Annotated in this window: 456 protein-coding genes, 1 other RNA gene, 6 pseudogenes and 4 riboswitches (2 of these 467 running past the window's edge); of the genes and pseudogenes, 127 read left to right on the top strand and 336 right to left on the bottom strand. The window is 37.1% G+C overall.

What is annotated here, in order from left to right:
- From U9R83_RS08805 to U9R83_RS08760, 11 genes are all read right to left on the bottom strand, one after another.
- A protein-coding gene (locus U9R83_RS08805; protein ID WP_243549093.1) for a hypothetical protein crosses the window boundary here: on the bottom strand, window positions 1-458 show its 5' portion. 139 nt of this gene lie to the left of the window's left edge; the window shows 458 of its 597 coding nt (coding positions 1-458); its start codon is at window positions 456-458; its stop codon lies off the left edge, out of view.
- Window positions 458-868: a hypothetical protein gene (locus U9R83_RS08800; RefSeq protein WP_243549091.1), complete on the bottom strand. Its 411-nt coding sequence runs from the start codon at window positions 866-868 to the stop codon at window positions 458-460. The genes U9R83_RS08805 and U9R83_RS08800 overlap by 1 nt, the downstream gene beginning before the upstream one ends.
- 93 nt (window positions 869-961) lie before the next feature.
- Window positions 962-1,363: a DUF4304 domain-containing protein gene (locus U9R83_RS08795; protein WP_243549090.1), complete on the bottom strand. Its 402-nt coding sequence runs from the start codon at window positions 1,361-1,363 to the stop codon at window positions 962-964.
- 489 nt (window positions 1,364-1,852) lie between these two features.
- The gene (locus U9R83_RS08790; protein WP_115653592.1) at window positions 1,853-2,512 is read right to left on the bottom strand and encodes a DUF3885 domain-containing protein; all 660 of its coding nucleotides are present in this window, start codon (window positions 2,510-2,512) and stop codon (window positions 1,853-1,855) included.
- A 110-nt stretch (window positions 2,513-2,622) separates the two neighbouring features.
- Window positions 2,623-3,147, bottom strand: coding sequence for a DUF2695 domain-containing protein (locus U9R83_RS08785; protein ID WP_115653591.1), 525 nt, complete (start codon window positions 3,145-3,147; stop codon window positions 2,623-2,625).
- A gap of 176 nt (window positions 3,148-3,323) precedes the next feature.
- On the bottom strand, window positions 3,324-3,920 hold the full coding sequence (locus U9R83_RS08780) for a hypothetical protein (protein ID WP_182421086.1): 597 nt from the start codon (window positions 3,918-3,920) through the stop codon (window positions 3,324-3,326).
- A 500-nt stretch (window positions 3,921-4,420) separates the two neighbouring features.
- Window positions 4,421-5,665: an MFS transporter gene (locus U9R83_RS08775; RefSeq protein WP_182421087.1), complete on the bottom strand. Its 1,245-nt coding sequence runs from the start codon at window positions 5,663-5,665 to the stop codon at window positions 4,421-4,423.
- Window positions 5,666-5,867: 202 nt separating this feature from the next.
- A complete protein-coding gene (locus U9R83_RS08770) occupies window positions 5,868-6,551 on the bottom strand; it encodes a DUF2711 family protein (protein WP_328575197.1) in 684 nt (227 codons plus the stop codon).
- 137 nt (window positions 6,552-6,688) lie between these two features.
- Complete coding sequence (locus U9R83_RS08765) at window positions 6,689-7,252, bottom strand: class I SAM-dependent methyltransferase (protein WP_424461002.1); 564 nt, start codon at window positions 7,250-7,252, stop codon at window positions 6,689-6,691.
- A gap of 12 nt (window positions 7,253-7,264) precedes the next feature.
- Window positions 7,265-7,501 (bottom strand): methyltransferase domain-containing protein, encoded by a 237-nt coding sequence (locus U9R83_RS27675; protein ID WP_424461000.1) that lies wholly within the window; start codon window positions 7,499-7,501, stop codon window positions 7,265-7,267.
- A gap of 573 nt (window positions 7,502-8,074) precedes the next feature.
- Window positions 8,075-8,227: an aspartyl-phosphate phosphatase Spo0E family protein gene (locus U9R83_RS08760; RefSeq protein ID WP_243557037.1), complete on the bottom strand. Its 153-nt coding sequence runs from the start codon at window positions 8,225-8,227 to the stop codon at window positions 8,075-8,077.
- Between the two features lie 620 nt (window positions 8,228-8,847).
- Between U9R83_RS08760 and U9R83_RS08755 the strand changes: the two genes are divergently transcribed.
- Window positions 8,848-10,269: a hypothetical protein gene (locus U9R83_RS08755; protein WP_116741049.1), complete on the top strand. Its 1,422-nt coding sequence runs from the start codon at window positions 8,848-8,850 to the stop codon at window positions 10,267-10,269.
- A gap of 797 nt (window positions 10,270-11,066) precedes the next feature.
- On the opposite strand, the gene U9R83_RS08750 is transcribed toward U9R83_RS08755, so the two are convergent.
- The 7 genes and pseudogenes from U9R83_RS08750 to U9R83_RS08720 form a co-directional block, all read right to left on the bottom strand.
- The gene (locus tag U9R83_RS08750) at window positions 11,067-11,708 is read right to left on the bottom strand and encodes a class F sortase (protein ID WP_014460623.1); all 642 of its coding nucleotides are present in this window, start codon (window positions 11,706-11,708) and stop codon (window positions 11,067-11,069) included.
- Window positions 11,677-12,486: a DUF4397 domain-containing protein gene (locus tag U9R83_RS08745; protein ID WP_243549088.1), complete on the bottom strand. Its 810-nt coding sequence runs from the start codon at window positions 12,484-12,486 to the stop codon at window positions 11,677-11,679. The genes U9R83_RS08750 and U9R83_RS08745 overlap by 32 nt, the downstream gene beginning before the upstream one ends.
- A gap of 376 nt (window positions 12,487-12,862) precedes the next feature.
- The gene (locus U9R83_RS08740; protein WP_014460625.1) at window positions 12,863-13,249 is read right to left on the bottom strand and encodes a TetR-like C-terminal domain-containing protein; all 387 of its coding nucleotides are present in this window, start codon (window positions 13,247-13,249) and stop codon (window positions 12,863-12,865) included.
- Window positions 13,250-13,739: 490 nt separating this feature from the next.
- Window positions 13,740-14,168: pseudogene (locus U9R83_RS08735) on the bottom strand (DUF7832 domain-containing protein); the annotation flags it as partial.
- An 804-nt stretch (window positions 14,169-14,972) separates the two neighbouring features.
- Complete coding sequence (gene recA, locus U9R83_RS08730; RefSeq protein ID WP_140450634.1) at window positions 14,973-16,010, bottom strand: recombinase RecA; 1,038 nt, start codon at window positions 16,008-16,010, stop codon at window positions 14,973-14,975.
- A gap of 603 nt (window positions 16,011-16,613) precedes the next feature.
- Window positions 16,614-18,377 carry a dihydroxyacetone kinase subunit DhaK gene (gene dhaK / locus U9R83_RS08725; protein ID WP_140450633.1) on the bottom strand — a complete coding sequence of 588 codons (1,764 nt, stop codon included), beginning with the start codon at window positions 18,375-18,377 and terminating at the stop codon, window positions 16,614-16,616.
- A gap of 1 nt (window position 18,378) precedes the next feature.
- Entirely contained in the window at window positions 18,379-19,512 is a 1,134-nt protein-coding gene (locus tag U9R83_RS08720) for a glycerol dehydrogenase (RefSeq protein ID WP_014460629.1), read from the bottom strand.
- 311 nt (window positions 19,513-19,823) lie between these two features.
- On the opposite strand from U9R83_RS08720, the gene U9R83_RS08715 reads away from it, so the two are divergent.
- Entirely contained in the window at window positions 19,824-20,867 is a 1,044-nt protein-coding gene (locus U9R83_RS08715; RefSeq protein WP_209005088.1) for a PocR ligand-binding domain-containing protein, read from the top strand.
- A 139-nt stretch (window positions 20,868-21,006) separates the two neighbouring features.
- Here U9R83_RS08715 and U9R83_RS08710 read toward each other — a convergent pair.
- Window positions 21,007-21,796 (bottom strand): annotated as a pseudogene (locus U9R83_RS08710) (carbon-nitrogen family hydrolase).
- Between the two features lie 366 nt (window positions 21,797-22,162).
- On the opposite strand from U9R83_RS08710, the gene U9R83_RS08705 reads away from it, so the two are divergent.
- Window positions 22,163-23,092: a DMT family transporter gene (locus U9R83_RS08705; RefSeq protein WP_208732489.1), complete on the top strand. Its 930-nt coding sequence runs from the start codon at window positions 22,163-22,165 to the stop codon at window positions 23,090-23,092.
- Between the two features lie 50 nt (window positions 23,093-23,142).
- Window positions 23,143-23,703 carry a cysteine dioxygenase gene (locus U9R83_RS08700; protein WP_048018678.1) on the top strand — a complete coding sequence of 187 codons (561 nt, stop codon included), beginning with the start codon at window positions 23,143-23,145 and terminating at the stop codon, window positions 23,701-23,703.
- 197 nt (window positions 23,704-23,900) lie between these two features.
- Here U9R83_RS08700 and U9R83_RS08695 read toward each other — a convergent pair whose 3' ends face one another.
- Together U9R83_RS08695 and U9R83_RS08690 are read right to left on the bottom strand one after the other, a co-directional pair.
- Window positions 23,901-24,335, bottom strand: a complete 435-nt coding sequence (locus tag U9R83_RS08695) for an ArsI/CadI family heavy metal resistance metalloenzyme (protein ID WP_182421091.1) — start codon at window positions 24,333-24,335, stop codon at window positions 23,901-23,903.
- 38 nt (window positions 24,336-24,373) lie between these two features.
- Complete coding sequence (locus U9R83_RS08690; RefSeq protein ID WP_045289726.1) at window positions 24,374-24,703, bottom strand: ArsR/SmtB family transcription factor; 330 nt, start codon at window positions 24,701-24,703, stop codon at window positions 24,374-24,376.
- A gap of 404 nt (window positions 24,704-25,107) precedes the next feature.
- Between U9R83_RS08690 and U9R83_RS08685 the strand changes: the two genes are divergently transcribed.
- From U9R83_RS08685 to arsC, 3 genes are read left to right on the top strand one after another with little or no spacing between them, the layout of a single operon-like run.
- Window positions 25,108-25,455 carry an ArsR/SmtB family transcription factor gene (locus U9R83_RS08685; RefSeq protein WP_014460639.1) on the top strand — a complete coding sequence of 116 codons (348 nt, stop codon included), beginning with the start codon at window positions 25,108-25,110 and terminating at the stop codon, window positions 25,453-25,455.
- Between the two features lie 18 nt (window positions 25,456-25,473).
- The gene (locus U9R83_RS08680) at window positions 25,474-26,772 is read left to right on the top strand and encodes an arsenic transporter (protein WP_140450627.1); all 1,299 of its coding nucleotides are present in this window, start codon (window positions 25,474-25,476) and stop codon (window positions 26,770-26,772) included.
- Between the two features lie 24 nt (window positions 26,773-26,796).
- Window positions 26,797-27,219 (top strand): arsenate reductase (thioredoxin), encoded by a 423-nt coding sequence (arsC, locus tag U9R83_RS08675; protein WP_208732490.1) that lies wholly within the window; start codon window positions 26,797-26,799, stop codon window positions 27,217-27,219.
- Here the strand turns inward: arsC and U9R83_RS08670 are convergent.
- On the bottom strand, window positions 27,192-27,578 hold the full coding sequence (locus U9R83_RS08670; protein WP_014460641.1) for a DUF1565 domain-containing protein: 387 nt from the start codon (window positions 27,576-27,578) through the stop codon (window positions 27,192-27,194). The genes arsC and U9R83_RS08670 overlap by 28 nt on opposite strands.
- A gap of 175 nt (window positions 27,579-27,753) precedes the next feature.
- On the opposite strand from U9R83_RS08670, the gene speG reads away from it, so the two are divergent.
- Window positions 27,754-28,278: a spermidine N1-acetyltransferase gene (gene speG, locus U9R83_RS08665; RefSeq protein WP_014460642.1), complete on the top strand. Its 525-nt coding sequence runs from the start codon at window positions 27,754-27,756 to the stop codon at window positions 28,276-28,278.
- 272 nt (window positions 28,279-28,550) lie between these two features.
- Here the strand turns inward: speG and U9R83_RS08660 are convergent, their stop codons facing one another.
- The 5 genes from U9R83_RS08660 to U9R83_RS08640 form a co-directional block, all read right to left on the bottom strand.
- Window positions 28,551-29,024, bottom strand: coding sequence for a stress protein (locus U9R83_RS08660; RefSeq protein ID WP_243549087.1), 474 nt, complete (start codon window positions 29,022-29,024; stop codon window positions 28,551-28,553).
- Window positions 29,025-29,300: 276 nt separating this feature from the next.
- Entirely contained in the window at window positions 29,301-30,062 is a 762-nt protein-coding gene (locus U9R83_RS08655) for a class I SAM-dependent methyltransferase (protein WP_243549086.1), read from the bottom strand.
- A 224-nt stretch (window positions 30,063-30,286) separates the two neighbouring features.
- Entirely contained in the window at window positions 30,287-31,114 is an 828-nt protein-coding gene (locus U9R83_RS08650) for a mechanosensitive ion channel family protein (RefSeq protein WP_243549085.1), read from the bottom strand.
- Window positions 31,115-31,281: 167 nt separating this feature from the next.
- Window positions 31,282-32,310 (bottom strand): serine hydrolase domain-containing protein, encoded by a 1,029-nt coding sequence (locus U9R83_RS08645; RefSeq protein ID WP_243549084.1) that lies wholly within the window; start codon window positions 32,308-32,310, stop codon window positions 31,282-31,284.
- 88 nt (window positions 32,311-32,398) lie between these two features.
- A complete protein-coding gene (locus tag U9R83_RS08640) occupies window positions 32,399-32,968 on the bottom strand; it encodes a MarR family winged helix-turn-helix transcriptional regulator (RefSeq protein ID WP_140450623.1) in 570 nt (189 codons plus the stop codon).
- Window positions 32,969-33,211: 243 nt separating this feature from the next.
- On the opposite strand from U9R83_RS08640, the gene lgt reads away from it, so the two are divergent.
- The 3 genes from lgt to U9R83_RS08625 all read left to right on the top strand — a co-directional run bounded on the left by lgt (window position 33,212) and on the right by U9R83_RS08625 (window position 36,752).
- On the top strand, window positions 33,212-34,027 hold the full coding sequence (gene lgt, locus U9R83_RS08635) for a prolipoprotein diacylglyceryl transferase (protein ID WP_328575196.1): 816 nt from the start codon (window positions 33,212-33,214) through the stop codon (window positions 34,025-34,027).
- A gap of 245 nt (window positions 34,028-34,272) precedes the next feature.
- Window positions 34,273-35,319, top strand: a complete 1,047-nt coding sequence (locus tag U9R83_RS08630) for a YeiH family protein (RefSeq protein ID WP_243549080.1) — start codon at window positions 34,273-34,275, stop codon at window positions 35,317-35,319.
- A 473-nt stretch (window positions 35,320-35,792) separates the two neighbouring features.
- Window positions 35,793-36,752: an aldolase catalytic domain-containing protein gene (locus U9R83_RS08625; RefSeq protein WP_034264917.1), complete on the top strand. Its 960-nt coding sequence runs from the start codon at window positions 35,793-35,795 to the stop codon at window positions 36,750-36,752.
- Window positions 36,753-37,058: 306 nt separating this feature from the next.
- On the opposite strand, the gene U9R83_RS08620 is transcribed toward U9R83_RS08625, so the two are convergent.
- Both U9R83_RS08620 and U9R83_RS08615 read right to left on the bottom strand, forming a co-directional pair.
- Window positions 37,059-39,068, bottom strand: a complete 2,010-nt coding sequence (locus U9R83_RS08620) for a beta-galactosidase (protein ID WP_226555674.1) — start codon at window positions 39,066-39,068, stop codon at window positions 37,059-37,061.
- A 41-nt stretch (window positions 39,069-39,109) separates the two neighbouring features.
- Window positions 39,110-40,450 carry an MFS transporter gene (locus U9R83_RS08615; protein ID WP_220376204.1) on the bottom strand — a complete coding sequence of 447 codons (1,341 nt, stop codon included), beginning with the start codon at window positions 40,448-40,450 and terminating at the stop codon, window positions 39,110-39,112.
- A 391-nt stretch (window positions 40,451-40,841) separates the two neighbouring features.
- Here U9R83_RS08615 and U9R83_RS08610 point away from each other — a divergent pair, with 391 nt between their 5' ends.
- Complete coding sequence (locus U9R83_RS08610; RefSeq protein WP_115653562.1) at window positions 40,842-42,083, top strand: helix-turn-helix domain-containing protein; 1,242 nt, start codon at window positions 40,842-40,844, stop codon at window positions 42,081-42,083.
- A 68-nt stretch (window positions 42,084-42,151) separates the two neighbouring features.
- Here U9R83_RS08610 and U9R83_RS08605 read toward each other — a convergent pair whose 3' ends face one another.
- The 6 genes from U9R83_RS08605 to U9R83_RS08580 all read right to left on the bottom strand — a co-directional run bounded on the left by U9R83_RS08605 (window position 42,152) and on the right by U9R83_RS08580 (window position 46,929).
- Window positions 42,152-42,487, bottom strand: a complete 336-nt coding sequence (locus U9R83_RS08605; protein ID WP_115653561.1) for a L,D-transpeptidase — start codon at window positions 42,485-42,487, stop codon at window positions 42,152-42,154.
- A 119-nt stretch (window positions 42,488-42,606) separates the two neighbouring features.
- Window positions 42,607-43,869, bottom strand: coding sequence for a glycosyl hydrolase family 18 protein (locus U9R83_RS08600; protein WP_115653560.1), 1,263 nt, complete (start codon window positions 43,867-43,869; stop codon window positions 42,607-42,609).
- Between the two features lie 593 nt (window positions 43,870-44,462).
- On the bottom strand, window positions 44,463-44,894 hold the full coding sequence (locus U9R83_RS08595; protein WP_116740993.1) for an ATP-binding protein: 432 nt from the start codon (window positions 44,892-44,894) through the stop codon (window positions 44,463-44,465).
- A 117-nt stretch (window positions 44,895-45,011) separates the two neighbouring features.
- Window positions 45,012-45,701: a Na-translocating system protein MpsC family protein gene (locus U9R83_RS08590; protein ID WP_209368800.1), complete on the bottom strand. Its 690-nt coding sequence runs from the start codon at window positions 45,699-45,701 to the stop codon at window positions 45,012-45,014.
- A gap of 139 nt (window positions 45,702-45,840) precedes the next feature.
- Window positions 45,841-46,056 (bottom strand): hypothetical protein, encoded by a 216-nt coding sequence (locus U9R83_RS08585; protein WP_182421102.1) that lies wholly within the window; start codon window positions 46,054-46,056, stop codon window positions 45,841-45,843.
- Between the two features lie 177 nt (window positions 46,057-46,233).
- Entirely contained in the window at window positions 46,234-46,929 is a 696-nt protein-coding gene (locus U9R83_RS08580; protein WP_014460656.1) for a Na-translocating system protein MpsC family protein, read from the bottom strand.
- A 351-nt stretch (window positions 46,930-47,280) separates the two neighbouring features.
- Here U9R83_RS08580 and U9R83_RS08575 point away from each other — a divergent pair, with 351 nt between their 5' ends.
- Window positions 47,281-47,451, top strand: a complete 171-nt coding sequence (locus tag U9R83_RS08575; RefSeq protein WP_182421103.1) for a hypothetical protein — start codon at window positions 47,281-47,283, stop codon at window positions 47,449-47,451.
- A 260-nt stretch (window positions 47,452-47,711) separates the two neighbouring features.
- Here the strand turns inward: U9R83_RS08575 and U9R83_RS08570 are convergent, their stop codons facing one another.
- Window positions 47,712-48,029, bottom strand: coding sequence for a DUF3243 domain-containing protein (locus tag U9R83_RS08570; RefSeq protein WP_014460657.1), 318 nt, complete (start codon window positions 48,027-48,029; stop codon window positions 47,712-47,714).
- Window positions 48,030-48,283: 254 nt separating this feature from the next.
- On the opposite strand from U9R83_RS08570, the gene U9R83_RS08565 reads away from it, so the two are divergent.
- Window positions 48,284-48,688 (top strand): hypothetical protein, encoded by a 405-nt coding sequence (locus U9R83_RS08565; protein WP_115653556.1) that lies wholly within the window; start codon window positions 48,284-48,286, stop codon window positions 48,686-48,688.
- A 235-nt stretch (window positions 48,689-48,923) separates the two neighbouring features.
- On the opposite strand, the gene U9R83_RS08560 is transcribed toward U9R83_RS08565, so the two are convergent.
- Together U9R83_RS08560 and U9R83_RS08555 are read right to left on the bottom strand one after the other, a co-directional pair.
- Window positions 48,924-49,088, bottom strand: a complete 165-nt coding sequence (locus tag U9R83_RS08560) for a hypothetical protein (protein ID WP_243549078.1) — start codon at window positions 49,086-49,088, stop codon at window positions 48,924-48,926.
- Between the two features lie 252 nt (window positions 49,089-49,340).
- Window positions 49,341-49,715 (bottom strand): cupredoxin domain-containing protein, encoded by a 375-nt coding sequence (locus tag U9R83_RS08555; protein ID WP_042992197.1) that lies wholly within the window; start codon window positions 49,713-49,715, stop codon window positions 49,341-49,343.
- Between the two features lie 316 nt (window positions 49,716-50,031).
- Between U9R83_RS08555 and U9R83_RS08550 the strand changes: the two genes are divergently transcribed.
- Together U9R83_RS08550 and U9R83_RS08545 are read left to right on the top strand one after the other, a co-directional pair.
- A complete protein-coding gene (locus tag U9R83_RS08550) occupies window positions 50,032-51,462 on the top strand; it encodes a PQQ-dependent sugar dehydrogenase (RefSeq protein WP_243549076.1) in 1,431 nt (476 codons plus the stop codon).
- Between the two features lie 351 nt (window positions 51,463-51,813).
- Complete coding sequence (locus tag U9R83_RS08545; protein ID WP_209368794.1) at window positions 51,814-52,377, top strand: hypothetical protein; 564 nt, start codon at window positions 51,814-51,816, stop codon at window positions 52,375-52,377.
- Between the two features lie 19 nt (window positions 52,378-52,396).
- On the opposite strand, the gene U9R83_RS08540 is transcribed toward U9R83_RS08545, so the two are convergent.
- Window positions 52,397-53,992, bottom strand: a complete 1,596-nt coding sequence (locus U9R83_RS08540) for an acetolactate synthase large subunit (RefSeq protein WP_209368791.1) — start codon at window positions 53,990-53,992, stop codon at window positions 52,397-52,399.
- Window positions 53,993-54,347: 355 nt separating this feature from the next.
- Between U9R83_RS08540 and U9R83_RS08535 the strand changes: the two genes are divergently transcribed.
- From U9R83_RS08535 to U9R83_RS08525, 3 genes are all read left to right on the top strand, one after another.
- Window positions 54,348-54,992: a glycosyltransferase gene (locus tag U9R83_RS08535; protein ID WP_328575195.1), complete on the top strand. Its 645-nt coding sequence runs from the start codon at window positions 54,348-54,350 to the stop codon at window positions 54,990-54,992.
- 748 nt (window positions 54,993-55,740) lie between these two features.
- The gene (locus U9R83_RS08530; protein WP_013056409.1) at window positions 55,741-55,941 is read left to right on the top strand and encodes a cold-shock protein; all 201 of its coding nucleotides are present in this window, start codon (window positions 55,741-55,743) and stop codon (window positions 55,939-55,941) included.
- Between the two features lie 882 nt (window positions 55,942-56,823).
- The gene (locus tag U9R83_RS08525; RefSeq protein ID WP_014460666.1) at window positions 56,824-56,970 is read left to right on the top strand and encodes a BH0509 family protein; all 147 of its coding nucleotides are present in this window, start codon (window positions 56,824-56,826) and stop codon (window positions 56,968-56,970) included.
- A gap of 75 nt (window positions 56,971-57,045) precedes the next feature.
- Here U9R83_RS08525 and U9R83_RS08520 read toward each other — a convergent pair whose 3' ends face one another.
- From U9R83_RS08520 to U9R83_RS08495, 6 genes are all read right to left on the bottom strand, one after another.
- Complete coding sequence (locus tag U9R83_RS08520; RefSeq protein WP_243549074.1) at window positions 57,046-57,564, bottom strand: hypothetical protein; 519 nt, start codon at window positions 57,562-57,564, stop codon at window positions 57,046-57,048.
- Window positions 57,565-57,626: 62 nt separating this feature from the next.
- Window positions 57,627-58,259 carry a hypothetical protein gene (locus U9R83_RS08515; RefSeq protein ID WP_243549072.1) on the bottom strand — a complete coding sequence of 211 codons (633 nt, stop codon included), beginning with the start codon at window positions 58,257-58,259 and terminating at the stop codon, window positions 57,627-57,629.
- Between the two features lie 1,009 nt (window positions 58,260-59,268).
- Complete coding sequence (locus U9R83_RS08510; RefSeq protein ID WP_182421187.1) at window positions 59,269-59,562, bottom strand: hypothetical protein; 294 nt, start codon at window positions 59,560-59,562, stop codon at window positions 59,269-59,271.
- Between the two features lie 60 nt (window positions 59,563-59,622).
- The gene (locus U9R83_RS08505; RefSeq protein ID WP_243549070.1) at window positions 59,623-60,108 is read right to left on the bottom strand and encodes a hypothetical protein; all 486 of its coding nucleotides are present in this window, start codon (window positions 60,106-60,108) and stop codon (window positions 59,623-59,625) included.
- An 81-nt stretch (window positions 60,109-60,189) separates the two neighbouring features.
- Window positions 60,190-60,666 (bottom strand): hypothetical protein, encoded by a 477-nt coding sequence (locus U9R83_RS08500; RefSeq protein ID WP_014460673.1) that lies wholly within the window; start codon window positions 60,664-60,666, stop codon window positions 60,190-60,192.
- A 167-nt stretch (window positions 60,667-60,833) separates the two neighbouring features.
- Window positions 60,834-61,721 (bottom strand): LysR family transcriptional regulator, encoded by an 888-nt coding sequence (locus U9R83_RS08495; RefSeq protein WP_328575194.1) that lies wholly within the window; start codon window positions 61,719-61,721, stop codon window positions 60,834-60,836.
- Window positions 61,722-61,909: 188 nt separating this feature from the next.
- On the opposite strand from U9R83_RS08495, the gene U9R83_RS08490 reads away from it, so the two are divergent.
- Both U9R83_RS08490 and U9R83_RS08485 read left to right on the top strand, forming a co-directional pair.
- Window positions 61,910-62,248 carry a DMT family transporter gene (locus U9R83_RS08490; protein WP_014460675.1) on the top strand — a complete coding sequence of 113 codons (339 nt, stop codon included), beginning with the start codon at window positions 61,910-61,912 and terminating at the stop codon, window positions 62,246-62,248.
- Window positions 62,248-62,559 carry a DMT family transporter gene (locus tag U9R83_RS08485; RefSeq protein ID WP_140450612.1) on the top strand — a complete coding sequence of 104 codons (312 nt, stop codon included), beginning with the start codon at window positions 62,248-62,250 and terminating at the stop codon, window positions 62,557-62,559. The genes U9R83_RS08490 and U9R83_RS08485 overlap by 1 nt, the downstream gene beginning before the upstream one ends.
- 237 nt (window positions 62,560-62,796) lie before the next feature.
- Here U9R83_RS08485 and U9R83_RS08480 read toward each other — a convergent pair whose 3' ends face one another.
- Window positions 62,797-63,309 carry a DIP1984 family protein gene (locus U9R83_RS08480; RefSeq protein WP_014460677.1) on the bottom strand — a complete coding sequence of 171 codons (513 nt, stop codon included), beginning with the start codon at window positions 63,307-63,309 and terminating at the stop codon, window positions 62,797-62,799.
- Window positions 63,310-63,592: 283 nt separating this feature from the next.
- Here U9R83_RS08480 and U9R83_RS08475 point away from each other — a divergent pair, with 283 nt between their 5' ends.
- On the top strand, window positions 63,593-64,090 hold the full coding sequence (locus U9R83_RS08475) for a DinB family protein (protein ID WP_014460679.1): 498 nt from the start codon (window positions 63,593-63,595) through the stop codon (window positions 64,088-64,090).
- An 83-nt stretch (window positions 64,091-64,173) separates the two neighbouring features.
- On the opposite strand, the pseudogene U9R83_RS08470 reads toward U9R83_RS08475, so the two are convergent.
- Window positions 64,174-64,395: pseudogene (locus tag U9R83_RS08470) on the bottom strand (cysteine hydrolase); the annotation flags it as partial.
- A gap of 6 nt (window positions 64,396-64,401) precedes the next feature.
- Window positions 64,402-64,608 (bottom strand): DUF1272 domain-containing protein, encoded by a 207-nt coding sequence (locus U9R83_RS08465; protein WP_014460681.1) that lies wholly within the window; start codon window positions 64,606-64,608, stop codon window positions 64,402-64,404.
- Between the two features lie 144 nt (window positions 64,609-64,752).
- Between U9R83_RS08465 and U9R83_RS08460 the strand changes: the two genes are divergently transcribed.
- Together U9R83_RS08460 and U9R83_RS08455 are read left to right on the top strand one after the other, a co-directional pair.
- The gene (locus U9R83_RS08460) at window positions 64,753-65,175 is read left to right on the top strand and encodes an Lrp/AsnC family transcriptional regulator (protein ID WP_014460682.1); all 423 of its coding nucleotides are present in this window, start codon (window positions 64,753-64,755) and stop codon (window positions 65,173-65,175) included.
- A 19-nt stretch (window positions 65,176-65,194) separates the two neighbouring features.
- On the top strand, window positions 65,195-65,506 hold the full coding sequence (locus U9R83_RS08455) for a hypothetical protein (protein WP_014460683.1): 312 nt from the start codon (window positions 65,195-65,197) through the stop codon (window positions 65,504-65,506).
- 865 nt (window positions 65,507-66,371) lie between these two features.
- On the opposite strand, the gene U9R83_RS08450 is transcribed toward U9R83_RS08455, so the two are convergent.
- The 8 genes from U9R83_RS08450 to U9R83_RS08415 form a co-directional block, all read right to left on the bottom strand.
- Window positions 66,372-67,265 (bottom strand): ROK family protein, encoded by an 894-nt coding sequence (locus tag U9R83_RS08450; RefSeq protein ID WP_328575193.1) that lies wholly within the window; start codon window positions 67,263-67,265, stop codon window positions 66,372-66,374.
- A 112-nt stretch (window positions 67,266-67,377) separates the two neighbouring features.
- Window positions 67,378-68,706, bottom strand: a complete 1,329-nt coding sequence (locus U9R83_RS08445) for a PTS sugar transporter subunit IIC (RefSeq protein WP_014460685.1) — start codon at window positions 68,704-68,706, stop codon at window positions 67,378-67,380.
- Window positions 68,707-68,718: 12 nt separating this feature from the next.
- Window positions 68,719-70,125 carry a GH1 family beta-glucosidase gene (locus U9R83_RS08440; RefSeq protein WP_014460686.1) on the bottom strand — a complete coding sequence of 469 codons (1,407 nt, stop codon included), beginning with the start codon at window positions 70,123-70,125 and terminating at the stop codon, window positions 68,719-68,721.
- Between the two features lie 14 nt (window positions 70,126-70,139).
- The gene (locus tag U9R83_RS08435; RefSeq protein ID WP_014460687.1) at window positions 70,140-70,448 is read right to left on the bottom strand and encodes a PTS sugar transporter subunit IIB; all 309 of its coding nucleotides are present in this window, start codon (window positions 70,446-70,448) and stop codon (window positions 70,140-70,142) included.
- A gap of 1 nt (window position 70,449) precedes the next feature.
- Entirely contained in the window at window positions 70,450-70,791 is a 342-nt protein-coding gene (locus U9R83_RS08430; protein WP_014460688.1) for a PTS lactose/cellobiose transporter subunit IIA, read from the bottom strand.
- A 140-nt stretch (window positions 70,792-70,931) separates the two neighbouring features.
- Window positions 70,932-71,645 (bottom strand): GntR family transcriptional regulator, encoded by a 714-nt coding sequence (locus tag U9R83_RS08425; RefSeq protein WP_014460689.1) that lies wholly within the window; start codon window positions 71,643-71,645, stop codon window positions 70,932-70,934.
- 827 nt (window positions 71,646-72,472) lie between these two features.
- Complete coding sequence (locus tag U9R83_RS08420) at window positions 72,473-73,246, bottom strand: TerC family protein (protein WP_014460690.1); 774 nt, start codon at window positions 73,244-73,246, stop codon at window positions 72,473-72,475.
- Window positions 73,247-73,627: 381 nt separating this feature from the next.
- The gene (locus U9R83_RS08415) at window positions 73,628-74,248 is read right to left on the bottom strand and encodes a TetR/AcrR family transcriptional regulator (protein ID WP_014460691.1); all 621 of its coding nucleotides are present in this window, start codon (window positions 74,246-74,248) and stop codon (window positions 73,628-73,630) included.
- Window positions 74,249-74,383: 135 nt separating this feature from the next.
- On the opposite strand from U9R83_RS08415, the gene U9R83_RS08410 reads away from it, so the two are divergent.
- Window positions 74,384-76,606, top strand: a complete 2,223-nt coding sequence (locus U9R83_RS08410; protein WP_140450608.1) for an MMPL family transporter — start codon at window positions 74,384-74,386, stop codon at window positions 76,604-76,606.
- A gap of 106 nt (window positions 76,607-76,712) precedes the next feature.
- On the opposite strand, the gene U9R83_RS08405 is transcribed toward U9R83_RS08410, so the two are convergent.
- The 3 genes from U9R83_RS08405 to U9R83_RS08395 form a co-directional block, all read right to left on the bottom strand.
- Window positions 76,713-76,949 (bottom strand): hypothetical protein, encoded by a 237-nt coding sequence (locus U9R83_RS08405; RefSeq protein WP_014460694.1) that lies wholly within the window; start codon window positions 76,947-76,949, stop codon window positions 76,713-76,715.
- 74 nt (window positions 76,950-77,023) lie between these two features.
- Window positions 77,024-77,215 (bottom strand): hypothetical protein, encoded by a 192-nt coding sequence (locus U9R83_RS08400; RefSeq protein ID WP_014460695.1) that lies wholly within the window; start codon window positions 77,213-77,215, stop codon window positions 77,024-77,026.
- A 53-nt stretch (window positions 77,216-77,268) separates the two neighbouring features.
- Window positions 77,269-77,406, bottom strand: a complete 138-nt coding sequence (locus tag U9R83_RS08395; protein ID WP_014460696.1) for a hypothetical protein — start codon at window positions 77,404-77,406, stop codon at window positions 77,269-77,271.
- 513 nt (window positions 77,407-77,919) lie between these two features.
- Here U9R83_RS08395 and U9R83_RS08390 point away from each other — a divergent pair.
- Window positions 77,920-78,141, top strand: coding sequence for a hypothetical protein (locus tag U9R83_RS08390; RefSeq protein WP_140450607.1), 222 nt, complete (start codon window positions 77,920-77,922; stop codon window positions 78,139-78,141).
- A 91-nt stretch (window positions 78,142-78,232) separates the two neighbouring features.
- Here U9R83_RS08390 and U9R83_RS08385 read toward each other — a convergent pair whose 3' ends face one another.
- Entirely contained in the window at window positions 78,233-79,729 is a 1,497-nt protein-coding gene (locus U9R83_RS08385) for a class I adenylate-forming enzyme family protein (protein WP_140450606.1), read from the bottom strand.
- Window positions 79,730-80,171: 442 nt separating this feature from the next.
- On the opposite strand from U9R83_RS08385, the gene cax reads away from it, so the two are divergent.
- Complete coding sequence (cax, locus tag U9R83_RS08380; protein ID WP_028413861.1) at window positions 80,172-81,215, top strand: calcium/proton exchanger; 1,044 nt, start codon at window positions 80,172-80,174, stop codon at window positions 81,213-81,215.
- A 366-nt stretch (window positions 81,216-81,581) separates the two neighbouring features.
- The gene (locus U9R83_RS08375) at window positions 81,582-83,096 is read left to right on the top strand and encodes an arylsulfotransferase family protein (RefSeq protein ID WP_014460701.1); all 1,515 of its coding nucleotides are present in this window, start codon (window positions 81,582-81,584) and stop codon (window positions 83,094-83,096) included.
- 110 nt (window positions 83,097-83,206) lie between these two features.
- On the opposite strand, the gene U9R83_RS08370 is transcribed toward U9R83_RS08375, so the two are convergent.
- From U9R83_RS08370 to U9R83_RS08355, 4 genes are all read right to left on the bottom strand, one after another.
- On the bottom strand, window positions 83,207-83,605 hold the full coding sequence (locus U9R83_RS08370) for a hypothetical protein (RefSeq protein WP_140450605.1): 399 nt from the start codon (window positions 83,603-83,605) through the stop codon (window positions 83,207-83,209).
- Window positions 83,606-83,900: 295 nt separating this feature from the next.
- Complete coding sequence (locus U9R83_RS08365) at window positions 83,901-84,083, bottom strand: hypothetical protein (protein ID WP_014460704.1); 183 nt, start codon at window positions 84,081-84,083, stop codon at window positions 83,901-83,903.
- A gap of 518 nt (window positions 84,084-84,601) precedes the next feature.
- A complete protein-coding gene (locus U9R83_RS08360) occupies window positions 84,602-85,090 on the bottom strand; it encodes a DUF6518 family protein (protein ID WP_115653527.1) in 489 nt (162 codons plus the stop codon).
- Window positions 85,091-85,253: 163 nt separating this feature from the next.
- Complete coding sequence (locus tag U9R83_RS08355; RefSeq protein ID WP_049794001.1) at window positions 85,254-85,841, bottom strand: NDxxF motif lipoprotein; 588 nt, start codon at window positions 85,839-85,841, stop codon at window positions 85,254-85,256.
- A gap of 192 nt (window positions 85,842-86,033) precedes the next feature.
- On the opposite strand from U9R83_RS08355, the gene U9R83_RS08350 reads away from it, so the two are divergent.
- The 4 genes from U9R83_RS08350 to U9R83_RS08335 all read left to right on the top strand — a co-directional run bounded on the left by U9R83_RS08350 (window position 86,034) and on the right by U9R83_RS08335 (window position 91,279).
- Complete coding sequence (locus tag U9R83_RS08350) at window positions 86,034-86,927, top strand: AraC family transcriptional regulator (RefSeq protein WP_014460708.1); 894 nt, start codon at window positions 86,034-86,036, stop codon at window positions 86,925-86,927.
- Window positions 86,928-87,429: 502 nt separating this feature from the next.
- Complete coding sequence (locus U9R83_RS08345) at window positions 87,430-88,932, top strand: spore germination protein (protein WP_014460711.1); 1,503 nt, start codon at window positions 87,430-87,432, stop codon at window positions 88,930-88,932.
- Between the two features lie 30 nt (window positions 88,933-88,962).
- Window positions 88,963-90,156 (top strand): Ger(x)C family spore germination protein, encoded by a 1,194-nt coding sequence (locus U9R83_RS08340; protein ID WP_328575192.1) that lies wholly within the window; start codon window positions 88,963-88,965, stop codon window positions 90,154-90,156.
- A gap of 19 nt (window positions 90,157-90,175) precedes the next feature.
- Window positions 90,176-91,279 (top strand): GerAB/ArcD/ProY family transporter, encoded by a 1,104-nt coding sequence (locus U9R83_RS08335; RefSeq protein ID WP_028413868.1) that lies wholly within the window; start codon window positions 90,176-90,178, stop codon window positions 91,277-91,279.
- A gap of 752 nt (window positions 91,280-92,031) precedes the next feature.
- Here U9R83_RS08335 and U9R83_RS08330 read toward each other — a convergent pair.
- The 5 genes from U9R83_RS08330 to U9R83_RS08310 all read right to left on the bottom strand — a co-directional run bounded on the left by U9R83_RS08330 (window position 92,032) and on the right by U9R83_RS08310 (window position 96,097).
- Window positions 92,032-92,538 carry a GNAT family N-acetyltransferase gene (locus U9R83_RS08330; protein WP_014460715.1) on the bottom strand — a complete coding sequence of 169 codons (507 nt, stop codon included), beginning with the start codon at window positions 92,536-92,538 and terminating at the stop codon, window positions 92,032-92,034.
- Window positions 92,539-92,932: 394 nt separating this feature from the next.
- Window positions 92,933-93,391 carry a GNAT family N-acetyltransferase gene (locus U9R83_RS08325; RefSeq protein ID WP_328575191.1) on the bottom strand — a complete coding sequence of 153 codons (459 nt, stop codon included), beginning with the start codon at window positions 93,389-93,391 and terminating at the stop codon, window positions 92,933-92,935.
- Between the two features lie 22 nt (window positions 93,392-93,413).
- Window positions 93,414-94,205, bottom strand: a complete 792-nt coding sequence (locus U9R83_RS08320; RefSeq protein ID WP_243549066.1) for a phosphotransferase enzyme family protein — start codon at window positions 94,203-94,205, stop codon at window positions 93,414-93,416.
- Window positions 94,206-94,441: 236 nt separating this feature from the next.
- Complete coding sequence (locus U9R83_RS08315) at window positions 94,442-95,218, bottom strand: SDR family oxidoreductase (protein ID WP_014460718.1); 777 nt, start codon at window positions 95,216-95,218, stop codon at window positions 94,442-94,444.
- Window positions 95,219-95,356: 138 nt separating this feature from the next.
- Window positions 95,357-96,097, bottom strand: coding sequence for a class I SAM-dependent methyltransferase (locus U9R83_RS08310; RefSeq protein WP_243549064.1), 741 nt, complete (start codon window positions 96,095-96,097; stop codon window positions 95,357-95,359).
- A 279-nt stretch (window positions 96,098-96,376) separates the two neighbouring features.
- Here U9R83_RS08310 and U9R83_RS08305 point away from each other — a divergent pair, with 279 nt between their 5' ends.
- Together U9R83_RS08305 and U9R83_RS08300 are read left to right on the top strand one after the other, a co-directional pair.
- Window positions 96,377-97,216 carry an alpha/beta fold hydrolase gene (locus U9R83_RS08305; RefSeq protein ID WP_209368769.1) on the top strand — a complete coding sequence of 280 codons (840 nt, stop codon included), beginning with the start codon at window positions 96,377-96,379 and terminating at the stop codon, window positions 97,214-97,216.
- Between the two features lie 230 nt (window positions 97,217-97,446).
- Window positions 97,447-98,031 (top strand): DUF4825 domain-containing protein, encoded by a 585-nt coding sequence (locus tag U9R83_RS08300; RefSeq protein WP_014460721.1) that lies wholly within the window; start codon window positions 97,447-97,449, stop codon window positions 98,029-98,031.
- On the opposite strand, the pseudogene U9R83_RS08295 reads toward U9R83_RS08300, so the two are convergent.
- The 8 genes and pseudogenes from U9R83_RS08295 to U9R83_RS08260 form a co-directional block, all read right to left on the bottom strand.
- Window positions 98,015-98,237: pseudogene (locus tag U9R83_RS08295) on the bottom strand (hypothetical protein). The gene U9R83_RS08300 and the pseudogene U9R83_RS08295 sit on opposite strands and share 17 nt — an antisense overlap.
- 125 nt (window positions 98,238-98,362) lie before the next feature.
- The gene (locus U9R83_RS08290; RefSeq protein WP_014460723.1) at window positions 98,363-98,776 is read right to left on the bottom strand and encodes a YjdF family protein; all 414 of its coding nucleotides are present in this window, start codon (window positions 98,774-98,776) and stop codon (window positions 98,363-98,365) included.
- Window positions 98,777-99,304: 528 nt separating this feature from the next.
- Window positions 99,305-99,535, bottom strand: a complete 231-nt coding sequence (locus tag U9R83_RS08285) for a hypothetical protein (protein WP_115653510.1) — start codon at window positions 99,533-99,535, stop codon at window positions 99,305-99,307.
- 249 nt (window positions 99,536-99,784) lie between these two features.
- On the bottom strand, window positions 99,785-100,474 hold the full coding sequence (locus U9R83_RS08280) for an alpha/beta fold hydrolase (protein WP_014460725.1): 690 nt from the start codon (window positions 100,472-100,474) through the stop codon (window positions 99,785-99,787).
- 165 nt (window positions 100,475-100,639) lie between these two features.
- Window positions 100,640-101,563, bottom strand: a complete 924-nt coding sequence (locus tag U9R83_RS08275; protein ID WP_221779614.1) for a LysR family transcriptional regulator — start codon at window positions 101,561-101,563, stop codon at window positions 100,640-100,642.
- Window positions 101,564-102,309: 746 nt separating this feature from the next.
- Window positions 102,310-102,687 carry a hypothetical protein gene (locus U9R83_RS08270; RefSeq protein WP_014460728.1) on the bottom strand — a complete coding sequence of 126 codons (378 nt, stop codon included), beginning with the start codon at window positions 102,685-102,687 and terminating at the stop codon, window positions 102,310-102,312.
- A 17-nt stretch (window positions 102,688-102,704) separates the two neighbouring features.
- On the bottom strand, window positions 102,705-103,886 hold the full coding sequence (locus U9R83_RS08265; RefSeq protein ID WP_014460729.1) for an Alp7A family actin-like protein: 1,182 nt from the start codon (window positions 103,884-103,886) through the stop codon (window positions 102,705-102,707).
- Window positions 103,887-104,593: 707 nt separating this feature from the next.
- Window positions 104,594-104,899 carry a hypothetical protein gene (locus U9R83_RS08260; RefSeq protein ID WP_014460730.1) on the bottom strand — a complete coding sequence of 102 codons (306 nt, stop codon included), beginning with the start codon at window positions 104,897-104,899 and terminating at the stop codon, window positions 104,594-104,596.
- A gap of 264 nt (window positions 104,900-105,163) precedes the next feature.
- Between U9R83_RS08260 and U9R83_RS08255 the strand changes: the two genes are divergently transcribed.
- Complete coding sequence (locus tag U9R83_RS08255) at window positions 105,164-105,700, top strand: GNAT family N-acetyltransferase (RefSeq protein ID WP_014460731.1); 537 nt, start codon at window positions 105,164-105,166, stop codon at window positions 105,698-105,700.
- Window positions 105,701-105,796: 96 nt separating this feature from the next.
- On the opposite strand, the gene U9R83_RS08250 is transcribed toward U9R83_RS08255, so the two are convergent.
- Window positions 105,797-106,300 carry a DinB family protein gene (locus U9R83_RS08250; RefSeq protein WP_014460732.1) on the bottom strand — a complete coding sequence of 168 codons (504 nt, stop codon included), beginning with the start codon at window positions 106,298-106,300 and terminating at the stop codon, window positions 105,797-105,799.
- 96 nt (window positions 106,301-106,396) lie between these two features.
- Between U9R83_RS08250 and U9R83_RS08245 the strand changes: the two genes are divergently transcribed.
- Together U9R83_RS08245 and U9R83_RS08240 are read left to right on the top strand one after the other, a co-directional pair.
- Window positions 106,397-106,831 carry a hypothetical protein gene (locus U9R83_RS08245; RefSeq protein ID WP_014460733.1) on the top strand — a complete coding sequence of 145 codons (435 nt, stop codon included), beginning with the start codon at window positions 106,397-106,399 and terminating at the stop codon, window positions 106,829-106,831.
- A 260-nt stretch (window positions 106,832-107,091) separates the two neighbouring features.
- Window positions 107,092-107,706 carry a DUF998 domain-containing protein gene (locus U9R83_RS08240; protein ID WP_243549060.1) on the top strand — a complete coding sequence of 205 codons (615 nt, stop codon included), beginning with the start codon at window positions 107,092-107,094 and terminating at the stop codon, window positions 107,704-107,706.
- Window positions 107,707-107,818: 112 nt separating this feature from the next.
- Here the strand turns inward: U9R83_RS08240 and U9R83_RS08235 are convergent, their stop codons facing one another.
- Complete coding sequence (locus U9R83_RS08235) at window positions 107,819-108,418, bottom strand: YdcF family protein (protein ID WP_243549058.1); 600 nt, start codon at window positions 108,416-108,418, stop codon at window positions 107,819-107,821.
- 145 nt (window positions 108,419-108,563) lie between these two features.
- Window positions 108,564-109,475, bottom strand: a complete 912-nt coding sequence (locus tag U9R83_RS08230) for a C40 family peptidase (RefSeq protein WP_014460736.1) — start codon at window positions 109,473-109,475, stop codon at window positions 108,564-108,566.
- Between the two features lie 306 nt (window positions 109,476-109,781).
- Here U9R83_RS08230 and U9R83_RS08225 point away from each other — a divergent pair, with 306 nt between their 5' ends.
- Window positions 109,782-110,294, top strand: coding sequence for a DUF2062 domain-containing protein (locus U9R83_RS08225; protein ID WP_328575190.1), 513 nt, complete (start codon window positions 109,782-109,784; stop codon window positions 110,292-110,294).
- A gap of 405 nt (window positions 110,295-110,699) precedes the next feature.
- On the opposite strand, the gene U9R83_RS08220 is transcribed toward U9R83_RS08225, so the two are convergent.
- The gene (locus tag U9R83_RS08220) at window positions 110,700-111,083 is read right to left on the bottom strand and encodes a YkvA family protein (RefSeq protein WP_182421130.1); all 384 of its coding nucleotides are present in this window, start codon (window positions 111,081-111,083) and stop codon (window positions 110,700-110,702) included.
- Window positions 111,084-111,314: 231 nt separating this feature from the next.
- Between U9R83_RS08220 and U9R83_RS08215 the strand changes: the two genes are divergently transcribed.
- Window positions 111,315-112,205 (top strand): cation diffusion facilitator family transporter, encoded by an 891-nt coding sequence (locus tag U9R83_RS08215; protein WP_014460740.1) that lies wholly within the window; start codon window positions 111,315-111,317, stop codon window positions 112,203-112,205.
- Between the two features lie 217 nt (window positions 112,206-112,422).
- Here U9R83_RS08215 and U9R83_RS08210 read toward each other — a convergent pair whose 3' ends face one another.
- The 19 genes from U9R83_RS08210 to U9R83_RS08120 form a co-directional block, all read right to left on the bottom strand.
- A complete protein-coding gene (locus U9R83_RS08210) occupies window positions 112,423-112,860 on the bottom strand; it encodes an NUDIX hydrolase (protein ID WP_182421131.1) in 438 nt (145 codons plus the stop codon).
- A 283-nt stretch (window positions 112,861-113,143) separates the two neighbouring features.
- Entirely contained in the window at window positions 113,144-113,608 is a 465-nt protein-coding gene (gene rpiB / locus U9R83_RS08205) for a ribose 5-phosphate isomerase B (RefSeq protein ID WP_115653497.1), read from the bottom strand.
- A gap of 74 nt (window positions 113,609-113,682) precedes the next feature.
- Entirely contained in the window at window positions 113,683-113,817 is a 135-nt protein-coding gene (locus U9R83_RS08200; RefSeq protein WP_115653496.1) for a GapA-binding peptide SR1P, read from the bottom strand.
- 114 nt (window positions 113,818-113,931) lie between these two features.
- The gene (gene pfkA / locus U9R83_RS08195; RefSeq protein WP_181903701.1) at window positions 113,932-114,888 is read right to left on the bottom strand and encodes a 6-phosphofructokinase; all 957 of its coding nucleotides are present in this window, start codon (window positions 114,886-114,888) and stop codon (window positions 113,932-113,934) included.
- Between the two features lie 107 nt (window positions 114,889-114,995).
- Window positions 114,996-116,327, bottom strand: a complete 1,332-nt coding sequence (locus U9R83_RS08190) for an MFS transporter (protein ID WP_115653495.1) — start codon at window positions 116,325-116,327, stop codon at window positions 114,996-114,998.
- Between the two features lie 696 nt (window positions 116,328-117,023).
- Window positions 117,024-117,734 (bottom strand): FadR/GntR family transcriptional regulator, encoded by a 711-nt coding sequence (locus tag U9R83_RS08185; RefSeq protein ID WP_057238279.1) that lies wholly within the window; start codon window positions 117,732-117,734, stop codon window positions 117,024-117,026.
- A gap of 208 nt (window positions 117,735-117,942) precedes the next feature.
- Window positions 117,943-118,701 (bottom strand): SDR family NAD(P)-dependent oxidoreductase, encoded by a 759-nt coding sequence (locus U9R83_RS08180; protein ID WP_115653493.1) that lies wholly within the window; start codon window positions 118,699-118,701, stop codon window positions 117,943-117,945.
- A gap of 49 nt (window positions 118,702-118,750) precedes the next feature.
- Window positions 118,751-119,698 (bottom strand): transketolase family protein, encoded by a 948-nt coding sequence (locus U9R83_RS08175; protein WP_115653492.1) that lies wholly within the window; start codon window positions 119,696-119,698, stop codon window positions 118,751-118,753.
- Entirely contained in the window at window positions 119,698-120,549 is an 852-nt protein-coding gene (locus tag U9R83_RS08170; RefSeq protein ID WP_286171390.1) for a transketolase, read from the bottom strand. The genes U9R83_RS08175 and U9R83_RS08170 overlap by 1 nt, the downstream gene beginning before the upstream one ends.
- 313 nt (window positions 120,550-120,862) lie before the next feature.
- Window positions 120,863-122,209 (bottom strand): MFS transporter, encoded by a 1,347-nt coding sequence (locus U9R83_RS08165; protein WP_115653490.1) that lies wholly within the window; start codon window positions 122,207-122,209, stop codon window positions 120,863-120,865.
- 16 nt (window positions 122,210-122,225) lie between these two features.
- Entirely contained in the window at window positions 122,226-122,801 is a 576-nt protein-coding gene (locus U9R83_RS08160; RefSeq protein ID WP_226555725.1) for a TetR/AcrR family transcriptional regulator, read from the bottom strand.
- Window positions 122,802-122,902: 101 nt separating this feature from the next.
- Complete coding sequence (locus tag U9R83_RS08155; RefSeq protein ID WP_243550315.1) at window positions 122,903-125,416, bottom strand: PEP/pyruvate-binding domain-containing protein; 2,514 nt, start codon at window positions 125,414-125,416, stop codon at window positions 122,903-122,905.
- Window positions 125,417-126,066: 650 nt separating this feature from the next.
- Complete coding sequence (locus tag U9R83_RS08150; RefSeq protein WP_182421133.1) at window positions 126,067-126,738, bottom strand: HAD hydrolase-like protein; 672 nt, start codon at window positions 126,736-126,738, stop codon at window positions 126,067-126,069.
- Between the two features lie 392 nt (window positions 126,739-127,130).
- Window positions 127,131-127,346: a DUF6366 family protein gene (locus tag U9R83_RS08145; protein ID WP_243549056.1), complete on the bottom strand. Its 216-nt coding sequence runs from the start codon at window positions 127,344-127,346 to the stop codon at window positions 127,131-127,133.
- Between the two features lie 719 nt (window positions 127,347-128,065).
- Window positions 128,066-128,365: a hypothetical protein gene (locus U9R83_RS08140; protein WP_014460749.1), complete on the bottom strand. Its 300-nt coding sequence runs from the start codon at window positions 128,363-128,365 to the stop codon at window positions 128,066-128,068.
- 82 nt (window positions 128,366-128,447) lie between these two features.
- On the bottom strand, window positions 128,448-128,972 hold the full coding sequence (locus U9R83_RS08135; RefSeq protein WP_182421134.1) for a hypothetical protein: 525 nt from the start codon (window positions 128,970-128,972) through the stop codon (window positions 128,448-128,450).
- A gap of 630 nt (window positions 128,973-129,602) precedes the next feature.
- Window positions 129,603-129,797 (bottom strand): DUF6980 family protein, encoded by a 195-nt coding sequence (locus U9R83_RS08130; RefSeq protein ID WP_016763636.1) that lies wholly within the window; start codon window positions 129,795-129,797, stop codon window positions 129,603-129,605.
- A gap of 28 nt (window positions 129,798-129,825) precedes the next feature.
- Entirely contained in the window at window positions 129,826-130,185 is a 360-nt protein-coding gene (locus tag U9R83_RS08125) for a hypothetical protein (protein WP_014460753.1), read from the bottom strand.
- A gap of 45 nt (window positions 130,186-130,230) precedes the next feature.
- Window positions 130,231-130,695 (bottom strand): hypothetical protein, encoded by a 465-nt coding sequence (locus U9R83_RS08120; RefSeq protein WP_243549054.1) that lies wholly within the window; start codon window positions 130,693-130,695, stop codon window positions 130,231-130,233.
- A 236-nt stretch (window positions 130,696-130,931) separates the two neighbouring features.
- Here U9R83_RS08120 and U9R83_RS08115 point away from each other — a divergent pair, with 236 nt between their 5' ends.
- Window positions 130,932-131,126 (top strand): hypothetical protein, encoded by a 195-nt coding sequence (locus tag U9R83_RS08115; protein ID WP_013056341.1) that lies wholly within the window; start codon window positions 130,932-130,934, stop codon window positions 131,124-131,126.
- Window positions 131,127-131,247: 121 nt separating this feature from the next.
- On the opposite strand, the gene U9R83_RS08110 is transcribed toward U9R83_RS08115, so the two are convergent.
- Window positions 131,248-131,916: a type 1 glutamine amidotransferase domain-containing protein gene (locus U9R83_RS08110; protein ID WP_243549053.1), complete on the bottom strand. Its 669-nt coding sequence runs from the start codon at window positions 131,914-131,916 to the stop codon at window positions 131,248-131,250.
- A gap of 323 nt (window positions 131,917-132,239) precedes the next feature.
- On the opposite strand from U9R83_RS08110, the gene U9R83_RS08105 reads away from it, so the two are divergent.
- On the top strand, window positions 132,240-132,821 hold the full coding sequence (locus U9R83_RS08105) for a DUF2087 domain-containing protein (protein ID WP_243549052.1): 582 nt from the start codon (window positions 132,240-132,242) through the stop codon (window positions 132,819-132,821).
- A 294-nt stretch (window positions 132,822-133,115) separates the two neighbouring features.
- Here the strand turns inward: U9R83_RS08105 and U9R83_RS08100 are convergent, their stop codons facing one another.
- Both U9R83_RS08100 and U9R83_RS08095 read right to left on the bottom strand, forming a co-directional pair.
- Window positions 133,116-133,640, bottom strand: coding sequence for a GNAT family N-acetyltransferase (locus tag U9R83_RS08100; RefSeq protein ID WP_243549050.1), 525 nt, complete (start codon window positions 133,638-133,640; stop codon window positions 133,116-133,118).
- 19 nt (window positions 133,641-133,659) lie between these two features.
- A complete protein-coding gene (locus tag U9R83_RS08095; RefSeq protein ID WP_013056339.1) occupies window positions 133,660-134,112 on the bottom strand; it encodes a MarR family winged helix-turn-helix transcriptional regulator in 453 nt (150 codons plus the stop codon).
- A 102-nt stretch (window positions 134,113-134,214) separates the two neighbouring features.
- Here U9R83_RS08095 and U9R83_RS08090 point away from each other — a divergent pair, with 102 nt between their 5' ends.
- Window positions 134,215-134,871: a YczE/YyaS/YitT family protein gene (locus tag U9R83_RS08090; RefSeq protein ID WP_014460758.1), complete on the top strand. Its 657-nt coding sequence runs from the start codon at window positions 134,215-134,217 to the stop codon at window positions 134,869-134,871.
- A gap of 96 nt (window positions 134,872-134,967) precedes the next feature.
- Here U9R83_RS08090 and U9R83_RS08085 read toward each other — a convergent pair whose 3' ends face one another.
- The 3 genes and pseudogenes from U9R83_RS08085 to U9R83_RS08075 all read right to left on the bottom strand — a co-directional run bounded on the left by U9R83_RS08085 (window position 134,968) and on the right by U9R83_RS08075 (window position 136,954).
- Complete coding sequence (locus tag U9R83_RS08085; RefSeq protein WP_243549048.1) at window positions 134,968-135,732, bottom strand: class I SAM-dependent methyltransferase; 765 nt, start codon at window positions 135,730-135,732, stop codon at window positions 134,968-134,970.
- A 148-nt stretch (window positions 135,733-135,880) separates the two neighbouring features.
- Complete coding sequence (locus tag U9R83_RS08080) at window positions 135,881-136,330, bottom strand: GNAT family N-acetyltransferase (protein ID WP_328575189.1); 450 nt, start codon at window positions 136,328-136,330, stop codon at window positions 135,881-135,883.
- A 51-nt stretch (window positions 136,331-136,381) separates the two neighbouring features.
- A pseudogene (locus U9R83_RS08075) lies at window positions 136,382-136,954 on the bottom strand (GNAT family N-acetyltransferase).
- Between the two features lie 284 nt (window positions 136,955-137,238).
- On the opposite strand from U9R83_RS08075, the gene U9R83_RS08070 reads away from it, so the two are divergent.
- Window positions 137,239-137,988: a phosphorylase family protein gene (locus tag U9R83_RS08070; protein WP_209368714.1), complete on the top strand. Its 750-nt coding sequence runs from the start codon at window positions 137,239-137,241 to the stop codon at window positions 137,986-137,988.
- 240 nt (window positions 137,989-138,228) lie between these two features.
- Here U9R83_RS08070 and U9R83_RS08065 read toward each other — a convergent pair whose 3' ends face one another.
- Window positions 138,229-139,497, bottom strand: coding sequence for an MFS transporter (locus U9R83_RS08065; RefSeq protein WP_243549046.1), 1,269 nt, complete (start codon window positions 139,495-139,497; stop codon window positions 138,229-138,231).
- A 424-nt stretch (window positions 139,498-139,921) separates the two neighbouring features.
- Here U9R83_RS08065 and U9R83_RS08060 point away from each other — a divergent pair, with 424 nt between their 5' ends.
- Window positions 139,922-140,998, top strand: a complete 1,077-nt coding sequence (locus U9R83_RS08060; RefSeq protein WP_140450575.1) for a cyanophycinase — start codon at window positions 139,922-139,924, stop codon at window positions 140,996-140,998.
- Between the two features lie 70 nt (window positions 140,999-141,068).
- On the opposite strand, the gene U9R83_RS08055 is transcribed toward U9R83_RS08060, so the two are convergent.
- The 4 genes from U9R83_RS08055 to U9R83_RS08040 all read right to left on the bottom strand — a co-directional run bounded on the left by U9R83_RS08055 (window position 141,069) and on the right by U9R83_RS08040 (window position 148,629).
- A complete protein-coding gene (locus U9R83_RS08055; RefSeq protein WP_243549044.1) occupies window positions 141,069-143,114 on the bottom strand; it encodes a sigma 54-interacting transcriptional regulator in 2,046 nt (681 codons plus the stop codon).
- Between the two features lie 211 nt (window positions 143,115-143,325).
- Entirely contained in the window at window positions 143,326-145,878 is a 2,553-nt protein-coding gene (locus U9R83_RS08050) for a cyanophycinase (protein ID WP_243549043.1), read from the bottom strand.
- 93 nt (window positions 145,879-145,971) lie between these two features.
- The gene (gene iadA, locus U9R83_RS08045; protein WP_243549042.1) at window positions 145,972-147,144 is read right to left on the bottom strand and encodes a beta-aspartyl-peptidase; all 1,173 of its coding nucleotides are present in this window, start codon (window positions 147,142-147,144) and stop codon (window positions 145,972-145,974) included.
- Between the two features lie 63 nt (window positions 147,145-147,207).
- Entirely contained in the window at window positions 147,208-148,629 is a 1,422-nt protein-coding gene (locus U9R83_RS08040) for a YfcC family protein (protein WP_243549041.1), read from the bottom strand.
- Window positions 148,630-149,185: 556 nt separating this feature from the next.
- Between U9R83_RS08040 and U9R83_RS08035 the strand changes: the two genes are divergently transcribed.
- Complete coding sequence (locus U9R83_RS08035; RefSeq protein WP_014460771.1) at window positions 149,186-150,124, top strand: nucleoside hydrolase; 939 nt, start codon at window positions 149,186-149,188, stop codon at window positions 150,122-150,124.
- Window positions 150,125-150,342: 218 nt separating this feature from the next.
- On the opposite strand, the gene hutG is transcribed toward U9R83_RS08035, so the two are convergent.
- From hutG to U9R83_RS08005, 6 genes are all read right to left on the bottom strand, one after another.
- Window positions 150,343-151,326, bottom strand: coding sequence for a formimidoylglutamase (gene hutG / locus U9R83_RS08030; RefSeq protein ID WP_209368697.1), 984 nt, complete (start codon window positions 151,324-151,326; stop codon window positions 150,343-150,345).
- Window positions 151,301-152,590 (bottom strand): imidazolonepropionase, encoded by a 1,290-nt coding sequence (gene hutI / locus U9R83_RS08025; protein ID WP_209368695.1) that lies wholly within the window; start codon window positions 152,588-152,590, stop codon window positions 151,301-151,303. The genes hutG and hutI overlap by 26 nt, the downstream gene beginning before the upstream one ends.
- Before the next feature lie 15 nt (window positions 152,591-152,605).
- Window positions 152,606-154,267: a urocanate hydratase gene (hutU, locus tag U9R83_RS08020; protein WP_226555755.1), complete on the bottom strand. Its 1,662-nt coding sequence runs from the start codon at window positions 154,265-154,267 to the stop codon at window positions 152,606-152,608.
- Between the two features lie 49 nt (window positions 154,268-154,316).
- Complete coding sequence (gene hutH, locus U9R83_RS08015) at window positions 154,317-155,828, bottom strand: histidine ammonia-lyase (protein ID WP_243550313.1); 1,512 nt, start codon at window positions 155,826-155,828, stop codon at window positions 154,317-154,319.
- 359 nt (window positions 155,829-156,187) lie between these two features.
- The gene (locus U9R83_RS08010) at window positions 156,188-157,012 is read right to left on the bottom strand and encodes an aldo/keto reductase (protein ID WP_014460777.1); all 825 of its coding nucleotides are present in this window, start codon (window positions 157,010-157,012) and stop codon (window positions 156,188-156,190) included.
- A gap of 37 nt (window positions 157,013-157,049) precedes the next feature.
- Window positions 157,050-157,241, bottom strand: coding sequence for a hypothetical protein (locus U9R83_RS08005; protein WP_221780236.1), 192 nt, complete (start codon window positions 157,239-157,241; stop codon window positions 157,050-157,052).
- Between the two features lie 317 nt (window positions 157,242-157,558).
- On the opposite strand from U9R83_RS08005, the gene U9R83_RS08000 reads away from it, so the two are divergent.
- The gene (locus U9R83_RS08000) at window positions 157,559-158,032 is read left to right on the top strand and encodes a YbaK/EbsC family protein (RefSeq protein ID WP_034267780.1); all 474 of its coding nucleotides are present in this window, start codon (window positions 157,559-157,561) and stop codon (window positions 158,030-158,032) included.
- Between the two features lie 855 nt (window positions 158,033-158,887).
- Here the strand turns inward: U9R83_RS08000 and U9R83_RS07995 are convergent.
- From U9R83_RS07995 to U9R83_RS07940, 12 genes are all read right to left on the bottom strand, one after another.
- On the bottom strand, window positions 158,888-159,196 hold the full coding sequence (locus U9R83_RS07995) for a DUF5634 family protein (RefSeq protein WP_221779570.1): 309 nt from the start codon (window positions 159,194-159,196) through the stop codon (window positions 158,888-158,890).
- Window positions 159,197-159,406: 210 nt separating this feature from the next.
- The gene (gene map, locus U9R83_RS07990) at window positions 159,407-160,204 is read right to left on the bottom strand and encodes a type I methionyl aminopeptidase (protein WP_243550311.1); all 798 of its coding nucleotides are present in this window, start codon (window positions 160,202-160,204) and stop codon (window positions 159,407-159,409) included.
- A gap of 194 nt (window positions 160,205-160,398) precedes the next feature.
- On the bottom strand, window positions 160,399-163,977 hold the full coding sequence (locus tag U9R83_RS07985) for a GH32 C-terminal domain-containing protein (protein WP_279401008.1): 3,579 nt from the start codon (window positions 163,975-163,977) through the stop codon (window positions 160,399-160,401).
- Between the two features lie 86 nt (window positions 163,978-164,063).
- On the bottom strand, window positions 164,064-164,891 hold the full coding sequence (locus U9R83_RS07980; protein ID WP_013056298.1) for a mannose/fructose/sorbose PTS transporter subunit IID: 828 nt from the start codon (window positions 164,889-164,891) through the stop codon (window positions 164,064-164,066).
- A gap of 26 nt (window positions 164,892-164,917) precedes the next feature.
- A complete protein-coding gene (locus U9R83_RS07975) occupies window positions 164,918-165,724 on the bottom strand; it encodes a PTS mannose/fructose/sorbose transporter subunit IIC (protein WP_013056297.1) in 807 nt (268 codons plus the stop codon).
- 12 nt (window positions 165,725-165,736) lie between these two features.
- On the bottom strand, window positions 165,737-166,231 hold the full coding sequence (locus U9R83_RS07970; RefSeq protein ID WP_013056296.1) for a PTS system mannose/fructose/N-acetylgalactosamine-transporter subunit IIB: 495 nt from the start codon (window positions 166,229-166,231) through the stop codon (window positions 165,737-165,739).
- Window positions 166,228-166,668 carry a mannose/fructose/sorbose PTS transporter subunit IIA gene (locus U9R83_RS07965; RefSeq protein ID WP_014460796.1) on the bottom strand — a complete coding sequence of 147 codons (441 nt, stop codon included), beginning with the start codon at window positions 166,666-166,668 and terminating at the stop codon, window positions 166,228-166,230. The genes U9R83_RS07970 and U9R83_RS07965 overlap by 4 nt, the downstream gene beginning before the upstream one ends.
- Window positions 166,669-166,922: 254 nt before the next feature.
- On the bottom strand, window positions 166,923-169,709 hold the full coding sequence (locus U9R83_RS07960) for a sigma 54-interacting transcriptional regulator (protein ID WP_243549039.1): 2,787 nt from the start codon (window positions 169,707-169,709) through the stop codon (window positions 166,923-166,925).
- 356 nt (window positions 169,710-170,065) lie between these two features.
- A complete protein-coding gene (locus U9R83_RS07955; protein WP_243549038.1) occupies window positions 170,066-171,517 on the bottom strand; it encodes a glycoside hydrolase family 68 protein in 1,452 nt (483 codons plus the stop codon).
- A gap of 590 nt (window positions 171,518-172,107) precedes the next feature.
- Window positions 172,108-173,568: a protein adenylyltransferase SelO gene (locus U9R83_RS07950; RefSeq protein WP_328575188.1), complete on the bottom strand. Its 1,461-nt coding sequence runs from the start codon at window positions 173,566-173,568 to the stop codon at window positions 172,108-172,110.
- Between the two features lie 273 nt (window positions 173,569-173,841).
- Window positions 173,842-175,299: a glycoside hydrolase family 32 protein gene (locus U9R83_RS07945; protein WP_243550307.1), complete on the bottom strand. Its 1,458-nt coding sequence runs from the start codon at window positions 175,297-175,299 to the stop codon at window positions 173,842-173,844.
- Between the two features lie 21 nt (window positions 175,300-175,320).
- Complete coding sequence (locus U9R83_RS07940; protein WP_028413935.1) at window positions 175,321-176,562, bottom strand: MFS transporter; 1,242 nt, start codon at window positions 176,560-176,562, stop codon at window positions 175,321-175,323.
- Window positions 176,563-176,886: 324 nt separating this feature from the next.
- On the opposite strand from U9R83_RS07940, the gene U9R83_RS07935 reads away from it, so the two are divergent.
- Together U9R83_RS07935 and U9R83_RS07930 are read left to right on the top strand one after the other, a co-directional pair.
- Complete coding sequence (locus U9R83_RS07935; protein WP_014460803.1) at window positions 176,887-177,870, top strand: LacI family DNA-binding transcriptional regulator; 984 nt, start codon at window positions 176,887-176,889, stop codon at window positions 177,868-177,870.
- 90 nt (window positions 177,871-177,960) lie between these two features.
- Complete coding sequence (locus tag U9R83_RS07930) at window positions 177,961-178,170, top strand: alpha/beta-type small acid-soluble spore protein (protein ID WP_013058452.1); 210 nt, start codon at window positions 177,961-177,963, stop codon at window positions 178,168-178,170.
- An 89-nt stretch (window positions 178,171-178,259) separates the two neighbouring features.
- Here the strand turns inward: U9R83_RS07930 and U9R83_RS07925 are convergent, their stop codons facing one another.
- The 3 genes from U9R83_RS07925 to U9R83_RS07915 form a co-directional block, all read right to left on the bottom strand.
- A complete protein-coding gene (locus tag U9R83_RS07925; RefSeq protein WP_045291392.1) occupies window positions 178,260-178,460 on the bottom strand; it encodes a hypothetical protein in 201 nt (66 codons plus the stop codon).
- Window positions 178,461-178,622: 162 nt separating this feature from the next.
- Complete coding sequence (locus U9R83_RS07920; RefSeq protein WP_016763596.1) at window positions 178,623-178,844, bottom strand: hypothetical protein; 222 nt, start codon at window positions 178,842-178,844, stop codon at window positions 178,623-178,625.
- Window positions 178,845-179,000: 156 nt separating this feature from the next.
- Complete coding sequence (locus tag U9R83_RS07915) at window positions 179,001-180,386, bottom strand: amino acid permease (protein WP_243549034.1); 1,386 nt, start codon at window positions 180,384-180,386, stop codon at window positions 179,001-179,003.
- A gap of 466 nt (window positions 180,387-180,852) precedes the next feature.
- Here U9R83_RS07915 and U9R83_RS07910 point away from each other — a divergent pair, with 466 nt between their 5' ends.
- A complete protein-coding gene (locus tag U9R83_RS07910) occupies window positions 180,853-181,584 on the top strand; it encodes a ZIP family metal transporter (RefSeq protein WP_328575187.1) in 732 nt (243 codons plus the stop codon).
- Window positions 181,585-181,680: 96 nt separating this feature from the next.
- On the opposite strand, the gene U9R83_RS07905 is transcribed toward U9R83_RS07910, so the two are convergent.
- A complete protein-coding gene (locus U9R83_RS07905; protein ID WP_014460808.1) occupies window positions 181,681-181,905 on the bottom strand; it encodes a hypothetical protein in 225 nt (74 codons plus the stop codon).
- Window positions 181,906-182,126: 221 nt separating this feature from the next.
- On the opposite strand from U9R83_RS07905, the gene U9R83_RS07900 reads away from it, so the two are divergent.
- On the top strand, window positions 182,127-182,336 hold the full coding sequence (locus tag U9R83_RS07900; protein ID WP_014460809.1) for a KGG domain-containing protein: 210 nt from the start codon (window positions 182,127-182,129) through the stop codon (window positions 182,334-182,336).
- Between the two features lie 85 nt (window positions 182,337-182,421).
- Here the strand turns inward: U9R83_RS07900 and U9R83_RS07895 are convergent, their stop codons facing one another.
- From U9R83_RS07895 to U9R83_RS07885, 3 genes are all read right to left on the bottom strand, one after another.
- On the bottom strand, window positions 182,422-182,838 hold the full coding sequence (locus U9R83_RS07895) for a hypothetical protein (RefSeq protein WP_217028316.1): 417 nt from the start codon (window positions 182,836-182,838) through the stop codon (window positions 182,422-182,424).
- A gap of 230 nt (window positions 182,839-183,068) precedes the next feature.
- Window positions 183,069-183,215 carry a hypothetical protein gene (locus tag U9R83_RS07890; protein ID WP_014460813.1) on the bottom strand — a complete coding sequence of 49 codons (147 nt, stop codon included), beginning with the start codon at window positions 183,213-183,215 and terminating at the stop codon, window positions 183,069-183,071.
- Between the two features lie 68 nt (window positions 183,216-183,283).
- On the bottom strand, window positions 183,284-183,424 hold the full coding sequence (locus U9R83_RS07885) for a hypothetical protein (protein WP_013056280.1): 141 nt from the start codon (window positions 183,422-183,424) through the stop codon (window positions 183,284-183,286).
- A gap of 219 nt (window positions 183,425-183,643) precedes the next feature.
- Between U9R83_RS07885 and U9R83_RS07880 the strand changes: the two genes are divergently transcribed.
- Complete coding sequence (locus U9R83_RS07880) at window positions 183,644-185,317, top strand: ribonuclease J (RefSeq protein ID WP_182421144.1); 1,674 nt, start codon at window positions 183,644-183,646, stop codon at window positions 185,315-185,317.
- A gap of 227 nt (window positions 185,318-185,544) precedes the next feature.
- Window positions 185,545-185,697 carry a YpzG family protein gene (locus U9R83_RS07875; RefSeq protein WP_014460817.1) on the top strand — a complete coding sequence of 51 codons (153 nt, stop codon included), beginning with the start codon at window positions 185,545-185,547 and terminating at the stop codon, window positions 185,695-185,697.
- 43 nt (window positions 185,698-185,740) lie between these two features.
- Here the strand turns inward: U9R83_RS07875 and U9R83_RS07870 are convergent, their stop codons facing one another.
- From U9R83_RS07870 to U9R83_RS07860, 3 genes are all read right to left on the bottom strand, one after another.
- A complete protein-coding gene (locus U9R83_RS07870) occupies window positions 185,741-185,881 on the bottom strand; it encodes a hypothetical protein (RefSeq protein WP_189644984.1) in 141 nt (46 codons plus the stop codon).
- Between the two features lie 70 nt (window positions 185,882-185,951).
- Entirely contained in the window at window positions 185,952-187,295 is a 1,344-nt protein-coding gene (locus U9R83_RS07865) for an amino acid permease (RefSeq protein WP_014460818.1), read from the bottom strand.
- A gap of 127 nt (window positions 187,296-187,422) precedes the next feature.
- A complete protein-coding gene (locus U9R83_RS07860) occupies window positions 187,423-188,049 on the bottom strand; it encodes a LysE family transporter (RefSeq protein ID WP_014460819.1) in 627 nt (208 codons plus the stop codon).
- 170 nt (window positions 188,050-188,219) lie between these two features.
- Between U9R83_RS07860 and U9R83_RS07855 the strand changes: the two genes are divergently transcribed.
- Window positions 188,220-188,456, top strand: coding sequence for a hypothetical protein (locus tag U9R83_RS07855; RefSeq protein ID WP_014460820.1), 237 nt, complete (start codon window positions 188,220-188,222; stop codon window positions 188,454-188,456).
- A 143-nt stretch (window positions 188,457-188,599) separates the two neighbouring features.
- On the opposite strand, the gene U9R83_RS07850 is transcribed toward U9R83_RS07855, so the two are convergent.
- The 15 genes from U9R83_RS07850 to U9R83_RS07780 form a co-directional block, all read right to left on the bottom strand.
- The gene (locus tag U9R83_RS07850; RefSeq protein ID WP_047751318.1) at window positions 188,600-190,039 is read right to left on the bottom strand and encodes an aldehyde dehydrogenase family protein; all 1,440 of its coding nucleotides are present in this window, start codon (window positions 190,037-190,039) and stop codon (window positions 188,600-188,602) included.
- 471 nt (window positions 190,040-190,510) lie between these two features.
- Complete coding sequence (locus U9R83_RS07845) at window positions 190,511-190,801, bottom strand: putative quinol monooxygenase (protein WP_047751319.1); 291 nt, start codon at window positions 190,799-190,801, stop codon at window positions 190,511-190,513.
- Window positions 190,802-191,005: 204 nt separating this feature from the next.
- A complete protein-coding gene (locus U9R83_RS07840) occupies window positions 191,006-191,671 on the bottom strand; it encodes a type 1 glutamine amidotransferase domain-containing protein (protein ID WP_014460823.1) in 666 nt (221 codons plus the stop codon).
- A 267-nt stretch (window positions 191,672-191,938) separates the two neighbouring features.
- Window positions 191,939-193,159: an MFS transporter gene (locus U9R83_RS07835; RefSeq protein WP_014460824.1), complete on the bottom strand. Its 1,221-nt coding sequence runs from the start codon at window positions 193,157-193,159 to the stop codon at window positions 191,939-191,941.
- A 355-nt stretch (window positions 193,160-193,514) separates the two neighbouring features.
- Window positions 193,515-193,979 carry a hut operon transcriptional regulator HutP gene (hutP, locus tag U9R83_RS07830; RefSeq protein ID WP_014460825.1) on the bottom strand — a complete coding sequence of 155 codons (465 nt, stop codon included), beginning with the start codon at window positions 193,977-193,979 and terminating at the stop codon, window positions 193,515-193,517.
- 210 nt (window positions 193,980-194,189) lie between these two features.
- Window positions 194,190-195,149, bottom strand: a complete 960-nt coding sequence (locus U9R83_RS07825) for an L-threonine 3-dehydrogenase (RefSeq protein ID WP_014460826.1) — start codon at window positions 195,147-195,149, stop codon at window positions 194,190-194,192.
- Window positions 195,150-195,186: 37 nt separating this feature from the next.
- The gene (locus U9R83_RS07820) at window positions 195,187-196,377 is read right to left on the bottom strand and encodes a glycine C-acetyltransferase (RefSeq protein WP_208732549.1); all 1,191 of its coding nucleotides are present in this window, start codon (window positions 196,375-196,377) and stop codon (window positions 195,187-195,189) included.
- Between the two features lie 462 nt (window positions 196,378-196,839).
- Complete coding sequence (locus U9R83_RS07815; RefSeq protein WP_208732550.1) at window positions 196,840-198,300, bottom strand: MDR family MFS transporter; 1,461 nt, start codon at window positions 198,298-198,300, stop codon at window positions 196,840-196,842.
- Between the two features lie 301 nt (window positions 198,301-198,601).
- On the bottom strand, window positions 198,602-199,036 hold the full coding sequence (locus U9R83_RS07810) for a ferritin-like domain-containing protein (protein WP_013056263.1): 435 nt from the start codon (window positions 199,034-199,036) through the stop codon (window positions 198,602-198,604).
- 107 nt (window positions 199,037-199,143) lie between these two features.
- On the bottom strand, window positions 199,144-200,709 hold the full coding sequence (locus U9R83_RS07805) for a glycoside hydrolase family 32 protein (protein ID WP_116737150.1): 1,566 nt from the start codon (window positions 200,707-200,709) through the stop codon (window positions 199,144-199,146).
- Window positions 200,710-200,805: 96 nt separating this feature from the next.
- Entirely contained in the window at window positions 200,806-202,260 is a 1,455-nt protein-coding gene (locus U9R83_RS07800; RefSeq protein ID WP_014460830.1) for a glycoside hydrolase family 68 protein, read from the bottom strand.
- Between the two features lie 586 nt (window positions 202,261-202,846).
- Window positions 202,847-204,535 carry a gamma-glutamyltransferase gene (gene ggt, locus U9R83_RS07795; protein ID WP_243549029.1) on the bottom strand — a complete coding sequence of 563 codons (1,689 nt, stop codon included), beginning with the start codon at window positions 204,533-204,535 and terminating at the stop codon, window positions 202,847-202,849.
- Window positions 204,536-204,754: 219 nt separating this feature from the next.
- Window positions 204,755-205,471, bottom strand: coding sequence for a YjjG family noncanonical pyrimidine nucleotidase (locus tag U9R83_RS07790; protein WP_208732552.1), 717 nt, complete (start codon window positions 205,469-205,471; stop codon window positions 204,755-204,757).
- A 36-nt stretch (window positions 205,472-205,507) separates the two neighbouring features.
- Complete coding sequence (locus tag U9R83_RS07785) at window positions 205,508-206,200, bottom strand: Crp/Fnr family transcriptional regulator (RefSeq protein WP_014460834.1); 693 nt, start codon at window positions 206,198-206,200, stop codon at window positions 205,508-205,510.
- Between the two features lie 173 nt (window positions 206,201-206,373).
- Complete coding sequence (locus U9R83_RS07780; RefSeq protein WP_014460835.1) at window positions 206,374-207,747, bottom strand: amino acid permease; 1,374 nt, start codon at window positions 207,745-207,747, stop codon at window positions 206,374-206,376.
- Between the two features lie 305 nt (window positions 207,748-208,052).
- Between U9R83_RS07780 and U9R83_RS07775 the strand changes: the two genes are divergently transcribed.
- Both U9R83_RS07775 and U9R83_RS07770 read left to right on the top strand, forming a co-directional pair.
- Entirely contained in the window at window positions 208,053-208,667 is a 615-nt protein-coding gene (locus U9R83_RS07775) for a LysE family translocator (protein ID WP_014460836.1), read from the top strand.
- A gap of 186 nt (window positions 208,668-208,853) precedes the next feature.
- Window positions 208,854-209,996, top strand: a complete 1,143-nt coding sequence (locus tag U9R83_RS07770) for a SpoIIE family protein phosphatase (protein WP_115653435.1) — start codon at window positions 208,854-208,856, stop codon at window positions 209,994-209,996.
- A 28-nt stretch (window positions 209,997-210,024) separates the two neighbouring features.
- On the opposite strand, the gene U9R83_RS07765 is transcribed toward U9R83_RS07770, so the two are convergent.
- From U9R83_RS07765 to U9R83_RS07715, 11 genes are all read right to left on the bottom strand, one after another.
- A complete protein-coding gene (locus tag U9R83_RS07765) occupies window positions 210,025-210,879 on the bottom strand; it encodes a CheR family methyltransferase (RefSeq protein ID WP_115653434.1) in 855 nt (284 codons plus the stop codon).
- 18 nt (window positions 210,880-210,897) lie between these two features.
- Window positions 210,898-213,651, bottom strand: coding sequence for a CHASE3 domain-containing protein (locus U9R83_RS07760; RefSeq protein ID WP_115653433.1), 2,754 nt, complete (start codon window positions 213,649-213,651; stop codon window positions 210,898-210,900).
- A gap of 496 nt (window positions 213,652-214,147) precedes the next feature.
- Window positions 214,148-215,200: a pyruvate kinase gene (locus tag U9R83_RS07755; RefSeq protein ID WP_014460840.1), complete on the bottom strand. Its 1,053-nt coding sequence runs from the start codon at window positions 215,198-215,200 to the stop codon at window positions 214,148-214,150.
- 146 nt (window positions 215,201-215,346) lie between these two features.
- Window positions 215,347-216,228, bottom strand: coding sequence for a glycine betaine ABC transporter substrate-binding protein (locus tag U9R83_RS07750; protein WP_182421149.1), 882 nt, complete (start codon window positions 216,226-216,228; stop codon window positions 215,347-215,349).
- 21 nt (window positions 216,229-216,249) lie between these two features.
- Window positions 216,250-217,113, bottom strand: coding sequence for an ABC transporter permease (locus tag U9R83_RS07745; protein WP_115653430.1), 864 nt, complete (start codon window positions 217,111-217,113; stop codon window positions 216,250-216,252).
- A 2-nt stretch (window positions 217,114-217,115) separates the two neighbouring features.
- Complete coding sequence (locus tag U9R83_RS07740; RefSeq protein ID WP_115653429.1) at window positions 217,116-218,369, bottom strand: quaternary amine ABC transporter ATP-binding protein; 1,254 nt, start codon at window positions 218,367-218,369, stop codon at window positions 217,116-217,118.
- 81 nt (window positions 218,370-218,450) lie between these two features.
- Entirely contained in the window at window positions 218,451-219,599 is a 1,149-nt protein-coding gene (locus U9R83_RS07735) for an aromatic ring-hydroxylating oxygenase subunit alpha (protein WP_328575186.1), read from the bottom strand.
- A 66-nt stretch (window positions 219,600-219,665) separates the two neighbouring features.
- Complete coding sequence (gene solA, locus U9R83_RS07730; RefSeq protein WP_042992221.1) at window positions 219,666-220,826, bottom strand: N-methyl-L-tryptophan oxidase; 1,161 nt, start codon at window positions 220,824-220,826, stop codon at window positions 219,666-219,668.
- A 30-nt stretch (window positions 220,827-220,856) separates the two neighbouring features.
- Window positions 220,857-223,280, bottom strand: a complete 2,424-nt coding sequence (locus U9R83_RS07725) for a GcvT family protein (protein ID WP_042992560.1) — start codon at window positions 223,278-223,280, stop codon at window positions 220,857-220,859.
- A 363-nt stretch (window positions 223,281-223,643) separates the two neighbouring features.
- Window positions 223,644-224,285 (bottom strand): 3-hexulose-6-phosphate synthase, encoded by a 642-nt coding sequence (hxlA, locus tag U9R83_RS07720; protein ID WP_014460847.1) that lies wholly within the window; start codon window positions 224,283-224,285, stop codon window positions 223,644-223,646.
- Between the two features lie 203 nt (window positions 224,286-224,488).
- Entirely contained in the window at window positions 224,489-224,854 is a 366-nt protein-coding gene (locus U9R83_RS07715) for a winged helix-turn-helix transcriptional regulator (RefSeq protein ID WP_182421154.1), read from the bottom strand.
- 164 nt (window positions 224,855-225,018) lie between these two features.
- Here U9R83_RS07715 and zwf point away from each other — a divergent pair, with 164 nt between their 5' ends.
- Complete coding sequence (gene zwf, locus U9R83_RS07710; RefSeq protein WP_328575185.1) at window positions 225,019-226,533, top strand: glucose-6-phosphate dehydrogenase; 1,515 nt, start codon at window positions 225,019-225,021, stop codon at window positions 226,531-226,533.
- A 152-nt stretch (window positions 226,534-226,685) separates the two neighbouring features.
- On the opposite strand, the gene U9R83_RS07705 is transcribed toward zwf, so the two are convergent.
- The 6 genes from U9R83_RS07705 to U9R83_RS07680 form a co-directional block, all read right to left on the bottom strand.
- A complete protein-coding gene (locus U9R83_RS07705) occupies window positions 226,686-226,934 on the bottom strand; it encodes a hypothetical protein (RefSeq protein ID WP_013056242.1) in 249 nt (82 codons plus the stop codon).
- Between the two features lie 38 nt (window positions 226,935-226,972).
- On the bottom strand, window positions 226,973-227,458 hold the full coding sequence (locus U9R83_RS07700) for a PaaI family thioesterase (RefSeq protein ID WP_014460850.1): 486 nt from the start codon (window positions 227,456-227,458) through the stop codon (window positions 226,973-226,975).
- A 139-nt stretch (window positions 227,459-227,597) separates the two neighbouring features.
- On the bottom strand, window positions 227,598-228,440 hold the full coding sequence (locus U9R83_RS07695) for an aldo/keto reductase (protein ID WP_328575184.1): 843 nt from the start codon (window positions 228,438-228,440) through the stop codon (window positions 227,598-227,600).
- Between the two features lie 117 nt (window positions 228,441-228,557).
- Window positions 228,558-229,802, bottom strand: a complete 1,245-nt coding sequence (locus tag U9R83_RS07690; protein WP_328575183.1) for a Bcr/CflA family efflux MFS transporter — start codon at window positions 229,800-229,802, stop codon at window positions 228,558-228,560.
- A 213-nt stretch (window positions 229,803-230,015) separates the two neighbouring features.
- Window positions 230,016-231,203 (bottom strand): methionine gamma-lyase, encoded by a 1,188-nt coding sequence (megL, locus tag U9R83_RS07685; protein ID WP_328575182.1) that lies wholly within the window; start codon window positions 231,201-231,203, stop codon window positions 230,016-230,018.
- Window positions 231,204-231,356: 153 nt separating this feature from the next.
- Window positions 231,357-232,406, bottom strand: a complete 1,050-nt coding sequence (locus tag U9R83_RS07680) for an NAD(P)/FAD-dependent oxidoreductase (RefSeq protein ID WP_209368653.1) — start codon at window positions 232,404-232,406, stop codon at window positions 231,357-231,359.
- 189 nt (window positions 232,407-232,595) lie between these two features.
- Between U9R83_RS07680 and U9R83_RS07675 the strand changes: the two genes are divergently transcribed.
- The 4 genes from U9R83_RS07675 to U9R83_RS07660 all read left to right on the top strand — a co-directional run bounded on the left by U9R83_RS07675 (window position 232,596) and on the right by U9R83_RS07660 (window position 236,407).
- Complete coding sequence (locus U9R83_RS07675) at window positions 232,596-233,390, top strand: ABC transporter ATP-binding protein (protein ID WP_014460855.1); 795 nt, start codon at window positions 232,596-232,598, stop codon at window positions 233,388-233,390.
- Entirely contained in the window at window positions 233,391-234,311 is a 921-nt protein-coding gene (locus U9R83_RS07670) for an iron-hydroxamate ABC transporter substrate-binding protein (protein WP_208732556.1), read from the top strand.
- 81 nt (window positions 234,312-234,392) lie between these two features.
- Window positions 234,393-235,403 (top strand): FecCD family ABC transporter permease, encoded by a 1,011-nt coding sequence (locus U9R83_RS07665; RefSeq protein ID WP_047751335.1) that lies wholly within the window; start codon window positions 234,393-234,395, stop codon window positions 235,401-235,403.
- Entirely contained in the window at window positions 235,400-236,407 is a 1,008-nt protein-coding gene (locus tag U9R83_RS07660; protein ID WP_328575181.1) for a FecCD family ABC transporter permease, read from the top strand. The genes U9R83_RS07665 and U9R83_RS07660 overlap by 4 nt, the downstream gene beginning before the upstream one ends.
- 38 nt (window positions 236,408-236,445) lie before the next feature.
- Here the strand turns inward: U9R83_RS07660 and U9R83_RS07655 are convergent, their stop codons facing one another.
- Complete coding sequence (locus U9R83_RS07655; RefSeq protein ID WP_074894520.1) at window positions 236,446-236,607, bottom strand: YfhD family protein; 162 nt, start codon at window positions 236,605-236,607, stop codon at window positions 236,446-236,448.
- Between the two features lie 128 nt (window positions 236,608-236,735).
- On the opposite strand from U9R83_RS07655, the gene ytzI reads away from it, so the two are divergent.
- Window positions 236,736-236,870 (top strand): YtzI protein, encoded by a 135-nt coding sequence (ytzI, locus tag U9R83_RS07650; protein WP_014460859.1) that lies wholly within the window; start codon window positions 236,736-236,738, stop codon window positions 236,868-236,870.
- 29 nt (window positions 236,871-236,899) lie between these two features.
- Here the strand turns inward: ytzI and U9R83_RS07645 are convergent, their stop codons facing one another.
- From U9R83_RS07645 to U9R83_RS07630, 4 genes are all read right to left on the bottom strand, one after another.
- Window positions 236,900-237,097 (bottom strand): helix-turn-helix domain-containing protein, encoded by a 198-nt coding sequence (locus U9R83_RS07645; RefSeq protein WP_014460860.1) that lies wholly within the window; start codon window positions 237,095-237,097, stop codon window positions 236,900-236,902.
- Between the two features lie 45 nt (window positions 237,098-237,142).
- Window positions 237,143-237,571, bottom strand: a complete 429-nt coding sequence (locus U9R83_RS07640) for a MarR family winged helix-turn-helix transcriptional regulator (RefSeq protein WP_115653416.1) — start codon at window positions 237,569-237,571, stop codon at window positions 237,143-237,145.
- Window positions 237,572-237,633: 62 nt separating this feature from the next.
- Window positions 237,634-239,259, bottom strand: a complete 1,626-nt coding sequence (locus U9R83_RS07635) for a DHA2 family efflux MFS transporter permease subunit (protein WP_045291503.1) — start codon at window positions 239,257-239,259, stop codon at window positions 237,634-237,636.
- 33 nt (window positions 239,260-239,292) lie between these two features.
- Entirely contained in the window at window positions 239,293-239,931 is a 639-nt protein-coding gene (locus U9R83_RS07630) for an HlyD family efflux transporter periplasmic adaptor subunit (protein WP_316909823.1), read from the bottom strand.
- 279 nt (window positions 239,932-240,210) lie between these two features.
- Between U9R83_RS07630 and U9R83_RS07625 the strand changes: the two genes are divergently transcribed.
- Window positions 240,211-240,672: a MarR family winged helix-turn-helix transcriptional regulator gene (locus U9R83_RS07625; protein ID WP_014460864.1), complete on the top strand. Its 462-nt coding sequence runs from the start codon at window positions 240,211-240,213 to the stop codon at window positions 240,670-240,672.
- A gap of 49 nt (window positions 240,673-240,721) precedes the next feature.
- On the opposite strand, the gene U9R83_RS07620 is transcribed toward U9R83_RS07625, so the two are convergent.
- The 6 genes from U9R83_RS07620 to U9R83_RS07595 form a co-directional block, all read right to left on the bottom strand.
- Window positions 240,722-241,525: an endonuclease I family protein gene (locus U9R83_RS07620; RefSeq protein ID WP_014460865.1), complete on the bottom strand. Its 804-nt coding sequence runs from the start codon at window positions 241,523-241,525 to the stop codon at window positions 240,722-240,724.
- Complete coding sequence (locus tag U9R83_RS07615; RefSeq protein WP_116737185.1) at window positions 241,522-242,481, bottom strand: S8 family peptidase; 960 nt, start codon at window positions 242,479-242,481, stop codon at window positions 241,522-241,524. Before U9R83_RS07615 ends, U9R83_RS07620 begins: the two co-directional genes overlap by 4 nt.
- A gap of 199 nt (window positions 242,482-242,680) precedes the next feature.
- Window positions 242,681-243,421, bottom strand: a complete 741-nt coding sequence (locus tag U9R83_RS07610) for a DsbA family oxidoreductase (protein ID WP_116737187.1) — start codon at window positions 243,419-243,421, stop codon at window positions 242,681-242,683.
- A gap of 195 nt (window positions 243,422-243,616) precedes the next feature.
- Complete coding sequence (locus tag U9R83_RS07605) at window positions 243,617-244,597, bottom strand: DUF3231 family protein (RefSeq protein WP_115653414.1); 981 nt, start codon at window positions 244,595-244,597, stop codon at window positions 243,617-243,619.
- Window positions 244,598-244,777: 180 nt separating this feature from the next.
- Entirely contained in the window at window positions 244,778-245,698 is a 921-nt protein-coding gene (locus tag U9R83_RS07600) for an oxidoreductase (RefSeq protein WP_182421161.1), read from the bottom strand.
- Window positions 245,699-245,845: 147 nt separating this feature from the next.
- Entirely contained in the window at window positions 245,846-246,217 is a 372-nt protein-coding gene (locus U9R83_RS07595) for a thiol-disulfide oxidoreductase DCC family protein (RefSeq protein ID WP_014460871.1), read from the bottom strand.
- Window positions 246,218-246,636: 419 nt separating this feature from the next.
- Here U9R83_RS07595 and U9R83_RS07590 point away from each other — a divergent pair, with 419 nt between their 5' ends.
- Together U9R83_RS07590 and U9R83_RS07585 are read left to right on the top strand one after the other, a co-directional pair.
- Entirely contained in the window at window positions 246,637-247,860 is a 1,224-nt protein-coding gene (locus U9R83_RS07590) for an MFS transporter (protein WP_208732558.1), read from the top strand.
- A gap of 116 nt (window positions 247,861-247,976) precedes the next feature.
- Complete coding sequence (locus U9R83_RS07585; protein WP_080564772.1) at window positions 247,977-248,213, top strand: hypothetical protein; 237 nt, start codon at window positions 247,977-247,979, stop codon at window positions 248,211-248,213.
- Here U9R83_RS07585 and U9R83_RS07580 read toward each other — a convergent pair.
- The 9 genes from U9R83_RS07580 to U9R83_RS07540 all read right to left on the bottom strand — a co-directional run bounded on the left by U9R83_RS07580 (window position 248,193) and on the right by U9R83_RS07540 (window position 257,682).
- Window positions 248,193-249,407 carry a sugar efflux transporter gene (locus U9R83_RS07580; protein ID WP_226555792.1) on the bottom strand — a complete coding sequence of 405 codons (1,215 nt, stop codon included), beginning with the start codon at window positions 249,405-249,407 and terminating at the stop codon, window positions 248,193-248,195. The genes U9R83_RS07585 and U9R83_RS07580 overlap by 21 nt on opposite strands.
- 100 nt (window positions 249,408-249,507) lie before the next feature.
- Complete coding sequence (gene galU / locus U9R83_RS07575) at window positions 249,508-250,416, bottom strand: UTP--glucose-1-phosphate uridylyltransferase GalU (protein WP_208732560.1); 909 nt, start codon at window positions 250,414-250,416, stop codon at window positions 249,508-249,510.
- Between the two features lie 44 nt (window positions 250,417-250,460).
- Window positions 250,461-251,663 carry a macrolide family glycosyltransferase gene (locus U9R83_RS07570; RefSeq protein ID WP_014460875.1) on the bottom strand — a complete coding sequence of 401 codons (1,203 nt, stop codon included), beginning with the start codon at window positions 251,661-251,663 and terminating at the stop codon, window positions 250,461-250,463.
- 287 nt (window positions 251,664-251,950) lie between these two features.
- Window positions 251,951-253,456, bottom strand: coding sequence for a LysM peptidoglycan-binding domain-containing protein (locus tag U9R83_RS07565; protein WP_243557170.1), 1,506 nt, complete (start codon window positions 253,454-253,456; stop codon window positions 251,951-251,953).
- 157 nt (window positions 253,457-253,613) lie between these two features.
- A complete protein-coding gene (locus tag U9R83_RS07560) occupies window positions 253,614-253,835 on the bottom strand; it encodes a spore germination protein (RefSeq protein ID WP_014460877.1) in 222 nt (73 codons plus the stop codon).
- An 85-nt stretch (window positions 253,836-253,920) separates the two neighbouring features.
- Window positions 253,921-254,775, bottom strand: coding sequence for a DUF1206 domain-containing protein (locus tag U9R83_RS07555; protein WP_014460878.1), 855 nt, complete (start codon window positions 254,773-254,775; stop codon window positions 253,921-253,923).
- Window positions 254,776-254,810: 35 nt separating this feature from the next.
- Window positions 254,811-256,313 (bottom strand): cardiolipin synthase, encoded by a 1,503-nt coding sequence (cls, locus tag U9R83_RS07550; RefSeq protein ID WP_115653408.1) that lies wholly within the window; start codon window positions 256,311-256,313, stop codon window positions 254,811-254,813.
- A 262-nt stretch (window positions 256,314-256,575) separates the two neighbouring features.
- Window positions 256,576-257,130: a hypothetical protein gene (locus U9R83_RS07545; protein ID WP_208732561.1), complete on the bottom strand. Its 555-nt coding sequence runs from the start codon at window positions 257,128-257,130 to the stop codon at window positions 256,576-256,578.
- A 156-nt stretch (window positions 257,131-257,286) separates the two neighbouring features.
- Window positions 257,287-257,682: a ribosomal maturation YjgA family protein gene (locus U9R83_RS07540; RefSeq protein ID WP_014460881.1), complete on the bottom strand. Its 396-nt coding sequence runs from the start codon at window positions 257,680-257,682 to the stop codon at window positions 257,287-257,289.
- A gap of 222 nt (window positions 257,683-257,904) precedes the next feature.
- On the opposite strand from U9R83_RS07540, the gene U9R83_RS07535 reads away from it, so the two are divergent.
- The 3 genes from U9R83_RS07535 (at window position 257,905) to U9R83_RS07525 (ending at window position 260,807) form a co-directional block, all read left to right on the top strand.
- Window positions 257,905-258,948: a fatty acid desaturase gene (locus tag U9R83_RS07535; RefSeq protein WP_140450541.1), complete on the top strand. Its 1,044-nt coding sequence runs from the start codon at window positions 257,905-257,907 to the stop codon at window positions 258,946-258,948.
- A 117-nt stretch (window positions 258,949-259,065) separates the two neighbouring features.
- Window positions 259,066-260,208 carry a sensor histidine kinase gene (locus tag U9R83_RS07530; RefSeq protein ID WP_014460883.1) on the top strand — a complete coding sequence of 381 codons (1,143 nt, stop codon included), beginning with the start codon at window positions 259,066-259,068 and terminating at the stop codon, window positions 260,206-260,208.
- Window positions 260,205-260,807, top strand: a complete 603-nt coding sequence (locus U9R83_RS07525) for a response regulator transcription factor (protein WP_013056197.1) — start codon at window positions 260,205-260,207, stop codon at window positions 260,805-260,807. Before U9R83_RS07530 ends, U9R83_RS07525 begins: the two co-directional genes overlap by 4 nt.
- 33 nt (window positions 260,808-260,840) lie before the next feature.
- On the opposite strand, the gene U9R83_RS07520 is transcribed toward U9R83_RS07525, so the two are convergent.
- Window positions 260,841-261,365: a cupin domain-containing protein gene (locus tag U9R83_RS07520; protein ID WP_328575180.1), complete on the bottom strand. Its 525-nt coding sequence runs from the start codon at window positions 261,363-261,365 to the stop codon at window positions 260,841-260,843.
- Window positions 261,366-261,703: 338 nt separating this feature from the next.
- Entirely contained in the window at window positions 261,704-262,021 is a 318-nt protein-coding gene (locus tag U9R83_RS07515) for a hypothetical protein (protein ID WP_182421169.1), read from the bottom strand.
- 494 nt (window positions 262,022-262,515) lie between these two features.
- Here U9R83_RS07515 and U9R83_RS07510 point away from each other — a divergent pair, with 494 nt between their 5' ends.
- Both U9R83_RS07510 and U9R83_RS07505 read left to right on the top strand, forming a co-directional pair.
- The gene (locus U9R83_RS07510) at window positions 262,516-263,067 is read left to right on the top strand and encodes a TVP38/TMEM64 family protein (protein ID WP_208732562.1); all 552 of its coding nucleotides are present in this window, start codon (window positions 262,516-262,518) and stop codon (window positions 263,065-263,067) included.
- Between the two features lie 88 nt (window positions 263,068-263,155).
- A complete protein-coding gene (locus U9R83_RS07505; protein ID WP_014460887.1) occupies window positions 263,156-263,455 on the top strand; it encodes a hypothetical protein in 300 nt (99 codons plus the stop codon).
- A gap of 29 nt (window positions 263,456-263,484) precedes the next feature.
- Here the strand turns inward: U9R83_RS07505 and U9R83_RS07500 are convergent, their stop codons facing one another.
- From U9R83_RS07500 to U9R83_RS07485, 4 genes are all read right to left on the bottom strand, one after another.
- Entirely contained in the window at window positions 263,485-264,270 is a 786-nt protein-coding gene (locus tag U9R83_RS07500) for an ABC transporter ATP-binding protein (protein ID WP_028414009.1), read from the bottom strand.
- 18 nt (window positions 264,271-264,288) lie between these two features.
- Complete coding sequence (locus tag U9R83_RS07495; protein WP_014460889.1) at window positions 264,289-265,269, bottom strand: FecCD family ABC transporter permease; 981 nt, start codon at window positions 265,267-265,269, stop codon at window positions 264,289-264,291.
- Window positions 265,266-266,273 carry a FecCD family ABC transporter permease gene (locus tag U9R83_RS07490; RefSeq protein ID WP_014460890.1) on the bottom strand — a complete coding sequence of 336 codons (1,008 nt, stop codon included), beginning with the start codon at window positions 266,271-266,273 and terminating at the stop codon, window positions 265,266-265,268. The genes U9R83_RS07495 and U9R83_RS07490 overlap by 4 nt, the downstream gene beginning before the upstream one ends.
- 90 nt (window positions 266,274-266,363) lie before the next feature.
- Window positions 266,364-267,314, bottom strand: coding sequence for an ABC transporter substrate-binding protein (locus tag U9R83_RS07485; RefSeq protein ID WP_182421170.1), 951 nt, complete (start codon window positions 267,312-267,314; stop codon window positions 266,364-266,366).
- Between the two features lie 259 nt (window positions 267,315-267,573).
- Between U9R83_RS07485 and U9R83_RS07480 the strand changes: the two genes are divergently transcribed.
- Together U9R83_RS07480 and U9R83_RS07475 are read left to right on the top strand one after the other, a co-directional pair.
- Complete coding sequence (locus U9R83_RS07480) at window positions 267,574-268,443, top strand: permease (RefSeq protein WP_033578462.1); 870 nt, start codon at window positions 267,574-267,576, stop codon at window positions 268,441-268,443.
- A gap of 16 nt (window positions 268,444-268,459) precedes the next feature.
- Window positions 268,460-269,296 (top strand): TIGR03943 family putative permease subunit, encoded by an 837-nt coding sequence (locus tag U9R83_RS07475; protein ID WP_209368642.1) that lies wholly within the window; start codon window positions 268,460-268,462, stop codon window positions 269,294-269,296.
- A 38-nt stretch (window positions 269,297-269,334) separates the two neighbouring features.
- Here the strand turns inward: U9R83_RS07475 and U9R83_RS07470 are convergent, their stop codons facing one another.
- The 12 genes from U9R83_RS07470 to U9R83_RS07415 form a co-directional block, all read right to left on the bottom strand.
- Window positions 269,335-272,103: a bifunctional diguanylate cyclase/phosphodiesterase gene (locus U9R83_RS07470; RefSeq protein WP_328575179.1), complete on the bottom strand. Its 2,769-nt coding sequence runs from the start codon at window positions 272,101-272,103 to the stop codon at window positions 269,335-269,337.
- Between the two features lie 86 nt (window positions 272,104-272,189).
- On the bottom strand, window positions 272,190-272,717 hold the full coding sequence (locus U9R83_RS07465; protein ID WP_014460896.1) for a GNAT family N-acetyltransferase: 528 nt from the start codon (window positions 272,715-272,717) through the stop codon (window positions 272,190-272,192).
- A 109-nt stretch (window positions 272,718-272,826) separates the two neighbouring features.
- On the bottom strand, window positions 272,827-273,378 hold the full coding sequence (locus tag U9R83_RS07460; RefSeq protein WP_013056190.1) for a hypothetical protein: 552 nt from the start codon (window positions 273,376-273,378) through the stop codon (window positions 272,827-272,829).
- Window positions 273,379-273,719: 341 nt separating this feature from the next.
- Entirely contained in the window at window positions 273,720-274,481 is a 762-nt protein-coding gene (locus tag U9R83_RS07455) for a serine hydrolase (protein WP_226555795.1), read from the bottom strand.
- A gap of 14 nt (window positions 274,482-274,495) precedes the next feature.
- Complete coding sequence (locus U9R83_RS07450; protein WP_014460898.1) at window positions 274,496-275,503, bottom strand: ABC transporter ATP-binding protein; 1,008 nt, start codon at window positions 275,501-275,503, stop codon at window positions 274,496-274,498.
- A 12-nt stretch (window positions 275,504-275,515) separates the two neighbouring features.
- A complete protein-coding gene (locus tag U9R83_RS07445; RefSeq protein ID WP_014460899.1) occupies window positions 275,516-276,421 on the bottom strand; it encodes a C40 family peptidase in 906 nt (301 codons plus the stop codon).
- 31 nt (window positions 276,422-276,452) lie between these two features.
- Window positions 276,453-277,397: a S66 peptidase family protein gene (locus tag U9R83_RS07440; protein WP_014460900.1), complete on the bottom strand. Its 945-nt coding sequence runs from the start codon at window positions 277,395-277,397 to the stop codon at window positions 276,453-276,455.
- A gap of 88 nt (window positions 277,398-277,485) precedes the next feature.
- On the bottom strand, window positions 277,486-279,129 hold the full coding sequence (locus tag U9R83_RS07435) for a peptide ABC transporter substrate-binding protein (RefSeq protein WP_328575178.1): 1,644 nt from the start codon (window positions 279,127-279,129) through the stop codon (window positions 277,486-277,488).
- A gap of 23 nt (window positions 279,130-279,152) precedes the next feature.
- Window positions 279,153-280,151 (bottom strand): ABC transporter ATP-binding protein, encoded by a 999-nt coding sequence (locus U9R83_RS07430; protein WP_155017147.1) that lies wholly within the window; start codon window positions 280,149-280,151, stop codon window positions 279,153-279,155.
- 4 nt (window positions 280,152-280,155) lie between these two features.
- Window positions 280,156-281,112 carry an ABC transporter permease gene (locus U9R83_RS07425; RefSeq protein ID WP_181170478.1) on the bottom strand — a complete coding sequence of 319 codons (957 nt, stop codon included), beginning with the start codon at window positions 281,110-281,112 and terminating at the stop codon, window positions 280,156-280,158.
- Complete coding sequence (locus U9R83_RS07420; protein ID WP_328575177.1) at window positions 281,096-282,025, bottom strand: ABC transporter permease; 930 nt, start codon at window positions 282,023-282,025, stop codon at window positions 281,096-281,098. The genes U9R83_RS07425 and U9R83_RS07420 overlap by 17 nt, the downstream gene beginning before the upstream one ends.
- Window positions 282,026-282,039: 14 nt before the next feature.
- A complete protein-coding gene (locus tag U9R83_RS07415) occupies window positions 282,040-282,864 on the bottom strand; it encodes a M55 family metallopeptidase (RefSeq protein ID WP_209368635.1) in 825 nt (274 codons plus the stop codon).
- Between the two features lie 252 nt (window positions 282,865-283,116).
- On the opposite strand from U9R83_RS07415, the gene U9R83_RS07410 reads away from it, so the two are divergent.
- Window positions 283,117-284,412 carry a purine/pyrimidine permease gene (locus U9R83_RS07410; RefSeq protein ID WP_115653395.1) on the top strand — a complete coding sequence of 432 codons (1,296 nt, stop codon included), beginning with the start codon at window positions 283,117-283,119 and terminating at the stop codon, window positions 284,410-284,412.
- Window positions 284,413-284,443: 31 nt separating this feature from the next.
- On the opposite strand, the gene U9R83_RS07405 is transcribed toward U9R83_RS07410, so the two are convergent.
- From U9R83_RS07405 to U9R83_RS07395, 3 genes are all read right to left on the bottom strand, one after another.
- Window positions 284,444-288,649 carry a tetratricopeptide repeat protein gene (locus U9R83_RS07405; protein ID WP_226555800.1) on the bottom strand — a complete coding sequence of 1,402 codons (4,206 nt, stop codon included), beginning with the start codon at window positions 288,647-288,649 and terminating at the stop codon, window positions 284,444-284,446.
- A 167-nt stretch (window positions 288,650-288,816) separates the two neighbouring features.
- Complete coding sequence (locus U9R83_RS07400; protein ID WP_115653393.1) at window positions 288,817-290,058, bottom strand: MFS transporter; 1,242 nt, start codon at window positions 290,056-290,058, stop codon at window positions 288,817-288,819.
- A gap of 302 nt (window positions 290,059-290,360) precedes the next feature.
- A complete protein-coding gene (locus U9R83_RS07395; RefSeq protein WP_013056176.1) occupies window positions 290,361-290,648 on the bottom strand; it encodes a hypothetical protein in 288 nt (95 codons plus the stop codon).
- Window positions 290,649-290,925: 277 nt separating this feature from the next.
- Between U9R83_RS07395 and cspD the strand changes: the two genes are divergently transcribed.
- The gene (gene cspD / locus U9R83_RS07390; RefSeq protein ID WP_209368631.1) at window positions 290,926-291,129 is read left to right on the top strand and encodes a cold-shock protein CspD; all 204 of its coding nucleotides are present in this window, start codon (window positions 290,926-290,928) and stop codon (window positions 291,127-291,129) included.
- Window positions 291,130-291,188: 59 nt separating this feature from the next.
- Here the strand turns inward: cspD and U9R83_RS07385 are convergent, their stop codons facing one another.
- Genes U9R83_RS07385 through U9R83_RS07375 form a run of 3 tightly spaced genes read right to left on the bottom strand, consistent with a single transcriptional unit; the run spans window position 291,189 to window position 292,383 of the window.
- Entirely contained in the window at window positions 291,189-291,461 is a 273-nt protein-coding gene (locus U9R83_RS07385; protein ID WP_014460911.1) for a DUF2564 family protein, read from the bottom strand.
- Window positions 291,462-291,517: 56 nt separating this feature from the next.
- Complete coding sequence (locus U9R83_RS07380; RefSeq protein ID WP_013056173.1) at window positions 291,518-291,700, bottom strand: zinc-finger domain-containing protein; 183 nt, start codon at window positions 291,698-291,700, stop codon at window positions 291,518-291,520.
- A gap of 29 nt (window positions 291,701-291,729) precedes the next feature.
- Window positions 291,730-292,383 carry a ribonuclease H family protein gene (locus tag U9R83_RS07375; RefSeq protein ID WP_016763503.1) on the bottom strand — a complete coding sequence of 218 codons (654 nt, stop codon included), beginning with the start codon at window positions 292,381-292,383 and terminating at the stop codon, window positions 291,730-291,732.
- A 219-nt stretch (window positions 292,384-292,602) separates the two neighbouring features.
- On the opposite strand from U9R83_RS07375, the gene U9R83_RS07370 reads away from it, so the two are divergent.
- Window positions 292,603-293,001, top strand: coding sequence for a reverse transcriptase-like protein (locus U9R83_RS07370; protein ID WP_033578453.1), 399 nt, complete (start codon window positions 292,603-292,605; stop codon window positions 292,999-293,001).
- A 6-nt stretch (window positions 293,002-293,007) separates the two neighbouring features.
- Here the strand turns inward: U9R83_RS07370 and U9R83_RS07365 are convergent, their stop codons facing one another.
- From U9R83_RS07365 to U9R83_RS07320, 10 genes are all read right to left on the bottom strand, one after another.
- The gene (locus U9R83_RS07365; RefSeq protein WP_014460914.1) at window positions 293,008-293,283 is read right to left on the bottom strand and encodes a DUF6123 family protein; all 276 of its coding nucleotides are present in this window, start codon (window positions 293,281-293,283) and stop codon (window positions 293,008-293,010) included.
- Between the two features lie 61 nt (window positions 293,284-293,344).
- Window positions 293,345-293,806, bottom strand: coding sequence for a divergent PAP2 family protein (locus U9R83_RS07360; protein WP_013056169.1), 462 nt, complete (start codon window positions 293,804-293,806; stop codon window positions 293,345-293,347).
- A gap of 130 nt (window positions 293,807-293,936) precedes the next feature.
- Window positions 293,937-294,251 carry a hypothetical protein gene (locus U9R83_RS07355; RefSeq protein ID WP_013056168.1) on the bottom strand — a complete coding sequence of 105 codons (315 nt, stop codon included), beginning with the start codon at window positions 294,249-294,251 and terminating at the stop codon, window positions 293,937-293,939.
- A 105-nt stretch (window positions 294,252-294,356) separates the two neighbouring features.
- On the bottom strand, window positions 294,357-294,614 hold the full coding sequence (locus U9R83_RS07350) for a DUF2533 family protein (RefSeq protein WP_226555802.1): 258 nt from the start codon (window positions 294,612-294,614) through the stop codon (window positions 294,357-294,359).
- Window positions 294,611-295,384, bottom strand: coding sequence for a nucleotidyltransferase domain-containing protein (locus U9R83_RS07345; RefSeq protein ID WP_014460916.1), 774 nt, complete (start codon window positions 295,382-295,384; stop codon window positions 294,611-294,613). The genes U9R83_RS07350 and U9R83_RS07345 overlap by 4 nt, the downstream gene beginning before the upstream one ends.
- Window positions 295,385-295,389: 5 nt before the next feature.
- Window positions 295,390-299,007, bottom strand: coding sequence for a dynamin family protein (locus U9R83_RS07340; RefSeq protein ID WP_116737252.1), 3,618 nt, complete (start codon window positions 299,005-299,007; stop codon window positions 295,390-295,392).
- A gap of 384 nt (window positions 299,008-299,391) precedes the next feature.
- On the bottom strand, window positions 299,392-299,949 hold the full coding sequence (locus tag U9R83_RS07335; protein WP_226555803.1) for an isoprenylcysteine carboxyl methyltransferase family protein: 558 nt from the start codon (window positions 299,947-299,949) through the stop codon (window positions 299,392-299,394).
- Between the two features lie 5 nt (window positions 299,950-299,954).
- Complete coding sequence (locus U9R83_RS07330; protein ID WP_014460919.1) at window positions 299,955-301,040, bottom strand: type III polyketide synthase; 1,086 nt, start codon at window positions 301,038-301,040, stop codon at window positions 299,955-299,957.
- Between the two features lie 223 nt (window positions 301,041-301,263).
- Window positions 301,264-301,806, bottom strand: coding sequence for a GNAT family N-acetyltransferase (locus U9R83_RS07325; protein WP_013056162.1), 543 nt, complete (start codon window positions 301,804-301,806; stop codon window positions 301,264-301,266).
- Window positions 301,807-302,196: 390 nt separating this feature from the next.
- Entirely contained in the window at window positions 302,197-303,621 is a 1,425-nt protein-coding gene (locus tag U9R83_RS07320; RefSeq protein ID WP_140451004.1) for an NAD-dependent succinate-semialdehyde dehydrogenase, read from the bottom strand.
- 130 nt (window positions 303,622-303,751) lie between these two features.
- Here U9R83_RS07320 and U9R83_RS07315 point away from each other — a divergent pair, with 130 nt between their 5' ends.
- Window positions 303,752-304,612: a LysR family transcriptional regulator gene (locus tag U9R83_RS07315; protein WP_115653391.1), complete on the top strand. Its 861-nt coding sequence runs from the start codon at window positions 303,752-303,754 to the stop codon at window positions 304,610-304,612.
- 107 nt (window positions 304,613-304,719) lie between these two features.
- On the opposite strand, the gene U9R83_RS07310 is transcribed toward U9R83_RS07315, so the two are convergent.
- The 5 genes from U9R83_RS07310 to U9R83_RS07290 form a co-directional block, all read right to left on the bottom strand.
- Window positions 304,720-306,030 carry a nucleobase:cation symporter-2 family protein gene (locus U9R83_RS07310; RefSeq protein ID WP_013082372.1) on the bottom strand — a complete coding sequence of 437 codons (1,311 nt, stop codon included), beginning with the start codon at window positions 306,028-306,030 and terminating at the stop codon, window positions 304,720-304,722.
- Window position 306,031: 1 nt separating this feature from the next.
- Window positions 306,032-306,625: a xanthine phosphoribosyltransferase gene (locus U9R83_RS07305; RefSeq protein WP_115653390.1), complete on the bottom strand. Its 594-nt coding sequence runs from the start codon at window positions 306,623-306,625 to the stop codon at window positions 306,032-306,034.
- 103 nt (window positions 306,626-306,728) lie between these two features.
- Window positions 306,729-306,830: riboswitch (purine riboswitch) on the bottom strand.
- 97 nt (window positions 306,831-306,927) lie between these two features.
- Window positions 306,928-308,445: a carboxypeptidase M32 gene (locus U9R83_RS07300; RefSeq protein ID WP_209368627.1), complete on the bottom strand. Its 1,518-nt coding sequence runs from the start codon at window positions 308,443-308,445 to the stop codon at window positions 306,928-306,930.
- Between the two features lie 125 nt (window positions 308,446-308,570).
- Window positions 308,571-310,508, bottom strand: coding sequence for an ATP-dependent DNA helicase (locus tag U9R83_RS07295; RefSeq protein ID WP_182421177.1), 1,938 nt, complete (start codon window positions 310,506-310,508; stop codon window positions 308,571-308,573).
- Window positions 310,509-310,732: 224 nt separating this feature from the next.
- Entirely contained in the window at window positions 310,733-310,912 is a 180-nt protein-coding gene (locus tag U9R83_RS07290) for a hypothetical protein (RefSeq protein WP_013056154.1), read from the bottom strand.
- Between the two features lie 331 nt (window positions 310,913-311,243).
- On the opposite strand from U9R83_RS07290, the gene U9R83_RS07285 reads away from it, so the two are divergent.
- From U9R83_RS07285 to U9R83_RS07270, 4 genes are read left to right on the top strand one after another with little or no spacing between them, the layout of a single operon-like run.
- Entirely contained in the window at window positions 311,244-312,335 is a 1,092-nt protein-coding gene (locus tag U9R83_RS07285; protein ID WP_116737261.1) for an ABC transporter ATP-binding protein, read from the top strand.
- Between the two features lie 36 nt (window positions 312,336-312,371).
- A complete protein-coding gene (locus U9R83_RS07280; RefSeq protein ID WP_209368625.1) occupies window positions 312,372-313,619 on the top strand; it encodes an ABC transporter substrate-binding protein in 1,248 nt (415 codons plus the stop codon).
- A complete protein-coding gene (locus U9R83_RS07275; protein WP_116737263.1) occupies window positions 313,603-314,556 on the top strand; it encodes a carbohydrate ABC transporter permease in 954 nt (317 codons plus the stop codon). The genes U9R83_RS07280 and U9R83_RS07275 overlap by 17 nt, the downstream gene beginning before the upstream one ends.
- Window positions 314,557-314,570: 14 nt before the next feature.
- A complete protein-coding gene (locus U9R83_RS07270) occupies window positions 314,571-315,383 on the top strand; it encodes a carbohydrate ABC transporter permease (protein WP_013056150.1) in 813 nt (270 codons plus the stop codon).
- A 34-nt stretch (window positions 315,384-315,417) separates the two neighbouring features.
- On the opposite strand, the gene U9R83_RS07265 is transcribed toward U9R83_RS07270, so the two are convergent.
- A complete protein-coding gene (locus U9R83_RS07265; RefSeq protein WP_014460933.1) occupies window positions 315,418-315,912 on the bottom strand; it encodes a hypothetical protein in 495 nt (164 codons plus the stop codon).
- A 159-nt stretch (window positions 315,913-316,071) separates the two neighbouring features.
- Here U9R83_RS07265 and U9R83_RS07260 point away from each other — a divergent pair, with 159 nt between their 5' ends.
- Window positions 316,072-316,200, top strand: coding sequence for a hypothetical protein (locus U9R83_RS07260; RefSeq protein WP_013056148.1), 129 nt, complete (start codon window positions 316,072-316,074; stop codon window positions 316,198-316,200).
- A 41-nt stretch (window positions 316,201-316,241) separates the two neighbouring features.
- Here U9R83_RS07260 and U9R83_RS07255 read toward each other — a convergent pair whose 3' ends face one another.
- From U9R83_RS07255 to U9R83_RS07195, 13 genes are all read right to left on the bottom strand, one after another.
- Window positions 316,242-317,387, bottom strand: coding sequence for a THUMP domain-containing class I SAM-dependent RNA methyltransferase (locus U9R83_RS07255; protein WP_209368623.1), 1,146 nt, complete (start codon window positions 317,385-317,387; stop codon window positions 316,242-316,244).
- Between the two features lie 209 nt (window positions 317,388-317,596).
- Window positions 317,597-319,264, bottom strand: a complete 1,668-nt coding sequence (locus U9R83_RS07250; protein ID WP_014460935.1) for a glycoside hydrolase family 13 protein — start codon at window positions 319,262-319,264, stop codon at window positions 317,597-317,599.
- A 132-nt stretch (window positions 319,265-319,396) separates the two neighbouring features.
- The gene (locus tag U9R83_RS07245; RefSeq protein ID WP_014460936.1) at window positions 319,397-320,023 is read right to left on the bottom strand and encodes a response regulator; all 627 of its coding nucleotides are present in this window, start codon (window positions 320,021-320,023) and stop codon (window positions 319,397-319,399) included.
- Window positions 320,016-321,062, bottom strand: a complete 1,047-nt coding sequence (locus U9R83_RS07240) for a sensor histidine kinase (protein WP_328575176.1) — start codon at window positions 321,060-321,062, stop codon at window positions 320,016-320,018. The genes U9R83_RS07245 and U9R83_RS07240 overlap by 8 nt, the downstream gene beginning before the upstream one ends.
- A complete protein-coding gene (gene liaF, locus U9R83_RS07235; protein WP_042992232.1) occupies window positions 321,059-321,787 on the bottom strand; it encodes a cell wall-active antibiotics response protein LiaF in 729 nt (242 codons plus the stop codon). The genes U9R83_RS07240 and liaF overlap by 4 nt, the downstream gene beginning before the upstream one ends.
- 135 nt (window positions 321,788-321,922) lie before the next feature.
- Window positions 321,923-322,549 (bottom strand): PspA/IM30 family protein, encoded by a 627-nt coding sequence (locus tag U9R83_RS07230; protein ID WP_013056142.1) that lies wholly within the window; start codon window positions 322,547-322,549, stop codon window positions 321,923-321,925.
- Between the two features lie 36 nt (window positions 322,550-322,585).
- The gene (locus U9R83_RS07225; RefSeq protein ID WP_014460940.1) at window positions 322,586-322,930 is read right to left on the bottom strand and encodes a lmo0954 family membrane protein; all 345 of its coding nucleotides are present in this window, start codon (window positions 322,928-322,930) and stop codon (window positions 322,586-322,588) included.
- Window positions 322,931-323,178: 248 nt separating this feature from the next.
- An RNA gene (rnpB, locus tag U9R83_RS07220) (RNase P RNA component class B) lies at window positions 323,179-323,567 on the bottom strand.
- Window positions 323,568-323,630: 63 nt separating this feature from the next.
- Window positions 323,631-323,963, bottom strand: a complete 333-nt coding sequence (gene gpsB / locus U9R83_RS07215) for a cell division regulator GpsB (RefSeq protein ID WP_013056140.1) — start codon at window positions 323,961-323,963, stop codon at window positions 323,631-323,633.
- 104 nt (window positions 323,964-324,067) lie between these two features.
- Window positions 324,068-324,619 (bottom strand): DUF1273 domain-containing protein, encoded by a 552-nt coding sequence (locus U9R83_RS07210; RefSeq protein WP_014460941.1) that lies wholly within the window; start codon window positions 324,617-324,619, stop codon window positions 324,068-324,070.
- 63 nt (window positions 324,620-324,682) lie between these two features.
- Window positions 324,683-325,180: a spore coat protein gene (locus U9R83_RS07205; RefSeq protein WP_182421179.1), complete on the bottom strand. Its 498-nt coding sequence runs from the start codon at window positions 325,178-325,180 to the stop codon at window positions 324,683-324,685.
- A gap of 346 nt (window positions 325,181-325,526) precedes the next feature.
- On the bottom strand, window positions 325,527-326,777 hold the full coding sequence (locus U9R83_RS07200) for a ribonuclease H-like domain-containing protein (protein WP_182421180.1): 1,251 nt from the start codon (window positions 326,775-326,777) through the stop codon (window positions 325,527-325,529).
- A 4-nt stretch (window positions 326,778-326,781) separates the two neighbouring features.
- Window positions 326,782-329,052: a DEAD/DEAH box helicase gene (locus U9R83_RS07195; RefSeq protein ID WP_042992234.1), complete on the bottom strand. Its 2,271-nt coding sequence runs from the start codon at window positions 329,050-329,052 to the stop codon at window positions 326,782-326,784.
- A 121-nt stretch (window positions 329,053-329,173) separates the two neighbouring features.
- Between U9R83_RS07195 and U9R83_RS07190 the strand changes: the two genes are divergently transcribed.
- From U9R83_RS07190 to U9R83_RS07180, 3 genes are all read left to right on the top strand, one after another.
- Complete coding sequence (locus U9R83_RS07190) at window positions 329,174-329,425, top strand: DNA alkylation repair protein (RefSeq protein ID WP_243549008.1); 252 nt, start codon at window positions 329,174-329,176, stop codon at window positions 329,423-329,425.
- Between the two features lie 149 nt (window positions 329,426-329,574).
- Window positions 329,575-331,086, top strand: a complete 1,512-nt coding sequence (locus U9R83_RS07185) for a sensor domain-containing diguanylate cyclase (protein ID WP_209368619.1) — start codon at window positions 329,575-329,577, stop codon at window positions 331,084-331,086.
- Between the two features lie 160 nt (window positions 331,087-331,246).
- On the top strand, window positions 331,247-331,558 hold the full coding sequence (locus U9R83_RS07180; RefSeq protein WP_243549006.1) for a DUF6509 family protein: 312 nt from the start codon (window positions 331,247-331,249) through the stop codon (window positions 331,556-331,558).
- A gap of 387 nt (window positions 331,559-331,945) precedes the next feature.
- Here U9R83_RS07180 and U9R83_RS07175 read toward each other — a convergent pair whose 3' ends face one another.
- Together U9R83_RS07175 and U9R83_RS07170 are read right to left on the bottom strand one after the other, a co-directional pair.
- Window positions 331,946-332,149, bottom strand: coding sequence for a cold-shock protein (locus U9R83_RS07175; protein ID WP_013056130.1), 204 nt, complete (start codon window positions 332,147-332,149; stop codon window positions 331,946-331,948).
- Between the two features lie 284 nt (window positions 332,150-332,433).
- Window positions 332,434-332,601, bottom strand: a complete 168-nt coding sequence (locus U9R83_RS07170; protein ID WP_013056129.1) for a hypothetical protein — start codon at window positions 332,599-332,601, stop codon at window positions 332,434-332,436.
- Window positions 332,602-332,712: 111 nt separating this feature from the next.
- Here U9R83_RS07170 and U9R83_RS07165 point away from each other — a divergent pair, with 111 nt between their 5' ends.
- The 4 genes from U9R83_RS07165 (at window position 332,713) to U9R83_RS07150 (ending at window position 336,201) form a co-directional block, all read left to right on the top strand.
- Complete coding sequence (locus tag U9R83_RS07165) at window positions 332,713-333,258, top strand: YhcN/YlaJ family sporulation lipoprotein (protein ID WP_014460948.1); 546 nt, start codon at window positions 332,713-332,715, stop codon at window positions 333,256-333,258.
- Window positions 333,259-333,550: 292 nt separating this feature from the next.
- Window positions 333,551-335,029: a sodium/proline symporter PutP gene (gene putP / locus U9R83_RS07160; RefSeq protein ID WP_042992235.1), complete on the top strand. Its 1,479-nt coding sequence runs from the start codon at window positions 333,551-333,553 to the stop codon at window positions 335,027-335,029.
- A gap of 183 nt (window positions 335,030-335,212) precedes the next feature.
- A complete protein-coding gene (locus tag U9R83_RS07155) occupies window positions 335,213-335,872 on the top strand; it encodes an SIMPL domain-containing protein (RefSeq protein WP_014460950.1) in 660 nt (219 codons plus the stop codon).
- A 62-nt stretch (window positions 335,873-335,934) separates the two neighbouring features.
- Window positions 335,935-336,201 carry a hypothetical protein gene (locus tag U9R83_RS07150; RefSeq protein ID WP_116737284.1) on the top strand — a complete coding sequence of 89 codons (267 nt, stop codon included), beginning with the start codon at window positions 335,935-335,937 and terminating at the stop codon, window positions 336,199-336,201.
- A gap of 35 nt (window positions 336,202-336,236) precedes the next feature.
- Here the strand turns inward: U9R83_RS07150 and U9R83_RS07145 are convergent, their stop codons facing one another.
- From U9R83_RS07145 to U9R83_RS07125, 5 genes are all read right to left on the bottom strand, one after another.
- Window positions 336,237-337,418: a trans-sulfuration enzyme family protein gene (locus U9R83_RS07145; RefSeq protein ID WP_014460952.1), complete on the bottom strand. Its 1,182-nt coding sequence runs from the start codon at window positions 337,416-337,418 to the stop codon at window positions 336,237-336,239.
- Window positions 337,402-338,547 carry a trans-sulfuration enzyme family protein gene (locus U9R83_RS07140; RefSeq protein ID WP_014460953.1) on the bottom strand — a complete coding sequence of 382 codons (1,146 nt, stop codon included), beginning with the start codon at window positions 338,545-338,547 and terminating at the stop codon, window positions 337,402-337,404. Before U9R83_RS07140 ends, U9R83_RS07145 begins: the two co-directional genes overlap by 17 nt.
- A gap of 70 nt (window positions 338,548-338,617) precedes the next feature.
- Window positions 338,618-338,735, bottom strand: a riboswitch (SAM riboswitch).
- Window positions 338,736-338,901: 166 nt separating this feature from the next.
- Complete coding sequence (locus U9R83_RS07135; RefSeq protein ID WP_014460954.1) at window positions 338,902-339,564, bottom strand: hypothetical protein; 663 nt, start codon at window positions 339,562-339,564, stop codon at window positions 338,902-338,904.
- Window positions 339,565-339,633: 69 nt separating this feature from the next.
- Window positions 339,634-340,695, bottom strand: coding sequence for a spore coat protein (locus U9R83_RS07130; RefSeq protein WP_424461510.1), 1,062 nt, complete (start codon window positions 340,693-340,695; stop codon window positions 339,634-339,636).
- A gap of 229 nt (window positions 340,696-340,924) precedes the next feature.
- Window positions 340,925-342,013: a CotH kinase family protein gene (locus U9R83_RS07125; protein WP_209369333.1), complete on the bottom strand. Its 1,089-nt coding sequence runs from the start codon at window positions 342,011-342,013 to the stop codon at window positions 340,925-340,927.
- Between the two features lie 168 nt (window positions 342,014-342,181).
- Between U9R83_RS07125 and U9R83_RS07120 the strand changes: the two genes are divergently transcribed.
- Together U9R83_RS07120 and U9R83_RS07115 are read left to right on the top strand one after the other, a co-directional pair.
- A complete protein-coding gene (locus tag U9R83_RS07120) occupies window positions 342,182-342,544 on the top strand; it encodes a CotG/ExsB N-terminal domain-containing protein (RefSeq protein ID WP_328575175.1) in 363 nt (120 codons plus the stop codon).
- Between the two features lie 147 nt (window positions 342,545-342,691).
- Complete coding sequence (locus tag U9R83_RS07115) at window positions 342,692-342,841, top strand: hypothetical protein (RefSeq protein ID WP_014460958.1); 150 nt, start codon at window positions 342,692-342,694, stop codon at window positions 342,839-342,841.
- 28 nt (window positions 342,842-342,869) lie between these two features.
- Here U9R83_RS07115 and U9R83_RS07110 read toward each other — a convergent pair whose 3' ends face one another.
- Window positions 342,870-343,283 carry a YppG family protein gene (locus U9R83_RS07110; protein ID WP_182421850.1) on the bottom strand — a complete coding sequence of 138 codons (414 nt, stop codon included), beginning with the start codon at window positions 343,281-343,283 and terminating at the stop codon, window positions 342,870-342,872.
- A 230-nt stretch (window positions 343,284-343,513) separates the two neighbouring features.
- Between U9R83_RS07110 and U9R83_RS07105 the strand changes: the two genes are divergently transcribed.
- Both U9R83_RS07105 and U9R83_RS07100 read left to right on the top strand, forming a co-directional pair.
- Window positions 343,514-343,708, top strand: a complete 195-nt coding sequence (locus tag U9R83_RS07105; RefSeq protein WP_013056115.1) for a YppF family protein — start codon at window positions 343,514-343,516, stop codon at window positions 343,706-343,708.
- 125 nt (window positions 343,709-343,833) lie between these two features.
- Window positions 343,834-344,004 (top strand): hypothetical protein, encoded by a 171-nt coding sequence (locus U9R83_RS07100; RefSeq protein WP_013056114.1) that lies wholly within the window; start codon window positions 343,834-343,836, stop codon window positions 344,002-344,004.
- On the opposite strand, the pseudogene U9R83_RS07095 reads toward U9R83_RS07100, so the two are convergent.
- The 3 genes and pseudogenes from U9R83_RS07095 to U9R83_RS07085 form a co-directional block, all read right to left on the bottom strand.
- Window positions 343,976-344,233 (bottom strand): annotated as a pseudogene (locus U9R83_RS07095) (hypothetical protein). The gene U9R83_RS07100 and the pseudogene U9R83_RS07095 sit on opposite strands and share 29 nt — an antisense overlap.
- 167 nt (window positions 344,234-344,400) lie before the next feature.
- Window positions 344,401-344,751 (bottom strand): YppE family protein, encoded by a 351-nt coding sequence (locus U9R83_RS07090; protein ID WP_013056113.1) that lies wholly within the window; start codon window positions 344,749-344,751, stop codon window positions 344,401-344,403.
- Between the two features lie 45 nt (window positions 344,752-344,796).
- Entirely contained in the window at window positions 344,797-345,051 is a 255-nt protein-coding gene (locus U9R83_RS07085; protein WP_014460961.1) for a hypothetical protein, read from the bottom strand.
- Window positions 345,052-345,278: 227 nt separating this feature from the next.
- Between U9R83_RS07085 and U9R83_RS27670 the strand changes: the two genes are divergently transcribed.
- Window positions 345,279-345,380, top strand: a complete 102-nt coding sequence (locus U9R83_RS27670; protein ID WP_016763465.1) for a hypothetical protein — start codon at window positions 345,279-345,281, stop codon at window positions 345,378-345,380.
- Window positions 345,381-345,391: 11 nt separating this feature from the next.
- Here U9R83_RS27670 and U9R83_RS07080 read toward each other — a convergent pair whose 3' ends face one another.
- Window positions 345,392-346,387 carry a DUF2515 family protein gene (locus U9R83_RS07080; protein WP_209368603.1) on the bottom strand — a complete coding sequence of 332 codons (996 nt, stop codon included), beginning with the start codon at window positions 346,385-346,387 and terminating at the stop codon, window positions 345,392-345,394.
- Between the two features lie 73 nt (window positions 346,388-346,460).
- Between U9R83_RS07080 and recU the strand changes: the two genes are divergently transcribed.
- The gene (gene recU / locus U9R83_RS07075) at window positions 346,461-347,060 is read left to right on the top strand and encodes a Holliday junction resolvase RecU (protein WP_014460963.1); all 600 of its coding nucleotides are present in this window, start codon (window positions 346,461-346,463) and stop codon (window positions 347,058-347,060) included.
- 63 nt (window positions 347,061-347,123) lie between these two features.
- Window positions 347,124-349,946: a transglycosylase domain-containing protein gene (locus tag U9R83_RS07070; protein ID WP_140450323.1), complete on the top strand. Its 2,823-nt coding sequence runs from the start codon at window positions 347,124-347,126 to the stop codon at window positions 349,944-349,946.
- Window positions 349,947-349,981: 35 nt separating this feature from the next.
- Here U9R83_RS07070 and U9R83_RS07065 read toward each other — a convergent pair whose 3' ends face one another.
- The 19 genes from U9R83_RS07065 to U9R83_RS06975 all read right to left on the bottom strand — a co-directional run bounded on the left by U9R83_RS07065 (window position 349,982) and on the right by U9R83_RS06975 (window position 367,773).
- Window positions 349,982-350,482, bottom strand: a complete 501-nt coding sequence (locus tag U9R83_RS07065; RefSeq protein WP_014460965.1) for a YpoC family protein — start codon at window positions 350,480-350,482, stop codon at window positions 349,982-349,984.
- Window positions 350,469-351,140 carry an endonuclease III gene (nth, locus tag U9R83_RS07060; RefSeq protein ID WP_014460966.1) on the bottom strand — a complete coding sequence of 224 codons (672 nt, stop codon included), beginning with the start codon at window positions 351,138-351,140 and terminating at the stop codon, window positions 350,469-350,471. Before nth ends, U9R83_RS07065 begins: the two co-directional genes overlap by 14 nt.
- Window positions 351,141-351,280: 140 nt before the next feature.
- Window positions 351,281-351,988 carry a DnaD domain-containing protein gene (locus U9R83_RS07055; RefSeq protein WP_115653375.1) on the bottom strand — a complete coding sequence of 236 codons (708 nt, stop codon included), beginning with the start codon at window positions 351,986-351,988 and terminating at the stop codon, window positions 351,281-351,283.
- Window positions 351,989-352,323: 335 nt separating this feature from the next.
- Complete coding sequence (gene asnS, locus U9R83_RS07050) at window positions 352,324-353,616, bottom strand: asparagine--tRNA ligase (RefSeq protein ID WP_042992237.1); 1,293 nt, start codon at window positions 353,614-353,616, stop codon at window positions 352,324-352,326.
- Between the two features lie 154 nt (window positions 353,617-353,770).
- Window positions 353,771-354,955: a pyridoxal phosphate-dependent aminotransferase gene (locus U9R83_RS07045; RefSeq protein ID WP_014460969.1), complete on the bottom strand. Its 1,185-nt coding sequence runs from the start codon at window positions 354,953-354,955 to the stop codon at window positions 353,771-353,773.
- Window positions 354,956-355,088: 133 nt separating this feature from the next.
- Window positions 355,089-355,577 carry a cell wall elongation regulator TseB-like domain-containing protein gene (locus U9R83_RS07040; RefSeq protein ID WP_013056103.1) on the bottom strand — a complete coding sequence of 163 codons (489 nt, stop codon included), beginning with the start codon at window positions 355,575-355,577 and terminating at the stop codon, window positions 355,089-355,091.
- 11 nt (window positions 355,578-355,588) lie between these two features.
- On the bottom strand, window positions 355,589-355,759 hold the full coding sequence (locus U9R83_RS07035; RefSeq protein WP_013056102.1) for a YpmA family protein: 171 nt from the start codon (window positions 355,757-355,759) through the stop codon (window positions 355,589-355,591).
- 188 nt (window positions 355,760-355,947) lie between these two features.
- Window positions 355,948-356,745 carry a hydrolase gene (locus U9R83_RS07030; RefSeq protein WP_182421853.1) on the bottom strand — a complete coding sequence of 266 codons (798 nt, stop codon included), beginning with the start codon at window positions 356,743-356,745 and terminating at the stop codon, window positions 355,948-355,950.
- Between the two features lie 88 nt (window positions 356,746-356,833).
- Complete coding sequence (gene dinG / locus U9R83_RS07025; RefSeq protein ID WP_014460971.1) at window positions 356,834-359,635, bottom strand: ATP-dependent DNA helicase DinG; 2,802 nt, start codon at window positions 359,633-359,635, stop codon at window positions 356,834-356,836.
- A 202-nt stretch (window positions 359,636-359,837) separates the two neighbouring features.
- A complete protein-coding gene (gene panD / locus U9R83_RS07020) occupies window positions 359,838-360,221 on the bottom strand; it encodes an aspartate 1-decarboxylase (RefSeq protein ID WP_014460972.1) in 384 nt (127 codons plus the stop codon).
- Window positions 360,222-361,079, bottom strand: coding sequence for a pantoate--beta-alanine ligase (gene panC, locus U9R83_RS07015; RefSeq protein ID WP_014460973.1), 858 nt, complete (start codon window positions 361,077-361,079; stop codon window positions 360,222-360,224).
- Window position 361,080: 1 nt separating this feature from the next.
- Window positions 361,081-361,914: a 3-methyl-2-oxobutanoate hydroxymethyltransferase gene (gene panB, locus U9R83_RS07010; RefSeq protein WP_014460974.1), complete on the bottom strand. Its 834-nt coding sequence runs from the start codon at window positions 361,912-361,914 to the stop codon at window positions 361,081-361,083.
- Window positions 361,915-362,186: 272 nt separating this feature from the next.
- Entirely contained in the window at window positions 362,187-363,176 is a 990-nt protein-coding gene (locus U9R83_RS07005; protein WP_226701092.1) for a biotin--[acetyl-CoA-carboxylase] ligase, read from the bottom strand.
- A complete protein-coding gene (locus U9R83_RS07000; RefSeq protein WP_014460976.1) occupies window positions 363,161-364,354 on the bottom strand; it encodes a CCA tRNA nucleotidyltransferase in 1,194 nt (397 codons plus the stop codon). The genes U9R83_RS07005 and U9R83_RS07000 overlap by 16 nt, the downstream gene beginning before the upstream one ends.
- Window positions 364,355-364,369: 15 nt before the next feature.
- The gene (bshA, locus tag U9R83_RS06995) at window positions 364,370-365,497 is read right to left on the bottom strand and encodes an N-acetyl-alpha-D-glucosaminyl L-malate synthase BshA (protein WP_013056094.1); all 1,128 of its coding nucleotides are present in this window, start codon (window positions 365,495-365,497) and stop codon (window positions 364,370-364,372) included.
- The gene (bshB1, locus tag U9R83_RS06990; protein ID WP_014460977.1) at window positions 365,498-366,208 is read right to left on the bottom strand and encodes a bacillithiol biosynthesis deacetylase BshB1; all 711 of its coding nucleotides are present in this window, start codon (window positions 366,206-366,208) and stop codon (window positions 365,498-365,500) included.
- Between the two features lie 10 nt (window positions 366,209-366,218).
- Window positions 366,219-366,617, bottom strand: coding sequence for a methylglyoxal synthase (gene mgsA / locus U9R83_RS06985; protein WP_013056092.1), 399 nt, complete (start codon window positions 366,615-366,617; stop codon window positions 366,219-366,221).
- Between the two features lie 12 nt (window positions 366,618-366,629).
- On the bottom strand, window positions 366,630-367,430 hold the full coding sequence (dapB, locus tag U9R83_RS06980; RefSeq protein WP_013056091.1) for a 4-hydroxy-tetrahydrodipicolinate reductase: 801 nt from the start codon (window positions 367,428-367,430) through the stop codon (window positions 366,630-366,632).
- A gap of 13 nt (window positions 367,431-367,443) precedes the next feature.
- Window positions 367,444-367,773, bottom strand: a complete 330-nt coding sequence (locus U9R83_RS06975; protein WP_013056090.1) for a nucleotide pyrophosphohydrolase — start codon at window positions 367,771-367,773, stop codon at window positions 367,444-367,446.
- 312 nt (window positions 367,774-368,085) lie between these two features.
- Here U9R83_RS06975 and U9R83_RS06970 point away from each other — a divergent pair, with 312 nt between their 5' ends.
- Entirely contained in the window at window positions 368,086-368,952 is an 867-nt protein-coding gene (locus tag U9R83_RS06970) for a YitT family protein (protein ID WP_013082317.1), read from the top strand.
- A 30-nt stretch (window positions 368,953-368,982) separates the two neighbouring features.
- On the opposite strand, the gene U9R83_RS06965 is transcribed toward U9R83_RS06970, so the two are convergent.
- The 4 genes from U9R83_RS06965 to U9R83_RS06950 form a co-directional block, all read right to left on the bottom strand.
- A complete protein-coding gene (locus U9R83_RS06965; RefSeq protein WP_014460978.1) occupies window positions 368,983-369,660 on the bottom strand; it encodes a zinc metallopeptidase in 678 nt (225 codons plus the stop codon).
- 64 nt (window positions 369,661-369,724) lie between these two features.
- Entirely contained in the window at window positions 369,725-370,501 is a 777-nt protein-coding gene (locus U9R83_RS06960; protein ID WP_014460979.1) for a sporulation protein YpjB, read from the bottom strand.
- Window positions 370,502-370,585: 84 nt separating this feature from the next.
- The gene (locus tag U9R83_RS06955) at window positions 370,586-371,602 is read right to left on the bottom strand and encodes a CAP domain-containing protein (protein WP_243549000.1); all 1,017 of its coding nucleotides are present in this window, start codon (window positions 371,600-371,602) and stop codon (window positions 370,586-370,588) included.
- Window positions 371,603-371,792: 190 nt separating this feature from the next.
- The gene (locus U9R83_RS06950) at window positions 371,793-372,212 is read right to left on the bottom strand and encodes a CBS domain-containing protein (RefSeq protein WP_013056085.1); all 420 of its coding nucleotides are present in this window, start codon (window positions 372,210-372,212) and stop codon (window positions 371,793-371,795) included.
- Window positions 372,213-372,397: 185 nt separating this feature from the next.
- On the opposite strand from U9R83_RS06950, the gene U9R83_RS06945 reads away from it, so the two are divergent.
- Window positions 372,398-372,757, top strand: coding sequence for a YugN family protein (locus tag U9R83_RS06945; protein ID WP_013056084.1), 360 nt, complete (start codon window positions 372,398-372,400; stop codon window positions 372,755-372,757).
- Window positions 372,758-372,793: 36 nt separating this feature from the next.
- Here U9R83_RS06945 and ctaG read toward each other — a convergent pair whose 3' ends face one another.
- The 6 genes from ctaG to cyoE form a co-directional block, all read right to left on the bottom strand.
- Window positions 372,794-373,732, bottom strand: coding sequence for a cytochrome c oxidase assembly factor CtaG (ctaG, locus tag U9R83_RS06940; RefSeq protein WP_080564795.1), 939 nt, complete (start codon window positions 373,730-373,732; stop codon window positions 372,794-372,796).
- 57 nt (window positions 373,733-373,789) lie between these two features.
- Window positions 373,790-374,122, bottom strand: a complete 333-nt coding sequence (gene ctaF, locus U9R83_RS06935) for a cytochrome c oxidase subunit IVB (RefSeq protein ID WP_014460982.1) — start codon at window positions 374,120-374,122, stop codon at window positions 373,790-373,792.
- A 4-nt stretch (window positions 374,123-374,126) separates the two neighbouring features.
- Complete coding sequence (gene ctaE / locus U9R83_RS06930) at window positions 374,127-374,747, bottom strand: cytochrome c oxidase subunit III (RefSeq protein WP_013056081.1); 621 nt, start codon at window positions 374,745-374,747, stop codon at window positions 374,127-374,129.
- Window positions 374,747-376,612, bottom strand: a complete 1,866-nt coding sequence (gene ctaD / locus U9R83_RS06925) for a cytochrome c oxidase subunit I (RefSeq protein WP_013082312.1) — start codon at window positions 376,610-376,612, stop codon at window positions 374,747-374,749. The genes ctaE and ctaD overlap by 1 nt, the downstream gene beginning before the upstream one ends.
- 34 nt (window positions 376,613-376,646) lie before the next feature.
- Window positions 376,647-377,702 (bottom strand): cytochrome c oxidase subunit II, encoded by a 1,056-nt coding sequence (coxB, locus tag U9R83_RS06920; RefSeq protein WP_013056079.1) that lies wholly within the window; start codon window positions 377,700-377,702, stop codon window positions 376,647-376,649.
- Between the two features lie 137 nt (window positions 377,703-377,839).
- Window positions 377,840-378,778: a heme o synthase gene (gene cyoE, locus U9R83_RS06915; RefSeq protein ID WP_243548997.1), complete on the bottom strand. Its 939-nt coding sequence runs from the start codon at window positions 378,776-378,778 to the stop codon at window positions 377,840-377,842.
- A gap of 504 nt (window positions 378,779-379,282) precedes the next feature.
- On the opposite strand from cyoE, the gene U9R83_RS06910 reads away from it, so the two are divergent.
- The gene (locus tag U9R83_RS06910) at window positions 379,283-380,185 is read left to right on the top strand and encodes a COX15/CtaA family protein (protein WP_116073409.1); all 903 of its coding nucleotides are present in this window, start codon (window positions 379,283-379,285) and stop codon (window positions 380,183-380,185) included.
- 39 nt (window positions 380,186-380,224) lie between these two features.
- On the opposite strand, the gene pyc is transcribed toward U9R83_RS06910, so the two are convergent.
- The 3 genes from pyc to U9R83_RS06895 form a co-directional block, all read right to left on the bottom strand.
- Complete coding sequence (pyc, locus tag U9R83_RS06905) at window positions 380,225-383,674, bottom strand: pyruvate carboxylase (protein WP_014460985.1); 3,450 nt, start codon at window positions 383,672-383,674, stop codon at window positions 380,225-380,227.
- Between the two features lie 133 nt (window positions 383,675-383,807).
- Complete coding sequence (locus U9R83_RS06900) at window positions 383,808-384,998, bottom strand: FtsW/RodA/SpoVE family cell cycle protein (protein ID WP_014460986.1); 1,191 nt, start codon at window positions 384,996-384,998, stop codon at window positions 383,808-383,810.
- A gap of 143 nt (window positions 384,999-385,141) precedes the next feature.
- Window positions 385,142-385,408, bottom strand: coding sequence for a YlaN family protein (locus U9R83_RS06895; RefSeq protein WP_370506486.1), 267 nt, complete (start codon window positions 385,406-385,408; stop codon window positions 385,142-385,144).
- 281 nt (window positions 385,409-385,689) lie between these two features.
- Here U9R83_RS06895 and U9R83_RS06890 point away from each other — a divergent pair, with 281 nt between their 5' ends.
- Window positions 385,690-386,190 carry a hypothetical protein gene (locus U9R83_RS06890; protein WP_014460988.1) on the top strand — a complete coding sequence of 167 codons (501 nt, stop codon included), beginning with the start codon at window positions 385,690-385,692 and terminating at the stop codon, window positions 386,188-386,190.
- A 37-nt stretch (window positions 386,191-386,227) separates the two neighbouring features.
- Here U9R83_RS06890 and U9R83_RS06885 read toward each other — a convergent pair whose 3' ends face one another.
- The gene (locus tag U9R83_RS06885) at window positions 386,228-387,556 is read right to left on the bottom strand and encodes a PhoH family protein (RefSeq protein WP_013056072.1); all 1,329 of its coding nucleotides are present in this window, start codon (window positions 387,554-387,556) and stop codon (window positions 386,228-386,230) included.
- Window positions 387,557-387,772: 216 nt separating this feature from the next.
- Here U9R83_RS06885 and U9R83_RS06880 point away from each other — a divergent pair, with 216 nt between their 5' ends.
- A complete protein-coding gene (locus U9R83_RS06880) occupies window positions 387,773-388,372 on the top strand; it encodes a YhcN/YlaJ family sporulation lipoprotein (RefSeq protein ID WP_013056071.1) in 600 nt (199 codons plus the stop codon).
- A 26-nt stretch (window positions 388,373-388,398) separates the two neighbouring features.
- On the opposite strand, the gene U9R83_RS06875 is transcribed toward U9R83_RS06880, so the two are convergent.
- Window positions 388,399-388,854 carry a pyridoxamine 5'-phosphate oxidase family protein gene (locus U9R83_RS06875; RefSeq protein WP_042992242.1) on the bottom strand — a complete coding sequence of 152 codons (456 nt, stop codon included), beginning with the start codon at window positions 388,852-388,854 and terminating at the stop codon, window positions 388,399-388,401.
- 185 nt (window positions 388,855-389,039) lie between these two features.
- On the opposite strand from U9R83_RS06875, the gene U9R83_RS06870 reads away from it, so the two are divergent.
- Complete coding sequence (locus U9R83_RS06870) at window positions 389,040-389,240, top strand: YlaI family protein (protein WP_013056069.1); 201 nt, start codon at window positions 389,040-389,042, stop codon at window positions 389,238-389,240.
- 1 nt (window position 389,241) lies between these two features.
- Window positions 389,242-389,676 (top strand): hypothetical protein, encoded by a 435-nt coding sequence (locus tag U9R83_RS06865; protein ID WP_014460990.1) that lies wholly within the window; start codon window positions 389,242-389,244, stop codon window positions 389,674-389,676.
- Between the two features lie 26 nt (window positions 389,677-389,702).
- Here the strand turns inward: U9R83_RS06865 and U9R83_RS06860 are convergent, their stop codons facing one another.
- Both U9R83_RS06860 and typA read right to left on the bottom strand, forming a co-directional pair.
- The gene (locus U9R83_RS06860; RefSeq protein WP_013056067.1) at window positions 389,703-390,020 is read right to left on the bottom strand and encodes a YlaH-like family protein; all 318 of its coding nucleotides are present in this window, start codon (window positions 390,018-390,020) and stop codon (window positions 389,703-389,705) included.
- 160 nt (window positions 390,021-390,180) lie between these two features.
- Window positions 390,181-392,019 carry a translational GTPase TypA gene (gene typA, locus U9R83_RS06855; protein WP_013056066.1) on the bottom strand — a complete coding sequence of 613 codons (1,839 nt, stop codon included), beginning with the start codon at window positions 392,017-392,019 and terminating at the stop codon, window positions 390,181-390,183.
- Window positions 392,020-392,132: 113 nt separating this feature from the next.
- Here typA and U9R83_RS06850 point away from each other — a divergent pair, with 113 nt between their 5' ends.
- Complete coding sequence (locus U9R83_RS06850) at window positions 392,133-392,318, top strand: YlaF family protein (RefSeq protein WP_014460991.1); 186 nt, start codon at window positions 392,133-392,135, stop codon at window positions 392,316-392,318.
- A gap of 108 nt (window positions 392,319-392,426) precedes the next feature.
- On the opposite strand, the gene U9R83_RS06845 is transcribed toward U9R83_RS06850, so the two are convergent.
- Window positions 392,427-393,233, bottom strand: coding sequence for an inositol monophosphatase family protein (locus U9R83_RS06845; protein WP_014460992.1), 807 nt, complete (start codon window positions 393,231-393,233; stop codon window positions 392,427-392,429).
- 195 nt (window positions 393,234-393,428) lie between these two features.
- Window positions 393,429-393,614 (bottom strand): hypothetical protein, encoded by a 186-nt coding sequence (locus U9R83_RS06840; protein WP_013056063.1) that lies wholly within the window; start codon window positions 393,612-393,614, stop codon window positions 393,429-393,431.
- A 267-nt stretch (window positions 393,615-393,881) separates the two neighbouring features.
- Here U9R83_RS06840 and U9R83_RS06835 point away from each other — a divergent pair, with 267 nt between their 5' ends.
- Window positions 393,882-394,517, top strand: a complete 636-nt coding sequence (locus U9R83_RS06835; protein WP_014460993.1) for a YktB family protein — start codon at window positions 393,882-393,884, stop codon at window positions 394,515-394,517.
- 48 nt (window positions 394,518-394,565) lie between these two features.
- Here the strand turns inward: U9R83_RS06835 and U9R83_RS06830 are convergent, their stop codons facing one another.
- Window positions 394,566-394,835 carry a UPF0223 family protein gene (locus U9R83_RS06830; protein WP_014460994.1) on the bottom strand — a complete coding sequence of 90 codons (270 nt, stop codon included), beginning with the start codon at window positions 394,833-394,835 and terminating at the stop codon, window positions 394,566-394,568.
- Window positions 394,836-395,367: 532 nt separating this feature from the next.
- Between U9R83_RS06830 and U9R83_RS06825 the strand changes: the two genes are divergently transcribed.
- Window positions 395,368-396,843 (top strand): aminotransferase class I/II-fold pyridoxal phosphate-dependent enzyme, encoded by a 1,476-nt coding sequence (locus tag U9R83_RS06825; protein WP_028414107.1) that lies wholly within the window; start codon window positions 395,368-395,370, stop codon window positions 396,841-396,843.
- 37 nt (window positions 396,844-396,880) lie between these two features.
- Here U9R83_RS06825 and U9R83_RS06820 read toward each other — a convergent pair whose 3' ends face one another.
- Window positions 396,881-397,006, bottom strand: coding sequence for a GapA-binding peptide SR1P (locus U9R83_RS06820; protein ID WP_013056059.1), 126 nt, complete (start codon window positions 397,004-397,006; stop codon window positions 396,881-396,883).
- Window positions 397,007-397,400: 394 nt separating this feature from the next.
- Between U9R83_RS06820 and U9R83_RS06815 the strand changes: the two genes are divergently transcribed.
- On the top strand, window positions 397,401-398,921 hold the full coding sequence (locus U9R83_RS06815; protein ID WP_115653368.1) for a glycine betaine uptake BCCT transporter: 1,521 nt from the start codon (window positions 397,401-397,403) through the stop codon (window positions 398,919-398,921).
- 42 nt (window positions 398,922-398,963) lie between these two features.
- Here U9R83_RS06815 and U9R83_RS06810 read toward each other — a convergent pair whose 3' ends face one another.
- The 6 genes from U9R83_RS06810 to U9R83_RS06785 all read right to left on the bottom strand — a co-directional run bounded on the left by U9R83_RS06810 (window position 398,964) and on the right by U9R83_RS06785 (window position 405,614).
- Window positions 398,964-399,206, bottom strand: a complete 243-nt coding sequence (locus tag U9R83_RS06810; protein WP_014460997.1) for a hypothetical protein — start codon at window positions 399,204-399,206, stop codon at window positions 398,964-398,966.
- A 244-nt stretch (window positions 399,207-399,450) separates the two neighbouring features.
- Entirely contained in the window at window positions 399,451-400,863 is a 1,413-nt protein-coding gene (gene lpdA / locus U9R83_RS06805) for a dihydrolipoyl dehydrogenase (protein ID WP_013082295.1), read from the bottom strand.
- A gap of 3 nt (window positions 400,864-400,866) precedes the next feature.
- Window positions 400,867-402,168 carry a dihydrolipoamide acetyltransferase family protein gene (locus U9R83_RS06800; RefSeq protein ID WP_099330765.1) on the bottom strand — a complete coding sequence of 434 codons (1,302 nt, stop codon included), beginning with the start codon at window positions 402,166-402,168 and terminating at the stop codon, window positions 400,867-400,869.
- A gap of 102 nt (window positions 402,169-402,270) precedes the next feature.
- On the bottom strand, window positions 402,271-403,248 hold the full coding sequence (locus U9R83_RS06795) for an alpha-ketoacid dehydrogenase subunit beta (RefSeq protein ID WP_013056055.1): 978 nt from the start codon (window positions 403,246-403,248) through the stop codon (window positions 402,271-402,273).
- Between the two features lie 3 nt (window positions 403,249-403,251).
- The gene (pdhA, locus tag U9R83_RS06790) at window positions 403,252-404,367 is read right to left on the bottom strand and encodes a pyruvate dehydrogenase (acetyl-transferring) E1 component subunit alpha (protein ID WP_013056054.1); all 1,116 of its coding nucleotides are present in this window, start codon (window positions 404,365-404,367) and stop codon (window positions 403,252-403,254) included.
- 581 nt (window positions 404,368-404,948) lie between these two features.
- On the bottom strand, window positions 404,949-405,614 hold the full coding sequence (locus tag U9R83_RS06785) for a YkyA family protein (RefSeq protein WP_014460999.1): 666 nt from the start codon (window positions 405,612-405,614) through the stop codon (window positions 404,949-404,951).
- A 169-nt stretch (window positions 405,615-405,783) separates the two neighbouring features.
- Between U9R83_RS06785 and U9R83_RS06780 the strand changes: the two genes are divergently transcribed.
- A complete protein-coding gene (locus U9R83_RS06780) occupies window positions 405,784-405,894 on the top strand; it encodes a YjcZ family sporulation protein (protein ID WP_016763434.1) in 111 nt (36 codons plus the stop codon).
- A 174-nt stretch (window positions 405,895-406,068) separates the two neighbouring features.
- Window positions 406,069-406,623 carry a peptide deformylase gene (gene def, locus U9R83_RS06775; RefSeq protein WP_013056051.1) on the top strand — a complete coding sequence of 185 codons (555 nt, stop codon included), beginning with the start codon at window positions 406,069-406,071 and terminating at the stop codon, window positions 406,621-406,623.
- 29 nt (window positions 406,624-406,652) lie between these two features.
- Here def and U9R83_RS06770 read toward each other — a convergent pair whose 3' ends face one another.
- Window positions 406,653-407,435, bottom strand: a complete 783-nt coding sequence (locus U9R83_RS06770) for a Cof-type HAD-IIB family hydrolase (RefSeq protein WP_042992243.1) — start codon at window positions 407,433-407,435, stop codon at window positions 406,653-406,655.
- A gap of 549 nt (window positions 407,436-407,984) precedes the next feature.
- Here U9R83_RS06770 and U9R83_RS06765 point away from each other — a divergent pair.
- The gene (locus U9R83_RS06765; RefSeq protein WP_013082289.1) at window positions 407,985-408,194 is read left to right on the top strand and encodes a DNA-dependent RNA polymerase subunit epsilon; all 210 of its coding nucleotides are present in this window, start codon (window positions 407,985-407,987) and stop codon (window positions 408,192-408,194) included.
- 5 nt (window positions 408,195-408,199) lie between these two features.
- Window positions 408,200-409,867, top strand: a complete 1,668-nt coding sequence (rnjA, locus tag U9R83_RS06760; RefSeq protein ID WP_013056048.1) for a ribonuclease J1 — start codon at window positions 408,200-408,202, stop codon at window positions 409,865-409,867.
- A gap of 42 nt (window positions 409,868-409,909) precedes the next feature.
- On the opposite strand, the gene U9R83_RS06755 is transcribed toward rnjA, so the two are convergent.
- The 6 genes from U9R83_RS06755 to U9R83_RS06730 all read right to left on the bottom strand — a co-directional run bounded on the left by U9R83_RS06755 (window position 409,910) and on the right by U9R83_RS06730 (window position 416,849).
- Window positions 409,910-410,572, bottom strand: coding sequence for a potassium channel family protein (locus U9R83_RS06755; protein ID WP_014461001.1), 663 nt, complete (start codon window positions 410,570-410,572; stop codon window positions 409,910-409,912).
- Between the two features lie 149 nt (window positions 410,573-410,721).
- The gene (locus U9R83_RS06750) at window positions 410,722-412,527 is read right to left on the bottom strand and encodes an ABC transporter ATP-binding protein (RefSeq protein WP_226701088.1); all 1,806 of its coding nucleotides are present in this window, start codon (window positions 412,525-412,527) and stop codon (window positions 410,722-410,724) included.
- Window positions 412,528-412,542: 15 nt separating this feature from the next.
- Window positions 412,543-414,279 (bottom strand): ABC transporter ATP-binding protein, encoded by a 1,737-nt coding sequence (locus U9R83_RS06745; RefSeq protein ID WP_243548995.1) that lies wholly within the window; start codon window positions 414,277-414,279, stop codon window positions 412,543-412,545.
- 389 nt (window positions 414,280-414,668) lie between these two features.
- Window positions 414,669-415,565, bottom strand: a complete 897-nt coding sequence (gnd, locus tag U9R83_RS06740; protein WP_014461004.1) for a phosphogluconate dehydrogenase (NAD(+)-dependent, decarboxylating) — start codon at window positions 415,563-415,565, stop codon at window positions 414,669-414,671.
- A gap of 187 nt (window positions 415,566-415,752) precedes the next feature.
- Window positions 415,753-416,199 (bottom strand): TlpA family protein disulfide reductase, encoded by a 447-nt coding sequence (locus tag U9R83_RS06735; RefSeq protein WP_014461005.1) that lies wholly within the window; start codon window positions 416,197-416,199, stop codon window positions 415,753-415,755.
- Between the two features lie 101 nt (window positions 416,200-416,300).
- Window positions 416,301-416,849: a peroxiredoxin gene (locus U9R83_RS06730; RefSeq protein ID WP_014461006.1), complete on the bottom strand. Its 549-nt coding sequence runs from the start codon at window positions 416,847-416,849 to the stop codon at window positions 416,301-416,303.
- Window positions 416,850-417,205: 356 nt separating this feature from the next.
- Here U9R83_RS06730 and U9R83_RS06725 point away from each other — a divergent pair, with 356 nt between their 5' ends.
- Window positions 417,206-418,069, top strand: coding sequence for a mechanosensitive ion channel family protein (locus U9R83_RS06725; RefSeq protein ID WP_014461007.1), 864 nt, complete (start codon window positions 417,206-417,208; stop codon window positions 418,067-418,069).
- Between the two features lie 35 nt (window positions 418,070-418,104).
- On the opposite strand, the gene U9R83_RS06720 is transcribed toward U9R83_RS06725, so the two are convergent.
- The 6 genes from U9R83_RS06720 to U9R83_RS06695 form a co-directional block, all read right to left on the bottom strand.
- Window positions 418,105-418,350: a YkuS family protein gene (locus tag U9R83_RS06720; protein WP_013056040.1), complete on the bottom strand. Its 246-nt coding sequence runs from the start codon at window positions 418,348-418,350 to the stop codon at window positions 418,105-418,107.
- A gap of 56 nt (window positions 418,351-418,406) precedes the next feature.
- Window positions 418,407-419,534 (bottom strand): N-acetyldiaminopimelate deacetylase, encoded by a 1,128-nt coding sequence (locus tag U9R83_RS06715; RefSeq protein ID WP_115653365.1) that lies wholly within the window; start codon window positions 419,532-419,534, stop codon window positions 418,407-418,409.
- A 144-nt stretch (window positions 419,535-419,678) separates the two neighbouring features.
- Window positions 419,679-420,398 carry a 2,3,4,5-tetrahydropyridine-2,6-dicarboxylate N-acetyltransferase gene (gene dapD / locus U9R83_RS06710; RefSeq protein WP_013082280.1) on the bottom strand — a complete coding sequence of 240 codons (720 nt, stop codon included), beginning with the start codon at window positions 420,396-420,398 and terminating at the stop codon, window positions 419,679-419,681.
- 129 nt (window positions 420,399-420,527) lie between these two features.
- Window positions 420,528-421,406 carry a LysR family transcriptional regulator gene (locus U9R83_RS06705; RefSeq protein ID WP_013056037.1) on the bottom strand — a complete coding sequence of 293 codons (879 nt, stop codon included), beginning with the start codon at window positions 421,404-421,406 and terminating at the stop codon, window positions 420,528-420,530.
- Window positions 421,407-421,505: 99 nt separating this feature from the next.
- Window positions 421,506-421,961 (bottom strand): cyclic-di-AMP-binding protein CbpB, encoded by a 456-nt coding sequence (cbpB, locus tag U9R83_RS06700; protein ID WP_243548994.1) that lies wholly within the window; start codon window positions 421,959-421,961, stop codon window positions 421,506-421,508.
- Window positions 421,962-422,343: 382 nt separating this feature from the next.
- Window positions 422,344-422,580 (bottom strand): YkuJ family protein, encoded by a 237-nt coding sequence (locus U9R83_RS06695; protein WP_013056035.1) that lies wholly within the window; start codon window positions 422,578-422,580, stop codon window positions 422,344-422,346.
- Window positions 422,581-422,860: 280 nt separating this feature from the next.
- Between U9R83_RS06695 and U9R83_RS06690 the strand changes: the two genes are divergently transcribed.
- Window positions 422,861-423,097, top strand: coding sequence for a glutaredoxin domain-containing protein (locus U9R83_RS06690; RefSeq protein ID WP_014461011.1), 237 nt, complete (start codon window positions 422,861-422,863; stop codon window positions 423,095-423,097).
- 41 nt (window positions 423,098-423,138) lie between these two features.
- Here U9R83_RS06690 and U9R83_RS06685 read toward each other — a convergent pair whose 3' ends face one another.
- The 3 genes from U9R83_RS06685 to fadH form a co-directional block, all read right to left on the bottom strand.
- Entirely contained in the window at window positions 423,139-423,609 is a 471-nt protein-coding gene (locus U9R83_RS06685) for a DUF3993 domain-containing protein (RefSeq protein ID WP_243548993.1), read from the bottom strand.
- 156 nt (window positions 423,610-423,765) lie between these two features.
- Window positions 423,766-424,977 (bottom strand): EAL domain-containing protein, encoded by a 1,212-nt coding sequence (locus U9R83_RS06680; RefSeq protein WP_013056032.1) that lies wholly within the window; start codon window positions 424,975-424,977, stop codon window positions 423,766-423,768.
- A gap of 105 nt (window positions 424,978-425,082) precedes the next feature.
- Window positions 425,083-425,847, bottom strand: a complete 765-nt coding sequence (fadH, locus tag U9R83_RS06675; protein ID WP_243548992.1) for a 2,4-dienoyl-CoA reductase — start codon at window positions 425,845-425,847, stop codon at window positions 425,083-425,085.
- Between the two features lie 171 nt (window positions 425,848-426,018).
- Between fadH and U9R83_RS06670 the strand changes: the two genes are divergently transcribed.
- Complete coding sequence (locus U9R83_RS06670) at window positions 426,019-426,885, top strand: metallophosphoesterase (protein ID WP_013082275.1); 867 nt, start codon at window positions 426,019-426,021, stop codon at window positions 426,883-426,885.
- A 146-nt stretch (window positions 426,886-427,031) separates the two neighbouring features.
- Window positions 427,032-427,325, top strand: a complete 294-nt coding sequence (locus tag U9R83_RS06665; protein WP_013082274.1) for a hypothetical protein — start codon at window positions 427,032-427,034, stop codon at window positions 427,323-427,325.
- Between the two features lie 39 nt (window positions 427,326-427,364).
- Here the strand turns inward: U9R83_RS06665 and U9R83_RS06660 are convergent, their stop codons facing one another.
- Both U9R83_RS06660 and U9R83_RS06655 read right to left on the bottom strand, forming a co-directional pair.
- The gene (locus U9R83_RS06660; RefSeq protein WP_243548991.1) at window positions 427,365-429,488 is read right to left on the bottom strand and encodes an RNA degradosome polyphosphate kinase; all 2,124 of its coding nucleotides are present in this window, start codon (window positions 429,486-429,488) and stop codon (window positions 427,365-427,367) included.
- A 74-nt stretch (window positions 429,489-429,562) separates the two neighbouring features.
- The gene (locus tag U9R83_RS06655) at window positions 429,563-431,089 is read right to left on the bottom strand and encodes a Ppx/GppA family phosphatase (RefSeq protein WP_115653360.1); all 1,527 of its coding nucleotides are present in this window, start codon (window positions 431,087-431,089) and stop codon (window positions 429,563-429,565) included.
- 109 nt (window positions 431,090-431,198) lie between these two features.
- Between U9R83_RS06655 and U9R83_RS06650 the strand changes: the two genes are divergently transcribed.
- Together U9R83_RS06650 and U9R83_RS06645 are read left to right on the top strand one after the other, a co-directional pair.
- Window positions 431,199-431,711, top strand: coding sequence for a L,D-transpeptidase family protein (locus U9R83_RS06650; RefSeq protein WP_226555830.1), 513 nt, complete (start codon window positions 431,199-431,201; stop codon window positions 431,709-431,711).
- Between the two features lie 253 nt (window positions 431,712-431,964).
- A complete protein-coding gene (locus U9R83_RS06645) occupies window positions 431,965-432,432 on the top strand; it encodes a YkyB family protein (RefSeq protein ID WP_013056025.1) in 468 nt (155 codons plus the stop codon).
- 50 nt (window positions 432,433-432,482) lie between these two features.
- Here the strand turns inward: U9R83_RS06645 and U9R83_RS06640 are convergent, their stop codons facing one another.
- On the bottom strand, window positions 432,483-433,388 hold the full coding sequence (locus U9R83_RS06640) for a chemotaxis protein (protein WP_243548990.1): 906 nt from the start codon (window positions 433,386-433,388) through the stop codon (window positions 432,483-432,485).
- A gap of 297 nt (window positions 433,389-433,685) precedes the next feature.
- Between U9R83_RS06640 and U9R83_RS06635 the strand changes: the two genes are divergently transcribed.
- The 5 genes from U9R83_RS06635 to U9R83_RS06615 all read left to right on the top strand — a co-directional run bounded on the left by U9R83_RS06635 (window position 433,686) and on the right by U9R83_RS06615 (window position 437,042).
- Window positions 433,686-434,285, top strand: a complete 600-nt coding sequence (locus tag U9R83_RS06635) for a TetR/AcrR family transcriptional regulator (protein ID WP_014461021.1) — start codon at window positions 433,686-433,688, stop codon at window positions 434,283-434,285.
- Between the two features lie 113 nt (window positions 434,286-434,398).
- Complete coding sequence (locus U9R83_RS06630) at window positions 434,399-434,593, top strand: hypothetical protein (protein WP_013056022.1); 195 nt, start codon at window positions 434,399-434,401, stop codon at window positions 434,591-434,593.
- A gap of 203 nt (window positions 434,594-434,796) precedes the next feature.
- Window positions 434,797-435,018, top strand: coding sequence for an IDEAL domain-containing protein (locus U9R83_RS06625; RefSeq protein ID WP_014461022.1), 222 nt, complete (start codon window positions 434,797-434,799; stop codon window positions 435,016-435,018).
- A 96-nt stretch (window positions 435,019-435,114) separates the two neighbouring features.
- Window positions 435,115-436,278: an aminotransferase A gene (locus U9R83_RS06620; RefSeq protein ID WP_243548989.1), complete on the top strand. Its 1,164-nt coding sequence runs from the start codon at window positions 435,115-435,117 to the stop codon at window positions 436,276-436,278.
- 152 nt (window positions 436,279-436,430) lie between these two features.
- Window positions 436,431-437,042: a nitroreductase family protein gene (locus U9R83_RS06615; RefSeq protein ID WP_014461024.1), complete on the top strand. Its 612-nt coding sequence runs from the start codon at window positions 436,431-436,433 to the stop codon at window positions 437,040-437,042.
- Window positions 437,043-437,078: 36 nt separating this feature from the next.
- On the opposite strand, the gene U9R83_RS06610 is transcribed toward U9R83_RS06615, so the two are convergent.
- The gene (locus U9R83_RS06610; RefSeq protein WP_014461025.1) at window positions 437,079-437,864 is read right to left on the bottom strand and encodes an SDR family oxidoreductase; all 786 of its coding nucleotides are present in this window, start codon (window positions 437,862-437,864) and stop codon (window positions 437,079-437,081) included.
- A gap of 144 nt (window positions 437,865-438,008) precedes the next feature.
- Here U9R83_RS06610 and U9R83_RS06605 point away from each other — a divergent pair, with 144 nt between their 5' ends.
- A complete protein-coding gene (locus U9R83_RS06605) occupies window positions 438,009-438,704 on the top strand; it encodes a GNAT family N-acetyltransferase (RefSeq protein ID WP_140450318.1) in 696 nt (231 codons plus the stop codon).
- Between the two features lie 139 nt (window positions 438,705-438,843).
- Here U9R83_RS06605 and U9R83_RS06600 read toward each other — a convergent pair whose 3' ends face one another.
- Complete coding sequence (locus U9R83_RS06600) at window positions 438,844-439,620, bottom strand: hypothetical protein (RefSeq protein ID WP_033578396.1); 777 nt, start codon at window positions 439,618-439,620, stop codon at window positions 438,844-438,846.
- A 241-nt stretch (window positions 439,621-439,861) separates the two neighbouring features.
- Between U9R83_RS06600 and U9R83_RS06595 the strand changes: the two genes are divergently transcribed.
- From U9R83_RS06595 to U9R83_RS06585, 3 genes are all read left to right on the top strand, one after another.
- Window positions 439,862-440,737: a LysR family transcriptional regulator gene (locus U9R83_RS06595; protein ID WP_014461028.1), complete on the top strand. Its 876-nt coding sequence runs from the start codon at window positions 439,862-439,864 to the stop codon at window positions 440,735-440,737.
- Between the two features lie 498 nt (window positions 440,738-441,235).
- Window positions 441,236-441,604, top strand: coding sequence for a CidA/LrgA family holin-like protein (locus tag U9R83_RS06590; RefSeq protein ID WP_014461029.1), 369 nt, complete (start codon window positions 441,236-441,238; stop codon window positions 441,602-441,604).
- A complete protein-coding gene (locus U9R83_RS06585) occupies window positions 441,601-442,287 on the top strand; it encodes an LrgB family protein (RefSeq protein WP_013056013.1) in 687 nt (228 codons plus the stop codon). Before U9R83_RS06590 ends, U9R83_RS06585 begins: the two co-directional genes overlap by 4 nt.
- A 41-nt stretch (window positions 442,288-442,328) precedes the next feature.
- Here the strand turns inward: U9R83_RS06585 and ptsP are convergent, their stop codons facing one another.
- The 9 genes from ptsP to U9R83_RS06540 all read right to left on the bottom strand — a co-directional run bounded on the left by ptsP (window position 442,329) and on the right by U9R83_RS06540 (window position 452,923).
- On the bottom strand, window positions 442,329-444,050 hold the full coding sequence (gene ptsP / locus U9R83_RS06580) for a phosphoenolpyruvate--protein phosphotransferase (RefSeq protein ID WP_045292764.1): 1,722 nt from the start codon (window positions 444,048-444,050) through the stop codon (window positions 442,329-442,331).
- Entirely contained in the window at window positions 444,050-444,316 is a 267-nt protein-coding gene (locus U9R83_RS06575) for a phosphocarrier protein HPr (RefSeq protein WP_013056011.1), read from the bottom strand. Before U9R83_RS06575 ends, ptsP begins: the two co-directional genes overlap by 1 nt.
- An 18-nt stretch (window positions 444,317-444,334) precedes the next feature.
- The gene (ptsG, locus tag U9R83_RS06570) at window positions 444,335-446,389 is read right to left on the bottom strand and encodes a glucose-specific PTS transporter subunit IIBC (RefSeq protein ID WP_115653355.1); all 2,055 of its coding nucleotides are present in this window, start codon (window positions 446,387-446,389) and stop codon (window positions 444,335-444,337) included.
- 271 nt (window positions 446,390-446,660) lie between these two features.
- On the bottom strand, window positions 446,661-447,509 hold the full coding sequence (gene glcT, locus U9R83_RS06565) for a glucose PTS transporter transcription antiterminator GlcT (protein WP_013056009.1): 849 nt from the start codon (window positions 447,507-447,509) through the stop codon (window positions 446,661-446,663).
- Between the two features lie 131 nt (window positions 447,510-447,640).
- Window positions 447,641-448,513 carry a hypothetical protein gene (locus U9R83_RS06560; RefSeq protein ID WP_243548987.1) on the bottom strand — a complete coding sequence of 291 codons (873 nt, stop codon included), beginning with the start codon at window positions 448,511-448,513 and terminating at the stop codon, window positions 447,641-447,643.
- A gap of 407 nt (window positions 448,514-448,920) precedes the next feature.
- The gene (gene ribH / locus U9R83_RS06555) at window positions 448,921-449,391 is read right to left on the bottom strand and encodes a 6,7-dimethyl-8-ribityllumazine synthase (RefSeq protein ID WP_013056007.1); all 471 of its coding nucleotides are present in this window, start codon (window positions 449,389-449,391) and stop codon (window positions 448,921-448,923) included.
- 91 nt (window positions 449,392-449,482) lie between these two features.
- Window positions 449,483-450,676, bottom strand: coding sequence for a bifunctional 3,4-dihydroxy-2-butanone-4-phosphate synthase/GTP cyclohydrolase II (locus U9R83_RS06550; RefSeq protein WP_115655130.1), 1,194 nt, complete (start codon window positions 450,674-450,676; stop codon window positions 449,483-449,485).
- Window positions 450,677-450,692: 16 nt separating this feature from the next.
- A complete protein-coding gene (gene ribE / locus U9R83_RS06545; protein ID WP_013056005.1) occupies window positions 450,693-451,352 on the bottom strand; it encodes a riboflavin synthase in 660 nt (219 codons plus the stop codon).
- A gap of 278 nt (window positions 451,353-451,630) precedes the next feature.
- A riboswitch (FMN riboswitch) is annotated at window positions 451,631-451,781 on the bottom strand.
- 107 nt (window positions 451,782-451,888) lie between these two features.
- Window positions 451,889-452,923 (bottom strand): YkvI family membrane protein, encoded by a 1,035-nt coding sequence (locus U9R83_RS06540; protein WP_226555832.1) that lies wholly within the window; start codon window positions 452,921-452,923, stop codon window positions 451,889-451,891.
- Between the two features lie 335 nt (window positions 452,924-453,258).
- A riboswitch (SAM riboswitch) is annotated at window positions 453,259-453,365 on the top strand.
- A 107-nt stretch (window positions 453,366-453,472) separates the two neighbouring features.
- On the opposite strand from U9R83_RS06540, the gene U9R83_RS06535 reads away from it, so the two are divergent.
- The 3 genes from U9R83_RS06535 to U9R83_RS06525 all read left to right on the top strand — a co-directional run bounded on the left by U9R83_RS06535 (window position 453,473) and on the right by U9R83_RS06525 (window position 459,877).
- Window positions 453,473-455,311, top strand: coding sequence for a bifunctional homocysteine S-methyltransferase/methylenetetrahydrofolate reductase (locus tag U9R83_RS06535; RefSeq protein WP_328575174.1), 1,839 nt, complete (start codon window positions 453,473-453,475; stop codon window positions 455,309-455,311).
- The gene (gene metH, locus U9R83_RS06530; RefSeq protein ID WP_014461039.1) at window positions 455,312-458,755 is read left to right on the top strand and encodes a methionine synthase; all 3,444 of its coding nucleotides are present in this window, start codon (window positions 455,312-455,314) and stop codon (window positions 458,753-458,755) included.
- Window positions 458,756-459,079: 324 nt separating this feature from the next.
- Window positions 459,080-459,877, top strand: coding sequence for a Cof-type HAD-IIB family hydrolase (locus U9R83_RS06525; RefSeq protein WP_014461040.1), 798 nt, complete (start codon window positions 459,080-459,082; stop codon window positions 459,875-459,877).
- Window positions 459,878-459,934: 57 nt separating this feature from the next.
- Here the strand turns inward: U9R83_RS06525 and U9R83_RS06520 are convergent, their stop codons facing one another.
- From U9R83_RS06520 to U9R83_RS06505, 4 genes are all read right to left on the bottom strand, one after another.
- Window positions 459,935-460,141 (bottom strand): hypothetical protein, encoded by a 207-nt coding sequence (locus tag U9R83_RS06520; RefSeq protein ID WP_014461041.1) that lies wholly within the window; start codon window positions 460,139-460,141, stop codon window positions 459,935-459,937.
- A gap of 48 nt (window positions 460,142-460,189) precedes the next feature.
- Window positions 460,190-460,453, bottom strand: coding sequence for a hypothetical protein (locus U9R83_RS06515; protein ID WP_014461042.1), 264 nt, complete (start codon window positions 460,451-460,453; stop codon window positions 460,190-460,192).
- 204 nt (window positions 460,454-460,657) lie between these two features.
- Window positions 460,658-461,032 carry a cbb3-type cytochrome c oxidase subunit I gene (locus tag U9R83_RS06510; RefSeq protein ID WP_029325096.1) on the bottom strand — a complete coding sequence of 125 codons (375 nt, stop codon included), beginning with the start codon at window positions 461,030-461,032 and terminating at the stop codon, window positions 460,658-460,660.
- A gap of 174 nt (window positions 461,033-461,206) precedes the next feature.
- On the bottom strand, window positions 461,207-461,373 hold the final stretch of the coding sequence (locus tag U9R83_RS06505; protein ID WP_014461044.1) for an NCS2 family permease. Its footprint extends 1,132 nt past the window's final position; only the last 167 of its 1,299 coding nucleotides appear in the window; its start codon lies off the right edge, out of view; it ends in the stop codon at window positions 461,207-461,209.

The following is a 461,373-nucleotide window of genomic DNA, read 5'->3' as shown; positions in this document are numbered from 1 at the left end:
CTTAATACTTGATGAAAGCAGTTATACTTATATTCCTTAATTAGATAAGGTAATCCACTGGGTGAACGCAAATATTCATATTCTTTATAATTGTAAGGAGTGTGTTCAGGCCTCTTTATCAAGGTTTTTATGAAGTAATTCATAATTTTAGTTATTTCCCGTTCTTCAACGTATTTCACTAAACCACGTACAGCTATTAATTTCATTCCTAAATCTCGCTCTTTCTTATAGGCCTTTTGAAAAAATTCACTAAGCTGAGGGTTATAGATATCTCGTAAAACCAAGAGTAATTTATGACGTAGAGAAATGTCCTTTACGTTGAAATATAAAAGCTTCAAAGTTTCAAGATCATCGACTTCTATCAATTTTGGCTCTAAATTAAGAATTGATTCTCTAAAGTCCATATTACCTTCATAAAAAGAACCAGTTTCGTAAGCACTAGATAAAGCTTTATTCATCAATCCCACCAAACTCCAAACACTTTATGATTAGGGTACAACTCTGGCGCAATAGGGGGGTTACCAAACATATAACCTTCCTCGACCTCGTCAGGTTCTAAGGTTTTAACCCATTCCTCTATTTCTTCAAGATTAGCGCTTGATAGGATATATATTCTTTCCGAAAATGGCCAATATTCATCGTCTTCAACTTCCATAATTTCAACAAATACGTCTTGTACACTTGGCTTACTTTTAATCTCAAATAAAATAGAATAAAAAGTATCAATTCCTGTGTGATCCATAAGGTTACAACCAATAGAGCCTTCATCTTCATTACCTTCAAAAAACTCTTCTAGAGAAACTAAAGGTGCAGTTTGTGCATCAGGATAACCCTGTTCATATATCTTCTTTATCAAATTATCTTTCATACAATATCCCCGCCTTTTAAGCACTTGTAACTATGAATATCATATACAACTTAAGTTTACACAACAACTCTTATCGCTACTTAATTATGTGTGTTAAACCCACCAATTAGGAGAAGAATTCCACCATTCTTCTCCTTCTTTCAATGATTCTCTTACATTTAATGAAATCACTTCTGTGTTATCTTTATTAAATTCAAACATTTCACGTATTTCTTTTCCTAATCTTTGTCTATGGGCAGTATCAATATTATAGACCTTTACCTTGTTAGGCTGATAAAACGTTTCAGATACATCTATATGACCTTCTGGAGAACATTTAGAAACCTCTACGTAAAGAACTCCACCCCAAGCACTAAATTGAAACATTAACAAATCAACACGGTTCTCCAGCTTTCGATAAAAATGAGGAAAGGAACCTTTAAAACCAAGATCTCTCAAAGTAGGAATAACATTTTTTCTTAAAGAATTGATCATATTATCTCTTTCAACAGACACTTTAGCACTCCTTACTCTTTTCTTTGTAATAGCCCTAATACAATTTATATACTATAGCCTTCTAGTTACCATAAAACGGCTTATTAGTACGAAGAACAACCTGACAATTAAAGTATACTTTAATTGTCAGGTTGTTCTTCAGGATTTATTTTATTAATGTCATATAAAAACAAAGTGAAATATATTCCGATATAAAGAATTAATAGAATAGCAGTCCTATAACCATTAGTTATAAAATCAAAAGAGTGAATCTTTGCTATAAGAAGGTCTATCAACATAGGAATAAACATACATAACCATATAAAATTTCTTTCTTTAACAATGTTGAAGATAACAATTATTGAACCTATAATTGTGCAAACTAAATAAATCAAGTATATCCCCCTCATATTATTAAATTCAACACATTTATCCAATAGATTGTTAATTAACGTAATGTTTTATACCGGTAGTCTAAAGAGTACAATCGTTAGCTTATTGATAATGTTTTCATTTAAATAAAATGTCAATTTCTTCTCGGTCATAATTTAAAATCCAATGATTATATTCTTCATAAAGGAACTTTATAGATTCTTTATTAGAGGCTAATACATCACAACCCCGATCATCATACAAATGAAAAATGATCTTTTTAGAAAGATTAACAAAATAAATATCATAACCACTTTGTGGGTTGTTTTTGAGTATGCTAGATGGATGAGCAAAGTCTTCATGACAAATAGCTTTTAAAAGTTGTACATATTTTATTTCTGTTTTCTTACAAGAAAGGACAAATCGATGAGTGACAGATTGATCATCTGCTTCATCAAATACACTTGGTAGAAGCTGGTGACTTAATTGGTATCGCTTTTCTTTCTTTTTTATGTATTTTAAATATACGTTTAAAGGTCTTTTTTGGAGGAAGATATCTTTTTTTATAGAGTGTACATCTGTAACAAGAAGAATCTCATCTTCTTCTCCAAATACTGCTTCAAATAATCTGATTGAACGATAAAATGCTTGCTCTAAATGTTCCTTTTTATAATAAGGTATTAAAGAATTTGATATTTCAAATCGAATACTATTCTTCCAAGAATAAAATAAGGAAGGGCTCAAAATTAGTCTTTCAAAATATTTTCCTAAAAATGAATGTAGAATATCATGGTTCATATATTTTTCTCCGTGGTTTTTGATTTTATTTTAACATTTTTTAAGTGAATTCTTTTTATGTGATATAAATATCTAGTTACCATCATCACAGTTAACGGTACCACTTTAATCTAATCAATTACATTCATAAGAACTTCGCAATCACAAAAACCACCTTGATTTTGTAGAGCTTTTACTATTTTTGATCTTTTACTGTGTAAAGTGCTTATATCTAACCACTCTCTGGTATAAATAAGTGTATGATTACAAGCGTACACTTCTAATTTTTCTTCTAAGTATATTTCTAATGATCGCAACTGCTCTGGTGTCATATCTAGCTCTTGCCATTTACTTGCATACTCTTTTAATAAAGCTAATCTCTTTAATAACTTTTTATCTTTCTTATCAAGAGATACGGCGTTCTGAAGTGCCATTAAAGCTGCATTGTAATTTAATAAATATTCCTCAGCTTGAGATAACAATTGCCAAGCTAAAGGATCGTTTGAATACTGTTTAACATATTCTTTGAGTCCTTTTCTTGCTGCTAAAAGATGGGGAACTGCTTTTTTGGAAGGAGCTCTTCTTTGGTAAGATCCTTGCATTGCTAATTTTTGTCCTTTTATTAGTTCATCTTTTAATTCTAATAAACTATCCACTCAAATAGCTCCTTTTAAACAGTATTAAGAAACCAAAATTCTTTATGTGATTTTCCCAGATGCTTCAATATTCTTCAATTATTTTATGTATACTCTATACATCGCTAGTTATTATAAAACGTATTATCGGAAATAAAAGAGCGTTAAGTTTATCATAAAACTTACGCTCTTTTTACTTACAATTTATCAACTAGAGAAACTAAGTTTAGAATAGGCTGTGCCTCTTTCTCTTCTTGATATGGCTCAAAATTTATTTCACCAAGTTTTACACCTACATCATATTCACCAATTAAACTATCAAGCATGATAAACGTTGCAGCAATAAACTGATCATTTTCTTCTCTATACCCTTTAATGTAAATAACAATATCTACACAGTTCATTTGTTTATCTTCTCTATACGTAAAGAAGATATCTTCTGTATTTAAAACAATACCTTCAAAATAAATTTCTTGTTCACTATTCTGTCTTTGTCTAAACGCTACAATGTTAAATTTCTCTAGAGTGGGAGCTTCCTCTACCAGCTTTATAACAGCAGGAAACGCTGAAATCATTCCTTCTGCACTGATAATAAACTCTCTTTTCCCTTGGCTTATTTCTACACTGAATTCAAAAGTTAAATCTTTATGATACTTGGATAATTGTAAGCCCAATTTGTTAAATAAAAGATCATAGTTCTTTTCGTCTAATTGAAAATAATCTTCGCTATTTTTTTCAAACCAAGACCAGAATTCTTTTTCAGTGATTTTTTTCTTAAATAAATTCTTTAACATAAGACCTCCAGGGGTTCTATATACATTTTTAATTCAAGTATATACCAAAAGCTTCACAAGAATATATGTATATTTCTTATAAAGTTAGTTACCATCCATAATGTACTTTATAGGTAGTAAACATTAGTGATAAATAAGGATTAAAATACCTAACAAGATTAGCCCTATTGGTAAAAGAATATTGCCTATACCTAAAATTGAAGTAATGAAATCTAAAATAAAAAGAAATAGACCTCCTTTTCTTCCCATCTTCTCGCTGTTTTTCTTATCATTTGCTAAAGAAATTGAAGAGATTATGATTACACTTCCTAAAATAATTAATACTACTGAAATAAGATATATCATTTGTCTTCCTTCGTCCTGTTAAATTAATTAAAAACCTTATTAATAATAACAATTATAAAACGATTAAAGTCTTTTTCACATATAATACATACGATCTTAGTTCATATAATCAAAATTATTGAAACGAAAAACAAAGAAGGTACAACAGACTAAAATTAGTCTGCTGTACCTTCTTTTATCTTCATTGGTATTTCAGATTGAAAAAGTTCGGTTCTATTAACAAAGGCAATAAGAAATGACATAAGAAATAATATTGTCGCTAGTAAGAAGGTTATCCGTACTCCATAGTGTTCAGTTATAAATCCTAATAAAAGAGATGAAGTACCAAAGGCCGCGTAGATTAACGTTCCTCTTGCAGAGTAGACTTTTGCGAGCAATTCTTGTCTAGCGTTCTTTTGAATAATGGTTACTTCTGCCACATCACGTGCCATTTGAGGTAAACCGTATAATAAAGATATACCTAAAGCAACCCATGGAAGAGATGTCATACCAAATAAAAATGTTAATGTAGTTAAGCAGAAGGAAGACCACATAATCGTTTGACCTAGCTTTCTTTCTAGAACTGTAGAATATCGATAGACTAACAAACCACCTATAAACATTCCACCAAAGAAGGCTGCATTAATAAATCCCCACCAAACCTCTGTTTTCTGAAGAGCTTGCTCAACGTATATAAATAAAATAGCTGCAATCCAAACACCATTAGCCAGCGTTTCTATTACGTTCATCACACTGATTGTTCTTAATTGTTTAGAGTTCCAGATAACTTGCCAACCTTCTTTGATAGCTATTAGTTTAGACGTCTTCTCTCGATTTTTCCTTATCGTTTGATCAGCAATTAAAAACATCAGTATTGAAGAAATAACAAAAAGCGTAAATGTAAACCAAAGGATTGTTGATCCTCCCCATAAAACCAAAAGCAGACTACCTATTGGCCAAGCGATTAGTTGTGTTACTTGGTCAGATATTGCTAAAAAGCTATTAGCCTTTATAAGCTTTTCCTCTTTAATTAGACTAGGAATTAAAGCATTACGGGCAGGTGAAGCCCATCCATCTAGAAAAGAAATAAATGCAATAAGTAAATAAAGTAACCAAAGAAATTCGGTTTTAATATGAAGAGCTAGCAACCACAAGAACAATAGAAATATTGTTTTACCGAACTGGGAGTAGAACAATATAGATTTCAGTTTGTATTTATCAATAATAATTGGTACTACAATCCCACTGATAAGAGCTGTTATTGTAATAACAAACGGAACAAAAGACATAAAAGTTACTGATTTAGTAACCTTATAGACCATAGTTGTTAAACTAACGGTATATAAAACATCACCTAAGTTAGCTAACATTTGTCCAATCCAAAGAAAACGAAAAGACATTTCGTTATTAAATTTTGACATAGATATCCCTCACATCTTATTTATTTGTTTATGAATATATAAGAGTAAGGAATTTCTACATTGGATTGCCTCCTGTCAATATAATTAATACTCATTTTATCACAGTGCAATATATTTTTACATATTATTCAAATTTATTTGAAGGTTTATTGTGTATGCGATATACAAAGCTAGTTACCATAAAAGCATTTCTAGGCACCTACTAAAGGAACCAACTAAGAGATGTTTCTTTATCACATATTAAAGCTTCAAGATTAACGGACTTAATCGTGTTCTCAATATTTATTTCTTTGGCTAGAAGCAATGTTGTAAACGAATCATAGATGCTCATAAACGCAAAATCCATATTTTCATCTGTAATAATTAAATCATTAGGGGATAAGTTACCTATTCCTAAAGGTGACTTATCCTGGGCTTCAAATGAACCATTCATGCCATAAATAGGTTCAGAGAAATAGAGAGTATTTGAGTTCTTTGAACAAAGAACTTTTAATAAACTATCGATTATAAATAATGAAGTGCGATCAGAATCTGGATAATATAAATCAGGAGTAATTTCAAGATAGGAGTTGAATAGATTGGCCAAATCCTCCCTTTTATATTTATATCTAAGCGCACCGGTAGAAGTATGCAGTGCTAATGACAATTCCTTATAAGATTTTAAATTACTCTTGGATATTACTTCTTTCCATGATATAGGTTCGCTAAGGTTAATCATTTCCTCATCACTAGGATATATATTCTGATAAGGATTTTCTCTCTTTGATTTTTCCCAGCCATTGGGCATCTGAATAAAAGGATGAAATAGAATAGCAGCAGACTTAAAGCCATTAGGTAATTGAGGTAAAATAGGTAAATCCCAGTCTAACCGTATATAATCCAACAATATAGGAACATCTCCTTTTAATGTACTTAGTTAGGTATATTTTATATGTATAGAACATTTACTTCTAGTTACCATAATCAAAATTCTAGGAACTCTTAAAAGCCTCTGTAATCTACAAAGACCTTTTAAGAGTTTGTTTAGTTAGGTCCCCTGTTTACAGTACCTTCTATTGCTAATAAGTACATTGTTTGAGATTTTGCGCAACCTTTTATCCATTCTGAGAAATCTTTTTGAGCTTGTTCTAACTTATCCTCTGTTATTGCTCCATCCTCTATCATTTGTTTTCCTTTAATTTGAGCTACATTAGCCCAAACTGTAATATGATTATAAAAATCGTGATCATCTTGTTTCGTCTTTTCATTTTGTTGAGTTATTTTGATATCTGTAAGCCCAACTTCTTTAAATATATCTTGAAGATGATCTGCTATTGCATTGTCCATACCTGCATCAGAACGCCATTGTAAAAAAGATTTGTAGAAGGACTTCATTGTTTCAGGAATTTCTGGTTCCCAAGATATTTTTGTGTGATTATAATCAAGAACTAAAACTCGACCATTCCTTTTTGTAGACTCAATCATTTGGTATAAAGCATCTTTGGGTTTTGATAACCATTGAAGAACTCTTGCAGAAGTAACAATATTAAATTCACCATAAAAGGGGAGATTATAGATATCAGCAATTTCAAAAGATAGCCCTGGCATACCTTTGTAAGTTTAGCGTGCTTTTTCTATCAAAGTTAGATTATTATCAATACCGACTACGCGAGCATTTGGACCGACTAGCTCTGCAATTCCTGAAGTAATTGTTCCCGTACCACACCCAACATCAAGTACGTTCATTCCTGGTTTTAGTATCTCTGCCAACCTCTTGTGAGAATTCTCAAGAGTGCGATTATCTATTACTGCCGTTTTTGTAAGCTTAGCTCTTTTCATTGCTGCATCATTAATCATATAAGTCTCTACCCCTATTTTTTGGATATTTAAATTAATCTAACACCAACCTATTTAACCGTCAACTAAACTTTAACAAATATAATGAAAAGCTTTTTCGTGTATACTCTATACAAAGCTAGTTTACATAATGTCTCTTTTTTTCCGGAACACATCACAAAAAGAACCCCTTTCGGCACAAGGGGTTTAAGAAAGATTCCTATTACGAATTATGCAGCTTTTTATACATCCTTGATTTATCAACATTTGGCCTCGGGCTGAGTGACAAATAGATGCATAAAAAGCGCACCTTTTATGCATATGCTAAAAGGTATAAATAATTGATTTTACATGCAAATACGATATATTTGTAACCAGACTATTTTTACAAATTTCAACGTAACCCTATTTTGAGCTACCTCGCTTCTACTGGCGAGGTAGCTTTTTATTTTGTATATGTAGCAACACATTTAAAATAGTGTTTAATTACATAACATGGTAATCTACTTATGTTTCATACTTCGAATACGTATGGACAACCCCTTATGAAAGAGCAATCTCGCTTGCCAATGCTGAGGTTGCTTTTTTATCTTTTTAATTAATTTTTTCTAACTCATTTAACATATCATCTATAAATTGACTAATTTCTACCGTGTTATTGCTTGTGAATCCCTCTTTAAATGCCGTTTCGATTAAACATTTTTTCTCTTTTTCAATCTCAATTATTAAAGCTTCTTTTAAAATCACTTTGTAAGATTCCAATATCCCAATCACACATTTACCTTATGTTCGTTTCATTTTCTCATGTTTATAACGATAATGCATATTTAGTTGACTATTACTATCAATAGTAAGACTAACTTGCTATCTTAAATTAAGAATGGGCTTCTTAGTAACCTCAAAAAACCTTTGAGTTGCAGGGGATGTTGGTTTTCTAATTGCTGATTCTATTAATTGATATTGATCTAATTCGAGAGAAATCGCTCGTAATGACTTTAAGGATAGGTTTTTTCATCAGAACCACTTGACTTATAGGCACAAAAGTATTACCATCTTTTTAATTGCTTAGTACTAAGAAAAATATTGAAGGTTGAAATATAAATCACTAGTCGATTGGACTACCAAAGGCTCTAAAAGTTCTCTTATTTATGAACTTTTGGAGCTTTTTTAATGGTAGTAAGTAAAATTTTAATTCAAATAAGTTAATAAAAAAGGGTCTGATACAAATTTCGCATTTTTTCAAAATACGAATGAAAACATACAACCAAATTCCAATTATTAAATTTTTATAATAACTTGAATTTATTATGGCAATTCGGGAGGATTTTCATCTGGGATTGAAAAAGAGAAAGTGAGGTTTGAGTAATATGTCAAAATATCAGTTAACTCTGGCAAATCGAAGTATCGAATGGGGAACCCAGTTTGATATCAATCCTCTTGTCGGTCAATTTGCTGAAAAATCTATAAAACCGCATGAGGAAAATGGAAGTTTCGATTGGGATCTTCCAAGTGGAGTGTACCAAGCTAAAGATATTGTACGTGAATTGAACATTCTTTTGGAAGCTATAATGGTTCAACTTGGAGAAGCAGCAGATTCGAAAGCGTTGTTAGACAATATTGAGGCTAATTTAGCAATCTCCGGGAGAGAATCAGTTTTACCTCTTGGCCAGCTTTCTCTTAATGATACGTCCGGAATAGAACTTACTAAACAAGCAAAAAGTATAGGTAAAACTCTAACACGTTGGGCAAGTGAATTCAACTCACAGCAGCTAGCATTAAAAGAGTATGGTAAGGCTGTTCTTAACAGTTTGAACTTTAGAAGTCACTGTGATAATCATCCATGGACGCCTAAGGTAGCCAATTTACTTTTAGGATCAGCAGGTAGTCCAACTGTCATGCAATTGTTTAATGAATACCTGCATCAGCTAGTGCTTTTAAGGGACGCACTCATTCCGTTCGAGAATTGGAAAGAGATACCCATTAAAATCGATGAAAGAAATAGTTCCAAGGGATTAAGATTTATGGAGCAAGCACACAGTGAATTTTTATATAAATTATTTGGAAAGAGAATGTCTCATAAGGCAATAGTTAAATTCGCTCAAAGCTTATTAAGTTCTGATTTGACAACAGTAGGATATGGATTTCAGTATCATCTGGGTACCATACTTCCTGCAAGTTTGGGAGCTCTTCCAGCAACTGCGCCTAAATACCTTCTCTACTGGCACCCAGTGTGGACAGTTGTCGATGATAATTTTGATGTTTCCATTCCTATCACTTTTAACTATGAATTTCCAGACTACCTTTCTGCGCCTCGCAGCAATGCTGGTGCACGACAAATTGCCTCTGAATTAGATGTTTTAAACCAGAAGCTTGAGAACGTCTATAAAGCTCAAATTCTAACAACTGGTAATCAAAAAAGTGCTGTTCTTAAATACCATATCCAACTTGGTTCCAATGACTTTTCGGTTGATCTTGGTCAGGTATTTAGAGGCCAGCGATTTATGTATCGGCCAGCGACGAATTCTAAGTCAGTTTCAGGAGCACATTCTGAGAAACCAGCAGATTTCAAAGAGCATCACGCGTGGGATATTTTAGAAACACCAGGTTTAATAACGAACGAGTCTGGTAATCATCTTATTTCTTCAAGGGGCAATTATCTAATACTCTGGGCGTTGTTGGGCAAGCTGTATCCTGAGAATGTAATCATCCTTAATAGCCTTAGTGAAGAAGAGTTTAAGGCAGCTAATATTACAGGTAAGGGGTTTGGCGCAAAATTTTTAATTCATTAATTTTCTCCAGCTATGGAGAGTATGATTTCTTTGATTCATACCTATTCTAGATTGTGGGATTGAGCATAAACAGCTTTTTAATGTGTATTTCTTCTCAGCCTATCTTAGTGTTCAGTAAATATTGACAAGTCCATTTTCTCATTTAAAGAACAAATGATGCACCTAAGAGGACTACTTAAACAAGGATGTTACTTGCTTTACTCCATTTATTTAATATTGCATTGTCCGTAAAAGTATATCTTTTTAGAATCGCGAGAGTTGTAGAAAAAATAGTTCTTTTTCTACAAATTTTCCTAACTTGATATTACTAAATACCACTGAATTTAACGCTCATTCCGTTATCTAGATGAAATAAGAAGATACCTTTTCCTCAGAGTCCATTAGAAGAAATATTGGAGTTAGTATAGTTGAGGACTGATATTCACCTCGTTCTTAAGACTGAAATCTTTTCTTTAAGAGTGTTAAAATGCATACAGTATAAACTTTTGGTTTGCATGCATCCTAAGTAGCGTAAAAAACGTTAACTCTAGTAAGGTAGTCTTTTTTATTTAATAGAGCATATCCCAATTTTAATCCTTAATAAATAAAAGTAAAGAGTTAGCTTTCCCCTAAAATTTCACAAAGCTTGGTCATGGTAGATTCTAACACCATCTACACCTAATAATTCAGCAGCTATTTTTGCAAATCTGCGATACCGTCACAAATGTATTTTAAATGCAGAAGAAACCCGAACTCATCGATGAGTTCGGGTTTCTTCTTGGTCAGATATCAGTGCCTCAAGGTCATACTTCACAATCTTAGCTTTCTTCTTTTAAAAAACCGGTTACAACAAGACGTTCCAAATGCGTCTTCTTTTTACGGTCAAAATTACCGGTACACGTAATTAGATTCAGCTTCTTTTGTTGGCTGAATCCAAATATCGCTGGAATAGGTGCATCATCATACGGATAGGATTTTTTCTCCTGTACAATAAATGTAAGTTTGCCGCCATTTTTTCCGGCAATAATGATTTCCTCTCCGACCTTTATATTTTTTAAATCAAAAAATACTGCTGGTCCTGTCTTATTGTCAACGTGTCCAGCGATGACAGCATTTCCCTGTTCGCCTGGAAGAGCTCCATTCTTATACCATGCTGTCAGCTTGTCATCTGAGGGGAGTTCCATTGTACCTTTAGAAGTAAGGCCTACGGATTCAACATCAGCACGTATGCCTAGAGACGGGATGCTGATTCGGCTCGGTTCAATTCCTTTTGTTTCACCGTGCTTATAGGGTTTTGGCTTTACAGCTGCCGTCCCCGATGAATCCGAGACCGCAGAAACATTTTCTATCCGAGTGTCTTTCACTTTAGATGCCGAATCTTCACCAGATTGGGAACACCCTGCTAATAGCAGCAACAGGGCAGCCGTTTTAATGACTGCTTGCTTTTTTCTTAATTCCATATACTATCAGAGCACCTAATCCCAGGATTGATACTGCTGCTATTGGTAGGTAGCTGTTTGTTTGATCTTCAGATGTTCCGCCCATTCCTGTTTTTGGCATTTCAGAAGGCATCATTGCCGGATCAGCAAGAACAAGTGCTTCAAGAGCAGGTTCTCCACCTGCAAGCCCCACTGCAATTACAGTGTAAGACATATTGGCTTTTAATTCTGTATCCGAAAGGTCAAGAACAACATCTTTTGTTCCAGCACCTCTTACTTCAAGATCGTAGGATCCAGGATCTACTTCTGAATATTCCGTTACACCTTTAAATTCTGCTCCAGGAAATAGGACATCTCCTCCTTTAACTGCTACATCAACTGCAGGTGCATCAGGTGAAAAGTGTGCAACGCGCACTTTTGATTTTCCTTCTGTTACATTTAGGTCATCGTTCAGAACTTTAAGTTCAAGAGAGTCAAGTTTGTTGATGGCTGCTACCGTATAGGCCTTGCCGGCTTCAACTGTTAAATCAGACGAGATGACCGGTTTGCCGTCAGCAACTGTTCCCGCTGCAAAAATTTCAACCTTGTGCTCTCCTGCAGGAAGCATCATGTAGTCTGTGGCAGCTTTAAATTCAGCACTTTCAACAATTGTTTTACCGTCAACTACAACATCAACCGCCGGAGCATCTGGAGAAGCATGAACGATTCTGACCATTGCATCATTGCCAGCCGCAGAAACACCAGCCCCAAATGCCAATAATAAAACCATTGCCGCCATTACTGAAAAGATTTTTTTCATTTTCCCACTCCTCTTCCTTTTTTTTTGGGACGTTTGCCCTCAACTAAATATAAACAAAACTAATACAAAATGTATACAATTTAGATGCTGTGAATATGCTGAAGAAGTTTTCAGGTGTTTGAGAGAAGCGAAGATGTTTATCTTGCTAATAGGTCTTCACACATTTGAACGCTCTTGTTTAAGCTGAAAATTATAGCTTTTAGCGTTAACGCAGTAGAGATCAGCTGTAAATATGTAAAAAACCAAAAAGTTGATAATAAATAATTAACAATTTGAATCGATTTGTTGAATCATATTTCTAAACTCTTTTTTTCTCAATACGTGTAAATGAGAAGACTTACATGTATTAAGAGAACTGCTTAAGATGCTAAAAGCATTAGAGGTTTTCCCCTTTATTTCCAATATACTCAATCGAGTATATATGTGTTTTCGCTAGATCAATGACTTCGTGAATAAATTCGTCCGTGTTTTCTCTAAAGCCATTTCGAATCCAATTTTGAAGAAGACCATAAAATCCATAGGCTGTATAGCGTTTAAAGTACTCCATATTAACTGCTGTATTATTGATGGTTTCAAAAATAAACTGTTCCTTGTAGATCTTTAATATCATTTGAGGAAACTGTATATGTAACCCTGGTAAGGTGTCATCGTAGTTAATAAGTTCAAAAAAATTTCGGTTTTTATAGATGTAGAAAACGATGTTCAGATACGGTGCATTTAGCTTAAATGTAGTTACTATTTTAGTTAGACCATTTTTCTTCACTATCGATCCATTTATCCTCATTTAAATCAAAAGATTCTATATCATCATGAAAATTAAGATAAACAGGCAGATTAATGTCATTGTCACTGGCTTTATTCCAACAAGAAATAAACCAGTCTGTAATTAATTCTCTCTCAGCAGCGGATATTTCTTCTTCGTTTGCTTCGTAGAACTCCCAAAACTCATCTGAACGTTCATCAGCTAAATTATAATATTCCATCTCTTCGAGCAGCTCGTGACTTCCTGAAAAAACGGTATGATCGTTCCCTTCATAGAAAACTTCATTTGCTTCGTCATCCATAGAAAACATCCTAATTGATAAATCAAATGGCTGAATAAAGGCCTCAATTTCTAATAAGTCAATGCCTTCGTAATAATGAAACGTGTGTACTTCTTTAATACTATCGATTAGTTTATCTTCGTTTTTGTAAAGTCGTTCTTTTAATGAACTAATATAAGACTCAACTGTAAATAATTTATCGCTTTTACTATCTTGTTTTACATGCTTCCAGGCAACAAAACGGTTATCTACCTTTGCTTTAATGGTTTTATAGTTATCCCACGTATCTTCTACCTCATAAAGGGATTCTACATAAGGAAATATGTGTTCATAATCATTTAAATAGGTTCCTTTATCAAAATCAAAGTAGCTTTCTGTAAAAGCTCTTCCCTCTGCATTCAACATATCGCTTGCAAAAACGCCATCCAATTCCATGTAGACTTCAGTTCCGGTCATGTTTTTTTGTTTGAATTCTAGAATCTCCTGTTCACATGCTTTTTCAAACTCTTCACTATATAAGTTTTTTTCGATGATCCACCCAAGATACATTCCAGTATGAACGAACGCCTGCTTTTCACTCAAGTCATTTGGGAAATCCCCTTCATAATGCCATTTAGCTTTATCATAAACGGTTGTCATAGACTCTTCCTCTTTTTTCTCCGTATCTTCTATTAATAAAGTTTCTTCATGTTCACGACTACTTTTCTTGTTTAACGGGTCTTCACAACCTTGTAGTAACAAAATAATAAATACAAAAAACGGAATATACTTTAATTTATACAAAATTCCCTCCATGAATTACATCAAAAGTAAACAATATACTGCATTATATAATGTAGAGGTTAAAAAATATATATTTTACCAACTGAAAATAGGATTATAGTAGAAAATGTAGTTGAGGTAAGGATGATTATCAGTAATAATTGTATTGAAACTTAATATCTATACATTGTCCTGCTATCAATTTTTCCTAAGCTCTCTATTGAGGAGAACTGGTGTCTATCCCCTTAATTCTTACTGGTTCAATAAGGTCTTCCTGACAATTCTTCATGGGGTTAGATATATCCACCCAAGATACTTCATTGTTTGTGTCTTTTGAGCTAACCTCTAATAAATAATCTAACTATCTCAATAGTATAAAAAGTAAATTTAAAAAGCTACCTCAGCAAGCAAGGTAGCTTTTTAGTAGGATTCACAATTATCTTTTAAAGGACTGGCCTATCCATAAAAGGTATCTGATTAAGGGGTCTTTAATTCTTAATAATTGTCTAGGAAGTGGAATAATTTCCGCTTTAATATGTGTAGTAAATATAGTTATTGATAAAAGAATAAGTTCTCTCTTAGTTTCTATATTATTTTGTCATTTAGGTTATTTTTAACTTTTTATGCTTCCAATGAAATGAATAGACTTGAAGCTGCCGGGAAAGGCATTTTAAGCTTTTATTAGCTTTCGTTTTCACTATCGCTATCGTTATCAATATCATTATCGTTGGCAGTATTACCATATTTAAAATCAATAATGTTTTTTCTAATTTCTTCTCTGATTTCAGGGTTTTCTTTTAAGAAAATCTTAGCGTTTTCTCTTCCCTGTCCTAAACGTTCCCCATTATATGAAAACCAAGATCCAGACTTTTGAACAATATCTACTTCAGAACCAATATCTAAGATTTCTCCTTCTCTTGAGATACCTTCTCCATACATAATATCTACTTCAGCAATGCGGAAAGGAGGTGCCATCTTGTTTTTGACTACTTTAATTCTTGTTTTGTTACCAACTATGTCATTTCCTAGTTTAAGTTGTTCAGCGCGGCGAACTTCAAGACGAACCGAAGAATAAAATTTTAGTGCTCTTCCACCTGGCGTTGTTTCCGGATTTCCAAACATAACGCCTACCTTCTCCCTGATTTGGTTGATGAAGATAGCAATGGTTTTAGACTTATTAATTGCTCCAGATAGTTTACGAAGAGCTTGAGACATCAAACGAGCTTGTAGACCTACGTGAGAATCTCCCATTTCTCCTTCAATTTCTTTTTGCGGAACTAATGCTGCTACTGAGTCAACAACAATAATATCAACAGCGCCACTTCTAACTAATGCTTCAGCAATTTCAAGTGCCTGTTCACCAGTATCTGGTTGAGATAACAGTAACTCATCAATATCTACACCTAGTTTTCTTGCGTAAACTGGATCAAGTGCGTGTTCAGCATCAATAAAGGCAGCTCGACCTCCATTTTTTTGTACTTCTGCAATTGCATGCAAGGAAACGGTTGTTTTACCTGAGCTTTCGGGTCCGTACACTTCCATGATTCTTCCTTTGGGGTAACCATTAATTCCAAGAGCTATATCTAAAGCTAATGAGCCTGAGCTAGATGCCTCAACTTTTGCATGTGTGCCTTCTCCCATTTTAATAATTGATCCTGTACCGAATTGTTTTTCAATTTGTTTTAGAGCCATATCTAGTGCTGCTTGTTTATCATTCATAATTTAAAACCTCCGATTGTTATTACGTTTACAGTAAACGACAATGTATGTGGATAAATAATAAGAGTTGGCTCAAATTTTTTTGCTCCGTGCGAGAAAATTTTGTGTTTAACTGTCTTGGTTTATTCTGTTGTTCCTTTATTTATCTCTAAACCCTTAATATCGAACAAATGTTCTTGTTGTTTAATCATACAATAACCGCATCTAGTTGTAAAGGAGAAAGTTTTCTACAAACTAGCTAAAGAAATATCTTATATTTGTAAAAAGTAAGTTTATGCTTTTAATATTTATAGTTATTGAAACTAATTTATAAAATAACCCTTATTATAGAAACAAAAAATAATTCATTCTCTTATATACATTATTCTGGAAGACATGCGAAAAACGAGCCCTTGATTATCAAGAACTCGTTCACTTTTTGTTTTTCTTTTTTTATCCTTGAAACACTATTGGTTATTGTATATTTTTACAAAATATAACTTAAACTAGGTTATAAAAGCTTGTTATTAGTGCCCCATAAAAAATCCCGACCAAATATAGTGTAACCTTCACTCTCAAGGAGTAATTTCTTTACACTATATTTAAAGGAGATAATACCAAATTTTACTGTTTTTCTTGCATTACTTGAGCTACTTCAGTAAAAATTACGCCTAAGCCATGTGCACCTGCGTCCGGATAACCAAGACTTCTTTCTCCAACCGTACCAGCACGCCCCATACGTGCGACAATTTGTTCGGTTGATTTTGCTCCTTCAACAGCAGCTTCTGCTGCTTTGACAAGAGCATGTTTCAAGCTTTCATCTTCAGCAGCACTTGATGTTAACGTATCTGCATAAGGTACTAAAGCATCGATTAAAGTTTTATCTCCTACAACAGCTCCACGTCCAAAAGAACGTTCTCCTGTTGCTTGAATGCCTTTTACAGACGCTTGGATCATTTCAGCAAATTCTGTTAAAGTCAGTTCGGTTTTAGATTCGGTGTTCTTTCCAGCCGCACGAAATGCTGATCCCCAAATAGGCCCTGATGCTCCGCCACAATGCTCCATGATAACGATGGAACAAGCCTCTAAGAAGTTGCCAATATCATTTGATTTATTTTCTAGAATTTCGTGCCATTCAGCTTTCAACTGTTTGAACCCTTTAGCAACACTCATACCAAAGTCTCCATCACCAGCATGGGAATCTAGTTCACAGAATGGTACTTCATTTCTAATAATACATTCACTCATTTGGTCAACCATAAAAATAATATTATTCAACGTCAGTCGATTTTCCGTTACTACGGAATATTCTTTGTTGGTTTGCACCTCATAAGACACTTTCGGTGCCTCTACCGTACCAATAATTTCATCATAAGTAACAGCTGGTACTTCACCTTTGATTTTTAGCGCAGGAGTATCGCACTCTTCAGATAGAAGACTCTTTAAGTTTTCATCTAATTTCATAATCGAAATAGAAGCACCGGCCATATCGATGGCTGTCATATAGTTTCCGACAAACGTTCTTGCAATCGTTACGTTTCTACGTGACAATTCACGAATGACAGAATGGTTTAATAAATATAGTTCTTGAAGAGGCGTGCTTCCAAATCCATTAATTAGGACAGCCACTTCCCCTTTTCCATCTTCTATCCCTACTTCTTTTAATAATGAAGTTACCGTACGCTCTGCAAGTTCGTCTGCTGAAATAATTTTTTCACGACGGATACCAGGTTCTCCATGAATACCAACGCCAAACTCCATCTCATCTTCTGCAATCTCGAAAGTAGGAGTTCCTTTAGCAGGAACTGTGCAAGAAGTTAGTCCAAAGCCGATGCTTTTAACATTCGCAATAGCATTTTCTGCTGCCTCTTTCACTTTTGGTAGATCATAGCCGCGTTCTGCTGCTGCACCTGCTATTTTATGAACAAGAACAGTACCAGCTACTCCGCGTCTTCCAACTGTATATAAACTGTCCTGTACAGCAATATCATCATCTACTTTTACATAATCCACTTGAATGCCATCTTCTTCTGCAAGATAAGCAGCATTCTTGAAATTCATCATGTCACCACTGTAGTTCTTAATCACTAGTAAAGTTCCCTTATCGCTAGCTGTTTCTTTAATGGCTTGATAAATCTGTATTTGAGAAGGTGAAGCAAATACATCACCACAAACTGCTGCATCTAACATACCTTTCCCAACATATCCAGCGTGAGCAGGTTCATGTCCACTTCCGCCCCCGCTAATTATACTTACTTTACTTTTATTAATTTGGTCTTTTTTAATGACTTTATATTTTTCAATTAAATTCAGTTCAGGATGTGCTAGAACCATCCCTTTACACATCTCAAGTACAACATCTTCCGGTTTATTAATAATTTTTTTCATTTTATATCAACCTCTTCTTATAATCATTTCCAATTTGATCTGCTGCAAGAATAGCTGCAGCTACTGACTCTGGATTAACAGGGAATGGCATAGAATAGATAGATTCCTCTGGAATACAAGCTTTATTAGCTACTTCCATTAACTCTTCTTGTGTAATTTGTTCCACTCCAATATCAGCAAGACAAACTGGAAGTCCTACTGCTAAACAGAAATCTAACACTTCTTCTATTTCCTCAGTTGGCGCATTTTCCAATACCAATTGTGCTAATGTACCAAAAGCTACTTTTTCACCGTGGAAGTAGTGGTGCGCACTTTCTAAAAGAGTAAGCCCATCATGAATCGCATGTGCTCCAGCTAATCCACCACTTTCAAACCCTAATCCTGATAATAAGATATTGGCTTCAATAATGTTTTCTAAGGCTGGAGTAACAACATTATGATCGCTTGCAGCTTTTGCTTTAACCCCGTCCTCTAATAGAGTGTTGTAGCAATGTTCTGCTAAAACTAACGCTGCATTTGTACCTTTTGCTGGTGCACATAAGTCCTCACGCACTCCACAAGGTAATCCAGCATTTACATTAGAGAAAGAACGTGCTGTTGCTCTTGCTTCGAAATAAGTAGATAACGCATCCCCCATACCAGATACTAAGAATCTAGTAGGTGCATTAGCGATGACTGTTGTATCAATTAATACAACACTTGGGCTTTGCTTAAAGTATGCGTAATCATCAAAAGCACCCTCTGGTGTATAGATAACTGCGGAATGACTTGTAGGTGCATCCGTAGCAGCAATTGTTGGGACGATAATTAATCCCTCTCCCTCTGCTACACATTTTGCTGTATCAATTGCCTTACCACCACCTAGACCAATTGTACAATCACAGTTGTTTTCTTTTGCTATTTCCTGCAATCTAGAAATTTCTGGTCTTGAACATTCGCCATTGAATCCGCCTTCAAAAAATGTAATACCATATTTTTCTGCTGTTGCATCTAATTTGTCTTGTACACGTTTAATATCTTCAGGATGTGCTATTAAAAGTGCAGAGGTACCAAATGTTTTCACAAAATAACCTAAATTTAAAATTTCATCTTCACCTTGAATGTATTTTGAAGGACTAATAAATGCTTTTCTCATAAATAAAACCTCCTAATTAACTTTGTAATCCCTTACAATCGGAATTTTACTATCTTTTGTGTAAGATTACATTAGTCTTAAATGACGAGTTTTTACAACTTTTTATCGTATTTTTTTGCTCTCTTCATTTAATATGGTATTATTATGACATTATTTCAGGTAAAAATACTACTAAGTTCACGTTGAAAAGAGGTTACCTTTATCGCTGAACACTCTTTTATTTTACGAACTCAGGAATAAAATAAAGGTATTCTCAAATAGGTAATCCAAACTACCATATGGGAAGTAGAAGCAAGGGAGATAAAACATCATTGAAAACTACTTACATGAATTTAGATAAAATACTAGATTTAAAGAAATGGCGAAACCTTCAAGATTCGCTTGCGCTTGTTACAAAATTAGCGATTGTCACGGTTAACTATAAAGGAGTGCCCATTTCTCAACACAGTGGTGTACGTCCATTTTGTGAGACTATGCGTAAAAATCCTAATACGGCAAAACTTTGTGAAAAGTGCGATGCGCGGGGAGGACTAGAGGCAGTTAGAACCAATGCTCCTTATATCTATTTATGCCACTGGAATATTGTCGATATTGCCATTCCCATTATAATTGATGATAAATATGTAGGCGCCATCATGGCGGGAGAAGTGAAAATTGAGGATGGTGACAAACATCCTCCCTTGGAACAAATGCTTACTGTTCCATCGAAAGGATTTGAACAGAACTTAAATAATAATGAGGAAATACAGCGTCTATATGATTCTATTCCTACTCTATCCTATACAGAAATTAACGAAGCTGCTCAAATGTTATATAGGCTTTGTAACTACATTGTAGAGGAAGCTATGAATAAAAACTTGATTTTAGAAGTATATGAAAAGATGGCTCCAGTAAAAGAGAACCTTTCTACTGAAGATATTTCTTACGGTTATTCTCTAGATAATATTCAAAATATAAAAAAGGAATTAGCCAACACGGTTACTAATGCTTACGTAAAAACGTCTATCAACGATCACTTAGTATATAAAAACAAAGTATTACAGCCAGCCTTTGACTACATTTATAAACATAAAAGAGAAAAAATATCTCAGCAAAAGATGGCTGATTTATGTCACATTAGCACAGGTTATTTCAGCCGTGTATTTACCAAAGAAACGGGTATGAATTTTTCTGTTTTTATTTCTCTCAAAAAAATAGAGTGGTCCAAACAATTATTAGAAAAAACGGATTTGTCTATTGCACAGATTAGCGATGAATTAGGTTTTAATGACCCTGGATATTACATCAAGACATTTAAAAAATATGAAAACATAACTCCTAACGTCTATCGGAAATATTATCAAGAAAAGATGTAAAGTTTTCATTCCTGACGTAAGAAACATATAACTTTTCCATACTGATACTAGTATTCTGAAAAAGGGTGCTTTTCAGTATGGAAAAGCAATGAGACACAGTCATGTGCTGGCTTTTACGCTATAAATAATATATAAATCTCTATTCCGCATGCTTATAAACATTGGGTCTCAGGTTTTTAAATATTGGGATGTTTTTTTTGTTGTTCTGTAACTTTCTGTATATGAATTTCTGCTGTTATGGTCTCTTCTTGGTCTCCCCCCTCTTCTATAATGTTTCCATTTGGATCAATGACCATTGAATGCCCCGCGTATGTGTTGCCAACATGATCTTTATGATTCACATTCCCTACGCTGTTACATGCAATGACGTATACACCATTTTCTATAGCTCTTGCTTTCAATAGTGCTTTCCAATGGTCTATATTTTTGGTAGTCCATTGTGCAACGTAGAATACAATTTTTGCACCTTGAGACGCTGGATAGCGTGTGATTTCTGGAAAACGTAAGTCGTAACATATAATTTGACTAGCTTTGATACCGTTAATCTCAAATACTTCTGGAACTTCATCTCCACCCGTTAAATAATGATGTTCATCTAACATCGGCACGAGATGTATCTTATCTTTTTGATAGAGTAGCTCCCCTGTTTTTGATACCGTAAAGGCCGTATTATAAATGTTTTCATTCCTTTTCTTTGAGACTGAACCTGCAATGATATTCACCTAATATTTAATTGCTAAACTTTGTATAAAAGGAAAAGTGCTCTTTAAATTAATATCTGCTTTTTGTGCTACATTTTTTAAATCATAACCAGTGTTCCACATTTCAGGTATCACAACAATCTCCGTATCTATATCCAGCTTTTCTGCAAATAAGGATACAATACGGTTTTCGTTTTGCTTAACTTCGCCTTCTATAATCTCCACAATTGTGTTTTAGTCACTCTTACCTGTTCCCGTACAAAAGTTTTATGACTTACAATTAATTACATATAAGTGAAGTATACTGTGCACCTTTTAAAATTCTGAAAAGCCCCCATGAAAGTTGGCATTTTTATTTTTAATAACAGACTCTTTAGAATTTAGCCTATACATGGCTATAAACTCCCAAATTTAGTTTTCTATACATAACATCTATAGCTGTTTTAATGAAGATTAAGAGATAGTGATAACGATACAAATACTAAAGTTTCTACTATTTTTTTTAGAATGGCATGATTTTTTTCATTTTCCTTTCGAAAAGGCATATGTTAGTTAATAAAAGATACCTTTATTGTTGAAAGGAAAATTGATCCTATGATTGCGTCAAAGGTTAAATTTGCTGCCTCGTTCTATGCAATAATGTCTATTAGTTTTTGGGGAATTTCCTTTGTCTCTACCAAAGCTGTTTTAGATAAACTAGATCCATACACACTCCTTGTTCTTCGTTTTGGAATTGGGGCACTTTTTTTATTGGTATTATTAGTGCTAAAGCGCTATCCATTGAACATTCCGCTTAAGTATATTCCTCATTTGATTGTGTTAGGTATCCTTGGAGTATTTATTCATCAAGTTATTCAGGCAACAGCACTTCTCACAATAAATGCTTCGGCAGCCGGGTGGATCATTTCGTTTTCTCCTGTATTTACAGTCATTCTCTCCGTATTTTTTTTGCATGAAAAGATGACGTTATTAAAAGCATCGGGGATTATTGTAGCTATTATTGGCGTTCTGCTGGTGACCACTTCTAGCAATCAGCATTCACTTCAGCTTCCGGTTAATATCGGTTACCTGTTAATGATTTTAAGTACATTAAACTGGGCAATCTATTCTGTCCTATTAAAAAAGCTGGATATCCAACTTCCCTCTCTTGTTGTTACGTTTTATATGTGTTTAATAGGGTTTACTCTAACAACTCCTTTTCTCGTAAGAAATAAAGGATGGGAGATCATGCCTTTTTTAACGAGCGTGGAGTGGGCTCATTTACTATTTCTCGGTGTATTCGTTTCAGGTGTTGCCTATTGGTACTGGGCAAAGGCATTAGAGGTTTTAGAGGCGTCACAGGTATCTGTGTTTCTTTATTTAGAACCAGTAGCGACATTGATAACAGCTGTTTTACTGTTACGAGAAAAGATTATTCCCGTCAGCATATTAGGAGGAGTCATAATTATAGTGGGAGTGATTGTAGCCAATGGAAGACTACTAACTTTTTTAAGGTACTTGCCGTGGAGAAACAAACATTTGTAACTATATGAAAAACACAAAATTTGCTCTGCTCATAAGGAGGTAATGCGTGTATGAGCTTGATTGAACAGGTAAAGCATATTTTAGATAACTTGGACTCCCCTACCAAATTGGAACTGAGAGAGGCTCTTTTGGCTTTAGATATAAACTTTAATGATTTAAAACCACTATTGCAGTCAGCAAAAGACAAGCCATACTATAGAAAGCTTCTCTATCAAAATGACGAAGTGGAATTACTTGTTATGAATTGGTCAGCAATAGAGTGTGCTCCTCACGATCACGGTCATTCGCATGGATGGATTCAAGTAGTAAATGGTACAACTATAAATACGGTTTACGAAGTTAAAGAAAACCAAATGCCAGAAGAGCTGTTTTCTCAGCATCAGGGAAAAGGTAAGCTTTTTTTTGCTCCCAAGAAAGGTGTGCACAAGATGAAGAGTGCTGAAGGCGCGGGTCTAGTTACTCTTCATCTCTACTCTCCCCCAATCAAGGAGATGATGGTTTATGATTTCAAAACATGCGCTGCTTGCATTGTATCCGATGATTGTGGAGCGTGGTGGCCAGATCATCTTCGTCAAAAGGTAAGAGAGATTCAATTAAAGAAGAAAGAATGATATTTGTTGACCCTTGGAATATTTCTCATACAGAAACAAAATAACTGTTTAGTCGAGTTAAAGGACGTACATCACGAGATTTTCTCGCTTAGAGTTACTGTCTTAACAAGAAAACTCCGCTAAACATAATCGATTTTATGTTAAATAAAAAAGACAGAAAGAGTCTACTTCTTCCTGTCTTTTTTGTCATTTAAGCATCAGCAACATGAGTTGGTTGCAGGTGACTTTTTATTCACCTCAACGCTATCCTCAGTCTGATGAACCTCACTATCAGATTTCGTATAAAAGAATTCCCACTCGTTCCCGTCCGGATCTGTTACCCAGAATTTATCTTGTACAGCGTAGCAGCAGGTCGTATCTATTTCTTCACGAGCAAAGAACCCTTCTTTTTCTAGTCGTGATTTATGGGAATGAATCTCCTCAGGAGTTTCTACTTGGAAGCCGAAATGATTCACTTGATTACCTTTTACATCGTCACGTACGTTCAAGGTAAAATTTAATCCCGGTTCATCTAACAAGAATTTAGCATAATCTATTTTCGTTTTCACAGGTTGAATGCCAAATACCTTTTGATAAAACTTAATGGATGCCTCTAGATTCGTTACATTAATTCCTACGTGAACATATTCCATTCAAACTTCCTCCTCCGTATTATTTTGAATGTAGTAAATTAAGAGCATGAGCCGCTTTTACTTGTATCTTTTCTAAACAAGCAGCAAAGTTCTTCTGATAAGAGATGGTTCACCTCTTTATCATTTAAATCATAATAACTCCATGTCCCTTTTGTTTCTTTTGTAATGAGGTTTGCTTCTAATAAAATCTTTAAGTGGTAGGAAAGTTTAGATTGAGACATCCCAAAGAATTCAGTTAGATCACATACGCATGTCTGTCCTCGCTGACAGAGCTCATACATAATTTCTAATCTCTTTTGATCAGCAAGGGCTTTAAATTTTTGTTCGTACTGTTTAAATGGGTGCTTTCCTTCCTTGACTGTTTCCATTGTCATTCTCCTTCATCAATTTTTTTTGATTTAAAGTTCGAAGCTCTCGGCAGCTTTTTTAAAGTTACTGTATGTAGTTTCCCCTCTTAACGTAGGATCTTGATGAAAAAAACGCTGAAAGATTAGACTTTGTGCTTCCTTATAGTTCATCCCTTGAGTGTTCATAACTAAATGAAAATAGGCTCGAAAGTACGTAACTGATAGGTTTCCAGAGTTGTTGACTCTCACTGCTTTCACCCTCACTTTTATAAATCAATTTTTTCTGATGTATTCATCATATCTGGAAAATTTAGATAAATCAAGATATTAATCAATTTTTGTTGATTAATTTCAGCGTATATTTTTGTTGAATATATAATAAAATACTTATATAATTATATTTGGAAATAAGGAGGTGAATTGGATTGGATGTAAAAGTACAAATAGAAATGGAGAAAGCAGCACAGATACTGAAGCTGCTTGGCGATAAGACAAGATTATCTATGATGAAACTGCTCCAAAATAACGAGTGCTGTGTTTGTGAGCTAGTTGAAATTTATAAAGCAAGTCAACCGGCTATTAGCCAACACTTGCGTAAATTAAGAGATATCGAACTTGTAAAGGAAAGACGGCAAGGACATTGGATTTTCTATTCATTAAATAAAGAAAACGGCTATTATCAGTTTGTCCTTAATATACTTGAATCTTTACCAAGCGAAGATGGACGATTAAAAGAACTAGAAAAGCAAGGATTACGCATTAGTTGTTGCTAATAGTAGGAGGTTTGTAAAGTGGTATCAGTTATAGTAGCCTCCCTCATCTTCTTAGTGACATTGATTTTTGTCATTTGGCAGCCAAAGAACTTGTCTATTGGTTGGTCAGCGTGTGGAGGCGCAGTAATAGCTCTTTTAGCAGGTGTGGTTGATTTCCATGACGTGCTAGATGTAACTCAAATTGTATGGAACGCAACGTTAACGTTTATTGCAGTTATTATTATTTCTTTAATTTTAGATGAAATTGGATTTTTTGAGTGGGCAGCGTTACATATGGCACGAGCTGCAGGAGGTAATGGCGTTCGCATGTTTGTGTATGTATCCCTCCTAGGAGCTGTAGTAGCCGCATTATTCGCTAATGATGGGGCAGCCTTAATTCTAACACCTATCGTACTTGCTATGGTGCGAGCACTTAAATTTGAAGATAAAATGGTCTTTCCTTTTATTATCGCCAGTGGATTCATTGCGGATACAACATCATTACCTCTTGTGGTAAGTAACTTGGTCAATATTGTATCAGCGGATTTCTTTGGGATTCGCTTTTCTGAATTTGCCTCACGCATGATTGTGCCAGATTTATTTTCAATTTTGGCAAGTATTGCTGTCTTGTATTTGTATTTTCGCAAAAGCATCCCTAAGAAATACAATCTAGATGATTTACAGAAACCGGTTGAGGCCATCAAAGATGAGAAAATGTTTCGTTTATCAGGAATTGTTTTATTCATTTTAGTTCTGGGTTACTTTATTGGTGAGTTTTTCGATATTCCCGTTTCTATTATTGCAGGAATTATCGCCATTTTATTCTTAGGAATAGCAAGGAAAAGCCCAGCTGTTCACACGAAAAAAGTGTTAGCAGGAGCTCCATGGGCGATTGTTTTCTTTTCCATTGGTATGTATGTTGTTGTGTATGGATTACGCAATGTGGGGCTAACTGAAGTACTAGCAAGCCTTATTCAAACAACCGCTGATCAAGGATTATTTGCAGCAACCATTGGTATGGGATTTATTGCAGCCATTCTCTCATCGATTATGAACAACATGCCAACCGTGATGATTGATGCTTTGGCCATTGATGCAACTTCTGCAACAGGTACGATTAAAGAAGCTCTGATTTATGCAAATGTCATTGGTTCGGATCTAGGACCAAAAATTACACCTATTGGCTCTCTAGCGACGCTCTTATGGCTTCATGTTCTCTCGACAAAAGGAGTTAAGATTTCTTGGGGAACTTATTTTAAAACAGGTATTATCTTAACCATCCCAACATTGTTTATTACGCTTGTTGGTTTATATATTTGGTTATCAATTATTTCTTAACACATCATAAAGGAGATTTTACACATGTCTAAAAAAACACTTTATTTCTTATGTACAGGTAACTCTTGCCGTAGCCAAATGGCTGAAGGATGGGCAAAAAAATATCTAAATAACGATGAATGGGATGTACGCAGTGCAGGATTAGAAGCTCATGGATTAAATCCTAACGCTGTAAAAGCAATGAAAGAAGCTGGTGTTGATATTTCAAACCAAACATCTGATATTATTGATCCTGAAATTTTAAATAATGCGGATTTAGTGGTTACATTATGTGGCCATGCAGCTGATCATTGCCCCGTAACACCTCCTCATGTGAAGCGTGAACACTGGGGATTTGATGATCCTGCAAAAGCAGAAGGAACAGATGAAGAGAAATGGGCGTTTTTCCAGCGTGTACGTGATGAAATCGCTGAACGTATTCAGCGTTTTGCTGAAACAGGTAAATAATTAATCAAGAAGCAGTCTATTTGTGTAGACTGCTTTATTTTTTCTCCACTAATAAGGGGCTTTTCACTTTTATAGTTCCTGAAAATAATAGGCTCTTGTTTAGTACCTGAACGGCTAATAATTAATTGTTCATAATAGATACCACCTCTGATGTAAACCGTAGTTCCGGGTTGAGCTGCTTCACTTGCCTTTCTTAATGTTCTAAAAGGTTTGCTTTTAGTACCTAAGTTTTTGTCGTCCCCTGTAGGAGAAATGTAGATCTCATGATGTATAGGTCCTACTGAAGGCTGATTAGCTGCCTCAACCCTTTGGTTTATACAACACAGTAAAATAAGAAAAATACCAACTGCTTTTTTCATAAGATACTCCTTAAAGTTAATGAATTTCACTTACAAGATCTTTAAATTATACTATGGCTCTTTTAATAAGTATGTAAAACATCGCACTATGTCTTGTTATTTTTTTAAACTACAGCAACTTTTACATTTAAAACGGAAAGTGCTAAAGTAATGCTAGAATATGGAGGTTTGAGAAATGAATAAGGAACTTAAGTTACGTCCTTTGGAAAGAGAAGATTTAAAATTTGTCCATGAACTCAATAATGATGCAAATATTATGTCTTATTGGTTTGAAGAGCCTTATGAAGCTTTTGTAGAGCTACAGGACTTATATGATAAACATATTCACGATCAAGGTGAGCGTCGTTTCATACTAGAAAAGGACGGGGATATGCTTGGATTAGTGGAATTGGTCGAAATTGATTATATTCATCGTAGAGCAGAGTTTCAAATTATCATTGACCCTACATATCAAGGTCATGGTTACGCCATGGTTGCCACAAATCTAGCCATGAATTATGCCTTTTCGGTATTGAATATGCATAAACTTTACTTAATTGTAGACAAGGAAAACGAAAAAGCAATTCATATCTATAAGAAGGCCGGTTTTTCTATTGAAGGTGAGTTAAAAGATGAATTTTTTGTCGATGGAAGCTATCATAACGCTATAAGAATGTGTATGTTTCAAAAAGAATATTTACAAACCAAAAGTAAAAACTAAGGTTGAATTAGTATAAGCTTCCTGCTCACTAAAAGAGAAGAAAGAATGAGATCGGGCTTCTGTTAATACAAAGAGAAAAACTCCAGTTCAGACGCAACAGGAGTTTTTCTCTTTTTAAGCTGTAGATGATATACAAATTTCTATTCTGCATGCTTATAGACATCCGGTCTCAGGCTTTCAAATATTGAGAAGAGCCTTTACCATTACGGTAAAGGCTCTTCATACGATCTTCCCTGATGGGAATCTTGTATTATCTTCATCTCTATTTTTAATTAAGGTCTATGAAAATTGACTGTTTTCTCGTCATCTCCTGTGCGTTCAAACCAACCTCTGAAGGCCCAGTTATCATAACCTCCATCACCTTCATTAATAAATGTTCCTTCTTCAAATATCCAGACTCCATACGTAATACCATCATAATCTGCGGTATCAAAATACTGAACACCTTGTAATTGATCTGAATTATAACTTTGACTCAAATTCATGACCATTACATTATATTGTTGACCCGATTCAAAAAACGCTTTTTCCATTGCTCCCTTGACGAACCCACTTCGATTGTCGGCCGTTTTAGCCGCATCTGCAATCGCTTGTCCTATGGCTACGGGATCAACTGTTACGTCTCCTCCAACTTCTGCAGCTTCTGCGGAGCCTGCAGAATCTCCTAAATTCGGTAGAGCTAATGGTGTCGCTAACACAGCTAAACCTACGGCAGAAGCTACAACAGCTTGTTTCGCTTTTCTCATTTGATCTCCTCCTATTTTTAGGTGCTTCTTAGATTATTTACCCTTTTTTTCCACATTAAAACAAAAAATACTGTCATTAAGAATAGAGAGGTAGAGCGTTTCATTCTTTTGAAGCATTTGTTCAACCAAACATAGGCTTATAAGTTTCTTCCTAAAAGATATCCCATTTTTTCCATTCCTCGAGCTGAATATGGTATCTCATTTTTGAGCCATTACTCTACTGTGACGCCTAATTGGAAAAAGTTGAGGTAGCTTATTCAACAGGATAATCAACTATTATTTAATAGATTTAGTCGCAATATAACAAGGCATATATTCAGTGATTTCCCCCTTGTGGTGATGATCTTCATAAAGATCTTGTAAGGTGAATCCAGCTTTTAGTTGTCCGCCAATTTGAGTTTCTAATGAATGGCTAAACTGTACACCGCCATTTTTTATAAGTTCTTCATCATTTTCTACGGTGTTTTTAGTTCCATCATAAGGTAATTTATTAACCACTTGTAATGCATTCTCATCTTCTCCAAATAAATAAAGAGCAGGATTTGCAAAGCCAGATAGCAGAACGCCACCTTTTTTTAGAACTCTAAAACATTCTTGCCAAACGTGTTCCACATCTTGAATATAGCAGTTTGATACAGGGTTAAAAATCATATCGAACGTCTCATCTTCAAAGGGAAATGTCTTACTCATATCCCCTTTAACTATTTCAATAGAATAGCCTTCTCTAGTGGACACCATTTTTTCTAATTCTAATTGCTTATCAGAGTAGTCAAAAACCGTAACTTCCGCATGTTGGGCTGCAAAGAGTGGGCACTGCTGTCTTCCTCCGCTAGCAAGTCCCAATATTTTTGCTTTTTTAAATGGAATAAACCAGTTATGCGGAACAGGCTTACAAGGTGTTAAGTAGATATCAAACTTACCTTGAGTTGCATCTACAAAATCTTGATGATTAATAGCTAATGACCATTCTCCTCCCGCTGAAGCCCATTCATCCCACATTTTGGAGTTAATTTTTGTATAATTAGATTTTTGCGCCATAGTTAATCCCCCTTTACCTTTTTACGTTCTTTGTTTAATTTTACCATGTTACTAGAAGAATTTAGATGTACTAATTAATTTGTTCTGTTTCAGAGAATTAATCTTTACTGGAGAAGTACTTAATAGATATTTTTTAAAATAAAAAACACCCTTTTGAAAAATCACAAGGGTGTTTTTATTTTACATATAAAAGCTTGTATATAAACAAGGTACGAGTTTTATTTTTAATGGCTTGTCTCGAAGCTTTCAGCCATCATTAGGTCATTTTTGTAGGCAGCCATTGCGAGTTCATATCGCACCTTTTGGCTCGCTTCTACAAAATCAGCTTCCTTCACAAGGCCTGATAATGAATATTGGTGACCTTTAAAACCTACGTTCAGTTCAGTAATTTGATTGAATTGAAAGCCCTCTATAGGAATTCCATTCATATCTTTCAACAAATATTGACCATATTTTTCGTTACATGTTTGTGCTACCTGCTCCATTACTTTGAAGGCATCGTCCGGGTTTTGCCTGTAGTTGAGAATAAGACTTTCATTTACCCGGCGTCTTCCTCGGGTTCCATTCTGAAGTTCCGTAATGTTGCTATATGAGACGGTATAGAGGTAGCCGTCATATTGACGAATCTTTAAGTAGCGCATTGTAATTTCTTCTATTTTCCCTTGACGGTTTCCGTTAAGAATAACATAATCTCCGTGGTGGATCTGGCGTTCAAACAAGTAAGTCAGTCCCATTATATAATCACGGATGATATGCTGGAGGATTATTGCCAGGGCACTGGCCAACACTACCGAACTAGTGAGAATCTTTCCGAAGTCAAAGAAATGGCTAAGCACATAAATAAAGAAAAAAGCCAGCCCCAATACTCTTGTGACCTGATTAGAAAAGTGCATGAGCGTCTCTTCTCGTTTTTCATCTAAAAAGCTCGTTTTATCAAAGAAAAGCTTAATGAATTTGCGAATAAAATAAACGATAAGTACAATCAGCAGCCCTACCGTTAAAACCTTTACGGGAAACTGCTGGAAAAATTCAGTGAAAACCAACTTACCCACTCCTTATTTCTAACACTATACCAAAAAAATGTACGGAAAGACAAAAATCTTCTATTCCTTGCAAACCTTAATGATAATAGCACGGTTTCCTCAAAAAAAGAAGCATATTCTATGCTTCTTGAAGGTCGGTCATATTCGGCCATATTCTTTCAAATTGTCTTCCATCCTTATATATCTTTTGAATTTTGGAGGCTTTCTAATAAAGACATTCCTATATGCTCATCATTATTTCTACCTAGTCTATAATTAGCCAAAACGACGGAAGCAACTTTCTTTTCTTTATCAATCCCTAAAAATGAGCTGAAGCATCCGGTTCCACCGCCGTGCAACATCACATTATTGTTTTTCTTTAAAAGCAACCACCCAAGACCCATATCAAACTGCTTTGTTCCATTACCGTGTTTTTTATGACAAAAAGACAGATATGGTTTACCTTCGTACATATTTATCTTTGCGTATTTAAGTAGATCGTCAGCGGTTGAGGATACTGCCCCTGCAGGTGATATAAAGTTTTCTTTGTCCCACTGCCAGTTGCCGCAATCATTATTTTTGCGGTCATAACCCTGTAAATTATTATTTGAAGCGCCTAAACAAGTATCCTTTAGTCCAAGCTCATTAAGAAGAAAGTCATTCATAGTATCCCAATACCCCTTGCCCGATATCATTCCCAACACGTATCCAATAAGGGATATACCGAAATTGGAATATTTCCATGAATAATCTACTTCTTTCAATTTACTTTTTTCGATTAGCATCTTCATTTTGTTAAAATCCATATGTAACGGATTATTTTTATTCAAATCACTTCCCCCAAAAATGAAACCTAAAATTATTTTAAAATATTCCCGTTTATTTAAAGGTAAGCTTCCTGAATATCCAGAAGAGTGAGTAGCGAGGTGGAGCAATGTAGGATAATACGTGTCTTCTTTAAGTTCTCTTATGTATTTTTGTATAGAATCGTTTAGTGTCAACTTGTTTTCAGATATGTATTTTGATAGCAGCGATACAGTGAAAGTCTTGGTAATAGAACCAATTTCATAATGATATTTTTTTGATGAGTCAATTTCACCGCTCTCATTATAAATTTTTATAATAGACTGATTGTCCCTTACGTAGCCAACGGTTAATTTCAAATGTTTTTTCCCTCTACAGGTCTTATTGATTAATCGTAATGTTTCATCGCTGATTTCAAACATAATGGTTGCTCTCCCTTATCCTTCATTTTGAAAAGCATTAAAAGGATTGATCGATATGCTTTAAGTTAGATTAGCCTATCGAGTTTTTTTATATATTCTTTCTCATATTATCAATTGCTTGAACTCTTCGACTTTCAAGCTCCCTTATTACTCTCAACTGTAATTCATTGTGATCTTCATCCATTTTGATGTTGCCTTCTTCTTCAAATCCGTCATGTTCTTCCCCATCAAAGCTATAAAGTTTCTTTAAAAGCTTCCACATTATTTCCAACTCTTCGGTTGAAAATTTTTTAAAAAGGTCTTCCAAAAAGAAAATTCCTTTTTCTGAAACAACAAGCAGTGCCTCTTTTCCCTCTTTGGTGATTTTCACGTTAACTGCACGTTTATCTTTACTGCTAGGAACTACGTCAACATACCCCTTCTTTTCCATAATGGTAATTAACTGTTTGACGCTTTGTTTTGTAGTTCCTAATTTTCTAGCAATATTATTCAATGTTGTTTCATCTTCAGGTAAATGAGCAATTGCCACCATCGCCATATGCTGTCTTGATGTTAAGAGTTCAAGAGATTGATCTCCTTTCACCTGGACTTTATTTGCCAGAGAAAATAAGGTAGCGTAAGTTTGCTGCATTAAAAAAAGCTCTCTATAAATATCCATATCCACCCTCCATTTTAGACAGTATATTGTCTAAAATGATAGTATATTTTGGTAATTAAGTCAATATACTGTTTATTTTAATTTTGACTATTCTGTTACACTAAAGTAGGCAAAGAAATAGTGGCCGTTCGTAAGCAAAAGTTGTCCTTTCTTTATCTAATTAGATATACTAAAAAAGCACTCTAATTTAATACTACTCTAAAAAAATGTAAGAAAACCGATATGAAGTAAAGGAGAAAAAACATGAACCAACACACACAACCTTTAAACCCTATCGCCTTCCACCTTGGTCCACTTGAGGTCCATTGGTATGGAATTATCATAGGAATAGGAGCTTTCTTAGGCTTTTTGTTAGCCTCGAAAGAAGGAAAGAAACGAGGTATCTCTTCAGAAACCATCTCTGATTTACTTCTGCTAGCACTACCCATTGCTATCGTTACTGCTCGAATTTACTACGTACTTTTTGAATGGAGTTATTATAAAGACCGCCCAGGCGAAATTATAGCAATTTGGCATGGAGGCATAGCTATTCACGGTGGAATTATTGGATCTGTATTAACAGCTATATGGTTTTGCAGAAAAAAGAATCTTTCTTCTTGGAAAATGGCTGATGTTTTAGCTCCTAGCTTATTATTAGGCCAAGCTATTGGCCGGTGGGGAAACTTTATGAATCAAGAAGCACATGGCGGACCTGTTACACGTCATTTTTTAGAAGCTTTACATTTACCAGATTTTATTGTTAATCAAATGTATATCAATGGAACTTATTATCATCCTACATTCCTCTATGAATCACTTTGGAACATAATAGGTGTTCTTGTCCTGATTGTACTAAGAAAATCCTTGTTAAAAAGAGGAGAAGTCTTTCTTACTTACCTACTATGGTATTCAATAGGACGATTTTTTGTAGAGGGATTACGTACGGATAGCTTAATGCTAACTTCTCATATCAGAATAGCTCAGCTAGTTTCTTTCCTTTGCGTGCTAGGCAGTTTGATCCTGCTATGGTATAGACGTAAAAAAGGCTTAGCAACTAGTAAGGCTGTCTCTCTCTCATAAGCACATATATTTTTGTATGGATAATTTTTTAAAGAATTAAAGGATAAAAACGTACAAAAGGAGCAAGTTGATTTTCAGTAACTCTGAAGATCAAGTTGCTCTTTTTTTGTTTAATTTATTAATATTTTTAATCATAATCATGATTTATCTATATTTTACTAATAACAAAGTGTCTTTTATAGTTAAATCATACACTTCTTGTGTGAAGCCGCGCTTGATAAGAATTCATATTGGAGATGAAATGTATGATAAATATAAATAAAGCCCAAAAGCGGACTGTATTCTTACGAACAAATACCCGGACGTCATCTAATATTTCTTTATGGGCTGGAGGAATTGCTTTTACTTTTCTTTTTGCTTTACTTGCTTATGGCTTAGCGAAAGTCCCGGGGTTTAATCAGATCGGTCCACTAGCCTGTTCAATTATAATGGCAGTAATCTATCGTCAAATTTGGGGGTACCCCGAAAAAATAAGATCTGGAATTCAATTTTCTTCTAAAAAGCTGTTGCGTTATGCAATTATTTTATATGGCTTAAAGCTAAATATTGATGTTGTTATTCATCACGGGCTAGGATTGTTATTTCGCGATGTGGGAACGGCTATATTTGCGATTGTTTTAACAATTTTTCTAGCCAAATGGATGAAAGCAGATCGTGGTCTATCCCTTCTTTTAGGGATAGGAACAGGAATATGCGGTGCTGCAGCTATCGCAGCTGTTTCTCCCATTATAAAAGCAAAAGAAGAAGATACAGCTATCGGAGCAGGTGTTATTGCTTTAGTTGGAACTCTATTTGCGATTGGATATACCATTTTAAGACCTTATATACATTTAACGAATATCCAATATGGGATTTGGTCAGGCGTTGGTCTCCATGAAATTGCCCATGTAGCTCTAGCTGCAGCACCGGCTGGACGCGATGCCCTAGCTATTGGCCTGTTGGCTAAGTTAGGCAGAGTGCTTTTACTTGTGCCATTAAGCTTTATCTTAATGTATTGGATGAAGCGAACAGGAAAAATTGAAGCTGGTACGAAGATTGAATTCCCTTGGTTTTTAATAGGGTTTATAACTATGAGTGTCTTTGGGAGTTATGTCGTAGGCAAGCACCTTATCATACCCAAAACGATCATGGCTGATATTTCAACTCTAACCACGTTTCTTTTAACAATGGCTATGGTTGGCTTAGGGTTAAATGTAAGTATGAAGGCTCTTCGAACAAAAGCATTAAAGCCGTTGATTGCGATGTTTATTACCTCTATACTCTTATCATTTCTTACGTTTTTGACGATGTAAAGACAAGTAAATTAAGATGATTAAGTAACAACTAATACTTCCTATACAACTGTTAATGTGAAAAACATTTCTTATTTTTTATGTTTTAAATCTCTTCTCAAATTTATGGATCAATTATAGAGCAATCTAAACCTATAACCTAGATACTAATGGCAGTTCCCTCCTTAATAAGCAGTTTCACTTAAAAAACAATCTTTATTGCAGTAAGTAGTGATGTAAGATGCGCTGTGTTTGTATATACTAGGGGTTGTACTGCTGAACTTGATGTTGTTTTAAGAGCATCAAGCGGATGAAAAGCCAAAGCATCTCCTACCCATGGAATACAGTAAAGCAGAGACACATTTAGAAAATACATTGACGCCTCTGAATCAGTCATGGTATAAACACAATAGGAGAGTTTAGTGCTTAAAAGCATAAAAGCGATAAAGGTTAGAATAATACATAAATAGACGACATAGGAGGAAATAAATACCATGGAACATAATAGCAAAATTATAGACTGTACCATTCGTGACGGAGGTTTAATTAATAATTGGGATTTTAGCGTTGAATTTGTGCAAGACTTATATAACGGCCTAAGCGCAGCCGGCGTTGAATATATGGAGATTGGTTATAAAAATTCACCTAAGCTTCTTCAAGCAACTGAGCCCAATCCATGGAGATTTCTTGACGATAACTTTCTCAAAGAAATTATCCCTGAGAAAAAGTTCACGAAGCTATCTGCTTTAGTAGATATCGGGCGTGTAGATCCAAATGACATCCTGCCCCGTGAGCAAAGTATGTTAGATATGATTCGAGTGGCATGCTATATTCGCGAAGTAGATAAAGGCTTAGAGCTTATAAAAATGTTTCACGATTTGGGCTATGAGACTTCACTTAACATTATGGCACTATCTAGCGTACCGGAAAATCAGCTTATTGAAGCATTTGAAATGGTAAAGAAAAGCCCTGTAGATGTTGTATATATCGTTGACTCCTTTGGAAGCCTAGACCCTGCGGATATTGAGCATCAAGTGAAAAAGTTTCAAGCCATGATTCCTAGCAAACAGCTTGGGATCCATACGCATAACAACATGCAGCTAGCTTTTGCTAATACATTAACTGCGATGCGTAATGGAGTTACATTCCTTGATTCATCTGTTTATGGTATGGGCCGTGCAGCTGGTAACTGTAACACAGAGCTGCTTGTTAGCTACATACCAAAACCAAGCTATGAGATGAAGCCGATTCTTGGCGTAATTGAAAAGCATATGCTTGAAATGCGTCAAAAGTGGGAATGGGGCTATATCATTCCTTACATGATTTCTGGTGTACTGAATGAACATCCACGTGTTGCTATGGCTTACCGTGATAGCGAGGATCGTGACAAATTCGTAGATTTTTATGACAAAGTAACGTCTCCAGAAGTTACTACGTCTCCAGCATCAAAATAAGTTAAAATGCTAAAAGTACCTCTGTTAACCGGGGTACTTTTTTATGTGCTAAAAGCCTAGGATTGTATACATAAATAAGGAACTTAAATTACCATAAGCGATCACTCTATATTATTTGAATTGCTTGAGTGTGAATGAATTCCAAGAGGCCATAGGAATATCTAGAGCTACTCTATAACACGAAATAAGAAAAGAACAAACCTCCTGGCTTAAAGGGGATGCTCTTTTCTTATTTTGTTTATTCTTCATTTCAGATAAATAATTCAACTACTCATTTGCCTTTTAAAAAACTATTTATTCTCCTCTTTATTTACCTTCCTCAATGATGATAACATCCCAAGGTTTTACTTTTATGATCTGATTAATCCCTATTTCTTCTTCTGTAAATAGCTCTATTCCAGTATGATGCGGATATTTGAAGGACGTAGGAGAATCAGAATAATTCAAGTAGTAATGAATTGTCTTTCCACTTTGATTCACGCCTGATTTAATAATTAACGGGAATTGCAGCTCTTGATTTACTCCCCATATTCCAGCTTCTCTTATGCTGTGTTCCATTATCTTCTTCATAATGACGGGGCTCGGTATACAACCAATGTAGATAGCAATGCCTTTTCCGTACTGATTTTGAGTAACTGCTGCATATTCACCCCAATGAGGATGGTCATAATAAGCTAGCACTTCTGCTGTTGAAGGAGTAATAAGTTCCATCCATGTTTCGATATAATTATTATCCTCCCCCACTGAAAAAGGGTCATCTTTTAATGAAACATTTTTTGGCTCAACAAACATATTATAGGTAATACCGCAGGCCTCACTGATAATACCTGGCTGACGTGTAGTTCTCACTTTGACATTTTCATCCGTAAATCCGCTTTTAAAGGAATAAACAATATGCCCACCATTTTCCACAAATTTATTTAACCTCTTCAATAGATTGTCAGAAGCGGTATATAATACCGGTACAATTAACAATTTATATCCTTCAATGTTTTCACTATCTGGATATACAAAGTCACACTCAATATTCAATTTGTAAAGTTCATCATACATTATCCTCACTACATCATTGTAGTTCTTGGAAGAGGAAGAATTAAATTTAAACCATTCAATTGCTGTTAATGATTCATTACTAATAAGAATGGCAACTTTATTCTTTTTTTTCAGATTGACTAAATGAGAAGAAAGCCTTTCAAGCTCTTTACCTACTCTTTTCGCTTCATTATATACAGGATTTGGTTCAAAGTCATGACTCAACAATCCCTTCCAATAAGTCTCAAAAGAATTATGGATGGAATGCCAATGCCAGTATGAAACCATATTAGCCCCAGAAGAAAGATGACTGAATGCCTGTAACCTCAATTGACCAGGATAGGGAGTCCAGTTTGTAAAAGCTTGAGCCTCTGTTTCAAGTACTAAATAGTTGTTCCCTTTGGTTGAGCGAGCAACATCACCCCCAAAAGATATTTCAATTCCTGTTAAATCGTCTTGCGATGGATGATAGATATCTACTCCAGTAACATCGAAAGACTTAGATGCTTCGAAATGATCTACCCTTGGTTGTATGCCGTAAGAATACCCTCTCCATTCAAAATCAAAGTTCTGTGTAACAAACTGATTAGGTTGTTTATACTCATTAACAATGGAAACTTGCCAATTTAAGAAATCGGTTACAAGTTTCCGTTGAAATTTGGCAAATTCCGAGCCTAAGCTTCCATTTATTGTTCCAACCACTGAAGGGAAATCTTCCCAACTGTTAATTCGATTACTCCAATAATCAAGGCCAAATTTTTCATTTATATTTTCTAATGATTGAAATTTTTCTCTCATGTATTTTACAAATAATAACTGGACATTAGGGCCTGCGGTATCATAGTGTTTTGTTTCGTTATCTGTTTGATAACCGATGACAGCAGGATGGTCTTTGACTCGTCCAATTAATTTTCGAATAATTCTTTCAGCATAAAATAAATATGTTGGATTTGTGATATCCATAATTTGACGAGCTCCATATCGACCTGGCCCTTCTGCGGTAACCGCCAATACATCCGGATGTTCCTTAGCCATCCACGTCGGAACTGCATAGGTAGGCGTGCCTACAATAACTTTGATTCCAGCTTGATGCATGGCATCTAGTACACGATCAACAGATGTAAAATCGAACACCCCGTTTTGTGGTTCATGGGTACTCCAAGTCGATTCAGCTATTCGTACTACATTAATTCCAGCATCTTTCATCATTTGTATATCTTTTTCTAATCTTTCATAAGGCATATATTCGTCATAATATGCGACCCCATATAAAATCTCTTCCATAATAAATTCATTCTCCTTTTCTCGTTAAAGTAAGTCGTAATTTATCTTTCTTTATATTGCTTGTTAGATAAGTCTGAAACAATTTGAGGATAAATTTTATCGAGATTAAATCGCCACAGAATAAATAGATTTATTATCATAACTAGCGCTGGAACAGCGATAAAAAGTAATACAATCATGCTCAGAACCGAGGAAACCTGAGTAGAAGTACCGCTTATAAATCCTGATGCACCTAACAGCCAGCCAACTATAGCTGAACCTAGTCCCATACCAAGTGTTTGTCCAACTGTTCCTGCGCTAAATAAAATACCCTCCATTCGAATACGGCTAGTCCACTCTCCGTAATCAATGGTATCAGCTAAGAAAGCAAACATTGTTGCTCCAAGCGGTGCCCCACCAATACCCTTTAAAACAGACGCAAATATAATTAATGGTAGATTCGTAGTATCAAATAATGGCAGTAAGATACCTATTAATGTAATAGCTCCACCTACAATAGCGGTATTTCTCTTTCCAATTCGCTTAATAACTGGCGATAGTACTAACAACACAGCAAAAACAGGTAAACTTTGAGCTAAACTAATCCAACTGATTGTCGTTTTATCATGAAGTATGTATTCTGCATAATAGACAGTGATAGTTGAACTTGCAGTAAGATAGACAAAATAAAATAGCAAATAAAAGAAAATCATTAGCCAATATTTGTTTTCAAAAATAGTTTTCAATACTTTTTTAAATTTAATTTTTTCTTTAGGTATATACACTGGTTCAACTCTTTCTTTTGTACCTAAACTGGTTACAATTAAGCATAGTGCTGTAAAAAAGCCGTAAATTCCAAACGTGATAATCCATGCTTGTTGGTTATCACCAAAAAATGCAACAAGAGGTAATGTAATAACCCCAACTAGCATCGAGCCAATAGTTGACAAGAAGTTTCTAAAGATACTCAATACGCTCCGTTCGTAAGAATCTCTAGAAATTAAAGAAACTAGAGATCCATAGGGAATATTACTTGCTTCAAAAATAATATTCACTAAAACGTACGTTACAACAACATAGATGACCTTTCCGTTATATCCAATGTCCGGTACAGTTGACATTAGAAATCCTGAAAGCCCAAATGGAATTGCAGTCCAAAACACCCAGGGCCTTGATTTGCCCATTCTCGTTTGGGTTTTATCTACAAATGTTCCAACAATTAAACCTACAACCGTATCTAATATTCTAACCCCAAACATAATGGTACCTGTTAGTGCTGCAGAGATACCAACTGTATCTGTATAAAAATATGTTAAAAAAGTAACCATCAGAGCGTACATTAAGTTTGTACCAAAATCGCCTAATCCAAAACTAAATCTTTCTGAAAAGCTTATCTTTTCCAAGTCTATATTTATAGATTCCTCTTTCTTTATTTTGGTTACTTGCATAATTATCTTCCCCCGTTCTTTAATCAGCACATTCCACTAGTACCAATTCAATATGATTATTTTTTAATAAGATATAAATAGCTGAGCTGTATTGAATAGGCTTTCATTTAACCCTCCAATTGTTCGCATCTTTAAAAATTATAGCTCGCCCTGATTAGCCACTAGACCTTAAGGTGTACATATAGTGAACCTCCTCTCCATTAATAAAAAGCGCTTACATTCACTGGTGAATTATAAAAGATTATATATAGATTTCTAATAACTTCATGGTAAAATTTCTATAAAAATAGTAATTTAGCATCTTTTTGGGTTAGATTAAAAAGAAGGGTAACGGAGGTAACATGGAATGGATCTTAAATTGAAGTGGGAACATATTGAGTTTAGTTGTAAGCTTATCAATGAAGTAGCGAATATCCCTATTTATGTTATGAGCAAAGATAGGAAACTAGTGATAGAATTTGTATCTAATAAATTCTATAACCCTTTGTATTCTTCAAAAGAGGACTTTTTAAATTCTATAATTGAATTTAATCAGACAGAATTACTTCCTAAAATACAAAGGACAGATTGGCTAGAGAACTGTGTTGTTATTCCTATAGTAGAGAATTATGAACGTTATGGAACAGTCATTTTAGGACCTACCATATTTCCCCAACCTACAAAATCTTCCTTGAAGGAATTAATTGATTTTAATGGGATTAAGAAATCACCAAAAGCTATGGAGGATTATTTACAATCATTGAAAGTAGTAAGCAGTTGGAAGCTCATTCATGCAAGTATGTTGCTATTTTACAATATTTACAACAAAAGGCTAGATTTTAAAGAAATTATCAAAGAAAATTATCTTACAGAAGAGACTAAGATTCTTCAAGATGGAATATCGGACAAGAGTATTGCAGAGATACGTGAAAACGCTACTTTCCACCAAGATCCTATACATGAAAAGCAAATCTATCAATACATTGCTGATGGTAATATAGAGGAAGTATCTCTATACTGGAGAGCTTTTCATCAGAACACAGACTTTCAATTTGGAAGGTTGGCTAAAACAAGTGAGCTTAGGAATCAGAAAAACCAGAAAATTGCATCTGTTACACTAGCAACACGGGCAGCTATTAATGGTGGACTGCACTCTGAAGTTGCCTATACATTAGGAGATCTATATATTCAAGAGCTGGAATTGATTCAAAATATTAAGGACTTAGAAAATTTTATTGAACATGTCATTTATGATTTTACACAGCGAGTAGCTAAGAGTAAAAATATGAAACATTCGAAAATAGTGAGAGACTGCCAAAATTACATCTTTAAGCATATTTACGAGAATTTAACTCTTAGTAAGTTGGCACACCATGTTTTGGTGAATCCAAAATACCTTTCAAATTTATTTAAAAAAGAAGTAGGTATCCCCATTACCACTTATATTCAAAAAATAAAAATTGAGGAAGCAAAAAAGTTAATGTCTTTCTCCAACTATTCCTTACTAGAAATACATGCATTATTGAATTTTACCGATCAAAGCTACTTTACCAAAGTATTTAAAACTCACACTGGCCTCACTCCAAAACAATATAAAAACAAGAAATAGAACAGATAGTCATCTAACAAACTATCTGTTCTATGCTCAATGTAAACGGTGGGTCTCTTCTTAAAGTACTATTTATGTATATAAACCGGTGTTCCAATAGGAACCATAGAAGAAAGTTCTAGAATATCTTCATTGTCCATTCTGACACATCCATGTGACATATCTCTGCCAATAGAGGCTGGATCATTAGTCCCGTGTATTCCATATGTAGGTTTTGACAGTCCCATCCATAAGGAGCCGAATACAGCTGGAGGCGTAGTATCTTTATTAATAATTTTAAATTTTCCAGTTGGAGTTGGAGTGATCATTTTCCCTACAGCAATAGGATATGTCTTTACTAATTTAGCTCCATCATATAGTTTTAATTTATGCTGCTTTATTGAGACATCTATCCTTTTTGCCATGGCAGTACCTCCAACTTCTTATAAGTTACTATAAATAGAATTTTTTTATTGTTAACAACGTATATCGAATAACTATTAACTGAAAAATATCTAAATTGATCCATAAAAACTAGTGCTATTTATACCGTTCTAATAGTAAAAAATTTCTTTAAAAGCCAAGGTCCCGGCGTAAACCCAAGCGTTAATTGCCACGCTCCTATTGCTTGCAAGCCGAATTGACGAACTAACACCATTTTTTCACTCATGCTTCTGACATCTTCAAACCATACTTCATGCATCTGTCCTGCTTGATCTTTGTACCGAAAAAATGGAGATTTGTACTCCTTTGAATATTGAATGGGAGACTGATATCTCATCGCTGTTTTAATCGCATTTTGATTGGATATAGCGGGTGCTACCGTGCCAGGCTTGTAAGGAATTGACCAATTATATCCATACAAAGGGACTCCGATGATAAGTTTTCTTCGCGGAACACTTTTTATCGTAAATTCTACTGTTCTTTTTACTTCAGTAATAGGTGCAACAGGCCCCGGATCGCTGCCTGCATGATGCCAGTCATATGCCATAATGAACATATAGTTAACAACGGCCCCTATTCCCCCGTAATCATATCCTTTTAACCAAGGGATATCTTCGCTCGTCTTGGCTGGAACCGCTATGGTCAGCACGTACCCTGCAGGTTTTAAACGTTCACCCAGCTGACGTAAAAATCCTGTAAAAAGATCTCTATCCTCGGCCTTTACACGTTCAAAATCAATATTCACCCCGCCGTATCCTTTTCTAGATACTAAATAAAAAATATTATTAACAAGATTGTTTCTGGCCTGAGGATTATTTAAAACTTGATGGGCAAGATCAGAACTAAATCCTTCAGAAGTTAGATTAGTAATCGTAACTAACGGTGTAACTCGGTTTTTCCAAGTCGTTTCAATCGCTACTAAATCGTTTAAATCATTCATAATATCTCCATTGCTGCCAAAATGATATTCAAAGATAGAAATGGACGAGGAATAAGTCGCAAAATCAGTAATTAAATCACGATCTAATTCTGGATTTCGAACGGCATAATACTCCAGTGTACCTGCAATATAGTCTGATATATTAGGAATTTTTATTTTCATTCCCACCTGCAAATAATTATAATGGACTGAAGGATTAGCTCTTTTTAATTGTTCTAAGGATACATAAGCTTTTTTAGCAATACTCCTCATCGTATCACCAGGTTGAACTGTGTATACATAAGAAGCTATAAGTAAGGCTTGACCTGGAACAATATTTGTTTCTTCTAACCCATTCACGCTCCTAAGCTGCGCAATGGAATAATCATATCTCCTGCTTATTGAAGACAACGTATCCCCAGGTTGAACTATATGAACAAACATGTTTTCTCCTCCTATGTACTCTTTATCGAATTATGTTTTATTTCGTGACAAATTTAAAGAAGCCATTCAATAAATGTATATGAGTATTGTTTGTTTATATAACTGAGTTAAGTGAAGGGGAACCTCTTTACACACTCCCCTCCTCTATTGCTCCTCTAATACGGGTAGAAATGTTCCAGAGATTATACCAAAATCTATGTATCATAAATGTATGTTTTTGGTGTACTTGAAAAAGGCTGTTTTTTGTCAGATAGGATTATATTAAGAAATAAAAAGAGCAAGCTCTCTAGCGTGAGAGTTTGCTCCTTCCATTTAACGATTAAATGGAAGCGCTCCTAATTTTCTACACCTTTTTCTCATGTTTCTAAGCCTCTTGTGATTACTGCGGAGAAAAATTTTTGTCCTACTGCTAAGAGTTAATAGAGGAGAAGCACATACTGAAGGTATCAACTCAAGCCTGTGAAATATCTTAACCGTATCCTAGAGCAGGATCATCAGGGGATGATATTTTTAGAAGCTATCTCCTATTCAATAAAGGAGTCTTTTGTAAAGAGGAAGTCAGTTCTTTCTTAACCTTTTAACTTGTGCTCCTTTTACTTATTTCTTTTTTTCCATTTTATAACCTCGATGTTAACGCCATGGTCTTCTTGAGATGATATGGTGAATTCGTCCATTAATTTTTTTACACCTGATAAACCAACACCTAACCCTCCTGATGTTGTGTAGCCACTCTCCATCGCTTTTTGGACATTTTTAATGCCTGGTCCTTTATCTATGGCTATTATTTTGAGACCTATTTCAAGTTGATTCTCTATTATTTCCATTATAATTTTTCCCGTAGTGGCATATTTATATATATTTCTGGACAATTCTGAAATAGTCGTAATAATTCGGGCTTGATCAAGTGTGCTGAAGCCTAAGCAGTTAGAGAACATCCGCCCTTTTTGACGCGCTTCTACTATATCCACTTCAGTGTGTATCTCAACAGTTAAAGGTTCCTTTCCTTCATCCGATTGAAATAGCATAATTATCACTACTTTCTTTATTTTAATAGTAGTAAAAAAACAATAGGCCAAAAAGAAAGGTTATATGACCTTTCTTTTTGGCCTACATCTAGTTCAGTGCCTAGCTTATCAGTGCCGTTATGAAGTTGGGTTTAAAATCAGAAGAATCGTACTTTTATCTTTATGAAAGTCCCACGCGACTAGTACATCTGTTACCTTTGAATCTAAAATCACTTCTAATGATTGACTATGTTCATGAAGCAGCTTTTTTTCAAGATTTCTTTTAGCCAATGTAAGGTTTTCTTCAAACCCTAACTGCACTAATTCTTTCTCTACATTTACCATAATACCTTCCCTGATTATGAGGAGTGTTCTCTCATCTAATAAATAAGAAGAAACATCTTGAGGGAGTTTTTCTGCTTTTCGAGTCACTTCCTCGACTTCTTTATGCAGCAATTTCTGATTTTTATAGGAATGATTGATTATATTTTCTTTATCAGAATGGAGCATGATAAACATGCCAGACTGCAGCTCTAAATTCCAATCATAATAAAATTCTTCAATATCTACATGTATATTCAATTTTATATATCCTTTTATCTCTTCAATTAAAGTCTCCATTAACAAATCACGTGTTTTTTGAACATAGATAACTTGTCCCTTGTCTAACAAAGCCTTTTCTAAAGGTAATAAAAAGGCTTTAAAATAAACGGTTATAAAAGGAGGAGAAATGACGGTGAATACACCTCCAGGACCTCTTCCAAAGTTTTCACGAAGTAACCTTCCCATATAACTACTTAATTCTTTTTCCAGTTTCGTTTTATCCATAGATGGTGCACCTAGTTTCTAGTTTCATAAGGTATACTATTCGTGATGTTTTATGAAAACTCCTTCTTCATCATAAGATCATTTTCGGTAATAAGAATTCACTTTTTACAAAGTGTAAACGAGGCATACTAGTATATCTTTAATAGATTGGTTTCTGTTTACCTTTGTATTTTCTGTGTTTAAAGATTCTTCTTTTATTTGAAATTCCAATTTTACTTCCATAGATAATGGTACTTAAAAGTATTATATCCTTGCTAATTTCTTCTTTGTATAATTCATTGTCATACTTTTGGTAATCCTGCAACAATCGACGAAGCTCTTTTATAAACAATACAATCTCATGATTATCAGCCATACCGATCAAATCCTTTCTGTTAGCACATCCTATTTTCAGATGTTATTTTAGGGAATTATTCCGTTACAAAAGGACTTCCTCTTTTTAGACAACAAAAATAAGCCGAAAAAGAAAAGGTATGAGCTTTTCTTCCTCGGCTTATGTTTGGCACAATGTGTCCAACTCATTACTGCCTCATTAATTTTTGGGTTTTAGGATAAGCGTAATAATACTATTATCCTTTTCAAAATCCCAATCCACAAAAATATCAAGAATGTCTGCATTTAATATTTCATCATAGTCATCGTTTTGTCGTAAGATTCCTTTTTCCAAAGGGCGTTTAGAGATGCGTAAGGTGTCGTCAAAACCCAACGAAATTAGCTGCTTTTCAATAGCCACCAGTATTCCTTCTCTTACGATGACCAATGTACGATCACTTAATTTATATGAAGAGATTTTCTCAGGCCCTTTTTGTGCAATTTCACTCATCTTTATAATCCGATCATGAATGGCTTGTTTTCCTGGGTAAGGGTCACCCTCAGTCAAATCGGCTTTCAAATCGTCCAGACAAACTCCCACAAAAATTCCGGAGTGATGATCTAAATTCCAATCATAATATAAGTGCTGGATGTCAAGGTCAGTAATCCCTTTGATTTGCCCAGTGATTTGAGGTTCAAGAGTCTTTACTAAAAGCTCTCTTGTAGTCATAACCTGAAGTTCTTCATTCTGGTTTAACAGTACTTGTTCCATCGGCGATACAAAGCCACTGACATAAATAACAACATAAGGTTCATAAATCGTAACATGAACAGCCTCGGGGCCTTTTCCAAAGTTATCTCGTAACAATTTGCCCAAGTTATTCGCCAATTTTGTTTGCTGAGCCTTAATATCCATATTTCTTCATCCTTTATTAAGAAAGAAGCATCATATCCTCTTTCCATCATTTTATTGTACCATTACGAACGAATAATTTAAATATACAGAATAAATAAAAATAATTTGTTACTTCATGTTTAACCGAATTATAAACGTTCAAAACCTCTTCTTTCTATTGCTTGGGACGTATTTTAAGTGTCACCGAAAAATACGAATCCGTTGGATTCGTATTGCTGTTTTCATTGAACTCCCCCCACTTAGCAAGCTTGAAGTAGGGAATTCCTAAAATCTATTATTGTTGAGGAAATATAGCTTTATCTTTTAATTGATGCATCGCAGGGACATACTAAAAATAAAAAGAGGTGCAGCATGAAAGAGAAAAAAGAACCACAACTCAGAAGTGGCGAGATAGAAAATGCGGAACTAAAAGGCTGTTATGGAACGGATCCTGAAACTAGCCTTCAATCCGTTAATTTTGCTACGACAGAGAACCCATACTTAAATGAGCATTATCAGGAAGATTCTAAAGAAAATGAATAAAGAGTGAAGAAAATAACCGATCTTTGTTTCTTTTCTGTAGTTATACAATTTTATTAAGTTGTCAATAAAAGGGGTTGCAGATAACATATTTCGATTTCGGCTTATTCTTACTTCTGCAACGATATTACCTGACACATAACCATTATAAAGAGCCACTTGTTTTACGCAAGTGGCTCTTTGCTATGTTGATTATACACTTGAACCACTAACAAATAATGAAAAAAAGCAATCTATAATCGATTTAGATTATTCTTTTTAGATTATTCTTTGACTAATTTAACAAGCATATGAGCAAGATGATGTTGTTCTTCCTCGTTTCCAACTTTCCATAACTCATGTAACAAGTATTGCTCTTCATTTTGTGGCTCCTCATGGGTTGCGAGATAGTCAGCTATTTTTTTAGCTGCTAGAGCTAATTGATTATCATTTAACCCTAGTTTCTCACCTTTTGTGACTTTATCTCCTAAGTAACTTTTAAATTCGTTAAAACTAGAAAGGATGTTGTCTTTCTTCTCTTGACTCATTTCATTTAGTTTATCCTCTACTTTATTTTCAACGGTTTCAGTATTATTGTTCATTTTTCATTCTCCTTCCAATTAAGTATCAATGTTCTTATATGGTAAATCCCCCATTTACAGGTATATAAACATTTCGCAGCCTACTCATATATTAAGTAGAATAATAGTAAACCTTGAATAAAACTCGAGTATTTGTAATAAAGTTTAGTAAAAAACCTTTTTGATAACAGGATGTATTTCTTAGAATGTTAACAACCTAGGTTAGTTCCACAAAACTTAATGGGTTATTTAGATGAGGAACGGAGTGAATACGAATGAGTTTAGCTACTTATATAGGTTCGAACGTAGAATTACCTATTAATAAGGAAATAGATGATTTAGTTACTATTGGGAGTTGCTTTTCAGATGAAAGAAATCGATTAAACATAAAGAAACACCAATTTACTACCCTCTATGTTTATGAAGTTGCAAGTGACTGGGGAATTGAAATTACAGAATATATGAATAAGAGCAGGCGCAAAGAATCAAAAGAGAAACTAATTGCACTATGCAAATTGATGGACCGCTATCTTAAGTCAGGAGACTTTTTTGAATTGTATAGTTGTTGGGTAGGAGAAGAAGCTGAAGAGCAAAAGAGGAAATTAACGTTAAACATCCATTACTTTGACATTGACGATATTGACATGCCGGAAAAAACATTAGTTAGAATTGAAAAGTGAGTTCGCCCTATTATTATGGTGAAATTACCCTTATATAGTATACATAAAAACAGAAAAACTCCCTTAAGGCCTTAAGGGAGTTTTTCTGTTTAGTTAAATATTAAGGGTGTAATTGCTTGCTACTTACATATCATTTAATATTTTTGTAGATATTTATTATAACCTATCAAATGATCTCGGGAAAGCAAAAAATGAAAGCGATTACTTTGGATTTGAAATAATAAAAAAACTTTTATTATTCGTTTCCTGGCACAGCATTAGAAACCATAGAAGTGTCTCCAGTATAATACTTATGCGGATAAGGATCAGAAGGCTTAGCAGGCTTTGTTACAAACTCTTTCTCAAGATCAGCTAATTCCTCTGATACCTGTTCGAAATCATTTGATTGATTATCACTCATATAAAATTCCTCCTTTTAATTAAACAAAGCCCATTGCGCATTAAGGATACGTTTTTTAATAATGTGGATATAAATGCTGTTTTTATTCTATACTTTTCTGTGCCTTTTCTTCACTTAGTATATATTTCAAATTAATATTTATTACTTTTTTGAACTTGTGAATGATTTATTTGTACCTTTAAAATCCATTATGTTAACTAAGAAAGTATGCTATATTCACTTCAAAAAGCAGAGACCGATGGGCCCTGCTTGTTATTTGACTATCACTTTCCCTACCATTCCACTATTAAAATGGTACCTACATATCAGTTCATATGTACCGGGATTTTGTGGTTTCACGGTAATGGTTTTTTCTTTTCCAGGCTGGACTTCAGCGTCAATTCCGAGTTTTTCTACTGTGAAGGTATGCTCTTTCTGACCTTTATTTTTCAATATCAATGTTATCGTTTTTCCACTTGGGATAGTGATGGTTTCTGGATTAAAGTAATCATCGTTCAATTGAACCTCCATGGCTTTCTGTCTTACCACGTCCGATTCGGCCAAAACGCCGAGTGCCCCTGAAGTTATCACACCGATAACCATCGCAAACAAAATGACCCATCCCGTTAACCACTTTTTCATAGACATTTGCAATCACTCCTTTCCTAAGCCATATTCTTTTCCAATTTATAAAATAATATCAATATTTTTTGTGAATTAAGTATTATGTTTCCTTAGTCACAATTTCCGGAAAGTACAAATAGTTAGGAAAGTTGAGAGAATCGTGAGTGCTAAGAGAAGAAAATTGCAGACTTAATCAGGAATAAATAAGTTTTATGAAAGAAGCTTCTCGATTAGGTCTCTCAATTAAATTGCAGCACTTTATAAAATAGTATTGATACTAATAGAACAGTTTCAATCATATTCTTATAAGAGAAAACATTAAAAAGGAGTGTCAAGTTAGTTGATAAAAGCTAAGGTTAGTTTACGGCCTATTATTAGTAAGATAAATTTACCTACCGTTTTGAAAACAGCTATACTTCCCGGTGACTCACTTGAAAGCTTATTTATTGCAACCCAAGTAGGAGAGATCTTTTACATAAGAGACGGCGCTATACGGACTTTTTTAGATATTGGCTCACAAATCATAAAATTGGGTACGTCTGAACCAGGTGTTTCTCGTGGGGGATATGATGAACGAGGATTGCTGGGGCTAGCGTTTCATCCAGAATTTTATTATAACGGTCTGTTTTATCTTCATTACTCAGTAGCTGGAACACAAGGACCAGGTGCACTTTCTGAACATTTTAAGCCTAACCCATGTGATCCTAAAACTTCAAACCGAAAGTGGATAAATAGAGAAACTAAATATGATCATATTGATACAGTGGAAGAATGGATTTTCCAGGAAAATGGGCAACCTCAAAAAAGACGGACGTTACTTAACTTAAGAAGACCATTTTTTAATCATAATGGTGTCAACAGCTTAAGCTTTTCACCTGAAACTGGAAAACTTATCTTAACAATCGGAGATGGCGGATCAGGATATGACCCCTTTAATTTAAGTCAGGATGATATGGAGATTTTCGGAAAAATAATTGAAATTGATGTAAGTAAAAATACATTCATCCATAATCCACCCGCAGTCACACGTTTTAATGAACTTCCTTCACCTATTCAGGAAACCCTTACGCTCATTGCCAAAGGAGTTCGCAATATAACGGGCATTTCATTTCAAAGATTTTATAATCAGTACATCAAATATGTGGGAAATGTTGGACAGGATGTGGTAGAGTCGATTTTTTCATTCGTTCATTATAAACCAATACCTGTTCCTCAACTTATTCAGGCTTCTTTAATGAGAGCTAAACTCAGCCAAGAAGGGTTTATTAACCTTGGCTGGCGGGGATGGGAAGGAACTTTCCCTACTTCGTTTATAAGGAGGTGTTCTGAAAATCCGGCCTTGGATGAGAAAATAATTGCTTATTACGATGAAGCAGTAAAAACTTCAGCGAGACGTCTTCAGCCTTTAACTAGTTATTTTCATAAAGATCCCCGTCCCAATAAATTTGGAGGAACCTCCCTTACTGGAGTTCAGCCATATATGGGAAGTAAAATCCCTAGCTTAACAGGAAGCGTTATGTTTACCGATATTGCCCAGGTTAAAGAATCTCAATCTCCAGTTAGAGGAGTTTTAGCTTATACCAAGGCAAGTACAGATTGTAAGCTAAATGATTTTAGTGTTGTGGAAATTGATTATAATTTTGGTTCTCAATCAGCTTACTACGTTAGTTTGGGAACGAACCTGAATCAAACCAGGCTTTATTTAGGAGTTTATGGCTCTATGAAAGTGTCTGACTTTAATCAAGGTACTGTTTTTGAAATTGTTCCATGATTTACATTTATAAAATTCGACTGGACATTGATTTTCTCCCAAAAATTGTAGCTTAATTTTTTCAGCAGCTATTTTATAGGAATGAGCAAATGAACTTTCTAGAAAATAAGAAAGCCTTTAATCAATAAAGCCCATAAAAGATTCATTTTATGGGCTACAGTACATACCTTTAAAAAGATAAAGAAATTTATCTTAACGGATACGACCTATTTCTGTAAAAATAAATGCGACTTATTAGTGCTCCCTCTTAATTTCTTTATATATTACATGTAAGAGTTGATATATCGGGCAGTGGTCTAAATCGACCTTTACTCCCTTATAATGTAAAAACAGTTAACAGAGGTGAAATTCATGTACTTTTTAAAATCTCTTTCAAATGAAGTAAAATCTACGCGGCTTCTTTTTAATAGACTATCTAAAACTAAGCAGCTTGTATCGGGCGCTCTTTTCGCCAGCTTAGCAGCCCTTTTTCAATCAGCAGGAGGTTTCTTACCGGGAATAGGAGTTTTCATTAGTCCATTATCTACTGCACCCATTCTTTTTTGTTTTATACTTTCGCTCCCTCTAGGGTTTCTTACCTATATACTAACAAATCTGCTTCTTCTGATTATCCAGCCAAGTGAACTTATTATTTTTCCTTTTACAACAGGAATATTGGGAGTGGGCATAGGAACTGCTTTTTACTTTTTTAAAAAGAGATTGTACATTATTATAAGTGGGGCCACCCTATTAACTGTTGGGATTATTACTTTATTGTACGGTTTCAAATTCCCAGTACTAGGTCCTGTGATTTCCAATAATTTTTCTCTTTCTACTACTGGTTTAATTTTTGTATTTACTTTCCTTTATAGTTGGATTTGGGTTGAGCTCAGCTTAGCTTATTTAAAAAAATTAAAAACATTTATTTTCTTTTAAAATAATGGAGAAATCGCAATTAGCTTTTTAGAAGAACGTCAATTAGGACAATCTCATCTGAATTTTTTAAGGCTCTTTTCATTATATTTTCAAATTCAACTAAACTATTTGCATGTTCTCCTTTAATTCCAAAGCTGGTTGCCAGTTGAACAAAATCTGGGTTTGTAAAAGTTACTCCATAGCTCTTACCAAACTTTTTGTTCATCATTTCCTGCTCTATTTTTAATGTGGAGTCGTTTAAAACAATAATGATGAACGAAAGCCCTAAGCGCTTTGCCGTCTCTACTTCTGCAAAATTCATTAAAGCTCCTCCATCTCCAGTAATACAAATAACTGGATCATTAGGACAGGCTAGTTTAGCCCCAATTGAGCCTGGTAAAGCAATACCCATGGAAGCTAGACCATTTGATATAATGAACTTGTTAGCGTTTTTGGGTTGGTAAGTTCGAGCTATAGATACTTTATGAGCTCCCACATCTGAAATCACAATTGTTTCCTCTGAAGAGAGCTTGTCAATGCTATGCAAGATATTCTCGATTGTCAAAGGCAGTAACTTGGTATCTATCTCTTTCTTTTCAATATGATAGGATTGCTTAATTTGTTTCTGGAGATTGCCAGAGGGTATCCAGGGTTTAGAAGGTATATCCAGCTGATTGAATACTCGTAAAGTCTGCTTTATATCTCCAACCAATTCCACTTTTACAGGATAATATTCATCTATTTCTGCCGGCAAAGTATCTATGTGTAAAATTGGTGTTTTTTCCGTGTTCCATTTTTTGGGTAACTTCTCGACGAAATCAAACCCAATTACAATAAGTAGATCAGCTTCCTTTAAGCCTGCTAACACTTCATCTTTCTCATTAAATCCAAACGTAAAGAAATTTTGTGGATGATTTTTAGACAATACACCTTTAGCCATATAACTATGGGTAACCGGTGATTGAAGGCGTTCAATAAATAGTTGAAGCTCATCCACGGCTTCCTGTCTAACAACGCCGTTACCGATAATAACAAAAGGTCTCTTATACTGCTTAATAAGAGTATTGGCAGCCTGAATGGACTCCATGATAGGTATGCTTACGGGTATAGATGTAGGTGAAATAGGTTTAATGGGAACGATTTGAGTTGCTAAGTCTTCTGGCAATTCTACTACTACAGGCCCTGGCTTTTCCATTTGTGCAACTTTAAATGCTTTTCGAATAATCTCAGGAAGCGTTTGTGCATCTTTTATTTGAACACGCCACTTCGTTGCTGGTTCTACCATTTTAATAATGTCCATATATTGATGTGACTCTTTATGCTGTCTCCCCAAAGCAGCCTGTCCCGTTAATGCTACAACAGGGGAATGGTCTAGCTTTGCACTAGATATACCTGTCAATAAATTAGTAGCTCCAGGTCCTAATGTTGATAAACATACTCCTACTTTGTTTGTTAACCTTCCGTATACATCTGCCATAAAAGCGGCTCCTTGCTCATGCCGCACATTCACGAATTGAATCTGTTTAGAGTTGGATAAAGAATCAATAAAATCCAATGTCTCTTTACCAGGTATTCCGAAAATATATTGAACTCCCTCATTTTCTAAACATTGAACAAGTGTGTCCGTCACTTTCATATTGTTCGACCTCTCTTTAGATAGTATTCTGACAAGCTTATGTGAAAGAAATAGCTCATTAATTCTTATCTCGTTTTTTCTATTTTTAACTAACCGAAATCGTAAATATATGGAATGAAATCATACTCACTAACTATTGTTTATAGTGTTACCATTAGGTCCTTATGTTAAATACATTTTTTAGATAATATATAAATAACTGGATGATTCAACCTTTCATCCGTGTGAGCTGGTTGGCAGCGTGACAATAGTCTAGAAAGAATTATTATTAGAAAGTAACATTTTAAGGAATGTAAAAAATCCCATATACAAATAATAAGCCGAATACTCGTATAAATTGGAAGGAGCGGCTTTTATGAAAAGATTATTATGGATGGGAGTTATGTTGTTATTTTCGCTAAATATGCTGGTTGAACCAAGTAGTGCTCGTGCTGAAGCACAAGAACATCGTGTTAGTCAACCTCAGGTAACGTTTGAAAATGAATTCAGAAGACTTTGGATGGATCATGTATTGTGGACAAGTAATTATATTACAAGTGCAACAACAGCAGCATCTGAAGACCAAAAACAGGTGTTAGCAAGGTTATTAAAAAATCAGGAAGATATCGGGAATGCTGTGAAGCCGATATACGGGGAGAAAGCTGGGAACAAACTTACGGCTTTGCTTAAGGAACATATTGTGATTGCTGGCAAGATTGTAGATGCGGCTAAAACGGGCAAGAAAGCCTTGGTGAATCAATTAAACAAAGAATGGTATCGAAATGCTGATGATATAGCAGCGTTCCTTAGCCAGGCTAACCCTTATTTAAAAAATGAAGATTTGAAAAAATTACTGTATATGCATCTAAAATTAGTGACAAATGATTTATCTGCAAGCTTAGAAAAAGATTGGGAAGCAAGAATCGTTGCAATTGATGAAGGAGTATCACATATTATCTTAATGGCAGATACTATATCTGCGGGAGTTGTGAAGCAGTTTCCAAAGAAATTTAATAAATAATTTTAACAATATCCAGTATTATTTGAAATTTCTTCATAAAACACTGTACCTGTAAGGGCTCTTTTGCTTGATGACTCTAAGAAACCTTATGCTCACTAAACAGGTTCACCTAGATATTCTGCATAAAGCGTTATAACCAAAGGTTTATTAAATTTAAACACTGGGTATTATCAAATCAAGACGATGTGTTTAGAGTACCGCCCGTGCATAGGGTGTGTCCTTCTCTATTCTATAAAAAATGGCGCCTCCAACGGCGTCATTTTTTATTTGTAAACAAGTTTACGGATGCTAGTGCGAAGGTTGTATTTATATGAAAATGACATATAGATTCCTATCTAACAGAATCTATTTTTACACCACTATTTTTTAAAAATTTTGAGTGAACTCCCCTTTCTTTTGGACAGACCGGTCCACGTGTGCTCTCTCATCTAATTTAGTTCATATTTATGAATATATTTATGAATACAATGCCTATAACGATTGCATGGGCATTGGCTAATTTTCGACTTCTATCATTTCCATGTTTAAAAGATCACTTATAAATATTTTGAAGTTTTTGCATGAGAACCTCATTATGATGTAGATCGTCATACCCTAACCACCTTTTTAGTGAAGTGAATAATGATAAAGAAAGTTAGAAAGATCACATTAATTTAAGTTTAAGATGTCTCTATTGGGATAATATAATAAATAAGCTAGATTTAATGATAATCTGGTTTATTTTCTATATTCTAGGAGGCAACAAAAAATGGAACACGGTAAAGTGAAATGGTTTAATGCTGACAAAGGTTTTGGATTTATCGAGCGTGAAGGTGGAGAAGATGTATTTGTTCACTTCTCAGCTATTCAAGGTGAAGGCTTTAAATCCTTGGATGAAGGTCAAGAAGTGACTTTTGATATCGAACAGGGACAACGCGGACCACAAGCGACAAACGTAAATAAAGCATAAAAAAACATAAGAAAAAACAGACTCTATTTTCAGAGTCTGTTTTTTCTTAAAAAGATTTTTATATCAAAACTTATTCATCGATCATTATACTTCATGTTTTTTACATAATGACTTTTTAAAATTGTCAGTAATTCATTCGATATTCTTCTATTTACTATTTATCCATCACTGGATATTCTCTCACTCATAGCACTTATCCTTTTTTGCACCTCTGTAGATTACATTCAAAATAATAAGCGTATTAATAAATCTGCTGTTTTTGCATATATTAAATTTTCATAAAATTGATATCTTGGGCATAATACAGGATAGATACGTGGTAGAGGGGGGATTTTTTGAGACTGAAGGATGGAAACTTTTATACAGATAGTAGAACTAATAAGGTATATAGATTAAATGAAGATGACAAGGGAAGCTGGTACCTGAGTACGCGTGATGATGAAGATCATCATCAATTGTCAAAAACTTCGGGGCGTAACATGATGAAATTGTTAAAGAGTTTTTATAACAAAGTGAACGACAGTTGAAAATTAACCGCTCTGCAAAACAGCATAAAAAATATAAAGCTAGCTTAACACAGCTAGCTTTGTTTCTAATTTATAGAACTAGCTATCATGATGTTTTTTAGGGATTAAGCAACGATACTAACAAAAAATTTTTAGCCTGGCCCTTGGCAATGACCTATTATTTAATTTCGATTGAAGAATCCTTATTATTCCAATCCGACGCCATAATACCATTTCTATATTGTTTTTTGAAAAATCATCTATAATTGATATTGTTTTAATCTCATATTGAGATATATAATAAAAATAAGAAAAAAGAAAACGCTTTCTGAATTTAAATACATTGTTACTTTTCAAACTATAAGGAGGATTTAAAATGAGCCAAGTGGAAAGAAATTCTAAAGTACAGAAATTAGTTGAGTATAAAAAATTCAATGAAGAAGAAGTTTTAAAAATGACAGATCCGCAGGTTGAATATTATCACTGGCTCTATTTTGATGATTCCGCTTATGATTATATGTAACTCTAAAATAAGAAAAAGCACAAAAACGTTTGGTTTCAACGGGTTTGTGCTTTTTTCTTTTTTTTAATTATAGGATTACTCGTTTTTAATACCATTTCCTGTGACAACAAAGTGAGGGCTGGCTTCCTTTCGATTGAAAAGTCTCCAGAACTCACTATACTCATCGTCTTCTGAAGTATCCGGAAATACCTCCACTAAATAACCTTGAGATAAAAAGATCTTTAGCCCTCCTACTTCATCCGAGTCAACTCTTTCAACAATCGTGTGTTCGTTTATACCTTCTATAAAAGATTCAATTCGTTCATCGAATCGATTATTTCCTTGGACATCCCATTCAAAGTCCTCATTTTCATCCTCCAATCCTGTTCTTGGAGAATAGAAATCCCGTGAGGCTACTACAATTTTATTACCTTTGGCAATACGCCAAGAACATTGAATATGTAAAGCGTATTCAGCTACCTCTTCCGTTTTACCCCTTCTGGTTACTAAAATCTTTTCTCCAAATCCTAGCCAAAACAAATTTGAGGCTCTCCCCGCGCATCTTAAATTTAAGCCCACTAATTTGTCTAATTTTGATATAGTTGCTTTTCTCATGCTTTTCTCCTTTTATTTGCAGCTAAAGCTTTCTTTGTAAGCAACTAAACAATTAGAATGTATTAATCTATTTTGTTTATGGCATTAAGGTTATAGCGACCTATTTCTTCTTTATTTTTAATGACTACTAAAACACCTTTTAAAGCATTTTCTTTAAGCATTTTTATTTTTTCTTTATTAGGAGCCACTGGCAGCCCTCCGGACTTAGTGGTGAATCCTAATTCATAACTTACATTTATTTTCCCATTTCTATTCCTATCAAAATCCCCATATCCTGATCCTCTTCCTAATCCATCAAGACCTTTCTTGTCATCAAAAATATTAACCCCTACAGCGTCCTTAGAGGCCTTTATTAACTCTTTATCGGGTAAAATTTTAAAATCTAAATCGTCTTTATCAAAATTAATCAGGCTTTTATCACTATAATGCTTAATTCTCATATCGTAGTAAAGAGCAAGAGGCACAATTTCTTTCTCTTTTCCGTTTTTTTCTATTATTGTAGATCCTACCAAACCTTTGTCATTAACTACTTTTACTTTAACATTAGTAATTTTAAAAGGTTTTTTCTGATTATCTTGCTGATATTCTTTTGACACTTTTTTATTTTTTTCTACATCTGAGCTTCCTTGGTTTGAACAGGCTCCGCTCATTAACAACGAAACAGCCATAATAGTTACACCAATTAATTTTTTCATTATTCTATTCTCCCCTGTCTTAAACGACCCATGCCTTGTGGTTGTGGTAAATTTGTGAAGCTTAAATCCTTGTACAACGCAATTCTATCGCTTTCAATTGTTATTATGTTTTATTTATATTGGATAATTCTTTTTAGTATGTAATTGTACAGGCTTTAAATCATATAAATACTTTTAAAACAAATGAGTTAAGTTTATCAAAATAGAAATAGAGAAAAAATATGAACATGGAGATTTAGACTAACCTTCTGCTAAAGGATCCTTGTTATCAGGTATTTTCTTAGTCAGTTTATAAGAACGGAATTAGGAAACATATTGTATCAATAAGTGTTTTTAATTTATTTTGTAATTGTACCTATTATTTTTTCTTTACTAAATGTATTAAGTAATACATTTGTGCAATTAAAAACGAAAGAAATATAATGATGATGAATCCAAAGGTATTAATGGCCTCCTCTGCCGCATTATCACCAGTCATTAAAAGAGAAGCTAATACGAAATATAGTATAATCCCTATAAAAAGGTTCAAGAAGAAAATACTTATATATTTAGACAATAAAAAATCTCCTTTCTTTAAATAATTTCGTATAAAAAATTATTTCCGATAAGTTTTTTCTATTTATTTCCTATTAGTCTACCAAATACGTCTGTAAAAGTGTATGATTTTTAGAAGACAAATGTTATAAGAGGTATATAAAACATTTCTAGTTTATAAATAGATAGCTAATTAAAGTATGTTATCATGGATAAATAAGGAAGTAATGTTGAGCACTACTTTGAAGGAGATATTAATGAGACAGTTAAAAAGAAATTATTTTTGGGTTCTAACTATACTAATATTATCCAGTACAGTCTTCAATCTGATTTGGAGAGATAAAAGTTGGCCAGGGTATTACACTTTGTCCGTATTTTTAGTTTTGATTGTACTAAATATTATTTGGAATAGATATGGAAAGAATGAAAGTGCAAAAAAGTAATGCACCACACCACAGGTTTGCTGCATTACTTTTTATTTTTGCAACTTCTGGTTAAAAGTCTCAGCGACAAATTCAAATTCTACATCGTCTTTATGAATAAAAAATGTAGTACACCCGTCAATACCAATACGTTTATTAGACTGAGCACATACTACATCTACCTCAACCAGATTAAAATGAACAGCATGAGCATGTATGCGTATTAGATGGGGATATAAGCTGGTAATGGCACGCTGAAAATTTAATAAAACTTCCGTATCAGTAAGTTCAGATAAAGAATCATCGATTTCATGATTCTTTATCTTTCGTAGCCTATTATCAATCATCAACTTTCCCCTCCTACCTCTAGTTAGTTAATCCTCCGATAGTACATGTACGTCATGAAGCTATTCGTTATTATACTTGTCTAGGTCTTTCCATTTTGCAAACTTGTTTCTAAAATTCCTAGATATTTCTTCGTCCTTGCTCAAAAGTAAAATTAAAGATGAGTCCCAAAAAACTAATTCTATAATTGCTTTAGGGTGCTGAATTGTTGGTGTTTCAATCCAAAAACCCGGATTACCATCAGCATAAGGCTCTTCTTTAAGTATATCTAAATTTATAGTTTCTTTCTTATTAAAGGCAGAAAAAACTCCCCATATAAAATAGATGTCCTCTTTATTAGCAAGCTTCGTTAGATTTTCCCCTGTAATCCAATATGTATTGCCGCTCGTTCCATTGTTGTAAATTCTGTAATCAGTAAAGTAATCAAGGTACTTATCTGGAAAAGATCCATCTAAATCAGTCAACAGCCAATTGTACTTTTCATGAAGGGTATTAAAAGAACTCAGTATTTCCTTTAAGTCATAAAAGCTCTCTAAGATCGTATTCATGCATTTTCCTCCATATTTTATTTTAACATTTCCCTTAGTAATTTTTCTGTATACAACATGCAAGAATAGTTAACATAACGCTTATTCAAACTCCTCAGGACACCAAACAGCTATGTCATCACCCGGAGTTGCAACTAAAAGCCAATCACTTCCTGCAAAAGGGTCTCCTAATTGCCAGCATTCATAGTTAGGATCATGACCGTTCACAAATAATACTCTTCCCGATTCTAGAGAAATGATAAGATGAGGCGATACGGCATCCAGCTGCACGTTTACTACTTTTTGTCTCCTGATATCCCAAATATGCTTAAAACATTGCTCTTCTGTATGGAAAGGCACTTCATCTTCTGATGATGGGTATGTATCGCGGGCTTCAGGATATACAGTCCAAGTTGTTTCGATATTCAATACAAAATCACTATCATCTTTTTTATTATAGTTAGTAAAATACAATAGAGTTACAGAGCTGTTAAGCCCAAATTTCACGCCATCTATTTGACTGCTAATAAGTAAGTGCTTCAGTACTCGTTCCGCAAATTTTTTGTCCTCTATCTTCACTGCAGCTGCTCCTTTACACGTGTCTTAGATGTATACCATATAAAAAGTTAAGCAGCGTAATCCTCTTTAGATATTAAAAAGCTCACTTTTACTGCTCAAATTAACACTTGGTATATTCATCCTAAACATAGGCTAAATAAAAAAGATCTTTACGAAAAACAGTCTGATTATTTCTGATTTTTCCTTTCTCTTACTTCGCTGATTGTCTTTATAAATTCACGCTCAGTTACGCCTAGATAGGAGTCAGAACGACGAACATATACAATCCTGAGGTCTCTGTAAGGCTCAGGTATTGAAAAGAGTTGTACTACCCCTTCTCTCTCATATCTCTCCGCTAATGACCGGCCTATAAGTGTCACACCAAGGCCCGAAATCACTGCTCCCATAATCGTTTCGAGTGTAGCGAATTCCATAATTTTCGGGGATACGATCTGTTCTTCTTTTAACCATTGCTGTAGCCTTTCTCTATATTGGCAGCCTTCATTAAATAAGATGAATGGTAAGTGTAGTAACTCTCTAGCAGACTGAAGCTGTTGAGTACCTTTTTGATTTGCACTGCATACAAGTACAATTTCTTCATCAAAAGCCGGAATTTGATCAAGCATTGACACATTTACTGGTTCTGCTACAAATGCCCCGTCTAGCTGGAACTTAAGAACTTTCTCTATTAATTGTGTACTTACTCCTGATACTAGAGAAATATCCACATTTTTGTGCTTATTATGATAGGAAGAAATGATTTCAGGAAACCCTACTACCGTTTCAACTAATCCAATACATAATGATCCGACAAGGTTACGCTCATTTTGAAACGCTTTCTCTATTTCATCCATTAGCCTCATCATTTGTTCTCCATACGTTAGAAGTTTTCTACCTTCTACATTTAATGTCATTCCACGTCTGTGACGATGAAACAAGGGGTGTCCAATTTTCCGTTCAAGAGATCGAATACGTGCTGTTACATTTGGTTGGACATAACCTAGCTTATCAGCGGCAAGGCTTACACTGCCGTACTCTGCTACAGCCATAAATATGCGTATATCTTCTACTTCCATAAACATCCTCCGTTCGACTTACATTCATTCATTTAGGTATTAACAATAGTGATATCTATAATCATTTATCATTATTTTACAAGATATCAACCTCTAGATAAAATAATGACATCCGAGTGCGACTGCAACTATTTAGTAGCAATTACATAAAGTTCTTAAAATGAGGTGACTGAAAGGAGGAGATCTGATTGTTTTATTTACTATTGGTTCTTGCCATCATCTTGGAGGTAATCGCAGTATCTTTTCTTAATCTTACAAATGGATTCACAAACTTTGTTCCGACTGTTTTTGCCATACTATTTTATTGTTCTTCAATTGCTGCTTATATGCTCCTTAACGCCAAAGGTGAAGTAGGAGTAGCAAGTGCTTTGTATGCAGGAGGAGCAACCGTACTTGTTGTGGTCACAGGTATTATTTTTTTTGATGAAACTATTTCCTTATCTAAAATCTTAGGAGTTTCTCTTATTATAATTGGTGCAGTTTCTCTTAACATTAAAGGGCGCTCTAAAGAAAGAAGGACAGCGTAATGGGATACGTATTTTTAACGATTGGCTTAGTTTTAGGCATTGCAGGCCAAATGTGTGTAAAACTATCTAAAGGCTTTAGACAAACTGTTCCCACGATAGGCGCATTTCTACTCTTCATTGCTTGTATTTATTTTATTTCTCTAACGACACACTATTTTGAAATGGGAATCATCTTTGCTATATGGGCAGGGCTGACGATTGCTAGTACAACGCTGTTAGGTGTTTATATATTTAAGGAATCAAAAAACAAAAGAAAAATTATCTCGGTTACTCTTATTATTACAGGTGTTATCATACTGAAAGCTTTCTAATAGAAATAAGATAAATAAGGCCCTTACTTAACTTATAAGTAAGGGCACCATAGAAGGAGTTAAAAACAAGGAGGTATTGGTCATCGACCGTCCATTGCTATAGTTGGTTATTGGTAAGTTGTAACAGTGTAATGGGTCATTGGATTATTGGTTTTATCACTTGCCATCACAATAGTACTTTGAGTACACTAAACATTCTCCTTCTATGCCTTGAAGGGAGTCTCACCTCTTCAAGGATTAAAAATATTTATCTCCATCAAACTCTAACTCTATTTGATAGTTTTTAGCGTTAATTAAATTCGATAATCTATTTGCTTTCTTTTCAACCTCTAGACCTCTTAGACGATATTCTTCAGGATCAAATGTAGCCACTTTAATAATGGATACCCCTTCTCCATAGTAAGGATATTCTTCTTTAGATGATGAACCAAACTCTTTGTATTTTCTTGCTTTAGCACGTAATTGAGTGGCATATTCAATTGCTTCTACAATTGTTAGTTTGTGTTCATTATAAGTAATATTATTTTGGATATTGGCTTGATACATTAATTTATCAAGTAGACGCAAATCCTTTCGAATGTCCTCTAAATCCTGTTCAACATGAGATAGTGATCGAGCTTGAGGAGGAATCTTCTCCCCTTTTTCAATCTCTACAAATGCAACTCGGTCCATCTCTTCTTCTAATTCATGTATTCGTTTTGATAATACACTTTTCAATTTCACAGCCTCTGCTAGAGAAATTTTAGACATAGATCAAAGCTCCTTTATTCATAAACTTACTTTTTACTATTTTATTGTTCTAATACCTTCTTATAATAAGGAAGTATTGTGCCACTTCCGCTTTCTATATATTTTATATTAAACCATATTTCGTCATATAAAGGTGATTTACAAACAAAAAATTGTGATTGATACTATTTATTTTCGTTGCATTGTTATAGTAAATCGTTAATCACAGAAGTACATATCTTAAACTGATTTGTGTTAGACTGTTACAAGCTTAATACTTTGAAAAAGAAAGGTCTGAAAAAACATGACACAAACGAATACCGCATTTCGCGATGCACTTATCAAATCACTGCGAGGTGAAAGAGGTCATCTTCCAACAATTAATGCAATAACCGATATTAATATGGAACTTGCTTCACATAAACAAAAGGAATTACCTTACTCTATTTATCAATTAGTGAAGCATATGAGCTATTGGCAAGACTTTTTACTTGCTCTTGCTAAAGGAGAAAACCCTGAGAGACCGAAAAGTGTGAGTGAAAGCTGGCCCGAACATCCAGCTCCATCTGATGAGGAAGAATGGAAAAAGACGATCCAGCATTTTTGTGATGGAATTGACGAAGCCTGTCACTTAGCTGAGACATTAGCAATCGAAGAACCTCTGGATGCTTGGCCAAGTGAAACCCCAGGGGGATTACTGCGTAACATTGCTTCTCACAACAGCTATCATCTAGGTGAAATTGTTATAATGAGAAGGTTAAACGGAGCATGGCCACCGCCAACAGGAGGCTTTCCTGCTTAGATTGAGACATAATGCAGAAATAAAGCTCTAAAAAGCGTCCATTAAACACTTTTAGAGCTTTATTCTAGTTGTGTACTATTCCTTTATGAATAATGTGTGGGATGAAACAAGTCTTCCTCTGCATTTCTGACAATCGAAAAGTTTTCAACGTTGTAATGACCATGTAAAGTTTCCTTATAATGCTTTATGATTTGTTCAGCACTTAAACCATTACTGTCCGTTGTTGAATGTCCATCACCCACTAATGTCACATCCATTCCATTGATTGTAGCTGTTCTGACTGCACTATCTATACAGTATTGTGTCTAAATTTATGAGAAATTTAATGAGCAACTTAGCGGATTTTCTTGCCCCCTTGGTCTCTTGACTAGTTCCCCTTCACAGTTAGGACAAATATACATCGCACTTTCACTACATTTATCACAGAATGTACATTCATGAGTACAGATATAAGCGACAGAGCTATTATGGAGTTTCTTATTGCACTTTTCGCATGTATTTCTCATTTCTAAAGCCATTAAATCCCTCCTTTTGATATAATTAAATTGTATTGTATAAATTTCTATTTTCACATATCTATTTTATTGTATTATTGATTAATAGCTTTAATTTTGACGGAAAATTCATTATTTTAATTTATAATTTGAAGCGGGGTATGTTTTATGGATGAAATTGATCAAAATATATTACTACATCTACAAGAAAATGCTCGTTTGTCTTTTACACAGCTGGGAAAGCTGGTTGGTTTATCTACCCCTGCTGTTAATGAAAGAGTAAAAAAACTTGAAGAAAAAAACATAATAGATGGATATAGAGCAATAATTAACCCTGAAAATTTCAACAAACCTGTAACTGCTTTTATTTTATACAGCAATACAAAATGCAAGCAATTCGTAGAACATTGTAAAGAACACCCTGAGGTTATCGAATGTCATCGTTTGGCGGGTCAATACAACTATCTAGTAAAAGTTTTAACTAATTCCGTTCAATCTCTTGAAACATTTATTGATGAATCTATGGCTTTTGGAGAGCCATCTACATTGATTAAACTTTCCTCACCAGTTGTCTATAAAGCAATAAAATAGAAAGGGAGAAATATCCAATATGAAAAAGCGGATTTTGAGTTGGAGCATTCTTGTTGGGGTTATTATTATTGTAGCTATTGGCATACCAAGGATAACAGCCAATGAAGCAAGCCCTTTAGGTTCATCAGAAGAAAAAAAGAAAGTAGAAGAACTCGAAGAAAATTTCCGAAAGTGGTCACTTGAACCACTGGATAAGTTTATGGTGCAAAGTTACCAAGCAAAGCCGAATGGACATCAGTGGAATAGTGTGAAACAAAAATCAATTAAAAATTACCGTGTCACATATTACACGTTTTTTGGATTTCGTTACATGGAAGCAGAAGTTAGTTGAATCTAACATGGAAAGATAAGATTTGCGCAGAATATTATGCCACATGCCCGTTTTTTTCTTAATCATGATCCATTCGATGTTACATAGATATAAAAAATGAACGTACAAAAAAAGGTAATGCAACATGCACTACCTTTTTTGTATTGTAATTGTTCTCTAAAACATCTGAAATTATTTTAAAATTATCAATATTATAGATTAAAAGGATTTTATTACCTTTTATGGTGTGCTCAAACCTAAACTATTTAAGGAGTGAACGAATTGGAAGTGAATAACCAAACTCAAATGAATACAAAATCGATTCACTAGTCATATGGAATAATACGCTGTCTGTAGAATAACGAATGGTGGAGTTTTATCAATTAGAGAGGAGCATGAAATTGCAATCAACTTTTCAAATAAGATTTAAAGACATACTACTCATTATTCTAACCTTATTACTTGTCATCTCCGTATTAGTAAATTGCGCTAGTTATTTTAATAGCAAGCAAATCGAAAGCATCAGCTCACAATGTTACGATAAAGGCGGAGAAGTCATACTCGAGATACATAACCTTTTTACCAATGATTATTCTTTTATGTGTAGATAGACATTATCTACTCCACTGTTTTCTGCATGAATACTGGGGCATCTTTATTTTGCACTCTATCTAACAAACGTTTCTCAACAAGAAATAAATAAGCGCAGCTGAAGCAAGCAGCTGTGCTTATTTATTTAAACCTTTAGATGTTGATAGTGACTTATAAACCACTCAATTCTCTCCCTATACCTTATCGAGGTGAAAATCTCTTAATTATGGTCTGTACATGTCCTAACTTTTTATAATAAATTTATTATAAAAAGCTATAGCTCTAATGTTTAGTTTCAAATTAACTCCAACGTTTTTTGAGACGCAATATGATGGTAAACTGCACCAATCATACCTGATTGATTTCCAAAACTAGTAGACCTGATAACAGCAGAGAATGCTGGATCAATTTCTAAGATTCTCTGTTTTAATTCGTTTATGAATGTTTTTCTTGAAGTAATCCCTCCCCCAATATAAAAAGTAGGAGGAGCAAACACATAATATAAGTTTAAGATGTTCATTGCCAATCCACTATATAAGTCACTAACCAGAAGCGATGCCACTTCTTCCCCTTGGTCGTAAGCTTCAAAGATTTGTTCACCTGAGACATTTTGAAAAGGTATGTTCATACACGTTGCATATTTTTCACGAATGACTGCCAGCGTAGCTGTTTTGTTAAATTTATGATTTTCTGCAATATCACTCGTAACGTGTCCACTGAACATATGTCCAAACTCACCAGATCGGTTACGTCTCCCTCTATAAAGAGCGTCGTTCAAATAAATTGCGCCTCCAATTCCTGTTCCAATAGTTAGACAAAGAAAGTCAGTCTCTTCTTTTGCACTTCCTTTCCATTTTTCTGCTAGAGCTACACAATTCGCATCGTTTTCTGCACTTATTGCCAAATCAGGAAATTGTTCTTTAAAATATGCAAAGATATTGAACCCATTAAAATCTTCAATAGCACCGCCCATTTCAATAAAACCTGTATTAGGATTAATAAAACCAGGTATGCTTAGAGCTAGCCCTACTACATCAGAATCAATTCGGCTTTCAATTTGAGTAAGAATAGTCTGCCCTTTCCTATTGGCTAGAGGTATTTTTACGGATTCAACAAGATCACCGCAAAGAGAAAATTTCCCCATTTTTAAATCGGTACCACCAATATCACAAGCTAATACAAATTTCATTGTATATCCTACTTTCTTCTTCAAAATATTGACTATAACTTCATTATAAGTGCATAAATAAAGAATTACCCCCTATAAAAGTATACCGGGGGTAATTCTTTATTTAGTTGTTTCAAGCAATATTACTTTCTGATTGTTTTTTTGCTTCGAGCTCTTCATTATAAGAAATACTATCTTGCATTCTGACAAAAGGAAGATAAATCATCACTGACATCGCAATGGTTACTATTTGCAATAAAGCCCCTCTCCAGCCGCCAATCAAGAAGCCAGAAACAACCGGCGGTGTGGTCCAAGGAACCTGAAGTGCATTGAAAGGCTCTACCCATCCCCAAATGATAGAGAAGTAGACCATAAATGATGCGATTGCAGGAACAACAATAAAAGGAACAAACATTATTGGGTTAAATACAATTGGCATACCAAAAATGATTGGCTCGTTTATATTGAATAATCCAGGAGCTAAAGATAATCGACCGAGCTGCTTTAAGTGCGATGACCGTGCCACTATAAGAGCTGCAATAATAAAACCAATGGTAATACCTGATCCTCCCAGTTTCGTAAATACATCCAAGAATTGAATGGTTACAACTTTAGCATTTTCACCTACAACAAGTTCTTTACCAGAATCCAATATAGCTTGGTTTTGTAAAGCATTAGCTGTTAGGAGTGGTCCCATTACTCCCATAATAATGGCAGCACCATGAATTCCACACCACCAAAGAAGTGACATTAAGACCATGATAAGAACTGCACCAGTAAGCGTGTCCGTCAAATTTTGTACGGGTACTTGCAGCAGTTTATAAACAATTTCAGTGAATGTCTTATTTGCAAAAGCTTGGCATAATCCAAAGACAATGGCAGCTACTGTAATAATGGCAAACCCAGGAATTAGTGCAGAGAACGAGTTCGCAACGCCTGGCGGAACACCTTCTGGCATTTTAATACGAATATCACGCTTAATAAACTGCGAATACACAAAGCCAACAAATAGACCAACTACAATCGAGGCTAGTACACCCTGCCCGCCGGTCCAAACTTTGGGAATAACACCTGTGACGGTTTCTCCGCTATTTGTCAAGACAGAGGCCTGAGTGATAATAAGGAAGGCAACTACACCTAGAATACCAGCTGGCGTACCTTCAATTTTTTCGTTCCGGACGTACGAATAAGCGATTCCAAACACACCAATAAGAGCCAGAATATCAAATGTAGAACCGACAACCTGGGTAAGTGGAAGGTTCCACTGTTCTCCAAAGAATTTCACCATAGCCTCTTCCCAGCCTGGAATCGGGGCAGCGAGAATTAATAGAAAGAGAGAGCCGATAATTGTCATCGGCATTGTTAAAATAAACCCATCCTTAATTGCAAGTGTTGGTTTTGCATTTGCAAATCGAAGGAAGAACGGGGTGAACTTTTCAAATACACTTTCTAAGCGACCCATAGGGGTACCTCCTTAAAGTTCTTCTGCGCGTGTAGCGATAATATCCTTGTACCAAAAGAATGACTGCTTTCGTTTTCTTGCAAGATTATTTTTGTGATCGACATAAATGAATCCGTATTGTTTTTTATAACCATTTAACCAGCTAAGCAAATCAATGACAGACCATGCAAAGTATCCTGAGACGTTAATTCCTTCCATGACAGCTTTTTTGACAGCGCTTAAATGATTTTCAATATAGTCGATTCGAGGTTGATCATGAATCTCTTCACCAACGATAGGATCTTCATCTCCTAAACCGTTTTCCGTGATATACATTTTGATGTCCCCGTAGCGTTCTTTAAGCATACGCATCCCTTCTAGAAAAGCATCAGGAGCAATTTCCCATCCCCATTTGGTATATACTTTTTCTTCCATCATGACTGTTTTGTATACACCGTCAAATGAAGGGTTTCCAGGTTTACCTGTTGAGTTTTCACGTCCACCAGACAATACGAGGGCTGAATCGTTTTTCATTACGCGCTGTGGGCAGTAATAGTTTAATCCGATGAAATCATTCATAGGTGCCGTTCTATGAAGCAAATCCAGTTCTTCTTCTGTCATTTGCGGGAGTAGCCCTTTAGCTTCGAGCTCTTTTATTACATATTGTGGGTAAGCTCCTTTCAAAATTGGATCATAATACCAATGTGTCGAATATGCATTCGCATGTCTTTCTGCAAATTTGTTCTCTTCGTCCTCATCAATGCTAAACGCCGGGTTAAAAACATGAGTAATACCAATTTCCCCCTCATAGCTTGACTGTTTGAAAAGTTCAACCGCACGGGCATGAGCCACAAACACATTATGTGTCGCCTGAAAGTATGCTTTCGCATCCCCTTCAATTCCTGGTGGGTGAGCACCGGTTAAATAGCCTAACGAACAAAAGATAACCGTTTCGTTAAAGGTAATCCAATTCCGTACTCGATCGCCGAATGCTCTAAAACAAACATCAGCAAACGTGACAAATGCATCGGCTGTTTTAGGATTTAGCCAGCCGCCTTCTTCTTCAAGCGTTTGAGGAAGGTCCCAGTGATACAATGTGACGAACGGAACAATTCCGTGTTTTAAACATTCATCAATGACATTATTATAGAATTCCAATCCTTTTTGATTTACTTCACCTGTACCGTTGGGAAGAATACGTGTCCAGGCAATGGAAAACCGATACGATTCCAATCCCATCTCTGCCATAAGTGCGATGTCTTCTTTATATCGGTGATAATGATCAATGGCCACATCACCGTTTGTTCCTTCAAATGTTTTACCGGGAATCTTTGAGAAGACGTCCCAGTTCGAAACCCCTTTACCGTCCTTGTTCCATGCCCCTTCTACTTGATAAGAAGCTGAAGCTGCGCCGAACAAGAAATCTTTTGGCATTTTCAAATCATTCACCCCGTTTATTTATTCGCTAATTTAATCGCGTGTTCAAGTACTTTTGCACCATTCATCATGCCGTAATCCACCGTGTTAATAACATCAATAGCGACACCTTTTGGTTCACAAACAGCTTTTCCTTTGTTTAACAAATACTTCACCTGAGGACCTAATAAAGCAACATCGATATTATCAACATACTTTTCCATCTCTGACTCAGGGTAAGCTGCAATCTCAGCTTCTACACCACGCTCACCAGCAAACGCTTTCATCTTCTCCACTAACATACTTGTAGACATACCTGCTGCACAGAATAATCCAATCTTCACCATATCAATTCATCCCTTTCAATAAGTTAATTTCTTTTTGCATGGTCATCATATGATCCAATAGCTCTTTTACTAAGATCGTGTTCATCAAATGGTCTTGGGCATGAACCATCAATACACCAACCCGTGCCGATTTCCCTTGGGCCTCTAGTGTGACAAATTTTGTTTGAATAGCATGTGCTTCGTTTAAAATTGAATTCGCTTTTGCTACTTCTGCTTCTGCCTCTTCTACTTTGTTTTCTCTGAGCAGATGTAAAGCAGCGTGATAGCTCGCTTTAGCATCACCTGAAAATGCAATTAATCCAAAGATATCTTCAGAGCTAATCTCAATCGATTCTTCAACCATATATGTACACCCTTTCATAAGTACAAATCTAATTTGTTGGTACAAATTTTATAAATTTATAATAACTCACTCAGATTCATATGTAAACTATTTTTTTTATTTTCAGACAAAAAAAAAGAGCCCTGAGCTCTCTTTGCACCTTAACTACCTTTCATATTTGATACTTTTAGCAATTTTACATGTTTGAAGTGATGCACTGACTGCGAGTAATCAAAAATTGCACCGTTTATTAAATAAACAGTATTATCTACCACCAAAGCCGGATCATTCTCTTTTAATCCCAATAAATCAGCTTGCTCACACATAAGATAATCGGCACGAATAACACGATCTGCAAAACCAATTGCTAGTTGCTGGTCATTGCGTAAATATGTATAAATCGATTTTTTTACAATATTTTCATCAAGGTATTTAACAAGATTTTTGTTAAAATACGAAGTTTCAATTGAAAATGGATCACTATCAACATATCTTAGCCTTTTTACATAATAAATAGGTGTTCCAATCTTACATCCCATATTTTGGGCTAGTTCCTCATCCGCATTAATTAATTTAAAATCTAGGAGCTTGTTTTCTACAAGGCGGTCACTAAAATCATTGGTAACTCCTTGTAGCTTTTCAAGATTAACGTATCCATTGTTGTGATGATTACGAATAAATGCACCGCTGCCCTGAACTTGATATACATATCCTTTATTTACGAGAATTTCAATTGCTTTTCGTACTGTATTACGGCTCACCTGATACTTTGCTGCATATTCATCTTCAGTCAAAAGTTTATTTGTTTTTTGATAAACATGCTCAGTAATATCAGATTCAATTTGGCCAGCTACTTGCAGATATTTTGGCATCATTCTGTTTTACACCTCTCTATACAAACTAAAAAACTAGGGATTATTATAGCATAAAATACGGAAAGAAGTGCTTTTATGAATATACTTGAAAGAAAAAAACTTTATACCCTTGTTCAATATGAGGATAGCTATTACTTGTACCATTCCTGAAGTACTGGAATTGACATATTGTAAAACATCTAATTTTTTTAAAAACACTGCACTTACGAATCAAAAATGAAGTTCGACGTCTTTGTCTAATTGCTTTTTTCATACAAGCTAAAGTTAACTTTAATAAAAATTGAGACCTAAACTTATTACAAAGAGCACACAATATATATTCCTTTGAGAAATCCAGGGTGTATGTCTTTATCTCTAAACTTTTTTAATAGTTTAAAAGCGGGTAATACATTTCATAAAAAGGTATGATTTTATTAACTTTTTACGCATTACGCTCACGGCTGTTGCTTTCTCTTTCATCGGTGTTATATTCAGGGTAATTTACGCTCAAATAATTGGAGAGAAAGATGTCCAAATCGAAAGTCTTATCGGTCTCTTTATTGGTTTTTTTATTGGGATTTTCTTAATTTCCTGCTTTACTGATTATCGTAAAGAGAACAAAAATAATAAATAAAATGACCAAGTTCGTTTGCATAACCGTTTCAATTAAAAAGTGCGTTAGCCCTGCTTGGGTTAACGCACATGATCATTCGCTTGAATCAACAAAACTCACGCTTTTATAAGATCTAAACATCCTTTTAAATGCCAAAATAAGGGCTGTTCGGATAGAAAAATCAAGGTTAATTAGTAAATTCGGGGTGCATCGTACATTCACACTCAATTGCCTTTTAGACCGATGATTTTTCTGATGACTTATTGCCCGGTGCAAACCAACCTAATAGCGCGATACCAACTAATACTCCATAGAAAATCAGGGTCCAAGCGGTGCTATGAGGGAAATGAGAATCTAAGACGCCGATATCTTTATGCGCAAAAGTAATAACCGCAAGTTTAACACCGACCCAGGCAACAATTGCATATGCTGTCGTTTCTAAGGCAGGTCGCTTTTCAAGGAGTTTTACAAACCAGGTTGCTGCAAACTTGATTAAGATAAGACCTGCAATCCCTCCAAGAACTACAACTGCAAACTGCCCTCCGTCCATACCACCGATTTCTCCAAACTGTGAATCCGGAAGCCCAAGAGCTATAGCGACCGCAGCTAAAATAGAATCAATGGCAAAAGCAAGGTCAGCTAACGCAATTTTCCCCACTGTCGGCCAGAACCCCTTTCCAGCAGACTCCTTCTCATCATCATCATGAATATTCTCATTATGTTTCCCAAATCGCGCCTGAATGACATGCTTCAAACCTAGATACAGAAGATAAACGGCTCCTATGGCCTGTATCCACCAGACGTTGGCGATAAATGAAATGGCAAAAAGAGCTCCAAACCGAAAAATAAATGCCATAAGAATTCCGTAATTAATCGCTCTTTTTTTCTGATCCTCGGGTAAATGTTTAGCTATAACTGCTAGTACAAGAGCATTATCAGCTGATAATAATCCTTCTAACCCGATTAGAATCAATAATGCCCATACGTATTCGAGCCAAATAGATTCCATCCATTTTTCTCCCTTCCAAAATGTAACTTGTTATTCTAAAGGTTTTGTTTACAATAGAATAACCATATATCCTAAAGGCAACCCTAAAAGATAGGATTTTCATTATTTTAACACTAACCTTCTGTAAAATACCGCTTTAAATACAAATAAAAACCAAATTATTAAATTTTTACGTTTTTTATCATATAACGTCGCTTTTTTACATGATTAATGAAAACTTTGAGCCAACATCTCTATAAGTTGGATGGTTAATAGGTAATGGCTATTATTTCAGGCTTGTTTTACAAAGTGCTTGCGACCAATGAAAAGAACGGCTGAAAATATTGATGAATATTTTTTAGCCGTTCTTTATTTCTTCTTTGTACCATGCAATAAAAAAGGTTAATTAGGACTAATCCCTACCCAAAACAGGTCCACTAGAGCCTGAGCCGTTTTTTCAGGGCCTCCTAATTCTGTAATTAATTCTTTTTTGTTCCGAATCATTGTGACCGTTGAAAATGTATGCGCAAGCAATCTGGGACTTGCTACGACGATTTCTCCGTTGTTTGCGGCCTGTTTGAATACGTTCTCTAATGCCTCATGTATCGCTTTCTCTGCTTCACGAATTTCACGAATATGATCTTCTGTAAGCGACGAAGTCGCTTCTTGTAATAATGTTTCAAAATCAATATGCGGCCGCTTTAAATGATCCAATGTTACCTCATATAATCTGTGTTTTAACCCATTGGAATTTTGCAATAATTTCTCCGTCTGTTTTGTAATACGTTGGAACATGCTTGATACGGAAACTGTAAACAAAGTTGCCTTATTTTTAAAGTAGTAGTAAACGCTGGCCTTGGTCACATCGCTCGCTTCAGCCACTTGCTCCATTGAAACTTTTTCGTACCCGTATGCCATAAATAAATGAGCAGCTGTTTTCAAAATTTGCTCTCTCGTTATATTATTTTCAGTTGTTATTTTAGGTCTGCCAGGCTTTTTTTTCGGTGTCTGATTCGTATTCATAAGGGCCCTCCTTCTAGTTCAAGAAATTGGCACATTTAAACTAGTTGATTAATTAACCTTCTGGTATATATAATTATTGAAGGTTCTATATATATTGTAATAGAAACAAACAGATTTGGAAATGAGGGAGAATTAATGAAAGAATCACCTTTAGCAACATTCAGTCGATATATGACTGGGAAAGTGAGCCGATGGATTGTAATTGCCGTATGGATTTTGGCAACTGTAGTCCTCACGATTGCTTGGCCTGCTGTGAATAAGACGGAAGTAAACAATGCACCAAACTTAAGTGAGAATTCACCTTCCGTAGAAGCTGAAAATCTTATAAAGAAAGAATTCCCTAATTCATCAGGGGTTCCTGCCTTACTTACATGGCACAAAGAATCAGGTTTGAATAATGATGATCTAAAATCTATTCAGCAAATGGCGGCGGATTTAGAAAAGAAACCATTAGAAGCACAAACGTCTACTCCGCCTTTGCATAAATTACCGTTAGCAGCTCTGCAAAAGATGGTTTCGAAAGACGGAACAACTCTTGTACAGCCTATTTTCTTTGAAGAAAACGTTGAAACGGATGTACTAGAAAAAAACCTAGATACGATTAAAAAACAAGTAAAAGAGAATGTTTCATACGATTCTTTTGCGACGGATATCGATGAAAAAGATAAGCTAAGCACGCGCGTTACAGGACCTGTAGGAATTCAAGTAGATGCAACCAGCCTATTTGAAGGAGCAGACGTTTCCTTACTAATCGCGACAGTTTTATTAGTCTTAATTTTACTTCTTGTAATTTATCGTTCCCCAATTTTAGCGATTATTCCTTTGATCGGTGTAGGTTTTGCCTATGGGGTGCTGAGTCCAATTCTCGGTATTTTAGCAGATAAAGGATGGATTACGGTCGATTCGCAGTCCATATCCATTATGACGGTCTTGTTATTTGGAGCCGGAACAGATTATTGTTTATTTTTAATTTCTCATTATCGCGATGAGCTTCGCAAAGTAAAAGATAAGAGACAAGCACTTATTAACGCTTTTAAAGGTGCTTCAGGTGCTATAGCCATGAGTGGCTTTACAGTTGTCATCTCTCTTCTAGCTTTAATCGTAGCAAAATACGGTGCTTACCACCGTTTTGCCATCCCGTTTAGCTTATCTATTCTGGTTATGGGATTAGCGAGTTTGACTCTTATTCCTGCCCTGCTTGCAGTTATGGGAAGAGGTTCTTTTTATCCTTTTGTCCCTCGCACTCCTGAAATGGAAGAGGAATTGGCGAAAAAGAAAGGAAAGCCGGTGCGTAACCGAAAAGAAAAAAATCGTTTCGGAAATTGGATTGGTAATGTGGTTACGACTAAGCCATGGACAATCATTGTTGCTTGTCTAGTCTTTTTTGGAGCTTTATCCATTTATTCTAGTCAAATTAAGTACACGTATGATTTATTGTCTTCTTTCCCTGAAGATATGCCTTCTCGTGAAGGGTTTACGATTATCTCTGATGCATATTCTCCAGGTGAACTAGCACCAGCACAAGTAGTAATTGATACGGAAGGAAAATCGGTAGATCTAGAAAAAGAGTTAAAGAAAAACGATCTTATTAGTACCGTTTCTGCACCTCAAAGCGGTAAAAGTAATAAGGATTTAAAAGTATATGATGTCAAGTTTAATGTAAATCCGTATAGTATAACAGCTATGGAAGCTATTCCAGACTTGAGAGATGCGGCCGAAAAGGCACTGTCACAATCCGGAGTTTCCTCAGTAAAATCCAAAGTATGGATTGGCGGTCAAACAGCGACGCAATATGACACGATGACTGTTAGTGATAAAGACAACAGTATTATTGTCCCGTTAATTATTATTTTTATATCGCTGCTGCTAGTGGCTTACTTGCGCTCTATTGTAGCTATGCTTTACTTAGTGGGAACGGTTATCTTGTCTTACAGTGCAGCCTTAGGATTAGGCTGGCTCATCATCCACAATATCATGGGAGCAGATGCTATCCAGGGAGCGATTCCTTTATACGCATTTGTATTCTTAGTGGCGCTTGGTGAGGATTATAATATTTTTATGATCTCAAGCATCTGGCAGAAAAAGAAATACATGCCGTTAAAACAAGCGATTAAAGAAGGCGTAAGTGAAACAAGCGGTGTTATCACATCAGCTGGAATCATTTTAGCTGCTACTTTCGCCGTTTTAGCAACACTGCCAATTCAAGTTCTTGTTCAGTTCGGAATTATTACAGCTTTAGGCGTTCTGTTAGATACATTTATTGTGCGACCATTCCTTGTACCTGCGATCACTACGGTTTTAGGAAGATTTGCTTTTTGGCCAGGTAAAGCTGAAGTAGTATCAGAAAAAGAGAAGTAAGTATTTGAACAAAGATGTTTTGTATTTGATTTACTATGCATCTTCTATGAGTATAAAACCAAGAAAAAAGCAAAGAGAATATCAATATTCTCTGTGCTTTTTTAATTTACTTCCATCTGTGCTCTTCTTTATCTGTTAGCTTTACGATAAACGGAAATAAACTAATAAGAGATATAGCAACAATCCCGCTTAAATAACCTAGCCCTATTAAAGGACCAGCACCTTTAAAGGAGATAAATTGTCTGGTATGGCATTTAGGACACTTCTTTCCTTTCTTAGAAAACCCAAGTAACCATACGTTTTTAGCGCTCCATTTGTAATTGCAATTATTGCAACAAGCCATATATACTCTACCTTTCTTGTCTTATGCCTTTATTCGTTTTTATGTAATTTTTGAACGGAATTATAATTATAATGTTAGTTCATATTAGTCTGATGATAATTAAAAGCCATATTTATAATTTCTCCAAGCAACAGTCCTAAAGCTGCTACTGGTATAAACACTTTAAACATACTAATAGAAACATCTAAGCCTAAAATCAGTAAAAGAAAATAACCAAATAAGAATCCTGTACAGATAAATGAATATTTTTTTATCATTTTTCTCAAAAAAACACCTCTTTTGCTTGAACACTCCATTCACTTCTTTATGTATAAAAGGCTCATCTATTCTTTCCAAAACGTTCATTTTGTTTTTTAAATTGAACAACTTTATAAATAAGCAAACCTAAAGAAACCAATAAAATTAACCAAAAGATTTGAAAAACTGCGTCCGCCCAATTAAAACTTGATATAACCATATTATCGCCTCCTATAACTTATACGAATGAGTTTCATAAAAGTTCCATATTTGTATTATTTATTGTGTTTTCTGAGTGATATTCTCAGCTGTTCTTCAGCACCTATTTGTAGCCAGCTACAATCGGCCTTAATTTTAAATGTATTAAAAGAGGGTACTACACTTTATAAAAAGGCGTGATTTTATTAACTTTTTACGTATTGCCATAACAGCTGTTCTTCTCTCTTTCGTTGGTGTGATCTTCAGAATAATTTACGGCCGATTAACTGGAGAAAAAGGTGTACAAATAGAAAGTCTCATCGGTCTTTTCATTGGTTTTTTTATTGGGATTTTTTTAATTTACTATTTTAATGATTATCGTAAAAGAAAAATACCTAATTAATTCGTTAGTTTGCAAACGAAGTGCTCGCTGTAAATTTTAATAATCTAGAATGGCTTTCCGCACAACGTTCATAAAAACAGCTATTTAGGTTAAATTATTACTTAAGAAACATATGCTACTGGAGGTTGTAACTTGTTAATAGGTGAGATTGTTCAAAAGCTAAATAATGGTGCTACTTATGAGGAGATTGCTTCTTCCATCAAAAGTAATGAAGATATATTGAGGAATGATTTAAAGAAATTCGGATTTCACTATGATAATAACGAAAGAAAGCTGGTATTTACAGGATACGAATCTGAGTATGAGAATACACTTCGTATTTGTTACTCTGATATCTCCAAGCTTTCTAAATAATACTTTTACTTTTCGGTAATATAAATACTGTTGAACACGAACTTTCATCATAAAAGCGCGGACTGAATTCAATCCACGCTTTTAACACTCTTCATTTTAATTCTCTTTTTAATACTTTCCCAAGCTGATTTTTAGGAAGTTGATCAATAAAATAAACTTCTGGAACTTTGTAACTTGCTAGACGATCACTACAATAGTTTAGAATATCTTCTTTTGTTAAGGAAGAATGAGGATCCTTTACTACATAAGCTCTAGGTTTTTCTCCATAAACAGGATCTTCTACTCCTACTACAGCAGCTTCTATAACCGTACCTATTTGCTCAATGATTTCTTCGACCTGATCGGGATAGATATTATCGCCGCCATATACGATAACATCTTTATAGCGTCCCATAATATATAAAAAGCCGTCTTGATCTATCTTTCCAGCGTCCCCCATATAGAACCAGCCATTTCTAAGAACTTTGTCAGTCGCCTCTTGATTATGCCAATAGCCTTTAAAACAATAGGGGCTTTTTATAATAATTTCTCCAACTTCACCTGTTTTTACTTCTTTTCCTGATTCGGGATCAATAATTTTCACTTCTACACCGGAAAGAGGCTTACCTGCGGATTCAATTTTTTCATCTCCCATATTTGGTGTCCATACACTGACTGTCCATGCTTCTGTACTTCCATACCCTTGTATCATGCTGATGTCTAATTTTTCATATTCCTGAATAAGATAAGCAGGAACTTTTGCCCCTCCGGCAATAGCAACCTTTAGTGAAGATTTCTTTGACCCTGCATTTTTCACTACTTCGAGCATTTGCATATACGTAGAGGGAAACGCTAACATCATAGTGATCTTATGAGTTTCAATCGTTTCCCAAATGATTTCCGGGGTAGGATCTGACAACAGAAACAACCCCATTCCGTTGGAAATAGATTTTAAAATATTGTTAATAGAACTCATATGATAAAAAGGATGCGAGGCAAGAAATCGACCATCTTCTTCATAGTCTATTCGTTGACTCGATGGTTGTATATAAGAATACACGTGACCATGCTCAATCATACAGCCCTTTGCATTGCCAGTTGTTCCAGAAGTAAAAAGAAGCATCGCAATGTCATCTTGAGAGACCTGTATATTTGGATTTAGTATAGAATACGCAGAAAAAATGTCATTATATTCTTCAACTGTCTCCACACTATTCTTTCTTCCTACTTGTAAAGTAACAACGCCGTTTACTATTTCAGAGTCAAAAGGGATAACTTCATGAAATTTTTGGTCGTAGAAAATAACTTTAGGTTGTGCACTGTCTAAAATATCGATAATTTCGTACTTCGTCAGCTGCCAGCTAATAGGAACCGCTACGGCTCCAATTCTTAATGCAGCTAGCAGAATGGTAGGAAACGGATGATTATTTTGACATAGAATTGCAATTCGATCTCCTTTTTTAACATTATGGCTTAACAGGTAATGAGCCAGCTGATTGACACGTTCATTATATTCTTTAAATGTATGGAAAGATGTACTCCAAATTAAAGCCTCTTTTTCAGCAGATTGTTTAGCTCTTTGCTCTAATAGTTCTCCAAGTGTATACATGATAGCTCTCTCCTTTAATGATAATGACCAGTTTGAATCATATTTAAATGGTGCTTCATTCTAATTATTTTTAACTCTATAAACTACATTACCCATACTTAACGTTAACGCAAACGTCAATTATAGACGTTTGAAAAATTCATATCTTTTGAACATGTAAAAGATACATATTAGTTATTCAGAAAAGACTATTCCATATACTTTGAAGCTTATGCTGAGGAGTTCATAACGTTTGATCTTGTAAGGTTCTTTTCTTTTTTTAACTTTAGTCTCCTTTTGTAGCAGCTATTAAGTATGTTCCCTTTGTATGCGTGAAGTTAATTGCTAGTTGCACTCTCCATGTGAATAACAAAAGTCTTAAGAGTTATATTAATAAAAACGCTAAGATAATATAGAGCTTCTCTTCTTGCTATAGGATCTATTAATGACCATGGAGGAAAATATGAATAAAGTCTTTTTTATTTTTATGATTATTGGTGTACCTCTTTCAATTATTGGCAGCATGTTTAATTGGAATTATATTTTCATGTTCTTTATTTATTGTGTGACATTAATTAGTTTGGCTAATTACATCAGACGTTCTACTGAAAGCCTTAGCGTTGTAGTAGGTCCAACAGCAGGGGGATTACTGAATGCTACATTTGGCAACGCTGCAGAAATTATTATTTCGTTTTTTGCATTAAGTAAAGGACTAAATACAATCGTCATTTCCTCCATTACTGGAGCAGTTCTTGTTAATCTTCTTTTTGCTAGTGGAATATCCATGATCGTTGGAGGTATTCGATTTAAAAAGCAAAAATTTAGTGTGTTTAAAACACGACATAATACCTCCCTCTTAATGTTTGCTATTATCGTAACTTTTGTATTGCCATTTATCTTTGCAAAACGCTTGGATGATAAAGATATGCAGGTTCTATCCACTTCTTTTGCTATTGTGATGTTGACCATTTACCTGCTTGCTCTTCTTTTTAAACTTGTCACACATAAAGGGATTTTCACCGGAAACGCAGAAGAAAATGGAGAGGAACCAGAATGGGGAAAAAAGAAAGCAATCGTTGTGCTTGGACTGGCCACAATTGTACTAGCTTATATTAGTGAAAAACTTGTTGGCACCATTGAGCCAGTAGGTGATGCCTTAGGCTGGAGTCACGTTTTTATTGGAATTATTGTTGTGGCCATAGTGGGAAGTGCTGCAGAGTACGTGTCAGCAATTGCCATGGCCTATAATAACAGAATGGACGTAATGGTGGAGATCTCCATCGGTTCAACCGTCCAAACGGCCATGTTTGTTGCTCCTATACTTGTTCTGTTCTCATACTTGTATGATTTCTTGCCTCTTGTATTTAATACAGCAGAAATGATTGCGATGATCCTTGCCGCTCTCATGACGGTGACCGTTGTGAACGACGGTGATTCCAACTGGTTCGAAGGTGTTTTACTTGTTGGTACCTACATTGCGATAGGCTTTAGTTTTTACCTTTTATAGAATTTTTTCAAGAAAAAGATGAAAATTTCAGCTTACATAAAGACAAAGCTTAATCATCTTTTTAAATCTTGACGAATAATATATACACAAAAATTTGCTTTTCTTTTGCATGGTTTTCAACTTTAAACACAATTAAAGTATTGCTGTATTGATAATATATAATCGTATATGAACAAGAAAAACGGGCTCTTATCTGCTAAGAGCTCGTTTTTTATATTTATTTTATCTACCTTACATATAACCGTTTCAAATAAACAAAAGACACCAGTAAACCTAAAATGTATGTACATATTTTGAAGCGAATGACATATTAATAGCTCAAGAGACAGTGTTTACTAATAAAAGTTAGAGGAGATGAGAGTGAGAATGGATAATTTTAATTCACAATCATCCACTGATCATCCAAACCCGCAAGTATGGAATTTTGTTTCGGCTCCTAATTTACATCCCATGAAGGTTACCATTAATACTAATAAGCCTGGAACAGCTCCCGGCCTATTATTTGTTGCACCCTATACGGTATATGGAGCAGCGATGATTGGACAGACCGGCGCACTAATTATGGATCAGACGGGTAATCCAGTGTGGTTTAGACCGCTTGCTAGTAGGTATATCCAAAATACAGACTTTCGAGTACAAATATACTGCGGGAACCCTGTTCTTACGATGTGGCAAGGGACAATTTCAGGAACTCAAACTTCAGACCCTAACCTTCCAGTAGGTGAACCTGAGCCTGGTGCTTATTTTCAAATTATCAATCAGCATTATGAGGTCATTAAAAAGTTATTTGCTAAAAAAGGGTTTACCTCTGATTTGCACGAGTTTACAATTACCAAACGGAATACGGCTTTGTTTACAGCCGTAAAACAAATACCCGCAGATTTATCTAAGTATGGAGGGCCATTACATGGGTATTTTAGTAATTACTCTATTCAAGAAGTAGACATTGAGACGGGAGAGCTTCTTTTCTTTTGGGATGTACTTAAACATATTAATCCATCTGATTCGATGGTACCTGCTTCATCCGCAACAAGCTCTAATAATATATGGGATTGTTACCACGTAAATTCAGTCGAAGAAGGTCCAAACAATACACTTTTAGTGAGCATGCGTAGTATGTGGGCTATTTATAATATTGACAAAGAAACGGGAAAGGTGATTTGGCAACTTGGTGGAAAGCAAAGTGATTTTAGGCTTGGACCGAACGCCAAATTTTCTTGGCAGCATGATGCACGCTACAGGTCCGAAAACAGGATAAGCTTGTTTGACAATGCCTGCTGTGCTTCTCCTGATTCTCCACCTCAAGGGCAAGCGCGTGGTTTAATTCTTCACTTAGATTATAAACACAAGGTTGCAAATGTAGATCGAACATATTATCATGCTCCCGCTTTATATGTTCCAAGTCAAGGAAATGCGCAAAAGCTTTCCAATGGAAATCAACTCATTGGGTGGGGACAAGAACCGTACCTTTCGGAATTTAGGAACGCTGGCAATACGCGGAGAAACCCTTCATTTAATTTGTTATATGATATGCAGTATCCAAATCAGAATCTTTCGTATCGAGCCTTTAAAAATAAGTGGATAGGTCTACCACTTTATCCACCTAGCATAACTGTAGACTTATTGCACGACGGTGAAGCTACAGTTTACGCATCATGGAATGGTTCAACAGAAACAGTCGCTTGGCAGGTACTGGCGGGACCAACACCTTTTAAATTAGCAGTAGTGGTATTTAGTACCCCTCGTACTGGATTTGAAACAGATATTCATGCTGAGGCAGGGGGTCCCTATTTTCAAGTGAAAGCATTAGATTCATGCGGGAACGTCATTGGTACATCACCAACTACTTACGTGAAAATAAGACGAAATAGACGGAAGTGAGCATTAATAATCCTCTATTAGATTTTTAAAAATGTTCGTATAGTGCCCCTACTCTGAAGAACTGAGGGAATACTTGATATAGATGAGTATAGGGTACTTTTTCTCTCGAATTACTTAACTTTTAAAACAATATCTTCTGATTTGTCATTCCATTTAACAGTTAAAATCAAATGTTTAGATTTCATTACACCTTCACTAGCGTCAACCTTTACTTTCTTTTTAAAATTCCCTTCTTCATTTAACCTTGCGTCTCTCACTGCAATTCCATTTTGATTATTTGAAGGGTCTAAATTAATTCCAAAATCCCCTATGTTTTCTACCTTACCACCTAGATAATTTAAGTTAATTTGAGCTGTTTCTTTACTATTTTCAACGGGATATAACGTAATAGTAGCTGACCAGCTTTGAGTTTCACCTGAAAACTCTAAAGGATCCTCAGCTTTACTTTGACATCCAACTAATGAAACAAAAAAGAAAAGACTAAATAAAGCAATACAAAACTTTCTCATCCTCGTCCTCCATGTAAACAGCATAATGTCATTTTTACTAACTTATATTGTATTAAACTATATATTTTTAGTTAACGTAGCGTAGAATATTATCTAGTAAAGAACATATGTAAGATCTTTTTTAAAAACTGTTCGTAGATTTTGAAAGATGCGCTAAATGCGGAACGTTTCTTTTCACTTTCCATTATAATTTTATCCCCTTTTATCCTCAGGCATATTCTATACAAAACAAATTGCCGTTAGTTTAAACAATGAAAGGTCTCCCAGAAATAATTCTGAGAGACTAGTAAAAAAATTAACCTGTGAAAAAACTTACAACACCTATCAGCACAAAAAATATGAGAATTGCAGATAGAATGAGTACAACTGTAAAGATAGGTTTATACTTTGCTCTATTTTCTTGATTACTTATCTTATTATGTAAATCATCTAATTTTCTTTCAATTTCATCTAGACGTTTTTCAGTGTTAATATCCATCACCTCCTACCTTTTATACGAATTACTTCTCTAAAATTTTCCTAATTACTGTATTTTAAAGAATATATATGTAAAAACCATTATGGATTGTATTTATAGTTAGTTATCAGAATCGTTTTTATCAGTAGTGCAGATATCAAAACTATAAAAGCTCATTTAAGCTATAAAAATACTTAAATACAGTTATAATAGATAATACATAGATGATAAGGTGAGATGTATAAATGACTGATTTTTTATCTGATTTTTTATCAAGCTTAGGTCCTATTGTTGATACTCCTAGGCCTTTAAATACTCGAAAAATTAACAAACATATTTTGTTGCTAAAACAGCAGCACTGGTTCAAAAACGTTTATGATAACAAGGAATACTATGCACTACTTTTTGGGAATAGACGAGTGCGATCTTATCTACACAGTAGCTTCCGTGTCTTTAGAATGATTCGTAACGAGAAGGTGCAAAAGAAGTTCATTATGCTATTGAATAAAGAATTAAAAAAATAGTTCTTTTCAGAACAATCAAAAGTGAAATGGACTCACTTGTTTGATAACAAACGAAATAATAAACGAAACAGCAATTGTTGCCGCTAGCTGCTTTGGAGTTTTGTAAAAGACTACGCATAAAACAGCATACATAATGAATTCTTCAATATAGTTTAAATGTATATAAAATATTCCAACCGCTAAAGAAAGACTTAACAATAACCCCATAGGCAACGCTGGTAATATCCAAGCTAGACGTAAATTATTTTTAGCGATCCATACAATAGCTGCTAGAAACGGAGACGCTAGTGCGATACTTCCCCACAGTAAAAAATAACTGGTTGGAAAAAATCCAAATAAAAAAGCTGAATATATATAATAGCCTGTTAGCATTCCTATAAAGAACACGAATGTATTAAGAGCCGCACTAATTTGGGTTTTACTATACGCGGCTATAAGAGTAGCAATCAGTACCCAAATACCTGTCCTTGAACACAAATATCCAAAATATGGTATGATGTTCATCCACCAACTTCCATCAACACCTGCAACAGTATCTAAATATTTGGCTGCTATCCCCAAAGCTGTACCGAAGACTAAATATATAATAGAAAATGCAAGTTTGTTTGTAGACTTAACTATTCCAATAGTAAACTCCCCCTAACCAAAGCAAACCTATTAAATTGTTTTAACTCTTTCGTCCAAAAGCTTTTGTATCAATATTTTTGTCATCTAGAAAATTCTCTATTTTTTTCTGTTCCCTTCCATTTACACCTTCATTTTTATTCATAATTGACTCAATTTCTGTTTCAGAAAAATCTCCTTCGCTCATACGCTCAACCATGTCATCGATTGCTTGATCCAGTTCATCCAAAATTTGATTGGAATCCGTAATAAAGCGGCTAATTCTCTCTGACTCTTTTTTATATCCTTCTGGTAGAGTATTGTGCGAGATATAGGTGGAAAAGTTACGATCATTTTCTCTGACCAGATCGTTTAGTTGTTCGAGTTTTTTCGCTTCAGCTTTAGTTAGCTGTTGATCAGAATCCATAATTTCTTCAAATTGGTCACTGATATTGGATAAATCTTCGCTAGTATCTAAGTATGTCTTTATACTTTCTTTCATTTCCTTTTCATCAATTACAGCATTATTTTTCGATGAACTAAATATGGAAGTTGGTAATACAATTTTTCCACTAGCTTCTTTTGTACTTTCCTGATAAGAACAAGCGCCTAATAAAAAAATAATTATTAAGCTAAAACAAAGTTTTTTCAATTCAAACGCTCCCTTTAACAATGTATTTGTTCCATTAATTTACATAGAAAATTTTAACATTAAAATCCTCTTAGGACTATACATCTAGAGGCGTATATTGGAAAAGTCCCCTCACCTAATTGAATATAGCAAAAAATGTTAAGAACAAAGATTTGTTTGCTGTTATAGTGAACGTAAGGTAGGTGAATGTAAATGAATTATGTAACTTGTATACAGAGAACGCTAGATTACATTGAGGAGAATTTGGAGACACAAATTACTTTAGAAAAGTTAGCAGAAATTGCTTGTTTTTCTCCTTTTCATTATCACCGTGTCTTCCAAGCCATGGTTGGAGAATCAGTGATGGATTATGTGAGAAAACGAAGACTTACACGCGCAGCAGAACGCTTATTTTTCACAGATGAAAAAGTGATTGATATCGCCCTTGATGTTGGTTTCCACTATCAAGAGTCCTTTAACAGAGCGTTCAAAAAATTTTATGATGTTTCACCGAAACAATACCGTAACGCAAGAAGAATATCTGGACCGCTACGGGGAAAAGCCTACCTAACTACCACACTTTTGTCAGGAGGAAATAAAATGGAACCAAAACTAGTCACTAAACCTGCTTTTTATGTCATTGGATATGAGCTAAAAACGAAGAACGAGGGTGGCCAGAATAATAAAGACATTCCTGAATTTTGGCAACAGTACATGCAAAATAGATTGGGATCTAAAATTCCCAATCCCATAAACGAAAACACGGAGCTTGGTATTTGCACTGATTTTAATCCTGAAACGGGTGAGTTTGTTTATGTAATTGGCATGGAGGTAGAGAAAGACACTCCAGCGCCTGAAGGAACAGTTTATAGAAGCTTCCCTGAGCTAGAATATGCGGTATTTACTACGCCAAAATCAAATGAAGAATCCTTTACTTCTTCCATTCAGTCCACATGGAATTATGTTTTCACAGAGTGGTTTCCAGAATCAGGTTATGAGCACTACGGATCAATGGAGTTTGAACTGTATGATAAGAGATGCTATGGTTCAGAAAACAAAGAGATCGACATCTACATTCCTGTAAAAAAACAGACCGTTAAGGCATAAAAAAGAAAAGCATTGCAAGTAGAAATTCACTTATAATGTTGAAAATATTCCTATACAAAAGCCCAATCTCTAAGCAATTAAATTTAAGAGCGGGCTTTTTATTCTTTTGCATTGGGAATTTTGGAATCAGCCAATTTGAATATTCCCTTCATTTTTAGTTATCATAATGTACGATATCGGCAATAAAAACATCAGATATACAGAGAAATACGATGTGCTTTTCTCTCCAATTACTTAATTCTTAAAACAATATCTTCTGACCTGTCACTGGATATAAGGTAATACTAGCTAACCCGCTTTGATCTTCTTCTAAAAACTCTAAAGAATCCTCAGCTTTATTTTGACATTCAACTAATGCGACAAAAAAGAAAACAAAATTAGATACATTTACTATCATTTTATTTTATGTATTTTCCTCACGTGCATATTTTTTACATTTTATAGGAATGATAACGTTACTCGTTGTATAACAAATATTCACTCATATAAAAGGTGGTAAAACGTGCGACAAAGATATATTCTGAAAAGCTCTAATAAAGAAAAGACAACAGATTGTTCAGCAACTCCCTTATATGATGATGTAAATAAAAATATAGAGAGACTATTGAACGAATTAGGAAATAGCTCCGATGTATCGGTTCGAATGGTTGAGTCTCCGTATCAAAACACGTTAAAAGCAGCCGTTATTCACCTTGACGGATTAGCAGATGAAAGCATTATAAATGAGAATATCATGACTCCTCTTATTCAGTGGCTTAAGGAAAGTAATCAAGTAGTAACCGCCAAAGAGATAGAAGCACAAATACCCCAGATGTTAACTGTATCTCAATTGACTATAAAAGAGAATTGGCATGAATTTATGTCAGCCGTTTTAACTGGTGATACAGTCATACTACTGAATGGAAGTTCTAGAATTTTCATTGGCAATACAAAAAAACTTCAGTCCCGCGCAGTAACAGAACCAACCAGCCAAACTGTTGTTAGAGGACCTAAAGATAGTTTTACAGAGAATTTAAGGACTAATACCTCCTTGATAAGAGCTAGAATTCAGGATTCTAATTTACGCTTAGACAGCATGAAAATTGGAAGCGTAACCCAAACAGATATAGGGATCATGTATATTCAAGGGAATGCAGATGAACGTATTGTAGAGGAAGTCAAAGAACGTTTAAAAGAGATTAAGGTAGATGGGGTCCTCGAGTCGAACTATATTGAGGAATTTATCCGGGATGATAGGACGACTATTTTTCCACTTCTATTAAATACGGAACGACCTGATGCCGTTGTAGGAAATTTATTAGAAGGTCGAATTGCTATTATTGTACAAGGAACACCTTTTGTATTAATCGCACCTGCTATTTTTTCTCAATTTTTTCAGTCTCCCGAAGATTATTATCAAAATTATTATATTGCTTCCTTTTTAAGGATACTAAGATTTGGTTCTTTTTTTCTGTCTATGTATGCGTCTGCTATCTATTTAGCATTGATTACGCATCATCAGGGACTTATTCCAAACACATTAATGGTCAGCTTAATGGCGCAAAGAGAAAGAGTTCCTTTTCCAGCAATTGTAGAAATGGTAGTGATGGAGTTAGCTTTTGAGATGCTGCGAGAAGCAGGAATCCGAATGCCTAGAGCAATCGGACCAGCAGTCTCAATCGTAGGAGCGCTGATTTTAGGACAAGCAGCTGTAGAAGCAGGTTTTGTATCGGCGGCTGTTGTGATCATTGTTGCTATTTCTGCCATCAGCAATTTTACACTGCCATCTACTAGCATTGTCAATGCGGCCCGTGGTTTTCGGTTTATCTTGATTCTAATTTCAGCATTTATTGGCTTATATGGAATTTTGCTTATGACCTTATGTATATGGCTTCATATAAGTAGTCTAAGATCTTTCGGTATCCCCTACTTTTCACCTTTTGCTCCCTTTGATTTTAAAAAGCAAAAGGATACTTTAGTTCGATTCTCTTTACCATCTCTGTTGAAAAAACATCAAAATAAATAGACGTCGTATAAAGATGAATGAGGATAGAAAATGAAAACTTATCTTTCGCTTTTATGGATCGCTGCCATTTGTTTATGCGTTTCAGGATGTTCGAATTACCGAGAATTAAACCAAATAGGAGTTATTATAGGATTGGGAATTGATAAGAATGAAAATTTGGAACAACCTTATAAAGTAACCTATCAGGTCATTAACCCAAGTGGTTTGTCACAAGGCAGTTCGTCGGGAGGACAAGGTCTTCCTGTCATTAACTATACAGTAACGGCCAAAACGTTAGTGGAAGCATTAAAAAAAGCCTCTGTCGTCATCCCAAGAGAACATATTACTTCTCATCTTTCGCTTATCGTTGTAGGTGAAAAGTTAGCAAGAAATGACCTTAGCTCATTATTTGATGCCTTGGATCGAGGCAAGCAAGCTCGTACAAGTATTCCAGTTTTTATTGCACGTGATGGAACTGCTGAGAAATTGCTTGGTGTGATTGAACCTTTCGAGGTTACTCCAGTCAAAAGTATCCTAAGTACAACCCAGAACAATCAAAAAATGTACGGAATAGTTAGTAATGTACAAGCATATGAAGTTATTTCTATGCTTTTGAGTGAGGGAAAAGACCTATCTCTTCCTGGAATCACCATTAACAAACCCTCTCAGAAGTCAGAAGAAGCAGGCAATTTAGAGAATACCAGCCCAAGCGCTATGCAGGTAAAAGGATTAGCTATGTTTAGAAAAGGGAAATTAGTTCGATGGCTGGATGGGGATGAGGCTCGATCTGTTCAACTTGCTACGTCTAAAGTGAAGAGCACGGCCCTTGTTTTCCCTTGTAATATAAATGCGAATATCACAGTTACGACGACCGGAATAAAAAGTCAAATAAAGACAAAAATCCGCCATGGACAACCTTTTATTCATACAGATTTGAATGTGATGGGAGAAATTACGGAAACATCATGCCAGAAAGATTTAAGCAACCCTAAGGTATTAAAAGAGTTGGAAAAAGAAGTCCAAAATGAACTGCAAAAGGAAATTACAAAGACTATTACCATCGCACAAAAAGAAAAGGCAGATATATTTGGCTTTGGTGATAGCTTATCTCGAACCAACCCTAGTTATTGGCGTCAGCATAAACATAATTGGGAGAATCTATTTTCAAGTGCGAAGGTATCGATGAATGTGAACGTCAGTATTGTAAATACCGGAATGCGTACAAATCCTTATGAGGTAAATTAGATGAGGAGCTGAAAAAGCGTTGACTAAAATAAAAATCGATGGGTTTCAATTATTTTGTATGATGTTTATCTTTATATTAGGCAGTACGTTACTTTTAGATATAGGAAAGGCTGCTAGGCAAGATGCATGGATAGTCCCCCTTTTGGCTACTTTTTTTGGGTGTGTACTGTATTTAGTCTATATCTCCTTATATAAGAGATACCCTAATATGCCTTTGACTGGCTATCTCATTAAAATCTGGGGTAAATACGTAGGCGGTGCTATTAGCTTTTGCTATATTATATATTTTGTTTATATTGCTTCTAGAGTACTACGTGATTTTGAAGAATTACTAATTAGTTCTTCTTACTATGTTACATCGATTATTACGCTGGGTATATGTATGACCTTTGTGTTAATTTATAGTATTCACTTAGGAATAGAAGCATTCGCACGAGTTACATGCTTATGTTTTGTTGTTATTTTACTGACTCTTTTTATATTAAATGTTTTGTATGTAGTAGGAGGCTATATCAAGGTGGAAAACCTTCAACCCGTATTAGCAAATGGATGGGAAAACATAGGGAAAGAGTTACTCCCTCTTGGTATTACTGTGCCTTTCGGGGAATTGATTACCTTTACTATGATTCTTCCTTATTTGAATAAAAAAAGTCAGGCTGCAGCAATTGGGTTATCCGCCATTATAACGGGAGGAATTGTCTTAACCATTAATTCGATTATTCTTTTGTGTGTACTCGGACCAGAGACTGTTTTAAGATCCTCTTTCCCAGCTCTTACAGCTGTGAGTTACATTAACATAGCTAGTTTTATTCAAAGGCTGGATACCTTTATTCTTATTCTCATGGTCATTTTAGGTTTTGTTAAAATAACCATCTATTTCTTTTGTGCAGTGATTGGCGCTGCTGATTTGTTTCGAATGAAATCTTCTGTTACAAACATTTATTTAATTGGCGGTGTTATTTTTTTCTCCTCACTGATGATTGCTCCTAGTTACCAAGCTCATATAAATGAAGGACTCAAAATTGTTCCTTATTTATTGCACCTCCCTTTTCATATAGCAATTCCCATCTTATTGCTGATTACAGCATATATAAAACAAAAAATAAAGCCTGCCCTTTCATGACAAGGGAGGCTATTGTTTTTTTAAAACAGGAAAAATGCTAACAGTAAGGAATATTAAAGCAAATAAAATAACCAAAAAATAATCTTCCCCACGAGCAATTACAAAATATTGTTTTAGGTTATAAAACGATTGAAACATATAGTTTCCCTGGAAAATGTCGATGAATACAATAAGAACATAAGCCCCCAGCAAAATGCATAAGGATGGAATTATTTTAGCCATTATATCAGCCTCACCTTTTTCTTTTAAATTGCGGTAAATAATATAAAAATATACAAGGCGTCCATGAGATTTAATACTATTTATTAAATGATGAAAAATAATTGATTTTCTGCAAAGCAATCTGTTATAAAAATTTGACGCAACAAGAATTGTGGACATTGATATTTAAAGAGCTTTGTTCAGCCTAACTCACACTTCTATTTTTATAAATTCTCAAGAAATAGTACAATCCAAGTAGAAGTAATTCTACATTTGTATAAATATAAAAGATAGATCCATACCAAAAGTTCTTTTGAGCCAGTGAATCAAAAAAAGAATGCAAAAAGTGGTATAGCGAACAAAGACTCCAGAAAATATTTTCTTCTCTAGAATAAATCTCATACCTGTCTTTAGTATTTCTGCAAGGTTTCTTACATTTATCCACAGTCAACATGAGACCTCTTTCCATAGCACATTTAAAAAAGCTAGCCTTTCATATAATAAGAAAAAGAGTTGCCGTAGCAACCCTGTTCCATCAAGGAGGATCTGTTTTATTCTTTGTTATTTACAGAATAAACCTCAATAGGTTTATTCCACTTAAAGATCTCTTTCTCAAAATGTAGCCCAACCCTTGTGGCCACTCTTTTTGATGCTTCATTATTTTTATCTATTGTAGAAATTAATCGATTGTAACCTAGTTGATTAAATCCATAATCTTTACAGGCAGCCGCTGCCTCTGTCGCTAAACCTTTCCCCCAATGTTTACGTACAAACAGATACCCAATCTCGATTTCTAATTCGCCTTCAATTTCCTGGGGAATCAATCCACATTGACCTACGAACTCATTAGTTTCTCTTAGCTCCGCAATCCATAGACCAATACCATGCTCTTTATAATTTTTGCTTGTCCACCTAATCCAACTACGTGTTTCTTCTAGATCCTTTGTTGAAGGATAATATCGCATAGCCTCTGAATCAGAGAAAATTTGCAATAGATTATCTGAGTCCTCTTCTGTCATCAACCTTAAAAGCATTCTTTCTGTTTCAAGTACTTTCATTTTTTCATCTCTTTCCTTTTATCTGCCTTTATATTTTTAACTTTTCTATATCGTTTGCAAAATCTCCTTTGAAACACAGGAGCCTCCTCCAACAGCGATTTTTTTAGTTACCGCAATTTATAAAAACAGAATGAATCTCTTTCATCTTATAACGTGACCTAGATTCAGTGAGTATAAAATACATAAGGGATGTTTAAGGTGTTTGATGTATATAGCCTGAGAGGTTCTCTTTTAGACATAAAAAAGAATCCTCCATAAAAAGAGGATTCAACAGGGTAAGTAAGAAAAAGAAATATACATGCATGTTCCTGGGGGGTCTACGCTTGTATAATCAACTTATACCCGCTATTCACTGATTAAAACAGCTAAAAACATTTTATGAAAAAATTGATAGTTAACCTATTAAATTAGCCCTATAGATTCTCGAACTACTCCCCCACGGATGATAACCATCGCCTATATATGAAAATTCATACTTTTCATAGTATCCAACGTGGTCGGTGCATAAATAAAGATTATCAAATCCGGCATTTTTCGTATCTTCTTTCAGCTTTAAAAGAAGTTGCTCACCTAAGGATTTACCTCGATAACTTTCTTCAATGTAAAGAGAACACACCCAGGGCCATAAATCCATTCGACTTATAAAATCGTTGGTGATAAGCCCTGCGCAGCCGATAATTCCTCCTTTATCTTCTAACAAGTACCAGACTGGAAGACAACTATTTGTGTTTAAGCTATGTATAATACAGTCTTCATAAAGCCTTAAATTCTCTTTACTCGCCCACTTACGCTGAATATATTCAATAGCTTTGTCTTTGTACTCTACCTGTTCTCTAATATTAATAATTCGCATGACCAGTGCTCCTCTATTAAAATTAAATCCATTCTTTCCTATGTTCACGAATAAATTTAATATCATTTTGATAATGTTCAAGATGCCCTTCGTCTATCATTTTTTGAAACGCAATGTCACCTTCTCTAGCTTTTCTTATAATGGTTTTACATAATCCTTCCACCCGCAGTAATACCATTTCCAAGTAATCTTCTTCTGCTTCTTCACCATAAGAATCAAAAAATAATTTCACTCTTTGTTTTATATGTTGGGCATGCTGTGATGAATTATAATAAATTTTCTCACCTGTTTCAGAAAGATAAAATCTACTTAAAGGGACGCACGTGTAAAGAGTATAAGCTATGTCCCAAAGCCTTGGCCCAGGTGCAGCAACATCAAAATCAATAATTCCTATTGGTCTCTCATCATTAAAAATAATGTTGTATATAGCAAAATCATTATGACATAGTACCTCAAATGGTTTAGGCGTGTTATCTATTGATTTCCAGCTATCATCAAATGAAAAATCACTCGCTGAATCATGATAAAGACGAAGCATTTTCCCTATTTCTATCAAAACATCATCGGACCACATATATTGCTTTAAAGGATAATTACCAGCTTCACCTTCAATAAATGACAAGACCTCTCTCCCTTTTTCGTCAATACCTAAAAATTTTGGTGCATAACTAAACCCTTTGTTTTCTAAATGCTTTAATAGTCTATGAATTTTATGACTACCTGATTTTAATTCTCGTCGTACAGTATTTCCCGAACGATAAACGTTAGAGACATTCCCTCCTGTTAGTACTTCTTCTTCCTCAAAGCCTGACATATACATATTCCCCCTGAATATACCCGATTTGTCGTCAATAAGTGAAAGTGATAAAGCATTCACCATAATGAGATACCTTATTTTACTATTGATTTAGAAAAGCCCGTACTTTTCCCTTCATAGCCCATTAATGTTACTTTACATTATAAAAAAAGAATCTTCATTTGAAGATCCTTTCAGCTACTTGTTCCATATAAAAATCCGCTAAAAGATTGAAAGACCGCTACTATGTTAAATCACCAAAAGCCACCGTCTGAGTGGATAATTTGTCCGGTAATCCATTCCGCTTCTTCACTTGCTAAAAAGATAATTAATTTGGCGGCATCTCGAGGCTCACCGAGTCGACCCATTGGGAACTTCGGCAGTAAATCTTCCTTTAACTCACTGCTCATCCAGCCAGTGTTAGTTGGTCCAGGATCTACAGCATTAACAGTAATTTTAAGAGGTGCTAATTCAATAGCAACTGATTTAGTAAATGTAGAAACGGCACCTTTGGTGGCAACATAAGCCAAATTTCCAGGCTCAGGTGACTTATCTTGACCTGATACCATATTAATAATTCGACCGCCATGTTTGCCTTCGATTAGACGTGCAAACTCAACAGTTAAAAGACATGTCCCTCTAACATTCACGTCATAATGAGCGTCGAGAACATCAGCATCTATAGAACGAAAATCCACGTCCACAGAATGTGTTGCATTATTTACAAGGATTGATGGAGAACCCAGTTTGGTTTGAACTGTATCAAGCAGCTTTATTGGTGCATCGGGCTGTGATAAATCCAATGCCATCGATTCACATCGTACTCCCAGACTGCGAATCTCCTCCATAAGATGCTTCGACCAATTAGCATCATCTTCATTAAAATAAGTCATCGAATGATCATACTTTGACCAATGGGTAAAAAAGATATCTGCCCCTTCTCTAGCTAACTCCCGACATATTTCAGTACCAATACCCTGCGCTCGACTAGCACCAGTAACAATCGCAACTTTATTTATTAACCGCTTCATAAAGCATCTCCTCATGGGAACGATGAATTCATATGCTTACCAGTAGCACACGAATTCAGCAATCCTGTATATGTATATTAATCTATCAAGTTGTAATGAATGAAAAAGGTAATCAAAGTTTAAATGGTATTACATTGTCTATATTCCGCACTCATAAACAGAAAATGAGACGCCTTCTCCGTACCCATCTTTTACTTCATGAACAGTAAGGTTGTTAAATCCATTAGAGTAAAGGATACTTTCAAATTCTTCTGAACTATAAAGTCGAAGAGGAAAATCCATGATCTCCACCTTTTGTGTCTGATTTCCTTGAAGTAGTTCATATTTTATCTTAGTATTCAAAGAGCTCGTTCTTCTATCGTAGAAGCTTTTTTTGTAAACGACGATGATTTCTTTATTAAAAGATACTCTATTTGTTTCAGTCCAATCTACTAGTTCTTCAATTTTACTTTTTTTCTTTATAATCGTTAAAAGTATTTTTCCGCCGTCTTTTAAAACTGCTTTCATATTTTGAAGACTCTTAGTGACAATATCATCAGCTAACAGCGAAAAAGAGCCAAAAGGTATTATAATAAGATCATACTTTTTACTATTTTGAAAATTCTCGATATCTTGGTACCATACATTTGGTTTAATGCTTATTCTTTCAGCCTTTTCTACACATGCTTCAAGCATTTCTTTAGAAATATCGAACCCTTCAATATCAATTCCGTTTTGCATAAATGGAATAAGCATTCTACCGCTCCCGCACATCGGTTCTAATACTTTCATATTTTGGTCTTTTACAAAGGAAAGATAAAACTCCAGCTCTTTTCTCTTTGCAACGGATTTATCAACTTCGTATAACCTTGTGCAAAGCTCTCCATAGTAATCATTCATTCTCGTTTTCACCTCACATGATTAGTCTTCCATACGTGCATTCAACTTTCCTGCTCTATTCTAGTCAATATAGAACTTATTACAGATAGTAAACTCTCGGTCTCTAACAGTTTATGCTCGTCCTCTTCCCTTAGTTTTGGTTATATTTCACTCTTTGGTAAAGAGATAGGCAAAATAATCGATTCCCTAAATAAAATTCAAAAAGGAAATAACCTCATTTTAGAGAACTGAATAAAGAGCTGCTTTTCATTTCTCTAACACTTAAGAGGAGGTACACAAATGAATGAACAAATACTAAAAATAGATAACGTAGAGATTTGCACAGAAAGCTTTGGAAACCCCGAAAATCCTGCTGTACTTTTAATAATGGGAGCAATGTCCTCGTTAGATTGGTGGGATGAAGACTTCTGTCTTCGTCTTGCTGATAGGGAGAGATTTGTTATTCGTTACGACCATCGTGATTTAGGCCGCTCTACCACTTATCCACCCGGAACTTCTAACTATACAATAACGGATATGGCTGACGATGCAATTGGCGTTTTAGATGCTTACTCTATCGAAAAAGCTCATATTGTTGGAATGTCTTTGGGCGGGATGATAGGACAGATTCTTGCTCTTAGATATCCCGAACGCATAGACTCTCTTACTTTAATTGCATCAAGCGTTTTTGGAACGGAGGCGGAAAAATTGCCTCCAATGGATCAGCGCATACTTGATTATCATACAAAAAGCACTTCCATAGACTGGTCAAAACATGAGGAAACCGTTCCCTATCTTGCAGGTGGATGGAAAACGTTAAGTGGAACAAAACCTTATGAAGAGGAAAGGATGTATAAGCTAGCAAAAAGAGAAGCTGCCCGGGCCAAACAGCTGCCGAGTAGATTTAACCATGCTTTGCTTCAAGGAGGAGGCCAATATTATGACAGGTCGAGTGAAATTAGTATACCTACACTGATCATTCATGGAACAGAAGATCCGGCACTCCCATACGAACATGGACTTGCTCTTGCAAAAGCTATTGCTCATGCTAAATTAATAGCTCTTGAGGGTACAGGACATGAAGTCCATAGTGAAGACTGGGAACTAATTATCAAATCAATTGTAAGGATTAGCTCTTAAAAGCAAAACACGAGAAATGAAGACTTCAAAGCGCTTTTTCAAGAAAGCTTTGGGGTCTTTTCATGTTTCAAAGTTCCTTCCTTCTACTGACAGTAGACAAAACATCCCCTACAGCAAAGGTTATTCTGTACAAAAGTACCTACATCTTTTCAAAACATCATATTTACGATACACTGATAATTCGTGAAAAATCCACATAAGGGTATTATAGTAATAAAATGGAGGTTTTTATGAAATATTTTAAGGTGCTTTTTTGTTTAATCTTATTACTCCTTGTAGGCATAGCCGGCTGTTCTTCAAAAGAAGAAGTCACAAGTATTAACACTGTTGATGTACAAAAGCTTAAAGAGCATAGCGGAACTTATGTCGGAGATAATTCTAACGTTTTAGCTATCGTAAGAGCATTGCCTGGAGGAGAAACGTTTAAAGAAATCGATTTACATAATAAAACACCAAAAATAATTTATGGTACTAAAGAGGGCTCTTTATCTGAAGATGAAACGTTAAAATATTGGTTTGACGGTAAGAATACGCTAGAGAAAAACTTTCTTTATAATGCTATTTATTTAACGATACTAATACCTAATGCTGAAGGATACAGTTTTAAAATAGATGATCAGAAATTCTCAGTATCTAGAGAAGAAATGAAACAATTCATTTCTAAAAACATTCAAACTTTACCAGATAGCAATGAGTTATTTGATAAAGAAAAAGCACAGCAATTTATAAATAATAAAGAAAAGATTAATAAAGCAGTTAAATCGGCAGCTATTCGACAACAATTCTTTAAGAAAGTTCCTATCGTAAAAGAATAAGAGGTTGAGACATAACGAAATGAATCCAATCTAAAGATGAACAACTAGTATACATGAGCTGAACTGCTTGTGACACCGCAGTTGATTTCCGTGCAAGACTTCGCTTTCCGCTGGCGGCCGCTGAGCCTCCTCGTCGCATACGCTCCCTGTGGGGTCTCACCTGTTCCGCTTTCCCCGCAGGAGTCTTCGTCTTGCCCTCCAATCACCTGCTAGAAAGACCTACACACATGAAAACTACGTTTACCCTAACAAAAAAAACGAACCACGAATCAAACATCTTGATCAATGGTTCGTTTCTCACTTCGTCTAAAATAATTTTGTCCCCGCCTCTCTATTTGCCTCTGTGCCTAGCTTTCGCCTTTAGTTTCTTCATCAAATACTTTTGTTCCTTTAGTTCTTCATGGTATTGCTTAGCTTTCTTTTTTCTACTTTTTTTCTTTTCTTCGTACTCTTGCTTCATGGCTTCTTGAGCTTTAGTCGAAATACCAACCTTATTTATCTCTTTTGCTACTTGGCGCTGTAAGCGTTTTGGATTTACCTTTTTAGTAGATTTTCTTTTTACATCAAGACCTGCATGAACCGATTGATTGATCACCTCTAGCAATCTGTCATAAATAAAGTCTAATATTTCTGTATCTTTTGGTTCTGTTCCAAATACATAACGAAATGCTTTTAACTTACCGCCTTCTACAACTTCAATAATTCCTACCCAAAACTGACCATCATGGTAAATCGTTAGTGACATAACGATTCCCTCCTCTAAACATACTATGAAATGATGGACATCCCGAGGAGGGGAAGGTTACTGACATTAATACATATCAATGCATCCGGACTACCAACCGAATTGTGTCTTTACATCCCACATACAAATTTTAACATGAAAATATTTATTATAACTACCATCTTTTATTTTTCACCAAAATTCATTGCAAAAAATACAAAGCTCGCCATAATAAATATTGGGATTACTGCAAAAGAGATTAAACTAAAATATTTCATCAACCCCTCTTCTTGTTTTCCAAAAGCTATTATTCCACATGAGAATCCTATCAAATAAACAGTAATACATACAAAATGTCGGGGCTATGTATGGGTGTAAAATACTGGCCAACACCAACAACCATCCCAAGCAACGATAACCACAGTGAATATTGACTAAAACGTTTTTTCAATTTGGTCCTCCACGAACTAGATAAATGTTTATATGTCACCATTTAATTAGCAGCTTCCATAATGTATTTAATCACCAGTAGGAAAATGCTTGGGTGAATCACTCCAAACTCTTTTTTCTATAAAGAAAGAAACCTACTACCGCTCCAAGTATAGCTATAACTACACTAAAACGAATGAGATGAATAATGAAATCAATAAGGGTTAAATAGGTTGTTTCTGTTACACCATCACCGACTGATTCAACTTCTTTATATGGAATCACAAAGAAACCTAATGATCCTCCTAAAATAAGGCCATAGAAAAAACCTTTTTCTATAAATTTCAACAAGAAATTCTCCTCCTTTCAAACATGCTCATTTAATGAGTTATAGCATTCCCTATTACTATTAAAAGACATTTATTTATCTTTCATAAAAGATATTTTATTATGAATTTTATTACATATAATCTATATATTAACATATTCATGGATTAAAAGGGAGACTAACGTATAGTCTCCCTTTCTATAAAAGTTTAATAACTTTTACCATGTTATTTACTTAACCAAACTTTCAAATTAAATAAGAAATCCAGAAAGTCACGAATCAAGGAAATTTTTCACAGCAGTTAAGAACGCTGATAAATTCTCTGTATGCACCTCATGTCCAGCTCCTTCTATCGTCACTAACTTGCAATCTGGAATACGTTTAGAAACTTCCTGCAACTTATCTTGAGGGATATGGCTAGATCCTCCTCCTATGATGAGAGTAGGTGCAATTATCTCTGTAAGACTTCCCCACCATTTAGGATTCGGGTTGTTCAACTGTTGAAGAATTGAAGGTACAACCTCCCAGTCAAATGGTAGAGAGCCAGGAGGTTTAGAAGGAATTTCGAACTTCTCTCCTGTAAAAGGTGGAGGTGTATCTTCAACAATTAACCGTTTTACCCTTGATGGAAATGTCTCGGAAAAAAGGTAGGAGACGGTGCCACCCATAGAATGACCCATTAACGTAAAGCGCTCTAATTTCAGCGCATTTACAAACTGAAGCAAGTCATCACACATAAGTTCAAACGTATAGGTTCCGGCTCTCTCACTTCCACCGTGTCCTCTTTGATCTAAAGCTAAAAACCGATATTCCTTTCCTAATGCAGCCGCTACTTCGTCCCACGATTCTGCACTCATTCCTAAAGCGTGAAGTGCAACAATGACAGGTGCTGAAGCTTCGCCCGCCTCTCGATATTGAAATGTTAAACCATTTAGTTCAATTTGATTTATTTGCATTTTCAAATTAGATCAACTCCTAACTCAGATTTCACCAATTAAAATCTAGTTTATTAATGTTCATCTATATATTAGTGAAGGAATGAAGATTTCCTTCACCTCTTATCTTATTGGGAAAGATATCAAATTATTTTATGTATACTGTGGAATTCTTTAGTCAGCATAATGTACCTAGAGTTTTTCACTTTCGGTACCTATATAATTTAAACCAAAAGTACTGCAAGCCAATTGAATAAACGATTGTAAAGGAAGAGACATAAATTTATCTTTATGCCAAAACATTTGTGTATAAAGGGTCTTATCCACTTTAGTACAAGTCAATTCTTTTAATATTCCTTTCTCAAGCTCTCCTTTTACCACTATTTCAGGCAATATCGCAATACCTAAATCCAACATCACACATTGCTTAATAGCTTCCACGCTTGCAAATTCAAATTTAGTGGATGTACAAATCCCCGCCTCACGAAACAAGTTTTCCAACACTACGCGATATGAACAACCTGATTCGGTATACAAGAGAGTCTCATTTTCAAGCTCTTCTAAGTAGATATCCGTTTTATCAGCTAAAGGATGCTGAGGCGAAGCAATAATTTTTAAGTCTTCTGCAACAAGACATTGTGTATGTAGATTTGCATCATGATGCTGAATAGGCTCCATTGTAAAGGCGATATCAAGAGTGCCGTCTAGTAGCTGCGCTCTTGTTTGTTCTTGAGAGTAAATAGGTTTAAAAATCATTTTAACCTTAGGAAATTGATCCTTAAACTCTTTTAATATGGGAGGTAATCTATAGGTACACTGGCTTTCAGAAGATCCAATAATAAGCGTACCCGAAGGCTCCTCCACTCCACTTACAGCGTTTTTTGCTTCCTTAGTCAATTGAATCATTTTATCTGCGTATCTTTTAAATTCTCTACCTGCCTCTGTTAAAACCAAGCGTTTCCCAAGACGTTCAAATAAAGGCGTTTCAAGTTCATTTTCAAGAGCTTTTATTTGTGCGGTAACGCTTGATTGAGCAAAATTCAAAATTTTAGCCGTATATGTAAAATTTAAATTTTCTGCAGCTGTTTTAAATGTAATAAGTTGTTTTATTTCCATTTCCCTCACCTCTATGTAATCGGATATTCCGATTGATTCAATCGGAATGTTCATCTGTAACGATCGTTAATTTCATTATAAAATATGGTAAATCAAACCACAACATACTAAATACAAAGTGATAGGGGGAAATCATAATGAATATAAAAAAAGAAAATACAAAGGAATCGATGAGTTTAACACAAAAAGATACGAGTAAAAAAGATTTCAAATACTACTGGAATGAAATTATTCGAGCGCTTATCGTGACTAAATAATTAGAGCCAATCAATTATATGTTGCTTAAAAAGCTATATAAATTAAATTCACATACAAGCGTTTCAATGTAAAAACAATAGCCCGCTAATTCTGAATACCTTCAGAGTTAGCAAGCTATTAATCTAATAAATTTATAGTCATGTTTATTCTTTTGAACCCAACCTAAACTCCGCAATATCCCTGTCATCTTGGGAGATGATAAGCGTACCTTTTATCTAACACTTCATGGTGTGATTGAGCTTCGATATGGTATTTAGAATACCTAAACTTAATTATTAATGTTCTTGAGACAAAGCAAATTTAGAATAAATAAAAGTACTCATGCTAATTATTATTATCCATAAATAAACTGTTTCCTCCGATTTTTTTTAGGTTTAACACGTTTTTTGTACATGTGATAATGTATCAAAAACGAATAGACATATTGAAAACAAAAAAGCTACTGGTATGTGGGACAGTCTCGTCCCACATACTAGTAGCTTTTTAAATTAAAAATCGTTATATTCCTCTAAATCATCATCATCTAATGACCCGGATAATTGCTCTAGATCTGCAACCTTACCTTCTTTGAAGGTTTGGTGGCTTTCTGAAGGCTTCTCTTCTGTCTCCTCTTGTTTACTCACAAACCCGTTGGACTGAGCTAATTTCTTTAATTCCCGTAGTTCGGAATTGATATGTTCAAGAAGTTCTTCTGTTCTGTGTCCTGCTTCTACTTGATTGGAAGATGAACTATGAAGGTCACGAACAATTAGAGATGAAATATAGTCCCCTAATTTTCGAGACTTTGCATATTTTGCAAGTATATCATAGACTTCATCACTCAACTGGTTAGTTTTAATCGTAAAGGCGTTTTGACGCTCTGACATGGTTATCACCTACGCTGTTAGGATTTAACGGCTTTCTTCTCGGCTTGTTTCTTTTGAAGGTACCCCATGCTTCGGATTTCTAAGCCGAATAAATTTAAGTGACGGCTATCCTCAGGCACTTTATGATATTTCTCTGTGCGTTCTTCGCCAATTTTTTCACGCATGCTATTCATAATCGCTACTTCTAGTGTAGGAGCGACACCGCCACTATATACATATTTTCGGATTTTATTTGCTGGTGGTGGGGCGACATCATTTAACTTAGCTAGTAAGATCTCTACATAATCTCTTAGAGAAGATTTGATTTGAGCTGTTAAATCAATGGATTCACCTGTGTTTTCATTTTTTAGTTCAAACTTTTGTTTGCTGTAGTTATCTAAAATAAATTGATCAAAAGCGCGTAAATCGGTAAACAACTCTGGGAATTTCTCTTTTCGTAACTTATCGATATGTGCTAAGTAGGGAATACCCTCGATACTTTGGAACGATTCACGACTGTTCGCAGCCTTCAACCCTTCAGGTAAGATTACAACATCAATGGATCCTCCACCGATATCGATCATTACGGTTTCACATTCCACATATTCATTAGCATCTTCACGGTCTTGAAGCGTTAGGTCTTTCTTTAACGCAAAACGTGCGATTTCACCTTCTTTTAAACAAACACTTTCTTCCACAGATACTTTTAATTCTTTTTCAAATCCTGGGGTATGGATATAAAAAGTGTGATCACCTACAAAGCGATTTGCCATAGCCTTTTGCGCTTCACCAAACGTACTTTCTTTTTTTAGTAACCAAATTGGTAACATTGTAGAGAAATAGTCAATCTGGATGTTGTTGTCCTTTTGATCTTTTGTATGTAACGCGTGGTAGTATGCAACGGCAGCTAAAAATGTTACGTATGGAATATGACTTGTAATTTTGTTATGTAAACGATTGATATGATTGTTTGCTAATTGTTGGCTGGCGGCAATGTCACCCACTAAGAAATAACGTTCTTTTTCTTCCTCTCCAATGGTTGTAGATAATAAGATACGCTTTTTAAATTCCTCTGGTGCTGTAACAGCATCTGTGAAGAATGAATCAGCAGCTTCTTTTTGGAGTTCTACTACGTTGGTTTGGAAATCAAATAGATATCCATCTATGATATTCATATCGACTGAGTTCCCACAGTCTTTATTAAAACGTGAAATTTTCATCTCTATACACCTCTTTTTTTAGTTGAACTTCTGTTGAACTTATTATACAAAAGAAAAGGTGGATTTTCAATCCTTCAGTTCAACTGATTTATCATCAAAAACTTACACATATCAACAATTTTTTTATATAGTTGAACTTATTTCGGGGTTAGAAAAACAGTGTCAGGAAAGTTCTTTTTCGGGAATAAGAAAGTCGGAAGTAGAGATTCTGGTGAAAAAAGAGGTTGAGACAAAAGTATTTTAGATGAAGTAAAAAACGAACTATTGATCAAGATTTTCGATTAGTAGTTTGTTTTTTTATTAAGCTAAACGCAGACTTCATTTGTTTAGGTCTTTCTAGCAGTTGATTGAAGGGTAAGACAAATACTCCTGGTGGAAAAGCGGAATGTATCAAGATAATATTTATATTCGTTAAGAGACTTAAAATCTTGTTTGACAATATTAGATAACACTCACCTTTTTTGAACTACCTTTTTCATTAATTGACTTTTATGATCTTTGTCTTTAACTATAATATAATTCTCTGTTCCTTTTTAATTCCCAGATAAGAGCAATGGTAGAAATAGCTCCACCTACCGCAAAGAGGTAAGAAGAAAACGGTATTGTTTTATATACGAATAAACCTCTTACTCCATAGAAACACAGGATAATAGTGCTGATTAAACCGATCATAAGCCGGATATTTTTTTTAATCGTGTTCTCCCCCTTTAGGCTTCTCCCTGCACCTGGTCCTTTATCATAAGTCCCAATATAATGAAGAAGTTTAATACAATCAGCAATCCATAATAAAAGCCAAGCCCTTCAAAAAATAAAGAAAGAATGGGAATTATTATAGTTTCAAAGCCAAACAGCATAATAATAAGCCCAATTCCTTTAGCGAGCTTCTTTTCATCCTTAGGTGTAAATATCTTTCCATATCCAGCAATAAAATTAGTACTACCTTTTTTCCATACACGTTTCCCAATATAAATGATTAAACAGCTTACTAGACTTATAAATAATAATTTCAACACCAGACATTACACCTTCTTTACATACTTTAATTTAACATATGTAGTACATTTTACCATAATCAATAAACAAATATTATGTATTAAAGGTGGACTCACAAAATACAACACTGTAAAATATATACATACTAATTTTGGAGGTTTTTGTTTGTTAAACTTATGCTTAGAGCTGGGTGAGTAAGCTTCCTTAATGAATATGTGCATAAAGGAAGCCCCATTTATGGAGTATAAAAAGCGGTAATTTAGCAAGTTGATAGGAGACTCTAAATGGATATCTTAATTAAACAAGAACTCACTGAAGAACATAATAAAACTGAAAAAGTTGTGAAAAGCGCCTTTTTAAATGAAGAATACAGCGATAAGAAAGAACATTTACTTGTGAAACGAATTAGGAAGTCAGATGAATTTATTCCTGAACTTTCACTAGTCGCATTAAATCAGAATGCAGCAGATATTATAGGCCATATTCTTCTATCTAAAATAACAATTATAAATGGTGATAACGCTACCGTTTCTTTAGCACTTGCTCCAGTTTCAGTTGCGCCTCAGTATCAAAAACAAGGAGTTGGGAGCCAACTAATACACGCTGCGTTAAAACGCGCAAAAGAGCTTGGTTATCATTCAGTAATCGTTTTAGGGCATAAAGATTACTATCCAAAGTTTGGATTTAAACCAGCTAGCTTATGGAATATTTATGCTCCATTTGACATACCTGAAGAATTCTTTATGGCCTTAGAGTTAACAGAGGGATCACTAAAAAATGTGCAAGGCGTTGTGCAGTACTCAAAAGCTTTTTCAGAGTAAGCACAAACTGATTAATTAGGTTTTACGTAGAGGCTGTCCGGAAAAAATTTTATAGTATTTTCTATGGACAGCCTCTCTTTTATTTATTTGATATTATTAAAGCGGTGGATTTTCTACACCTAAATGAACCCAATCTTCTTTTGGAGGTCCATAAACTCCAGCAGGTTTTAGTCCTGCTTGACGCATAAGAACTGTGATCTGACCTCGGTGATGAACAATATGTTTGATTAGTCCCATTAAGATTGCCGCATTTGATTGCTGTCTTCCAAACGCTTCTTGTGTATGACTTAAAGCTTCGTCTGTCCATTGCTGTTCAATAATTTTAGCAGCATGAGAACTTACATTTTTGAAAGTTATAGCAATTTCCTGTGCAGAAGATGGAACGCTTGCTGTACTTTCTATTCTATCTATGCTCAGTCCAAATTCAGTTAGATAATCTGGAATATTTGTTGTAAAATGCCAAGCAATTCTTCCTAACGTACGTCCTTCAGGGTAAACCTGTTGCTTCAACGAATCATCTGTTAAGCTATCCAAAACTTTTTGAGTTAGCATGGCTTCGCTGTTCCATTCTTTGATAAAATCTGAAATGGTATTATACATGTAAAAGACCTCCCAATATAAATCTAATCTAAATTAACACTTAAATAATATCATAGAAAAAACAAGTTGGCTTATTTACTAAAGAAAGGAGATTCTATGTTATTTAAAGCTACCGCTCAAAAAACTATCATGTTTGCTTTATTACTTTTGTATGCTTTATTATTCATTCAAGCAATTCAATATAAAGCACTTGCCTTTTTACTTCTTTTGGCTATCCTTTGTTCGTTTCTTTCCCTGTTCCTCAGATATGAATTTCAAATAGACAAAGATACTTTAACCTATAGAACATATATATTATGGTTTAAAGTATATGCAAAAACAGTTACACCAATGGACATTAAAAGAATTGTATTTAAACGGTTAAGTTGGAAAACAAAATTAGCAGTAGTAAAAGTAGAAAACGGGTGGAATATGCGAATAGCATTATTTAATCCACCAAATGTTTTTAAGGAATTAGAAAGGTTTGCACATGAATATGATGTAGATATTAAAAAAACATCAGATTATAAAATTCTAGAGAAAATGTCTTGAATCTCACCCCGTTTGGAATACATTGACTTTACGTATGGGTGCACAATCAGCACTTATTCATTTCTAATTAAGCAGCTTTTGGACCCCTTTACCGCTACAAAACATTAGTAAAGAGGTCTTTTCCTAAGCACCTTCAAGTTTAAAGAATTAGTCCTCCTTCCTCACATCAACCTCAAGCCCTACTTAAAAATAGACTTCAAGACCGTTTTATTTAGCATTATTTGGATATACAATTCGTATATAACACTTTTTAAGAGGTGATGATTCTGTATATATCAAAAAAGGTTGGCATTTTAAGCTGGTTTGCTACTTGCTTGTATTTTTTAGTTGAACCTTTCTTTATTTTGACTTCAACTGCTCCCTACAGTTTTTTACATCACGCAATGAGTGATCTTGGCGTAACTTCTTGTGGAAACTACACCTATTCAATTGCACCTCATGAAATTTGCTCTCCTCACCATTTTTGGATGAACGTATTGTTTATTGTAAACGGATTAACACTTTCAATTGGTGTTTTTTATATTTCACAGAACCTAAAGAAAACAACAATAACCCAACTAGCAACAGCGTTTATCCTTATATTAGCGTTAGGCAATATTGTTTCAGGCTTTATACCGGCTGATATAAATTTATTTTGGCATTCAATATTCGCTCAGCTTGGTATGGTTACTGTTTTAGCTGGTCTTTGGATATATGCATCATCTTTAACAAGCGGCAAGTATTGGACTTATGGGTGCTTAGTGTCCTTACTAGTCATCCTTATACTCATTTTGCTTGTATTTTTTGTTCATATGCCTACCGGTCTGCTGCAAAGATTATTCTATTTAGTAATCTTTATATGGGGCACCGTGCTTTCCTTTATGTTAAACAAGTAATCCATTATCATTCCGTTTCATATGAGCTTACAAGATTACGTTAAACTACTCGTAATTTTAAATAGTAAAAAGTCCATAGAGGCATCCCCTATGGACTTTTTATACGATTTTGTTAGATAAATTCTCTCAATAATTCTTTAGATTTCTTTCCGCTAAAACCAAAATAATTGCCAATAAGCTTGACGTATTCTGTGTATGTAACTTTTCTATTTAAAGCAGTTTCCCACCATCTCTGTGGATTATAATAGCGACTTCCACTAGAACAATAGGTTAATTGTATTTGGGTATCCTTAAATTCTTTATTAAAGTTTTTTTCTACCCTTTTCATATGATAGTTTGAAGAAACAACGATAGCGGATTGAAAGTGATAGTTCATCATTAGCTTTTTTGTAAATTTAGCATTTTCCGTAGTACTTGTAGCGTGATTTTCTAATATAATTGAATCCTCTGGTATTCCAGAGTCTTTGGCTTGATGATAAAAATTATTCTCTTGACCATTCGAAAGGATCAAATGAGCCGCATATCCTTTTTTATATAATTCAATTCCTTTCTCCAGTCGATCATTATCACCACTTAACACAATAATCACGTCAGATTTTACAGGCTTTTCGTTTACCACAAGCTCTTTCCCGGCAAACAGAAAAAAAATAATCCCTAATCCTAGCAGCAGAAATATACTAATTTTTATCCTTTTACCCTTAATTTTTTGCATATAGACCCTCATTTAAAAAGTTCACTTCATATCGTATCATAAAGCTCAATATTCATAAAAATAAAAAGGTAACCTTCAAAAAATTTTAATTCTTACCTCTTGTTCTAAGCCTTTTCGTTCTTGCTAACTAGTACTTTTTAGTTTATTAGAAAATAGACTTACTTCCTAAATAACGAGGTGCCCAGTAAGAATTGCTTAACGATGCAATAGTTACACCAGTTGAACTTCCAGCATGAATAAACTGCCCGTTTCCAATATAAATTCCAGCATGTGAAGGACCTCCAGTAGTATCGAAGAATACGATATCTCCAATATTCGGAGTAGATGTACTTTTTCCTGACTGATACAAGGTAGCTACTGTTCGCGGTACAGTTACTCCACCTCCATTTTTAAATACGTAATAAATGAAACCACTGCAATCAAAACCGTTAGGAGAGGTTCCTCCCCAAACATATGGCACCCCTATGAATTTTTTAGAATAAGCAACAATATCACTAGCTGTCGCTTGAGTTGAACTATTAACAGTTGAAGAACCAGTGGTGCTAGTAGATGCATTATTTAAGGCATTTAAAGTAGCCGGACCTACTATTCCATCCACAGCTAAGCCATGATCCCGTTGAAAATTCATAACGGCAGTTTGAGTAATTGTGCCAAAATACCCTGTTGGTGTGGCGTTAAAGTAACCTTTTTCCTTTAACAACTGTTGTACTTTTTCAACTTCATTACTGGTCATTCCATATTTCAGAAGTGTACCGCTTGTAACCGCACTTGTTGAATTAGCTATTAACGCTTGATATGTATTAGATCCCACAATTCCATCAGCGGTTAAACTATGAGAACGCTGAAAGCTTAGAACTGAATCTTTTGTAATTGAACCAAAATAGCCAGTCGAAGTAGCTGAAAATATGCCCTTCTGTCTTAAAACATCCTGTAATTCTTTTACGTCTGGATCTGTCATCCCTTCTTTTAATAGCTTGTCTCCTAAAGCTGCATGGCTTATTGTTGGTAAAACAATTAATGATGAGCATAAAGCTAATGAAGAAATTATCTTTTTCACTAAGTATATCCCCCGATGTTATATTTTTCTTGTTCTTGACTATAAAATTTTAGCAGGGAGAAATAGAAAAGAAATAACCTATTTGTGAATTTTTTGTGACAATTCTAGAAATCACTTGATTTATTAGGAGGTGATTATTTACTTTGTCATATAAAGTATAAATATACTTATAATGGTTAAATCTTTTGTTCTTTAACCCCGCTTTTCTTTTTGCTTATATATCGCTAAATCTTTCATGAAATAAAGTACCTTTCTATGACTATGAATATAAAAGGAATGTAACCGTAAAGAAACTGGAGGAATAATGTGAGCAAATTAATGTTTTTGAAGCGCCGGTTTAAATACTTACTTATTAAACTATTACGATTAAAAGATCATTCACATAAAGTTGCGCTAGGTTTTAGTCTAGGTTCTGTTGTGAACTTTGTTCCTACCTTTGGATTTGGTCTTATACTATCCGTAGGTTTAGCTAAATTATGTAAAGGAAACAGCATAGCAGGGCTCATTGGTGGAATGTTTTTTATGTGGGCCTTTCCGTTGATGTTTTACTTGAATACAGTAGTTGGAGGATATATATTCCCAATCGATCTTGATCAAACTTTACTTCAGAATACAGATGAAGATTTAGATAATTCACTAGAACTAGGAGCAAAAATAGGAAAGAATTTTTTAACAGGTATGATTCTTAATAGCTTCTTATTTGGAAGTATATTCTATATTGTTAGTTACTATATTATAAATCAGTACAGAGACTTCCTCTTACACTACATCTATAAGAAATGGATAGTAAAAAAACGTACTAAACAAATGGATTATTAGCTTGATTTCAACCTTTATTTCTAATTGTAAATCAATATAATTTATATAAAAAAACCATTAACCTGAACATTTCTTCAAAAGGCATAGAGGTAAATTAGCCCATAATTGATACCTATGGTTATCAATTGTGGGCTAAGGTACGATCTTTGTTTCTGTTTTAAGATAAATATGGAGGAAATAAGGATCTGCTCTTACTCCTTTATTGAAGATAATACAGTCTGTTTCAACCATTTTTTTCGATTTCTTTGATCGACTATCCATTGATACAAACTTTGTATACCTAGTATCAAAGAGATGATGACCCCGCTAACTGCAAGGATTAATGCAAAATATTCTACAGGTACCATTTTGTATCATAACGCTCAATAGTAAACCTCATATATATTTTTCTTTGTAAGATTGCATTCAGTTTAAAAACTTAAAAACAGTAAAACAGCTCCACATAAAAATAAGTAGCCATACTATGATAATAATTGAACCCGCAATCCAGTTTTTAGGCCTCTCGTTTTGAATGAGCTCTTCTGCTTTTATTGTGCAGTCCTCTATTACACTTTTAGGTAACATCTTCAAAGCAATCATAATTCCTAAAGGAACTATGATTATATCGTCAATATAGCCTAAAACCGGTATATAATCAGGAATTAAATCGATTGGACTGAAGGCATATGCAACCACACAAGCAGTAAATACTTTGGTATACCAAGATACTCGTTCATCTTTATAAGCTAAGTATAAGATAAATAGCTGCTTTTTTAGCTTTTTAGCCCACAGCTTTAGTTGATTAAGCATGTTTCCTATTCTCCTTTTAGTAGGGTTTTTAAATAAGTATATCAGGAGATGGATACTTTTATTTTGCAACTCAATAAAACATTGCATTTATCATTAATTCGGCAAGAATTTGGCTTAGCGACACTATTTTTAACTTCCCTAATTTATTGAAAAATGGTAAAAAACGTTGCTGTAGACCCACTTGCAATTCGCTTGATATCATTAATTCATCTCTTATAGGTGGTGAATTTATTGAATTCTTCAAAAATTGCTTTTCTTTCTGTTATGAGTAACTCTCTTCTGGTTGTCTTAAAAATAGTTGTAGGCGTCTTTACAGGTTCAGTTGCAGTTATATCAGAAGGTATTCATTCGTCTCTAGACTTAGCAGCTTCCTTGATTGCCTTTGTCTCTGTTCGAATATCTAAAAAGCCGGCTGACAAGATCCACCGATATGGACACGGAAAGGTAGAAAATATCTCTGGAACCATTGAAACATTATTAATCTTTGTAGCAGGTATTTGGATTATCTACGAATGTATTCATAAACTCATGAACCCCGAACCAATTAAACTTCCTTTCTTAGGGATTCTTGTTATGCTGTTTGGGGCAGTAATTAATTTTATTGTCTCAAAAATCGTTCATAAAACAGCTAAAGAAACAAAATCCATGGCGATGAAATCAAATGCTCTTCACTTGCTGACAGACGTTTATACTTCACTTGGTGTGGCTATAAGTTTATTCCTTGTAAATCTCACTGGGTGGTATGTTTTAGATCCGATTATTGGAATTGTGCTAGCCATCTATATCATTGTTGAGGCCTATAAATTAATGAAAGAATCATTTCCTCCTTTATTGGATGCCAGTCTATCGGAAGATGAAGAACGGGTTATCTTACACATTATTAATTCCCACAAACAAGAGTTTATCGAATACCATAACTTTCGTACAAGACGGTCTGGTCCAAGCGAATGGATTGACTTTCATTTAGTAGTTCCATCATATTACAACATTCACAAAGCGCATGATCTATGCGACAGAATTGAGCAAGATATTCTTCGCAAATTTCCCGATTCAGAGGTGTTAATACACCCAGAACCTGAGAGTGAACGTAAAGAAACTAGTCACGTTGAAGATTACACGTGAAAAGAGTAAAAGAGAGTGTAGAAATAAAGATAGATTAATAAGTGTCATAGGCATACTGGCTATTGGCACCTACATAAAGTCCAAACTATTCCTATAAAAAACCTAAAACAAAAGGCCCCATAAATAAGTGGGTGCTTTTGTTTAGGTTCCATAAATCACGGACCACAATCACCTATTAATTTTTAGTCTCTATAGTATCTTATTAGTAAATTTAAAGCTATACGAATAACTGATTAATGCAATCATCTTGATTTGCTGCTAGTTTTGGAACAGCTCCAACAGGAACCCAATAATAGGAAAAGATTAATCCTGCATCTTCCCCTTTAGAATTCACTTTATATTCCCACCGTTCTGCCGTTTCTTTTTGAACTTCTAAATGAAAAACATGTCGTTCATGATACTGACTTTTACCTTCATGATGATAGACGTATGTTTTTATTTTGTTCACCGATAAAAACTCCATTAATCCAGACTCTTCTTTGACCTCTCTATATAATGCTTCTTCAATTGTTTCGCCCTCTTCTACAGTACCTGCTGGAACTTGAATTCCTGCTTTTGGATAATCTCTGTGTTTGTAAACTAATAACTCTGTATGATGATCATTAACTCTAGTTATGTAAGCCAAAACTTTTGTTATCATCGTTTTACCCTGCATGCTCGCTTCCTCCTATATATAGATACTAACCGTACAGATTTCTTCATTAGCAAACAAACTTCTTTAACTCCCAAGAATAAATCAGGCATATTTTATACATCTATTTTAATTGCAAAATAATTAGTCTCAGTGTTGTCATAATAAGCTGCTTTTACGGAAGATTAACTGGTATGGGAATTGGAATAGTTAGTTTTGCTATTCTGATAGGATCTATAATCATCATATCAGTAAGTGAAATAATAGGAAAAGGCAAGAATCAAATTGATTCTTGCCTTTTCTGTCTTTATTTTCTTTCAAGCGAAGGTTCTAATACATTTTCGTATTCTGTAATTTTACAGATTCGATTTTCATGACGCCCTCCAACAAATTGAGTTGTTAACCAAGTCTTCGCAATTTCACGGGCTAAACCTGGCCCGATTACTCGTTCCCCCATGGCTAAAATGTTCGTGTTGTTGTGTTCACGTGTCATTTTAGCTGAAAAAACGTCATGAACGAGTGCGCAACGAATTCCTTTTACTTTGTTAGCGGCAATACTCATGCCAATTCCCGTACCGCAGATTAAAATTCCAAAATCGGCTTCTCCATTTGCTACTCTTTGGGCAACTGGGATCGCATAGTCCGGATAATCGACTGAGCTACTGCATTCACAGCCTATATCTTCATATATTATGGACATTTCATCTAGCAGATTTACAATCTCTTTACGAATGTTTATTCCACCATGATCTGAAGCAATTATGACTTTCATAAGATTACTCTCCTTGTTCAGCTGTATTCTTAATTAAAATTCTAATAATTTTGGAGTCTCTTTTTACCGATACGTTATTTTCTAGAACAATCCTCAGAACACTTCCCGTACCATGTTTTAACCCCTTCAGAGTTGTCTACACTTTCAATAACTTTTCCACATACTTGACAAACGATAGTTCCCTGCTTTACATTAACCTGCTTGTTCATGTCTATTTCCTCCTTTTTATTAGAAAAATTCGTTTGTATTCAAATACATTTCTTTGGAGACAAATTCGTTTTATCTCTATTTTGATAAATCACTGTATGATAGAAAAGATATCCTTAAGCTAGAATGGTATCTAGTAAGCTGTATTTATCATCATTACTAGATAATTTCGAATGAATTTTTTCAATATCTACATTGATTAAGTTATTTTCTTTGATTCCTACAGCTCTACCAGAATACCCTTTGATTAATAATTCTACTGCTGCAATCCCCATTTTACTTGCTAATATACGATCAAATGCGGATGGCTGCCCTCCTCTTTGAATGAAACCTAATATGCTGGTCCGTACGCTAATATCTAATCGATCCTCAACATATTTTTGCAGATCTTGAATATCGTACATTTTTTCAGTAATTAGAATTAGGTTATCTTTTTTGCCACTTTTCATTTTCTCGTTCAGTTTGGAACATATCTCTTCAAAACTTAATTTCCTTTCCGGTGTCGAGATAATTTCTCCTGCTCCTGCTAGAGCAGAGTACAGGGCTAAATCTCCGCAATATCTTCCCATTACTTCCACAATCGTCGTCTTTTCATGAGATAAATCTGTATCCTTAATTTTACCGAGGCACTCTAATATCGTATTTAATGTAGTATCAAATCCAAGTGAATAATCTGTGTAAGATAAATCATTATCAATCGTTGCCGGTATACCAATGACATTTACACCTAATCCGTGTAATTTCTGTGTTCCTTTAAAAGAGCCATCACCGCCGATTACTACTAAATGATTAATTCCATGATCCTTTAATATACTTAAGGCTTTTATTCTGCCCGACTCTTTCATAAATTCTGGGCACCGGGAGGTTTTTAAAAATGTCCCTCCTTTATCCACAATATAATCTACATCCGTAGAGGCTAATCTATGAAGTTTACCTTCTATTAAACCTTTGTAACCACCCTCAATTCCCATTACCTCTATGTTATGATAGTTAGCTGTTTTGACTACTGCTCTAATAGCAGCATTCATTCCTGGAGCGTCTCCGCCACTTGTTAAAACTCCGAGCTTCATCATTGCCATACACCCCTGTTATTCTTATCCATGTAAGAAAGTTGGCCGAAAGTTTCTAGAGACTAATTGCCGGCCTCTTTCTAATAGTACAAATTTTTTTCAAACAAGAATCAACTAGTTTTTTCTAATTGATCGACTGTATTTTTTTTAATAGCTCTTCCTGATTGTTTTAATAAAAAGGCTACGATAAAGGACGCTACGAACATGCTAATACCTAAAAATGTCATACTAGCATTAAAAGATCCTGTTAGATCTTTAATGTATCCCACAATATACGGTCCGAAGAAACCGCCTAGATTACCAATACTATTGATAAGAGCAATGGCACCTGCAGCAGCAGCTTCCGTTAAGAAAGATGGTGGAATTGCCCAAAACGGAGAATATGCCCCGAACGCTCCACAAAGACTTATTGTTAAGAATACAAATGATAAAACAATGTTCGTATTTGCAACGTAGCTACTGATAATTAATGCCACTCCACTTGTTACTAAACAAGCAACGACGTGAAAGCGTCTTTCATTTTTCTTGTCAGAGTGGTTACTAACCAACATCATAGTTACCATTGCACAAACATACATTAATCCTAAAATCCATCCCATCGCATGTGTACTAAGAGAAGTAGTTTTAGATAACCCTTCTGAAATTGTCGGTAAAAACATGACTATGCCATAGTAGCCAACCATCCAGAAAAAGTATCCTAAAGATAAGGTTAATACGTCACGATCTTTTAAGGCCTGAGCAAATGTATAGTGTTTGGCTTCCTGTTTTTCTAACTTCTCTTTTGTTGTCACGTCGATTAACCATTTCTTCTCCTCGTTAGTCAACCATTTTACATCCTCAAGCTTGTCGTCAAGATAGAAGAAGCATATGATACCTAAGATTAAAGCTGGAATCGCTTCCAAAATGAAAAGCCATTGCCATCCAGCCATGTTTAACCAGTCAATACCTAATAAGTAAGTAGAAAGAGGAGATCCTATTGCATTAGCACCAGGGATCGCAATCATAAATCCAGCAATTGCTTTTGCATGATGTTTTGTTTGATAAAAACCACTTAGATAAAAGACCATACAAGGATAAAAGCTAGCTTCAGCAATTCCTAAAAGAAATCTTGCGGTGTAAAACTGCCATGGCGTTTGGATAAAAGCCATTAAAATAGCAATTACTGCCCATGTAATCATGATTCTACTAATCCATCTTCTAGCTCCGACTTTCGTCATCATAGCACTTCCAGGTACTTCTAAAAGAAAATAGCCAAGGAAGAAAATCCCTGCCCCTAATCCAAAAACAGCATTAGAAAAACCTAAGTCTTCATTCATTTGTAATGCAGCAAACCCAATATTTACTCGATCAAGTATAGATATGGTAAAACATAAAAATAGAAATGGAATGAGCCTTAACGTTACTTTTTTGGTAGTTGAACGTTCTAAGTTAATTGGATCCAAAATAATTCCTCCCCTGGGTTATCATCTTTCTCCTCTTCACGTTCTTCGGTCTTTGACCCGAGTATTTACCCTAGGCTAATTGACAAAAAGAATTAAAAGTTTATACAAAAAGATGATTGATCTATTTCTAAGTCTAAGTAAATCTAGTCCCTACTTCTGTAATCCTTTTCATATGGAAATATAAAAAATGAAAACGCGAAGTATCCCCCTGTATTATTTATCATTTAAAAAAGTAAAAACTATTAGAAAATCTCATACAACAAAACCTTACTAGCGATATGAAAACATTATAAATCTACTTTCTAATTTCTATCCTAATAATCCAAAACATTTGTAACGCACGGTAACGATAAAAAACGCTTACATTTTTGAACCCCTCTGCTAATCTCTTCAAAAAATATCAAGCTGCAAAAAAAAATGAATTTTAAGATTTACATTACCTCCGTTTTATTGATTTAGCTACTTGTATACTAAGTTACCTTATATAAACAGTGTACTTACATACCTAACAATTGTCAATATAATTATTAAATTAAACATTTTCTGAATTTTATTAATCGAGGAGAAGAATGCGTAATTTGGCATTATAGAAAAGTGCTTGCTTTATGCGGTTTTTTAAACGCAAAAAAGGCAGCTACACATTAGCTGCCTTTTAACTTAATATTTGATATGCTTTTGATAGAAAGTCAGTTGGAATTAGGCTTTCCAATAGCGATCATATAAATTTTGCATGTGAAAATTCATAATTCTCACAGCTTCTTCTTCGTTATGTTGTTCAATTGCATTGATAAGTAATTTATGCTCATTAAAATTAACTTCTCTATAGTCAGGTCTAGTGACGGTTCGATCTCTTATAAACTTCCACATTTCCTGCTGTTTCATCGCATTGCTAATAGCCGCCATAATACTAATAAATAAATCATTATGAGAAGCCTTCGCTATACCATTATGTAGGGCTTCATCTGTTTCTGGTACATACACCCCTGCGTTCGTTTCTTCCTCCATCTTATCAATTGTTGCACGCAGTTCCTTAATATCTTCTTCTGTAGCTCTCAAAGCTGCAAAGCGTACAATAAGAGGCTCTATGTTCATTCTTGCTTCTACAATGTCTTCGGGGGAAGTAGATTCCGTTAAAAGTGTCGATTGAGAATTTTCAGCTTCTGTTTGAAACTCTTTAACATATACACCTTCTCCTTGACGAGAATAAATAAAACCGTTCAATTCCAGCGCGCTAAGGGCTTGTCTAACAGGCACTCGACTTACACCAAATTGTTCACACAGCTCCCTTTCAGCAGGGAGTTTATCTCCTACCTGAAACGCTCCAGATTGAATTTCAGAAAGAATTTGATTATAAATTTGAATATATAATTTATTATTGGAAACTGGATTAAAACTAATGGAAATCACTTCTCTCTATAATTATTAGCTCATTTTATTCATAATTAAGTAGACATAATTATTATATACTGTTCTATTTTTAGGGGCAACAAGCCTAGCATCTTCTAGCAAAAAAATCCTTATTTATGTAGTCAGTTTCTCATTTTGCTAATGATTTTATCAATAAACAGCTATACAGGCATACCATAATGGCATGCCTGTATAACGAACCTGAATATTAATCCATATGTGAGCCACCGTTTATATCAATTTCTTCTCCTGTAATATAAGAAGCTTCTTTTGAAGCTAAAAAGGCAATGGTAGCAGCGATTTCTTTTACTTCACCTGGTCTACCCATAGGAATACTATCAATCACAGACTTTGCATCTTCTTCAGGAAGAGACTTCCAAATTTCTGTATTAACGAGTCCAGGAGCTACACAGTTAACCGTAATGCCATCTAAGGCTACCTCGCGCGCTAAGTTCTTTGAAAAACCTAGTACTGCTGCCTTAGATGCCGAATAGTGAGGTCCCCCAAACACGCCTCCACCTCTTTTAGCCGAAACAGAAGACAGGCTTATAATTCGACCATACTTTTGATCTTTCATTGTTTCTAATACTGCTTGCGTACATAGAAACAACCCAAACATATTAACGTTAAACACTCTTGTAATGTCTTCAAGCGTCATATCTTGAACGGTAACCTTTTGAGAAATCCCTGCATTATTAATTAAAACATCAATTCTACCGAATTCTTCAAGTGTTTTTTTAACCATCGCATCGCAAGAATCTTTACTTGTTACATTTAACTCTATTCCTAAGGCTTTTCCGCCAGCTTCTTTTATTGCATTTACTGTATCCTGCACACCATCAAAATTAATATCTGCTATAACAACAGCCGCTCCTTGCTCTGCAAGTGTCAGGGCGATTGTACGTCCAATTCCTTTTTTGGAACCGCTACCAGTAATAATCGCTACTCTTTCTTTTAAATCAAACATATTATATTTCCCCCATCTTGTTAGCTTTATCTATTTAATATAGTTAGTCTTAAATCAGTTCTTTAGCTGTTTTGATAATATTTTCTACAGTAATTCCATTTAACTCTAATAGTTTTTCATAAGGTGCAGATTGTCCAAATTGATCCTGTACACCAATTCTTCGAACTGTACCTTTTCCTTCTTCCGCAACTACTTCACATACGGCACTGCCAAGGCCATTTAGAATATTGTGATCTTCAACCGTAATGATTTTTCCAATATTTAAGCAGTCAACCACTGCTTCTCGATCTAAAGGCTTAATCGTATGCATGTCTAGTAATTTCACAGATATGCCTTGTTTCTCTAACTCTTTCGTTGCTTCTAAAGCGAGTCGTACTGTATCGCCGTTGGCAATAATAGCGATATCGCTTCCATCTTTAATTTTCTTCGCTTTTCCAATTGTAAACTCTTCATTTTCATCGTAAATCATTGGAACCGTATCGCGAGTAAAACGAAGATATACAGGTCCGTACACTTTAGCAGCTTGTTCTACTAGCTTTCTAGTAGAATAATAGTCAGCTCCCATAATGACGGTCATATTTGGAACCGATCTTAATACACCCATATCTTCTATAGCTTGATGACTTCCGCCATCATTAGCTGGCGTTAAACCGCCGTGTGAACAAGCAATCTTTACATTTAAATTAGGATAGCAGACTTCTTGTCTAATTTGTTCAAGCATCCTTAACGAACCAAAAACCGCGTAAGTGCTTACAAAAGGAATTTTACCAGTCGTAGCAAGTCCAGCTGCTAACCCAGCTGCATTTTGCTCTGCAATACCGACATTAATATGCTGGTCGGGTAATTGTTTGATAAAGTTTACTGTTTTACACGACTTTGCAATATCTACATCAATGACATAAATATTTTTATTTTCTTTCCCTAATTTTACGATTTCATCTCCAAAGGCTTCTCTCGTAGCTTTTTTTACTGTAAGATTTTTTTCTAGTATGCTCATTATCTTAACCCTCCTGCTACTTCTTCCATTGCTTGATGATATTGTTCTTCATTAGGAGCAACCCCGTGCCAATCAGCCACATCCTCCATGAATGAAACTCCTTTACCTTTTACCGTGTCACAGATGATACATTTTGGTCTTCCATTCTTCGCTACTCTTACTTCATCCAATGTTTCTACAATCTCTTCCATGGAGTGTCCATTAATTCGCTTTGTTTCAAAACCAAACGCATCAAATTTTTTCTCTAAATCTTGCAGTGGCATAATTTCATCACAAAATCCATCGATTTGAAGTCTGTTATTATCTACAAATACAATTAAATTATCTAATTGGTACTTAACTGCTGTTTGAGCAGCTTCCCAAATTTGTCCTTCTTGACATTCTCCGTCTCCTACTAAAGAAAAAACTCTATAGTCTTTGAAATCTCGTTTCCCTGCGATTGCCATACCTACGCCACACGAAAGTCCTTGTCCTAGTGAGCCTGTTGAAATATCAATACCGTTACACTTTTTCATATCTGGATGTCCTTGAAACGGAGAACCGTATTCTCTTAACGTGTATATCGTTTCATAGGGAACGAATCCTCGTAAAGCTAAAGCCGAATATTGAATGGGACAAACGTGACCTTTAGAAAGTACAAATCTATCACGATCTTCCCAGTTAGGGTTGTGCGGATCAACATTCATTTCTTTAAAATATAGCGCTGCCATAATATCAGCTGCAGAAAGTGAACCTCCTGGATGGCCAGACTGTGCTCCATAAATCATTGTAAGTGCTGTTTTTCTTAATTGAATGGCTTTTTCTTTTAATTCTTCAATACTAATTTCTTTCATTTTAGTCACCTCATTAATTTATGACTTGCTGTTTTCTAAATGATATATTCATTAAAATATAATTTAGTATACTTAGGTAACTTGTATACTAAGTAGCTTTGTGACTTAAGTGTACATCTGAAATGCGAGTTCGTCAATAACAAGATTGAATTATTAGAATTTTTTTATTTAAAACAAGTCATTTTTGAAGGGAACAGATGAATTCATCTGTTGTTTTTTCTAAGATTTTTAAGCAAAAAATAAGTACTGCTCCTATTTTAGAAGCAGTACTTATTTTTTATTGATTAATTAGTAAATTGTGTATATAACCAAAAGCTTTATCAAAAAATAACTATGCTTTTGCACTGGAATTATTGCTGCTTATCATGTCTTGGCTGCCAGATTTAATGCTCCTAGCTACTAGTAAACCTACTACCCCTGATATCCCTAAAATAATAAAGATGTAGTTATAGCTTGTAACAAGAGCGATAAGCGTGGACGAAATAATACTCCCGAAATAGCGAAACGTCGAGTATATGCCAGAGGCTGTACCAGATTGCTCTTTACTTACGGAATCAAGCGAGGCAACCTGCATGCTTGTTAAACCTACTCCCGTAGAAAAACCTCCAATAATTAAAGCCGCTATAAGAAAAAAAATAGATCCAACGTTCTCTAAGGATAGAAAAAGAATATTGGAGAAAATGATCATAGCAAAAGAAAACCCAATCACTTTTTTAGAACTAAACTTATTGTTTAATAATCCACCTATCCAGCCGCTTAAAGACATTGAAATCGAAAAAACTGATAAAACAAGCCCTGTTTGCGCTGTAGATAAATGAAATTGAGACTTCATTAACAGCGGCATAATTAATAAAATCACATACATAACAAAGTTGCTAAGCATAATAGATAAATTAGCGCTTGTAAAGGTGGGATTTTTAAATAAAGAAAAATCGATAATTGGGTTTTCTGCCGTATTTTCTCTTTTGATAAACAAAATTGTAGATAGAATAAATATTATTCCCATTATTAAAGCCTTAGTAAATTCCATACCGTGTGTCAACAAGATTAATAAAGAAATGCTAATTGCTAAATAAATGGAACCTTGAATATCTAAAGTACTTGTTTGCTTTTTAACATTAAATTTAGGAATCATAACTATTCCGCTGATCAAGGCTAAGAAAAGAAAAGGAACGTTGACCCAGAATATAGCTTCCAAATTGAAGTTTTCAAGCAGGACAGACCCTAATAAAGGTCCAATTGCAGCACCCAAACCCATCCCCATTCCAAATATACCTAAAACTTTAGGGAGCCGTTCTTTTGGTACCACATATCTAATGATTGCTATAGTGTTTGGAGTAAGTAAAGCTCCTCCTACTGCCTGCAGTGATCGAAAGATAATAAGGGAAATGAGATTAGTTGAAAATATACAGCCTAAAGATGCTATAAGAAAGAACACTACGCCCCATAAATAGATATTTCTGTTTCCGTACAAATCTCCTAGCTTTCCAGCGATAGGCTGAGTAACAGCCATTACAATTAAATAAATAGTTACTACCCACGAAATATTTGCAAGTGGTTCATTAAAATGAGCTGATATGGTTGATAGAGCAACGGCAATCATGGTCGAATTTATTGGTACAAGAAATGTCCCAATTAGTAATGAAATAATCAAGATAAGCTCTTTATGTTTACCCAAACATTATTGCCTCCTTTTAATGGAGAGAAATTCCTTTTATAAACGTGTTTATACTATTTTTTATCATATCTTGATAATCAGCATGTAAGGCTTTGTCTCCGAAATTTAGTTTATACATAAAATATCCCCAATACGTACTTAGGAAAATCTCTGCTTGTGTGCAGCAATCTAATTCTTTGATATATCCTTTCTTTTGCATTTCTTCAAAGTATTCTTTTAATATTTCTTTCGTATCATTAATTTTTTTTATAATTTCTTCGTGCGCTTGTGAGAAAATTAAAGGGTCTTTTAAAGCAATTGAAATCATGTCTCGGTTATTATCAAAGTCTTTTAGTAACAGGTAACCGAAATTCGTCAAATCTTTTTCAAGCTCCCATTCAATTGATTTATCAAAAATTTCAAGCGAAAAGCTTGTTGTTTTGACAATAGCTTGAATAATGCCTTCTTTATTGCCAAAGTGGCGAAAAACCGTCAATTCATTAACGCCAGCTTGTTCTGCAATTTCTCTAGTGGTAGTACCTTTATAGCCTTTTTCTTTAAGCAGCTCTATTGTAGCTTTTGTGATCTTCTTTTTTGTTTCATCTTTTTTCATATTGATCATCCTTTATGCTTCCTGAATGTAAGTATTTACTTTCCATTAGGCAGTATATAAAGGAAAAAGAGCTGTTGTCAAATGGAAGTGAAGAGAATTATTTATTCATTTAAAAGCGTCACAATTCCATTCGTACCATCGACCATAACCATATCGCCATCTTTTAGCTTATCCGTACTTATTTTTGTACCAACTACTGCAGGAATTTCATATTCACGTGCAATTATTGCTGAATGAGAAAGAATACCTCCAGCGTCGGTGATAACAGCCCCCGCAGTTTGAAATAAAGTAGTCCAAAGTGGAGTAGTGGTCTTACATACTAAAACGTCCCCTTTTTCTAACTTGTAAAATTCCTTTGTGTTTGAAATAACTTTTACTTTTCCGGTATAGACTCCTGAAGAAGAGGCTAATCCTTTAATAGAATGTTCGCTGTTCGCGTCATCTTCCTCAATAGCTCCCATATATTTCTCAGCTTCTTTCAGCTGAGCTGCTTCAGGGACTCCGAAGTATCTAGGTAAATTAGACGTTTGCTCATGTTCTACATGTTCTTCTTTACGTTTCTCAATTAATTGGGTCATGTCTACTGGATTTTCTAAAAGAGACTCTAGTTCATCAAGATATAAGAAGAAAATATCTTCTTTCACTAGAAAAACATGATGATTAACTAGTAAATTACCTAGCTTAAGTAGGAATAAACGAGCTTTTGCATCCAACATTGCATCGATATAAAAATGATGATCATCTCTTATAACGGACGCATCTAATGCCCACTGATAATATTTTTTAAATTCTTCTTTGTGTTTGCTATCCGCTATCTGTTCCAGAAATTCATTATAGTTCTGTTCACGTTTCTTGACCGTCTGTTTGAAATTCTCATCAAAGTTGTAATTGTCATTAACATACCCTTGAATAATTGATAATGCGTGAAGAGGATTCTCTAGCCAAGTTTCTCCTACAAAATCGTGACTTACAACGTTTCGATATCCATACTGTTTTAGAAAAGTATTTAATTCAGCCATAAAGCTTTTTCCTGCTTCACTTTCCTCTAACTTTTCCACTAAAGTTTCTGTGCATTCTTCTTGAAAGATTTCAGTAAGTTCACTATCTCTTTTCACTGCTAAAGCAAGTCCAGAAAGCTCCTGATCAGTTTCCAACGATTTGTTCATTTTCCCCGTCAATAGCTCATAAACATCATGTCCAGATTTTTTATTTGTAAGGTTTTTATAGTACTCTTCAACTATAGTATTTAAAGACATTTGAGGCATAACAATATCAAAGTGCAGATCATATGCCACTTTATAAAAATCAGCTAAACTTTGAAGAATCTCTTTTCCTCTCTGAAGGGTTAGATTTTCATGGGTAAAACTATTTAATTTGTTATAGTAAGGCAAGAATTGTTCCGTAATCATTTGATTCATTCGCTTTGTTAAGACTGGATAAATACTTTCCATCAATTCTTTATTTTCTTGGAATCTTTTATTAGAATCTCCTTTAAAAGGCTCCATTTTTGTATAGATATGACCTTTATAAAGTTTTAAATTAAGTCTATTAAACATAAACTTTAATTTTTTAAAACTAGCAGCTGTTCCTTCAGAAAATGCCGGAATAATAAATGAAGCGTACAAAGGACTAACAGCATGAGAAAAACTTGTGTCATTTAAAATCCAAAACTCTTCCATATCGTCGAAACTTAAAGATATATCTTTTTGGAAAGGAGTTAATTCTTTGGCCTCTGTTAATGTGGTAATAGCTCTTGCCTGTAATAGATATACTTGATTGTCTTGAACCCCAAACTCTATGTCTACGGGATGTTGGTAAAGAGCTTCTACTTCTTTTGTTATTTCGGCCAATTCAATGATTTTCTCGTCTGTTAAACAAAACCTTTGCTGCTCATCTTCCGTTGTTTCGATTTCTTCAACGCCTTCAGCAAGTGGAATTATCTTTACTTCCTTTAGCCCTTTTTCTTTCTCTATTTTAAAAGTTTGTTTATTAACTAGGTAAACATCAGGTGTTACTAAGCCCGATACAATGGCTTCTCCTAATCCATAGCTGGCATTAATCATCATTTCTTTTGTATTATGAGTGACAGGATTTTGACTGAATATCACTCCCGATACTTCGGACTGAATTAACCCTTGAACAACAACTGCCATTGAAACTTCATCAAAATTAGCATACATATTTTGAGTATATTGTTCGACTCTTTCAGTAAAAAATGAGGCCCAGCACGCTTTCACTTTACTCAAAAAATCCTCGGTACTTTTCACATTAAGATAGGTTTCATACTGGCCAGCAAAAGATGCACCTTCTAAATCTTCAGCACTAGATGATGAACGAACAGCTACCGACGTATAAGAGCACTTTAGGTTTCGAAATGCCTCTATGAGATCCGATTCAATTTCAATAGGAATTTCCCCGTGTAAAATTCTCTCGTGTATATTATCCGTTTGACGATCAATCCCGTTCCATTCAATATATCGCTTTAAAGCTTCCGTTTGAATAACAAATCCATCTGGAATCGGTAAATTTTTTCTTTTCATTTTTATAAGGTTTAAAGCTTTTGCTCCAACTCGTTCATTTGCCTCGTCGACCTTTTGAAAACTTAAACTATACATCAAAAATATTCATCCTCCTAAAAACTAATTTTAAAATGTAAGTAACTACTTACTTTATATTTATTTTAATTCTTTTAAATTTTTATGGTCAATAAAAAGTGGTAAAACATTTAAAAAATGCATATTTAGTTGTACTTTATTTTAATTTCACTTAAATAATATTCCTCTTTTTTATTACATTTTTTAACTTTTATTAGTCTTTTTTATTATAAAGTCTAAATAGTTAATCAATTAAAAGGTTAATAAAAGAAATGCAAAAAACCCCATCTAAATTAAGATGGAGGTTTTCCTCTTTTATAGTTGGGTTAACCATTATCTCTGAGTGCTTACAAGCTTCCACTGGCTGAGTGTCAATTTTATCTTATATCCTCTAATATATAAGTGAGCGCTATCAGATTTACGAGTCATATGCGAAGTCATGATCAAAAATCTCCTTTCTTATAGAATTATTTTTAATATAAAACTATTTTGGAAATCTTAACCTAAGCATAGCTCAGTATTGTAAACCATTTATTAATGACAAGAAAAGATTATGTAAACATTTTAAATTGCAGGGGAACCACTCATTATTTATGTTTCAACTTCAGTAGATTTAGGTCTATAATTGAGACATTAACCATCTATAATAGTTATGTACGAGGATCAGTCTATTAGATTGACAAGCTACTATTTATGTTAGATACAATAGTTTTTAACTCCTTCAAATCATCTATTACCACATCAGCCTGCGCAAGCTCAGCTACTTGAGCAAAATCAAAATTACACCCCACTGCCATTAAACCATTATCCTTTGCAGCATTGATATCAGATAGGCGGTCTCCTACTACTGCTGCGTGCTTTACATCGTATTTCTTTATAATCGTTTTGACTAAATGTCCTTTATCGAGCGTTTGGATTTGTTGAATACTAAATGTCTCTGTCACCCAATTATTCAAATCGTAATGGTCTACAATCGCTTCTAAATATTCCTTTAAACCGTTACTTGCTATGTAAATGGAGCAATTATTTTCTTTTAAATAGCTAAAGACCTCTTTTACATTGGGGTATAAAGCGCCTTTCCCTTTTTTTATATTCTCAACTAAGCTTTTCAAAAAATAGTCATCCGTATACTTTCTTATTTCATCTGAATGAGTAGGTAATAAAGCTTCCCATACTTTGGGTAAAGGTGCACCCATGATTTCACGATACTTATCAATAGGAGTACTAGTATCCCACTGGTTGAGTGTACGCAAATGGTTAAAGGTATCATCAAGTGATAATTCTAGAATTTTATCTGTTTGAAACAGCGTTCCATCCATATCAAAAATCAGTGATTGCAACATTCATTATCTCCTTCTTTCGGCAGTATTGAATAGGTATCTATATATAATACCATAAAAAGGAAAACCTGCAGTTGTTAAAAACCATAATGAATGTTCTCAGCACAAAAAAGCACCTAATCATTTATAGGTGCTTTTTTTAACTTTACATACTTTTTTTGAAATAATAAATGAAAAAGTGGCCGCTATAATAGAACTTAAAAATGGATAATTAAAAGAAAAAATACTGACCGTTGAGCTACTCAAATGCTGTGAAGTCTCAGGTACATATGTAAGTGTAAGAAATAGACCAGAAACAATTTGAAAAGCAAATAGCAACACTATAAAACTACCAATAAACACTGCATAGTTTTTCAAAATAACGCCTCCAGTATTTTTAATTTATAAACCTGATATTATTGTAAAAATAGTGATGTCAAGATAAAACCTATAATCATTACAGCAATAAGTACACCTAGACCCTTCCATCCTAAGCTGCCTGCTAAACCAGATAGATTTCCAGCTTCATTTCTGTTAAATGCATCATTCATATTTCCAGCTGGATTTCTGTTTATCTCTTCTTGTTTTAGTCTCTCTCTTCTTCTTTCAGGTGTTTCTTTATCTTCGCTCATTGTCACACCACCATTTTTTAAACATTATAACATATTATGGTTAAAATATAAATTAATGGTTTTTTAAAAGCAAGAAAAGAATCCTATAGTGACAGATCTCTTTTCTTCAACTAACTGTACACATTTCTTTTTTTAATAAGTATGAAACAACGCTTTTTAATGAAAAAGTATACAGCTCTAGTTAATATACTTACTATTACAAACACCTACATCAAAGAGATCCTCTTTATTTAAGGGGATCTCTTTAATAGCCTTATACTAGATACACATTCTTGAAGTTTTTTTGTGTAAGCTTATTTATGTAAAACATCTTCTTTTGTGATTACTTTTTCATAAATTAATGGTTTAGTTCCTGCTTCTGGCAAAAGATAAATAAAAACAGTAAACGTAAGTTGGAGGATTGAAACTACAGCCAAAAATAGAAAAAGACGTTCCCTGTCCTTAAACCATATTACTAAACATAAAACTAGGGATATTAACGACAAAAATAAAAAAAGAAAAAAGCTATATGAATAAGGAACACCATAATGATAAGAAATATCTAAAAAGAAAAATACTATATAGAGAAGTATAAAAGTTGACGGTACTACTTTAGTAAACGTACTCAATAGAAAAACCCTTTCTGTTTATTTGTTTTAGATTTATAGCTCAAACATACTCAATTTGCATAAATGAGCACATATTAAAAGCTGCAGCGAAAATGATTATATGTATTTTTTTCAATTTTCATCTCTTATCTTCTTTCTTTGAAAAATGAAAGTAGCTATAAATAAAACCCCTAATAATATAGTTAAATAGAAGGTTACAGAATCTCCTGAACGATTAAATTCATCTACAATGATGCCTTCTTGAAACAATAAGACTGCTGCAATTATTAAAAAGAAGAAGGAATTGATGATTACATAACTACTTGCTTTGACTTTATTTCTCAAGAAAATTACATACATAAAATTGCATACTGAAAAAACTGCGATCAGGTAATAAATAGGCCTTAATAGTGTAAATGGTTCCCCAAGCATCAGTATATTCTCCTCTATTACTATTATTTGAAATTTACTAGTCAATATATTTCATTTTGCAAATAAATGATTATTACTTATCTTAATTATTTATTTTTTGAACCAAAATGCCGCCAACTTTATCCTTATCATCTAAAGAAAACTCAATATTGAGTTTATGAGTTTTATCAAAATACCCTATTATTGTTGCTCCCGTATCTTCTCTTTCGTAATAATTTTCTCCATATGCCATAATGACATCTTTTTTGCTGTCACCAGTATGTATGCCCTTTTCCGTACCATACTTGCTGCTAATAAAGTCATACCTACTGACTTTATTATCTACAATTTTAAATTCAACATCATACTTTTCTGTACTTTCTCCGTAAATGTAGGTAGTATACGGCGGTTTCTCCGTAACCTCTATAAATTTTGGTTTCTTCTTCAAAAAACTTGCTACGTCATATTTAGCACTTCCTATTGATACTGATTTAACGTTTTCTAATTGAAGGTTTGTGCTTTTGGTGCTTGAATAGTATTTTTCTTTAGGCGTGGAAGATGGATCACAGCTTGCTAATAATAGTAAAACGAATGGAAAAATAAACAAAAAATAATTATTAATGCGCACTGTTAGACTCCTTTATATCGTTTGTTTTTACTATGACTCTGAGCATTTTCTAATCTATTAACTATTTTTCTTTTGCATATACAAGTCAATCGAATAGAAAACACTAACTGCAAAGTAATACATGGCAAGTATAGCTAACGTCTCATAGACAGATTCCGCAGCGCTATTTTTCACAAAAGAAAAAACAGTACGCACTACAAAGAAAACGATAGGATAGATGATAAATAGAGAATTAAATTTACGATTCATAACAATAAAAAATTCCTTTATTTGGTTATTTAAGATTATTATAACATATAATTTTCTTTTTTATTTCTCTCCTACATATTCCATAGGTTTTTCATTTACATAATACTGTTTATCACCATTAGAACATCAAAAGAAATTCTTATTAGTAGGTCTTCTTTTGATTATCCGTTGTTTTCGATTTCTTATCTAAGATGAATTTTAAATGGCTACTAAAGATGAATAAACCGCAGATAACCATCAACCAGCGCGTAATCCCTTGATGTATAGGATCAAAAAGGTTTAATAGAGCTATTCCTAATCCTGATAACATAGCTAGATAACGAAAAATCAAGCCCCATCCCCCATTCCAGAAATGAAGAGGATCGCCCCTTCATACTTAAGTTAAAGCTTCTTACCACACCATGGACAAAATGAAATTCCAATAATGGATGAACCACCATCATGGATAATTAAACCGTATTCCTTATTTGTTTTATCAAATAAGATAAGATTATCTGGACAATCAAACGGATCACTATGAATATCACACGTAAAGTTCGCATGATAATTCATATAATCGCAGCAATGCTTTTTCATTCGTTTTCTCCTTACTATATCGTCATTATTACTTTTCTCGGTAAGCTGAACAGTGTTCATCGGAAATACGATAATTTTCCTTACCGGTTGGAGCCGCTACCTCAACTAATTTATGTCCTAACCGGTCCCACACCGCTACTGTATGCAAAGATACCCATTTCAGATCTCCTCTAGCAAGACGAAAAGAATCATACCAGTTTTCAGTTGTTACTAATAGATTTCTATAAGTAAGTTCCTTTTTCCTTAAGTGTTTGATTTCCAGCATAAAATCTAACATATTTTCTTCCTTAGGCACTTGAATAATTCGCGCTATAAATGTTCCGTTAGGATTTTTTTTCGTTTTATAAACTTTTTCACTTTCTATTTCTAGCGCTGGCCGTCCCCTCATCTTATTTCACCCTGTGTACTAACACATAATCTCTATGCTAAAAGGTTATAGCTGTTTCAGTATTTCTTCTATCTTCTCTTCAATATCAGCTTCTAAATAATTTTTTGACAAATCGTACAAAGTGCCTGACCCTTTAAAATACCCACCAAAGTAATACCACAACTGGATGTAATAAACGGATGCATCTTCTTCATCTGTAAACCCATCAAAGTATATTGCCACTTGGGAACGATATTCTTTTTCTAAACACTGCTCCGAACTTAGATTTGGCAGTTGGTCGCCATCAATATCTCGGCACACCCATATTTTTAAGTTCTGCTTACCATCACGTTCAAATTTACTTCTATATTTGTGCTGAAGACTTTTGCAGTATGCCTCTCCTACTTCTTCCAACTTCACTATCTCTCTTTTTAAAGTCTCGTTTATTTCACTCTCAGGGACTAAAATGTATTTGTCATCTGCTTCCTGATCCTGTTTATCCATAAATAGCTTTTTCAATTTATCAAACAAGCTTTTCCCACCTATCTAAAAAAAGAATATAAGCATGTTAAATTCGACTAAAGAAAGCTCATTTCCTTCTCTGAACTGTGTTTAGTCGCCATAACTAATATAAAATCAGCTACCTCCTTACAAGTAGATTCTTTGCCTGGAGTGCTGATTTTCTGACATACTTGTAATTCGATATTTTTTACAGTGAGCACATATGTTAAAGTGTAAAGTAGTGAAGCGAAAGGAGTAAAAACAACATGGCTCAACGAATCGTCAATATGTTTTTATCTGTTTTAGCTGCTTATGGAACGTTAATTCTAACGAAACATATGAGCATTGCAGATAATATTTTTGTGACACAGATTGTTCGTCTGATCATTTGTATTGTAGCTGTTATCATTGTGACAGGAATTACTACATACATTTTCAGAAATAAATCTTCTAATAAATAAAAGGGCAGCTATTTAGATAGCCGCCCTTTTTGTTTTCATTAATTCTCATTTTATTTCACCCTAAAGAAATGGGAATGTCTCAAACACTCATGAGACATCCCCATTAAGGTTATACATACTTTTACGCGTTTAAAGCACGCACAAATTCTTTTGCGAGGCTGATTGTAGACTGTGGATTTTGTCCTGTTAAAAGCTTTCCATCTACTTCAATATGATCGCTCCAATTATCTTTTGCAATAAACTCGGCGCCTAGCTCACGTAGCTTTGTTTCAAGAAGAAACGGCATGTATTTATCTAACGTTGTATCTTTCTCTTCTGAATCAGTAAACGCTGTAATACGTTTTCCTTTTACAATCGGCTCACCGTTTTTAAGCTTTCCGCCTACAAGAGCTGCCGGCCCGTGGCATACCGCTGCAATCAGTTTATCATCTTCAGCAAACTCTGTTAGCAAACGATGTAAGTGCGTATCGTCTGGAAAGTCAAACATTGTTCCGTGCCCTCCAGGTACAAACATACCTGCAAATTCTTGTGAACTTATATCAGCTAATGATTTTGTATTCTCTAAAAGTTTTCCTGCTTCTTTGTCTTCGTCCGTTACATCATCTGTTAAGCTGTTAGGATCCACAGGCGATTTTCCGCCTTTTGGACTTGCTACGACTACTTCGTATCCTTCTTTTTTAAATTCTAAATATGCTTCAGAAAATTCCGTAAGCCAAATACCAGCAAGCTCTCCGTTTTCCATTGTATGTCCATTTGTAACAACCATTAAAACTTTTGAATTTCCTGTCATGATTTACTCATTCCTTTTTCATTTATTATTTACATACATGTATCTTTAATAATTCATTTATCTCTTTGAATATGTTCCCCGGTATTATTTGATGAAAACATGGTAACTTTTTCTTGCTAATAAAAAGAACAGGTAAAAATAATGGTTAAATTACATGGAGAAGCAGGCTCTTTTTTATACTTTGAAGATTAGATGGAGCCGATTTTTTATATGCAGTGTGACAAATGATTACTTTAAATATTTTCACTTTTTTGACATATACATCTAATTCGATTAATATCGAATTAGATGTATATCGAATTAATGAGAGAAGGTATTCAGCTATGCAATTAGATAAGTTGGTGAATTACCATAAAGCCGTTGGTGATCCTACGAGAATTAGAATTATTTCACTATTAAAAAAAGGACCTCTTCACGGGCAAGCAATTGCTTACAAACTGGGGTTGCAGCCTTCAACTATCACTCATCATATTTCAAAGCTAAGAGATGTAGGAATTGTTTATCAAAGAAGACAAGGGAACATTATTTATTTTTATCTAGACCTTGAAAGACTTGAATATAACTCGAAGGCTATTTTAAGTATTGGAGAGGATTCAATGGAAAATCAAGACAACCATTTACAGGATAAAGACAAATTATTTATTGTTAAAAACTTTATAAATAGTGACGGTACTTTAAAAATCATTCCAAGTCAAAGAAAGAAAAAGAACGTGATATTAGCCTATTTAATACGTGATTTACAGCACGGAAAAACGTATCAAGAAAAAGAAATAAATGAACATATTAAAAAATATCATGAAGATTATGCAACGATTCGCAGAGAGTTAATTATGCAGCATTTTATGTATAGGCAAAATGGAGAATATGAGTTAAATCCGAAAGAGATGTGGCCCGTTATTTATTAAAGTGGACGTAAAAACGTTCATTTTTTAAGCCTTCTAATTCGATATATATCTAATTAGTTTGTGTTGTTTCAAATAGAATTAGAGTAAAAATGTAATTCCCAGAATGAAAGAAGCCAACATTTTGGTAAGCATGTGACATTAATTTCATTCTCCTATGTGCTGGCACAGCAGCCATATTAGTTTGCTTACTGCTTACCCTAAAAGCATCTGCTTTAAAAAAATCATAAAATCTCTGTATGCAATAAGGATTATCCTCTACCAGTTAAATTAGTGAATAATCCTTATTTTTTAAAACTATAAAAGTGTTTTAACCATGATGAGATCTGTTTGTTTTTCGTCTCCCATATAAAAAGAGTGAGATCCAGTTTGAACAAACCCTTGTTTCCTATAAAAATCGATCGCATTTTTGTTCTTTTCCCATACGCCTAACCAAATTTTCTTTTTATTAAATGTCGTTGCTATCTCTACTGCTTTATTAAATAAATGTTTACCAAGCCCTTGTCTTTGAAAGCTGTTATCTATATAAATTCTTTCAATTTCAAGCGATTCTTTCCCCATCTCTTCAGACTGAGCATCATCCGTATTAACCTTTAAATAACCTGCAATTTCATGATTAACATATATAAAAAAGAATTGCGAGGACGTATTTGATAATTCTTTTTCTAACTGTTCGACTGTAAATGCTTTTTCTAAATAAGCTTTCATGTTTTTAGGTGAATTTTGATCTTTAAATGTCTCATTAAATGTTTTGTAACTAATATCTTGAAGGTGATTTACATCTTCAAGAGTACACTTTTTTATCTGGGTCATCACTGACATACGCCTCTCCTTTATATCCTCAATAATTTCTCTTGTTTCCTTTTTTCACAAACTCCCAGTCTGTTTCTATATTTTTTCTTACTCTTTGAACCAGCTTAAGAATGGTATCTGCTTCTTCCTGGGTAAAACCTTCTAATGCCACTTTATCAGAATAATCATTTTCTCTTTTTATAAACGGATATACGTTCTTCCCTTTTTCAGTGGGAAAAAGGTTTTTATTTTTTTTATTGTGGAGATCGTCTTTCTTCTCAATAAAACCATTCATTTCAAGCTTTTTTATAGCCCGAGCCGCTGTTGTGCGATCTACTTTTATCATTTCAGCTAATTTTTCCTGAATGATTCCGGGGTTTTCACATATTCGCACTAAATACAAATACTGCCCCTTAGTCAGATCATACTCTTTAAATTCTATATTACTAATCGAATCCAATGCTCTTGCTATCATCCCAATTTCACGCAGAATTTCACTCATAAATGTCTCCTTTGTACATATTTTTGTTGCAAATACAATAAAAATATTATAAATTTAATGTACTTTAAAATAGTTGCATTTGCAACAAAAATAACAAAGAGGATGATGACAGTGAAGTATAGTATTTATGCAGGAGGAATTTTACTATTAACTCTTGGAATTGCTTTAACGATACAATCTGACCTAGGAGCTTCACCTTTTGATGCGCTGTTAGTTGGACTGTCACTAAACGTAGGTCTTAGCGTTGGAAGCTGGGAGATTATGCTTGCCTGTATTTTAATTTGTGGTAATTCTCTTTTAAGCAAACAAAATCCAGAAATACTGGGACTGTTAACAGCAGTTGTAACCGGCCTTGGTATCGATATATGGCTTTTTTTATTACAGAACTGGGTTACGTTCGAAAGTTGGTACAGCAAATTATGTTGTTTTGGAATTGGCTTAATCATTATAGGTGTAGGCACCTCAGCCTATTTACATACAAATTTTGCACCCATTCCAATTGACCGCTTAACTTTAATCATACAAAAACTAACTAAAACAAATTTATTTCTTTCAAGAACATTTATTTACCTCACATTCTTACTAGCTGCAATGCTTTTAAACGGGCCGATTGGTGTTGGAACGTTATTGACTGTGTGTTTAGGCGGTGTGCTGCTTAATTTCTTTATGCCTATTACTCAAAAAGCAGTAAATTGCATATTACCAACATCTCATACATCAAAAAATCATATTAAAGATCATAAACGTTCCATTACATAACTAATTCTGTCTATATCATGATTTTTATGTACAATCATCATTGATGCACAAAAAGCGGATCTCCAGTTAGAGATCTGCCTCCTGTGTGTGATTGCTCTATTTTTTTGCCTCAGCTTTAATAATAAAACGATGCTGTTTTACGTCAAAAAAACCTTGAGACTGTATAATTTGATGGATATTATACAATCCGCCGATATGTGTTTCTATATCAAAATTAGGAACTTGCCAAGGAATCGCTTTTAGATAAAAAACTAGCGCCCCAATATCATAAAATCTCTGCACAGGAAACTCTTCTTTGTAAAAGACGATGTTAAAAGCACTTTGTTTAAGCTCTTCTATTGCTTTCTTTAAATTCCAGTTAGAAAACTCTCTATTTATTGGAACTCCTATACATTCATTGATTCGTGAACAGTCCAACCCTCCCACTTGCTGAGTGAAAAACGTGCCTTCCTTTGACAAAATCCTTCTTACTTCTGAAGCACAAAAAGATTCGTGCTGGTTCAAAATCAAATCAAATGTACCATCTTTAAACGGTAGATTCGCGTTTTCAGTTCGTTCAACAACGGTGATACCAAGTGGCTCTAACCGTTTTTTAGCGATTGGAACGTTAGGTTTGTATCCTTCGGTAGCATACATAACGCGAGGAAAAGGTTGTAACAAAGATAAAAACTCTCCTCCTCCTGTTCCCATATCTAAAGCAGCATTAGAGTTTTGAATAAGGCGAAAAGCTTCACTTCCATATGACCACGAAAGCATATCACTATCCATACGACCAGTCTGAGTGATAGCAGAAAAATCCCACCCAGTAAAATCAACACTTGTATTGTTTACAGCATTTAAAAAATGTTTGTCCGTTATCATGTTAAAATCCTCCTTTTAATAGTCAGTCAGCATTAATCATTTATCCTAAACTAGTAAAAGGCGGGCCACGAACATACAGGCAGCGTTGTTATGTTTCATGTGCCAACTTATTCACAATAAACTCTCCTTCATCAGAATTACGTATTTTTCATTTATTTGTCCATTCATATGTAATATCGGGTAATTTCTCTTCATTTTCACATCCTCTCTTTATAATACTGAAGCCGTGTTTCTCATAAAACCGCTGTGCGCTTTTATTTCGTTCAAAAGTACGTAACGTTAATTTTCCATTTGAGTTTATTTTGGCTCTTTCAAGCAATCGTTGTCCAATTCCTCCCCCTTGATAATCTACATGAACGTACAGCTGGTTAATCTCGTCAGCGTTATAGGCGACCATTCCTACTATTTGTTCATCTATTAAGGCTAATTCAATTTTATGGTGTGCTGATAATATATGATTTAAGAAATAAACATGACGGTCAAAACTGTGCATTTCCCTTTGTCCAATCGCTTTTTCTTTACTATCCCGCCACATTTTCACCGTTTGCTCAGCGAATTGAGGATGATAGTGAACAATGTCAAATTTAAAATGGACCATACATTTCTCCCTTATCTGTCGTCGTACTATTCATATTCTTAATAACCATGTCTAGATATTCCCCTCATGTGGTTGAAGCCTGTCAAAATCTTGCTTCAATAAAGAATATATATACAAATCATCAAATTTTCCACACGTAAATTCATAACTTCTTAATAATCCCTCTTTTACAAAACCGTGGTTTTTTATTAGATTTTGTGAAGGAACATTAGCAGGGTCTATTAAAGCTTCAATTCTTCGCAAGTTCAAATGTGTAAAACCATATTTTATGACAGCGCCTAATGCCTCACTAGCAATTCCGTTCCCCCAGTAGTCTTTGCTGAGTTCATAACCAATTTGCGTACGGTAATGATTTTGAACTCTATTAAGAAACCCACAGCTGCCAATAATGTCATCTTATTCTTTAAGAGTAATACCCCATCTTATTCCAGATTTTTCGTTTAAGATCGATTTATACCACGCAATCTCATTTGAAGCATCCTCAACCGTTGTAAAAGGCTCTAGACCGTAGTGTTTCATTACTTCTTTATCGGATAGGTATTTTAAAATATTGCCTGCGTCTTCTGCTACAATTTCCCTTAAGATAAGCCTTTTTGTTTTAATTACAGGAAAATGGTGTGACACCTGTAATTCCCTCCTCTTATCTGTTCATTAACTGAACGGACCTTTTCTCACAGCTTTATCTAATTTAAATAACCGTTAGTAAAAAATTTCTTTTATTATTGGTGAATTCCTTTTTTAGTCATAAATATTTGTCAAAAACAAGTAAAAAAGCACACATAACTTCATTTCCAAATCAGAACCGTCATTTATTTTGTAATTGTTCGTTTTAAAAATTAAAGGAATAAAAGCTAGTAATGAAGAATTCTTCTCCAACTAGTCTAAATGAAAAGAATAAGGAGAACGATATGAAACTGTATGGGGATTTTGAAAAAGAAGATTGGCTAAACGTATTAAAGCTATCAGAAAAAGAGCTGCCTAATGCATTCATTATTCATGGTGAGTGGGGATTCCAAGATAATATAAGCTTATGGAAAGAGATTTTATCTACTAATGTTCATATGCCTAAATGGAACACCGTGATAGGTAAGTTCAAAAACAGAAATATAGGGTTTGCGAATGTGTACGGCAGTCCGATGGCATCAAACATTGTCCATCAGTTTGCTGGCAGCGGAACCGACTTATTTATTCAAACGGGATATTTTGGAGGCTTATCTTCTACTATACAATATGGAGATATCTTAATTGTATCTGCAGCACAAATGCAAGACGGCGTATCGCACTGGTATTTACCAGACCAAACGCTTGTAGAAGCTGACAAAGAGCTAGTGGAAGCCGCCTGCAGATATTGTGAACAAAAAGGCTACAGCTATATAAAAGGACATGTGGTCAGTATGGGTGCCATGCTTATGGAGACGCATAATATGGTAAAAGAATGGTCACTTGCAGATTTTCTCGGCGTGGATATGGAGACAGCTACCACTTTAGCGATTGCTCATAAATTCAACAAGCGCGCTGTGGGCTTGTTAAATTTATCAGACCACCTTCTTCACGGTGATACTCTTTATTCGTATACAAAGGACAGAGAGTTAATAGAAAGTGAAACTGATAAAGCAATTCGCGATGTGGCTCTTTATTTAAGTAGTAAATTCTACTAGCGTGCTGTCTTATAAAAACTTTTGTCTTACTGATATGAGTAAAATCTATTTGGAGTAAAATGCTCAGTTATACTATTTTTTTTAGAAGTATAGCTTTATATGACTCTAAAAAAATGGGGTAGACTAAAAAGATAATCACTTATAAAAGCGATTATCTTCTGGCTGCTTGAAAGTATAAAAATGAACCTTATAATAAAGATACAAATTTTTTTGCACTATAAATGAGACAGTCATTGTGAATTAAGAAGCATTCAGCACGCTCTGCTCCTTTTTTCCTTTTTCTTTAATTAGTAAGACACCTAACAACCCCATCATTGAAAACAAAATGGGAATCATAAAAGCATAATGATACCCGATCTGCAGCGAGCGCTCGGGGAATAAATCAAGGACGTTTCCAAAAATACTAGGTAATAATACGGCGCTTAGAAAACCTCCCATATTAGCAAAACCTGATACAACTCCTACTTCTTTTACTGAGAAAGATTGACGTACTACGGCAAATGTCAAAGCGCTTGCGCCGTTTCCAAATCCGATGATAAAAAGTAAAATAACGACTAGCATGAATGAAGGTTTCACTCCGGTTAATAATAATCCTGTCCAGCTAAGCACCACAATAAGATGGACGAGTGAATAGATTTTTTTAATGGAGTTTAACCTGCTTGATATCCAGCTGATTAAAGGTCCCCCAATCATAGCGCCAAACAAACCATACATAATAAGCTGACTTGCATCAGCGCGAGATAAATGGAACACATTCATGCCATAAGGAACTCCCCAAGAACCAATAAAACCAATGTATGTACCCACTACACCAAAATGACAAAGAAATGTTGCCCATGCTTGACGAGTCGTCATTACCCTTTTTAGGATCGCCCATACGCTTTCTTGAGTCTTAACAGAGGCTTTATTTGCTTTAGCATCATCTACAAATAATCGTTTAGGTTTTATAACTAAAACGACATAAAGCAAATAAGATACCGCCATTAAAACCAGACCTATGCTAAGAAAAGGAACTCTCCAGCCTGAAAGTGAAATCCACATAGATAAAGGCACAGTAGCTGATAATGAACCTACACTTCCTACCAGCCCAATTAAACCTAACAGCTTTACAAACTCATTTCCCTTGAACCACTGACTTAAAATTAACACTAAATTGACAAAAATCATGGAGTCTCCGGTACCGACTAGCAAACGAGAGAAAATTAACACATATTCGTTGGGAGATGTGCTGTAGATAAGACTTCCTATTCCAGTTAAAAGCGATCCTATAATCAAAAATCGATTGGGACCGTACCGGTCAGAAAGTAAACCAACAGGAATCTGAAGACCTGCATATGCTAAAAATTGTATACTCGTCATTAATCCTATAACAGACGCTGAAACGTGAAAATCTTTCATTAACTGCTCGGTAATAAGTCCGGGGGCTGTTCGTTGACTGACAATCAAATAATACGCTAATAAAGCGGTTCCAAAAACCACCCATCTATAACTACTTTCCTGCTTGTTCATTTTGATAGATCCTCTCATGTATAATTTTTTCTGCGTAGAAATGCTGGTGGAAAACGTTTAAGAGATGAAGATATTGATAGAATGAAGGTCTGTTTAATAAATAAGTCGCTATTGCGGACAGCTCTTCTTTTTATCCTTGTTTTTCCTTTCTATTATAATTTTAAGTTTTTAAAGATTATTTTTCAATGAAGTATGGACTTTTAAAATATATCCTTTACTATTTCCCTTTCACTATTAGGCATCCAAGTTAGAGTTCTTCTTGTCATTTTTGGGTATAAAGCAATTTAATAAGAACCCATAAAGAACCTATGTTATGCGTATTTTTTCAAAAGACCTCTTCTTTCACAGCTGTTCAGCTGTTTAATAAGTTGGTATAAAACTTGCATGTTCATCTATGAACACTTAATTAAAGGAGGAGAACTTTATGAAAAAAGCTAAACGTAAGAAAAGTATTAAAAAGCAAGTCATCACTTGTGCTGTTCTCGCGACGTCTCTTTTACTGCCCATTTCAGCTTCTGCTGCTTCTGCACCTTATACGCTTTATCAGGTGGGAAGTACTGCAGACAAAGCGACCAGTACAAGCTTCGGACAAGTCTATATGGGAGGAAGCACCGATGTAGATGAAGCGTTCAAATGGATGATTCAAAAGGCAAACGGCGGAGATTTCTTAGTTATAAGAGCGACGGGTACTGATGCCTATAACTCTTATATCTACGACCTAGCAAAAAGCATAGGTAAGCCTCTTAACTCTGTTAGCACAATTGTCGTCGATGATTTAATAAGAGCAGGCTCAGACTCTTCTTTAATTGATAAAATCAACAAAGCAGAAGGCATCTTTTTTGCTGGAGGCAATCAGGCTGATTACGTAGATTTCTTAGAAGGTTCTGCGGCTCTGACAGCATTAAATAATCGTATCAATCAAGGCATTCCTTTTGGGGGAACAAGTGCTGGTACTATGATTCAAGGGGATCACATTTACGACTCTATCTCAGCAGGCTCTACAACTTTAGATTCTAAAACAGCGCTAAACAATCCTTATAGTTCTCTTATTTCCTTTACAGATTATTTGATTCAAACACCTCATAACAACAACATCCAAACAGACACCCATTTTGAACAACGAGATAGAATGGGACGCTTTCTAACATTTCTAGCACGTAATATCCAAGACGGAGAAGAAACTGGGACAACCGCAAAAGGGATTGCTGTTAATGAACAGTCAGCGCTTCTGGTAGAAAAAGACGGTTCAGCTAAAGTAGTAACACAGCCAGGCTCTACAAATGCTGCTGTTTATCTGGCTAAAACAAATAAGGCGCCTACTACTTGTATAAGCGGTCAGCCTCTGACGTTTAATAATATTTCTATCTATAAACTATTTAATGGCAGCACTTTTAATCTTTCCACTTGGACAGGTTCTGGAGGATTAGCTTATACTTTAAACGTAAACGGCGGTGTTATTACTTCTTCTACAGGAAAAGTTTACGGAGGAAATCAGCCGTAAACGGTAAATGAATATTTTATTTTATAGAAAAGGGAAACTTAATTAGTGAAGTTTCCCTTTCTTCCTTATATTAAGGATTGATTAAGTGCTGTTTTGTTTTTAAATGATATAGATAATGCAGTCCTTTTTCTGTTATTTTTGTTCCTGCTCTGCCTCTGCGTTTTATAATATACTCTTTTTCTTCTAGTAGATCCAAACGATTTCTCACCTGCTGTTCTGTAAGAGTAAAGCCTTTTAAATGCTGCGTAATCCACTTTCTGCTTGCTGCTTTTCCTGTATCATTACACTGTTTTATCGTTTCTAACAGGGCATGATTTTCTTGAAGTTCGATTAAGTCAACCGATTCATTTTCAATTTCATACACAGAATGATCCTCTTTTTGACTACTAAGCCTATATTCTACGTCTTTTGCTTTCACTTCGTTTTCATCACAGACGGTAAGCAAATACTCAATGACACCTTTTAATTCTCTTATATTTCCTAACCATTCATATTCGATAAGCAACTTCATCGCTTCTGGATGGATGTGCGTCCACGTTTTCGATTTAGAAATAAAATGATGAATGAGTAAAGGAATATCGGTTCTTCTATATCTTAAAGGAGGAATCGTTAAAGATAATACATGTAAACGATAGTACAGATCTTCTCGAAACAAACCTTCTTTCATTTTATGTAGTAAATTGTTGTGAGTGGCTGCTATGATTCTTACATTGATAGGAATTACTCTTGTACCTCCTACCCGCCTAATTTCTTTTTCTTGAAGCACCCTTAAAAGCTGGGTTTGTAAACGCGGGCTGATATCACCAATTTCATCTAAAAAGATTGTACCTTTATCAGCGCTCTCAAACAGCCCTTTTTTGCCGCCTTTTTGCGCTCCTGTAAAGCTGGCTTCTTCGTACCCAAACAGCTCGCTTTCTAACAATGTATCAGTCATGGCACTGCAATTTACCGCAAGAAATGGTCCATTTTTACGTGTAGAATGATTGTGGATAGCCTGAGCAAACAGCTCTTTTCCTGTACCGGTTTCTCCTTGAATTAAAATAGGATACTCAGTGGCAGCCATTTTCCGGGAAATTTCAATCGTTTTAAGCAAAGCTGGATGTTCTCCGATAATATCTTGATAGTTATACTTAGCAGAAAAACCGTTTTTTCTAAGTTCTGACTGCGCTTTTCCTTCTATTTCAACAGCTTGATTAACACTTTTAAACGTTGCTACAGTAGTATTGCTCTCTTTAATCATTGACTTATAGATAACCATTTCGTACCCGTTTATGTTAAAGTACTGACTTTTCTCGTTGGACGATATAATAAACTCCACAAGGCTTTTGTTAGAAATTACGCTTTGAATCTCATGATCTATAGCATCAGAAGAAGCTAGTTGAAACAATGATTCTAACCTTTTATTGAATAACGTAATTTTTCTATTAAAATCCACGGCAAGAATACCATCTTCTACTACGTTTACAATACTCTTTACATGAAGGTGAAGTTCTTTCATTTGCCCTTCTGCTTCTATTAGTTTTTTTTGCAGCACAATGATGTTTCGCAAATAGCGATCCCAAATAATTGAATGATTAGACTGATTAAAACCGAATGATTTTATAAGTTCAAAAATGGTCGCCATATCAAAAAGTCTAACGCCTATATCAATTACATGTTTTACGTATGGGGGACACAAGTGAACCTCACCTGGAGAAACAGCAATTTCAACCCCTTCGTAATAGGTCTTTTGCTTTTTAAAAGGAATAAACTGAACATGATTAATCCCTACTTGATAGAGAGACTCTATTAACTTAAGAGTTTCTTTATCATCATCGTTTACAATTAACACTTTTGTATGGGCAGGGATTTTCAGCAATTCATTTATATGTTTATGGTGAATCGTTCTATTTCCTACAATTTGATGTGCATGCTGAACGTCTAATCTGTTCTTTATTTCATGATATATACTCTCTGATGAATAAAGGACAACATCTCCATCAATTTTTCCGGGTAATTCTTCATCAATCGCAAAGCATTCAATAAAAATGTAATCTCCTAACAACTCTTTTAATTGATTGTGTAAAATGATTCTAGTTTGCTTACTTCCTGTTATTAAAACTAATTTCTTTTTCATCGTATGGACACCTTTCTACAGGCCTTTAACTTGACTTGCCTTCAGAGATTAGTCTTGGAATACTATACCTATCATTTTATACTTTGCTGTGCATTTCATCTAGCGGACGTTTGTCCCTTTTGTAAATAAAAAAAGTAGAAAAAAGCGCCTCCACTTTAATAGGTGGAGGCACGATATGCTAAAGTGCTAGATGCATTGAATTACTTCCTTCTCATTTAATGTCTACGTTTATTGGTTTGATATCTAAGGCTACTTTCACAATAGAGTAATCGTCTTTTTGACCGTCGGTATAAGCCCAATAGCCATTGCTTTCAGGGCTTTTTCTGAAGGTAAGCTCAAAACCTTTGTTTTGGTTAAACGTATAGCTCTTTATTTCTTTGCTCTGAGCGTTATCGATAAGATCGTAAGCTAAAAATTTTCTTAATACACCGTGCGGAGAGAAAAGACCCGTGTTTGGCCCAATTTTTTCACTGTAGTATTCATTTTTTCTAGTAGACGTTTTACCTGGGTTTATTACGATTTCTTTTGTTGTCATATTTACTTTATCGCCTGGAGTAATACAAGAGATAAGAATATTTTTGTAATCACTCGGAAATTTGTCATTTGCCTGTACTTTGGCTAAATCAACTAACGTAATACCGCCTCTTCCAACAACTTCTATTTGTTTTCCTGAATTGTTGACCACCATAGCTGTATCTTCATCGATTCCGTACGCAAGCTGATTTTTATTTCCTTTTTCGTACGCTGTTGCAATAAGACGTCCCAGTCTTGCTTTGTTGTCAAAATGCTGATCTACAAGACCGTATTGAAAAAAGCCAAGGCCTTTTTCTAAATAAGCAGGACCGCCTTCTTGCTGAGTCATATCATCGTATGTGTCTGTAAATCCGTACGAAAGAGCTCCGTAGCTATCTCCGCCAGCGAGCATAGTATTACTCATAATCGCCGCTCCGGCACTCGTACCGCCAAGTACTGCCCCGTTTTTATACGTATGCCATATGGCTTGTAAAACTTTTGAGTCCGAACCATTTTCATTCCGCAACGAGCCCGTAATCAAGGTTTGATCTCCTCCTACAAACCAAATACCTGTTAGCCCTTTAACTTTTTGCGCTAGTTTATCACTATTCATATTTGCTTTCCAATTCGACTCATTTTCAGAAGTTCCTTTAAAGTCATGGTTTGAAATAGGTAAAATCTCTATATTTTCTGCCTTCACTCCGTATTTAACTAAATCACTTTTAAACTGATTAGAAGAGTCGAACTTAGTACTCGCTGCAGGAACAATTCCTATTTTGGCCTGCTTTCCTCCTGCCAGAGTAATAAACTTGTTATACACGCTTGAATTACTGCTGCCAAGCGCTCCTCCTGCAATTAAGAGGTTACCTTTAATCGAATCGTATGCAGGACTTTCAGATGAAGAAAAAGTAGGTTTTTTATACGTTAAACTAGTTTTTTTATCCGGTTGAAATTTGACGGTTTTAGGCGTAATGTCCATTCTTACATTTACAATGGAATAATCATCTTTTTGTCCGTCAGTATATCTCCAATAGCCGTTTGTATCACTATTCTTTTGAAAAGCAATTTCGTACCCAGACCCTTGACTGTCATAAACATAGCTTTTGGCAGATTTCATCGATTCATTGTCAATAAGAGAATAGGATAAATAAGCCTTTAACCTTCCATACGGTGTAAAAACACCCGTAGCAGGTAGTGCGTTAAAGGAATAATATTCAAACCCCTTCGTTTCTACTTTATCGTTTGGAAATTCAAATGATTTTAAATGATAGTTAATTTTATCTCCAGGAGATAAGTAACTGACTTTTATGTTCTCTAAGCCTGAACGCACTTTTTGCTTAGATATAAGCTTAGCTTTGCTCATATCTAATACAGCTACTCCGTTTCTTCCAACGACTTCAACCTTTTGATCTTTATTGTTAACGACCATAGCAGTATCTTCGTCTACACCGTATGCAAAGTTTTTTTCTTTGTCGCGTTCAGCATTATACGTAGCTACTGCAAGTCGCCCAAGTCGTGCTCGTTCATCCATATGCTGATCAATTATGCCGTGTTGGAAAAATCCCAGCCCTTTTTGAACTGATAGAGGCTCGTACTCTTTCTTATTGTGTTGGTTTTCGTTTACATGTTTATTTTCCTTGTTTCCTATACTTTCTTTTAAAGCTCCTAGACTGTCTCCTCCTGTAATCATGACGTCACTCATAATTGCAGCTCCTGCACTTGTACCTCCGATAACTGCTCCCTTACGATATATATCCCAGATAGCTTTTAACGCTTCAGAATCGTTTCCATTATTTTGACGAAGGGAATCCACAATTTTTGTTTGGTCTCCTCCAACAAACCAAACTGCCGTTAGTCCTTTAATCGTACGGGATAACTTCTTGTCGTTCACTTGATTCTTCCAAGTCGATTCATCTTTTTGTGTGTCAGAAAAATCGTGATTGGAAACGGGAAGAATTTGAATAGAATCTGAGTTTACTCCGTATTTCACGAGGTCTTCCTTAAACTTTTCAGAAGACTGCAGCGTTGTGCTAGCAGCTGGAATAATCCCTACTTTGGCTTTTTCTTTTCCCCCAGCAAGCAAGAGAAATTTTTCATATATATCGTGATTGGATGTTCCTACACCTCCGCCTGCAATAACAAGGCTGCCTTTAATGCCCTCAGTATTTTCTTGTGCTTTTGCAAGCAGGGGTGTACTCAACGAAGAAAGTAATGTAAAGCTGATGAGACATGAAACCAGTTTCTTTTTCATTTGAAAGATCCTTTCCACGCAAATTTTAATACCCTTCTCTAATTAGCTCGTATCCTTTCCGCGATACTTTCGATAAATGATGTCTAAAACCTGTTATTCAAACGTTCCTTTCACAACAGGGACACCGTCTTTTACCATTACTTTACCTTGAGCAAAAACCGTTTTAATTGTTAGCGTCTCTTTATTTAAAAGGACTAAATCTGCATCTTTTCCGGGTTGAATATGCCCTTTGTTGGACAGTTTTAATACTCTGGCAGGATTAGACGTAATGACTTGAAGAGCTGTTTCTAACGGTACTGATTCCTCTAATACTGCATCTCGTACTTCTTGAAATAAAGAAGACACTTTTCCAACTTGAAGACCTTTATAATCTCCGTTATCATCAAAAAACGGCAGGCTCGCGTTTCCATCGGATGAAAACGTAATGCTGTCAATCGCCACTTTCTCTTCCAGCATGATGCGTAACCCTTTGCTGCACTTAACTTCGCCTTCTTCTAAAAAGTGAGGGATCGTGCTAGTCGTAAAATCTACATATCCGCCTCGCTTTGCAAATTGAATTCCTTCTTTAAACAGCTCTTCATTTCTATTAATATGTGTAGGATGAAATTGACGAATTGGCAGGTCTGTTTTATCTGCAATTTGATTTAATAAAGATAATTTTCTTTCTCCATCTCCTACGTGAATCTCTAACGTTCCGGCTTTTCCTGATAAAATTCCTCCATTGCGAGCAGCGGTAGCCACCTTCACCAGTTCTTCAAATGTCGGTTCAGAGGAACGATGGTCAGAAATGGCAATTTCACCTACTCCGATAATTTTATCAATTAAAATAAGATCTTCTTCGATGCTATTAGTTAACGTTTTTACCGGTATTTGATAGGAACCTGTGTGAATGAAGCAGCTGATCCCTTCTTCTTCTAACCCTCTTGCTTTGGCCAGAAGGTTTTCCATTCTTCTTGTTGTACCGTCTGTTCCAAGTACACCTACAATAGTTGTAACACCGGCAGTCGTTGCATCAGTTAACATTAGTTCAGGAGTGCGTGTTTTATATCCACCTTCTCCTCCTCCGCCAATAATATGAACATGTGAGTCAATGAAGCCTGGAGCTATAATGTGATTAGCGGCATCTACAACATCAATAGGAATGGACGTATTTACATGATCAATACAATCTTTTATAAGGATGATTTTGCTGTCTGCAAGCAATATATCTTTTTTTCCTAAGTGCTGTGGTGCATATACTTCTGCGTTTTTGATTAAGGTTAACAACTTCTATTCCTCCTACTAGTAAGCTCGACTTGCGAATAACATTTTTCTATATAATTTTAATGCTTAAAATGGCCCGTAATTGATAAAATAAGCAATTACAACGGCTATTAGACCAATCACATATTGAATAAGGACTAACGGCAACACCCATTTTGCCCACTTTGTCCATGAAATTCCCGCAATCGCTAAGCCAGCCATTAATGTTCCAGCCGTCGGGAAAATAATGTTTCCGATGCCGTCTGCAAAAGAAAAAGATAATACTGCCGTTTGTCGCGTAATATCAAGCAAATCTGCAAGAGGGGTCATGATTGGCATCGTCAGCATCGCATGACCCGTTCCAGATGCTAAAATAAGATGAATCAGCGCTTGGAAGTTGTAGATTCCGATGACGCTTAAATATCCCGGAATATGTTGAATCGCTCCAGATACTTGATGAAGCATAGGGTCTACAATATGACCTTCATTTAAAACAACAAGAACTGCGCGAGAAACTCCGATAACAAGCGCTCCTCCAACTAGTGCTGCTGCCCCGTTTGTAAACGACTTAACTGTATTTTCAACAGAGAGTCTTCCAATAATCCCAATCACAACTGTCAAAATCACAAATAAAGAGGCAATTTCGGTAATGTACCACTTATACTTAATAACACCAAAAGCAAGAATTACATAGTTAACAAGAAATGCTGCCATAATCCATTTATGCTTTCTAGTTAACTTCGCATCAGAGTTTAAAAGTTTATGCGCATTAGTTATGCTGTATTTTCCGTATGTTCCAATCGAAGGACTTTTTTTCACTTTCATCGCATATCGATAGACAAACCATACTGAAACAGCGTACACAACTACGAATAAAATAAGGCGAAAGCCCATTCCAGAAAACATAGGAAGTTCTGCTACTCCTTGTGCAACACCTACTGTAAACGGATTCATAACTGCCGTAGTAAAACCAGCTGATGCTCCAATTAAAACAATGGCAGTTCCCGTTAATGCGTCGAACCCAAGAGCAAGTGCCAGCGGAATTAAAAGAGGAATATAGGCTAGCGTTTCTTCCGCCATCCCCATTAAAGAACCGCCTACCGCAAAAAATAGCATCATAACAGGAATTAATAATTTTTCTCTAGTAGCAAGCTTTTTAGCCATCGTTGTAATCAATACATCTACTGTACCCGTAGCGCTTAGTACACCAAAGAAACCGCCGATAATTAATACAAAAAAGATAATGTCGGCTCCTTCTACCATTCCTGTATGTATCGCTTTGACCATATCAAAGAAACCAACGGGTGTAGAATCAATCCATTTAAACGACTGAGGATCTACCGTTGTTCGTCCGTCTACTTCTACACGTGCGTATTCTCCGGCTGGCAAGATATACGTTAAAATAGTAGCAATCACAAGAAAGCCTAACAATAAAGCAAAAACGTTTATTTTTCTCTCTTTTTTCCGTACCTTATTTAATGAACTCATTTCCTTTTGCGGTTCACTCATTCTTCTTCTCCCCTTCATTATGAAATAATAGCCTTAGACAAACATCTCTTTCTTTAAAAGCAGCTTCCTTATCTGCACCTACATATTGCTCCTTTCTTTTGTATTCCTCATATACAATACAAGCAATTTTCGTGCCAACGTAGAACCGTTTAATTTTCTGAATTATGATATAATTAAATCGTATTTTAGGTATTAATTGGGTGTTTTTTAAAATTTAATAACGCCAATTAAGGTACTGGTTGATAGAAAATCTGGAGCACGAAGCATTAGCTAGTTCTTTTTTTAAAAAGCAGCAAAAAGAAAGATAAAAGAATTTAATCTATAGACATAAAAAAATACTATACTCAAATGGCTGGCTGAAAAACATGCGGATCGTAAACTTACAGAAGTGGCTGCTACAGTAGAACACGCACTTTATCAAACGCTCCAAGATGAAGTGAAAACGAAAGATTTAGGCGGACATGCCTCTACATCGGAGTTTACAGAAGCTATTTTAGAGAAAATAAAACCCACGCAAAATTAACAGCAATTTATCCATTCTATAGAGGTGATCATAATGAAAAAAAGAAAGATTATTATGGACTGTGATCCAGGTCATGATGATGCCATTGCAATTATTTTAGCTGCCGCACGACCGGAATTAGATATTTTAGCGATTACAACTGTTTCAGGAAACGCGGAAATTGAAAAAACGACGGTGAATGCTTTGAAAGTGTGTGACTTGGTATCGTTACATAACGTGATTGTTTCAAAAGGAGCAAGCGAACCAATGATGCGCAGACGTGAAAACGCGCCTAGTATACACGGAGATTCAGGATTAGACGGTCCTGAGTTCCCGGCTCTCTCTCGCAGCTGGAGCGAAGAACACGGAGTAGATACTATTATACGAATGGTCAAAGAGTCAGAAGATCCCGTTACGCTTTTGCCTACCGGTCCTTTAACGAACATTGCCTTAGCTTTAATAAAAGCTCCAGAAATTAAAGAAAACATTGGAGAGATTATCCTTATGGGCGGTGGAACCTTCGGGAACTGGACGCCAACGGCTGAGTTTAATATTTGGGCAGACCCAGAAGCGGCTAAAAAAGTGTTTGACAGCGGCATTCCACTCGTAGTAATGGGGTTAGATATTACGCATCAAGCCGTTGCAACAGATAATGTTATTAACCAAGTGATGAACATTGATAATAACGTAGCAAAAAAAGTGGGTGAATTATTAGCATTTTTTAAATCTACCTATAAAGAAACCTTTGGCTTTGATGGTCCGCCTGTTCACGATGTATTGACCGTTGCTTATTGTGTAGCTCCAGAACTATTTACGCTCAAAGAAGTTAATATTGTAGTAGAAACACGCGGAGAATACACGGCTGGAACAACTTCAGTTGATTTGCTTGGAGTTACAGGAAGGAAAGCGAATGCGAAGTTTGGTTTAACCCTTGATGTAGATGGTTTTTGGGATTTAATGATTGAGGCTCTTAACACATATTCGGCTTCGTAATGTTCATGACTTTATAAAAGTGAGGCAGCACCATAGCAGAGTTTGCCACTTGCTGGTGCTGACTTACTTTTATTCATACTATCTAGCTGTTTTTTTCGCTTTTTGATTGAGCATTACAGTAATGATTGAAGCAACAATAACACCTGTAATTAAACAGTTGGATATATCTTTATAAAAGCAGCTATTTAACAATAAAAAAAGTAAGGAAGTATACTCCCTCACTTTCTGTTTACAACTCCCGTTAAAAAATTCAAAAATACGTGTACGCCTGCTTTTACAGTTATTTCTCTTACATCACGCAACGGATCTAGACATACAATATCCATTGCTTGAACAAGCGGATGACTCCCAGCCGTGTATACCGCTTCAAACAATTCCTCCGTTCTCATTCCCCCTGTCGTTCCTGCTGGAACTCCAGGTGCGTAAGCAATATCTAACACGTCCATATCAACCGTTAAATAGATCATGTCTACTTCTTTACTCAGCTGCTTTAATGCTTCTTTCACCGTATGGGTTATTCCCGCTTTTTTTGCTTGTAGTAACGTTACATAATGAACGCCTTTGCTATCTGCATATTCTTTTAACGATTTTGAGTTGTAAAACCCGTGAAGTCCGATATTCCATACATGTCTTGCATCAATCGTGTTGCTTTCAATTAAATTTCGTATGGGGGTTCCGTTAGAAGGACCGTTATCTTCTAAGCTGCGTAAGTCAAAGTGCGTATCAAACTGTAAAATCCCTATTTTCTGTTCGGGATGTGACTCTTTCCATCCTTTTACTAACATAGCTGTAATGGAATGATCTCCTCCAAGCATAACAGGAAGCGCATGCGGATGATGTTTCCGCATAGACATCATCGCTTCTTTTATATGCTGATGAGACTTCTCTATATCTGTTACGTGCTGTTTGACGTCTCCTAAATCCAACACTGACAAGGAAGTCAAATCTGTATCATACTCAATATGATACGGATTAAAGGATTTCCAGAGTTTCCTCATGGCCATTGGCGTCTCGCTGGCTCCAGAAGCACTAATGGAAGACCTTGAAAGAGGCACGCCCAAGACCGTAATATCTATCGATGTAAAGTCGACGTTGCACCCATCTTCAACTGTCTGAATCCAATCACTTACTTTTGGGTCAGAAGTACTTTGACGCTGCCAGCAAAAAGGCGGTCGATCAAGCTGTGGGTACGGATAGTTCATGTAAAACACCGCCTTCAACCACAACTTTTCCAGCTTTTAATACCGTGTCTACAAGATTTACGGCATAGTTATACTGCAGCGTTTGGTAATTGGGCGCATCGAATAGCACTAAATCGGCTTTTTTACCTACTTCAATACTTCCGATTTGATCCCCTTTGCAAATAGCATGAGCCGCGTTGATCGTACAGGCCGTTAAAACTTCTGCTGGCGTCATCTTCATCGTTAAACAAGCTAAATTCATAATAAACGGCAGCGATTCTGTAGGAGAAGATCCTGGGTTTCGATCTGTAGACAAAGCAACCGGCACTCCTGCTTCGATCATTTTTCTAGCACGCGCCGGCTCTTCCATTAAAAAGAATGCAGTACCCGGCAATAGAACGGCTATAACTCCGCTTTCAGCCATTTGCTTAATTCCTTGATCCGATGCTTTTAACAAATGATCCGCAGACACAGCTCCCACTTTAGCCGCTAATTCTGCCCCGCCAAAAGACACAATTTCATCGGCGTGGATTTTAGGTTTTAGTCCGTATGCTTTTCCAGTTTGTAAAATACGCTCTGACTGTTCAACTGTAAACACTCCTTCTTCACAAAATACATCACAAAACTCCGCTAGCTCTTCTTTTGCAACAATTGGTATCATTTCTTCGATAACAAAACGAACAAACTCATCTTCATTTCCTTTGTACTCAGCTGGCACCGCATGAGCTCCCATAAAGGTTGAAACAACATCTACTGGATGCTGTTCATTCAGTTTCTTCGCTACTTTTAATTGTTTGATTTCATCTTTAAGATTTAAACCGTACCCGCTTTTGGCTTCGACAGTTGTAACTCCGTACTGCAGAAATTTATTTAAACGTTTTGTAGATTGCTTGATTAGCTCCTCTTCTGTTGCTTGTCGTGTACTAACGGTTGTTTGTAAAATTCCTCCTCCCGCTTTTAAAATATCAATATACTTTGCCCCGTTTAAGCGCATTTCTAATTCTTTTTCACGACTGCCACCAAACACAAGGTGAGTGTGGGGATCAATCAACCCAGGCGTTACGATTTTTCCTTCGGCATCAATTATATTAATAGGTTCATGGATATGCTCAAGGTATTCCTGCGCTTTGACGTCAGGCCCAACAAATACAATTTTTTCATTTTTAACGAGTACGCTGCCATTTTCAATGATTCCTAGATCTGACATTTCTTCTGCTCGTCTAGGCTGACTTCCACCTTTAACCGTAATGACTTGTTCAGCGCATTTAATATACGTAATAGTCATACGTATCCCTCCTTTTTATTCATTTAACGCGGGAATTTGTATCCCTTTTTCTTTTGCAGTTTGAATGGCCTTATCATAGCCGGCGTCTACATGACGAACAACACCCATGCCAGGATCTGTTGTTAAAACACGTTCTAGACGTTTGGCGGCATCTTCTGTCCCGTCTGCTACTACAACCATTCCAGCGTGCAGAGAATACCCCATACCTACTCCTCCTCCGTGGTGAACGGATACCCAGCTTGCGCCTGCTGCCGTATTTACTAATGCATTTAAAATAGGCCAGTCTGCTACTGCATCACTGCCATCTTTCATTGCTTCAGTTTCACGATTTGGCGAAGCCACAGAACCGGCATCTAGATGATCTCTGCCAATAACGATAGGCGCAGACAGCTCTCCGTTTGCTACCATGTCATTAATAATTTTTCCAAAGCGCGCTCTTTCTCCGTAGCCTAGCCAGCAGATACGAGCCGGCAATCCTTGAAACTCAATTTTTTCTCTCGCCATTTTAATCCAGTTGCAAAGATGCGTATTATCCGAAAACTCACGTAAAATGACTTCATCTGTTTTATAAATATCTTCTGGGTTTCCTGACAAAGCAACCCACCTGAACGGTCCTTTTCCTTCACAGAACTGCGGACGGATGTACGCTGGGACAAATCCTGGGAAATCAAATGCATTCGTGACACCTTCATCCAACGCCACTTGGCGAATATTATTGCCATAGTCAAAAGCAACCGTGCCTTTTCTTTGCATCTCTAACATGGCTTGAACGTGAATAGCCATACTTGCTTTTGATTGTTTTATATATTCATTTGGATTTGTATTCCGCAGTTTTTCTCCTTCTGCTAAGCTGACTCCAATCGGCAAATATCCGTTAAGCGGATCATGTGCCGATGTTTGATCTGTCACAATATCTGGGATAAATCCTCGCTTTATCATTTCAGGAAGAATCTCGGCTGCATTTCCAACTAATCCAATGGAAAGCGCTTTGCCCAATCTTTTTGCATCTTCAGCTAACGTGATTGCATCAGCTACACTGTCGACTACCGTATCGCAATACTTTGTTTCGATACGTTTTTCAATACGCGTGCGATCAACATCAATTCCAATTACAACGCCGCCTGCCATCGTAACGGCTAGTGGTTGTGCACCTCCCATTCCTCCTAATCCAGCTGTTACGGTAATCGTTCCTTTCAAAGTTCCGTTAAAATGCTGGTTGGCACACTCAGCAAATGTTTCATACGTTCCTTGAACAATGCCTTGGCTTCCGATATAAATCCAGCTTCCTGCAGTCATTTGCCCATACATCATTAGCCCTTTTTTATCGAGCTCATGGAACGTCTCCCAATTCGCAAAAGCAGGAACAAGATTTGAATTTGCTAATAAAACACGCGGCGCATCACTGTGCGTTTTAAAAACCGCAACCGGCTTGCCGGACTGTATGAGAAGCGTTTCATCTTCTTCTAATTCTTTTAACGTATCTACAATACGATTGAACGCCTCCCAGTTACGGGCTGCTTTTCCGATTCCTCCGTATACGACTAACTTTTCAGGATGCTCTGCTACTTCGGAATCTAAATTGTTTAGAAGCATGCGAAGAGCAGCTTCTTGTACCCAGCCTTTTGTCGTTAGTTCTGTTCCACGAGGTGCTTTTATTCCACTTTGTTTTGTCTCCATTTCGTTTTCCTCCTCTATAAAAATGAAAAACTGTTAAACTAACTTTTTATTACAGCGCTAGTTCATAATTAGTATCTTGCACAAAAGTTTTGAAATTAGCTGCTAACGCCTCAATATCACGTGAGAAAATTCGATCTTTAATAATGGTTGGTACGGTTTTTCTAATTCTTGAATGAATTTTTCTTGTTTCTGAAGCGAGTTTATCCACTCCTTGAATATCGGCTGCTTGAGCGGCACAAATTGCTTCAATTGATAGAACTCTTCGTGTATTTTGGATAATTTGATAAGCATGACGTGCAGCAGTCGTTCCCATGCTGACATGATCTTCTTGATTTGCTGAAGATGGGATAGAATCAACACTTGATGGATGCGCTAATACTTTATTTTCGGAAACTAATGAAGCTGCAGCGTATTGAGTAATCATGAGCCCGGACTCTAGACCTGGATCTGCACTTAAAAATGCGGGCAGCCCACTAAGCTGAGGGTTTACTATTCGTTCAATGCGCCGTTCAGAAATATTCCCAAGCTCCGCCATTGCAATTCCTAGAAAATCCATAGCAAACGCAATAGGCTGCCCGTGAAAATTCCCTCCAGAAATTACTTTGCCGCTGTCAGCAAAGATGAGCGGGTTATCGGTTGCTGAATTAACCTCAATTAACAGCTTTTCTTTTACATAATTTAAAACTTGATAAATAGCACCATGAACTTGAGGAATGCAGCGCAGTGAATAAGCATCTTGCACTCTCATTTGACCTTGAGAAGTAGTTAATTGACTGCCTTCTAAGTACGAAAGAATTCGAGCAGCTACCTGCTGTTGTTCCGGATAAGGTCTTACTGCATGAGACTCGGGCATGAATGCTTCTACAATACCCTGCAGACCTTCTAATGTTAGTGCTGCAATTCCGTCAGCAAGATCAGCGAGCTTTTGAGCTTCAAGGTACGAAACTACTCCTACAGCCGTCATTGCCTGAGTGCCGTTGATCAAAGCTAGCCCTTCTTTCGCCTGTAATTGTATAGGTTCAAGCCCCGCTAGCTTTAAAGCTTCTTCTCCTTGCATTTGCTGACCATTATATACAGCTTCCCCTTCTCCAACTAGCAGCAGCGCTAGATGTGATAACGGGGCTAAGTCACCGCTAGCTCCAAGCGAACCTTGACTCGGGATAACCGGTACTACGTTTTGATTTAAGCAATCGATAAGAAGCTGCAAGGTTTCCAGTCGTATTCCGGAATATCCTTTAGCTAATGCGTTCGCTCGTAAAAGCAGCATGACTCTGCTTACTTCTAACGAGAATGGCTCTCCTAGTCCGCAGGCATGACTGCGAATCAGGTTAATCTGCAGATCAGCTAAGTCTGTTTTTGAAATAACCGTATCGCTAAACTTTCCAAATCCCGTATTGACTCCGTAAATTACGTTGTTGTTCGTAATGCTCTCTTCAACTAACGTTCTGCTTTTTTGTATATGTTCAACTGCGTGATCGCTAATTTTCACGGAGTATCCTTGGTAAATAACTTTGTAAATTTGGTCGAACGTCAGTGAATTTCCATCAATTTGAATAAACATCATACCCGCTCCCTTGTTAAACTGTAGACTATCTTTTCTTTTTGAACACAAAAAGGGGCTATATCAAAGAGGAAACAAGCTCCTTTTGATATAGCCCCCTATAAACTAACCTACTTAAACTATGGGCTTTTATTAATAATCGGCATTTTACCTTATGCATACAAACAATCGCTAAATGACTAAATCACTATACACTTTAAGCTGTACAACTTAAAGCAACTAGGGTACCTACACTAAGTATTACGTTGAATTAATCATTTGTCAATTATTATTTAAGAAAATTTAAAATAATCTGAAATAAAACCGTTATTTTCTCATAGCAGCCATGGTTCAGGCTGCACATTTTTATTTTTTAAACGTTATCGGACGTTCATGTCACTTGGGTGCGGACCTTTGCGGCGGTTGCTGTTTAACCCGTTAATCTCTGCCATATCATCAGCAGTGAGTTCAAAATCAAACACGTTAAAGTTTTCTTCTATTCTAGATGGCGTAACTGACTTAGGAATGACAATTGTGTTGTTTTGTAAATGCCAGCGCAATACAACTTGAGCCGGAGTTTTGCTATGTACTTCAGCAATTTTTTGAATAACCTCATCTTGTAACACTTCTCCTCCTTGATCAAGAGGGCTCCATGCTTCCACGAAAATATTATGTTTAGCGCAAAACTCTTTTAATTCATTTTGAGCAAGATACGGATGGCACTCAATTTGGTTTAAAACAGGCGTTACGTCACATTCATTTAACAAGCGCTCCAAATGCTCAATTTCAAAGTTGCAGACCCCAATTGCTTTTACTTTTCCGTCGTGATAAAGCTTTTCTAATGCTTTATACGTCTCCACATACTCATCATATTGAGGAGTAGGCCAGTGAATCAAATATAAATCGACATAATCAAGTCCTAATCGTTCTAAGCTTTCATCAAACGCACGTAGTGCATTTTCATAGCCTTGGTCGCTGTTCCAAACTTTTGTTGTAATAAAAAGCTTTTCCCGAGGAACAGAAGATTCTTTAATCGCTTGACCTACTCCTTCTTCATTTTTATAAATCATAGCTGTGTCAATAGACGTATATCCAACTTCAATTGCTTTTGACACTGCAGCTGCTGCTTGGTTATCTTCTACTTGCCATACGCCAAATCCAAGCTGAGGCATTTTTAAGCCGTTGTTTAATGTAACAATATTCATTTTACATGTCTCCTTTTTTGTTAAAAAGTTCAAAGTTTTAATGATGGTGCCAGCCGATCAGCATAGCAACCTGGCCCATTATAATGCCGACTGGGATTCCTACAATCATGGCTCCAAATCGAAATTTAAAAGACCATGCCCTCGGTACAAGGGAAAACAAATAAATCATACTCATCGTTGCCATACATGTACTGCTAAAAAAACTGACGACAGTGTGTAAATTTGGCATTCCTTCTCCTCATTTCACTAGAACGTTTGCGCCTTTTCAATTTCATCATTTATCTTTTGTTCTAATGCCTATGTTTTCGCAGCCGACATAGTTACATTCGTCAAAGGGTTCCGTAATCCTGCTTCAATCAGCTAAAAATACTTTACCTACGTAACTTTTTTAATTAAAACGAATATGTGCTTTTAACTGAGAAGTTGTGTATAATTTCCGTATATACAAAATAATAAGAATCTTTTTACTTCAAAGAGAAACTGTACGTTCTCTGTAAGGCAATCATACATATTTGCAAGAGTTAACGAAAGGAATGGATATAAAAAATGGCGATTGAAAGAGTAAAAGCATATTTTAAACAATATGGCATGGAGAATCGAATTATTGAAATGGATGAGTCCAGTGCTACTGTAGAACTGGCAGCGCAAGCTTTAAAATGTGAGCCGCAACGGATTGCAAAAAGTCTTTCTTTTAACGCAGAAGGAACCGTTTTATTGATTGTGGCAGCAGGAGATGCGAAAATTGATAATCGAAAATACAAAGAAGAGTTTGGAACCAAAGCAAAAATGCTTGGAGCAAGTGAAGTAGAAACGCTGATTGGTCATGCTGTAGGCGGAGTATGCCCGTTTGCTGTTAATGAAGGTGTTCACGTGTATCTAGATGAATCTCTGAAACGTTTTGTTACTGTTTTCCCTGCATGTGGAAGTGGAAATAGTGCAATCGAATTAACAATACCCGAACTAGAAGAATTTTCGAAATGCTTAAAATGGGTTGATGTGTGCAAAGGATGGAATGAGTAATCTATGTGAATGACGGTACAGATATAATTAATCAAGACACCAGCAGGCTGAAACAATTTCTCATTTCAGCTTGTTGATGTATCTAAACGAATTTATGAAACAACTTAACCCAACCTAGGTAAGAAACCCCTAAGAGAAATACAAAAAGAAATAGTAAAGGAATGTTCCTAGGGATAAAAAGCCAGCCGTCTAACGTATTCCACAGAAATTCACTTTTATTTGCTTTTCTCATCATTTTCACCTCAAGCAGATTTACTATTTTGTATTCAAAAATTCTTTTACATAGTTATATACAGTATCTTCAACTTATGAGCTTTTTTCAAGAAAAACGTGCACGGAAAATGGACTGAATGTGAATCCTTTTAATTTATACCCGTTATGTACTCATTCATCATCTTAGTTTCATCTGTAAAAAAGAAGAAGCCTACATTTTTAGATGCAGGCTTCTTCGCGTTGATTCAGTCTTTCCTTTGTTTGCCTAGTCAGGCCCTTTCGTTACGTATATCGGTTCATAACCAAAGTGCCTTGCGTGAGATACGAATATCTACTTTCAATTTGCGGTAATACATTTGCTGAAGTCGCTGTTAAGCCTTTCAAAACTAATCAGTCCCTTCAAACGCTAAGTATTTAACCTTCCACAACAACCATTTGTATGATAGCTGCTGTACTATATGTGTACCCCGTATTTATATAGTAAAACCTAAAAAAACAATTTTTTATTACATGTAATTTTCTAGACTTTATAGCAAAGAAAAGTTAGATAGTATAGGTGAAAGAAGCACGACAGCCATTAGCGCCCTACTGTTCAGATTCACGCATTCAAAGAAAAATCTGAACTGAAATTCAAAGAATTATTTAATGTATGGTTTCATCAATTTTTTGAAATGCATCTTCAAGCGATGCATATCCATTTGTTTCTCCTTCGTTACCTTGAAGAGTCCATTCTTGCTTTTCTACTGCTAGTTTCCCGTTTTTATCTTTTATATAAGGTCTGTTAACCATAAACACATGATCGTTCTTTTTTACTGTGTAGCCAAGATAATAGTGATTACCTTCTCCTTCCTCTTCATATACGGAGACGCCTTGAAGGTTATATTTGTTTAAAATGTCATCCATATGATGAGTCAGTTCACTTACAATCGCTTCTCTTCCTACATATTCCACATTTCATACCCCTTTTCATTTTGATTTATACTTAGCATTCCCTTGAGCATATTCAATTACACTATCTTTCAAACGTCGTATGAACAAAGCAAGTCAATATAATAGTCATTCATTACATAGTAATAAAAAAGCTACCTCACTATAATGCAATGAAAAAACATTGCTAAGTGAAGTAGCTTTTTTGTTACCGAAATCTATAGGAAAACTTGATTATAGTTCAGTTAAAATAATCGGTTCACCATTTGTTACAACAATCGTATGTTCACATTGTGCTACAAGACTATTATCAGGTGTAACAAACGTCCAGCCGTCGTCTCCGCGTTCAATGATATGATCAGCCTTCATAGAAATAAATGGCTCTACAGCAATAACAAGACCTTTTTTCAAGAGGGCTTTATCCATTGGATCATAATAGTTTAAAATGTGGTTAGGAGCGTCATGCAAGCTGCGGCCAACACCATGACCCGTTAAGTTTTCAATAACAGCATATCCGTTTTGGTGTGCAAAGTTAGAAACAGCACGACCAATTTGATTTTGTTTTGAACCAGCTTTTACTTTTTTCATAGCTGCCCAAAATGCATCTACTGCAGCTTGACACAGCTTTTCTTTTTCTTCGTCTTGCCCAATAACAAATGAAATACCCGTATCCGAATAATAGCCATCAAGTACTGCGGATACATCCACATTTACTAAATCGCCATCTTTTAATACGCGGTCTCCCGGAATACCGTGAGCCACTTCTTCGTTGACACTAATGCACGTTACACCTGGGAAATTATATTCTTTTTCAGGTGCAGAAATAGCACCGTGTTCATCTAATATTTTTTTACCGATCATATCAAGCTCTTTTGTTGTCATACCTGCTTTTGCTTGTTTTTTCATTTCTTCGCGCGCAAGTGCAACGATACGTCCAATTTTGCGTAAACTTTCTAAATCCTGTTCGTTACCAATAATCATAAAAAAAACACTTTCCTTCCTCGAAATATATATCCTATCCGATTTTATCATATTTTTATGAGGATTTTTCAAAAGACCTTTTAAGAACTAAAATGTACGATTAATTAGACTAGTAAGATATTTATCATATGTCAAAATCCTCTTCATTAACCTATGAAATTCAAAAAAGCATGCTACTTCACCGCAGCATGCTTTTTTATGTTATATAAAAGATCCCTCAAATAAGGAGATGCTTTCACAATCCCTTAATCCACTATTTCAAGCTTCACTTCATTAAACAAACTAGTAGAATTCCACACATTCAACCCCGCATAGCCTTCTGAAAAGGTATGGTCCACTGCATTAATCACAAGCTTATCATCGAGATAAACTTGAATGTGTTCTCCTTCAGCCATCACTTTTAGATGGTAATCCGTATTTGGTTTTAAATCCAGCTTTCCCCCATCGTCGTAAATAATGAGATCCTTTCCTATTCCGTCTCTAAACGCAATGAGTTTCACTTGATTATTAAGCACATCTACATTCGCAGCGTAAGCGTTATTTACCTGTTCATCCGAACGAAATACTAGTGCTCCTGCTCCTGTAGAATTTGAAACGGGATCGTCTAACACCTTTATCTTTGCCTCATATGTGAAATTTTTTGCTTCTTTTGATGATAAGGTAAAGGAATCTTCTTTGCTTCGTCCTTGTTTTCCGTTAATCGTATCGGCCCATAGTCCGCTAATATTCTTCCATTCAGATAAGTTTGTATCAACAGGACTTTCATTCCAAATAGATTTTAATGGATACATCTTGAGAGAATTTAATTTTACAGCTCCTCCTTTGCTATAAAGCCTTATTTTATTGCTTGAAAGCGTTGGAAAGAGCTGATCTGTTATTACTTCCGTGCCGTCATTGCCAAATACTTCTACAGACGACTGGTCTACAAACATATGAAGCTTAACCTTTCCGTCTTTTGGAAGCATGGAAGCAAAGTGCTTGCCTTTCACATTTTCACCAAAATCAAAACTTCCAGAGTTTGTTCGATCAACAGACAATCGCTGTTTGTTTATGTTATAGCTGACTTTCGTATTTTCACTGCCTTCTTTTTGAATTTGAAAACCAAATTCTTGTGCATCTGTAGTAGAAACATCAAATTCTGCAATGATTTCATATTTGTTTTCCTGTATGCCTGAAAGAAGATTTTTGTTTTCAGTAACCATCAGATTCTTCAACACCTTTTTTTCTTGCTTATTGCGAATTGAATCAATTGAAACAGGTATTTGTTTTAACCGAAGCCCTTTTGCTGTGTTGGTTAGTTCTATTTTTCTTGGGATTGACATAGAGCTTCTCCAAGTAGTAGTTGGGGTATTGTTGGCATATTGCCAGTTGCTCATCCAGCCTAGCCAATACTTTTCTCCGTTATCTCCTTCAACACCGCTCCAATCTACAGCAGCATAAAAGTCGGCACCATAATCTGTCCAAAGCACTTCCTCTGGCGGGTTTTCATTTTTAAATGTTTTTCCGTCAAAATCACCAACAAAGTACTGCATACCTGAACCTCCAGCTGCCGCTCCATCATTGATACTGACTTGCAGTACCCATTTTTTCTTCGTGCTGTCTCCATCAACCGGCAGTTCGAGTAAAGTAGGACATTCCCAAATTCCTCCGTTGCTTCCGTGAGTTGAATTCACCCATTCTCCTGACACTGTGTTCCAATCTGAAAGCTCTCCGCCTTCTCTTTGTTTAGCTTCCTCTGGTTCTTTTGCTACACTATCTACTTTCTCCGGCATTTTTTCTGTATTAAATACATTCACATCATCTAGATTAATATGCCCCCATCCTCCTACAGCTTGATCAACGGCTTTAATGTACAGTACTTCTCCTATATACTTAGAAGCATCCCACACGTAGCGCTGGTACTTTTCATCTGCAAACTTTGTATTCGCTTGACGAATCAATTCTTTGTCGTCAGAGGCCCGGACTAAGGATACATAGCGATTTGCGGAGTCGTTTCCTCCTCCTATTAACAAATTGATTTCACCTGAACCGCTCAATTTAAAATAAGATGAATGTAATTCCCCCGTGGCATTATCGCCATCATGCTTATCAGAAAACCCCCATAAATGATACTTTCCCTTCTGTTCAAAGAGGCCGCTCCAATTTGCGGTGGCGTCCGTTACATGATCATTTGTGAATGCATTTCCTTTTATTGTTTTCCAGCCGGTGAGATCTCCTGTTTCAAAACTTTTATTTTTAATTTCCTTTTCATCCGTATCAATAAACTTGGTCATGTTAACGTCTTGGAACCGGACTGAAGATTGATTAACGTGTAATCCAAACAATCCTTTTGAAAAAGTTTCATCTTTTGCAGTAAGGGTGAAGTTATCGTCTATATGCAAATCAAGTTCATTTCCCGATGCAGTTACTTTTACTTGATGTGATTTGCTCGTATCAATTTTTTCGTTTGTTTCAGCAAGTACAGTTGAAATGCCATTTTGAAGCTTGACTAGTTTGACGGTATCCTTAGAAGCATCCACGCTAGCTATATATCCGTTTTCGGCTTCCGCGTCTGCTCGAAAAAGTAGTGCACCTGAACCATGGTTTTCATCTAAAAATGTCATATTTGACTCGTAAATAAACTGATCTCCCTGTTCTTCACTCATAATATATCCGTCGCTGTCAGATTTACCGATTTTTCCATCAGTAGTATCATTCCATGTTCCCGTAACAGGTTTCCAGTTAGATAGATTGGTGATGAAATTAGATTGATTCGTAAATTTAACATGACGAAAGACAGCTGTGGAATTCCATGCTGTTAGTCCAAACTGACCGTTTTCAAAAGATGCATCACTGCCTTCTAAAACCTGTTTTCCATTTAGCAGTATCTTAAAGTGGTGACTGTTTGCTTCTACTTTCACGTGATACGCTTGTGACGTATCCAGCCTCATTGGCTTTGAAACCACGGTCGTTACGCTTCCTTTCTCTACTTTGTTAAGTGTTAAGAGGTTCTTTTCAGCATCTAAATTGACGGTATATGCATTTGTTGCATCTTTATCAGAACGAAAAACAAGGCCTCCTGCACCTTCGCGTCCATTCTTTTCTACAAGTGTAATTTCTCCCTCTAGAGTAAAGGATTGACCTTTTTGTTCAGACAAAGTATATGAATAGGCACCGCTTTGACCGTTTGCTTGAATCCCTCCGTCAGATCCAAACTCACTTGCGTATTTCCAACTTTTTAAGTCAGGTGATGTATAAAACATGATTTTATCTTTAGCAGCTAAAGACATCACCCACTGCTTGGTTTGGTCGTGCCAAAATACTTTTGGGTCGCGCCAGTCAGGAACTGGGGGATTCGGCATAACAGGATTTCCTTCATATTTGGTCCACGTTCTTCCGCTGTCCTTGCTATATGCTAGACTTTGCACCTGCCCTTTACTGCCCGAGTGCGTAAAGATAGCTACCATCGCTTCTTTTCCAAACCCTGCGGTATTATTCCAATCAATAACGGCACTTCCTGAAAAGATCTCTCCGTTCTCATCTGGAGAAAGAGCAACCGGCAAGTGTTTCCATTTCACTAAGTCTGTACTAACTGCATGCCCCCAGTGCATAGGTCCCCAGGTGGTACCGTAAGGATAATACTGATAAAAAAGGTGATACTCCCCGTTATAATAGACCATTCCATTTGGATCGTTCATCCAGTTCGCTTCTGGAGAAAAATGAAATTGATTCCGGTATTTTTCTTGATAATACCCTGTATTATCAGCTAATACAGGGTATACAGAAAACAAGCTTATAGAACAAGCGACTCCAATCATTAATAACTTTTTGACGGTTCTTTTCATCTTCCTTTCCTCCTTTATTGGCATACTGGCTATGTAAAACATGTTCACCAGCAGATGCTAGAAGAATAGATGACTCCTCTTACTTATCAGCCTAAAAAGCCGATCCAATAACCTCCTATACCGATTAAGAAAATACCGAAAATAATAAGCAGCGGATTTGTACCTTTTCGAAGCATCCATGCTACTAATAAAGTTAGCGCTAAAGGTAGCAGTCCCGGTAGAATACTATCGAGTACGTCTTGCACGGTTTTCACGACAACTTTACCAGAATCATCTTTGATCCTAGAAACAACCACTGGTATATTAATAGTGGTCCATTTCGAAACCAATGCTCCCATTACAAAGAGTCCTAAAATGGACGCACCTTCCGTCAGTTTTTGAATTCGATTCCCTACTAAATCTTTTAAAATTTCTGTTCCTTTTAAATAGCCATATTTTAATCCATAATATTTTGTACTTAATCGAATGGCATTAATTAAGATGAAAAACAGCAGTGGCCCGGCAATATTCCCGCCTAACGCAAGAGATGCGCCTAGTGCTGCGAGAACTGGCCGCAGCGTTCCCCAGAAAATAGGGTCTCCTACACCAGCAAGCGGTCCCATTAATCCAATTTTCATTCCGCTGATAGCTTTTTCATCAAAATCTTTTTTGTTTGCCATTTCTTCTTCCATTGCTGCCGTTACGCCGAATATAGGTGCAGAAATCCATGGATGTGTATTGAACCATTCTAAATGCCGCTTTAGTGCTGCATTTCGCTGTGCCCCTGGTCCGTATAAACGTTTGATTGCCGGAATCATAACATAACAGTAGCCCATTGCCTGAACACGCTCAAAGTTAAATGAACCGAGTAAAAAATTCGAACGAATGAACATGCTAAAGATATCTTTTTTCGTTAATCTTTTTTCATTTTCCATCTCTATCCCTCCCTTAAGTTCGCCGTTTAGGCATCTAAATCATCGTCATCATCATATACTTGTTCGCTCCCTGTAGCTGCGGGAACGCCCGCCGGCTGCATTTGATTTCGCTGCTGCATTACTTGCTGATAAAGAAGTGCTAAACAAAGACCCAGCGCTCCAAATCCTACCAGGTTAAACCCTGTAAATGCCGCCAATAAGAACCCGATATAGAAAAAGGGCTTTAAATGAGGAATGTTCATCATATTGATAACCATGGCATATCCTACGACCACGATAATGCCTCCTCCAATTTGTAGGCCTTTTGTAATAACTTCCGGAATATTTCCGAGGAAAGTTTGCACGGCGCTTACGCTGATTAATGTAACAATTAAAGTTGGAATCATAACACGGAGAGCCTGAAAACCCATAGCAGTAATATGCATAATTTCAATTCCTTTAAAGTTTCCTTCTTCCGCATACTTATCAGCTCGATGAATTAAAAATACTGTGATGGTACGAACAAAAATGGTGAGTACTTGCCCTGCAGCTGCTAAAGCTATAGCTACCGCAATGCCTTCACCAATCCCCTGACCAGCTGTGATAACTAAAATAGTTGAAATAACAGAAGCAATAGCCGTATCAGGTGCCATCGCCAATCCAACATTCATCCATCCAAGAGCCATTAATTCCAGTGTTCCACCTAAAATAATGCCGGTTTTTAAATCTCCAAGCACCAAGCCTACTAACGTGCAGGCAATGAGAGGACGATGGGATTGCCCTTCGTCCAACACGCTTGCGATCCCAGTTACCGCTGCAATGACTAATAATAAAATAATTTGTATGGAAGACATAAACTCATCTCCTTATTTGATTTTTGTTTCGTTTCTCAGTAGTTGAATAAAATTTTCACTAGAATCTGAAGGTAATTGGCGCAGCTCAAGCTTTACGCCTAGTTCCTGCAGCTTCTCAAAAGCATCGATATCTTTTTCGGTAACGCTTACAGATTTAGTGATTTGTTTTCGGTCATTAGCAAAACGCATGCCCCCTACGTTTACTGTCTCAATAGGTACGCCCGCTTGAACAAGAGCGACAATGTCTGCGGGGTTTTCAAACAGCAGCATGGCTGTTGTATCCTGATAACGCGGACTATGAAAGGCTTTTGTCATTTTAGAAATCGAGACAGCGCTCGCTTTTACATTCGAAGGAGCCACAGAAAGTATAAGCGTTTTTCGCATTTCATCCGCTGCCACCTCATCTGAAACAATAATAATTCGATCTGCTGCATTTGTTTTGATCCATCTTGTTAATACCTGCCCGTGAATAAAGCGATCATCAATTCTTGCTAAAACGATTTTCATAATAATCCATCCTCTCCGATTTGGTTTGCTTGCTGGATTTTCTCCAAATGTTCACTGCACACTTGAAAACTTTCTTCATTCACTTGCTTTAATCTTCCTAACATCTCTTTTAACGTAACGTGTTCTCGCATGGCTAACACTTCTAACAGCATAGGCAAGTTAACTCCGGATACCATATCCGCTGTTTTATTTTTAAGGATATAGGGAGTAGCCGCATTGTAGGGTGTACCTCCGAAAATATCGACTAAAAAAAGCACTTCATTTTCTAAAGGCATTTCCTCTAGTGCCTGCTTATATTTTTCTTCAAGGGTTTGGATACCCTCTCCTTTTAGAAAAGGTACGGCTACTACGTGATTCTCTTCACCAAATATCATTTTGGAAGACCCTTCTAATGCTGGTGCGAAATCACCATGTCCACTAATAATGACTGAAATCATGTACACTTGCTCCTCTCTTTTACGTTCTACACTTATTTATTGCAAGTATCGTGCCAACAAAGAGTATTAAGCGCTTTCATTTATTTTCCAATACCTTTTTCTGTGTTGTTGATACAGGTTTCTTAAAATAAACAAACCTGTATCAAAACGTCATGCGTTTTAATACAGGTTTTTCTGTTATTTAAAAAGTGGGATAAAAAAAGAAACTAGTGGCATATAAATCAAACTAGTTTCTCAGAATTATAATATGATTTTTACATTTCATCCGCAAAAATGGTAGCAATAAATAATTTTTCATCTCTTGTTAAGGTAAGTTTCAGCTTTTTTTCGACGGCTTGTAATGTTTTTTCCGTTTTTTGATAAATATTTTCTAACTGATGAGTGATTTCTTCATCCTCTGGAAAAGTAAGAGGTTCATTTTTTATCATTCTTTCTAAAGCAAAGGCTGTATGCATCACAATTCGAATCATAACAGTGTTGCTTAATTCCATTTCTAACTCATCTTGTACGTGACTTAACCACTCTAACAGAATTTCACTTATGAGGTATGGATTAATAAATAGAAGGTACTTTCGCAAGTTTTCTTCGCAAAGTTCACGCACCACAATATTCGCTTCGGTTTTCTCGTCATCATAGCGTATCGTTTCTTTTGTAATTGCCTGTTGAAGTATTCGCTCTCCCTGCCCTTCAATGAGGACTTCTAATGATACATGAGGCGCATCAATCCTTGGATTTTTAGTACCTGCTGTTGCAACAATTTCATATTCTTTTTGAATTTCTCGAATGTTTGCTGCTAATTTAATAGAAGAAACGGTTAGAATTTTAATAGGTTCTTGAGATACTTTGCGTGAAATAATCGTTAAGATTTTTTCTAATTGTTTTGCTGTACCGCTTCCTGTTGTACAAATAGAAACAAGTGCTTTCTTTTTTCCAAACACGTGCTGCTGCTTATCTATAAATTCCATAAAGTCTTTTTGCACCGAATCAAATATGGCATATAAATTTAAGTCTAAATAATTTACTTTTCTAACGGTGTCTAACACCATAGACGTCGTCACGTTGCTGATTGTTTTAATCTTAGCCCCTGTTTTTTGTTCCAACTTGCTTTCTAACATGGCAAGCGAACCCATGTCCACGAGCATTAATACGCCTTCTCCTTCATCTACTGTCTTAATTCCCTGGATTAACCTATCTACAATCTCGACCGGAGATACCGTCAAAGGCACATCAATAGCTATAATAGGAGTGCTTCCTAAAAGCTCCGTAGCCACTTCTACCATAGAAGTGGCCGTGCTGTTTCCATGTGCAGCAACTACAATCCCCACTCGCTTATTTTCTTCTAACGTTCGAATGGATTGAATAACCATTGTGAGATAAATGACTTCTATTTCTGGCACGACAATGTTAAACCACTTTTCAATTCGATTTTTAAAAAGCAGGGCTACCGCATATTCTTTTGGATATGTTTCGCGAATTTCATCTATCTCCTTTGTATTTAATACGTCTACTTGTTTTTTTCGCTTTAAAAAGGATTCCATATGCATACTTAAAAAATGAATAAATCTGCGATCAAATTTACAGTTCAATTCTTTTTCTGCTAAATGTTTTAATTCTTTGGTAAGTTGAATCACGTCGTCTTCTACGAATTTCATTAAATTAGAACTCTGGCCATTTTTTTGATTAAAAAAGCTCCGAACATTCAAATGAATGTCGGTAAGAATATATTGATTGATGTCTTCTTGAGATAAACCTTCTTTTGTTAAAACATCTACTTTTTCTTCTATTAACTGATATAAATTAAATGATACGTCTTCCTCCATTTTTATTTCTCGGCTCTCCATAGCCGGAGAAATGATCGTTTTGAGGTTTACATATTCAGAAATTTTTCTGCTGCGCTCCATATTTTTACTATTTGAAATCCAATCTCGTTTAATATCGTCAGGCAAATCTCTCACTGTAAGTTCCACCATATGTTTACTATCAAGGTTATTTAAAAACCCATGTGCGCAAACGAGCTGTACATTGGACTTTAACTGCCCTACATTCCCGAATTTTTCAGTGTGTATTAAAGCATTTAATACATCAATGTGGACACTTAGCTTTTTATTAATTCGTTTAGCTTCTTGTTCTAAAAGAAACGTTGTGAGACGTATCTTTTCTTTTAGAGATCGCTCTTCTAATGACGGAATATGGATAGTCATCGGAATTCTTCTTAAGAAAGTTTGCAGTAAGGCTGAACCGGGATTTTCAGTTGTAGCACAAATAATTAATACTTTAGACGTTCGCTTATGATCTGTTTCCCCTAGGCGATTGTACGTGCCTTGATCAATGAGGTAAAAAAGCATTTCTTGGCCTTCAGGAGGAAGCCGGTGTATTTCATCCATAAAGAGAATGCCTTCATTTGCTTGTTCTACTAAACCTACTTTACTTTCAGTTGCTCCAGTGAAACTCCCTTGCTTATGACCAAATAACTGAGAAAGAAGTAATTGAGGATTATGGTAATAATCAGCGCAGTTAAAGGTAATGAACGGGGCATCTGTTTTTAGCCTCTCTGAATATAAGGCAAATTGATAGATTCGTTTTGCAAAAAGAGATTTTCCTGATCCCGTGGGGCCTAATAGCAGCATATGTAATCCGTTGGGCGGGTAAAGAACAGCAGCTTTTGCTTGAGAAATCGATTTTTTCAAACTGCCTGTAGCTCCAATCATTAATTCAAAAGGATTAGCAGGAAGAGCTTCTTCTTTTCCCTCATTAAATAGCTGCTCTAGTTTTTCTACTTCCATCTTATTCGTATCCCACTTTTGACGACTAATGGTTTCGACAACCTCTAGCGGAACGTAGCGAACGGGGAACATTTTAATTTTGATTACTTTTTGCATCCGGACAAGTTTGTTCAGTTCAAGACTTACATTAGATCTCTCTAAATCTAACTGTTCAGCAATTTCAATCGCTGAACTTCCTTGTTTATGTAAAAGTTCCACTTCTGTAAACTCCTGAAAATTACTCAACAGCTGATTGTATACCTTATCAATTCGTTTCATTAGAAGCACCTTCTTTATTTTCAGTTCACGATCGGGAGGTTCTCTTTCAAAGAAATGAGACATCCCCTACTACTACAAGTTATTTCATCTATAAGTACCATCATGTCATACTAATCTATGAAAGCGTTTCAAGCCATTATATGTAAATATATTAAGTTAGTCAACCTTGCATGTCAACCGGTTTCATTCTTAAAGTTATAGTCTGTCTGAATGTTTCATTTTCTTTGAATAACTGTGAATCTGTATATACTACTTTTTTATTTTACTTAGCACTGCAGTTACAGCATATTTTTGATTACATAATAAAACGAAAGAAAACAGCAGCAGTTGTCACCATTTTCTTTCGTTTTTTAAAATTATTTATCTATAGTTAATTGTCCTTGTTGTAAAATACTATTTTTCACAACAGCTGTTTTTGATCCTTTAATATTTAACAAGAAGCTAGGAGCAAACGTAGAGTGTTCCTCTGAATAGAAGCCTCTGTTTGTCATGTAACTTGTGATTACGACATTGTCTCCTTTCACTTGTGGAACTGCAAAATGTGAATACGTAAACGTTTTGTCGTTAGGATCGAGGTCCATATGTAAAACAAGTCCTGTATCATTTAGCGGCTTGTATTTTCCTGTCAGCGTATTTGATACGTACCCTAGCATATATACGTCATCTTGGCCGATACCATCAATAGTCATTTTAGATCCGCGAGAATCTGTGAATAAGTACCATTTCCCATCTTTTTTAAATACATTTGCGCGTTCAATTTCATCTGTTACCGTGTTTGAAGTAATCAGTGGATCCATTACTTTTTTTAAGGTATAGTCGTTATTTAGTTCTACAATGCCTAATGCGCCGTTTGCTAAAGAGGCTTTCTTCTTATTAGAACTCTGCAGTAATTTCTCTTTTTCTGATTGAAAAAATGGATTGTTTCCACCGTAGTAAGCTCGATTGTAAAGGGAATCTTCACCTTGATAACCATCTTCAGTTCCTGTGTTTGCTTCAAACACAAGGTATTTATGCCCTTTATCTTCTACATAGTGAGGATCTCTCAACGTATGATTATCTTCTGAACCATATGCGCCTTCGTCGATAAACTGCTGAATATTTTGATATTTTTTACCGTCACCATCAAAAATGGATTTATGATCTTCAACACCTTCAATTTTTAACGTATCTGCACTTGGCTGAGATACATTTACTTGAGCTGTTGTTAAGGTTTGTTTTCCATAGTTTGTACCTGAAAAATTAGTATAGAATAAGCGTACTTTTCCGTCTGATGTTAAAGTAGCAGATCCTGACCATTCTTGTGTTTGTTTTTTCAAATGAGGATCATTCGGTACAAATTTGTCACTGTCTTTGAACACTCTTCCTGCATTTTTCCAACTGTCAATCGACTCTTCACCCATTTTTTTATAAAACACATAAATAGATGTATCATCCGCATCTTTAGGATCACCTGCTAGTGCAAATACAACTTGGTAACCATGGTAGTTGGCTACTGTTCCGTCAGCATTTTGCAGAGGCCAGCTGTCCCATACGTCTAAGTCAATTAAATTACCCGATTTATCATACCCTTTTGCAGAGGCAATATTTTTGATTGTTGCTTTATCAAAAGCTGGAACTTTAAACTGTTCGCTTTTTTGCTGCTGAGGAATTTTCAGCATGTTATCACGTGTAATATGAGAAACTCTATAATTATTATTTGTATCTTTGTGATTGCTTTCAGCAGCCCATGTTTGAGATCCAGCACCTACTAACATAGCTGTAGCAAAAGATAATGCTGTTGTTCGCTTTGCGATTTTCTTAATGTTCATCTGTTTTCTCCCTTTTGTACAATACTTTTTCTTGTGTTACTCACAAGTAATCCATTTTCTATGTATCGAGAAGTCATATCCATCTGGTGAAATAACAGAACCGGTTCCATCACCTTTCCAAGATTACTTGCATAGTATTGAAAAGTCAAATAGGTAAAATGGAGTGATCATACCCTTTTTTCTCCCTTTGTTTTTTTGATTTAGTTATAAAGTCTTAAATCTTTAACTTTTTAATTAACTCGGCAAATTCATCATCATATTTAACCTACTATTCTTTTATAAGCTTTCCTACAGCTGTTAAAGTAAGCCATTTTCAAAAAAATATCGTTAATGTATTTTTTGTGAAATAGTGGAATAATTTATTATATAATAGTTTCTACTGGTAATAATAAGAGACAAAAGAATTAGGTAATCTCTTTTTATTTTGATTCTTTTATACTGTTAAATTTTATACAACTCTTCCTAAGGAATCGCTATCATTTCAATTAATCAATAATACATTTTTCAGAAAATCAAAAAGAGCTCTTTATAAAGAGCCCTTTTTGATGTCATTTATGCTACCTTTAAATAGCTGTTCTTATTTAAATGAATCAAGTTCCGCAGTACGTTTGATAAGGCTGATTAGACGGAGCAGACGGTGTACAATACTCTGGCTGACCCGGAGGTTCATATGGGCTAGAAAGCACTTCAAGAAGGGTTTCCATGACGCTGTAGTCTCCTTTTTGTGCTGCGTCTAACGCTTCTTCCACTCGGTGATTTCGAGGAATGACAGCCGGATTATTATTTTTCATAAGCTCTTGTGACTCCGCTTTAGATTGTTGTTGTCTACCTAGTCTTTTCTGCCATAGCTCATGCCACTGTGCAAATTCTTCGCTTTCAAACAGATCACTATTGCCTAGTTTATCGAAAGTTAATGCACGAAACGTATTTGTATAGTCAGCTTTATAGGTTTTCATTATTGTAAGAAGCTCTTGGAATAATGCTTCATCTTCTTTTTCTTCGTTAAAAAGCCCAAGTTTAGCCTGCATACCTGCCAGCCAGTTTTCCCGATAGAATTTTGGAAATTCGGTCACGGCGCTTTGCGCTATTTCAACTGCTTTTTCTATATCTTGATCCAATAGCGGTAATAAAGCTTCAGCAAATCTCGCAAGATTCCACCCTGTAATGCCTGGTTGATTTTGATATGCATAGCGCCCTTGTACATCAATTGAACTAAATACAGTTTCTGGATCATAGGTATCCATAAATGCACATGGTCCATAATCAATTGTTTCTCCACTGATTGTCATATTATCCGTATTCATGACGCCGTGGATAAAACCAATAAGCTGCCATTTAGCAACTAGGGTAGCGTGACGCTTAATCACTTCTTGAAGCAATGATAAATATTTTTTTTCACTCTTTTCTATGTGGGAAAAGTGACGTTCTAATGCATAGTCAGCTAAAGCTTGAAGGTTTTCCACTGTTCCCCATTTTGCAGCGAATTGAAATGTGCCAAAACGAAGGTGACTGGAAGCTACACGCGTCAAAATCGCCCCCGGCAGTTCTTTTTCACGAACAATGGATTCGCCTGTTGTTACGACTGCTAGACTCCGAGTAGTTGGAATACCAAGAGCATGCATGGCCTCACTAATAATATACTCACGCAGCATAGGTCCTAGAGCTGCACGACCGTCTCCTCCTCGGGAATACGGAGTTCGGCCTGAGCCTTTAAGCTGAAGGTCCACTCGTTCACCTGAAGGCGTAACTTGCTCCCCTATCAGCATAGCCCGTCCGTCTCCTAGCATGTTAAAGTGGCCAAATTGATGTCCCGCATAAGCTTGTGCAAGCAGGAAAGCACCTTTTGGGACACTGTTTCCAGCTAAAATGCTAACTCCTTCTTGGCTTTGCAGCTGTTCTTTTTGTAACCCTAGAGATGCGGCTAAAGAGTCGTTAAATTTGACTATTTTAGGTGAACTTACTGGATTAGGATCAAGAGGCGTAAAAAAGATGTTTGGTAACTCCGCATAGCTATTACGTAAATTCCATCCTGTTTCTTTTGGATTAGTCATCGTATCTCCTTTTCTTTTTGTGTCTTAAAACATAACTCTTTTCTTTACTGATCGTGGTTTTATACGCGCAGTCGCCCTGCTCTATCCTGCTTTCTTTTGGGCATCTTAGAGCAGGACAGTTTCTCTTTCATTCATTATCTCTTTTACTATTATATCGTATTTGCTCGTACTTTTAATCTAAAGTGCCTTATTCATTTATATACCTCCACTTTGTTGACGAGCTATTAAATGCTCAAAAAAGAAGAAGTATTAATATACTTCTTCCTCTGTATTTTACCCCCAAATATCTTTTAAATTCCAATACGTTAACTCTTTTACGATTACGTCTCCTCCTTCAGTAAATAACTCAATTCCAAGCCTGCTTTCTTTTGGGTAAATACGGCTCGTCATGGTCGCTTGTCCTTCGTTTGCAAATACTTCAATGGAAGAACGATCCACAAATATTCGCAAAGCTAGTGTCTCACCTGCTTGTAACGCTACTTTCCTAACTCCATCTTCTTTTCCCGAGTGAGTACAGTCAAGCAATAGCTTTTGCTCATTTAGGTTATAACACATAAGCGTTTCTTCGTTGTTTATTCCACGAATTTTTATTCCTACTGATGAAGCTTGGCAGTCCGCTAAATCAAATACAGCTTGTATCTCTAGCAAGTCTTCATTTACTTCTACTACATAGCTTTCAGAAAGAACTTTATTGGTTAGCATATTATATTGAGCTTTCCGAAGTGATGTAAGCTCTTGGACGGGGTTCATTAACACTTTATCCTCTCTTAAAGTTAGTTCTCTCGGAAGCGTTAGCGCACCGCACCATCCATCTTTTTTAGTTGGCATATTGGCTTCCCACATGTCCATCCATCCAATTGCAATTCGTCTTCCTTTATCATCTAAAAGCGTTTGAACAGCATAAAAATCGTGGCCGTGATCTAATTCAGTAAATGACCCATGATGAAATGTATTAGTTTCATAACTATATTCTCCAACTAAATATCCTGTTTGAAAAAGGTTGTGATAGGAATCGCCTTTTGCTTTTATCCCTTGAGGAGAAATCATTAAAACATGTTTTCCGTCTAACTCAAAGAAGTCCGGACACTCCCACATGTACCCTAGATTCCCATCGCTTTTAGCAAGGACGCCAACATATTCCCATTTTCGTAAATTTGAAGAGCGGTATAAGATAACACGTCCCTCTTGTTTCTTTGTTGAGTTTCCTAGAATCATATACCAGAAATCCTCGTGCTTCCATACTTTAGGATCTCGAAAATGATGAGAGCTATCTGCCGGTGGCTCAGCAATAACTGGGTTGACCTCTGCTTTTTCAAAGGTAATGCCGTCTTTACTAACAGCTATATTTTGGTTTTGAAAAAAAGTATCCAGTTCTTTGTCTATATAATTATGTCCTGTATAAATTAGCGTAAGCTCTCCTTCGTTATCCACGGCACTTCCAGAAAAACATCCATCTTTATCAAATGTATCTCCAGGAGCTAAAGCAATCGGTAAATGCTGCCAATGAACAAGATCTTTGCTTTTTACATGTCCCCAATGCATCGGCCCCCAATTCTCGTCATAAGGATGATGTTGATAAAAAACATGATATTCTCCTTTATACTGAACCAGCCCATTAGGATCATTAATCCAGTTCGCTGGCGCCATAATATGATAACCTAACCGATATTGATGATTTACCTTTTTCTCTGCTTCATTTAATGAATTTTGAGCTTGCTCGATTTTATTTATCGTTAACATTATCATATCCCCCTATATAATCTGCGTGTTTTCTTGTACATCTTTTCTTATAAACTTATGTTTTTTAGAGTTTAGTAGTGTAAACATGGAAATAACGTTAAATACCAAAACCATTCCACCCATAATTAAATAGGTACGAGAAAAACCTACGCTATCATATAATCCTCCCGCTATGGGTGAAAGAACGGAAGCACCTATTTGTGAAGCGAATTGGAATCCAACCAAATAAAGTATAGAAGATAGGCGCGTGTCAAAGTTAGCTGCCAAATATTTAAAGATGGCAATGAGCATAATAGGAAGTTCTAATGCATGAATAAGCTTCATCGAAGATATTCCAATTGGACCTACCACAAGTCCTGACCCAATAATACGAAATCCCATTAGAAATCCTGCTAAAATCAAACTATTTTTTGCACCGATCTTATTTACAATAAAGGGTGCTGCGAACATCATTCCAGCTTCTAAAAATACTTGAAATGAATTTAAGTAGCCAAATACTTGGTTACCTATCGATTCAGTAGGAAACAAAGATGCATAATAGATAGGAAATTGCTGATCGTATACTCCATATACGCACGTAACGCCAACAACATAAATCATAAAAAACCAAAATTCCTTCAATAAGAATAAATTACCTACATCTCTCAGCGTGACGGATTCAGCTTTTTCCATTTCATAGCTGCTCATTTCTACCTTCACAGAAAAAATAATAGCAACTAGGATAACCGCTGAAACGGATGCCACCCAAAAATTAATATGAGGATTAATATTAAATAGTTGTCCTGCAAAGAATGTAGCTGCAGCCCAGCCTAATGACCCCCACATTCTAGATTTCCCGTACTCAAATTTATATTTTCGGCTGACTTTCTCTATGTATGTTTCAATCGCTCCGATGCCCGCCAAAAACGCTACTCCTAAATATAACCCTCCAATAATAGCTCCTATTAACACATTGTATTGAAGCAAAGGCCCATAAACAAAAATATAAAATGGTCCTACAAACACTAAAAGACAGCTAATAAAAAATAAAATGTGTTTCTTTAAACCTATCCTGTCAGATATATATCCGTACAAAGGCTGCATACACAAAGCAAAGATAGCGTTTACAGAAAAGATTAAGCCTGTTGCTGATCCGTTCAACTTAATCTCTTGCCCTAACCAGATAGAAAATAAAGAGTAGCTTGACGACCACGTAAAAAAGAAGAAGAAAAAATATGCACTCAGCTTCCAATATAAACTTTTTGAACTTTTCATTTTAGTTACCCCTTTAGCTTAAGATATAAAATCTTTTATCTAACAAAATGAAAGCACTTTCAATTTGATTTTATGTCAACCGGTTTCATATGTCAACCGGTTTCACATTTTATATTGAAAAAAGATGTATTAGGCGTAAAAGTGGGCTTTGTGGTATGTTTAAATTGTTCAATAAACCGTTTACAATCCTTACATAGATTTTATGTATCGAAATAAAACATATCGACTGGAAAGCTGCTTGCTTGATTGCATTTATTTTAAGGCTTTTACATAACTGATATATACTATAAAAGCAAGGTTTTGGAGAAATTAGGAGGAAACTAGATGAAAGCCAAAATTAGTGATGTAGCAAAAATTGCAGGTGTTTCACCGACTACAGTTTCTCGTGTATTAAATAACCGTGGTTACATAAGCAAAGAAACGCGAGAAAATGTTTATAAAGCAATGAAAGAAATTAATTATTTCCCAAATGATATTGCGCGTTCATTATTTAATAAGCGAACAAATTTAATCGGTATGATTGTCCCGCAAACGAGCAACCCTTTTTTCGGAGAGTTAGCCTTTCACATTGAAAGCATATGTGCTTCCCTTAACTACAAAGTACTTCTTTGTAACAGTCTGAATCGAATTGATAAAGAAAAAAAATACGTAGAAATGCTTATCAGAAATCAGGTAGACGGTGTTATTGCCGTTACTTATAATAGAGGTATTTTTGATTCCGAAAGTCAAAGCCTTCCTGTAGTAGCAGTGGATCATTATTTATCAAAAGATATTCCTACCGTATCTTCTGATAACTATTCTGGAGGAGAACAAGCCACGGAATTGCTTATTTCAAAAGATTGTAAGCATATTATTCATATTAACGGTCCCCTTAAACTTGAAACTCCAGCTAACTTAAGAAGGAAAGCTTATGAAAACGTGATGAAACAGTACGGAAAACAGCCTATCACGTATGAGATTTCAAATACCTTTGACCGCAACATTCAGCGAGAAACTATTTCTAAGGTTTTTGAAGAACATCCGGAAGTAGATGGTATTTTTGCAAGCGATGACTTACTTGCAGCTTTAGTAGTTGCTGAAGCACAAAAAAGAGGAAAAAGCATCCCAAAAGATTTAAAAATCGTGGGCTATGATGGAACGGAAGCCAGTCAGACTTTGTTACCTGGTCTAACTACAATTCAACAGCCCATTGAATCGATTGCTCAAACAGCCATTGATATTTTACTAAAAGAAATTGAAGGAGAATTTAGTAATGTCCCCCGTGAAATCTGTCTTCCAGTTAAGCTTCTAGAAGGGCAAACAACGTAAAAATACGTTTTTTATAAAATAAATATCAGTTTGTTGCATATTCTTCTTCCTTTATTCACACCTTAACGTTACAGAAAGGAGTTGAATACAATGGCAAACAATAAAAGCAGCAATAATAATGAATTATTAGTATACGGAGCTGAACAAGCAATCGATCAAATGAAATATGAAATCGCTAGCGAGTTCGGAGTAAATTTAGGAGCTGACACTACTGCACGTGCAAACGGATCAGTAGGCGGCGAAATCACAAAACGTCTTGTACAATTAGCTGAGCAACAACTGGGCGGCGGACGTTTCTAAGACAATTTCATACACACCATGACTTAAGGAAGAATGGATATCCATTCTTCCTTTTCATATATTTAATTTCCATCTTTATATAAAAATTATTATTGCTCATCCTCTTTACTGACTGATTTTGTTTTTCCTTTCTTTAGTACAGCACTGATTCCTAAACAACAGACAGCTGCTATCCATCCGGAGATGAGAAAATAAACGGAAGTATTTGCAAAGAGTGTACCTATTAAAATAAACAGGCCTCCGAGAATAATAAAAAGGACGTGACCTTCACCATTTTTTTTCACCTTCATCACCTCTCCCCTACCTACGTATACAAACTACTGTTCAGATACAAAAGAAACTTCTTGATAAACAAGAAGTTTTCTTACGTCCGTTTCTTTTTCAATAAAAAATAAAGGTGTTTTCTTTTTATTTATTCAACAAAACCACTCAATATTCTTCTCAATTACGTGCTATTCAATAATTTCTCCTGTTTTATACTCTTTCATAAATACATCAATAACATCTCCTGCTTCCTCGTTCTCCTCCTGCATTTGAACGAGTATTTCGTTTTGTGCATTTACCGAAAGAATTCTGACATCCGACATTCGGTTTATGTCCAGCTGCAGTTCCAAATCTTTGGCAACTTCATCAGCTTTTAGTGAATCTTTGATAATATATCTGTGACTTCTCACGACATTCGCTCCTTTACGTTATATGAACGAATATAGTTTATCCAAACTATCACTACACAATGACATTTTTTCTTATGTCTTTTATTTAAACAAAACAAAAAAACGGCTTTTATCAGCCGTTTTTTTGTTTTGCTTTTCGATTATGAAAAAGCATATTTATTTCTTTATTTGACCGTTCTCTGTCTCAGGTATCATACGTTTATTTATTCCGAATGCATAAAAACTAATGACAACGAGAGCGAGGAAGATAACTCCTACAATAAGTGAAATACGCGTTTCATCATTAAACCACATGCCTACAAGCACCATTAGTAGAAAAGCAATGGTTACATAGTTCGTTACAGGCGCAAAGGGCATTTTGAAAGGATGGCTATCCATTTCAGCACCTTTAGCTTTACGGAAACGAATTTGGCTGATAAGAATAATGAACCAAGGAATCATTCCAGGAAGCACGCTCGCACTGTATACATAAACAAATACATTAGGTGGAGCGATGTAGTTTAAAATAACACCAATTACTAATCCAATCATAACAGCGAGCGTACTGTAAATTGGAACGCCGTTGCGAGAAATTTTTGTAAAGAATTTAGGTGCTTGACCGTTTACACCGAGCGTATAAAGCATGCGTCCTGCACTAAAGATTCCGCTATTACAGCCTGACATCGCTGCTGTAATAACAACAAAGTTAATGATACCTGCAGCTGCCGTAACGCCAACTTTAGCAAATGTAGATACAAATGGACTTCCTAAAGAATCTAGCTCATTCCAAGGATAGACCGTCACGATGACGAAAATAGCTCCAATATAAAAAATTAAAATACGCCAAATGATGCTTTGAATTGCGTTTCTTAACGTCTTTTTAGGATCCTTTGCTTCACCAGCTGTAATCCCAATTAGCTCGACTCCTTGATAAGCTGCAATAACAAGAGATAGCGCAAAGAAAAAGCCTGACCATCCGCCTGCAAAGAAGCCTCCGTGTGCCCAAAGGTTTGATAATCCGATTGCGTCTCCCCCGTTTCCAAATCCGAAGAAAATCAACCCAAGTCCTGCGATAATCATTAAAATAATCGTTACAATCTTAATCATTGCAAACCAAAATTCAAACTCTCCAAATGATTTTACTGAAATTAAGTTCGCTGTGCCTAAAATCAACATGGCGATAATACCAGGCACCCAAGCTGGTAAATTTGGGAACCAGTAATGCATATATGCTCCTACTGCTATAATTTCAGACATCCCTACGATTACAAACTGAAACCAGTTGCTCCACGCAGCCATATAACCTGCTAATGGATGAATATATTTGTGGCCAAATGTAGCGAATGAACCTGTGCTTGGTTCCATGTACAGCATTTCGCCCATAGCACGCATAATAAAGAAAATAAACATTCCGCAAATTGCGTAAGCAAGCAATACCGACGGACCTGTCCATTGTATGGTGCTTGCTGATCCCATAAATAATCCAACGCCAATTGTTCCGCCTAGCGCGATCATTTGAATGTGACGGGATTCTAAGCCTCTTTTTAGCTCTTTGTCTGCCATTCCATTTCCTCCTCCTAAACTTGTTATAGCTCTGTTAGGAAAGATACTTTTTGTGTCTGATGGAACAGCTATCGTTTTTAAAACCTTCCATTTTTACCTAGTACCTTTACAACTAAACTATTTTTTCTATTTTTAGCTATTCGACTGTATAATTACTTATTTTATAATAATAAATTTTCCTCAGAAATACAATTGTTTTTTTCAGAAAAACACTTAAGTAAACCATTTACCTTTGTCAAATCAGTCATCTTCGTAAAATAGTTTTTTATTTCAGTATAATTAAAATTTTATGAATATTAAAAATAAATATAGGCTCAGCTTGGATGTTGGAACACTCTCTTTCTCAAGGATAACAAAATGAAACCACTACTTAATCGAATAAATTCCTTTCTTATACTTTTACGTTTTTTCTTTCTTTTCTTAGGGAATTTATCCATAGAAAATAGAGATGAGGAGGGATTTTTCCATGTGGCAAGCTGCGATGTGGGGCGGAATTTCAGGATCAGCTGTCCTTCTTGGGGCTTTGGCAGCAGTTTTTTTACCTATCGGCAAAAAGATAATTGGTTATATTATGGCTTTTGGGACGGGTGTATTAATTGGAGCATCTACCTATGAGCTGCTTGGAGACTCAGTTCATAGCGGCGGGTTAAAAGCCACTTCTCTTGGATTCCTTGCGGGGGCTGTCGTTTTTACTTGTTTAGACTATCTAATTTCACGTCAAGGAGCGAATAAAAGAAAGAGGTCTACAAAACAAATGGCCGCGAATAGTTCTGGAATTGCTATATTTATAGGAACCGTAATGGATGCAATCCCAGAGTCAACTATGATTGGAGCTAGCTTAATTGAAAATGCAACCGTTAGCTGGCTTCTTGTTATCGCTATTTTTATAAGTAACATTCCTGAAGGACTGTCCAGTACGGCCGGTCTAGTAAAAAGCGGATTCTCTAAAAAGAAAATTTTTTTACTATGGGCAGCTGTTTTGTTCATTTCAGCTTTTAGCTCATGGACAGGATTTGTTTTTTTAGATCATGCATCTGAACCACTTATGGCTGCTATTGCTGCTTTTGCAGGCGGCGGTATTATTGCTATGGTAGGTTCTACAATGATGCCAGAGGCCTATGAAGACGGAGGGGCTATTACAGGATTGATTGCTGCACTTGGATTACTTGCTTCACTGATGCTGGATCATTTTTCTTAATCGTCTTCATACTACTTCTATCGTTTCCAAGTAGAAAACAGAAAGCCTTCTACTTGGAGACATTTATCTCAATCACATCATTATGAATGTGTCTTCTTAATAAGTAAAATCATAGTTTTCCTTTATTTCCCGAGTAAAAGCTTTCCAATCCGTAGCTTCAAATTCCGCATCCCGTGCTTTTAACTCTTTTTCCATTCCTTGAATCTCTTGAACAGCTTCTATTGTTCTTTCACTTCCTGGCCCTACTCTCCAAATTAATTCTTTGTATTCTTGTATTTTCTGTCGCAGCGAAGCGTTATCCATTTCTACATATTTTGACATGTTTCTAAGCTCCTTTTTCTTATTTCTATTAACCATATCATATTTCATATAAATTTTTTTGAGATTAACTTTAACTTACTAAATACTGCTATACAGGACTTTGCGGCCTGCTAGTTTTGAGAAAAATCTAATTTTTAGAAAAAAATATAAAATAACCAGTTTAATCCTTTTTTGGCCGGGAAGACAGACTATGAATTCAAATTTATTAGGAGGGATGCAAGATGGCAACTAATAAAAAGAATGACAAAATGAGTCGTGAGGAAGCAGGAAGAAAAGGTGGAAAAGCTACTTCCAAAAATCATGACAAAGAGTTTTACCAAGAAATTGGTGAAAAAGGCGGAGAAGCTACTTCCAAAAATCAAGGTAAAGAATTTTACGAGGAAATTGGAAAAAAAGGCGGCAGATCCAGCAACAGCCAGCGTAATAATTAACTAATATTTGAAGTATATAAAAAACTCGAGGAAGAAAAGTTCCTTATAGATAGTAATAGTACAAGCTACAGGAACTTTTCTTCTTCTAACTAATCTTTTCCATCTCCTTACGGTAATGGGCTAACGATACATCTTTGACGGATGAGAATAGCTCTGAATCAATAAAAGGAATCAATTTCTCTCCTATTTCCCAAGCATTACATTCGATTTGATACAAAAGCCATATATCTTCTGTTTGATCAAATTTTGCACTCAAAGATAAAAGGTCTTCATCTAGCGCATGACCTAATTCATGAGCTAAAATAATCCATTGATAAGATTCTAAACACTCATTTGAACCAAACAAGTGCCGACACTGTATTTTAATATCTTTGTCATATAAAAAAATAGAATGCGTGCTAGGGACATACTTTCCGCCTACACACCGCGTTCCAGGAAACTCATCTTCAATAACTAGCTTTATTGTTGGATCTACTCCATGAACAAGATCATGTAAATTCATAAAATCCCCCACTTCTTTTCTCCAAACTTTAACTTTTTTCCAAAAATACATATACAGATTTACCATTATGCATACGTTTATCTAAAATAACGTATGTATGGTTTTTTTTCAATATGTACACAGCTATATATAAAAAAGCAAGCATAGCTGCTTGCTTTTTTATGTATGAAAGCGGTGCTTCAACTTTTAAATTGCCCACTTATCCTTACAGTTTTATATGTAAAATTTTATTAACGATAACGACTTGAATATTCGAGAATGCTGCGCAGCATTTGACGTGTACTCTGTGATTCATTTGTACGTTCTTTATATTCAAGAGGACGACTAGGCGTTGACTTATTTTCTTTTTTATACTGAGAATTTTTGTGTTCTGACACGTTTTTTCACTTCCCTATCTCTATTTTATCCAGAGCAGCTCAAAGCTGCTCTTTTGTCTGTCACTCTTTTATTTGTTATGACGGCTTACTTTTGCTTTTTGAAGCTCATCTGTATGAATATCGTTTGATAAAATACTTTTATTCACATTATCGACAGCTGCTGCACTGCTGCTGACTCCTTGGTTTGTGCTTTTATTTTGTTTACTCATTCCATCCACCTCCATGTGTAACGTCTATATTTTATGGAGTTATAAAAAGAAAATAAGAGGTAGTATTAGGAAAATGACCTTCTTTTCTTTTTGCTTGCATCCCTCACATTGAATAAAAAATAAAATCTCCATGTTTAACAGAATGCACCAGAAATAAATGTTCATACTATAGAGTAGAAATTCTGCATATTTATTTTGAAAATATAGGAGGAAATAAGTGTGAGTACAAATAGAAACACACTATCCATTTTTGCTTTAGGCGGCATTAATGAAATAGGAAAAAATATGTATGCCGTTCAATATGATGATGACATCATTGTAATTGACTGCGGCTCTAAATTTCCTGACGAAAGTTTATTAGGAATTGATTTGATCATACCTGATATTACATACTTACAAGAGAATCGAGAAAAAGTTCGAGCACTGGTTGTTACGCATGGTCATGAAGATCATATTGGAGGTATTCCTTATCTTCTAAAACAGTTAAGCCTCCCCATTTATGCAACAAGCCTTACACTCGGGTTAATCGATATTAAACTGCAGGAACATCACTTATCTGCTGAGACGGAGCTTATTGAAATCAACGAAGAGTCAGAAATTACATTAGGCAATATTCCGCTTTCTTTTTTTAAAACGAATCACAGCATTCCAGATTGTCTTGGAATTGTCTTTCATACGCCTGAAGGAGCTGTGGTTCATACGGGGGATTTTAAGTTTGATTTAACTCCTGTTAACGACCAATATCCAGATCTTCATAAAATGGCGAAAATCGGCAGTGAAGGTGTACTAGCTTTAATATCAGAAAGTACAAATGCTGAACGCCCTGGATTTACGCCTTCAGAAAAGCTAGTTGGCAAACATGTAGAAGAAGCTTTTCGTAAAGCAAAGCGAAAAGTGATTATTTCTACTTTCGCCTCGAATGTTAACCGCGTACAGCAAATTGTAGATGCAGCGATTAAAACGAACAGAAAGCTTGCGCTGCTAGGAAGAAGCATGGTTAATGTTGTATCAGTTGCGTTAGAGAAAGGGTATTTAACCATTCCTGAAGGAATGCTGATTGAACCTTATGAAGTACATTCACTTGCGCCTGAACAAGTCGCTATTCTCTGCACTGGAAGCCAAGGCGAGCCGATGGCCGCTTTATCTAGATTAGCCAGCGGAAATCACCGACAAGTAGAGATTCTTCCTGAAGACACGGTCATTTTATCAGCAGGGCCAATTCCTGGCAATGAACGTAATATCTCTCGTATTGTCGACAGTCTTTTCACACTCGGGGCTCATGTGATTTATGGTTCAGGAAGCGCAACAGGGATGCACGTATCAGGACATGGATATCAAGAAGAACTAAAATTAATGGCTACATTAATGAAACCAAAGTATTTTATCCCGATTCACGGTGAGTTTCGTATGCTTCATCACCACAGCTTATTAGCAGAATCCGTCGGGGTGGAAAAAGAGAACATTTTTATTATAAATAACGGTGATATTGTTGACATCAAGGGCGGAACAGCTGTTCAAACAAGAAAAATCCCTGCAGGCAATGTATATGTAGACGGTTTTGGCATTGGCGATGTTGGAAACGCGGTTTTACGTGACCGCAAACAACTTTCAGAAGATGGCATGCTGGTTATTGTGATTACTTTAAATAAAACGGAAGGAAAAATTGTGTCTGGTCCAGATACCATTTCACGAGGTTTTGTTTATACAAGAGACTCAGAGCAGTTATTGAAAGATGTTAATCGACAAGTGACTAAAATTGTAAATCAATTGCAAAAAGCGCACGTTCACCAATGGAACATTATGAAAAAAGAAATTAAGACCACCCTTGGACAGTTCTTATATAACCAAACGAAAAGAAGACCTATGATTCTTCCCATCATTATTGAAGTTTAATCCCTCCAGCAAAAACTGCCTTAGTCCCCACTAAGGCAGTTTTTCCCTTATAAATCCGAAGCTTAACCTAAAGTTAGAAGTTGCCTTCTGTAGTTTATGAATAGGCACTGCTTTTATATGTATGGTTAAAAGTGTTAGGTGTATTTCTTCTTTTTTACCCCATTCTATAAGAGAGATATTTCACCGCAAATATCTTGTGAAAGTATCCTATCCTTGAGGTGATTATGATGAATGATAAAAATCATGTAGATCAGCATTCAGAACTATTCCGCCACAACTGGACGAGACCGAAGCGTTCAAAGTCCCAAGTAAATGGACATACAGAGATGTCTCAAACGAACATCATCTTGCGAAGTAATGCAAAAGCTCATCGTTGGTAAGGATACACTTCAACAAAAAAAGACGCGAACGCGTCTTTTTTTGTTATTGGCCGTCTGCTCCGCTTTGAGTTATCTTGCGAATATGAACATCTTCATAATTATTTTCTCGTAGCGCTTTTGCTTTGTCATCTACTACTTGTTTTTGATCTACTTGTGAAGAAGGAGTCTGCTTGTTTTTTGGCACGATCATAACCACCTTTTATTTTTGTAATTGTACAACGTGCATAGTGTCCCTCATAAAGATTAAATATATGTTAGCTAGCAGCTTCTTCTTCTTTCCACTTATGGCGCAGTTTTAAAATAACAAGGCTTATGACAATTAAGAAGCCTAGGCTTGCAAAGAAACCTGGCCTGCTTGCAGATTCTAACAGCGTACCGCTTACTGCTAGCAGGATTAATAAGAGGCCAACAGCTTGTTTTACTTTATCCCAAACGGTTTGTTTGATTAAGCGATGAAACGAAATTAAAATAAAAAACCAGTTATAAATCAGCATCAGTCCAGCTGCTGTTGTAATGTACTCATAAATTTTCCCGGGCAATAGCAAGGAAAGAACAATAGAAACAACTAATCCCGCTGTTGTTAAAAGTAAAGCCGGTAAAGGAAACTGCAGCTTTTTCTGTTTTTGTTTTGAAAACAATGCAGGAGCATCTCCATCTTCTGAAAGAGTGACAATCATTGTTGTTACGGAAAAAAAAGACGCTGACATCGTTGAGAAACCCGCAATAATCATTGCTCCATTAAAAACATGAGGAAAAAATGGAAGATGATATGTTTCTAAAGCCGTTATAAATGGACTTTGATTTCCATGAAAATCATGAAATGGCACAATTAAAATAGCTAAACTCAGTGAAACAATATAAATAATTCCAAGGAGAATAAGCATACTTCTTCCCGCTTTTGGTGCGTCTTCTTTTTTTTCTAAACGAACCGTCATGATTCCCATGACTTCGATGCCTCCGAAAGCATAAAAGGCATAAAGCAAAGCGCCCCATAAACCTAAAAATCCATGAGGAAATACTTCACTTATCGTTCGCGGCACTCCTTGTTTGGCACCTTCATCAAGAAATCCAAATAAAGCGAGACTAGCTAATATAATAAACATTAAAATAGCAGCCACTTTTGTGACAGCAAATACATTTTCCATTCGTTCAAAACCTTTTGTTCCAATTAATACAACAGCAATGCCTAAAACAGCATAAATAGAGGCAAAGACCCACAGTGGAATATCTTCAAACCAAAAACGTGTAAAAAGAGATAAAGCCGTGAGTTGACTCCCCATGATCAGCATCTCTGAGCTCCAGTATACCCATCCGCTGCTAAATCCTGCCCATCTTCCATAAGCTTTTTTAGCATAGGAGCGAAACGAACCTTTTTGAGGATCTTGGGCACTCATTTTAGCAAGCGCCTCAAATACAATAAATGTGCATACTGCTGCTAGTAAAAAAGCAATTAATACAGAGGGGCCCGTGGCTTTTATTGCAATACTTGATCCTAAAAAATAGCCTGTACCGATTATGCAGCCTACTCCGATTAAAGAAAGCTGCCACCATTTTAATTTCCCTTCAGCCTGACTTCCACAGCCTATTTTCTTTTTCATACTATCACTCCTTACACTTCGATGTAGTGTGTGATAGTTTGAAAAATTTATGCGTAAAAAGAGGCACCTTTCTACTATTTTTCAGCAGATAGAAAACGCTTTAAATTCAGTTCTGCTTTCCCCTCTTTTAAATAATGAATTGCTGTACAGCTTGCCAGCCGAAATATATACCAAATCCTATTAGAGAAAGGCCGGATATAACGGAAACAGCGGTCAAAAACGTCGCTGCTAAATACCTTCGAAAAGTGCTTGCTAAAGCTGCCATAGCAATATCCCAGCATAAAATCCCTGTAAAAATAGCACAGCTGTATAAAATAAGCTGTTCTGTTTCGTATGTATTAGCTGTTTTGGCTAAAACAGAGCCATAAATACCGAGCCAAAAAAGAATAGTAAGCGGGTTTGTTAATGAAAGTAAAAAACCTGAAAAAAAACACTTTACGACCGAATCTCCTTTTGCGTTTCTATGCTGTGTAATTTTCCCTGCGCTCATTACCCCTTCAATACCGGTATAAATTAATACGAAGCATCCAAACGAAAAAAGAAACGTTTTCATAAAATCGCTGCTTAAAAAATGAACGGACCCGAAATAAACTACAAGCATATAAAGAGCGTCAACCGATGTTGCTCCTATCCCTAAGAACCAAGCATGTAAAAAGCCATTTTTGATTCCTTTATCAAGCTGAGCGGCGTTGATGGGACCGATTGGTGCGGCTAACGATAGCCCTAATAATACATAGCTAAAAAAAGCTCCCACATGTATCCCTCCCTCCCTGCTTCTGAGGTTTTATAAATTGAACTACGATAAATGTATGCAGCCTGCTTAGCTTGTACTACGTAATTTTTATTTTATTTCTAAATCCTTTTGTATAGCGACGAAAAAGCAGCGCATGTTAACTGTAAATACTATACAGAAGGATGAGAGGCATGAATTCATACACTCATATTAAAGAGGCACTACAATTAGCTGAGCAGGCTGTTTATCAAGGACAGATGAATTTGAATGGAGCTAATTTTCAAAATGCTCAAATGCATTTGAATATCGTTCAGCAGCAAATTAATGAACAAAAAGAAGCGGCGTCTGGTGATAAAGAATTAAGACGAATGGAAGAGCACTTAAGACATTTACGCGAAGCGCAGCAGGCTATTCAGCAAAATTTTTAATAAGAGTAATAAACATAACTGTTTTCTCACTTTCAGATAAACAAATCTGAAAAAGCTCTAAGAACACACTGTGTTCTTAGAGCTTTTAATCCTTTATCCTAAAAAAAAGAAAGGAGAAAAACTCCTTTCTTTTTTTACATTAATTATACTTTTGCCGGAACTTTAACGCCCATGATCGCTTTTGGCTCTAGATATTCTTCAATACCAAATGCTCCCCACTCGCGTCCAATACCAGATTGTTTGAATCCGCCGAATGGCGCAGCTCTGTCTTGCTCGGCATCGTTGACGATGATTTGACCAGCTCTAATATTTTTAGCAACATAATCAAGTGTTTCTTGGTCTTTTCCGACCGCATAGCCTGCAAGTCCATAAATTGTATCATTTGCAATTTCAAGAGCTTGCTCTAGATCATCATACGTAATAATAGTCGTTACAGGTCCAAAGATTTCTTCTTGTGCAATAACCATATCATTTGAAACGTCAGTAAAGACTGTCGGTTTAACAAAATATCCTGTCTCTAAGCCGTCTGGTTTGCCCGTTCCGCCAGTAAGAAGTTTTGCACCTTCGTCCATTCCTTTTTTAATATAATCCTGTACGCGATCCCACTGTTTTTCCGCTACGAGCGGTCCAGTTACGTTGTCTTTATCTAACGGATCACCAACTGGGAATGATGGCAGAACCTTCTTCACTGCTTCTTCAAATTTTTCCTTCATAGAGGCAGGAATGATAATACGTGTTGCTGCCGTACATACTTGCCCAGTATTCATTGCAATGTGTGAAACTGCTATTTTAGCCGCTTCTTCTACATCCGCATCCTCTAATACAACTAGCGGTGATTTCCCGCCTAGCTCAAGCGCTACTTTTTTGATTGTTTTAGCCGCGTTTTGCATAATTTTCTCGCCTACAGCACCTGATCCTGTGAATGATACAAAATCAATGTCCGGGTGAGAACTAATACCGTCACCGATTGTGCTTCCCGTTCCGTTTACAAGGTTAAAGGCACCTTTTGGTACGCCAGCTTCATCAATGATCTCTGCTAATATCATCGCTGCATACGGTGTAAGTTCTGATGGTTTTAATACCATTGGGCTTCCTGCTGCGATAGCTCCTGCAATTTTAGTAGACGTCTGATTTGTTGGGAAGTTCCATGGTGTAATAAGTCCGCTTACTCCAATAGACTCTTTCACGACCTTGTAGCTTCCATGATCTTTTTCAAATGTGTAATCTTCAAGTGCATTAGCTGCTTCTTTAAAGTGGCTAAGTCCCATTTCATAGTGAACTTCTTCTGAAATCTTTAAAGGAGCGCCAAGCTCTTCAGTCATAACTTCGATAAGTTCCTGTTTACGCTTTTCATATCCTTTTGCAATATTGCGAAGCATTTTGATTCGCTCTTCTTTTGTTGTTTTTGAAAATGTGGGAAGAGCTGCTTTAGCTGCTGCCACGGCTTTATCTAGATCTTCTTTTGTACCTAAGCTAATTTTACCAATTGATTTTTCAGTAGCAGGATTGATCACATCTGACGTTTCGTTTCCTGTTGATTCAACCCATTCTCCGTTAATAAAGTGTTTTAAGTTTGTACGCATTGATTTGATCTCTCCTTTTAGTTTGTTACTTTTAGTTTGTTAATTGTTGAACTATGTCATCTAGTTTTTATCTACCCGCCTGTCTGCTTCTCAAACACCGCTTCTATTATTTTTTGTTTCTTTCACTGCCTTATCCCTTTTCCAATCGGCTTTTGGCAGCTGAATTTTTTTCCTCTGCAGCTTTTTAGTTTTTTATAACAAACAGAGATTGAGTCCTAACGAAATCAAACCAATTTAAAGATGAACAAATGGGATAAGGTAGTGGATTATTTGTTATACCGCTGTTGATTTTCGTGCAAGCCTTCGCTTTCCAAGGGTGTCGATGAGCCCCCTCATCGCTTACGCTCCTGCATGGTCTCACTAAATGAAACCTACATCAAAAAAATCCGAACGAGTTTGATTCTTCATCAAGAATAAAACTCGTTCGGACCTTCCTTTAACTAAAACACTTTTGTTTTCCCCTCTTTTGTATTAACGTACTTCTTGCAAACGATGTACCACTCTGCTTTCAATTAACGGTTCTGTTTGCTGTCTGTATTGTTGATAGTGAGGTGTTTCAATGTGAGCTTCAATATCTTCTTTGCTTTTCCATTTCTCATAAAAAACAAATGTACCTGCTTTGTCTGTATCCTGGTGGAGAGTGTATTGAATACATCCTTTTTCTCCTCTTGATGGTTCAATAACTTTTACTAACTCTGATCGAAGCTCTTCTTCTTTTCCTGGCTTGGCTTTCAAAATGGCGTTAATAATAATTTCTGACATCGTTTTTCCTCATTTCTTTTAAAAATATTTCCCATAAAAAGCTTCCCTCTTTTTGTATTTATTACACTGACCATCATATTTTTTGTATGATGATTGATTTCTCTAGTCCAAGACAGCAAAACATCCATGTTATCAACAGCAGTCTTTCTTGATGCTGTTGATAAAAAAGCCTGTAGGCTTATAGCCTACAGGCTTTTTTACATCTTATTTCAATAATTGTTTCACGACTGCTTTTGCTACGCTGATTGTTGACTGAGGATTTTGACCTGTTATTAGGTTGCCATCTGCTTGTACATTATCTGTCCAGTTTGGAGCAGTTACTACATTTGCACCAAGTTCACGCAGACGTGTTTCCAAAAGAAACGGCATGAAGCGATCCAATGTTGTTTCACGTTCTTCATCATCTGTAAACGCAGCAACATCTTTTCCTTCGACCAACGGCTTTTCATCTGATAATGTAACACCTACTAAACCTGCGGGTCCGTGGCATACAGCGGCTACTACTTTGTCTCCTTCGTATAGTTCACGAATTAAAGCGTGGAGCGTTTGATTATCTGGCAGATCAAACATTGTGCCGTGACCGCCTGGTAAGAAAACAGCATCGAATTTAGCACTATCTGTAATTGCATCAAGTTTTAGGGTATTCTCTAGATGCTTAGCTGTATTTAAGATTTCTTGAGAAGTCTCTCCTTCAAGGCTGCGAGCATCCACCGGCGCTTTTCCTCCTAGAGGACTTGCTACAGTAATAGTAAATCCAGCTTTTTCGAACTCTACGTACGCTTCACCAAATTCTGAAAGCCAAAGGCCTGTTGAATGATTTTCTTTCATTTTGTCAGCCGTTGTTACGACCATTAATATATGTTTAGACATAGTAACGTCCTCCTGTAAATAAAGATAGTATTTTCTGTTTCCGCCTTACACACCATATTGTAAGAGAGGAATTGCTATAATACAAATTAGAAAATATCTGCTTATCCATAAATATTTTTATAGATACTGTGGACGTCTTTGTTAATAAAGCATCTGTGAAAGAAACAATCATATAACACCTGAACTTATTTTTTATGCACTCAAAAAAACCGCCCTTTTGAGTAAGCGCGGTTTTTTTCCAGAAAAGCATAGAATTTATCTTTTATTTTAAAGAGCAGATTGAGCGTTCATTTGTTTCACTTTCATTTCTCCCGTTTTTTTAAGACTTACCATAAAAATAAACGAAATACAGTACAGCCCCGCCAAGTACGTCATCGCTACCGTCATATCATAGTTTTGCAAAAGGTAGCCGACAAGGATGGGTGACAACCCTCCGAGCGCTCGCCCGAAGTTAAAAATGGTGTTCGTTGCAGTACTGCGAACCTCTACTGAATAGTGACTGCTGATCAAGGCTCCGTATCCTGCGAACATTCCGTTTGAGAAAAATCCGACTACGGCTCCTCCTATAAGCAGCCCTGCACTTCCTTCGGCGTACGAGTATAAAAATACCGCACAAGCTGAAGCGAGAAGAAAGATTCCAAAAGTACGTTTCGAACCAAAACGATCCATAAATTGACCAAATGTTAGCATGCCTATAATCATTCCAACAGCTGTACTGATTGTCCAAAGAGCTGAACTTGAAACAGAGAGGCCTTGTGATTGCTGAAGCATAGACGGAAGCCATATCATGAGTCCGTTATAGCCTGCAATTTGAACTGTAGCCATCACTGCCAGCGAAATAGTCGTCATCGCCGTTCTAGGCGTAGCAAATAATTGACGAAGCTTGCCATTATTTTTAACAACGGCTGTTTTCTCTTTTTGAGCTTTTAGCCACTCAGGAGATTCGTTTAAATTTTTTCGTACGATAAAAGCAAAAATGACGGGGATGATTCCGACAAAGAACAGCGCTCTCCATCCGAAAACCGGCAAAATCAGAGAACTTAAAAGCGCCGCAAGAATAACTCCAAATTGTGCGCCAATACTAACATAAGATGAAGCTCTTCCTTGCTTATGTTTCGGCCACGCTTCTGCTACAAGAGCCATACCGATTCCGTACTCTCCTCCAGCCCCAATTCCGGCAATAAATCGTGAGGCATACACTTGTTCAACATTTGCTGCAAAACCTGTTAATGCCGTTCCGACTGCAAATAGAAGAACCGTGTAGGTAAAAACCCGCACTCTTCCAAATTTGTCTGCTAAAATTCCGAAGATGACGCCGCCTATGAGCATTCCTATATTTGTAATAGAAGAAATAAGTCCGCCTGTTGCTAAATCAATGTGAAATTCAGCAATAATCATTGACATAGCAAACGAGATAAACATAATGTCCATCCCTTCTAACGTCAAACCTGCTACTGATGCTACAACTGTCTTGTTACGATAATTCATGTTGTTCCACCCTCCACTGTATTCTTTCTGTATCAACGCTCTTTCTTTTTTGAAGGAATGGATAAATAACATATGTCCATTCTCTTTTGAAGCCTCTCTGGACTTCGTTTAAAAGAGGTACGTAACGCATAAAAGCCCTTTTGTCGCAGAGGGCAAAAGGGCACAGATAGGCATAGAAGCAGTAAACAGGTTATCCGTCCTTTTCGGCCTCTCTGGACCGTCTTAAAGGCAGTTATTATATTAATCCTTATGTTAACACGCCGCACAGAACCTTTCAATAAGAAAAACATCTTCTTTAAAGCAGCTATGTACATCTCTCACTTTTTACGTTCATACTATTTTGTCCATTATTTTTTTAAATGTGGTTAAAACCAAAACCTAACGTATCATGTTCAAAGCCTTTTTTCGGCGCACCTATCGTTCCATACACACAAACGCTAATCCATTCGTCGCTTGAGCCTGAGACCTCAATTTTTCCGCGCACAATTGAAAATGTAAGTCCTACCGTTCGTAAAATATCACCCAGCTGAAGCGTTCCTCGACTAACTCCTTGAATGGCTTCAAGTATAGCATGATAAAGAGCGTGGACTTCCCGGTACGACTGGGCATTAATAATTTTGTTTGTCTTGGCACTCGTTTCAATTGCTGCCACAACTTTAGACAGCTCCATCGCTCCGACTTTTCCAACTGTATAGCTATATCCTCTCTCTCTTATTTCCTTTTCAATACCTTCAGCTAGTTCCGTATTATGTAAAAGAACGAGTAAAGATGTTAATCTTCCCATTGAAAAATCATTGACTTGTTGAAATTTATTGCTCAACTGTCATTCCCTCCCTTCTATCCCCTTATTATTTTAACAGATGGTACCTGAAAGGGTGTTGATTATTCAACGAACGAGCGCTCACTTAAAGAGGCAGAGAATCTATGTGTACTCTCCACCACTGTTACGAAGGAGAACTTGCATAAACAAGTACCCCACCTTTTAGTAAGCGCTTACTTTGTTTTCAAGAAAGAAATCATTTTTCTCTACTTACGTTAAGACAAGCTGTGATTCAACTTTTAACTTTCCCAGCATCTCTCTCGTCATTTTTTCTAGGTTATATTCTGCTTTAAACCCCCACTCTTCTACCGCACAGCTGGAATCTATATGGTTGGGCCAGCTTTCAGCAATTGCTTGTCGAACAGGATCTACTTGGTAATTCAGCACAAATTCAGGAATCGTTTTTCTGATTTCAGTCGCCATTTGTTCTGGATCAAAGCTCATGGCAGAAACGTTAAATGAATTTCGGTGCTTCAGCTTAGAACCGTCTGCTTCCATTAGTTGGATAACGGCATTTAATGCATCGGGCATATACATCATATCCATATAGGTGCCTTTGTCAATATAAGATGTATAGCGCTTGTGCTTAACGGCTTCATAGTAGATTTCAACAGCGTAGTCCGTCGTACCTCCACCTGGAGGCGTTACGTATGAAATTAAGCCTGGAAAACGTAGCCCTCGTGTATCTACTCCGAATTTATGGTGGTAGTAATCGCAAAGTAATTCACCCGCTACTTTATTAACACCATACATCGTGGTAGGACGTTGAATTGTATCCTGCGGCGTCCAGTCTTTTGGAGTCGTTGGACCAAACGCGCCAATTGAACTTGGAGTAAAAAATTGGCACTGAAGCTCGCGCGCTACTTCCAGCGCGTTTACTAATCCGCCCATATTTAGATTCCACGCCAGAAGCGGCTTTTGCTCGGCTGTCGCTGATAACAGCGCAGCCAAGTGAATAATGGTATCGACTTTATGCTTTTGGGCAATTGTAAATAACGCAGTCTGATCTGTTACGTCTAAAATCTCGAATGGACCTGAAGTCACAACATCGCTCGTCGTCTTACGAATATCAGTGGCAATAATATTCTCTGAACCGTACATCTTTCTCATTTTCATTGTTAATTCAGAACCGATTTGTCCTAGAGACCCCGTTATTAATACTTTTTTCATCTCAATATCCTCCTCATGTACTGCTTAGATTCAACGTTTAGATTAATTTCATTTCCTTGCCTACTTTTTTGTAGATACGAAGTGCTTCATCTAACATTTCTTTTGTATGAGCAGCCGTTGGCATATTGCGAACGCGTCCTGTTCCTCTTGGAACGGTAGGGAAAACAATTGATTTAGCGTATACCCCTTCTTCTATTAATCTCTCACTAAAAATCTGCGTTTGATTTTCATCTCCTATAATGCACGGAGTAATAGGTGTTTCACTTGCACCGGTATCAAAGCCCAGCTCTTTTAATCCTTGCTTTAAATAACGGCTGTTTTCCCACATTTGATCCTGCAGCTCTGTACTTGTGCTTAAGATTTCAATCGCTTTAATACATGCAGCAGCCGTGCCTGGTGTAATAGCAGTCGAGAATAAAAACGGACGGCTTCTTACTTTTAGCCAGTCAATTAAGTCTTTTTTTCCGGCTACGTATCCGCCTACAGCTCCAATCGCTTTTGACAATGTTCCAATCTGGAAGTCTACTTTTTCAGATAAGCCAAGATGTTTGACTGTGCCCATACCTTTACCTAATACGCCCGACCCGTGAGCATCATCTACGTATGTGATTAAATCAAATTCCTCTGCGATTTCTACAATTTCCGGAAGCTTAGCAATGTCTCCATCCATTGAGAATACACCGTCGGTAATTACCATTATTTTATTATAGGCACCGGACTTTTGTGCTTCGCCTGCTTTTGCACGAAGATCTTCCATATCCGAATGCTTGTAAGGAATAATTTTTGCTTTTGACAATCGGCATCCGTCAATAATTGAAGCGTGATTCAGCTCATCTGATAAAATCGCGTCATGTTTATCCATAACCGCGGAGATAGCTGCCATATTGCAGTTAAAGCCAGATTGGTAAGCTATAGCTGCTTCCGTATGCTTAAACTCGGCAAGCTTTTCCTCTAGCTCAATATGAATATCTAGAGTTCCATTAATTGTCCGGACAGCTCCAGCCCCCACTCCATATTTTTCAGTCGCTTTGTTGCACGCACTAATAAGCCTTTCGTCTGTAGCAAGCCCCAAATAGTTGTTGGAAGATAAATTAATTAGTTGTTTCCCCTCAATTTGAATAACAGGCCCGTTTGGTCCCTCTACCGGATTGATAACGTTGTACAGCCCTTTATCTTTTAAGTCTTCTAAATTATTATTCAAGAATTCTTTTAAACCTCTGCTTGTCATCTTCCATACCTCCTCATTGTTGTTCAACACGTCTTATAAACTTCTCTTTTCCCCATTAAAAGATTAATCTAAGCACTTACAGTATATGAGTTAAAATTCAAGTGTATTTCTGAGAAATACAAATGTTTCTTTTGAAAGCGCTTAAAATTCAATACTTATAGAATTTATAATAATCAACAACCAAGTAAATGTCCATACTAAAAAAACAAAAAATAAGAAATTTTCGGCAATAATAAAAATCCGTCCTTCTGTTAACGATTTTCCCCGAACGTTATTAGACAATATCTTTTTTCTTTTCTCTCTTTGATAATTCTTTTAAAAAAGAGACTGATACATAACTAATTCAACAGCTAAAAGCACCTACATTCACCTACCAATAAAAAAATCCGAACGAGTTTGGTCCTTAATCAGACTCGTTCGGATTGTCCTTCAATTAAAATACTTTTATAACAGTCTCTTCCGTTACTTTTGCACAGATACATTCTTTATTTTTTCATGTCTTGTTTTTACTAGAAAGCATGAAACAACAAAGCTTAGTAAGGCTGCTAAAAACGTTCCGCTGTAAATAATGTGAACACCTGATGCAAGAATTTCATGCAGCTTTGACAGTTCTTCTGGTGGTACCCCGCCTGTCTCAAACGAAGCATTCAAATTTTCTTGCCCTAATTTCTTTGCTTGTGAAAGCGTCACTAAGTTAAAAATTGTACCAAACACTGCGGAACCTAGCGTTTGACTAAATGTATTTGTAAACGTATTAAGAGCCACTGCTACTCCTCTTTTGCTAGCTGGAACCGCTGATTGAATAACTAGCATAAAAATAGGCGTAATAATACCCATTCCTAACCCAAGGACCCCAACGGCTACATAAATTAAAAATACGGGTGAGTGGGTGGAGACTAAAAACAGCATAAAACATGCTGTACTTACGATTCCCGTGCCCAGCGTAAGAATGGAGTGCGTTTTAAGACGCCCCACTAAATTCCCTGAAAGCAGTGAACCAATCGTCCAGCATACTGGCATAGGCATTAGTACAAAACCTGCAGCAGTTGCACTTTTCCCCAGCACCCCTTGACTCCAAATTGGAAGGTAGACCGTAATACTGATAACTACTGATCCAACAAGAAGTGTTAATAAGTTTATAACAGATACACTTCGAATGGAAAACAGTTCAAGCGGGATAAGCGGTTCGGGCGATTTCTTTTCGATATAAATAAAGCCAATGAATGTCAGAACAGCTAGAACAAATAATCCTATAATGGTTGGATCTCCCCAGTTTTGATGCTGACTTCCGGTTAAAAGCGCGTATAAAAACGCAATGGTTCCCACTGAAAACGTCACCGCTCCAATGTAATCGATATAGCGTTTTTCTTTTACCACTTCTTCTTTATAGTTTACTAAAAGAACAAAAAAAGCCATTAGTCCAAACGGTATATTTAAAAAGAAAATATAGCGCCAAGACAGCGTATCGACTAAAAATCCCCCAAGAAGAGGACCGAGAACTCCAGCAACTCCCCAAACTGCGCTAATCCATCCTTGCGCTTTGGCTCTTTCTTTTGCTTCTTCATACAAGTCGCCAATAATAATCATTGTAAGCGGCATAACGACCCCGGCGCCAAGACCTTGGATTGCTCTATAGACAATTAATTGCTGCATCGAAAAGCTAAGTCCGCAAAGTATCGATCCGATTAAGAAAATAATAATTCCCACAAGCATAACTTTTTTGCGGCCGAATAAATCTGCTAACTTTCCGTATATAGGTGTAGATACAGCGGTTGTCAGCATATAAATGGCATATACCCAGCTAACTAGCTCAATGCCCGACAAATCACTTGTAATTCTTGGAACAGCCGTACTGACAATGGTTCCTTCCATTGCAGCTAAAACAGTGACAAGCAGCAGCGCTGTCATGATTCGTTTCCTCATTTTTTTCTCTCCTTACAACTGCGGGCATACCGTGTTTTTTCTTGAAGAAGATAAAAGCGGTTTCAATATACGGATACCCTTTTAGCCTTTATATGTATGTGATGCCCCGCATATAGTTGCTGCCATATGCAGCCAAATAATTATTTTACTATAAATTTTTTCAAAGCGATAGATAATTTCAAAAATATGACTTTCCTCTCATTAATAGAAACATGCGTACATGATGTTTAATTTCCTTTTTCAATTACAAAAAAGCACCCCGTAACACCTGGTACGGGATGCTTTTACGTATTTTGTATAATCAACTTAATCGGGGGTCTTTTAATAAACGTTCCATTTCTTCCATATGATTTGTTTCATCTGCAATCATATCCTCAAGTTTGACAACAAGCTCTGTTAACCCTAACTCTTCTGCTTGTTTTTTACGCTCTTCGTAGCGCTGGATAGTTTCTTTTTCAGCCTTGCTCGCTTCTTTAAGCATTTCCGTCACGTTTGAAACGTGCTTCACCTCAGCCGGCTTTGTTGTTGGCTCACCGCCAAGGTTTTTGATTTTTTCTGATAAATAAAGGGCGTGTCCTTGCTCGTCAGGAATTTCTCCTTCAAAGAAAGGTTTTAAAATTTGATATTCTAGGCCGGTTACTGTAGACGCATAGTAAGTGTACTGAATAACCGCCGAATATTCACCCGCTAAATCGGTATTAAGTCCCTCTATTAGTTGTCTCATTTTCTCTTCCATTTGAATAAACACCCTTTCATTTGCTGTTAGTAGACATGTACCCTTTCTGCCTAGTCCTAAACCACAATAAGGCGATATTCTGCTCCTGCTTTTTAAAAGTAGGGAAATTACTGAATGGAGCGAAGATGTTTGATTTCTATATTTTTAAAGAGAGACGTTCCTCCTTGAGAGAAAAGCGTAATTCCTTGGTCGTTGTATCGCGGAAAAACCTCGCTAGAATGCACGGTTTTCCCATCATCAACAAAGACTTCAATGCTTGTTTTATCTACCAATATCTTCAAATGAACATTTTTCTTGCCTGCATCAAAGTAATCACGGCTTTCCACATACTTTTTGCTGTGATCAGGCTGATTGCTATAGCTTCTGTTCACATATGAGACGTTATCTTCTGCAAAAATGCCCACATCAATGTGCCGCTTTTGATCTGCGGACTCTCGAAGTCGTAAGCCTACATTTTCTGCATCTGACCATGAAATATCTGTATCAAGCTGATAAGCTTCACCTTTTATCTTTAACTTTTTCTCTCCGTTTACTTCTACTTGTTCAAGAGAGTTTGTTGAATCAGTTAGCTGATTTAATTCTTCGACGGGCTTTGATAACAGGCTGTACTGATCGTCGTCTTGTTTTGAAAGCGTAATTTCACGGGTTACTGAATCGAAGCCGTTAAACCCTTCTTTCATCGTTGGCGTCTTATCCGGATAATCCCAGTTGTTCATCCATGCAAAAGCGTAGCGTTTTTCTAAGGAACCTTTATTTTTACCGTCTTCAAACGTGACTGCTCCGTACCAATCAAAGCCATGATCGAGCCATTGCGGCTCATCCATATCGGGAGTGAATGTTGTTCCATCGTAATGTCCTGTCCAATAAGCATAGGTGTTTGGCTTTCCGCTTTCTTTTCCATTTGCACTTGTCCCGAGAACCCACTTAACTGTCCCGTCATCTGCCTTCATTTGAAAAAGATCTGGACATTCGGTAATGCCAATATCTTTAGTTACAAATCCTCCCGTATACGTCCAATCCTTTAGATTAGAAGATTCATAAAATCCGATTTTTTCACCTTCTGACATGACGAGAACCCACTTGTCATGTTCATTATCCCATATGACTTTGGGATCTCTAAAATCTTTGGTGCCTGGATTAGGCATGATAGGATTTTTGCTATATGATTTAAAGGTTTTTCCTCTATCGGTACTATACCATAGATACTGTTCTTGCTTTTGTCCATCAGCAGAAGGCTGGGTCATAATCGCTACAATTGCGCCTTTACCAAAGCCTGCTGTATTCTCTTTATCTTCTACAACGGATCCGGACCATATATCGCCATTTTTATTTGTATACTTTGGAATAGCTACTCCTTCATCTTTCCAGTGAACCAAATCTTTAGACGTTGCATGTCGCCATTCCGTCCCGTTCCCTTTAGGGTAATCATGATTGTATAAGTAATAGTAATGATACTCCCCGTCAAAATAAATAGGCTTTTGAGGATCATTTTTCCATTTATCAGGCGCGCTAAAGTGATACACCGGGCGATAAGTGGATTCACTTTTATTCCCTTTTTCTTTTCCTTGATCTTTTGTATCCTCTTTTTTGGATACGCCTGCTATAATGAGTCCGGCTATTACAACTAAAAGAACGGCAAGCGTTATCCATTTATAAGCACCTTTTTTCTTCAAACAAACCCCGCCTTTCTCTTTTTTGTCTACATCGAATAAAACAAAAGAAAATGGTGATTGTAATCACCATTTTCTTTTGTTGCTATTGCAAAGCGCTTAGTCTTCATCCACTGTTAACTGGCCTTGCTCAAGAACGCTATCTTTTACAACAGATGTTTTTGAACCGTCAATATTTACTAAGAAGCTTGGTGCAAATGTAGAGTGGTTGTCTTCATAAAAGCCTCTATTTGTCATGTAGCTTGTAATAACGACATTATCGCCTTTTGTTTGAGGTACAGCAAAGTGAGAATACGTAAATGTTTTATCATTAGGATCTAAATCCATATGAAGAACTAATCCCGTATCATTTAAAGGCTTATATTTTCCTGTTAACGTATTTGAAACATAGCCTAGCATATACACATCATCTTGTCCGATTCCATCAATCGTCATTTTAGATCCGCGAGAATCAGTGAACAAGTACCATTTTCCATCTTTTTTGAAAATGTTTGCACGTTCAATTTCGTCTGTAACTGTGTTTGATGTAATAAGCGGCTTCATTACTTTTTTAAGCGTATAGTCATCATTTAACTCAATAATGCCCAAAGCTCCGTTTGCTAAAGAAGCTTTTTCTTTATTAGATCCTTCAAGAAGCTTTTTCTTTTCAGATTGGAAGAAAGGATTGTTTCCTCCGTAGTATGCTCTGTTATATAGAGAGTCTTCGCCTTGATAGCCATCTTCGGTTCCAGTGTTAGCTTCGAAAACAAGGTACTTATGTCCGTTGTCTTCTATGTAATGAGGATCTCTTAGCGTATGGTTATCCCCTGTGTCATAACCGCCTTCATCAATAAACTGCTGAACCGTTTGATAAATCTTTCCGTCACCGTCAAAGATTGACTTGTAATCTTCTACTCCATCAACTTTTAACGTATTATCGTTTGGCTGTGACATGTTTACTTGAGCTGTCGTTAACGTTTGTTTTCCGTATTGTTTACCTGAATAATCAGTGTAGAACAAACGAACTTTACCATCTTTTGTTAACGTGGCAGAACCAGACCATTCTTGTGTTTGATTTTTAAGATGCGGGTCATTCGGTACGAATTTATCGCTGTCTTTAAACACTCTTCCAGCATTTTTCCAGCTATCAATAGATTTGTCTCCAGCTTTTTTATAAAAAATATAAACAGACGTGTCATTAGAATCTTTTGGATCACCTGCTAAGGCAAACACAATTTGATATCCATGATAAGTCGCCACTGTTCCGTCAGCATTTTGTAATGGCCAGCTGTCCCATACATCTAAGTCAATTGTATTTCCCGATGCATCTTTTCCCTTAGCAGAAGCAATGTTTTTAATAGTTGATTCATCAAAAGCAGGAACTTTAAACTGATCACTATTTTGCTGCTGTGGAATTTTCACCATATTATCGCGAGTAATATGGGAAATTCCGTAGCTATTATTAAAGTCTTTGCTGTCATTTCCTTTAGCAAATGTTTGATATCCCCCGCCTACTAGTAGGGCTGCAGCCAATGTAGCAGCAGTTGTATGCTTAGCAACTCGTTTCATTTTCATATGTTTTCTCCTTTTGTGTTAGTAAAGAATATAAATTTATTAATTCAATTAGCTATTAAAAATTCGAAAACAGAACCGGTTCCGTTCAACCAAAAGATTACTTGGATAAATGACGAAAGTCAAACATGCCAAATGTAGCTATTTCTCATTTTCATCTTTTTCATTGAACTGTAACTAGGACCAAAGTTTACGTGTAAGGGCCTTTTTTATGTAACCGTTTTTCCAACAAAGGTGTACGGCTTTTTTTACATTCCGAACCATAATTTCCTGCCGTTGCGTTTTATACTTTTTACATGATTAAACACTTTATCTTTCCAGCATTGAAAGCGCTATTCCGTTTTTTATACTTTCCGACCATTTCGTTTTCCTCAATCTCTTGAAAAATCAGTACTTTTTTTATTAGCCGGACATGAAAACGTTCTATTCTTTTTCCTTTCTGAAGATTAGGATGATAATAATAAAGGTCTAAAGTATGTTTTTTCAAAAAAATATTCCTTCTTTTTACCTACTCATTTTTATCTTTTTTAATGCATTATACGCTCTCCCTTTTTACAAAAGAGAGAGCGTACAATGCATTTTTTAACTATTAAGAGTCTAAGCCAGTCGCTTTTCCTTCACGGCTGGAATCAGCTGCTCCAAATAAACGGCCGTTTTCTTTATCAATTTGAATACCTTGAACGTTTCCGATTGGGAACGGCTCATCTCCAAAATTAAATCCCATGGCTTCTAGTTCTCCTTTGGCATTCATATCCACTCCGGCTTCCCAACCGATAAGTGATCCTGTACTATTAAAAATTCTTGGCTCTTCAATTGCTTCTTTTATATCCATTCCATAGTCTAAAACATTAATAAGCGTTTGAAACACAGATCCTACAATGGTTGGTCCACCTGGAGACCCTAGAGTGAGTACGGGTTCGTTGTCTTTAAAAACAATCGTTGGACTTTTACAGCTAACCGGACGCTTTCCTGCATCGGCTTGATTTAACCCTCCGGGAATAGCATCGAAATCAGTAAGCTCATTGTTGAGTAAAAATCCGTGGTCTTTAACCATAATTCCTGTACCAAAAGGGTGTTCCACAGTTGATGTACAAGCGACAATATTCCCCCAGCGGTCAACTACCGTGAAGTGAGTTGTTTCACTAAGCTCACGTTCAGGTTCATAAGGCTGACGCACAACGTTCACTTTTTGACCTTTCTCATAATCCCACGGATTGCCGAAATCAACTTTTTCATTTTTATGTTTCCAATTAATTAATTTTTGACGTTTCTTTATATATTCTTTATTTAAAAGCCCTTTTAATGGAATGTCACTATAGGCTGGATCCCCAGAGAATGCAATTTTATCTGAAAAGGCAATACGCATAGCTTCTGCAAACAAATAATACTTTTCCCACGATTTTACATCATATTGAGATACATCAAAGTTCTCTAATAGCTTTAAAATTTGCAGCACTGTGGTTCCTCCTGCACTAGGCATGTTGGAAGAAGCAACTCGGTATCCTTTATAATCTCCCCACACAGGTTCATCAATCTTAATCTGGTATTCTTTCAAATCTGAAAGTTCCATAAAACCTCCGTGCTCTTTTATCGTTGAAATAATGGCTTCTGCAATTTCCCCTTCATAAAAAGATTCGATGCCTTTTTCTTGAAGAATGCGAAATGTTTTAGCAAGATCTTTTTTATTAATCATATCTCCTTCTTGTATCGGCTTGCCGTTTGGCGAATATAGCTGCTTAGCATGTTCTCCTAGTCGGTAGGCGTATGTTTTTAAAATATCTCCAAGAACCCAGTTTGTTTCCACACCTGCTTCTGCTGCTTTGGCAGCCGGTTCAATCAATTCAGCAAGGGGTTTTGTTCCATACTCTTTACGAGCTGCTTCCATCGCCTTTAAAATCCCCGGAATCCCAATTGCCGTTGCATGAGTAGAACGCTTTCTAAACGGAATAACTTCTTTATTTTCATCAAGGAACATTTCAGGATAAGCTGCTTTAGGAGCCTGAGAATGCCCGTCAAAAATTTTAGTTGTTTTGCTTTCATTGTGGTACACCATAAAAAAGCCGCTGCCTCCAATACCGGTCATCATCGGTTCTCCGACGTTGAGCCCAAACTGAACGGCAATTGCTGCATCAATTGCATTGCCGCCAGCTCTTAGCACTTGTTCTCCGGCGTCTGTTGCAATTGGATGAGCACTGGCTACCATTCCTGTTTTTCCAACCGCTGTTTCTCTTCTATATGAACTCTTTCCTGAACGAGATAAACTTTTTCCATTAATCATCTTTTACGACCTCCTAGTTACTTACTTTATCTGGGATATTGGTAAAATACCCTATTGCTTTTGGGATAAAACTGTTTAAATTTGTATGGATTACTTTACCTAGACCGATATCCCTAGCGTATTTTAAACCTTTGAAAGCCATAAAATAGAAAAAGCGCCAACCCTTTTTGTTTAAAGAAAAGGTTAGCACTTTTTGCGTTTTCTAACGTTTATACACTTTTACACTTGTACCGAAGCTACTTCATTATTTACGTTCAGCAGGGCATAAAGCTCTTGAAGCCTTCCTATTTCATAGGTTGAATTCCAATTTGTATCATTCTTTTTTTCCTGAGGATTAAACCAGCACGTATCAATACCCGCCAGCTGCCCGCCTTGAATATCTGCACTCAAAGAATCTCCAACAATTAATGTTTCATGTACGGATAGCTCTTTTATACGTGAAAAAACATAATCAAAATATTCCTTCATAGGTTTTTGAAAGCCCGTATCTTCTGAGACAAATACTTCTTTAAAATAAGGATATAGACCTGAGTCCTGAAGGCGCTTATATTGCGTAGCCGATACGCCATTTGTAACAACATATAACTCATAGTGACAGCTAAGGTTTTTAATTACCTCAATTGCTCCGTCAATTAGCTGATGGCCATTGTTCAAATACGTTCGGTACTCTGCTTCAAGCAGCTTTCCGTCTTTCTCTATTCCATATTCTTTACATAGAGTAGAAAAGCGAGTATTTACAACTTGCTCACGGCTTATTTTATTTTTTTCAAAAGCTGTCCATAACCCATGGTTTATCAAACTATAACGTTTTTTACTTTCCTCAGTCAGCGGAATATCGTGGTTAGCAAAAAGAAGCTGTAAAGCCTGCTCTTCGGCTGCATTAAAATCTAAAAGCGTATTATCAATGTCAAATAGCAGCGTTCGGTATGTTTTCATTCTTCTCTCTCCCCTTCAACTAATCTATTGCTTTTTCTATTCGTATATATTGTCGTTTGCTAGACAGCTCAGTTTTTCTTTATCTTTAAGAATAATGGAGCCTTTCTTTTTTTCAATAACTCCTTGCGCTACAAATTTCTGAAGAACACGATTTAAATGCCGGTAAGTCGTTCCGATTAAATTAGCTATATCTTTTAGGCTTTCTGTTTTTTGATTCATAACCAAATGTGATTCTTCACAAAAAATAGAGAGCAAGTAACTAGCCAGCCGCACTTCAACTGGGTACATTAAATTAAAGCTTAGCGAGTTCGATTTTGCGCAAAACTTTTTTGTGAGCATTTCCAGTAAAAACGTCAGCAGCTGTGGATCATCGCTCGCATGCTGTTTTAATCGTTTGTATGGTATACCTATCACAACTAAAGCTGAAACGGCTTCAACCGTATTCATAATATCAACATCTTGTACATACTCAATATCGCCTATTACTTCAAGGGGCTGTTTAAAGGAAAGAACAAGCGTCTTGCCTTCGGGCGATATGGTATAAACTTTAACCTTGCCTTTCACCAATATGTACAAACAGTGAGACGCGTCTCCTTGAGAACAAAGACGTTCTCCTGCCTCGACATCATACAGTGACAAATGCGGTAGTAACTTTCCCTTGAAAACCGACTCTAATTTATAAGTAGTTATATACTCCAGCAGCTGTTTTTGACTCGTAATTTCTCTCATGCTTCCCTCTCCAACATAACGGTTTCTTTTTATTAAACAATAACACTTCCTACAATAAAAAGGACATATGTCCCAAATGAAATTTTAATTTTTTACGTTATGTTCATAGATTACTTTTAAGAAAAATATATAAATAAAAAAGACTCTAGCACGTTCGCTTAGAGTCTTTTTTGTTAAACGCTCTTTTTATTTCTGCCGTAACCAACATAAACAAAGACACCAATCAGCATCCAGCCGATTGAATACATCCACGTTTTCGCTGATAAGTTAAACATAAGAAAGATACAGCAAAGAATAGCGAGAATTGGAATAAACGGTACAAAAGGTACTTTGAAACCTCGCTTTAGGTTAGGCTGACTTCTTCGAAGAGCCAAAATCGAGAATGAAACGGCAGCAAACGTAACAATCGCCAGCATATTTGCTAAATCCGCCAGCTGTTTTAAATCAATAAAACCAGCTACAATCGCCCCTAACGCCCCGACAAGCCATGTCGATATGACAGGTTCACTGTTCTTTCGGTTTACTTTCGCAAAAAGAGACGGCAATAATCCATCATGACTCATTGACATCAGTACGCGAGGCACAACAAACAAATAAGCAAACACGACGGCCATAATACCAATAACGGCTCCTATAGACAAAATAAGAGCTGCCCATTCTTGCCCAACACTATTGAGTGCATATGACAACGCATCGCCTACGTTTAGCTCTTTGTAAGAAACCATCCCTGTTAATACTAACGCAATGACTACATAAATGACTGCACAAACACTTAGTGCAATCAAAATACCTAGCGGCAAGTTTCTTTGCGGATTTTTCACTTCTTCTGCTGACGTAGAAATAGCATCAAATCCGTTATAAGCGAAAAAGACAGAAGCGGCGCCTGCAAAGATTCCTTTCACACCAAAAGGAGTAAATGGATGCCAGTTATTTGTATTAATAAAAAAGACGCCGACGGCTACAAATAAAAGAACAATGCCTATTTTAATTAAAACCATTAAGTTATTTATTTTTTTACTTTCTTTTACCCCTCTCGTTAATAAAAACGACATGCACAGCACAATAAATACTGCCGGAAGGTTAATGATACCTCCGTCGCTCGGTATGGCGGTTAACGATTCAGGAAGTCTAATACCAAACTCAGTAAGCACATTATTCACATAAGATGACCATCCGCCTGCTACAGACGCTAAAGACACCGTATAGCAGCCTACGATGGACCATCCTATTAAATGCGCTACAAATTTCCCTAGTGAAACATATACGTATGTATATGCGCCTCCCGAACTTGGAACAGCTGAACCAAACTCTGCATAGCACAGTGCAACAAGAATACAGGCTATTGCAGAAATAACAAAGGAAATGGACACCGAGGGTCCTGCATCCCTGGCGGCAACTAGCCCTGCTATAACCAGAACTCCTGTCCCAATAGTTGCTCCTACTCCCATCAAAATAACATCGAATAAACCTAACGTTTTAGTTGATTCTTTTGCTGCATTTTCATCTAACAGCTTGTTAATGTCTTTTTTTGCAAACAGATTACTCATGATGACTAACCTCTCTTCATCTTGTTACTAATAATACTTTTTATAGTCTATTTTTTAATGGTAGATCTTTCTATGTATGTAACAGTAAACTATTTTACTACATTTAATTTTCTGTGTAAAATAGTTTAGTTTTTGAACTTTTTAATGATTAAAACAAATTCACTAATGATGTTTTTTTCTATCACCCTATTATGGTGTACCCGACCAGACTAAATACATGCGTTAAAAACTTTATCAAAATTTCCTTCATTCATGATTGCTTTTGTACTATACTAAAGAAAAACTTCTTAGGAGCAACATAAAAGATGAACTTATTTTATTTTCTCAAGGGGTTAGTGATTGGGTTTTCCGTCGCTGCTCCGGTCGGTCCCATCGGTATTTTATGCATTAATCGAACGTTATCTAAAGGGCGGTTACACGGATTTGTATCCGGGCTGGGAGCAGCTACAGCAGACGCTGTATATGGATGCATCGCTGCGTTTGGCTTAACGTTCATTACAACCTTTTTACTAACCCAAAAGATTTGGCTTCAGCTGATTGGGGGATTATTTTTATGTTATTTAGGTGTACAAACTTTTCGTTCTCAGCCTGCAGAGCACGCTGCTGCTGCTAAAGGAGAAGGTTTGCTTCGTTCTTATACATCCGTTCTTTTTTTAACGGTTACGAATCCAATGACGATCTTATTTTTTATTGGCGTGTTTTCTGGTGTAGGCATTAGTAAATCAGCATTTGATGTTGCTTCTGCGTTGACAATGGTTGCAGGCGTATTTTTAGGATCGGCCTGCTGGTGGCTTTCGCTCAGTTTTGCTATTAGTCTTGCCCGGTCGAAGTTTACGAATAACAGCTTGATCTGGGTAAATCGTATTTCGGGAGCGGTTGTACTGACTTTCGGGATATTTGCATTATACAAGTTACTATAAAAAGTCATTTGTCTCCTTTTCTGGGGACAAGTGACTTTTTTAATAGAAAAGAATAATCTTAAAAAATACCCTAAACGCTTTGTTTTCTGTATAATAGATAAATAGAAAAACAGAAAAAGTATAAAAAATGCTTGAAAACTACATACTCAATCATTAGTCTTCAAACATAATAAGGGGAAATAAAGCATGACCATTCTTCTAGTAGATGACAACCAAGTCAATCTATTTGTGATTGAAAAAATTTTAAAAGGCGCTGGCTACGATAACTGTGTGTCTCTGACGTCTGCCCATGCCCTTTTTGACTATCTTAACCTGGACGATGAGAACTCAAAAACGAATTCGGTCGATTTGATTTTACTTGATATTATGATGCCCGAAATTGATGGAATCGAAGCCTGCAGGCGAATTCAACAGGTAGAACGCTTAAAACATATTCCAATCATCTTTGTCACAGCCCTAGAAGACAGCAGCAAATTAGTAGAAGCTCTAGACGCCGGCGGGACAGACTACGTGACAAAGCCGATTAATAAAGTGGAACTGCTGGCTCGTATGCGCGTAGCCTTACGTCTTAAAGCAGAAATTGACTGGCACACGGAACATGAAAAGAAAATTCAAACTGAGTTAGATTTAGCTACGCACGTACAGCAAAACTTACTCAGTCCCCCTTTACGAGAGAAGGATATTCAAATGGAAGTTTCATATTACCCTTCTTTTAAATTAGCGGGTGATATGTACTATTGGCACAAAATTGACGAGCACCGGTACGGAATTATTCTTTTTGATATGATGGGGCACGGCATCTCTGCCTCACTTGTTTGTATGTTTATTTCGTCTGTGCTCAGAGAAGCTATCAAGTCCCTCGTAGACCCTGAGCAGGTTATTACAGAGCTAAATCGCTACATGGAATTATTGCACAGCGAAAAAGATGAAATCCCTTACTATTTCACTGCTATTTATTTAGTGATCGATACGGAAGCTAAGACAGTAGAATATGTGAATGCCGGGCACCCAGAAGGTTATATGTTAGTGGATGAACATACGCTCGTTCCTCTTCAACGAGGAAGCTGCCCTGTAGGATTTTTTGAAGAAATGGACGTTCAGAAATCTGTTGTCAGCTTTGAGAACGATGTGCAAATTTTGCTATTTACAGACGGAGCTCTTGAATCGATGGGCCCTTGCGAAAATGAATCTGCTCTTCGTCTTCAAAAACTTACTGAACAACAATGGACAAATCCGCAGGCATTTATGAATGAAATTTTTTCAGAAGAACAAAAGTTAAATCAGCCTGATGACATGTGCGTGCTTATGATTCAAGCACAAGCACAATAAAAAAAGACCTCACAAATGAGGTCTTTTTTTATTGCTTTTGATAGATGCGCTCGTTCCCTGCAAACTCGATATAAGAAGCTGCTCCTTCAGCAAAGCGAAGCGTTTCTTTATCGCCAAGCCCAAGAAATCCTTTTGCACACAGGCTTTCTGAAAATAAATTATACACTTGATTTTGCAGCTGAGCTGTAAAATAAATAAGGACGTTTCGGCAAATGATGACGTGAAATTCATTAAATGACTGATCCGTGACTAAGTTATGCTGAGCAAAGATAATATTTTTTAGCAGAGACGGATGAAAATATGCATAGTGATGATCCGTTTGATAATATTCCGAGAAGGCATTCTTTCCACCGGCTTGAATATAATTTTTTGTATATGACTTCATTTTACGTAAAGAAAAGGCGCCTTGTTTTGCTTTTTCTAATACATCTTCGTTCATATCCGTTGCGTAAATGACCGCCTTCTCCATTAACCCTTCTTCTTCTAAAAGAATCGCCATAGAAAATACCTCTTCACCCGTGGCACAGCCAGCGTGCCAAATGCGAATTTCCGGATAATCCTTTAATACCGGAATCACTTTTGTGCGAAATGCTTTAAAAAAGCTTGGATCGCGAAACATCTCTGTTACATTTATCGAAAAATCATTTAAAAGCTGATTCATAAATTCTTCTTCGTGAATCGCTTTTTCTAACAATCGAGACACGGTTGGAATACGTTCAATTTTCATTCGATTATAGACTCGGCGACAGATAGAAGATTTAGCGTACTGTCTGAAATCGAATCCTGTTAATCGATAAATAGCCGTCAGCAGTAAATCGATCTCCAAATCTGTTTTTTTATTCATAACTAAGTCTTCACTTAAATCTAGGTGCTTCATATCCATTTATGTTTCATACCCCGCTTAATTTACTAGCCATACACGCATAACGGAGAACAGCTGATTTAAATCTAAAGGTTTACTGATATAATCTGAAGCTCCAGCTTCCAAACATTTTTCACGATCGTTTTTCATCGCTTTAGCGGTTAATGCAATAATAGGCAAATCAACAAGCTTTAGCTCTCCTCTGATTTTCTGCATGGCTTCATATCCATCCATTTGCGGCATCATAATATCCATTAAAATGAGATCAAATGGTTCACTATTCTCCATCATTTCAAGACATTCTATTCCATTATGAGCCGTAATAATGGTCATACCTTGTTTAGCTAGCGCAGTTTTTAAGGCAAAGATGTTGCGCTGGTCATCATCTACGATGAGCACTCGCTTATCTTGAAACACATTTTCATCATCTTGCAATGGAGGTTCAACTGGTTGTACAGGATGATCAATTTCAGTTATTTCTGCTTCAGGTTCAGCTTCTTCTACAGATACCGCTACTTCTTCATATGCAAAATTCACTTTTTCATAGTCAATAAGACCATTAGAGAGGCTAGGAAGATATAGCGTAAACGTACTTCCTTTTCCTACTTCACTGCTTAGAGAAATCCAGCCGCCCAATAATTTTGCAAACTCACTGCAAATAGATAAGCCAAGTCCCGTTCCTCCGTACTTGCGGACCGTAGCTCCATCTGCCTGCTGAAACGCTTCAAAGATAAGCTGATGCTTTTCTTTTGGTATACCAATCCCTGTATCAGCTACAGCTATTTCTAGCCAGCAATCCGTATCAACTGTACGCATAGCTGTTGTAAGACGATGGTCAGCTACTCGTTGAATGGATACTGTGACAGATCCCGATTCCGTAAATTTAAATGCATTTGATAAAAGATTTTTCACAATTTGTTGGAATCTCTTTTCATCTGTGTGAATGATGTCCGGTACATCTTGTGCTTTATTAATTTTCAATTGTACGTTTTTCTGTTCAGCAACGTGGCTGAAATTACGCTCGATTTGATCTGGAAGCTCACTCATATTCATCTCAGCAAGCAAGACATCTAGTTTTCCAGACTCTACTTTTGATAAATCCAAGATATCGTTGATTAATGCCAACAAGTCTTTTCCTGAAGAATGAATAATACGAGCGTATTCTTCTTCATCTTCAGATAGCGTTTTGGCTGCGTTTTCCTCAAGCATTTCAGACAGAATAAGAATGCTGTTAAGCGGTGTTCGAAGCTCATGCGACATATTAGCAAGAAATTCAGATTTATACTGTGAATTCAACTCCAACTGATGCGCTTTTTCTTCTAAATCTTCTTTTGCAGCCTCTAATTCAAACGATTTTTCTTCTGCGTCTTTTGTTCTTTCTTCTAGCTGTTCATTAATCATACGCAGCTCTTCAGACTGCATTTGCAGTTCTTCTGATTGTGTTTGAAGTTCTTCAGACTGAGCCTGGAGCTCTTCTGTCATCGCCTGAGATTCTTTTAATAGACGAGCAATTTCCATACGTCTGATTACACCATTGATAGTGAGACCAAACGTTTCAATCACTTGACTAATAAGTTCTTGCTCTAAAACTGTAAATTCGTGCAGCGATGCAAGCTCGATAACAGCAATTACTTCATCTTCAAACAAGACGGGTACAATAAAAATACTCTTAGGTTTTACGTCTCCTAATCCTGAAGTAATGAGCTGGTACGTGTCAGGTACATCGTTTATGACAAAGGTTCTTTTTTCTAAAGCAGCTTGTCCAATGAGCCCTTCGCCTATCAAAAAGCTCTCTCTTCCCGCGTCGCCTTTTCTATCTGCAAAAGCAGCTTGTTTGACGAATAAGTTTCCTTTATCATTTTCCTCTCGAACATAAAATGCTCCGAAAGAAGCTTGTGTCATTTCTGAAACCGTAAAGAGAAATTTTTCCGCAAGCTTGTCTACGGAGGCTATGCCTTGGTACATCGTTACAGCGTGAGCAATGTTCGTTTGAAGCCAGTTTCGCTCTTCAATATTTTCTAACAACGCGTTCGTGGCTAGCCCTAAATCTTTAATTTCATCATTAGACCTAACTTTAATTCTTCCTTTTAACTCGCCTTTTGAAGCCGTAATTCGTTTGATCGTTTGCGTAACTTCTTTAATTGTATTCACAATGGAATTAGACAAAATAATAGCGATAACAAGTGAGATAAGCGTAACAAATAACAGCAAGCCATAAAGTCCAATTTTTATTTTTTGATTTTTCTCGTCTAACTCTGTTGCTCTTGTTTCAGTCGATTTTTTCTCTACATTTCTAAAAGAAGTAAACTGGCTGCGTATATCGTCCATATACTGGCGCCCAGGATCTTTCTCAAAAAATTGCTGAAGCTCTTTTGTATTATTTTCTTTTTTTAATGCAATGGTCGGTTCACCAGCAGCTTCAATCCAGTCTTGAATACTTCCTTTAATCTTCTCCAGTTTTTCCTGCTGATTTGGATTATTATTTAGAAGCTGATACAGCGCATTGTAATCTTTTTCCCAACTTGTTGCTGCGCTGTTATAAGGTTCTAAGTAACTCGCTTCTCCTGTAATAATATAGCCTCTTTGTCCGGTTTCCATATCAAGCAGGTGCTTTTCAATTCGGTTGGTCAGATCATGGACTTCAATATCATGATCAATGATAAAATTTCGCTCTTTTTGCAAAGATGAAATTTGACTATTTAAAACAATAAATGCAATAAATAAACAGACAATAACAATTAAATATCCAATAATAATTTTGGATTTGATGCCAAACCTCATTTTCTTTTCCATAATGTTCCTACTTTCATTCTAGATATTCCTCTAGAAGCATTTGAAAAACATGTTTATTTTTACTGCCGGGGAATTTCGCTTTCAGTATACACTCTCCACTTCATCTTCCTTTGTTTGATAGGACTTCTCTCTTTTCTCTACCAAGTCAACATTCCTATTATACACTCTATTTTTGTACAGAAGAATATTTATTGTGCAAGAGGTGAAGATTAATTCCCCAATTAGAAATTGACGTTTTAAAACGCCATATAAAGACAAGCCCATGCCTGTACAGGCATGGGCTTGTCTCATAATATATTTGTACACAATAAGGTAATGAAAAGTAATTTATGCTTTGGGGAATCACATAAATTATGACAACATAGGTATAAATAAATACTTACATGCGAAACGTAAAGCATTCATTATTTAAATTGTACTTGGACAGTAGAAAGCAATGCCACTTTTTTTAATTTAAATATATTTTTTTAATTTACATATTTACTTGCTACACTTTTTATCTCGAGCTCTTTAACATGGTTAAAAACTCTGAGAGGCTAGGGGCGTTTTTATTTAAAATAGTTTCAGCAAAATAAGATATTTTATAAAGAGTTTCTATGCTTTCAATCGGATATTTTCCAGCTGCTGTTTCAGCAGAAAGCATCACTGCATTCGTTCCGTCAAACACCGCCTGAAACACATCTGTCACTTCAGCTCTTGTAGGAATCTTGCTGTCTACCATTGATTGAAGCATTTGTGTCGCTGTGATCACGTATTTATCGTGCAAGCGGCATTCATGAATTAATATTTTTTGCAGTAAGGGAATCCATTCATATGGAAGCTCTACTCCTAAATCACCTCGTGCAATCATAATTCCGTCTCCTTCTTCACATATCCTCTGAAAATTTTCTATAGCTTCCATCGTTTCCACTTTTGCAATTAGCTTTGGGATATTTGGATGTTTTAAATGGATATAATGTTTAATTTCTTTTAAATGCTCAGGGGTTCTTACGAATGAACAAGCAAGAAAATCTACTTTTTCTTCCACCAAGAATCTGATATCTTGTTTATCTTTTTCAGTAATGGCTGGTAAACGCACGCGAGTAGCTGGTAAATTCACCCCTTTATGTGAAGAAATAGCGCCGCCTTTTTTTACTTTTGTGACAAGTTTATCTTCTTCTACTTTTTCAACAATTAGCTCTACTTGGCCGTCATTCATTAAGATTTTGCTTCCTTTTTGAACATCCTGCACGATACCCTTGTAATCAACGCTCGCTCCTTTTTCATTTCCTGATACCTCCTCTGTATATAAAACAAAAGAGGTTCCTTCTTTTAAAACCACTTCTTTTAGTTTTATCACTCCAAGTCTAATTTTAGGACCTTGCAAATCTCCTAGGATTTGAATAGAGGGATCTAAAGACCTTATCGTATCTATAATTTTCTTGTGGCTTTCATGCGACCCATGAGATAGGTTCAGCCGAGCTATTGTCATTCCTTTTTCTAACAGTTTCGCTAGTACACCTTTTTTATTACTAGCAGGCCCAATTGTACAGATTCGATCGATTGCCATCGCCTTTCACCATCCTTTTAACATAGGATGCCCACTTCAATGAAAGAGATAAGCTTCATATGAAAATAGTTATATTCCCACAAAAAAGCCGTCTCTAAGTCAATAACTCCACTTATGAGACAGCTCTTTTATTTTCTTTCTATTCTTTATTGTACCCAGCTTTCAACCACTTTTTCATTTTTAGAAATCCAGTTTTTTACGCCTTTTGTTTCATCGTTCGCACTGTTAACTTCTGATTCCAACGATGCCAATTGATCAGAGCTAATAGAAAAATCTTTTAGCCACTTTGCAGCTTCTGGATAATCTTCTTTAAAGGTCTTTTTACTGATTGACTGTATTTTTTCAGGTCCTGTCGGATTCATCGTATTTTTCGGATCTTTTAAGTATCTGAGATTATACTTTTCAAAAGCCCAGTGCGGTCGCCACAACGTAACAACAACGGGCTCTTTACTAGCAATTGCTTTATCCAATTCTGATAGCATAGCGGCTGTGCTACTTTCTACTAAATTCCAGTCTGTTAACCCATAGCTTGGCATCGCATGATCTTTAGTAAGACCGTTTATTCCAGATCCTGGTTCAATACTAATAATCTTTCCGTTAAACTCCTTTTTCTTATTTTTCAAATCAGCTATCGACTGCGCGTCTACGTAGTCAGGAACGGCTAATCCGCTATCTGCTTGGTCATACCAAGTGCCGAGAACGGCTACTTGCTTTCCGAATCTTTTCATATAAGAACTGTGGGTGGTAGGCATCCATACATCTAAAAACAAATCAATATTTCCTTGAGCAACTCCTGAGAAAAGCGGAGCTACATCGCTTTGAACTGCTTTGACTTTATAGCCTTTTTCCTCTAATAATTCCTTCCATAAAAACGTAACAGCTACGGCTTCGTCCCATGGTATGTATCCAATTGTAATTTCTTTTTTAGTCGTCGTTCCGCTTGCCGTATTACTATTTCCGCATGCAGAGACAAGCAGCATGATGACGATTGTTAGCATAATAAAAGAAATTTTTTTTGAATGTTTCATATACTCCCACCTTTATCCATTTTATTTACTTGATTGAATATCTCGGCTTTTTTGAGTAGAAAGATGTGTTAAACGATCTAAAATAACGGCAATAATAACAACCGCAATCCCACCGATAAACCCTAAGCCTACATCCAGCATACTGATGCTTCGCAATACCTCCGCACCTAAGCCTCCCGCACCGACCATTGAAGAAATAACAACCATAGAAAGAGATAACATAATAACTTGGTTTACACCCGACATAATCATAGGCAAAGCCAGCGGCAGCTGTACTTTAATTAATTTTTGCCATTCCGTTGCTCCAAAAGCTTCTGCCGCTTCTAAAGTGGTGTGTGGAACCTGCTGAAGCCCAAGCAGCGTCAGACGAACGGCAGGCGGCATTGCGAAAATAAACGTAGCAATAAGAGCTGTAACATTCCCTAATCCGAATAAAAGTACGGACGGAATTAAATAAACAAAAGCAGGCATTGTTTGCATAATATCAAGAATCGGTTTTATGACTGCTCCCAATTTGTTAAAGCGGTGCGATAATATACCTAAAGGAACGCCGAATAAAAGTGAGATAATAGTAGAAGCTAAAACGAGAGATAAGGTCAGCATCGATGCTTCCCATAAATTCAAGCTAATAATAAGAAGTAAACCAAAACACGTAAATACAGCTATCTTCCAATCTGTTAACCATAGCGCTAATAGAACAAAAACAATGACAGTTACTAGCGGAGGAGAGGCTGTCAATGCCCATTCAAGGCTGCTGATTAAACTGGTCATTATCTGGTTGATTCCAGTAAATACACCTGAAAAACTATCAATCATGTAATCAACAAATGAATTTGCCCATTTATCTAAAGGAATACGAGGAATCATCGCAGCATTCACCATCATATTTATCGAACCTCCACTTGATATGATTTAACGTCTTGCTGCTCGGTCACTGCAGTACGTTCAGTGAGATTTGCAATAAGAGTGCTCGGGGAAATCATACCTTGTAGACGGTGATGATTATCAACAATGACTACAGGGGAATGACTGTCGGTAAATAGAGGAATCATTTCTTGTAAAGACATATCAGGATTGACGCAATGCGGCTGTGTCAATGCTTTTCCTTTTAAATCATGCTTATGAGCTTCAATAAGCTCCATCACTATATAGATGCTCATCATACCTAATAAGCGGTCAGAACTATCAAGAACAAAAATCGTAGATAAATGATTGGTTCTCATTCTTCTCAATATGACTTGTGGTGATTCATACTCGTAGGCAGCCGTTTCTACCGGAATAACAGCGTCTTTAGCAAGGCGAATTTTGCCGTAATTAACGTCTTGAACAAGCAGTTTTACATAATCGGTTGCCGGTTGACTTAAAATATCTTCAGCGGTTCCAAGCTGTACAATCTCTCCGTCTTTCATTACGGCAGCCCGGTGCCCTAAAGTTAATGCTTCATCTAAATCATGCGTTACAAAGATAACTGTTTTTTGTACTTCTCCTTGAATATCAAGAAATAGCTTTTGCATATCTCTTCGAATGAGAGGGTCTAACGCCGAAAAAGGCTCATCCATCAGCAAAATCTCCTGTTCAGAAGCAAGAGCTCTCGCTAATCCAACCCGCTGCTGCATACCTCCTGATAATTCATAAATTCTTTTATAAGCTTGTCCATTTAATCCCACCATTTCAAGCGCCTCTTTCCCTCGCTTTTCCCTTTCGCTTGCTGCTACACCTTGAATCTCTAGACCGAACGTAATGTTGTCAATCACGGTGCGGTTGGGAAGGAGGCCCACATTTTGAAAGACCATCCCAATTTTATTTCTCCGGACTTGCTGAAGCTGTCTTTTTGGCATATGAGAAATATCTGTATTTTCTAGATATACTGTCCCTTCTGTTGGTTCTACAAGCCCGTTCAGGCATCGAAGCAAAGTAGATTTACCGCTTCCTGATAATCCAATTAGCACAAAGGTTTCTCCCTTTTTCACTTCGAAATGAGCATTATAAATAGCAACGGTTGTCTTAGTAGCTTGTTCAACTTCATATTTGCTTTGCCCCGACTCTCTCAGCTTAAGAGCCTGTTCTTTTTGGCTGCCAAATACTTTTGAAACATCGGTAACACGGATAATGGGTTCTGTTAGTTTAGAGTTTGTACTCAATTTATTTCCCCCTTATTTTTAAAGTAGATTGTTAGAGATGGTCTGACACACCGAGATAGTGTGTCAGACCGCTTCTATTTATTATTCGACCTTCATACCGATTGCTTCTAATACATAGTTGTAAAAATGAGAAACATGCTGTTCGATAGGTACTAAAATTCCTCCTTCTTTATAAGATTTTGAGCTCATGTTTTCTTGACACCATTCACACGCTTCAAAGTCTTGTAAATTAACGCGATGAAATAATTCCACGGCATCTTTTGGATTGAAATTAAGCTTAGCCATTTCTTCCGGGTCGAATAACCATTCGCAAATCACTTTGGACTTTTCTGCACTAATTGGAATAATACGATGAATAATAACGTGATCCGGTGTTAAATTGATAAATACAAGCGGCAGAACTGTAATGCCAAAATACGTGCGGTCATCTTCAGGAAGCAACCCTTTTAACATGGGACGGCTTCCTTTCCCGCTAATTGAAAAAGCTTCTAATTCATTTCCAAACTTAGCTCCACCCCCTACTGAATTTTGAGTGCCGACTCCCGAACGAAATTCAGGCAGCGTTGCCGTAAGCTCAGGGTGAATAGAGGAACAGTGATAACACTCTTGAAAGTTTTCTACAATAAGCTTCCAGTTTGCCTCGACTTCATACTCTTCACGATGAGCGGATTTTAAATTTTGAATTTCATATCTAGCAAACGTATGGAGTTCTCCAAAACGATCAAAAATTTGGGTGTCTAGCTGATATTCAACAGATATCGGATTGTCTGATAAATTAACCCAAACCATGCCGTGCCACACTTCAATGTGAACGGATGTTAGTCCATAATTTTCGTTATGCACAAGTTCTTCTCGACAGTGGCTTGTATTAGGAACACCTACTAATTCACCATCTAAGCTATAGCTCCACGAATGATATGGACAGCGAATGACGCCTGCTTTACCGGATGCTTGGCTGCAAAGCTTAGCTCCTCGATGCCGACATGCGTTCAAGAATCCACGCAGTACGTGATCTTTCCCTCTCGTAATTAGAATATTTTCGCCTTCAACTCTCGTCGTAATATATTGTCCTGGTTCTGCTATTTCGTATTCAAATGCAACTAAACTCCATGATTTAGAAAATATATGATCTTTTTCTAACTTAAAAATGTCCGAAGATGTATACAGCTCTCCTTTCAACGTGGGCTCAAGTCTCCCATTATCATTTACTAAACCATGTTCCATAACCATCTGCTATTCCTCCTTCGCTTCTTTAGAAACATTTAAATAGAACCATTCGCAAGAGCTGACGACGATTTATACTATTTTGTTCGCCGCAAATCGCTGCGGAGCAAACAAATCAATTGGGTGATTGGTTTTTCCCTCTGTCACTAAATCTGCTAAAATCTCTCCTACTACGCTTGCAAACTTAAAACCATGTCCGGAAAATCCCGCTGCAATTGCTACTTGAGGATATTCAGGATGCAGCGAAATGACAAAATGTTCATCTGGTGTATTGGTATACATGCACGTTTTCCCTTGTAAAAACCGACCGTTGAGCTGCGGAAGACCTTGAGCTAGATAGTGCCGCATCATGTTCACTTCATCTTCATATACATTTCGATCAATCGTTTCCGGCGTACACGCCGTTCCTTTTCGGAAAAACGCCACTTTTGCTCCTTCAGCCTTTAATCCAAAAGAAGGGAAACCATACAACTGTACATAATCATCTGCTTCCCAAATATAAATCGGCTGTTTTCCCACTGAAAAAACGTCTATTCCTTGTGTTGGTTCAAAAAACATTTGCACATGACGCTCTACTTGTAAGCTAACACCTAATTCCCGTAATAAATCGGGTGCCCAGGCGCCTGCAGAAATAATGATTTTTCCAGCTTCATATATTCCATTAGCTGTTACAACGCGCACGCCTTCACCAGAAGGATGGGCTTCCCACGACACCACTTCTTCAAAAAAATGAAGCTCAGCTCCGTATTTTTCTGCTTGAAGAAGGTGAGTATATACGCTTGCTTCCGGCCTAACGAATCCAGCTTTTTCTTCATATAGAGCAACCGTAGCAGGTGAAGGTGTAAATACCGGAAACCGTTTGTAAATATCCTTTGCTTCTAGAATCTCATACGCAAGATTCCACTGTTTAGAGCTTTCGATGCTTCCAGAAACCGTCAAGCTATCAGGAGGTCCCATCATAAGTCCACCGGTAACCGTAAGAATTTCTTGACCGCTTTCTCTTTCAATTTCATTCCACAATTCGTAGGCGCGAAGCAACAATGGAACATAAGCAGGGTCCTCAAAATACGACTGCCGAATAATTCTAGAACCGCCGTGACTCGATCCTAGATCATGAGCAGGACCGTATTGTTCTAACCCCAATACCCGCTGCCCTTTTTTGGCGAGCTGATAAGCAGCCGTACTCCCCATAGCTCCTAATCCGATAATAATGACATCATAATGTGTTGACATCTGCATTCCTCCTGCCTTTCGATTGATCAATTAAACTACCGCTGGGGAGTGTGTCATCATTGCTGCTTTATAACGCTGACCAAAGTATTCAACTTCTAAAACCATTTCTTCATTTACAGCTTGAGATAATAAGGTGTGTACAATTCCTTTGCCTAAGCTGTATGAATAGCCAGCACTTGTCACAAATCCGAGGGCCGTTTCTCCATAAAAGACCGGTTCATATCCCATTACTATCGCTGAAGGATCATCTAATACGAGCGTCGCTAATACTGTTTCAGAATCTTTTCGCTGACGATCAAGCAATGCCTCTTTCCCAATAAAAACTGGTTTTGTTAAATCAACCATTTCATGAAGGTCGACTTCATGTGGATGATGTTCACTCCAAAAGTCTTTCCCACTCTTTAACGAAAAAGATTCAATTCGAAGGTTTTCAAGAGCCCGGTCTCCCGCGGCAATTAGCTGATAAGGCTGTCCTTTTCCCATTAATAAATCCCATAAATTTAGGCCTTGATCGGAAGTTGTAATCAACTCCCAGCTCTCCATTCCCCCGTAGGAATCACGCAGAACAAGAACTGAAATATTTTCGATAAACAGCGTTTTTGCTTGCCCTTGAATCCAAGCGCCGCCAAGGTCTGAACGCTGAACTGCGGATTTCATTACTCCTGTAGCTTTAGGACCGATTAAAGCTACACTGCATGTCCCTGACGTTACATCTTGAAAAACAACTTGACCGTTTTGAAGCACGTGTTTTTGAATCCAGCTTGCTTCTACAGCTCCCGTACAAACAATCAAGAAAGTGGATATATTTTTGCGAATAACCGTTATTTGATCTTTTATGCCACCTCGCTCATGCAACATACACGTACGTATGCTTTGACCTACTGCAATGTCTATATTTCCTGTCGTTAGCTTCTGTAAAAACTGGAGAGCTCCTTCTCCTTTAATTTCTAACCTTTTCTTTGCTGCTGTTGTATCGTAAAGCGCTGCGTGCTGACGAGTATGCAAATGTTCAGCTTCAATAATTGGTGACCAATATTCAGCAGCCCATCCATTTCTTATTACCATCATCTTTTCATAAGTAGATATAAGCGGGTAGTTAGCTTCATACCACTGGGGCTGCTCCCATCCTGCTTTTTCATTAAAATAAGCCTTCAGTTCTTGTTGACGCATATAAAATGGACTTACGCGCATGTTCCGCGATACTTTTCGCTGCATAAATGGATGGTGAATACTATAAACCTTTTCATACTCTTCAATAGACCGCTGTTTGTAATAAGCAGGGCTGCATGCACACGTATCGAAACGATTAATATCGCATAGCTCTAAATCCACAGTCGGCGCACCATTCATGATCCATTCAGCCATTTGTTTTGCGACACCTGCAGAGTGCGTTACCCATATAGCTTCTGCTACCCAAAATCCCTGTACCGTTTGTGATTCACCAAGCAGCGGCATACCATCAGGAGTGAAGGAAAAAATGCCGTTCATTCCTTTTTTTATTCCCGCTTGTTTTAATGCCGGAATTAATTCCATTGCATCTTCCCACGGTTTTTCAAAATCTTTTGGTGTAAAAGGTTTAACAGAAGGCATTTCTTTTGTTTCTCCGTATTTTGTAATATCACTGAGTTCGACTGGAAACGGCTCATGCTGATATGATCCAATCCCAAGCCCTTTCTCTACTTGACGAAAATAAATGGAATTATCTTGATCTCGAATAAGAGGAGTTGCGGCTTCTTCCGTTTCTCCGTTCAATTCAAGTAAATCATTTGTAAACACATATTGATGAGCCATCGGCTGAAGCGGGATCGTTACACCGATCATTTCTCCGATGCGTGGTCCCCAAAATCCAGCACAGCATACGATTACATCTGCTTCAAACTTTCCAGCGCTTGTGTACACTGCTTTTACTTGACCATTTGTCACGTCAATATCTGTTACTTCTGTATGACCGTAAAACTCTACGCCGCACTCTTTAGAAAAACGGGTCATTTTATCAACGGCATGCAAAGGCTTAGCAATACCATCTGACGGAACATAAAGACCTCCGCAAATACGGTCAGGACAAATGAGCGAATTTTTTTCCGCACATTCCTGCGGTGAAAGAAGAAAAGCTTCTATTCCCCAAGAGCTGGCAACACCAGCCTTTCTCTTTAGATCTTCTAATCGCTCTGGTGTACGGGCAACTTCTAAACTGCCGACAGGATAAAAAGAGCGCTGTTCATCTGTACTCAACTCTTTGAAGGTTTCGACTGTTTGAGAAGCTAGTGTTGTCAGGATTTTTGAAAAGCTAAGCTGAAATACAAGCCCTGGAGCGTGAGAAGTAGATCCTCCTGTTTCAAGCAAAGGGCCTTGCTCAATCACTGTTATGTTTCGTTGCCCCATTTTACTTAAATAGTAGGCAATGCTGCACCCGACAATTCCAGCTCCTATCACTACTATTTTCTTATGTTCCATCACTTCATATCTCCCTCCTCTTTTAATTTGAAGGTGTTAAATATTGTCGATAGTTAATTATATTTTTAATTTTCTTAATTTTCAAAGTATTTTGTTAAAAAATGTGACATAGATTTTTTCTGCACTTTCTTCCGCTAATGTTCGGATAACGCTTTCTTAACTTTAAAATCCCAGAAAAATCGCCGTTTCTTTCTTTCGAATAACGAATTTTAAAGAAACTATCTATCTGTCAAAATGGCTCTTATGAATGAATGGTTATACTAAAAATGACGGAAAGAAGATAGCTAAAATAACTTAGCTATCTTCTTTTTAAACCATTTACCGATCAATTGATTTTGAACGCTTAAATACTTTTGCTTATTTTTAGACCAAAGTTGCTTGTTTGACTACTTTTTTCATTTCTTCTGCAACGTTTCTTTTGTTTTTTTCACTTGTAATACCCCCGCCGACAATCACAAGATCAGGCTGTGACTGCACAACTTCTGGAAGTGTATTCAGTTTAATGCCTCCTGCCACCGCTGTTTTTGCATTTTTCACAACGCGTTTAATCGTTTGAAGCTGCTCAAACGGAGTCTCGCCTTCGGCTTGAAGATCATATCCCGTGTGTACACAAATATAGTCCACACCTAGTGCATCTACTTCTTTTGCACGTTGTTCAAGATTTTTTACATTAATCATATCAACAAGAATTTGTGTTCCTTGTTTTTTGGCCTCTTCTACAGCGCCTTTTATAGTCGAATCGTCAGTAGCGCCAAGTATGGTAATAATACTAGCACCCGCTTCAGAAGCTTTCATGACTTCATAAGCACCTGCATCCATAATTTTCAAATCAGCTAATACCTTTAAAGACGGAAATGCTTCCTTGATTTCTTTGACTGCTTTTAGCCCTTCGTTAATCACAACTGGAGTACCAATTTCTACAATATCGATATACTCTTGAACCTCTTGAACTACTTCTTTTGCCTCTGAAATATTTACAAGATCCAATGCTAATTGAAGTTCCATACCTACTTCACTCCTTCATTAAATGGGGTTGTCTAGCATGAATTCATTGTAAAACCGTTACTTTCAAAAAAAAAGTAGGCACTTTTAAAACATATAGTCACTAAAAATATACTATGGATACTTCTGTGCATCTTATCACTTATATTTAATTTAGAAAATTCTGAATAATAAAGACATTTTTATAACCTTCTCAAGAAAAGATTTTATCCCATATGTGTGGAATTATTCATTTCAGGTTCTATAAAGGTTTCCATATAATTTTTTCCCCACTCGTCCATGCTTTTAAGAATGGGCATCAGACTTCTCCCGTGTTCAGTCAAAGAATATTCAACTTTTGGAGGTACAACCGGATAGACTTTTCGGTGAACGATTTGATCTTCTTCTAATTCTCGCAGCTGACTTACTAACATTCGCTGAGTAATTCCCGGCATCATGGACTTTAACTCACCAAATCGTTTTGTCCCTTCTTTTCCTAGATGCCACATAATTAACATTTTCCACTTGCCTCCAATAATCGTCAACGTTAATTCCTTTTCACAGTTAAACGTTTTGCTAAAAAGTCTGCTCAATCCTTTTTCCTCCCTTTTTATGCGTAATAGTATAGTTTTAGACACTATATGAAAATAAAGTGTCTACTTATAAAGGAAAATTGTACCTGCTATACTGTAATCTGTAAAGATGGTAAAAGACTATATTCACTGCAATAGCCCGTTAAAATAAAGGAGGAGATCAATTGGACAGTGTAGCTCGTTCACGTGATAATTGTCTCAAGTCTCATTCACCACAAGCGTTAGAAGTGGATTCCATGACCTTTATCTTATTTGGAGCAACAGGAGATTTGGCTAAAAGAAAAATTTTTCCTGCGTTATATAATTTATTTTTAGATGAAAAGCTTCCTTCTTCCTTTTCTATTGTTGGTACTGATAGAAACAACTGGTCTGATGATGCCTTTCAAATATATGTAGAAGAATCAGTAAAAACTTTTTCGAGGCGCTTTAGAAAAGGTGAATCCAAGATAAAAAAATTTCTTAAGACAGTTCGCTATCATAAAATGGATGTTACCAATAGTGATGGATATGACCAGTTGCTTCAGGCCATTCAAGAAGGCGAAGCAAAATTAAATATTCCTGAAAATCGTCTTTTCTATTTATCTGTGGCTCCTGAATTTATAGATGTTATTGCTTCAAATATAAATAGCGGCGGATTAGGATCTACAAAAGGCTGGAAACGTCTTATTATCGAAAAGCCTTTCGGACACGATTTACAATCTGCTCAAGTGTTAAACCAAAAGCTTACTGAAACGTTCAATGAAGAAGAGATTTATCGTATTGACCACTATCTGGGAAAACCGATGATACAAAACTTGGAAGCTTTAGCATCTGCAAACCCTATTTTACAAGCACTATGGAATCATCACTACGTTGCAAATGTTCAAATTACAGCTAGTGAAACAGTTGGTGTAGAAGAAAGAGCGCATTACTATGATCAGTCCGGTGCAATTAGGGATATGTTCCAAAATCATATGCTTCAAATGCTTATGATGACTGCCATGCAGCTGCCAAAGACGCTTAACATCGCAAAAACTCGCCAACGAAAGATAATAATTATGAAAAGCCTTCGCCCTCTACAAAAAGAGTTTATCCATTCGAACGTCATAAGAGGTCAATACGAAGCGGGAAAAATCCAAGATCGTTCAGTTATAGGATATAAAGAAGAGCCCGGCATCAATGCTTCTTCCGTTAATGACACGTTTATAGCAGCGCGGATATGGATTGATCATGAGCTCTGGAAAGGAGTGCCTTTCTATCTTCGCACAGGAAAAAGAATGAGTAAAAAATGCACGCGTATCGTCATTGAATTTAAAAATTCTTTAAAGAATCTTTATACAGCCGAAGAAGCCATTCCTAACCTTTTAGTTGTCGAAATCAGCCCAAATGAAGGTATCTCGCTGCAATTAAACAGCAAAAATCCTTTGAATAGCAATAAGGTCGAACCTATTTTCATCAATTTCTCAACAAATCAAAAAGAAGTACCCGAAGCTTATGAACTGCTGTTATTTGATGCTTTACAGGGAGACTCCACGTTTTTTGCTCATTGGGAAGAAGTTGAATTATCTTGGAAATGGGTGCAACCTATTTTAGAAGTTTTTAATGATGAACGCTTTCCTCTTCATTTTTATCCTGCGGGTACGATGGGACCAGCAGCTTCAAATCGTTTGTTAGAAGACGACGGGTTTAAGTGGTGGTGATTACTTTTAATCTCGTTAAAAAGAGGCTGGGGTAAAAGTATTTTATTTGAAGAAAGATCCGAACGATGAAGCGAGATTCTTGATGGAGAATTCAACTCGTTCGGATTTTTTCATTGTGGTCGTAAGCGTAGGTTTACTGTATGTAGTTGCTTCTAGTTGTTCGTCTCTTCTTTATTTAATATCAGCCATTTGATTTTTCGATCTCGCTCTTTTCTTTCTTGTTCATCAACCAAATCATATTTCTTCAGCAAATGAAACATCTCGTTTAATGTTGTTTGCGAAGGATTTCGTACGAGAAACTCATGAAACAACGAGCGAATATCTTCTGGCAGCCATTGTGACTGCGAGTTAAACTTCTGCTGTACATCTTCTACCGAGTGGTCCAAATTACATTTACCCATACCTTTTCCTCCCTTTTTATGTAACTGTTTTGCATTTTTTAGTCTTCTTTTCGTTTAAACGTACTTGGCATAACAACTGCCACAACTTCTCCGGTCGCAACAATGATGTCACTCGCGTATACTTCTGTTTTAACTCTCCATTTCTTCGGGTGAATTTCTTCAACCGTTCCTATTGCTTTTAGTACTTCACCCTGTGGCGTTGGTTTTTTAAAATCTACGTGGAGAGAACCGGTAACAAACCGCGGGGGCTCTGCTGAATCTCCTATTTCATGGCCATTTTTACGGTATAGAGCAAGAGATGCAGAGCCTGTTCCATGACAATCAATCAGTGATGCAAGAAGTCCGCCATAAACAAATCCTGGTATGGCTGTATGTTCAGCCTTAGGTGTATAAAGGGTAATGGTTTTTTCTCCTAGCCATCCTGTCCGAAAATGATAGCCGTCCTGATTTAATCGGCCGCAGCCGTAACACCATGCAAAATCATCCGGATATTCGTCTTGAATCGCTTTTACTACTTTTTCCATGGTTCACCACTCCTTTTTTCGGAATATTTTAACACATTTTCTCCTACAATCGTTAGAACTAAACGGACTATTTTCAAGCTTAAATAACTAAAAATCATAGAAGAAAAGCCTTACTTAAAAAATAAGTGAGGCTTTATAGTTAAAATTCTTCATAAGCAGCGGGGTCTTGGTTATTAAGTCTTCCATCCTCGTGGTTCAATTCTGAAATCATATTCATCTCAGTTTCATCTAAAGAAAATGAAAAAATGGATATGTTTTCAAGCTGCCGCTTGCGAGATGACGATTTTGGAATTGAAATCGCCCCTAGCTGATAATGCCATCGCAAAATTACTTGTGAAACTGTCTTATTATGACGGTCGGCGATTTGTTTAATTGTTTCATTTTCTAAAACAGCACTTGCTCGCCCTAGCGGACTCCAAGATTCAATTTGAATGTTTTTCTCCTGATACCAATTTCGATATTGATGTTGATTAAAAAAAGGATGCAGTTCTATTTGATTGATGCTTGGTAAAATGCCGGTCTCTTTTTCCAAGCGCTCAATATGCTCGGGAAGAAAATTGCAAACACCAATTGAACGAATTAAGCCCCAGCGCTTCGCATCAATTAATGCTTGCCAAGCTTCTACATAATGATCTTGTTTAGGATTAGGCCAATGAATAAGATACAAATCATAATAGTCTAAATTCGCGCGATATAAAGATTCTTGGATGGTAGGAATTGCTTTGTCATACGTATGGTATCGCCCGGGGAGTTTAGACGTAACGAACAGTTCTTGTCTAGAAACCGGTGTTCTTCGAAGCGCTTGGCCCACGGTGCCTTCATTTTCGTAATTATAAGCCGTATCAATTAGACGATACCCTACATCAATCGCACTCGTTATAGCCTTGACTCCTTCATTTCCGTTAAGCTTGTATGTACCAAAACCTATAGCAGGCAAGGTTACCCCATCATTAAGCGTTATTTCAGGCATTACTTTACTCATTATTATCCACTCCTTTCGATCATGTCATAAGGTTAGCATATATTATCCAATACTTGAATAAATTTGCACCACTCATTTTCACAAAGGAGTGGTGCTTTCAAACAATCAAAAAAGTGATTACCGAGAAACCTCCGTTTTAAACTCATTAACTTCGCACTTTTCTGCTTCTTTCTTGTTTTTAGTTAACGTAAAGAAAGCTACAAAACCCAAAAGCGCCGTACTAAATAAAATGGCAGCCATCGGAATCGCTGTTGTTTCGTTAATGCCTACTAAAGGAGAAACAATTGATCCTAAAGTTAGTGGAAGCATCCCTAATACGGCACTCGCACTTCCCGCTCTATGTCCTTGATTTTTCATGGCTAATGTCACCGATCCTGTAATCGTCATTCCTATAGAGATCATGTAAATAAAAATCGGAATTACAAGCGTAGCAATCGGCCCTTTAAGTATTGTCATAATAAGAAGTACGCTAGTAGCACTTACAGCCGTAATCACGGCAATGCGAAGCAGGCTTCTTTCATGAAGAATTCCGCTAAAGCGTCCAATAATAAAGCTTCCAGTTACAATGGCCAAGCCGTTAATGCCAAACAAAATGCTAAAAACTTGCGGAGAAACGTGGTAGATCCCTTGATAGACAAATGGAGTGCCTGATACATAAGCAAAGCTTCCTCCGTGGACAAGCCCGACAATTAAGGCATACCCAATAAAAGAACGATCTTGTAATAAACTGCCCATCGTACGAACAGAATGACCAATTGAACTTGGCGTTCTATTTTCAATTGGCAAAGTTTCTTTTAAACGTATTGAGATTGTTAAAACAATTAAAAGGCCTATTAAGCTTAAAAACAAGAAAATAGTATGCCAGCTTGCAAAAGGCAGAAGTAAAATAGCACCTCCGGCCATTGGTGCTATCATTGGCGCAAAGGCATTGATAACCATTAACAGAGCAAAAAACTTTGTAAGCTCTCTTCCGCTAAAAACGTCTCTGACAATCGCGCGAGACAGAACAACTCCTGCCGAAGCCGTAAACCCCTGTAAAAAGCGTGCGATGACTAAAGCTGTGATAGTAGGGGCCAAGGCACAGAGCAACGACGATACCATAAATAAGGAGATCGCGATGAGTAAAGGTCGTTTTCTTCCTTTCGCATCACTTATTGGACCAATCACAATTTGACCAATAGCAAGTCCTAGTAAACACGATGTTAAGCTAAGCTGTACAAGTGAAGCCCGCGCATCTAAATGATCAGCAATAGCAGGAAAACTTGGTAAATACATATCGATATTAAGCGGACCTAATATCGCAAGCGTACTGAGAAGAAACGCCAATCCTAGACGTTTTTTTCCAGTTGGATTATGAAGCATAATAGCAGAGCACCTTCCTTACCTAAATATTGTATTTTTACAGATAACCTTTAGTCTATTGAAAGGCATCTCTTCTGTCTAGGACATTTGTCTAAAGATGTAGGTAAAGTTCCACTCGCAAAAAAGGATGTATGAGTGATGACATGCGGTTGATATTCAAAAAACAACGGTTGAAATATCCTTAAGATACTTCAACCGCTGTTTGAACGTTTGTTATATACTATCTAATGCCTGCTGTAAATCTCTCATAATATCTTCCCAAGCTTCCAGTCCAACTGATAAACGAAGGAGTTCGTTTGAAATTCCCATTTCTTTCCGAGCTTCTTCTGGCACAACTGCATGCGTCATAGAGGCAGGATGCTGAATAAGTGTTTCAGCGTCTCCAAGACTTACTGCAATGGAAATGAGCTTAAGCTGATTGACCACTTTTACGGTTTCTTCATAACCTCCTTTCACCTCAAAAGAGAGAAGCCCCCCTCCTTTTTTCATTTGCTTTTGCATGAGAGAATAAGCAGTGCTCTTTTTATCACCTGGATAATAAACGGCTTTTACCTTGGGATGAAGACTTAATTGTTTTGCGATATGTTCAGCATTTTCACAGTGACGATCCATTCGAACGGCCAGCGTTTTTAAGCCTCGGAGTAACAGCCAAGCATCAAACGGTGAAAGAATGCCTCCAATATCTTTTTGCGTCGTTTTGCGCAGTACGGAAATAACCTCTTCGTTCCCTACTACAATTCCCGCGACAACATCTCCGTGTCCACCAATAAATTTTGTTGCGCTATGAATGACTAAGTCGCATCCAAGCTTCAGCGGCTGCTGCAAATAAGGAGTTGAAAAGGTATTGTCTACTACCACGGGAATTCCTTTTTGTTTAGCAATAGAAGTAACTAACTCTAAATCTACTAAAGTCATAGTGGGGTTAATCGGTGTTTCAATATAAATACATGCTGTATCTTCTTTGATAGCAGCAAGAATTTCTTCCTCAGTTTCCAAGTTGGAAAAAGAATGATGGATTTGATATTTTTCCTCAAGCATTTCCAGTAAACCAAACGTGCATCCATACACTCCTTTAGAACATAAAATATGATCGCCTGCTTTTGTAAGTCCAATCAATACAGCCGATACTGCAGCCATTCCCGATCCAAATGCCAAAGCGGCTTCGCCTTCTTCAAGCTGTGCCATACGCTCTTCTAAAATGGTGATGGTTGGATTAGATAACCGGGAATATACATAACCATTTTCTGCTCCGCTAAACCGGTTTGCACCTTGTTCTAGAGATGAAAATGTAAATGTAGACGTTTGATAAATAGGCGGAGCTAAACTATCAAAATGATGTTTTGATTCATACCCTGCGTGAATGGCTTTTGTTTCAAACTGATATTTCTCTTTTTCGTTCATACGACTTCCCCCTTATGCAAACAAGCGCTGTGTCATTTAAATAATGTAAGCGTTTTCTTTTATTATATTTCTCTTTTCTTTTTTCGTTCCCTGCCTCTCCATTTAGATAATTACAGCGTAGAGAAAGAAGCGATATGCACACTGCACCTCGCTTTACTTCATCATTTGTTTAATTAGTGCTGAATTACGCTTTTTGAATACTTCATTATGAGAAGAAACCATAGCTGTCTTAGCAGCAGAGGGCTGAACGAATTGTTTTGCTTTGTTTACGGCATTAGCAGCATCTTGAAAAGCGCCGGTAATCAAATGGACTTTTCCTTCGTGCATGAGAATATCCCCAGCTGCATATACGCCTTCTACAGATGTTTCGCTTGCTGCATTACCTGCAACGTAATAGTCATCAATGGTTTTGATATGTAGTTCGCTGTTTTTTAACAGCTCTGTATCTCTTTCATAACCGTGATTAATGATAACTTCGTCAATCGATAAATAAGAAACCTCACCGCTTTGATGATTAGTCAGCTCAACTTTTTCAATAAATTCATGCGTCGCATCAGCCACTAATTTTGTAATAGATGTGTTAAGCAGACACCGAGCCGAACTGTTTATTAATTGTCTTACTTGTGCTTCATGACCGTTTAGTTCACTGTTTCGGTACGTAATATATACCTTTTTAGCAACGGGCTCTAGCTCATTTGCCCAATCAATGGCTGAATTGCCTCCCCCGGAAACAATCACCGTTTTATTTTTAAAATGCTGCAGAGATTTAACCGTATAGTTTAAGTTTGATATTTCAAATCGTTCTGCTCCTTCAATTTTGAGCTTTTGCGGATTTAAAATACCTCCTCCAACAGCAAGGATAATGGTCTTAGAGTAATGATGTTCACCTGAAGAACCCGTCAGCTGGAAAATACCATCTTTCAAGCGAGAAATGGATTCAATCTTCTCATCTAAAACAACAGTCGGATCAAACGTCAGCCCTTGTTCCACAAGCTGTTCAATAAGCTTCGCACCGGAAATAGGCGTTTGGCCCCCTACATCCCAAATCATTTTTTCAGGATAAACGTGAAGTTTTCCGCCTAGTTTTGGCTGATATTCAATCAGCTTTGTTTTCATTTCCCTTAGCCCGCTATAAAAGGCAGAATAAAGGCCAGCCGGTCCCCCGCCTATAATTGTCACATCAAAAAGTTCATTGTGTATCATGCACGTTCACTCCTCGTAATCAATTGTCATTGATTATCATTCTCATTTAAATATACATCTTCTTCAACGTTTTGACAATAAAAATAACTATTGACATCCGGAAACGTTCGAATTATAGTATGTAAAGTAAACGATACTGATAATCATTATCAAGTATTTGTTGTATTAAATGTAAACGGAGGGTCAGATATGGTTCGCCTATATACAGAGAAATTACATATTAGTTATGGTGAACGTCTAATAGTAAAGAATTTAAGCGTTAACATTCCAGACAAAAAGATTACTACAATTATTGGTTCAAACGGATGCGGCAAATCAACGCTTTTGAAAGCCATTACCCGCATTATTTCTCATCAATCCGGTTCCGTTATTTTAGACGGCGAAAACATTTCAACAGAACATACAAAAGCACTCGCTAAAAAAATGGCTATTCTCCCTCAAACCCCTGAAAGTGCTAAAGGCTTAACGGTGGGAGAACTTGTATCTTATGGGCGATTTCCCTATCAAAAGGGGTTTGGGCGTCTATCAAAAGAAGATTATCAAACGATTGACTGGGCTCTTGAAGTAACCGGAACAAAAGATTACAAGTTTCGTCCTGTAGATTCTCTTTCAGGCGGTCAGCGCCAGCGAGTGTGGATTGCGATGGCTTTAGCTCAAGAAACCGATATTATATTTCTTGATGAGCCGACTACCTACTTGGATATGGCTCATCAGTTAGAAGTGCTTGAGCTGCTTCAAAAATTAAACAAAGAGCAAGGACGTACAGTTGTAATGGTGCTTCATGATCTAAATCAAGCCGCTCGCTTTGCGGATTATATTATCGCTTTAAAAGATGGTGAAATTGTCAAAGCCGGAAAATGTGAAGAAGTCATTACGCAGGACGTTCTAAAAAAAGTGTTTCATATCGACGCTGAAATTGGACGAGATCCGAGAACAAATAAACCAATGTGCATCACGTATAACTTATTAAGAGGAGATAACTAAATGAAAAAATTATTGCTTCCATTCATGCTTATATTCGTATTACTTATTAGTGCCTGCAGCAGCGGTTCAACTGAAAGCAAAAATGATTCTAGCAAAAACAGCGAATCCAAGACGATCACATATCAATCTGAAGACGGCCCTGTAAAAGTTCCGGCTAATCCGAAACGTGTTGTTGTGTTAGGTTCCTATGCAGGTAACGTACTTTCTTTAGGTGTTAACATTGTCGGAGTAGACTCATGGTCTAAAATGAATCCCCGCTTTGAAGAGAAATTAAAAGGCGTGGAAGAAGTATCAGACGAAAATTTAGAAAAGATCATTGAATTAAAGCCTGACTTAATTATTGGCTTATCTACTACAAAAAATATTGATAAATTGAAAAAAATTGCTCCTACCGTTACGTATACATACGATAAAGTAGATTACCTTACTCAGCATGTAGAAATTGGAAAGCTATTAAATAAAGAAAAAGAAGCACAATCATGGGTAGACGACTTTAAAAAGCGTGCGGCAAAAGCTGGTTCTGATATCAAAGCTAAAATTGGCGAAGATAGCACGGTTTCAGTTATTGAGAACTTTGACAAGCAGCTTTATGTGTTTGGGGATAACTGGGGACGCGGAACGGAGATTCTTTATCAAGAAATGAAATTAAAAATGCCGGAGAAAGTAAAGAAAATGGCTTTGAAAGATGGATACTATGCGATTTCGCCAGAAGTTCTTCCTGAATATGCCGGAGATTATTTAATCTTTAGCAAAAACCAAGATGGAGATACATCATTTGAGAAAACAGATACGTACAAAAATATTCCTGCTGTAAAGAATAATCACGTATTTGAAGCAAATGCAAAAGAATTTTATTTTAATGATCCAATCACATTAGATTATCAACTAGATTTCTTTACTCAAAAATTTCTTGGCAAGTAATTCATTCAAGAGGAATTCTTTTTAGAATTCCTCTTGCTTTGTTTTACTAAATTTATTCTTACATGAAAAGATGGGTGTTTTATGAAAAAAGACAATCAGCGTTTCATTCCTTTTTTATATAAATTAATAGGTATGCTGCTCGTATTCATCATAATGTTTGTTTCTTCAATGGTTTTTGGCGCTGCTGACATATCGATAAAAGATGTGTGGTTAGCACTTTCATCAAGCAGTGTAAACGAACAGATTTCGATCATTCGAGATATTCGTTTACCTCGTGAAATCGCCGCTGTTTTTGTTGGCGCTGCTTTATCAGTATCAGGAGCGATTATGCAAGGTATGACAAGAAACCCTCTTGCAGATCCAGGGCTTTTAGGCTTAACTTCTGGCGCAAATGCAGCTTTAGCTGTAACAATTGCCTTTATCCCTTCTGTAAATTATTTAGGTATTACGATTGCTTGCTTTATCGGAGCTGCGGTTGGCGCAATTTTGGTGTTTGGAATTGCTGCTATAAAAAGAGGCGGTTTCTCTCCGCTTCGAATTGTACTCGCCGGAGCTGCCGTTTCAGCATTTCTTTATGCGATTGGAGAAGGAGTCGGTATTTATTTTAAAATTTCAAAAGATGTATCGATGTGGACTGCTGGCGGAATGGTAGGCACTTCTTGGGAACAGCTTCAAATCATTGTTCCTTTTATCCTCGGCGGTATATTCATTGCCCTTTTGCTTTCTCGGCAGCTTACTATTTTAAGCTTAAATGAAGAAGTCGCTGTGGGGTTAGGTCAGCAAACAACAAAGGTCAAAACCATTTTATTTGTTGTCATGGTTCTTCTTGCAGGTGCTTCTGTTGCGCTAGTGGGAAACATGGTGTTTATCGGCTTGATGATTCCTCATATTGTACGAGGAATTGTAGGAACCGACTATCGTTATATTATCCCTATGTCCGCTGTCACTGGCGCAGCGTTTATGCTTCTCGCTGATACGTTGGGCCGAACCGTAAGTGCGCCTTATGAAACACCGATAGCAGCAGTTGTATCGATGATTGGCTTACCTTTCTTTTTAGTCATTGTTCGTAAAGGAGGAAAAGCATTCTCATGATTCACCCAGCGCTTATTAGAAAACAACGAATAATTATGATGCTGCTCACTGTTTTGATTCTTGGAACGATTGTAATAGGAATGGGGCTTGGTAATGCACCCCTTCCTTATAATAAAGTGTTTCCTACTCTTTTTGGCAAAGGGAATTTTGCAGATGAGTTCGTTCTTTTTTCAATTCGACTTCCGCGAATTATCATTACTCTTTTAGCAGGAATGGCTCTAGCTTTATCAGGCGCTATCTTACAAGGTGTTACGCGCAATGACTTAGCGGATCCTGGAATTATAGGAATTAATTCAGGAGCAGGCGTCGCAATTGCCGTATTCTTTTTATTTTTTCCAATTGAAGCTGGCTCTTTCGTGTATGCTCTTCCGTTAGTAGGGTTCATCGGCGCCTTGTTTACAGCTGGTCTTATCTACCTTTGTTCATATAGTAAAAGCCAAGGGCTGCAGCCTGTGAAGCTTATTTTAACAGGCGTAGGTTTTTCGATGGCTCTTTCTGGAATGATGGTGGTGATTATGTCATCAGCTGATCGTGCTAAAGTTGATTTTATTGCTAAATGGATCGCAGGAAACATTTGGGGGTCAGACTGGCCTTTTATATGGGCACTTCTACCTTGGCTTCTTGTCTTGATTCCTTTTATATTGTACAAAGCAAATTCATTAAACATTTTTAACTTAAATGAAGCTGCAGCTATTGGAGTCGGTATCGCTATGGAGAAAGAGCGTATAACATTGCTTCTAGCCGCGGTTGCATTAGCGGCAGCAGCAGTTTCAGTTACAGGCGGCGTGGCCTTTATTGGGCTTCTTGCTCCTCATATTGCCAAAGGCTTAGTCGGACCGAGGAACCAGCTTTTTATTCCCGTTGCCATTTTACTAGGCGGCTGGCTTTTGCTGATTGCAGATACAATAGGACATAACATTGCCGATCCTAACGGTATACCGGCAGGAATTATTGCCGCCGTAATCGGTGCTCCTTACTTTGTTTATTTGCTTTTAAAAAAATAATAAACAGACGCGCTTCTTAGAAGAAGCGCGTCTAGTTATTATTTTTTTTGTCTTTCATCTGCAGCGTTCGCTCTAGCCTGTGCTTCTAAATCGTCTTGGTCTGCTAATTCACGAGAAAACTCTTCATCTACTCCATCTGCTTTAGATGCAGGATAATCCGCTACCTTTTTTAATTGTTTTTTCAACTCTTTTTCATTCATTATGAACACTCCTTTATTCTAGACTGTTAATAGTATGCGTTTGTCGTTTCTGCACTATGTGGAGAAAGAAGGAATTTTACCAATAAGACCGAAGGCATACATAATAAGAAAAAGAAAGGACGTGTTATATGGTCATCATTATTACGCTCTCTATTATCATTGTATTTGTTATTTTACTGCTGTGCGTGGTTACCACTTCGAAAGCTTATGATTACAAACATACGGTAGATCCACTTACAAAAAAACAAGACGAAAAAAAGTAGGTGAGCTCGTTTCACACCTACTTTTTGTATTACCCTTGCAGTGATTTTAAATCATGATCGTTCAATTGAAATGCTTGCTTAATTTTGTCTTCCAAGTTTTTTGTTACTCTTCGCTTACCCACTTCAACCAGTGCAATTAAAGAAAAACTGCAGTTCACTGCTTGAGCGAAGTTTCGCTGATTCATATTGTAGTTTTTCCGAATGTTTTTTACCGTTTCTTTATTCATTTACACTCACTCCGCTTAACTCAATATACTTTTTTCTGCTCAAGTTCAAGTCACATGTTCATCTAGCTGCCGACAGAGCGTGAGAAATTGCTGCTGTTCTTCTTCTTTATAGCAAGCAAACAGTTTTTCAACCCCTTGCTGCATGTCTTTTTCAGCAGCTTGAATCACTTGTTTCCCTTTGTTTGTAAGCTCGACCATAACTTTACGCCGATCTCTTTTTGAATGGTAGCGCTCCACAAGATTCAGTTCATACAAACGTGTAATCGATGCTGTAATAACGCTTGGGCTCGCCTTTATCTCGTCTGCCACTTTGGTGACAGGGATTGTATCTGCACGTTCAACAATCAGTAAAATATGATATTGAAAAGGGGTAATTCCGTAATGCTGTAAAAGGCTTTTTACATTTGTCATTACTTTTTTGTTTAAAGATACTGAAATTCTTTGAATTTCTTCACCAAATGTCAATGAATCCATCCGCTCACTGCCCCCTTTCTCTCCAACATGTTTTATGATGAACTTTAGATTTCTATAGCTCCTTATGAATTTATACTTTTCGGAGCTGGAAGCATACGAATATCTTCCTCTTGAGCTTCTGATTTCTTTTCTTCGACTACTTTATCTTTACGTACATCACGAAGGAAGAAACTTAAAATTAAACCGATAACAGAAATCGCTGTTGCCCAGTAAAAGGCATCGTTAATACCTTGAATCGTACCTTGCTGCGTCATTTTTCCAGATAAAATTGTCAGCGCTTGCTGCTGAGCCTGATCTTGTGATAAATGCAAAGTAGCAGCTACTTTTTGTACAAATAAATGAAAACTGTTCATAAAGAATGGATCAGACGTATTCATGGAACTGCTGATTTCATTTACGTGATACGTTGTACGGTTCGTAAAAATGGTCGTCATTAAACTAATACCAATTGAACCACTTACTTGACGAAGCGTATTAGACATTGACGTTCCGTGACTGCTTAGTCGCTGCGGAAGCTGATTTAAACCCGCTGTCATAATTGGCATCATTAACAGTGACATACCGAACGAACGGATAATATAAATCGCTAAAATATGATTAAATGGTGTATCCATCGTCAGCTTCGTAAATTCAAACGTTGAAATAGATGTAATGAGCATACCAACGATTGCTAGCGGACGAGGTCCCACTTTATCAAACAATGTACCTGAAATCGGCGACATAACCAGCATAACAAGTGCGCCAGGAAGCAACAGCAGTCCTGAATCAAAAGCAGAATATCCGCGGATATTTTGCAAGTAAATTGGAAGCAAGAACATACCTGCGTACATACTGATTGTAATCGCAATACTAATTATATTTGATAGTGAAAAAATATTATATTTAAACACACGCATATCCAATAGCGGCTTTTCAGATTTAATTTGTTGAAGAACAAATATAATTAAAAGAACTGCCCCGCCAATGATTGTAGAAAGAACAACTGAATCCGTCCAGCCATCATTTCCAGCTTCACTGAATCCGTAAAGCAATAATCCCATACCTGCAAGTGATGTCACAACAGAAGGCATGTGAACTTTTACATCCTTTGGAGGCTGAATGTCTTTTAATTGAAAGAAAGCAATAATTAATACAATGGCACCTAATGGTACCATGCCGTTAAAAAGGATGTGCCAGTCGTAGTTTTGAATAACCCATCCAGATAACGTTGGTCCGATAGCCGGTGCGAACATCATGGCTAAACCAAAAATCCCCATCCCTTTTCCTCGCATGTGGGGAGGGAAAATAAATACAATAATGGTCATAACAAGAGGTGATAAGACACCTCCGCCAATAGCTTGAATTAAACGGCCTGTAAGCATAATCGAAAATGTAGGTGCAATTCCGCAAATCAATGACCCTACTGTAAAACAAAACATTGCAAATAAGAACAAGCGACGCACACCAAATCGTTCAATTAAAAAAGCTGAAAGCGGAATTAACGCCCCGTTCACAAGCATATATCCTGTTAACAACCACTGAGCTGTATTTGCCGTTACGCCAAACTCAGTAATCAAATGCGGGATGGCTACGTTCAGTAACGTTTGGTTTAATATCGCAAGAAACAAACCAAGCATTAACACAATCAATAGCGGAATATGCTTTTTGATGGATCCATCACTTGTGTTTTCTATACTGGCTGTCATCATATTTCCTCCTTTCTTGAACTGTTGTAGTAAGAATTAGTCTTTCGAAATTTTCACTTCGGCGTTCATACCTGGTATTACATGCTCTGAATAATTAGAAATAGAAATTTTTACAGGAACCGTTTGAGACACTTTTGTGTAGTTTCCATCTGAGCTTGAGTTGGATGTTAAAGATGAAAGTGAATTGGTTGCATATCCAATTTCTTCGACTTTGCCGTCGATTTTTGCACTGCTATCTCCGTCTACCGTTACATCTACATCGTCGCCTTCTTTAATATCCTTAAGCTGATCTTCTTTAATATTTGCTACGATAAATAGGTCTTTCATATCTACTTCGGTTGCAATTTGCTGTCCAGCTTGAACCATTTGATTTTCTTTTACATTTGTTTGAATAATTTTCCCATCTGCTGGTACTGTAGCAGCTACAGAGCCTTTTTCAGCTTGAATCTTAGCAATTTCAGCATCTTTTGATACATCATTTCCTTCTTCCACTGTCCAGCTTGCTACTTTACCTGCTGCAGGTGCAACTACATTGTATACATCTCCAGATACTTTAGCGTTATCCGTTGTAATATAGTTCGATTTTTGAACGTAATAATATCCTCCTCCAATTAATAAAGCTAAAATAACGATGATTCCAATAAAATTTGTTACCATTAAGCGACTTCTAGACATTCATTACTCCTCCTTAATACTTCACTAATAAAATTACTTTTTTATATAGCTTTTTCATAAAGATATTATCTCCATCTATTAGGAGATATGTTTCTTTATAATCATCTATTTGGTTAACCACCTAAATAACTTTATCATAAAGATATTTTTTCGTAAAGATATTAATTTAAAAATAATAACGATGGTTAAAGATAATCATTGCCATCCTTTACAATTGTTTCATTTTATTTTAGAGTTAGTTTATATATGTCCGTAGTGTACAAGGAGATGGAAGCTAGCATGGATAACAATTTAGAATCAAAAATTGAGCACCTTTACCAAATTAACACATCTTTTTTTCAATATATGCGACATTTAGTCGAAGAAACATTAAAAACACAGCCTTATCACTTAACACCCACTAAGTTTTATATCTTAAACTACATTGCCAGCGGCACAAAGTATATGGTAGCAGATATTTCAAATAAACTTCACTTAACCTCGGGCGCTACAACTAGCTTATTAAATCAATTGGAAGAAGAATCTCTCATTCAGCGCGTGCGAGACGAAAAAGACCGGAGAGTGGTGTGGGTTTCATTGACCGATGAATCAAAAAAGCTTGTTTCAATGATTACAGAGAAGCGAAATGTATTTTTAAAAGATATGCTAGCAGCTCTAACTGTAGAAGAACAAGAAGAATATTTTCGCTTATTAAATAAAATGGATGCCCTTTTAAGTGATAAATATGGATTTTCATATTAGATTATCCAAAAGAGCTCCGCTTCGAATTGAAGCGAAGCTCTTTGTTATTTTAGAAAGCAGAATTTATTAGGGCAGCTGCTTTGTCAGGAAAATCGATAAAAGGATTTCGATTGCCTTGCAATTCAAAGATTGCTGCATTGCGATGTTTTTCATAAAGTGAAACATTAAATTCTTCATGCCATTTTAGTAAAAGAGGAAGATCTACTCGCGAAGAGTCAATTTTATTATGATAGCGAATTAAAAAATAAAGCGTAGCTCGAGCCACAATTCCTTTTCCATATTCGGGTTCAAACTTACCTTTTTCTGCTTTGCCGCATCCTTCTTTCACATCTGATTGCTTAACTTCCGGTGTATAATCCGGGAAGTCAATATAAGAAGAATTACCTCTTCGACTGTTACAAGAAGGCTCACACGCAAATAAATGATGTAAATCGCCTCTCATAGGCTCTTGTTTTCCAAACCAGGACTGCGGGACAACGTGCTCACAGTTTAGCAGTATATCATTGTTTGAAACAGATGAGTTAGTAAGCGACTGAAGTGCATCAATATCTTTTTGTATCGTTTCTAAAGGATCCATTCCTTTTCCTGAATACAGACTCTTCAGCTCTCCATTCTCCTGTAGATCGACCCATGGATATACATATTTATGGGGGGAATAACTTAGCAAATGCTGATGCGTTTCCGTTAACAAAGCTTGCATGGCTTCTCTTTCAAAAAGAGTACCTCGATAATAAAGATTTTTACTCTCTTCATCCGTCTTTTCATCATAATAGCTTCGATTGTTTACGTATTGCTGATAAAGGGCTTTTGCCTGCTGTTTTTCCACCATTAATATATCTAAACTGCTTCTCATCCCATCACCTCTGAAGTCATTTGACGTTGAACTTCACGCAACAGCTTTTCAACAATAGTCAAGTGCACAAACCCGTTTCCTACTTCTCTTGGTGATTCATTTAATGGAAGCGTTCTTCTGATTAACTGTGCGTAAAGCTCTGGTTCTGTAAGTTCTCTTCCAAACGTTTCATTTGAAAGAACTTTTATCAATGCCAAAGCTCCCGCTACGTGAGGCGTTGCCATAGAAGTTCCGCTCAGTGCGGCATACTTTCCATTCAAGTAAGTTGATACGATCCTCTCTCCCGGAGCCACTACGTCTACTTCGTTGTTCGAGTTGGAAAATATCGAAGAACGTTTCTCTAAATCAACCGCTCCTACGCTAATCACTTCATTATATGAGCCTGGGTACGCAAACTCATCTGTGGAGCTTTCTCCATCTCCTTCATTTCCCGCTGCGCAGACAACTAAAATATTCTGATCAACAGCATCTTGAATCGCTTCATGTAGCTCAGGCACATCGGCCGGACCTCCAAGTGACATTGAAATGATATCTACTTTTTGCTGAATGGCGTAGGTAATACCTTCGATAATCCACTCATATTGACCTGAACCATTCCCATCAAGTACTTTCAGGATAAGTAAATTCACCTCCGGCGCCACTCCTACAACACCATTTCCATTATGAGCTGCTGCAATTGTGCCTGCTACGTGAGTACCATGACCATTATAGTCTTGATAAACATCAGGATTTTGTTGATCATCGTGCGTGAAATTTCTTCCTCCAATAATTCGTTCCTGCAAATCTGGGTGTGTAACCTCACAGCCAGTATCCAAAACCGCTACGGTTATTCCCCGTCCCTTTGTTTGCTTCCATACTTCCTCTGCTCCAATTAGAGCGACTCCTTCTGGGACTTCATTAAATTGATTCAATTGTTCAACTACTTGAAATGGGATAATGCGCACTTTGTTCTTCATTTAGATTCCCCCTGCAGGATTAAATGGAAGCTAGTTCATGGTGGGATCACTTTTAATCGCTTATTTTTGGAGTTCACTCATCGAGGTTTGTTGCTTCTAAACTTATTATAACACAAAAACAGAACACACGTTTGTGTTTTTGTAATTTTTTTTAAAATAAACAAAAAGCAGAAGCGAAATTTCCGCCTCTGCTTTTTATTTATTGTTGGTTTTTAGAGGAATCAGGAACGGCACATTGACCATCTGCACAAAAGGCATCATCTGCGCCTTCTGGAGAAAGACTCTTCAAAGTGGGAGTCGGATTTTCTTCTTCCCATACTTGTTGGAGAGCCCCTACAAATGTCTCGACTGGCTGTGCACCTGAAATCGCATATTTTTGATTAATAACAAAATACGGAACACCGCTAATGCCATATTGCTGAGCCGTTGCTTCATCACTGCGCACTTCATTTGCATATGCGTTTTTATCCGTAAGAATTTGACGTGCTTCTTCTCGGTCAAGACCTGCATCTTCTGCAACAGCAACCAGCGTCTCTTCTTCACCTAAATGTTTTGACTCAGTAAAATATGCATAAAGAAGCTTTTCTGTCATGGCTGCTTCTTTTCCTTGAGCTTTTGCAAATTTAGCTAAACGATGAGCGTCAAATGTATTAGTTGGCTTCATATCGTCAAAATTAAAGGATAATCCCACACCAGCTGCCTGCTGTCCGATACCTTCATTTGCTTGCTTTGCTTGTTCAATGGTCATTCCATACTTAGCAGCAAGAGCTTCATTAATCGTTTTACCAGTATTAACTGGGGCATTTGGATCTAGCTCGAAGCTTTTAAATTCAACCTGCACATCATCTTTGTGTGCAAATTGCTGAAGCGCTTGCTCTAATCGACGCTTTCCAATATAACAAAAAGGACAGACAAAATCTGACCAAACTTCTATTTTCATCGTGACACCTCTTCAATTCAAGATAATTCTTATCGTAGCATACCTTTGAAGAAATTCCATCATAACTTGCTCAAACAAAGCAAAAACACCGTGTTGATTTACATACTAAGTGTATTAACACGGTGTTTTTATCTCACCTATTTTAAATTCATTGCTTTTAGAAGAGCATCATGTAAATACGTATTTCCATATTAGCTAATTAATGCTTGGTGGAACTTCAAGCCAGCCTTTTTTAATCATAATTTCCGTCGCTTCGCTTGCATATTGAAACGCATCTTCTCCTATCAGCATCATTTTAGCCACAATATCTCTTCGAAAACTAAATGCTGCTCCAAATGCCTGACTTCCAATGCTAAAATTACTAAGTAAAATATCGCATGTCAGCATCAAACGATCAGAAAAAGCAGGCGTTTCAGAAGTCGTTATGCTTCCTGTTGAGGCAACAGAAGGTGAAATATCGTCTTGTATAATTATTTCTTCTAGGCGCGTAATAATCTTTTTACTGAGCTCTTTTCCTTTCAAAAAATGCTTTTTCACTTCGGCATCTTTCGCCGTTTGAGAAAAAGCCTTCATTAACTTCATCCCGACAATGTTTGTTTCGACTCCATGATAAATCTGCGCTAGCTCCATCGTATTTAATACTCTTTTGTCCGCAAATACATTTAAGCCGCTTAGATATTTTCTATCCGAAACAAACTCAACGGTAGTTGGCATTGGAATATAGGGTGGGCGTGATAAAATTCCTTTTCTCAATAAGTACTGCGTACAGGAATCGTAGCACTCTTGCGTAATCTTTGTTAAATCTTGATAAAATTTCACCACATCTTCTCTGTAGGCCTTACCTAAACTTAATGTATACATCCCCATACTAATTTCTTTAATAACACGAAGAAACATAATATCAAATCCATTAGTAAATAGTTTTGGAGCCTGTACGTTTACGTCTTGAGATGAAAGCCCGGTTGGCACTACGGCTCCTTCTTTTTCAAATATTGTTTTTATCTTTCGTATGTATATAATGAGCTGTTCACGCAAGTCCGTCATAATTGTTTTAGCATCTTCATCGTCTGCATGTTCAATCATATAATCCAACAAGCAAATGATTAACGTTTTCTGCTGATATGTCATCCACAGCGTTCCAATTTCACTTGAGGTAATACTAGGTTTATCAGGCACTGTTACTTCCCTCCGCTTCTTCAGCTTTGTTGAGTGCTTTTATCTCTCAAAAGAGAACATACTCATTGTACGTTTACTTATCATTATGCTATCCAACATTCTTTTTTTTATTTAATCCCCTGACCTATAGCTTTTGAGCAACAAAAAAACAGCTCCGCACTTACAGAACTGTTTTTTATCTTAAGCACGAAACGAGTACTCAACACCTGTTAAGTCCTCAGATACGCTCCATAGTTTTTCCGCTACGTCCGGTTTAAATAAAACGTCTCCCATCATATCTTTTACAGGATATCCTTTTTTAGCATCTTTTCCGTCTGGCCCAATATATGTACCGCCTTCTATTGATTCAGTAGCTGCATAAAGAGTAGGCAGCGCGCCCATTTCTGCAGATTGACTAAATAGCTTGACTAAAAATTTCAACAAGCCGTTTGGTTCTTTACCTGAACCGCGTGATAATAGGTTTGTATTAGAAATACCTGGATGTACAGCGGCACTAATTGTCGTTGATCCGGCTGCTTCTAAGCGAGTTTGCAATTCTTTGGCAAACAATAGGTTGGCGAGTTTGCTTTGTCTATAGAACTTCATTGGACTGTAGCCTTTTTCTCCATCGAGATTATCAAAATAGATTTCTCCAGAATTAGCGGCTATACTGCTTACAGTTACGACACGTGAATGTGGAGTGGCCATTAGTAAAGGAAGCAGCAAACCCGTAAGTGCAAAATGCCCTAAATGATTACAGCCAAACTGCAGTTCAAATCCGTCTTTCGTTTTGCTGTGAGGTGGCACCATCACGCCTGCATTATTAATGAGAAGATCCAAAGACAAGTATTGTTGAAGAAATTGATTGGCAAAATCCCGAATAGAGCTCAAGTCACTGAGATCTAATGACATAATAGTCACTTTAGCATTCTCGTTGTCCCCTTTAATTCTCTTCTTAGCTTCTTTCCCTTTCTCATCATTACGCACAGCAAGAATGATTTCTGCTCCGCGAGCTGCTAGAGCCTTTGCAGCTTCAAACCCAATACCGCTGTTTCCTCCCGTTATAAGGGCTGTTTTCCCCTTTAAATCGGGCATCCGTTCAGCTGTCCATTTTGTTGTCATATAAGTTCTCCCTTTCAGCTATAGCTTTTTTTCTAGAATTTACGCGTCTCGGTCACATACGTTTTTTAAAAATTAAAATATGTATAAATTATAATGTCTTCAAAACAAAAGGGACAAGCTTTTTCAAAGCTTGTCCCTTTTGTATGTTTATGTGGTCCGCGGTGAATCGTAGCGTCCAAACCAGTCGTACCTGTTTGTGGAGATCCATTTATATAGCGGACTAAACGCTTTTTTCATCAATGGTAAATGCAGAAGCACACCTATTGGGAATGTAAGAGGCAAAACAGCTAAAAGCCGTCTGACCGTTTCAAATCCTGCTAATACTTCCCCTTTTTTGGTGACCATATGAATTTGATCATATAAGTCTCTTCCTTCTTCTTTTAAGTAGCTATACTCCGTTCGTTCAATGTATTGAACTGGAATCCACTGGATTTGGTTCGTCCAGTCCAGCGCTTTAATTATTTTTTTTACGTTGTAACATAAAGGACATTCCGCATCAAAAAATACTTTGTGCTTCATTGTTTCCACCTTTCTTCCCTTATTTCTTTTTCCTTAGTTTATAAATACCCTTTTCTCATTTTTAATAACCATCATTAGGAGGCATTTCTTGTATAGCCTGGCTTTAAAGCGAACATTTTTTGTGGGGTTTCTTTTGTGAAGCCGTGAAAGAAGACAGGATTTTTTTATAAAATATCACTTTTTTGGTTTAAAGCGCTAAAAACATGTTAGAATAGATTTCATATTGATTTGAAGCACTAGATGCACCCATTCAGTCGCACACTAAAAAGAACTGAATAAATCCAATGATAAAAGGTAAAGGTAATGTCTTCATAAACTTATCATGGAAGTAGGTTTATAAATAACGAAGAAAAAAGGAGGAACGGGTGATTACTTTTATCCATTTCATATAAGCTTTTTTACGTAAGGATGTGTAAACGATGAAAAATAAGTACATGCTGTCAGCTTCAGGTATGTATATTAACTATTTTCTACTTGGCATGGTCAATATCATGCTTGCATCAAATATGTCATTTTTGACAAAACAATTAAATACCGACGGTGCTGGAATCAGCTATATTATTTCGGCTATCGGAATTGGAAAATTGCTTTCGTATTCTCTATCAGGCATCTTGTCTGATAAAGTCGGACGAAAACCTTTGATTCTTGTTTCGTCTCTGACGATGGCTATTTTCTTAATCGGCATTCCATTATCGCCAAATTATCCAACAGCCTTTATCTTTGCCATTATTGCTGGTATTGCAAACTCTGCTATGGACGCTGGAACATACCCTGCTTTAATTGAAGTTTTTCCTAAATCTTCAGGTTCAGCCAGTGTTCTTGTAAAAGCATTTATATCAGCTGGAGCGGCACTTCTTCCGTTTATGATTGCCTTTTTTGCAGATCGTGATTTGTTTTATGGTTATGCTTTTTTCCTTCCGGCTCTTATTTATTTACTAAATATGATCTTTATGTTCAAACTGCCTTTTCCCAATCATAAACGCGAACAGAATACAGTTCAACAAGAAAGTGCGGAAGAAAATAAATTCGTCTCTCCTCCTAATATGAAGCAAGAAGGAATTGCTCTTATTGTGATTGGATTTACTTCTACAGCGCTGTTTACAGTGGCTCAAATTTGGCTTCCTACTTATGGTCAACAAGTATTAGGTATGGCTGAAAGCAGCTCGGTTCGCCTTTTAAGCTACTATAGCATCGGAGCTTTAATCTCTGTTTTAGTATTAGCCGTATTATTAAGCAAAGTGCTTCGTCCTGTAACGGTTATTCTCGTTTACCCGATGATTACCCTTATAGCTGTACTTACGCTTCTATTTGTTAAAGTACCTGCTATTGCAATTGCAGCTGCTTTTTTCATGGGATTTTCTACGGCTGGGGTCTTTCAATTAGCGATTACCGTTATGACCGAGCTTTTCTGGAACAAAAAAGGAACGGTTACGGGAATTGTAGCGACCGCTGCTGGATTAGCTGCAATTTTATTGCCTTTAGCAACAGGGCTCATGTCTAAAACAGGACATATTTCGATCATCTTTATTTTTGATGCGATGCTTTCAGTAGTAGGCATGGCGGCGGCGGCTTTTGTTAATTACCGCTACCGAAAAATTTTAAATAAAAATCGCAGCAAACAAATTCAAGAAACAGCATCATAAAAAAAGAGGCTGGGGCAAAAGTATTTTAGAGAAAGTAAAAAAACGAACCATTGATTAATGGTTCGTTTTTTTATTATGGTGAACGTATGGGTCATTTGTTTAGGTCCTTCTAGCAGTTGATTGGAGGGCAAGGCGAAGACTCCTGCGGGAACAATGGAACAGATGAGACCCCGCAGGAGCGCAAGCGACGAGGAGGCTCATCGGCCATCCGCGGAAAGCGAAGACTTGCACGGAAATCAACTGCGGTGTCACAAGCAGTCCAGCTCATGCATACTATTTGTTCGTCTTTATATTGGATTAATTTAGTAAAACCTCAACTTCTTCTTAACTTTTTAAGTCATTTCCTCAGCTGATTTTTGCTTCATAAATAGAAACATCACACCTGAAACAACCGCAAAAACAGCTAAAATGTAAAAGGTAGAAGGCAACGGAATCACGTTAACTAGTGACCCCATAGCTAAGCTACTGACAACTGCTGAAGTTTGTATAGCCGTCATATATGCCGTTGTGGCTAGTCCAATTTGACGCGGGGCTAGTGACTGAGCATACACCATTCCTACTCCCATTGTAGCGGATAGAATAAAAGCATAAAATACTTGAAGCGCAATTAATCCACTCAGCGGTAGATGAAGACTCGTTAAAATAAAATAAAGCACTTGGCAAGCTATTCCAATAATAAAGAATCGTTTAACGCCAATCTTATCAGAAAAATAGCCTCCTAATGGCATAAATACTAGCTCAAAAACAGATGTTACGGTAAAGAGAATACCTACAATCGAAACGGATTGCTTTAATGTATCTGTTACATACAGCGGCAAATACATAGAACGACCGGAGTCCCCCGCAAAAATGAAAAGAGCTGCTACGAATACAGCTATCAATACAGAAGGTATACGAGCTGGCGCTTTTGAAGATGCATGAACTGAAGTTTGAGGTATACTGCTTTCTTCTTTAAGCGCAAAAAGAACCCACACTAAAGTTGCTAGGGATAACAACCCTGATAATAAAAATAAAAGAGTATACCCTCCGTGGTCAATGATTAAAGCACCAAGCATAGGCCCAAAAATATAGCCTTGTGAAAAAGCCATTCGCACGGTACCAGTAATCGTACCTGCCTTCGACTTACTTTCTTCCTTTTTAACAATAAAATCATTCAGCAGAGCAAAGAAAAAGGAAAACGCATTAAATCCTCCTATAGCAAGTAAAATGAGTGCTATTGCATAGGAATGCGTAAACGCTAACGGAACTCTTGAAATGGTTCCGATCAATAACGCCCAAATAATAAATGGCTTTCGTTTCCCCCATTTGTCTGATAAAGAAGCTAAATAAAACGAGACGATCAAACCAATAATGCTCATCGGGACAAATAAAAACCCTGCTTGAAACGAAGTGGCATGCAATGTATTTGTTGCCCAAACCGTTAAATACGGCATAAAGCCGCCAACAGACAACCCGATAATAAATAATGAAATAAAAATCGTTCGAAAATCCCTGTCTGTAAATACAATCTTTATACCTGATACAAACGAATTTTCTGCTTTCGACATAAACTCATTTCAATCCTTTCTATCCAGCTGTCAAACGTTTAATTTCTATAAAAAAATGCACCTTTCTTCAAGAAAAAGTAGAAGAAAGGTGTGTAAAAGGTTATTTTCCAATTTGTACAGCAATTTTTTCTTTTTGTTCTTCCTTGTTGATCAGCTCTTTGAATTTAGTTAAAAGAGGTGCTTTTAATTCTTCATCTTTTAACGCAAAAGCAAGAGTCGTAAAAATAAAATCTAATTTTTCCCCTGCATCATAACGTTCGCCTTCGAATTCGTAAGCATAAATAGAACGGTCTATATTCATACGCTGAATAGCATCCGTTAGCTGAATTTCCCCACCTTTTCCAGCTTCCTGCGTTTCAAGGTAATCAAAAATGTCAGGTGTAAATACATAGCGTCCAATAATCCCCAAATTAGACGGAGCTTCTTCGACTGATGGTTTTTCTACAAAACCATTCACTTCGTATAATCGGCTTTTATTTGCTTTTGGATCTATAATCCCGTAACGGTGAACGGATTTTTCCTCTACGCGCTGTACGCCGATAATCGACGATCCCGTTTGGTTATACTGGTCAATCAGCTGTTTTAAACAAGGCTGGTCTGGGTCTGTTAAGTCATCTCCAAGTAAAACTGCAAACGGTTCGTTTCCAATAAACTGTCGAGCACAGCCAATCGCATGGCCAAGGCCCTTCATTTCTTTTTGACGAACGTAATGAATATTCGCTAGTTCAGAGATATGCTCCATTTCCTCTAATAGTTCGGTCTTTCCTTTTTGATGAAGCAAGTGTTCTAGTTGAATATTATGATCAAAATGATTTTCAATTGCTTGTTTCCCGTTTCCTGTAACAATTAAAATATCTTCGATTCCTGATTCTAAGGCTTCTTCTACAATAAATTGAATTACGGGCTTATTTACAATTGGAAGCATTTCTTTTGGGATAGATTTTGTAACAGGTAAAAAACGAGTACCTAACCCTGCTGCTGGTATAACTGCTTTTTTGATAGACTGCATATGATTTACTCCTCTCTGTTAGTTATCTAGCTGTCTTACATCTATTACGCTTTAACAGGCACCATCTTGAAAATTTCTTTCACTCCTTGCTTGTATCCTCCCGCTGAGCGAAGTGATTCTCCAATTTGTTGTGCATGCTGTTTATATGTGTGAGTAGTTAAAACGTCGTTAACTGTATTTTTGATGAGCTCAGCAGATACATTATTTTTATCTAATTTTACACCTGCTCCTAACTCCTGCACGCGATCGCCCACCATAAATTGATCCACTGCCATTGGAATAACGACAAGCGGTGTATCGTAGTATAATCCTTCACTGCTGCTGTTCATTCCGCCGTGAGTAATAAATAAATCCGCACGTTTTAAAATTTCTAGCTGCGGTACGTATTGTTTCACAACGAAGTTTTCTGGAATGTGTGCTAATTCTTCAGGCTTTGTATTTTTACCAATAGATAAAATAACTTTACCCTCAAAGTCTTTTAATGCTTCTATACATAAGTCATAGATTTCTAGCTGCTGATTAAAAATAGTTCCCATAGAAACAAAAATAATTTTTTCATTTTCATTTTGTAAGTAAGAAGGATCTTCAATATCTAGTCGTTTAACAATTGAAGGACCAATAAACTTGTACTCACTCGTAAATTCAGATACGTATGGTTGAAAGAATTCTGACGTAAATACTAACGTAATATCCCCTGGATTCGACATAATGTCCATGGAATCTTTTAAATCAGTATTATATTGGCTGTTGAACTTATTTAATGATTTTTCGAATTGAGGATAAAAGGAAGATTGGTCAGGTTCTGTTTGACCACTTGGCATCATACAAGTTGCTAACTCCTTATTTAACGCAAACGTCGTACAAAGAGAAACTTTTGGAAGCTGAAGAAGGTCAGCCACAGCGGAACCTGCTAAAAGGTGATAATCATAAAGTACATAATCATATGTTTCATGTTTCGTTTCACTCATAATTTTAGTAATAATATTTTCAGATTCATTTAAAAACAAATTCATTATTTCATAGCGGTCATAAGACTCTTCTTTGGTCATCCGGTTGCTCATATCAAGACTTGGACGAAAATCTTCGTATTCACGAAATTCCGCGCCTGATTTTCGAATTTTTTCAGCATAGTCTTCAATGCCGTAATAGACGACCTTTTCCCCTTGAGCCATCAATTCTTTTACAATTCCTAAAGAAGGGTTCACATGTCCTTCACCTGGAAAGCCTATTACTAATACATTTCCCATAACACTCATTCCTTTCACTTAGTTAATAATTAAATAACTTAATTATTCATTTAGTAAATTTATTGTATAGAAACTGAATTTACTATAAATTACCTTTATCGTAAAGTCATTAAGCGTTTTCAACTAAAAAAAGGTTAAATAGGCTCATTTTGGAATATAGTTATAAATTAACTCAAGAAAAACAAATATTGTAAAATTTATCTCGTTTGTAAATAGATGTATGCGCTTCATTATGATGCAAATAAAAAACACACCTAGCTACATTAAGCATGAGGTGTGTTTTTTATTTAGAAGTTATATAACTCCCATATATCTGATGTTTCTGAACCAATATACCAAGCTGCCGCTCCACCTAAATGATAGTCATTAATTAATTTAACCCGGCGCTGCATAGATGCTTTGTCTTCGAGCCATATTTGATGCTTCGTACCATTTTCGGTGTATTCTACATAGTACTGAGAGGCTTGGCTGTCCCATTTTTTAGTTAACTTTTTAGAAGAGATAATTGCTTCGGCTTCTTTCATCGTTAAGTCTTTTGTGACAACTTTTTTGGTCGATAGATTCGTTTTCCATTCTCGCGTATAAAAAGGAACTCCCAGCAGGATTTTGTGTGCAGGTACATCTTTCATAAGAAGTTCTGTTCCTTCTTTCACCCAAGGCAGCGAAGCCACAGACCCTGGAACCTGACTTCCTCCCCAGTGTTCTTCATAACCCATCATAATGACGTAATCTGCCACTTGACCAATCTGTTTTCGATCAAAGCTTCCTGACCAAAACGGATCATTATTTTCTCGTGTTACGTCTACTGAAACGGTCATACCATGAGGCTTTAACGCTGCTTTTAATTCTTTAATAAATAAAACAAAATCTTGTTTGTTTTTGATATTAATATTTTCAAAGTCAACGTTAATACCGTCACTGTTTGTTTTCACAAGCGAACTTTCGACTGACGATACAAGCTTTTGCCGCTTTGCTTTATTGCTTAGGACGTCACTTGTCAGCACATCATCGAAATTGTTACCGATGAGCGGCCAGACTTTTTTGCCGTTTTTGTGAGCCGTTTGAACATACGATGGATTTATAGAAGATGAAACAACTTTGTCACTCCGCGTTAGCGTAAACCAGCGCGGTGAAACAACATCTAAGTTCTTTTGTTTCATCGATTCTTCATAGCCTGCTGTTTTTTCATTAAAGCTCCATCCCATAACTACAGGCTGATGCTTTTGCTGTACTAAATCAGATTTTTTGATCCAGCCCTTTTTCCCTTCCAAAAGCTGTACTTGCACATAGTAATCAGGAATAACAAGCGTTTGTCCCGGCTCAATATTTGTTGATGATAGCTGGTTTAACTTTGTTAATTCATTCGCTTTTACACCGTACTTTACAGAGATTTTCCAAAGCGTATCTCCTGATACTACTTTATGTAACAAGCCTTTTGGTGGTATTTTCAGCGTTTGCCCCGGAGTTAGCTCCGTCGTTTTTAGCTGATTTTGTTTTATTAGCTCGCTGACTGTTACACCATATTGTTTAGCTAGTAGCCATAGCGTATTTCCTGGCACTACTTTATGAGTAATAACTTGAGCTGCATCTCCCGCTTCAGATGAAATAGCAGGAAATTCTTCTCCTTTTTTCACTGTCTGAACAACCGAAGAATGTAAAGATGGAGAACGATACACGTTTACATTATCACCTTTGACAGTACCCACTGAAGAAGCAGCGTCTCCTTTACTTATTGGGGCCAATCCTCCACTGAAAAGACAGAGAATAAGTAGGCTCATACATATTTTCTTCATTTTATCATCTCGCCTCCCCACTTTTTGACATCACCTGTCTAGTTTACTACTCCTATAAGATAGAATCCTAGAGGTACATTGTGGTAAAGAGACGTCTGGGTATACGTAAAGTTCAAATAAAAAAGCTTACCGCCCTATGGTGATAAGCTTTCACTTCTTATGCATTTCCCACTACGTTTTGATCATTAATATCCATATCAATTGTATTAGCGGTACTGGCACTGCTTGTAATATTCATAAAATTCCCCGTGTTCGCGCTACCAGAACCGACTGTTGTAAAAGCTGTGCTTTTTGGCTTAATAGCCAGACAATCACCAAACTCCACTGAAGATGAAACCAATACATTTGAGATATTGACCGCTCCTACTACCGATGGCATCTGCCTCTCCCCCCTGTTCATTATCTATCTGCTATAGGATATGAGGAGAAGACCAAAAAGTAGCTTTTTCATCTTTTTAATTTTATTAAGGATCAATGCGTTTATACCTTGATTCTGCAAACATATATACCCCGTATGCCATAAGCCCGATTGATACAATAGCCAGCAGTACAGACCCAAAAGGACGCTGCGCCACTTCAGCAAGGGCTCCATCTAACCCTTTCGTTTCGTCTGGATCCGCTTGAAGAGCCGTGCGAATAAGAAAGAAGCCAATAATGCCAAAGACGATACTTCGAGCAATAATACCTGCTTTTCCAATATGCCCGCTCCATCGCCACTCTTCTTTTGACATTTCGTTTTTCTTTAGTTTTTTTAAGAAGCGTCCTGAAAGAGCCCAATATACTTGTCCTATACCAAAGATGATAACGCCAATACCTGTAAGCGCAATGATGGTTTGCCCAAATGGGTAGGATAAAAGCTTGGCAGATACCGTTTGATAATGCTTACCTGACGTATGAACGTGAGCATGAAGCAAAATTTTTACCGAGCTCACACAAAGGCTAATATAAAACGTAGCTACAACTAAATAGCCTAAACGAGTAAAAACGCCTTTTACCCCATGCCCAACGTGGTGAGGATCAAAAATAGCAGAAATGATTTGCCAAAACGCATATCCACTTAAACCTACTGCCAAAACAATTAAAATTAAAAATCCAAATGGCTGCTTTGCAATTGTGTGTAGGGCTCCTTGAGAAGTAACCAAATCGCCTTTTAATCCGAAAGCTGTCTGAATCGCTAATATACCGATGATAAAATAGACCACACCTTGAGCCACATGACCAAACCGTGAAAAACGCACGACAAATGGTTTAGTACGTTCTTTTAAGCGATGCAACTTTCGACCAAACGTATCTTTTTTAACAAATGGAGATTCACCCATACGTTTCCTCCTGCTTTTTGAAAACAAACTTTATTTTATAAAACGCCTGAAAATAAGCGCGCAAATGACTCTTTCGAACGTTCTACTAAGCTTCGCTTGTAAAATGCTACTGGCTTGATCAAATGACTGTCTTCCATATCTTCTTCGTAATTTTTGATGAGCGTTTGAATTGTCTCTCCGTCAATTAAAAATGCATTAACTTCAAAGTTAAGATGAAAGCTCCTCATATCCATATTTGCAGTACCTACTGAAGCCATATCTCCATCTATAATCACGATTTTTTGATGCAAAAACCCTTTTTGATACGAATATACTTCAATTCCACAGCGAAGAAGTTCAGCAAAATATGATCTCGTTCCATATTGAGTCAGAAAGCCATCATTAATTTCCGGCACCATAATTCGTACTTCTACACCTTTTCTAGCCGCAATACGAAGAGCAGTTCTTATAGCTTCGTTTGGAACAAAATATGGGGTAGAAATCCAAATTGACTTCGTCGCGCTTGTAATCATCGTATAATAATAGTCGCTCATATTTTCCTGCGTATCTGGCCCCGTCGCCACTACCTGAACGAACCCTTCTCCTTCAACACGATGAGGTTTTGTATATGATTCATTGTTAATTAAGCATTCCCCCGAAACATATTCCCAGTCAAACATAAAAATCGAGTGCAAGGTTTGAACAGATTCACCTTTTAACATCAGGTGGGTATCTCGCCAAAAACCGATTTTTTTATTTTTCCCTAAATACTCATCGCCTACATTCAGCCCTCCTACAAAACCTACTTCCCCGTCAATTACAACTATTTTACGGTGGTTTCGAAAGTTGAATTTTTGATTAAAAAATCCATACTTAATAGGTAAGAACGCATGCACTTTAACATTCGCTTTTTTCATTCGCTTAATATCTGAACCCGATAGTGTAAAGCTTCCCATTGTATCGAATGTAAAGCGCACTTCTACACCTTCATTTGCTTTTTTTATTAAAATATCAATGATTTCTTTTCCTAACGAATCTGAGTGAAACATGTAGTACTCCATATGAATAAAATGTTTTGCTGACTGCAAATGCTTTTTGATTTCGTTAAACGTTTCTTGTCCATTTTTAAGCACATAGGTTTTTGTATAAACATTCATCTTCGTCAAAGATACACATTGAAGGTACTGAGCAAAGTAACGCTGATGAGATTGGAGCGGCGATAGATCAGGCGTCGTTTCTTTATCTGCCATCTTTCTAAGCATCTCTCGGTTATGCATACGCTTTTTTTTAAACATATGCCCCTTTAAATAGAGCTGTCCTGAATACAAATAAAAGAAAAAGCCTGCAACAGGGAAGAAAAAGAGAACATACATCCAAACCAACGTACTTTCAGGCGTTCGATTTTCAAGCATAAGTGAATACATACAAATAAAAATGATGACACCATATAATCCAACTAAGGCATACTTCCAATGAACATCAATAGAGGTAAAAAAGAAAGCATAAATTGAAAGTAAAATAATAAATAAAAAAATAAAGTCCAACCGGCGTTTTTTCATAAAAGCTCTCCTAAAAACAAACTGTATTGTATCACTTGTCTATCTTTCATATGAGGTAGTATATGGAATACACAGAATTCTTATCATGCATGCCACATAAAATGTACATATATTTGCACAAAAAGCAGTTTAGCCGCTTAAGCAACTAAACTGAACTACCTCAGACAAGCATCATTTATATACCTATACCCTGGATGGTAAAACAAAAAACCTCCTTACAGGGAGGTTTTTTCACTGGTTTTTCACGCACGACCATGACTTTTTATGAGTTGGTATAACCGGACTCTTTTTCTTTTTTAGGCCAAACGAAATTAGAAAGAGATAATAAGAAATCAATTCCTACAATAACTGTCCACAACTCCACTACATTTTGCAGCACGTTGGTTTTTCCATTTGGTACTATATACATCATCGCCGCTAAAAGAGCTGCCCCAATAGCGTAAGCAACAAGGTGCTGTAGCCATGACTTAAAATAATGCTTTGCATATTCTTTTCCGTAGCGCCTACGAGGTTTCTCTCCGTTTTTCATCACATAATATTGAAAGCGTTCGTCTGCCCATTGAATCATACTTTTTCCAAAAGCGATCGAAATTCCAATATACACGGCTGCAATAGCGTGAGCATAAGTCGCTGTAGCACCTCCGTAAAGGTCTACGCTCGTCACAATCAGAAGAAAAAAATCAACAACAGGTGTTAGAGCTAAAATAAAAAAACTGAGCTTTTGTTTTTTAAACGTATACCTTGTTGCTAATCCTAAAATGATGACTACCCAAAAAGCGATTTCACATGCAATAATCATCCAGGCTATTAAATTCAAATAATCCCCTCTCTTCCTCTCGTTCAACGAATAGATAATAGGTTTTAAATAAAAATTTTATGCATAAGTTTATTTTTATGTATATACATCCTGCTTCATAACCCTACGGTCTATTCCATCCTCAGCTGAGTTCTAAGATTCATTGAACCGTATTTGCTAGGCGGCTCTTTTAAACCGATATCTATAATACTCCCAGCTCATTCCTACCGCGACTCCAATCGAATAGGCTAGTATATCGCTCCATAAGAAGCCATACCCCAGAATGAGCCCTCCTAGCGCAGTCTTTCTTATGTCATCAATCCACGGAGCGTGATACAGCTGTGTAAATTCAATGAAGTAACAAAACACTATAGCAAACATACCAATCATTTTTGTCTTCCATGTAGGAAACAAAAAACCCGCACTGACAAAAATCATTAAGGCCCATAACGAATCTCCCGCATATATATTTACGATGTGAGGAAGATACGGAGTAAGTTTTCTTGATAAAAGACCTGCTCCCATGATAACAATAGCTAGAAGCAGATATACCCATCTATTTCTTTTATTCATTTCAAACTCCTTTTTCTTCTTAAATGCTCCGTAACAATAAGCCTTCACTGTATAATTTTATCAGAACCGCAGACTGTTAAATACCGCTTTTTTTCATTTTTTACAGCTTCCCCCTACGTATATATGACAAGTGTCATGGTTTCTATATGACACGTATGTCTTAAATAGTCAGAAAAATCCCTTTATACTGAGGATAATATACGGTGATGAAAGGAATTTCATATGACTATACAAAAACAAAAGAATTTACGAAAACAAGTTGCACCCTTTGAAAAAGCAGTAATGAAAGACAGCATAAGACAATTGATTAATACTTTTTTACCTTTTTTCACACTATGGTTTCTCGCTTATGAGAGCCTTTCAATTTCTTATTTTTTAGCATTTCCGCTAACTGTTATCGCAGCAGGGTTTTTAGTAAGAATATTCATTATTTTTCATGACTGTTGTCACTACTCTTTCTTTAAGAGTAGACAACACAATAAAATTCTCGGAACAATTACCGGTGTCTTAACGATGTTTCCTTACAGTCAATGGGGACATAGCCATGCAATTCACCATGCAACAAGCAGCAACTTAGATAAAAGAGGTACGGGTGACATTTGGGTGTTAACCGTAACAGAATATAAAGAAGCTTCTATTTGGAAAAAAATCGCTTACCGTATCTATCGCAACCCGTTCATTATGTTCGGCGTGGGACCTATATATGTATTTTTGATTACAAACCGATTTAATCGAAAAAATGCGAAGAAAAAAGAAAGAATGAATACGTATCTTACAAATGTATTGATCGTTGCATTAGCAGCAGCGACCTGCTGGTTGGTAGGTTGGCAGGCGTTCCTATTAATTCAAGGACCGATTTTCTTCATTTCAGGTTCAATTGGAATTTGGCTGTTTTATGTACAGCATCAGTTTGAAGACTCTTATTTTGAAGAAGATGAGCACTGGGATTATGTAAAAGCAGCCGTTGAAGGAAGTTCATTTTACAAGCTTCCAAAACTGTTGCAATGGCTGACAGGCAATATCGGGTTTCACCATGTACATCATTTAAGCCCAAGAGTGCCCAACTATAAGCTTGAAGCTGTTCATCAACACACACAGCCTCTTCAAAATGTACCAACCATTACACTCGCAACAAGCCTTCGCTCTCTTCGATTCCGTCTATGGGATGAAGAAAACAAAATGTTTGTGAGCTTTAAAGAAATAAAAACACGCTCAGCTGCACCAAAAGCAAGCAGAATTTCATCTCGAACAAAAGCAGAACTTTAATAAAACAAAACAGTCAAGCTTTCAAAAGCTTGACTGTTTTATCTATCCGTCTAAACTTATTTCATTCTACTTTGTGGTAAACTAATAGTGTATTTTAACAAGTAAACGAGGTTCTTTATGAAAAAATATACGTTTTTCCAAAAAATCACTGGGCTATCTCCTTACATATGGACCGTATTTGCCATTTTACCATTTTATTTTATCTTACAGTCTTCATCCATGAATCACATTATTGTTGGTTCGTTACTCACCATCTTATTTTTTATTTTCTATCGTTTTGCATTTGTTTCAACAGACAAGTCCGTTTACGTATGGACGGCTTTGTTAATCGTTATTTCCTTAGCCCTAACAACTATTTTTAATTATATTTACTTTGCCTTTTACTTTGCTTTTTTTATCGCTTATTTTATTGGAAATATCCAAAAAAGGCTCGCTTTCTTTACTTTGTATGCTGTTCATTTAATTAGCACCGTTATTTCGGTAAACTTTAACGTTGTTATGCAAGAAGAGATCTTTTTAAAACAGCTGCCTTTCATTTTTGTAATTTCCATCAGTGTGATTGTACTGCCATTTAGCATTTATAATCGGAAGAAGCGAGACCGTCTGGAAGAACAGCTTGAAGATGCAAATAAACGTATTTCTGAGCTTGTAAAACAGGAAGAACGACAGCGGATAGCTCGCGATTTGCACGATACGTTAGGACAAAAGCTGTCTCTTATCGGTCTAAAAAGTGATTTAGCAAGAAAACTTATTGCAAAAGATCCTGAAAAAGCAAAATCAGAATTAAAAGATGTCCAGCAAACAGCGCGCACGGCTCTTAATGAAGTGAGAAAAATGGTTTCTCAAATGCGTGGAATCCGCCTTAGTGAAGAACTAAAACGCGTTCAAGAGCTTTTAGAAGCTGCCGAAATTAAGTTTGTAGGAGACGAGGCTATTTCATTAGAGAACGTGTCTTTACTCATTGAAAATATTCTTAGCATGTGCTTAAAAGAAGCCGTAACCAATGTGGTCAAGCATAGCCAAGCCACCGTTTGCACGATTACTTTACATCAGTCTGCAAAAGAAGTAGGCATAACTGTAGAAGACAATGGAGTTGGTATTAATACGAAAAAAACCTGCTGGAAAGGAAACGGTCTTTTAGGAATGAAAGAACGGCTGGAGTTTGTAAACGGCCATCTTGATATCTCCAGTCAAGGGGGGACGATTATTCATATTACAGTTCCAAACATCGTCAAACATATTAAGGAGGAACAATTATGATTCGAATTGTCATTGCCGAAGATCAGCAAATGATGTTAGGGGCTTTAGGCTCTTTGTTAAATTTAGAAGATGACATGGAAGTTGTCGGAAAAGCTTCAAATGGGGAACAAGCAGTATCACTTGCTAAGCAGCACCAGCCAGATATATGCGTAATGGATATCGAGATGCCTCTTAAAACTGGGCTTGAAGCTGCAGAGGAACTGAAAGATTTAAACTGCAAAGTCATCATTTTGACAACGTTCGCTCGCTCTGGCTATTTTCAAAGAGCTTTGAAAGCAGGCGTGAGCGGATATTTGCTAAAAGACAGTCCAAGTGAAGAACTCGCAAATTCAATTCGAAGCGTGATGGCAGGCAGACGCCTCTATGCCCCCGAATTAGTGGATGACTTATATAGTGAATCTACCAGTCCTCTTACAGCTAGAGAGAAAGAAGTATTAGCTCTAGTAGCTGATGGAAAAAACACAAAGGAAATTGCTGACGAACTATCTATTAAGACTGGAACGGTGCGCAATTATATTTCTACCATTCTGGACAAACTCGAAGTAAAGAACCGCATTGAAGCCATTACTCGCTTTAAGGAAAAAGGCTGGTTCAAATGAAAAAAGCATGCATCAAACCGAGATGCATGCTTTTTAATCATTTGGCAATCTATCGTACCCTAATTTGTCGATGATCACAACATGCTCGGGGAATTCATCAAGCAGCTGCTGTTTTGTGAATAATTCAAAGTCACGGAAATCAAAACCTGGTGCGACCATGCATCCAACGAGAGAAAACGCATTCTCATTTGCCACAGTGGAACCAAAAATGGTATCTCTTGGAACTAAAAATTGAGGAACTTCTCCATTTTCTAAGTTTATACCTAGTTTTACTTCTTGATAGGTTCCGTCACGATAGATAATATGAATGGTTAAAGGGCTTCCCCCATGATAGTACCATAGTTCATCTGATTGCAGCCGGTGGAAATGTGATACATCTTGAGACCTTAATAAGAAGTAAATACTCGTATATAGAAATCGTTTATCATCAAACTGCGATGACACTTCTTTATCAGAGATTTCATCATTGGAGCGATAGGTTTGTTTATAAAATCCTCCTTCTGGATGAGGCTGCAGCTCGAGCTTTGAAATCCAATATTCCCACTTATGTAAATCCATTACGTTCCTTCCCTTCCTTTTTCTTTTATCATTAACTACATCATAGTAAATCATTCTTTCTAACACAACAAACGGCTTCATTATTCCATTAGGAAAATGAAGCCGCTTACCACTTGTATCTTATCATTACATCCTACCCTTTCTGTTAGCACGGCTATATCTATACCTGCTAGAATGGCAGCGATGAAATAAATATGTCATATACAAATCTAACTGAAATCGATCTCCCTCAATAAAACAATGAAACGGCTGTTCTCTGCCTTGATCATTTTTTGCAGATGAACGCTGCTTAAACGGGACAATATTCATCTTTTTTCCCCCTCAGATAGATGTACTTTTTAGTGTAAATGGTGATGACAAACGTAATATTTTTTGATAAAAGTGAGGGCTGCCTGTGCATCTTGAATGCCTAGCTTTTTACAAACGCCAGCTAACATTAGCAGTTTGTACATAACCAGCTTTTGATTATTTGTTGCCAGTACGTAATAAACAATCGTATTAGCAACTGCCCGCGGTAATCTTATTTTTTTCAACTCATATAGCGCAGCAGACGAAGACATGCCTGCTTCGTTTAAAATCTGCTCGGTTGTGTACGTCTCCAAATAGCGAGCAAGCTTTCTTTCTTTATCGTTAAATATACCTTTAGAATCGTTCATTTTCTCTCCCTCTGTTATTTTAATAATCCATTAAATGCTGCATTAATTAGCCATAATGCGATAGCTCCCCCTGATAAATAAGCGCTGAGATAGACTAATAATTCCATATACCTCCCTCCCATTTCTATCTTACCCCTTCATTTCTCTAGCTGCAGTGATATTCATCACAGGTAAAAAGTGTATTGTTGAGCTACTGAATAGCTCCGTAAAAGAGCTCGTGAGAAAGATCTCACGAGCTGCTTAGTTAGCATTTCTATTTTCGGATAAAGCGTTTAAAAATCATAATAATTAATAATACGACTACAATAACAAGCAAAAATTTCAACATGAGTTGTCCATCCCTTCAAATCAGTAAATCATCTTTCATTAGTAAGTAGTTACCCTGTTTCGTTTTTTATAAACTGCTTACCTACTTATTTCATGCCAAAAATTATATAATAGTAGAAAAACAACTAAAATAGCCCTACAGGTAAAACATAAATGGGAGTATAACCATGACTGACTATCTTCAAACATTTCTGCTTGAACATTTAGAAGCGGCAGAGCTTATTAGCATTGCCTTGAACATTCTTATTAGTATTACTGGCGTATTTCCAAGCGCACCCCTTACGTTCGTAAACGTAAAATTATTTGGTTTTTGGAATGGATTTTTACTTTCTTTTATTGGAGAAGTTTTAGGTGTAGCTCTCTCTTTTTGGCTGTATCGGAAAGGTTTCCGTACACTTGTTCATACAAAAGCACCTTCTCACTCCAAGTGGCTAAAGCTGCTGCGCGTACAAGGGAAAGAGAGTTTTATATTAATTCTTTCTTTACGATTACTTCCCTTTGTTCCATCAGGTCTCATTACATTCTTCAGCGCTGTAGGAAAAGGCTCCTTTGCGGTATTCATTTCTGCTAGCGCACTTGGAAAAATTCCAGCGCTTTTTATTGAAGTTTATTCGGTTTATCATATTTCACAAGGATCGATGCAAGGTAAAATCATTTTAGCAATTTTATCCATAATTTTACTTTTTTATATAAGTAAAAAATGGAAGAAAAAAGCTTAACAGACTATAAAAAGGGAAGACTATCTAAAAATAAGCAAAAACATTATCTTATGTAACTGTAATAAGATAACGCATTGGAGATGGTCCATTGATTTTTCTGTTGGTTTCTGGAAGTATTATTGTTCCTATTATCATGCTTTTTTTCTCACTAAAGTGGAAAGGAGCAGAACTAGTTTTTAATACGTTAGCCCTTCTTTCAGCGCTAGTATTTGGAAATATAGCCGCTGCTTCTATCTATCGTATCTTAAAGAATCATACTGTTTTTATGACGAGCATTCATGCAATTTTTTTAAATTCAGCTTTTTTATTAACCGGAGCGTACCTTGGAATCTATGCACTGTATAAACTGTTAGCTCTGACCTTAAATGTAAAACAGCGTACTATGTGAAAATAGTACGCTGTTTTTTTAAGTGCAGTTTATTTTATGATTCCAGTTGGTATACATAGAGGTGAACCATCAACCGGATTTTGAATGATAGTTGATGATAAATTAAACACATCTCTTATCATTTCTTCTGTAAATACTTGAGCAGGAGAACCTTCTTTGTAAATCTGACCGTTTGAAATACTGATTAAATGATCTGCATAGCGAGCTGCTTGGTTTAAATCGTGCAAGACCATCACAATTGTACAATTTCTCTTTTGGTTTAAGAAACGAAGAAGTTCAAGCACTTCAATCTGATGAGCTAAATCTAAATATGTGGTAGGCTCGTCCAAAAGCAGAAGCTCCGTACCCTGTGCTAATGCCATTGCAATCCAGGCCCTTTGACGCTGTCCTCCAGAGAGCGCATCCAGTGTGCGATGACTTAAATTAGACAGTTTAGTTGCCTGTAAAGCCTCCTCTACAATTTGATGATCTTCAGCAGAATAGCGAGCAAATAAGCCTTTATGAGGGTGACGACCATAATAGCATAGCTCTTTTACTGTTAAATCTTCAGGAGCTTCAGGAGCTTGAGGCAAAATAGCCAGTTTTTTTGCTACTTCTTTTGATGAATGTTGATGAATATCTTTTCCGTTTAAATAAATATTTCCTTCTGTCGGCTTTAATAGACGCGCCAATGAACGAAGGATTGTTGATTTTCCGCAGCCATTTGATCCAATGATTATGCTTATCTTTCCTTCTGGAATGTGAAGGTCAATATCGCGAATAACTGAAGTTGAATCATATGATAGCGAAAGTTTTTCCGCAGTTAACTTTGTCATTACTCTTCCTCCTTTCTCCTAATTTTTCTGTTCACGCCGCAGTAAATATAGAAAATAAGGGGCACCAATAACGGATGTTACGATTCCAGCTGGAATTTCAATGGGCGGCACAACCCCTCTTCCGAGACTGTCAGCAATTAGCAGGAATAAAGCACCTACTGCTGCTGAAACTGGTAACAAGAACTTCGACCGACTCCCTACTAACCTCCTACTAATATGAGGAGCGATTAAACCAATAAATCCAATTGACCCAACTACAGCTACAGATAAACCGGTTAATATCACAGCCATACTCAATAGTGTATAACGAACGTACTTTGTTCGCTCTCCTAGGCCAACTGCAATCTCATCTCCTAAGTTTAAAATATCGAGCTTAGATGCAAATATAATAATAAAAGGAACAAGTACGACGCAAGGAATTAACATCAAAAGCTCACTCCAGCCTCTTCCCCATAAACTTCCTGTAAGCCAAAGAAGAGTTGTATTCACGTCATCTGGAAACTTAATCATAAAATACTGAATTCCAGCCTGGCAAATAGCTCCTAAAGCTACACCCACTAAAGCCAGCGTATGAGTTTTAGCTCCTTGAGAATAGGAAAACACCATGAGTATAACGGCGATGACCGATGCTCCTAAAAAAGCTGAAAGCGGCAGCAGAAGCATAGAAGCAGCTGGAAATACAATTAAGATAAAAACGGCGAATAGCCCTGCTCCTTTTGTTACACCGATAACATCAGGAGAAGCAAGCGGGTTTTTTAATATCCCTTGCAAAATAGCTCCTGCTACCGCTAAAGCCGCACCGACCACAATAGCAATGAGGGTACGTGGAATGCGATAATTTGTTAAAATAAAGGAACTACCTTGGGAACTACCTACTATTTGCTGAAAGATTTCTGCAGGGGAAATATAAACGGCTCCTACTCCTAAGCTAATTACAACCGTGATGATTAAACATAGCAATAAGATACTTAATATTTGATAAGGGTGTTTTCTTTTCATTGCTTAATATTCCTCCCTTTTCTAGCAAGATATAAAAAGAAAGGAGCTCCGATAAGAGCTGTTACAATCCCTACTGGCGACTCAAAAGGATAGGCAATGAAACGAGAAAGTACATCGGCATAGACAAGCAAAATGGCTCCTAATAGAGCTGAAAATGGCAGGATTCGCTGGTAGTCTCCTCCTACTAATTTTCTAGCTATGTGAGGTACAATGAGACCTACGAACCCAATTGGCCCCGCAACGGCAACAGATGCACCTGCAAGCATAATGACTAGTATACCTGCAAAAAAGCGAATCCATTTTACCTTTTCGCCTAAACCCGTTGCCATATTCTCTCCTAACACTAGAATCGATATAGAACGAGATGATACAAAAGCTAGAAGAAGACCTAGAAATGACCAAGGTAACAAAATTTTTACATGAGTCCAGTCTTTCCCGTTAATAGAACCTACAAGCCAATACAAAACGTCCGTAGCTTGTTCATTTAACACAATCACTCCTTGAGTAAGCGACGATAAAAATAAATGCACGGCCATTCCGGCAAGTGCTAGTTTCACATGAGTTGTCTTTCCGCCCGATGCGAACAAATAAACCGTTATTCCTCCTAAAGCTGCTCCTAAAAAGGCAATATAAACAGTTGATTGAGAGGTAAGATCAGGAAATAGAATAAAAGCTATTACAATCGCTAATGAAGCACCTGCATTTACCCCAAACACTTGGGGTGAAGCAAGCGAATTTCGTGTAATAGCTTGCATCAATGCTCCAGCAGCTGCCAAGCTGGCTCCAATAAGAGCTGCCAGCACGGCTCTTGGCAACCTGAGCGTCTGTACGATCGTTGTCTGCTTAGAGTCATCAGGAGCAAAAATTGCTTTAATTACTTCTGTAAAACTAACTGCAGAGGATCCCACAGCGACATGTAAAATCATTCCGATGATTAACAAGCAAACACTAGCTACCAACACAATGTATTTATTTATTTTTTGCTTTTGGACAAGATTTGTCATTTCCAACACACTTTCTACAGTTTTCTTTTCTAAACAAATAGAAGCAAGAATAGAATAACTATTCTCGCCTCTTTGTCAGATTCCGTTATATTACTGCTGCTTATTGTTTAGTAACTTAACCGTATCTTTTCCAATTGCCTCAGCTGAAATTACCCCTCGGAATCTTGTCCATAAATCACGGTCTACTACAAACACTTTATCATTTTTAACAGCTTTTAAATTTTCCCAAAGAGGATTTGTTTTCCATTCATCCGTTACAAGTTTGCCTTCATTATTTGCTAGGATTAAAATATCTGGATTAATGTCTGACAACTGTTCTAAATTCATTTCAGCATATGCTTCTTTGTTCTGCACAGCGTTCTTCAACCCTAGCTTTTCAAGAAACTCTCCGTCATAAGAAGAAGACGTATGCGCTTGGAAAGAAGTATCTCTGACAACTGCTGGTAAGACTGTCTGACCACTTTCTTCTTTTAACTCATTTTTTAATTTTGAAATCGTTTCTTCATGCTCATTTAATCGCTGCTCTGCTTTTTTTTCTTTTCCTACTGCTTTTGCAATTGTTTTAAATGAGTCTATATTTTCTTCATATGTAGATTCACGGCTTTTTAATTCGATTGTAGGTGCAATTTTGTTTAATTCTTTATAAATTGCTTTATGACGCTGCACATCGGCGATGATTAAGTCCGGCTGCAGGGAACTAATTACTTCTAAATTCGGCTGTTGACGTGTTCCTACTGAAGTATAGTCAATCTTTCCACCTACAAGTTTTTTAATCATATCTTTTTTGTTGTCGTCTGCAATCCCTATTGGCTTCATTCCTAAACCTTGCAGAGCATCCACAAAGGATAGTTCAAGAACAACTACTTTTTTAGGATTTTTAGGAACTTTCGTTTTTCCAAGCTCATGCTGAACAGACACCTTTTGGTTATTATCTGAATTTTCTTTTGAAGAATTTTGGTTTGACCCGCATCCTGCTAGAACAAATAAAATAGCAACAATAGTAGCTATACTGAGAAGTCTAGTCTTTTTAACTTGCTTCATTTTAATGCTTCCTCCTATGTATATACTCTTGATGACGCTGATAATCATTATCATCAATGTTATCTGTTAATTCAAGATGAGTCAATAGTTTTCTCGTAATACGAGACATATTTTGAATAAATAACAAAAAAATCCTTTCACTTCTTTTTGAAAAAGCTTTATTCCCTTCCCTTTTTACGATACACTATGTACAAGTTGACCAAATACAACTTTATTGCACTAATACATTTTAGATAAACTTAATTTTGGAGTGAAAATAATGAATTCGTCTCTATTACAAATGAATACTATATTTATTAGTATTCTTATTGAAGCTCTTCCTTTTGTATTATTAGGTGTGATCATTTCAGGAATTATTCAAATTTTTGTAACGGATGAAATGATGGCTCGAGTTATTCCTCAAAATAAAATAGGTGCTGTCATATTAGCTAGTGTGATTGGAGCTCTTTTTCCAGCCTGTGAATGTGGAATTGTTCCTATTACTAGACGTTTAATGGCAAAAGGGGTTCCCCTTTATGCTGCCATTCCTTTTATGTTAACAGGCCCTATTATTAATCCTGTTGTTTTATTTTCTACCTTTGTAGCTTTCGGAAATGATTGGAAAATAGTATTTTATCGGGCAGGAGTAGCTTTTATTGTTTCCTTACTTGTAGGTCTTATTTTAAGTGTTCAATTCAAAGCACCTCAGACAAAACGTGAGGTTCATTTGCATACTTCCCCCAAGAAAATGAGTGAGAAAGTTTCACAATCGATTCGTCATACTATTGATGAGTTTTTTTCTGTTGGGAAATTTTTAATTATTGGCGGATTAATTGCAGCCGGCATGCAAACGTTCGTGAAGACCTCTACTTTACTTTCATTGGGACAAGGAAATGTTTCATCAAATGCGGTAATGATGGGACTTGCCTACGTATTATCGCTTTGTTCCTCTGCAGATGCGTTTATCGCTTCCTCGTTTCGCAGTACGTTTACAGATAGTGCTATTGTTTCATTCTTGGTATTCGGTCCAATGTTTGATATCAAGAATACGCTGATGATGCTAAGCCAGTTTAAGACTAAATTTGTCTTTACGCTTTTGGCGTATGTCTTCATTTTAGTACTTATTGTTTCGATTTTAATTGTTCATTAGTAAGGAGGGATTTGGCATGATTCGTATTTTAATTTTAATAGGGTTTACATTCATCTTCATGCACCTTCATGCAACTGGGGATATCTCAAAATATATCAATATGAAATATTCCTGGATTTCATTTTGCACCATCTTTGTCCTTTGGTTCTTGACCATTGCAGAATTAATCTTTTACATGATAGGTCCTAAAAAACATGATGATGATTGTAGCTGTGGATGCGTCCATGATCATCAAGATGGCAAATGGAAACGAAGAGCATGGTACCCAATTTATATTTTACCTGTACTCACGGTCTTATTTTTACCTGTCGCAACCCTTGATTCTAATATTGTTGAAGCTAAAGGGTTTCATTTTCCTATTTATGACAAAAAAGATCCTTATTCTTCTCATCAATTTTTACAGCCTGACACAAGTTCTTTTTACGGAGAAGAAGCCTATGACAAAATGATTCATCGTGATCTTAAAAAGTTTTCTAAACGAGAAAATATCAACTTAGAAGATGAGGAATTTTTAAATGCAATGGAGACTATTTACCGATATCCTGGTGAATTCACTGACAAAACCATTTCTTTTAAAGGATTTATGTATCAAACGAAAGAATTAAAAAAGAATCAATATTTTCTCTTTCGCTTTGGTATCATTCATTGTATTGCAGATTCAGGGGTGTTTGGAATGCTTATTGAGTTTCCAGATGATGTTACTTTTAAAAATGATGACTGGGCAACGGTTACAGGAAAAATTAGTACAATGTATTACCAGCCGTTCAAAAAAACCATCCCTGTTGTGAAAGTAACAAAAGTAAAGCGTGAGCAGTCTCCAAAAGACCCTTATGTATATCGAAATAACCAATAATAAAAAGCCGTTCTTCTAAATAAGAACGGCTTTTTACATTAATGAACGAATTCCATTTTCTCTTCGATTTTATGAAATTTCTCATAAAATTCTTCCGCTGAAATCGGTTTGGAGAAATAGTATCCCTGCACTTCATCACATTTTTCTTTATGAAGAAGTTCTACTTGTTCAACTTCTTCTACACCTTCTGCTACGACGGATAGCTGCAAACTTTTGGCTAGTGTAATAATGGCTCTGACAATCGACACTTCCGTTGTATTAGGATCTAAATCTTTAATAAAAGACCGATCAATTTTCAGCGTATGAATAGGCAGCTTCTGAATATAGCTGAACGAGGAATATCCTGAGCCAAAATCATCAATCGAAATAAATACCCCTGCATCTTTTAAGATTTGTAGCTTTTCGATTGTTTGCTCAACATGCTTCATCGTTACACTTTCCGTAATTTCAAGTTCTAAATATCGTGATTCTAACTCTACTTCACGCAAGACACCTAACACATATTCAACAAAATCAGTTGTACCAAAATCCACGCTTGATATGTTCACACTCATTTTTAAGGGAGGAAGTCCTTGAAGCTGCCAATGCTTATTTTGATGGCACGCTTTTTTTAATACCCATTTCGTCAGTGTAACAATAACGCCTGTTTCTTCAGCAATCGGAATAAATTCTGCAGGAGAAATGACGCCCATCTCGGCATGAGTCCACCGGATCAAAGCCTCCACTCCAACAATATGGCCACTTTGAATATTGACTTTCGGCTGATAGTGAAGCTCCATTTCGCCCAGCTCAAAAGCCTTGCGTAAACCATCTTCAATTCTCATTCGTCGCGTAGTATGAACTTGCATTTCTTTTTGATAAAACAGATAATGATTACGCCCTTGTTTTTTGACTTCGTACATCGCTAAATCAGCATGGCGAACTAGCACTTCAAGCGAATTTCCATCTTTAGGATACAAACTAACTCCGATGCTTACCCCTAAATAAACATCTCTCGATAGCACTACAAAAGGAGTGGATAAGCAGTCATTTAATGATTGACAGATTTTTTTTACTTCTTCATCCGTCCTATCATACAGTAAAACTAAAAACTCATCTCCTCCAAAGCGCGAAAGCACATCTTGGTTTCTTAAGCAGCTTTTCATTCGATCGACCACCTGAAGCATAAGCTGATCTCCAGCATGATGACCAAGCGTGTCATTTACCTGTTTGAAACGATCGAGGTCTAAAAATAAGAAATGAAGCTTTTTTCCTGAAGCAGCTGCTGAATCAATGGATTTCTCTACAATGCTTGAAAACATACTTCGATTTGGTAAATCTGTTAGCATATCGTGAAAAGCCATATATTGAAGCGATTCTTGAGCTTTTTTCTGCTCCGTTACATCTCTAGTTACTGTCTGAAAAAGCGTCTCTCCATTAATTTGAATGAGCGTAGATTTCACTTCTAAAAAGAGTTCCTTACCTAACGCATTAAACATTTTCAACTGAGCTAATGGAGGTCTTGGCTCATCTTTTCTATCCTTTACTGTCTTTAATCCTTTTTTAATATCAGGAACTTGTTCAGCTGAAAAGAAATCATATAACGATTTACCAACGAGCTGGTCTTCCGTTACTCCTAAAAGCTGAATCATAGCATCATTAACAGACACGACCTCTTCTTCCCGATGAACCATAATTGCCAATGGAGAGGAGTAAAACAAGTTTTCATAGCGATTTTTTGCTTCAATCAACGTTTTTTCTGCTTCGCGCTCTTGCGTCATGTTGCGGATATACAGCATATACTCAACCGTTTCTTCAATCCCTACCGCCATCACCGTTATTTCAACCGTAACTTCTCTATTACTTATCAAAAGGGAGTGCTCAGTTCGTCCGTCTTGTAGAGAAGAAAATTTATAGAATGGCAGCAGCTTAACAACATGACTCCCGATTACATCTGATGCTTTAAGAGAGAAAAGCGTTTCCGCTGCATAATTGAGCGATAAAATATGTTTTTTTTCATCGATCACCAAAATAGCATCCAGGGCAGATTCAAAAAAAGCCCATTTTAAAACTTCTTGTTTTTGTACGCGTCGATCCATGAAAATGGTTAAAAATACAGCCGTAAATAGGCATACAATAAAAAAAATAATAACGGCGGATAAATATAGTGGGTTTAAGGCAAAACCGTTTGATTGTTCAGACATTGACATTCCTGAAAAAGAAGCTGCCTGCATGCCCGTATAGTGCATACCAGCAATAGCAATACCCATAATAGTAGAACAAATAAGCTTAGCAAAAACGGTAAGCTTCCCTTCATTTAGCTTTGAGTAAAAACCAAGCCACAAAGCTGTATTAGAAGCAGCAACAGCAATAAGAATAGAGAGAAAAACGATAAATGGATCATATGAAATCATAATTGGCTCCATAGCCATCATGCCGGAATAGTGCATAACAACAATTCCAGCTCCCATAACGCTCCCTGCAATGATAAGTGCTTTTATACTTTTCTTTTGTGTGTGAATGAGGTAGAGGCCTATATAACATCCCGTTATCGCTCCCAAGATTGAGAGAAGAACAAACCATAAATTATATGAAACATCTACGGGCAAGTGAAAAGCAAGCATAGCGATAAAATGCATGGACCAAATGCCTATTCCCAATGTAAATGCCCCGCTGATTAACCAAAACTGAATAAATTTTGCCCGGGAAATTTTTACACGATTAGCTAACCCAAAAGAAGCGTACGCCGCAGTAATAGCGATAAGGAAAGAGAGTGTAACAAGTAACTCATTGTACGTCCCTTCTAGTAAATGTGTATGATGATTCATTCATGACCTTCCTTCAATTCGTTCTTTTCTTTGTTATCGGTTAAGGCCTAAAAATATTTACTATTTCAAAAGAACTTCTGTTTGATTTACTTCTTACCTTTTGAATGTCCTGACAATATTGCGCTCACTTTTTTCTTGTTGACGGTGTATAAACAAGTGCAATCATCTGATTCATACGCCTCTTCTAGTTGAAACGAGAATTTTTTTAAAAGAGTAATTGAATCTTTATTATTAGGATCAACTTTTGCTTCAATTTCTTGTATATGAAACTCTTCAAAAGCTTTTTCTAGCAAAAGGCAGAGCGCTTCTGTCATGAGGCCTTTTTTCCAAAAAGGTCTGCCTAAATCATACCCAATCTCTGCTTGCTTTTTAACATAATCAATACGGTTTAAACCGCAGGTTCCAATGATCTCATCGGAAGTCTTTAATCGAATTGCATAGCGTGTTGCTTTCCCTTCTTTCGTCAAACTTTGGAGAAGTGCAATCATGCTTTCCGCCTGATAAAGCGTCGTAAAGGGCTCAATATTCATATATCTAGTAACCTCTTCATCCGACCAATATGCAAAAACTTTAGAAGCATCTTTTTTTTGAAGAGGAGATAAATATACCCTCATCAATGTTCTCCCTCCTTTTGATGAACGATGGAGCAAGACATTTTCATCTGCGCCTCTTTCACCTCTTAAAAAATCTCACATGGTGCACAGAACATGTGAGATTTGACATTTAACTATTTTTTGATTGTGCATCGCGCAGCTGCGTATATAAACGATTAATTGCTACAGTCATTGACTGTTCATAGGAATGATGATCATAATAAACCGCTATATTTTTTAACATTTCATACGTTTGATGATCAAGCTGCACCTCAAGCGTAATTTTTTCGTCAATTGTTGCTGTTTGCAAATGATGAGGCAAGTCCTCTTTTGTAGATACTTGCTCTGCAATGTGAATTGCTTCTTCTACTGTTTCAATTCGGCCGTACTGATGCACCCATCTTCTGCCCATTTCAATCGTATCTTTTACAAACTGACGATTGGTAATGGTATCTTTAATATTAAATTGATGATCTGCCACATATACAGATTGATACAAGATTACACTGATCACTTCGTCTTTTAAATTTAATTTTCTCAGCTCATCAATTAAATCCGCTATATATTTAGGTAATGGACTAAATGTCCCTCGCACTTCCTTAATTAAATCCATGGCAATGGATTCAGTTGAATTGCGTTTAAATGCTTTTATAATATCTATCATTACATGTTCGTTTGCCATACATACACCACCATTTATGAATCGAATAATTTCATGCTCCTTGCTGCTTTGCATAGACATTCACTATTCGTTTAAAATATATACTATTATTCTATTATATAAAAAATATGAATAAGTTGGTATAGGATGAATGATTTATCATTATTTTTTCATAAAATTTTATGAAAAAGAACATGTTTATCTATTACTAGCACAAATCCAGCACAGCAAACAACGGTCTCGCCAAAATCTGAGAAGACAAGCATTTATTATTAGTAAATGTGAGTTTTTCTTTGATAGAAGACATTAAATAAAAGGGAGCAAACCAATCTCGCTTATTGAAGTATATGGTCAACAGATTTTTAGATGTTAGATAACAGAAGGTATCCAATATCAGCAATCAATCTCCTTCCCTGTTCATTGTCACTTAGTCCATCTATCAAAACAACGGCATAATACGGTTCGTTACCTCGCATGAGAATAGCACTATCATGTTCTGCTCCCTGTAGTTCTCCAGTCTTATTCGCAGCTTGAAACGCTGATCCTATACGTGCTGGAAGCTTATGCTGAAACTGCTGCATTTCTAACATTCTCATTATTTTTTCGCGACTAGATTTTTGCAAAAGGTTTCCTTCATATATTTCCCTTAAACACTTTACTACGTCAGAGGCACACGTATAATTATCAATCCCTTTTTTAACAGCGATTTCGTCCATCATATAGCGGTTTAAAACAGTTTTCTTTAATCCTAGATTTTTAGCACATTCGTTAATTTTTTCAAATCCTACTAAAGAAATGAGCTCATTTGTAGCTGTGTTGTCAGAAACAATTATCATAAGGGTAAGCAGCTCTTCCACTTTAATATATGTTAACCGCGGAAGAGCTCTAAGTACACCTGCTCCGCCAACCGTGTTTTTTTCCGTTCTTTGAATGACAGATGTTAAAGTCAAGATGCCCGCATCAATTTGACGAAACGCTTCTATTGCAAGAAGCAGCTTGATTGTACTTGCTGCTCGTTGTTGGATAAAAGAATTAATCTGTATGGATTCTTTTCCTTCAATATGAATGCGTATAAGTCCATTATTACTCCGCTTCCATGTAGTAACTGCATCTTCTATTTTCATCCTTGCTTTTTCCATCATTTTGTCGCAGCTGTTTCAATATAGTTGTTACTCATTATCTTTTGATTGTATAAGTGACAGGCTACAAAGTGATTGTCTTCAACTTCCTGCCACTCTGGTTTTTGAGTCTTACAGGCTGCTACTGCAAGAGGACAGCGCGTATTAAACACGCAGCCAGAGGGAGGGTTAATGGGACTTGGCAATTCTCCTTTAAGAACAATTCGCTTCCGATTATCCTCAACGTCAGGATCAGGGATAGGGATAGCTGATAGTAGAGCTTGAGTGTATGGGTGAAGCGGTTTTTGATACAGCTCCGAACTTGTGGTTAATTCTACTAAATGCCCTAAGTACATAACTCCAATACGACTGCTTATATGCTTTACCATCGACAAGTCATGTGCAATAAATAAATAAGTTAACCCTTTTTCTTTTTGGAGTTTTTTTAATAAATTAACTACCTGAGCCTGTACAGACACATCTAAAGCAGAAATAGGTTCGTCTGCAATAATGCACTCTGGATTTAGTGCTAAAGCTCTCGCAATTCCTATACGCTGGCGCTGCCCGCCGCTGAACTCATGAGGATAGCGATTGGCATGATCACGATTTAGCCCCACATCTTCTAGCAGCTCATACACCCGGTTCAGCATTTCTTTTTTATTCGAATAAAGTCCGTGAACCTCCATTGGTTCTGAGATAATCTCCTTTACGGTAGAACGAGGATTTAGTGAAGCATATGGATCTTGAAAAATCATTTGCATATTACGGTGAAAAGCAAATTTTTCTTTCTCTGATAGCTCATGCACGTTTTTTCCTTTATAAAGCACCTCTCCCGATGTACGGTTATACAACCCAATGATTGTGCGCCCGGCAGTTGATTTTCCGCAGCCGGATTCACCAACAAGTCCAAAGGTTTCTCCTTTTGAAATATGAAAGGACACGCCGTCTACTGCTTTCAAAACCTGCTTATTCGTAATTGAAAAATATTTGCTCAGCTGCTTTATTTCTAACAAATGCTTCGTTGTCATAACTGCCACCTCCTAATAATAGCGCCGGGCTGCACACAGCTCTTCTTCATAAATAGTTCCTTTTAATTCGATCAGTTCGACGGTTTTACCCGTTTTAGGTGAATGAAGCATTTTTCCTTTACCGTAATAAATACCAACATGGTGGATAGACCCGTTCCCTTTTTCATAAGCGAAAAACAATAAATCTCCAGCTTGAATAGAGTCTAATCCTACTTCTTTTCCTTGCCTTGCTTGATCGGTGGCGTCTCTCGGAATAAGATATCCGTTTGCTTTATGAGTAGCATAGGCAAACCCGGAACAATCATATCCCCAAGCACTCATGCCACCCCATAAATATGGAAGATTCAAAAACTGTTCTCCTGCTGCAATAATCATATCCCCAGTTCCTTTTACTTTACGGTTTCTATCCTCTATTACAACAGCATCTTGACGTTTTATTCTCCCACTGCCAACCGGCGTTTGAACTTCTAGCCATTCTTTATCTTCTTTTAAAAGAGGCAGGTGCGTTTGATAACTAATTTGCAAGGCTCCTTCCGCTAGATGCAGTGTCGCAATCGCTGCTGATACCACTGCCGTTGGTTTATTCAATGGAAAATATTCAGCTTGAGAAATCAGTTGGTGGAAAGGAACCCACCCGGGATATCCTCTTTCATCTTTAGAAGAAAACTGAGAAGGAATAACGATTTTTGCCCATTTACCTTTCATTTCTGTTACATACACTTCTTCTCCTAGTAATAGCTGCGTTTGAACTAAATTTTTCTCACAAAGCTCCAACCGACGTGTATACGTTAATTGTTCTAGCCATTTATCCAGTTTTACTGGGAAACTTATTGCATTGTCATCTATTTCTCTGCTAGAGTCATAGGAAGTCCAAACAGTCGCCACAGCTACACAAACGTAATACGCTTTTTTATCCATCACTTATTTATCCTCCCTGCAGGTTTAACCTTCAGCGTTCGACTTTATCTTTTGGTAATGTAATACCGGATTCAAATTCAACCATTCGTTCATAAGTCGACATCGTGGCATAGTTTCCAATCGCCACAGCTGTTTGAGGAGAGCAATGCCCGATGCGAAACCCTCTCATAACAGGCTTTTTTAAAGAAGTCAGGTAACTTGTTAATGCCTCTTCTAATGAAAGCGACTCCTTACGTTTTTTAGGATAGCAGTTATGAAAATCTCCGATAATAATTCCCGCTGCATCCTGCAGTTTATTGGCCATATATAGCTGTGTCATCATGCGGTCAATTTCATACGGCTCTTCATCAATATCTTCAATAAATAAAATTCGATTCTTTGTATCTAGTTCAAATGGTGTGCCAAGCGTGCTTACGAGTAAAGTTAGATTTCCACCTATTAGCTGTCCAGTTGCTTCTCCTTCACAAATAGTGTCGAGCGGACTAATTTGATCCGTGTAGCACAAAGAACGGTGAGAAAATAATTGATAAAAAGCTTGCTTCGTCTCTATATGAACATCTTCTTTTCCGATATCTGATGAAAGCATGGGCCCATGAAAGGTAACCAAACCTGTGCGCTGATGAATAGCCGTATGTAAAAACGTAATATCGCTATATCCCCAAAAAATCTTTGGGTTTCGCTTAATTAAATCGTAGTTTAATTGCGAGGCAAGCCTAGCAGTCCCGTACCCGCCGCATGCACAGATAATTGCCTTTACTTGCTTATTGGCAAACATCGCATGTATATCGGCTGCTCGCTGTTCATCAGTCCCTGCTAAGTACCCGTTTTTTTTATATAAATGCGCGCCTGTTACTACGTTTAATCCTATTTCCTTTAAATATTCTATTCCTTTTTTTAGATTATGCTGATTAGGCGGACTAGCAGGTGCAATAACAGCTACTGTATCACCTTTTTGTAATCGTTTTGGTTTTATCATTTGTTACACTCCTTTTGGGTAAAGAAATGAAGAAAGTGAAACTTGGGTCAGAAGGGAATTGAAATCCCCTCTGACGAAAAGTTCCACTTTACTGTTTATCCGCCCACTTCAAATCTAAATAGCCAACAGGATGACGAACAATTCCAGATACGTTATCTTTGATTAAAAACACATAGTTGTAGAAATGAATAGGAATGATCGGCATCTCATCAAATAAAATATCTTCTGCTTTATACATAAGCTCAAAACGTTTTTTATTATCTGTTTCGTTCATAGCTTGTTTAATTAACTCATCATATTCTTTATTGCTCCAAGCTGTACGGTTCATTGAATGACCCGTCTGGAAGCTCTCTAAAAAGTTAATTGGATCTGCATAATCAGCTAAAAATGAACTTCGTGACAGCTGAAACTTTAACGCTTTTTGTTCTTCTTGGAAAACATTCCATTCCATATTGGCAAGCTTCACATCTACGCCTAGATTTTCTTTGAACATTTGCTGCAGTGCTTCTGCTATTTTTTTATGCGTATCGTCTGTACTGTATGTTAGCGTAATAGCTGGCAGCTTTTTATATCCTTCTTCTTTCATTCCTTTTTTCAGAAGTACTTTTGCTTCTTTGCCATCTGTTTTTAATAAGTCTCCGCCCGTTTTACGGAAATCCTTTCCATCTGTATCTTTAAATCCGTAAGATACGAACCCGCGAGCTGGTTTTTCCTTATTCTTTGTAACAAAATTAACAATTTGATCTTGATCTACAGCCATTGCAAATGCTTTACGGATATTTTTGTTTTGAAAGGGCTCTTTATCTAAGTTAAAGCGATAGAAGTAAGTTCCCGCTTGGTCTTCGATATGAACATCTCCATCTTTCAGCAGCTTTTCACTTAAATCCGATGGAATTTCAGAAACATCTAGTTCTCCATTTTGATACATTTGGTATTCTGTGTTTGTATTTTCAACAATTGCCCATTTTACCTTATCGAGCTTTACATTTTTAGCATCCCAATACTGATCGTTTCTTTCCATGACTAGATTACTGTTATGCTTCCATTGAGTTAATTTAAAGGGACCATTAGCAACAAAAGAATCTGCTTCTGCAAACCATTTGGGGTTCTTTGTCGCTACTTTTTCATTGATCGGGAAGAACGCTGGATTGGAAACTACACTTAAGAAATAGGCTTGCGGACTTTTAAGCGTAACTTCAAAGGTTTTGTCATCTAGCGCTTTGACTCCTACTTGATCAGCACTGCCTTTACCCGTATTAAATTCTTCTCCACCTTGAATGAAATAGCCTAAAAATGCCGCTGGAGAACCAGTCTTAGGATCTAACAGCCTCTTCCACGCAAACACAAAATCACTTGCTTTTACGTCATCTCCATTTGACCATTTAGCATCTTTTCGTAAATGAAACGTATAGACTTTTTTATCGTCAGAAATATCCCATTTCTCGGCCATTGCTCCTTCAGGCTCATCGCTTTTTCCTAAACGAGTCAGCCCTTCCATTAAGTTATTAAGCATATTCCATGAATATGAATCAAATCCAATAGGTGGATCAAAAGACGTAGGTTCTGCGCCATTATTCATATAAAGGACCTTACCGTCTTCTTTTGCTGTACTGCTCTTCTTTTCTGGCTCCGCGCCTGAATCTTTTGTGGCCGTACAGGCAGCAAGTGCAAATATAAGTACACACATCATTAGTAAAGACCCTATTTTTTTCATTGTTTCCCCCTCTTTCATAAGTTCTCTATTCCTCTATAAATCTAGCTTATAGTTGTTACAAATTTTTGGGCTCTCTCATCTTGAAGCCAGCAGTGCACTTGGTGACTTTCTTTCAGCTTTGTCGATACAGGATACATGCGATCACACACTTCCATTACGTAAGGACAGCGAGGTGCGAACGAACATCCGGATGGAGGTGCAAATAAATCGGGAGGTGATCCTGCAATAGGCACAAGCTCACTTTCGTATAAATCTAACCGAGGAACTGAACGCAGCAATCCTTTTGTATACGGATGCTGCGGCGTATAAAAGATGTCTCTTCTCGTTCCAATTTCTACAATCTTTCCTGCATACATTACGGCAACACGGTCAGCTACCTGAGCGACTACACCTAAATCATGGGTAATTAAAACAATGGAGACATCCGTTTTCTGCTGAATATCCTTAAACAATTCTAAAATCTGTGCTTGTATCGTGACGTCCAGAGCTGTGGTAGGTTCATCAGCAATTAGCACTTCGGGATTGCATACAAGGGCCATTGCAATGACAATACGCTGTCTCATTCCCCCGCTAAATTCATGAGGATATTGCTTTAGGCGTTCTTTAGGATTTGGAATTCCGACTAGCTCCAGCATTTCAAATGCTTTTTCTTTGGCTTTTTCTTTTGAGATGTTTTCATGTTGCATAATATTTTCTGCAATTTGCTCACCTACGCGAAGAGTTGGGTTAAGCGCAGTCATAGGATCCTGAAAAATCATCGAAATATCAGCGCCTCGAATGTCTCGCATTTTCTTTTCTGATAGTTTCGTCAAATCCTGGCCTTTAAATAAAATAGAGCCGCTTGTGATCCTGCCCGGAGGTGTCGGAATTAACCTCATAATACTTTGAGATGTTACGCTTTTTCCGCACCCTGACTCTCCTACAATCGCTAGTGTTTCTCCTTTATGTAAATCAAAACTAACGCCTCTTACAGCTTGAACTTGCCCTCCGTAAGTTGAAAACTGTACGTGTAAGTCTTTGATTTGGATCATTTTTTCCATTTGCTTACCTCCTTAATTTCGGATCAAGTGCATCTTGCAGTCCGTCTCCAAGGACATTAAAAGCAAACATGGTAAGAGAAATAAAAAAAGCGGGAAAAAACAAACGCCACCAATAGCCTGATAGAATCGTTGATAAACCATCGTTTGCCATTACTCCCCAGCTGGCATAAGGAGCCTGTACACCCAGCCCTAAAAAGCTTAAAAAAGCTTCAGCAAAAATGGCAGTTGGCACGGTTAGTGTCATTTGAACGATAATCGGTCCCATCGTATTTGGAAGCAGGTTCCGCTTAATGATACGGCTAGTTTTTGTTCCAAACGTTTTGGATGCAAGCACGTACTCATAGTTTTTTATTTGCAATACTTGCCCCCGTACAATTCTCGCCATCCCGATCCAACCTGTAACGGAAAGTGCCACAATGATCGTAGAAAGCCCCGGGCCCATGACTACCATCAGTAAAATCACAACTAATAGATAAGGAAGACCGTATAAAATTTCAATTACGCGCATCATGACATTATCTGTTTTTCCGCCTTTATAGCCTGAGAACCCTCCGTAAATGACACCGATGATAAAATCAATAAGCGCTGCCATCAGTCCTACAAATAAAGAGATTCTAGCCCCGTACCATGTCCGAGTGTACATATCTCTGCCTAAGTCATCAGTTCCAAACCAATGACTAGCTGAAGGAGGAAGGTTTTGCTCTGTAAAAGAAGCTTTCGTTACGCTGTGCGGTGAAAACATAGGACCGAATATAGCCATCACAACGAGAATGACTAAAAAAAAGAGACCCAGCATAGCCAACTTGTTTTTTACAAGCCTGCGCCATGCATCATGCCAATAAGAAAGGCTCGGCCTTACAACTGCTTCGGCTTCAGACTTGTTTTTTTTCTTTGGGGTAAACCATTCATCAGGAATTTGCTTATACTCCTGTTTTTCCAGCACGTTATCCCTCCTTCTTATACAGTTTGATTCGTGGATCAAGTATTCCGTAAGCAATGTCTACTAAAAAAAGCATAATGATGAGAATCGAACTGTAAAAGACCGTAGTGCCCATAATTACGGGGTAGTCTCTCGTATTAATACTGTCCACAAAATATTTTCCCATGCCAGGAATAGCAAAGATTTGTTCAATAACAAATGTGCCGGTTAATACGCTGGCTGCAATCGTTCCAAGAACTGTTATAACAGGCATTAAAGCATTTCTAAGCGCGTGTTTAAATACAATTTCCACTGGCGAAAGCCCTTTTGCACGCGCTGTTCGAATATAATCTTGAGTCAGTACTTCTATCATGCTTGAGCGAGTCAAACGTGCAATAATAGCCATAGGACCTGTGGCAAGAGCTAGAGTCGGAAGAATCATATGTAAAGGGCTCGTCCACGTAGCGGCAGGTAAAATTTTAAAATTAACAGAAAGCTGTTGAATTAACAACGTGGCCATAACAAAATTTGGAACCGACAATCCGATAACTGCTATGCTCATCGCAATGTAATCAATTATTCCATTCCTTCTAAGAGCAGCGATAATGCCTAGTGTAATACCGGAAATCACTGCAAGAATTAACGTCACCATTCCAAGTTCAAATGACACGGGAAACCCTCTTCCTAGAAGGTCGTTAACTGTTTGAGACGGCTGTTTAATGGAAGGACCAAAGTCAAAGGTCACAATGGATTTCAAATAAAGAACGTATTGCACAGCTAGGGGCTCATCTAAGTGATAAAATGATTCCAAGTTTTTTTGAACTGCATCGCTTGTCGCTCGTTCTTCATTAAATGGAGATCCAGGAATCGAATGCATTAAAAAGAAGGTTAAGGTCACAATTACCCACAGCGTAACAAGCATGGATAAAAATCGCTTTAAAATATAACTTTTCACCTTTATCCCACCTTCTAACAGAATGTTGTGCGCGTAGCTAATTCAGTCATAACAAGCATGGCCTGATAAGCTTCTAAAATATCTTTTGCTTGAAACCGAACGGTCGTCGTTCCAGGTTCAATTTCTGTGCCCGGCATTAAATGCGCCCACTCTGCTTGACCGTAGTTTGCAAATTCTATTCGTAAGGTTGGATGTTTAGGTGGAATTAAAGGTTTGACAAGGTGTTTGTGTTGAATAGCTGCGGCTGTTTTTTCTTGAAGTAATTGTTCTGCTTTCTTAGGGGTTAATGTTTTGGCTGCAGAACGTGAAATGGCCTGTTTGACGATAGCAGTCGTCACGTTTGGAATAAGCTGCTGTGCTTCCAGCGCCGTTTGGTCATCACCGGCTACCATTAAAACTGGCACGCCGTAATAGCCTGCGACGTATGCGTTGAAGCCTAACTCTCCAATATTCGTATCATCTATGTACATATTGCGAGCACCAAATATCATCGAATGAGACATGACACCAGGCATGGATGCTTTAGCATGATACCCTAGAAACATAGCACCATCAAAAGTCTGATCTAATCCCTGTACCATTGAATATGGCTTTACGCTTCCTGAAATAAGCTGAGTTTCTGGATGAAGCTGTTCAACAAGGAGATTATTCATACTCGAATGACTGTCATTTACCACAACTTCTGAGCACTGTTCTCTAAACCCTGCATAAATTACTGCATTTGCTTCATCCGTCATTATTTTGCGGCTTCTTTCATAATTTTCTTTCTGTCGCAGAACATTTGTGTGATCGATGAGTCCCGTAATTCCTTCCATATCAACCGACAGGTATAGTTTCATTTGTCTTATTCCTCCTCCTTTCTTGACTGTTAGTCAGTGCATTATAAATTATTCTTATGTTTATAATTTATAATTGTAAGAAAATTATAAATTATCTTTCTTCTTTTTACAACAATATATTGAATTTTTTGACACTTTATCCATCGTCCTTTTAACAAGATATCGCTTACAAATTGGAAATCCCATGGTAAAATAATAGAGCAGCCTGTTGGTTCATTCAGCCGCTCGTCGGCATTAATTGAGGTGTTAAGAATGTTTCGAGTTTCCATTGCTTCACTACAATGGTTTTTATTTATGATTTCTAATAGTATGATTGTTCCTATTGTAATTGCTTCTCAGTTTCATTTAAACGCAGCGGATTCTATTCAATTTTTACAGCGAACGTTATTTATTTTAGCTTTATCCGGGCTCTTGCAGGTGTTTATAGGGCATAAATACCCAATCATGGAAGGGCCAGCTGGCGTTTGGTGGGGCGTCTTTTCTCTGTATGCGAGCCTTGGAACCGTTCTGTTTGGTTCTCACTCTGAAACGCTCCGCGTGCTGCAGTTCACCCTTCTTATAAGCGGAATAATTGCTATTTTGATGAGCCTGCTTGGTCTCATTGATAAACTAGCAAAATACTTTACCCCGACAGTTACCGGTACATATTTAATTTTATTAGTGACGCAGCTCAGCGGTTCCTTTTTAAAAGGAATGTTTGGCATTACAGAAACAAATTCAGCTATTAAACTTCCAATTGCGCTGACTTCAGCTGCGATTTTGCTGCTGACTTTTTATTTACTATCGCACCGGACGTTAAATAAGCTCAGCATTATTATTAGTATCGGTGTGGGCTGGGGAGTATTTGCACTGCTGGGTTTAGCTAAACCGATTGAATTTCAAGCGCAGTTATTTTACATACCTAAAGTGTTTGTATTTGGAGCTCCTCGCGTTGAATGGAATATGGTTGTTACTGCTTTTTTTGTGACGCTCATTTTAATTACAAACATGCTCGCTTCTATTCGTGTTGTTGAGTCTGTTTATAAACACAAAGGAGAAAAAGTTGAAAAAGACAATATTAAGCGTTCTGGGATGGTTTCGGGTATAAGTCAGCTGCTTGGAGGATTGTTTTCAGGTGTCGGTGCCGTTCCTATTTCAGGTTCCGGTGGATTCATTTCAGCTACAAATCTTTATAGCCGCGTTCCTTTTATTGTAGCATCGTGTCTTTTGCTTTTTCTGAGTATCTTTACTCCTTTAACGTCCATTATGTCCGCTCTTCCTCCTGCCGTTGGATACGCGGCAATCTTTCCTGTTTTTACAGGGATGATGGCTCTTGGAATTGGAGAATTCAAGCATGCCAAACAGCCCGAAAAAGCAATGAAAAAAGCCGGTATTGCGTTGCTGTCGGGGATAGGGGTGATGTTTTTGCCTTCTCAAGCTTTTTCAACACTGCCTCCTTTAGTTACTACGTTTTTAAGCAACGGATTAGTTCTTGGCACCATTATCATTCTTGTACTGGAAATTTCCGAATCACTTTCTTTGAAAAGACAAGGTGCAAAAGAGGGGTAAAAAAAAGAAGCTGAAACCCAGCTTCTTTTTTTTACCTTCTTACCGTTAATCCTTTTAGTTCATCGTCTTCCATAGCCATTTCATAAAATTCTCCCGTTTCATCGTGTGCTAAAACATAATCCAACTCTTCCTGAGCAGAAGCGGTTTTTCCAAGAACAGCTAGATAGCATGCCAAGTTATAGCGAACAAAAAGATCTTCGTCTCCACTTTCTACTCTGGTTATCATAAGCGAAGCTGCTGCTTCCGTTTCACCTTCTAAATGATACGCGATACCTAAATCGGTATACATTCCTTCATACTCTTGACGCTGTTCAATTGCTTTTTGAAGAAGCTGAACAGTTTCATGATAACGTTCCGTTTTATTATACAGTTTTGCTAGTCCTGCATATATGTCAGGCTGATAAATCTCCTGCTGAAGTAATTCTTGAAAAGCTGCCTCCGATTTTTCTACCTCTTCAAGGCTACTCAAAATAAATGCTCGGTATATCTGCAAATCTATATGATATGGCTGCTGTTCAAGAAGTTTTTGCACTAAGTTTAGCGCTTCATGTGCAGCCTGTTCATTTTCATGGATATTAACAAGTATATTGGCTAAATGATAGGCAACATCAAAATCCCAGCTTTGATGCAGCGATTTTTTCAGCACGGTGATGCTATCTTCAATCAATCCTTTCTCTTCGTAAAAAGCCGCAAATGCATGCACAGCTTCTTTATTATTCCGATCCGTTTTTATAGCAAGTTCATACAGTTCAATCGTTAAGCCAAGCAGCGTAACCGTTTTTGCTTTTGCTTTGAACTTTGCTAAGCTTCGTTTGAAGATAGATCCTTGCTGCTCTTCTACGATCGAATCGGCATACTCATTTAAAGCCTCGGCTGCGTTTTTAAACAGCATGCTTTTTCTTTGTTTTTCCATTTTTATCTTTTTTAAATCTGCCGTAAGCCCAGACAGTTTTTTTCCATTTGGAAAGCTAGACATGAACGTTTGAAATAGAGCGTAATCTTCCGGATCCTCACTTAGTAGCTCTGCAAGAATTTTTCTAGCTTCTTCATATCTCTGCTCCATGATGAGCCATTTTGCCTGATGATGGCGAATAGCAGAATTCTGTGGATCCAGTTCAAGGGCCTTCTCTAGATACGTTTCAGCCTGTGAAATGTCTCCTTTTAGGCGATACACATGAGCATGGCTGTCAGCGAGCCATTGAGGCAGCACAACTTCCGCTACGCTTTTTAATACCTCTAACAGCTCTCCATACTCTTTCTCTGTTTCACAAAGTGAAGCTGCGTGCTCAACGTTTACTTCCATAGGATTCAGCTGTATCCATTGAAGCAGCCAATTCCTTTCAGCCGTACGATTTTGTTCTTCACAAGCCATTTCGGCAAGTTTCATACAAGCGGCTTCAAATGTTTTATCAAGAGTTAAGCATTTTTGGAAGGCCTCTTTTGCTTCAGCAATGCGATTCATTGATTGATATATTTCACCTAACCGATAATATGGCAAAGCATCTTGCTTGATATGAAGCGCTTGTTGATAAAGTTTCTCACTTTTTGTTAGCTGCTTGGCTTGTTCGTATAATATGCCTAAATAGCACATGTACAAAATCTCATTAGGGTGATCTTGATGTTCTGCGGTTAAAAACTTAATTCCACGAGTCAGTAAAGCCGTGTCTTCTAAATAACTCGTATATGCCTCTAACACTTCACCTAACGCTGTTTGAGCAAAATGAATTCCTTCTTCATAAAGAGCAAATCCAAACTCTATCGTTTGGTTGTCTAGCTCCTGTTGTTTTGCTGCATCTAAAAGCATGCTGCCTGCATCCAACAGGACGTCGCTGTTCGATGAAAACTTCTGCGCAATAAGCGTGAGCGTATCAACGGCCGTTAAATGTTCCCCTGTTTCTAGATACGCATAAGATAAGCCCAAATACATAAGGGCATCTTCTTCTATTTTTAAGCCTTCTTTATACAGAGCAATAGCTTCTTCGTACCTTTGATTCGCGACGTATAAATCGCCTAGTCTTCCTCGAATTGTCATGTCGCTCGGAAGATGCTTCATGCCTTCTTTGAGATAGCTTTCAGCTTCGTCCGTTTTTTCTAGTTGATATTGTAGCAAATCAGCTATCGAAAGGTATGGATAAGGAACAGTCGGCAAAAGCTGTTTAGCTACTTGAAATCCCCGGTAAGCTTTACGAAACTTTTTTAAATGTTCATCACAACGGGCTCTTTCAAACCAGCTGTGCGCATCTTTTGGGTTTTCTTTTAATAATGCGTCGAAAAGATTTCTGGCTTCCGCGTATCTTTCTTTCTCCATTAAAATAAGTCCGTGATTGATTTGTGTATAAGATTCATCGCCATACATATTTAAGGAAATAGTCGAGCATTCAAAAGCCTTTTCGAGGTTTCCTTTGTACATATATGCAAGTGCTAAATAGCTCCAGTTCAAATGCTGCTCTACGTCTAATTGCAGTGAGCTGCGCAGTGCTTCAACAGCCTCATCATATTTCTCTTCATCCAGCGCAATTCTCCCTTTAAGATAGTGATAAAAAGAGCTATGCTTTTTGTTATCTATGTGGTGTAACAAGGAAGATGCTCCCTTACTGTCGTCAAGTTTAAAAAAGGCATATGCGGCGTGAAGCTTAAGATAATCATGATTGCTATATTTCTCTAACACATGATTAATACACGTACGAATATAGGCTTCATGCTCTTTTCTGTACAAATGCTTCATACTGTAAATAGCGGCAAATGGAACATGCTCGTTTGCTTTTAATAAAGAAACGAGATCGTTAATGTGTGCCTCTTCATCCGCTTCAACTAGTTCGATTAAGTCATACAGCTGACGAATAAACACATCTTGCTCTTTAGAAAGTGAAGCGAGATTCGCTGCCGTTTTAGAAGCAACAATTGATAAAAACCCCGAATTAGCGTAATGCTGATCGAAATTTTTATATTCTACATAAGTTGGACTTAGAAAATTAGCATCTTGTACATGAAAAAGTTCAAGTTCGTCATCATAGCCAAATACAACTTGAACGTGGGAAGCTTGTTCAAATTCCAGACTGACCAAAATAGGCAGCCCTTTGTCTAATAGCTCTTTAAACTGTTCAACTGTGCCGGTAAAAAACATCGCTGCAAAGCCAAGAGATTCAAAGTAGCTCACCGCAGTTGATAATTTGGAGCCTAACCCTCCGTAAATACGAGTTCCAATCTCATCCTGTGTTTTTTCGGTATGTAAAAGCCTTAACATCATACTCATACTGGCTGGCACGCAATAATTATCTTTTTGAACAATTGGTACAATAGGAAGCTTGATTGTACTGGATTTATCGTCTGTATGCTTTCCGATTAATTTTTGATAAGGTGAATCTTTTAAACATCGCTTGGTCGAGAGCAGATGCGTAAGCTGAGATTGCTGCTGCTGTTCAAAATAAATATCAGCGCGCAGCAGCGTAAAAAAATCTTGATAATCGTGATAGGGTAACTTTGAGTCGATAAATTCAATCGTTTCAAGCAAAAGAGAATACTCTTTTAAATCTTTTAATCGCATCACTTTATCCATATATAAGGACGGAAGCTGTGGATAGCGGCCAATAGCCTCGTTAATTGTTTCAAGCGATTGTTCGTGCTTCCCTTCATACGCATATAAGTCTGCGAGCATTGCATAGCAAAAATCTCCATTCTCCTTATATGCTGTTCCTTCTTTTAAGCAGGATTCAGCTTTTATTCTGTCGTTGAGCTGCAAATAAAAATATCCCCATCTGTCAGCCATACCCTTTTGATTATGTGACGTTACTTGTTTCATCCACTTAGAAGCTTCATCCACTTGTTTCATTTCTAAAAGAATTCTTACCTTTAAAAAATAGATTTTCTCAAGCTGTTCCTCTTTCACTGATTCCGTATCCAGCTGAGAAATTAATAAAGAAAGTCTATCATCAGCGTCGAGTATCTTGCCTTCGCGCAGGAGATCATCGCAATAAAGAGTCACCATTCGAATCGAGCCAAATCGACGATAGCCATATGTCGTTAACATTCGGCTTAAACGATTTAATAAAGCTTCATCACAAAAGCGGATAAGCTCGTACAGCTCTTCTTCCGTTTGTAAGTTTGTTAACCATTCTTTCACAATTCCCGCAAGGCTCTTTGGTTGAAGGCTTTGTACTTCTTCTGTTATATACGCTACAAGATCAAATATTTGATAATGATCCACCATGCTTTTTAATTTCTGATAATTTATACTCAATTCAAAACCACCTTATTCAATAAAATAAGAACTATTGCATCTGCTGTCTATAAATTGAAGTATAAGAAATTTCAAGGATTTTTTCTAGACACAATATAAATTTAAGCATATTGACGGGTCTTTAAATAGCAAAAAGCTGTCTTTTATCATAAGACAGCTCCGTAAAGTCACACTTCAGCTTTCTTCAGTTTTACGCCGCCTTCAGGTTTTGGTTTGATAGCTTTTAAAACTAAAATGGCACCTACTGCACTAATCCCTAGAGACGTTTGGAACACAGCCATGTCCGACCACTTCATAAGCAATGTATAAAGAGGAGGCCCAGCTGCTACTCCGACAAAGCGCATCGAACTGTAAAGAGACGTAATGGTTCCTCTCTCTTCCTTTTCAATTCCTTCTGTAATAAGCGCATCAAGACTGGGAAGAGCTGCTCCAATTCCAATTCCACCAAGCACTAAAGTGAGTAAAATACTAAAAAGAGACGTATTAAAAAATAAAATGATGAAAGAACATGTTAACAATAAAAAGCCAAAAAAAGCAGACCACTTCATAACGATTTTATTGTTTCCAACTTTTTTCCCGGCCACAAAAGAAGAAATAGACAAAGCGAGCAAAGGAATAGCCATTACTAAACCTTTTTTTGTATTCACAATATGATAACGCTCCTCTAGTATGGTCGATAGGTAAAATAAAACACCGAATAATACAAGCATAATAATGGCACCTAAAATAAAAATAGCCATAAGCCATCCAATATTTTCTTTGAGCGTCTTCTTCAAATCCTTCAAAAACTGCGTAATACTTTTCTTTTTTTGTTCAGATTCAGAAGAACTATCATTTTTCGGAACTTTCACTAAAAAAATAACCAAAAAAATCGAAATAAGGCAAAGAATAGGAATGAACCAAAAAGGAAGAAACCAAATCATAGCCGCTAAAAAAGCTCCCAGTATTGGGCTTAGTACTTTCCCAAACGTATTAGCTGTTTCAATTAAACCTAGCCCTTTTGTAATTTCTTGCTCGTCTTTGAACATATCTCCTACACAAGGCATCACAACAGGCATAGCTCCTGCTGAACCTATTCCTTGAATCGCGCGGCCAATTAAAATAACCCAGAAAGGATTGGCCATTTGCCATGAAGCCCAGCCTGTTAAAGCCCCTCCTACTGCAGCAAGCAGCAAACTGGGAATAATAATTTTCTTGCGGCCAAATCGATCTGATAAATAACCAGCAATCGGGATTAAAAAAATAGCGAAAATTGAGTAGACCGTGATGATCATGGATACCTGCAACGAGCTTATCTGTAGACGTTTTTCAATCACCGGCAATACCGGAATTAACATTGAATTTCCGAGGGTCATGATAAGTGGCACAGAAGCAAGAGCAAGTAAATCCAATTTTTTTCTACTTTCCATAGCGTCCTCCAAACCTTACTTCTAATTAACGTCACAATCACACGTTTTTCAATTTAAGCTTTATAAAACCTCTCGTGTTCATTGATTTTAAAGCTTAACTATCTCATTACATAAGATGATGTGTATCTATATTTTTTAGCTAAAAAGGTGATTGCTATTCATGGTTTCACTGTTCTTCTTTAATTTATTGAACTTTGTGATTTATCCCTGTTAATACTTGTAAAATCACATATTTTTAATCCTATATATGAAGAAGCGTACGAGTATCTACGTACGCTTCTTCATATATAGGTGTCATCTTGTTACACTACTTCACCTCGATGACCATCTCCATCATACATAAACTGTTTATCAATGATATGTTCGATATATATGGTTGTCAAATCACTTTTTTTCACTTGAGCTACAATTAATCCTAACGGATCGCCAATGGTGAAGCTTGTTCCATTTTGAAACATTAGCAGCTGCTCATTTAAATGCAATACGCGCTTATAAATTTGCTCTTTCTCTAGGTTGCTGCGGCTCTTTGCTGCTTCGAGCGTTGAAAATAACAAAATGATTTCTTTTCCATTTACTTGTGTACGATACATACACGACCCACTCCTTATCACCGCGTTAAAATTATGCTGACTATACTCTTATTATAAACTAAATTTTCAGTTATTTTTCATCTCATAAGAAATTTTTTTAGTTATAGTTGTACTGTATCCACGTTAAATAAAAATTTAATTTTCAGAAAAATTAAATTTTAATATTGAAACTTTATTTCTTATTATTATATAATATAAACAATCATTTACCTCTATTGGAAATGATAATTCGAGTTTCAGCAGCATGAGGCTGCACAGTACTAGGGGGATTCAAGTTATGCAAAATGGTAAAGTAAAATGGTTCAACAATGAAAAAGGCTATGGCTTTATTGAAGTTGAAGGCGGCAGCGACGTATTTGTACATTTTTCTGCCATCCAAGGCGAAGGTTATAAATCCTTAGAAGAAGGACAAGAGGTATCTTTTGAAATTGTAGAAGGCAATAGAGGCCCGCAAGCCGCTAATGTCACTAAGCTATCATAAATAGATCTTTTTATTTTATAGTAAAAGAGACTCTTTTCCGAGTCTCTTTTTTGTTATACCTAGCGTTTGGCCTCAGTAAGCTGCTGTTCACATGTTTGAATAGACTGCATGCATTGCTGAAAAAATTGCTCGTCTACTCCTGTGCCATGAGCTTTGGCAGATTGAAGCTGTGCTTTTGCATCATTAAGCGCATTCGTTGCCTCTTCAAGCTGCTGAGGACTCATACTCATCGTAGCTGTCCCAATCATCTTTTGAGCAGATTGAATAGACACTTCTACTTGCTTTAAATCATTATATCCTGTTGTTACTTCTTCATTTGAAAACTTATCCATTGAAAGAACACCTCCATATGGATAGAATGAAGCTGCTGCCGGCAAATTATACACGCTTACTTTTTAGTCAGCAAATCTCCATACTGCTTAATTTTTTCTCCTACGGTACACTCTTTAATACAAAACGTTTGAGCGTATGTTTTGCCCTTTTCTTTATTAAACGTTTTTTTTACAAAACAATCACTACAGTAGTAATCCAATAACTCCGTTACTTCTTCTAATAATTGTTTACGTTCCACTCTCGTTCATCTCCATTTCGTTCTGTGTGTTACACTTGCTTCCTGCTAGCAATTGGTATCCCTTGAAGAGCTTGAGTAGCAAGCTGGTCAGCCTCTTCATTTTCCTTCCTTGAAATAGGCTCATATACGGGTCGGATACCAAGTTCCTGCATTTTATCTTCTATTCGATCTAAGTACCGATTAAACTCTTCTTCGAAACAGGGCCACTCCCCAGCCAGCTGATTTAATACAACCTGAGAGTCACCTCTAAACGTTACCGGTATATGATGAACACCAAGTTCCTCAAGCTCTTGTATTAAATAATAAAAAGCAGCATACTCTGCCTCATTATTTGATTCAATCTCTTGCAACCTTGAGTTGCGTCGTATTCGGTAAGAGTTGTTGTTCTGTTTAAAATAAATCACAACCCCAAGCCCCGCTAAGAGCGTATCATGCTCATAGCCTCCGTCAAAATATGCCACAATATCGTGAGGCTCTGTCTGTACTTCCTGTAAGAGCTTTTTCGCTTCTTTTACAGTCCATTTTTGCTGCTGCTCATCAAGTAGAAAAATTTCCTTCGTTCGACCTGTTTTTTCTAAATCACCCACAATCATTAGCGCCTCATTCGCATCTGTAAAATCGGATGTGAAAATTAACTGTTTATGTTTCGAGGATTTATAATGCCATTCAATTTGGAAATTCATAACGAGCATTCCTTTCATCAGCAATTTTGAATTCAACACTTTTTCTGCTTTTTTGTATTTTATCTTCTATTATGTCTTTTCATGACAGTTTTCTTACCTAATAAGCGGATTTTAGCGTTTATACGTGCTAATATAAAATAGCTGAAGTACTTATGATACAATACTATTGATGAAAAAACATGGTTTAAGCTTATATTGTTTTAACAAGGAGGCTGTATGATGATTGAAGTTTATATAGACGGAGCCACTGCTGGCAACCCTGGTCCTTCTGGAGCTGGTATTTTAATTAAAGGAAATGGTGAACATCATCGTTACGCTATTGCTCTTGGGACAATGACGAATCATGAAGCAGAGTACCATGCACTTCTTCATGCATTAAAAATTTGTTTAGAAAAAAAGTATACGAGCGTATCTTTTCGAACGGACTCTCAGCTAGTAGACCGCGCAATGAACCAAGAATACGTTAAGAATAAAGCGTTTGCTCCTTTACTGGAAGAAGCCCTCAAATTGTCCAGTCAATTTGATTTATTTTTTATAAAGTGGATCCCTAGCTCTCAAAATGCAGGTGCTGATCAGCTGGCCAGACAAGCCATTAATCAAAAAGAAGCAGGAATGTAATCCTGCTTAAATCATACCTGATGACTTTAAATATTGAATGGCTTGTTTTTGATTTCTAATACGATTTGATGTCAAATTCTCGAGGAGCGATACAAAAAAACTGCCGTCAAATTCTTTTTGTACTTTTAGTGTCCATTCAATTGTAAATATGACCATCTCGTCAGCTGCACGCGTATACTGCTGACCAAATGAAATAAATCCACGTGCATCTTCTGCTAAATGAAAGCCTTTTTCTTCAAGATAAAGAAGATACTCTTCAACGGTTTGAGCTGTTTTTGTCACTTTTTCGTCCCATCCTTTTGCAAAGGTTCTTCTTTATCTTAGCTTACTTTTGGCTATTTGACTATGATTTCCCTTCTAAAAAGTAGCCAATTGCTCCAAGTGCTACTCCTAAAATGGCTCCGCCAATCACTTCTTCGGGCTGATGCCCAAGCATTTCTTTCAAGCGCTGTTCCGTCAAATCGTGAAAGCCTCCGTCTGGAAGACCCGCAAGCTTTTCAATTTCTTCATCTAACGTATTCACTTTAATAGTAATTTCGCCAGTCTGCCTTCGAATTCCTTGTGCATCGTACATCACAATAATTCCAAAAACAGATGCTAACGCAAAGTCAATTGTAGAAACACCTCTTTTTAATGCTACATAGGTAGCCAAAGAAGATACGCCGGCTGAATGAGAGCTTGGCATTCCACCCGACGCAGCAATCATCCGCATATCCCATTTTCCTGTTTGATACTTTTTAATTGGGATTTTTAAAGCTTGTGCTAAACCGATTGATGAAAGAGCAATGACAATTCCTTTATTCATATTGCTTCACCTCATCTATAGTTTGCGATGGATTGACATCTTGTACCCAAGCAAATATTGCCCAACAAAAAACGCCGGGCTAATCTGCTGACAGAGCAGACTAATCCCGGCGTTTTTAGAAACAGTTCTGTTATTTTTTACGCTTTTTTTGTGCAGCATTATTCATTTTGGCAGATTCAACTTCAGCATAAGAGCCGAATTCTTGTCCATATTGATTATTTGCACTTTTATTAGCTTCTAACTTCTTGTTAACAGAATTATTTTGGTTTTGTTGCACGTTGAACTCAGAAGCAAACTCCCCAGCATAAGTGTCATTTGCACTTTTTGCACGCTTTGCTTTTTGAGCCTGATTTGCTTTAAACTCAGAAGAGAACTCTTGGTTATAATTATGCTTTGCATTGTTATTCGCTTGCGCATTTTTATTACCTAATTTTTGACGACCCATCGCTATCTCCTCCTATTTGTACCTCGTTGGTACACTATTAGTATGGATCAAGCGGCACGTCATATCCTGTTCAAATTAAGGTAAAAACACCAGAGCTTAGCACGTTTATATTCTTGCTACGTACTCTTTAACCATTTCTTCTGTCACTACTTTACGGCCTGGAATGATGGTATATTTTTGAGATAGCTCATTAATTTCCGCTGTTACAGCATTAATACCGTCTATAGAAAAGGGCTTCCCTTCTTTGCAAAGAAGCACAGCTGCTTCAATAGCTTGCTCGCGTCGAGCTTCTAAGCTGGCAAAAGCACGTACTAATTCGTGCTGTTTTTTAGAATGGGCTGAAATTTCTTTATGTACACTCATGTTCTTTCCTCCATTATATGATGCTGAGTTAGTAAAAATAAGTTAATGTCCTCATAACTGATTTGCTTTTCCGGTAATTCTTTTAGGCTTTTTTCTATCGCTGCAGCTTCTTTCTTCATGCTGTCCAAAAAGTTTTTCATCTTTTCATTAAAAGCAACTTTCCCGCTTATCTTGCATTGTACAAACTGCTCAATGATGGATTGTTGCCTATTGTCGAGATTTGCCTGCTTACATAAATCGGCAAATAAAATGACAGGGAAACTGCGCTGCTTTACTACTACTTTCAGTGATAAAAATGCACGAATCAGTTGGAGCATCACTTTTATATCCTCTATTGTAACAGAAGATGTCAGATTTCTTTTACTATTTATCGTTAAAATTTTAAAATAATGATATCCCAATGCTTTTAAGGAATATGATTGAGCCATCATTTGTCGAAGTGGCTCAGCAAACGATGGCTTCTGATAATAAACAAAAGGCGACCATAGCCACTCATAAAGCGAAGGGTTTGATTTTGTAAACAAATAAATGGTTTTGTACAAATCCCACCCTTGCATATCACAATTGCCTTCTGCTACATTAATGACCTCTTGAGGTCTAGTGAGATGAAGATAGCGTGATGCTTTATACTTATATATAAAGCGGACGTCATAATCACTCGCTAACGTGTCGAGTCCGTAAGCACGGCTGCCTGATTCACATGCAAACAAAATTTCCACATTATATTCTTTTTCAATTTCCTGTAAACGTTTATTTATGTGTGTAGACATAAAAATTAATGACCCTTTCTTTCCTCCAATACATGTTCTAGCACAGTCATTGTACTTACCAATTCTTGAATTGGAAATTCTTCAGACACGGCTGCTTGCAGCTGTTTGTAATAATCATACCATTCTTCAGATACAGACTGTTTATGCGCTAAAACGTACTGATTCACTAAATGGGTATAGTGTGAATGAAGAGCGGCTTCTTCTTTCGCAATGTAGTGATTGACGTCTGGCTTAATACGTTCTAGTAAAGCAGCGTGAAGCTTTGCTTTCTCATTTTTTTCAAAAAAGCTTTTATTGTTTTTATACAGTGAAAGCTCTTTTTGATACGATTCATTCTCATCAAATTGATGACTTGTCACAACTTCACTGCCATTTGGAGGCTCTAACGAGTTCAACGTTGGAGTAAACGTCGGTTCATAGCGCTGCAGCTTTGTAATGATCATTCGATGCCAGTCTTCGATTAATTTTACGATGTATTTTTCGATTCGCAAAGTGGTCGCACGCACTTCTTGCGTTGCGTCGAAGGAAATAGACGTTAACAACTCCTGCAAACACAGGCGCAGCTGCTTTTGCTTTTCACCTCGATCATCTCTTAAGTTTGCCGGACTGAAAGCTTCTTTAAAGAAGTCATCGTACCTCACAAACAGACGTTTTTTTACATAAAATAAGAGCTCTTCTAATTCTCGGTCAAACTGCTGCTGTTCATATTCAAAATGAATTTCATGCAGTTTTGCTGCTACCTGCTCATTTTTTATGTGAAGAGATTGAATATATCGCTTTTTATCCACTTCTGATTTTGTTTGCACCTGTTTCATTTCATTGGCAACTGCTAAAATTTGTTCGAAATCTGCATAGACACTTTGGATAGCAAGCTCTGGTAATTCATAATTTATGAAGCGATAAAACGCATTTTTGAATGGCAAAAACATTTTATCCTCGTGGTTTTGCAAAGCCTGCAAGCTCGATACCGGGTATAAGCGCGGAAAGCGTATACCATACTGTTCAAGCTGCTCTTTTACGTACGTCTGTACTAACTGTAGCTCTGTATCCGAGCTGGCTAGGTCCGCTGCATTTACTAAGAAAAACATTTTATCAAGCGCAAATACATCTTTTACACGGCCCAGCTGAATAAGAAATTCGCGGTCAGCTTTTGAAAACGCATGATTATAATACGTTACAAATAAAATGGCATCTGCATTTTTGATATACTCAAACGCTACTCCCGTGTGTCTCGCATTGATTGAATCAGCTCCGGGTGTATCAACGAGCGTAATGCCTAAGCGAGTAAATTCACAGTCATAATACAGGTTAATAAATTGAACAAAACACGCTTTTTCTTCTTTGGCTACATAATCATGAAATCCTTCTGTATCCACTACTACTTCTGAACCGATATGCTGCTTAACTTCGCCGTAGCCTTTTTCTACTGCCTGTAAAAACGACAAATGCAGCTGCAGCTCTTCTGTTGCCTGCAGGGTCGGAATAATCGTTAGCGCTTCGTCAATTGTTTCTACTTCATGATGAAACAGCTTAAGCGCACCATTTAAATCTTGGATCATCTGCTCGTTTGTTTTCATTTGCACAACAGCTGTTTTATGCGGCCGTTTTTCTGTTGGAGGCATAATTTTATTGATGGTTGCTGTTGTTGGGTTCGGAGATACTGGAAGTAATCTTTCTCCAATCAACGCATTAGCAAAAGATGACTTACCGGCACTGAATGCTCCGAATAAAGCTACGGTAAACGTTTGATTTGATAGCTTTTTACGCTTTTCTTGAAGCCTGTTAATAAAGCGGTCTAACTTTCCAAATGAACGGAGCTGTTCGAGAACAGCTGATACATCTTGAAGAACCTTTTCTGTTCCTGTTTCATGCACAGCTTCCTCAGGCTGTGAAACTAACTTCTGCTCACTCACAGCTTCACGCTTTTCTTCAGCTTTCATGATGCCCGTTTCATATTCTTCTTGTAACATATATGACAACTCGTTCGTATCTTCTGCCGTTAGGTCATCATCAGTTTGCTGTAAAGATTGAAGCAACGCTTTTTTACGTGCCAATTTTGCTTTCATTTCCTGAAGAGATGTATACGCTTCTTCAAATGCTTCACATTCCTGCAAGTGTTGATAAATTTTTTCACGCTTTACTTCATCTTGCTCGATTTTGCTCTGTTCGATTTGCGCATAAAGCTCGTATAATAATCGTGTCGCTTTTTTCTTAATATGATCAGCTACATCTTTTGCATACGTTAAAACATAATCACCATTAATCGTAGCTCCTGCCTTTACCGTTTCAATTAAATCATGCGGCTCTAACGGAATTTCAAACTGCTGAACCTGACGTATAAGATCCGGGTCTGTAAGATTTTGATTTTTCACCAGCTCTTGCACATATTGCTGCAAGTGCCACTGCAGCTGAGAAGCTGCTCGTTCTTTCATATCATCAAAAAATAACGTCAGCCGCTCTTTTTTTACTTCCTCGGTCTTCTTCTTAGCAAATAAAAGACCTACTTTAAAATCAGGCTTTGTCGTTTCTAAAAACAGCCTAGCTTTTTCTCTCATTTCATATGGTGTTAAATTGGCGTTGCTTAGTATCTTACCTGTTTCTTGTTGGTACGTTTCTGCTAGCTGCTTTTCAGCACGCCTCATTTCAGCTTCTTTTTCGAGAAGCTGCTCTTTTTGCTGCTTATTCATTTCATGGTTCTCAAGCGTCAGCTTATGGCGCAGCTCGTCATGAATCGTTAACTTTTCTTCTTCTTGGTCTTCAATAAAGGCAAGGTGATCGTCAATTACCATTTGCATCGCATGTTGAATATGCTGATGTCGGTTTTCTTTTTCCGTCATCATAGCAAGTAATAGAGATTTTACGTACGAAAGGTCATTATGACGGTTGGTTGGCTCTTTTAACGACGTATAGAAGATTCCTTCTGGTCTGACATTCCACTTTAAAAATGACGTTTCTACAGATTCTTTAAATGCTTGAAATGTTAGCTGATCTTCTTGGTGTTTGTCGATTTGATTTACAATTAAATAGAGCGTTTTATTAGCTTCTTGCAGCTGTTTTGCAAATTGAAGATTTAATTCTGCCTGCACATGATTATAATCCATCACGTAGAAAATAACGTCCGCTAAGTGAAGAGCTGACTCGGTCGATACACGATGCGCATCATCTGTGGAATCAATTCCCGGGGTGTCCATCACCACAACATTTTTAGGAATAGCATCTGTATCTATCGATAAATGAATGGACTCTACTTCATCTCCATCGACAGCAAACTGCTTAATTTGCTCATACTCATAAGGTGCTTCATAACGCACCGGCGGCTGTTTGCGGTAATAAACGGTTGCATGCTCATCCCCAGCTTTTACTGATACTAAGTTTGCGCTTGTTGGAATAGGACTTGCAGGCAAAATTGCTTGCCCCATTAATTCGTTAATCATGCTCGATTTTCCAGCCGAAAAATGTCCGCAAAATGCTACAACAAATTCGCCGTTTACCCACTTTTTTAACAGCTGTATTGCTTTTGCTGCCTGCTGTTCATCTCCAGCTGCTTGAAATTGCTTATGTAAATGAAAAAGAGATGCTTCCAATCGGAGATTTTCTTGATGTTTCACACTCACTTTACCCATTATTACTCTACCCCTTTTGCCTCATTCAAGACTGTATTTAAATGTTCTCTATCCATCTTCATTTCTGCTTATTCTTTCTCTATTTTACTTGATTCACATGCGTTTTCCCATAAAAAACTGAATTTTTAGTTACAAAAACAATAAAAAAAGCTGTCAATAATTTGACAGCTTTGCATCGTACTTTTTATTCACCGCATGTATGTTACGCCTTTTGGGCTTTTTCAATATTTTTCATTACATACGTTGTGACGCCAACATATGTAGCAAGTGCTCCGATCACAAAAAGACTAACCATTACGTCCACCACCGTTTCTACTTGATGAAATTGATAATCTTTATCATTTGTTTTATCTTATCATGAAAGATAATCATTTTCAATTAGTTTTAAGGTTTTTTTACAGGAAAGAAACGTCCCCTGTTTTGCATGACTTCGCCGTAATTTGTTTCATTCGTTAACGCTTGCTCTTCTAAGGGAATTCTGACGGCTAATATACACAAATTGAAAACAGAAAAAATAGCTAACGTCCAGTATGTCTGAAACATAAGCGGAACTAACACCAATTCTGCCGCTACTACTGTATAGTTAGGGTGCTTCATAAAACGATAAGGACCTCTTAGCACAACCTTCGCATTAGGCAAAACGATAATTTTTGTATTCCAATACTTTCCTAACGAAGAAATAGCCCATATTCTTGCAAGTTGCACAAGCACAAAAAAGCTAAACAACAAAAAAGAAAAGTGATACATTCCATCGTTTAACACATACACTTCCGTAAAAAGAGCAGCAAAAAAAGCGGCATGCATGCTTACCATCCATTTGTAGTGACTTTGACCAGCTTCGTATGCTCCCTGCTTCTTCATCCAAGCTTCATTTCTTTTGGCAATAACCAATTCACATAGACGCTGTAAGATAATAAATACAAAAAAGCTATAAAAAAACAATCGCTTTACCTCCACTCTAATAGAAGCATTTCAGAACTAAATCCAGGGCCAAGAGCTGTTAACAAACCGTATTCTTTACTCGAAATTTCTTTCTTCATAAAGCGGTCTAGCACATACAAAACGGTTGCCGAAGACATGTTTCCATGGTTTTTAAGTACATCTAGGGAATCAGCAATCATATTTTCGTTTAACGACAGCGTTGATACATATGCTTCAAGCACTTTTTTTCCTCCAGGATGAGCAACAAAATGCCTTAAATCCCGACTGGTCAAATGCTGTGTTTGTAAAAATGACTCAACTTCTCCCCCTAACCATGAATCGATAATCGTGGGAATATCTTTTGAAAAGACAACAAATAGTCCATCATTTTTAATCTCCCACCCCATTACATCTTCTGAATTGGGCATGAGCGTCGATTGTGTATGTAAAATGTAAGGATAGCTTTTTGCAAGGGCAAAAGTGGTATCAGCTTCGTCACCTGCGACTAAAGCAGCCGCTACTCCATCTGCAAATAAAGATGTACCGATTAAGTTGCTTTTTGAACGATCATTTCGCTGAAAAGTTAAACTGCAAAGCTCAATGGATAAAACAAGGACTTTGGCACGCGGAAAGGCTTTGCAATACTCATAAGCTCTTGAAAGCCCAGACGCGCCTCCAGCACACCCTAATCCCCAAATAGGAATTCTTTTTGTATGGTCTGAGAAAGCAAGCTTATTCATAATTCGAGCTTCAATGCTCGGCGTAGCTAAACCGCTTGTTGAAACATAAAAAATAGCCTCAATTTCTCCACACGGCAAAGGGGTACTTACATAGTTCTTATTTGTTAAACAGTCTTCAATTGCTTTTGTACCTAATTCAACAGCAGATTCTATAAAAGCATCATTTTTTTCTTCAAACGTATGGTCTTCTTGAAACCAAGATAAGTCTTTGGCAAAATTACGTTTCTCAATTTGACCATTTTGAAAAACGGTAAGCAGACGATTAATATCTTTAAACGATTCGGAAAAAAGTTCTTTTGCAAATAGCAGCGTGTCTTGCTGAGTTAATTCATAGGGGGGAACTCCAAATCCAACTGAGATAATCTTTGGCATACTCTTCACCTCTTTGATTGCGTTACATTTAACATTTGTAATAGCTGGGGATTTATTCAATTCTTTTTAGTGGAATAGAGGCGAAACACAAAAAAACTTTCCTGTAACTCAGGAAAGTCTACGTTTTGAAGAAGTGTATGTTTGTTGTGCACTTTTATTATAGCGCAAATAATCTGAATGTACAGATACAATTTATGGATTGACGAAAATAAGTGCTTATTTTTTATGAAAAGAAAATGGACATATAGATTTCATCTACATATTCATTGTTGAAATAAGCTTGTTCTTTCATAACGCCTTCTTGTTCAAATCCTACCTTTTTATACAATTCGTATGCCACTTTGTTAGAAGCAAACACAGTTAAAGAAAGTTTATGAAGATTATTTTCTTTGCACCAGTTTAGCGTATAATTCATAAATTGCTTTCCTATTCCCATTCCCTGTGCTTTTGAAATAAGCCATGTACGGAAGAGCCCCGTGTGGCGCTTCATTTTAATTTCGCCTCTAAGAACACGTGCAATTCCAAGCACTTCACCTTCGACTTCAGCTACAACATACATGTGATTGTTCTTTTCTACTGATGCAATAAAATCTTGCTCTTCTTGGACTGTGCGCGGCTCATCTTTTTGAATAAATTCCCCAGCTTCAATAATTTCTCTTACCGCGGTTGTAATATGCTCTGCATCGCTTGCCTGTGCGGGACGAATAGTGACTTCACGTCCGTCTTTTGCTTTAAATTTCACTATGTTTTTCTCTGCTGTAATCATCTATATCAACTCCTATATTTTTCACTATTCAGTACTACTATTTTGGTTCTAGCTTGCGTAATTTATCAGTGGTAAAGTTCTGCTTTTCATTTCATCTAACAAGCAATCATGTGCATTTGTTGTATTACCCACGCTTTAAACAAAGCTAAACCATTTTTGAAATATTTATTCTTGCACAGACATCCTAGAAATGCAATTAATTGTGTTAAAGAACTATTATTCCAAATTTTCTTTACAAAAGTGCATAAAAAAAGGCTGGGACACAACGAAACACATGAAAGCTACGTCCATCTTAACAACAAAAAAATACGAACTAACAACCAATAATTTTGATTATTAGTTGCTAGTTCGTATTTCACTTCGACTAAAATATTTTTGTCCTACTTTTTATTAAAGTCCCATTGAGATATATTTTACTTCTAAATAATCTTCAATGCCGTAATGACTTCCTTCACGTCCAAGACCACTTTCTTTAAAGCCGCCGAATGGAGCTTGAGCTGCAGATGGAGAGCCATCATTTACTCCTACAATGCCATATTCTAATTCTTCAGATACAAACGTTGCTTCTTTAATGTTTTCTGTAAATACGTAAGCGGCTAAACCATAAGGGCTATTGTTTGCTCGTTCTACCGCTTCTTCTACTGTTTTGAATGTTGCTACAGGTGCCAATGGTCCAAACGTTTCTTCAAACATGCAATTCATGTCATCAGTTACATTTGTAATAATTGTCGGCTCCATAAAGAAACCGTTTTTAGTTGTTATAGCTTGTCCGCCAACTACAACTTTAGCTCCTTTACTTTTTGCATCCGCAATTTGTGCTTTTACTTTCTCAACCGCTTTGTTGTTGATTAACGGTCCAACTTGTGTACCTTCTTCTAATCCATTTCCTACTGTTAATTCCGCCGCTTTTGCTGCAAATTTTTCAACGAAAACATCTGCAATGGATTCTTGTACATATACGCGGTTTGTGCAGATGCACGTTTGACCTGCGTTGACAAACTTAGAAGCAATTACGCCGTTTACAGCTGCGTCTAAATCTGCATTCTCTGTTACGATAAACGGTGCGTGACCACCTAATTCCAGCGATAATTTTTTCACAGTATCAGCAGCACCGCGCATTAGATGTTTACCAACCGCTGTTGAACCAGTAAATGTTAATTTTCGGATGCGTCCGTCTTTTTGCCATGTGTCGCCAATAGCTGCTGCATCTCCAGTAACAACATTAATCACACCTTTGGGAACGCCCGCTTCTTCTGCGAGCTCTACTAAACGAAATGCTGTAAATGGTGTTTCTTCCGATGGTTTTAAAACAATTGTACATCCTGCTGCAAGAGCTGGGGCCACTTTACGCGTAATCATGGCTGCAGGGAAGTTCCATGGCGTAATAGCTGCTACAACGCCAACAGGCTGTTTTTTAACCGTAATGCGTTTATGCGTATGATGAGCTGGAATCGTTTCACCGTATACACGCTTTCCTTCTTCAGCAAACCAAGCAATATAATCATTGCCATACTGCACTTCACCTTTTGCTTCTGCAAATGGTTTGCCTTGTTCCGTTGTCATAATTTCTGCTAGTTCATCTTTATGATTTTCAATTAGTTGATGCCATCTCATTAAAATAGAACTGCGCTCTTGAGCGGTTCTTTTCGACCATGTTTTAAAAGCTGCAGCCGCTGCATCAGCGGCAAGTGCTGCTTCCTTTGCGCCTGCCTTTGGAATTTGTCCTATAACTTCTTTTGTTGCTGGATTAATCACATCAATTTTCTCTTCTGTTGTTGTCCATTCACCGTTAATATATAGTTTGTTTGGATACATCATTCATCCTCCTAGTTGTGTGAATTTCTTTGTGCTGTGTTAACTACACTATATACACTAGCATCCTCATTGATTTATGAGAACTTCCCTTCTATACTATGGGTATAACAAAAGGTTATAGGTGATAAATATGAAAACAGAATGGCTTGAGTCTTTTATTGAAACAGCCAAAACAAAAAGCTTAAGCAAAGCAAGCGAACAGCTGCATATGACGCAGCCCGCGCTCAGTAAGCAAATGAGAAAACTAGAAGAAGATTTAGGAGTAACATTATTTATTCGCTCCGCTACAGGAGTAGAATTAACCTCAGCAGGTGAAATTCTTTTACAAGAAGGTGAATCCATACTATCAAGCGTTCATGCTCTTCAAAAAAAATTAGTGTCTACGCAAGAAGCTTGTGATTTAACTATCGGAACGTGGCAGAGTATGGCTGCTTTTTACTTACCTTATCAACTGGCTTCTGCTAAAGACCACAATCGCCATATTGATATAAAAACCTCGCATCACTATTATGATTTGTTAGAGCATTTAGAAAGCAATCAAATTGACGGGGCTTTATTTGATGATCGAGAGGTTCAACATACTTACTGGTCAAAACTATTATTCAAAGAAGACTTTTATTTATTTGTGAATGATCAGCACCCGTTAGCAGAAAAAGAAAACGTATCATTTGAAGATTTCAAAGAAGAACCCATTGTAGTTCTCCCCCCAGGGTGCGATGTTCGGACACTAGTAGAAAAAGCGTACAATCGTCATAACTTAAAAATTCCCATTGCCAATGAAATTGAATTTGCTCAAAGCATTATGGGATTTATTTCAGCTAATTTAGGTATTTCAATTCTCCCTGAAATTTTTATGCGCCATTTACAAAGCTCAAACATTAAAGCGTTACCCATTACAGACTTCAAATTCAAAAGAGAAATTTCATTAGTGGCGAAAAACCCTGACGTGGGAAAAATGCTTTATACACTTTTTTTCAAAACACGCTCTTAAGAGGAAAGATGAACAAATTAGCCCTATGTTCCCCATGACAATGAAAAGATCCGAACGATTAATCGTTCGGATCTTTTCAACTAAAATACTTTTGTCCTAGCCTCTTTTTATTTCGATACTACTTCATTTGTTAACTTTGTTTCTGCAACTTGCGTACGTGGTGATTTCATCATATTAAAGACAATATTTAAAAAGATTGCTGTAAAACTCCCCATTACAATACCGCTTCCAGTAAGAACTTGAAGACTCTCTGGTAAGTTTTTGAAGAGTTCAGGTACAACCGTCACCCCTAGACCCATGCCAACCGAACATGCAATCACAAGAAGGTTTTCTTGTTTTGCTAAATCAACTTGACTAAGGATTTTAATACCTGAAGAGATTACCATTCCAAACATAGCTACCATTGCTCCTCCAAGTACAGAGCTCGGGATAACTGTCGTCACGGCTGCGATTTTAGGTAGGAAACCCAAAACGATTAAAATCCCACTCGCTGCAAATACAACATTTCTTGTGCGAACACCTGACAACTGTAAAAGTCCTACATTTTGAGAATACGCTGTATAAGGAAATGCGTTAAAAAATCCGCCTAATAAAATGGCCAATCCTTCTGCACGATAGCCTTTAGATAAATCTTTTTCATCCACTTCTTTTTTACAAATATCACTAACGGCAAAATAAACGCCTGTTGACTCGACAATGCCAACAAGTAAAACAAGGAACATTGTCAGAATGGCCATAATATTAAAAGTTGGCATCCCAAAGTACAGCACATGTGGCATATGAACCCACGCTTCTTCTTTTACGCCGGAAAAATCGACTTTTCCCATAAAAGACGCTGCAATTGTTCCAACAACTAATCCTAATAACACAGAGACGGAGCGCATAAATCCTTTTGTAAATCGATACAGAACAATAATTAATAGCAAAACGCCAAAACCTAAACCTAAATTGCTCAAGCTGCCAAAATCTTTACTTCCTTCTCCTCCGGCTAAATCTTTAATCGCTACAGGAATTAACGTAATTCCAATGATCGTTACAACGGAACCCGTAACTAAAGGAGGGAAAAACTTAACCAATTTACCTAAAAAAGCAGAAAGAAGGACAATGAGTAAACCAGCGACGATAATAGAACCATATATGGAGGAAACGCCGTAAGAACCTCCAATTGAAATCATAGGTCCTACGGCAGTAAACGTACACCCTAATACAACTGGAAGACCAATTCCAAAAAAACGATTTTTCCATACTTGGAGTAGCGTTGCCACACCGCACATAAATAAGTCAATCGCCACTAAATACGTAAGCTGCTGCTGTGTCAAGCCAATGGCTCCTCCAACAATAAGCGGAACAACAATTGCCCCTCCGTACATAGCTAAAACATGCTGCAAACCAAGTGAAAAGACTTTTCCTTTATTCATCTTAAACCTCCACTGTTGGTTTATCTTCAACAAATGTAACTTTACCATTTGATAAAGACTGAATGCGCGCTAATGATTCTACTTTAACGCCTGATTTACGAATTTGTTTTCCTCCATCTTGAAACGCTTTTTCAATAACAATACCAATGCCGCCTACTTTAGCACCTGCTTTTTGTACGATATCCATCAAGCCGAATGCAGCTTGGCCGTTCGCTAAAAAGTCATCAATAATTAAAATCACGTCATCTTCTTGAATAAATTTATCAGCAACTGAAATTTCATTTTCTTCTTTTTTTGTAAATGAATATACTTTTGATGTAATGAGTCCGTCTTGAAGTGTTAAAGACTTTCTTTTTCTAGCAAACACCATCTCAACGTTTAGCCTCAATGCGGTCATAATCGCTGGAGCAATGCCTGATGATTCAATCGTTAAAATCTTCGTAATTCCTGCATTTTCAAAACGCAAAGCAAATTCTTCTCCAATTTCTTTCATCAATACAGGATCCATTTGGTGGTTTAAAAATGTGTCTACTTTTAAAACCGTGTCCGATAATACGATACCATCTGTTAAAATTTTGTTTTGCAAAGCTTTCATAGTTCGTTCCTCCAACGTTTGTATTAAAAAAGCTCAAAAACATAGCTGCACTCGTATATGAGTAGAGCAATGTCTTTGAGCTTTTACGCACAAAAGTGAAAAACAAACTTCATCGCTCACCCATAGTCAAACTATTTACGGTAGTTTGGTAGATACTTACGAGCCATATTCTCGTCATTATATGAGTGCGTTATTGAGTTAATTGTATTATATCAGCAAATCTTTTATTTGAAAATATCTAAAAATGATATTTTCGAACATTTACTTGTGATACAAAACATAATATTCGTTTATAGCGCCTTTTATACGTGATAAATTTCTCCATATTTCTTTTCTAGATACTGAATTAAATAATCTACATTTAAGCCTTCTCCCGTTACATCGTTTAAAATTTCAAGAGGCTTTTTCATTTTTCCGTACTGATGAATATGTTCTGTTAGCCAATTTGTGATCGGCGAAATTTCTCCTTTTTCGAGGAGTTCATCATAATTAGGCAGATCTTTTAACATGGTATGCTTAAACTGCGCTGCGTACATATAGCCAAGAGCGTAGGAAGGGAAGTACCCAAAGCTTCCTCCGGCCCAGTGTACGTCCTGAAGCACGCCTTCTCCGTCGTGACTTGGACGAACTCCTAAATATTCTTCGTATTTCTCATTCCAAATTTCCGGTAAATCCTCAACTTTATACTCCCCGTTTATCAATCCTTTTTCAATTTCGTAACGAATCATAATATGAAGAGGGTACGTTAACTCATCTGCTTCAATACGAATAAGCGACGGTTTTGCCTCATTTACTCCTCGGTAAAAATCTTCTAAACCTACATCGTCAAATTGCCCCGGCGCATGCTGTTTTAGTACGTCGTAATTATGCTGCCAAAATGCCTTATTTTTACCGACAAACTGCTCAAAAAACAGCGACTGTGATTCGTGAATTCCCATTGAAGTACCTTCACATAGAACTGTACCGACAAGATCCTTTGAAATATTCTGCTCATATAAAGCATGGCCGCATTCGTGAATTGTTCCAAAAATAGCCGTTCGAAAATCGTTTTCGGCATATTTAGTCGTGATGCGCACATCTCCCGGGTTTAAGCCAGTAGCAAAAGGATGAACTGTTTCATCAAGGCGCCCCGCTTCAAAATCATAGCCAAGTGTTTTTAACACGTCTAGACTAAATTGCTTTTGCGCTTCTTTTGGGAAAGTACGGAATAAAAATTCCGTATTTGGCTTTGTATTTGACCCGGCGATTCGCTGAACAAGAGGCACAATATGCTCCCGTAGCTTTCCAAACACCTCGTCTAAAATTTCAACCGTCATCCCCGGTTCAAAAAGATCCAGTAAACGGTTATATTTGTTCCCTTCATACCCCCAATAATCCACAAACTTCTGATTGAACGCTACAATTTTTTCGAGGTACGGTTGAAATAAAGCAAAATCTGCTTTTTCTTTTGCGTCTTCCCAAACCGACTCAGCTTTTGAAGTTAATGTAACGTATTCTTTATATTCATGTGGAGGAATTTTTTTATTTAAGTCATATTCTTTTTTACATTCTTCCACTGCTTTTTTCGTAATATCGTTTATGTAAGGCTGCGACTCAGAGTTCGTTAATTTCTCAATAAAACCTGCCATTTCATCAGAAACAGAAAGATTGAACGCTTCTGATGACATCATGCCAATCACTTCAGAACGCTGATCCGCCCCTTTTTTTGGAGCACCCGTCCTCAAATCCCAGTACATCACTCCGATTGCCTCGTGATAACTTTTAATTTTATTCATGTATTCATAAAACTGTTTCTCAATTTTCTGTATGTCTTCTCTCATTGTTTTTCCTCCTTACTTTCCTTATTTCACCATAAATTATTTTATCATAATAGTAACGGCGTGTATATAACTGAATATTCAATCTATTAATACATATAAAAAAGCGCGGCTACAACCGCGCTTTTTTATACGTTTTCTATTTTCGTTGGGACATTTTGTTCAATGATTGAACGCACTTTTGAATCTGTGCTTTTTGGCATAAAGATCGTAATTAGACCCTTATCGTTATGAGAGCGAATCAGTCTTCCAACTCCTTGCTTTAAGCGAAGAAGCATATACGGCATATCTGCATCCCAAAATGGATCAACTACTTGATTGCGCTTTGCTTCAAAGACCGGATCATTTGGCGGATACGGCAGAGACCAAATAATTACATTAGATAGCGAAGGTCCAGGAATATCCAACCCTTCCCACAAATGAACAGCGCATAAAATCGTTTCTTCTTCTCTTTGGAACTGAGATACTAATTTACTGATCTCTTGATCGCCTTCAAATAAAAACGTGTACTGATCTAACTCTTTGGAAACTTCTTTGAACATCTCTAATTCTTCTTTGCTGTTAAACAATAAAAGTGCTCGTCCGTTCGTTTTTTCGAGCTGAGTGACAGCAAAGGCAAATTTTTCAGCAAACGCTTCTTCTTGATCATCTGAAACATTTTTTACCGCAATGTTCATTTGCTCATCATAATCAAATGGCGATTCAACGGAAAAAGAAAGCGGCTTTGCAATTCCTAAGCTATATGCTAAATAATCGAACGATTGGTTATCTGAAAGAGTGGCAGAAGTGAAAATATACGGTATTTTCTTCGCAAATACTCGTTCTTTTAAGACGTCTTTTACTGCTTGCGGCATAATAACCAACGTCAGCTGCCAGTTGTTTTCTTCCACCCAGTAGATGGCATTTTCGTTGTCCATAAATAAGCGTAGCGAATAATCAATTTGATCTAGGTACTCATCTACAATTCGCAGCGTATATTCGTCTACTGTATAAGTCTCACTCTCAAACACAAGCTCGTTTCCGATATGCTCAAGCAGCGATAAAAGTTCTTTTCCTACACTTTGTAATCCGTTTGTGCGGGCTACTTCTTTACGGCTAGAACCAACGATTTCTGTGCTTGCTTCACTTAAACGGTCGAAAAACATTGCATACACATCGATAGCGTGCTCGATCTTCACAGCAAATTCTTCTCGCACGTCATTTTCTAACAGACGCGTTAACAAGTTTTCTAACGTATCTTCTTGAATGCGATACGTTAAAGCCTTTTGTGCAGCAAATTCCAGCAGATGGCCTTCATCAAATACAACACAGCTGCTTTCAGGAAGAAGCGGAAGCTGTCCTTCACGCTTGCGGGCTTCATATGTCCAAATGTGCTCCATGTAAAAATCGTGAGAGCAAATAATTAAGTCATGCGCTTTTCTATAGTGCTCACGTGAAAGCGTTAAGCCGCATCTATGACGCTGCTCACAGGAAGAGCAGTCTTGAAACGTATCCCAGTTAATTTGATTCCATTCCTCATCCGTTAAATGAGGATATTCTTTACGGTCTCCGTAGTGATAGAACGACTGCATACCGCTATGATCATGAACAAAATCAGGAAGCGTATCGTAAATTTCTTCAATGTTTTCATTATCTGTTCGTGCTGTCACAGCATCTAATTTCTTTAAACACAGATACTGATCTTGAGATTTTGCTAGGCGAACATCCATGTTAATATCTAAAATACCAGAGAGCTTGGCAATGTCTCCTTCGGCTTTTACTAACTGTTCAATTAATGTTTCATCCGCACAGGCAATAATAGCCGGCTTGCCAATATACCTTGCATAACAAATAGCGTACAGTAAATACACAATGGTTTTCCCTGTTCCTACACCTGCTTCTGCAAAGATTACATTTTTTTCTTTAAAAGCTCGTTCGATTTGAAAAGCCATAAAAATTTGTTCATCCCGAAGTTCTAACCCCGCCTCTGGAAGATGATCATAAAAAACATCACCTATCCATTCATTTAATTTGTCAAAAAAGTTTTCATCCCGCTCAATTGTAAAAGGCAACCGCTCTCTCATCATCGATACTGACTCCTTTATTTATGTAAATATCTATCAATAAAAATTAGCTTCACTTCTTTTTATCTAGTAAATTTCTCACGTAAGCAAAACTTAATTATTGACTACTTTATCTAAAATGTCAATAAAAAGAGCTGAACATAAAAAAGTTCTGCCTGTAAGGACAGAACCTTTTTATATAAAAGCTGGGTGTATAGAACGCAAACGGAATAAGTGCTATTAAAAAATTAATTACAGCGGAATTTGGAATCCGTGGACTGAGACAATAAAAAGGCCGCTTCATACTCGGCTTTTGCTTGTTCCAACTGAGTAAGCGTCTCTCCGCTAACTTCTATTCCCTGCTGCATTAAATGATAGCTGTTTTCCAACGCTTGACGAATCATAGTGAACTGCGTGTTTCTATCCATTTATAAACATCCTCTCTCTGTAGTGCTTACTATAAAAGTGAATACTATCATTCTATACACCAGCTGTTTATTTTATTCTCAAAACCAGCATCTCTGGCTTAATAAATGGATTCTTTCATTTAAAAAAATAATCGAACTTATTAAAATATTTTAATTCTCACTTGACATATAGGAATAATATATTTTAAAATTACTTACAGATTCAATTACTCAAAACTACATACTACAGGCTTACCGGTCAACCGATAGCCTCTAATTGCCAGATACACGTACAATCCGTCTGTGCAATTAGAGGCTTTTATTTTTTAAAAGCCTGCTGAAAGGAGAAAAAATGGCAGAACTGCAGTTACAGCATGTGTATAAAAAATACGGAAAAGATAGTCTTGCAGTTGATAATTTCAATCTTCATATTCAAGACAAAGAATTTATTGTATTTGTAGGACCTTCAGGGTGCGGTAAATCCACTACCCTTCGAATGATCGCCGGCCTCGAATCGATAACAGAAGGAGATTTGCTTATTAATGGAGATCGTGCAAACGATTTACCTTCTAAGGACCGGGATATTGCAATGGTGTTTCAAAACTACGCGCTTTACCCTCATTTAACTGTTTACGACAACATGGCATTTGGCTTACAGCTCCGCAAAGTCCCTAAACAAGAAATTGATGAGCGCGTTCGTGAAGCGGCTCGTATCTTGGACTTAGAACCCTATTTAAAACGCAAGCCAAAAGCATTATCAGGAGGTCAGCGTCAGCGGGTGGCTTTAGGAAGAGCCATTGTACGGAATGCCCAAATTTTTTTAATGGATGAGCCTTTGTCTAATCTTGATGCGAAGCTTCGCGTACAAATGCGTGCTGAAATCAGTAAGCTTCATCAGAGGCTGCAGACGACCATTATTTATGTAACGCACGATCAAACAGAAGCCATGACGATGGCAAGCAGAATCGTAGTTATGAAAGACGGAAAAATTCAGCAAATAGGTTCACCTATGCAAGTGTATAATGCTCCAGAGAATACGTTTGTAGCCAGTTTTATAGGCTCACCGGGAATGAACTTTTTCACAGGAAAAGTAGTGAACAGCAAACTGCACATCAGTGAACATGAGTTTCAACTGACAGAAAATCAAATGCATTCGTTACATGAAAAAGGCTACAATAATCAATTCATTACTGTAGGAATTCGACCCGAGCATATTACGCGCGCTTCTTCTTATGCTCCTCATATTTCATTACCGGTAGATGTGTCTGAGTTATTAGGAGCAGAGTACATACTATACAGCAGTTTAGGAGAGCAGCTCTTTGTGGCTAAAATCCCTGGGGATGAACATATTCAAGTTCATCAGCACTTTCCGTTTCATTTTCAAATGAATCATGCTCATTTCTTTGACCAAGCATCTACCAACCGTATCAAAATTGACCAATAACTATCTAAAGAGAATTCTATAAATGGGGGAACTAAAATGAAAAAATTATTAATTTTGTTAGCAATGCTCACCGTAATCATCGCGGGCTGCGGTAAAAACAGTTCAACAAGCGGCGACAGCAGCGATTCTTCTAAAAAAGTAACCATTAACTTTACGCATTGGCGAGGAGAAGATACGAAGTCCTTTGATTCTATCATTGAGCAATTTGAAAAGAAAAACCCAAATATTCATGTAGAGATGACCGTCTTTCCTTCTGATTCATATCAATCACAAATTCAAGGATCTCTACTATCTGGAGAAGGCATCGATGTATTCGCTAGTTTTCCAGGAAGTCAATTTGAAACGATTCGCAAAGCAAACGGTTTTGCAAAGCTGGACGACCAAAACTTACTGAGCAAATTTGACGAAAAGCTAATCCAAGCGGGTAAAGCGGATAGTACGCAATATGCTCTTCCTTATCAGCTGGTCTATAACATCCCTGTCTATAACAAAGGCATTTTTAAAAAACTAAACTTAGATGTTCCTAAAGACTGGAATAGCTTTTTAAAAACAGCTGAAACATTAAAGAAAAATGGGTACACGCCGATTTTATTTTCAGGAGACGTAAGTCCTTCTCAATTTATTAACCCAATGATTATGAATAACGAACCTACAAACAACGCCCTTCACGAAGTAGAAACGGGCAAGCGCAAGCTAACTGATGAATGGTTTGTCAAAACACTATCTCAAATTAAAGAATTAAATGACAAAGGATACTTCCAAAAAGATGCTCTTGGTACGAAAAAAGAAAGTGCTGCAGCACTTTTTGCTCAGGAAAAAGGCGCAATGCTTGCTCAAGGTTCTTATATGATGGCTACAGTCAAACAGCAAAATCCAAAGATTGATCAAGGTTTGCTTGCACCGATTACAGTGGATCAAGATAAAGCAAAATACGAAGGGGTTCATACCACAACATTCTTATTAGGTGTTGCTGAAAAATCAAAACACAAAGAAGCTGCTAAGAAATTTTTAACTTTCCTTGCAGATCCAAAGGTTTCTTCTGAGTACGCAAATGCTACTGGCCAGTTATTAACGGTCAAAGACGTGAAATATGATTCACCTGAACTCAAAGAAAGCGCAAAGTGGAAAGACAAAAAAACGGTCTTCCAACCTCGATTCACCATTTTAAATGAGCGCGTATCAAAAGCTGTTGAAACATCTGTACAGGACGTACTATCCGGTATGTCAGCGAAAAAAGCTGCTGAAAAAGCACAAGGAGAGGTAGAACGTGTCGCTAAAAACTAATACGTCTATTCAAGAAGAAGAAAAGAGAACCCCTTCGTTCTCTTTTCCTCTCTTTTCATTTAAAAATATCTCTAAAAGCAAACATCTATGGTTATTTTTACTTCCTGGTTTTGTCATATATACTGTTTTCTTTGCATTGCCAACGCTTTCTGCGTTATTTTTAAGCACAACTGATTGGAATGGATTGTCTTCTGAATTCTCATTTGTAGGGTTTCAAAACTTCAAAGAAATTTTAACAAACGATGCTATTTTTACACAGTCTCTTACAAACAACTTAAAGTTCACAATTGGCGTGCTGATCTTTCAAACGTTATTGAGCTTAGGCTTTGCACTCTTACTTTATAAAAATTCTGCATGGAATACATTTTATCGCTCACTCTTTTTTGTACCGACGATTATTTCGTCCGTGTCGATTGCGTTCACGTGGAACTTTATGTATGACCCCAACATTGGAGGAGTTAACCTATTTTTAAGTAAAATAGGCCTTGAGCATTGGACCCAGTCTTGGATTGGAAATGGACATATTGCCATTTACAGCTTGGCTTTTGTACAATTTTGGGCACATACTGGTCAAATGCTTATTATTTTTGTAGCTGGAATTCAAGCTATTCCCAGTGAGTTATATGAGGCTGCTAGTATTGATGGAGCAACAAGATGGCAAAAATTCAAGCGCATTACGTGGCCTCTTTTAGCTCCAGCTACGACAATGGTTGTGGCGTATACGACCATACAAAGTTTTAAAGCATTTGATTTAATCATTGCAATGACAAATGGAGGTCCCTCCAACTCAACTGAAATTCTTTCGACACTTCTTTATCACGAAGCTTTTATTAATTTTCGTTTCGGCTATGCCTCTGCCATTTCCGTTGTATTTATGATTGTAATTGCTCTTTTAACGTTTCTTCAATTTCGCGTACTTCGCTTGACCAAAATGTAAAAGGAGATTCTTTTATGAAACAAAATCCATTCAGACAACTGATTTTAGGGATATACGGTTTAATCATTCTGTTGCCCTTAAGCTTGGTTCTATTAACAACCTTTAAAACAACGCCTGAACTTTACAGCAACCCAATCGGATTACCAGCAGGCTGGAATATTGAAAATTATAAACAGCTGCTCGTCAATGAACCCATCTTTGGCTATATTAAAAACAGCGTGATTGTTACCGTCTTTAGCACGTTTTTTATTCTATGGTTTTCAAGCATGATTGCTTACGCCATTATTCAGCTACCTCAAAAGCTTGGATGGATTGTATACGGCTTTTTTGTTTGCGGAATGATCGTCCCTACTCAAGTCAATATGATTCCTGTCTTTTTACTGATGAATAAGCTTGGGCTCGTCAATACGCTAACAGGCGTCATTATCGTCTCCATAAGTTTTTTGCTTCCCATCGGTGTGTTTATTATCACGGGGTTTATGAAAACTTTGCCAAGGGAACTATTCGAAGCTGCTCGCATGGACGGAGCGTCAGAGTGGAAAATATATTCAAAAATCGCTCTTCGACTCTCAATACCATCAATGGCTACAGTAGGAATTTTTTCGTTTGTGATTGTGTGGAATGATCTGTTATTCCCTTTGCTATTATTAAAATCTAAAGAAGTAAAAACGCTGCCTATTGCACTATTGGACTTTCAAGGGGAATTTCTGACTAATTACCCTATGCTGTTTTCAGCAGTCGTTCTTTCTTCTATTCCATTATTGATTGCGTACGTGTTTTTGCAAAAACATTTCATTTCAGGAATGACATCTGGAGCATTAAAATAGCAGGCAAGAAAATCACGATTCCCTGCCTGCGCCTTTATTCTATAGGATTATTTTTTAAAGCACGCTGAGGTTTCGGTTTCTCTACTACCATATGTTGGTAAATGTACATTAAAGCAGCTTTCAACAGAAAGATACCTAGCAAATGGTACTCTTTAAATGTGCCTACCCTAAAAAGCTTTGCACGGCTCATAGCTCGTTGAAAAGGATAAACAAAAAATGTATCTACGATTGCATTCAATAACATATACCTTCCAAAATGGCCATATGTGAACTTTTTAATCCATAAAGAACCTGCTAAAAATGGACCTAAAAGTAAAGCAGCTTCACCTGTTAGATATGGATGAGGAGGATTAGGGAATATCCACCACTTCTTTTTTTCAGCAATATAGCTTTCAACCATAATCAAAAAGGAAATAAACATAGTAGATGATAAATAACGCTTAATATGCTGTCGTCCTATAAAAGGGATGGTTAACCATGAAAGAAGCATCATCCCGCCAAAAATCCGTGCTGATCGATTTTTTCTCATTTTATCACCTCTTAGGTTTTAGTATGAGATTTCCCTTTCGTAAATATGTTAGAAATAAGCTAATCATTTCTCGTTTTAAGCCTGCTATTGAAAAGAAATGAATACATATATTGCCCTGCTACTCGCCCATACTATAAAAAAACATAATGGGGTGAGTACATGCATGATTATTATGACGGACTATATAAATACCTGCTTAATGCCACGTTTTGGTTTATTTTATTAATTGTCGTGCTCGGGATAGGCATGTTTGGAATGCTAGCTTATCGCGGTTTAAAAAAGAAATAACGTAAAAAAGCCAAGCGGTTTTTACACCGCTTGGCTTTTTATTATTGGTCGTTGCGTGGAGGACGAGGTCCCCAGTACTGATAGTAATCTGTTTTAATAAATCCGTTAAATAATTTGCGTTTTTTCGTCGCTTTTTTACCGTAGTACTGCTCAAACTGTTCATGAGATGTAAGCATATAAATCGACCACGTATCAAGCTTAGAGAACGCTTCGCCCATTTCAGCGTACATTTTTTCAACAGAAGGACGATCGCTTAAACGTTCGCCGTACGGAGGATTACCAATAATGATTCCATATTCTTTCGGCGTCGTAAAATCGCGCACTTGCATTTGCTTAAATTGAATTAAATCTCCAAGTCCAGCTTCAAATGCATTTTGCTCCGCTACTTTTACCATACGATGGTCAATATCATGACCAGCAATATCTAGCACTTGGTCGTAGTTCGCTAAGTCTTCTGCTTCTTCGCGCGCTTTGTCCCAAATATTTGCTGACATCCATGGCCATTCTTCTGATAAGAAGTCACGATTAAATCCTGGTGCAATATTTTGACCTATAAGCGCTGCTTCGATAGCAATTGTACCAGAACCGCAAAAAACATCGACAAACGGACGATTCGCATTCCACGGCGTTAGCATAATTAGAGCCGCTGCCAGCGTTTCTTTTAAAGGAGCTTCCCCTTGCCCAACGCGGTAACCGCGCTTATGAAGTCCCGCACCGCTTGCGTCAATTGTTAATGTAGCAACATCTTTTAATAGCGCTACTTCAATTTTAAACGTTGAGCCCGTTTCTTCGAGCCAGCCTGCTGTTTTGTTATAATGTTTTTTCATGCTGTCAACAATAGCTTTTTTCACGATGCTTTGACAATCTGATACACTGAACAATTTAGATTTAACCGATTTTCCCGACACAGGAAACTGTGCATCGACCGGTAAATAATCACCCCAGTTTAATGCTTTTGTTTGTTCAAAAAGCTCATCAAACGTACGAGCTTTGAACTGTCCAACCTGCACTTTAATTCGATCTGCTGTACGAAGCCATAAATTGCAGCGAGCAATTGCGAGCTCGTCTCCTTCAAAGATAACCTTGCCATTGTCTACTTCACATTCATATCCTAAAGCACGCACTTCTTTAGCGACCAGTGCTTCAATTCCCATTGCTGCTGTTGCAATAATTTTATATTTCGCCATTTTTCAACCTCATTTTGTTTCTAATTATCTACACTAAGTGTAAAAGTACCATATACATGCGCCGTAGTCAAAGCTTTCTCCGTCTTTTTATTAAAATGCAAAAACTGCTGGCTCTTGATAGAGCCAGCAGTTTCTTCACCTATGTCGCATATAAATGTGTTTTTAAAAGATTTTCATTTTACAATTGCGCAATCGGTTGCTCAACTTGTTTATGAAAGTAAGTATACACGTGTTTCATATGGATGCAGCGTACATTTTTCAAGCGTTTCGTTTGTATCCAACGGATAATTATGAATCAGCACTTCTCTGTTTGCAAATGAGCTCTGTGAAGGAAACTCGAACGTTTGATTATTCGGTGACATATTACAAATAACAACAGCGGTTTCACCTTCTAATGTTCGCGTATACGCGTAAATAGCAGAATCTTCTTCTGCGAGCAGCTTATAAGTTCCATACACCAGCACATCATGCTGTTTTCTAATTTTAATGAGCTGTTTGTAAAAATTCAGTACCGAATCCTTATCACTTTTCTGCTCTTCTACGTTAATATCTACGTAATTTGGATTTACCTTCATCCAAGGGGTACCAGTAGAAAATCCTGCATTTCTTTCTGTGTTCCACTGCATTGGCGTTCTTGAATTATCGCGGCCTGTTTCCCAAATAACTTTCATAATCTCGTCATGTGAATCGCCTTTTTCACGCTGAATACGGTAGTAGTTAATCATACCAACATCATCATAATCGTCAATAGAATCGAACTTAACATTGGTCATTCCAAGTTCTTGTCCTTGATAAATAAACGGTGTTCCTTTCATTAAAAAGTATAGTGCAGCTAAGCACTTTGCACTTTCCACTCGGTAAGCTGTGCTGCCGAATTTATTTACAGAACGAATTTGGTCATGATTTTCTAAATATAAAGCGTTCCAGCCGTTGATTTTTTCTAAACCATTTTGCCAATTAGTTAAAATCGTTTTTAACTCGATTAAATCAAGCGGTTTTTCTTCACCTTTATCCCACAGTCCCATATGCTCGAACTGAAAAATCATATTGAAGTTTCCGCCATCTTCAGCTACCCACTCATCTGCGCTGTCCGATGTTACACCATTTGCCTCTCCAACCGTCATAATATCGTATTTGGCAAACGTATTTTCTTTTAGCTCTTTTAAATGTTCTTGAATTCCCGGTCGATTCATATGCCCCTCAAACGATGGCACATAATCTAGCTTTTCAGGGTTCGGTAGATCTGGGAAGCCGGCCACTTTTTTAATATGCGAAATAGCATCTACACGAAAGCCGTCAATTCCTTTATCTAACCACCAGTTAACCATTTCATAAAGTTCATGACGTACTTTTTCGTTTTCCCAGTTTAAATCAGGCTGTTTTTTAGAAAATACGTGCATGTAATATTCTTTTGTCTTTTCATCAAACTCCCAAGCTGATCCGCTAAAAATAGATTCCCAGTTGTTTGGCTCTTTTCCATCTTTACCTTCGTGCCAAATATAATAATCACGATATGGATTCTCTTTAGAAGACCTAGATTCTAAAAACCAAGGGTGTTCATCTGAAGTATGATTAATAACTAAATCCATAATCAGCTTCATTCCGCGATGGTGAACTTCATCTAGCAGCTCATCAAAGTCTTCCATTGTTCCGAAATCTTTCATAATATCTTTATAATCACTGATATCGTAGCCATTATCATCGTTAGGAGACTGATAAATCGGGCAAATCCAAATGACATCAATTCCAAGATCAGATAAATAGTCTAATTTTGAAATAACCCCTTGAATGTCACCAATTCCATCGCCATTTGAATCCATGAAGCTTCGCGGGTAGATTTGATACGCAACAGCTTCTTTCCACCATTTCTTTTCCATGTGCTCAACCCCTCAAAATAGTGCTTTTACGTAAGCGTTCGCATTTACGCATATCGCTATTTTATAATGAATACATGCAAAAAAATAGGTTTTTCACAAAAAAAATCGTTATTCTCTTTTGAATAACGATTCTCACTGCGCTAATTTGTGTTTAAAGGCATAGATGACAGCTTGAGTCCGGTCCTGTACATCCAGCTTACTTAATAAATTGCTCACATGTGTTTTTACCGTCTTTAGCGCAATAAATAATTCATCTGCAATCTCTTGATTTGTTTTTCCCTGTGTCATTAAAAGCAAAATTTCCATTTCACGAGCTGTCAGTTCTTCATGAGGTAAAGACGGTTTTCTCATTTTAGACATCATTTTACCGGTTACTTCAGGCTCTAATACAGATTGCCCCTCATATGTACGGCGAATAGCAGCTGCAATTTCTCCTGCTTTAGACGTTTTTAATAAGTAGCTTGTTGCCCCTGCCTCTAGAGCGGGATATACTTTTTCGTCATCTAGAAAGCTAGTGACGATAATCACTTTCGCTTCTGGCCACTGCTTAATAAGTTGTTTTGTTGCTTCAATCCCGTCCATTTCTTCCATAACTAAATCCATTAAAATAATATCCGGGCGCAGCTGAAGCCCTAATTCAACGGCCTGTTGGCCATTTGCTGCTTCAGCTATCACATGAATGTCTGGCTGAGCCGACAAATACGCTCCTACGCCAATACGAACCATTTCATGGTCATCCACTAACAGTACATTAATCATTTTGCTTCTCCTCTCTTTCTACTAACGGTACTTTTACTTCTAGCTTTGTTCCTTTGTCGGGCAAACTAATAATTTTTAATATGCCTCCAATTTCAACTGCGCGTTCATACATATTTTGCAGGCCGTACGATCCGACTTTTTCCTTTTCTACATCAAAACCAACTCCGTTATCAACAATACGTAAAATAATGGAAAAGTCACGTTTAATCAGCAGCACATCTAAAGCTGTTGCATTTGCATGACGCAGCGTATTTGATACGGATTCTTGCAAAATTCTAAACAAGTGGTCTTCAATGCCTTTATCAAGTTCAAACCCCTCTATTTTCCAATTTAATTCAAGCGGTACTTTTTGAGCAAGCTCATTCATCAATTCTTTCATTCCAGCCTGTAGCGATTTTCCTTTTAATGCTGCAGGACGAAGATGAAGAAGCAAAGCCCTCATTTCAAGCTGTGATTGATTAATCATTTTTTCAACCATCTTTAATTGCTTAGCTTCAGAGTCTTGTAGCGTAAGATTGGATTCCGTAATAGCGGACATAAGCATCGAAGCAGCAAATAGCTGCTGACTAACGGAGTCATGCAGTTCTCTAGCAAGCCGATTTCGTTCCTGAGAAACAATTTTTTGCACTTGTTTTTGCTGATTTTCTACTTTTTCCGTTGCCATCTTTTGAGATTGCTGTGCTTGAAGAATCATTTTATGATCTACTTTGTTTAAACGGCTTATAATTCGAGACGTTTCTTGAATAAGCGATTCATTTGCCGACATATGCCGTTGGCCATTTTCTATTTCATATAATCGATTTTCAACATATGTCCACTGCTGTCTCCACATAAACCCCATAATTCCTCCAATCACGCTTCCAATCGTAAGGCTTAAACTGAAGGAAAACAGCACAAAAGGCATGCCAAATACGCTTGTTTTCCATAAGTCGCTAAGTTGAAAAACAGGATATGCAAAAAACACGGTAAGGAGCACGGATACAAATACAAAAAAACTTAAGAAAATCCCCCATAATAACTGCCGTTGAAGAATACTCATATCCTTTGCACCTCTAAATCTCCAATCACAACAGTTGTAACAATCTTCACCCTATGAGCAGATTGGTCAAATTCCTCTGTTTTGATAGACAAATTTTCATTGAACGAAAAGCCGCGCTGATGACCAAAAACCGTTACGTTTCCTGCTAGTTTAGAATGATTCACAGATACTTCCGTTTCGTAAGGAATGAGCACTTTAATATTTCCAAACACTTGTCGAATAAAGATAACCGCATCGCCTTTTGGCAGAACAGTATTGCTTAAATCAATCACAATGTCTCCCCATACGCTTTGAATATTAATATCATCCCATTCGTATACGGAATCTTCGGTTCTTTGACTACCAAGAAGTTTATTCGTCAAAACCGGCCGGACCTGCACCAAACTTTGGTTTGGATGCTGTGTAAATTCGTCAGTTGGTCTGAATTCAACCGGATGCTTTCTTGATTGAATAAATCTAAGTAAAAAATACAGAAAAAGAGCAATAACTAAAAACTTAAAGGCAACCGTATTAAATATATTCAACACAAGTCCAATAACGCCAATCCAAAATAAAATGCGCCCTAGTTTTCTTCTCATTTTTTTTCGCCCAATATACATGAACGCACCGGCAATTAATACAGAAAAGATCAAGCCGCTGTGAAAAAACATAATTTCAATAAACAGGACAAATAAACTGCAGATAAAAATGAACATAAGAGATTCTGTTTTGTTTACGCTTTGCACAGCTCTCTCTCCTTTCTCCTCGTAGATGACATAGCGTTCTTTGGATGCTGCAGGTAGCTATTCTCTCACCTTAAAAAGACGCAGAAACCTACGCCTTTTTTAGAATACCATGTTTTATGCAGAAACACTGATTTTTTACGATGATTTTACTCTTTTTTCTAATTCAGCAATCTTGCTGTCTACCGTTTGTCTATAGTAATTTGTATTAATTTGATTTTCAAGCTGGTCAATATATGTTTCCATTTCGTCAAACTGGCTGTAGGACGTATAAGATGCTTCTGTTTTCATTACTGAATTCATACGATGGTGCGCACGAGCAATATTTTCGCGCCCCATTAGTTCCATACGGCGAATATGCATATCTTTTACCTTATGCTTCATTTCTTCATACTTTTGTTCAAGCTCTTCTAACTGCTTGGATGCATCTTCATAAGATTCTTTTACACGCTTTGCTCTCTCTTCGTAGTGAGCATGCTCTTTTAAAATAAATTCATGTAATTCCGCTTCTTCAGCCGCTTGTGCCACTTGTGCTTGCTCATGACGTTTTTTCATCATGTCAAGGGCCAGATGGTATTCGCGATTAAACTGTTCTTTTAACGTGTGCTGTCGCTCAACAAGCTGCCTTACCTTTTCGGTCTCCTGCTCGCATTGACGCAAATAGTGATTTAACGCAGCAATTGGATTTTTTTGTTCTTTGTGATCTAGTAATTGATGAAGGTCTGCAGAAATCGTTTCTTTCATTCGAGTAAATAAGTTTCTCATTTTGTTCATCTCCTTAGATAATAAAGTGAAATTTTATTATTTTTGATTTAAGTCAGCCCACTGACGTTCAAAGTGCTTAAACGGATCTTCTTTTTCCGTTTTTATAGGGCTGCTGCTGTTCCACTTTTTATATACAATGTAAAGTACTACTGCTGCGATGATACCAGCAAGGGCCGGAAGGTTTGAAACGGTTGTTAAGAGTACGACAACACCAATAAACCCCCAGAGCCATTTTTTAAAGGGGGTCTCTGCTTTAACAAACCCTTTAAATGCTACGTACAAAATAACCAAGCCAAGTGCAAGTCCTACCATAGGACCAGCATTTGCAAGAAGAACGATAGCAGCTACCGCTCCAATCAAAAACAAACCAACTTTTTTCATTTTGTTTCCTCCTTTCGCTTATCTATATACTTAGTTTAAGGATTATGACGTTTTTTCAAAACGAGCTAGAGCTTTATTTTCTCCTAAGACCTGAGGCTGACAACAAGCTCAGTCTGATTGTACAAAAAAAATGACAGCTTATGATAAGCTGTCATTTTGACATAAAAAAAGCTCTTCCGTTATACGAAGAGCTGGGTTGGATTAAAATATAGTGTATAACAACAAGTGTCGATTGCTTTTCAATAACGTTCTGTAAGCCATGTTTTGTACCATTGTACTGCAAGCGGCTAGCTACCTCGTACTCCGGTGGCAATTATCTATCTACAAAATGTAACCATTTTGTCCTTCCTTCCGTTCAGTTCCTTCCAGAAAGTTCCCCTACCATTATTTGGGTTTCTCGCTCGAGGGGTTTACCTCGTTCCACTCTTACCATTTCTGATAAGACTTCGTCACTGTGGCACTTTCAGAGTAGTCAAACCATATCTTAAAAAGACTTAGGCTTTTTCCCCGCCGTTAGCTTTTAACAGCTACCCTAGCTTATGACTTCGCTAGGCACGAACACTACAGACATCGCAGTCTGTGCGAGCATGGACTTTCCTCTACATCCTCATATGTGATGCAGCAATTACCCGAACGTTATTGATAACGACTTTCCTTAGTATAATAAAAATAGGAGTTGAATGCAACTCCTATTTTTAGGTTATTCGTATAATTTACTTCCAAACACATGTTTTTCTAAGTTCGACAAACGTTTTAAAATATCAAAGTTTGTCGTACCCGCTTGCTGCTGCTGTTGAGCCGGAGGCGGGGTAAACGAAGGTTGTTGCGGCTTTTTAGATAACTCTTCTACTTGCTTTTTTAAGCGTAAATTTTCAGTTTGTAATGCTTCAATTTCTTCATGAAATGCTTCATAATCTTTAATCACAGAATCTAGATACTTATCTACTTCTTCTTGATTATAGCCTCTCATGCCTGTTTTAAATTCTTTTTCTAAAATTTCTTTGGCCGTTAAACGGATTTTATCAGCTAACATCTCTATCACCTCGAATACGATAAACCTTATCTTTATTATAATTCATTTTTTCAAAAATAGCTTCAAATGTCAATTTATCTTTTAAAATGTTTCGCCAAGTGACGTCAAAAAGACGAAAATTTTTCTTCATCCACGATATCCTGTAAGTCGTGAGACGTCACCATTATAATAGGGTATTCTTCTCGTTCAGCTCGTTTTTTAGCCGTTTCTAACATATATTTAGGACTTCCTTCGTGCTCTTCGTCGTAAACTAAACAAATACCTTCACTTTTTTCTACTAAAAATTGATTTTTTAACCGAAACTGTGCTGGACTTTCATATTTCTTTTTTGTAATGCTATCTACATAATCTGCTTGACTTAAGACAAATTCATACAATTCTTTATTGACTTCATTCCATTTTTCTTCTTGCTCCAAAAATGGGGTTAAAACAGCTAACTGAAGCTCGGGATAATCGAGCTGCAGATCAAATACCACTTCTGCTGCCCAAATTTCTACTCCTAGCTGGCCACTAATCAATACCCATTCTAATCCATCCTCTACTAATTCCTGTAATTTTTTATGGAGCGCTTTTTTTATGTATGTAATGCCTTGATGTTTTTCATTAAAAATTCCAAGTTCGAATGGCTTATAACCAGTAACCGTTAGCACCTTCATTATATAACTCCTTTGTAACAAAATAGAATAGGAACTGATGTAATCAGCTCCTATTAACGTACATTATCTAAAATACCCTGAATTAGGTCCTTGATGCGCGCCTTTTGTATGACAGCTTCCTTGGCCGCAACCTTTGTGTCCCGGATAACTAGCACCTGCTACTTGACCTGGGTAGCCTGCTCCTGCCACTTGACCTGGATAGCCTCCCATTTGACCTGGATAACCAGCACCTGCTACTTGGCCTGGATAGCCTCCCATTTGACCTGGATAACCAGCACCTGCTACTTGACCCGGGTAGCCTCCCATTTGACCTGGATAGCCTGCTCCTCCTACTTGAGTTGGATATTGCTGCGCGCCGCCAAAAAACTGTTGGTTTGAAGTTTCATTTACAACAGATTGCGTTTGCGGGAAGTAATGCACGTGCTTCACGTTTGTATGGTTCACCAATGTATTATGACTTGGATGAATGTGAGGTACAACTACCTCCTGAGAAGTAAACTGCGTGCAGCATTTTGTTGGATGCACAATTGGTGGCATACATTTTGTTGGTCTTGGATACATATCCTTTTTCCCCTTTCACTGTTTAGTTATTACACTATTACAATATGTGAAGGGCAGTGTACATGTACTAAGACAAACACCTATTTTTGACCTACATAAAGGAGTTATACGAATTTTTCAAACTGCTTAAGACAATTACTGTTAAACAAATTAATGCGAAAAATGATACTAAAATCACATTTTTCATGAGGCCTCTCTCCATCTCACCAAAGTTCTGTTTTTAAGCTGTAAGAATACGTCTTACATTGACTAATTTTATCAATGACTGAAAAATAGAACAATATAAAACCTCCACAAAAACAAAAGAATAATAATTCTGAATTTTTTAAAATAAATCAGCTGAAGTCTATGCTTTAGCTGATTTATTTTTTAGTCTAAGAAGTCTTTTTTCAAGCGCTTCCTTCGACGTTTTTTTAGTCATTCCTCTGAGTTGATTCCACTTCTCCGAGGCTAGCTCAGTATATAGAAGTGCTTGATGAACATCTTTGAGACGATGCTCATAAATTTTAGCTAGCTCAACCAATGCTTCTATAGCGACGTCACCTTCACATGTTTGAACCAAGGGTTCAAACATGTCCACTGCCTCTTTCCAACTCTTCTCTTTTTTATAATGATAAGCCATCGCTAGCTGAGCTTTTTCATGCTCTTCTTTTTCTTTTTCCGCTACGCCCTGATAAAGAGAGAAAGCGTGCTTGTTCTCCCCTAATTGCTCATACCACCTTGCTACTTCGTATGTTTCTTTTTCTGTAAACTCCTCACTAGTAAGGAGATGCTTTGATAAATGAATGTATAAGGTAATAAGCGATAAAATATCATGTTCATTATGTTTCATAATGTCGAATAAGCCTCTTGGATTTTTCGTTTCAATAAAATCAAAATAAATCATGGGAGCTAAAAAACCTGGAATATCATCAACTCGTTCAATTCCAAGTATTTCTTTTTCGACATTCGCAAGCTTAACCGAATTCATTTTGTGTTTCCACAGCCTTCTTGACGCATGCAGTAAATCAAAGTGACCGAACTTAGGCAGCTTGGGCAAATGATCTCTCAATAGCGTATGGCGAGTCTTCACGTGAGGCCAATCGAAAGATTTCCCATTATAAGTCACAAGCGTCGTATAGTCTACTTCTTTTAAAAAACTTTCGTAAAATGCTACTTCTCCACTTGGCTCCGTTAATATATGCTGACGAAAAACGACAGAATCTTTTAGCACCCTTGCATACCCTAGCAAAAAGATAGTCGTTCCCGTACCTGTACTAAGCCCTGTCGTTTCCGTATCAAAGAAAAATAAATCTGAATAAGTGTGGCCTTTTGATGAAAGCGGATGAGCAACTGTAGACCGATTCCATACTTCCACTACTTTTTTCAGCTCATTAAATTCATAATGTCCATGCTTGTAGTCGAGCGGGTAAACCACTTCTCTAATCATACAGTAGCTGTCTTCGGCAAAGTAAGGCACAGCGTGATTTCCCTCCCATTCCTGCTCATAGGGAATAGACTCGCTTTTAGGTGGCTGCGGGTTACTTTCAACCGGCGGCTTTGCTTCTGTAACATGAAGATGCTTTTTCATACGGTTTAATTTATTTTTAAAAGACAAGAGTTCACCTACTTTGCAGTTGTTGTAGCAGCACGAGCGCATCGCCTTTTGCGTGTTCTCCCTGTGCTTCCATACCGATACAAGACGGACAGCCGCTTTCGCAAGAACAATTTACAATTAATTGATTGGCTTGATTTAGCACATCATTCATTTGTTCGTATACTTTATCACTTAGCCCAATGCCTCCCGGGTATCGATCATATAAGAAGATAGTCGGCTGTTCGTTGTGCACCGCTTTTATCTGAGGAACTACATGTAAATCAGACGGATCGCACATCACCATAAGCGGTGCAATTGACTGAAGGGCATTTGCCACAGAAATGAGCGCTTGTTCCAATCGTTCTTCAGATTCGTAAAACTGTTCTTTTTCAAAGCTTAGCCACACGGCATTTGTATGAAGCTCTTCTTCCGGAAGTGAAATGGGACCTGACCCTATGTTTTCATGCGTCTCAAACTTTATTTTTTTAAATATCGTAGCCATGGCGCTGACCATTACATCGCCATAACCGATTGAATATGTTCCTTCCAGTCGCTCTTTATCAGCTTCTAGAACCTTTAAGTTAACCGCTAAGTTTGCATCGGTGAAATAGTCTACATCGACTTCACGAACATACGCTTTTTTCTCATCCCAGTCCAAGTATTCTACTTGATACTGAATGCCTTGATGCAAGTAAATCGCCTCATCATGAAGAAGCGTCATGGCACTAAAGCGATCCATTTCTCCAATTACTTTCACATTTGCAACGTCCGATTGATCAATGATGACAACATTTTCTTGGGATGCGGAGCGCAGACTGATATTATGAGCTGGGAACGAATCATTCATCCAGTACCATTTGTCTCCGCTAAAATGAATCACTCGCTCTTCTTGCAAAAACTCCAGCACGTCTTCAATTTCTACCCCATCAAATGTTTCTCCCTGCTTAAACGGCAGCTCATAGGACGCACATTTTAAATGATCGACTAAAATAACAAGATTATCAGGATTAATTCGAGCTGTTTCTGGATTTCTGCTAAAAAAGTAATCCGGATGCTGAATCATATACTGATCAAGCGGACTTGAACTTGCGACCATCACAATGACGGCTTCTCCATGACGTCTCCCTGCTCGTCCTGCTTGCTGCCAAGCACTTGCTACCGTGCCTGGATAACCTGTCATCACACACACCTGCAGCTGCCCGATATCCACTCCTAGCTCTAAAGCATTCGTACTGACTACCCCGTAAATACTGCCCTCTCGAAGTCCTCTTTCTATTTCGCGTCGCTGCTTCGGCAAATATCCTCCGCGGTACCCTTGAATAGACTTATTTTGAAGCTGGTTTTTTACGAGCTCCTGCAGATACGTTAAAATAATTTCCACTCGTACTCGGCTTCGTGCAAATACAATCGTTTGAATTTTATTTTTCAAAAACTCTCCTGCAATATTTCGCACTTCAAGCGTAGCACTTCTTCTAATGTTTAACGGTTTATTCACAATAGGCGGGTTATAAAAAATAAAATGCTTGCGACCGCTAGGCGCTCCGTTGTTATCTACTAACATAACATGAGCTCCCGTTAAATGTTCAGCAAGTTCTTTTGGGTTAGCGATGGTCGCTGATGTACAAATAAAGATAGGATTGCTTCCATAGTAGCGGCAAATTCGCTTTAACCGGCGTATAACGTTGGCTACGTGGCTTCCAAAAACACCGCGGTACGTATGAAGTTCATCAATCACAATGTACTTCAGGTTTTCAAACAGTGATACCCATTTAGTATGATGAGGTAAAATAGCTGAATGAAGCATGTCTGGATTCGTAATAACAATATGACCTGCTTTTCTCACCTTTTGACGGATATTTGCCGGAGTATCTCCATCATACGTGTAGCTATTGATTGGTACTTCCATTTCTTCAATGATTTCATTTAATTCACTTTTTTGATCTTGGGCAAGCGCTTTTGTTGGAAACAAATAAAGAGCTCTAGCCTGATCATTCTCCACAATACTCTGGAGTACCGGCAAGTTGTAGCACAATGTTTTCCCCGATGCTGTCGGCGTCACAGCCACAACATTCTTCTTAGCTGTCGCCAAATCAAACGCTGTTTTTTGATGCGTATAAAGCGAACCAATTCCTCGGTTCTCAAGTGCTTGCCGCAGTTTCGTATGCAAAGAAGCTGGAAATGGCGCAGTTTTAGCTTCTTTCTCTTCGATTGTATGCCAATGAACGATATTTTGCTGATACGATGGATTGGTTTGTAAGATATCCATTACTTCTTGTAAGTTTTTTCGTATTCTCATTTTCATCACCTGCTTCTATTTTAACGAATGAACGTTCGATAGAAAACCATAAGTTTTTGTATGTTTTTGGTGGATTCGGACATGGTATTAATACAGTAAATTTTTCAAGGAGATGTTAAAAATGGGAAGCCCTTATCTTTGCCCTAGCTGCAAAACAAACCGAACGCGCTTTAATATCATTGAACAGTATGCTAAACCTGTAAAAATGGATCCAAGAAGCGGAGACGTTGTAGAAGAATACACAAACGATACGCTCGATGCCTTTCACGCTGCTTATAATGGACCGCAAAAACGCATTCAGTGCGGAGCTTGCGGATTAGTAGAAGATGAAACCATGTTTGTACGGCATGCTGAATCGAATAAACTTCAATAAAAAAGGTGAGGCTCTTTGGCCTCACCTTTAATCATATAACTCTTAATGCTTTTTCTCGATGGAAAAGCAGACATTTTCATCTAAAAAATTCATGTCTTTTCTTATACAAACATGCTAAAATACCTAAAAAAGATATGGAGATGATGGTCATGTCATTTCTTCTTTCGCTTTTACCTTTCTCCTTTTTGAAGAAATTTCGTTTTCCTTCAGGAAGAGAAGTTAATGAAGATAAAATGTTCGATAAAACGAATGCAGAAATGCTTCAACAGAGAGTCAAGCTAGTTTCACTTGCTCTTGTAGTTTCCTACCCTATTTATATTTATATAGGATTTTCTTTACTTCAACATGCGGGGACATCTCAGTTTAGACATACACTAATTGGTATTCATTTCACTAGTTTTACTCTCTCTTCTCTTTATTTATTTTTCTATTATGTTAGTAAGAGAAAAGAGCGGTTTGCTAACTACTTAAGTACCATTGTATATGGCTATATATTTTATTACGTATTTGCTGCAGCACTTTCTACTATTAACAGTCAGCTTTTCACAGGTCGCGTAGACGTATATATGATGCTTTTGATTTCCACAGCTGTTTTATGTCCTATGAAATTAAAACAGCTGTGCATTATTTTTATTCCTAACCATCTTTTTTTATTATACGGCTTGTCACGATATGTACCGGATTCTTTTTCTCTTATTTCAAAGCAGATCAATACAACGGCAGCAGTTGCTATCGCTTTACTTATTTCATACATTCTTTATACATACCGTCACAAAGAATATATGAATCATTTACAGCTAAAAGAAAGCGAACGTAATTTTTTTACGCTGTTCAAAATTAATCCCTATCCTTTACTATTAACGAGATTATCCGACCACAAAGTGCTGCTCATTAACAATAAAGCTGTTCATTTTTACAATCTTGCTTCTCAAGATCTTGACCAAATAGATGGATTTATAATCTACCCTACCGATGAAGATCGAAAGGAGATTTTAAAACGTCTTCAACAAGAGAAATATGTAAAAAACTACATCCTAGAAGCACGTGAACATGGAGATTCTAAGTGGGTTATGATCAATTATGAATTACTAGAGTATCAAAGCGAAAGCTGCATACTCGCCGGTATTACCGATATAACCGATTTAAAAGCGGTTGAGCATGAATTGAGCTTGCACGCTTCAACTGATATGCTAACCGGAATTTTAAATCGAAGAAGCGGAATGGAAAAACTGCAGCTGGAACTGCTGAGAGCTAAAACCAATTATACATCTTTTCTATTATGTTTTATCGATATTAATTCTTTAAAACTAGTAAATGATCAATACGGTCATAGAGAAGGCGACTGGCTTATTAAAACAATAGCAGAATCAATTGGTGGCTATATTAGCAAGAATGATACGCTCTTTCGCTACGGAGGTGACGAGTTTTTATTAATTGCTCCTGAACAAACGGAAGAATACGTACACGAGCTGTGGCAAAATATTAATGAACAGCTAGAAGATAAAAAGAAAGAATTTAATAAGCCATATACACTGTCTGCGAGTTACGGGTTTATTATATGTGCGCCTTCAGACGACACCAACCTAGATACATTAATTCAAAAAGCAGATGCTGCTATGTATAAGCAAAAACATACGCGCGTTTCTTCCGCCTTTAAGTAAATCATCGAAGTCCTTGCGCCATCGCATCAAGTAGATTTGCTAAATAGAATGATCAAGGAATAAATCCGTGCATGAATTACGCGTGCACTTTCTTTCTTTGCAAAGAAAAACTATAATAGATGATGCAAGTATTTTACTGATATACGGAAAGGACGTACATATGTTTACAATTAAAGAATATACAGCTGAACAATTGCAGGATCCATTTGGTCTCCTTCTAGGTGAACGCTATGAATTTCATTTATACATTGAGGTAGAAGAAGAGGATGAATTATATACCGGCAGCGACCTTGCACTACGCGTAGTATATATTAAAGGCGAAGATAACACTTCTATTGCCCAAACTCATTTCTACGAAGTTTCAACAAATAAAGTATTAAACTTCGACCTTGAAGAAGAAGAAGCAGCAGCTGTCAAAGAGTTTTGTGGGAAACATTTACCTTCAGAGGAAGATACAAATAACGAGGAATAATTAAAAGAGGCTTGGACAAAAGTATTCTAGTTAAAGTTAAACAAGAACGATTAATCAAAATCACTGATTAACAGTTCTTGTTTTTTTCTGTCATGGTAAACATAGCTTTCATCTACTTCGTTTTTCCATTAGTTTTTTAACTACTTCTTTTGGTTCCCAGCATGTAAACTGATAAGAAGGACGGGTGTCATAGCCTAGTCTTTTGCATTGATACTTCATTCCCTTATCCAATTTAATGCTTTGAAAATGTTGACATGTGGCACAGCAATGAAATGAATTCATACCTTTCCTTCTCCCCTACTTTAATCTATTTTCTTAATCATACAAATAAAACGAATTTGCACAAAAAAAAGCTGCCTATTGGCAGCTTTCATATGTAGCGTTGAATTATAATTTTACAACATTCTCCGCTTGAGGTCCACGTTGGCCTTCAACGATTTCAAATTCAACTTTTTGGCCTTCTTCTAATGTTTTGAAGCCTTCAGATTGGATAGCTGAAAAATGAACGAATACGTCATTTTCGCCTGGTACTTCGATAAAACCGAAGCCCTTTTCACTGTTAAACCATTTTACTGTACCTGTAGTAGCCATGTAAAAAACCTCCAAAAATGTAAAAATTTTAATATGTTACTCTATATTTACATTTATACCGTAAATAAAAAATTCACATATTATAAAAGAGACCTACGCGAAGTAGATCTCCTTTATAACAAGTGAATTTTCACTAAATCTAATTCGAGTGTATGGTCAAACGTAGTATTCATTACATTTATTAAATTTGGTTGCGTTTACATTATACTATACCTATATGTAGAATGCAAATATTGGGCCATTCTTAGCATACGGCTCAGCCGTTTTGCAAAATATTATCTTCCTTACGTCAACATGTTATCAATATGGGCGTCGATAATTTCTTTTCGCTTATTTTGCAGGGTCTCAAATAACAGCTTAGCTTCTTCTGAAGTTAACGCAAACGTTGTTGTTTCTTCATGGTTTTCTTCTTTTGTATGAAGCACAAATATGCTTTGTTGGATTCCACTCATACATATTCCTCCTTTTTCGATAGTATAGGCTTTTTTATATTTTTCATGTATGCTTCACACGTTTTTAACAAATTATAAGAAAGGTTAAAACTTATAAGGAGTGATACTATCATGAAGAAATCGTTTTTGTTTGTTGTAGGCTGCATGACGACCCTTTCTTTATTCGGCTGCAGCACAGCAGATCAAGGTAAAGATGGCGTCATTGACGATAATACAGTCCGCAACGTCACATATGAAAATGGAAACAATAAAACGAAAATGAATGATGTAAACGATACGCAAGACGTACAGCGTAATGAAAAAGAACAGTACAATCAGTCCGGCGGAATGAGAGTAGCCGATGTGGCAGCTGATCGTATCGTAGCGTTAAAAAACGTAAAAGATGCTAACGTAATCGTAACCGATCATACAGCTTACGTAGCAGCTGTATTAGACGATAACAAAGAAGGTAATCTCACAAAAGATATGGAGCATAAGATTGCACATGAAGTGAGAAAAGCTGACGGCAGTGTTCATCGAGTGTTTGTATCAACAAACCCTGACTTTGTAAACCGTATGAACGGATATGTAGACAAGCTTCAAACCGGCAAACCAGTCTCTGGACTGTTTGACGAGTTTTCAGAAGTGGTTCGCCGCGTATTCCCGAACTCACGCTAATATACATGAATGACAAAAGAGCATTTTACGAAATGCTCTTTTTATTTTATTTTTTGCATAAAATATTGCATAAAAATTGCTCTTATAAATTTCTGAATATTTTTATTTTACTTTATTTTGAAAACGTTTTCATTTCTGTAATATAAAGGTTTAGGGGATTTTAGACTTAGGTAATTTACGGTTTTGTGGGTTGATAGTAAGGGAAAAGTTTGTTAGTTTTAGAAACCATAAGATGTTTGCATGGCGAGCAGTGCTCGTTTCATGCATAAAAAATGCATAAAGGGGAGATTTGGTGGATATTGGTGTTTATATTTCACTGGGCATTTATTTTGTAGGAATGCTTGGAATAGGATGGTATGCCTACACAAAAACAACTCAAGACGTATCGGGTTACATGCTAGGCGGACGCGGACTAGGTCCGGCCGTTACTGCGCTTTCAGCTGGCGCTTCAGATATGAGTGGATGGATGTTAATGGGGCTTCCAGGATCCATGTATGTGACAGGCCTTTCAAGTTTATGGCTTGCAGTAGGTTTATCTATTGGTGCTTATTTAAATTATTTAATCCTCGCTCCGCGTCTTCGCACTTATACGGAAGTAGCGAACGACTCTATTACAATTCCAGACTTTTTTGAAAATCGTTTTGGCGACCACGCCAAGATTCTTCGAACAGTATCAGCGATTGTTATCTTTATTTTCTTCACTCTTTACACTTCAGCTGGTATGGTATCAGGCGGACGATTGTTCGAATCGGCATTTGGTGTGAATTATCAAATTGGCTTATTTGTAACAGCATCTGTTGTTATTGCCTACACTCTTTTCGGTGGATTTTTAGCTGTTAGTTTAACAGATTTTGTTCAAGGTGTTATTATGTTTCTTGCCTTAGTTTTAGTACCCATTGTAGCTTTCACCAATGTTGGAGGCGTTAACACAACAATGGATATTGTACAGAACATTAATCCAGCATACCTGGACATTTTTAAAGGTACAACCGTTTTAGGTATTATATCTTTCTTGGCCTGGGGACTTGGCTATTTCGGACAGCCTCATATTATCGTTCGCTTTATGGCTATCTCTTCTGTTAAAGAGTTAAAACCCGCACGTCGTATTGGAATGAGCTGGATGATTATTTCTATTATTGGTGCTATGCTGACAGGACTTGTTGGAATTGCATATGTAGAAAAAACGGGTATGAAACTAGCAGATCCTGAAACTATTTTTATTAAATTTGCAGATATACTTTTTAACCCGTTAATTACTGGATTTTTATATGCAGCTCTACTAGCGGCAATTATGAGTACGATTTCTTCTCAGCTGCTTGTAACGGCAAGCTCTGTTACAGAAGATTTTTATAAAACATTTTTCCGACGCAAAGCCTCTGACAAAGAGCTTGTAACAGTCGGAAGAGCTGCCGTTTTAGGTGTTGCAATTATTGGTATTTTGCTTTCTTTAAAACCTAGTGATACGATTTTAGGACTTGTCGGATACGCATGGGCTGGATTTGGTTCTGCATTTGGTCCTGCTATTTTACTAAGTCTATACTGGAAGCGTATGACTCGATGGGGAGCACTTGCAGGAATGATTGTAGGTGCTGTCACGGTATTAATTTGGGTAAATACTCCGTTGAAGGATACTCTTTACGAAATGATTCCAGGGTTCTTTTTAAGTTTATTAGCTGTCATTATCGTAAGTTTCCTAACAAAGAAACCATCAAGCGATGTTCAACAGCAATTTGTTGAAATGAAAGAAATTTTAATAAAAGAATCGAAGTAAACAAAAAGAGGATGGACAAACATATTTCAATTGAAGGAAGCTCCGGACGATTCATCGTTCGGAGCTTTTGGTTGTGATAGTGAACGTAGATTGAATTGATTTAGTTATATCTCAATCTCTTTTTGTTTTTAATCTCTCTTCCTTATCATATATATATTAAAGATTAATAAAGGAGGTTTTTGTATGCAACATTCTTATTTCCCTTATGAACCTACACAACAAATGCGCGTAGATACACAAAATAGAGAAATTAAAGTAATTGGTGAAGGAAGTGCTTCAGCCATTCCAAATGAAATTTCCATGACGATTGGAACGCGCACTGAAAACCGAGACGTTCAAGAAGCCTTAAAAGAAAATTCAGCTGTTTCAAATACTCTGCTGCAAGAGATAAAAAAACTTGGAATCAATGACCAACAAATTGAAACAGCTTCATTCACCATAAATCCTAAATATGATTACAGCGATGGAAAATCGACTCTTACAGGATACGAAGTACAGCATTTGTTTAGAGTAAGAGTACAGGATGTAAAACAAGCTGGCGATGTTTATAACGCTACGTTTTCAAGCGGAGCCAACGTAGCGCAAGATCTTCAATTCCACGTTACAAATGATGATAAATATGAACAAGAAGCGATAAGTAAAGCTTTGCTTAACGCTAAAGAAAAGGCCTTTACCATTGCCAACACGCTGCAGCTCCCTATTAACCAAACTCCCATTTTAATCGAAGAAGGCCCCGTCTATCAGTCATCTGGATCCTCGCCTAAGTTATTAGCAGCCTCTCCCCCTATTCAAGCTCAGTCCTTGACTGTATCTGCTTCTGTAAAAGTTACGTACACGTATTAATACTTATGGTAAACTATAGATTATTATAATGAAGAAACTAATCTAAAGGAGCTCTTTGCACAATGACTTCTGAACATTTACTAGCAGCTTATCAAACCCTATGGTTGAACCGTTCGTTCGCTTCTAAACAATCCATGACAAGTGAAGATCAGCTTCGCGAAGCCATTCTGAAAGATTTAAGAGATGAAATGACTCATCCGCGCGTCCGGCAAACACCGTATGTGAAATATCATCTTGGCATAAAAAGAATTCTAAACAGCAGTCTTTCCTCTGATGAAAAAGTTGCGCTTACGTCCCTATACACAAACCTTTTAGATAGCTGTATATAACAAGAAAAAGGACTTCCTTGATGGAAGTCCTTTTTTTATTTAATTAACGCTTTTTCTTCTAAGCTTTGAAAAACAGCGTTAAAGTCTTGCTTCAAATCCTCGAATTCCTCTAACCCTACTGAAAGGCGAAGAAGTGAATCAGTAATTCCTTTTTCTTCCCGTACTTCTTTTGGGATACTTGCATGAGACATTGTTGCAGGATGCGTTAGAATGGATTCAACTGCACCTAGACTTACGCCAATTGAAGCCAATTTGACTCCTTGCAAAATATGTCGTGCTACTTTTTCATCCTGTACTTGGAAAGAAATCATAGCTCCGTATCCATTTGCTTGTTCTGAAATCAGTTTGTGGTCTGGATGACTTTTTAAGCCCGGGTAGTATACACGGCTCACTAGTGATTGTTCTTCAAGCCACTTGGCAAACTGCAGTGCTGTTTTTAACTGCTGATCTAAACGAACTTTTAATGTCTTAATTCCTCGAAGCAGTAAAAAACAATCCTGTGGCCCCAAGATAGCACCAAAAGCATTTTGTACAAACTTTACTTCTTCTGCTAGCTTTTCATCGCTTACTACAACTAAACCGCCAATGACGTCACTGTGGCCGCTGATATATTTTGTAGCACTATGAATCACAATATTTACACCAAGGTCAATCGGCTGCTGTAGATAAGGTGTTAAAAACGTGTTATCCACAATTGTAAGAAGATTGCGCTCCTTCGCCAAACTTGCTACTGCTTTAATATCGGTTACCTGTAAAAATGGATTTGAAGGGCTTTCGATATAAATAGCCTTCGTATCTTTTGTAATAGCTTCTTCTACTTTCTCAACCTTCGTTGTATCAACAAAAGTTGTTTTGATACCAAACTTTGAAAATAATCGTGTTAATACACGATATGTTCCGCCGTACGTATCGTGTGAAACTAAAATTTCATCCCCTGATTCAAAAATAGATAACACCGATGAGATAGCAGCCATACCTGATGAAAAAGCAAAACCAGCGTACCCATTTTCTAGCTGAGCAATGGTATTTTCTAAAGCCTCACGAGTTGGATTTCCTGAACGAGAATAGTCATAACGGCCGTTGTTCGTCTCATCTTCTTGGTTAAATGTAGATACCTGATAAATAGGTACGTTAACCGCTCCAAAATGACCGTCAATTCCTGTATTTGCATGAATTAAGTTCGTACCAAATCTATGTTTATTATTGTTGGTATGCATCAAATGCCTCCTTCAAATCTTTAATTAAATCATCTGCGTGCTCAATTCCAACTGATAATCGCAGTAAACAGTTTGTTACTCCGACACGATTTCTAATTTCTTCCGGAATATCAGCGTGTGTTTGACGAGCTGGGAATGTCATTAAACTTTCCACGCCTCCTAAGCTTTCTGCAAATGTAATAACTTTGACATTTTCTAAAAGTACTGACACGATGTCAGGGTGTGAGACAGCAAAAGAAATCATGCCTCCAAATCCAGTTGCTTGTTTCTTCATGATTTCATAGCCTGGATGTGTTTCAAGACCAGGGTAATACACTTTTTCCACGAGATCGTGAGCAGTAAGCCAATTTGCAATTTTCAGTGCGTTTTCGTTATGCTTTTCCATCCGAAGCGCTAGCGTCTTAACACCGCGTAATAACAACCAGCTATCCTGTGGACCTAAGATTGCCCCAGCTGCATTTTGATAAAAACGAATTTTCTCTCCTAAGCTACTACATCGAGCCACTACAAGACCAGCAACTACATCATTATGGCCCCCAATGTATTTACTTGCACTATGTATCACAATATCTGCTCCAAGCTCTAAAGGACGCTGATAGTAAGGGGACATGAAGGTATTGTCAACGATAGTAAGCAAATCATGCTGTTTAGCTAACGCAATTGCTTCTGGCAAATCAGTCACGTGCATCATTGGATTTGTAGGTGTTTCAATAAATAAAGCTTTCGTGTTGGGACGAAGCGCATCTTTTACTTGCTCGAGATGGGCTGTGTTGACGTACGAAACAGTAATTCCTTGCTCTGAAAAGATTTCATTTAGTACTCGGTACGTTCCTCCATATAAATCCTCTGATACAATTAAATGATCTCCGTTTTTAAATAGTGCTAAAACTGACATTACACCCGCCATTCCTGAAGCGAATGCTACTCCTACCTCTCCTTTTTCTAAAGCAGCAATTGCTTCTTCCAATGCTGTACGAGTAGGGTTTGCCGTACGTGCATAGTCAAATCCTGTACTTTGCCCTAAAGCAGGATGAGCAAATGTTGATGCTTGGTAAATGGGTGTTGTAATAGAACCTGTTGAAGGGTCACGACCTACTCCTGAACGAACTAATAAAGTTTCAATTTTCATCTATTTCTCTCCTTAACTCAAAATAAAAACACTCTTCACAGATGAAAGAGTGTTCGTTTATACACGATTTCTCTCATCTGTTAGAACAATACTGATGTTCCACAGGAATTAGCACCGTTCAAATGAATGTTTCATTTGATGGTTGCCGGGCATCGCAGGGCCAGTCCCTCCGCCACTCTTGATAAGAGTTCTATATAATTGTTGGTGGTTAACGTTTGTTGTTACTAACTTTAATAAAGATTTTCTTTATTGTCAACATAATTTTCTAAAAAATTTAAATCATCTTATTTGTTTATTCAATATACTTGTCCTGATAAGGACATAAAAAAAGAGACGACAGCGAGGTCTCTTTTTCTAAGGCAAGTGCACAGATTTTACGTGAGCTAACTTCCAATACATACTTTCTCCATTTGCCGTAATCAGTTCAACAATATTATTAGAAACTTCTTTAAGTACGCCAATCTTTTCTGATTGATCCCCTAAATCTAATACGACCAGTTGATTTTCATATTTTTTAAGCTGCTCTTCAAAATTTCTGACAAAAGGTGCAGAGGCAGGCCTTACTGGGAGCTCTTTGTCACTTAAAGAATAAGGGGTTAACTCATTACTGTAAGGGGTAAGCCATTTCAAATGATGCAGAGAAACAAAGACATTTTTATACACTGGAGAATAAAACACAAGATAATCATTCAGCACGCTTGTGATATAGCCGTGCAATGATTTCCCTCCTGTTACATAAATTTCAATAAACTTCCCTTTTGCCTGCTGTAAAATATTACGATAAGAAATCCGCTGACTTTCTTCTATTAAGTTCTCTTCTATTTCACGTAAAACCGTATAGTCTTCTTCCGATACTTCCCGCAAACGATGCATGTGTAAAAGAGGAATATACAAATAATCATGTCCATTATACAAAACCATAATATCTAATCCAAGATCAATAAGTCTGCCAACAAATGTCGTTTTACCTGAAATATCCAACTCCACAATTTTATTGATATAATGATTCATACTCATTCTGATTCTCCTCCTTTTTCTTATATGATAGAAAAGGTGCTTTATAAGCACCTTTTATGTTCCATTTCATCATGCTTTCCAACGATAATTTTTCGTTTTAATAACTTTCTCGGCCGGTGCTGAAGAGCGTGAACCCGTACGGCGTCCTCGAGAGCGATCGTCTGTGCGACCTCCTGTACGTCTTCCTGTACGGTCTCCTGTGCGACCTCCTGTACGTCTTCCTGTACGGCCTCCCGTACGGCCTCCTGTACGTTCTTCTGTAGATTCTGCAGCTTCAGTTTCTCCATTTTCTTCTGTTTGCTCGTTATTTTGATTGTTGTCGTTTTGCTTAAAAGCTCCTTTTGCTCCTACACAAATGGTTTTAACGTGTCTTGGCTGTAAGCGTAATACTTGATTGTTCTGAACAAGTGTAAATGTGCCGTTTCGACTTTGTACTAACACGCCCTCTACCGCTTCAGGTCCTCCATTATTGATTGATACCCATTTATGAGAAAGGTGTGCAAACAGATCGTTGAAACTCTTGGATTTCATATATTCTGGTTCTTGACTCACGGAGAGTTCATTTACAGATTGAGTAGTTTGATCTCCATTGTTGTTTTGATATTCACTTACACTCTTAACGTGGTCAGTGTTAATATAGATGATACCGTCATCCTCTGTGAGTAATACTATATAAGCAGATTCAAATGAACCTAAGACATCAAGAAGCTGACCTGCTTTTTTCTCAGGTCCACCTTGATTAACCTGCACATATTTAGTTTTCATTAATGATAAAGTTCCAGCAAAAGTTTTTCCTCGATATAATTCTAAGTCTGCACTAATTCCTGTAAACGTTTGTGCCGAATTTGACATAGTATCTTCAGTAATACTTTTTACATGCGCTAAGTGATAATATACAAGTGTATATTCTTGTTGATTATTATTTTGGTTGTTTTGGTTGTTTTGGTTGTTTTGGTTGTTTTGGTTGTTATTTTCACCATTATTGTTATTGTTGCTTTCTACTGCTAAGATTAAATAATCTGATTGCACGTCAACCAAATAACCCGTTTTAGATTCAGGTCCTCCACGATAAACGGTCACCACTCTTCCTTTTAGGGGTTTGAAGTGAGAAGAATAGCCTTTATCAGGCATTTGTATATTTCGACTGCGTTTTTGGCTTGATTTTTGGCTCGGATTTTGATTTTGCCCTTGTTCTTGGCCATAGTAATAGTTACTCATTGTTTTTCCTCCTTATTAGTTATCCTTATTGGTCATTCATACTGTATATATACGTATCATGTACAGCTATTGATTTCCTGCATTTGCCTATTATTAACAAAATCCACTGTTGCCTATAAATTGCCTATAAATCTATCTCTTTTTAAAGAGTCAAAAGGTTATTTTTAATATACGCTGTTCGTTCTTTTATAAAAGACAGCATAAATTCGGGTTCTTTATAAAATTGCTCCAAGTTATCTTTTACGTAAGGATCTTTTAATACATAAGGAGCAATATACTCATGCAGTTGATAAATGATTGGTTTCATGTATTCTATTGTAAATTGATTATTTAGAACATTGTTCATTTTTTGAATATATTGCTTTTTAATGCTGTTCACCGCCAGTAAGCGAGCTGTAAGCGTATTAAATCCTTGTGCGCGGACATAGTCTCCTTCCATTACTTTTCCATTTACATCTCTTCCCCAAGTTGCATCATAATCCCATGGAATCAGTTCAAAGCGCCCGCTTTCATGATTTAGATAGAAGGCATAGTTATGGACAAAACCGTCGTAATTCTGCATACAAATAATACCGACTAACCAAGATAAGTAGCGGTCGACGTTCAAGTACTTCTCAATATTCTGTTCGAATTCTGTATTTGTCCACGTATTAAGATTAAATATAAACTTTTCTAATTTTTCCTCATCCCCTTCTCTCACTGCTTTATTTTCATATCCAGATAACAAAGTTGTTTTCGGCCTTTTATCCAAATCGCTCATCAAAGAAAAATTAGCATCTCCGTCCACTGCATAAAATATGGATCCCTCCGCTAAATTTCTTTTTTTCAAAAATAGTTCATCTACCGATTCGAGCTGAAGATATATTCCTTCATTTTTCCCATTAATTTTAAGAGTGACAAACTGAGAGTGAGGAGATAAAACGTCTAAAGAGGAGAAAAAATCGAGAGACAATTTGTTGCGCATAAGCGATGGATCTTTGTATTCGGCGTTTAGGTGTATTTCTTTGGCGCGCTGAAATATTTTTGGAGAATAAAATTCAATATAATATGACTTTTTCTTCATCTTCCGAATGTGGGAGCCTCTTAGCAGCAAATCAATATCGTAGCGTTTTTTGTTAAACTTCATCGTTGCCTGAACCGCTTCTTCTGACCAAATATCTTTTTGCATTTCCTTTAAATCTTTTACATTTACAAACAGAGCGTATTGAGGGATTTCTTTTTGATTCATGATTCGACCACCTTTCTTCAATTATTAAAGTATATGAAGGGTAAATTCTCCATGATACCCCGCAGCATCAACTATTTGCGCAAACTCCACTTTTGACTCATATCAAGGACAAGCATTAGCGCGTATTCTATTAATGCAAGACCTAGTCCAATTGTCAAGGAGGTTTTTGTATTGCATATTACACCTGAAAAAATTAAAGAAGCTGCTGAAGCCCTAGAATGTACAGAACTGAAATCTTTTATGTTTCAAGAGCCAACTGCTGGTCCACTAACAAGAAAGCGTCGCTCTTCTCGTAGCACTGGCCGCAGTAGCCGCCGTTCTACTCGTCGCTCTCGTCGTTCTACTCGTCGTTCTACTCGCCGTTCTCGCCGTTCTACTCGCCGCACTCGTCGTTCTACTCGCCGTTCTCGCCGTTCTACTCGCCGTTCTCGTCGTTCTACTCGCCGCACTCGTCGTTCTACTCGCCGTTCTCGTCGTTCTACTCGCCGCACTCGTCGTTCTACTCGCCGCACTCGTCGTTCTCGCCGTTCTTAATTTCCCTAAACACTCATCTTTATTGAAAAAAAAAACGCCGAAGAACCATGGGTGTCTTGGGCGTTTTTTTCCACTTATAGAAGAGGAACATTTGGAAATATACTAAGATGGAGCGTTATTCATTTTACATAGAAAAGGAGAGGTTTTATGAAAAAAAACAAACATCAAATTTCAACTTCATCAACAACAGATGTCGAAGAAGTCAAACGTTTAAATGCTCAGTCTGGATTAACTTACAACGAAGTATTTTCACTTCTTGGAGAAACCTATTTGAAAAATCAAAAGAAAAAACAATAAGCAAGGACTAGAAAACACCTTCTAGTCCTTATACTTTGAAAATCCCGGAAAATCCTTTTACTAAGGATGTTAATTGGTTCATGGCACCCATCATCTGTCCCGCAGTATTCATCATCTTGTTCATATCGTAATTGCCATCACTCGATTTAAACTGAGACATTAATGACTGAAATTGAGATGGCTGAGGCTTTTGCTGCTGACCTTTAGGGTATGGATTAAAAGGCGCAGCTGCATTATTGTACATAGGCTGTTGGTACATTCCGTTCATATAAGGAATTTGCTGAGGGCCAAAAGGCATTTGTTGCTGAGCGTACGGATGTTGCGGCATATAAGCTTCCGTCCATGGCTGCTGATGATACTGTGGAAATGGATGTACCTGACTTAAATCAAAACGTTCTGGTTGATGTTGCTCATAATACGGATAGTGCTTACTTGTATACATGCAAAATCAATACCTCCTTTTTAATATTACATAATATATAGTATGTATGCAGAAATAAGAGGTGACGTTCGTCTACTTGTACTTTTGGAGAACACATTCAAAAATATGTAGGTTTCTGTCGAAAGTTTAAATTTTTCAAAAAAACGAGATTATTTAAATATATGGTACGATAAGAACAAGTGATACTACCTATACGTAGTGGCACAAATGGGGATTAGGAGGGAATTTACATGTATGTGAACGAACTTCAAGAAGCTTTTATTGCGGTGAAACAATATGAGCCGCAGTCAAGTAATGAATTACTCGATTTTGCTCAGCAACAGTATTTAAAAGGTTTTTTAACTCCTATGAATTACAAAGCCGCTGTACGTGAACTCGAACAAATTGGAGCTACTAAGCCCGATTTTAGTGCACAAGATGATTAATTTTTTTACTACCACCGAGAAATCGGTGGTTTCTTTGTTTCCTATAAAGTGGACACATACTTCTTTTTTGACTTGTTTATACTATAAAAGCTTTACCATAGTATTCAATAAAGGAGGTCTATCTCATGAGTCGTGGAAAACATTTTGATCATAAAAAGCAGGGGCAAAGCGCAGTAACTAAAACAAATAACGCCGTTGCTTCTAAACATACCGAAAAAGTTGATTATCATATCGATACAGTCGCTTCACAAGATCACCCAGCTGTTTCTATCCAATCTCAAAAAGATTTTGATTAACTTTTTGATTGATCATGATAAAAAGAGGCTGGAACATAACAAAATGAATCCAATCTAGAAACGAACAAATGGGATACATGAGCTGAACCGCTTATAACACCGCAGTTGATCTCTGTGCAAGGCTTCGCTTTCCGAGGGCGGCCGCTGAGCCTCCTCGTCGCTTGCGCTCCTGCGGGGTCTCATCTGTTCCGCTTTTCCCGCAGGAGTCTTCGCCTTGCCCTCCAATCAACTACTCGAAGGAACGAAACAGATGAAAGCTATGCTGATCATCAAAAAAACGAACTACGAATCAAAAAAAATGATCGATAGTTCGTTTTTCACTTCGAGTAAAATACTTTTGTTACCATCTCATACATAGAAAATCCCCACCTTGTAGATCTTAACGGAAGGCCGGGATTAATTATTCAATATCGACTCGAGCACATACTTATTTGAGTGATACATCTTTTTAAATCGCTTTTCTCGCGTCTCGGGATAAAATGACTGTAGTACAACGTTTTGTAAATTTTCTTTTAACGTCTCTACTTGATTAACATGAATATATTTTGGTCGCTCTTTCTTCAGCCATTCCGTTACGAGACTAGCCCATTCATCAAGTTCTTTGAAGAAAATATCTCCATAAGGCTTTACTTCTTCAAAAAATTTCACTTCATAATTTTCTTCCTGTTGAATAGACGCTAATCGTTCTACAGCTACTTCATTATATTGAAACATGATCTCCGTACTTTTTTTCACATCTTCATTCATCGTTACTCGTCACCTCTATGATGACTATTGTAACATAAACAACCTTTATACTGTATGAAGAACCATTTCTCTTCGGGTTCTACTCCATTCTGTTTCGGAAGGCATGCTTTCGTACACAGCTACTTCAATTTCTTGCAGTGATTGGTCAATGCGATGAACTTGTTCCATATATGTTTCTTCACAATGTGTAAATGCTTCATTTATAGATGTAGACATCGTTTTATCCACTAGATCTACTTGCTCTAGTAAGCTATCTAATAAAGTCATCATTTCGCTTGTTTTAACCATACTTTGTTTCATCGCCATCCCTCCAAATTTTCCTTTGCATAACGTATTCTCTCTTTTCTTCATTGTCCCTTCACACATGACAAAACTAGTTTCTATTCGTCAAAGAAAGATGTTTTCGACATTTTCATTTATGGTGAATCGAAAGTGAGCATATTGAAAACACTAGTATAGACATTTCAGCTAAGCAGATACATTCCGCTGCTGAACGTTTATTACAACATGATAGGAGGTGCCTAGATATGGCCAACAAACAGCAAAAATCACAGCCTAAAAATAAGCCTGAAACAAAAACCTACGGTGATCCTAAAAAGTTAAACGGTCCTAACCAGCCTTCTACTTAAAAACAAAACGGTCACTTGTGACCGTTTTTATTTACATTAAATACTTGCGCTACTTTCATTAATATATACAGCTGCTTTTGCTTTTGGAGATACCACTTTGTAAAATGAACCTTCTTTGGAAAAGGTGGCTTTTTCATGAGCTTTCGTTCCTCTTTTTTCGTTAAAAACCACTTTTCTCTCTTCTTTTCATGATGTTTCATAGCCGGATACACCATTCGAAGAGCAGGTGTACGGCAACTGGTTTCATTCACATAATACTGCTCATAATCGTATCTCGAACCCGTATGCTTTGTTTTCAAAGAAAATTCATAAAACAAGGGATAATACTTTTCATGAAATAATAAAGCCGCTAATTTCTTTCCTAAATCAATCCGATTATTTACTTTTGTAAAATCATGAACAGAACAACCGTATAATTCCCCTTTTGTAGTAGGAAAAAGGACGGAACTAAAGTGGAATATATCTTGAAAAAAAAACAGCGTACTTTTAAACACTCTATCTTGATAAAAAGGCTGTTCAATAACGGGCTTTTGAATAACATGCTGCTCATTCACAATTAACGCATGAATAAGCTGCAGTTCACAAGGCCTCTGCATAAATTGTCTCCACTTCTCTTCGATAAAAGATGAAACGTTTAAATAGGGAAGTAAATGAACATAAGAGACATTTTTTTTACGCGAAACAGCATACAATAGTAATTGCGGGAAGGCATCTTTAAAAATAAGCCAATTTGCTCTTTCATACGTCAAAAATAATAAATCGCGCGTTTGCTTTGATAACGCTTTTTTCATTGGTTCTCCTTGCAAATCACACATATTCCACCCTGCATTGCGTGATACCATACTTGCGAGAAATGCCCACTTTACTTCAGGATATCTATGATAAAAAGTTGCATAAGCCTGGGTTCTTGATATATTATCAATATTCAGCTTGTCTGTGGTTTTTTTAATCGCCGTCAACAGCGCTTGTTCCGAACTATTGAGTGACATCTCTTCATCTTCTTTCATCTATTTTTATTTGTAGGATTTGGTATAATAGAATTTGTTTGTTTAATAGATTTACACTAAAGGAGTGATGGTTATGATTCGCTATCCTAACGGAAAGGCCTATAAGCCATTGAATACCAGCAGTCCTTCCCCTAAAAAGCTAGAAGCTAGCTATAGCAATCGTGGTATGACGCTGGAGGACGATTTAAACGAAACAAACGAATACTATGTTTCAAAAGGAATAGCCATTGTTCACAAAAAACCAACCCCTGTTCAAATTGTAAAAGTAGACTATCCGAAGAGAAGTGCCGCTGTTATCAAAGAAGCTTATTTTAAACAGGCTTCTACTACAGACTATAATGGAGTCTATAAAGGAAAACACCTTGACTTTGAAGCAAAAGAAACGAGAAATAAAACCTCATTTCCACTGCGTAATTTTCATGAACATCAAATTGAACATATGAAGCAAATTGTGAAACAAAACGGGATTTGTTTCGTTATATTAATGTTCTCTACTTTACAAGAAATATACTTGTTCGAAGCACAGTTCCTTTTTCCTTATTGGGATGCCATGAAAAAAGATGGACGAAAATCAATCCCTAAGGCAGATATTGAAAAAAAAGGACATTTCATCGAACTTGGTTACCATCCGAGAATCGATTACATAAAAACTATAGATAAATTATACTTTTAAGAGTATGATATATATGTTTACGGAAATCATTCTCTTACAATGCGTTGAAAGGTAGGAGTTTTTATGTCAGATAATTATCGCTCTCGTGAAGAACGACGAAGAGCTATGAATGACAACAAACCAGAAGGTAAATCTCAAGGAAAACCGAAAAAGAAGAAAAAAGGAGGCCTATTTCGTAAAATTGTCGCCGCAGTTTTACTCATAGGAATCATCGGGCTCATTGCCGGAGTGGGAACTTTTTTTGCTATGATAAGCGATGCTCCAAAAGTTGATGACTCGGTATTAAAAAACTCTTTTTCATCTAAAGTATATGCAAACGATGGAAAGACAGTTGTAAAAGAAATTGGAGCTCAAAAACGTACATATGTGCAATACGATGAAATCCCTCAAGTCGTCAAAAACGCATTTATCGCTACGGAAGACGTTCGTTTTTATAAACATCACGGCGTCGACTTTTACCGTATTGGCGGAGCATTAATGGCGAACTTTAAAAACGGCTTCGGTGCTGAGGGCGGTAGTACGATTACTCAGCAAGTGGTAAAGAATTCATTCTTATCACCAAAGAAGACGGTTAAACGTAAAGTACAAGAAATGTGGTTAGCTTACCAGCTTGAGCGCAAATATTCGAAGCAACAAATTCTTGAAATGTATTTAAACAAAATATATTTCGCATCAGGTGAAGTATACGGTATTGAACGAGCAGCTGAGAAATTTTACGGAGTTAAAAGCGTAAAAGATTTAACTCTTGATGAAGCTGCTATGTTGGCAGGCTTACCAAAAGCGCCAACTACTTATAACCCAGTTACAAACCCAGAGAATGCTACTAAACGCCGTAACACAGTATTAAACTTAATGGCTAAAAACGGCTTCATTACACAAGCCGAGGCCGATAAAGCAAAACAAGTAGATGTACAGGCTCACTTAGCTAAACAAACTGAATCAACATCTAAGTACGATGTATTTATTGATCAAGTAATCGAAGAAGTAAAAAAGAAAACAGACGCGGATCCATTTTCTGCGGGCTTAGAAATTTATACAACGCTTGACACTAATGCTCAGGACTATGTGGATGATGTGATGAATAACAAAGTAGTCAACTTCCCGAACGATAAATTCCAAGCAGGTCTTGTCGTTGTAGACAACGAAACAGGCGGTATTCAAGCAATTGGAGGCGGACGTAATCGTGTGTCAGGCGGCTTAAACTTTGCAACAAATATGAGACGCCAGCCCGGCTCAACAATTAAGCCGATCTTAGATTACGGCCCAGCGATTGAGAACTTAAAGTGGTCCACTGGACAACCGATAAAAGATGAAGAATATCATTATTCAAACGGCACGCCAATCCGAAATTTTGGACGCAATTATAAAGGGTGGGTTTCAGCGCGTGAAGCTTTAGGACGCTCACTGAACATCCCTGCTTTAAAAGCGTTTCAAGCAACCGGGGCAGACAAAGCAAAAGAGTTTGCTACGGGCCTTGGGCTAAAATTAGACGAAGAAGACGGCGAAGCTTATTCTGAATCTTATTCTATCGGAGGCTTCCGTACGGGTGTTACACCTCTACAAATGGCTGGAGCCTATAGTGCTTTTGCAAATGAAGGTATGTACAATGCACCTCATACAGTGACGAAGGTAAAATTCCCAGATGGAACAGAAATTGATTTAACGCCAAAATCAAAACGCGCAATGCAAGATTACACGGCATTTATGATGACGGACATGATGAAATCTGTTGTAAACGAATCTTATGGTACAGCTCGTGCCGTTCGTACACCAGGACTAGAAATTGCGGGTAAAACAGGAACTTCGAACTTTAGTGCTGCAGAAAAGCAACGATACAATATTCCAGACGCTGGTGAAAAAGACGTTTGGTTTAATGGGTTTACGCCAAACTATACGATTTCCGTATGGACAGGCTATGAAACTGCTAAAGACGGCTATATTTTAAGTGCTAATGAAACAGGCATGGCAAAAAATATCTTTAAGCATGTTATTACTCATATTTCTGAAGGCAAACCTAAAGGAAGTTTCAAGCAGCCGGACAGCGTAGTTGAACGTTCCGTGGAAAAACCAACGAGCAAAGACTTAAAACGCCCAAGCGGCTCTACTCCTTCGAGCTTAATTACGAAAGAATACTTTGTACGCGGTACTGCACCGACAAAAGTATCTCAAACGTTTGTGAAGAAAGAAAAAGAAAAAGAAGAAAAGAAAGAAGATAAAAAAGAGGACAAAAAAGACAATAAAAAAGATGTGAAGCCAAAAATTACTGCTTCGTATAGCGGAGGAGCAATTTCAGTTAACTGGTCAGCGTCAAATGCAGCCAGTGATACAACCTTTACAGTCACAATGTCATCTCCTAGCGGTTCTGAACAACTCGCATCTGGCGCAGGAGCCGGTGGAAAAACAATTTCCAGCCCAGCACCAGGCGCAACGTATAGTTTCACCGTAACAACAAATACGGGCCAAAGCGCTAGTTCTTCTGTAAAAGTCCCTGATTCATCAGATCAAGCTACCGAAGATGATTCTACTAAGCCTGAAGATGACGGAACAACGGACGATAATCAAAATGAAGACAATAGCAACAATGATCAAAACAACGGCTCTGATCAAGGTGACGATTCATCTACTCAGCCGGATGATAACCAAAACAGCAATAATGGTAACAATAACGGCGGCAATAATAGCGGCAATACCGATAATAATAATAATGATAGCGGTAATGCTAACAATGGTAACAACGGTAACAACAATAATAACGGAGGCACAACAACTCCTCCAGCAGACAACGGTGGAAATGACTCAGGAAGTCAAACACCATCAACCCCTGCTACACCATCGACGCCGTCAACACCTGCTACACCACAGCAAGAGCCAACAACTGAAAATTAACGTAGCAGTAAAAAGCCCCTACACGTGTAGGGGCTTTATTTCTTGTGAAGAATAAGCATTTTTGCATACTGCTTACGCAGCTCATTAAATAATTCTGTCAGCTGAATATACGCTTGATAAGAAGAAACTCGCTGCAGCAAAAACAGAAGCCTCTCAGCACAGTTAATAGGCTTATAGGTTAAGTCTGCTATGTCTTCTTGCAGCCGATTTAAACGCCGAACGGGCTGTCCATTAATCCAAAACAGTAAACTAATATACATAGAAGCAGCTTGTTTCATACAAGGCGCTGCTTCTTTTGCTTTTCGCTGAGAAAAAAGCGTATACAGTTCTTCTCTTTGAGTTTCCCACTTTTCAAAAAATGGCCGTATGTTCTTTTGAACATCCCTCCAAGGTGTTTTCGTTTCTTTATGTACATCGTATAAAATATCATAAGCAAAATAATTTCTTCCATTTTTTTCATCCACTTCAAGAACCCGATCTTCTTTTGAATAGAATGGTTCGCATATGAAATGTGACGGCACTTCAATCGATAACATCTGTCTTCTTCTCTTTTCCTTTCATTCGTTTCTTTCCTTCTCGGCAAAGGTCAAGAAGCGGGCAGACATGACATTGAGGAGACTGTGCTTTACAGTGATAGCGTCCAAAAAAGATAAGTCGATGATGGGTAACTGACCATTCATCTTTCGGAATTTTTCTCATCAGCGTTTTTTCCACTTCCAAAACGGAATCTTTCCACCTGCAAATCCCAAGGCGTTTACTTACACGTTCTACATGCGTATCTACTGCTATTGACGGTACTCCAAAAGCTACGGATACAACAACATTAGCCGTCTTACGCCCTACTCCTGGAAGATTTGTCAGCTCATCACGATCTCTTGGAACTTCTCCTCCGTATTCATCAATGAGCATACGGCAGAGCTTTTGAATATTTTTAGCTTTATTTCTATATAAGCCGATTGATCTAATATCTTGCTGCAGCTCTTCTAACGAAACGGCTAAATAGTCTTCAGGCGTTTGATATTTCTTGAATAAATCCGCTGTTACGCGGTTGACTAAAGCATCTGTGCACTGAGCAGATAGCGCTACAGCAATGACTAAATCAAAGGGATTCCGATGATTTAACTCACAGTGAGCGTCAGGAAACATTTCCGCCATAGCATCTAGGCACTGTCTGATTTGTTTTAACGTTAACATACTAGTTCTCCTTCTTCTTACAGGTAGTTCCCTCCTATTTTACAATAGGGTTCCTGTTAAATGTTACTTTTGTCCATATTCTTTTAAAAAAGCTGCTTTAAGATTCAACTACTTGAATCTTGAAGCAGCTTTTTATTCTGTCATTGCTCTAGCCAGTTAAAAAAAGGAATGGCTGATGTAGACTGAGAAGGGTTAACAGAAGATAGTTTTTTGGGCTGTTGATTTTGACGAAATTTTTGGCTGTGCTTGCGGGCTTGATCAATGGTCCGAATACCATTTTTCTTCCACTCAAATAAAATACGATCAATATACCGGAAGTTTAATTTTCCAGACATCACCGACTCTCTTAGTGCCGCTTTAATAATAATGGGATCATGATGATCTTGATCAATCCACATCGCTAGCGTTTCGCATTCAAACGGAGACAATGCTCTGCCGAACTCTTTTTCAAACATTGTATATAAATTAAGCTCTTCTTGTTCTTCTTCGCTTTTTTCTACTTCTCTTGTTTCTTGCATCATATGATGAATAAGCTTTTCCCAAAGCGGTTTTAATGAATAACGTTCACAAATAAGGGCGTTTTGCTGTTGATCTTGCTCAATAGATAAAAAGCCGCGCTGAATTAATGCTCGCAGCGTATCCATACAGACAGCACTTGAAATACTCATTTTTGCCGCCAATTCGTTAGGTGTCGGGAAACCTTCACCGCCTTCAATGGAAACATAAATATGCATTAACGTCATGAATTCCGTTTCGTTCATTCCCAAATCGCTATAGTGATTAAACAGCAGCTTCGGAATTGAAACTGTGCCTTGTTCAAACCATTCAATTAACGTTTCTTTTTTCATATCCGAACACCTCAGTAGTTAGTATATCATGAAGTTTATAGTCAAAGTAATAATTATTCGAAGCTAAAAAAGCTTCTATGTAAAACTTTCCGCTGAAACCGTACCATTGCTCTGCACATATAAAATATATACGAACGATGACTTCCTTCCAAGAATATTACACTAACTTATTTTTCCGAGAATTGCAACTCCCTTTTAAGTTAGACTCTTTTCTATGTTTGCCTTTGTTTCCTTATGATATAAGTAAAAGCCTCTTTTTTCTTTTCTTTTTATGATTTATAAAAAAGCTAAAAAAGTATCCTGACTACAAGAGTCAGAATACTTTTTTCACTTCCTTACGGATATAAACGGTTTAATAAGCGTGGGAATGGAATCGTTTCACGAACGTGTTCTACGCCGCTAATCCATGCTACCGTACGCTCAAGGCCTAAACCAAATCCTGAATGTGGAACTGAGCCATACTTACGAAGCTCTAAATACCACTTATACGTTTCAGTATCTAATTTGTGCTCTTCTACACGCTGAGCTAAAAGCTCTTGATCATGAATACGTTCAGAGCCTCCAATGATTTCTCCGTAGCCTTCTGGTGCAATTAAGTCTGCACATAATACTACGTCTTCATTTGTTGGATCTGGCTGCATATAAAACGGTTTTAATGACGTCGGATAGTGCGTAATGAATACCGGCTTGTCATAGCTTTCTGCGATAGCCGTTTCATGAGGTGCTCCAAAGTCATCTCCCCACTGAATGTCTGTAAATCCTTTTTCATGTAAGAATTTAAGAGCATCATCGTACGAAATACGAGGGAATGGCGCTTTAATTTGTTCTAACTTAGATGTATCACGACCTAGTACATTTAACTCTAACTTACAGTTTGCTAAAACAGACTGTACAACATGAGATACGTATTCTTCCTGTACTTTCAAGTTATCTTCGAATTGGTAGAAAGCCATTTCTGGTTCAATCATCCAAAACTCAATTAAATGACGACGTGTTTTAGATTTTTCAGCGCGGAACGTTGGACCGAATGAAAATACTTTTCCAAGCGCCATTGCTGCTGCTTCCATATAAAGCTGTCCACTTTGAGAAAGGTATGCATCTTCGTCAAAATATTTCGTGTGGAATAATTCTGTTGTTCCTTCAGGAGCACTTCCTGTTAGGATTGGAGGATCTACTTTTGTAAACCCGTTTTCGTTAAAGAATTCATACGTTGCACGAATAATTTCGTTACGAACCTTCATAACAGCATGTTGACGTTTAGAACGCAGCCATAAATGACGGTTATCCATTAAGAACTCTGTTCCATGTTCTTTTGGCGTAATTGGATAATCAACAGCTTCATGAATAACTTCAAGGCTTGTAACTGTTAACTCATAGCCAAACGGTGAGCGCTCATCTTCACGTACCACACCTGTTACATATAGTGATGATTCTTGCGTCATAGATTTAGCTAATTTAAAAGTTTCTTCTTCTACTTCAGCTTTTACAACTACCCCTTGCATGAATCCTGATCCATCGCGCAGCTGTAAAAAGGCAATTTTACCACTTGAACGTTTATTCGCTAACCAAGCACCAATTGTTACTTCTTTTCCTACATGCTTGCTTGCTTCTGAAATCGTAATTTTCACGATTAATATCCCTCCAAAAAACTTACATTTCGTAATTATGTATGCCATCCTATTATACATTTCGACAAACATAATAACAAGTAACAAACAAAAAGAGCCTTCTAACACGTGTGATTTGTGCTAAAAGGCTCTTTTGTTTTTAAATATAATCTTTTTATTTTATATGACGAGTCATGAATGATTGAATTCGTTCCAATGCCTTTTCTAGCAGATCTAGTGATGTAGCATAAGAAAGACGTACGTTTTCAGGTGAACCGAATCCTGATCCAGGAACTAGGGCTACCTTCTCTTCTTCTAAAATAGCTTCTACCCAAGCATCAACTGTATCAAAGCCAGTTAATTTTGCAGCTTCAATTGCATTAGGGAATAAGTAGAAAGCACCCTGTGGTTTTAAGCATGAGAACCCTGGAATGTTAATTAGTTTTTCATGAATCACGTTTAGACGCTCTTCAAAAGCTTGTCGCATCATTTCCACCGGCTCCTGAGTGCCGTTGTAAGCAGCAATTGTTGCATATTGAGCAATAGATGTTGGATTTGACGTGCTGTGACTCGCTAGGTTTGTCATCGCTTTAATAACTGTAGCATCACCAGCTGCATATCCAATGCGCCAGCCCGTCATGGAATGTGACTTAGAAACACCGTTAATGATAATTGTTTTTTCTTTTAACGCTGGTGAAAGCTGTGCAATCGATACATGTTCATTTTGACCATATACAAGCTTTTCATAAATTTCATCTGATACGATAAAAATATCGTGCTTCAAGCAAACTTCTCCTAAAGCTTGAAGCTCTTCTCTTGTGTAAATCATACCTGTTGGGTTGCTTGGTGAATTGATAATAACAGCTTTGGTTTTAGCAGTAATAGCCGCTTCTAATTGTTCAGGTGTGATTTTAAATTCGTTATTTTCAGAACCTTCAACGAATACTGGTGTACCTTCTGCTAACTTTACTTGCTCAGGATAACTTACCCAGTAAGGAGTTGGGATAATCACTTCGTCACCTTCGTCTAACAGAACTTGAAATAACGTATACAGTGCGTGCTTAGCACCTGTACAAACAATAATTTCAGAAGGTGAATACGTCAGGCCTTGGTCGCGTTTGAATTTTTCAATTACCGCTTCTTTTAATGGTGCAAGGCCGCCTGCTGGCGTATATTTTGTCTGACCATCATTCATTGCTGTGACAGCCGCTTCTAAAATGTGCTGCGGCGTATTAAAATCAGGTTCCCCTGCTCCAAGTCCAATCACATCATGACCAGCCGCTTTCAATTCTTTCGCTTTTGCTGTAATCGCTAATGTTGATGATGGCGTTAATGCTGATACACGTTTTGCTAACTTCACTAAAATCTCCCCCTATGAACTAAAGCTATAATCAGCCCGGGGGCTGATTATAGATAAAAAATTGGCTTCATTTTCATAAAGCGCTAAAATCTTATATTATGACACATATGACATTTCATATGGTATAAACGATTTACGATTGAGATAAGCTGTATCGTTTTATAAATTCACCGCTAGAGAAATCAAGATAATAGTATGTTAAATGTTTCTTATCTTTATCCACATATGTTACTTCCCACAGCGGCTTTTTATTTTCAATGCCTAGGCGCACCGACTTAATTTCCTGCGGGTTTTTATCATTTTTCACAATGGAAATGGCTTTTTCTTTTGTGATCCCGCTGCTTGCTTTCTTTAAAACTGCTGTTTGTTTTTTGCTTTTAGGCATCCAAGCAATTACCTTTTGATTGCTTCGGTTTGTACCTTCTACTACATAAAATGCATGATTGCCGAAATATGGCTGGGTGCTTGTGACAGATTTCAAATTAAATTCTTTTTTTGCTTGGGATGCTGCTTTTTCCTCGGCAGACTGCACATCCTTCACGGACGAGTGATAAATGCTAAAAGAAATGCCCCCGATAATTAAAAGCACAGCAGCTACCGCTACAATAATTAACTTTTTCATAAAATCCCTACTTATGTACGATAAATTGTAAATACAGCTTTGCTTTGATCTTCTTCGTCTAACGCTAATCCGAACATCAAATCTTGCTTTTTCAACGTGCGATTCAAACTATCAACAATTTTATATAAATCCGAGGAATTTTCCACGCGGACAGTTGATAATACTTCAATCCTACTTTCCATTGTAAACCTCCTAGCTCGTCTATCACGACGCAAAAATGACGATATCCGTATTATAACAGGTATCAAAAACCATCGTCATCTTTTTCACCCATCGATCCCGTCCGTACGTTTTGCGTAAAAACCGAATAAATAAGTAAACATATATAATATTATAAGGAATTTACCTCTTTTTGCAAAAGGAAATTTGTTTATTTTGCAGAAAATTTCATCACATCATAGGATTTTAGTGACATTTTAATAGAGTAAGCGCTCCCTTCTTTTACGTCATATAATTCAATCCATTCAGCTGTTAAATTTGAAAGCAGTCGAGGGGAATAGGAACGGCCTGGTTTCGTAAACGCAACGGCAAGCTGTGTATCTAATTGCTTCAAAAATGTATTCGAAAAAAACGTTCCCTCTCCAAAATTAGGAATTTTCAATACATCTACATGGGTAAGAGGAATGCGTAAAAATTTTTCTTCTATTTCATCTGAACTGCTCATTGCATATAGAATCCGATGTTCTCCAATCGTAAATAATAGATCCATAGCCGCTGTTTTTTGCTTCGATGCATGCAAGACATCAACGTGTATATTATCTGTTAACTGAAATAAATCATTTTCTTTCCACTTCTCTGTTTGAAATTTCGCCTGGTACTGAGCCGGGACAATAATGCGCTCTATATGATAATCATTCACAGCTCGCTGAACATTTGAATCATAGTACTTTTGCTGTTTTGTAATCACTAATTGGTTGATTTTTTTCACTTTATATCGCTTCAACCACTTCTTTAGCTCGGGATAGGAAGATGCATTCCCGGTATTTATCAAAATGTTCTCACCGCTTCCGTCTTGAATCAGACTCGCTTCTCCAGCTGAAAGAGGTAGAAAGGTGATCACTACTTCATCAGCTTGCAAACCAAAATCTACGTTTTTAATGACGGCTGCTGAAGCCGAACAGTTCATAAAACTAAAAAACAGTACAGCACTTATCAATATTTTAATCATACACTGTCCTCATTTGCTTATCGTAGTATATTACTATCGTCTCTCAAGTGAAGAAACAGTATGCATAAAAAAAGACTTAAGCGTATGCTCAAGTCTTTTCATTCCACCATTCTTTGTAGTCCAGTAAGATATTCGAAAACGTTTTTTGAACAACCTGGACTTTTGGAAGTGAGTGAAGGAAATGATATCCATATGCTGTTCGCGTAATACGGTTATCAAAAATAAATATAGCTCCTCGGTCACTTTTTGAACGAATTAACCGCCCAAACCCTTGTTTAAAACGGATAACGGCCTGAGGAAGTGAATAATTCATAAAAGGACTTTTCCCTTCTTTTTTCATCTGCTCAAATTTAGCTGTCAGCAGAGGTTGATTAGGAGATGAAAAAGGAAGTCTCACAATTACGAGACATGATAATAAATCTCCTGGCAGATCAATTCCTTCCCACAGGCTGTTTGTACCTAAAAGGATGGAATGCTCAAACTGGCTGAAGTCTTTTAACAGTCTATTACGATTTCTAGTTGTGACTCCTTGGCCGAGCAGTACAAACTCTTCAAGATCGTTTAACTCTTTTAAATAACCATACGTAGCTTTCAACATGTCATATGAAGTAAAAAGCACCAGCATACGACCATTTGTTACTTTAGCTACGTCAAGAATACTTTCTGCCATCATAGCGCTATACTCATATAATGATACTTCGTTAACAGCAGGCATATCTTGAGGAATATAGACTCTAGCTTGCTTCTCATAATCAAACTCGGAAGGGAGAATGAGTTGAGCAGGCTGAAAGTCATATAACCCTAGCTCTTGAATTAAATAATCAAATGTTCCATTCACCGTCAATGTAGCCGATGTTAAAATAACACTTTGTTTCTTGGCGAAAAATTCATCAGCCAGCGTATCGGCAATGGAAGTAGGCTGACTATAGATATACGTAGCATTCGCTGCTCCTTTTGGTTCAATCTCAAACCACGTTACGTGATGACTCTGCTGTTTGAACAAAAGCTTTTCTATTTGCTGAGATATGTGCTCAAATCCTTTAACAGCCGTTTGAAATTCATGAAGAGACGACTGTTCATTTTTTGTGACTTTGTCATATAGTTCGTCAAAGGAATGTCTTGCCCCATCATTCCATGTAAAAAGATCGTGAATTAAAAAACGAATGCGCGAAGCTGCTTCTTGAATAGCCGTCCAGTAATGCCCATGCTCTTTTTCCACTTTATATCGATAGCTGCTTCTTCCAATCTCGCCCTGCTGATTGCCGATTCTTTTTTGGACAAAAGAATGAATCAAACGAAATAAGTCATCGCACTCAGAATGAAGCTGCACAAACAGGTCTTGAAGAAATTCAGTGTTAAGCTCGATGCTATATTTCACAAACGTATGATGAACTTTTTTTAACAGCCCTTTATCTTGAATAGTTCCGATTCGGTTTAATAGCGCATGAACCGCAAAATAATCTAACCGCTCTCCCAGCTCTTCTCCGGCAATGTCTTCTAAGTGATGAGCCTCGTCAATAATAATCTGTTCATACTCAGGCAGCAGCTCATGATTACTCATCACATCCATCAACAGCAAGCGATGATTTGTCACTACTATATGGGCATTTTGCGCTCTGTTCTGCGCTCGTTCATAAAAAGAATAAAGTTTCCAAGGATGCTTAAAGTCACTTGGAGACGGATTGCTTTCATTTAGCTGTTCCCAAAAAAGTTTGCCGCCAGAAGGCAGGTTTATTTCATCGCTGTCGCCCGTTTCCGTTTCCGTCAGCCAAATAAGCAGCTTCGCTTTTGTGAGGATCGCATCGTAATTATTATTTCGCTCTTTTAAGAGCTGAATAAATTTTCTTATACTAATGTAGTGTTCTCTTCCTTTTAAAACAGCTGCTGTAACAGGAAACGGAACAATCTTTTCTAGAATGGGCACATCTTTTTCGATGATTTGCTGCTGAAGCGTTACCGTGTTAGTTGATATAATGACTGGTTGATGATGAACAGAAGCATAAAACACGGCAGGAACTAAATAAGCGTAGGTTTTACCAATACCAGTCCCGGCTTCAATTAAAGCATGCTCATTACCTGCAAAGCACTCTTGTACAAAGTTCATCATCTCCCACTGACCTTTTCGTTCTTCAAACAATGGCAGAGCCTGATGGAATAGCTTTTGCTTTTCAGTTTCAAATATTTCGTACGTATGAGAGTGCTGCTTTTCATTAGCTGAATGCGGCTGATATTTGTTTAGCGCAATGCCATGTATAAATTCATAAGAATCATCCTCGGCATAACTTTTATCATCTATAACTTGTTGAATCAGTTCTCCAATTTCACTTTTAAAGTGCAAGCTTAGCGCATACAGCTGCTTTAAGGTTGTTAGAGGTAGCTTTTTTAATTTTTCAATTAGTAACAGTAAAATACGTGCCGTTACTTCTGCATCACTATCTGCTTGATGAGGGTTCTCATGTTCAATATGTAAATACTCAGCTAATTGGCTAAGTTTGTACCCATCAACTGTAGGCAGCAGAATCCGGGCCAGTTCGACGGTATCTACGGTTGAATTATAAAGCGTCTCCCTTCCGCACTGATAGAGTTCTTCTTGTAAAAAAGTTAAATCAAATGCCACATTATGTGCAACAAAATAAGCATCATCTAGCAATTCTATAATTTTAGGTGAAATTTCTTCAAATAAAGGCGCATCTTTCACCATATCATTTTGAATGTTAGTTAGTTGTGTAATAAAAGGCGGAATATCCATACCCGGATTTAAAAAACTAGAAAAACGTTCAACAATTTTGCCGTCTTCTACTATGACAGCAGCAAATTGAATCATTTTATCTCCTTGTTTTGGAGAATGTCCCGTCGTTTCAAGATCTACCACAACAAAGCGTTTATTCACGGTCAACACCTCGCAAGTCTGTCTTTTTATAGTATAAAGTGAAAGCCTGCTCTATATGCTTTAAAAGCGCAACTCCTTCTCGTGAAAAACAGAGAGGCTTTCATACATAGAAGTTTTACTTTAGTGTGTATAGAGGTTTATACCGTTCACTTACTAGCGTATGTATTCAAATAAAAATCCCCCTCATAAAGGGGGACTGTTCTTATAGAATTGTACCAGCTGGTTCTTGTTTAAGCAATTGTTGGATTTTATTCTGCTCATTCATAATCGCTACGGTTGGATGATGGTGAGCTACTTCTTCATTTGCTACGAGCGCATAAGAGATAATGATGATGATATCTCCAGGCTGCACGAGTCTTGCAGCAGCCCCATTTAAACAAACTACACCGCTCCCGCGTTCGCCGGGAATCACGTACGTTTCCAAGCGAGCTCCGTTATTATTGTTTACAATTTGGACTTTTTCATTTGCTGCGATTCCCACTGCGTCAATGATATCTTGATCAATGGTGATGCTCCCAACATAATTTAAGTTGGCTTCAGTTACATGTGCTCTGTGTATTTTGGCATTCATCATCGTGCGAAACATTTAGTTATCCCCCTGTACGTCTACAATTACATTATCAATTAAACGGGCTTTAGAGAATTGAACAGCTAAAGCAATAATGATTTTGCCAGCGGCTTGCTTAATCGTTTTTAGCTCTGGATACGTATAAACATCGATATAATCCACTTTACCGCTCGTATGTTGCTCAATTTCTTTTCGAATGGTCTGTTTAAGGATTTCTACATGCTTCTCTCCGCTTTCAAGAAGCTGCAGAGCGGTTTGTAAACTCTTAAATAAAACAGGTGCCTCTTCTCTTTCTTTATCTGTTAAATATACGTTACGAGAACTTTTAGCTAATCCGTCTGCTTCTCTCACCGTGTCTACTGCTCTAAGCTCCACGGGGAAATTAAAGTCTTCAATTAAGCCATCTACTACAGCAACTTGCTGCGCATCTTTTTTACCAAAGTATGCACGATCTGGGGTTACAATGTGAAAAAGCTTTGTTAGTACCGTGGCTACTCCATCAAAATGACCGAGGCGCTTCTGTCCACACAATACGTCTACACGATCTGTCACGGTTATAGCAACTGAACGGCTTGACTTATACATTTCCTCTACTGAAGGATAAAATAAATAGTCGACGTTAGCTTCTTTTGCCACGCGCTCGTCGCGTTCAAAATCTCTTGGATACGTATCAAAATCTTCATTTGGTCCAAATTGAGTCGGGTTCACAAAAATACTTAGCACCACTACTTCATTTTCTGTGCGAGCTGCTCCAAGCAAAGTAGCGTGGCCTTCATGCAAATAGCCCATCGTCGGGACAAATCCAATTGAATGTCCAAGCTGCTTTTCTTTTTTCATCTCCTGCTGCATGTCTTTAATTGTTGTAATGACTTTCATCTTATTTCCCTCCGTACAGTGCCGTTAACTGCTCTTCTTTCATTGAAAAAGTATGTGCTTCTTTCGGAAACTCTCTTTTTTTCACTTCACTTACATACTGTGAAAGCCCTTGTGAAATAGGCTCATTTATTTTCGCAAATGACTGAACAAATTTGGGCACACGCTCTACACCGTACGTTAATACATCGTGGTATACAAGTACTTGACCATCCGTGTCAGCTCCTGCTCCGATTCCGATTGTAGGAATGCTTAAGCGTTCAGCTACTTGTTTTGCTACTTGTTTAGGAACACACTCTAATACAACAGCAATAGCTCCCGCCTGCTCACACTTGATCGCGTCTTGGATTAGCTGTTTTGCTTCTTTCGCTTCTTTCCCTTGCACTTTATAACCGCCCAGAACACCGACAGACTGAGGTGTTAACCCGAGATGTGCAACAACCGGAATACCAGCTTGCGTCAATTCTGAAATTGTATAGAGAACATCGTTTGCTCCTTCTACTTTTAAAGCATGAGCTCCGCTTTCCTGCATAATGCGAGCAGCATTTCTCATCGTGTCTTCTTTCGACACGTGATAGGACATAAATGGCATGTCGGTGACGATAAATGTATCAGCAGCTCCTCTTTTAACCGCTTTTGTATGATGAATCATATCATCTACCGTTACAGGAATCGTAGAGTCATATCCTAAAACGACCATTCCTAGAGAATCGCCTACTAAAATCATGTCTACGCCTGCTTCCTCAGCGTACTTAGCTGACGGATAATCGTACGCAGTCAGCATCACAATTGGTTCATTGTTTTGTTTCATACGTAAAAAATCTAATTTTGTTTTCACTAACTTTCTCCTCCTTCTCAGAGGAGATGAGCGCACGTCTGCACACAAAAAGCCCTTCTACCTATAAAAGGAAGAAGGACTTTGACAGACTTCATCTATAAAAAGCACACTTTACCTAATGTGCTTACCTACGCGTCATCCCTCTGTCCTAGTCCTTAATGGATCAAGGCAGATTTATTGTCGTATTAAAAATAAACAAACGAGTATCAAGTGAAGTTCTTGCGATACTACCTTGATACTCGTATTATAATAAAAATTTCTTTATTTTTCTACTATTTTTTAGCAGAGAGCTCAATATCTGCAGAATGGATTCGGTGTATAACTCCTTCATCATCTTCAATCAATAAAACGCCTTCATCTGTTATACCTTTTGCAAAGCCTTCAATGTTGGCTGTCATCGTGCGCGCTATAATTCGCTTGCCAATACTGATTGCATAAGTTTCCCAAAGAACTTTAATTAAACCAAAGCCATTTTTTAAGTATTCTTCATAAAGGGTTTCTAACTTTAAGAAAAACGCTTGCATCAAAGCTGCACGATTAATTTCTTCACCTTTTTCAATACGTAAAGATGTGGCAATGTGTTTGATTTGTTCATTAAAATCCGTTTCCTGCTGATTCACATTGATGCCGATCCCAATGATGACCGAATGAATCCGGTCAAAATCTGCCTGCATTTCTGTTAAAATCCCAACTAGCTTCTTCCCGTTTAATAAAACATCATTAGGCCATTTAATGTCTGGAGAAAGGTTCGTCACTTCTTGAATGGCCTGTACGACAGCCACTGCTGATAGTAGAGTCAGCTGAGGAGCCTGCTGCGGAGGGATAGAAGGACGCAGTATAATACTCATCCAGGCACCAGTATATTTTGGGGAATACCACGCTCTATCAAGTCTTCCTCTCCCTGCCGTTTGCTCTTCAGCAACTACGACCGTTCCTTCTTTAGTTCCTTCTTGAGCAATTCGATGAGCAATTTTTTGAGTAGAATGCACGCTTTCCTCATAATGAATATACTGACCGATTTTTGTTGTTTGGAGCCCTAATAAAAGCTCGTTGCTGCTTACTTTGTTTGGCTTCCCAACAATGCGATAGCCTTTTTTACGAACAGCTTCAAGTTCATAGCCGTCTTTTCGCAGTTCTTCGATATGCTTCCATACAGCTGTTCTTGAACAGCCTAATAAATCGCTGATCTTTTGGCCGGACACATAGTCCCCATCTGCGTTCGTAAACATTTCAAGCAGCGTTCTTCTTATATCTGACTGCAAGACTGCACCCACTTTCTTATTGAAGATTTCGTGTTCCTTAACTCATTGTATAGAACTTTCTCCTCAATTTCTTTTAACAGTTGAGACACCCATGGACCACCTTTTTTACCTGTCCAAACTAAAAGATCTTGACCATTTATATCTAAATCTTTTAAAGAATGAATAGGCAGCTCGCTATAGATGTAAAGAAGCTCATGTTCATTCATATACTCATTGCTTCGAAGAAGTTGTAGAATACGATTCACACTTACGCTGGCCTGCTCTCCAATTGTATACATGATGCGTTTTGACCATCCATTTTCCAAAACGTCTCGAAGACCAATAGACTGAAGCTGAATATCTTTAATTTGCTTATTAGATAATTTCCAGCTTTTAAAAAATGCCTGCTTGTCTTGAATGTCGAGTAGATGTACCAGAAGTGTCCATGACTCCGATACTCGCTGAAGCATCATCCAATCGTGTGCACAAACAGATCGGAATTTTTGCGGATCTACATTCAATTGGGGCAAGTAGCGATACAGCTCCGTATCTGCTACAAGTGCTAATGCTAAAGACGGACGCTTTCCGCTCAGCATTTTTTCGAATTCAACTGTAATGCGTTCAATAGAAACATGCCTCAGCAGTTCACCGTATTGCTGAATGGCTCTTTTAGTTTGATCAGAAAGCGAAAACGCCAGCTGACTGACAAAGCGAACGGCTCTCATCATACGAAGAGCATCTTCATGAAAGCGTTCTTTAGCATTTCCGACAGTACGAATTAACTGGTTTCGTAAATCTTCTCTTCCATTAAATGGATCAATGATTTCTCCTTTTGCATTCATAGCCATTGCATTAATTGTAAAATCGCGACGCTGCAAATCTTCTATCAGAGACGAAATAAACGTAACGGACGAGGGACGACGAAAATCATCATATTCTCCCTCAGAGCGAAAAGTGGTTACCTCATAGGTCTCGTTCTCATGGACAACGACAACCGTACCATGCTCGATTCCTACATGAATCGTCTTAGGAAAGAGTTCCATCACTTGTTCAGGCCTAGCTGACGTAGCAATATCAATATCTCCAATCGTCCGATTTAAAATGAGATCCCGGACCGCTCCTCCAACAAAATACGCTTCGTAACCGGCTGTCTCCAGTTTTTCAATAATATAAAGCGGATGAATGAACGGTTCTTTCATAACTTCCTCCATTCTTCAACCCTGTACCAATTTATAATAAAGTTTTTCATATTGACTCACAATCTCTGTTGAATGAAATTTATGATTAACTGCGCTTAGAGACGCTTCCCTCATTTGGTGATGCAGCTGTTCATTTTCAAGTAGCTGAATTGCTTTGCTCGCTGCCTCTTCGACGTCTCCCACTTCGCAGATATATCCTGTTTTTTCGTGTTCAATTACTTCAGGAATTCCGCCTATATTTGTTCCGATGCATGGAACACCACAAGCCATAGCTTCTAAAAGTACAAGCCCAAAGCTTTCTTTTTCAGATAATAACAGTTTTAAATCGCTAATCGAATATAATTCTGCTACATTTTCTTGTTTCCCAAGAAATAATACAGAATCTTGAAGATTTAGCTCTCTTACTAATTGAGACACAACCGTCATTTCAGGGCCGTCTCCTACAAGCAGCAGCTTAGACTGAAGCTTTTTATTAATAATAGCAAATGTTTTGACTATATCTGTAACTCGTTTGACTTGACGAAAGTTTGAAATATGAATAACGACTTTTTCATTTTCTAATATGCCATACTCCGCTTTCAAATACTGAACTTCTTTTTTATGATAAACTCGTTCATCAATAAAATTATACATCGTTTCAATTTCTTTATCTGGACTAATTAAATGGTGAGTTTGATCAACAAGTGACTGAGATACAGCCGTCACTGCATCTGATTTCTCAATTCCAAATTTAATTAAATCTTTTAACGATGGATCCTCTCCTAGAACCGTAATATCTGTCCCATGAAGAGTCGTCACAATTTTCACTTCGTGCTCCACCATTTGTTTAGCTAAAATCCCGCAAACGGCATGGGGGATTGCATAGTGCGTATGAATAATATCAAGCTTTTCTCTTTTAGCCACTTCAGCCATTTTACTGGATAAAGCAAGATCATACGGAGGGTATTTAAAGACGGAGTACTGATTTACATCTACTTCGTGAAAATAAATATTTGGATATACTTTCGTCAATCTAAAAGGCATGCTAGAGGAAATAAAATGAATTTCGTGCCCCTTTTCAGCCAGCAGCTTCCCTAGCTCCGTTGCTACCACTCCTGAACCTCCAACGGAAGCATAACATGTAATACCAATTTTTAACTTCATTTATTTTCCACCTACTAAATCGTCGTACATTAAAATCGGTTTTTTAGATAAAAAACCTTCACCGTATGCTACCCCGACTTCTTTGCCAAATAATCGCTCTCTGCTCTCTACCGTTTCAATATATCCGTTTACCAGCGGCGTATCAAACGTATCTGCTGTTTTTATAAATTGACTTTTATAAGCCTCTAGACTAGCTACTTTCTTTTGAAACGTGCTTGATACATCTACGATAAAATCTGGCTTATGAAATCCATTTATCATATAGAAATAAAGGGACTCAGCACGATGAGCTTTTTGCTTCTTACTATCGATGTAATTTTTAACGCCAGCTGAAAACATGGCCTCTTCTACAAGCTTTGCACAATTTCCATGATCAGGATGACGATCTTCAAAATAAGGAGCAAATATAATCCTTGGTTGATACGTGCGAATGACTGATGCAATTTCAGCTATATACTCTGCTTTTAAAACCAAACCTCTGTCTGGCAAATTCAGATGAATTCGCTCATGAACACCTAAGACATCAGCCGCTTTGGACGCTTCTTGTTTTCGAATTTCAACCGTTCCATTTGAAGAGAGTTCAGCTTGCGTCAAATCGCAAATAACTACCTTCAAACCTTGTTCACTCATTCTTGCAATGGTTCCACCCATGCCGATTTCTACATCATCGGCATGAGCACCAAAGGCAAGGATATCTATTGTTTCTTTCATTATCTTCACCCTATTTTTTTATAATTGAACGCCAATGCAAATCGCCTCGTTCAAGTCCATGAATTAAAATCTCTGCTGTTCCCATATTCGTTGCAAGAGGTACCGCATAGACGTCACATAGACGCATCAGAGCTGAAATATCAGGTTCATGAGGCTGAGCTGTTAACGGATCGCGGAAAAAAATAACCATATCCATTTCATTTTGAGCAATTAAAGCTCCTATCTCCTGATCTCCTCCAAGCGGTCCTGATTGAAAGCGGTGAACCTTCAAACCTGTTGCTTCTGAAATACGTGTTCCTGTTGTTCCTGTTGCGAACAGCGAATGTTCCTGTAAAATCGCTTGATAGGCTGTTGTGAATTGTACCATATCATTTTTCTTTTTATCATGTGCAATTAAGGCGATTTTCATTTTTCTCGCTCCTTAGTCAATAATATTTTCTAACCCATATACAAGTGTGTCTACGTTCATAACTGTGTCAACAGCTAGCTTCACACCTGACATAAAAGAAGCACGGTTGTATGAATCATGACGGATTTTTAATGTTTGTCCAAATCCTCCGAACATCACTTCTTGGTGAGCAATCAGTCCTGGCAAACGTACGCTATGTAGGCGGATCCCTTCATAATCTGCACCGCGTGCGCCCTCTAGTAATTCTTTTTCTTCAGGATGTCCTTGTTTTTTTGCTTCACGAACTTCACTGATAAGCTCCGCTGTTTTTAAGCCTGTTCCTGATGGTGCATCTAACTTTTGATCGTGATGCATTTCAATAATCTCAACATCATCAAAGTATTTAGCTGCCATTTGTGAAAACTTCATCATTAAAATAGCGCCAATCGCAAAATTAGGTGCAATGATACAGCCAAGTTCCTTCTCTTCAGCAAGCTGCTTTAATTCTTTTAAATCTTCTTCTGAAAAGCCAGTTGTTCCTACAACAGGTCTTACTCCATATGTTAGAGCTGTTTTAGTATGAACGCGCCCAATTTCAGGTGTTGTCAAATCAACTAAAACATCTGCTTTAACGTCTTGAAAACATTTTTCAATATCCGTGTAGATTGGCGCTTGTACATTTGGCATTCCTTCAATATCACTTATGTATTTTCCTTCATTGATACGATCTACCGCTGCTACTAATTCAAAATGCTCTGTTTCTTCTATTAATAATACAGCTTCTTTTCCCATACGACCTCTTGGTCCTGCAAGTACAATTCGAATTTTGTCCATTCTTTTTCTCTCCTTAGTCTTCTTTTTTCGTCCAGCGATCTTTGTCACGCGTATTAAATTTATTCATAACGCGATCATGCGCTTCTTGTAAATCAATATTTAATGAATTTGCAAAGCAAATTAATACAAATAAAATGTCGCCCATTTCTTCTTCGACCGTACGTTCTGCTTCAGTCGTTTTCTTCGGCTTTTCACCATAATAGTGGTTAATTTCGCGTGATAATTCGCCCACTTCTTCCGACATTCGCGCAAGCATAGCAAGAGGACTAAAATATCCTTCTTTAAATTGGCTAATATATGCATCAACTTCTTGCTGCATTTGCTCCATCGTTTTTTTTGACATCTTTTTATTTCACCTCTTTTAGAAGTACACTCAGCTTACTATTATAACATCTTTACTTCAAATTATTTAGTGTAATTACTTCTTCTTATCAAGCCTTTGTCAGATGCTCTTTCGCAATATTCCTCACGTTTCCCTTAATTCTCAAAAATCTGTCTATATTTTACGAATTGAGGATACTACTAATACATAGCACTAGAAGAAACATCATCACTTTTTACTATTTTCAAAAATCTTTTCGATAGTTATTTACGAAATGAAATATATTCCTTTATGATAAGGTAGTGCAAAAACGGTCATAGGAGGTTTGTAAGTATGAAAGGTCTCAGATTAAAAAATATTATTTTTATACTGCTTGGTGCTGCCATATTTGCGTTTGGACTTGTTAATTTTAACATGCAAAACAATTTAGCTGAAGGTGGATTCACGGGCATTACCCTGCTTTTATTTTTCTTATTTAACATTGATCCCTCTTATTCTAACTTAGTGTTAAATATTCCTTTGTTTTTTGTAGGGTGGAAACTATTAGGGAGAACAGCCTTTATTTATACCATGCTCGGAGTCGTCAGCTTATCGCTATTTTTATGGATATTCCAGCGCTTCCCGGTGAATATGCCCCTGCGTCATGATATGACTCTAGCAGCTCTTTTTGCCGGTGTTTTTATTGGAGTGGGTCTTGGTATTATTTTCAGGTTTGGAGGAACAACAGGAGGAGTCGATATCATCGCACGTGTTGTTCAAAAATATATCGGGTGGAATATGGGGAAAACGATGTTTCTTTTTGACTTTATTGTGATTAGTGCATCTCTCATTTATTTATCCTATCGAGAAGCTATGTACACACTTGTTGCAGTCTTTGTCGCTGCACGGGTTATTGACTTTATGCAAGACGGCGCGTATGCCGCCAAAGGAGCAACGATCATTTCAAATCATAACGAAGCCATATCGGATAAAATTATGAAAGAAATGGATCGAGGCGTGACGATTTTAAAAGGCCAAGGTTCTTTTTCTAAGCAAGATACCAACGTGCTATACTGCGTGGTTAGTAAAAATGAAATTTTCCGTTTAAAGCAAGTTATTACTTCTGTAGATCCACACGCATTCGTTGCAGTTACGGATGTTCATGATGTCTTAGGCGAAGGATTTACCCTTGATGAAAATAAAAAACCGCTTGAAAGATAAAAAAATACCGCTAATGCGGTATTTTTTTTATTAGTCGTCGTTATTCATTCCTGTATAAATCATGATTAAACGAACCAACTCAAGAACTGCTACTGCTGCGGCTGCTACGTATGTTAAAGCCGCTGCGTTAAGCACTTTGCGCGTCTCGCGCTCTTCGTCATTTCGAATCGCACCGACTGAGACAATTTGCGTCATCGCTCGGCTTGAAGCGTTAAATTCAACAGGCAGTGTTACAACTTGGAATACGACCGCTGCTGCCATGAAGATAATACCTAACAATAGCAACGGCTTAATCGACGCGATAATTCCAATCATAATTAAAATCCAAGAAGCGTTTGATCCAAGGCTTGCCACCGGTACAAGCGAGTGGCGAAGACGTAAAAACGAATAGTTTTCTTTGTCTTGAATCGCGTGTCCCACTTCGTGAGCCGCAACGGCAGCGCCTGCGACAGACGTTCCGTAATAGTTGTCTTCTGATAAACGAATAACTTTTGAGCGAGGATCGTAGTGATCCGATAAAAATCCGCCTACAGGCTCTACGTGAACGTTGTACAATCCGTTTTCATCCAAAATTTTTCTTGCTACTTCTGCGCCTGTCATTCCTGATGAGTTGCTTACTTTTGAATATTTTTTGTAAGCACTTCTCACCTTAAACTGTGCCCAAATTGGCACAAGGATAATAATGAGAAAATAAATCAAAAAGCTCATTTACCCACACCTTTCATTATGTGTTTGACTACTCTTTTATTTTAGACAATTCTGCGCTTTTACGTCAATCATTACGCCCTCTAGCTGACTTTCTTTTCTGGTCAGCGAAATACTTTCGCGCTCCTACATAAAAAAGTGTAGCAATAATAATACTTCCAGTGGTGATTGTAACCCAAATAAAAGACGGGTCTGTACGATTTTCTTTTACTTGTTCAAAAAAATCTTTTAAGTTTTGTTCCATTTGGTTAAACTGCTCATCGTTAATCTCACTTAGCGTTCCTTCAGTTTGTAAAAAGTGAACGTCTGCGCTCACACGCTGTACGTAGGGAGACGACACGTCTACCTGTGCGCTCGGTAAGATCATATCATATTCCTTTAAAAATTGCTTAAGCTGCGCTTCATAAGCCGCTTGTTCTCCTTTTACCGCTTCATTTCGCATCTCTTTAAATGTTGCTAGCATACTGCCTTCGAGTTCAGTCCACATAGGCTGATGCTTGCTGTGCAGCGCATCGACTAATAATCGAAATTGAGTAGCTTTTTGAAGACGTTCTTCATCACTGGAATCAGAAGATAAAAGAGACCTTTCTACCTGTTCATAACAAAGAGTTAAAATACGTATATCTTCGGCCGATACGCCCAAAGAAGCTGTATTGAGACTGGTAAATTCATTCGAAAAATTTCTGAACAAATGTTGGGCTGCTTTATACTCCTTTTGCTCTACAAGCGATAGCGTTTGATCAGATAAGTTATCAAGCTTTTCCCACTGCCCTTCAGCTGCATGTACAGTAGTCGTATATGCAAAGAAAAGTACGAGCAATATTCCTACTATTCTTCCTTTCATTCTCGTCCCTCCTCTAACCTCTACTAAAACTTATGAGAAAGAGGACAAGAGTAGACCTATTTTCAAAAGGAAGTTTTAATCTTACTATTCATTCATCGGAGTGATAAAGTTTTGCGTATAATATTTCTCATATACACCTACACCAAGACGCGTAAACTCTTTATTGAGTAAAGCCTTACGATGTCCCTCACTATTAAGCCACCCTTCAACCGCAGCGATTCCATCCTGATAATTCGAGGCAATATTTTCGCCCGCGATACGGTATACTACATCACCTTTTTGCAGACGGTTGCCTAAATCACCTTGTGCTGGTGAAACGTGAGAGAAATAGTTTAAGTCGCTCATTTCTTTGCTGTGTAAATAAGCTACTCCGGCAGTGGCTTCGTCCCAAGCTAAAGGCGACAGCTGAAACCGGTCTCGAATTACATTTGTAATATCGATAATTTGCTGCTCTTCTCCTTCTTGGACACTTTTCCACTCCTCCGATGTCAATGACGGAGCTGTGGGAAGCTCGCCGCGGTAAACAATTTCGTACGGACGCTGTTTTAATAGCGTGTCCATGTCCATAATTCGAATACTTGAGATTGTATTAAGGAACTGATCAAAATATAGTTGGACGTATACATCTCCATATTTAATAATGGGACGCATTTTCATATCCTCTTCACTCAGACGAAATCGGTATTCATTTCCGTCTTTTTGAAGCGTGAGTTCGGATGAAAGTGAAACTCTTTTTTCTACTTCCTCTCGCTTCTCACCAATCTCAAAAGGATCTGTATTGGTTTTTGAGCCAATGACGTATACAGATACGACTTGATTATTTTCTACTCCTACCTGCGCATACGTTTGACGATTCTTTTTGTAAATCCACCAGTCATAGCCATATGCAGAAGAATCAATACGATCCGGCTCTCCAAGCATTCCAATTAACTGTTCTGAATGATCTCCAATGAGCCTCATCATATTTTCACTTTGTTTTTCATAAGAAGCCACTTCTTGGGTGGGCTGACTTTTGGAATCCGTTTGGTTTTGCTCAGTATTTTGACCCGTTAGATATTTCTCTAGCTGAGGTAAATAATCCTCCGCGTATACAAATGCCACTATTAATACGAGAATAAAAATAACTTTTTTCAGCTTTTCTTCCTCTCCTTACACCTGTTTTCTTTACCTGTTTAACTTATTTTTATCTCTATTATACATGCATTCAAAAAAAAATAGCTATCGGTATGGAGGAAACAAAAGAAAAAGCCAACTATTTACGAATATACTGCAAACAGTTGGCTTTCGCTTTTTAATGCGTTTGTTGTGAAATGTCTGAGAGCGCTTCTCCTGCACGTTCATTTGCATAGCGAAACGTTGATAAATCACCTAGCGATACAATCCCTACTAACTTTTGATTTTCCACAACGGGAAGACGACGGATTTGATGTTGAGCCATAAGCTTAGAAGCTTCTTCTACAGAGGCTTCGGCTGTAATAGTTATAAGCTCTTCACTCATAACATCCGTTACTTTACTTGAATTCGGCTTCTTTTCTGCAATGCCTTTTATAACTAAGTCTCGATCTGTAATCATTCCTACTAGCTGATCTCTATCAACAATTGGAATTGCTCCTACATTCCATTCCTTCATTTTCACTGCTACTTCATATACGTTATCAAGCGTGGTGCATGTTTCCGTATCAGCTGTCATTACCTCTTGTACAGTTTTCATTGTTTTATCCTCCTTTACATCGTGTGCTCGTTTTATAGTGTGACCAACTTTTTAGTAAACTTTCGCATTTAAAACGTTTAAATAAAAATAGATAACGTTTACATTTTTCCTTATTAGATATTGCAAGTTTTATCCATTCAGCTTATGATTTAATTGGGGTATATCTGTTTTGGGAGGGAGTTCATATGAAATTTGAATATGCAAAATTTGATTCATTAAAGGTTGATTTAGATTTATTAGATGAGATTATGCATCAATTTGGTCTGGTCCGCGCCGGACAATGGGATTATGAACGCGTCACGTACGATCGAAAATTCGAGTTTCAGCGAGATACCTTCTATTTGCGAGTCCAAGGACATGCTATTTCAGGCGACGTAGGGGGCAGGCATGCTGTTATTCATCTTATGACACCTCTACTAGGCAAACATTATTATCCTCACGGTGTAGAATATGGAGACGGCGAATATTTTCCGCCATCCCTTGTAGAACAGTGTGAAAAGATATTAACACAAATCAAATCACAGCTTGAAACCGTTCAGCTATAGAATTAGAAAAAGCGCAGTAATCAGACTGCGCTTTTTTTAATTCAAAGGAGGAGTAGACGGAAATTCCTTTGGTTTTATATCTTGAGGCTCAGTAAAATCAGGCATGTACGTATCTTTCTCTCGTTCTTTTCGAGCCCACTGAAAAAAAATAAAGCCTAAAACCGTTCCATACACAATTTCTTGAATGATCTTCATAATGACGCCGCCTAGCTGCTGATCTTCCACGGGCGGCAGCGTATTAAACATCTCGGGAGCAAGCTGCCCCAAACTTGCAATCATAGAAGGCGGTACACAAAGGGAAAGAGCTTGTACCCAAGCGCTTGAGTCTGTATACGTCGCATACAAAGAATGATTTGCAAAAATAATCAGCGCGCACGCTGGAGTAAGGAGTACGCCATCTGCAAAAATGTATCCAAGCTTTTTTAAAGAACTTAGCGTTTGTTCTTCTTCTAGCTGATTAACGAGTGGCCACCACATACAAAAAGCAGCGATAAATAATACAACACTCACGATTCCGTGGAGCGTCATATCCGTTTTAATAACATCAAAAAGCAGCGGAATATGATACAAAGAAAATAACCCATTGAATAATAGTAGAGCAATTAAGGGCTTTGTAAAAAATTTAAAAACAGGTTTAACCCCTCTTACATAAATAACAGAACGAGCTAACCACGGCGGAATTCCTAAAATAAAAAGCGGAGGAATCACCAAGTAAACAATTGCCATTTGCGTCATATGAGCACTAAACATAAAATGCCCTAGTAAATCTACAGGTCCTCCTTTACATATATATAAAAGAACCATGCTGATAACAAAATACGCTTTTGTTTTTCTCTCTACGGCCACCGCTCCTATAAAATTCCCTCTCCATCTACCAACGATGAAAAAATATAAGACGGTCACCAGACAAATGGTTAAAAAATAGTAAGGACTCCAAAGTGCTTCAAAACCAAACATCTGCAAATTGTTAATCAACATCTATTCCTCCTTCTACAGATGATGAAAAGGACTGGCGCATGCCAGCCCTTTTCTTTACCACCAAATAATGGTTACAAAAGCTAAAATGGTTAAAAGAGCTACCAATACGCCTGAATACAAGAAAAATGCTGGTATGGTATGTCCTTTGTGGTTCATATGCATGAAATAATAAAGTTGAAAGATGACTTGAACAACCGCCAAGAGCACAATCACCGGCATAATGTACCATCCGCTAAACTCTTGATAAACCGCAAAAAAAGCAATTAGTGTTAAAAACAACATCATCGCAAAAGAGATAACTTGCATCTTCATATCTTCTGCGTTTCTTTTTTTACGATACTCTAAATTGAGCCTTGGGTTATCTGAGTTTGATTGATTTGTCGTCATCAGCTTATCCCACCATTCCCATTAAATATACAACTGTGAAAATAAAGACCCACACAACATCGATAAAGTGCCAATATAAACTTGCGACATAATATTTAGGAGCGTTATATAAGTTTAGCCCCCGCTTCGCATTTCGAATCATCAAAGAACCAATCCAAAGCAATCCGAACGTTACGTGAGCTCCGTGTGTCCCAACCAGCGCGTAGAAAGAAGAACCGAATGCGCTGCTTGTAAACGTATGTCCTTCATGAACATAATGCCTGAACTCATAAATTTCTAGCCCTAAAAACGCTAAACCTAAAAGCCACGTAACGCCTAACCATAACTGCATCTTTTTAAATTCAAAATTTTTCATATGATACATAGCATATACGCTGGTTAGTGAACTTGTTAATAAAATCATTGTGGCTGCAAAAACAAGCTTAATATCAAACAATTCTTCTGGCTTAGGTCCTGACATCGTTGAATTACGTAAAGCTAAATAGGTAGCAAAAAGTGAAGCAAACAAAACCGTCTCTCCGCCTAAAAAGAGCCAAAAGCCAGTAAATTTATTTTTCCCTTCAAGCGTTGCTTTTTCAGGCGAAGCAGGGAAAGTTTCAGCAGTTAGCTTTTGTTCAGTCTCCATTACATCTTCGCCTCCTTGTCATCATCAACTAAGTCTTCTTTGTGAATATGAAAGCCGTGATCATCAATCCATGAACGGAAGAACATTGATAAAAACATGACGATCATTCCGATAATCCCTACAATATCTCCCCACGCGTGATCATTTCGATACAAAAAGCCAATCCCTGCAATAAACATTCCAAGCGATATCATAAATGGAATAAACGACGAGTTTGGCATATGAATATCACCAAGAGGTTCGGCTGGCGTCATTTCTTTATTTCCTGCCATTTTTTCAATCCAATATGCATCTAACCCGCGTACAAGGGGCGTTTGTTTAAAGTTATACTCTGGAGGAGGAGATGAAATAGCCCATTCTAATGTACGTCCGTCTCCCCAAGGGTCTCCTCCTACCTTTTGTCCTTTGGCAGTTGTTTTTATAATATTAACAAGTAAAATGAGCGTAGCAACCGCCATGAAAGCAGCTCCTGATGAACTGATTGCATTCCCAAGGTCGAGACCTTGATTAGGCAAGAACGTCCATACGCGGCGAGGCATCCCCATTAGACCTAAGAAATGCTGAATAAAGAACGTTAAGTGGAAACCAATTAAAAAGAGCCAGAACGTTGCTTTACTTAACTTTTCATCTAACATCTTCCCAAACATTTTTGGCCACCAGTATGTGACACCTGCTAATATAGCGTATACGACACCGCCTACGATAACGTAATGGAAGTGAGCAACGATAAAATAAGAATCTTGAAATTGATAATCTGCAGGTGCTACAGCTGCCATAACTCCTGTTACTCCCCCGATAACAAATGATGGAATAAAGGCGACCGCATACAGCATCGGAGACGTAAATTCAATACTTCCTCCCCAAAGCGTAAACAGCCAGTTAAAAATCTTAATTCCAGTTGGAACGGCGATGGCCATCGTAGCGACAGCAAAAATGGCATTTGCAATCGGCCCAAGTCCGGTTGTAAACATGTGGTGAGCCCACACCATGAACCCTAAAAATCCGATTAATACGGTAGCAAAAACCATCGACGAGTATCCGAATAATCTCTTTCTTGAAAAAGTAGGTAAAATTTCCGAGAAAACACCAAACGCTGGAAGAATTAAAATATATACTTCCGGATGACCGAATATCCAGAAAAGATGTTCCCAGATAATGGTGTTTCCACCCATTGTGGCGTCAAAAAAGTTTCCACCGAACAAGCGGTCAAAAATCATTAAAAACAATCCAACCGTCAGTGCTGGAAACGCAAACAAAATAAGAGCTGATGCAACAAACGTCGTCCACGTAAACAGCGGCATACGCATATAAGTCATACCTGGTGCCCTCATATTAATGATTGTTACGAGAAAGTTGATACCTGAAATCAATGTCCCGGCTCCGGAAATCTGCAAACCTATCGCATAAAAATCAATTCCGTGACCAGGCGATGCAATAGACAGCGAAGCATATGATGTCCAACCTGCATCAGGTGCTCCTCCTAAAAACCAGCTTAGATTTAAAAAGAGTCCCCCAAAGGCAAACAACCAAAAACCTAACAAATTTAAAAATGGAAATGCTACATCTCGAGCTCCGATTTGCAGCGGAACAACTGCATTCATCATGGCAAAAAGAAGCGGCATGGCGGCTAAGAAAATCATCGTTGTTCCATGCATTGTTAAAATTTCATTATACGTTCCTGCACTGACAAAGTCATTGCTTGGTATAGCCAGCTGAATACGTATAAATAGTGCTTCCACTCCTCCGACTAGAAAAAAGATACCGCCGGCAATTAAATAAAGAATGGCGATTTTCTTATGGTCAACGGTTGTCATAAAGTCCCAAATTGTTCCACCTACACCCTTCTTTTGACTGAGTGTACTCATCGCTAAACCTCCCCTTTTAAAAACGACTGGACGTTTATTTTTCTTTTAAACTCATTAAATAGTCTGCTAGCTCATTCACTTGTTCATCTGTTAAGTCAGGATATGTACCACTCATCTTATTACCCGGCTTAACTTTTTCAGGGTCTTTTAACCATTTTTTGATATTTTCCTTGTTGTGAGGAAGCACTCCAGCTACACGCTCACGTTCAGAAAAACCGGCTAAGTTTGGTGCTTGACGAGCTTGCTCTGGACGATTGTCTTTGACGTCAACAGCATGACATCCGATACAGCTTTCATTAAAGACCTCTTGACCAGCTTTTGCGGATGCTGTTTCTACGTCAGGCTTTGCCTTTTTCAAATCTTTTGCCCACGTATCAAATTCACCGCTTGATACAGCCCGTACTTTAAAGTCCATAAGAGAATGAGATGGACCGCAAAGCTCAGCACATTTTCCGTAGAAAACCCCGTTAGCTTCCTTCGATTTTTTAGAATCAAACACTAGCCAGAATTTATTATCATTTTCTGTGTTAGCATCGAGCTTTCCTCCAACTGAAGGAATCCAGAATGAGTGCTTGACGTCAGAAGCTTTAATATTAAAGTAGACTTTTTTATCCGTTGGAACAACTAGATCTTGCGATGTAATAATTTTTTGATTAGGATACTCAAATTCCCACCAGTACAAGTTAGCACGCACATTTACTACGACAGCATCTTTGTCCTTCATTCCTTTTACGTCCGCTAGCTTAAATGTTGAGATGACCGTTGGAACAGTCAAAATAATCAGCAGCAAGATAGGAATCACTGTCCATATAATTTCTAACTTTCTGCTCCCCTCTACTTGCTTTGGAATCACGTTTTCTTCGCCCTTGCGACGACGAAAGCGCAGAATAACAAATATAAAGATAATGGTGACAACAATAATAACTAAAACCATGATGGCTGTACTAAGCAGCATAAGCGAATATTGTTCTTCAGCTACCTCACCTGCAGGCTTAAGTGTTGACAAAAACGGTTTTCCACAGGCCGATAACACGAATGCAAGCAGCGTAAATAACGACAAAACACGAAAGTTCAATCGCCATTTTTTCATACCATTCCCCAACCTCTCTTTCATTGACGTGATTTCATCTATGCCCTCTTGAGCATAAAACTTATTCCTTCTATAATGAATTCTACATGTAGAAGAAATCCCCCTTGTGCAGTGTCGCATTCAGTGAAAGATTTTATCTAGGCAAAAAGCGTTGCGACAATCATTGAGACAAATAAAATAGTTAAATAGTTTAGTGAGTAGACAAACATCATGCTAGCCCACTTTGTGTTTTCTTGTTTATTGTATTGAGCAAATCCTAAAAATAGCCATCCTATGTTTAAAACAGTGGCCAAAATTAGAAATGGAGTGCCTAATTCGTATAAATAAAGAGGTAATGGCAACAAACAAGCAATCCAAATGAGAATCTGTCGTTTTGTAAGTTCAAAACCATGTACAACAGGCAACATAGGGATCCCCGCTGCTCGGTATTCTTCACATCTTCGCATCGCAAGAGCTAGAAAATGAGGCGGCTGCCAAATAAACATGATTAAAAATAACACCCAAGCCACTACGTGTAAATTGGGATCGATAGCGGCCCATCCAATTAAAGGCGGGACAGCGCCTGATATACTTCCGATTACTGTATTAATTGTGTATAGTCTTTTGGACCACATGGTGTAAAGAACTACATATGTAAGTATTCCTGCTAATCCGATGAGAGCGGCTACGGAAGAAACAACTAGTAGCATAAGCAAGCCGGTTAACGTCAAACCGATTCCAATCCCAAGGACCGTCAAAGGTGTAAAACTCCCTGTCACTGTAGGTCGTCCCTTTGTTCGTTCCATTAGAGGGTCAATGTCACGATCTATGTAATTGTTCAAACTGCATGAACCGGCGATGATAAGTGAAGAACCTATTAAAGTAAAAAATGCTTTATCCAGGTTTTCTAAGAAGTGTTGTTCGTTGAAGAAAAGAGCTAGCCAAAAACCAGTAAAGGTGGTGATGAAATTTGAGTTGACTATTCCGATTTTAATCGTAGCTAAAAAATCTGACCAAATGGAACTATTTTCGCTTACATGAGCTGTGTTAGGCGATGCAGAAAGCGTTGAATCTTCCACCATTTTTGAATCTTCCATGGCGCTTCCTCCTTTGCTCATCCACAGACTTTTATCTAGTAAATAAAGAGTCTATAAATGAAGGCGTTTTCAACATATTTTTACAAAAATCTCCTCTTTGTTCACAAAGAAGTCATATTCCTTTCACCAAAGCTACTTAAAAGCTTCACATGTAAACGATAAAATAGTAGAGAAATATCTATTTCTCATGTTTATTAAACCATATTTTGCCGTTACTTTGTGAAGAATTTATGAAAAAAATATGGATTTTTTTTGTCATGAGCTAAATGCATGTCCCTGTCACTTGTTAAAAGATATTTGTGCAAGTAAAATAGTTTTCTGTACGGTACCTTTTACATATCTGCAGAGTCAAACTTATGAACAAACCTTACACTTTCTACCATTATAACAAATTCAATCAAGTTTATGGAGAATAAATGAAATTTATGTTTAATATACAAAAAGATTAGGATAAATTGTTTAGCTCGTTATATTACTTACTTTGCTTTTAGGATGGTGATTATTGTGCGACTTGGATTAAAATTTTTATCCGTTGTGACGAGCATGGCCATGTTACTTATTCTACTTGGCGGTGCCCTTGTGACGAAAACTGGTTCAGCAGACGGGTGCGGAGATTCTTGGCCTTTGTGTAATGGACAGCTCATTCCTGACCCTTTAACATTTGAAACCGTTGTTGAATTAAGCCACCGTTTAGTTTCTGGCGTATCGGGCTTTCTTGTGCTCGCTTTATGCGTATGGGCATGGATTTCACTAGGACATATAAAAGAAGTTAGACCTTTAGCGTTTATCTCTTTTTTCTTCCTAGTACTGCAAGCATTAATTGGGGCCGCTGCCGTTATGTGGGGGCAATCAGATGCAGTGCTTGCTCTTCATTTTGGTATTTCTCTTATTTCGTTTGCTTCTGTGCTGCTGTTAACACTTATTATCTTTGAAGTGGATCAAAAGCTCGATGCAACTAATATACAGCTAGGCTCTAAAATGAAAAAACATATTTACGGGGTTATCTTGTACACATATGCCGTTGTGTACACGGGTGCGCTTGTTCGCCATAAAGAAGCTAGCTTAGCTTGTCCAGACGTCCCATTTTGTTCAAACGGAAACGGTTGGCTACCTGTTGATTTGAATCAGTGGATTCAAATGGGACATCGATTCGCTGCTGTTTTAACGTTTGTATGGATTTTAGCTGCCTTTATTCATGCAGTTAAATATTATCGCCATCAAAAAAATATTTTTTACGGATGGTTAGCTGCTCTCATTCTAGTTATTTTTCAGGCGGTTTCGGGTATGCTTGTTGTCGTCACACGTCTGCAGCTAGAGCTCGCGCTTGCTCATTCTTTAATTATCTCTTTCCTATTCGGTGTATTAAGCTACTTAACCTTACTTGCAACGCGTCATACACATAATTAATCAAAAAAGGTACGAGCTCAGAGCTCGTACCTTTTTTGATTAGCCTTCTAATTCAATTAATAAATCTCCCGGCTGGATGCCATCTCCATTCGACACGTGTACTTGTTTAATCACGCCGTCAAATGGTGCTTGCACGGTTGTTTCCATTTTCATTGCTTCTGTGATCATTAAGTGATCACCTTTTGAGACTTTATCGCCTTTTTCTACTACTACTCGAATAACGGTTCCAGGCATTGAAGCGCCGATGTGGGCCGGATTTCCTTGGTCAGCTTTTTGTTTTGCCGTAACAGTTGTTTTGACACTTTCGTCTTTAATCACGACTTCACGAGGCTGACCGTTCAATTCAAAGTATACCGTTCGCGTACCGTCTGCCTGCGGTTCTCCAATGGATACAAGACGAACAATTAAGGTTTTTCCTTTTTCAATCTCAATTTCCACCTCTTCTCCTAAGCGCATGCCGTATAGGAAAGTCGGTGTATCAAGAACAGAAATGTCCCCGTATTGTTCGACTGCTTTGTGATAATCCATAAATACTTTTGGATATAGCGCATAAGCAATGGCATCAAAACTCGTTACTTGACGATTTAAGTCTTTAAACAGCTTTTCTTTCACTGCATCGAAATCGACATCTTCTAACAGTTCTCCAGGACGAACTGTAATAGGTTTTCTGCCTTTTAAAATAATGCGCTGAAGCTCTTTAGGGAATCCCCCGTGAGGCTGCCCTAAATACCCTTCAAACAATTCAATAACTGAATCCGGGAAGTCAAGCGTTTCACCGCGCTCAAACAGCGTTTCTTCTGTCAAGTTGTTTTGAACCATAAACAATGCCATATCTCCAACTACTTTTGATGATGGCGTAACTTTTACAATATCACCAAATAACAAATTCACGCGTGAATACATATCTTTTACTTCATCCCAGCGGTTTCCTAAACCAACTGCTTTTGCTTGTTGCTGTAAGTTGCTATATTGACCGCCTGGCATTTCATGCTCGTACACTTCCGTATGAGGAGCGTTCATGCCGCTTTCAAAGTCTTGGTAATATTTTCGCACGTCTTCCCAATAGTAAGAAAGCTCTTCTAGATTTTTAATATCCAGATTTGGTCTGCGATCCGCACCTTCTAATGCGTAATAAAGAGAGTTAGCACTTGGCTGAGACGTTAAGCCTGCCATTGAGCTTACGGCTACGTCTACAATGTCTACACCTGCTTCAATTGCTTTTGCATACGTGTATACACCGTTTCCGCTTGTATCATGCGTATGAAGGTGGATTGGAATATCAACCGTTTCTTTTAGAGCCGATACTAAATCATAAGCTGCCTGTGGTTTTAAAAGACCCGCCATATCTTTGATGCCCAGAATATGTGCTCCAGACTGCTCAAGCTCTTTTGCTAAGTTCTTGTAGTAATCCAAATCATACTTACGGCGCGTCGGATCTAAAATATCACCTGTATAACACATCGCTGCTTCTGCAATCTTTCCTGTTTGACGAACAGAGTCAATTGCAAGAGTCATTCCTTGCACCCAGTTTAAGCTGTCGAAGATACGGAAAACATCAATACCTGCATAAGCTGATTTTTCAACAAATTCCTTAATTACATTATCAGGATAGTTTTTATATCCAACCGCATTTGACGCGCGAAGAAGCATTTGGAAAAGAACGTTTGGCGCTTGTTGACGTAAAGTAAGCAAGCGATCCCACGGATCTTCTTTTAAGAATCGATAAGCGACATCAAACGTTGCTCCTCCCCACATTTCCATAGAAAATAAATCTGGAAGCAAGCGTGCAGTTGGGTTAGCTACTTGTTTTAAGTCGTTTGTACGAATACGCGTTGCTAAAAGAGACTGATGGCCATCACGGAAAGTTGTATCCGTTAATAGCACTTCCTTGCGTTCTTTCACCCAATTTACTAGCCCTTCAGCGCCTTTTTCATCTAAAATCTGCTTTGTTCCGTTTGGAATTGGTTGTTTTATATCGACATTAGGAACACGCGGTTTCGTAAAGATCGGCTTTTTCTTTTCCGATACACCCGGGAATCCGTTTACCGTAACATTCCCAATGTATGTAAGCATTTTAGTTCCTCGGTCTTTTCGCTTAGGGAAGACAAAAAGTTCAGGCGTTGTATCAATAAAGGATGTATCATAAGCGCCTGTTAAGAACTTATCATGCTTTACTACATTTTCAAGAAACGGAATATTGGTTTTAATTCCACGAATACGAAACTCTTTTAAGTTCCGGACCATTTTTGATGCGGCTTGATCGAATGTTAAAGCCCACGTTGTTACTTTTACTAACAGTGAATCATAATACGGCGTAATCACAGCACCTTGGAAGCTGTTTCCCGTATCTAAACGTACGCCAAAACCGCCACCAGAACGATAAGCCATAATCTTACCCGTATCCGGCATAAAGTTATTTAACGGGTCTTCTGTCGTTACACGAGATTGAATTGCATATCCATGTACGTGAATTTGATCTTGTGCAGGAATAGACACTTCCTTGCTGTGAAGTGCGTAACCGTCTGCAATTAAAATTTGCGATTGAACGATATCAATACCTGTAATCATTTCAGTAATTGTGTGCTCTACTTGAACACGTGGATTTACTTCAATAAAATAAAAATCGTTTCCTGATACTAAAAATTCTACTGTACCAGCATTTATGTACTGCACTTTTTCCATCAGCTGCACAGCTGCTTCACAAATGCGGAGACGTAAGTCTTCATCTATAGAAACACTTGGTGCTACTTCTACTACTTTTTGGTGACGACGCTGCACTGAACAGTCGCGTTCGTAAAGGTGCACAACATTTCCTTGTTCATCACCTAAAATTTGCACTTCAATATGTTTTGGATTTTCAACTAGTTTCTCGACGTACACTTCATCATTACCAAAAGCCGCTTTTGCTTCTGATTTGGCACGATCATAAGATTCATTCAGGCTGTCTGCATCGCGAACGATACGCATGCCTCGACCGCCTCCGCCCAAAGCTGCTTTGATCATTAGAGGATATCCATGCTGATTAGCAAATTCTTTTGCTTCGTCAATTGAATCAATAGGACCATCCGTACCAGGAATAACGGGAATATCTGCTTGAATAGCCTGATGACGTGCTTTTACTTTATCGCCAAACATATCAAGATGCTTGGATTTTGGGCCAATGAAAATAATGCCTTCTTCTTCGCAACGTTTTGCAAATTGGATATTTTCTGACAAAAAACCATAGCCAGGGTGAATAGCATCTACATCATGAGACTTAGCAATGTCGATGATGCCTTCTATATCTAAATAAGCATCAATCGGCTTTTTCTCCGCTCCTACTAAATAGGCTTCATCCGCTTTGTAACGGTGATAAGAACCTGCGTCTTCCTTCGAATAAATTGCAACAGTCCGAATATTCAGTTCAGTACATGCTCGAAATACACGAATCGCAATTTCTCCTCGGTTTGCTACTAATACTTTTTTGATTTTTTTAGTTACAAAACTCATGTTGCTAATCTCCTCTCAATTTCGTATAAACTTCAATATATAGCAAAATTGTATAAAAGAAAAGCAAAAATCAATGGAAAATAATAAAATTCCAATAAATTTTTGCTTTTTTTACACAATTTTTTTACGAAAATCAATCGCTTGTTGTTGATGTATTGTTCGGATGTAGCACAATATTTTCCGTATTTTTCTGTTTTTTATTTTGATAATTTACGAAAAACGAAATATTTACAATAATTCCCATAGATACCATCAGCGTTAGTAGCGAAGACCCCCCGTAACTGATAAACGGAAGCGTGACGCCGGTAATCGGAATGAGTCCCGTAAGCCCTCCAAGGTTAATGCCTGTTTGAATACCTATCATACTGGCTACTCCAATACAAATCATGCTAGCAAACGGATCCTGAGATTTTTTAGCCAGCATTAAAATCCTGAAAATTAAGAAGCCTAAAAGGCCCAGCACGAGCATAACTCCAAAGAATCCTAATTCTTCTGCAATAATAGCCATAATAAAATCGGTATGGGGCTCGGGAAGATAACCATACTTTTGTACACTTTCTCCTAAACCAAGGCCTTTTAAGCCTCCTGTACCTATTGCTAAATATGAATTAACCAACTGATAACCGGTTCCTTGAGCATTAGCAAACGGATCTGATGCACCGGTAAAACGGCCAATTCGATTGGCAGTAAACTGACCTGTAAAAAAACCAATGGTAATAATGACCGTCAGCAAAATGATACCTAGCGCTAGCATGCGGAAGAAGGTTTTTTTAGAGATTCCCGAACATAGCATAATGGTAACGGCAATAGCAAAAATAATTGATCCCGTTCCAAGGTCAGGCTGAATCGCTACAAAGCCTAATATTAGAAATACAAGACCCATAGGTCCAAAAAAAGCTTTTTTGATGTTGTCAATATACTCTTGCCTTTTAGATAAAACATACGATAAGTATAGAATGACAACAAGCTTGGCATACTCAGCCGGCTGCATGTTTGCTCCGCCAAGCTGCAGCCAACTCTGCGCATTGTTACTCGTATGCCCCATTACAAACACAAGCAAAAGCAGTACAAAAATGCCCAGAATCGCATAAGGCAGTATTTTAGGATACAGCTTGTAAGGTGTTAGCATTGTTAAAATGAACAATACAAGCGTAAAAGCAAGCCACATTTTTTGTCTGTTGTAAAAGAAATCACTTGACGTATGATATCTTGTAATACTTACAATCATACTTGAACTGTAAACCATAACTAGTCCAACCGCACAAAGAAGCAGCACTGGAATTACAATTGAATAGTCAAAATGCCTAAATATTTTTTTTACCATAACCCTCTTCCTTTAAAAATGACGTGTTTCTGTTTCGTTTCATCTTTTATGTACAAATTTGAGTAAATTAGGAAATTTCAACCACCTGTAATAAAAAACTCAAACTACGTTTGTATATAGTTTGAGTTTCGATCGCGTGATTTTTATTTTTTTGTAAACGCTTCATGCAGTGCAGAAAGTTCACGCTCGAGGCGGTCTAGCAATGTTTTTCCAACACGTTCATCAATTAAACCAAGACGAACTGCAAAATCAATTTCTCTTGATAAACCAAACATTTGTGTATCTAAAACCTCTTCATAAAGAGGACATTGTGGCATTGTTAAGTTATCCATTTGAACTTGAATTAATTGCAAAATCTTATCTGCATCAGCTTTTAACAACGCATACGCTTTTTCACGATGATCTATCATTGTCTCAGGCGTCAAACTCAATCCCTCCGTTCGCGAGCGATTACCTAATCTATCTCTCAATTTTAAAGGCTATGCTCCAAAAAAGCAAGGATAAACATGTCCGTGAGGCTGGCCGTCTTTTTTATACTGTTACTTTCTCAAAATCGTTACCATAGATGTAGGAAATTTCGCACTTTCGTTGACTCTTACATTATAGCATACGAGAATCACTCTCAACTAAATTTTTTCATCAAAGTGACAAATAAGTAGAAAGCGCTTATACTTTTAGCAAGGGGGCATTTATGATGAATTCAATTATTATGTTAAAAGGAAAAGTAAAATATACGCTGACACTCGACCCAAGCGTGTGGATTTTCGATGACCGCAAGCTCGATATGGACGTTTTCTTTGAACATCCACCGGAGCAAAAAGACGAGACAGAAGCGTACACAAAGGCTGTTTCGAAGCATTGGGACCGTGAAATTCAAGAAGGAGCCGTCTTTCCTCCTACGTTAAAAACCGAAAAGAAATTCAAAAAACAGGAGCTAGTAAATGGAACATTTGGCATTTTATTTGCACCTTTTCTAGCAAACGCTTCACCTACTGAAGACGCTACCAACGTTTCATTTAAAACAAAAGACGCGCTGATTTCTTTTTCATTAGAAGAAGCGCAAAAACTAATCTTTGGTTTCAGCCAAGATGGAAAGCCTCTTAGAGAAGACGGGCCTATCTATGTCTATTTACCTGACGGATCTAACCGAAATAACCCTATTAAATATGTGGAAGAAATCATCGTTACATAATAAAAAAAGTGGGGTTCCAAAAGGAACCCCACTTTTTTTAAAGAATATCAGCTGCTAATTGTGCTAGCCCGGAGCGCTCTCCTTTGATTAACCGAACGTGGCCCGATACTTTTTGCTCTTTAAACTTTTCAACTACGTACGTTAATCCGTTGTTATACTCATCTAAATAAGGATGATCAATTTGAGCCGGATCTCCCATAAGGACAATTTTACTCTTTTCCCCTACCCTTGTTAAAATTGTTTTAATTTCATGCTTCGTTAAATTTTGCGCTTCATCAATAATAATGAACTGCTCGGGAATGCTTCGGCCTCTTATATACGTCAAGGCTTCCACTTCTATTGAACTGAGCCCCGCTAGAATCGCATCCAGTTCTCCAGGTTTTTTAGTGTTGAATAAGTACTCTAGGTTATCATAAATTGGCTGCATCCATGGACGAAGCTTCTCCTGCTTTTCTCCTGGTAAGAATCCAATATCTTTCCCTAAAGGAACAATTGGACGAGCTACAAGTAGCTTTTTAAAACACCCTAGATCTTCCGTCTGCATAAGTCCTGAAGCTAAAGCAAGCAGCGTTTTACCCGTACCTGCCTTTCCAATTAACGTGACCAGTTGAACGTCGTCTCTAAGAAGAAGTTCTAAAGCCATAATTTGCTGAACATTTCGAGGTTTAATTCCCCAGATATGATCATATTCAAATAAAAGCTTTTTTACTTTCGTTGTTGTTTGATCGACAATGCCGATGGCTGATCCGGATCCCCCAAATGCATCTTTCATCACTAAGAATTGATTTGCAAAAAAGGAGTGGTTCGCGATTTGAGACGTTAGCAGCTCTCCTTTTTCGTAAAATTGACTCAGCAGTTCTTTTGCAATATAGACTTCTGAAAAGCCTGTATAAATACTATTGAATTCCACTACTCGATCACTTAAAAAATCTTCTGCTCTTAAGCCGATTGCGTCGGCCTTCACACGTACCAACACATCTTTACTCACTAGTATCACTTCACGTCCATCTTCTTTTGTTTCCTCTTCAAGAGATAGATTTTTAGCAACAGCTAAAATTCGATTATCATTTGTTTTTTCCACAAAGATTTCTTGAAGCTGTTGAAAAGAGCGATGATTGAGTTCAATTCGCAAATGGCCCCCATTTTCTAAAGGGATTTTCTCATATAACTTTCCATGTTGTCTCAAGTTATCAATGAGTTTGGATACCTGCCTTGCATTTCGTCCGACTTCATCCATATTTCTTTTCTTCGAGTCAACTTCTTCTAGCACAACGGCCGGAATCACCACTTCGTTATCATCAAATGAAAAAATTGAATGCGGATCTTGTAATAAAACATTCGTATCTAATACATAAATTTTTCCCAATAATTCAGCCTCCTACTCCGATTGTTTTTCCTGTAAGGAGTGAAACAAGGCACCCATCCATTTATATACTATGTAACGCACATGTGTGAAGTGACCTTAAATGGACGGACCATTTTCTTTAAATATATGAACACGTGTATAAAGATAGAAGAACTATTAGAAACTAAATACAAATTACTACAAAAAATGAGTCATTCATAAGGAGGAGTCTCCCACATGAACAAATTTTTTCTATCCATTAGCTTATGTTTTATTACACTAACCGGCTGCAACAATAACCAAGCAGACGTTGAAGAGGGGCAAAAAACAGATCGAATTGTACAGGTCAAAAATTCATCTCCTGAACGCTCTCACAAGCGTACTGCTAATGAAATATCAGCGCATTTAGTTGAACTGGCTTCAAGCGTTCCGAATGTAAATGATGCTACTGCCATTGTGCTCGGCAAGTATGCAATCGTAGGGATTGACGTCGGCAAAGATATTGATCGTTCAGAAGTAAGTTCAATCAAATACACAGTTGCCGAAGGTCTGAAAGCTGATCCATACGGTGCTAATTCTGTTGTTATTGCAGATCCTGATACGGTCGCTCGGCTAAAACAAATTGGAAATGAAATTCGCAAAGGTCGGCCGGTTACAGGATTTTTAGATGAATTAGCAGCCATTGTAAACCGAGTGATGCCTGAATTTGCAGAAGAAATCCGTCGAAACCCTAGTTCAACAGATACTAACAATCAAAAATTAAATAATAAACAAGAGCAAAACTTAAAGAATGAGCAGGAAAAACAATCTAATAATCATCTTCAAAAAAATGAATAAGAAAGTCGCTTAGCGGCAGGCTGCTGCTAAGCTTTTTTTATCGCTTCAATTACTTGCTTATCGAGTTTAGCAGCTGCTACTGGATCATAGGTCTTTTCATATGAAGGATTTACTGAAATCTTAGAGCCATAAAACATGACATCTCTTACTTCATTAATATCTAGTTCAATTAGCGTCAGCTTTAAAGCTACTCCTTCTAACTTTTCTTGCACTACCTCAGTTATTCCGCTGATGGAGTAGCATGATTCATTAGCAAGAATATTTACCACTGCTTTATTCGTATGTTTAATGTTTTCTACAATCCTCGATTTGACATCTACGGCAAATCGAATTTTTTGTTTAGTCGGAGCTACTAACCACGAAATGGCACTAACATTTGGACCGTTTGTTTCAAAATCAATAGTTGAAATGGTTGCAAATCTCTCTGTCTGTAGCTCATCGTATAATGCATCTACTAATTGAGTCTCGACTTCGTTGGCCATTTTCATCCCTCCTACTGTTTATGTACTTATTAGTTACTATCTTCGAGCTAACAAGCAAAATTACCTGCTTCTTTAGGAATGTTTTCCTATCGTTCCTTTTCTACTGAGAGATAGCACCGCAAAAAAACTTTATAAAACAAGAATTTTCGGCTAGAATGATGTATAGAGAAGTTGAGGTGATAGAAATGAGAGTACAATGTGTCATGTGCGATAAAATTGAAACAATTGAGGATGAAACGCTCGTGGCAAAACGACTGCGCAACCGTCCTATCCATACATATATGTGCAATGAATGTTCTGAACGGATTGAAAAACGAACAAAAGAACGCATAGCTACTGGTAACTTTAAGCTATATGAGTCGAAAAAGACAGAGGAGGATTGGTAAGGTGCTCCGATTAGGAATAAGTATCGGCATGTTAAGCGGGATTATCCTTGGGTTGTGTTTAAAATGGATAGAATGGCTAACCGGCAAACAAGTTTATACCCTTTTATTAAATGTTGATTTTATTCCTATCATTGGCCCTATTCAATGGCCTGAATGGGTAGAGTTTGTTTTTCATTTGCTCATTGCCGTTGCAATTGGAATCATTTTTGTTTACATAGTAAGTAAATTAAATAATATGTCTATTCGAAAAATCGTATTGTGTTCCTTTTTGTTAACACTTCCAACCATTCCTTTGTATTTTCCGTTAACGCTGCTTGCGCTCAAGCCTACGCCTGCGGTGGATGATGCAGTAGCGATTTTTTATTGGACAGCGGGCCATTTAATTTTCGCAGCCGCTCTTGTCTTCGGCTATATCATACTAAAGAGACGCTTGTAGCTACAAGCGTCTCTTTATGTAGTCTTTTATGAGCCCAACGTGGAGTTTTGTTTTTTAGCCTGATACAGCCGTATCTTATAAATAATTAATACAAGCGCTGCAACCACAAGCCCTTCAGCTACAGGTAAAAAAATGCCTAAAAACGTTAAGATCGTACATCCAAAAGCTAAAAATAGGTAAATAACCACAGATTTTAAAAGCGGCAGCTTCTTTGCAAACCCGAGTTTGTACACGAGAACAGATAGCCCTAAAATAGTAAAGTATAACAGCCACATCCCTATTTTTGCATGTTCATCTACTTGATACAAAGCAGCAAAAAATGAAAGGTGTTCTTTTACATCCATAATTCTTCCCCCTATTCCTTACTTTACATTATTCGATATAAGCCACCTTTTTCCTTTCCAAATCCCTTCTTTATAAAACGCTTTCAAAAAATAGAAAATTCTGATATAATTGATAAAAAACAAGCCGCTAGCAAATAGAGCTAACGACTTACTTTTTTTATTATTTCGTGTCAGCGTATTTTTTCTTTTTCGCTGCTTTTTCACGTTCATTTTTATCAAGAATTTTTTTACGTAGACGAATAGATTCTGGTGTGATTTCACAATATTCATCTTCGTTTAAATATTCAAGTGATTGTTCTAAAGACATAATACGAGGTTTTTTCATACCTGTTGTTTGATCTTTATTAGCAGAACGCATATTCGTCATTTGCTTCATTTTACAGATGTTAACAACGATATCATTTTCACGAGTGTGTTCTCCTACAATCATACCTTCGTATACTTCTGTACCTGGCTCAACGAAAATTGTACCGCGGTCTTCTACACCTTGGATTCCATAAGTAGATGATTTACCGCTTTCCATAGAAACAAGCACACCTTGACGGCGACCTCCAACTTGACCTTGCTGCATTGGTTGGTAGCTATCAAATGAATGGTTAATGATACCGAAACCACGAGTTAACGATAAGAACTCAGTTGTATAACCGATTAAACCACGTGCAGGAACCATAAAGATCAGACGAACTTGACCACTGCCGTTGTTAATCATATCAACCATTTCACCTTTACGAGCACCCATTGATTCCATAATAGAACCAGTATGTTCTTCAGGTACGTCGATTTGAACACGTTCAACTGGCTCACAGCGAACGCCATCAATTTCACGAACGATTACTTCAGGTTTTGATACTTGAATCTCATATCCTTCGCGACGCATATTTTCAATTAAAATAGATAAATGAAGTTCTCCACGTCCTGAAACAACCCATACATCCGGTGAATCAGTATTTTCCACGCGTAAACTTACATCCGTCTCAAGTTCAGACATTAAGCGCTCTTCAATTTTACGAGATGTAACAAATTTACCTTCACGACCAGCAAACGGTGAATTGTTTACTAAGAACGTCATTTGTAAAGTAGGTTCATCAATACGTAAAATTGGCAGTGCATCTTGGTGGTCAAACGGACATACGGTTTCACCTACGTTGATGTCTTCCATTCCTGATACAGCGATCAGGTCTCCTGCTTTTGCTTCTTCAATTTCAACACGCTTTAAGCCTAGGAAACCGAATAATTTTGTTACGCGGAATTGTTTTACCGTACCATCAAGCTTCATTAATGCAACTTGCTGGCCTACTTTCATTGTTCCGCGGAATACGCGACCTACACCGATACGACCAAGATAGTCATTGTAGTCAAGCATTGCCACTTGGAATTGAAGTGGTTCGTCGCTATTGTCTACTGGTGCTGGAATGTGCTCAATGATTGAGTCAAATAGAGATGACATGTTCTCATCTTGCTTTTCAGGGTTCGTGCTAGCTGTTCCGTTGATTGCTGAAGCATAAACAACAGGGAACTCAATTTGTTCCTCGCTTGCACCTAGCTCAATAAATAAGTCAATTACTTCATCAACTACTTCAGTTGGGCGAGCAAAGTCACGGTCAATTTTGTTAACAACAACAATCGGCGTTAAGTTTTGCTCTAATGCTTTTTTCAATACAAAGCGAGTTTGAGGCATACATCCTTCATATGCGTCTACTACAAGTAGAACACCGTCTACCATTTTCATAATACGCTCAACTTCTCCACCGAAGTCAGCATGTCCTGGCGTATCCATAATGTTGATACGCGTATCTTTATAATTAATAGCTGTGTTTTTCGCTAAAATTGTAATTCCACGCTCACGCTCAAGGTCATTTGAATCCATCGCACGTTCTTCAACATGCTCATTAGTACGGAAAGTTCCGGACTGATGTAATAATTTATCTACTAACGTTGTTTTCCCATGGTCTACATGGGCAATAATGGCAATATTACGTAAATCTTTACGAATGTTCACGCATTTCACTCCTATGCTTGTAATAACTAAGCTATTATATCACACTAACTCTAGAATTGCAGAATGATTTTGTTGTACACTATAAATATCCGTTACAAATGGGAGGAATCAACATGAGAAACATTAAGTGGGTATTTGTTTTATATGCATTCATCGCAACTGCGGCAATTATGTCAATTGGCGTATTTATCGGAGAAGGAAGCGCTCTCGGGGTCATTTTAGCTATCGCAGCTTTAATTGTTGTAATGGGCCTTGGCTTTACGACTAAGAAAAAAATGCGAGAAAAAGGGCAGCTGTAATTTTTTTGCGATGATTGAAAGCGTCATGGCCATTTGCAACATCAAAATGGTTCATGACGTTTTTTCATCACAAAATTCTTTAACTACACGTAAGCCTTCACTTCTATCTTATTTATTCCACTTTCCTTCAAGATACGTACGAAAGATTTCGTCATGTAATGTTGGTTTGCTTACAAATACACTGCTTTTTTCAAGAATCTCTAACGGCTTTCCTTCTAAATCCGTCATAACTCCTCCAACTTCCTCAATCAATACTTTACCGGCAGCAAAGTCCCATGGGGCCAAACGTAAAGTAATGTATCCATCCAAGCGTCCAGCAGCTACGTAAGCAAGCTCAATAGCTGCGGATCCATATGAACGGGTCCCTCTTACTTTACGTACAAGTGGACTTAATACGGAAGGATCAATACGGCGGTTCTCAGTCACCCATGTTGCATTTAAGCTAATAATAGCTTCTTCAACTGGTACAGGTTCAAGTTTCGGCAATTGGATGTCATTCATAAACGCGCCCTGTCCTTTTAAAGCATGATACAGCTCATTATGAATAACATCATAAATATAACCTGCTTGTCCTACACCATTTTCGAATATACCGATGGAAATAGCAAAATTTCGCTGCTGATGAACAAAGTTCATCGTACCGTCGATGGGATCGATAATCCAAATCGTTCCTTCTTCTGATTCAAGCTCTTCCCCATATCCTTCTTCTCCGAGAATATGATGTTCCGGAAAGGTTTCATTGATTTTTGAGATAAAAAACTGTTCAATTTCTTTATCCATATTTGTTACTAAATCATTTGGATTCGATTTCGTTTGAATGAGAAGTTCTTTACTAAACGACTGTTGAATTTTTTGTCCAGCTTCTTTTAGCCACTCTTTAACGTATGTATCAATTTCTTTCCAGCGTTGCGTCATCTCAATTCCCCCTCAAAAATACGTCTCTTATTTAAGCTTAAAAAAACCTCTGCAAGATGTCAATTAACAGAGCACGTGGGAGAAGAACTACCGCTTCTTCTCCCACGTGCTCTGTTACCACTTATGAATCTGCTCATTCAGTTTAATCCTTTTTTACAGTTTACCCTTATTTGTTCTATTTTATTCCCGTATCTGCTACTGAAGAGATATCATTTCTTCACGAAGTTTCTCGAGCTTTCGCTTGCATTTTTGTTTTTGTTCCTCATTATTCTCCATCATGGCTTCATATAACGTCGCTAACTCGTAATCTAACTCCAAACGAATTACACCTAATCTTTTTTGTCCATCATTCTTCTTATACATATTCACCACTTGTTTCATGTTTCAAACACCCCTCTCAAATTATTGAACCCGCTTATAGAAAACTAAATTTTCAGATATTTTGATTGATATAGTCTATGTCGAAACCTAATCTCATGTAACTAAATTGTGTGATTACCTATAAAAAAATGATAGACACGTTTTGACAAGCATATGCGAATTAATTGGTGTTTATGCTTTTCATGTGGTAGAATCTTCGCGTAAATCATACTTACTTGCATAGATGCACAGCAGCTATACATATTCACTAAAAAACGGAGGTTTCACATGGCATTCTCAGGATTTTCACAAGATGACTTTAACGTATTCCGTATCGAGGGGCTTGATGCACGTATGGAAGCCATCAAGACAACGATACGCCCAAAATTTGAACAATTGAGCAATCATTTTGCTCCTACTCTTTCTTCACTTTGTGGAGATGAAATGTTCGTACACATTGCCAAACATGCACGAAGAACAGTTAACCCGCCAGCAGATACGTGGGTAGCCTTTGCTAACAGTAAACGCGGGTATAAAAAGCTCCCTCATTTTCAAATTGGCCTTTGGGAAACACACGTCTTTGTGTGGTTCGCCGTCATTTACGAATCACCTATTAAAGAGCAATTTGGAAAGCTGCTAAAACAAAACATTGAGGAGATTCGTCAAGATATCCCAGCCTCGTTTGTTTGGTCGAAAGATCATACAAAACCTGATAGTGAAAAAATGGGCGACTTATCTTCTGAAGACTTAGAGAGTTTGTTTGAACGTCTAGAGACGGTTAAAAAAGCTGAGATCCTATGCGGCATTACCATTCCAAAAGAAGAAGCGATTGCAATGAACGGCGAAGAATGGATAGCTCGTATTGAACAAACATTTCATACGGTAACTCCATTATATGAACTAACTAAAAAAGCATATGCATAATTTTAACGAATTGATATAAAAAAATGGAGCCAAGCTTGGCTCCATTTTTTACATTTTTATAATGTCTCCAGAAGAAGCAGCCTTTGCTTTTTGAATCGTTCGATAAGAAGAGTATTTGCTTTGGTCTTCAAAATCGTTACAGATTGTTTTTTCTTCTGCTTTACTTGGCACAATTTCTTTAAATCGGCGATAGACTGCCATTAGGTTATCACGCTCAATACCTTTTTCATAAGCACGTTCAATGCTTTCAAAAAATTTCACTACATCAATAATTTCTTCTGTACTCCAATCAAGGGAGATAGGGTATTGATATTCCACTTCTCATCACTCCATTTATTTCTTCAATCTATGTATATCTATATTCTTAACTTTATCACAATCTATAATGTACACAAAATTTATTCTCTTTTCACATAAAAGAATTTCTCCTTTTTTTTCTTTTTATTTTCTCTTTAAAATATCTTTGCAAATGGGTTAATAAGTGCTATAATTCTTTTGTTTTATGGGGATTTTCGAAACATAAAGAACTATAAAATAATGAGTAATAAGCAGTTTACAATTACTTGTATTTTTTTAACTAAAAATTGTATTTATATTATCAAGCAGTAGTAAACATACACGTTTCATTCATTTATATAATGGTTAAAATCAAGAAAACTGCCGAGTAGAATTTCTGTTGAATTTCTTTTATAGGAAAAAAGATCTGATATTTTAATATGCAGAATTCAACAGCCACTAGTTTTTGGTATATAAAATTGAATGCTGTAATTTGATAAAAAACAATCAAAGTCCCTCTAATGCTTTGCTTAGAGGGACTGACAATTTATAATAAAAGAGGTGTATAGCAAAGTTGTCTTCTCAATTTTCAACTCCATTATTTACTGGATTGGTTAATCACGCTAAGAAAAACCCAACACAATTCCATATCCCTGGACATAAAAAAGGAAATGGAATGGATCCTGAATTCCGCTCATTTATTGGCGATGATGCTTTATCCATTGATTTAATTAATATCGGTCCTCTTGATGACCTTCACCAGCCAAAAGGCATTATCAAACAAGCGCAGGATTTAGCTGCAGAAGCATTTGGTGCTGACCATACTTTTTTCTCTGTTCAAGGAACGAGCGGAGCAATTATGGCAATGGTTATGGCGACATGTGGGCCTGGAGATAAAATTATCGTTCCTAGAAACGTGCATAAATCTGTTATGAGTGCGATTGTTTTTTCAGGAGCTACGCCTATTTTTATTCACCCTGAAATTGACGAAAATCTTGGCATTTCTCACGGTATTACATCGGACTCTGTAGAAAAAGCCTTAAAGCAGCATCCTGAAGCAAAAGCAGTGCTTGTTATCAATCCAACTTATTTTGGAATTTCCGGAGACCTTCGTAAAATCGTAGAAATTGCCCACTCGTATCAAGTACCTGTACTTGTTGATGAAGCTCACGGCGTTCATATTCACTTCCATGATGATTTGCCTCTGTCTGCTATGCAGGCCGGTGCAGATATGGCAGCAACAAGCGTGCATAAATTAGGCGGCTCTATGACGCAAAGTTCAATTCTAAACATACGCGAAGGCTTAATTTCTCCAAAACGTGTACAGTCTATTTTAAGCATGCTGACAACAACATCAACATCTTATCTGCTGCTGGCTTCTTTAGATGTTGCACGAAAACGTTTAGCAACAGAAGGAAAAGAGCTGGCTGAACGTGCAATTTCTCTTGCTGAAAAAGCACGAAAAGAAATTAATACAATTGAGCACATCCGATGTATAGGCAGAGAAATTTTAGGCACAAAAGCTACGTATGATTTAGACCCTACTAAATTAATTATTTCTGTTTCAGATTTAGGAATTACGGGCTATGACGTAGAAAAATGGATGCGTGAAGCTCATAATATCGAAGTTGAAATGTCTGACCTTTATAATATTCTATGCATTATCACGCCTGGAGATACAGAAGAAGATCTTTCACGTCTGGTCACAGCTCTGCGTGAGTTATCTGCAAAGTTCCATAATCTTTCTGAGACAACGGCAAAACCGGCTATTTTATTACCTGATATTCCTGTATTGGCTTTAACACCTCGTGATGCTTTTTACGCGGAAACCGAAGTGGTACCTTTTCATGAGTCGGCAGGTCGTATTATTGCAGAATTTGTGATGGTCTATCCTCCTGGTATTCCTATTTTTATTCCTGGGGAAATCATCACTGAGGAAAATTTAACCTACATTGAAACAAACTTAGAGGCAGGTTTACCAGTGCAAGGTCCGGAAGATTTTGAATTAAAAACATTTCGTGTCATTAAAGAACATAAAGCAATTCAATAAAAAAAGGTGCGAAGTTCCGCACCTTTTTTTTATTAAATTAATCTAAGTCTTCATCTGCTTTTTGACATTCTCCGCTTTTACATGTTGAGTATAATCGCGTCACTTTCTCATCTTCGAAATGATCAATTGTGCAGTTACATGTTTGACATACGATTGTTCCCATTTTGTAAACTCCCCTTTAACCGTCTTTTTTTTGTAAGCGTTTTACAACTCTTGATATTATATTATTATGTCACATTAAATATGTCAACAACTAATTAGTATGTCACATTAAAAATATTTTTCTCATAAATGTTATGTTTGTTTTCAAAAAGCTGAACGCATAGCATCATCTCTATTTATATGAAAAAACAATGTCTAATTTCAAATCTATTTCAGCACTTTAAAATAATTACGAAAAATAAGAATTTGGGCTCTTGATGTTTTTTCTTACTAATAGGGTAGACATTTCATACAAACTTTACTAGAATGTATAACCATGTGGTTTCATGTATAGCTAAAAAGGTTATATGAGAAACTATGTTATGTAAAATAGAATAGGAAAGGAGTGATAATCGATGAAAAAACTAACTCCCGTTTTTATCATTTCGGTTATTATTGCTGCAGTATTTATCGTATGGGGTGTTATTCCGGAATCTGTGCTAGGAAGCGCAGCGCTTACACCTGTCACATCGGCAATACATAGTTTTATCATCGAGAAATTTGGCTGGTATTACTTATTAGCAGCTACATTATTCTTAGTTTTTACGCTGTACTTAATTTTTTCAAAGTACGGAAACATTAAACTAGGTAAACCTGACGAAAAGCCTCAGTATGGCTATGTCTCGTGGTTTGCCATGTTATTTAGTGCTGGTATGGGAATTGGACTTGTATTCTGGGGTGTTTCAGAACCAATCAATCATTTTCATACTCCACCTTCTGGTGAAGGCGGTACAGCAGAATCAGCTCGTGCAGCTCTACGTTATTCGTTTTTCCACTGGGGTTTACATCCTTGGGCTATTTATTCCGTTCTTGCATTGGCCCTTGCATATTTTCAATTTAGAAAAGGTTACCCGTTCATAATCAGTAATATTTTACGTCCACTATTAGGAAAACGTGTTGATGGACCTCTTGGAACGACCATAAACGTCATCGCCGTATTTGCAACTGTTTTTGGGGTGGCAACATCTCTAGGACTGGGCGCTATTCAAATTACCGGTGGAGCCTCTTACTTGTCGCCAAGTATTGATAATAATTTCACGACTCAATTAATTGTTATTATTATCGTGACGTTCTTGTTCATGCTGTCAGCACAGACGGGTCTGAACAAAGGTATTAAGTATTTGAGTAACATTAATATCGTTTTAGCTATTCTGTTAATGCTATTCTTGTTATTTGCAGGTCCAACCAACTTCATTATGGACTTATTCGTTACAACAATTGGAAGCTACATTCAAAACTTGCCGTCGATGAGTTTTCGATTGAGCCCGTTTGATAACAGCACCTGGGTTCAAGATTGGACAATTTTCTACTGGGCATGGTGGATCGCTTGGGCACCGTTCGTTGGTACGTTCATTGCTCGTATTTCACGAGGTAGAACTATTCGAGAATTTTTAATTGGTGTACTAGCTGTTCCGACCGTATTTGGTGGATTATGGTTTGCTGTATTCGGAGGTTCTGGGGTCTACTTAGACTTTTTTAAGGATCTTCCTGTTATGGATGTTATCAACAATAAGGGAACAGAAGTTGCTTTATTCTATGTACTTGAACAGTTTCCATTTGGTACGTTCATGTCCATTGTCGCTATTTGCTTAATTGCTACATTCTTCATTACATCAGCTGACTCAGCTACATTTGTTTTAGGAATGCAGACAACAAATGGTGATTTAAATCCTTCAGGCTCTATTAAACTTACATGGGGCTTAATTCAATCGTTAACAGCAATTATTCTGCTTTGGACAGGTGGTTTGGATGCGCTCCAAACAGCTGCGATTATAGCAGCACTTCCATTCTCAATTGTTCTGGTGCTAACGGTCTTCTCATTAATGAAGGCATTTAAAGAAGAAGCTGCATTGAAAAAAGAAAAAAAATCTGTGTAACATAAAAAAGGGTTTGCTTATATAAGCGAACCCTTTTTTATGTTATGCCATGCAAAATAAAATTAGTTGATAACATGTCAAGCAGACAGCTGACGTTGTGCCTGTCATCATAAGTGCCAGTCTTTTAGATTTAACGTTCATTTCTGCTATACCGTAAGCTAAATAAGCAAATACTAAAAATAAAATAATTTTAGATGTCAATTGATCACGTTTTGATAATAATTCAACCAGTGAATACCCCATCCAAATAACAATGTGTAAGCTCCAAACGAAATACGTCTTCATAGCTCCTTCGCCGCCTTTTCATTCGTTATCCAAAAGAGCAATTTTTTATCTATCTATAAGGAAAGCACGTCCCACTTCATATGTATGCATCTAGAGCTCATTTAAGACTGCCTCAGCGCTTTTTACACGTTTCTTCTAAAGGAGTATACCCATGAGCAACAAAAACTGTCTGACAAGCATCTGATACTTTATGAAAACTGTTTTCTTCAAAAAAAAAGCTGATGCATATGCATCAGCTTTTTCATTATTTTACAATGTGAATTGGGCTTCCAATAGCTACTTCAGCAGCTTCCATTGTGATTTCACCTAATGTTGGGTGAGCGTGAATTGTTAATGCGATATCTTCAGCTGTTACGCCAGCTTCGATAGCAAGACCAAGCTCAGCGATCATGTCAGATGCGCTAGGTCCAGCGATTTGAGCACCAACAACTACTCCGTCTTCTTTACGAGTGATAAGCTTTAAGAAGCCTTCTGCAGCGTTAAGTGCAAGCGCACGTCCGTTAGCAGCAAATGGGAATTTAGAAGCTTTAACAGCTAATCCTTCTTCTTTCGCTTGTGCTTCAGTATAACCTACAGATGCAAGCTCAGGCTCAGAGAATACAACTGCTGGAATTCCTAAGTAGTCAATTTCAGCAGGTTCGCCCGCGATTACTTCAGCTGCGATTTTACCTTCGTAAGAAGCTTTGTGTGCAAGTGGTGGTCCAGTTACGATATCACCAATTGCAAAGATGTTGCTTACAGATGTACGAGTTTGGTTATCGATTTCGATAAGACCACGGTCAGTCATTTTAACGCCAACTTGCTCAAGACCAAGCTCATCAGTGTTAGGACGACGGCCTACAGTAACTAATACGTAGTCAGCATCGATCACTTTTGACTCTCCGCCTACTTCAAACGTAACTTGTACGCCGTCAGCAGTTTCTTCAACACCTTTAGCCATTGCTTTTGTATAGATTTCAACGTTTCCTTTTTTCTTAAGGTTACGTTTAACAAGTGAACTCATTTGTTTTTCAAAACCAGCTAAGATTTCATCAGCAGCTTCTACAAATGTAACTTCTGTACCGAAGTTAGCAAAAGCAGTACCAAGCTCAGTACCGATGTAACCTCCGCCGATTACAACTAATTTTTTAGGAACTTCTTTAAGCGCTAATGCACCTGTAGAGTTGATTACGCGCTCAGAGAATTTGAATCCAGGGATCTCGATTGGACGAGAACCAGTTGCAAGGATAGCATTTTTGAATTTGTACGTTTGTGCAGAATTTTCATCCATTACACGTACAGTTTCGCTGTCAACGAAGTAAGCTTCACCTTTTACGATGTCAACTTTGTTACCTTTAAGAAGGCCTTCAACACCGCCAGTAAGTTTGTTTACAACGCCGTTTTTGAATTCTTGAACTTTAGAGAAATCAACTGTTACATTCTCAGCGATAATCCCCATGTCTTCAGAATGTTTAGCGTGTTCAAAACGGTGACCTGCAGCGATTAATGCTTTTGAAGGAATACAACCAACGTTTAAGCATACGCCTCCAAGATTACCTTTTTCTACGATTGTAACTTTTTGACCTAATTGAGCTGCACGAATTGCTGCAACATAGCCACCAGGGCCAGCACCAATGACAAGAGTATCAGTTTCGATTGGGAAATCTCCTACTACCATTTATTACGCCTCCATTAATAATAATTCTGGATCATTTAATAAACGCTTGATTTGGTTAAGAGCGTTTTGAGCTGTTGCGCCATCGATAATACGGTGGTCAAAGCTTAGTGATAATGCTAATACTGGAGCAATTACAATTTCACCGTCGCGTACAACTGGTTTTTCAGCGATACGTCCGATACCTAGAATTGCAACTTCTGGATGGTTGATAACTGGAGTAAACCATTGTCCACCAGCAGAACCGATATTTGTGATTGTACAAGAAGCGCCTTTCATTTCAGCAGGAGCTAATTTACCATCACGTGCTTTTCCAGCAAGGTCGTTAATTTGATCCGAAATTTCGAATACAGATTTACGATCAGCATTTTTCACAACTGGTACTAAAAGACCTTTTTCAGTGTCAGCAGCGATACCGATGTTGTAGTAATGTTTTTGAATTACTTCATCTGTAGAATCATCAATTGAAGTGTTAAGAGCTGGGAACTTCTTAAGTGCTGAAGTTAACGCTTTTACCACGTAAGGTAAGAATGTTAATTTAATACCTTGATCTGCTGCAACTGTTTTGAATTTTTTACGATGAGCAACAAGAGCTGTTACATCGATTTCATCCATTAATGTTACGTGTGGAGCAGTGTGTTTAGAGTTAACCATAGCTTTTGCGATTGCACGACGGATACCGCTCATTTTCTCGCGAGTTTCTGGTAGGTCGCCTTCAGGAATAGCTTGTGCTGCTGCTGCTTTTGGTTCAGCTGAAGCAGTTTCCTCTTTAGCTGGAGCTTCAGCAGTTGCTGTAGCTGTAGAACCACCAGATAAGAAGCTATCGATGTCATCTTTAACAATACGTCCGTTTTTACCTGAACCAGGAACAGCTTTAATGTCTATACCTTTTTCACGAGCATATTTGCGCACTGAAGGCATAGCAATTACTTTACGGTTAGGATCAACATCAGCTTGTGCTGCAGGAGCTGTTGCTTCTTCAGTCACTTCTTGAGTTGAAGCTTCTTCTTTAGCTTCTTCTGCTGGTGCATCATCATGATCGTCACCTTTGAATTTTAAGTCTTCGTATCCAGGAGCATCAAAAGTAACGATAACTTGTCCTACAGTAGCTACTGTACCTTCGTCAACTTTTACTTCTAATACTTTACCTTTTACAGGAGATGGGATTTCAACAACAGCTTTGTCATTTTGTACTTCTGCTAGTACATCATCCTCATCAATTTCATCTCCAGCTTTTACGAACCATTTTACAATTTCACCTTCGTGGATACCTTCACCGATATCCGGCAGTTTAAATTCAAATGCCACGTGTCTTCACCCTCCTAGTTAGTTGCGTTCAATTTGTTAGTGTTTATTTTATCTAAGACAGAAATCAGCACAAAGCTGATTTCTATCACAGTAAAATGCTAATTAAAATTCAAGTACTTTCTTAGCTGTTTCAACGATATCTTTGTGGTCTGGTAACCATACGCCCTCAGCTTGAGAGAATGGGAACACAGTATCCGGTGCTGTTACACGTAATACTGGTGCTTCTAAGCTTAAGATTGCACGATCGTTAATTTCAGCTACAACGTTAGCTGCGATACCAGCTTGTTTTTGAGCTTCTTGAACTACTACTACGCGACCAGTTTTTTCAACTGATGCAAGAATTGTATCGATATCTAAAGGTTGAACTGTACGTAAGTCCACTACTTCAGCAGAGATACCTTCTTTTTCTAGTTCTTCAGCTGCTTTTAATGATGAGTGTACCATTGCACCGTAAGCGATAAGCGTTACGTCTGTACCTTCACGTTTCACATCAGCTGTACCTAAGTCAATTGTGTATGATTCTTCAGGTACTTCTTGACGGAATGAACGGTAAAGCTTCATGTGCTCTAAGTATACAACCGGATCGTTATCACGGATTGATGAAATTAAAAGACCTTTTGCATCGTATGGAGTTGAAGGAATTACAACTTTTAGACCAGGTTGAGATGCTACGATACCTTCTAAGCTATCAGCGTGAAGTTCTGGTGTATGAACGCCTCCACCAAATGGTGAACGGAATGTGATTGGTGCATTCCAGCGGCCGCCAGAACGGTAGCGCATACGTGCAGCTTGACCTGATACAGAATCAAGTACTTCGTATACAAAACCAAAGAATTGAATTTCAGGAACCGGACGGAAACCTTGAGTCGATAGACCCACAGCAAGACCACCGATACCAGATTCAGCTAATGGCGTATCGAATACGCGATCTTCGCCGAATTCTTGTTGAAGACCTTCAGTCGCACGGAATACTCCACCGTTTACGCCAACGTCTTCACCAAAAACTAATACGTTTTCGTCGTTTTTCATTTCTGTGCGTAACGCATCAGTAATCGCTTGAATCATTGTCATTTGCGCCATGGCTTACTTCGACTCCTTCTCTTTGTAGATTTCATATTGCTCTTGTAAGTTTGAAGGCATAGTTTCGTACATGATTTCCATTAAATCTGTAACTTTTTGTTTTGGATAATCATCAGCCTTCTTAATAGCTTGTTTGATATCTTCTTTAGCTTGCTCGATTACTTTGTTTTCTTCTTCTTCATTCCAGATGCCTTTAGCTTCTAAGAATTTACGGAAGCGAACAAGTGGATCTTTCTTTTCCCACTCAGTGTCAAGCTCAGCTGTACGATAACGAGTTGGATCGTCACCAGCCATTGTATGTGGACCATAACGGTAAGTTAATGTTTCAATTAAAGTTGGACCTTCACCGTTTACTGCACGCTCACGAGCTTCGCTTACTGCAACGTATACTGCTAGTGCATCCATACCGTCTACTTGAACGCCTGGGATACCAACAGCCGCTGCTTTTTGAGCGATTGTACGTGCTGCAGATTGCTTTTCAACTGGTGTTGAAATTGCAAAGCGGTTGTTTTGTACAACAAAGATTGCTGGAGCTTTGAATGCACCTGCGAAGTTCATACCTTCGTAGAAGTCACCTTGTGAAGCTCCGCCGTCACCTGTATAAGTGATTGCTACTGCTTTTTTACCGCGCTTTTTAAGACCTAGTGCCACACCAGCAGTTTGCACGATTTGTGCACCGATGATGATTTGTGGAGAAAGTACATCTACACCTTCTGGCGCTTGGTTACCGTGGAAATGACCACGAGAGAATAAGAACGCTTGATATAGTGGAAGACCATGCCAAATTAACTGAGGCACATCACGGTACCCAGGTAAAATGAAGTCTTCTTTTTCTAATGCGAAATGTGAAGCGATTTGAGAAGCTTCTTGCCCAGCAGTTGGTGCATAGAAACCTAAACGACCTTGACGGTTCAATGAAATTGAACGTTGATCAAGAATACGTGTGTATACCATGCGAGTCATTAACTCTTTTAATTTTTCGTCAGATAAATCTGGCAACGCTGATTTATTTACTACTTCGCCCTCTTCATTAAGAATTTGGAACGTTTGGTACTGCTCAGCGATTTTATCAAGTTGCTTTGATACATCAATAATAGCCTTTTTAGTTTTAGCAGCCATCTAAGTCACCTCTTCCTTTCATTTAAGCCGTATAAATTCATTTTACTAATCAAACAAACATACACGCTTTTAGAATGTCCCAAATGGACAAGTAAAAGTCATATTTTGTCGAGTAGCTTTTTGAATTCGCTAATCCTTAACATTTCTATGTATTCCCCAGCGAATTCTGTGCAAACATTTACGTAAAAGGAAAGTTTAAGCGAAACGAGCGTTTCGTTAAACTGTATTAATTATTTTGCAAAAATGATTAATACAACACTTACTACGCTACCTAGTTTACAATACACTAAAACAGTTCGTCAATGCATTTACATCAAGAAATTACGCTTTTTTAGTTTGTGAAATAAAACACATAAAAAAGACATGCTGTACTATTACACAGACACAAACTGTATTATATGTTTTATAATAACCTTCTCTTTTTTTGCGTCTGCACATCTCCTATCTTGCCACAAATAAACGATTTTTTAAAACAATAACCTTTTGTAATTTTTACTTGAATCATGTCGAAACTCTTTCTTTATTTCAGAAAACCTTCCTTTTCAGCCAAAAAAAAAGACCTGTAAACTTCACAGGCCTTCTTATTTATCCTCGTTATTTTTCACCTTTAACTTCGTTTTGTTATAAAAATCTTCTTTGGCTTTGTTATAGTCAGCTGTTAATGTGTTAAACGTTTCTTTTTTCTTTTCAACTTCTTTATAAGTAGCATTGATCGAAGCGATTTGTGTTTCAAGATTCTCTAATTTCACATTATCTTTTTCAAAGAGCGTATATAGCTGACGATCTAATTCAATGGAATGAAGGTAGGCGTCATGTAAGGATTGGTAGGCCTTATAACGCTTCTTCATTAACGAAGATAGTTCAAGCGCCTCTTCTTTTGCTTTGCCATCCTCTAGCTTTTGGATCTTTGGCTCTGTCGCTTCAAACTGTTTTTGCGAAGCGCTGATGCTTTTTTCTTCTTTTTGTAATTTACTTTCACGCTCATCTAATAACTGCTGCGCTTTTTGTGCTTTATTTTTTATTTTCTTTTTATCTTTAATCCCTAGCTCAATAATTTGGTCGTATATCGCATTTTCTTGCTGTTCTAAATCAGCTAACGGTTTTTGCTGATCAGCAAATTGCTTTTCTTGTGCTACCACTTTTTCTAATCCATTATATACCTCAAGCTCAGGCGATGAGCCTTCTGCACAGCCTGCTAGTGACATAGCAGCAATGCCGATAACTATATATCTTCCGACGCATTTCATATCTGGTAAATCCTCCCTTATTCATGGGTCATTATACAATTTTTGTAGGAAATTAGCAATTTATCTACACCCTTTTTCCACCTTTTAATATATTATACTAACCCAATCGTGAAAAAAAGGGAGTTTATTACTTTTTACCTTGGGATTGATAACTACGGGAGGTTACATTATGTTGGGTTATGGTGGATATGGCTGCGGCGGTTCTAATAAAGGTTTTGTGTTATTAATCGTACTGTTCATTTTATTAGTTATTATCGGCTGCAGCTGTGGCGGCTGGTAATTATACAATAAAAGCGGCTAACGGCCGCTTTTATTTTTTCTTGTGCATGTTTTTCCATATGTTTGATACATATAATTAGTAGAAACATTTATGTGGTCAAGGTCGAGGTAATGACTTTTTTATACGGATTTGGTACACTTTATACCTATAAAATAGCCTAGGGAGATGTGAAAGTTGATTACAATGAACGATATTATTCAAGACGGACACCCAACGCTGCGAGAAGTAGCAAAAGAAGTACCGTTACCTGCTTCTGAAGAAGACAAAAAGATTTTACATAGCTTATTAGAATATGTAAAAAACAGCCAAGATCCTGAGATTGCTGCTAAATATGGCCTGCGATCTGGTATCGGGCTTGCCGCTCCTCAAATTAATGTATCAAAACGAATGATTGGGGTTCACGTTACGGATGAAAAAGGCAAGCTATACAGCTATGCATTATTTAACCCTAAGATCATTAGCCACTCAGTAGAAAAGACATACCTTACAGGCGGTGAAGGCTGCTTGTCTGTCGATCAAGATATCCCAGGATTTGTTCCTCGATATGCACGTATCACAGTAAAAGGCACAACGCTTGAAGGCGAAGAAGTGAAAATTCGTTTAAAAGGCCTTCCTGCTGTCGTATTTCAGCACGAAATTGATCATTTAGACGGAATTATGTTTTATGATTACATCAATAAAGAAAATCCATTTCAAGAACCTGAAAATGCTTTTCCATATGAACGCTAAAAAACGCGAGCTAGCGCTCGCGTTTTTTCTTACTTTAATAATCCTACTAGCTCTAATCCGTGGAGAATACCATCTTCTGCTACATCTTTTGTAACAAGATCAGCAACTTCTTTCACGACTTCTTCCGCATTTCCCATCGCTACGCCATTTCCTACAAACTCAAGCATTTCGATATCGTTTAAGCCGTCTCCGAATGCATATACATCTTTTTTGTCAAAGCCAAGCTTTTCAATCATGGTCTCAATTCCTCGCGCTTTTGATCCACCTTTTGGGAGAACATCAGTTGAAAATTCATGCCAGCGAATAAAGTCAAATTTCTTAAATTTTTCTTCATAAGGAGCTTCTTCTCCCGCTGTACAGAATAAGAGGGATTGATAAATTTCACGTCCTTTGAAATAAGCAGGATCGTGGTGAGGGTGGGTAAATCCAATTTTCAGCGTGCTGATGCTGGATTCGATATAATCATGAAATTCAATGTTTGATTTCATATCTTCATGATCCATGTATACGACAGGATGATCATGCTCAACAGCAAAAGCCGTTAAATCCTGAAGCTCTTCTTTATTTAACGGGTTTTTGTAAAGAACTTCTCCATTTAAGACAATGTACTGACCATTAAAGCTAATATATGTTTGAATATCCAACTCTTCACGCAGATCTTTAAACATAAAAGGAGCCCTTCCAGTTGCAATTGCCACTTCATGCCCCTGCTCTTTTAACAGCTGGACAGCTTTTTTTGTAGAAGCAGGCAGTTTTTTATCATGATCCAATAACGTTCCATCAATATCAAAAAAAATAATCTTTCGTTCCACGTTTATCACCTTATTTTTTATAATTTTTTATCTCTTTGTTAAGCCTTTCCAATTATATCAAACAAGCGCTCGTTTCTCTATAAATGGACGTTCTTATTTACATTTTTTCCATATTTAACCACGAGAAACCTCTCCCTTTTCATCATATAATAAAAGTATAGAGAGAGACAGGCAGGTATCGCAAAAAAACAAAGGAGCTGAAAAATCATGTTAAAAGATTTTCGAAAAAGGCTGCTAAAACGCTGGAATGAATTATTGCGTAAAAAAACGATGGCATAATCGATTTTTTTAGGGCTTTCTGTTGTAAAATTTGCAGAGTGTGTGTCTGCATCGTACAATGGAATAGCCCTTATTTTTTATACGCCCGGAAAATATAGTCTTGTATCCGTTTCCTATTAATATTATTCTATAATTAATTGACTTGTTATATTTAGATGACTAAAATGTAGTGAAAGCAAGTTTCTTTAGAAAATACATGAAATACATACACATTTTATAATATAATAAAATAAGTTATTTGAATTTCGGAATTAAGGAGAGATTTTTGTTATGATTTTTAAAGTTTATTTTCAAGAAAAAATGAGTGAAGTAGCTGTACGTGAAAATACAAAAACAGTGTATGTGAACGCAGATTCTGAGCGTGACGTTCGTCAAAAGTTAAAAGCGCGTTCAATTAATATTGAGTTTGTTCAAGCAGTGACTGGAGACTATCTAGAATATGAACAACAGCATGAAGATTTTAAAGTATTGGAGATATGATGAAAATGAAATTTGTAAAAAATAATCAAACGGCAGTTTTCGCCCTGGGTGGACTAGGCGAAATCGGTAAAAATACGTATGCCGTACAGTTTCAAGATGAAATTATTCTTATTGATGCAGGAATTAAATTCCCTGAAGATGAGCTTTTAGGAATTGACTACGTTATTCCTGACTACAGTTATTTGGTAAAAAATGCAGATAAAATCCGTGGCCTTTTCGTTACACACGGTCATGAAGATCACATCGGCGGAATTCCTTACTTATTAAGAGAATTAAACATTCCTATTTATGCAGGGAAATTAGCCCTTGGGCTTCTTCGCAATAAATTAGACGAGCATGGGTTGCTTCGTACAGCTCAGCTTCATGAAATTACTGAAGATGACGTAATTAAATTCCGCAAAACATCGGTAACGTTCTTCCGCACAACTCACAGTATTCCTGATTCTTACGGAATTGTGGTAAAAACACCAAACGGACAAATCGTACATACAGGAGATTTCAAGTTTGATTTTACACCAGTGGGCGAACCGGCTAACTTAACAAAAATGGCTGAAATAGGTAAAGAAGGCGTTCTATGCTTGCTTTCAGACAGTACAAACAGTGAAATTCCTAACTTTACGATGTCTGAGCGCCGCGTAGGTGACAGCATTCATGACATTTTCCGTAAAGTAGACGGCCGTATTATTTTTGCAACGTTTGCTTCAAATATTCACCGCTTACAGCAAGTAGTGGAAGCAGCCGTATTGCATAACCGTAAAGTTGCTGTATTCGGACGCAGTATGGAAGCAGCTATTGAGATTGGCCAACAACTTGGATATATTTCATGTCCAAAAGATACGTTCATTGAGCCTTCTCAAATTAACCGAATTCCAGCTAACCGCGTGACTATTTTATGTACAGGCAGCCAAGGTGAGCCGATGGCAGCGCTATCTAGAATTGCAAATGGTACTCACCGCCAAATTCAAATTATCCCTGGAGATACGGTTGTATTCTCATCTTCACCTATTCCAGGAAATACAGTAAGTGTTAGCAAAACAATTGATATGCTATTCCGTGCAGGAGCAGAGGTTATTCACGGTGCTCTAAACGATATCCATACTTCTGGACACGGCGGGCAGGAAGAGCAAAAATTAATGCTTCGTTTGATGAAACCAAAATACTTTATGCCAATTCACGGTGAGTATCGCATGCAGAAGATGCACATCAAACTTGCAACAGACTGTGGAGTTCCTGAAGAAAACTGCTTCATTATGGATAATGGAGAGGTGCTAGCTTTAAGCGACAGCGAAGCTTCAGTAGCCGGCAAAATCCCTTCAGGCTCTGTATATATTGACGGAAGCGGAATTGGTGACATTGGAAATATCGTACTTCGTGACCGCCGCATTTTATCTGAAGAAGGTCTTGTTATTGTGGTTGTAAGCATCAATATGAAAGACTTCAAGATCGCTGCTGGTCCAGACATTATCTCTCGTGGTTTTGTTTATATGCGCGAATCTGGCGACTTAATTAATGATGCACAATCTCTTATTACAAAACACTTGAACAAAGTAATGGAACGTCGTACGTCACAATGGTCTGAAATTAAAAATGAAATCACAGACACATTGGCTCCATTCCTTTACGAAAAAACGAAGCGCCGTCCAATGATTTTACCAATCATTATGGAGGTTTAATAAAAGAAAAAGAGCGGATGCAATTGCATCCGCTCTTTTTTATTAGGCACTGGCAAATTTATTTTCGAAGCGGTTGATATCTGCATCTGCTCCAATAACAATCAACACGTCCCCTTCTTGAATCGTTTCGGACGCTTGAGGAGAGACGATGATATCTCGATCGCGCTTAATGGCTACAATGTTAATGCCATATTTTGCACGAATGTCTAACTCAATCAGCGTATTGCCAGCCATTTTTTTGCTTGCTACTAATTCGACAATGCTGTGTTCTTCAGATAGCTCTAAATAATCTAGCACGCTGTTTGAAATCATGTTATTGGCAATTCTTCGTCCCATATCTCGTTCGGGATGCACGATAAAATTGGCGCCAATTTTTGATAATACTTTGGCATGATAATCATTTTGCGCTTTTACCGTTATTTTTTCAACGCCCAGCTCTTTTAAAATAAGGGTCGTCAAAATACTCGCCTGAATATTATCACCAATAGCTACGATAACATGATCAAAATTACGAATTCCTAAACTTTTTAGAACCCCTTCATCCATTGAATCGCCTACTACTGCGTGAGAAGCAACGTTAGCATACTCATTTACCTTTTCTTCATCAATATCAATCGCCAGAACTTCCATTCCTTGATCGCTTAATGTTTTACAAATACTTCCTCCAAATCTACCTAATCCGATGACTGCAAATTCTTTTTTCATTTAAATTCCTCCATTATGTACAGGAAAAAATCTGAACTACCGTTATTTTACCACAATTCTTTTTTATCAACCTCATTTTCCCGTTAACAACGCTTATATCTCTTTACTATTTCTCACAGAAAAACAGAAGGATCAGCTCCTTCTGTTTTTTAAGCTGTAGCATGGGTTTGGACAAGGTAATAATATACGCCTTTTTGTAGCATCAGTTCCCCGTGATTGCCTGTTTCAATAATGCTTCCGTGATCTAATACAATGATGTTATCTGCCTCTCGTATAGTAGATAACCGATGAGCAATCATGATGGCAGTTCTGTTTTTTAACAGCGTTTTAAGCGCTTGTTGAATCTTCACTTCTGTTTCTGTATCGATGCTTGCTGTCGCTTCATCTAAAATGATAATACGAGGATCAGCCAACAGCGTTCGAGCAAATGAAATCAGTTGACGCTCTCCTACGGATAAGACGTTTCCTCGCTCTTCTACTTCCGTATCATAGCCTTTTTTCAGACGCTTTATAAAATCACCAGCCCCTACCGCTTCTGCGGCCTTAATCACTTCATCATCAGTAGCATCCGGTTTTCCAAACCGAATGTTTTCCATAATGGTTCCTGAAAAAATAAAGGTTTCTTGCAGCACAATACTAATTTGCGCTCGTAAACTCGCTAACGTAATATTTTGAATAGGCATATTATCAATTAAAATCTGCCCTTCGTTCACATCATAAAACCGTGTGATTAAATTAGCAATGGACGTTTTTCCAGATCCAGTATGCCCCACTAAAGCAACCGTCTGGCCTTCTTTTATTTCAATTGATACGTTGTTTAAAGCTTTCCGCTTCCCATCATAAGAAAATGAGACGTGCTTGAACTCAACTTTTCCCTTCATATCCTCTAAAGACGTAGCGGTTTCCAAATCTGCGACGAGAGGTTTTTCATCTAAAAATTCAAAAATACGCTCTGATGAAGCCATTCCCATTAATAATTGATTATACACTTGCCCTAAACGAGAAATCGGTTCCCAAAACATTCCAAGATAAAAAGCAAATGATACAAAAATACCAATTGTTAGCCGTTCATCTTGAATAAGTACAGCACCGAACCAAATTAAAATAGCCGTTCCGACAGCATTTGTGAGTTCTACAAACGGTCGAAACATGGCATTTTTTCGAGTAGCCTGCCTCCAACTCTCGTAGTTTTCACTGTTTATGCGCTCAAAAAACAGCATGTTTTCTTGTTCTTGAGCAAATGATTGGGTGACGCGAATGCCTTGAATACTCTCATTTAAATGTGAATTTAATACGGACTGTTTCATACGAACAACTTGCCACGACCGGCGAATTTTTCTTCTCAACTTTGTAGAAATGAAGAACATAATCGGTAAAATGACTAAAACAGCACATGTTAAAGTAGGACTGAGAGAAAATAATATAACCACAATGCCAACTAACAATAAGAGGTCCATAAACAGGTTAACTACCCCGTTGGTAAATAAATCTTGAAGAGAATTAATATCATTCATAATCCTTACAAGAATAGAGCCTCCTGAACGCGTATCAAAAAACCGGTGCGACAGCCCTTGAACATGCGTAAATAAATGTTTTCTTAAATCATATATAACGTGCTGCCCAAGCTGGTTCATCCATTTAATTCGAAAGACATTCGCAATATAAGATAGGACATACAAGCTAAAGATTATGAAAACTAACTGCATGAGCAGCGTGCTATTCTTATCTTTTACAGCGTGATCAAGCGTGTAGACACCTATCAAAATAGGAATAGCGAGTCTAATGATCGTCGTGATAATGACCATAAGAAACGAGAAAGGAAGCAAGTTTTTTCGATATGGATGAAGATAACGAAACAAGCGGGCCATTTGCTTCCAGTTAAACATCTTATCAATGATTTGATCTGTTTGATAATAAAAGCGCTCTCGCACAACTTTATTTTTTTCGGCTTCCATTCTATTCCTCCCTTGTTATACGTTCATCACCGACGTATTGCTTTCATATTGAATGTCATAAATATTTTTATAAATCCCTTGCTTTTGAATGAGCATTTTATGGCTTCCTCTCTCTTTTATTTGACCTTCATGTAAAACCAAAATTTCATCGGCATGTCGCAAAGAAGAAAGGCGGTGTGCGATAATAAACGTCGTACGATTTTTCATCACTTCTTTTAAAGCCAATTGAATTTCTCTTTCTGTTTTCATATCAACGGCACTTGTCGCATCATCTAATACTAAGATACTAGGGTTTAAGATAAGCGCTCGTGCAATCGCAATGCGCTGCTTTTGTCCGCCTGATAACCCCAGTCCTCTCTCTCCCAGCATCGTGTCATATCCATCCGGAAGTTCCATAATAAAGTCATGCGCCTGCGCTCGTTTTGCAGCATCAACAATGTCTTCTCTGGAAATACCCGGCACGCCATAGGAGATGTTGGTTCCTATGCTGCTTGAGAACAAAAACGTTTCTTGAAGTACAAAGCCAATTTCTTTCCGAAGAACAGGGAGCGGATACTCTTTAATCGGACGATGATTAACTAAAATTTGTCCTGAAGTCGGTTCGTAAAACCTCGTGAGCAGCTGTGTTAAGCTTGTTTTGCCGGCTCCAGTTGCTCCAATTAAACCTACAACTTTTCCTTTAGAAGCAGAAAACGATATGTTCTCAAGGGATTTTTTATCCTCATTTGGATAGGATAAGCTAACATGCTGAAACTCCACCGTTCCATTAATAGAGAAACTTCCGGAATGCTCATGGACTTTTTCTTCTTCTTCTAAAATTTCTAGCAGCCTTTCACCTGAAGCTTTAGATTGTGAAAACATATTGATAACAAACCCTAGATTCATAATCGGCCACATTAAATAAGAGGTTAAGCTAAAGAAAGCAACAAGCTCCCCCGGACGGACGCTTCCGTTCATAACAAGCGCTCCTCCGTACGCAAGGAGACCCACGATAGATAAGTTTCCTATAAACTCCATTAAGGGGAAATAAGTTGCCCAAACATTCGCTGTTTCAATGTTTCGATTTTTATAAACTCCGTTGGAATCATTAAATTTAGAGGTTTGAAATTTTTCTCTTGATAATGACTTGACCGTTTGTATGCCGCTTATATTTTCTTGAACATTTGTATTAAGTTCCCCAAACGATTGGCGAATTAAGCGAAACGCTGGATGAACGCGTTTATCAAAACGATAAACAGCTACCCCCAAAAAAGGCAGCAGGCAGATTGTGACAAGAGTGAGTGAAATAGAGTAATAGAACATAACGGAAAAGCTGGCAGTGAGTAAAATAACGAAGCGAATTAATTCTGAGAAGCCAAAAGATAGAAAAAAACGAAATCCTTCTACATCAGCTGTCAACCTGGACATCAAGTCCCCTGTTTTAGCATTATCATAGTAAGAAAACGGTAAATACTGAAGTTTGCGGTAAAGTTTATTGCGAAGAGTATACACGGACTTAATTCCAAATAAGTCGCCGTAATATTGCTGAATATATGTAAAGATTCCTTTGACAATCATCAGCCCAATAAAAATAAATGCTACATTACCGACTAGCTGATATTGTTTTCCTAACACAATATGATCAATCGTATATTGCAACACAATAGGGTAAATCACAGTGATGGAGGTTACAAATAACAAACAAATAACAGAATAAAAAAAGTACATTCGGTACGGCAAATAAAAATCTTTTAGTTTTTTAAACGTTTCCATATACCCCGTCCTTCCTTTAACTAAAATGCGGCACACATATTTAAATATATCGGTTCTCGAAATAAATTACCATAATTTTTAAATAATTTTTCAAAAAAAGGTAAATAGTCATAAAAAAAGAGGTCGGGATATAATTAAATGAATCCAATCTAAAGACGAGCAAATGGAATATATTAGTTGAACAACTTGTGATACCGCAGTTGATTTCCGTGCAAGACTTCGCTTTTCGCCGGAGTCTTCGTCTGGCCCTCCCTCCAATCAACTGCTAGAAAGATCTAAACAGACGAAACTATTCACCCAAACAAAAAAAAACGCACCACTAATCAAACATGTTGACCAATGGTTCGTTTTTCACTTCGTCTAAAATACTTTTGTCCCAGACTCTTTTTTTATTGTTTTTCCACTGCATGTCCGCCGAACTCATTGCGAAGAGCGGCAACTACTTTACCTGTAAACGTATCATCTTCAAGTGAGCGATAGCGCATCATTAACGATAGAGCAATAACTGGCGTTGGCACTTGTAAATCTAAAGCTGATTCAACCGTCCATTTTCCTTCACCGGAAGAATGCATAACGCCTTTAATACTGTCAAGTTTTGCATCTTTTGAAAATGCACGTTCCATTAATTCGATTAGCCATGAGCGAATAACAGAGCCGTTGTTCCATACGCGGGCTACAGCTTCATAGTCATAGTCAAATTCACTTTTCTCTAACACATCAAAGCCTTCAGCGATTGCTTGCATCATGCCGTACTCAATTCCGTTATGAACCATTTTCAAGAAGTGACCGCTTCCTGCTGCACCTGAATAAAGATAGCCGTTTTCTACGTTGATGTCGCGGAAAATAGGTTCGATTGTAGCAAATGCTTCTTTATCTCCCCCAATCATCATACAAGCACCGTTTCGGGCACCTTCCATTCCGCCGCTTGTTCCAACATCAAAGTAGTGAATTCCTTTTTCAGCAGAAGCTGCAGCACGTCGTACAGAATCTTTATACTTGGAATTACCGCCTTCAATGATCATATCTCCTTCTTCAAGTAGTTCTTGAAGCTCAGAAATTACTTTTTCTGTTAGCTCTCCAGCCGGAACCATTACCCAAGCAATGCGTGGTTTTTCTAATTTGCTTACTAATTCCTTAATGGAAGAAGCGCCTTCTGCTCCCTTTTCTGATACTTTCTGTACGGCTTCGTTGTTCACATCAAATGCTACCACAGAATGGTTATGATCTAGTAAATTCAATACTAAGTTTGCTCCCATTTTTCCTAAGCCAATCATACCTAATTTCATATGTAAATTACCTCCAATAGTAAGTTTCGTATCATGTTGTTAGTGTTAGTATGGTGTAAACTCACAAGAAAAAATCCACATTTTTATATTTCCTTTATCAGTTACTTCCTACACACAAAAAAGAAAAACATTCGATGCAAGTTCTACTAAGCATCGAATGCTTTTCACCTGTTACAACTGCCTGTATTTATTCGTTCTCGCCTAATACACGATTCACGCGTTTTTCAAGCATTTTCATACCGCTTCCGCCAGCTTGGAAGTGGCGTAGCTGACCTGTTTTGTCAAATACATAATATGCCGGTACATATTGATTTTCAAATGCATCCGTCAATTTATGCTCACTGTCGACAAAAATTGGCTGCGTAATATCATGTTCTGCTGCTACTTCTTTAATTTTTTCTAAATCTAAATCGTCTTCAGAACGCGGCATATGAACGGCTACTACGTTTAATTGATCTTTGTATTGGTCGCGGAATTCATTTACTTGAGGCATTGCTTCTTTACATAGATGACAGCTTACTGACCAAAAATGAATAAGCGTTGGCTTTTCGCCGATTAGCTGCTCTTTTGTTACCTCTCCGTTTAACCATTCTGTAGCGCCCGTTAACTCAGGCATTGGCTGACGTAATTTCATGAATAAAAGCCTCCCTTGTTTTTACTATTATTAACTATACGTTCTCTATTATCCGATGAAAAAAGGCCTAACGTGGACGTTAGACCTTTTAAACGTTGTGCTTACGCGTTTAAAGTAGCTTGACCTGGTTTCCAGTTCGCTGGGCAAAGTCCGCCAGTTTGTAACGCTTGAAGAACACGTAAAGTTTCATCAACGTCACGGCCAATATTGTTGTGGTTTACAACTGAATATTGTAATTCGCCTTCTGGGCTGATGATGAATAAACCGCGAAGTGCTACACCTTCTTCTTCAATTAAAACGCCGTACTCACGAGAAACAACGTGATTTGTATCAGCTGCTAATGGATATTTAAGATCACCTAAACCATTATCTTTACGATCAGTGTTGATCCAAGCTAAGTGTGTATGGATTGTGTCTGTAGAAACACCGATTACTTCTGCGTCAAGATCTTCAAACTCATCATAACGGTCAGAAAGTGCAGTGATTTCTGTTGGACATACAAATGTAAAGTCCATTGGATAGAAGAATAATACTGTCCATTTGTCATTTTTAATATTTTCTTCTAAGCTAACTTTACCGAATTCTTTGTTTGATAATACAGCTTCCATTTCAAAGCGTGGAGCTTGTTTACCTACCATACGTTCTGGCATACATGATCCCTCCAAATAATTATTAAATGAGAAAATGTATAAAACATTCTCACTTATGTACTGTTATAACGGTTTTCATTATAATGGATATTGTTTTTTTAGTCAATATTAATTAAGAATGAATTTAAACAACATCTTATAATGGTAACATAGTTGTTATGCCCGCCTTTAGGGCAAATTAAACCCTGACTTCAGCAAAAAAATGCTATAAAAGGGTTGCATTTATTTACCTTCTCAGTTTAGCATGTCTAATATCGGGAATAAACAAATGTGCTCATACTCTTACAAAATCTTTTCCACAGAATAAATTCCCACTTATTAATATTGAAACAGAACATAGGAAGGATGAACAACTAATGTTTAAGATGCAAGACATCAACTGGGAACAGCTTCTTACCAATGCTGGAGTTATTGTGTTAAAACTCATTGCCATTACCATTGTATTTTTACTGGTACGAGCAATTGGTAAAAAAGTTATTGAACGTTCCTTTGAAAAAATGAGTGAGCGTGAAAATACTACGCGCGGACGTATGCTCACACTCAAAAGTTTAACCGTTAATGTGTTTTCATATGTACTTATTTTTATTTTTGTCGTCATGCTGCTTGAAGCAGTAAATATCCATGCGACAGCTTTATTAGCTGGTGCCGGAGTTGTGGGTCTAGCAATCGGGTTCGGTGCTCAAGGACTGGTTAGCGACGTTGTAACAGGTTTCTTTTTACTTCTTGAAAAACAGCTTGATGTTGACGACTATGTAACAACCGGAAGTTTTTCAGGAATTGTCGAATCAGTAGGTCTTCGTACTACTCAAATTCGCGGATTTGACGGAACTCTACACTATGTGCCTAACCGTGAAATTACAAGTTTAAGCAATCATTCCCGAGGCAATATGCGCGCGTTGATTGATATTGGTATTTCGTATGATGATGATATTGACAAAGCTATTTCAGTACTAGAAAAAGTATGCGAGCGCGTTGCTGCAACAAATGAAAACATTGTAGAAGGACCAAGCGTGATAGGAGTTCAAGGTCTAGGCGCATCGGACGTTGTGCTTCGTGTAGTTGGCAAAGCTAAAAACGGTGAACAGTGGGGGGTTGAACGTCAGCTTCGCAAAGAGTTTAAAGAAGCGTTTGACGCAAACGGTATTGATATTCCGTTCCCTCATCAAGTAAATATTGATAAAAAGCAGCCTGAAGATGCCAAGCAGCCTCAGCATGCATAAAAAATAGCCGAAGGATTTATTCCTTCGGCTTTCTTTTATCCTTGTACTTTATTGCCTACTTGCTGACAAATTTCTTCTGCCGTTAATCCGCTAGCTGTAATAACTGAGCCTTGCGTTACTGCATCGGAAATCCCCATTACGTTTGAATCCTGTCCTGTTACAACACAGCAATCGCACCCTTGTGCATCACTTTCGTTGCGTAATTGTACCACTTCATGTCCGAGCTGCTGAAGCGCAGCCTGTACATCTGTTAAACCGTATTCTACACCAATTCGTGCCATCGTTGCCCACCTCCTCATGGTATTAATTTAGCCATAAGGAAAAATGATTATACGATTTATTGATTGCCTTTATGTTCAAAATATTTTGTAATAAGTGAAATTGCAGTATCTATTGCGTCTTCATGAGGCTGCAGCTTTGCATGATGAAGCCCATATTCTGACTGAACGCCAAGCCAAAACATAAATCCAGGAATATCTTTTAGCATATAGCCAAAATCTTCTCCTGTCATTGCTTCTTTGCACTCAATGACATCCACGTCCGTTTGCGCTTTGGCAAATTCCATAAACTCTCGCGTGACTTCATGGTGATTATATACTTGATGATACATACAGCCATAATCAATGGCTGTTTCACACTGATACCCTACTTCTACTCCTTTAACAATCGCTTCAATTCGTTCTTTAACACGCGTCATTGATTCAGGAGATAGCGTGCGAATGGTTCCTTCTATGCGAGCTCGCTCCGCAATAATATTTTGAACCGTGCCGCCTTGAATTTTTCCTACTGTAATTACAGCGCTGTCTAGCGGATCAACGTTTCGAGCAACAATAGTTTGAAGCTGTGAAACAAGCTGACATGCAGCAACTACCATATCATTTGTTGTATGTGGATAAGCAGCATGACCGCCTTTTCCTTTTAAATCAATAAATAGCTCAGACGTGTTAGCAAATAGTAACCCTTCCTTCAGCGCAATCGAACCAACCGGATATTCAGGCGCTACGTGAAGGGCGAAGATGAAATCTGGAAGCCATTCTTTCATGATATCGCTTTGGAGCATTGGCTGTGCTCCTCCTGGACCTTCTTCTGCAGGTTGAAAGATGAACAGTACATTATCTTTGATTTCATGCTGAGCAAAGTAAGTCAATACTCCTAGCCCAATGGCCATATGCATATCATGTCCGCAGGCATGCATAAGTCCTTCGTGCTGTGATTGAAAAGAATAATTCGTTTCTTCCGTGATAGGAAGACCGTCAATATCTGCTCGGTAGCCTATTGTTTTAGTTGGGTTTGTACCATGTACTTTAACAAAGAGTCCTGTTTTCCACGTCTTTACTTCTAAGCGCTCTTGCGGAAGAGTGTTAATATAATCAAGCAAAAAACGCTGTGTTTTCACCTCTTGAAACCCTAATTCAGGAATTTTATGTAGCTCTCTTCTTATTTTCACAAATTCATTTTCAGCCATGTGTATGTCCTCCTCACGAAATAAAGAAGAAAGCGTGGTTGCCCACGCTTCCAACTTGTCCATATGATACGTTTAAGGATTCAGTATCCCAATCGCTAAAACCTATTAATTCAGCAAAGAAAAAGCGCAAACTGATCGTTTTTCTTATTCTTCGTTTAATTGACGCAATTCTTGCTTGATTTCTGTTTTAGACTTTGTTTTTTCGTCAATTTCTTTAATAACGCGAGCCGGCGTACCTGCTACTACTGTGTAAGGAGCTACATCTTCTACTACGATTGCACCTGCAGCAACTACTGCACCTTTACCTACTGTTACACCTTCAAGAACAACAGCATTAGCACCGATTACTACGTCATCTTCTACTACAACTGGTTTTGCAGAAGGTGGCTCAATAACACCAGCTAATACAGAACCTGCGCCGATATGACAGTTTTTACCTACTGTTGCACGACCACCAAGTACTACGTTCATGTCGATCATTGTTCCTTCACCGATTACAGAACCGATGTTAATAGATGCACCCATCATAATAACAGCGTTGTCGCCGATTTCAACTTGATCGCGAATAATAGCGCCTGGCTCAATACGAGCTTTAATTCCTTTCATATCTAATAAAGGAATCGCAGAGTTGCGGCGATCGTTTTCAATTACATAGTCTTCAATTTTTCCTTCGTTTGCTTCAATAGCAGCTTTGATTTCTTTCCATTCACCGAATACTACACCTGTGTTGCCCGTTACGAATGTTTTAGAAGATGAACCAAAGTCAATTCCTTCTACTTCACCTTTTACGTAAACTTTTACCGGTGTTGATTTTGTGCTGTTTTGAATAAATGAGATAATCTCATTAGCATCCATCATTTTCATTATGTATTCCTCCTAAGTAAGCAATGTCTCATTTAATGTAACAAAATGCTTTCACAATGACAAGCATCATTATCGTTTTAATAAAAAGATAACGATTGCAAATAAAAAAAGCGAGCATCTAGGCTCGCTTTAGACCGTTTCTCTTACATATTCACGTACAATATCAACAAATGCTCGAACTTGCTTCAGTTTAAAAGCTGATTCATATCCAACTAAAGAAGTGTCTCGCGTAATTGGCTCTCCATTTGCTTTCAGAAGCGGTGTCCGGTGGATATGGCTTCCAGCTTCTTTAATAGCAATCGATGGTAAAATAGCGAAGCCAAGACCATTTAAAGCCATTTGCTTACATGTCTCAATCTGATCCACTACAATCGTACGCTTCGGTGTAGTATGAAACTCTCGATGCCACCATTCTAAAATTTCTTGATAATACGTTGAGTCACTTTTAAATTGAATAAATGGTCGATGAGTATTTACTACTTCCGCTGCCCTTTCAATTTCTGAATCAACTAGGTAAAGAGGATCTGTAAACAAATGTTCTTTGACACCTTTCCAATCCGGGTTTCCGCGTATAATTCCAATATGTACCTCATCTTCGTACAGGTAGCGAAGCATTTCACTGCTCCAGCCGGTTACAAGAGAGATTTTAGCATGTGGGTAACGATCCATATAGCGTTTTAACACCGCCGGCAGCCAGTGCTGTCCAATAATCGAAGCCACCGCTAATTTGAGTGTACCATATACTTCATTATCTAAATGATGCAAGTCCTCACGAACCCGATCTTCTTTTTCTACCACTTCTTTTGCAAATTGAACAATCTTTTCTCCAGCAGGCGTTAATGACAGTCCTTTTTGCGAACGAATGAAGATTTGTGTATCCCATGCTTTTTCAATGGTTTGCAGCCTCTGTGATAAAGCTGGTTGCGATACAAATAATCTCTCTGCAGCTTTTCTCATATTTAATTCTTGAGCTAATACAACGAGCATTCGACATTCTATTAATTGCATTCAGTTATTCCTTTCAAGCCTCTTTTTACTTTCATTTTACCTTTATCATATAAGAAAAAAACGGAGAAAGATAGGCTGAAACACGATTTCTTAAAAAAATTATTGAAATGACTCCTTCGGGAGAATGATGGACTGCCTTCTTAATGACTTTAACAAATTTCTTCGGGTTAAAATCCCTTCAAAAATGCCATCTTCATTCTCTACGCACAAAAAAGGATGGTTAATCATGGCATTTATGACTTTTAATACAGATTTTTTCATGGAGACACGAGGAACATTTTGATCCATAACTTCTTCTACTTTCATGGTTTCTAATCGTTCAAATTCAATGCGCTTTAATCCTAAAATCGAATCTAAAATAAGCGTCATGCTCACGAACCCCTGCAGCTGAAACCTTGGATTTAATACGGGAATGGACGTATAGCCAGTCTTTGTTAACACAAGCAAAGCATGTTCTAAATTATTTCCAACTTGAACATGAGCAACTTTATCAGAAGTGACAAGCAAATCTCGAAGTTCAATTTGATTTAACTGATTGTGATCAATATCAATCATTTATACATTCTCCTTCCATTTATCATAACTTCCACGTGTGTAAAGAGAAAAAGAACAAGCTACAAAATGAGTATAGCTTGCTTACGTAAATGCGAACCTTTAAGAGGGAATAGAAGCAGACACACTCGATGTTCTCCCTTATATGTTAAGTCTAGATTTTTTTAAAACAAGTGTCAACGAAAGTTCATAATTATCTGAATTTTTTATTTTGATTTTTTTACAGCATTCGACCCGTTCCTTCTATTTATCAGAAAATCTGCTATCACTTTGTCGATATTTCTCGGGAAAATAGGGCAGAAGCCACCACAAAAACTCCATACGCAGTAACAAAAAAATACCGCAAAGTATAAAATCCTTTGCGGCATTCGTTTTGCTTTATCCCTTAATGAATAAGTTCAAAAATTTCAATTGCAATCATATCAACGTTATCAAATTGATAAACGGCTGGCTTTTCACCATCTTGATATACTTCAAGTTCGTATGTTTCAGTTTTTGCATGATATTTCACGCTGCAAATTCTTTTTCCCTCTACTTCGAAGAAGCGTTGTGGCGCTTCACTTCCACTTGCTTGCTCACGGAGATTCACAAGACGAGTTAAAATACCTTGTAATTGTGACATATAATCTCTCCTTTCACCTATTACATCATTACGCATTCGACTTTTCTACAATATCAATTCAAATAAATACTTTATCTAAACTAATACTTAAAAGACACCATTTCACTATATGCCACATACTAAAAAAACACAAGTACTTTACGTGATTTTTCATAAGAAAATGCCTTATTATAGCGATATATGTCGTTTTTTATTATAATAACATAGCGATATACTATGTATCATACAAAACTTCATTCTACTTTAACACCATTCATTTTAATATAGGGAGGTACTTTCATTGAGATCTATAGAGTTGTACACACAACCAGCTTGCCCACCTTGCGAAATTGTTAAACAGTTTTTACAGCATCATCACGTTTCCTATAAAGAATTTGACGTATCTAAAGATGCTTCTGCTCGAAAACGAATGACTAATGAGTTAGAGTCTTATTCCACTCCGACCATTCGTATTGACCAGGAAATTATCAGAGGATTCGACCTTCAAGCGCTTGAGAAGCTTCTTAACATCGGGTAACAGAAACACTCAAAATAAGCTTTCATCGGCCATTTTGAGTGTTACTTACTATATATAAACTTTTGCACTTTCCATTTCCCCTGTTTTTTTACTAAAGTGATCATTTCGTAATGATCTTGGTATTGTACCCGTTCATTATGCACGGCCGGAAAAAATTGATAGACATAAGCTTTGTTTTGGTTGGAATGAAGAGCTACCTTCGTCTGTTCATCGAAAGAAAAGAAAGGGATGTAGTGTGTTAAATATTCAGGTCCCTCTCCGACATACCCTTGAGCTTTTTGTAAGAGAGCCTCATTATAAAACACAGATGCATACTCATCATCTAAAAACAATTTCAGCTCACGAACAGCGTCTTGATTAGTATGGGCAGACGCAGCTCTTAGCTGAGCCTGATAAGCGTCCTGCAAATTTATAAAGATTTCATGCCTAATCTCTCCTGATACTTCTGCATGAACAGATTTTCCTGAGTACAAGACAATCAGCAAAAAGACAAGTAAGCATATTTTCTTCAAATTAAATCAGCTCCTTAACTTCTTTTTTATTAGAATTCCGAAATTTCCCCTGCCTATGCACATCTCTGTAACCGACTGTCGTCCTCCGCTAAAAAAACATAAAAAACCGGCAACCACTTTTGCTGGTTGCCGGTTTAACTTCAACTTATATATTCTCTACAAAACGTCTCTTTCGTATAAAAAAGAATATGAAATATCAAGGAATATATAGTGCATATTATCAATCGGATACGAAAAAGTCCGGATATTCTCACCTGTTTCAATATCATTATACAAATCTGATAATATGCCTTTTTTTTCATAGCTCATTCGAATAATATTCTCAAGAAAATATGGGCGCCAGCTCCAATTTTTCTTTACATATTCAGGCTCAAGAATCCAATCCTCGTTTTTCTTTACATAGTTAGAAGACTTTTGAAATCCATTTTCATCGCAGATGTAAAGGCGAAAACACACGTTGGATAGCTCTTCTGCAATAACAGGCAGCATATCGTCATACGTTTCTAGCTTTCTGCACTTTGTCATTACCTGCTGCATTTTATCTTGAAAGCGTTCTGTCAGCTGGTAAACAGCAAGCAGCTTTTTCTTTTCATGAGCGATATACATTTCGAAACGTTCCTTTAGTTTATCCTTTAAGATGTTCGGATCGACAAGTTCAGCAGCCGGCTTATGTAAATAATAACCTTGAAAATATCTGCCTCCGTTTCTCCATGCATATTGCAGCTGATAGGAGGCTTCTATATCTTCATATAGAAGCGTAGCACCCATTTTTCTTGCTAACAGAGATAAAGAATACAATACGTCTTGATACGACTGCGCCATGTCCGTTTGTCTTAGAATATGTAAATCTACTTTTAAGATATCTGGTGACAGCAACCCAATTCTGTCTAGATTACTACTTTCTTTTCCTATATTATCAATTGCAATCTTAATACCATATGTTTGATAATACTTTAGTAAGTGTTGAAGCGATTCCAAATCTCCACTAAAATTGTGTTCTGTAATTTCGAGAACAATTCGATCAAGCGATAATCCTTTATTTTCGAAAAGTTGCAATAATTCTAGCAAGGATTCTCCATGATCGTTCATTAATAAATTAGGGTTCTGATTAATAAAAATTAAAAATTGTTCTTCCTGGGTCAACATATGCTCGAGCGCTTGTGTTAAAACAGCATAATCAACTTCTATGCGATATTCATCCGGAATCGCATCATCATGAAAGAATGGGCCGAGACTTTCAATTTCCCCTTCATTTTGAAACCTCGCCAACACTTCATAGCCAATTACTCTATGTCCATCTGCACTAAAAATTGCTTGATAATACGGAAGAGTTTTCTCTATGTTTGTTAATACATCTAACGGGTCCACTCAACTCTCCCCTCTCCTTGTTCACTTTACGTTAGTATAATACGAATAGCATAATTTTGCTAGTCCTTCTAGGTTTGCTTTGTACTTTTTAGTGCGTATCTAACCTTAAAAAGGATGCTGATTTAGCCACTGTCCCCCGTCCATTGTAATGCATTCCCCATTGATATAAGATGCTTCATCGGAGAATAAGAAACTAGCTAATCCTGCTATTTCTTCAGGAGTTCCAAGGCGTCCTAATGGTACAGAATTTAATGTACGCGCTTTCATTTTTTTCGACTCAAATAACTTGTCGGCTCCTCCTGTTCGCTCGATCGGCCCCGGCGCAATCGCATTCACCCGTATACCGTATTTCTTTCCCCACTCTACTGCGAGCGTGCGCGTCATAGTTAAAACTCCTGACTTGGCACAAGCTGAATGAATAACACCTGCTCCTGCGTTCCACGCATATGTAGCCACAATGTTTGTAATGGCTCCTTTTGTACCTTTATCGATCCAATATTTCCCTACTGCGGAACTGCAATAAAATGTGCCATTTAATACAATATTAATTACGCTGTTCCATCCGTTAACGGATAAGTCTTCAGCTGCACATATAAAATTGCCTGCAGCATTATTAACTAAAAAATCAATTTGTCCAAATGCCTTGTCTGTTTCTTGAACCATTCGTTCCACATCTTCTGGATTGCGTACATCCATCACCACGGAAAGTACCTGTCCATCAAACGTTTTAATTTCGTTTTCTGTCTCTTGTAATCGATCGGCTGACCTACCTGTGATTACCACATGAGCACCTTGTTCTGCAAATCGCTTCGCCATATGTTTTCCCATTCCACTTGAACCGCCAGTAACAATTACGACCTTGTTCTTCAATTTATCGTCCTCCCCAAAACATAAGTGTTTTACAACTATTATTTTACTATTTTTTCTGAATAAAGTGAAACTTTTATCTATTTAACTTAAAAGCAGACTTCTCGTTGTGATGATAAAAAAAACAATGCTATAATGAAAACTTGAAAACTATAAGGAATAGGTTGATTTTGCATGAAAAAGACGTATACAAGACGATCTTTTTTGAAAGGACTAGCGTCTATTTCGTTAGGGTCTTTGCTCACCACGTCTTTTGGGTATACATATGCCAAATATATTGAGCCTAGACGTCTGCAAATTGTTCGTCATACAATTACTTCTAAAAACATTCCGAAAAGCTTTAACGGAATAAAAATTTTACAATTTAGTGATATTCATCTTGGACTCTCTTATGATTTATTACAGCTAGAACAGCTTATGGTGACCATAAATAATTTGAAGCCTACTATTATACTATTTACCGGAGATTTAATGGATGTACCTAATGAATACCCGCATCCAGAAAGAATTCCCCCGATTTTACAGAGGCTTCAGGCTCCTCTTGGAAAATATGCCATATATGGTAATCATGATCATGGAGGATATGGAACAAATATCTACAAACAAGCCATTGAAGACGCAGGATTTAGACTTTTAGTAAATGAAGTTGACACGGTGTCCATGCCCGATAAAAGCTACATTCATATCTGTGGACTCGATGATATTATGCTTGGGAACCCGCAATATGAAGGAACGCTAGGGCAATTACAGCCGGATATTTTTTCTATTGCTATGATTCATGAACCTGACGTTGCTGTCAAAGCAGCTCCTTTTCCAGTGGATCTTCAGCTCTCCGGCCATAGTCATGGAGGCCAAATTCAAATTCCTTTTTACGGTCCTTTGATTACACCGCCCTTTGGGACGGTTTACCCTGAAGGAATGTACGAAGTTGGAGATTCTAAAATGAAGCTTTATGTGAATAGAGGCTTAGGAACCACTCGCATTCCTTTTCGTTTTTTAGCTACGCCTGAAATTACGCTTTTCACCTTGCAATCAACATAAAAACGCCTTTACAGGGCGTTTTTTATGTTGATTGTCTTTTTTTAGCTGATCATGACCGCCTAATTCTAGTCTTAAAGAAATAAACCAGGCTCAAAAGCTTGCGTTCAGCCATACACTACAAAGACAACTGACAAGGAGGTTAAATTATGTACTATCAATATCCCTATACAGGATATCGTAATATTCCAAATGGTGACGAGCGCTTTTTTGGATTTCCTTTTGTTGCTGGCTTAGCTGGTGGGCTGCTTGGCGGACTAGCTGTTGGCGGTTTTGGAGGCAGACCTGGGTGCTGTCCACCACCTTATCCTTATCCAGTTCCGTTTTACGGCGGTGGATTTCCTGGAGGAGGCTACCCTGGTGCCGGCTATGGAGGCGGTGCTCCTGTTTATAACACATACTACGGACCTGGATACGGTCCTGTTGGTCCCATTCCTAGATAATAACATGACTAAAAAGCCGAGTACTCGGCTTTTTTTATGTTATTCTTGATCGTCGCAAAGAGCATATTGACAAAAGATCTCTTGACTATTAATAGAGAGCTCATGTTCTTTTTTTATGACGTAATGATAATTCCCTTCTTGATCTTGTTCTCGTGCTTTTACATTATCAGCAAGCATAACTTCAAGCCACTTCCACACTTTTTTTTTCAAATGTGTATCCAAGACAGGAAATAAAATTTCTACTCGTTTCACCATATTTCTTGTCATCATATCTGCAGATGAAAAGAAAAACTTTTCCTGTTTATTATGATGAAAATAATAGATTCGGCTATGCTCTAAAAATCGTCCGACGATGCTTCTTACTCTGATATTCTCGCTAACGCCTTGAATTTGAGGGCGCAAGCAGCACGCTCCTCTAACAATGAGTTCAATTGTCACACCAGCTATAGAAGCTTCATATAGCTTCATAATTAAAACTTTATCCGTCAATGAGTTCATTTTCCCAATGATTCTTCCATTGCCATACCGTCTGTGATAATGGATTTCCTGATCAATGAGATGCAAAAAATCATTTCTTATATCAAATGGTGAAACGGATAAATGATGATATACTGGTTTTTGCGTATAGCCACTTAAGTAATTAAAAAAATTGGCCGCATCTATCCCGATGTTTCGGTTGACAGTAAAAAGACTTATATCCGTATAGATCTTTGCCGTCGCATCGTTGTAATTCCCGGTGCCAAGATGAACAAACCGCTTAATATGCTCTCCTTCTCTTCTCACTACGAGCGTAATTTTACCATGCGTTTTTAAATGAGGCATTCCATATATCACGTGGCACCCTGCCCGCTCTAGCTCTTTAGCCCATTGCACATTATTCTCTTCATCAAACCTCGCTTTTAGTTCAACTAGTACCGTCACTTGTTTACCTTTTGCAGCCGCTCGTTTTAATGCTTTAATAACGGGAGAATCTCCGCTTACCCTGTATAACGTTTGCTTAATAGCGAGCACATTTTCATCGTCTGCTGCACAGTTAACAAAATCAAGTACCGGCTTAAACGATTCATAAGGGTGGTGAAGCAAAATATCTCTTTGAATCATTTGCTCGAAAACATTTTGATCCGGATGTAACTCTGTTGTAAGCTTAGGAATAAAGGCTTTGTCAGCCAACTCTTCATGCGTAGATTTAAGTAATCTATAAAACGAAAATAAACTGGTTAAATCCAGCTGTCCTTCGATCTCATGCACATCTTCACCGTGAATTTCAAGTACTGACTTTAAATACGCTAGTACACCTTGGTCATATGGACTCTTAATCTCAAGCCGAACAGCAGCTCCCCATTTTCTCTTCTGTAACTCTTCTTCAATTTCTTTTAGTAAATCTTGAGCGTCTTCTTCGTGAATAGTCATATCTGCGTTGCGGGTAATTCGAAATTGAGAAACAGAAGAAACGCGGTATCCCTTAAACAACTTTTTAATAAAATAGGCAATCACATCCTCTAGCAATACAAATAGACGAGTAGAATCTGACGTGGCTATTTCAATGTAGCGCGTTAGCATCGAAGGTACTTGAACGATAGCTAATCTTCCTTTTATCTCGGCAATTTGCTGCTCATCATCTAACTTTTCTGAAAGGACGACTGCTAAGTTCAAGCTTTTATTCATCAACATAGGAAACGGCCGGTAGGTGTCAATAGCTATAGGAGTTAATACGGGAAAGATTTGCTCGTCAAAATACTGTTCAAGCTTATCTAGATTTGATTTCTCCAGCTTTTCAACCGTAATGATTTCCACGCCGTATTTCTGTAATTCGGGAAGAAGTGTGTGAATATACGTATCATACTGCTGCTTGACTAGGTCGTGGTTTTGTTTGGAGATAGAAAATAGCTGCTGTTTAGGAGTTAAGCCTGCTTTGTTTTCAGGTTTGCTAAATCCAGCTTTCACTTGATCTTTTAATCCGGCTACCCGAATCATAAAAAACTCATCCAGATTCGAACTGAAAATTCCTAAAAATTTAAACCGCTCAAGCAAAGGATTTTTCGTATCTACTGCTTCTTCCAGCACTCGCTTGTTAAAAGCCAGCCAGCTCAATTCACGATTATTGTAATAAGCTGAATCAGCCACTTGTATGGTTTGCTTATAAGTGCGATTACTTTCTAACATTAGCCTCACCTTCCAGGGATAATGGTTTTAATCTAGTTAGCTATACTGAATATTCTAACCGATTCAGCGTTATTCTAAAGCTTAGTAAATTCAAGAACAATATTTTTTTTCACTACTTTTTCTAGATGCTTTTTCTGTTTTTCAGCCTGATATTGTTCAGGACGAAAGGTTTTTGTACATAATAGTTTAATCGTAACTGTGTTTTCATCGCTTTTCATGTCAATATGTTGAACAACATTTCGCTTTGTTGCATGTAAACCGTCAGCTATTTTTAAAACCGCACCGAGCAGCTGGACTTTCTTTTGTTCTTCTTTTGTTAACCACTTTTTAAAAGGGGCAACATATTGCCTAAAAGAAGACTTCCCTTTATATGAAGAAACAAGTGCCAGCTTTAAACGTTCTCTATGTGAAATTCCATCGATTGTACGATTAGCAAGGACATAAAACGTATGCTGGCTGCTTGATTCCGCATCAATATACTCTCCTATATCGTACACTTGCGCAGCTTTTATAAGAAGCGCTAAGTCATCCTCTTTTAAATCAACCGGTCCCTGCTCCCTAAAATGCTGAAACATCATAATAGCTGTGCGCGTAAGCTGTTTGACGTAATCTTTACTTACTTCAAACTCTTCCATTATTTCTTGAAAACTTTGCTGTATGACATCGGGGTACATTGGCTGGATATTAGCATCAGACGCTTCCTTAAATAACACCCCTTCTCTTAAGCCTTTGCGACTTAAGATGAAACGAGTCGCGTTCACTGTTTCATATAATGATTGAAATACTTCAATCGCTGGCAAAATTGTATCCGCACGATCCTTTGACAAGCGGTCTAACTTTTGAAGATTGTGATAAGACAATGAGCCTATAGCGGATTTCACATGCAATATATCAGCTAAATTCATTTCATACTGATGCAGCCCGGCGAGAGGATAGTGGATAAAACCTTGATGCAGTTGCACCATACTTCTTGCACTTCCTCCAATTGCTACAATCGGAACTTGACGATTTAAAAGCCACGGGACAGTATGGAAATGTCGAATCACGAAATCCCGGATTTTCACTCTTTCTTCTGCAGTGGGAATATTGCCTTTAACGAACTGCAGACGTAGAGATAAGGCACCGAATGGAAAGCTGTGGTACTGCACTAACTCTCGGTTGCGAAAATACGTAACTTCCGTACTTCCCCCGCCAATGTCAATTGTAATGGCTTCTTCGATCGAAGTGGAATGAATAACGGCAACAAAGCCGTAATACGCTTCTTCATATTCAGACAATAGTTGAATAGAAAAGCCCGTTTCTTTTTTTACAAGCGCTAGAACTTCTTTTGCATTAGCCGCTTGACGGATGGTAGCTGTGGCCACACAGGTAACGTGCGGCAGCTGCTGATGCTTGGTAATAACTCCAAACGTTTTAAGTGTATCAAGCAAGGTATATATCCCTTTAGCCGTTAACACGCCTTCTTTACTTAAATAGTTTCGAAGCCGTGCAGCTACTTTCACGTTTTCAATTTGCTTAAACCCTCTGCCTTTTTTGTATTCATAAATAACAAGGCGTATCGTATTTGAACCTATATCAATCAGTCCATGCTTATAAGTCAATGTAATTTCAACACCTTTTTCAAAATAACTTTATGTTCACAAAAGTCACTTTTACTTTTTTCAATCGTATACTGTTACAACATAGTCATATATCAAAGGAGCGAAGCTAATGAGACATATAGTAAAGCGCGGTGAAACCTGGCAAAGCGTTTCAGGTGACTATCGGATTCCAGTTGAAGAGCTGTGGATAGCTAATCCTTTTGTAAGCCATAGTACGCTGAAGCCTGGGCAGGTAATCATCATTCCAAACCTCCCTGATAAAGAGCTCATTCCTTACACAATCCACGTGTTTATTGCTGAAAAACAGCTTGAATTACGAAAAAATAATATCATACAAAAAGTCTATCCCATTGCAGCAGGAAAAATGCTGAGCGCAACACCTACTGGAGACTTTGTTATCGTTAACCGGGAGCCAAACCCCGGAGGGCCATTTGGCACTATGTGGCTAAGCTTGTCTAAAAAGTCATATGGCATTCACGGAACAAATGATCCAAGTTCTATTGGAAAATCCGTATCCAAAGGGTGCATTCGCATGTATAATGCCCAAGTAAATGAGCTAGCTCAAATTGTGCCAAATGGTACTGGTGTTTATATTCGCCCTTCTCGACGAATGGCTCAATAGTTCAGGATTTACTAATTAATGATTGTTTAACTGTGCGAGCAGCATTTTTAAAAATAGAAAGTATAGCGTGCTGTTCCACTTTACTTGTATAAGGAAGCGTAACAAAACAAACCCTATACATAGGAAATTTCATTAATTACCAAAATACTTCTTCGTGTAATTATTTTCAAATGGGACAAGACACGCTATAATGAACGTATCAGCTTTCACCTTATAGGTTGAACAGCTGATATGATAGAAAGGGAGTGAACGTATGTCTCAAGCAAATGGACAAGGCTCTTTGACCCCGTCTGTATCTGAGATTGCACAAGCTATTTTCACTGTAAATCGTCACGCAAAAGCTGCTCCTGATCCTAAGCAGTTATATACGTTAAAGAAAATTGCATTAGATCAACTAATTTTAGAAGGAAAAGCAAAAAAAGAAGGACTTCACTTTTCGCCAAACCCTGGTAAAAGTCAACAAAAATCAGATGTACTTGTATCAGTTGGAGACTACTTTTTCCATATGCCTCCAAAGAAAGAAGACTTCAAAGAGTTATCACACCTCGGCCATTTAAACCATCAGTATCGAAATCCCAAAACGACTATGTCATTATCTTATGCGAAGCGCTTATTATCTAAATATACGGGTCATCTCGTACAGCCGGCCAAAAGCCCTGTTTCGACTCCAAGAAAACGGCAAGCACCTGTGTTTAAACCGCTGGGTAAAAGTTATTTTTAAAAAAGTGCCTGAAGTGGAGCAATCTGCTTTCAGGCACTTTTTTTGTGATCCTACAAAATATAGAGATCGATCAACTCAACAAGCTCTCCAATTTTTGGCTTACTTACTTGTCCTTCCGCTCCTACCATCTTTCCTTTGTGACGTAAATCTTCTGTGATAAGAGAAGAGAAGATAATGACTGGAAGTATAGAAAGCTGAGGATTTTCTTTCACTTTTTTAGTTAAATGATGCCCATCCATTTGCGGCATTTCTATGTCTGTAATAAGCAGCTGGACTTGATCACTGATTTCCACTCCTTCATCGATCACCGAGCTTAGATAGTGCCATGCTTCCTCACCGTTCTCAAAAAATTCCGTGTTCTCATAACCTGCTTGTGCAAGAGTATCTTCAATCATTCGACGCAGCAGCGGCGAGTCTTCAGCCACGACAATCTTTTTATTAGAGCGTTCCCTAGCCCCTAGCTTTTTTATTTTCGACTGATTAATACCCGCATCAGGGTTCACGTCAGAAATCAACTTTTCAAAGTCTAACAGCAGAATCATTTGACCGTTTAATTTCACCACTCCAGTAATCTGCGTTTCCAAACCTTGATACAAATCCGAAGGCTTCTCAATTTCTTTCCAAGAAATACGGTGAATTTGCGTCACTGCATGGGTATGAAAGACAATTTTTTGCTGATTGAACTCTGTAACAATTAACTTATCTTTTTCCGGCGTATTTGAAGGTTTCATTTTCAATGCTTTTGCTATGTCAACGACAGGAAGTACTTCCCCTCTTAGCTCTATAATACCTTCTATGTAAGAATGCGCATTGGGAACAGGTGTAATAGATACGGGATTAATAATCTCTCTAACTTTTACTACATTGATGCCAAACCAAACATTTCCTATCTCAAATTCGACAATTTCCAGTTCGTTTGTACCACTTTCCAACAAAATTCCTTTATCTCGATTCATATCACTTACTCCTCTCATCTCACCTGCTTATCTAATAGTCCATATTTCCTATTATAGTGACCGCCTCTTATATCCGTAAAGAAAAATTTTCTTATTTTGTTATCCTTTTTCCCTAAAACATATACATAAAATATTGTTTTACGAATTAACAGAATATTATATACTATATAAAAACATGAGCGTTGATCCCTTTCGTCTTATCCTCTGCTCAGTTTTTTAATTGCTCTACTTTACTTCTCTATACTAGCTTATGAACTTGAGTCAAACGACTACTCCTATTCGAACGAGGTGTAATTTATGAACAGAGGATTACAAAAAGAAGAAACAAAAAAACGCATCCAAAAAGCAGCTATCTCTTTATTCCAACAGCAGGGATATCAAAAAACGACTGTGTCTCAAATTACCCATGAAGCGGGTGTAGCAAAGGGAACATTTTTTAATTACTTCAAAACAAAAGAAGAAGTTCTTCACTACCTTGGAATTAATTTTACAAACCGTATCTCCTATAAATTAGAACAGCTCCTTCAAACCGAAGAATCAACTGCTGCCGTTGTTAAACAACTGTTTTTATTACTAGCACAATCAAACGAAGAAGCGAACCCTCACCTAATCCGTTCTTGGTTTCATATTGCTATTACCAACAGTTCCTTTCAACAATCTGAAATTCTTCAAATTGAAAAAATGCGCGCTCATTTTACAAAAGTTTTTCAAACAGGACAAGACCGAGGCGAACTTATAGTCGATATCCCTGCCGAAGAAATGGCTTCTATTGCTATACTTAATTTTTTTGGCACACTTCTCTACTGGTGTACCAACCAACCCGACTCTACTACCCTTCAAGAAAGAATAGACAAGTCGGTTACTCTTCTATTTAGAGGGTTTCTTATTCATTCCTAAAAGCCTGTTCACAAATTTTTAACAACAAATCGAAGATAGCTGTGGACTCTACAGCCAAAACGGTTTATACTACACAAAGTGAATGAATAATCTTAAAAGAAGGTGTTCGTAATATGAAAGGCTCCGTCATTCTTTTTAATGACGATAATGAAATGACCATTATTGAAAACGTAGAAGAAGCTGTATATCAAGATATTAAAGAACAAGAAGGCTCTGATCACTGCGTTGTAACATTGGACGATCATGAAGTTGATTTTGGCTACGTTTCCCCCGTTTATTGGCGTGAAGGCCAAATACACACTGACTAATATACAAGACCTGCATATATATGCAGGTCTTTTTATGCGCTTATTTTTTTGAATCTAGAATTGAACGTGAAGCAAGGAACCTCTGATTTCCTAACACATACCTTAGCACATTCGCAGCTAAAAACAGGGTTAACAACTATATAGAAAGGGTACATTTCAAGTAATAGAAGCTGCGTTTTATTTTAAAAAAGGAGGTTTATGTTATGAGTTCTTATCGAAAAAATATGAATCACTATCCTCACTCATCTCAGTACACACCTTACCAACACTATTACGCGAAAGAAGCTGATCGTATTTTAACGGCTATGAGTACAAACTTTAATAAACAGCATTTAAAATCTCTTATCGACGCTGCGTTAGATAACAGAGACGAAGAAGAATTTTATGAACTAACAACTGCTTATAATAAGCTATATAACACCTAACTTAAAACCACTATTTGCAAAATGCGCAAATAGTGGTTTTTTACCTATTTTCATTGTGATAAAATGAGTTGAAAATACGCGGAAGGATTTGAAACCATGGAGCATTTAATCAATAAACGTGTCAAAGGAATTGAACTATCAGGAATACGTACATTTTATAATATGGTCTCACAATACCAAGATGTTTTATCCCTCACAATTGGACAACCTGACTTCTTAACACCACAACATGTAAAAGAAGCGGCAAAATCTGCAATTGATGATAACCAAACTTCTTATACCCACAATGCTGGAACAATAGAACTGCGCGAGGCAGCAGCTCAATTTGTCAAAGAAAAATATGACTTGCACTATAACCCAGCTGATGAAGTTATTGTGACCATTGGAGCTAGCCAAGCAATTGATATTGCTCTTCGCACCATTTTAGAAGAAGATTCCGAAGTTATTTTACCTGGACCTGTTTACCCAGGATACGAACCGCTTATCCGGTTAAACGGCGCTAAACCTGTACATATTGATACAACCGAAACAGGATTTCGACTAACAGCGGATTTAATCCAACAACATTTGACGTCTAAAACAAGATGCGTCATCTTACCTTATCCGTCTAATCCTACAGGCGTGACGTTATCGCAGCAAGAATTAGAAGAAATTGCCGCTCTTTTAAGCGATAAAAATATTTTTGTACTATCTGATGAAATATACAGCGAGCTCGTTTTTGATAAAAAACATCAGTCCATTGCCTCCATTTCATCTATGAGACAGAAAACAATTGTTATTAACGGAGTATCAAAGTCTCATTCCATGACGGGCTGGCGAATTGGTCTTTTATTTGCTCCTTCTTATTTAGCCAAACATATTTTAAAAGTGCATCAATACAACGTGAGCTGTGCTTCTTCTGTCTCTCAAGCAGCTGCACTCGAGGCACTGACAGCAGGTAAAAACGATGCGGTGGATATGAAAAAAGAATACGAACAAAGACTGAATTATGTGTATGACCGACTAGTAAACATGGGGTTTGACGTAGAAAAGCCGACTGGTGCTTTTTATATCTTCCCTTCTATTCAGAACTTCCACAGTAAGTCATTTGATTTTGCCCTGGAGTTAGTAAAAGAAGCAGGTGTTGCACTAGTACCCGGCAGCGCTTTTTCTTCCCACGGTGAAGGATATGTACGCCTGTCGTATGCGTATTCCATGAATACGCTGCGTGAAGCCTGTGATCGAATTGAAGCTTATCTTACATCTCGTCAATCACGTTAAACTGATGATAAGAAGTGTATGCATTTTTTTGTGAGTGATAGCACATAAGAGCGGGTATACTAGAAGCATATAAATTGACTTCAATAGTGTATCATTATAAAATGTGCATCGATTCACTAAAGAAATACATACTTTTAACGGAGGTTTTTATTATGACAAAAGATTTTTTTGATGTGGTAAATGAACGTACATCGATTCGAGAATATGACTCTTCAGCTAAATTAAGCAAAGAAGAATTAACGGAACTTTTAGAAGCAACAGTGAAGTCACCATCAGCTTGGAACTTACAGCACTGGCATTTCGTTGTTATTACAGACCAAGATGCGAAAGAACGTCTACTTCCAATTGCTTACAACCAAAAACAAATTACAGAAGCAGGCGCTGTAGTAGCTGTCTTAGGTGATTTAGAAGCCAATAAAAATGTAGATGACGTGTACAACCCACTAGTCGAAGCAGGTCACATGACAGAAGACGTAAAAAACATTTTGTCAGGACAAATTAACGGCGCTTATAAAAACGGTGCTTTTGCTCGCGATGCCGCGTTTACAAATGCTTCTCTTGCATCTATGACATTCATGCTTGCAGCAAAAGCAAAAGGATATGACACATGTTCAATGGGCGGATTTAACGCACAAAAATTTGTAGAAGAGTTTAAAATTGAGGATCGATACATTCCAGTTATGCTTATTTCAGTTGGAAAAGCAGCTAAAGAAGCACATGCTAGCGATCGTTTACCATTAGATCAAGTTACAACTTGGATTTAACAAAAAACCCTGCAGCTGCAGGGTTTTTCTATGTAACTAAATGGATTTCACCATGCCTCCGTCGATTAGAAATGACTGGCCTGTTATATATGAATTCGCTCCTGAGACAAAGAAAGCAACGGCTTTAGCAAACTCTTCGGGCTGACCGTAGCGCTTAAGAGGAATTTGGTTTCTCATCTCTTCTTCAATTTCTGAAACGTCTACTCCCAATTTTTCAGCACGAATGGTATCTAGCTCTTTCACTCGGTCTGTTGCAATTCTTCCTGGCGCAACCGTGTTGATTAAGATACCCTCCTCTGCCAACTCTGAAGCGAGGGTTTTGGTGAGCCCTACAATTCCTGTACGGAATGTATTGGATAGAATGAGCCCAGGGATTGGCTCTTTAATGGAAGAAGAAGCAATATTGACAATACGTCCTCCGCTCTTTTTCATAACGGGCACTACCTCACGGATAATACGAATATAGCTGAGGAGATTTAACTCAAATGCATGCTTCCAATCATCATCTGTTAACGAAAGGAAGTTCCCAGCTTTAGGACCTCCTGTATTATTAATTAAAATATCAATGGTTCCAAACTTATCTACTGTATATTGAATAACATCTTGAATGTCTTGAGTTTTCGTGACATCTGCCGTTTTATGTAACACTTGTCCGCTTCCAAGATATGAAATCTCTTCCGCTACTTGAATTAGTTTCTCTTCTGAGCGACTTGCAATCATAACGTTTGCGCCTTCTTCAGCAAGTCTAGCAGCAATCGCTTTACCAAGCCCTTGGCTGGCCGCAAATACAAGCGCTGTTTTTCCTTTTAATTCAACATCCATTTCTTTCACCTCGTCTAATAGTTCGAATCTTTTTAACTTTATCACGTTCTCGTCAAATTCTTCAATAAATATGAAATAATTTCTTTTTTTCATATGGTATACTTAATTATCTGAAAATTATTTTCTAAAGGAGGCAAAAAAGCAGTGTATAAAAAGCAATGCTTTGTCTTTCATCAAAATAAGCCTGTAACATGTACATTACGATCATATACATCAAGCGACTTCGATGAGTTGATTCGGATTCAAGAAGAAAGTTTTCCCCCTCCTTTCCCTTCTGAATTATTATGGAGCAAAGATCAGTTAAATAACCATGTTTCCCTTTTTCCCGATGGAGCGCTATGCGTGGAGATAGACGAAACAATATGCGGATCTATTACAAGCACGATTGTTTCAGTGGAAGGAAATGCGGCTCACACATGGGATGAAGTAACAGGAAGCGGATATATTCATACGCACGACCCTTCTGGTAATACGCTTTATGTAGTGGACGTATGCGTCACTCCTTCGCATCGATCGATGGGGCTTGGGAAGCTTCTTTTGCAGTCTTTATATGAAGTCGTGATTCACTACAAGTTAGAAAGGCTGCTCGGCGGGTGCCGCATCCCTGGATACGCATCAGTGTCTTCCTTATACACGCCCGTTGAATACATGAACCTTGTATCAGCCGGAACTCTCTACGACCCGGTTATGACCTTTTTAATGCGCTGTGGCAGAACGCCTATTGGTCTCGCAGCAAACTATATTGAAGATGAAGATTCACACAACTACGCCGTACTAATGGAATGGAAAAATCCATTTTATACGGCTATTCAAAAAGAGGCTGGGACAAAGGTATTTTAGCCCAAGTGAAAAACGAACCATTAATCAACATGTTTGATTAGTGGTTCGTTTTTTTGTGATGGTGAATATAGTTTTATCTGTTTCGTTCCTTCTAGCAGTTGATTGGGTTCATTTCGTTATGTCTCAACCTCTTTTTAGATTATTGAACTTCTTCAATGCTCCACTCTAGTTCTTTATGAGTGAGAACAAGATGCGCCTGCAATTTACTCATCTCTTTGTGCTCAAACCGATCGTTATACATTTCATTCATATCGTCAAAATCACCGATTGTATACAAAGGAATTTTAATATCTTTACGGGATTGAACCATATGTTCGAAATCAATAAACAAACCGTCATTCGTTAAAGTAAGAAGCGTATTTGCTAACACGAGCGGCAATATTGGATACTCTAACTTCTTCCTTCTAAATACAAATCTTTTTTGCTTAATTGCTGACATTTTTAACGGAATGATTCGGCTTAAAATATGCTTCATATCATATACATCTCGAAAATAGATTTTGTTATAAAATCCATCATCATGAGCTAAATAAACAAATTGGTTACCGAGTTTATTATTAAATGGTGAATTGAGCGGTTTTTTTAAATGACCTAAATACAGCAGCGCTGCAATATCTTGAGGTTCTAACAAATCCAACGAAGATATATCCTCAAAATCAATCCAACAAAAGTCACCATAATTATAAACATCATCCTCTGCTAAAAGATGAATTTGTTCTTCTTCTACGTAGTCCATATGGGTTTGGTAGTGGTAATCACTGTCTTCAAAACCATGCTTTAACAATAATATATTTGCAAGCGGCGTAGGAAGGGAATGATAAAACTCTTTAAATTCAATTCCATATGTAATAAAGCATTTTTTATTTACATGGCCATTAATATAAACGATATCTCTTATTTCATCTGCTTTACTCAACCGTTCTAACCACCTTATTGATTGATTCTGTGATCGATATGTAACCGTTCTACTGATTTATATATTATACTTCTAAAATAAACAATGTGTAAATATATATTGTTGGCAATTTCTTTTGTATTCACTACCTCTTCTACTGATCATTTTATTTGATAGGAAAGAAAGGTATAGAGCTGATTGTGAATGTGGTAGAATGTGTGTATCTTATTAATTAGCATGTATGAACACGGAGGTATACAAAATGGATGTTCGCCATTTGCATTACTTAACAGAAGTGGCTAAACATAAAAATTTCACAAGAGCTTCTGAAGCGCTGCATATTTCTCAACCCTCTCTCAGTAAAATGGTTAAATCATTAGAAGAAGAGCTCGGCACCCCTTTGTTTGATCGCGCTGGCAAACAAGTTCAGCTTACCGATGCAGGAATAATCGTGTACGAGCAAGCTGAAAGCATTTTATCTTCTCTCCGAGATTTATCGGATTCCCTCTATGATTTAATGCATTTAAAAAGAGGAACCATCAAAATAGGTATTCCCCCTATTATTGGTACATTGTTTTTTCCTACTATCATTAAAGCATTTCGAGAGCAATACCCTGAGATTCATATTCAATTGGTGGAATATGGAGCTAAAAGAATGCAAAAATTTGTGGAACAAGGAGAAGTGGATGTGGGCGTAGTTTTACTTCCAGTTGATGAAAACATGTTTTTTACGACTCCTTTAGCTCGAGAAACACTGCAGCTTGTTGTGCATAAATCTCATCCGTTGGCTCAGCATTCTACGATTTCATTAAAAGAGTTAAAAGACGAAACGCTTATTTCCTTTCATGAAGACTTCACCATGCATGAAATGGTCTATAACGAATGTTTAAAAAATGGATTTACACCTAATATTGCTTTTAAAAGCTCTCAGTGGGACTTCATTGGAGAGCTGGTAGCTGCTAATCTCGGCATTGCTCTTTTCCCTTATTCATTATGTGAAAAGCTTGATTTGGAGCATATGAAAGTAATTAATCTCGAGAATGCTATTCCATGGGAAATTGCTTTAATCGTTAAAAAAGATCGCTATATCTCTTATGCTACACAGGCTTTTATTGATTATATTAAAAGTACAGTTTAACAAAGCTGAGACAAAAGTAGTTTAATTAAAAATCCGAATGAGTTTGATTCTTGATAGAAAATCAAACTCGTTCGGATTTTTTTCATGGCGGTGTAACAAGTCATTCATACTAAATCATTTATCCTATTGGTTCGTTTTGAGATGGAATTGATTTAGGCATGTCTCCATCTCTTTTTTTGATTGCCTTTTATTAAATAATTACACCTTATATTTCACAAACTCTTTTTTTGAAAAGGTTACCAACGCATTTGTAAAGAGATTTCTTTCAACTATAACTAAAAAGAATAGTTATCATAGTTATTATATATTTCATATTATAGTCGTTTTTTTGTAAGATAAGTATGTAGCATTCATTTACTTAAGTTGTATCCCCATTTGCAAAATCCAAATAGTTTCTCTTTTCCCATGATGGAGTCGTCTTTTCAGCATAGACGACTCCATTATTGTCTCAACAAACTAGGAATGAATGAATAAAAACATAAATAAAGGAGGCTAATCATGAAACTGATTATGGTGATTTTACAGATTTTATTACTAACGGCTCTGTTTTTAATAGGAGAAAGTATTTCACAGTGGTTTGACCTCCCAGTGCCAGGTAGTATCATCGGATTTTTCTTACTGTTTTTCTTACTGTACTTTAAAGTAATTAAATTAAGCTGGGTTGAACAAGGTGGAACACTGTTAGTGGGAGAACTATTATTATTTTTCATACCAGCCGTCGTTGGACTCATCAATTATGGAGATGTCTTGATGCATTTTGGAATCCAGATTGTGATTATTATCACAATCAGTACGATTATTGTGATGTCTGTAACGGGAATCATTGCAGAACATATTTCAAGAAGAAAGGAAGGTTCGCTAAAATGACATTACTCACATGGATTGCTCTTCCGCTTACACTGCTCGTCTATGTCGGCACAAAAGTGCTCTATAAAAAATATAAGTCTATGCTAGTTTCCCCTATTTTACTAGCCCCCATTCTTTTAATTGGCATCTTATTAGTAACGAATGGCTCTTATGATCATTATAAGCAAGGTGCCAGTGCTATTAGCTTTATGCTTGGACCAGCAACCGTTGCTTTTGCTGTTCCTATGTTTAAGTATTTTGATTTACTCAAAAAACATCGCGTTGAAATCAGCTTAAGCGTAGGGCTCGGCACGTTTGCTGCCATGATATCTTCCATGCTGTTAGCATTAGTGTTTCATTTACAATCAACGCTGGTTCATAGCTTGATTCCAAGATCGGTGACGATTCCTATTGCTGTTAATGTATCTCAGACGCTAGGAGGAGATCCGAATATTACCATTATGTTTGTGATTATAACCGGTGTAGTGGGATGTATGGTCGCTCCAAAACTCATTAAGCTCCTCGCACTGCACTCTTCTCTAGCAAGAGGTCTTCTTTTAGGCGTAGCTTCTCATGGGACAGGTACAGCAAGAGCTTTTGAATTTGGAAAAATTGAAGGTACTTTTTCTAGCCTTGGCATGATCGTAGCAGCACTTCTTACAATGCTGTTTGCGAATATGCTTCTGCCTACTATTTTCGCTTAAAAGATAAAAAAGGTGTGATCATATATGATCACACCTTTTTATTATCCAATATGAAAAGTTGATTTTACGAACTCAATAACTTCTTCCGTAGAAGACATTGATAGAATTGTATCTAAATGAGGTTCGATATCAGCTTTTGATAATTGACGGATTTGAGAACGAGCTTTCAGAATAGATGTTGCACTCATTGAGAATTCATCTAAGCCTAAGCCTAAAAGAATTGGAATTGCAATCTCATCTCCTGCCATCTCTCCGCACATGCCTACCCACTTACCTTCTTTGTGAGCCGCTTTGATTACCATATTCACTAAGCGAAGAATCGCTGGGTTATACGGTTGATATAAATAAGACACGCGCTCATTCATGCGGTCAGCAGCAAGCGTGTATTGAATTAAATCGTTTGTTCCGATAGAGAAGAAATCTACTTCTTTAGCAAATAAATCTGCGATTACCGCTGAAGAAGGAATCTCTACCATCATCCCTACTTCGATGTCTTCCGAAACTTGTACGCCTTCTTGTTGAAGTTTAGCTTTTTCTTCTAAAAGAATAGCTTTTGCTTGACGGAACTCATCAACAGTAGCGATCATAGGAAACATAATTTTCAGATTACCGTATACGCTTGCACGTAGAAGCGCACGAAGCTGTGTACGGAACATGTCTTGCATCTCTAGACATAAGCGAATGGCACGGAATCCTAAGAATGGGTTCATTTCTTTTGGTAGATTTAAATAAGGAAGCTCTTTGTCTCCACCAATATCAAGAGTACGAACAACCACTGGTTTGCCTTCCATACGTTCAAGAACTGTTTTATAAGAAGTAAACTGCTCTTCTTCCGTCGGAAGCTCTTCGCGGCCCATATATAAGAATTCTGTACGATAAAGGCCAACGCCTTCCCCGCCGTTTTCTAATACGCCTTTTACATCTTCTGGTGTACCAATGTTAGCTGCAAGTTCAACGTGATGATCATCAGCTGAAACCGTTTTTTCATTTACAAGCTTAGCCCACTCAGCTTTTTGTTCTGCATACTCAGCGGCTTTTTTCTCGTAAGCTTTTACTGTTTCTTCGCTTGGATCAACGATAACTTCGCCATCTAAACCATCAACAATTACTAATACGCCGTTTTGAATGTCTTCCATAACTGTTTTTGTACCTACAACAGCTGGGATTTCCATTGAACGCGCCATAATTGCTGAGTGAGAAGTACGTCCGCCAATATCTGTTGTAAATCCTTTTACGAACTTACGATTTAACTGTGCTGTATCAGACGGCGTTAAATCTTCTGCGATAATGACAACTTCTTCTGAGATTAAGCTTGGATTTGAAACGTTTACACCTAAAAGATGAGCTAATACACGTTTTGTTACGTCACGGATATCAGCAGCACGTTCTTTCATATATTCATTGTCCATTGACTCAAACATATTAATAAACATTGCCGCTACTTCATCAAGTGCATGTTCAGCGTTTACATTTTCATTCGTAATTTTATCTTTAATTGGATTAATAAGTTCAGGATCGCTTAGAACTAATAAGTGAGCTTCAAAGATTTCTGCTTTGTCATCTCCAAGTTCTTTACGAGCGTGCTCTCTAATAATTTCAAGTTCTGATTTTGATTTTTCTAGCGCAGCTTCTAGACGTGCTACTTCTGCTTCAACTTCAGTTACTGATTTTTTTTCAACGGTTAATTCTGGATTTTCTAGACGAAATGCTTTAGCAATAGCAATGCCGCTAGAAGCGGCAATGCCTTGAATTTCCTTTGTCATTATTCGCCTAATCCTTCTTTGCTCATTGTATCTTCAAGAGCAGCAAGTGCATCTGCTTCGTCAGAACCTTCTGCAGAGATAGTGATTGTAGCGCCTTTTTGAATACCTAAAGACATAACGCCCATGATTGATTTTAAGTTTACAGTTTTACCGTTGAATTCTAAGTTGATATCAGAATCAAATTTGCTTGCTGCTTGTACTAAAGTTGTTGCTGGACGTGCGTGAATTCCTGAGTCTGCTGTTACTGTAAATGTTTTTTGTGCCATGTTAAATCAATCTCCTTTTTACTTTGAAATGTTAATAATATTTGCTTCTTGTTGAGAAACTTGGCCCTGCTTTAAGATATCAATTTTTTCATCAGCTTGTAAATTCGTGAAAATGATCGGCGTAATCGTCGATGGCGCATTTTCTTTTACAAAGTCTAAATCAATTTTCAATAGAGGCTGTCCTTTTTTCACTTCATCGCCTTGGGCAACTAAAGCTTCAAAACCTTCGCCTTTTAAATTAACTGTATCAATACCAACGTGAATTAAAATTTCACGTCCAGTCGTTGATTCAATACCTAAAGCATGTTTCGTCGGGAATAAGTTTACTATTTTTCCGTCCACTGGTGCAACTACTGTGCCTGTTTTCGGAATAATTGCAAAACCGTCACCCATTAATTTTTGTGAAAATACCTGATCTGGTACTTCCGATAAAGGTACCAATTCTCCCTCAATCGGTGAAACAATATCATTACCATTATCGCTTCCTACTTCAGATGTTGCAACAGGTTTTTCAATTGTTTTTGTCTCTTCTTTTGTGACAACCGGTGTTTTGCCATTCATAATGTCTTGAATTTGACCTTTTAACGTGTCAGATTTCGGACCGAAAATAGCTTGAATATTGTTACCAACTTCAAGAACACCAGCTGCTCCGAGTTTTTTCAAGCGGTTTTTATCAACATTACCTACATCATCTACTGATACACGTAAACGCGTAATACAAGCATCTAAATGTGTAATGTTTTCTTTACCGCCAAGTGCAGCTAAAACATTTGTTGGAAGCTCTGCTGCTTCTACTGCTACATCTTCTTCTCCTTCTTCTTTATCTTCACGACCCGGTGTTTTTAAGTTGAATTTACGGATTGCAAAGCGGAAACCGAAGTAGTAGATAACTGCTAGAACTAAACCTACTGGAATAACTAGCCACCATGCTGTACGGTTTTGCATAACTCCAAATAGAACGTAATCGATAACTCCACCTGAGAATGTCATACCGATTTTAACATTTAATAATTGCATAACCATAAATGATAAACCAGCAAATACTGCGTGAATTGCAAATAGTACTGGTGCTACGAATAAGAATGAGAACTCAAGCGGCTCTGTAATACCCGTTAAGAAAGATGTTAAAGCAGCTGAACCCATGATACCAGCTACATATTTTTTGTTTTCAGGACGAGCTTCGTGATAAATCGCAAGAGCGGCTGCTGGCAATCCGAACATCATGAACGGGAATTTACCAACTTGGAACGTTCCTGCTGTTAAAGGCACGCCATCTGCTAATTGAGCAAAGAAAATCTTTTGGTCACCGTGAATATGTTGACCTGCTTTATTGACATAATCACCAAACTCAAACCAGAACGGAGAGTAGAAGATGTGATGAAGTCCAAATGGAATTAATGAACGTTCAATCAATCCAAATACAAAAGCTGATAAAGTTGGGTTTGCATCAATCATGTTAGTAGAGAAAGCATTTAATCCGCTTTGAATTGGCGGCCAAATGAAAATCATAATAACACCTAAAAGAATTGAAAATACCCCAGTAATAATTGGTACAAATCGTTTTCCTGCAAAGAACCCTAAATAAGATGGTAATTCAATATTGAAATAACGATTATACATGGATGAAGCTAAAATACCTACTATGATACCTCCGAATACACCTGTAGCTAACGTAGGAATTCCTAAGATGCTAGTGTAAGCTGGATTGGCACCCATTTTGTCAGGATCTAGCTGTCCTGTAGCAACTAAGATTGTGCTCATTGTTTTGTTCATAATTAAGTAGCCTACGATTGCAGCAATACCTGCTACACCGTCACCACCAGCTAAACCAACGGCAACACCAACGGCAAACAATAGCGATAAGTTGTCAAATACAATTTGACCTGCTTGCGACAAAACATTTGAAACCAATTGAACCCAGTCTGCACCAAGTGCCGGTACTGCATCCAACAATGTAGGGTTTTGAAGCGCTGTCCCTACTCCAAGTAAAATCCCTGCTGCCGGTAAAATCGCAACCGGTAACATAAGCGCTTTTCCGACTTTTTGTAATACTCCAAAAAGTTTTTTAAACATGGCGCTTACCTCCTTTTATATATTTAGTGTGCAACAAGCTATTTATTTGATACGTGAATCATTAACGCGCTTTCATAAAACGCTTTCTTTAACTAGAAAACTCATTACATCTCCTGGTGTCCTGAAGCCTAAGTTTTAAATGATTGCGCTTTCTTATAACAAAAAAAGGCATGAGGAAAAAGAAACGACAAATGGATACAGTCATCCAATTACACATCGCTTCATTTCTCACTCATGCCTGATCGTATCAGTAACACGTATTGAAATGATTTTATAAATCCGTTTTTGTTATAAGTCGCTGCAGATGCATCGTTAAGTAAACTGCTTCTGCTTCATACACAGGTAAATGTAACGCTTGCTGCATTACTTTTATCACTTTCCAAGACACATTGTAACACAGAGGATATTCTTCTTTCAATAGCAAAGCAATTTTTTTTGGCTCTTCTATTTTTTCTCCTGTTTTTACTCGATCAATAGCAAAATGCAAATGACGAATCAATCTCATATAGTGTACAGATTCTTTGTCTACCTGCAGATGAAGCGATTCTTCAATTACATTAATAATCGTTTGAATAAGCTGCGAGTCTTGATTCACTTCCAGCAGATTTTTTTCAGTCAGCGCGCTGTGAATATGTAGCGCAATAAAACCAATCTCTCCTACTGGAAGCTGCACGCCTATTTTACGACTAATAATTTCTACCACTTCAGATGCGATCGTGTATTCCTCTGGATATAAGGCTTTTGTTTCAAGTAAGAATGGGTTTTTAAGCCCCATTCCCTGCTGAAAACGTTTTATCGCAAACGCGATATGATCCGTTAATGAAATGTGTATATGCTCATTCAAAGGAATGTTAACACGCTTTTGAATGTGCGTTACAATATCATTCATCATTTCAATCACGTCTTCATCCACCTGAGCTAAAAGCTGCTTGTACTGTTCTTGCTCTTCTTCACTCTTTAACAAAAACATTTTCTCCACGGCTTTTGCATCGATTTCATCGCCTTTTTTCTTATTGAACCCTATTCCTTTCCCAATTAGCACAACTTCATCATAGGTAAGGTGTTTAGCAATTAATACATTATTATTAAGTACCTTTTCTACAAAAAAGGACTCTTTCACGAATCCTTCACTCCCCTGTTTCGGCTTTCTATTATTTGCTTTCCTATCTTACAAATAATACGCATAACCGTCAATTCATTTTTCTTTGTTTCAAATATTATTGAACTAAACTATTTGAGTTACGTATTATCTTAGTAGTTCTTTGCTGGAAACGCAACGTCTTTTTTGCTCGTCCCATAACAATTTTTCATAATAAAGTTTTGAAGCATAACGCTCAGAATGAATGCACCCGCTTGTAAAAGCGTAAAAAGAACAAGTGAAGTGGTAATAGATACCAGCAAAACCCCATAGTGAATCAGCAAAATATCTACTATACGTAGCCCTGCTATAATCATTCCAGCTCCCACAAAAAATTCTTTAGCTACACTCCAAACGAGGAGAATCGTAACAATACAAACGTAAATTATCGTTGCATTTACGGAATCATGAGTAGCCGACGCAAACCATCCTGTATAAAACCAATTATTATGAAAATATGCTAACAGCATAAACATAATAGTAGAAGTAATGGCGAGCATTCCGAGAAAAAATGTAGCGTAATGCACAAATGTCATATACCGTTCTGTTAGCCATACATACCAAATCTTTGAAATGCTAAAGCCTATAGTCATTAAAACGCCTGTATAAACTGTTTTCCACCAGTGATGTGTATAAATATCCCAGTGTAAAAATAATTCTTCAACCCCCATAAACATAGCTGAAATAATTAAAATATAGCGAAATTTTAATTGATAAGCAGCTACCACCATACCCATGATTGGAAAAGCAAACGCTTGAGAAGTTAAAGACCCAAACAAATTATCAAAATATTCATTGGTCATAAAATCAGGATCGTAATTGTAACTTTCAAACAACACAAATACAACATACTCTAGTACATAAGCCATTCCAATGATAAAGAAAAGCAAAACGACTAGCTTTTTATCTTTTTTACGTATGAATACCGTAAGCAAAACGGCTGTGCTGATAATAATCAATGCAAAAAAAGCAGTATAATGAGGCATAGACGTCTCCCTTTTACGACCTAATTATTACTTAGAGTAAGACGTTTTAGCCAAATTATACATAGCTAGCTTCTATTCAAAAGAGCTTGAGACATAACTACATCAATTCAATCTAAAGGCGAACAAACGGGATACATGAGATAGTATGGATCGCTTTCTACACTGCAGCTGATTTCCGCGCAAGACTACTTCGCTTTACGCGGGGTCACACTTCTTACGCTTTTCCCCCAGGAGTCTTTACTTTATCCTTTAATCTACCGTTAGAAGCCAATACATACATGAAACCTGCGTTCATCCTACCAATGAAAAAATCCGAACGATTCATCGTTCGGATTTCCCTTCAACTAACGTACTTTTGTTTCAGCCTCTTTTAACTCTTCAGCTTATAAAAACTGGAATGGTATCTATTATCCTTCAATCATTTTTGAAAGGTTAGCCATTTCGATAGCTGATGCTGCAGCTTCCCATCCTTTATTTCCTGCTTTTGTTCCTGCACGCTCAATTGCTTGCTCAATTGTTTCGGTTGTTAATACACCAAAGATAATTGGCACACCTGTTTGTAAGCTTTGAGATGCAACGCCTTTTGCTACTTCATTACATACAAAATCAAAGTGTGGAGTAGCTCCTCGAATAACGGTTCCTAGCGTAATAACCGCATCATATTTTTTAGATTCAGCTAATTTTTTAGCGATTAATGGAATTTCATAAGCGCCCGGTACCCAAGCCACATCTACATCTTCATCAGCTACGCCGTGACGTTTGAGCGCATCTTCTGCTCCACTAAGTAAACGGCCTGTAATAAATTCATTAAAACGCCCTACCACGATTCCGATTTTTAATCCTGTGCCTACTAAATTTCCTTCATATAAATGATTCATCTCTTGTTCCTCCTGCTAGTAGTAATATATAGTTATTTACATTTCTTTTCATGAATTAGCTTCATTTGTTATAACGAAAAAAAGTGTAAACTTATAAATGTAATAAATGACCTAGTTTTTTAGCTTTGGTATCTAAGTATTTTTTATTGGCATCCACTGCCGGCATTTGAAGAGGCACTCTCTCTACCACTTCAAGGTCGTAGCCTTTTAGCCCAGTAATTTTACGAGGGTTATTCGTTAAAAGCTTCATTTGTTTGACTCCAAGGTCTTTTAAGATTTGAGCACCGATTCCATACTCTCGTAAATCCGCAGCAAACCCGAGTTTTTCATTCGCTTCTACGGTATCGTATCCTTCTTCCTGCAGCTTATATGCTCTTAGCTTATTTAATAAGCCAATGCCTCTGCCCTCTTGACGCATATACAGCAGAATGCCGCGTCCTTCTTCTTCAATTTGCGTAAGAGCCGCGTGAAGCTGAGGACCGCAGTCACAGCGCTCAGAGCCAAACACATCTCCAGTCAAACACTCGGAGTGAACGCGAACGAGAACAGGGCTATTGTGATCAATATCACCTTTGATAAGGGCCACATGTTCTTTATTATCAAGTTTATTTGTATATCCTACAGCTTTAAAATCACCAAATGCCGTAGGTAAGCTCACTTCTACTTCACGGCTAATCAGCTGGTCATGCTTGCGGCGGTAGGCAATCAAATCTTTTATTGTAATCATTTTTAAATCGAATTGCTCTGCAATTTTTGTTAAATCCGGTACGCGTGCCATTGTTCCATCTTCATTCATAATTTCACAAATAACACCCGCAGGCTTTCCTCCTGCTAATACGGCTAAATCAACAGCGGCCTCTGTATGACCTGCACGCTGCAGAACGCCCCCGTCTTTTGCAATCAACGGGAAAATATGTCCTGGGCGTTGAAAATCACTTGCTACCGTCGCTTCATTTATAAGAGCCATAACAGTAGCAGAGCGTTCGTATGCACTGATACCTGTTGTACTTGAAATATGATCAATACTTACTGTAAATGCTGTTCCATGTACATCCGTATTGTTCGCTACCATCGGGTGAAGATTCAATTTATGCGCAATTTCTTCATTAACAGGTGTACAAATTAATCCTCTTCCATGAGTAGCCATAAAGTTAATAACCTCAGGGGTCGTTTTTTCGGCTAATGCAATAAAATCTCCTTCATTTTCTCGATCTTCATCATCGCATACAATAACCACTTTTCCCTTTTTTAACTCTTCAATGGCTTCTTCTACTTTATGAAACATCGCTTTCACCTCACTGTTAATTTGTAAAACCATGCTGCTGCAACAAATCCTTCATATTACCTGAACGATTCGAGGCGCCAGGAGTTGACTTATTCGTCATCATTTGATGCATATATTTAGCTAACATGTCGCATTCAATATTCACCTTGTCTCCTCGCTGTTTGTCTCCTACGACTGTGTGAAGCACCGTATGAGGAATAAGAGAAATAGTAAATGATTGGTTGCTGACATCAAAAATAGTAAGACTTGTTCCGTCTACAGAAACAGATCCTTTTAACATCATAAATTCACGAAGTTCAGGGTCGACTTGAATTTCATAATAAAAGGCATTTCCTTTACGTGTTTTGCTTACAATGGTTCCAATTCCATCAACGTGTCCGCTAACGAAATGCCCTCCAAACCGGCCATTTGCAGCCATCGCCCGTTCTAAGTTAACACGTGATCCAACGGTTAGAAGCTGAAGGGTACTTGCTTTAATCGTCTCCGGCATGACGTCGACCGTAAATTCATTTTGAGAGTATGCCGTTACGGTTAAACAAACTCCGTTAACTGAAATACTGTCCCCTAAGTTCACATCTTCTAACACGGTCTTCGCATCAATCGTAAGAACAATTGCTTCTGTAGCCTTTTGAATACGTTTTATTTTTCCAATTTCTTCAATAATACCTGTGAACATTTTCTTCACCTGCTTTGGCGCTATTCCAACTTCTTATGCCGTTTTGAAATAGCAGCTGCTTTTTTTTCATATTTATCTTTCCCCCAACCACTGAAAATAAAAAAGCCCCTTGAACAAATGTCCAAGGGGTCGGCTGAGCTGAATCAGTTTTATCTATGCAAAATTCCGCTAATTGTATACGAAATAAACAGTTATATTTTGTGTACAAAAACAAGGGTAGCTTTAAAAAAGGCAAACCTGTCCCTTATTAATACAACACAAAAAAACAACTGTGCTTCCTGATCCTTCTCCCATCCAGACTTTTACTGTCGGCTCTAGATTTTAACTAGATCCACCGCTAACATACATCGTATGAAAACGGGTCACGGGCTTAAAAGCATATGCTTTATCACCGCCGGTTGGGACTTACACCCGACCCCGAAGGATAATATATTCGACTGCTAGAGTCTTATTTGTTTTACATTATAGCAAAGTAAAATCGACTTGTCACATCATTTAACTTCGTTTTTTCACATCTGTTCTTTAAAATCCAGCTTTTAGCTTATTTTTTCTTTTTTAATACATAGCATCCATACAAAAGCTAGTCCAATATAGCCAAATATCGGATACAAGAACTCAAGAAGCTGGGCATATCCGAATTGCCCAATAATAAAGCATGCCGAGATAATAAATGCAAAAGCTTGCTTATCATTCAGGGGAAGAAATGACTGAAGCTGCTTAGCGATTCCAAATACATTTCCAATCAATGTAGTAAAAATCTCGCCTAACACAACTACCGTAAATAAAACATTCACCCACGCTGAGATATTTTTGACAACGGCACTCATCGGAATATCAAGTTGAAATGAATAAGGCAAATTGGAAAGAGCAAGATGCGTAGAAACAAGCATAAACGTAAGTACACACCCTCCTATTACGGCCCCTTTTTTAATCACGCTCCTATCTTTCACAGAGCTTCCTAATGGAACCAAAACGGCCTGAGCCAAAGCTAGATTTAGGGAAATATATAAAAAGGGACTAACCGCCCACTTCCACTGTGTGACGAGCGTTAAATCCGGCTTCGTTTGAATCAGTGAGAAATAGCTGATATTTGGCACAAAGATAATAAGAGCAAATGAAAGCATCATCGGCACAACAAGAGAATTAACCATTAAAATACCGTTAATTCCTCTTGCGATAAATATATAAGTTAAAACAATTGTAAAAATCATCCCAACAGGAGGCCACAGCCCGAACTGTTCTTTTCCTATTGCCCCCGTACTCGCTAGCATGACTGAAGTTACTCCAAATAAAATGACAATCATTACACCATTTACCGCTTTTCCAAGCACATGACCAAATAAATATGTATTAAGCTGCTGATAAGAAGAAGCCCCAATTGCGTGCGAAAGCAGCATCATTTTTGAACCTAGCCAAATAAAAAACAAGCCGCTGACCAAAATTCCAACCATTCCAAGTTCCCCGTACTGTGTAAAAAATTGAACAATTTCCTTGCCTGTTGCAAAACCGGCTCCTACAACGGTGCCTACATACGTAGCAGCAACCTGCAGCGTGAGTTTCCACCTTTTCATGCCCATCACCCTTCTACCCTTCATAGTTCACTATATGTAGAAACGGTTAAAAAAAGACGAGCCTTTTTACGTGTAAATCTAAGCATATCCTAGCGCTTTTCCTTTTTCATTTATTTTATTTCTTTTTTTATTTTCTTCACAAAACCCCCTTAACCCTTAACATAACAGCAATTCTCAAACAAAATATACGGATATTTTCACTTTAGCTTTCAGATTTTCCCCAATATTTGCTGGAAATTCACAATTTACTGTTGTATAATTTCTAAAAATCAGATAAATTATTAAATAAGTATTCTTTCTATTTAAAAAAATATGTTTCAATTATATACAATTGATTCTTATCATGAGAGGTGGAGGGACTGGCCCTTTGAAACCTCAGCAACCAGTCGTTGGAGACATGGTGCTAAATCCAGCAAGCAATTTATTGCTTGGAAGATAAGAAGGCGAAAAAAGTCTTCTTCTTAAGAAGACTTTTTCTATTTTATCGGCATATTGCATAAAACGAATCACTCGTGAAATAGAAGCGGAACAATTTAAGGAGGTTTTGACATGGGGTTACTTGAAGATTTAAAGTCTAAAATTTTAATTGGGGATGGTGCCACTGGTACCCTCCTTTACTCACACGGTATTGACAGCTGTTTTGAAGAACTAAACATCACAAAACCAGAAGAGGTTTCTCGTATTCACAGAGCCTATGTAGAAGCTGGTGCAAACGTTATTCAAACAAATACGTACGCTGCTAATTATCAAAAACTTGCCCGTTATGGATTAGAAGATTCAGTCAAAGACATCAATGTTGCTGGTGTAAAATTAGCGAAACAAGCTGCAAAAGATCAGGCTTACGTGGTTGGTACACTCGGCGGAATTCGTTCTTTCCAAAAAAACGCTATTAGTTTAGAAGAGGTTAAGCGAAGCATTCGTGAACAAATGTTTTGGCTTTTAAATGAAGGTGTAGATGGCCTTTTATTTGAAACATACTATGATTTCGAAGAATTAAAGACCGTTCTTACACTTGCAAGAAAAGAAACGGATAAGCCTATTATCACCCACGTTTCCCTGCATGATATTGGCGTACTGCAAGATGGGCGTTCTTTAGCAGATGCATTAAAAGAATTAGAAGACTTGGGAGCAGATATTGTCGGGCTAAACTGCCGTTTAGGTCCTTATCATATGATTCAGTCTCTTGAAGAAGTACCGCTTCCTGATCGAGCTTTCTTATCTGCTTACCCTAATGCCAGCCTTCCGGCGTATGTAGAAGGAAAGCTGGAATATGAAACAAATGAAGACTACTTTGTAGAAAGCGCGCGTTTATTCCGCGAACAAGGGGTTCGCTTAATTGGAGGATGCTGCGGTACAACACCAGCCCACGTACGCGCAATGTCATCTGCCTTAAAAGATTTGCCTCCGATTACAAGTAAAGTCGTTAAAATGAGACCAGCCGTTACGGTTCAAGAGCGTGAGCAGCAGGATAAACCTCATATGCATGAAATTGTGAAAAAGCGCCGCTCGGTTATCGTCGAGCTAGATCCACCTAAACAGCTTGGCCCGACGAAATTTTTAGAAGGCGCAAAAGCACTTGATAAAGTCGGCGTAGATGCTATTACATTAGCTGATAATTCTCTTGCCTCACCTCGCATCAGCAACTTGGCAATGGCAACACTGATGCAGCAAGAAACAAAAGCACGACCGCTTATTCATATTACCTGTCGCGACCGAAATTTAATTGGACTTCAATCTCATTTAATGGGACTTCATACGCTAGGAATGAATCAAGTGCTTGCGATTACCGGTGATCCGTCAAAAGTTGGCGATTTCCCTGGTGCCACTTCGGTCTACGATCTATCTTCATTTGACTTGATTAGTTTAATCGCTCAGTTTAATGAAGGACTATCTTATTCCGGCAAACCGCTTGGTCAAAAAACCAATTTTTCCATTGCAGCCGCCTTTAACCCAAACGTGCGTCACTTAGACCGAGCCGTTCAGCGCTTGGAAAAGAAAATCGACTGCGGGGCTCACTATTTCATTACTCAGCCTCTCTATTCAACTAAGCAAATTGAAGAGGTATATGAAGCAACCAAACATTTAACAACACCGGTATACATCGGGATCATGCCGTTAACAAGCGCAAGAAATGCGCGATTTATTCACCATGAAGTACCTGGAATTAAATTATCCGAAGATATTCTAGAGCGAATGGACGCAACGGGAAATGACCGAATTCGCGGTGAAGTCGAAGGCCTTGCGATTGCAAAAAACTTAATTGATACAGCATATGAGCTATTTGACGGTATTTACTTAATTACGCCGTTTATGCGCTATGAAATGACCGAAATTCTAACACGCTATATTCATGACAAGCAACTTGTTACATCAGAAAGGAAGATATAAATGAGCTCACTTATCGAACAACAACTAAAGAAGCGAATACTCGTCATCGATGGAGCAATGGGAACGATGATTCAAGATGCTGATTTAACCGCTGAAGATTTTGGCGGCGAAGAATATGAAGGCTGCAACGAATATTTGACTCGAACAGCGCCTCATGTCATTCAGCGCATTCATGAAGAGTACTTTGCAGCAGGTGCTGACATCATTGAAACCAATACGTTTGGCTCAACATCTACCGTACTTGATGAATACGATTTAGGTCACTTGGCGTATGAATTGAATATCGAAGCTGTGAAGCTTGCTTGTGCAGCCCGCGATAAATATTCAACTCCCGAATGGCCTAGGTTCGTAGCTGGAGCTATCGGTCCTACCACTAAAACGCTCTCTGTTACCGGAGGCATTACATTCCCTGAACTAGTAGAATCGTACGAAGAGCAAGCTCGAGGTTTGTTAGACGGCGGCGTTGACTTGCTTTTAGTCGAAACCTGTCAAGACATGCTGAACGTAAAAGCCGCATTTCTAGGCATTACAGCAGCGTTTGAAAAACTAAAAACCGAAGTTCCTATTATGATTTCAGGAACAATTGAGCCTATGGGAACAACTCTCGCTGGTCAAGATATCGAATCTTTTTACTTATCACTGGAACACATGAAGCCACTTTCAGTCGGACTTAACTGCGCGACAGGCCCTGAATTTATGACGGATCATATTCGCTCTCTTTCAGACCTAGCCACTTCAGCAGTTAGCTGTTATCCAAACGCTGGACTTCCGGATGAAGAAGGCAATTATCATGAATCCCCTGAGCTGCTTGCTCAAAAAATTAAAGGGTTTGCTGATAAAGGCTGGCTGAACTTTGTAGGCGGATGCTGTGGTACAACGCCTGCTCATATTAAAGCACTGGCTGAAGCGGTAAAAGAGGTTGCGCCTCGTTCGCTTGATCGCTCCGAGCATAACCATGCTGTAACCGGTATTGAACCACTTGTATATGACGATTCTATGCGCCCTCTTTTTGTGGGAGAACGTACGAATGTAATCGGTTCTCGCAAGTTCAAACGCCTGATTGCGGAAGGAAAAATTGAAGAAGCATCTGAAATTGCGCGTGCTCAGGTTAAAAATGGTGCTCACGTTATTGATATTTGCTTAGCAGATCCAGACCGTGAAGAAATGGAAGATATGGAGGAGTTTATTCAAGAAGTTGTAAAAAAAGTGAAGGTTCCTCTTGTAATCGATTCAACCGATGAGAAAGTTATTGAAAAAGCTTTAACGTACTCACAAGGTAAGGTCATTATTAACTCCATTAACTTAGAAGATGGTGAAGAGCGTTTTGATGCAATCTTACCGCTAGTAAAAAAATTCGGTGCAGCTCTGGTTGTCGGTACAATCGATGAAACAGGCATGGCCGTTACTGCAGAACGAAAAGTAGAGATTGCTAAACGCTCACATGATTTGCTTGTTGAAAAACATGGCTTTAATCCAAAAGATATTATTTTTGACCCTCTTGTGTTTCCTGTAGGGACTGGTGATGAACAATATATTGGTTCTGCTGAAGAAACAGTTAAGGGAATTAAAATGATTAAAGAAGCCCTGCCTGATTGCCTGACCATTCTTGGCGTAAGTAACGTGTCATTCGGTCTTCCTCCAGTCGGACGTGAAGTACTAAATGCCGTTTACCTTTATCACTGTACGCAGGCTGGACTCGATTATGCCATTGTTAACACCGAAAAATTAGAGCGCTATGCTTCTATTCCAGAAGCTGAAATTGAGCTTGCTAATGCGTTATTATTTAACACAACTGATGAAACGCTAAGCACGTTTACCGACTTTTATCGTGATAAAAAGAAAGAAGCAAAAGTAGAAATTTCTACGTTAACACTCGAAGAACGATTGGCAATGTATATTGTCGAAGGTACAAAAGAAGGATTGCTTCCTGATTTAGAACAGGCTTTAGCTCAGTATGATGATCCGTTAGATATTATTAACGGACCGCTTATGGAGGGGATGGCGGAAGTCGGACGTTTGTTTAATGACAACCAGCTGATTGTAGCAGAAGTGCTTCAAAGTGCGGAAGTTATGAAAGCATCCGTTGCCTTTTTAGAACCTCATATGGAAGCAACTGAAAATGATTCTGGAAAAGGCAAAGTGATTCTTGCGACGGTTAAAGGTGACGTACACGATATCGGTAAAAACTTAGTAGACATCATTTTAAGCAATAATGGTTTTAAAGTAATTGATTTAGGAATTAAAGTAACGCCGCAGCAGCTGATTGAAGCAGTAAAAGACGAAAAGCCAGACATCATTGGCCTGTCAGGTCTTCTAGTAAAATCAGCTCAGCAAATGGTTTTGACTGCACAAGATTTAACACAATCAAGCATTGATGTTCCAATTATGGTAGGAGGCGCTGCCCTTTCCCGTAAATTTACTGACTTCAAAATTGCCCCGGAATATGAAGGTGCGGTCCTCTACGCCAAAGATGCGATGGACGGATTAGCGTTAGCAAATAAGCTGCAGAACAAAGAAGAAGTTATTCAGCTTTTAGCAGATTTAAAAACGCGGCAAGAAAAGAAAGTAACGGTTCGAGAACGCCAGCCTCAAACAGCTCAAGCAGCTACGGCTGTTTTAGAAAGATCCGCCATTTCAACGGACGCCCCTGTTTTTGTACCTGCTGATTTAAAACGGCACGTTGTCAAACACTACGATTTGGCACAGGTTCTTCCGTATATTAACTGGCAGATGCTTTTAGGTCATCACTTAGGACTAAAAGGAAAAGTAAATAAGCTGCTTGCTGAAAAAGACGAGCGTGCTGTTCAATTAAAAGAAACCGTTGATGACCTGCTCGAACTGGCACTAAAAGAAAACTTAATTAAACCAGCGGTTATTTATCAGTTCTTTCCTGCTCAAGCAGACGGAAATGATTTAATTATTTATGATCCTGCTGATGAAAAAACAGAAATTGAACGCTTTACTTTCCCTCGACAAGCAAAAGGACAGTTCCTGTGCTTATCTGATTTTGCAAAGCCTAAAGAAAAAGAGATGGACTATGTATGTTTCTTCTCTGTAACAGCAGGAACAGGCATTCGCGAACGGGCGGCGAAATTCAAAGAAAACGGCGAGTTTTTAAAGAGTCACGTGTTCCAAGCTCTTGCGCTTGAACTAGCTGAAGGATTAGCAGAACGTGTTCATCAGCAAATTCGTGACCGATGGGGATTCCCCGATTCGCCAGACTTTACAATGGCGGAGCGTTTTTCAGCCAAATACCAAGGTCAGCGTTTTTCATTCGGATATCCTGCATGTCCAGACCTTGAAGACCAAGCAAAACTGTTTAAATTAATTAAACCTGAAGACATCGGCATTCAGTTAACAGACGGTTTCATGATGGAACCAGAAGCTTCTGTTACAGCTCTTGTTTTTGCACATCCTGAAGCGAAATATTTTAACGTATTGTAAAACATGGCTGCGACAAATGTATTTTAGTTGAAGAAAGATCCGAACGGTAAATCCAGATTCTTAATTGAGAATCAACTCCGTTCGGATTTTTTCATTGTAATGGTGAACTAGATTTCATGTAGCTGTTTCTAGCTGTTGATTGGAGGACAGGGCGAAGACTCCTGCGAAAAAAAGTAATGTAGTTATGTCTTCATCTCTTTGAATTCACCGCCGGTTTGAGCTTTTTTTATGAGTTTCTTGGGAAACACTGATAGAATAAAGAATGTAATAAATTTGCAACACTCTTATCACAGCAAATTTTTCAGAGAAAGGAATTTTCAAGCAATGATTAAATTATTTGTAAGCGACTTAGATGGCACTCTTTTACACGAAGAAAAATACGTAGAACAGCATAATGCAGACGCACTTAGTGAACTTCAGCGCCAGGGAGTAGAGGTTTGTCTTGCTTCTGGACGAATGGATACGGAAATTTTAAAGATTTCTACTGATATTAATAATACATTTCATCGCATTAGCCAAAACGGAGGATTTGTGTGGACCAAAGAAAATCAAGAACTTCATGGAAAGGTATTTGAAGATGATTTAGCGGTTCAACTTTATAAAAAAACGATAGATCCTAACCGTATTACGCTTGTCTGTTCAAACGACACGAATTATGTGGAGCAGCGAAATGAAATTATTGAAGCAATTGAAACTCACATGTTTTTCCCTATCGAAGAACAAATTGAAATAACGGATTCATTTGGTCACGCTCTTTCTCCATCTAAAATCACGGTTCTTGGAGATCATGATGAAATGGTAGCTCTGCAAAAAGAAGTGAACGAAGAGTTTGGTGATTATATTGATACATATATTTCTGCCAAGCAGTGTTTGGATATTATGCCTAAACACATCAGCAAAGGAAATGCCATTGAAATTTTATTAAATCATCTTCAGCTAAAACCAGAGGAAATTGCATGTGTGGGGGATTCATTTAATGATATTCCTATGTTTCAATTAACGCCGAACAGTTTCGCTATGGCTACAGCTCCTGAAGCTGTTCAGCGCCACGCCTCTGCCGTTGTGTCATCTGTTAGTGAAGCAGCGCGTATTGTATTAGAAAAAAATAAGCAAACAATCTAAAAAAAGCGGTCAACGTTTAAATTGACCGCTTTTATCTATTTAATAAGAAAATGGTAGTTATTTTTTTCGTAAAGAACGAAAAAAATCACCTAAGCTTTTTTGCTTCCCATCTGCATGCTCTCCGTGATTAACCAAGCTGCTGATTCTTTCTCGTCGAACAACAACCATAATAAGAGTGGCAAAAAAGATAATGGAAACGGCAATGACAACCAGTGCAAGAACGGATGCTACAATAGCTTCAGAAGTCGTTAGTGACGATAGCATCTGCCTCGTACACCTCCATTTCGTTTGTGGCGAAAAGGAGCCTAGCAATTAGAAATGCAAATAATTTTTTTTCTCAGCTTGATGCATGTTATTATACACCATTTTCATTTTAGAAGCTGTAGCTTTTAAAGATGTAGACGAATCCACATCTTCGGCTAACATAATGTTTACTAAGTCAACCACAGAACGAGACAACAACTCTACATTATTTTGCAACTCTAATTCGTCATAAGTTGTACGGTCTTGAAGACGAAGTCGAATAATTTCATTTGCTAGCTCCCTAACACGCACTAATTGTTGATGTTCTCCCATAGTATCTCCGCCGCAAGAAACTTATAATCAGCCCTTTTATTGGCTTTTATAAGAGCTAGAAATCCCTGCAGCTTACCCCTCCTTATAAAGATGCCTAGCACACCTTTATGTAAATCACACTTTCACCTTGTTTACATGTATATTCGCTATAGCTGGTTCTTTTTCCTTTTGAAATTAGCAGCCACCTTCAACGACCTTCTTCGTTTATCGTTCAGATTTCAAATTTTTAAGGATGTGATATACGAAAATTAAAACGCCAATAGCAGTAAGTGTTGCTCCTGCTGCCACTACGGGTGTAAAAGCTTGGTTTTCTAGTACGATCATGAAAAATAAACCAATCATCATGACCGGTAATCCTATATTATGCAACCATACGTGCAGTTTGGCTAATTTACTTTCGCTAAACGCAGGAAACAAATAATAAATAATTCCCGCTAACGTAAGCGACGTCCATCCTAATAAATTGATGTGCACGTGAACTGGTGTCAAAGCGTAGCTGTGAACAATTGACATATAATACCCTAATATGATGCCAATTCCAAAATAAACGGCTGATATTTTAATTAATTTAATTCCCATCATTTTCTCCCCCTTATATCCCCCTCCGACTTCTGTACTACTTTACGCAGGAAACGTCATTTTAGAAGCGGCAGATTCGCCAAAGGACACGAAATACGGAGTGTGATATCTAAAAAGAGGATTCTTTACCGCAAACACAAAAAACAGCTGAGCAAAAGTACTCAGCTGTCTATTTTAAGCAATATAATGCAGCACAAAATTCAAGAAAAACAACAGCGCGCTTACATACATAAACATCGATACTTCACGCATTTTACCAAGGAATAATTTAAGCAGTGGATACGCAATGAACCCAAATGCAATTCCATCAGCAATGCTGTACGTAAGAGGAATAAGCGCAA

It is taken from the genome of Priestia sp. LL-8 (assembly GCF_036227845.1).
Classification (GTDB): Bacteria; Bacillota; Bacilli; order Bacillales; family Bacillaceae_H; genus Priestia; species Priestia zanthoxyli.
The sequence above is the reverse complement of the archived record's forward strand: the minus strand, read 5'-3'. Positions and strand labels throughout refer to the sequence as shown.

Coding starts and splice junctions, on each gene's coding strand:
- U9R83_RS08800 (WP_243549091.1), bottom strand. CDS start 868: ATGAAAGATAATTTGATAAAGAAGATATATGAACAGGGTTATCCTGAT.
- U9R83_RS08790 (WP_115653592.1), bottom strand. CDS start 2,512: ATGAACCATGATATTCTACATTCATTTTTAGGAAAATATTTTGAAAGA.
- U9R83_RS08780 (WP_182421086.1), bottom strand. CDS start 3,920: ATGTTAAAGAATTTATTTAAGAAAAAAATCACTGAAAAAGAATTCTGG.
- U9R83_RS08775 (WP_182421087.1), bottom strand. CDS start 5,665: ATGTCAAAATTTAATAACGAAATGTCTTTTCGTTTTCTTTGGATTGGA.
- U9R83_RS08765 (WP_424461002.1), bottom strand. CDS start 7,252: ATGCCAGGGCTATCTTTTGAAATTGCTGATATCTATAATCTCCCCTTT.
- U9R83_RS27675 (WP_424461000.1), bottom strand. CDS start 7,501: ATGATTAATGATGCAGCAATGAAAAGAGCTAAGCTTACAAAAACGGCA.
- U9R83_RS08755 (WP_116741049.1), top strand. CDS start 8,848: ATGTCAAAATATCAGTTAACTCTGGCAAATCGAAGTATCGAATGGGGA.
- U9R83_RS08750 (WP_014460623.1), bottom strand. CDS start 11,708: ATGGAATTAAGAAAAAAGCAAGCAGTCATTAAAACGGCTGCCCTGTTG.
- U9R83_RS08745 (WP_243549088.1), bottom strand. CDS start 12,486: ATGAAAAAAATCTTTTCAGTAATGGCGGCAATGGTTTTATTATTGGCA.
- recA (WP_140450634.1), bottom strand. CDS start 16,010: ATGAATGATAAACAAGCAGCACTAGATATGGCTCTAAAACAAATTGAA.
- dhaK (WP_140450633.1), bottom strand. CDS start 18,377: ATGAAAAAAATTATTAATAAACCGGAAGATGTTGTACTTGAGATGTGT.
- U9R83_RS08720 (WP_014460629.1), bottom strand. CDS start 19,512: ATGAGAAAAGCATTTATTAGTCCTTCAAAATACATTCAAGGTGAAGAT.
- U9R83_RS08705 (WP_208732489.1), top strand. CDS start 22,163: ATGATTGCGTCAAAGGTTAAATTTGCTGCCTCGTTCTATGCAATAATG.
- U9R83_RS08700 (WP_048018678.1), top strand. CDS start 23,143: ATGAGCTTGATTGAACAGGTAAAGCATATTTTAGATAACTTGGACTCC.
- U9R83_RS08695 (WP_182421091.1), bottom strand. CDS start 24,335: ATGGAATATGTTCACGTAGGAATTAATGTAACGAATCTAGAGGCATCC.
- U9R83_RS08690 (WP_045289726.1), bottom strand. CDS start 24,703: ATGGAAACAGTCAAGGAAGGAAAGCACCCATTTAAACAGTACGAACAA.
- arsC (WP_208732490.1), top strand. CDS start 26,797: ATGTCTAAAAAAACACTTTATTTCTTATGTACAGGTAACTCTTGCCGT.
- U9R83_RS08670 (WP_014460641.1), bottom strand. CDS start 27,578: ATGAAAAAAGCAGTTGGTATTTTTCTTATTTTACTGTGTTGTATAAAC.
- speG (WP_014460642.1), top strand. CDS start 27,754: ATGAATAAGGAACTTAAGTTACGTCCTTTGGAAAGAGAAGATTTAAAA.
- U9R83_RS08660 (WP_243549087.1), bottom strand. CDS start 29,024: ATGAGAAAAGCGAAACAAGCTGTTGTAGCTTCTGCCGTAGGTTTAGCT.
- U9R83_RS08655 (WP_243549086.1), bottom strand. CDS start 30,062: ATGGCGCAAAAATCTAATTATACAAAAATTAACTCCAAAATGTGGGAT.
- U9R83_RS08645 (WP_243549084.1), bottom strand. CDS start 32,310: ATGTTTGAAATCAGCGATGAAACATTACGATTAATCAATAAGACCTGT.
- U9R83_RS08640 (WP_140450623.1), bottom strand. CDS start 32,968: ATGGATATTTATAGAGAGCTTTTTTTAATGCAGCAAACTTACGCTACC.
- lgt (WP_328575196.1), top strand. CDS start 33,212: ATGAACCAACACACACAACCTTTAAACCCTATCGCCTTCCACCTTGGT.
- U9R83_RS08630 (WP_243549080.1), top strand. CDS start 34,273: ATGATAAATATAAATAAAGCCCAAAAGCGGACTGTATTCTTACGAACA.
- U9R83_RS08625 (WP_034264917.1), top strand. CDS start 35,793: ATGGAACATAATAGCAAAATTATAGACTGTACCATTCGTGACGGAGGT.
- U9R83_RS08620 (WP_226555674.1), bottom strand. CDS start 39,068: ATGGAAGAGATTTTATATGGGGTCGCATATTATGACGAATATATGCCT.
- U9R83_RS08610 (WP_115653562.1), top strand. CDS start 40,842: ATGGATCTTAAATTGAAGTGGGAACATATTGAGTTTAGTTGTAAGCTT.
- U9R83_RS08605 (WP_115653561.1), bottom strand. CDS start 42,487: ATGGCAAAAAGGATAGATGTCTCAATAAAGCAGCATAAATTAAAACTA.
- U9R83_RS08600 (WP_115653560.1), bottom strand. CDS start 43,869: ATGTTTGTTCATATAGTTCAACCTGGGGATACGTTGTCTTCAATAAGC.
- U9R83_RS08595 (WP_116740993.1), bottom strand. CDS start 44,894: ATGCTATTTCAATCGGATGAAGGAAAGGAACCTTTAACTGTTGAGATA.
- U9R83_RS08590 (WP_209368800.1), bottom strand. CDS start 45,701: ATGGATAAAACGAAACTGGAAAAAGAATTAAGTAGTTATATGGGAAGG.
- U9R83_RS08585 (WP_182421102.1), bottom strand. CDS start 46,056: ATGGCTGATAATCATGAGATTGTATTGTTTATAAAAGAGCTTCGTCGA.
- U9R83_RS08580 (WP_014460656.1), bottom strand. CDS start 46,929: ATGGATATTAAGGCTCAGCAAACAAAATTGGCGAATAACTTGGGCAAA.
- U9R83_RS08575 (WP_182421103.1), top strand. CDS start 47,281: ATGAAAGAGAAAAAAGAACCACAACTCAGAAGTGGCGAGATAGAAAAT.
- U9R83_RS08570 (WP_014460657.1), bottom strand. CDS start 48,029: ATGAACAATAATACTGAAACCGTTGAAAATAAAGTAGAGGATAAACTA.
- U9R83_RS08565 (WP_115653556.1), top strand. CDS start 48,284: ATGAGTTTAGCTACTTATATAGGTTCGAACGTAGAATTACCTATTAAT.
- U9R83_RS08560 (WP_243549078.1), bottom strand. CDS start 49,088: ATGAGTGATAATCAATCAAATGATTTCGAACAGGTATCAGAGGAATTA.
- U9R83_RS08555 (WP_042992197.1), bottom strand. CDS start 49,715: ATGTCTATGAAAAAGTGGTTAACGGGATGGGTCATTTTGTTTGCGATG.
- U9R83_RS08545 (WP_209368794.1), top strand. CDS start 51,814: ATGTACTTTTTAAAATCTCTTTCAAATGAAGTAAAATCTACGCGGCTT.
- U9R83_RS08540 (WP_209368791.1), bottom strand. CDS start 53,992: ATGAAAGTGACGGACACACTTGTTCAATGTTTAGAAAATGAGGGAGTT.
- U9R83_RS08535 (WP_328575195.1), top strand. CDS start 54,348: ATGAAAAGATTATTATGGATGGGAGTTATGTTGTTATTTTCGCTAAAT.
- U9R83_RS08530 (WP_013056409.1), top strand. CDS start 55,741: ATGGAACACGGTAAAGTGAAATGGTTTAATGCTGACAAAGGTTTTGGA.
- U9R83_RS08525 (WP_014460666.1), top strand. CDS start 56,824: ATGAGCCAAGTGGAAAGAAATTCTAAAGTACAGAAATTAGTTGAGTAT.
- U9R83_RS08520 (WP_243549074.1), bottom strand. CDS start 57,564: ATGAGAAAAGCAACTATATCAAAATTAGACAAATTAGTGGGCTTAAAT.
- U9R83_RS08515 (WP_243549072.1), bottom strand. CDS start 58,259: ATGAAAAAATTAATTGGTGTAACTATTATGGCTGTTTCGTTGTTAATG.
- U9R83_RS08510 (WP_182421187.1), bottom strand. CDS start 59,562: ATGATTGATAATAGGCTACGAAAGATAAAGAATCATGAAATCGATGAT.
- U9R83_RS08505 (WP_243549070.1), bottom strand. CDS start 60,108: ATGAATACGATCTTAGAGAGCTTTTATGACTTAAAGGAAATACTGAGT.
- U9R83_RS08495 (WP_328575194.1), bottom strand. CDS start 61,721: ATGGAAGTAGAAGATATACGCATATTTATGGCTGTAGCAGAGTACGGC.
- U9R83_RS08485 (WP_140450612.1), top strand. CDS start 62,248: ATGGGATACGTATTTTTAACGATTGGCTTAGTTTTAGGCATTGCAGGC.
- U9R83_RS08480 (WP_014460677.1), bottom strand. CDS start 63,309: ATGTCTAAAATTTCTCTAGCAGAGGCTGTGAAATTGAAAAGTGTATTA.
- U9R83_RS08475 (WP_014460679.1), top strand. CDS start 63,593: ATGACACAAACGAATACCGCATTTCGCGATGCACTTATCAAATCACTG.
- U9R83_RS08465 (WP_014460681.1), bottom strand. CDS start 64,608: ATGGCTTTAGAAATGAGAAATACATGCGAAAAGTGCAATAAGAAACTC.
- U9R83_RS08460 (WP_014460682.1), top strand. CDS start 64,753: ATGGATGAAATTGATCAAAATATATTACTACATCTACAAGAAAATGCT.
- U9R83_RS08455 (WP_014460683.1), top strand. CDS start 65,195: ATGAAAAAGCGGATTTTGAGTTGGAGCATTCTTGTTGGGGTTATTATT.
- U9R83_RS08450 (WP_328575193.1), bottom strand. CDS start 67,265: ATGAAATTTGTATTAGCTTGTGATATTGGTGGTACCGATTTAAAAATG.
- U9R83_RS08445 (WP_014460685.1), bottom strand. CDS start 68,706: ATGGGTCGCTTAGAAAGTGTATTTGAAAAGTTCACCCCGTTCTTCCTT.
- U9R83_RS08435 (WP_014460687.1), bottom strand. CDS start 70,448: ATGGTGAAGATTGGATTATTCTGTGCAGCAGGTATGTCTACAAGTATG.
- U9R83_RS08430 (WP_014460688.1), bottom strand. CDS start 70,791: ATGGTTGAAGAATCGATTGAGATTAGCTCTGAAGATATCTTTGGATTA.
- U9R83_RS08425 (WP_014460689.1), bottom strand. CDS start 71,645: ATGATGCCAAAATATCTGCAAGTAGCTGGCCAAATTGAATCTGATATT.
- U9R83_RS08420 (WP_014460690.1), bottom strand. CDS start 73,246: ATGGAATCTATTTGGCTCGAATACGTATGGGCATTATTGATTCTAATC.
- U9R83_RS08415 (WP_014460691.1), bottom strand. CDS start 74,248: ATGAATACGAATCAGACACCGAAAAAAAAGCCTGGCAGACCTAAAATA.
- U9R83_RS08410 (WP_140450608.1), top strand. CDS start 74,384: ATGAAAGAATCACCTTTAGCAACATTCAGTCGATATATGACTGGGAAA.
- U9R83_RS08405 (WP_014460694.1), bottom strand. CDS start 76,949: ATGGCTTGTTGCAATAATTGCAATTACAAATGGAGCGCTAAAAACGTA.
- U9R83_RS08395 (WP_014460696.1), bottom strand. CDS start 77,406: ATGGTTATATCAAGTTTTAATTGGGCGGACGCAGTTTTTCAAATCTTT.
- U9R83_RS08385 (WP_140450606.1), bottom strand. CDS start 79,729: ATGTATACACTTGGAGAACTATTAGAGCAAAGAGCTAAACAATCTGCT.
- cax (WP_028413861.1), top strand. CDS start 80,172: ATGAATAAAGTCTTTTTTATTTTTATGATTATTGGTGTACCTCTTTCA.
- U9R83_RS08375 (WP_014460701.1), top strand. CDS start 81,582: ATGGATAATTTTAATTCACAATCATCCACTGATCATCCAAACCCGCAA.
- U9R83_RS08370 (WP_140450605.1), bottom strand. CDS start 83,605: ATGAGAAAGTTTTGTATTGCTTTATTTAGTCTTTTCTTTTTTGTTTCA.
- U9R83_RS08365 (WP_014460704.1), bottom strand. CDS start 84,083: ATGGATATTAACACTGAAAAACGTCTAGATGAAATTGAAAGAAAATTA.
- U9R83_RS08360 (WP_115653527.1), bottom strand. CDS start 85,090: ATGAACATCATACCATATTTTGGATATTTGTGTTCAAGGACAGGTATT.
- U9R83_RS08350 (WP_014460708.1), top strand. CDS start 86,034: ATGAATTATGTAACTTGTATACAGAGAACGCTAGATTACATTGAGGAG.
- U9R83_RS08340 (WP_328575192.1), top strand. CDS start 88,963: ATGAAAACTTATCTTTCGCTTTTATGGATCGCTGCCATTTGTTTATGC.
- U9R83_RS08330 (WP_014460715.1), bottom strand. CDS start 92,538: ATGAAAGTACTTGAAACAGAAAGAATGCTTTTAAGGTTGATGACAGAA.
- U9R83_RS08325 (WP_328575191.1), bottom strand. CDS start 93,391: ATGCGAATTATTAATATTAGAGAACAGGTAGAGTACAAAGACAAAGCT.
- U9R83_RS08320 (WP_243549066.1), bottom strand. CDS start 94,205: ATGTCAGGCTTTGAGGAAGAAGAAGTACTAACAGGAGGGAATGTCTCT.
- U9R83_RS08315 (WP_014460718.1), bottom strand. CDS start 95,218: ATGAAGCGGTTAATAAATAAAGTTGCGATTGTTACTGGTGCTAGTCGA.
- U9R83_RS08310 (WP_243549064.1), bottom strand. CDS start 96,097: ATGAATGATTACTATGGAGAGCTTTGCACAAGGTTATACGAAGTTGAT.
- U9R83_RS08305 (WP_209368769.1), top strand. CDS start 96,377: ATGAATGAACAAATACTAAAAATAGATAACGTAGAGATTTGCACAGAA.
- U9R83_RS08300 (WP_014460721.1), top strand. CDS start 97,447: ATGAAATATTTTAAGGTGCTTTTTTGTTTAATCTTATTACTCCTTGTA.
- U9R83_RS08290 (WP_014460723.1), bottom strand. CDS start 98,776: ATGTCACTAACGATTTACCATGATGGTCAGTTTTGGGTAGGAATTATT.
- U9R83_RS08275 (WP_221779614.1), bottom strand. CDS start 101,563: ATGGAAATAAAACAACTTATTACATTTAAAACAGCTGCAGAAAATTTA.
- U9R83_RS08270 (WP_014460728.1), bottom strand. CDS start 102,687: ATGTCAGAGCGTCAAAACGCCTTTACGATTAAAACTAACCAGTTGAGT.
- U9R83_RS08265 (WP_014460729.1), bottom strand. CDS start 103,886: ATGAAAATTTCACGTTTTAATAAAGACTGTGGGAACTCAGTCGATATG.
- U9R83_RS08255 (WP_014460731.1), top strand. CDS start 105,164: ATGGATATCTTAATTAAACAAGAACTCACTGAAGAACATAATAAAACT.
- U9R83_RS08250 (WP_014460732.1), bottom strand. CDS start 106,300: ATGTATAATACCATTTCAGATTTTATCAAAGAATGGAACAGCGAAGCC.
- U9R83_RS08245 (WP_014460733.1), top strand. CDS start 106,397: ATGTTATTTAAAGCTACCGCTCAAAAAACTATCATGTTTGCTTTATTA.
- U9R83_RS08240 (WP_243549060.1), top strand. CDS start 107,092: ATGATTCTGTATATATCAAAAAAGGTTGGCATTTTAAGCTGGTTTGCT.
- U9R83_RS08235 (WP_243549058.1), bottom strand. CDS start 108,418: ATGCAAAAAATTAAGGGTAAAAGGATAAAAATTAGTATATTTCTGCTG.
- U9R83_RS08220 (WP_182421130.1), bottom strand. CDS start 111,083: ATGCTTAATCAACTAAAGCTGTGGGCTAAAAAGCTAAAAAAGCAGCTA.
- U9R83_RS08210 (WP_182421131.1), bottom strand. CDS start 112,860: ATGCAGGGTAAAACGATGATAACAAAAGTTTTGGCTTACATAACTAGA.
- rpiB (WP_115653497.1), bottom strand. CDS start 113,608: ATGAAAGTCATAATTGCTTCAGATCATGGTGGAATAAACATTCGTAAA.
- U9R83_RS08200 (WP_115653496.1), bottom strand. CDS start 113,817: ATGAACAAGCAGGTTAATGTAAAGCAGGGAACTATCGTTTGTCAAGTA.
- pfkA (WP_181903701.1), bottom strand. CDS start 114,888: ATGATGAAGCTCGGAGTTTTAACAAGTGGCGGAGACGCTCCAGGAATG.
- U9R83_RS08180 (WP_115653493.1), bottom strand. CDS start 118,701: ATGTTTGATTTAAAAGAAAGAGTAGCGATTATTACTGGTAGCGGTTCC.
- U9R83_RS08175 (WP_115653492.1), bottom strand. CDS start 119,698: ATGAGCATACTAGAAAAAAATCTTACAGTAAAAAAAGCTACGAGAGAA.
- U9R83_RS08160 (WP_226555725.1), bottom strand. CDS start 122,801: ATGAAAAAAGATGAAACAAAAAAGAAGATCACAAAAGCTACAATAGAG.
- U9R83_RS08155 (WP_243550315.1), bottom strand. CDS start 125,416: ATGTATAGTTTAAGTTTTCAAAAGGTCGACGAGGCAAATGAACGAGTT.
- U9R83_RS08150 (WP_182421133.1), bottom strand. CDS start 126,738: ATGTTGCAATCACTGATTTTTGATATGGATGGAACGCTGTTTCAAACA.
- U9R83_RS08145 (WP_243549056.1), bottom strand. CDS start 127,346: ATGAGCGAAGATAAAGAAACACCTGAAAGAAGAAGAGAGAGACTAAAA.
- U9R83_RS08140 (WP_014460749.1), bottom strand. CDS start 128,365: ATGCTTGGGGAACCATTTACACTATTAAGGCCTATTTATTACCTGATC.
- U9R83_RS08130 (WP_016763636.1), bottom strand. CDS start 129,797: ATGAAAAAGCATTGCTGCGATTATATGAATTATCATGCGAACTTTACG.
- U9R83_RS08125 (WP_014460753.1), bottom strand. CDS start 130,185: ATGAGGGGACGGCCAGCGCTAGAAATAGAAAGTGAAAAAGTTTATAAA.
- U9R83_RS08115 (WP_013056341.1), top strand. CDS start 130,932: ATGGCTCAACGAATCGTCAATATGTTTTTATCTGTTTTAGCTGCTTAT.
- U9R83_RS08110 (WP_243549053.1), bottom strand. CDS start 131,916: ATGACAGGAAATTCAAAAGTTTTAATGGTTGTTACAAATGGACATACA.
- U9R83_RS08105 (WP_243549052.1), top strand. CDS start 132,240: ATGCAATTAGATAAGTTGGTGAATTACCATAAAGCCGTTGGTGATCCT.
- U9R83_RS08100 (WP_243549050.1), bottom strand. CDS start 133,640: ATGTCAGTGATGACCCAGATAAAAAAGTGTACTCTTGAAGATGTAAAT.
- U9R83_RS08095 (WP_013056339.1), bottom strand. CDS start 134,112: ATGAGTGAAATTCTGCGTGAAATTGGGATGATAGCAAGAGCATTGGAT.
- U9R83_RS08090 (WP_014460758.1), top strand. CDS start 134,215: ATGATGACAGTGAAGTATAGTATTTATGCAGGAGGAATTTTACTATTA.
- U9R83_RS08085 (WP_243549048.1), bottom strand. CDS start 135,732: ATGATAACGGACAAACATTTTTTAAATGCTGTAAACAATACAAGTGTT.
- U9R83_RS08080 (WP_328575189.1), bottom strand. CDS start 136,330: ATGGTCCATTTTAAATTTGACATTGTTCACTATCATCCTCAATTCGCT.
- U9R83_RS08070 (WP_209368714.1), top strand. CDS start 137,239: ATGAAACTGTATGGGGATTTTGAAAAAGAAGATTGGCTAAACGTATTA.
- U9R83_RS08065 (WP_243549046.1), bottom strand. CDS start 139,497: ATGAACAAGCAGGAAAGTAGTTATAGATGGGTGGTTTTTGGAACCGCT.
- U9R83_RS08060 (WP_140450575.1), top strand. CDS start 139,922: ATGAAAAAAGCTAAACGTAAGAAAAGTATTAAAAAGCAAGTCATCACT.
- U9R83_RS08055 (WP_243549044.1), bottom strand. CDS start 143,114: ATGAAAAAGAAATTAGTTTTAATAACAGGAAGTAAGCAAACTAGAATC.
- U9R83_RS08050 (WP_243549043.1), bottom strand. CDS start 145,878: ATGAAAAAGAAACTGGTTTCATGTCTCATCAGCTTTACATTACTTTCT.
- U9R83_RS08040 (WP_243549041.1), bottom strand. CDS start 148,629: ATGAGTGAACCGCAAAAGGAAATGAGTTCATTAAATAAGGTACGGAAA.
- U9R83_RS08035 (WP_014460771.1), top strand. CDS start 149,186: ATGAAAAAAAGAAAGATTATTATGGACTGTGATCCAGGTCATGATGAT.
- hutG (WP_209368697.1), bottom strand. CDS start 151,326: ATGAACTATCCGTACCCACAGCTTGATCGACCGCCTTTTTGCTGGCAG.
- hutI (WP_209368695.1), bottom strand. CDS start 152,590: ATGACTATTACGTATATTAAATGCGCTGAACAAGTCATTACGGTTAAA.
- hutU (WP_226555755.1), bottom strand. CDS start 154,267: ATGGAGACAAAACAAAGTGGAATAAAAGCACCTCGTGGAACAGAACTA.
- hutH (WP_243550313.1), bottom strand. CDS start 155,828: ATGTTTATTCAAATTGATGGAAATTCACTGACGTTCGACCAAATTTAC.
- U9R83_RS08010 (WP_014460777.1), bottom strand. CDS start 157,012: ATGAATATTGTTACATTAAACAACGGCTTAAAAATGCCTCAGCTTGGA.
- U9R83_RS08005 (WP_221780236.1), bottom strand. CDS start 157,241: ATGCCAAATTTACACACTGTCGTCAGTTTTTTTAGCAGTACATGTATG.
- U9R83_RS08000 (WP_034267780.1), top strand. CDS start 157,559: ATGGCGATTGAAAGAGTAAAAGCATATTTTAAACAATATGGCATGGAG.
- map (WP_243550311.1), bottom strand. CDS start 160,204: ATGATAAAATCGGATAGGATATATATTTCGAGGAAGGAAAGTGTTTTT.
- U9R83_RS07985 (WP_279401008.1), bottom strand. CDS start 163,977: ATGAAAAGAACCGTCAAAAAGTTATTAATGATTGGAGTCGCTTGTTCT.
- U9R83_RS07980 (WP_013056298.1), bottom strand. CDS start 164,891: ATGGAAAATGAAAAAAGATTAACGAAAAAAGATATCTTTAGCATGTTC.
- U9R83_RS07975 (WP_013056297.1), bottom strand. CDS start 165,724: ATGTCTTCCATACAAATTATTTTATTATTAGTCATTGCAGCGGTAACT.
- U9R83_RS07970 (WP_013056296.1), bottom strand. CDS start 166,231: ATGAAAATCGTTTTAGCAAGAATTGATGATCGCTTTATTCACGGGCAG.
- U9R83_RS07965 (WP_014460796.1), bottom strand. CDS start 166,668: ATGATTTCAGTCATTATTAGTGGACATGGTGATTTCGCACCAGCATTA.
- U9R83_RS07960 (WP_243549039.1), bottom strand. CDS start 169,709: ATGAAACGAATTGATAAGGTATACAATCAGCTGTTGAGTAATTTTCAG.
- U9R83_RS07955 (WP_243549038.1), bottom strand. CDS start 171,517: ATGAACATTAAGAAAATCGCAAAGCGAACAACAGCATTATCTTTTGCT.
- U9R83_RS07950 (WP_328575188.1), bottom strand. CDS start 173,568: ATGACTAATCCAAAAGAAACAGGATGGAATTTACGTAATAGCTATGCG.
- U9R83_RS07940 (WP_028413935.1), bottom strand. CDS start 176,562: ATGAAAAGTTCAAAAAGTTTATATTGGAAGCTGAGTGCATATTTTTTC.
- U9R83_RS07935 (WP_014460803.1), top strand. CDS start 176,887: ATGAAAGCCAAAATTAGTGATGTAGCAAAAATTGCAGGTGTTTCACCG.
- U9R83_RS07930 (WP_013058452.1), top strand. CDS start 177,961: ATGGCAAACAATAAAAGCAGCAATAATAATGAATTATTAGTATACGGA.
- U9R83_RS07925 (WP_045291392.1), bottom strand. CDS start 178,460: ATGAAGGTGAAAAAAAATGGTGAAGGTCACGTCCTTTTTATTATTCTC.
- U9R83_RS07915 (WP_243549034.1), bottom strand. CDS start 180,386: ATGGCAGACAAAGAGCTAAAAAGAGGCTTAGAATCCCGTCACATTCAA.
- U9R83_RS07910 (WP_328575187.1), top strand. CDS start 180,853: ATGTGGCAAGCTGCGATGTGGGGCGGAATTTCAGGATCAGCTGTCCTT.
- U9R83_RS07905 (WP_014460808.1), bottom strand. CDS start 181,905: ATGTCAAAATATGTAGAAATGGATAACGCTTCGCTGCGACAGAAAATA.
- U9R83_RS07900 (WP_014460809.1), top strand. CDS start 182,127: ATGGCAACTAATAAAAAGAATGACAAAATGAGTCGTGAGGAAGCAGGA.
- U9R83_RS07895 (WP_217028316.1), bottom strand. CDS start 182,838: ATGAATTTACATGATCTTGTTCATGGAGTAGATCCAACAATAAAGCTA.
- U9R83_RS07885 (WP_013056280.1), bottom strand. CDS start 183,424: ATGAGTAAACAAAATAAAAGCACAAACCAAGGAGTCAGCAGCAGTGCA.
- U9R83_RS07875 (WP_014460817.1), top strand. CDS start 185,545: ATGAATGATAAAAATCATGTAGATCAGCATTCAGAACTATTCCGCCAC.
- U9R83_RS07865 (WP_014460818.1), bottom strand. CDS start 187,295: ATGAAAAAGAAAATAGGCTGTGGAAGTCAGGCTGAAGGGAAATTAAAA.
- U9R83_RS07855 (WP_014460820.1), top strand. CDS start 188,220: ATGAATTCATACACTCATATTAAAGAGGCACTACAATTAGCTGAGCAG.
- U9R83_RS07850 (WP_047751318.1), bottom strand. CDS start 190,039: ATGCGTACAAACTTAAAACACTTTATTAACGGAGAATGGGTTGAATCA.
- U9R83_RS07845 (WP_047751319.1), bottom strand. CDS start 190,801: ATGTCAGAAATTATTATTAACGCCATTTTGAAAGCCAAGCCAGGAAAA.
- U9R83_RS07840 (WP_014460823.1), bottom strand. CDS start 191,671: ATGTCTAAACATATATTAATGGTCGTAACAACGGCTGACAAAATGAAA.
- U9R83_RS07835 (WP_014460824.1), bottom strand. CDS start 193,159: ATGAATTATCGTAACAAGACAGTTGTAGCATCAGTAGCAGGTTTGACG.
- U9R83_RS07825 (WP_014460826.1), bottom strand. CDS start 195,149: ATGAAAAAAGTATTAATAACGGGGTCTCTAGGACAAATCGGTTCTGAA.
- U9R83_RS07820 (WP_208732549.1), bottom strand. CDS start 196,377: ATGACAAGCAGAGGTTTAAAAGAATTCTTGAATAATAATTTAGAAGAC.
- U9R83_RS07815 (WP_208732550.1), bottom strand. CDS start 198,300: ATGAGGAAACGAATCATGACAGCGCTGCTGCTTGTCACTGTTTTAGCT.
- U9R83_RS07810 (WP_013056263.1), bottom strand. CDS start 199,036: ATGGAAGAGAAAATGAGACAACTAATAGAGGGACTTAATACCGATTTA.
- U9R83_RS07800 (WP_014460830.1), bottom strand. CDS start 202,260: ATGAAAATGAAACGAGTTGCTAAGCATACAACTGCTGCTACATTGGCT.
- ggt (WP_243549029.1), bottom strand. CDS start 204,535: ATGATTAATGGAAAAAGTTTATCTCGTTCAGGAAAGAGTTCATATAGA.
- U9R83_RS07790 (WP_208732552.1), bottom strand. CDS start 205,471: ATGAAAACATACCGAACGCTGCTATTTGACATTGATAATACGCTTTTA.
- U9R83_RS07785 (WP_014460834.1), bottom strand. CDS start 206,200: ATGAGAGAAATTACGAGTCAAAAACAGCTGCTGGAGTATATAACTACT.
- U9R83_RS07780 (WP_014460835.1), bottom strand. CDS start 207,747: ATGAGTAATCTGTTTGCAAAAAAAGACATTAACAAGCTGTTAGATGAA.
- U9R83_RS07775 (WP_014460836.1), top strand. CDS start 208,053: ATGAACTTATTTTATTTTCTCAAGGGGTTAGTGATTGGGTTTTCCGTC.
- U9R83_RS07770 (WP_115653435.1), top strand. CDS start 208,854: ATGACCATTCTTCTAGTAGATGACAACCAAGTCAATCTATTTGTGATT.
- U9R83_RS07765 (WP_115653434.1), bottom strand. CDS start 210,879: ATGGATATGAAGCACCTAGATTTAAGTGAAGACTTAGTTATGAATAAA.
- U9R83_RS07760 (WP_115653433.1), bottom strand. CDS start 213,651: ATGGAAAAGAAAATGAGGTTTGGCATCAAATCCAAAATTATTATTGGA.
- U9R83_RS07755 (WP_014460840.1), bottom strand. CDS start 215,200: ATGGCAATCGATCGAATCTGTACAATTGGGCCTGCTAGTAATAAAAAA.
- U9R83_RS07750 (WP_182421149.1), bottom strand. CDS start 216,228: ATGAAACATTCAAAAAAAATTTCTTTTATTATGCTAACAATCGTCATC.
- U9R83_RS07745 (WP_115653430.1), bottom strand. CDS start 217,113: ATGATGGTGAATGCTGCGATGATTCCTCGTATTCCTTTAGATAAATGG.
- U9R83_RS07735 (WP_328575186.1), bottom strand. CDS start 219,599: ATGGTTATGGAACATGGTTTAGTAAATGATAATGGGAGACTTGAGCCC.
- solA (WP_042992221.1), bottom strand. CDS start 220,826: ATGTCAACACATTATGATGTCATTATTATCGGATTAGGAGCTATGGGG.
- U9R83_RS07725 (WP_042992560.1), bottom strand. CDS start 223,280: ATGGAACATAAGAAAATAGTAGTGATAGGAGCTGGAATTGTCGGGTGC.
- hxlA (WP_014460847.1), bottom strand. CDS start 224,285: ATGGAACTTCAATTAGCATTGGATCTTGTAAATATTTCAGAGGCAAAA.
- U9R83_RS07705 (WP_013056242.1), bottom strand. CDS start 226,934: ATGGGTAAATGTAATTTGGACCACTCGGTAGAAGATGTACAGCAGAAG.
- U9R83_RS07700 (WP_014460850.1), bottom strand. CDS start 227,458: ATGGAAAAAGTAGTAAAAGCGATTCAAGACGAATATCCGGATGATTTT.
- U9R83_RS07695 (WP_328575184.1), bottom strand. CDS start 228,440: ATGAGTAAAGTAATGCCTGAAATAACGCTTAATGATGGGGTAACCTTG.
- U9R83_RS07690 (WP_328575183.1), bottom strand. CDS start 229,802: ATGCTTCATAATCCAACTGGAAAAAAACGTCTAGGATTGGCGTTTCTT.
- megL (WP_328575182.1), bottom strand. CDS start 231,203: ATGAACGAAAAAGAGAAATATCAGTTTGAAACAAAAGCCATTCACGCA.
- U9R83_RS07680 (WP_209368653.1), bottom strand. CDS start 232,406: ATGATACACAATGAACTTTTTGATGTGACAATTATAGGCGGGGGACCG.
- U9R83_RS07675 (WP_014460855.1), top strand. CDS start 232,596: ATGGTTCGCCTATATACAGAGAAATTACATATTAGTTATGGTGAACGT.
- U9R83_RS07670 (WP_208732556.1), top strand. CDS start 233,391: ATGAAAAAATTATTGCTTCCATTCATGCTTATATTCGTATTACTTATT.
- U9R83_RS07665 (WP_047751335.1), top strand. CDS start 234,393: ATGAAAAAAGACAATCAGCGTTTCATTCCTTTTTTATATAAATTAATA.
- U9R83_RS07660 (WP_328575181.1), top strand. CDS start 235,400: ATGATTCACCCAGCGCTTATTAGAAAACAACGAATAATTATGATGCTG.
- U9R83_RS07655 (WP_074894520.1), bottom strand. CDS start 236,607: ATGAATGAAAAAGAGTTGAAAAAACAATTAAAAAAGGTAGCGGATTAT.
- ytzI (WP_014460859.1), top strand. CDS start 236,736: ATGGTCATCATTATTACGCTCTCTATTATCATTGTATTTGTTATTTTA.
- U9R83_RS07645 (WP_014460860.1), bottom strand. CDS start 237,097: ATGAATAAAGAAACGGTAAAAAACATTCGGAAAAACTACAATATGAAT.
- U9R83_RS07640 (WP_115653416.1), bottom strand. CDS start 237,571: ATGGATTCATTGACATTTGGTGAAGAAATTCAAAGAATTTCAGTATCT.
- U9R83_RS07635 (WP_045291503.1), bottom strand. CDS start 239,259: ATGATGACAGCCAGTATAGAAAACACAAGTGATGGATCCATCAAAAAG.
- U9R83_RS07630 (WP_316909823.1), bottom strand. CDS start 239,931: ATGTCTAGAAGTCGCTTAATGGTAACAAATTTTATTGGAATCATCGTT.
- U9R83_RS07625 (WP_014460864.1), top strand. CDS start 240,211: ATGGATAACAATTTAGAATCAAAAATTGAGCACCTTTACCAAATTAAC.
- U9R83_RS07620 (WP_014460865.1), bottom strand. CDS start 241,525: ATGAGAAGCAGTTTAGATATATTAATGGTGGAAAAACAGCAGGCAAAA.
- U9R83_RS07615 (WP_116737185.1), bottom strand. CDS start 242,481: ATGAAGAACAAAGTGCGCATTATCCCATTTCAAGTAGTTGAACAATTG.
- U9R83_RS07610 (WP_116737187.1), bottom strand. CDS start 243,421: ATGAAAATAGAAGTTTGGTCAGATTTTGTCTGTCCTTTTTGTTATATT.
- U9R83_RS07600 (WP_182421161.1), bottom strand. CDS start 245,698: ATGACAACAAAATGGACAGCTGAACGGATGCCCGATTTAAAGGGGAAA.
- U9R83_RS07595 (WP_014460871.1), bottom strand. CDS start 246,217: ATGAAGCACAAAGTATTTTTTGATGCGGAATGTCCTTTATGTTACAAC.
- U9R83_RS07590 (WP_208732558.1), top strand. CDS start 246,637: ATGAAAAATAAGTACATGCTGTCAGCTTCAGGTATGTATATTAACTAT.
- U9R83_RS07580 (WP_226555792.1), bottom strand. CDS start 249,407: ATGTCGAAAGCAGAAAATTCGTTTGTATCAGGTATAAAGATTGTATTT.
- galU (WP_208732560.1), bottom strand. CDS start 250,416: ATGCAGTCTATCAAAAAAGCAGTTATACCAGCAGCAGGGTTAGGTACT.
- U9R83_RS07570 (WP_014460875.1), bottom strand. CDS start 251,663: ATGGGAAATGTATTAGTAATAGGCTTTCCAGGTGAAGGACATGTGAAC.
- U9R83_RS07565 (WP_243557170.1), bottom strand. CDS start 253,456: ATGAAGAAAATATGTATGAGCCTACTTATTCTCTGTCTTTTCAGTGGA.
- U9R83_RS07560 (WP_014460877.1), bottom strand. CDS start 253,835: ATGCCATCGGTAGTAGGAGCGGTCAATATCTCAAATGTATTGGTTTCA.
- U9R83_RS07555 (WP_014460878.1), bottom strand. CDS start 254,775: ATGGGTGAATCTCCATTTGTTAAAAAAGATACGTTTGGTCGAAAGTTG.
- cls (WP_115653408.1), bottom strand. CDS start 256,313: ATGAAAAAACGCCGGTTGGACTTTATTTTTTTATTTATTATTTTACTT.
- U9R83_RS07540 (WP_014460881.1), bottom strand. CDS start 257,682: ATGAATAAAAGAAATAGATGGGTATATCTGCTTCTAGCTATTGTTATC.
- U9R83_RS07535 (WP_140450541.1), top strand. CDS start 257,905: ATGACTATACAAAAACAAAAGAATTTACGAAAACAAGTTGCACCCTTT.
- U9R83_RS07530 (WP_014460883.1), top strand. CDS start 259,066: ATGAAAAAATATACGTTTTTCCAAAAAATCACTGGGCTATCTCCTTAC.
- U9R83_RS07525 (WP_013056197.1), top strand. CDS start 260,205: ATGATTCGAATTGTCATTGCCGAAGATCAGCAAATGATGTTAGGGGCT.
- U9R83_RS07520 (WP_328575180.1), bottom strand. CDS start 261,365: ATGGATTTACATAAGTGGGAATATTGGATTTCAAAGCTCGAGCTGCAG.
- U9R83_RS07515 (WP_182421169.1), bottom strand. CDS start 262,021: ATGAACGATTCTAAAGGTATATTTAACGATAAAGAAAGAAAGCTTGCT.
- U9R83_RS07510 (WP_208732562.1), top strand. CDS start 262,516: ATGACTGACTATCTTCAAACATTTCTGCTTGAACATTTAGAAGCGGCA.
- U9R83_RS07500 (WP_028414009.1), bottom strand. CDS start 264,270: ATGACAAAGTTAACTGCGGAAAAACTTTCGCTATCATATGATTCAACT.
- U9R83_RS07495 (WP_014460889.1), bottom strand. CDS start 265,269: ATGAAAAGAAAACACCCTTATCAAATATTAAGTATCTTATTGCTATGT.
- U9R83_RS07490 (WP_014460890.1), bottom strand. CDS start 266,273: ATGACAAATCTTGTCCAAAAGCAAAAAATAAATAAATACATTGTGTTG.
- U9R83_RS07485 (WP_182421170.1), bottom strand. CDS start 267,314: ATGAAGCAAGTTAAAAAGACTAGACTTCTCAGTATAGCTACTATTGTT.
- U9R83_RS07480 (WP_033578462.1), top strand. CDS start 267,574: ATGAATTCGTCTCTATTACAAATGAATACTATATTTATTAGTATTCTT.
- U9R83_RS07475 (WP_209368642.1), top strand. CDS start 268,460: ATGATTCGTATTTTAATTTTAATAGGGTTTACATTCATCTTCATGCAC.
- U9R83_RS07470 (WP_328575179.1), bottom strand. CDS start 272,103: ATGAATCATCATACACATTTACTAGAAGGGACGTACAATGAGTTACTT.
- U9R83_RS07465 (WP_014460896.1), bottom strand. CDS start 272,717: ATGAGGGTATATTTATCTCCTCTTCAAAAAAAAGATGCTTCTAAAGTT.
- U9R83_RS07460 (WP_013056190.1), bottom strand. CDS start 273,378: ATGGCAAACGAACATGTAATGATAGATATTATAAAAGCATTTAAACGC.
- U9R83_RS07455 (WP_226555795.1), bottom strand. CDS start 274,481: ATGAAAATAGAAGATGCAGTTACTACATGGAAGCGGAGTAATAATGGA.
- U9R83_RS07450 (WP_014460898.1), bottom strand. CDS start 275,503: ATGACAACGAAGCATTTGTTAGAAATAAAGCAGCTGAGCAAATATTTT.
- U9R83_RS07445 (WP_014460899.1), bottom strand. CDS start 276,421: ATGGATAAAAAAGCGTATTACGTTTGTGTAGCTGTGGCGACTGTTTGG.
- U9R83_RS07440 (WP_014460900.1), bottom strand. CDS start 277,397: ATGATAAAACCAAAACGATTACAAAAAGGTGATACAGTAGCTGTTATT.
- U9R83_RS07435 (WP_328575178.1), bottom strand. CDS start 279,129: ATGAAAGAGGGGGAAACAATGAAAAAAATAGGGTCTTTACTAATGATG.
- U9R83_RS07430 (WP_155017147.1), bottom strand. CDS start 280,151: ATGGAAAAAATGATCCAAATCAAAGACTTACACGTACAGTTTTCAACT.
- U9R83_RS07415 (WP_209368635.1), bottom strand. CDS start 282,864: ATGAAACTATACCTGTCGGTTGATATGGAAGGAATTACGGGACTCATC.
- U9R83_RS07410 (WP_115653395.1), top strand. CDS start 283,117: ATGTTTCGAGTTTCCATTGCTTCACTACAATGGTTTTTATTTATGATT.
- U9R83_RS07400 (WP_115653393.1), bottom strand. CDS start 290,058: ATGGAAAGTAGAAAAAAATTGGATTTACTTGCTCTTGCTTCTGTGCCA.
- U9R83_RS07395 (WP_013056176.1), bottom strand. CDS start 290,648: ATGTATCGTACACAAGTAAATGGAAAAGAAATCATTTTGTTATTTTCA.
- cspD (WP_209368631.1), top strand. CDS start 290,926: ATGCAAAATGGTAAAGTAAAATGGTTCAACAATGAAAAAGGCTATGGC.
- U9R83_RS07385 (WP_014460911.1), bottom strand. CDS start 291,461: ATGGATAAGTTTTCAAATGAAGAAGTAACAACAGGATATAATGATTTA.
- U9R83_RS07375 (WP_016763503.1), bottom strand. CDS start 292,383: ATGAATTTCCAAATTGAATGGCATTATAAATCCTCGAAACATAAACAG.
- U9R83_RS07370 (WP_033578453.1), top strand. CDS start 292,603: ATGATTGAAGTTTATATAGACGGAGCCACTGCTGGCAACCCTGGTCCT.
- U9R83_RS07360 (WP_013056169.1), bottom strand. CDS start 293,806: ATGAATAAAGGAATTGTCATTGCTCTTTCATCAATCGGTTTAGCACAA.
- U9R83_RS07355 (WP_013056168.1), bottom strand. CDS start 294,251: ATGGGTCGTCAAAAATTAGGTAATAAAAATGCGCAAGCGAATAACAAT.
- U9R83_RS07350 (WP_226555802.1), bottom strand. CDS start 294,614: ATGAGTGTACATAAAGAAATTTCAGCCCATTCTAAAAAACAGCACGAA.
- U9R83_RS07345 (WP_014460916.1), bottom strand. CDS start 295,384: ATGTCTACACACATAAATAAACGTTTACAGGAAATTGAAAAAGAATAT.
- U9R83_RS07340 (WP_116737252.1), bottom strand. CDS start 299,007: ATGGGTAAAGTGAGTGTGAAACATCAAGAAAATCTCCGATTGGAAGCA.
- U9R83_RS07330 (WP_014460919.1), bottom strand. CDS start 301,040: ATGCCAAAGATTATCTCAGTTGGATTTGGAGTTCCCCCCTATGAATTA.
- U9R83_RS07325 (WP_013056162.1), bottom strand. CDS start 301,806: ATGATTACAGCAGAGAAAAACATAGTGAAATTTAAAGCAAAAGACGGA.
- U9R83_RS07320 (WP_140451004.1), bottom strand. CDS start 303,621: ATGTATCCAAACAAACTATATATTAACGGTGAATGGACAACAACAGAA.
- U9R83_RS07315 (WP_115653391.1), top strand. CDS start 303,752: ATGAAAACAGAATGGCTTGAGTCTTTTATTGAAACAGCCAAAACAAAA.
- U9R83_RS07310 (WP_013082372.1), bottom strand. CDS start 306,030: ATGAATAAAGGAAAAGTCTTTTCACTTGGTTTGCAGCATGTTTTAGCT.
- U9R83_RS07305 (WP_115653390.1), bottom strand. CDS start 306,625: ATGAAAGCTTTGCAAAACAAAATTTTAACAGATGGTATCGTATTATCG.
- U9R83_RS07300 (WP_209368627.1), bottom strand. CDS start 308,445: ATGAGAGAAGACATACAGAAAATTGAGAAACAGTTTTATGAATACATG.
- U9R83_RS07295 (WP_182421177.1), bottom strand. CDS start 310,508: ATGATGAGAGAGCGGTTGCCTTTTACAATTGAGCGGGATGAAAACTTT.
- U9R83_RS07290 (WP_013056154.1), bottom strand. CDS start 310,912: ATGGATAGAAACACGCAGTTCACTATGATTCGTCAAGCGTTGGAAAAC.
- U9R83_RS07285 (WP_116737261.1), top strand. CDS start 311,244: ATGGCAGAACTGCAGTTACAGCATGTGTATAAAAAATACGGAAAAGAT.
- U9R83_RS07280 (WP_209368625.1), top strand. CDS start 312,372: ATGAAAAAATTATTAATTTTGTTAGCAATGCTCACCGTAATCATCGCG.
- U9R83_RS07270 (WP_013056150.1), top strand. CDS start 314,571: ATGAAACAAAATCCATTCAGACAACTGATTTTAGGGATATACGGTTTA.
- U9R83_RS07265 (WP_014460933.1), bottom strand. CDS start 315,912: ATGAGAAAAAATCGATCAGCACGGATTTTTGGCGGGATGATGCTTCTT.
- U9R83_RS07260 (WP_013056148.1), top strand. CDS start 316,072: ATGCATGATTATTATGACGGACTATATAAATACCTGCTTAATGCCACG.
- U9R83_RS07255 (WP_209368623.1), bottom strand. CDS start 317,387: ATGGCGAAATATAAAATTATTGCAACAGCAGCAATGGGAATTGAAGCA.
- U9R83_RS07250 (WP_014460935.1), bottom strand. CDS start 319,264: ATGGAAAAGAAATGGTGGAAAGAAGCTGTTGCGTATCAAATCTACCCG.
- U9R83_RS07245 (WP_014460936.1), bottom strand. CDS start 320,023: ATGATTAATGTACTGTTAGTGGATGACCATGAAATGGTTCGTATTGGC.
- U9R83_RS07240 (WP_328575176.1), bottom strand. CDS start 321,062: ATGAGTATTCTTCAACGGCAGTTATTATGGGGGATTTTCTTAAGTTTT.
- U9R83_RS07230 (WP_013056142.1), bottom strand. CDS start 322,549: ATGAGAAACTTATTTACTCGAATGAAAGAAACGATTTCTGCAGACCTT.
- U9R83_RS07225 (WP_014460940.1), bottom strand. CDS start 322,930: ATGAAAAAAGTTGGTTTGTTTTTGATTGGAGCGGTAGCTGCTATCGTT.
- gpsB (WP_013056140.1), bottom strand. CDS start 323,963: ATGTTAGCTGATAAAATCCGTTTAACGGCCAAAGAAATTTTAGAAAAA.
- U9R83_RS07210 (WP_014460941.1), bottom strand. CDS start 324,619: ATGAAGGTGCTAACGGTTACTGGTTATAAGCCATTCGAACTTGGAATT.
- U9R83_RS07205 (WP_182421179.1), bottom strand. CDS start 325,180: ATGTATCCAAGACCAACAAAATGTATGCCACCAATTGTGCATCCAACA.
- U9R83_RS07195 (WP_042992234.1), bottom strand. CDS start 329,052: ATGAGAATACGAAAAAACTTACAAGAAGTAATGGATATCTTACAAACC.
- U9R83_RS07190 (WP_243549008.1), top strand. CDS start 329,174: ATGGGAAGCCCTTATCTTTGCCCTAGCTGCAAAACAAACCGAACGCGC.
- U9R83_RS07185 (WP_209368619.1), top strand. CDS start 329,575: ATGTCATTTCTTCTTTCGCTTTTACCTTTCTCCTTTTTGAAGAAATTT.
- U9R83_RS07180 (WP_243549006.1), top strand. CDS start 331,247: ATGTTTACAATTAAAGAATATACAGCTGAACAATTGCAGGATCCATTT.
- U9R83_RS07175 (WP_013056130.1), bottom strand. CDS start 332,149: ATGGCTACTACAGGTACAGTAAAATGGTTTAACAGTGAAAAGGGCTTC.
- U9R83_RS07170 (WP_013056129.1), bottom strand. CDS start 332,601: ATGAGTGGAATCCAACAAAGCATATTTGTGCTTCATACAAAAGAAGAA.
- U9R83_RS07165 (WP_014460948.1), top strand. CDS start 332,713: ATGAAGAAATCGTTTTTGTTTGTTGTAGGCTGCATGACGACCCTTTCT.
- U9R83_RS07155 (WP_014460950.1), top strand. CDS start 335,213: ATGCAACATTCTTATTTCCCTTATGAACCTACACAACAAATGCGCGTA.
- U9R83_RS07150 (WP_116737284.1), top strand. CDS start 335,935: ATGACTTCTGAACATTTACTAGCAGCTTATCAAACCCTATGGTTGAAC.
- U9R83_RS07145 (WP_014460952.1), bottom strand. CDS start 337,418: ATGCATACCAACAATAATAAACATAGATTTGGTACGAACTTAATTCAT.
- U9R83_RS07140 (WP_014460953.1), bottom strand. CDS start 338,547: ATGAAAATTGAAACTTTATTAGTTCGTTCAGGAGTAGGTCGTGACCCT.
- U9R83_RS07135 (WP_014460954.1), bottom strand. CDS start 339,564: ATGAGTATGAATCATTATATCAATAAAATTGTGGAGTTGGATATTTCA.
- U9R83_RS07130 (WP_424461510.1), bottom strand. CDS start 340,695: ATGCCTGATAAAGGCTATTCTTCTCACTTCAAACCCCTAAAAGGAAGA.
- U9R83_RS07115 (WP_014460958.1), top strand. CDS start 342,692: ATGAAAAAAAACAAACATCAAATTTCAACTTCATCAACAACAGATGTC.
- U9R83_RS07110 (WP_182421850.1), bottom strand. CDS start 343,283: ATGTATACAAGTAAGCACTATCCGTATTATGAGCAACATCAACCAGAA.
- U9R83_RS07105 (WP_013056115.1), top strand. CDS start 343,514: ATGTATGTGAACGAACTTCAAGAAGCTTTTATTGCGGTGAAACAATAT.
- U9R83_RS07100 (WP_013056114.1), top strand. CDS start 343,834: ATGAGTCGTGGAAAACATTTTGATCATAAAAAGCAGGGGCAAAGCGCA.
- U9R83_RS07090 (WP_013056113.1), bottom strand. CDS start 344,751: ATGAATGAAGATGTGAAAAAAAGTACGGAGATCATGTTTCAATATAAT.
- U9R83_RS07085 (WP_014460961.1), bottom strand. CDS start 345,051: ATGAAACAAAGTATGGTTAAAACAAGCGAAATGATGACTTTATTAGAT.
- U9R83_RS27670 (WP_016763465.1), top strand. CDS start 345,279: ATGGCCAACAAACAGCAAAAATCACAGCCTAAAAATAAGCCTGAAACA.
- U9R83_RS07080 (WP_209368603.1), bottom strand. CDS start 346,387: ATGAAAGAAGATGAAGAGATGTCACTCAATAGTTCGGAACAAGCGCTG.
- recU (WP_014460963.1), top strand. CDS start 346,461: ATGATTCGCTATCCTAACGGAAAGGCCTATAAGCCATTGAATACCAGC.
- U9R83_RS07070 (WP_140450323.1), top strand. CDS start 347,124: ATGTCAGATAATTATCGCTCTCGTGAAGAACGACGAAGAGCTATGAAT.
- U9R83_RS07065 (WP_014460965.1), bottom strand. CDS start 350,482: ATGTTATCGATTGAAGTGCCGTCACATTTCATATGCGAACCATTCTAT.
- nth (WP_014460966.1), bottom strand. CDS start 351,140: ATGTTAACGTTAAAACAAATCAGACAGTGCCTAGATGCTATGGCGGAA.
- U9R83_RS07055 (WP_115653375.1), bottom strand. CDS start 351,988: ATGAAAAAAGAAACGTTAATTGAATGGTTTGAACAAGGCACAGTTTCA.
- U9R83_RS07040 (WP_013056103.1), bottom strand. CDS start 355,577: ATGAAAAAGTTAATTATTGTAGCGGTAGCTGCTGTGCTTTTAATTATC.
- U9R83_RS07035 (WP_013056102.1), bottom strand. CDS start 355,759: ATGGAAAGTAGGATTGAAGTATTATCAACTGTCCGCGTGGAAAATTCC.
- U9R83_RS07030 (WP_182421853.1), bottom strand. CDS start 356,745: ATGATTAAAATATTGATAAGTGCTGTACTGTTTTTTAGTTTTATGAAC.
- panD (WP_014460972.1), bottom strand. CDS start 360,221: ATGTTTCGCACGATGATGAATGCCAAAATACACAGAGCACATGTAACT.
- panC (WP_014460973.1), bottom strand. CDS start 361,079: ATGAAAGTCATTACAACAATTAAAGACATGCAGCAGGAGATGAAAAAA.
- U9R83_RS07000 (WP_014460976.1), bottom strand. CDS start 364,354: ATGAAAGAACCGTTCATTCATCCGCTTTATATTATTGAAAAACTGGAG.
- bshA (WP_013056094.1), bottom strand. CDS start 365,497: ATGAAGTTAAAAATTGGTATTACATGTTATGCTTCCGTTGGAGGTTCA.
- bshB1 (WP_014460977.1), bottom strand. CDS start 366,208: ATGAAAGAAACAATAGATATCCTTGCCTTTGGTGCTCATGCCGATGAT.
- mgsA (WP_013056092.1), bottom strand. CDS start 366,617: ATGAAAATCGCCTTAATTGCACATGATAAAAAGAAAAATGATATGGTA.
- dapB (WP_013056091.1), bottom strand. CDS start 367,430: ATGGACAAAATTCGAATTGTACTTGCAGGACCAAGAGGTCGTATGGGA.
- U9R83_RS06975 (WP_013056090.1), bottom strand. CDS start 367,773: ATGTCAAAAAAAACGATGGAGCAAATGCAGCAAGAAGTTGATGCATAT.
- U9R83_RS06970 (WP_013082317.1), top strand. CDS start 368,086: ATGAAAGGTCTCAGATTAAAAAATATTATTTTTATACTGCTTGGTGCT.
- U9R83_RS06965 (WP_014460978.1), bottom strand. CDS start 369,660: ATGAGCTTTTTGATTTATTTTCTCATTATTATCCTTGTGCCAATTTGG.
- U9R83_RS06960 (WP_014460979.1), bottom strand. CDS start 370,501: ATGAAAGGAAGAATAGTAGGAATATTGCTCGTACTTTTCTTTGCATAT.
- U9R83_RS06950 (WP_013056085.1), bottom strand. CDS start 372,212: ATGAAAACTGTACAAGAGGTAATGACAGCTGATACGGAAACATGCACC.
- U9R83_RS06945 (WP_013056084.1), top strand. CDS start 372,398: ATGAAATTTGAATATGCAAAATTTGATTCATTAAAGGTTGATTTAGAT.
- ctaF (WP_014460982.1), bottom strand. CDS start 374,122: ATGACGACAAATCAATCAAACTCAGATAACCCAAGGCTCAATTTAGAG.
- ctaE (WP_013056081.1), bottom strand. CDS start 374,747: ATGGAGACTGAACAAAAGCTAACTGCTGAAACTTTCCCTGCTTCGCCT.
- ctaD (WP_013082312.1), bottom strand. CDS start 376,612: ATGAGTACACTCAGTCAAAAGAAGGGTGTAGGTGGAACAATTTGGGAC.
- coxB (WP_013056079.1), bottom strand. CDS start 377,702: ATGAAAAAATGGCGATTGAACTTTCGTGTTTTGTCGTTATTTACGCTG.
- cyoE (WP_243548997.1), bottom strand. CDS start 378,778: ATGGAAGATTCAAAAATGGTGGAAGATTCAACGCTTTCTGCATCGCCT.
- pyc (WP_014460985.1), bottom strand. CDS start 383,674: ATGAGTTTTGTAACTAAAAAAATCAAAAAAGTATTAGTAGCAAACCGA.
- U9R83_RS06900 (WP_014460986.1), bottom strand. CDS start 384,998: ATGGTAAAAAAAATATTTAGGCATTTTGACTATTCAATTGTAATTCCA.
- U9R83_RS06895 (WP_370506486.1), bottom strand. CDS start 385,408: ATGATAGATCATCGTGAAAAAGCGTATGCGTTGTTAAAAGCTGATGCA.
- U9R83_RS06890 (WP_014460988.1), top strand. CDS start 385,690: ATGATGAATTCAATTATTATGTTAAAAGGAAAAGTAAAATATACGCTG.
- U9R83_RS06880 (WP_013056071.1), top strand. CDS start 387,773: ATGAACAAATTTTTTCTATCCATTAGCTTATGTTTTATTACACTAACC.
- U9R83_RS06875 (WP_042992242.1), bottom strand. CDS start 388,854: ATGGCCAACGAAGTCGAGACTCAATTAGTAGATGCATTATACGATGAG.
- U9R83_RS06870 (WP_013056069.1), top strand. CDS start 389,040: ATGAGAGTACAATGTGTCATGTGCGATAAAATTGAAACAATTGAGGAT.
- U9R83_RS06860 (WP_013056067.1), bottom strand. CDS start 390,020: ATGGATGTAAAAGAACACCTTTCATTTTTTGCTGCTTTGTATCAAGTA.
- U9R83_RS06850 (WP_014460991.1), top strand. CDS start 392,133: ATGAGAAACATTAAGTGGGTATTTGTTTTATATGCATTCATCGCAACT.
- U9R83_RS06845 (WP_014460992.1), bottom strand. CDS start 393,233: ATGACGCAACGCTGGAAAGAAATTGATACATACGTTAAAGAGTGGCTA.
- U9R83_RS06840 (WP_013056063.1), bottom strand. CDS start 393,614: ATGAAACAAGTGGTGAATATGTATAAGAAGAATGATGGACAAAAAAGA.
- U9R83_RS06835 (WP_014460993.1), top strand. CDS start 393,882: ATGGCATTCTCAGGATTTTCACAAGATGACTTTAACGTATTCCGTATC.
- U9R83_RS06820 (WP_013056059.1), bottom strand. CDS start 397,006: ATGGGAACAATCGTATGTCAAACATGTAACTGCACAATTGATCATTTC.
- U9R83_RS06815 (WP_115653368.1), top strand. CDS start 397,401: ATGAAAAAACTAACTCCCGTTTTTATCATTTCGGTTATTATTGCTGCA.
- U9R83_RS06810 (WP_014460997.1), bottom strand. CDS start 399,206: ATGAAGACGTATTTCGTTTGGAGCTTACACATTGTTATTTGGATGGGG.
- lpdA (WP_013082295.1), bottom strand. CDS start 400,863: ATGGTAGTAGGAGATTTCCCAATCGAAACTGATACTCTTGTCATTGGT.
- U9R83_RS06795 (WP_013056055.1), bottom strand. CDS start 403,248: ATGGCGCAAATGACAATGATTCAAGCGATTACTGATGCGTTACGCACA.
- pdhA (WP_013056054.1), bottom strand. CDS start 404,367: ATGGCTGCTAAAACTAAAAAGGCTATTATTGATGTATCAAAGCAACTT.
- U9R83_RS06785 (WP_014460999.1), bottom strand. CDS start 405,614: ATGAAATGCGTCGGAAGATATATAGTTATCGGCATTGCTGCTATGTCA.
- U9R83_RS06780 (WP_016763434.1), top strand. CDS start 405,784: ATGTTGGGTTATGGTGGATATGGCTGCGGCGGTTCTAATAAAGGTTTT.
- U9R83_RS06765 (WP_013082289.1), top strand. CDS start 407,985: ATGATTTTTAAAGTTTATTTTCAAGAAAAAATGAGTGAAGTAGCTGTA.
- rnjA (WP_013056048.1), top strand. CDS start 408,200: ATGAAATTTGTAAAAAATAATCAAACGGCAGTTTTCGCCCTGGGTGGA.
- U9R83_RS06755 (WP_014461001.1), bottom strand. CDS start 410,572: ATGAAAAAAGAATTTGCAGTCATCGGATTAGGTAGATTTGGAGGAAGT.
- U9R83_RS06750 (WP_226701088.1), bottom strand. CDS start 412,527: ATGGAAGCCGAAAAAAATAAAGTTGTGCGAGAGCGCTTTTATTATCAA.
- U9R83_RS06745 (WP_243548995.1), bottom strand. CDS start 414,279: ATGGAAACGTTTAAAAAACTAAAAGATTTTTATTTGCCGTACCGAATG.
- gnd (WP_014461004.1), bottom strand. CDS start 415,565: ATGAAATTAGGTATGATTGGCTTAGGAAAAATGGGAGCAAACTTAGTA.
- U9R83_RS06735 (WP_014461005.1), bottom strand. CDS start 416,199: ATGAAATTACGTCAGCCAATGCCTGAGTTAACGGGCGCTACAGAATGG.
- U9R83_RS06730 (WP_014461006.1), bottom strand. CDS start 416,849: ATGCCAGAACGTATGGTAGGTAAACAAGCTCCACGCTTTGAAATGGAA.
- U9R83_RS06725 (WP_014461007.1), top strand. CDS start 417,206: ATGTTTAAGATGCAAGACATCAACTGGGAACAGCTTCTTACCAATGCT.
- U9R83_RS06720 (WP_013056040.1), bottom strand. CDS start 418,350: ATGGCACGAATTGGTGTAGAATACGGTTTAACAGATGTACAGGCTGCG.
- U9R83_RS06715 (WP_115653365.1), bottom strand. CDS start 419,534: ATGGCTGAAAATGAATTTGTGAAAATAAGAAGAGAGCTACATAAAATT.
- dapD (WP_013082280.1), bottom strand. CDS start 420,398: ATGAAAATGATGGATGCTAATGAGATTATCTCATTTATTCAAAACAGC.
- U9R83_RS06705 (WP_013056037.1), bottom strand. CDS start 421,406: ATGCAATTAATAGAATGTCGAATGCTCGTTGTATTAGCTCAAGAATTA.
- cbpB (WP_243548994.1), bottom strand. CDS start 421,961: ATGATTGATATTGATCACAATCAGTTAAATCAAATTGAACTTCGAGAT.
- U9R83_RS06695 (WP_013056035.1), bottom strand. CDS start 422,580: ATGTCACAATTACAAGGTATTTTAACTCGTCTTGTGAATCTCCGTGAG.
- U9R83_RS06670 (WP_013082275.1), top strand. CDS start 426,019: ATGAAAAAGACGTATACAAGACGATCTTTTTTGAAAGGACTAGCGTCT.
- U9R83_RS06665 (WP_013082274.1), top strand. CDS start 427,032: ATGTACTATCAATATCCCTATACAGGATATCGTAATATTCCAAATGGT.
- U9R83_RS06660 (WP_243548991.1), bottom strand. CDS start 429,488: ATGTTAGAAAGTAATCGCACTTATAAGCAAACCATACAAGTGGCTGAT.
- U9R83_RS06650 (WP_226555830.1), top strand. CDS start 431,199: ATGAGACATATAGTAAAGCGCGGTGAAACCTGGCAAAGCGTTTCAGGT.
- U9R83_RS06645 (WP_013056025.1), top strand. CDS start 431,965: ATGTCTCAAGCAAATGGACAAGGCTCTTTGACCCCGTCTGTATCTGAG.
- U9R83_RS06640 (WP_243548990.1), bottom strand. CDS start 433,388: ATGAATCGAGATAAAGGAATTTTGTTGGAAAGTGGTACAAACGAACTG.
- U9R83_RS06635 (WP_014461021.1), top strand. CDS start 433,686: ATGAACAGAGGATTACAAAAAGAAGAAACAAAAAAACGCATCCAAAAA.
- U9R83_RS06630 (WP_013056022.1), top strand. CDS start 434,399: ATGAAAGGCTCCGTCATTCTTTTTAATGACGATAATGAAATGACCATT.
- U9R83_RS06625 (WP_014461022.1), top strand. CDS start 434,797: ATGAGTTCTTATCGAAAAAATATGAATCACTATCCTCACTCATCTCAG.
- U9R83_RS06620 (WP_243548989.1), top strand. CDS start 435,115: ATGGAGCATTTAATCAATAAACGTGTCAAAGGAATTGAACTATCAGGA.
- U9R83_RS06615 (WP_014461024.1), top strand. CDS start 436,431: ATGACAAAAGATTTTTTTGATGTGGTAAATGAACGTACATCGATTCGA.
- U9R83_RS06610 (WP_014461025.1), bottom strand. CDS start 437,864: ATGGATGTTGAATTAAAAGGAAAAACAGCGCTTGTATTTGCGGCCAGC.
- U9R83_RS06595 (WP_014461028.1), top strand. CDS start 439,862: ATGGATGTTCGCCATTTGCATTACTTAACAGAAGTGGCTAAACATAAA.
- U9R83_RS06590 (WP_014461029.1), top strand. CDS start 441,236: ATGAAACTGATTATGGTGATTTTACAGATTTTATTACTAACGGCTCTG.
- U9R83_RS06585 (WP_013056013.1), top strand. CDS start 441,601: ATGACATTACTCACATGGATTGCTCTTCCGCTTACACTGCTCGTCTAT.
- ptsP (WP_045292764.1), bottom strand. CDS start 444,050: ATGACAAAGGAAATTCAAGGCATTGCCGCTTCTAGCGGCATTGCTATT.
- U9R83_RS06575 (WP_013056011.1), bottom strand. CDS start 444,316: ATGGCACAAAAAACATTTACAGTAACAGCAGACTCAGGAATTCACGCA.
- ptsG (WP_115653355.1), bottom strand. CDS start 446,389: ATGTTTAAAAAACTTTTTGGAGTATTACAAAAAGTCGGAAAAGCGCTT.
- U9R83_RS06560 (WP_243548987.1), bottom strand. CDS start 448,513: ATGCCTCATTATACTGCTTTTTTTGCATTGATTATTATCAGCACAGCC.
- ribH (WP_013056007.1), bottom strand. CDS start 449,391: ATGAATCATTTATATGAAGGAAATTTAGTAGGCACAGGATTAAAAATC.
- U9R83_RS06550 (WP_115655130.1), bottom strand. CDS start 450,676: ATGTTTCATAAAGTAGAAGAAGCCATTGAAGAGTTAAAAAAGGGAAAA.
- ribE (WP_013056005.1), bottom strand. CDS start 451,352: ATGTTCACAGGTATTATTGAAGAAATTGGAAAAATAAAACGTATTCAA.
- U9R83_RS06540 (WP_226555832.1), bottom strand. CDS start 452,923: ATGAAAAGGTGGAAACTCACGCTGCAGGTTGCTGCTACGTATGTAGGC.
- U9R83_RS06535 (WP_328575174.1), top strand. CDS start 453,473: ATGGGGTTACTTGAAGATTTAAAGTCTAAAATTTTAATTGGGGATGGT.
- metH (WP_014461039.1), top strand. CDS start 455,312: ATGAGCTCACTTATCGAACAACAACTAAAGAAGCGAATACTCGTCATC.
- U9R83_RS06525 (WP_014461040.1), top strand. CDS start 459,080: ATGATTAAATTATTTGTAAGCGACTTAGATGGCACTCTTTTACACGAA.
- U9R83_RS06520 (WP_014461041.1), bottom strand. CDS start 460,141: ATGCTATCGTCACTAACGACTTCTGAAGCTATTGTAGCATCCGTTCTT.
- U9R83_RS06515 (WP_014461042.1), bottom strand. CDS start 460,453: ATGGGAGAACATCAACAATTAGTGCGTGTTAGGGAGCTAGCAAATGAA.
- U9R83_RS06510 (WP_029325096.1), bottom strand. CDS start 461,032: ATGGGAATTAAATTAATTAAAATATCAGCCGTTTATTTTGGAATTGGC.